Source organism: Actinosynnema sp. NPDC023587, from assembly GCF_040640215.1.
Classification (GTDB): domain Bacteria; phylum Actinomycetota; class Actinomycetes; order Mycobacteriales; family Pseudonocardiaceae; genus Actinosynnema.
Map to the genome: position 1 here is coordinate 212,860 of NZ_JBFABG010000003.1, position 461,373 is coordinate 674,232.

The window sequence follows — 461,373 nt, forward strand, 5'->3', positions numbered from 1 at the left end:
AGGCGTGGGCGGACTCCGGGCTGGGCGACGAGGGCGTCGAGCCCGAGCGGCTCGGCGTGATCGTCGGCACGGGCATCGGCGGCGCGATGACGCTACTGGACCAGGACGACCTGATCGAGGCGTCGGGGCTGCGCAAGGTGTCCCCGCTGACCGTGCCCATGCTCATGCCCAACGGCCCGGCCGCGCACGTCGGCCTGGAGCTCAAGGCGCGAGCCGGGGTGCACGCGCCGGTCTCGGCGTGCGCGTCCGGCGCGGAGGCCCTGGCCTGGGCGTGGCGGATGCTGCGCTCCGGTGAGGCGGACGTGGTCGTGGCGGGCGGCGCGGAGGCGTGCATCACCACGATCACCATGGCGGGCTTCATCCAGGCCCGGACCATGAGCACCCGCAACGACGAGCCCGAGCGGGCCTCCCGCCCGTTCGACGTCAACCGGGACGGCTTCGTGCTCGGCGAGGGTGCCGGGATCATGGTGCTGGAGCGCGGCGACTTCGCCCGCGCCCGCGGCGCGCGGATCTACGGCACGCTGGCGGGCATCGGCACCAGCTCGGACGGCCACCACATCACCGCGGCGGACCCGGAGGGCCTGGGCCAGTCCCGGGCGATCACGGCGGCGCTGCGCAACGCGGGCGTCGACCCGTCCGACGTGGGCCACGTCAACTGCCACGCGACGTCCACCCCGGTGGGCGACGTGATCGAGCCGCAGGCCGTGCGCCGGTCGATCGGCGACCACCCGGTGCTGACCGCGCCGAAGGGCAACCACGGTCACCTGCTCGGCGCGTCCGGCGCGGTGGAGGCGATCACCACGGTGCTCTCGGTGCGCGACGGCGTCGTGCCGCCGACGCTGAACCTGGAGAACCAGGACCCGAAGGTGCAGTTGGAGGTGGTCACCGGCGAGCCGCGCAAGATCGACCTGGTCGCGGCGGTGAACAACTCGTTCGGGTTCGGTGGGCACAACGTGTCGCTTGTCTTCACCAACGGCTGAGCGGGCGCGGGCAGCGCCCGTGCGACCCCGGCGGGTGGTCGTCGGCAGTGGTGTGTGAAGGGCCGTTTCCGTTGCGGGACGGCCCTTTCGCGTTGGCGAGGGCGGGTCAGCAGGCGGTGAACCGGGAGCTGGAGCCCTCGGTGCCGAAGTCGACGCGCAGGGAGCCCGACTCCTCCTGCACGGGGTAGACGACCCGCCAGCGGATGCAGTCGGACTGGAGCTCGGCGGGTGCCTTGGCCGCGTCCTGGGTGCTGACGAACGTCATCAGGACGCGCACGCGGGTCGGTGAGGCGGTTTCCACCCGGTGCACCAGGATCGTGCCGTTGCGGGTGGACTCGTAGTCCGCTTCCCAGCGGGTGCGCGGGGTCCGGGCGACGCGTTCCGCGGTGACGGTGGCCGTCCACCGGTCGTAGTCGCGGGCGTTGAGGGCGTCGAAGTAGCGCTGGAGCAGGCCCCGGACGCGTTCGCCGTCGGGGTGCAGGGCGGCGTCGAGGCTGCGTCGCACGACCGTGTCACCCGGTTGCGCGGAGCGCGGCACGGACGTCGAGGGGGACGGCACGGCGATCCGGTCGCCGACCGCCTGGGCGGGTCGCTGGTAGACCTCGCGGGCCAGCACACCGGTGGCCGCGGTCAGCGCGGCGATCACCAGCACCGCGGGCAGCAGCAGCCGGGACGACACACCGATCAGCGTGCCATATGCCGCCGAACGCACGATTGACCACCCGATCGGACCAGCGCGAGACCCGATCGGTGCGGTCGGGTCGCCGCGCGACCGGGTACGTCAATTCGGTAAACCCGAATTTCGGAGGACGTCCCGCACCCCAACGGACGAGGAAGACCGCTGATAGCGGATATCTCCCCGATAGGACCAGCGGGCCACCCCCGGTCACCACACCCGCAAAAAAGCGGAAAGTCAGGCGATTCCGCAGGCCGTAGGCACGAAAGAAGGTGAACGTGCCGGTGCCGTTTAGCGTGGATACCCATAGGCCGCCGTCCAGAGCAGCGCCAAACCTGGCGAACGGGTGATTCTACTGCATCCGAGACAACCCAAAGTACTGATTCGCGCAGTGCCGACCGGCACGAACGGCCTAGTCAACTCCCCGATCTGGCGGATTGGCCTCCGACCGACCACCGTGCGGGAATACAGCGGTCGAAACAATTTCAAGGAGGCGAATTCCCGTGGATCTCCGCTATGAGGCTTACTGCTTCGCGGACCGCCTCTTCTACGACGTGCAAAGCTCCACGGAAACTGCCGCCGATGATTTTTCGCAGGTGCTCCCGGAGCTGCCCGAGGACTGGTCGAGCACCGATCTCACGATCTGGCGCTACCTCCACCCGGCCGGTGCCTCGGTGCCCCGCCAGGGCTGGAAGATCCACGTGTCGGCCACCGTCCGCAACGCCGGTGAGTTGCTCCTGGCGTGCTACGACCACCTGGTGCGGCGGCGCGTCCCGTTCAAGTACCTGCGTACCCGGTCGATCGTGCTGGCCCGGAACTCGAAATACGCCCCGCGCGAAGCGAGTGGCAAGCTGATCACCATCTACCCGGCCGACGAAGCGCAGTTGGAAACGACCTTGCGCGAGCTCGACGAACTGCTCGGCGGGCGACCCGGTGCGTACATCCTGAGCGATTTGCGGTACAGCGCGGGCCCGTTGTTCGTCCGTTACGGCGGTTTTGTCGAGCAGTGGCTTGAGGTCGACGGCAAACGCGTGCTGGCGATCGAGGGCACGCACGGCGAACTGGTTCCCGACCAGCGCAGACCCACCTTCTGGGTGCCGGAGTGGATCACCTTGCCGGCGTGCCTGGAAGAGCACCTTGCAGCGCGTAAGGGCGGGGACGCCGAGACGTTCCCCTATCGGGTGACGCAGTCGCTGCACTTCTCCAACGGCGGCGGTGTGTACCGGGCGACCCGCAAGTCCGACGGCACCGACGTGGTCCTGAAGGAAGCCCGCCCGCACGCCGGGCTGGACCGGGACAACGTGGACGCGGTCGCCCGGCTGCACCGCGAGCACGACATCCTCACCCGGCTGGCGGGCGTGCCCGGCGTGCCCGCGGTGCACGAGCTGTTCTCCGCGTGGGAGCACGACTTCTTCGCGATGCAGCCGGTGCCCGGTGGGCCGATCGGCCAGTGGTTGGGGCAGCACTACCCGCTGACCCACCACGAGGTCGGCGACGTCACCGGGTACACCGCGCGGGCGCTGGCGATCATCGCCCGGGTCGAGCGGATCATGGCCGACGTCCACGAGCGCGGAGTCGTGTTCAGCGACCTGCACCCGCTGAACGTCCTGGTGGACGACGACGATTCGGTGTCGCTGATCGACTTCGAGCTGGCGTTCCCGGTCGAGGAGGACCGCAAGCCCACCCTGGGCTCCCCCGGCTTCCAGGCCCCGCCGGACCGGTCCGGGTTCGAGATCGACGAGTACGCGCTGGCCGCGCTGCGGCTGTACGTGTTCCTGCCGCTCAACGCGGTGATCGAGCTCGCCCCGGTCAAGCTGCGCCACCACGTGGAGGTCATCCGCGCCCGCTTCGGCCTGCCGGACGAGTACTGCGACCGGATCGTCGAGGTGCTCACCCCGCGCGTCGACCCGCCGCCGCCGGTGTCGACCGCGCTGGACGAGCCGTCGCCGGACTGGGCGGTCGTGCGCAAGTCGATCGCCGCCGCGATCCTGGCCAGCGCCACGCCGCACCGGCACGACCGGCTGTTCCCCGGCGACGTCGAGCAGTTCGAGGTCGGCGGCGCGTGCTTCGCCTACGGCGCGGCCGGTGTGCTGCACGCGCTGGAGGTCACCGGCGAGGGCCGCTACCCGGAGCACGAGCGGTGGCTGGTGGACTCGCTGCGCCGCGACCCGCCGAAGGAGCCCGGCTTCTACACCGGTGCGCACGGCATCGCGCACGTGCTGGAGAACTTCGGCTACCACGACGAGGCCGGCGAGCTGGTCCGCGCGTACGCCGAGCTGCTGCCCACGACCCAGGACCACGGCCTGAACTCCGGCCTGTCCGGCGTGGCGCTGAACCTGCTGCACTTCGCCCGGACCCGCGACGACGAGTCGTTCGCCGGGCAGGCGCTGGCGCTGGGCGACCGGCTGGTCGGGATGCTCGCCGACGCGCCGCCGCCCGGTGACAAGGCCCGCGCGGGCCTGCTGCACGGCTGGTCGGGTCCGGCGCTGCTGTTCACCCGGCTGCACGGCCTGACCGGCGACCAGCGGTGGCTCGACCAGGCCGAACGCGCGCTGGACCGCGACCTCGCGGAGTGCATGACCGCGCTGGACGGCTCCACCCAGGTCCGCGACGGCAACTTCCGCACCCTGCCCTACCTGGGGGTGGGCACCGCCGGGATCGCGCTGGCGCTCGCCGAGTTCGCCCGGGTCGCGCCGGACGCCGGCTGCTCGGCCCGGCTGCCCGAGCTGGTCTCCGGCCTGACCGGCGAGTTCGTGATCCAGCCCGCGCTGGCGCTGGGCCGGGCGGGTCTGCTGGCCACGCTCGCCCACGCGGGCGGCGCTCGCGAGGCGGTCGACCGGCACCTGGCCGCGCTGGCCTGGCACGCCGTGCCCTACCAGGAGGGGCTCGCGTTCCCCGGCATCCAGCTCCGCCGGCTCTCGATGGACCTCAACACCGGCGGGGCGGGCGTGCTGCTCGCGATCGCCGCCGCCGTGGACGGCCTGCCCGTGCTGCCGTTCCTCCAAGCCCCGGCCCTCGCGGGCCGGTAGCAGTAACCCCGTTTCCCCGAAGTTCAACCCCGACGCTAGGAGTCGACATGGAGTTCATCCTCGACCTTCAGGACATGGACACCCCCGAGGTGCAGGCCAACGCGATGGCGTCGGGCGGCAGCAGCGGTGGCGGCGGCGGCAGCACGACGGCGTCGAACGTCTCCCTGCTGCTCCCGTGCAGCCACTCCACCGTGAGCCTCGTCCTCTGCTGATTCCGCTCGCGGATCAGCACGGGGTGAGCGGCGCAGGCGAAGTGCGCCGCTCACCCGGTCCTCACGAGGGCCCGGTGGCGGTCCCCCGGTTCACAGCCGGGTGGCCGACCCCGGGCCCTCGCCCATGATGCGCCCCGCCGCCACCGCCTGGAGCACCGATGCTGTTGAGGACGGTCGTCCTGCGCGACCCGCGCTGGCTGCTGCTGGCCGGCAACGCCCTGGTCGCCACCACCGCCGGACTGCTGCTGCCCACCGCGCTGGCCGGCGCGGTGGACATGGCGCTGGGCGGGCGGCTGGACACCGGGACGGTGCTGTGGCTGGTCGGGCTGGCCGGCGTGGAGGTGCTGGGCGACGCGATCGGCGTGGTGCTGGCGGCGGCGATCGCCGCGCGCGGCACGGCGTTCCTGCGCCGCGCGGTGATCGACAAGCTGGTGGCGCTCGGTCACCCCGGCCGGTTCGAGGCCGGTGACGCGGTGAGCCGGCTGACCGGGGACAGCGGGATCGCGGGCGGGTTCGCGGTGCTGCTGGTCAACCTGGGGATCACCGCGACGACCGCGTGCGGCGCGGTGGTGGCGCTGGCGCTGCTGGACTGGCGGCTCGCGGTGGTGTTCCTGCTCAGCGTGCCGCTGGCGCTGCTGCTGGTGCGCTCGCACCTGAAGCTGACCGCCGAGGACGTGGCGACGTACCAGGAGGTCTCGGGCGAGCTCTCGGCGCGGCTGCTGGACGCCGTGGGCGGCCTGCGCACGATCGCCGCGTCCGGCCGGGCCGACCAGGAGGCGGACCGCGTGCTGCGGCCGTTGCCCCGGCTCGCCGCCGCCGGGATCGGGATGTGGCGCACCCAGGCGAAGATGATCTGGCGGGCCGGTCTGCTGCTGCCCCTGGTGGAGCTGGCGGTGCTGATCGCGGCCGGGTTCGGCGTGGTCGCCGGCCGGCTGAGCGTCGGCGAGGTGCTGGCCGCCCTGGGCTACGCGGGCCTGGGCCTGGCCGTGGTCGGTCAGGCGACCGTGCTGACCGCGCTGCAACGGGCGCGCGCGTCGGCCGCCCGGATCGACGAGGTGCTGGCCGAACCGCCGGTCGACGCCGGCACCCCCGGCGGCGCGCCACCGGGTTCGGTGGAGCTGCGCGGGGTGAGCGTGCCGGACGCGCTGCACGACGTGGACCTGCTGGTGCCCTCCGGGATGTTCCTGGCGGTGGTCGGGCGCTCCGGGTCGGGCAAGTCGGCGCTGGCGGCGGTGATCGGCGGGCTGACCGCGCCGGCGACCGGGCAGGTCGCGCGCGGCGGGTCCGTGGGCTACGCGTTCGAGCGGCCCTCGCTGCTCGGCACGACGGTGGCCGACAGCGTCTCGTACGGGACCTCCCTCGGCCGCGCCGAGGTCGAGGAGGCGTGCCGGGCGGTCCAGGTGCACGACGTGGTGGTGCGGCTGCCCGAGGGCTACGACACGCCGATGGCGGACACGCCGCTGTCCGGCGGTGAGGCGCAACGGCTCGGGTTGGCGCGGGCGGTGGTCCGCGACCCCGGGGTGCTGGTGCTCGACGACGCGACGGCCAGCCTGGACACCGTGACCGAGTCCACCGTGGAGCGCGCGGTGGCCTCGGCGCTGCCGGGCCGGACGCGGGTGGTGGTGACGCACCGGGCCGCGACCGCGCGCCGGGCGGACGCCGTGGTGTGGCTGGAGGACGGGCGGGTGCGGGCGATGGCCTCGCACCGGTCGCTGTGGGAGGACGCGGAGTACCGGGCGGTGTTCGGCTGATGGGGTCCTACTTGCGGGCGTTGGCCGGACGCCGGCGCGCGGTGCTGGCGCTGCTGGCCTGGTCGGTGCTGGAAGGCGTGCCGGCGCTGCTGTCCGGCCGGCTGGTGGGCCTGGCCGTCGACCGGGGGTTCGCGGTCGGCGACGTGTGGACCGGCGTGTGGTGGCTGGTGGCGTTCGCGGCGGTCGCGATGATCGGCGCGTTCGGGCTGCGGCAGGTGTTCACCCGGCTCGGCGACGTGGTGGAGCCGTTGCGGGACGGGCTGGTCACCACGATCGTGCGGGGTGTCCTGCACGACGGCCGGTCGCACCGCAGGCAGCCGGACGCGAGCGCGGTCGCCCGCATCACCCGCCACGTCGAGGTGGTCCGGGACGCGACCGCCGGCCTGCTGGTGCAGGCCCGCGCGCTGCTGGTGACGACCACCGCCGCGCTGGTCGGCCTGGCCACCGCGGTCTCGTCGCTGGCGTGGCTGGTGATCCTGCCCGTGGTGGCGGCGCTGGTGCTGTTCGGCGCGCTGCTGCCGTCGCTGGCGCGCGGGCAGCGGGCGCTGGTGCTGGCCGACGAGGACGCCGCCGAGGCGACCGGCACGGTGCTGCTCGGGATGCGCGACGTCGTCGCGTGCGGCGGGCGGGACCGGGCCGCCGAGGACGTCGCGCGGCAGGTGGACCGGCAGGCGCGGGCCACCGTGCGGATGGCGTGGGCGTCGGCGCTGCGCGGTGTGGTGATCTCGGTCGGCGGGTTCCTGCCGCTGGTGCTGCTGCTGGTGATGACGCCCGGCATGGTCGCCGCCGGCACGCTCACCGCGGGCGAGGTGCTGGCCGCCGTGGTCTACCTGAGCACCAGCGTGCAACCCGCGCTCCGGCGGCTCGCGGACACCACGAGCACCGTCGTGCTCCGGCTGGCGGTGGCGCTGCGCCGGATCGCCGAGGCCGTGCCGGAGGTGCCGCCCCCGGCCGGTGACCTCGTCCCGGACGGCGGCGGGATCGTGCTGCGCGGCGTGACCTTCGGGTGGGGCGAGCACGCCGAGCCCGTGGTGCGCGACCTGGACCTGGAGCTGGCGCGCGGCGCGCACCTGGCCGTGGTCGGACCCAGCGGCATCGGCAAGTCGACGCTCGCGGGCCTGGTCACCGGGATGGTCGCGCCGCAGGCCGGGACGGTGCTGCTCGGCGGCGCGCCGGTGCGCGAGGTGCGGCCGGCGGAACGCCACCGGCGGATCGCGCTGGTGCCGCAGGAGACCTACCTGTTCACCGGGACCGTGCGGGACAACCTGGCGCTGTTCACGCCCGGGGCGGGCGACGACGAGCTGTTGGCGGCGGTGGCGGCGGTGGGTGCGACGGACGTCGTGACCCGGCTCGGCGGGCTGGACGGCCCGGTGGGTCACGCGGGGGGCAGCCTGTCGGCGGGCGAAGCCCAGTTGCTGGCGGTCGCGCGGGTCTACGCGTGCCCGGCGGACGTGGTGATCCTGGACGAGGCGACGTCCAACCTCGACCCGGCCGCGGAGGCCGTGGTGGAGCGGGCCTTCGCGGCGCGGGACGGCATCCTGGTGGTGATCGCGCACCGGTTGTCGTCGGCGTTGCGGGCCGGGCGGGTGCTGGTGATGGACGGTGGGCCGCCGCTGCTCGGCTCGCACGAGCGGCTGATGGCGGACTCCCCGACCTACGCGGAGCTGATGGCGGCCTGGCAGCCGGTGGAGGCGCTGGTACCGCAGGAGTGACCCGGCCCGGGGCGCGCGCGTACCCGGCGGGTGCCGACCGCGTCCGGGGGTGGACGCGGTCGGGTCAGCCGACCCGGTGCAGCCAGGTGACCGGCGCGCCGTCGCCCGCCCGGCGGAACGGCTCCAGCGCGTCGTCCCAGGCCGCGCCCAGGATCTCGTCCACGCCGTGCGCGAACGACTCGCCGCCGCGACTGCGCGCGGCGAGCGCGCGGAGCTGGTCCTCGGACACGACGATGTCGCCGTTCGCGCTGGTCCGGGCGTGCCACAGGCCCAGCACGGGCGCGAAGCAGTAGCGGACGCCGTCGACCCCGGGGCTCGGGTCCTCGGTGACCTCGAACCTCACCATCGGCCACGCGCGCAGCGCGGACACGAGTCGAGCCCCGGTACCGGCGTCCCCGTCCCAGGCGCACTCGGCGCGCAACTGGCCCGGGGCGGCCGGCTGCGCCACCCACTTCAGGTCCGTTCGCTCACCGAGGGTGCCCGAGATCGCCCACTCGACGTGCGGACAGACCGCAGACGGCGACGAGTGGACGTAGACCACGCCACTGGTGCTGCGGGTGCTCACAGCTGACCTCCGCTACTCGACGAGGGACGTCTTCCCCTACGGCCTGTCGCGAGCGGGCGATCCGGTGAATTCCCGACATGGTCATTCTGCCCGCTGCCGGAGCGGTCCGCCAGAAGAACCAGCACGTTCATCACCCGAGCGGGTCGGATACCGGACTTTCGACCCTGAAGTGCAACCTCGGCACCGTCCACCGCGGTGCCGAGGTCACATTCCGAGGTCGCCCGGTCACGTTCACGTGATCACCGTCGACCCGTCCCGGTACCCTCCGCGCCCGGCCGGAGCGGGGTCCGCCGTCCCCGGCGGTGGTGGTGATCGGGCGGACCGACCCGTCGAACCGCGGGCGCGGCCACCCCGCGCGGCGCTACCGTGTCCGACCGTGAGGAACGGTGTGATCTCGTGCGGCTGATCCGGCTCGGAGTCGAGCCGTCCCAGATCGGGGTGGACGTCCGCGCCGCGTTGAGCACGTGGGGCGGCGGCGACTCGGTGCTGGGCGGGGTGGCCCTGCTCGGCGTGACCCCACCCGACTGCCCGCGCGCCCTGGACGCGGTGATCGTGCTGCCGCGCGGCGTGCTCGTGGTGGTCGGCGTCGACCTGCCCGACCCGGCGATGCGCCTGGAAGCGCCGCTGTCCGGCCAGTGGAAGATCGACGGCTGGCCGCTGACCCGCCCCGACGGGGCGACCAGCCCGGCCGCCGAGGCGCTGGAGGCGACCACCGCCGTGGCCCGGCGCATCCAGGACATGCGCGGCGAACCGCTGCCGGTGACCACGGTGGTCGCGGTGGGGCCGTACGTGGGCCAGGTCGTCCAGCCCACCGGCGACCTCAACCGCGGGGTGCGGGTGGTGCACCCCAAACCCACGACGCTGCTCGCGGCGGCCCGCGAACTGGCCACCAGCGACCGGCCGTGCTCGGCGGACCACGCGGCCAAGCTGCTCGCCGTGCTCGCGCCGACCGGCACCCCGCCGGACGCCGGCCAGTTGCGCGCGGAGGGGTTCTCGGACGCGGCGGCCGACCTGGCGTCGGCCAGCACGCTGCTGCTGCCCAAGGTGCCGCCGGCGGCGCGCCGGCCGAAGTGGCTGCCCTATGCGGCGGCGGGCGTCGTGGCAGTGCTGCTCGTGGTCGGCCTGGTCGTCGCGCTGACCTCCGGCGGCGCGTCCGAGGCGGCGTCGTCGACCAGCGCCGCGCCGCAGCCCACGACAGTGGTGGTGGACGGCCGGAACTTCTCCCCGAAGGGCGCGGACCGGACCGAGGAGTGCGCCGGGCACGCTTTCGGCGACGTGCGGGCGTGGCTGGCCGGGCACCTGTGCCTGCAACTGCGGCGGGCCCAGTTCGAGACGTCGGTGGACGGCCGGAAGGCCGGCGTCGCGGTGTCCGAGCTGAACCTGCCGGACGCGGCGCGCGCGGCGGAACTGCACCGGGTCGCGTCGGTGGCCGGGTCGGGCGGGGTGACCGCGCTGGTCAAGGAGGGCCGGACGTGGCCGGGCGGTCCGGTGTCGTTCGACCGGGCGGCGATCAAAGCGGTGACGAAGACCAACCAGGTGCGCATCGCGCAGGTCGTGTGGGTCGACGGCGACTCCGACCCGGCGGACCCCGCGCTGACCGCGCTCGCCGACCAGGCGTTGCGCCTGCCCGCCCACCAGTAGGACCTCTGTGCGGGCCACCGGTTCGGTGGCGCCGGCGGCCGTCCCGCAGGGGCACCGCCCAGCGGCGGGGTGACCCGATGTGGTGAATGCGAGATTGCTCCATCCGGGGAGCTGCCCCTGGGCTCGCGCGGGCGCGGTGCCGGCTCGCGGACGGTCAGCGGCCGGTGCGGGCGAGGCCGATCGCGATCAGCCCGAAGGCCACGTGCAGCACGATCGCCAGACCCGCCACGGTGGACAGCATCTCGGTGCCCGGACGGCCGGTCAGCGCGCCGCAGGAGAACAGCCACCCCACCACGGCCACCGCGAAACCCGGGCACAGCAACGAGTTCGGCACGTGCGCCAGGTACAGCAGGGCGCTCGACCGGGCGCGCAGGAGCGTGTAGAGCACCACCGGCGCGACCAGGAAGCCCGGCAGGTGCACGACGAACGACGAGAACTCCGGCCCGCCGGGCGTCAGCGTGGTGCCGATCAGGAACACGCACCAGAAGACCGCCGCGGTCGCGAGGGCAACGGTTCCTCTGGTCACTTCCGCAGTGTAGTGACGCAGACCGCGAAATTTCGGATCTGACATCCAATGGGGCAGACGACGTACGGCAGTCGGCGTACCCCTGGTGTCGTTGCGTGAGCGGCGGTCTACCGATGGTCAGAGACCGTAGGACTCCAGCAGCCGCAACCACACCTCGCTGATCGTCGGGTACGCCGGTACCGCGTGCCACAAGCGGTCCACGGTCACCTCGCCGACGATCGCGATCGTCGCGGCGTGCACCAGCTCGGCGGTGTCCGGGCCGGCGAACGTGACGCCCACCAGCGTGCGCTTCCGCTCGTCCACGACCATCCGCGCCTTGCCCCGGTAGCCGTCCGCGTGCAGCGACGACCCCGCGACCGCGATGTCGAGGTCGACCACCCGGATGTCCAGGCCCGCCTCGCGCGCCTGCGCCTCGGTCCACCCGACCGACGCGACCTCGGGGTCGGTGAACACGACCTGCGGCACCGCCGTGTGGTCGGCGGTGGCGACCGGCGCGGTCCACGGCTCGGGGTCCGTCGCGCCCGTGACGATCGCGGTACCGACCGCGCGGGCGGCGTACTTCCCCTGGTGGGTCAGCAGGGCGCGGCCGGTGACGTCGCCGGCCGCGTAGAGCCAGTCCACACCGTCCACCCGGCCGGTGTCGTCCACGGGCAGCGCTTCGCCCGCGGTGAAGCCGAACCGCTCGACGCCGAGGTCGGCCGTGGCGGGCTGCCGCCCGGTGGCCACCAGCAGGTGCGCGCCGGAGACCGACGTGCCGTCGGACAGCGCCAACGCGATGTCGCCGTCCACTGTGGACGCACCGGTGGCCTTGACCCCGGTGCGCACGGTCACGCCGTCCTCGCGCAGCCCCTCCAGCACCAGCTCGCCCGCGAAGTCCTCGAACCTGGGCAGCGGGCGCGCGCCGGACACGACCAGCGTCACCGCCGAGCCGAGCCGGGCCCACGCCTGCGCCATCTCCACGCCGACCACGCCGCCGCCGAGCACCACCAGCGACGACGGGACCTCCTGCGCGGAGGTGGCCTCGCGCGACGTCCAGTACGGCACGTCGGCGAGTCCGGGCAGCCCGGGGATCTTCGGCACGCTGCCGGTGCACACGACGACCGCGCGGGACGCGGTCAGCAGCCGCCCGTCGACCTCGACCTGGCGGTCGCCGACCAGCCGCCCACGGCCGCGGACGACGTCGAGACCGGCCCCCTCCGCCCACCCCACCTGGCCGGAGTCGTCCCAGTTCGACGTGAAGTCGTTGCGCCGCTTGAGCACCGCGACGGGATCGAGCCGGTCGCCGACGGGCACGCCCGGGACCCGCCGGGCGGCGGCGAGCGCGTGACCGGGCCGGAGCAACGCCTTGCTCGGCATGCAAGCCCAGTACGAGCACTCGCCACCGACCCGCTCGGCTTCCACCAGCGCGGTCTTCAGCCCCCCGGCGGCGGTCCGGCCGGCGGCGTTCTCGCCCACCGGTCCGCCGCCGATCACGATCACGTCGAAGTCGCTCACCGGTCCACCACACACCACCCGGACCGGGGCGGCAAGTCACGCCGGGTCGAACACCCCGGCCAGCATCCGCAGTATCACGCCGTCCGCGGTGCGCAGGACGACCGTGCGTTCGGCGGGTTCGACCCGTTCGGCCAGCTTGTACATCGCGTCGGCGGTCTGGGTGGCCATCCGGAACGTCAGCGCGACCGGCGCGTCCCCCCGGACGCCGAAGCGGTTGACGAACAGTTCGCGGAGCCGTTCGGCCATGAGTTCGTACTGGTCGACGCTGGCGTCGAGGTGGTGGCCGTCGAACAGGTCGCTGAACCGAACCCTCCCGAAACCGGGCAATTCGACCAGCATCCGCAGGTAGACGTCCACGACTTGCTGCACCGCTTCCCGCCAGTTCGCGGCCAGCCGTCCTTCGGTGAACAGGGTGTCGATCCGACTGAGGTACTGCTCCATGCCGCGCAGCGCCAGGGCGTGCACAACAGAACGCTTGTCCGGGAAGTATTGGTAGAACGAGCCAATAGGCACACCGGCGAGCTCGACGATCCGGGCTGTGGTGATGTCGTCGTAGTCGTACTCGTTCAGCAGTCGCGCGCACGCGTCGACAATGGCGGTCACCGTGGCGGCACCCCGCTGCTGGACAGGCTGACGGCGCATCACCTTGGCTAAGCGGTTTTCGGCGGGATTTTCATGCACTCGGACATCTTGAGGGATACGGACCAGTAGCCCAAACACCGGATTGGGACAGCTTCATCACGGATCGTCCCACGTACGCGCCGGACTGCGGTCACCACGTGAGCGGTGCTCGCGTTCATCGGAGGCCCCGCCGAATGGACTTCGCGGATAAACCGCAGGTAGCAACGTAATTATCGACGAAACGATTGTCGGCCGGACAATCACCGGTACTCGCGGGTAACCGGAACTAGCCCGCATCGGGCCCCGAACCGGCACCGAGCGGAGCGCGCGAGGGCGGGCGGGGAGCGGGCAAAGCGTGATCGAAACTTGACTTCGCCCAGAGCTCTTTCGGTTCAGAACGCGAGCGTGGCGGCCTCGTCACATAGGGTTTCAGCAATCCCGCGATCACCAGGCCGGGAGCGATCAACGGCACCACCGCCGACAACGCGAGCGCGGTGGCGGCGGCGCGCGCGACGTCCTTCGGGATGAGCGCGATCCGGTCCACCACGAACGCCCGCCGGCCCGGGATCGACACCAGCCCCACGACCGCCAGGAACACCGCGAAGGTCAGCAACGCCCGGTGCACCGCGCCATATCCCACGGACTCGGCCGCGAACATCACCGCGAGCCACCCGAACAACGCCGACCACTGCTGCCGGGCGGTCGTCGTCGCCCACAGCAGGCCGCCGGCGACCGCCCACCACCCGGTCCGCCCGGCGCACCAGGAGCCGACGGAGTCCAGCCACGCCACCGGCACGCCGGCCCAGGCCAGCGGACCGCGCACGACGTCCAGCGGCGAGATCCCCCCGAACGCCTGCCCCACCACCCAGACCAGCGACCACAGGGACACCGCGACGGCGAACCCGAGCTGCCACGGCGACCGGTCCACCACGACCCGGGCCAGCCGAACCAGCTCCCGGCGATGTTCCTTCACACCTCCCAGGGTGCCGGGTGCCCCACCCACCCGCCCGGACTGTCACCCGGGTGCCCGCCGAGTGCCGCTCATCGGGTGGGGCCACCGGACCCGTCCCTCACCCGCCGTACCGCGCACCCGCCCCAACCGGGACGGTGGCACCCGGTACCGACCAGGACGGCGGTACCCCGGCCGGTGATCAGCGGGCGCGGTCGCGAGGAAGCACCCGGTCCGGGCGCGGGGGCACTCCGGGCCGGTCGTCCACGCACCCGGCGGGAAAGGGGCGCGGGTGGAGGCGCGCTGACGAAAGACCGTGTAGATTGAACTTTCTGCGCGCGCAGAGAGGCGTCAGGCGAAAACTGGCACAGCCTGATAAAACACGCTATCCAGAAATGAGGCACGTTGTCAAGCCCCTCCGACGACCTCCGACTCGCGGACATCGAGTCGGAGCAGGAATACGTGTCGATGCTGTACGGCAGGCTGGACGACCTCCGCGAACTCAGCTCGAAGCGGCTGGCCGGGGCGCTGCGGGAAACCGGCGGCACCCACCAGATGCGTTCCGAGCGGGACACCTCGGTGGCCATGTACTCGGACCAACTGGCCCAATACAGCGCGGTGGAGAACGGCCTGTGCTTCGGCCGCCTGGACTTCCACACCGACGACCGCTTCTACATCGGCCGGATCGGCTTGTTCGACGAGGACAAGGAGTACGAGCCGCTGCTGATGGACTGGCGCGCGCCCGCCGCGCGGCCGTTCTACCTGGCCACGGCCGCCGCGCCGGACGGCGTGCGGCGGCGGCGGCACCTGCGCACGAAGCAGCGCCGGGTGGTGGGCTTCGACGACGAGGTCCTGGACATCAGCTCGGTGGACCCCGCACGGCCCAGCGAGGGCCTGACCGGCGAGGCGACGTTGCTCGCCGCGGTGAACGCGAGCCGCACCGGGCAGATGGGCGACATCGTCGCGACGATCCAGGCCGAGCAGGACCGGATCATCCGGAGCGAGCTCAACGGCGTGGTCGTCGTGCAGGGCGGTCCGGGCACCGGCAAGACCGCCGTGGCGCTGCACCGCGCCGCGTACCTGCTCTACACGCACCGCCGCCAGCTCGCCAAGCGCGGGGTGCTGGTGGTCGGCCCGAACTCCACCTTCCTGCGCTACATCGGGCAGGTGCTGCCGTCGCTGGGCGAGACGGGCGTGCTGCTGTCGACGGTGGGCGAGCTGTTCCCCGGCCTGACGGCGGTGGGTCGCGAGTCGGCGGCCACGGCCGCGGTGAAGGGCCGGATCGAGATGGCCGACGTGGTCTCGCACGCCGTCAAGGACCGCCAGGAGGCACCGTCGCTGGTGGAGGTGCCCTTCGAGCAGGACGTGCTGCGCCTGGACCGGCGGGCGATCACGGCGGCGCGCGGCCGGGCCCGGCGGACCCGCCGGCCGCACAACGAGGCGCGCCGGACGTTCGCGCGGGAGATCGTCTCGACGCTGGCGACGCAGGCGGTGAACCGGCTGGGGCGGCACCTGCTGGACCAGGCCGACGTCGACGACATCCGCCGCGAGCTGCGCGAGGACGCCCGGGTGCAGGCGGCGGTGGAGCGGCTGTGGCCGAGGTTGACGCCGCAGAAGCTGCTCGAAGACCTGTACGCCTCGCCGAAGCGGCTGGCGAAGGCGACGCCGAAGCTGTCCGCCGCCGACCGCGCGCTGCTGGAACGGCCGCGCGGCGCGGAGTGGACGCCGGCGGACGTGCCGCTGCTGGACGAGGCCGCGGAGCTGCTGGGCGAGGACGACACCGAGGCCAAGGCACGCGCGGAGCGGCAGCGGCGGCAGGCGGTCGACTACGCGCAGGGCGTGCTGGACATCCTGGACCTGGAGGACGACGCGGACCCGGACATCCTGATGGCGACGGACCTGGTGGACGCCTACCGGCTGGCCGAGCGGCACGGCGCGGAGCGCTACGAGACGGCGGCGGAGCGGGCGGCGGCGGACCGGACGTGGACGTTCGGCCACGTGATCGTGGACGAGGCGCAGGAGTTGTCGCCGATGGCGTGGCGGACGTTGATGCGCCGCTGCCCGAGCAAGTCGATGACGGTGGTCGGCGACATCGCCCAGACCGGTGACATCGCGGGCGCGTCGTCGTGGCACGAGGTGCTGTCGCCGTACGTGATGGACCGCTGGAAGTCGACCGAGCTGACGGTGAACTACCGGACGCCGTCGGAGATCATGGCCGTGGCCGCGGACGTGCTGGCGAGCGTGGACCCGGAGCTGGTGCCGCCGACGTCGGTGCGGGACAGCGGGAACGAGCCGTGGGGCGAGCGGGTGGCGTCGGTGCCGGCCGCGCTGCCGGCGCTGGTGTCGGCGGAGGTGTCCGCGATCGGGGACGGCAAGCTGGCGGTGATCGTGCCGTCGGAGCGGGTCTCGGCGCTGCGGTCGGTGGTGCCGGGCGCGTCGGACGACCTGGACGCGCAGGTGGTGGTGCTGGGGGTGACCGACGCGAAGGGCCTGGAGTTCGACTCGGTGCTGGTGGTGGACCCGGCGGGCATCCTCGGGGAGTCGCCGCGCGGGGCGAGCGACCTGTACGTGGCGCTGACCCGGGCGACGCAGCGCTTGGGCGTGGTGCACGAGGACGAGGTGCCGGCGGTGCTGGGCCGGCTCAAGCCCCGGCGGTGAGCAGGTGGCCGGCGGCGGCGGCACCGACGCCGGCCACGACGCTCAGCACGACGTTCGCGCACGCCCGCCGGTAGGCGCGTTCCTCCAGCAGCCGCACGGTTTCGTAGCCGAACGTGCTGTAGGTGGTGAGCCCGCCGCAGAAGCCGGTGCCCAGCAGCGCGGCCCAGGCGGGTGCCGCGCCGGCCACGCAGCCGAGCACGAACGAGCCGACGACGTTGACGGTGAGCGTGCCCCACGGGAACGCGGAGCGGTGCCGGCTCCGGACGGCCCGGTCGGTCAGGTACCGGGCGACCGCGCCGACCGCCGCGCCCGAGAACACCAGGAGCGCGGTCACCCGGTCAGCTTCCGGGTGATCGCCAGGCCGGCCGCGGTGGCGGCGAGCGCGCCGACGAGCGTCCCCACCAGGTAGAGGCTCCCCCAGCCCGGGTCGAGCCGCACGACGTCCAGGGCGTAGGCGGAGAAGGTGGTGAACCCGCCGAGGAACCCGATGCCGAGCAGCGGCCGGGCCAGCGGGTGCAGCCGGGGCACCAGGGCCATCAGCACGCCGATGAGCGCCGACCCGACGAGGTTGACCGCGACCGTCCCGAGGACCCCGAACCCGGCGAACGCGTGGCGGGTGAGCCCGCCGAGACCGCCGCCGAGCGCGATGGCGGCGAGCACGGCGGGCGAGACCTCACCGGGGGTCGGGGCGTCGGGGTCAGTGGGCACGCAGGTGGTCCACCAGGTGGTCGAGGGCGGACAGCGCGCGGACCACGTCGGCGCGCTCGCCCGGGTCGAGCCGGTCGAGCGCGGTGCCGATGCGCTTCTCGTGGGCGGTCTGCCAGACGGCGAGCTGCTCGTGGCCCTGGGGCGTGACGGACAGCCGCGCGACCCGGCGGTCGGCGGGGTCGCCGCCGCGGGCGACCAGGCCGCCTTCGATCAACTGGCCGACGAGGCCGCTCACGGTGTTGGGGGCGAGCCGCAGCTCGGCGGCGAGGTCGCCGACCCGCATCGGCGGGCGTTCGGCGAGGGTCTGGAGCAGCTCGACCTGGGCCATCGGCAGCGAGTCCCACGGCCATTCGGACCGGATGCTGGTGCGCAGGGCTCGGCGCAGTCTGGTGACCACGTCGGTGAGCGTGCGTGCCTCGTCTGACATGCGCGAATGGTACTGAGTTCCCGGCGCGGGAGCGGCGTTGTCCGCATGGCGGGACGGGTGCGGCGGGAGGTCGCGGTGCCGTTACCGCCGCACCCCGCCCCCTACGCCGATCGGGGACAAGCGGCTCCGGGCACTCCCGACCGGGGGTTCCGCTCAGTAACCTCTGCGCGCGGGTACCGGTTTCGGTCCCCGCCACCTGGAATAGGGGTTGTGGCGTGACGGAACGCTCGGGCTGGGTACCGGACGGCGTGGACACCGGCCTGCCCAGCGCGGCGCGGCTGTACGACTACCTGCTCGGCGGCGGCCACAACTTCGCGGCGGACCGGGCGCTGGCCGAGAAGTTCCTCCGGGCGCAGCCGAACGCGCGCACGATCGCGCGGCTCAACCGGTCGTTCCTGCGCCGCGCGGTGCTGTACCTGGTGGGGCGCGGGGTGCGCCAGTTCCTGGACCTCGGCTCGGGCATCCCGACGGTCGGCAACGTGCACGAGATCGCCTGGCGGGCGGCTCCGGAGGCGCGGGTGGTGTACGTCGACTACGAGGCCGTGGCGGTCGCGCACAGCCGGATGATGCTGGCGCACGACGAGCGGGCGGCGGTCCTCCAGGAGGACCTGACGGACCCGGACGCGGTGCTGGCCGCGGCCCGGCGCACCGGGCTGCTGGACCTCGCCGAGCCGCTCGGCCTGCTCACCGTGGGGGTGCTGCACTTCGTGGCACCGGAGGACGACCCGGCGGGGGTGCTCGCGGCCTACCGGGACGCGGTCGCGCCCGGCAGCGGGTTGGCGTTGTCCCAGTTCACGGCGGACCTGCAACCGGTGGAGATGGCCGGGATCGTCGAGGTGATGAAGAAGAGCACGAACCCCGTGCACCCGCGCTCGCTCGCGGAGATCACGGAGTTCTTCGCCGGTTTCGAGATCGTCGAGCCCGGTGTGGTGCCGCTGCCGCTGTGGCGTCCGGAGGAGGGCGCGGTCGGGGAGGTCGACCCGGCGCGGGCGGGCATCCTGGCCGGGGTCGGCAGCAAGAGGTGAGCTCCCGTGACGCCGTCCGCTAGAGCCCGGCGGCGGGAGCTCGCGCGCAGGTGGATGCGGGCCGTCTGCCCGACGGCCTACGTCCCGCTGTCCCCGGTGGAGATCGAGCTGTTCCTGCTCGACCTGGTGGACGTGGTCACCGACGCCGTGCGGGCCGAGCCGTTCACCCCGGACGCGGTCGCCGACGTCGGCCCGCGGTTGGTGCGCGGCCACTTCAGCGGCCAGGAGACCCTCCAGCGCACGGTCGACGTGCTCGGGCCCGCGCTGCTGCGCGCGCCGGAGCTGCGGGACGTGCCCCGGCTCGCGGAGCGGGTCGTGGCGGTCGTGGGCGGCATCGGCGCGGGGTTCGCGGTGGCGAGCCGGCTGGACGCCTTCGACCGGCAGGAGGAGGTCAAGCGGGCGCTGGTGGTGGCGGCGCGGCAGGCGGAACGGGTGCTGGAGGTCGGCGAGACCCGGTTCAGCGCGGTGTTCGGCACGTCGCCGTTCGGCATCGCCGTCACCGACCTGCGCGGCGTGTGCGTGGAGGCGAACGCGGCGCTGGGCGAGATGGTCGGCGTGCCGCACGCGGCGTTGACCGGCCGCCGGCTGCTCGGGCTGTTCCACCCCTCCGACGCGGAGGCGCTGTCCGCGATGTACCGGGCGGCCGGCGCGGGCCGGGTGGACCGGTTCCGCGAGCAGCGCAGGCTGGTCCGCGAGGACGGGGAGCCGGTCTGGGTGCACCTGGCCGTGTCGCTGCTGCGGGACGCCGACGGCGGACCGGCGTTCCACGTGACGATGGCGGAGGACGTCACCGAGCTGCACCTGTTGCGGAAGAACCTGGACCACCAGCTCCTGCACGACTCGCTGACCGGGTTGTCGAACCGGCAGCACTTCGCGACCCGGCTGGAGGCGATGCACGGCGCGTCGTCGGGCGGGATCACCCTGTACCACCTGGACCTCGACGCGTTCTCGGTGGTGAACAACGGCTTGGGCCACGCGCTCGGCGACCGGGTGCTCCGCGAGGTCGGCCGGCGGCTGGCGGCCCTGGTGGCGGGCGAGGACGCGCTGGTGGCCCGGATCGGCGGGGACGAGTTCGCGATCGTCGTGGCCAACGGGCCGGGCACGCCGGCGGTGCCGGAGATGGTGGAGCGGATCAACGACGCGCTGGCCGAGCCGCTGGACTCCGGCGCGGCGCTGTCGGCGAGCATCGGCGTGGTGGACCGGCCGTCGGCCGACTGGGGCGTCGACGAGCTGATGCGCGCCGCGAACGCGACCCTGCACCGGGCGAAGGCGCACGGCAAGCGGCAGTGGCTGCCCTACGACCGGCCCGCGGACACCCGGTCGCGGACCTGGCTGGCGCGGGCCGCGCGGATGCCGGGCGCGCTGGCCGACGGCGAGGTCGAGGTGGAGTTCCGGCCGGTGGCGGACCCGGGGTCCGGGCGGCCGGTGGGGTACGTGGCGCGGCTGCGGTGGGACGAGCTGGGGCACGAGGAGTGCGTGGGGCTGGCCGAGGTCAACGGGTTGTCGCTCGTGCTGGGCCGGTGGGCGCTGCGCGAGGCGGCCGAGGCGGCGGCCGGGTGGTCGGCGGGCGCGCTGCACGTGGAGCTCTCGCCGATGCAGTCGCGGGACGAGGACCTGGTCGGCACGGTGAAGCGGGTCCTGGAGGAGACCGGCTTATCCGGTGCCGGGCTGCGGGTCTTCCTGGACACCCGGTCGATGCTGGTCGAGGACGGCGACAACGCGCAGGTCCTGCGGGACAACGGGATCGCGGTCGGGCTGGCCGGCTTCAACGGCGGGCAGGCCGAGCTGTCGCTGGTCGGCGAGCTGGCGGTGGACGCGCTGGTGCTCGCGCCGTCGGTGGTGCGCAGGCTGGCCGCGCAGCGGGAGTCGTTGCCGCACCGGGCGATCGGGCAGATGGTGCGGGCGATCCGGGAGTCCGGGATCGCGGTGTTCGTGCCGGACGTGCCGACACCGGACCTGGCCGCCTGGTGGCACGGGGTGGGCGTGGACGGCGCGTACGGCGGGTTCACCGGACCCGCCGTCCCCGGCTACGAGCTCTAGACCTGCTTCACGGCCGCGAGCAGCTTGGTCAGCGAGTCCTTGGCGTCGCCGAACAGCAGGGTCGTCTTCGGGTGGTAGAGCAGGCTGTTGTCCACGCCCGCGAACCCGGGCCGCATCGAGCGCTTCATGAACACCACGGCCTTCGCCCGGTCCACGTCGAAGATCGGCATCCCGTAGATGGGGCTGGTCGGCTCGTCCCGCGCACCGGGGTTCACCACGTCGTTCGCGCCCACCACCAGCACCACGTCGACGCTGCCGATGCCCGGGTTGACGTCGTCGAGCTCCTTGAGGTGCTCGTAGGGCACGTCCGCCTCGGCCAGCAGCACGTTCATGTGCCCCGGCATCCGGCCCGCCACCGGGTGGATGCCGTAGTCGACGTTGATGCCGCGCGCTTCCAGCAGTTGCGCCAGTTCCCGCGCCGCGTGCTGCGCCTGCGCCACGGCCAGGCCGTAGCCGGGCACGACGAGCACGGAGTGCGCGTAGCCCAGCAGGATCGCGACGTCCTCGACCGTGCCGGAGCGCACGGTCCGCTGTTCGCCGGCCACCGCAACCTGCGGCACGGCCTTGAACGCCCCGAACAGGATGTGGGCCAGCGAGCGGCCCATCGCCTGCGCCATCAGCCGGGTGAGGATGGTGCCGGACGCGCCGACCAGCGTGCCCGCGACGATCAGCAGCGTGTTGCCCAGCACGTAGCCGGACGCCGCGACGGCGAGGCCGGTGAAGGCGTTGAGCAGCGAGATCGCGATCGGCACGTCCGCGCCGCCGACCGGCAGCACGAACAGCACGCCGAGCGCCAGGCCCGCCACCGCCAGCAGCCACAGCAGCGCGGTGGAACCGGTGACCAGGGTGGTCAGCGCCAGCACCGCGCTCAGCGCGGCCACGCCGAGGCCGACCCACTGCCCGGCCGGCAGCAGCACCGGCCGGGTGGTCATGATCTCCTGGAGCTTGAGGAACGTCAGCACGCTGCCCGAGAAGCTGACCGACCCGATCAGCACCGTCAGCACGGTCGCCACCAGGTAGAGCACGCCCGCGTCGCGCCCCTCCAGGAACTCGGCGAGGGCCACGAGCGCCGCCGCCGCGCCGCCGACCCCGTTGAACAGGGCCACCATCTGCGGGATGGCGGTCATCTTGACCTGGCGGGCGGCCGGGATGCCGACGACCGTGCCGAGCACGACCGCGACGAGGATCGGCACCGAGTTGCCCGGCACCGTGACGAACGCGGTGACCACGGCGAGCGCCATCCCGCCCGCGCCGACCAGGTTGCCCAGGCGGGCGTGCTTCGGCGTGCTCAGGCCCTTGAGCGCCAGGATGAAGCACAGCGCGGCGGCCAGGTAGGCGAGCTGGACCCACGTCATCGCTTGTGCCCCTTGAACATCTCCAGCATCCGGTCGGTCACCACGAAGCCGCCCACCACGTTGATCGTGGCGAGGAAGACCGCGAGGAGGCCGAGGACGAGGGTGAGGGCGTCGTGGGCCTGGCCGGTGATCAGGATCGCGCCGACCAGGATGACGCCGTGGATGGCGTTCGCGCCGGACATCAGCGGGGTGTGCAGGATCGTGGAGACCTTCGAGACCACCTCGAAGCCCACGAACACGGCGAGCACGAAGATCGTCAGCAGCTCGATCACAGCAGCTCCCTGGTGGGCGCGTGGCGGACTTCGCCGGCGTGGGTGAGGCACGCCCCGGACAGCACCTCGTCGGTCAGGTCCGGTTCGACCCGGCCGTCGGCGGTCATCAGCCCGAGCAGGTTGGCGACGTTCTTCGCGTAGAGCCGGCTGGCGTGCCCCGGCATGCCGCTGGGCAGGTTGCGCGCGCCGTGCACGAGCACCTCGCCCACCCACACGTCCTCGCCGGGCGCGGACCCGACGACGTTGCCGCCGGACTCGGCGGCCAGGTCGACCACGACCGAGCCGGGCGGCATGGCCTTGAGCATGTCGGTGGTGACCAGGACGGGCGCTCTGCGGCCCGGCACGGCGGCCGTGGAGATGACGACGTCGCTGGCGGCGACCCGCTCGGCGATGAGCTCGCGCTGGCGCTCCAGGAAGGCCTCGGACTGCTCGGCGGCGTAGACGCCGTCCTGGGACTCCAGGTTGAGCTCCAGGAACTTCGCGCCCAGGCTGCGGACCTCCTCGGCGGCGGCCTTGCGCACGTCGTAGGCCTCCACCACGGCACCGAGCCGGCGCGCGGTGGCGATCGCCTGGAGGCCGGCCACGCCCGCGCCGAGGACGAGCACCTTGGCCGGGGGCACGGTGCCCGCGGCGGTGGTGAACATCGGCAGGAAGCGCGGCAGGTACCCGGCCGCCAGCAGGACGGCCCGGTACCCGGCGACCAGGGCCTGCGAGGACAGGGCGTCCGCGCTCTGCGCGCGGGTCACCCTGGGCAGCAGGTCGAGGCTGAAGGAGGTGACCCCGCGCTCCGCGAGGACGCGGACGAGGTCGAGTTCGGTGGCGGGTTGGAGGAAGCCGACGGTGATGTCGCCCGCGCGGAGCAGCCGGGCCCGGTCCAGGTCCAGCGGCTGCACGGTCAGGACGACGTCGGTGGTGCCGGCGGGGTGGTCGGGGATGATCTCCGCTCCGGCCGAGCGGTAGGCGGCGTCCGAGGCGTGGGCGTGACGGCCCGCCCCGGACTGCACGTCCACCGCGAGACCAGCGCCGATCAGCGAGGTCACCGTTTCCGGCAGACCGGCCACGCGGCGCTCAGCGGGCCGCGATTCCGCGGGGATGCCCACTTTCACAAGAACGCACGGTAGTCGATCAAAGGTGATCCACACCACACCGTGCCGTTCACTTTAACCGGACGGACGTACTGCACCCCGTCAGTGGATCACCGGGCACACGCCTTGCGTGTCGCCGGGGAAGAAGTTCGGCACCAGCTCGCGCTTGTCGTAGTAGCGGTGGAACACGCTGGTGATGCCGCTCGACATGGGCGGCACGATCCACGTCCAGTCCGTCGGGCAGGATCGGCCGGCCTCCTCCTCCTTGCGCAGGTGGGTGAGGAACCGGTCGGACTCGGTGTGGTGGTCGGTGATGGTGACCCCGGCCTCGGCGAACGAGTGCAGCACCGCGCGGTTGAGCTCCACCAGCACCCGGTCCTGCCACAGGGTCTGCACCCGGGAGGTGTCCAGGCCCATCCGGCGGGCCAGGTAGGGCAGCAGGTCGTAGCGGTCGCGGTCGGCGAAGTTGCGGGCCCCGATCTCGGTGCCCATGTACCAGCCGTTGAACGGCGCGGCCGGGTAGTCGACGCCGCCGACCCGCAGCCGCATGTTGCTGATCACGGGCACCGCGTGCCACTTGAGGCCGAGACCGGCCAGCCACGGGAGTTCGGGGTGGCTCATCGGGACTTCCAGCACGGCGTCGCGGGGCAGCTCGACCACGGCCGGCTCGACGTCCTCGCGCTCCACGATCAGCGGCAGCAGGTCGAACGGCCCGCGCCGGACCGGTGGCCGCCAGCCCCGCGCCAGGGCGTGGTCGGTCAGCTCGGCGTTGCGGCGGTCGCCGAGCACCCCGCCGTCGCGGCCCCGGTAGCCGGCGTAGCGGACGAGCTGCTCGTTGCGGATGCGCGGACCGGGCCGGCCGGGTTCGTCGGGGGCGAAGACGGTGATGACGGGACGCACCTTCCCGTCGTTCGTGGCGAGTTTCAGGTGTTCGACGCACTCGTCCGCGACTTCTTTCGGATCGCGCAGATCGCGCAGGTCCCGGACCCGGAGGCTGCGCCAGTAGAGACGTCCGATGCAGCGCGCGCTGTTGCGCCACGCGACCCGTGCGCCGAACACGAGCTCGGCCGGTGTGTGCCGGTACGTGCCGGTGGCGGCGACCTCGCCGTGCACCTCGGCCAGGCGGTGCTCGACGGGTCCGGCTTCCGGGTGCTCGGAGTGGTGGAGACGGATGAACTCGTCGGCCTCCGACAGGTCGACGGCGTTGGCGCGAAGGGGGATGGCGGCAGCCGGACAGGCGGGGACGGGGGCCATGGCGGGACACCGTAGTTGCCCTGCGGGGAGAACGGCACCGCCGTGCCGGGCATCGGACGCCGACACACCTGGCGACCGATGCCACACAGTGAGTGCTTGATCCGGCAAAAGGGTGACGAATCCTGCGAAAACGAGTGATATTAGATCGTTATCCACCCGAATCATGGCAGTGATTCGTGATCTACATCACGGCTGCTTTGTCCCTGCTTTGTCCCTGCTATGTCACTGATATGTCACTGGACGGACGCCAGCGCCGGAGGGCTCCACCCGGTGAACCGCTCCACCCCCTTCACGACCGCCCACCCGGGCACCGCGCGCATGGCCAGATCACGAGCCGCGACCACCGCCGGATTCCGCAACCGGAACCCGAACCGCCCCGCCAGCCGGGAAGCACGGGCGACCGCCTGGGTGCGCGGCCGGCGCTCCCGGTCGTAGGCGTCCAACGCCGATGGGACGTCGGAGAACCGCGCGCAGGCGGCGGCCAGCACCACGGCGTCCTCGAACGCCATGCAGGCACCCTGTCCCAGGTAGGGCGTCATCGCGTGCGCGGCGTCCCCCACCAGCACCGCGCGTCCGGAGACGTAAGACGGCAGCGGCGCGCCCAACTCGTAGATGTCGTGGCGCAGCACGGAAGCAGGCGGCGTCGAGTCCAGCAGTGCGGGGATCGGCGCGTGCCACTCCCCCACGACCGCCCGCGCCGCCGCCAGCTCGTCGCCGGCCGACCCGCCGGCCGGCGCGCCCGTGGCCGCGTACCAGCAGACCCGCCCGTCCCCCAGCGGCAGGACCCCGAACTCCGCGCCGGCCCCGACCGTCTGGGAGAGGGCGAGCCCCTGGGGGAACCGGGCCTCGGTGACGCTCCGCCACGCCGTGACCCCGGCGTACACCGGTTCGGTGACACCCGGGAAGAGCGCTTCCCGGAGCCGACTCCGGACACCGTCCGCGACCACCACCAGGTCACCGTCGAGCGAGTCGAGATCGGTCACCTCCGTCGAGGTGACCAGGCACGACGCGGGCAGCGCGGACCGCAGCACCCGGTGCAGGTCGGCCCGGTGGACGGCGACGACCCGCCCCTCCACCTCGGGCCCCAGCCGGTTCAGCGGCCGGCCACGCGAGTCCATCAGCCGAGCCGCACCCCGAGGGGTGCCGACCCGCCGGACCTCGTCCGCCACCCCCAGCACCTCCAGGGCGCGCAGGGCGTTGGGCATCACCCCGATCCCGGCCCCCACCTCCCCGAACGACGCGGACCGCTCGAACACCACCACCTCCCACCCGACCAGCCGCAACGCCACCGCGGCGGCCAACCCGCCGAGTCCGCCCCCCACCACCACAGCCCGTCGCCCGACCCCACCCGGACCAGTCACAACCCCACCCCACTTCTACACCTGTAGAGATCGCTACTCTACAGGTGTAGAAGGAGGTACGAGAATGACCGAGCGCGTGACGCTCATCGCCGACACCGCCATCGACCTGGTGGCCACCCGGGGCATGAGGGGGCTGACCCACCGCGCGGTGGACGCCGAAGCCGGCCTGCCCCAGGGCTCGACCTCCGCCTACTTCCGCACCAGGAAGGCGTTGATCGAGGCGGTGGTGGCCCGCCTGGCCGCGCTCGACCTGCGCGAGGCCGCGGCGGCGGACCTGCCCGGCGACCCGGACCCGGAGCTCCTGGCCCCCGCCATGGCCGCCGTGCTGGACCACTGGATGACCACCGCCAGGAACCGCACCCTCGCCCGCTACGCGTGCCTGCTGGAAGCCACCCACCACCCGGAGCTGCGCGGCATCCTCGGCCACGGCACCGAAGCCAGGGCCCGCGCCGCGCAACTGCTGGAACGCGCGAACGTCCCCGACCCGGACCGCCAGGGCCGAGCCCTGGTCGCCTACCTGGACGGCCTCCTGTTCGACCGCCTGGTGGGCGCGGGAGCCCTGCACGCCCCACCACCGGGCAGCCCGGAGAGCCGGGCGGAGCTCACCGACGCCGTGCGCACCGCCCTGCGAGCCGTCTTCCACACCCGCGACCGCTGAACCGCACCGCCGGAACCGACCTCAAGCGGGCTGCGACGAACTGCCCAGGCGCGGGAACGGGTCGGTGGAGAAGACGACCTCCACCGTCACCTCGAAGTACTGCGCGATGCGCAGCGCGAGGTACAGGCTCGGGCTGTACTCACCGCGTTCCAGGTACCCCACGGTCTGGTAGTGGATGCCCAACGCCTCGGACAGCTCCCGCCGCGACACCCCGCGCTCCGCGCGCAGCATCGCGATCCGGTTGAAGACGGTTTCGCTCACCCCACGCCCCTCTGGAGCGCGGCCTGCCGCCGCTGCTCCATCTCCGCCCCGGACTCCCGCCGGGCCATCCGACGCAGAATCGTAGGCGCGAGCAGGAACCCGACCACCGCCCACACCCCCAGCACGCCGAACATCTCCAGCACGCGCCACGACCCGCCGATCTCGGCGGCGGCGGCCGACTCGGGCAGCAACGCCGACCGCGTGCCCAACCCGAGCCAGTAGACCGGGAACACCTGGGCCACGACCTGCGCCCACCCCGGCATCGCCGAGATCGGGTAGAAGATCCCGGAGATGGCGATGATCGGCATCATCGGCAGCATGGTGTAGCCCATCGCGCCCTGCGGGCTCTTCGCCAGCGAGCCGACCACCGCGCCCCACGGCAACGTGGCCAGCATCCCGACCGCGAGCACCGGCACCGCGTACAGCAACCCGCCGACGCCGACCCCGGCCAGCCCGCCGACCAGCAGCGCGCCGGGCAGGAACACCAGGAGCAGCCCGAAGAACGTGTCCAGCGAGGTCTGCGTGACCCTGCCGACCAGGTACCCGGTCATCCCGTTGGGCACCGCCTTGGCCCGCAGCAGCGTGCCGTCCTCCCGGTTCATCGCCAGCGCGCCCGCCGGGCCGACCAGGCCGGCGAACGCCACCGACATCCCCAGCATGCCGGGCAACGTCAACGCCGCCAACGACAACGACGTCCCCTCGACGGTCGTGTCGCGCTGGAACCACAGCACCGCCAGGAACCCGACCGACGTGAACAGGTTGAAGAACTGGTCCGCGCTGGCCAACGACTGCCGGAACTCCCGCAGACCCCGGCTCACGCCCAGCCGGACGGCGTAGACCGTCGCGTTCACAGCGCCACCACTTCCTCGTTCCCGCTCATGGCGGCCATCCCGCTCTCGTACCGCTGCACGAGCGTCAGGTACGTGTCCTCCAACGTGCTCCGGCGCACCTCCAGGTCCGAGATGCCGGTGCGGTGCTGCCCGAACAGCTCCCGCACGAACGCGGTCGCGTCCTCGGTCGCGTGCACGTGCCGCCGGCCGTCCCACGTCCAGCGCACCTCGGTCTGCCCGGCGACCTGCCTGCTCAACTGGTCGGGGCTGCCGTCGGCGATGATCCGCCCGCCCGCCAGCACCAGGATCCGGTCGGCCAGCTTCTCCGCTTCGGCCAGGTCGTGCGTGGTGAGCAGGATCGTCATGCCCTCCAGGTCCGACAGGCGGTGCACCAGGTCGTGGAACTCGCGCCGCGCGTGCGGGTCGAAGCCGGCCGTCGGCTCGTCGAGGAACAGCAGCTCGGGCTTGCCCACGATGCCGATCGCCACGTCCAGCCGCCGCCGCTGCCCACCCGACAGCTTCGACACCTTCTTGGTCGCGTGGTCCTCCAGGCCCACCGTCCTGATCAGCTCGTCCGTGTCGAACGGCCGGTCGCGGTCCGGTGTGCGGTACGGGACGTAGTACCGCCCCAGGTGGTCGAGCAGGTCCCGCACCTTCCACCGCGCGTGGTCGCGCCAGGACTGGAGGACGACCCCCAGCTTGGCCCGCCACGCCTCGTCACCCCTCGCCGGGTCGACGCCGAGCACGCGGACGTGCCCGGCCGACGGGAGCCGGAACCCCTCCAGGATCTCGATCGTGGTCGTCTTGCCGGCCCCGTTGGGGCCCAGCAGCGCGACCACCTCGCCCCGCCGGGCGGCGAAGTCCACTCCGTGCAGCACGTCCGCGGTGCCGTAGCGCATCCGCAGATCGCGCACCTCGATGACCAAGACCCACCCCCTCCTCGCCGAGGTCCGCGGGTCCGCGAGTTCGCCCCGCGCAGGTCCGGACGGGTCCGGCGTCCGGACCTCTGCCGGACGCCGCACCCCGTCCCAACCTGCCCGGAGGCCCCCCGGCACACCCTCCGGACCCATCCGACTTACCGACCAATTTGTAGCACATCTGCTATCAGCCGTACTACAAGACCTCCCCCCGCACCCTTTCGGCCTATTTGCTTCACGAGTTCGTGAATCTTCTGTAGCTTGCAAAGTAGGTCCCGAACACAGTGGGAGGTGTGCGAGATGACCGAAACGCTCCATTCCGAGCTGCCCGTCCAGCGCAGCACGGCGTTGGACCCGCCCGCACGACTGGGGGAACTCCGCGCGACGGAGCCGATCAGCCGGTTGCGCTACCCGGACGGGCACGAGGGGTGGCTGGTGACCAGCCACGAACTCGCCCGCGCGGTGTTAGCCGACCGCAGGCTGAGCAACCGGGCCGAACTCCAGCACTCGCCGATCAGGGTGGGCGGCCAGGCCGTGCCCATCCCGCCACCGGCCAAGCCCGGCATGTTCCTCAACATGGACGGCACCGAGCACGCGCGGTACCGCAAGCTGCTCACCGGGCAGTTCACCGTGCGGCGGATGAACCAGCTCATCCCGCGGATCGAGCAGATCGTCGCCGAGCACCTGGCGGCGACGCGGGCGCAGGGCCCGGGGGTCGACCTGGTCGAGGCGTTCGCGCTGCCCGTGCCGTCGATGGTGATCTGCGAGCTGCTCGGCGTGCCCTACGAGGAGCGCGAGGCGTTCCAGCGCGACACGAGGGAGGGCTTCAGCCTGGACAACGACTTCGCGGAGGTCATGGCCGCTTTCGACCGGATCGAGCAGTACGTCGCGGACCTCGTCGCGCGCAAGCGGGAGACCCCCGGCGACGACATGCTGACCGGTTTGATCGAGACCGGCGAGCTCACCGACGAGGAGGTCGCCAACATGGGACTCCTCCTGCTCATCGCCGGCCACGAGACGACCGCGAACATGATCGGCATCGGGACGCTGGCCCTGCTGGAGAACCCGGACCAGCTCGCCGCGCTCCGCGCCGACCCGTCGCTGATCGACAACGCCGTGGAAGAGCTGCTGCGGTACCTGTCGATCATCCAGATCGGCCCGGTGCGGGTCGCGCTGGAAGACCTGGAGCTCGGGGGCGTCCGGATCAGAGCGGGGGACAACATCACGCTCTCGATCTCCGCCGCCAACCGCGACCCCGAGCGGTTCCCGGACCCGGACCGCCTGGACCTGCGGCGGCCGGCCGCCGGGCACGTGGCCTTCGGGCACGGGGTGCACCAGTGCCTCGGGCAGCAGCTCGCGCGGATCGAGATGCGGGTGGCCTACCACGCGCTGCTCCGCGAGTTCCCGGACCTGCGGCTCGCGGTACCGGTCTCGGAGGTGCCGATGCGCGTCGACATGGGGATCTACGGCGTGCACAGCCTCCCGGTCGACTTCTGATGAGGGTCGAGGTCGACCCGGACCGCTGCGCGGCCTCCGGGATGTGCGCCCTCACCGAGCCCGCCGTGTTCGACCAGGACGAGGTGGACGGCACCGTGGTGCTGCTCGACCCGGCCGCCGTCGGCCACGAGCGGGAGGCCCGCGAAGCGGCACACCTGTGCCCGGCGGGTGCCATCACCGTCACCGGGTGACCAGGGCGGTCGTCGAGGAACCTCGGCGACCGCTCCACTTCTGCACCGCGCGGCCCGCGCTCCCCGCCTCACAGCGCGAGGTGCACCCGCAGGGCCTCGTCGAGCTTCTTGAGCACCGCCGGCGGCAACTCCCCGATCCGGGTGCGCAACCGCACCGCCGCGACCGTCCGCACCTGCTCGGCCTGCGCCTTGGAATCAGCGCCGAGCCCGCACTCCTTGGCCGGCAACAGCACCTGGAACGGGTACACCCGCGCGGTGTTCGAGGTGATCGGCACGATGGTCACGACACCCCGCCCGCCCCGCCCGGCGACCCGGTTCGCCGCGTCGTTGCTGACGACGACGGCCGGTCTGATCTTGTTCGCCTCCGCACCCACGGACGGCTCCAGATCGACCCAGTAGACCTCACCTCGGCGCATCGACGACACCGTCTGGCGTAGTCACGTCCCACATCTCGGCTTCACCGTCGGCTTCCCACTCGTCCCACGCCTGGGCGTAGGCGTTCTCCAACCCTGCTTCCCGCAGCAGGGCGATCGCCCGCTGGATCACCGACGACCGCGACGCACCGCGATGTTGCACAAGGTAATGATCAACGAACTCTACGTCTTCCTCCGGCAGACTCACACTGATTTTCACACCGCCGATGCTACCGCCAGTACTACCGGGTGGCCACCGCCCCGACGCCACCGCTCTCACCCCTGCCGCCGCTCGTACAGCCCGCGCACGCCGGTGGGCGACCTCGACGTTGCCGGGGTGCGCGGACGCCGCGATCGACCGCACCGGCGGAACCGGAGTGGCTGGGGCGCGAAGCCGGGCGGCGGGCGCAGGTGACCCCCGGGCCCCGGCCCCTGAGCCCCTCTCCCCCTCACCCCTCACCCCTCTCCCCCGGCCCCCTCACCCCTGACGGAGTTGCTCGATCACCGCCGCGTAGTCCGACCCGGCGTGGCCGTCCGCCACCGCCCGCTCCATCAACGACCGCACGTGCTCCAGCAACGTCGTGTCCACCTTGCGGACCTGCGCCGCGTGGATGAGGTGCCCGGCCGCCGACAACTGCATGTCCAGCCGGGCCGACCTGCTCGCGTACTCACCGCTGTCCACCTGCTCCGCGATCGAGTCCAGGAAGGACGCCGTGCCGACCAGCATGTCCCGGGCCAACGGCGTGAACCGCGCGGCGGACACCCCTTCCCGGCCCACCAGGGCGGTCGCCTGGAGGTACCCGGTCATCGCCGAGTACATGATCCCGAGCAGCGCGGTGTCGTACAGCGCGGCCGAACCCGCGTCCGCGCCGAGGAACCGGATGTCGCCCAGCACGTCGAGGGTCGACCGGTGCTCCTGGAAGGCGTCCGCCGACCCGCTGACGAGGATCAGGGAAGTCGGGTCGCCGATGCCCTCCGGGTTCACCATGAGCCCGCCGTCGAGGTAGGCGGCACCCCGCGCGGTGATCCGCTCGGCGGTCTCCCGCCCCTGCTCGGGGGTGCCCGTGGTGAGGTTGACGACGGTCTTCCCGGTCAGGTCCCCGACCAGCACGTCCTCCGCCGCGCGGTAGTCCAGCACGCACACCACCACCAGCGGGCTCGCCGCCACCGCGTCCGCCGCCGACGCGGCCGTCGTCGTGCCCGCCGGTCCGGCCCGGTTCGACCGGGTCCACGTGGTCGTCGGGTGGCCGGCGCGGCCGAGCGCGTCCGCGAGCGCCACGCCCATGAGGCCGAGTCCGAGCACGGTCACCGGCTGCTTCCGCTGTTCGTTGGTCACCGGACCATCGTCAGGGGGGCGTTTAGACTGATCAAGTACGCACAATGAAGTAACCACGCACCTCGGAGTAACCAGGGGGAGCCGGCCGATGACGCGGAAACGGCTGTACGAGTGCGGTATCGACGCCGCCGTCGACGTGATCGAGGGCAAGTGGAAAGTCCTGGTGCTGTGGGCGCTGGCCACCGGCGGCAAGCGCTTCGGCGAATTGAAGCGGGGACTCCCCGGGGTGAGCGAGAAGGTGCTGACCCAGCAATTGCGCGAGATGGAAGCGGACGAGCTGGTGCACCGCCGGACCTTCGCCGAGGCGGTGCCCCGGGTGGAGTACTCGCTGACCGAGGTCGGCCGTTCGCTGAACGAGGCGTTGGAGCCGTTGGGCGAGTGGGGAAGGCGCAATCGGCCCCGGATCGAGGCCGCACGCGCCCACCTCTCACCTGAACGTGTGAACACCGAGGATTCCGCCCCACAGCGGGGTTGACGATCGGCACGATGGTGCGCCATGCCGGACCACGCAGCCGACCGAGGCCGGGCGGAGATCCGCTCCGCCGGGCGGCTCGCGCCGTTCCACAAGGGCGACCGGTTGATCACCGCCGGCACCCGCAGTGACGAGGTGCTGCTGGTCGACCTCGGCCTGCTCAAGGCGCTGCTCCCCGGGCCCGGGGTGGAACCGCTGGTCGGCCTGCTGGGGCCGGGGGACCTGATGGGCGAGATCGGCGTGATCAACGGCCGGCCGCGCAGCGCGCACGTGATAGCGCTGTGCGAGGGCAGGGCCGTGCACCTCGCCGCGAGCACGTTCCTGAGGCTGCGCGCGCGGAGCGAGGACGTGCGGGCGCTGGTCGACCAGACGAGCCTCAAGCGCCAGCACGACGCCGACGACCGGCTGCTCGCGCACACCCGTGACGTGCCGTTGAGGGTGGCCGCCGTACTCCTCAAGTGGGTGACCGAACGGGGTCACCGGACCGAGGCCGGGCTCCGGCTGGACGGCCTGAGCCAGCGCGACCTGGCCGACGCCGTGGCCGCGTCGGAGAAGAGCGTCGAGACCGCGCTGGGCGGGTTGCGCGCCAGGGGGTTGCTGCGGACCGCGCGGATGAGCTTCACCCTCCCCGACCCGCGCGCGCTGGCCCGGATATTGGACGCCTGACCGCAGTTCAAGGGAGAGCGACCCCGGTCGGGCGGTGGACAATCACCCGACATGGAGCTACCTCGGCACCGGGCCCTGCTCGGCGTGGACGTGATCGGTTCGGCGCGCAACGAGGGCCACGACCTGGAGCCCGTGCGGGCGGCGGTGGACGGGCTGGTCCGCGACGCCCTGACCACCGCCGGCATCTTCCGGTCCGACGTCGTGGAGTGGGAGTCGACCGGGGACGGCGTGCTGATCACGTTGCCCGGCAGGAAGTTGGGCGCGGTGCTCGACTCCGCGCACCACCTGGACGAGCTGGTCGAGGCCCACAACCGCGAGCGGCGACCGGACATCCGACTGCGGCTGGCCGTGGAAACCGGTCCGGTCGGACCGCACCCCGGCCTGTACGCGCCGAAGATCTCGTTGTGCAGGTTGTTGAACGCCGCGTCGTTCAAAGACCTGACGGCCCGCTGCACCGGGATGAACACCGCGCTCATCCTCTCCGACCAGGCACACGGTGCTGTGTTCGGCGGTGACTACACGCGCCACGTCAGGCGAACCCAGTTCGGTCCCCTGGACATCCGCGAGAAGGAGTACGCCGCCACCGCGTGGGTCCGAATCCCCGGCTTCGACACCCGCCACCCCGGACCACCCGTCTCCACGGGCACCTCGGCCGTCCCGGAACCGATCGGGCGAATCTCGAACGTGGTGCACGGATCGGTCCACGGCGTCCAGGCCGGCATCGTCTACGGCGGAATCACCCTCCACCATTCGCCTGCTCCATAAGACGGTGCGATCAGCCGCAGTACTCCATCCTCGCGTTGTCCGGCTTGTGCCACCCGGATTCCACCTTCAAGTTCTGCAAGTTCCGGTAATAAGCCTCCTGCCAGCCGTCCTCCCCGGTGCTGTCCAGGAATTCGTTGATCGCCTCACTGAGTGATCGGCACACGTTGGGGTAGTTGTTCGGGATGGCGATCCCGTACTTCTCGGTCGCCTCGAAGCTCGGCTCGTCCGGGTCGAAGGTCTCCTCGCCGGAATTGCCGTCCCGCAGCGTGCCCGAGCTGTAGGCGCGGAGGATGCTCCAGTCCGACGAGATGAACTGGTGCTCGGTCCCGCCGTGGAAGAACCGGTCGACGCAGGTGGCCAATTCGTCGTCCTTGTCGACCACCAGGTCGTTCGACTTCCGCGCGCCGGCGAACTCGTCCATCTCCCTCAAGCCGGTCGTCCCGTTGACCGCGCACCCGTGGTACGGCCCGCTCACCCGCCGTTCCTCCTTGTCGCCGTTCCGCCAGATGGTGGACACGTCGAGGTAGTACGGGCCGGCCATGTCGAAGTCGGCCAACCGGTCGTCGTTGATGGAGAGCGTCGAGATGACCAGGTCGACCGGTTTCGCACCGCTCGCCGCCAGTTTGCCGTCCCACTGGTGCAGGCGCTCGTACTGGTTCAGCAACACGTACTCCACGTCACCGAAGCCGTACTTCTTCTTCAAGAAGTTCACGAGACTGACGTCGAACCCGACGTACCCGTCCAGGGCTTCATCGCTCCAGCCCGGCAACTTGCCGTTGATCCCGATGCGCAGCGGTCTGTCTTTCGCGAGGTAGGCGGCGGGGTCATCCTTCGGCTTCGAAGGCGGGATGATCGGCCAGAAAACGGTGACGACGAGCAGGACAGCGGACAGGGCGTACGAGAGGAGGTGCCAGGGTAAAGGCACAGCGGAGACGAGGTCGCGAGCTCTGCGACCACCTAGAACCTGGAGGCGGTATATCAGCAGTGCCACCACGATCGCCAGGACGCCCAGGACCAGCCCGATGACCGGGGCGAGTTTCTCGGTGATGGGGCTCGCCAGGACGACCCGCCCGAGGAAGATCGACAGCGCGCCGGCCGGGACGATCCAGAGCAGCTCACCACGTACGGAGCGGCCGAAAGAGCCGATGTTTTCGACAGGCGGGGTATCCACCATCTGTGGTCCAGTCACCGGATCAGGCTAGTTGCCCCGAAGGGTCCGCACCATCGACTTGAGGTTACGAGTTCATCGCCGATCACGACCGCCACTATCGAATTCACAAACCTACGCCGACAACGCCGACGCCCACAGATGAACCACGGGAACGATGCCGGCCAATAGAAACGCACGGCGCGAAGCAAGCGCTTCCCTGACCGGACTGCGGCCACCACACCCGCTTCGAGGCCAGGAAGGTCCGGACACGGGTCGAAACGATCCCAGCGACGAACGTTGATCGCTGCGCGACGAGCGGTCACCCCCGCGTTGGGCGGACGGTGCCGACCTGGTCACCCGCCTCCGCACTCGGTCTCTACGCTCGGTAGCATTCCACGCTTAATGGGAATATCGATCACAGCTCTGCGGAATCTTCACTCGATCGAGTGAGGAATGACACTGCCGCGCGCTTGAACTGACCGGTAGGAAATCTGAGGGTATCCACGGGCCACTCAGTCGCGCTGGAGACCACACGATCGGCAGCGCCGATTGGGTCACGCCACTCGGCGCTCGTCACCGGCTACTCGGCGCAGGGGCACCTTCAGAGCGGGACACTGACCCGTTGGGTGCGTCATGCTCAATATGCCGTCACACACGGCATATGGAATAAACGCGGCCCCCTGCGCGAACAAGGGGCCGCAGCGTCCCCACCCATCTCCCTGGCCTAGCAACCAGAAGATCCTTCGGAGGAACAACTGTTGAGTGTAGAGCCGTCCACCTCACCATGCCCAGGTTTCGGGCACACACAGCCGGGTGAGTTCACCCGTACAGGCGTTCGGTCCAGCCTGGCCCTTCACCACGTGCCCGAACTGGGCGACCTGCGGCACGCTGAGCCGCACACCGGCCGCAACCCGTTGGTGTGCAAGGAAAACCGCTGCTCCAGCACGGTCGCCTTGCGCCACCGGACACGAGTCCTGCTCGGCCTGGCCGTGCCCGGTCTCCTCGTCATCGTGGTGCTGCTCGGCAGTTGGTCGATCGTCTCCCTGGGGCTCGTCGCCGTGTGCGCGATCCTCACGTTCCTCGACTGGCCGACACCTGCTTTGGCGTGAGCACCTGAGTCTGCTTTCGCAGACGTCCCTCCGGCATCTCACTCGACACCACCGCGACGGGTGCACCCCCGCGCCTCCCCCCGGCTCGCCCGTGCGCCCGTCGCGGTCCGCAGAAAAGGATTTCCGCTTTGGCCCGCCAACCCCTCCCCTGCGCCCCGATGACGATCTACCGATTCGCCGGGGGCCAACCTCCCCGGCAGTACTTCGCCTTCTCCGAAGGCGTCATCATCGAGTACGACGGCCCGACCGCGATCGCCGGCGTGCAGGCCCACCTGGTCGCCGGTGCCCGCGCCGTCGACGCCGCCTCGTGGGGCAAGCACGTCGCCGGGATCACCGGTGAGCACCTGGAACTCTCCGCCTACCTGCCCTTCACCCTCATCGTGGTGCCGGTCCGCGAGTGGGTGGTGGTCGCCGCCTCCGGCAGTGGCCGCCGCCTGCTCGACGACCTGCGGTCGGACGAGGGCTTCGGGCTCCGGTACGCCCTCCGCAGGCTCGACCCGACCGGACTCCGCACGGTCGGCAGCCACCTCCTCGACATCTCGGCCCGCGTCACGCAGACCTCCTCCCCCTCCGGCAGCACCGTGCCGGGCTTCCGCATCGAGCCCGCCGGCGAGCAGCACCAGATCCGGGCGGGTGATTCGCTCACCATCCAGATCGGCAACTCGCCCGAGACGTTCCTGGCCGACCTGGAGGAGCTCTGCCGCGTCGTGGAGGAGAGCGACGAGAACTCACCGCTCCGCTTCCTGCCCCAGGTGCGCCCCCTCGGCGACGACGACCCGCTGATCCCCGATCTCGAGGGCCGCCTGGCCGTGGCCCTGGGCGGTGACGACCGGTTCGGACCGCTCGGGTTGTGCCGGCCGTCCGCAGCGGCGTCGGCGATGGACGAGGCGAACTCCTTCTACACCAACAGCGTGGGCGGGCTGGGTCCGATCGACCTCGACGCCGACCTCGACATCGAAGCCGTCACCGAGCGCTTCGCGTCGATCCCGACCTCGGTCCGGGTGAGCGAGCTGCACGACAGCCGCCTGATGCCGTGCGCCGACGAGCACGGCGAGGAACTGCTGACCCGCCCGATCCCGATGGACCGCTGGATCGCCTTCGAGACGACGATCGACACCCACACCTACTGCCTGCACCAGGGGCGGTGGTACGAGATCGGCCAGGACGCCGTGCGGCAGGTGCGGAGTCAGGTGGCCGAGCTCCTGGCGAACAAGAGCGACCTGGAGTTCCCGCTCTGGACGCCGACCGGCAAGAGCGACGACGAACACCGCTACTGCGAGAAGGTGGCCCTCCAGGACGGGTACCTCTGCCTGGACAAGAGCTTCGCCCACACACCCATGCACCCGACGTTCGAGCTGGCCGACGTGATCGGCCCGAAGAACGAGGTGGTCCACGTCAAGTGGCCGGCACGGGCCACGGCGGCCAGTCACCTGGTCACCCAGGCCCGGGTGTCGGCCTGGGCACAACGCCTGGAGCCGGCCGCGCTGGAGCAGCTCGACGCGAAGGTGCGCCTGATCGACAGCCGGCGACGCGTCGCGGAACGGCCTCGGGTGGTCGTGCTGGCCATCGCCGGGCGGCAGTGGGAGGTGAAGCAGCTCTTCACCCTGTCGATGGTGGACCTGCTGCGGCTCAACGAAGACCTGCACCACCACGGGGTCGAGTTGCAGTTCGCCGACATCCCGTTCGTGGCCAAGAAGTCAGGGCGCAGCGCGCCGCAAGCGGACGGCGAGGCTGCCTAAGCGAACCAGGCAGGTGGTGTCGGCAGCCGTGAACGGCCCGCCGACACCACACCTCCCGTCTGGATCAGACCCGCCTGTTCTCGCCCACCCCATTCACACGACAGCGCAAGAAGGGACCTCTGTGACGTTGTGGCTGAACCTCGCCACGGCAACGCTTCAGACCGCCGTCGCAGCTCTAGCCGTCACATCGGCAGTTCTGCGAGTTCGACGCGCACGACGTGGCGACCACAAGTGATCACCGACGCCTGAGCGTGGCCAGCGGGCCGTCATGCCGATGACAGCATGACGGCCCGCCGCGACCAAGAGAGGAAAACCACGCACCGTGAAGAACTTTCGGTGCGTGGTTCAAGGGGGACACACATGGTGGGGCGGGTGGGGTTCGAACCCACGACCTGACGGATTATGAGTCCGCTGCTCTGACCAGCTGAGCTACCGCCCCCCTGATGTGCGGTTCAGGAGAGTACAGATCAGCGGTCCCCGCGTCTCGGCAACCCGGCAGCACGTGACCAACCCGTGTGCAAGCCGCTACGGGGCTCCGAGGTCCGACGGCTGGTAGCCGGCCGGGTAGCCGGGGTAGGTGCGGTTGCCCGGGTCGTTGGTCAGGCCCGGGGTGCGGCGGGGTGGGAGGTGGCGGACGAGGCGGGCCCTGAGGCGCAGGGCGCTGCGTTCGAAGGCTCCCAGCCACGGCGGGGGCGCGGTGAAGCCGAACGCCCGGACCATGCGCTCGTCCAGCAGCGCCACGACCGCCCGGGACGTCACGGCCCTGGGCACTGGGTACCAGGAGCAGAACAGGTCCAACGTGTACTGGCCGATCCGGCGGTTCGTGTCGTGGTAGACGAATTCGCGTTCCTCGTACACCCTCTTGAACGCGCGGAACTCGTCGTAGTCGTCCGGCAGGTCGCGGATCGCCATGCGGGTTCCCACGGCCCGGTAGAAGTAGAACGCCCCCAGGCGCTCCTGCGTGGTCAGGGGACGCCAGCCGTACCGTTCCAGCCAGTCGATCGGCTCGTACACGAACGTCGACAGCACGTACTTCATGTCGTCGTTCGCGATGTCGTACCGGCCGTGCAACCGGTTCACCACGCGCAGCGCCTCCTTGCCCCGGGGCGAGTCGTAGCCGTTGTCCACGAGTTCGGCCATGAGCAGGGCGGTGTCGTCGTAGCGCTTCTGCGTGCGCCGCTCGAACTCGCCGGTCCTGGCGAGGAGCCCGGAGATGGAGGGCACGCAGTAGGTCTTGAAGAGCGCGAACTCCAGGGAGCGCACGTAGTCCCACGGGAACTCGTAACCGGACGACACGCGCAGGATGCGCTGGTGGTCGTGCACGGGGTCCAGGGACTCGATGAGGCGGCGGTTGGCATAGCGGTCCGGCATGGGCACAGCCTGCCGCACGGGGAGGACGGGAGAGGGAGGCGAACGGGTGGTCTCGTAGACGCCCCGAGTCACCTGCGAAACGCGGGTCTCGCGGCCGGGGGATCACCCGGACGTGTGATCTTCGGCGCGCTCGCCGGGCCGTCGGCAGGTTTCGCGCACGGGCTCACCGGCCACCCTGCGGGCGACAGGACCGGGATGCGACACCGAGCGGAAGAGACCGGATGATGCGCGGCACGGCCAGAAAAGTTCAGCCCCCGTCCGGCGCGGACGGGGGCTGACCCGGGAAGATGCTCCCCCTACTGGATTCGAACCAGTAACCCTTCGATTAACAGTCGAATGCTCTGCCATTGAGCTAAGGGGGAATGTTCGGTTGTCTCGCCGGGCCTCGACGGCCTGACGGGACATAACTCTAGCGCATCCGGAACAGTACCTGCACAGACCCCCCTCCCGATCCGGCAGGATGGGATGTGACCAGGCACTTTGGCAGCAGAGGAGACCTCATGAAGGGCATCCTGTTCGGGGCGGCCGTCGGCTACGTCCTCGGGGCGCGCGCGGGTCGCGCGCGGTACGACCAGATCGCCCGCGCCTTCCGCGCCCTGGCGGACCACCCGGCGGTGCAGGGCGCGGCGGGGATCGTGCGGGCCAAGGTGGGCGAGAAGACCGGTTTCAAGCGGCGCTCGGCCACCAACGGGCACCGGGCCGACCCCTATCGACGGGACCCGGTGATCCCGCGCGCCAACTAGCGCGGCCGGAGCGCGGCGGGAGCGGCTAACGCACCCGCGCCACGGCGAAAACACGCCGGAACGGGAACCATGTCGTGCCGTCCGGGCGTTGCGGGTACTCCGCGCGCAGCAGGGGTGCCAACCGGGCTCGGAACTCGGCCCACGCGGCATCGTCGAGCGCCGCCCGCACCGGCCGGAGGGTCGTTCCCGTGAGCCACTCCAGCACCGCGTCCGTCCCCGTCAGCCGCTGGAGGTAGGTCGTCTCCCAGGCGTCCACCTCGGCGGCGGCCAGGACGTCCGCATAGCCCTCCGGACCGAGCACCGGGGACACCGGCACCAACCCAGTCAACCAAGGCCAGGAGCGGGCGATCAGGGCCCGGGTGACGGCGTGCGACGGGGCGTCGGAGTTGCCCGGCACCTGCATCCCCAGCCACGCCCCGGACGGCAGCGCGTCGACCCACCGCCGCACCAGCGCCTCGTGCCCCGGCACCCACTGCAACACCGCGTTGGTGACCACGACGTCCGTGTCCGCCCCCGGCATCCACGTCGTGACGTCCTGGACCCGCGCGTCGAGACCGCGCTCCCGTGCGGCGGCGACCATCTCCGGCGACGAGTCCAGGGCCTCCACGACCGCCGTGGGCCACCGCGTGACCAACGCCCCGGTCAGGTTCCCGGGCCCGCATCCGAGGTCCACGACGCGCCTCGGCGACACCGCCCCGATCCGGGCGACCAGGTCGTGGAAGGGCCTCGACCGGTGGTCGGCGAACGCGAGGTACCGCACCGGGTCCCACATGCGACGCACCTCCGTTGCCCACCGGCACGTACCAGCACGTACCGGCGCAAACCGGCGCGCGCCGCTACAGTACGAGCGTACGGCTAGGAGTCCTCCCGCAGCGAGGCGAGCTTCGCCGCCGTTTCCGCCGCGATCTCCCGCACCCGTGCCACGTCGGCGTCCGGGTCCGGCCGCACCTGCAACACCACGCCGTCCCGCCCCGACACCTTGCGCTGGAGGAACCACGCCCCCGGATCTTCGTGCCGGTGCCGCGACCGGATCGACCCGGTCACCCGGGCGTGCACCACCTCGGGCACCTTCCCCGGCGTCGCCAACGGGTACCGCACGGCCGGCAGGTCGCGCAGCAGCACGGCTTCGCCGGCCACCCCGTCCTCCTCGGCCTCGATCACGCTCAGCGCGTTCCCGCTCCAGGACGCCTTGGACACCAGGTGCCACCCGAGCCGGCGCGGCCCCGGCAGCCACAACCCGAGCGTGGTCGCGACCAGGAACCCGTCACCGGTCGCGGCGGACGCCAGCACGTGCTCGTCCCGCGCCAGCTCCCCGGTGAACCCACCGGGCGCACCGGAGCCGAACACCCTGCGCCAGATCCCCATCACAGCCCGCCCACCGATTGGTCGCGCAGTTCCTTGTTGTACTCCTCCAACGCGATCAGGTCGCCGAACAGCGCCCGGTACTCGTCGGCCTCCTCGACCGGCGACACCCGCCGCAGCCGCGACTTGATCTCCACGATCTGCGAGCCCACCAGCCGCTGCTGCAACCGGGCCAGGACGCTCTGCACGTACCGGTACTCGTCGGCCCGCACCTGCAACGCCTCGACGGACAGTTCGGTCAGCACCGACCGGGCCACCTGCTGGTCGCACCGCCGGCTGACGGCGTCCACGAACGACGGCCCGGACAGCCCGCCGGACACGCCGCCGGCGTCCCGGATCGCCCGGTGCAGCGCCCGGTACACGGGGTGCGTGAACACCTCGTCGGGCAGCGAGTCGTAACCCGGACCGGCCATCTCGGGCAGTTGCAGCGCCGCCTTCAGCGCCTCGCGCTGCGGCAGCAGCTCGGGGTCGCGCGGGTCGGGCCGGGCCGGGCCGTCCACCTCGACGGCCAACGCGCCCTGGTTCGGGTCGGCCGGGCGCGGGCGGCCCTTCGCGGGTGCCCGGCCGGTCGCCGTCTCGCGCACCCGGCGCACCACGGCCGACTCGTCGTCCCAGCCCACCCACCAGGCGAGCTTGGTCGCGTAGCCGTCGCGCTTGGCGCGGTCCTTGATCTGCGCGACGAACGGCACCATCTTCTTGAGCGCCTCGACCCGGCCGTCCACCGAGTCCAGGTCGTAGCCCTGCAACTGGGTGCGGATGGCGAACTCGAACAGCGGGGTGCGCCGGGCCACCAGGTCGCGCACCGCGCCGTCGCCCTTGTCCTGGCGCAGCTCGCACGGGTCCATGTCGTCCGGCGCGATCGCGATGTAGGTCTGGGCGGAGAACTGCTGCTCGCCCTCGAACGCCTTGAGCGCCGCCTTCTGCCCGGCCGCGTCGCCGTCGAAGGTGAAGATCACCTCGCCGTTGAGGTCGTCGTCGATCAGCAGCCGGCGCAGCACGTTCATGTGCTCCGCGCCGAACGCGGTGCCGCAGGACGCGACCGCCGTGGGCACGCCGGCCAGGTGCATGGCCATCACGTCGGTGTAGCCCTCGACCACGACGGCCTGCCGGCGCTTGGCGATCTCCCGCTTGGCCAGGTCCAGCCCGAACAGCACGGCGGACTTCTTGTAGATCGGGCTCTCGCTGGTGTTGAGGTACTTGGCCTGGATCTGGTCGTCGTCGAAGATCCGTCGCGCGCCGAAGCCGACCACGTCCCCGCCGAGGTCCCGGATCGGCCACAGCAGCCGGCGGTGGAACCGGTCGATCGGGCCCTGCCTGCCCTCCTTGGCGAGCTGCGCCTTGATCAGCTCGGTGAGCTCGAAGCCGCGTCCCAGCAGGTGCTTGGTGAGCTTGTCCCAGCCGGCCGGGGCGAACCCGCAGCCGAACGTCCGGGCCGCGTTCTCGTCGAAACCGCGCTGCGCCAGGAACTCCCGGGCCGGCATGGCGTCCGGGGAGGCGAGCTGCTCGGCGTAGAACTCGGCGGCGGCGCGGTGCGCCTCCAGCAGGCGGGAGCGGGTGCCCCGGTCGCGCTGGACGGTCGCGCCGCCGCCCTCGTAGGTCAGGTGGATGCCGGCGCGGTCGGCGAGGCGCTCGACGGCCTCCACGAACCCGAGGTGCTCGACCTTCATCACGAAGGCGATCACGTCGCCGCCCTCGCCGCAGCCGAAGCAGTGGTAGGTGCCGTGCGTCGGGCGGACGTTGAAGCTCGGCGACTTCTCGTCGTGGAACGGGCACAGGCCCTTCAGCGCGCCGCCACCGGCCCGGCGCAGCGAGACGTGGTCGCCGACGACCTCGTCGATCCGGCTGCGGTCCCGCACCAACGCGACATCGCTGTCCCGGATTCGTCCTGCCACGGTCGCCGAGTCTAGTGCCGGCAGACTGGGGGGCGTGACCGCCGCCGACAACAGCCCGGCCGACGCGCAGGCGCTGGCCGCCGCGTTCACCGGGCACCGCACGCACCTGGTCGGGGTGGCGTACCGGCTGACCGGCAGCGTCGCGGACGCCGAGGACGCGGTGCAGGAGAGCTGGCTGAGGCTGTCGCGGCTGTCCGACCAGGGCCGGGAGGAGATCGAGGACCTGCGCGGCTGGCTGACCACCGTGGTGGGGCGGCTCTGCTTGGACCGGCTGCGCTCGGCGGCCGTGCGGCGGGAGCGCTACTTCGGGCAGTGGCTGCCCGAGCCGCTGGTCACCGCGTTCCGGGACGACCCGCTGGAGGCGGTGGTCCGGGACGACGGCGTGCGGATGGCGGCCCTGGTGCTGCTGGACGAGCTCACGCCCGAGCAGCGGGTGGCGTTCGTGCTGCACGACGCGTTCGGGGTGCCGTTCGACTCGATCGCCGAGACACTGGGCTGCGCGGTGGCCACGGCGCGCCAGCACGCCTCGCGGGGCCGCCGGGCCGCGTCGGCCGCTCCCCCGCCGCCCCGGGCGGCGCTGGACGAGCAGCGCGAGGTGTTGGAGAAGTTCCTGGCCGCGCTGGCCGCCGGCGACGTGGCCACCGTGGTCGGGCTGCTGCACCCGGACGTGGTGATGGTCGGCGACAGCGACGGCAAGGCGCGGACCGCGGTCAACGTCATCACCGGCCCGGACAAGGTGTCCCGCTTCCTGTTCGGCCTGATGCGCCGGTACGCGGGCCTGCCCGGCGGCGAGCCGGTGCTGGTCAACGGCGACCTGGGGGTGAAGTTCGCGGCCCGGGGCGACCTCGCCGCGCGGGTCACGGCGTTCGTGCTGCGGGACGGGAAGCTGGCGGCGCTCTACGACGTGGCGAACCCGGACAAGCTGGCCCACGTGCGGTTTTGATCACCGCAGCGGCCACGCGGAGCAACCGACCCGCCACTGGGAGTGAACTGAACGGTAGATCCGTGGTGGTCTAGACCTGGATAGCGTTGGCGGTGCCGCCTTTCTCCTCGAAAGGAATCGCTTCCATGACCGAAGAGCACAACGACGACGGCACCACACGTCGGTCGTTCATCGCCACGGGCACGGCCGCCACGGCAGCCGTGGCGCTGACCGCCGCGGGCGTGGGCTTGGCCGGAATCCCCCTGGCGGAGGGGCAGACCCTGCCCTTCACGCCGCAGTGCACGGACGGCGACGACACCCCTCCCGTCATCGAGGGCCCGTACTTCCGGCGCAACTCGCCGCTGCGCACCAACCTGCGCACGGCGGGTGTGACCGGTGTCCTGCTCAGCCTGACCGGCTTCGTGTACGACCTGCGGTGCCGGCCGCTGGCCAACGTCCTGGTCGACTTCTGGCAGGCCGACCAGCGCGGGCAGTACGACAACAGCACGACCGCCTACCGGGGTCGCGGCCACCAGTTCACGGCCGCGAACGGCGCGTACACCCTGGAGACGATCATCCCGAACGAGTACCCCGGCCGCACGCCCCACATCCACGTGAAGGTGCAGGCACCGCGCGGTCCGGTCCTCACCACGCAGCTCTACTTCCCGGACAACACCAAGGCCTACGGCGTGAACTTCGCCGCGGCGAACCGCCGTGACGCGTACTACCTCCGCGACACGGTGATCCCGCTCGGCCCGCTCACCGCCAACCGGTACCAGGGCAAGTTCGACTTCGTCGTGCGCACCGCCTGATCCCCGGAGGATGGCCGTCCGGGAGACGCGGCCATCCACCCGAGGACCGTCACGGCATCGGCACCCGGCACGCGTCGCCGGAGGTGAACCCCTGGTCGGTGATGCCGAACGCCGAGTTGAACCGCCCGCGCTGGTTCTCCAGCGCGATCAGGTAGGTCAGCTCGACCAGGCCGCGGTGGCCGAGCCGGCGGTCCAGTTCGGCCACCTGCCCGTCGGTCACGGTGACCGGGGTGTCGGTCATCGCGTCGGCGTAGGCGAGTGCCAATTTCTCGATCCCGGTGTACTTGTCCGAGGATTGGTACACGTGGATCTCGCGCAGCCGGTCCACGTCGAGGCCCTCGTGCTTGATCAGCATGGTGCCGAAGTCCACGCACCACGAGCACCCGAGCTTCACCGCCGTCGCGTAGACCACCAGTTCGCGCAACGACACCGGCAGGGTCTTCGCGCCGCGTCCCACGGCCAGCTCGTGCTTCGCGCCCGCCACCAGCAGCCGCCGGTGGTGGGCGAACACCGCGATCGGCTCGGGCACCGCGCCGTAACGCCGCCTGGTCGCCCAGTACACGAGCTTGACCAGCGGGTTCGCCTGTTTCGCGGTGACCGCGGGAATCCTGGCCATGAGCCCTCCTCGTCTCGGGTAGCACACCCAGGACGGGGCGGGGCCGGCGAACGTGACACCTCGGGGGTGACCGGGTCGGGGGTGACGGGCGGCACAGCCGGTACCAGTGGTGCGCGCCCCGCCGTGCGGGGTCCGCGGATCAGGGTGCGACGACCTGGGCCAGGAAGTAGATCGCGCCGGTCCGCGCGTGCCGCACCAGCAGGAGGTGGGGGCGGTCCACCCGGACCGTCCGGGCGGGCGGGTGCTCGACGATCGACGTCAGCCGCATCGTCACGGCGGTCGCCGCCGCGCCCTCGAAGCCCTGTTCGTCCAGCCGCAGCACGGCTTCGTGCAGGACCTCGTCGACGAACAGCCGGGGGTCGGGGCTCAGCCCGGTCAGGTCGGCGTCCCGGGTGAACAGCGTCCGCACGCCGACCTGCCGCAGCGGTGGGCCGAGCGTGGTCGGCACGGTCAGCGCCAGGGTCGGCAGGAACAGCTCGACGCGCTGCCGCTCCAGGGCCGCCAGCACCTCGGGCACGCCCGCGAGGTCGCCGAGCTCGTCGTCGGGCAGCAGCACGACGGCCTCCACACCGCCGCGCGCGGGCACCGCGACGGCCTCCCAGCCGGCGGTCCTGCCGTGCCGCAGGGAGGTTTCCAGCCGCATGGTCGCCACGTCGCCGACACCCCGGAACGGGCATGGCGCGGTGTCGTGCACCGGGAACTCCTCGGCCCACGCGCACTTCAGGTACAGCGCGTTGACCAGTGACGCGACCGTGTCGCTCTTCACCGCCCCGGCCGGCAGCAGTTCGGGGATCAGGCCGCGGGTGGTGTCCGCGACGTCGGCGTTGATCAGCTTCCGCGCGCCCTCGGGGTCGTCGGTGAACGGCGCGGAGCGCACCTGCCCGCCGGGCCACCGGGCGAGCTCGGCCAGGAACTCGTCGTGCAGCGGCAGCGCGTCCCACGCCCACAGCGTGTTGGCGACCGCGAATTCGGCGTCGTCGCCGACGTCGGACCCCCGGAGCAGCTCCGCGTTGTCGTCACCGAGCAGCGCGACCAGTTCGCGCCGGGTCTCGCCGCGCGCGGCGTGGGCGACCATGCCCAGCGCACTGGCCACCGAGTACGGCGACCAGACCGCGTTGCGGGTCCGGTCGGGTGCGACGGCGTCGTGCAAGGACAGGGCGAACGACAGGTGCGCTCGATCGGGCACGGGGTCTCCTCGGGGATCGGGCGGGCACCGTCGAGTGTGCCACCGGTCACCACGCGACGCTCCCGCCGCGCCCGCCCGCGCGACAGCGGCCTGCGCCGCGCGGCGGCCGGAGGCACCGACCACCGGACCGCGACCACCCCGGGGTTCCGGGCGGCGCTACCCGGCGTTACCCGGCGATGCCCTTGGCGGCGTGCCAGGCCAACGCCTGCGCGTCGGTCAGCAGCGACACCTGGTCGACCACCACGCGCAACCGGGCGGCGTCGTCGGCGGCCAGCAGCCACGCCGGCGCGAACGCCGGGTCGAGCGCGTCCGGTGCGCCCGCGAGCAGCCCCGCCACCAGTTCCGCGATCACCTCGCGCTGCCGGCGCTGGAGCCGCAGCCGCACCGGGTCGCTCATCACGTACCGGACCGCCATCGCCTTGAGCAGCGCCACTTCGGCGGCCACCTGCGGCGGCACCACGAGGTCGGCGGCGTAGCGGGACAGCGGGCCGTCGCCGTGCGCCGCGCGGGTCGCGCCGACGGCGGCGGACGCGAACCGGCCGACCAGCTCGCTGGTGAGCCGCTTGAGCGCGACCTGGGCGGCCGGCGAACCGTCGTAGGTGGCCAGGTCGGCGATCACCGGGAGCCGGGACAGCTCGGTCGCGGTGGCCTCCAGCTCGGACACCGACCCGGCGGAGAAGTGCTTGGCGGCCAGTTCCGCGATCGCCGCCCGCTCCTCGGCGTCGCCCAGCGAGGACAGCGCGATGCGGTGCGCGAGGACGCCGTCCTCCACGTCGTGCACCGAGTACGCGACGTCGTCGGCCCAGTCCATCACCTGCGCCTCCAGGCACCGCCGGTCCGCCGGCGCGCCCTCCCGCACCCACCGAAAGACGTCCAGGTCGTCCTCGTAGACGCCGAACTTGGCGGTGCCGGCCCGGCGCGGCCACGGGTACTTGGTGGCCGCGTCCAGGCAGGCGCGGGTGAGGTTGAGGCCGCGCTCGGTCTTGGGCTCCAGGCGGGTCAGGATGCGCAGGGTCTGCGCGTTGCCCTCGAACCCGCCGCACGGGCCGGCCAGCGCGTCGAGCGCGCGTTCCCCGTTGTGCCCGAACGGCGGGTGGCCGATGTCGTGCGCGAGGCCGGCGGTGTCCACCACGTCCGGGTCGCAGCCGAGTTCCTCGCCGATGCCCCGGCCGATCTGGGCGACCTCCAGCGAGTGGGTCAGCCGGGTGCGCGGCACCCCGGTCACCTCCGCGCCCTCGCCGGGGCCGACCACCTGGGTCTTGCCGGCCAGCCGGCGCAACGCCGCCGAGTGCAGCACCCGGGCCCGGTCGCGGGCGAACGGCGTCCGCCGCTCGCCCCGCACGCCCGCCAGCACCGCGCCCTTGGGCTCCTCGGCCAGCAGCCGCGCGGAATCGGAACCGGTGTACCCGCCGTTCATCCGCACAGCGTAAGGAACGCGGGCGCGGTGAACGCGGGCGCGGTCAGAGCACGATGCCGTCGAACGCGTCCACCGGGGCCTTCATCAGGTGGTAGTAGAGCAGCGCCCCGGTCTCGCGCTTGATGTAGAAGAACTGGGTCTCGCGGGTCTGCACGTTGGGGCCGCTGCGGGTGGGCGAGGCCCACGCCTCCAGCCCCTGGTCCTCGGCCATGGTGCGGGCGCGCAGCGAGTGCCACGGGTCGGACACGATCACTGCGGTCTTCAACGACTTGGCGCGCGCCTTCACGGCCAGCGCCTGGATGCTGCCCAGGGTGTCGGTGCCCTCGCCGATCTCCAGGATGCGCTCGGCCGGCACCCCGTTGGACTCCAACCACATCCGGCCGGCCTGGCCCTCGGTGAAGTTGTCGCCGGGCTGGCGACCGCCGGTGGTGGCGATGTAGCTGACCACGCCCTGCTCGTACAGCCGGCGGGCGTGCTCCAGGCGTGCCTCCAGCACGTCCGAGGGCACGCCGTTGAACTGGGCGGCACCGAGCACCACGGCCATGTCGGCGTGCGTCCGGTCGTCCTCGCGGGCCACCTGCCACACCCGGAACGCGGTCCCGCCCACCACGAGGAACCCGACCACCAGAGCGCCGATCAGGGTTCGTTGGACCAAGCGGCGGATTCGGGCCAGGAAGGTCACCCCACGATGATTCCACACCCGGCGCGACTGCTGCGAGGATCGCGGGATGCCCGCAGAGCAGCCCACGATCCTGGCCACGTCCGGCGGTTTCCGAGCCGGCACCCGGACGACCCTCGAATTCCACAAGCTCGTCCACTACGCGGTCGAGCTGTCCGGCGCGACGAAGCCGAAGGTGTGCCACGTCGGCACGGCCGCCGGCGACCAGCGCGGGTTCCAGGCCGAGCTGGACGAGGCCGCGCGGCTGGTCGGCTGGGAGTTCAGCCACCTCAACCTGTTCGTGATGCCCGCGACCGACGACGTCGAGGGCTTCCTGTCGGCGCAGGACGTCGTCTGGGTCGGCGGTGGCAGCGTCGCCAACCTGCTGGCCGTGTGGGACGTGCACGGGGTCGGCGGGGCGATGCGCCGGGCGTGGGAGGCGGGCGTGGTGCTGGGCGGGGTGTCGGCGGGCTCGATCTGCTGGCACGCGGGCGGCGCGACCGACTCGTTCGGGCCCGAGCTGCGGGTGGTGACGAACGGCCTGGCGCTGCTGCCCTACGGCAACGGGGTGCACTACGACTCCGAGGCGAGCCGGCGGCCGGCGATCCACGCGGCCGTGACGACCGGGGTGCTGCCGAAGACGTACTGCACCGACGACGGCGCGGGCCTGCTGTACCGGGGAACCGAACTCGTCGAAGCGGTGTCCGAACGGCGCAGCGGAGGGGCCTACCTGGTCGACCGCGACAGGTCTTCAGGAATCGCACAGGAGGAATCGCTCGACATCAGGCGGTTGTGACTCGGACGCTGGAACCGTGGGCACGAGTCGGTGGGTGGCGGGGCTGGCGCTGGTCGTCGCGATGACGACGGCGTGCACCGCCGCCGGTCCGGCCGCGACCCCGAGCGCACCGACGCCCGCGAGCACGTCGGCGGACCCGCCCCGGCCGGCCGTGCCGCGCGTGGTCGAGCCCACCGCCCCGGACCTCGCGGCGGCCGTGGCGCGGGCGGTCGACGGCGGTGCGGGGGTCGACCTGGCGGTCGCCGTGCTGGACCTGAGCACCGGCACGACCGCGGGCCACCGCGCCGACGTCCCCTTCCACACCGCGTCGCTGAGCAAGCTCCTGGTGGCCGTGGACCTGCTGGCCGCCGGCGAGGTGGACGACGGGGACCGGGACCGGCTGCACCGGGCGTTGAGCGACAGCGACGACGAGGCCATGAACGAGCTGTGGACCGCGCACGACGGCATCGGGGCGGTGGAGCGGGTCGCCGGGCTCGCGGGCCTCACCGCCACGCACGCCCCGGCCGACCCGGCGCAGTGGGGCGACGTGGAGATGTCCGCCGACGACCTGGTGCGGCTCTACCGGTACGTGCTGACCCGGCTGCCGGAGGCCGCGCGCGCGTTCGTGGTGGAGGCGCTGTCGTCCGCGCCGGACACCGCCGCCGACGGCTTCGACCAGGCGTTCGGGCTGCTCACGCCGGATGTCGGCGGGTACGCCAAGCAGGGTTGGATGTGGTACTACCCGACCGATCTCTACCTGCACTCGGCGGGCGTGGTGGGCGACCGGTACGTGGTGGCGCTGCTGTCGGTGCAGAGCAGCACCGCACCCGACGACGCCCGTGGCCACCTGGACGACATCGCCCACGCGCTGCTGTCCACCCTCGTGCCGGCGGGCTGAGGCCCGGGGGACGACGTCGTCCCCCGGACCCCGTTCACCGCGTGATCAGACCGAGGTGCGCCGGATCAGGTCCACCGTGCGCCCGGCCGTGCGGTGCGCCGCGGCCCACTGCTCGATGGCCTGCCCGCACGCCTGGTCGAGGTGGCGCAGGCCGCGCAGGTCGACCCGGACGTGCTTGGTCACCGGCAACGCCTCCAACGCCTCCAACAGCCTCGGCAGCTTCAGGAAGGTGGCGTTGCCGCGCAGCGTCACGTGCTCGTGCTCGCCGCCGTCCGGTGCGACGGTCACGGACAGCCGCGACACGTCCCACGCGGTCTTCACCACGGCCGCCAGCACCCCGACCAGGGTGCCGGTGAGCAGGTCGGTGGTGACGATCAGACCGGCGGTGAGCAGCAGCACCGCGCTCTCCGCGCGGTCGGTGCGCACCAGCTCCACCACCCGCCTCGGTTCCAGCAACTTCCACCCGGCCTGCACCAGCAGCGCCGCCAGCACCGCGAGCGGCACGTAGGACAGCACGCCGGGCAGTGCCACGACGAACAACAGCAACCACACGCCGTGCAGCACGCGGGACGCCTTGGTGCGCGCCCCGGCCTGCACGTTCGTCGCGCTGCGCACGATGACGGCGGTCATCGGCAGGGCACCGAGCACGCCGCACACGGTGTTGCCGATGCCCTGGGCGACCAGCTCCCGGTTGTACCGGGTGCGCGGCCCGGTGTGCATCCGGTCGACCGCCGCCGCGCTGAACAGGCTCTCTGCCGAGGCGACCAGCGCGAACGTCACGGCCGCGCCGAGCACGCCGGCGTCGACCAGCGAGAAGTCGACCAGCCGCACCGCGTCGGCGAGCGGACCGACCTCGATGCGGGTCAGCGGCAGGAACGCCCCGACGGCACTGGCCGCCACCACGGCGACCAGCACGCCGGGCACCGCGCGGAACCTGGTGCGCTTCCACAGCGCGGCCACCACGAGGGTGAGCACGCCGACGCCGACCCCGGCCGGCGACGCCACCGCGGCGACCACCAGACCGGGCAGGCCGGCGACCTTCTCCCAGGTGCCGGCGGGGGCGGCCGAGCCGGCGAACGGGTAGAGCTGGCCGAGCACCAGCACCAGCCCGATCCCGGCCAGCATCCCCTGCACCACGGCGGGCGAGATGGCCCGGAACCACCGGCCCAGGCGCAGCAGGCCCATCGCGACCTGGAGCAGGCCCGCGCCGAGCACGATGACGCCCAGCGCGCCGATGCCGTGCTGGGCCACCGCGTCGGCGACCAGCACGGTGAGACCGGCGGCGGGGCCGCTGACCTGCAAGGAGCTACCGGGCAGCAGGCCGACGACGAGGCCGCCGACCACTCCGGTGATGATGCCCAGTTCGGCGGGCACCCCGGAAGCCACCGCGACGCCGACGCACAGCGGCAGCGCCACCAGGAACACCACGAGCGACGCCCCGACATCCGGCCAGTAGGAGGTCCCGCCGGGCGAGCGGGACACCGGTTCTTCGATGTGCATGGTCACGCCATTGCTCCTAGAGCGGCTGGAAGCGGTCGGCGGCGAACGCCGACACGTCGCCGGACTCGATGTCGTAGAACCAGCCGTGCACGCGCAGGTCCCCGGCGGTGATCCGGTCCCGCACGAAGGGGTAGTCCTCCAGTGCGCGCACCTGCGCCAGCACGTGCTCCATGCCCTCGGTCCGCAGGCCCTCGGTGGGCGTGCCGGTCCGGAACGGGGCGTGCGTGGCCAGCCAGCGCAGCATGGCCGGCAGGTGGTCGAGAGCCGGCGCGCCGGCGTGCAGGGCGTTGACCGCGCCGCAGTGCGAATGCCCGCACACGACGATTTCGGCGACCCGCAACTGCACGACGGCGAATTCGATGGTGGCCACCTCACCGGCGACCGAGTGCGGGCTGAACGCGGGGATCACGTTTCCCGCCGTGCGCAACTCGAACAGGCTGCCCGGTTCGGCTCCGGTGATGGCCGCCGGCTGGATGCGGGAATCGGCGCAGGTGATGAACAAGGCGGTCGGTGACTGCCCGGCCGCGAGCCGCCGCCCCGTTTCCGGGGAGCGCCGCTGCGAATGCGTCCGGGCATGCTGAACTAGGTGACGGAATTCCACGGGATTCCTCACAGGTCAGTAGTGGCGAGGATGCGGTTGTGGCACAGCGGTGGGATCAGTTCCGGAACACCTGGAGCGCGGACGGTGTCAACCGGGCGGGCCGGTGCCCCGTGGCGAGCGGCGCGGGTTCGGTGTGCCGGGCGCGGCCGGCGGCCGGCCGGACCGGGGGCTCGGTGGAGCGGTCCGGGCCGAATCGTTGCGATGCGGCGGAAAACGTGCGCGCCTCGGGGACCTTGCGGCTCTCCCGGTTCGGTTCCTCTTCGGACAGCGCCTCGGCGATCGTGATCCGGTGCCCGGTCGTGGCCAGGGCCGCGAGGTGACCGGGCCCGGTCTGCGACGGGGTGAGGACGGCGACGAGCGCCAGGAACACCGCCGTTACTGCGACACGCGTCATGACACCCCCCGATGATCCGCGCCGGTGGTTCCAGTTTCGCAGCGCGGGGTGACATCAGGGTTAATGGTGCGGCAGCGTCCGGGTTCCCGACGCAATATTCACTCGTTTGTGCGTGAGCTAGATCATCTTAAATCGTGAAAACTACTCATTGTGACGACTGGGCGAGCTGGATTGCGGCGATCGTGAAGGCCAGAGCGGCACCCAGGCACGCGATCGCCCGCACGTGGTTGCCGGGAACCCATTCGCGCAAGTACCGCGCCCAGTACTCGACCGTACCCGCGCGCTCCAACGCGTTGTTGCGTGGAATGTGATAAGCGACCGTGAACACGATGCCACCCAGCAGGTAGAGCGCCGCACCGGCCCAGCCGGCCGCCGTGCCGCCGAGCACCGCCGCCGCCGACACCGCGCCGGTACCCAGGAAGACCAGCAGGAACACCGGGTTGACCACCGCGACGTTGATCGCCCGCATCGCCGCGACGCCCTCGGCGGGCGGCAGCCGCCGCAGACCGGGCACGACCATCGCGGAGAACGCGAGGAAGACGCCTGCCATCAGGCCGCAGCCGAGAGCCGCGATGATCGTCAAGGTGAACATGGGGACAGTCAAGCCCCTCGCGGTGAGACCATCCATGGCCCAGCGGCTCGATCGCATACCGGATCGTCTCTAGGCTGGCGGTCGTGGACGCACTGGCCGGACTGCTCGACGGACCCCGGGCGCGCGGGGCGTTCCTGCTGCGCACCGTCCTGGACCCGCCGTGGTCGCTGCGCATCCAGGACCGCGCACCGCTGACCGTGGTCGCGCTGGTGCGCGGCGACGGCTGGGTCGTCCTCGGTTCCGGCGACCCGGTGCGCCTGCGCGCGGGCGACGTGGCGGTGCTGCGCGGCCCCGACCCGTACACGCTGGCCGACGACCCCGCCACGCCCGTGCAGGCCGTCGTGCACCCCGGCGGGATCAGCACCACCCCCGAGGGCGCGGCGCTGTGCGAGCGGTGGGACCTGGGCGTGCGCACGTGGGGCGGCGACCCGAACGGCTCGGTCGTGCTCCTGTCGGGCACCTACCAGCTCGACGGCGAGGTGAGCCGCCGCCTGCTGTCCGTGCTGCCGCCGCTGCTCGTGGTCCCCGAATCCGACCTGCCGCTGGTGCCGCTGCTGGCCGGCGAGGTCGCGAAGGACGAACCTGGCCAGGAGGCCGTCCTGGACCGCCTGCTGGACCTGGTGCTGATCTCCGCGCTGCGCTCGTGGTTCTGCCGGCCGGAGGCGGGCGCGCCGGGCTGGTACCGGGCGCACGGCGACCCCGTGGTGGGCCGCGCGCTGCGCCTGCTGCACGCCGACCCGGCGCGGCCGTGGACGGTGGCGTCGCTGGCCACCGCCGCCGGCGTCTCCCGCGCCGCCCTGGCCCGCCGGTTCACCGGGTTGGTCGGCGAACCGCCCATGGCGTACCTGACCGACTGGCGGTTGACCCTCGCCGCCGACCTGCTGCGCGAACCGTCCGCGACGCTCGCGGCCGTGGCCCGCCAGGTCGGCTACAGCACGCCGTTCGCGCTCAGCGCGGCGTTCAAGCGGGTGCGCGGCATGAGCCCGTCGGCGCACCGCACTCGCGAGGAGCCCGGGGCCTGAGCCTCACCCGAGGAGCCGGCCGATCAGGTCGTCGGTGACGAACTCGCCCGCCGCCGCCACGTCCTGCACGACCGCACCCAGGTCGAGCCGGTGCACCGAGACCCGGTCCCGGCCGTGGCGGCGCATGAAGAACCCGGCCCCACCGCCGTCGTCGCCGACCAGCGCCCAGTGCGGCGCGCGCCGGCGCACCTCGAACGCCTCGTTGCGCTGCTGGAACGACTGCGGCCCGTAGAACCGCTCCCCGTCCGGGCGCAGCACGCCGGGCGTGGACCGCCACAGCCGGGCGATCGTCGGGTTCGGCCCGTCGCGGAGCCCCGCCGCGCGGGCCTCGCACACCGCCAGGAACCCGGCGAACGTCTCCGCGACCGGCTCGTCCCCGCCGGTGAAGGGGTCCCGCCCGACCACCGGGTGCTCGCCGTCGACCACCACGTCCAGCACGAAGCCGTAGCGGTGCCCGCACGGCTCCCGGCAGAACCACAGCCGCGCCCCGTCCAGGCCGCCGGTGAGCGGACCCCCGTCCCCGTCCGGCGACAGCGAGGCGACGGGCATCCCGCCGACCTCGCCGGACCCGTACTCGGCCAGCCACCACCGGAACGACGGCGACAGCGGCCCCAGGACGGTCTCCGCCGCGACGATCGCCCCCTCGGGCGCGCCACGGCCGGGCCGGGCGGCGACGGCCGACCCTGCCGCGATCAGCTCGCGCAGCAGGACCAGGTCCGGCCGCACGGACGTCAAGCGCCGATCAGGCGGGCCGCCAGGTAGGACTCCAACTGGTCCATGGACACCCGCTCCTGGGACATGGTGTCCCGCTCCCGCACGGTCACCGCGTGGTCGGTGAGGGTGTCGAAGTCGACCGTCACGCAGAACGGCGTGCCGATCTCGTCCTGCCGGCGGTAGCGGCGGCCGATCGCGCCCGCGTCGTCGAACTCGATGTTCCAGTGCCGGCGCAGCGCGTTGGCCAGGTCCTTCGCCTTGGGCGACAGGTCGGCGTTGCGGGACAGCGGCAGCACCGCCGCCTTCACCGGCGCGAGCCGGCGGTCCAGCCGCAGCACGACCCGCTTGTCCACGCCGCCCTTGGCGTTCGGGGCCTCGTCCTCGGTGTAGGCCTCCAGCAGGAAGGCCATCATCGGCCGGCCGACGCCCGCCGCCGGCTCGATCACGAACGGGCGGTAGCGCGAGTTCGTGGCCTGGTCGAAGTACGACAGGTCCACGCCCGAGTGGTTCGAGTGGGTGTTCAGGTCGAAGTCGGTGCGGTTGGCGACGCCCTCCAGCTCGCCCCACTCCTGGCCGCCGAACCGGAAGCGGTACTCGATGTCGACGGTCCGCTTCGAGTAGTGCGACAGCTTCTCCTTCGGGTGCTCGTAGTGCCGCAGGTTCTCCTTGGCGATGCCCAGCTCGGTGTACCAGCGGGAGCGCTCGTCGATCCAGTACTGGTGCCACTCCTCGTCGGTGCCGGGCTCGACGAAGAACTCCATCTCCATCTGCTCGAACTCGCGGGTCCGGAAGATGAAGTTGCCGGGCGTGATCTCGTTGCGGAAGCTCTTGCCGATCTGGCCGATGCCGAACGGCGGCTTGCGCCGCGACGTGGTCTGCACGTTCAGGAAGTTGGTGAAGATGCCCTGCGCGGTCTCCGGGCGCAGGTAGTGCAGGCCCTCGTCGGTCTCCACCGGACCCAGGTGGGTCTTGAGCAGGCCGTTGAACATCTTCGGCTCGGTGTACTGGCCCCGGTTGCCGCAGTTCGGGCACGGCACGTCGGAGACGTCGCCCTCCGCGACCTGCTTGCCGGTGCGCTCGGCGTACTCCTCGGACAGCGTGTCCTGCCGGAACCGCTTGTGGCACGAGTTGCACTCGACCAGCGGGTCGACGAACGCCTCCACGTGACCGGACGCCACCCACACCTCGCGCGGCAGGATCACCGACGAGTCCAGGCCCACCACGTCCTCGCGACCGCGCACCATGTAGTTCCACCACTGGCGCTTGATGTTGTCCTTCAGCTCGACGCCGAGGGGACCGTAGTCCCAGGCCGACCTCGTGCCGCCGTAGATCTCGCCGCATGGGTACACGAACCCGCGGCGCTTGCACAGGCTGACGACGGTCTCGATGCGATCGGCTGCCACGGACAACTCCATCGGAGGGGCGGGCGAACGGGGGTTGCCAGGGTAGTACTCGGGCTCCCGCCTCCATCGGGCGACTACGGCGAAAGGGCTCCTACCCTGCGGAGATGGCGGAGGAGGCCGGGCACGACGCGGGACCGGGCCGACCCGCCACCGACCCGCACCGACCCGCACCGACCGCGTCCCGGGCCCGTGCGGGTGGGGGACCCGAAGGCGTCCCGGGCTAGCGCGGGGTGGCGGGCCCGGCGGCCTCGCCGAGGCGCACGGTGCCGGCGTCGGCGGCGACCAGGCTGGTCAACCGCTCCACCGCGCCCCCGTCGGCGACCAGCAGCGATTCGAACGCGGCGGGTTCGGCGACGGCCTCCGACAGCAGCGGCACGACGTGTTCGCGCACCTCGAACGGCGACAGCGCCCGCCGGTAGGCGACCACCGAGTCGAACTCGACGGTCAGCACGAAGAGCTCCTCCTCGTCGGTCGACCGGCCCAGCGACCCGCGCCGGCAACCGGGCCGGGCGGTCAGCAGCTCCAGCGCCCGGCCGACGCGCGCGGTGAAGGTCGGGACTTCGGACACGGGCACGGTGAACCGGCACACGAGCAGCACGGTGCAAGGATGCCACGGTGGCGGATTCGAAGCGGACGCTGATCCCCGGTGCCGGACCGTTGGCGAAGGTGTCCGGACCGGTGGTGTTCCTGCTGGTCCTGGGCTTGTTCGGGGCGGGGGTGCTGGTACGCGGCACGGTCGGCGCGGCACTGCTGTGCCTGCTCGCGCTCGGCGTGGCCGGGCTGCTCGCGACCACGTGGCGGTTCCTGACGCCCGGCGCGCGGGGCCTGCGGCTGTTGGTGCTTGCGGTTCTTGTGCTTGTGACCTGGTCTGTGCTGGGAACGTAGTATTGGTGGTGAAAATCCATACCACGTGGTCGGAGGCACCGTGACGGTCGAAGTGCGGAGCGAGCACGTGCACTCCCCGACTCGCGGCGCGGCCCAACCGGTACCCCCGCGACCCGCGCACACGCTGTCCGCCGCCGGCGAGCTGCTGCGCGCCCTGGCCGCGCCGGTGCGCATCGCCATCGTGCTCCAGCTCCGCGAGGCCGACCGGTGCGTCCACGAGCTGGTCGAGGCGCTGGGCGTGGCCCAGCCGCTGATCAGCCAGCACCTGCGGGTGCTCAAGGCGGCGGGCGTCGTGCACGGCGAGCGGCACGGCCGCGAGGTGGTCTACCGGCTGGTCGACGAACACCTGGCGCACATCGTGGTGGACGCCGTGACGCACGTCGACGAGGGCCCGCGTGGTATCAACACCGGAGTGCCCGGGACGGAGGAACTGTGACCACGAGTGAGCGCCCCAACACCAACGTGCCGGGTCTGCGGTCCACGAAGCAGCGCACCGCCGTGTCCCGGCTGCTCGACTCGCTGGACGACTTCCGCTCGGCGCAGGAGCTCCACGAGGAGCTGCGCCGGCGCGGCGAGGGCATCGGCCTGACCACGGTGTACCGCACGCTCCAGTCGCTGGCCGACGCCGGCGAGGTGGACGTGCTGCGCACCGATTCCGGCGAGGCGATCTACCGGCGCTGCTCCTCGCACCACCACCACCACCTGGTGTGCCGCACCTGCGGGCGCACCGTCGAGGTGGAGGGGCCGACGGTGGAGCGGTGGGCCGACCGGGTGGCCGAGGAAAACGGCTTCTCCGAGGTCAGCCACACCGTGGAGATCTTCGGCACGTGCACGGAGTGCGCGAAGGCCGTGGCGGCCGAGCCGAAGAAGCCCTAGCCCTCGTAGGTGTCCTCCGGCGGCGTGATCGGCGTGATCTCGCGGACGGTGAACGTCGGCACGTAGGCGTTCTCCCTGGTCGCCGACCCGGGCACGACGCGGCCGACCGCCTCGACCCACTGGTCGGTCGGCAGCGCGCCGAAGTCCCGGCCGGTCATCAGCGCCTTCACCGGTGCGGCGTCGGCCGCGCAGCACGAGATGGTGAGCCGCGCCAGGTAGACGTTCTGCTCCTTGCGGACGACGAACCCGGTCAGCTTCACGGTCCGGTCGTCGAGCGAGCCCGAGTCGTCCCACGCGGTGCGGGTGACGAACTCGCTGATCGTCAGCGGGACGACGTCGTCCTGGGGCAGCGGGGCGAACCCGTTGCCCGCTTTGGACTCCTGGGCGGCGTTGCGGTCCGACCGGTTGACCGTGTCCGCGCCCAGCGCGGGCGGGCTGATCAGGAACACCGCCAGCACCGGGAGCAGCAGCATCCACGGGCTGCGCGAGGAGCCGTGCTCGTGCCCGTCGTGGTGGACCGCGCCGTGGTCGTGACCGCCCCCGGCGGCGGCGTCGCCGGACTTCCCGGCGGACGACCCGACAGCGGCCACGGCGGCCGGCTGCCCGGCAGCGTCCCCGGCACCGTCGCCACCGTCTCCGGCGGGATTGCCGGGGGGACTTTCCGCGAGGTGCCCGCCACGCAGGTCGCGCGCGATGGCCACCACCGCGAGCACGATCATGACCACCCCGGTGGCGACCAGCCACGGCTGGAGCGATTCTTTGACGTACCGCAGGTAGGTGCCGCTGAGCGCGAGCTTCAGCAGCGCGCCGCCGAGCAGCACCAGCAGGACGTTCTGGGTTTCCCGCCGCATCAGGTCTCGCCCCTCACAGGAACACCGCGCCCGCCGCCAGCGCGCACAGGATGGCCACCACGAACGTCACCGGCGCGAACCGGGCCGCGAACCCGCGCCCGAACGCCCCCGCCTGCAACGCGACCAGCTTCACGTCCACCGCCGGACCCACCACCAGGAACACCAGCCGGGGCAGCAGCGGCAGCGCGGTCATCGACACCGCGACGAACGCGTCCGCCTCGCTGCACAGCGCCAGCACCACCGCGAGCAGCGCCATCACCAGCACACCGAGCACCAGTTGCCCGCCGAGGGTCTCCAGCCACTCGGCCGGGACCAGCACGTTGAACGCCGCCGCGAACACCCCGCCGAGCACCAGGAACCCGCCGGCCTCCACCAGGTCGTGGCGGGCGGTCTCGGCGAACACCAGCCAGCGGGACCTGCCGTCGCGGTCGGGCAGCCGGCGCAGCGCGCGTTCCGCGATCCACTCGGACTTGCCGAACCGGGTCCACAGCCACCCCATCACCACGGCGGTGAGCAGCGACCCGAGGAACCGCGCGGGCACCATCAGCGGCGCGTCCCGGAACGCCACGGCCGTCGACACCAGCACGATCGGGTTCACCGCCGGCGCGGCCAGCAGGAACGACAACGCGACCGCCGGCGCGACACCCTGCTGCATGAGCCGGCGCGCCACCGGCACCGACGCGCACTCGCACCCCGGCAGGGCGATACCGGCCACCCCGGCCACGGGCACCGCGAGCGCGGTCCGCTTCGGCAACAGCCTGCGCAGCGCGCTCGCCGGCACGAACGCGGCGATCGCGCCGCTGATCAGCACACCGAGCACGAGGAACGGCATCGCCTGGACGCACACCGCGACGAACACCGTCGACGCCGTGCGCAGCGTCGGCGCGTCCAACGCCGACACCAGCCAGTCCTGGAAGAGCAGGGCCAGCACCAGCACCGCGCACAGGACCTCCAGCGAGGTCACCCGGAAACGGGGTGGCGTGCGGCGCGGGCGTGACCCCCGGATCTCGCCAGTGATTGTCACTTTCGAGATGATGCCAGGCATCGCCCACGCCGCCGAACCGACCTACGTCGGGTCTTCGACCTCTTCGCGGAGCTCGTCGATCGTGGAGAGCACGTCCATCGCGCTGCGCACCGGCAGCAGCGGTTCCACCACGGCCGACACCCCGCGCCCCTCGGCGATCACCGACTCCGCCAGCGCCACCGCCTCGTCCCGCTCGTACGGGCCGCACACGAACGAGTCCCAGTCCTCACCCGCCGACGCCTCGAAGGTGATCGCCCACGGCAACCCCTCGACCTCCGCGTCGTCGTCCGGCTCGTACACGATCACCCCGGCCACGTCACGCACCGCCTTCCGCGTCCGCCAGCAGCTCGGCGCGGAGCTGGGACGCCGTGGAGACGACCAGCATGAGCAGGGTGCTCAGCGGTTCGGTGCGCATCCCCTCGGCCGGGAACGCGTACCGCAGGGTCACGTCGGTGCCCCGCTCGGTGTGCACGACACCCAGCGTGCCGAACAGCCCCTGACCCGCCCGTTCCGCCGCCGAAGCGGCCAGGTTCGGGTTCTTCGGCAGGTCCCACGCCACCACGCACGTCAAGCTCAGCACGGTCAGCCCCTCGGCCAGCCGCATGGCCTGCACCGCGCACGGGACCTCGCCGTGCCGGAAGCTCAACGCCCCGTCGTCGTCCACGTGCACCTCGTGGAACAGCTCCAGCGCCTCCCGCGCGGCGGTGAGCAGCTCGGCGGTCACCGCCGCGTCGTCGGTCACTGCGGGATCGTCGCTCACTGGTTCTCCTCGTCCACGTCGGTCCGGTCCACATCGGCCTGGTCCACATCGGCCTCGTCCACGTCCGGCTTGTCCACCGCGCCGCCGAACCGCCGGTCGCGCCGGGCGAACGACTCGCACGCCCGCCACAGGTCCAGCCGGTCGAAGTCCGGCCACAGGATGTCCTGGAACACCAGCTCGGCGTAAGCCGACTGCCACAGCAGGAAGTTCGACGTCCGCTGCTCCCCCGACGGCCGGATGAACAGGTCCACGTCCGGCATGTCCGGCTGGTACAGGTACTTCGCGATGGTCCGCTCGTCCACCTTGTCCGGGTTGAGCCGCCCGGCGGCGACCAGCCGGGCGATCTCCCGCGCGGCGTCGCCGACCTCGGCGCGACCCCCGTAGTTGATGCACATCGCCAGGTTCAGCACCGTGTTGTCCTTGGTGCGCTCCTCGGCGACCTCCAGCTCGTTGATCACGCTGCGCCACAGCCGGGGCCGCCGGCCCGCCCACCGCACCCGCACCCCGAGCTCGTCCAGCTCGTCCGTGCGGTGGCGGATGACGTCCCGGCTGAAGCCCATCAGGAAGCGGACCTCCTCCGGGCTGCGCCGCCAGTTCTCGGTGGAGAACGCGTAGAGCGACAGCCACTTCACACCCAGCTCGATCGCACCCTTGGCCGCTTCCACGACCACGGCCTCACCGCGCTTGTGCCCCTCGATGCGGGACAGGCCGCGCTGGTTGGCCCAGCGGCCGTTGCCGTCCATCACGATCGCGACGTGCTTCGGCACGAGGTCGGCCGGGATCGACGGCGCGGCGGTGCCGGTGACGTGCGGGTCCGGGGGGCGGGGAGCGCGCGCGACGCGTTCGGCCCGCCTTCGGCGAAGCATGCGGACAGGTTCCTCTCGAAGATCGGGTTGCCCGGTGCGGACCGGGATCTGCCACGCGGCAGCGGGAGACCCGGTGCGGCTGGCGACTCTATCCGTCGGCCAGCGGTGCCTTGCGCTCGACCAGCGGCAGGGACCGGAGCTGCCGCTCCAGGTGCCACTGGAGGTGCGCGGCGACCAGCCCGCTGGCCTCGCGGCGCGGCCCGTTCGGGATCTCGTCGACCACGTCCCACTCGCCGTGCAGGAGCGCGCCAAGGAGCCGGAGCGTGGCCTCGTGGGGCTGGGTGCTGCCCGGCGGCCGGCAGTGCGCGCACACCAGGCCGCCCGCGTGCGGGTTGAACGCCCGGTGCGGACCGGGGTCGCCGCACCGCGCGCACTCGTGCACCGCCGGGGCCCAGCCGGCCGACGACATCGCGCGCATCAGGAACGCGTCCAGGACCAGCGAGGGGTCCCGCTCCTTGGCCGCCAGCGCCCGCAGCGCCCCGGTGACCAGCAGGTAGAGCCGCAACGCCGGCTCGCCCTCCTCGGCGGTCAGCCGGTCGGCCGTCTCCAGGACCGCGCACGCGGCGGTGTAGCGCTGGTAGTCGTCCACCAGGCCGACGCCGAAGGCGTCCAGCGTCTGCACCTGGGTGACCACGTCGAGCGAGCGGCCGGGGTAGAACTGGACGTCGACGTGCCCGAACGGTTCCAGGCGCGCGCCGAACCGGGAGGACGTCCGCCGCACCCCCTTGGCGACCGCGCGCACCTTGCCGTGCTTCTGGGTCAGCAGGGTGATGATGCGGTCGGCCTCGCCGAGCTTCTGCACCCGCAGGACCACACCCGTGTCCCGGTACAGGTTGGCCATCGCTCCCCCACCCGCCCGCGTCCGTCGCGGGGTCAGAAACCCAGTCTACGAAGCTGCTTCGGGTCGCGCTGCCAGTCCTTGGCGATCTTGACGTGCAGGTCGAGGTAGACGCGCGTGCCGAGCAGCTTCTCGATGTGGTGGCGGGCCGTGATGCCCACCTGCTTGAGCCGCTCGCCCCGGTGGCCGAGGATGATCGCCTTCTGGCTGGAGCGCTCCACGAACACGTTGGCGTGCACGTCGAGCAGGTCGTTGCGCCCCTCGCGGGGCGACATCTCCTCCACCACGACCGCGATCGAGTGCGGCAGCTCGTCCCGCACCCCCTCCAGCGCGGCCTCCCGGATCAGCTCGGCGACGAGGGTCTGCTCGGGTTCGTCGGTGAGCTCGCCGTCCGGGTAGAGCGGCGGCCCCTCGGGCAGCCGGCCCATCAGCAGGTCGGCGAGCGTGTCGACCTGGAAGCCGTCCTGCGCGGAGACCGGGATCAGCTCGGCGAAGTCCATCACGGCCTGGAGGGCGAGCAACTGCTCGATCACCTGCTGCTGGCTGACCAGGTCGGTCTTGGTGATGATCCCGATCACCGGGGTCCGCTTGGCGATCTTCTCCAGCTCGGCGGCGATGAACTTGTCCCCGGGACCGACCTTCTGGTCGGCCGGGACGCAGAAGCCGACCACGTCGACCTCGGACCAGGTCTCCCGGACCAGGTCGTTGAGGCGCTGGCCGAGCAACGTCCGAGGTCGGTGCAGGCCGGGGGTGTCGACCAGGATCAACTGCCCGTCGGACCGGTGCACGATCCCCCGGATCGTGTGCCGGGTGGTCTGGGGCTTGCTGGAGGTGATCGCGACCTTGGTCCCCACCAGCGCGTTCGTCAACGTCGACTTGCCGGCGTTGGGCCGACCGACAAAGCACGCGAACCCGGAACGATAACCATCCATCCGCCCATTGTCCCCGTACGCGCCGACCCCGCCCCTCCACCCCTCGCAGCGGCGCTCGGCGGTGTGTGCTGGGGTGTGTGCCGGGGTGGTGGCTGGGTGGTGGCGGGGAGCCGAGCCGGAAGCCGTCGCACCCGCCGTGCGCGTGCTTCGGCTACGACTCAGGAGGGTGTTCGGGCGACTTTCGTACACGGTTCGCCACATGTCGTGAACCGACCTCGGATCGGGCACTTTCCGGCACTGGATCTCGTTGCCGAGGAAGTAAGGAGGCGAGGCACGGCGGGCTGGGGTCCGGCGACCGGGCTGGCAGCCACATCCGCCACCCACAGCCTGCCCGCACGCACCCCACCCGCACAGCACCCGTCCACCGCACGCCTACCGGCGCACGCCCGCCCGCAGCAGGCCCGCCCACCGCACGTTCGCCCGCAGGACGCCCGCCCACAGCAGGCCCGCCCGCAGCGCGGCGGCCGAGCGCGGCGGGCCAGGACGGCGGGCCAGGACGGGGGCGGGACGGTCTTGCCAGCAGCAGGCGAGACGGTTCCCGGTGCAGCTTTGCCGGGCGGATTCGGGCGGTTGGCAGGTTCTCGGTTGGCAGGTGCTCGGGTTGGTGGACCGGAGGTCTGGGTGGGGTCGGCCAGCGCCCTCAGGGGCACGACCGTTATCCGTGGGCTGATCCCGGTCGTCTCGTTCACCGGCGGACGGCGGACGGGGACTCGATTCGCTTGATCAAGTCCCCGTCCTGCCGGCCGACGAGCCGCGTCTGCCTTCTGCCGTCAGTCGGGCTTGACGGGCGGTGCGACGCGGTTCGGTTCGAGCTTCGCCGGCAGTGGGCCGCCGGTGGTCAGCCATTGCTCCAGGTCTTCCATCACGACGTCGTGCAGCACCGAGCCCAGCCACACCGGTTTCGTGCCGGGCCGCTTGACGACCACGATGTTCGAGTTCTCGCACGCGTCCAAACAGTCCGCCGTGCGCACGCGCACCCGCCCGCCGGACCGCGCCGCCACCGCTTCGAGGCGGCGCAACTGTTCGGCGTGGTCGTACTCGGGGTGCTTCTTGACGGTGCCGCAGCAACACCCCCGGCACACGGTCACGAGTGCCACTACACGGTTTCCCGGAGTGTGCCTGTGCCGTCCGCGCGCAACACCGGCACGCCGGCGGTCAGGTCACGCGCGGCGGCGACGGAATCCGCGTCCACGGTGTCCGCAGCCGTCACGACGGCCGCCGCCTCCAGTCCTTCCGCGCCGCTGGAGACGGCCGCCGCGACAGCGGCTTGGAGCGCGGTCAACTTCAGCGACGGCAACGCGATCGTGGTCGCGGCGTAGGTGCGGCCGTCGGTGTCGCGCACCGCCGCGCCCTCGGCCGCCCCGGTGCGCGCCCTGGCCGAGCGGGCCAGGGTGATGATCTTGGCGTCTTCCGGGGCGAGGTCGTGGTCGAGGTCAGTCACCGGGGGTTCCCTCCGCAGAAGTGTCACCGTTGTGCACAGGGCGCACGAGCACCGTGGTGATGCGCATCCGCCCGCGTTCGTCCTTGCCGCCTTCGGCCCGCATCCGCAGGCCCGCGATCTCCGCTTCGGTGCCGGGCAGCGGCACGCGCCCCAGGCGCTGTGCCAGCAGACCGCCGACCGTCTCGACCTCGTGGTCGTCCAGCTCGGTGCCGAACAGCGCGTCGAGGTCGTCCACCGGCAGGCGCGCGCTGACCCGCACCGAGCCGTCGGCCAGGTGCTCGACCGGCGGGCGGTCCTCGGTGTCGGACTCGTCGGTGATCTCGCCGACGATCTCCTCCAGGATGTCCTCGATGGTCAGCAGGCCCGCCGTGCCGCCGTACTCGTCGACGACGATCGCCAGGTGGTTGCGGGAGAGCTGCATCTCGCGCAGCAGGTCGGCGATGGGCTTCGAGTCGGGGATGAACGACGCCGGCTTCATCACGTCCGCGACCGAGGTGCCGTTGGGCTCCTCGGCGAGCGTCCGCCGCACCAGGTCCTTCAGGTTCACCACGCCGACGATGTCGTCCACGCTCTCGCCGATCACCGGAACCCGCGTGTAGCCGGTGCGCAGGGACAGCGCGAGCGCCTGTCGCACGGACTTGGTCTGCTCGATCCACACGATCTCGGTGCGCGGCACCATCACCTCGCGGGCGATGGTGTCGCCGAGCTCGAACACCGAGTGGATCATCTCGCGCTCGCCCTCGTCCACGACGCCGCGTTCCTGCGCCATGTCGACCAGCTCGCGCAACTCGACCTCGGAGGAGAACGGGCCTTCGCGGAAGCCCTTGCCGGGGGTGATCGCGTTGCCGACCAGGATCAGCAGCCGCGACAGCGGCCCGAGCACCCGGCCGAGCACGCGGATCGGCCCGGCGGCGACGAGGCTCACCGCGTAGGGGTGCTGCCGGCCGATGGTGCGCGGGCCGACGCCGACCAGCACGTAGGACACGACCAGCATGCTCAGGCCCGCGACCAGCACGGCCACCCAGCCGGTGGCGATCAGCTCCAGGCACACGACGGTGACCAGCACGGTCGCCGACAGCTCGCAGCCGAGCCGCAGCAACAGCAGCAGGTTGATGTGGCGCGGCCGGTCCGCGAGCACCTGGATCAACTGCCGGGTGCCGGCCCGGCCCTGTCGCTGGAGCGCTTCGACGCGCGCCCGCGACACGGTGCCGAGCGCCGCGTCGGCACCCGCGAAGGTGCCGGCCGCCAGCACGAGCAGAACTGCCAGCACGATGAGGCTGGTGGGGTCCCCCGTCACCTCGGCCGCCTCAAGCGGTCGGGCCGGGCCGGTCGGAATCCTCCAGGCCCACCGCCCCGAGCAGCTTCGAGTCGGCTTCGCGCTGCGCCGTCTTGCGCTCCGCCTCGGCGGCGGCGGTGCGGAAGTCGCCCAGGATCCGGTTCTGGAGGGTGAACATCTCGCGCTCCTCGGCGGGCTCGGCGTGGTCGTAGCCCAGCAGGTGCAGCACGCCGTGCACGGTCAGCAGGTGCAGTTCGTCGAGCAGGCTGTGACCCGCTTTCTTCGCCTGGTCCTTGGCGAACTCCGGGCACAGCGCGATGTCGCCGAGCAGGGCGGGCCCGAGCCCGGCCGCGTCGGGTCGGCGGGCCGAGTCCAGCTCGTCCATCGGGAAGGCCATGACGTCGGTGGGCCCTGGCAGGTCCATCCAGCGCTGGTGCAGGTCCGCCATGACGTCCAGTTCCACCAGCAGGACGGACAGCTCCGCCAACGGGCTGACGCCCATCCGGTCCAGGGCGAACCGGGCGGCGGCGACGATGGACGGCTCGTCCACCGCCACGCCCGATTCGTTCGCGATCTCGATGCTCACGACGCCTATCGTCCCCGGCGTTGCCCGTGCGACCGCGCACCGGGTCCGGAGTGCTGCCCCCGGGCATCGCCGAGGCCCTGCTCGTCCTGCTCGACCTGCCACTTCTCGTAGGCGTCGACGATGTCCGCGACGAGCCGGTGGCGGACGACGTCGCTGCTGGTCAGGATGGAGAAGTGGACGTCCTCGACGCCGTCGAGGATCTCCCGGACGACCTTGAGCCCGGACCGCTGCCCGCCGGGCAGGTCGACCTGGGTGATGTCGCCGGTCACCACGACCTTGGAGCCGAAGCCCAGCCGGGTGAGGAACATCTTCATCTGCTCGGGCGTGGTGTTCTGCGCCTCGTCCAGGATGATGAACGCGTCGTTCAGCGTGTTGTGCGTGAGCAGGTAGTCCTCGGTGACGTACAGCGAGTCGGCCGCCGCCACCTGGATGCACACCGCTTCGGCGCGGCCCTCGGGTTCGATCGAGTCGATGAACCGCACCGGCCGACCGCCGCCGCCCGCACCCCGGTACTCCTGCCGCTTGCGGGCCAGCCGGAACGGCTCGACGCCCGGGGGCAGTCGAAGGTCCAGCACGTAGGTGTCGTGGCGGTGGCCGACATCACGACCGACATCACGACCGGGCTCGCCGCCCCGCGCTTCCCGCAGGCGCACGTGGGCGACGCCGCCGAGCGAACGGGTCAGTGCGACCACGTCGTCCCTGAGCCGGGGCGAGGTGGTCGTGTACTGGACGCGGCAGGTGCGACCGAGCTGGGTGACGGGATCGCCGGCGGCGTCGAGCAGACCTTGCAGCACGCCCGACCGGACGTCGACGGCGTTGTCGAGGTAGACCTCGGGCACGAACCTGGTGTGCGGCCGGGTGCCGACGAGGCCCAACGCCCGCAGCGCGCCGGTCACCGGGTTCTCCCGGGTCATCACGTCACCGGGGGTCCGCTCGCGGGCGAACACGTAGTCGGGGCGCGCCTCGACCCCGGACAGGGCCGCTGCCGACGCGGTGCCGAGTTCGAGGTCCGCCGCAACGGACGAGCCGGTCGGGCAGCCGTCGCCGAGCAGCAGCCCGAGCGCGTACGGGTCCAGCGGGACCTCGCGCTCCGGCCGTCGCACCGGTCCGCTGAGCAGCGGCAACTCGTACCGGTGGGCGTGCGCGGTACGCAGCTCGCCGACCATCTCCTTGGTCTCCAGCACCTGCCACGGCGCGCCGCGCCGGCGGTCGGAGGCCGTGCGGACGGTCCACAGGTGGTCGCCGCAGCACAGCACGGAAGCGCCGTCCTGCGCGGTGACCCGGTAGATGTCCTTCTCGCCCTGCGGGTACACGCCGAGAACCGGTGTGGGCTCGCCGTCGGAGCCGACGACCAGGTCGCCGACCCGCAGGTCCCCGATGGGCCGGAAGCCTTCCGGCGTCAGCACGCCGGTGGTCACCGGCTGCGCCCGGCCGCGCATGTAGGCGAGCGGGGCGACCTCGATCGTGCCGGCCTGGGTGAGGCGCGGGATGGATTCCGGGTCGACCATGTCGTGCAGGGCGTCGTACAGGGGGCGCAGGTACGGGTCGATCTTCTCGTACAGGGTGCCCGGCAGGTAGCCGAGGCGTTCGCCCGCCTCGACGGCGGGGCGGGTCAGGATGATGCGGTTGACCTGCTTGGCCTGGAGCGCCTGCACGGCCTTGGCCATGGCCAGGTAGGTCTTGCCGGTGCCGGCGGGGCCGATGCCGAACACCACGGTGTTCCGGTCGATCGCGTCGACGTAGTGCTTCTGGTTCAGCGTCTTCGGGCGGATGGTCCGGCCGCGGCGCGAGATGATGTCGAGGCTGAGCACCTCGGCGGGCGACTCGCTGGTGCCGGCGGACAGCATCGCGACCGTGCGGCGGACGGTGTCCGGGCTGATTTCCTGGCCCCGGTCGGCGAGGGTGGTCAGTTCGCCGAACACGCGTTCGGCGAAGGCCACGTCGGCGGGCAGGCCGGAGAGGGTGATCTCGTTGCCGCGCACGTGGACGTCGGCGTCGAGCAGCTCTTCGGCGAGCCGGAGGTTCTCGTCGCGCGAACCGAGCAGGGCGAGCACCGCGCCGTCGGGCACGGCGAACTTGGACTGGGCGTCAGCCGCGGCGTGACCGGACTGCGGCTTGTTGTCAGCGGTGTCGGCCACGTGGCCTCGGGCCTGCTTCCTGCGCGTTCGCGCCGAACTCGGGTGTACTTGACCTACTTCCACCGATGCTAGCCGCCCCCACCGACACTCCGCACCGGAGTAAGAAGGGGGTTTCCCGCAGAGGCTCGGCGCGCGGTCCCGGGGTGCGGGTCCGGGTCGTCCGGCGCTCGGCGGGCGCGACCCCGGACGGTTACCGGGGGATGACCCGATAGAAGGCTGTGTCCCACCTCACACCGGAGCACTATGGGATGTCGGGGGTGGGGTCGTGGAGATTCGTCGGAGGACGTTCATCGGAGCCGCCGGGCTGGCGTTCGCGGGCTGGGACCGGGACTGGCGTCGGCTGCGGTTGAGCGGGCGGTTGGTGCTGCCGGGCGATCCGGACTACGACGCGCGGCGACGGCCCTTCAACACGCTGTACGCAAGCCGGCGGCCGGCCGCGATCGCGCTGTGCGCGACGGAGGACGACGTCGCCCGGTGCCTGGAGTTCGCGTCGCGGGACCGCCTCCCGGTCGCCGCGCGCAGCGGCCGGCACAGCTACGCCGGGTACTCCGTGCCGGAGGACGGCCTGGTGGTGGACGTGTCGGCGTTGAACGCGGTGCGGCCGGGCCAGGTGACCGAGGTCGGCGCGGGCACGTCGATGATCGGCCTGTACGAGGCGGTGGGTGCCGCCGGGTGGCTGGTGCCCGGCGGGACGTGCGCCAGTGTCGGGATCGGCGGGCTGGCACCGGGCGGCGGGATCAGCGTGGTCGGTCGCGAGTACGGGCTGACCTGCGACCGGATGGTCGGCGCGCGGGTGGTGACGCCGGACGGGTCGGTGCGGTGGGTCGACGAGGAGCACGAGCCGGACCTGTTCTGGGCACTGCGCGGCGGCGGTGGCGGGAACTTCGGGGTCGTCACGTCGTTCCACTTCGCCGCGGTCGCGGCGCGCGACCTGGTGCCGTTCGAGCTGCGCACGCCGGCGGGCGCGGAGGCGGACGTGTTCGGGGCGTGGCAGGAGTGGCTGGCCGACCTGCCCGACGAGCTGTGGACGGCCTGCAAGCTGGAGATGGGCCGGCCGCCGTCGGCGCTGGTGTCGGGCTGCTGGGTGGGCCCGCCGGAGGGCCTCACGCCCTGGTTGGACCGGTTCGCGGCGAAGGTGCCGGTGGTGTCGCGGAACCTCCGGCCGATGGACAGCCTGACCGCCATGCGCTACTACGCGAACTGCCTGGGCGGCTGCCCGCCGGTGCTGGGCAACCGGTTCGCGGCGTCGTCCCGGATGCTGCGCCGGCCGGTGGACCCGGCGGCGGCGGTGCGGCTGGTGGACCGGGCGCGGTCCGGGGCGATCCTGTTCGACTCCTTCGGCGGGGCGATCGGGCGGGTGCGGCCCGACGAGACGGCGTTCCCGCACCGGGACGCGCTGGCGAGCGCGCAGATCTTCGTCAACGGCACCGGGATCGACGAGGCGACGGCGCGGCGGGAGCTCGCGGAGGTGCGGGACGGCCTGGGCGCGGGCGGCGGGTACGTGAATTACGTCGACCCGGAGATGCCGGACTGGCGGACCGCCTACTACGGCCACAACTACCCGCGCCTGCACCGGGTGGCCCGCCGCTACGACCCCGACCGGGTGCTGGCGTTCCCGCAGTCGGTGTGACGGAGAGGCGGTGCGGCAGAGGCCTGCGGCAGGGGGGCGGCTCAGGCCAGTGCGCCGAGCTCGCGCCCGCCGAGCAGGTGCAGGTGGGCGTGGAACACGGTCTGCCCGGCGTGCGCACCGGTGTTGAACAGCAGCCGGTAGCCGGTGTCGGCGATGCCCTCGGCCTCGGCGATCGCGCCGGCGGCCAGGAAGAGGTCGTCCAGCACGCCCGGCGCGGCGGCGGCCAGCGCGGCGGCGTCCGGCGCGTGCTCGCGGGGCACCAGCACGACGTGCGTGGGTGCCTGGGGCGCGATGTCGCGGAACGCCACGGTCGTCTCGGTCTGGTGCACGATCGTGGCCGGGATCTCGCCCGCGACGATCCGGCAGAACAGGCAGTCGGACATACCGCGCAGGCTACCGGGCGGTCTCCCGGGCCAGCCGGAGCGCGGCGCTGCGGCAGGTGACCCAGGCGGACGTGCCGGGCGTGATCAGGTCCATGTGGCCGACACCGGGCAGCACGACGAGTTCCGCGCCGGACGCCTCGGCGAAGCCGGTGCTCTGCGCCACCGGCACGTCCTCGTCCTCCTCGCCGTGCACCAGGACCAGCGGCGTGCCGATGGGCAGCAGCGCGGCGGGCGACGCGTCGGCGTACCGGTCGGGCACCTCGTCGGGGGTGCCGCCGAGCAGTTCGCCGGCGCGGCGGGTGATCTCCGGGTGCGCCAGGAAGTCCAGGACACCGGCCTGGGCGACCGCGCCGAGCACGCGGGGGTGCCGGGCGGCGGCCCACACCGCGAGGTGGCCGCCCGCCGAGTGGCCGAGGGTGATCACGTCGGAGTCCAGGGCGTCGATGGCGGCCAGCACGTCGTCGCCGGTCTGCGGCCACCCACCGCCGCCACCGACGCGGCGGTACTCGATGTTGCACGCCGACACGCCGTGGGCCGCCAGATCGGCCGCCAGGGGACGTCCCAGCTCCAATCCATATCGCTGGTGCCAGAAACCGCCGTGGATGACCACGACAACGGGAAACCGATTCGACTCACGGCCGGTCGACAATTCACCGAACTGACTCGGGTGGTCGCCGTACGAGATGTGCAAGACATACCCCTGACACAAAAAAGGGCCGCGTCGCGATGAGACCTGGGGGTTGCCCCACCGCGACGCGGCGACGCCGGACCGAGGGGGGAGGTGTCCGGCGAGACTGTGGTCCGAAGGGTCGATTACGACTAGACCAATGCAACCCCTCAGACCACGAGAGTAACCCCTATTCCGGCGGTTCGCCAGAAGTCCGCGACCCCATTACCCCCAGCGATCGGTCATTACACCCAGAGCTCCCAAAGCCACTGCGGCAGCCGTGGACGCTCGCAGAACGGTAGGCCCCAGTCGCACCGCGTGCGCGCCTGCCTCGATCAACGCCGACAGTTCGACATCGGTGATGCCCCCTTCCGGACCGACCACCAACAACACCTCGCCCGCACCGGGCAGCGGTACCGACTTGATGTTGTCCGAAGCCGATTCGTGCAAAACCAATACAGCGGCACAGGACTCGGCCAAACGGACCAGCGCGGCGGTGTCGACGGGTTCCGCGACGACCGGCACGCGGGCCCGCCGGGCCTGTTTCGCGGCTTCCCGCGCGGTGCCGCGCCAACGTTCCAGGGCTTTCGCGCCGCGCGGGCCGTCCGCCCATTTCACGACGCACCTGGCCGCCTTCCACGGCACCACGCCGTCCACGCCCGCCTCGGTCGCGAGTTCGACGGCCAGCTCGCCCCGGTCACCCTTCACCAGCGCCTGCGCCACGACCACCCGCACGGCGGGCTCGGGCACCACCCAGCGCTCGACGACGGCCAGCCGCAACGAGTCCTTCAGCGCCTCCTCGACCACGCACCGCACCTGCGCGCCCGTGCCGTCGGAGAGCACCAGCTCCTCCCCCGCCCGCAGCCGCCGCACGGTCGCCGCGTGCCGGCCCTCGGGCCCGTCCAGCACCGCGCTGCCGCCGGGCGGCAGCGCGGGCACGAGGAAGACGGGCAGGGTCACCGGTGGGCGCGGCCGGAGCGCAGCCGCGAGAACAGCCCACCGCCGCCCTTGCCGTTGTGGGCCAGGGTCGGTTCGTCCTCGCCGCGCAGCACGGCCAGCTCGCGCAGCAGCTCGACCTGGCGGGCGTCGACCTTGGTCGGCACCACGACCTCCAGGTGCACGTGCAGGTCGCCTCGGCCGTCGATGCGGCCGGAGGACCGCAGCCGGGGCATGCCGCGACCGGTGAGCACCAGTTCCGTGTTCGGCTGGGTGCCGGCCTCGATCTCCAGCTCCTCCTCGCCGTCGAGGGTTTGCAGCGGCAGCACCGCGCCGAGCGCGGCGGTGGTCATCGGGATGCGCACCGAGCAGTGCAGGTTCGAGCCGTCCCGCTCGAACACCTCGTGCGGCACCTCCTCGACCTCCACGTAGAGGTCGCCGGCGGGGCCGCCGCCGGAGCCGACCTCGCCCTGCCCGGCCAGCCGGACCCGCATGCCCTCGGCGACCCCGGCCGGGATCTGCACGGAGATGGTGCGCCGGGACCGGACCCGGCCCTCGCCCGCGCACTGCCGGCACGGGTCGGGGATGACCTCGCCCAGGCCCCGGCACACCGGGCACGGCCGGGCCGTGACGACCTGGCCGAGGAAGGAGCGCTGCACCGACTGCACCTCGCCGCGCCCGCCGCACGTGTCGCAGCGCACCGGGGACGAGCCGTCGGCGCAACCGCTGCCCACGCACCGGTCGCACAGGATCGCGGTGTCCACGGTCAGTTCGCGCGACGCGCCCGCGGCGCACTCCTCCAGCGTCATGGACAGCCGGATCAGCGCGTCCGAGCCGGGCTGCACGCGGCTGCGCGGGCCGCGCCCGCCACCGCCCGTGGCACCGAAGAACGCGTCCATGATGTCGCCCAGGCCGAAACCCGCGAACGGGTCACCCGCGCCGCCGCCACCGCCGCCGGACTGCAACGGGTCCCCGCCGCGGTCGACGATCTCGCGCTTCCTCGGGTCCGACAACACCTCGTAGGCGGCCGTCACCTCTTTGAAGCGCGCCTCCTCGTTGGGGTTGACGTCCGGGTGCAGCCGGCGCGCGAGCTTGCGGTAGGCGCGCTTGATCTCCTCGGGTGTCGCGTTCTTGGAGACCCCGAGCGTCCCGTAGTAGTCCCTCGCCACCGTATGTCCTCCTGCGGGCGCGATGAGCGCGCTCGCTCGCTTGCGAAACGTCTTGTGGGTTTGCGGTGTTCCCCGGCTAGCGTGCGGTCAGGATGTCCCCCACGTAGCTGGCGACCGCGAGCACGGCCGCCATCGTGCCGGGGTAGTCCATCCGGGTCGGCCCCACCACTCCCATGCCCCCGAGCAGGTTGTCCCGGCTGCCGTAGCCGATGGACACGATCGAGGTGCTGCGCATCTCGGCCGCCTCGTTCTCCTCGCCGATGTGCACCAGGACGGTGCCGGGGTCGCGGGACGCGGCGAGCAGCTTGAGCACCACGACCTGCTCCTCCAGCGCCTCCAGCACCTGGCGCAGCGAACCGGGGAAGTCTGCCACGTTGCGGGTGAGGTTCGCGGTGCCACCCAGCACCAGGCGCTCCTCGGGGTGCTCCACCAGCGACTCGATCAGCACGGTGCTCACCCGCAGCACCACGTCCCGCAGCTCGGCGGGCACGCGTTCGGGCAGCTCGGCGACCTCGGCGGACGCGTCGGACAGCCGCTTGCCGACCATGGCGGTGTTGAGCAGGCCGCGAATCCGGGACACGTCCTCCTCGGTGATCACGTCCCCGAGGTCGACGGACCGCTGGTCCACCCGGCCGGTGTCGGTGATCAGCACCAGCATCAACCGGGCGGGTGTGATGGCCAGCACTTCCAGGTGCCGCACGGTGGAGCGGCTCAGCGTGGGGTACTGCACGACGGCGACCTGGCGGGTGAGCTGGGCCAGCAGCCGCACGCTGCGGCGCAGCACGTCGTCCAGGTCGTACGCGCCCTCCAGGAAGCTGCGGATGGCCCGGCGCTCGGGCGAGGACAGCGGTTTGACCTCGCTGAGCCGGTCCACGAACAGCCGGTAGCCCTTGTCCGTGGGCACCCGGCCGGCGCTGGTGTGCGGCTGGGTGATGTAGCCGTCCTCCTCCAGCGCCGCCATGTCGTTGCGGACCGTCGCGCTGGACACCCCCAGGTTGTGCCGTTCGACCAGCGCCTTCGACGCCACCGGCTCCTGGTTGGAGACGTAGTCGGCGACGATCGCGCGCAACACTTCGAACCGGCGTTCATCGGTGTTCACCGCGTGTCACCTCCACTCGGACGGGTCGTGCTCCACCCCGAGTTTACGGAGGTGGGGCGCGGCGCGGTGAAAGTCGGTGGCACCGGTTCGGCCGGCGTGGGAGCGTCAGCGCGGTGCTGACCGAGATCCAGGCCTCCCTGCGGGAGTCGCTGCGCGCCGACGCCGAGCGGATCGGGCCGTTCCTGGTCCGGTTCGACGAGCACGGCGACAGCGTCTTCCTGAACTACGCGGTGCCCGACGAGGGTGCCGCGCCGACCGCCGCCGACGTCGCGGACCTGGTGGCGGCGTTCCGCGCCCGGGACCGCACGCCGCGCCTGGAGTACCTCCGGCCGTTCCCGGCGGTGGACGCCGCGCTGGAGGCGGCCGGGTTCACCGTGGACCAGCTCCTGCCGATGATGGGTGTCGAGCGCGCCGACCTGGTCGTGCCGGACGTGCCGGAGGGCGTGGAGCTGGTCGACGCGACCACCGACGACCAGCTCGCGGCGCTGACCGTCGCCCAGCACCGGGCGTTCGGGGTGGACCCGATCCCGCGCGACGCCGCGGTGGAGCGGCAGCGGTCCCTGCTGGACGAGGGCGGGTCGCTGATGCTCGCGCTGGTCGACGGGGCGGTGGTGGGCGGTGGCGCGAGCACCGGGCCGCGCAACGGCCTGGCGCAGGTCGCCGGGATCGCCGTGGTGCCCGGGCACCGGGGGCGCGGCATCGCGTCGGCGGTCTGCGGCGAGCTGACCCGGCGGGTGTTCGCGGCCGGGGCGACGCCGTTCCTGGAGACCGAGCCGGACGGCAAGGCGGGCCGGCTCTACGGGCCGATCGGCTACCGGACCATCGGGCTGTCGGCGGCGATCTCGCTCAAGTAGCACCTCAGGTCAGCCGGTGCACGACGGCGTCGGCGAGCAGCCGGCCGCGCGCGGTGAGCACGCAGCGGCCCCGGTCGAGGGCGTCGGCGTCGAGCAGGCCGTCCGCGGCGGCGGCCCGTGCCTCGGCCCGGCCGGGGTCGTCCAGCACGTCGACCGGCAGCCCGGCGGCCAGCCGCAGCTCCAGCAGCACCCGCTCGACCCGCCGGTCCTCGGCGGTCAGGGTCTCCCGGCCGGCGGCCGGGGAGGTCCCGGCGGCCAGCAGCTCGCTGTACCTGGCGGGGTGCTTGACGTTCCACCAGCGGACGCCGCCGACGTGGCTGTGCGCGCCGGGGCCCGCGCCCCACCAGTCCGCGCCCTGCCAGTACAGGACGTTGTGCCGGCACTCGGCGGCGGGCGACGCGGCCCAGTTCGACACCTCGTACCAGTCCAGGCCCTGGGCGGTGAGCGCGGCGTCGACCATCTCGTACTTGTCGGCCAGCACGTCGTCGTCGGGCATCGGCAGCTCGCCGCGGCCCACCCGGCGGGCCAGCGCGGTGCCCTCCTCGACGATCAGCGCGTACGCCGAGACGTGGTCCACGCCCGCCCCGGCGACCGCGTCCAGCGACGCCCGCAGGTCGTCGGCGGACTCGCCGGGGGTGCCGTAGATGAGGTCCAGGTTCACGTGGTCGAAGCCGGCGGCGCGGGCCTCGCGGGCGGCGGCCGGCGGGCGGCCGGGCGTGTGCGCGCGGTCCAGCACGGTGAGCACGTGGCGGGCCGCCGACTGCATCCCCAGCGACACCCTGGTGTAACCCGCGTCACGGATACCGGCGAAGAACTCCGGTGACGTGGACTCGGGGTTGGACTCGGTGGTCACCTCGGCGTCGTCCGCAAGGCCGAACGACGATCGGACGGCGGTCAGCACCTCGGCGAGGCCGTTCGCACCGAGCAGTGACGGAGTGCCACCGCCGACGAACACGGTGTTCACGGCCGGCGCAGTGCCCAGGACGGTCGCGGCCAGGTCCAGTTCCCGTTTCACCGCCTCGATCCACGAGCCGGGAGAGGCGGAAGTGCCCAGCTCACCGGCGGTGTAGGTGTTGAAATCGCAGTAGCCGCAGCGGGTCGCGCAGAACGGGACGTGCACGTAGACGCCGAACGGGCGGGAGCCGAGACCGGCCAGGGCGGTCACGGGCAGTGAGCCGTCGGGCGGCGCGGGGTCGCCGATCGGCAGAGCGGAGGGCATGGCCCCCATTGTCCCATTTACCAGCAGCGGGACGTCCGTCCCACCATGCGGATGGCGGTGGACCACGGGGTGGACGCGTGGCACGCTGACGACCATGACGTCGAACGGAATCCGCCTGGTGGTACGCCGCCACGTCGACTTCCGTCGTGTCTCCAGCGCGATGTGCCGTCGTTCGGCATAACTCGCGCCTGATGTGTTGTTCCCGTCGGCGCCGGGTGCGCTGACGAGACCCCCACCACGTGCTCCACCGGGACTCGCACGCGCACCAGCGCCCCGAATCCCCGGAGGACGAAGATGGTCCCCCCGACGACTACACCTCAGCGTGCCAAGCAGCGCCGAGGTGAGGGGCAGTGGGCGCTGGGCTACCGCGAACCGCTGAACCCCAACGAGCGGAGCAAGAAGGACGACAACCCGCTCAACGTGCGGGCGCGGATCGAGAACATCTACGCCCACGGCGGTTTCGACTCCATCGACCCGGCGGACCTGCGCGGCAGGTTCCGCTGGTACGGCCTCTACACCCAGCGCAAGCCGGGCATCGACGGTGGGCGCACGGCCACCCTGGAGCCCGAGGAGCTGGACGACGAGTACTTCATGCTGCGCGTCCGGATCGACGGCGGGCGGCTCACCACCGAGCAGCTCGCGCTGGTCGGCGAGCTGTCGCAGACCTACGCGCGCGACACGGCCGACATCACCGACCGGCAGAACGTGCAGTACCACTGGATCCGCATCGAGGACGTGCCCGCGATCTGGCAGAAGCTGGAAGCGGCCGGCCTGACCACGATGGAGGCGTGCGGCGACAGCCCGCGCGTCGTGCTCGGCTCGCCGGTCGCGGGCATCGCCGAGGACGAGGTGCTCGACGGGTCCCCCGCGATCGACGAGATCCTGCGCCGCTACATCGGCGACCCCCGGTTCGCGAACCTGCCGCGCAAGTTCAAGACCGCGATCTCCGGCCTGCCGGACGTGGCGCACGAGATCCACGACGTGGCGTTCGTCGGCGTGGACCACCCCGAGCACGGCCCCGGGTTCGACCTGTGGGTCGGCGGCGGCCTGTCCACCAACCCGATGCTCGGCAAGCGGCTGGGCGCGTGGGTGGCGAGCGAGGACGTGCCCGACGTGTGGGAGGGCGTGATCAGCCTCTTCCGCGACTACGGCTACCGCCGGCTGCGGCACCGCGCGCGGATCAAGTTCCTGGTCGCCGACTGGGGCCCGGAGAAGTTCCGCGAGGTGCTGGAGACCGAGTACCTCCAGCGGAAACTGGCCGACGGGCCCGCGCCCGAGGTGCCGGAGATCCCGTACGACCACATCGGCGTGCACCGGCAGAAGGACGGCCTGCACTACGTCGGCGCGGCCCCGATCGCGGGCCGGGTGTCGGGTTCCACGCTGGTCGAGGTCGCGAAGGCGGCGGAGCGGGCCGGGTCGAACCGGGTCCGGCTGACGCCGCAGCAGAAGCTGGTCGTGCTGGACGTGCCGGAGGCCGGGATCTCCGGGCTCCAGGCGGACCTGGCGAAGCTGGGGTTGCAGACCGAGCCCTCGCCGTGGCGGCGCGGCGTGATGGCCTGCACCGGCATCGAGTTCTGCAAGCTGGCGATCGTGGAGACCAAGGCCCGCGCGGTGGACCTGGTGTCGGTGCTGGAGGAGCGGCTCGCGGACGTGGTGGACGGCGTGACCGCGCCGATCTCCGTGCACATCAACGGCTGCCCCAACTCGTGCGCCCGCATCCAGACCGCGGACATCGGGCTCAAGGGCCAGATCGTGACCGACGAGGAGGGCCGGCAGGTCGAGGGCTTCCAGGTGCACCTGGGCGGCGGGCTCGGCCTCGACGCCGGTTTCGGCCGGAAGCTGCGCGGCCACAAGGTGACCGGTGCGGAACTGCCCGGCTACGTGGAACGGGTGGTGCGCAACTTCGTCGGGCAGCGCAAGGATGACGAGCGTTTCGCACAATGGGTCACCCGCGCCGACGAGGCCGATCTGAAATGAGCGAACGCGCGACCCCCTTTTACTGCCCCTATTGCGGTGACGAGGACCTCCGGCCGCAGGAGGAGCCGAGCTACTCGTGGCTGTGCGCCTCCTGCCGCCGCGTGTTCACGGTGAAGTTCGTGGGTCTCAACCTTCCTCAGGAGGTGCAGCGATGACCACCCCCACCAGGGTCGAGGAACTGAAGGTGATCGCCGAGTCGGCCGCGGTCGAACTGGCCGACGCGTCCGCCGACGAGGCGCTGGCCTGGACCGCCCGGACGTTCGGCGAGAGCTGGATCGTCGCGTCGAACATGCAGGACGCCGTGCTGGTCGACCTGGCCACCAAGGTGAAGCCGGACATCGACGTCCTGTTCCTGGAGACCGGCTACCACTTCGCCGAGACCATCGGCACCCGGGACGCGGTGGACCTGGTCTACCCGGAGGTGCACGTGGTGAACGCCGCCGCCGAGCAGTCGGTGGCCGACCAGGAGCGCGAATTCGGCCCGCTCAACCGGACCGACCCGGCCAGGTGCTGCAACCTGCGCAAGGTCGTCCCGTTGCAGCGCACGCTGAAGAACTACGACGCGTGGGTCACCGGCGTGCGCCGGGTCGACGCGCCGACCCGCGCGAACACGCCGATCGTGCAGTGGGACGACCGCAACGGGCTGGTCAAGGTCAACCCCATCGCGCCGTGGTCCGACGACGAGTTCAACGCCTACATCGCCGAGCACGGGATCTTGGAGAACCCGTTGGTGCAGGCCGGTTATCCCTCCATCGGCTGCGCGCCGTGCACCGCGAAGCCCGTGCCGGGGTCGGACCCGCGCAGCGGTCGGTGGGCGGGCACAGCGAAGACAGAATGCGGGTTGCACGGATGACGACGACTGATGTCCGGCCGCCGGTTGCCGGGTTGGATACCTTGGGACGCCTCGAATCCGAAGCGATCCACATCTTCCGGGAGGTCGCGGGCGAGTTCGACCGGCCGGTGATCCTGTTCTCCGGCGGCAAGGACTCGACGCTGCTGCTGCACCTGGCGGTGAAGGCGTTCTGGCCCGCGCCGGTGCCGTTCCCGCTGCTGCACGTGGACACCGGCCACAACTTCGAGGAGGTCATCGACTTCCGCGACCGCGTGGTGGCGCAGCACGGGCTGCGGCTGGAGGTCGCCAAGGTCCAGGACTTCATCGACGACGGCCGGCTCGCGGAACGCCCGGACGGCACCCGCAATCCACTGCAAACCGTTCCACTGCTGGATGCGATCACCTCTCACAAATTCGACGCGGTGTTCGGCGGCGGACGCCGTGACGAGGAGCGGGCACGGGCCAAGGAGCGCATTTTCAGCCTACGGAACGCATTCGGTCAGTGGGAGCCCAGGCGGCAGCGTCCCGAATTGTGGAACCTCTACAACGGAAGGCACCGTCCGGGGGAACATGTGCGGGTATTCCCGCTCTCCAACTGGACCGAGCTGGACGTCTGGCACTACATCGCGCGAGAGGAGATCGAGTTGCCGTCGATCTACTACGCGCACCGCCGCGACGTCTACCTCCGGGACGGCATGTGGCTGGCCGAAGGGCCGTGGGGCGGTCCGCGTGACGGCGAGGAGCTGCTCACCAAGACCGTCCGCTACCGGACCGTCGGCGACGGCTCCTGCACGGGAGCCGTCGAGTCCGACGCCGCCGACATCGAGTCGGTGATCGCCGAGGTCGCCGCGTCGCGGCTGACCGAGCGCGGCGCGACCCGGGCCGACGACCGGTTGTCGGAGGCCGCCATGGAGGACCGCAAGCGGGAGGGCTACTTCTAAATGAGCGACCTGTTGAGGCTGGCCACCGCGGGCAGCGTGGACGACGGTAAGTCCACGCTGGTCGGCAGGCTGCTCTACGACACGAAATCCGTGCTGGCGGACACCCTGGACGCCGTGCACCGGGCCAGCGCCGACCGGGGTCTGGCCACGCCGGACCTCTCGCTGCTGGTCGACGGGCTCCGCTCGGAACGCGAGCAGGGCATCACCATCGACGTGGCCTACCGGTACTTCGCGACCCCCAGGAGGTCGTTCGTGCTGGCCGACACCCCGGGCCACGTGCAGTACACCCGGAACACGGTGACCGGCGCGTCCACCGCGCAGCTCGGCGTGCTCCTGGTGGACGCCCGCAAGGGTGTGATCGAGCAGACCCGCCGGCACGCGGCGGTGCTCGCCCTGCTGGGCGTGCCGCGCCTGGTGCTCGCGGTGAACAAGATCGACCTGGTGGACTACGCGGAGCTCACCTTCTCCCGCATCGCCAAGGAGTTCACCGCGCACGCCACCGCGCTCGGGTACGGCGAGGACGCCGTGGTCGAGATCCCGGTGTCCGCGCTCGCGGGCGACAACGTGGTGGAGCGCTCGGTGAACACGCCGTGGTACTCGGGGCCGACGCTGCTGGAGCACCTGGAGACGGTGCCGGTGGAGCCGGACCCGCACGACGCGCCGTTCCGCTTCCCGGTGCAGTACGTGATCCGCCCGCGCACCGCGGAGTTCCCGGACTACCGGGGCTACGCGGGGCAGGTCGCGGCGGGGACCATCCGGGTCGGCGACGAGGTCAGCGTGCTGCCCTCGGGGCTGCGCAGCAGGGTCACCGGCATCGACACCGCCGACGGCCCGCTGACCGGGGCCGCCGCGGGCCAGTCGGTGACGCTGCTGCTGGAGCACGACCTGGACATCGCGCGCGGCGAGCTGGTCGCCGGCGGCGAACTGCCCACGGTCACCGACGAGTTCGAGGCCACCGTGTGCTGGTTGGCCGAGAAGCCGCTCAAGGCGGGTGCGCGGGTGCTGGTCAAGCACGGCACGCGCACGGTCCAGGCGATGGTCACCGAGCTGCGCACGCGGTTCGACGAGCAGCGGCTGGCCGCCTCCGACGCCCCCGGATCGCTGGAGCTGAACGACATCGGCCAGGTCGTGCTGCGCACGGCCGAGCCGGTCCCCCTCGACGACTACACCCACAACCGCCGCACCGGCGCGTTCCTGGTCATCGACGCCGCCGACGGCGGCACGCTGGCCGCCGGCCTGGTCGGAGCGCCGCTGCCCGTGCTGGACGGCGTGGACACCTGTACGGAGGGCGGGAACACCGCCCCCACCGACACCCACGCCCTCGTCTCCCCCGGTCCCTGATCCTCCAGAAAGGCCACCGCCGCCGTGCGCACCCGACGCAGCACCTTCACCAGGACAGTCGCTTTACTGACCGCGTTCGTCGCCCTCGCCGCGTGCTCCCGGGCGGGCGGCGGTGAGGCCGCAGCCCCCGCCCAGGACAAGGGCCCGGCCGCCGAGATCCGGCTGGGCTACTTCCCGAACGTCACCCACGCCGCCGCGCTGATCGGCGTCGACAAGGGCCTGTTCGCGAAAGAGCTGGGCGGCACCAAGCTCACCCCGCAGACGTTCAACGCCGGTCCCGAGGCGGTCAACGCGCTGCTCGGCGAGTCGCTGGACGCGACTTTCATCGGGTCCGGCCCGGCGATCAACGCGTTCGCCAAGTCCAAGGGCGAGGCGGTGCGGCTGGTGGCCGGTGCCACCTCCGGTGGTGCGCAGCTCGTGGTGAAGCCGGAGATCGCCTCGGCGGCCGATCTCCGGGGCAAGGTCATCACCGCCCCGCAGCTGGGCAACACCCAGGACGTGTCGCTCAAGAAGTGGCTGTCCGACCAGAAGCTCGGCGTCGGCGCGGGTGCCGACCAGGTGAACGTGACCAACACGGAGAACGCGCAGTCGCTCGACCTGTTCAAGAAGGGCGACATCCAGGGCGCGTGGGCCCCGGAGCCGTGGTCGTCGCGGCTGGTGCTCGACGCCGGCGCGAAGGTGCTGCTGGACGAGAAGACCCTGTGGGACGGCGGGAAGTTCCCGACCACCGTGCTGCTGGTGCGGGCCGAGTTCCTGGCGGAGCACCCGCAGACCGTCGAGGCGCTGATCAGGGGCCACCTCGCGGCCACCGACCTCGCACTGGCCGACAAGTCCGAGGCCAAGCAGGTGGTCAACAACGCGCTCAAGGCGCTCACCGGCAAGTCGCTCGGCGAACCGGTGCTCGACCGGGCGTTCGACAACATCGAGCTGACCCTCGACCCGCAGGCCGGGACGTTCCCGCGGTTGGCGGAGGACGCGGTCACCGCGGGCGTCGCCAAGGAAGCCGCGGACGTCGCCGGGCTGGCGGACTTCACGCTGCTGAACAAGGTGCTCACGGCCGCGGGCAAACCGCCCGTGGACTCCGCCGGGCTGGACAAGAAGTAACTCAGGGGAAGGCAGGCACACCATGACCGCCACGCTTGAGAGCACCGCGCAGTCCGCAGTGGACCCAGCGGTGACCTTGTCCGCCGTGCGCAAGTCGTTCGGACACGGCTCGAATTCCGTACTCGCGCTCGACGGCGTCGACCTGCGGGTCGTGCCCGGTGAATTCGTGTGCCTGCTGGGCGCGTCCGGTTGCGGCAAGTCGACCTTGCTGAACCTGGTCGCCGGGCTGGACGCGCCCACCTCCGGCTCCATCGAGCTGACCACGTCCCGGCCCGCCGTGATGTTCCAGGAGGCCGCGCTGATGCCGTGGCTGACGGCGGCGCGCAACGTGGAGCTGCCGCTGCGCCTGGCGGGCCTCAAGCGGGCCGCGCGCCGGGCGAAGGCGGGCGAGCTGCTCTCGCTGGTGCGCCTGGCGGAAGCCGGCCACAAGCGCCCGCACGAGCTGTCCGGCGGCATGCGCCAGCGCGTGGCGCTGGCCCGCGCGCTGGCCTCCACGCTGGGCAGCGCCGAGGAGGGTTCGCCCGGTCTGCTGCTGATGGACGAGCCCTTCGCCGCGCTCGACGCCATCACCCGCGACGTGCTCCAGGCGGAGCTGGTGCGGGTGTGGCGGGAGACCAACACCGCGATCGTGTTCGTCACGCACGACGTGCGCGAGGCCGTGCGGCTGGCGCAGCGGGTCGTCCTGCTGTCCTCCCGCCCCGGTCGCGTGGTCCGCGAGTGGTCCACCGTGGACGGTGACGAGCCCGCGCTGATCGACGACATCACCAGCCACCTGCGAGAGGTGATCAGTGGCCACGCCGCGGCTTGAGAACGACCTCGCGGCGGTCGGGGCGGGCCTGGACGCGCTGGACGCGCCGACCCGGGAGCAGCGCCCGTCGCTGGGCAAGAGGTTCGTGCGCACCGGGGTGCCGCCGCTGATCGCGTTGGGGCTGCTGCTCGGCGCGTGGCAGGCGCTGTGGGCGTCCGCGATCTGGCCCGAGTACCAGTTGCCCTCGCCCGCGTCGGTGTGGGCGGCGGTCGCCGAGGCCATCGAGACCGGCCGCGCGCTGGACGTGCTGTGGACGTCGGTGAGCCGGGCCGTGCTGGGCTTCCTGACCGCCGTGGTGATCGCCACCCCGCTGGGGCTGCTGATCGCCAAGGTGCGGGTGGTGCGCGCGGCGATCGGCTCGCTGGTCACCGGCCTCCAGTCGCTGCCGTCCGTGGCGTGGGTGCCGGCGGGCATCCTGTGGTTCGGCGCGACCCCCTCGACCATCTACTTCGTGGTGCTGATGGGTTCCGTCCCGTCCATCGCCAACGGCCTGGTGGCGGGGGTCGACCAGATCCCGCCGCTGCTGCCCCGGGTCGGGCAGGCGCTCGGCGCGGGCCGGCTGGCCGCCGCCCGGCACATCCTGCTGCCCGCCGCGCTGCCCGGCTACCTGGCCGGGTTGAAGCAGGGGTGGGCGTTCTCGTGGCGCTCGCTGATGGCGGCGGAGATCATCGCGACCTCGCCGCAGCTCGGCGAGGGCCTCGGGCAGTACCTGCACAACGGGTCGTCGCTCAACGACATCTCCGTGGTGATCGCGGCGATCTTCCTGATCCTGCTGGTCGGCGTCGGCATCGAGCTGCTGGTGTTCCGGCCGCTGGAGCGGGCGGTGTTGCGCGCCCGCGGTCTGACGGGTGCGCTGTGACGGCGCTGGTCGCCGTGGCGCACGGCAGCCGCGACCCCCGGTCCGCGACCACCGTGCACGCGCTGCTCGACGTGGTCCGCGGGCTGCGGCCGGAGCTGGACGTGCGGGAGTCCTTCCTGGACCTGTCCGCGCCCCGGCTGGCCGACGTGCTGCGGGCCGTGCACGGGGACGGCCACCGCTCCGCCGTGGTCGTCCCGCTGTTGCTGGGCAAGGCTTTCCACGCCCGCGTGGACGTGCCGGGCGCGGTGGCCGAAGCCCGGTTGCCCGCGCTGGACGTGACCATCGCCGACGTGCTCGGCCCCGACCCCCGGCTGGAGTCGGCGGCGTTGCGGAGGCTGGCCTCGGCCGGTGTCGCGACCGGGGACCCGTCGGTCGGGGTCGTGCTCGCGGGTGCGGGCTCCTCGCACGCGCCGGCCAACGCCGCCGTCGCCTCGATCGCCCGCCGGTGGGCGGCGGACTCCGGCTGGGCGGGCGTCGAGCCGGCGTTCGCCGCCACCGCCTCGCCCGACGTGCCGACCGCCGTCGAACGGCTCCGGGCCCGGGGCGCGCGGCGGATCGCCGTGGCGTCCTGGTTCCTCGCGCCGGGGCTGCTCCCCGACCGCGTGGCGGACTTGGCCGGCGACGCGGTGGTCGCGGCACCGCTGGGCGCGGACCCGGAGGTGGCGGAAGTCGTGCTGCACCGGTTCGACGCGGTCGCGGTCGCCCGCACGAGCCGCACCGCCTGACCGACGTACCGCGAGGACCGGACGACGTCGACCCGGCGTCGTCCGGCCCCGGTCCGGCTCGGCCGCTTCCGCACCGGGACGCGGCCCGACGCGCCGGGCTCAGTCCGCGTCGAGCGCCGCGACCAGGCGCTCCAGCACGGTCGCGGTGGTGCGCAGGTCGTCCGCGTCGACCTGGGCCGAGATGCGGTCGGCCCAGGCGTGCTGCGCCGCGCGCAGGTCCCCGATCGCCCGGAACCCCTCCTCGGTCGGCCTGAACAGCTTGGCCCGGCGGTGGGCGGGGTTGGGCAGGTATTCCGCCAACCCCTTGTCCACCAGCAGGTCGGCGATCCGCTGCACGCTCTGCCGGGTCAGCCCGACCTCGCGGGCGATGCCGGACACCGGCAGCGGTTGGCGCAGCACCACGCCCATCACCTGCCACCACGCCGCGGTGAGCCCGACCGGCTTGGCCATGACCTCGGCGGCCTCCAGGAAACCGCCGTAGAGGCGGAACGTGCGCATGACGACGTCGGTCAGCGCGTCGCCCGCCGCCGAGCGCGGTGCCACGGCCGGACCGCCGTCGGACGGCCCGGTCGTGGACGGCCCGGTACCGGACAGTTCGGCGCTCATGACGCCGCCGCCACCAGCTTGCCGAACCACACCGGGTCGGCCGTGTGGAACAGGCCGTACCAGGCCTCCAGCACCGCCGGGTCGTACAGGTCGAGCTCGGCCAGCACCTCGCGGGCGAACTCCAGCGCGCTCGCCGCACCCGCCGTGACCAGGCCGCCCGCCCGCACCGCGCGGTCGGCGCGGAAGTGCGCCGCACCCGCGTAGCCGGCGACGCCGCCGAGCTCCTCCACCGCGTTGCCGGTGTGCGGGCGGTCGTCGAGCAGCCCTTCCGCCGCGAGGCCGACCGTGGCACCGCAGATCGCCGCCACCGGCACGCCCGCCTCCAGCCAGCGCCGCGCGGCCCGCGCGAACCCGGCGTTGCCGTCGCCGTCCCAGCTCTCCCCGCCGGGCAGGATCAGCATCGCGCTGTCGGCCGGGTCGAGGTCCGCGAGCGCCAGATCGGGCAGCACCCGGACGCCGCCCATGGTGGTGACCGGGTCGAGGGTCGCGCCGACGGTGCGCACCCGGTGGCTGCCGGGGTTCTTCTGGAACGCCGGGTTGTTGACGCGCGCCGCGGCGAAGCCGAACTCCCAGTCGGCGACCGCGTCGTAGAGGGCGAGGTGGACCGTCTTCGTCGTCATGACAGCATCCTGTCAACTTGACAGCATGCTGTCAATCAACGCGCCTCGTAGAGTGCGATCCATGGCTGACGAGCTGGTCCACTACGAGGTGCGGCGCGGCATCGCGACGATCACGCTGGACTCCCCCCACAACCGCAACGCCCTGTCCACCCGGTTGCGCGCCGAGCTGACCGGGCACCTGACGGCCGCGATCGCCGACGACGACGTGCGCGTCCTCGTGCTCACCCACACCGGGCCGGTGTTCTGCTCGGGCATGGACCTCAAGGAAGCGGGCGGCGCGCGGGCCGACCAGCAGGGGGTCAACGAGTTCCCGGCCATCCTGGAAGCGCTGTGGACCAGCCCGAAGCCGGTCGTGGCCCGGCTGGCCGGACCGGCCCGCGCGGGCGGCGTGGGACTGGTCGCGGCGTGCGACATCGCGATCGCCGCGGACACCGCCACGTTCGCGTTCAGCGAGGTCCGCATCGGTGTGGTGCCGGCCGTCATCTCGGTGACCGTGCTGCCCCGCCTGCTGCCCCGCGCCGCGCACGAGCTGTTCCTGACCGGGGAGGCGTTCGACGCGGCCCGCGCGCAGGCGATCGGCCTGATCAACGTCGCGGTGGCCGCCGAGGGCCTGGACGCCGAGGTCACCCGCTACACCGACATGCTCGCCCTGGGCGCGCCCGACGCGCTCGCGGCCACCAAGCGGATGCTCCAGGAGCCCCGGCCGGCCGGTCTGGGCGAGGTCTTCGCCGACATGCTGGAGCTGTCCGCGCACCACTTCGGCGGTCCCGAGGGCCAGGAGGGCATCGCCGCGTTCGTCGCCAAGCGCGCGCCGTCCTGGGTCCCCGCCGGCGACTGAGCGCGGCGGCCCGGCCTCAGCGGGGTTCGGGTCGTCCCGGGTAGCGGACGGTGAACCGGCGGGTGTCGGCGGACGTGGCGGCCTCGGCGTCGGCGAGCACGGCCTCCACGTCCTCGTCGCCGCCCTCCCAGACCAGCACGTGCTCGCCCGGCGGCAGCCACGACAGGTCGGTCAGGCAGTCGTAGAGGGCGTCCAGGTTCTGCCCGTAGTGGTCGGGGAAGTCCAGGGCCTGCCCGATGGCGGCCAGCGCGGCCGACTTGGACCGCGCGCCGGGGCGCACCACGTGCCGGAACGCCGTCACCGGCTCACGTCCACGACGACGAAGGTCGAGTAGTGGTCACCGGTGTAGTAGACCTCGGACGAGGACCCGGTGACGATCCGCCGCGCGCCCCGGTCGGGGCTGCCCGGCGTCGGCACCGTGTACTCCCGGTAGTAGTCGCCGGATTTCGCGGGCAACCGCTTCTCCCGGTTCTGGAAGGTCACGCCGTCGTTGCGCGGGTGCGGGAACGGCCCGCCCTGCTCGATCAACCGCCACGTCGCCACCGCCTCGGCGGGCAGCCCGGACAGCTCCCGCACGGCCAGGCCGGAACCGCTGCCGGGCACCTGCCCGGCCTGGCCCCCGCTCGGCTCGGCCGCCGCCGAGCCGCCGGTCGGCCCGGCGGACCGGGACGACGTGGGCGCGGGGTCGGAGGAGCCGCCGAGGTCCTTGGCGAAGTAGCCGATCACGACCAGCGCGAGCAGGCCCAGGAGTGCGGCGGTGAGCCGCCTGGCGGGAGTCACGGCCGCCAGCCTACGAAGACGGGCCCGGGTCCACCCTGTCGGGTTCGACCGGCGCGCCGCCGGGCGCGGGCGGGTTGAACCGCGAGGACGCGTTGTCCACGACCCGGTCGATCAGCCGCGCGGCACCCAGGCTCAGCGGCAGCAGGATCGCCATCAGCAGTGCGAACTGGAACGGGAACGGTAGCTGCGCCATCCACAGCTCGACCCCGTCCCACCACTGCGCTATCGCGTCCAACACGGTGTCGAGCGTACTGCCGTGACGTGGTTCACCGCACCGGACTCCCCGCCCCTGGGTAAGTTCCGGTCCATGTTCGCCGTCTACGCAGCCGAGCCGAGCCCGCAGGACCCCCTCGCCGCCGTGCGCGTCGGGGACCGCCCCGAACCGGAGGTGCCGGCCGGCTGGGTCCGGGTCGCGGTCCGGGCGGCGAGCCTGAACATGCACGACCTGTGGACGTTGCGGGGCGTGGGCATCAAGCCCGAGCGGTTCCCGATGATCCTGGGCTGCGACGGCGCGGGCGTCCTGGACGACGGCACCGAGGTGGTGCTGCACTCGGTGATCGGCACGCCGGACTGGACCGGCGACGAGACCCTGGACCCGGGCCGCACGCTGCTGACCGAGAAGCACCAGGGCACGTTCGCCGACCACGTCGTGGTGCCGGCGCGCAACGCGCTGCCCAAGCCCGCCGACCTGTCGTTCGCCGAGGCGGCGTGCATGGGCACGGCGTGGCTGACCGCGTACCGGATGCTGTTCGTGAAGTCGGGGCTGCGGCCGGGTCAGACGATGTTGGTGCAGGGCGCGTCCGGCGGCGTGGCCACAGCGCTGGTCCAGCTCGGCCGGGCGGCGGGCGCGCGGGTGTGGGTGACCGGGCGCACCGAGGAGAAGCGGGCGCTGGCCGAGGAGCTGGGCGCGCACGCGTCGTTCGAGTCCGGCGCGCGCCTGCCCGACCGCGTCGACGCGGTGTTCGAGACCGTCGGCAAGGCCACCTGGTCGCACTCGATGAAGTCGCTCAAGCCCGGCGGCATCGTGGTCGTCTCCGGCGCGACCAGCGGCGACGCCACGGCGGCCGAGTTGCAGCGGCTGTTCTTCCTCCAGCTCCGGGTGGTCGGCTCGACCATGGGCACCCGCGCGGAGCTGGCCGACCTGCTGGCGTTCTGCGCGCTCAACGGGCTGCGCCCGAGGATCGGCCGGACCCTGCCGCTGGACCGCGCCGAAGAGGGCCTGCGGGCCATGCTCGACGGCGACACGGCCGGCAAGATCGTCTTCACCCGCTAGCCGGACCCGGCCCGGCACCAGGCCGGGCGTCGGCATCGCGGCGAGCAGACCGGGGACGAGGGAGGTCCCGATCCCCGCTCGCACCCGCCGCAGGACAGCAGGAACAGGTCGGCCACGTCCACCGCCGCCTCACCGGCCAGCGGGTGGTCGTCGCGTCATGAGCAGGACTCACACCGGGTGGACGGCAATTTGTTGGACTCATCGCACCCGGTAGGACGAGTCTCGCCGGGTGCGGAAACCATGGGTGGGGAAGTTCGTGCTGCTGTCGGCCATCTGGGGCAGCAGCTTCGCGCTGATCAAGATCGCGGTGGACGCGGGTGTGCCGGCGGTGTGGGTGGCGTTCTTCCGGTGCCTGTTCGGCGCGGTCGCGCTGTGGGCGGTGTGCGCGGTGCAGCGCCAAGGACTGCCGCGCGACCGGGGGCTGTGGGGACACGCGCTGGTGGTGGCCGCGCTGCTCAACTCGGTGCCGTTCACGCTGCTCGCGTTCGGCGAGACGAAGGTCAGCTCGGTGCTGGCCGGGGTCTTCAACGCGACCACACCGCTGATGACGCTGCTGTTCGTGCTGCTGATCGTGCCGCAGGAGAAGATCACCAAGGCGAAGCTGGCCGGGCTCCTCGTGGGGTTCATCGGCGTGCTCGTGGTGCTCAACGCGTGGGAGGGCCTGGGCGACGACGTGCTCGTGGGCAGCCTGGCGTGCCTGGGCGCGACGTTCTGCTACGGCGCGGGTTTCGCCTACACCCGGCGGTTCTTCTCCGGTGGCCCGCACTCGGCGAGCGCGCTGTCGGCGGTGCAGATCACCTGCGGCACGGCGCAGCTCGCGGTCGCCGCGCCGGTGCTCGGCGGGCTGCCCGAGTGGCCGGGGTGGCCCGCCGCCGCGGCGCTGCTGGTGCTGGGCGCGGCGGGCACCGGGCTGGCCTACGTGCTGAACCTGGACGTCATCAGGGAGGCCGGCCCGACCGTGGCGTCCACGGTCACCTACCTGACGCCGCTGTGGTCGACGGCGCTCGGAGTGCTGTTCCTGTCCGAGCCCGCCGGGTGGAACACGGTCGTCGGCGGTGCGGTCGTGGTCGCGGGCGTGCTGCTGGCCCGCCGGCCCGCTAACCGTCCGATCGGACAAGAGAAAGACCCCGCCGTGGTCCGAGCAGACAAACCCGGTCCTGGTTGACGGGCGTACGGTTCGCCGCACACCATCACGAGGGAGCAGGTAATGACCTCCGCGCAGGGCGGCTTCGGCCGGGGTTCGGGCGTGTTCCGCCGCAAGCCCATCGAGCAGATCTCCGAGGACCGGGGGACGGGGCTCACCCGCACCCTGGGCCTGTGGCAGCTCACCGCGATCGGCATCGGCGGCATCATCGGCGCGGGCATCTTCTCGCTCGCCGGGGCCGTGGCGAACAAGACCGCCGGTCCCGCCGTGCTGATCTCGTTCCTCATCGCGGGCATCGCCAGCGCGGCGGCGGCGTTCTCCTACGCCGAGTTCGCCGGCATGATCCCCAAGGCGGGTTCCGCCTACACCTACGGCTACGCGGTGCTGGGCGAGATCGTCGGCTGGCTCATCGGCTGGGACCTGCTGCTGGAGTACACCGCGATCGTGGCGGTCGTCGCGATCGGCATCTCCGGGTACTTCAACGAACTGCTCAACCTGCTCGGGCTCGACCTGCCGCTGTGGATGCTCGGCGCGCCCGGCACGGAGACCGGCGGGGTCGCCGAGGGCAGCTACCAGGTCAACCTGTTCGCCGTGGTGCTGTGCCTGCTCATCGCCTACGTGCTGAACATGGGCATGAAGAACGCGGCCCGGTTCGAGACCGTGCTGGTGTACTTGAAGGTCGCGATCGTCCTGCTGGTGATCGTGGTCGGCGTGTTCCACGTCGACACCGAGAACTACAACCCGTTCTTCCCGTTCGGCCTGTCCGGCGCGTTCACCGGCGCGGCCACCGTGTTCTTCGCGGTGTTCGGCTACGACGCGATGAGCACGGCCGCCGAGGAGTCCAAGGACTCGCAGCGGCACATGCCCAAGGCGATCATCTACTCGCTGGCCATCTCCATGGTGCTCTACGTGCTGGCCTGCCTCGTGCTGACCGGCATGGTCAACTACCGGGACGTCGACGCCGAGAGCGCCTTCGCCACCGCGTTCGCCGACGTCGGGCTGCCCGCGCTGGGCATCGTCATCTCGGTGGGCGCGGTGCTGGGCATCACGACCGTGCTGTTCACCTTCATGATGGGCGCGGCCCGGGTCGGTTACTCGATGTCCCGCGACGGCCTGCTGCCCCGGTGGTTCGCCAAGACCCACCCGGTCAAGCACGTGCCGACCCGCACCACGTGGGTGCTGGGCGTGGCGTCCGCGCTGATCGCGGGCTTCCTGCCGATCGGCGAGGCCGCCGAGCTGACCAACATCGGCATCCTGCTGGCGTTCGTGGTCGTCTGCGTCGCGGTGATCGTGCTGCGCTACCGGCAGCCCGACCTGCCGCGCACGTTCAAGACGCCGGGGATGCCGGTCGTGCCCGCCCTGGGCGTGGTGTTCTCGCTCTGGCTGATCACCTTCCTCGCGCCCGAGACCTGGTTGCGGTTCGCGGTCTGGTTCGGCATCGGCCTGGTGATCTACTTCGCCTACAGCAAGCGGAACTCCGCGATGGAGAAGTCGTCGCCGTCAGCCGACTGACCCGCACCACCCGTCGACCACGTCGGCGAGCACGGCCATCGGCAGCGGACCACCGCCGAGGACCAGGTCGTGGAACGCCCGGATGTCGAAGCGGTCGCCCAGCCGGCGTTCCGCCTCACCGCGCAGGCGCTGGATCTCCAGCCGCCCCACCATGTAGGACAGCGCCTGCGCGGGGTGCTCGGAGTACCGGTCCACTTCGGAGGAGATGTCCACGTCCGGCATGACCGCGTGGGCGCGCAGGTAGTCCACCGCCCGCTGCCGGGTCCAGCCCAGCGCGTGGATGCCGGTGTCCACCACCAGCCGCGCGGCGCGCAGCGAATCGCCCGACAGCATCCCCAGCCGGGCCACGTCGTCGCTGTAGAGGCCCATCTCGTCGGCCAGCCGCTCGGTGTAGAGCGCCCAGCCCTCCAGGTATGCCTCGATCGAGGCGAACCGGCGCAGCAGCGGCAACCCGGTGAGCTGCTGCGCCAGCGCGATCTGGAAGTGGTGGCCGGGTACGCCCTCGTGGAAGGCGGTGGCCTCCGCGCTGAACCGGTCGCGCTGCTCGGCCTGGTGGGTGTTGACGAAGTAGGTGCCCGGCCGCGAGCCGTCCAGCGCCGGGTCCACGTAGTAGGCCAGCGGCGCGTTCGGGGCGTCCGCCTCGGGCACCACCGCGACGGCGCACCGGGCCGCCGGCAGGGTGCCGAACCAGTCGCCCGCCACCCGCTCGGCGCGCGCGACGGTCTCCCGCGCCAGCACCACCATCTCCTCGGCGGTCCGCCAGCGCAGCGCCGGGTCGGCCAGCAGCCGGTGGCGCACCTCGGCCGCCGGGATCGGGCCGAACACCCGCGCGCCGATCTCCTCGTACTCCCGGTCCAGCGCCTCGATCAGGTCCAACCCCACCTGGTGCAGCCGCTGCGGGGTGTGGTCGGTGGTGGTGTAGACCCGCACCAGGCCCGCGTAGAGCTCGCCGCCACCGGGCAGCCAGCACAGCCCCGGCTCGCGGTCGGACCGGCCGCGCGGCCCGATCTCGGCCCGCAGGAAGTCCCGGTAGCGGGCGAAGGCCGGGCGCACCTCGGTGGCCAGCAGCTCCTCGCACGCCACGGCGGATTCGGTGCCCCGCAACGGGATCGCCAGCGGGTCGGCCTCCTCGGCCAGGTGGCGGTCCAGCCGGGCCGCCGCCGCCTCCACCAGGTGCGCGATCGGCCGGCGCGCCGACGCCCGCTGCCGGTCCGCCAGCGCCTCCAGGTAGCCGGGGAGACCCGCCAGCCGGGCCAGGTAGTCCCGTCTGGCCGCCCCGTTCTGGGGCCGGACCAGCGGCAACGCCACCAGCAGCAGCGCGACCGGCGCGTTCAGGCCCTCGGCGTGGGTGTGCTCGATCAGGTTCGCGCCCAGCTTGCGCGCCAGCGCGTCCGCCTGCTGCACCACCACCGCGCGGGTCACCGGGTCGTCGTCCCCGGCGCGGGCGCGGGCCACGATCGCCTCGGCCCGCCGGCACAGCGCGCGGTCCGCCGCCGCGCTCGGGTCGGGCAGGTCGGCGTCCCTGCCGGGCAGCCCCATCAGGGTCGCGGTGACCGGATCGGCGTCCAGGGTCACGGCCAGCAGGTCGTCGGCGAGCTCGCGCGCTGTCGTCACCCCGTCATTCTCACCCGCCGAAGCGTTGCTACAGCGGCGGAATTCGCGTGATCGCCGCGGAAAGGGCGTGGCGCGCCTCGGCGTGCAGCCGGGCCACGACCTCCGCCGCCGGGGCCGGTCGGACCAGCGCGTAGGTCTGACCGGCCCACAGCGACATCAGCTCCGGGTCGCCGGTCGCGCGCACCGGCTTGGTCAGGTGGTGCACGTCCGGGTACGCCGCCGGCGCGGCCGGACCGTTGTCGGTCAGGAACCGGTTCACCAGACCGCGCGACGGACGTCCGCTGAACGCCCTGGTCAACGCGGTGCGCCGGGTGCCGTCGGCGAGCGCCTGCCGGTGCGCCGGGGTGGTGCCCGCCTCCGGGCAGGACAGGAACGCGGTGCCCAGTTGCGCCGCGACCGCACCCGCCGCGACCACGGAGGCCACGTCCGCGCCGTGCACCAGGCCGCCGGCGGCGATCAGCGGCAGGTCCACCCGGGCGCGGACCAGGCGGAGTGCGGCCAGTACGCCGAACAGCTCCCCGCCGCCCGGGGACACGCCGTCGTCCGCGAAGGTGCCCCGGTGCCCGCCGGCGTCACAACCCTGCACGCACAGCGCATCCGCACCGACCTGCGCGGCCTGGCGGGCCTCGGCGGGCGTGGTCACGGTGACCACGACGGTGGCACCGGCGGCGTGCAGCCGGGCCACGTCGCGCGGGTCGGGCAGCCCGAAGGTGAACGAGACCACCGGCACCCGCATGGCCATGACCAGTTCCAGCTTCGCCGCGTACGCGTCGTCGTCCCAGCGCGGTTCGCCCGGTTCGGCAGGCGACTGCGCGCGCACCCGCTCCCGGTAGCCCTTCAGGTCCACAGTGGACTTCGGCCCGGGGACGAACAGGTTGACCCCGAACGGTTCGCCGGCCAGCGCGGCGGTGGCGGTGAGCTGCTCGGCGAGCACCGCCACGGCCAGGTAGCCGGCCGCCAGGAAGCCCAGACCGCCCGCCCGACCCACCTCGGCGACCAGCTCCGGGGTGGACGCGCCACCCGCCATCGGCGCGGCGACCACCGGCACTTCGAGTCGATCCAGCATGGCACGACGATAACCCGCCATTTGGCGGAACCAGCGGTAAGTACGCCGCGGATCGCGTGCGGCCGGTGTGGTGAAGCGAACACGGCGCGGAGTCGTTTCCGGTTACGGCGGGACCCCTGGGCGTCCGCGTGCCGCACCGGGAAAGCGGGACGCTCCCCGGCACACCGCCGCAAGGCGTGCCGGGGAGCGTCCCCTCAGATCACGGCAGCGTGTCGAGGTGAGGTGCCACCGTGTTCGCGAATCCCCAGTTGCTGGACGCGTCCCAGTTGATCGACCACGTCATCGCGCCCCGGATGCCCGGCCACGTCTGCGACGGCTTGAACGAGCCGCAGTTCGTGCCCTTGGCGAGGCAGTCGAGGGCCTTGTTGACGTTGGCCGCGGACTGGTAGCCGCCACCCGCGCCCGAGGGCGACGCGGGCAGGCCCAGACCCACCTGGTCGGGGCGCAGCCCGTTCTGGAGCTGGATACAGGCCAGCGCCACCAGGAAGTCCACGGTGCCCTGCGAGTAGACCTTCTGGTCGCAGCCGAGCATCGAGCCGGAGTTGTAGAACTGCATGTTGACGACCGTGAGGATGTCCTTCACGGCCAGCGCCAGCTTGAAGTACTCCTGGCCGGTCGACTGCATGTCGATGGTCTGCGGGGCCATCGCGATGATCTTGCCGCCGCCCGCGTGGATGCTGCGCAGCGCCTGCGCCATGTAGGTGGCGTTGACGCCGTTCTCCAGGTCGATGTCCACGCCGTCGAAGCCGTAGTTCGTGATCAGCGTCTTGACGCTGTTGGCGAACGCCGTCGCCGACGCGGTGTCACCGGCCCAGATCGTGCCCTTCTCGCCACCGACCGAGATGATCACCTTCTGGCCGCGACCCTGGAGGGTGCGGATGTCGGCCTTGAACTGGGCGTCGGTGTAGCCGCCGAGCTTGCTCGACAGCACCGGGTCCAGGTTGAACGCCACCGCGCCGCGCGTCGCGGGCACCGCGTCGGCGAACGCGACCGCCACGATGTCGTAGGTGGTGGGCACGTCGGCCAGCTTCAGCAGGCGCGAACCGTTGTCGAAGTTGTGCCAGTAGCCGGTCAGCACGTGCTTCGGCAGCGTCGGGTCCGGGTTGCCCGTCGTGGTCGTCGTGGTGGTCGTGGTGGTGGTCGTCGTCGTGGTGGTCGACGTGCTCGTGGGCGACGTCGTCGTGGTGCTGGTCGGCGGCGTGCCGGGACCGTCCAGGTTCACGTCGTCCACGAAGTACGCGGGCTGCCCGTACCAGCCGTGCACGTAGACCGTGACGTTGGAGGCGGAGGCACCCGTGGTGAAGTCGATGTTGAGCTGGCTGAAGCCGGTCGAGCCGGGCGTCCAGGTGCTCTTGTCGCCGCTCCCGGTGCCGGTGACACCGAGGTAGACGTAGCTGCCCTGGGCCCACGCGGAGAGCTTGTACGCGGTGTTGGGCCGCACCGCGATGGTCTGGGAGCACCGGGCGTTGTCCGAACCGGCCGGCGTGCCCGACAGCGCGTGCGAGCCGCTGCGCTTGGGCGTGGTGACCGCGCTGGCGTTGGAACACGTCCAGCCACCGGTGTTGCCGGCGTCGAAGCCGGGGTTGGCGACCAGGTTGGCGGCCGACGCGCTGCCCGCCACCACCAAGGTCAGGCCCGCCATGGCCAGTACTCCGGCCAGCACGGCGACCAGAGCGCGTCTAGTCTTCGAAGCCACGTCCACCTCCACGTATTCCATTCGGCGGCCTCGCCCAACAGGTGACGTGGGCCACTGGCAAAATGGACTAGACCACTGGGCTTTGTCAAGGGTGTGACCATGAGTGGCATGACGTTCACCGTTGATGACGCCATCACGATCGCGCGCGCCGCGCACGACGGACAGGTCGACAAGTCCGGCCGGCCGTACATCGGCCACCCGCTGCGGGTGATGGGCCGGGTGGCCGGCGAGCACGCCCGGATGGCCGCCGTGCTGCACGACGTCGTGGAGGATACCGGCGTCACGGCCGAGGACCTGATCGCCGCGGGCTGCCCGCGCCCCGTGGTGGACACGGTGCTGGCGCTGAGCCACCGCCCCGACGAGACGCAGGAGGACTACCTGCGCCGGGTGGCGGCCGACCCGGTGGCGGTCCTGGTCAAGCGCGCGGACATCGCCGACAACACGTCCCGCCCCGCCTCGCGGCGCTCGACCAGCCCACCCAGGACCGCCTGCTGGCGAAGTACGCCCGCGCCCTGGCCCTGCTGGACGCCTACGCGTAGCGGAAGCCACCCCGAACCCGGCGACGGTCGGTCGCGAGGGTTGCCGGGGACGTCCCGGAAGGCCCTCCGGTCATTTCAGGGTGCCGAGCAATTCGACCGGGACGACCCGCACCGGAAACGGCCGCAGCGCCTCGAACGCCTGGTCGCCCTTCACCACGGACACCAATTCATAACTGCCCCGGGCGGTCAACTCGAACACGTCGAGCACCGGCTCCCGGGGGTCGATCACCCAGTAGCTCGCCACGCCCATCCGCTCGTACAGGGACTTCTTGAGCGTCGTGTCCTGCAAGGCCGAACTCGGCGACAGCACCTCGACCGCCAGCAGCGGCGCGCACGGCAGCAGCGTGTCGGTGAGGTCCTCGTCCCGGGCCACCAGCACGTCCGGCTGGACCTCGGTCGTGTGGGAAAACCGCACGGAGAAGGGTGCGGGCACCACCATGAGGCCGGCCGGACACGCGTTCTCCAACGCCATGGCGAGCAGGAGCGCCACCCGCTGGTGGCGCAGCCCCGGTGCCGGGCTCACGAAGAGCACCCCGTCGATGAGTTCGCGACGCCGGCCATCATCGGGTGCACCCTCCAGGTCTTCGACCGTGTAGGGACGCCCGCCGATGTCATGTTGCATGACGGTCATGATCCCCCCTTTCCGGTTGTTTCGCCAACCATGGCAGAGGGGAGGAGCTATTCCACTGTTGATTCGACGCGTTCCCACTAAAGGGGACAAGCGGAATGCAGATCACCCGGGCCGATCAATTCACGGAATTCCCGATCAGCGCCCGACCTCCTGCACGGCACCGCCGGTGAGCCGGTGCACCAGCCGCAGGATCCGCTGCTGGACCTGGTCGAAAGCGCGCACCCCGGTCGCCTCCGACGTCCACAGCACCACGGAGAAAATCTGCTCCCCCGCCGTCACGTCGATCCGCGTCTCCGGGGCCTCCACCGCCGCCGCACCGACGTGCGACGCCCGCCACAACCCGGCCCGCAGCGCCACCAGGGCGAGCTCGCGCACGTCGTGCGCGCCCATCCGCCCGATGAACGAGCGCGGCCGGTGATCGGCGGTCACGGTGGAGCTCAACCGGTACTCGCCGGTCCCCGCGAAGCTCGCCTCGGTCGTCCCCGACGACCCGTGGATCACGTACCGGATCGCGAACCGGTCGGGGGCCAGCCGCCCGTCCAGGTAGCCCTTCAACGCGTACTCCACACCGTCCCCCTACGACCGGGTAACCGCCCACCATGGTGAGCGCACCCGACCGGCCCGCGCCGCAGGTCGGGCCGGAGTTCGGCGAAGCGTTACTTCTTCTTGTCCCTGCCCGAGTCGTCGGTCGACAGCGCGGCGACGAAGGCCTCCTGCGGCACCTCCACGCGCCCCACCATCTTCATCCGCTTCTTGCCTTCCTTCTGCTTCTCCAGCAGCTTCCGCTTCCGGGTGATGTCACCGCCGTAGCACTTGGCGAGGACGTCCTTGCGGATGGCGCGGATGGTCTCGCGGGCGATCACCCGCGACCCGACGGCCGCCTGGATCGGCACCTCGAACTGCTGGCGCGGGATCAGCTCGCGCAGCTTCGTGGCCATCCGGGTGCCGTAGGCGTAGGAGTAGTCCTTGTGGACGATCGCGCTGAACGCGTCCACCGGCTCGCCCTGGAGCAGGATGTCGACCTTGACCAGCTCGGCGTCCTGCTCGCCGGACTCCTCGTAGTCCAACGACGCGTATCCTCGGGTCCGGGACTTCAGCGCGTCGAAGAAGTCGAAGATGATCTCGCCGAGCGGCATGGTGTAGCGCAGCTCGACCCGGTCCTCGGACAGGTAGTCCATGCCGCCGAGCTGGCCGCGCTTGGACTGGCACAGCTCCATGATCGCGCCGATGTAGTCGCTGGGCGCGATGATCGTGCACTTGGTGATCGGCTCGTACACCTCGGCCCGCTTGCCGTCGGGCCAGTCGGACGGGTTGGTCACCACGTGCTCGGTGCCGTCCTCCATGACGACCCGGTAGACCACGTTCGGCGCGGTGGAGATCAGGTCCAGCCCGAATTCGCGCTCCAGCCGGTCGCGGGTGATCTCCAGGTGCAGCAGGCCGAGGAAGCCGCAGCGGAAGCCGAAGCCCAGAGCCGCCGAGGTCTCCGGCTCGAACGTCAGCGCGGCGTCGTTGAGCTGGAGCCTCTCCAGCGCCTCGCGCAGCTCCGGGTAGTCCGAGCCGTCCACCGGGTACAGCCCGGAGTAGACCATCGGCCGGGGTTCGCGGTACCCGGCCAGCGGCTGGGTCGCGCCCTTCTTCTCCCAGGTCACGGTGTCGCCGACCTTGGACTGGCGGACGTCCTTCACGCCGGTGATCAGGTAGCCGACCTCGCCGACGCCCAGGCCCCGGCTGGGCTTGGGCTCGGGCGAGATGATGCCGACTTCCAGCAGCTCGTGGGTCGCGCCGGTGGACATCATCCTGATCCGCTCGCGCGGGGTGATGCGGCCGTCCACGACCCGGATGTAGGTGACCACGCCCCGGTAGGTGTCGTACACCGAGTCGAAGATCATCGCGCGGGCCGGTGCGTCCGCCTCGCCGACCGGCGCGGGCACCAGGCGCACGACCTCGTCCAGCAGCTCGCGGACGCCCAGCCCGGTCTTCGCGGAGACCCGCAGCACCTGGTCGGGCTCGCAGCCGACGATGTGCGCGAGCTCCTTGGCGTACTTGTCCGGGTCCGCGGCGGGCAGGTCGATCTTGTTCAGCACCGGGATGATGGTGAGGTCGTTCTCCATCGCCAGGTACAGGTTGGCCAGCGTCTGGGCCTCGATGCCCTGCGCCGCGTCGACCAGCAGCACCGCGCCCTCGCACGCCTCCAGCGCCCGCGACACCTCGTAGGTGAAGTCGACGTGACCCGGCGTGTCGATCATGTGCAGGACGTGGTCCTGCCCGTCGAGCTGCCACGGCAGGCGCACGTTCTGCGCCTTGATGGTGATGCCGCGCTCGCGCTCGATATCCATGCGGTCGAGGTACTGCGCGCGCATCGCCCGCCCCTCGACCACGCCGGTGAGCTGCAACATGCGATCGGCCAGGGTCGACTTGCCGTGGTCGATGTGCGCGATGATGCAGAAGTTCCGGATGAGCTCCGGAGGCGTGAACGTCTGATCGGCGAACGTGCTCACTCAGGTTCCTCGCACGGGACGGACAGGGGGGATCGGTTCATCCTCTCACGTCCTGCCGACCTGCTGTTCCACCTGGGCGTGACCGAAGCCATAAGCTGTCCCGCCGTGCACACGAACGGTGATGACCCGCGTCCGGTCAAGGGCGCGGTGCGCGAGGTCCACTCGGCCGCTGCGGCGGCGTCCCTGGAGTACTCCCCCGACCTGGACGGCCTGGCCGACCCGGGCGAGATCGTCTGGGCCTGGGTGCCCTACGAGGAGGACCCGGACCGGGGCAAGGACCGCCCCCTGCTGGTCGTGGGCCGGCACCGGCGGACGCTGCTGGCGCTGATGCTGACCAGCAAGGCCCCCGACCGGCACGAGGTGGCCGAGTTCGTGCCGCTGGGCACGGGCCGCTGGGACCGCGACGGCCGCGACTCCTACCTCCGCCTGGACCGCGTCTTCGAACTGGACGAGGACGACATCCGCCGCGAGGGCTCGGTGCTGGAGCCGGAGCGGTTCTCGCTGGTCGTGGACGCCCTGCGCGGGCTCGGCTGGCGCTAGCCCCACCCCGCCCGCCGCCGGGGAAGCGGCGCGCCGCTTCCCCGGCGGCACGCCGCCGACACCGACTCTTCGTCCACTGTGGACAGAGGTTGGCCGGGTCACGACTCCGGGCGTTCGACGTGGCGTTCGGCCACCCGCGCGGCAAGGTGGGCGAACAGGCGGGTGAGGTGGAGTTGCGGGGGGAGCACCGCCGCGCACACCGGTCAGGACGCGGCGTCGGTGGACGTGTCCGAGTCCGACCTGGTCAAGGAAGTCGAGGCGGCCGGCTTCACCGACGTGCGCACGTCGTCGCACCAGCGCGGCGGGGTGCTGCCGGCCGCCGTCGGGCTACTCGCGGACGTCCCGGCGTAGCGGGTGCTCGGGCGGGATCTCGACCAGCGCGATCCGCACCCCGTCGGGGTCCGCGATCCACATCTCGTCCAGTCCCCACGGCTCCCGGCGCGGCTCGCGCACCACGTGGGCGGCCAGTTCGGCCGCCGCCGCGCGCAGGTCGCGGACCTGGAGCCAGAGCTGGACGGCGTCCGTGGGCCGGTCGTCGGACCGCCCGGACACCTCCAGGAACCCGCTGCCGAGGAAGAACACCGTGCCGCCGGGGAATTCCCGGTACACGGCGAGCCCCAGCACGTCCCGGTAGAACGCGCGGGCCCGCTCCGGGTCCCGCGACCTCAACAACACACGACTGCTCAGCACCTCCATCCCCTGAGCCGATCACGCCATGGCCGTCGCCGCCACCCCGGCGACCCCGATCATGCGAGCAGAACGCTTTCGGCGGCCCACGAACCAGCCGGAGGGATGAGGAGACGCGATCGCGGCGGCGTCGACGGCGTGCGTGTCCCGCGACGTGCCGTCGCTGATCACCGCGTTGGCGGCGGCACCCAGACCGGCGGCGGCACGTCGAAGACCATTCGGACGTGCGGGTGGGGCCCCTCGCCCACGTGCTCCTCGCGCCACCCCTTGGCGGCGTAGAAGCGGCGGGCGCGGGCGTTCGGCTCGAACACGTCCAAGCGGGCGGTCGTGCTGCCGGCGTCCCGCCACACCGCGACGCACGCGTCGTGCAACGCGCCGCCCACGCCCCGGCCCCAGAACGCCGGCGCGACCTGGACCTGGAGCAGTTCGTCGCCCTTGACCAGCGCGAACCCGGCCACGACCCCGTCGACGTCGGCGCACAGCCACACCAGGCCGGGGCTGTCGAAGCGGTAGCCGGAGGCGCGGACCGACGTCTCCCACTCGGCCAGTTCCGACTCGGGCAGGTGGCCCGCGTAGTAGCTGCGGCGCGCCTTGACGTGCACGTCGACGACCTCCGGCGAGTCGGCTTCCATCGGTGTGCGAATGGCAATCCCCATACCGGTCAGGACGCGCCGGCGCGCCGGCGGTTCGGCTCCGGTGTCAGCGCAGGATTCGGACGTCCCGCGCGGGCGCGTCCGGTGCGAGGAACTTCAGCAGCGCCGAACCCTCCCGCTCCGCCTCCTCGGCGTCGGGCAACCGGTGGAACGGCCGCAGTTCCAGCGTGACCCGCTCCTTGGTGCGCTCGACCCGCCAGTCGCCTGCGGTCAGACCGTCGACCAGGAAGAACTGCGGCACGGGGCCGTGCGGGGCGTACTGACGCGCCTTCACCTCGTCGGTCACCACGCGACGGCGATCGGCGTAGGACAGCAGCAGGTTGTCGAAGTCGTACAGGAACCGGACGGGAGCCGGGGTGTCCTCGTCGGGACGCGGGGCGTCCGGCAGGTCGAACAGTTCTTGGCCGTCCTCGTCGGCGAACCGGACCAGCGGCAGTTCCTCGACCACCTCGCGCAGCCGGGACAGGCGGGCCCAGGTCTGGACGTCCCGCACGGTGGCCGGGCCGAACGCGGCCAGGTAGCGGCGGACCAGCTCGCCCGCCGACATCCGGTCGGTGACGGGCTCGCCCAGCCAGGTCTCCGCGCTGGTGTGCGCGATCGGACCGCTGCGGCCCCACAGACCGCGCGGCGGGACCTGGACCAGCGGCACCCGGCAGCGGACGACGTAGGCGAGCGCGGCGGGCGCGCGGTCGGGCCAGGTCTCGTGCAGCAGCCCGCCGAGTTCCTTGTTCGTCCGGGGGCGTTCGGCCAGGATCGCCCGCCCGGCGGCGACCACGGCGTCGACGTCGAGCTCCCAGACGTCGTTGCCGTGGGTGTGGTTGTGGAACAGGTCGCGGTCCAGCGCGGGCTGGACGAGCGGGCGCAGCGCGAGCGCGTCGGCAGCGGTGACCAGGTGGATGGTGGACCGCATCAGCGCCATCCGGACCAGGTCGCGGTCCAGCAGCAGGTCGGCGGCCTGCTCGGGGCGGAAGCCGGCGATCCGCGACCAGAGACCGGTGTACCAGGTGTGCGAGGTCTGGGCCTGGAGCCCGACGAGGTGGGTGACGACGTCGGCGACCGGCCGTTCGGTGCGTTCCAGCAGGAACTGGCGGGTCAGGGTGGCGCGGTTGACGGCGCGGCGGCTCAGGACCTCGGTCATGCGGTCGACGCTAGTGCCCATCGCGGACAGCTTCGGTCCGCGTTGGGCCGCCGGCTTGCCTGCGGCGCGCAAAAAGTGATATCACTTTGCTAAGCACGAGATAGACGAACGAGGGGTGGAAACGATGAACGCGACAACCGATGTGATCGTGCGGATGCCCGCACCGGCCGTGCGTGAGCGCGAGGCGTCGGAGGTGTCCGGCTGGGCCGCGCTGGGCGTCTCGGCGGTACTGGTCCTGGGCGGGGTCGCGGGGTGCGTGCTCGGGTTCACGGCCGACTCCGGCCCGAACGTGGTGCTGGTCGTCGGCGGTGCGCTGATCGCCGCAGCGGGTTTCGTCACCGGCCATGGGCTGTTCACCGTCGCGCCCGGCGAGGCGCGGGTGCTCCAGTTCCTGGGCCGCTACACCGGCACCGCCCGCCGGGACGGGTTGCGCTGGGCGAACCCGTTCACCACGAAGGTGAAGGTGTCGACCAGGATTCGCAACCACGAGACAGCCGCGCTGAAGGTCAACGACGCCGACGGCAACCCGATCGAGATCGCGGCGGTCGTGGTGTGGCAGGTGGACGACACCGCGCGGGCCAAGTTCGAGGTGGACGACTTCGTGCGGTTCGTCGGCATCCAGACCGAGACGGCCGTCCGGCACATCGCCACCAGCTACCCGTACGACAACCACGAGGAGACCGGTCTGTCGCTGCGGGAGAACGCGGACGAGATCACCGAGACGCTGTCGGTGGAGATCGCGGCCCGGGTGCAGTCGGCCGGCGTGAAGGTGATCGAATCAAGGCTGACCCACCTCGCCTACGCCCCGGAGATCGCCCAGGCGATGCTCCAGCGGCAGCAGGCGGGCGCGGTCGTCGCGGCCCGGTCGCGGATCGTGGAGGGCGCGGTCGGCATGGTGGAGCTGGCACTGGCCAAGCTGGCCGAGAAGGACGTGGTGGAACTGGACGAGGAGCGCAAGGCGGCCATGGTGTCGAACCTGCTGGTGGTGCTGTGCGGCGACCGGTCCACCCAACCCGTCGTGAACACCGGTTCGCTGTACCACTGACGTGGGCGAGCGCAAGAGCGTCCTGCTCCGCCTCGACCCCGCCGTGCACGACGCGCTGACCAGGTGGGCGAACGACGAACTGCGCAGCACCAACGCGCAGATCGAGTTCCTGCTCCGCCGGGCGCTGGCCGAGAGCGCCCGGCTCCCGGCCGGGGCCGCCGCCCCGCCCCGGCGGGGCAGGCCCCGCAAGGACGCCCCACCACGCGACCCGGAGGACCCGCCGGACGAATGACGCCGGCCTCGCGCCCGCCCGGCCGTTTCCAGGGGGAGACGGCCGGGCGGGCTTTTCACCGGGGAAAGCGTTGCGCGCCATGCCTCGACCCCGTCGGCGGGGCTCCCGGGACCCGATGATCAACTAGCGACCCGCCGCGCCCGGTGCGACTGTTGGCTGGATGAGCGAGCTGAACGCGCCATACGCGCCGGGCACCCCCGCGTGGGTGGACATGATGACCACCGACCGCGAAGCGACGATGGAGTTCTACGGCGCGCTGTTCGACTGGGACTTCGAGGTGGGCGGCCCGGAGACCGGCCACTACACGATGGCCCTGGTGCGCGGACGACCCGTGGCGGGCTTCGGGGAGATGCCGCCCGACGTGATGTTCCCGGTGGTGTGGACGACCTACCTGGCCACTGACGACCTCGACGAGAGCCTGGAGCGGATCGCCGCCGCCGGCGGGAAGGTGCTGGTGGCCGAGTTCGACACCGGCGGACCGGGCCGGGGCGCGATCACGGTCGACCCGACCGGCGCGGCCTTCGGGCTGTGGGAGGCGGGCGAGCACATCGGCGCGTACGTGGTGAACGAGCCGGGCGCGGTGGTGTGGAACGAGCTGGCCACCCGCGACCCGGACGGCGCGACCGCGTTCTACCGCGAGGTCTTCGAGTTCGACCTGGAGCCGCTACCGGGCTTCCCGTACACCCAGCTCCAGGTCGAGGGCCACACTGTGGGCGGCGTGTTCGGCATGGACGCCAGCATCCCGGCCGAGATCCCGGCGCACTGGATGACCTACTTCCAGGTGTCCGACGTGGACGAGTCCCTGGCCAGGGCGCGCGAGCTGGGCGGCATCCCGGTCGGTGCGGTCGCCGACTCGCCGGCCGGGCGGTTCGCCACCCTGGGCGACCCGATGGGCGCGACGTTCAAGATCATCCAACCGCCGCCTTCCACCCCAGGCTGACCACGAGCGCCACGACCACGGTCAGGAACACCCGGCGGACGAACGCGGACCCCCGCCGCACCGCCAGCCGCGCCCCGAACACCGCGCCGCCGAGGTTGCACACGGCCAGCACCAGCCCGAGGCCCCACAGCACCTTGCCGGTGGGGATGAAGTAGAGCAGCGCGCCCAGGTTCGTCGCGACGTTGACGATCTTGGCGGTGGCCGACGCCCGCAGGAACGCGAACCCCACCAGGCCCACCAGCAGGAACACCAGGAAGGCACCGGTACCCGGACCGGCCAGCCCGTCGTAGAACCCGACCACCGCGCCACCGGTCGCCATCACGGCGATCCGGGCGGCCCGCCCGAACCGGGGCGTCTCGGCCACCCCGAGGTCCGGCTTGCGCCACGTGTAGAGCCCGACCCCCACCAGCGCGACCAACACCACGCCGTTGAGCACACCGGGCTCCAACGCCCCCGCGAACGCCGCACCGCCCGTGGCACCGGCGAACGCCGCGACCGCCATCGGGATCGCGGACGCCCAGTCGATCGACGTCTGCCGCGCGTACGTCCCGACCGCGGAAGCCGTGCCGACCACCGCGGCGACCTTGTTCGTGGCCAACGCGTAGAGCGGCTGCCCACCGGGCCCGACCAGCAACAGCGCGGGCAGTTGGATCAGACCTCCCCCACCCACCACCGCGTCGACCGCACCGGCGAGGGCGGCGGCCGCGCAGAGGAAGAGGAGACCGGCGAGCGACACCTGCCCGAACCCGGGCCAGTCAAGAGCGGTCATCACCCGATCAGCTTAACCGGACGGATGTACTGTTTTACCCGCCCGAGGACTGGTGCCGACCACGGCGAGCCGCCTGATAGCCTCTACAGCGCTATCGCGCGGCATTCCGCAATGGAGGAAGCCCACCTCGGGTGGGGCCGATCACAGCGCGATACGACCCAGAGACCAGGAAACGGTGGCTTTCGCGTGGCTAACATCAAGTCCCAGCTCAAGCGGATCCAGACGAACGAGAAGGCGCGCCTGCGCAACAAGGCCGTCAAGTCGTCGCTGAAGACCGCGATCCGCAAGTTCCGTGAGGCCGCCGAGGCGGGCGACAAGGAAAAGGCCACCACCCTGGCCCGCGAAGCCTCGCGCAAGCTCGACAAGGCCGTCACCAAGGGCGTGATCCACGCCAACCAGGCCGCCAACAAGAAGTCGGCCCTGGCCCGGCGCGCCAACCAGATCTGATCTCCCGGATCTGACGCAGGCTCCCGAAGCGCCGCGCCCTCCCCCGGAGGGCGCGGCGCTTCGCTTTGCCGCCACTCCCGCCACTCCCGCCACTTGCCGCCACTCCCGCCGCACGGGCACCGGACACTGGGCACTGGGCACCGGCCGAACGCCCGCCACGTCGGCCGCTCAACGCCGCCGGTAGACCGCGACGATCTTCAGCACAGCCCGCTCCAGCGCGTACCCCGAGTCGGCGGCCACGCCCTTCACGTCGGCGTTGAGGTCCGCGACCACCGACATGGCGACCGCGAGCCCGTCGCCGTCCCAGCCCCGCGCCTGCCCCTGCGCCTTCTTCACCTTCCAGGGCGGCATGCCCAGCTCACCGGCCAGCTTGAACGGGTCGCCGCGCCCGGCTGCGGACACCCGCGCGATGGTCCGCACCGCGTCGGCCAACGCGTCCGCGACCAGCACGTGCGGCACCCCGGTCTGGAGCGCCCAGCGCAAGGCCTCCAACGCCCCGCCCCGATCGCCCGCGACGGCCTTCTCGGCCACCGCGAACCCGGTCACCTCGGCCCGCCCCCGGTGGTAGCGGTGGACGGCGTCGGCGTCGATCTTGCCGCCCGTGTCCGACACGAGCTGCGACGCCGCCGCGGCCAGCTCCCGCAGGTCCGACCCCACCGACTCGATCAGCGCCCCGACCGCCTCCGGGTCGGACTTGCCGCCCGCCGCACGGATCTCGTTGCGCACGAACGCCTCGCGCTCCGCCGCCTTGGTGATCTTCGGGCACTCGGTCACCACCGCCCCGGCCTTGCGCAGCGCGGCGGGCAGCTCCTTGGCCACCTTGCTGCGCCCGCCACCGGTGTGCACGACGACCAGGACCACCCCGTCCGCCGGCGACTTGGCGTAGGCGATGACCGCCTCGGCGATCTCCTTGCCCGCCTCCTGCGCGGACTCCAGAGCGATGACCCGCCCCTCCGCGAACAGCGACGGACTGACCAGTTCGGCCAGCTCAGGAGGGGTGAGATCAGTCACTTTGACCCTGGTCAGGTCGGCCTGCGGATCGCCTTGGCGAGCCAGCACCAGCGCACCGCGCACTGCCCGCTCGACCAGCAACTCTTCCTCACCGACGACCAGGTGCACGGGGCCCGGGGTGACTGCGGGAGCGCTCACGGGGGCGATCCTCCCACGCCCCGGATCGCGCCCGGTTGGTGGACGGATCTGGCTGCGGGTCGGGATCGTGCCGTAGGTTGGGGGCACAACTGAATACCGCTCATCCAGAGGGGCAGAGGGATCGGCCCGAAGAAGCCCCGGCAACCCGTCGCGCAGCGTCCGCTGCGACGACCACGGTGCCAATTCCGACCCGCGACGCGGGAAAGATGAGGAGATACCTCGCGATGACTGCTGTCAGTGTGCCTCCGGCCACCACCTCCTTCGACCTCGGTCCGGCTCGTGCCCTGTCGTGCCGCGAATGCGGTCACGAGACCCCGCTCGCGCCCGAGTACGCCTGTCTTGAGTGTTTCGGGCCGCTGGAAGTCGCCTACGACTTCGGCCGCGTCCGCCGCGAGGACATCGAGGCGGGCCCCCGGTCGATCTGGCGCTACCGCGGCCTGCTCCCGGTGCCCTCGAACGTCGAGTCGCACCCCAACACCAACCCCGGCGCGACCCGCCTGGTCGAGGCCGACCGCCTCGCCAAGGCCCTGGGCGTGCGCAAGGTGTGGGTGAAGGACGACACCGGCAACCCCACCCACTCGTTCAAGGACCGCGTCGTCGGTGTTGCCCTCGCCGCCGCCCGCGAGCTGGGCTTCAAGGTCCTGGCCTGTCCCTCCACCGGCAACCTGGCCAACGCCGTCGCCGCCGCCGCCGCCCGCGCCGGCTGGCAGTCGGTCGTGCTGGTGCCCTCCTCCCTGGAGCAGGCCAAGATCCTCATGACCGCCGTCTACGGCGGCGACCTGATCACCGTCGACGGCAACTACGACGACGTGAACCGCCTCGCGCAGGAACTGGCCGCCGAGCACGAGGACTGGGCCTTCGTCAACGTCAACGTCCGCCCCTACTACGCCGAGGGCTCGAAGACCCTGGGCTACGAGGTGGCCGAGCAACTGGGGTGGCGGCTGCCCGACCAGATCGTGGTGCCCATCGCCTCCGGCTCGCAGTTGACCAAGGTCGACAAGGCCTTCCGCGAGTTCGGCGAGCTCGGTCTGGTCGAGCCCACCCCGTACCGGGTGTTCGGAGCCCAGGCCACCGGCTGCTCCCCCGTCGCGGCGGCGTTCAAGTCCGGCCAGGACGTGGTGACCCCGGTCCGCCCGGACACCATCGCCCGCTCGCTGGCGATCGGCGCTCCGGCGGACGGCCCGTACGTGCTGGACGCGGTCCGCCGCACCAACGGCGCGATCGATGACGTCACCGACGACGAGGTGGTCGAGGGCATCCGCCTGCTGGCCCGCACCGAGGGCATCTTCGCCGAGACGGCCGGCGGCGTGACCGTCGCCACGGCGAAGAAGCTCATCGAGACCGGTCAGCTCGACCCGGACGCCGAGACCGTGCTGCTGATCACCGGCGACGGCCTGAAGACCCTCGACGCCCTCGGCAACCGCGTCGGTCCCCGCGCCAACGTGCCGCCCTCGGCCGAGGCCGTGCTGAACGCGCTGAAGAACTGACCACGCCCGGCCGGCTCGCGCGCCACGACCGTCCGTCGAGGACACCTGGCGCGCGGGCCGATCGCGCCGACCCCCGGGTCACAACACGATGTCCGGCACCCGCAGCCACCCGGTGCGCGGGAACGACGAGAGCTCGGGCAGCAGGAACGGCCCGACCTCCTCGGTCTCGGCCCGCCACGCGGTGAGCTGCTGCGGCCACGGCGACGCCGCCTTGTGCCCGTTGTACCGGTTGGCCCGCCAGTCCTCGGGCGCGATCGCCAGGTCGTCGTCGAACAACGCGTCGGCGATCTCCTGGTAGGCATCCTGCGGTGAGGCGACGGACACGGTGCCCACGGTTTTCGTGACGGTCGCCCGCGCCACGATCCCCCGGCCGCCGATCGACAGGTCCTCGCAGAGGTAGAACTCGAACGACGGCCGCAATTCCGAGTTCGGCCACGGGTGGGCGGCATAGCCGGGCTGCCACAACGCCCATCCCAGTTCCCGTGGCGACCAACCGGTGTGCAGCCGGACCCAGGTGTTCCGGTCATTCATGATCGTGCTCCTCTCGTTCGGCCCGGTCGCTCGACCGGGCAGGTTCGTTCATCAGCCGCCGTTGGTCAGCGGCTGTTTGTCAGCGGCCGTTGGTCAGCGGTTCGCCGCGCCGGACGACCCGAGGTCCCTCCGGCCCCGGCAGGACGGCGGTGTCGCCATCCCGGTCCGAGCGCGAGAGCAACGCCCCCTCGCGCTCCAAGGCGTCGACCAGCACCCCACTGGGGTGGCCGTAGCGGTTGTCGGCCCCGACGCTGACCAGCGCGACCCGAGGCCGCACCGCCGCCAGGAACTCCGGCGACGAGTACCGCGACCCGTGGTGCGGCACCTTCAGCACGTCGGCCCGCAGATCGACGTGCCCACCGAGCAGCGCCGCCTGCCCGGCCAACTCGACGTCGCCGGTCAGCAACACCCGCCCGGCGGCCGTGGTCGCCCGCACCACCACCGAGGCGTCGTTGACCGCCGTGTTCTCGTCCCCGCGCGCAACCACGCGCGGCCCCAGCACCTCCAGTTCCAATCCCGGCCAGCTCAACCGCTGCCCGAGCCCGAGCTCGACCACCTCGACCCCGGCGCTCCGCGCCAGTGCCGTCACCTCCTTCCACGCCCACTCCGGTTGTCGCGACGGCCCCACGGCCACCGCACCGACACCCCGTTCCGCCAAGACCCCCGCCAGCCCGCCGATGTGGTCGGCGTGCAGGTGGCTCAGCACCACCAGCGGCACCCGCCGTACTCCCAACCTGGACAGGCAGGCCAGCACCGGACCCGGGTCCGGCCCGGTGTCGACCAGTACCGCCCGGTCGCGCTCGGCCGTGGCCAGGACGACCGCGTCGCCCTGGCCCACGTCGCACGCCACCACGGCCCAGCCCGGCACCGGCCAGCGCGGCGCGACCACCCCGACCGGCACCAGCACGACGGCCACCCCGGCGGCCACCGCGACGACCAGCACCCGCAGCCGCCGCAGCCGGAACACGCCGTACGCCACCACCACCGCGCCGACCAGCAACAGCCCTCCCGTCCAGCCCTCGGGCCACGCCACGGCCGCACCGGGCACCGCCGCCGCGTGCCGTCCGACCGTGATCAGCCACCACGCGGCCGGCCCTGCCACCTCGACCACGAACCGCGCCGTGTCGAGGTGGACCTGTGCCACCACCGCCGCCAGCACCCCGAGCACCGTGGCCGGTGCCACGACCGGTGCCACCAGCAGGTTCGCCGCGACCGCGACCAGGCTCACCTGCCCGGAGATCCCGGCGACCAGCGGAGCCGTGGCGAGGTGCGCCGCCGCCGGCACCGCCAGCGCCTCGGCCAACCCGACCGGCACGCCCCGGTCGCGCAGCCCGCCGGACCACTGCGGCGCGAGCAGCACCAGCGCCGCCGTCGCCACGACGGACAGCCCGAATCCCGGATCCACCGCGAGCTGCGGATCGTGCAACACCAGCACGACCACCCCGGCGGCCAGCGCGGGCAGCGCGGACCGCTCCCGCCCCAGCACCAGCGCGAGCAGTGCCACCGCGCCCATCACCGCCGCCCGCAGCACGCTCGGCTCCGGACCGGCCAACACCACGAACCCGACCAGCGCCGCCATCCCGCCCGCCGCGCATCCCCGTGGCCCGAAATGCAGTAGCCTCAACAACAACAGCACCGCGCCGCACAGGATGGCCAAGTTGGCCCCGCTGACCGCCAGCACGTGCGCCAGGCCCGAGGTGCGGAACTCGTCCACCACCCGGGGCGACAGGCCCGACGTGTCGCCGACGACCAGCGCGGGCAGCAACCCGGCGGGTTCCGGGTCCAGCGTGCCGCTCGCGTCCCGCAGTCCCACCCGCAACGCCTCCGCCGCCCGCTGCCACACGGGTGCTGGGGTGACCTCGCGCGGCGGGCCCCGGACCCGCAGCATCGCGACGGTGAGCTCCCCGGATTTCGCCGGTGCGAGCGTGCCGCGAGCCAGGACCTGTTGCCCGGGAAGCAGTTCCTGCCAAGCTGGTGCCGGAGCGAGCACCACCACCCGACCGCCGTCGTCCACCACCGCCGCCCGGATGAGGACCAGGTCGACCCCGCCGGCCCGCGACCCGAAGCCGGCGGCCCGCAGACCACGCGGCCGGTCGGACAGTTCGAGTCGCACCGCCGTCAGGCCACCGTGACCGGCCGCCGAGCGGAGCGGGTGGTGCGCCGACTCGTGTAGCTGCGCGCCGATCCAGCACGCCGCCACCGGCCCGACCACCGCGATCGCCACGGCGGCCGGTGGCCACCTGCGGAGGGCCACACCGCCCACCACCGCCATCGTGAGACCGATGGCGACGCCCGCCCACCACGTCCAGAGCAGACCGGCCAGAGCGGTCGCCCAGACCGCCAGTGCCGCCGGTACGAGGTGGGCACGCGAACTCACGGCCCGGTTCGCCGGTCAGGGCTGTGATCGACGCCCCTGGAGCGGTGGTGTGTTCGCGGGATGCCCCGAGCGAGTGGCAGGTGACGTGTCATGGCAGTACCTCCTGGTGGTGTCCGATGTGGACAGAGTGGTTTTCTGGGGTGGAGCAGTGGCCGGGGTGCGGTAGTAGGAGCGGCGTGGTGGGGGGTGGACGGGGGCTTCAGAGCGGGCCGGAAGTGGAGGGTGTCGGGTTCAGAGGCGGACCAGGTCGCCGAGTTTGGCCAGTTTCGCTTCACCTATCCCTTCGATCTCGCCTAGTTGGTCGATGGACGTGAACGGGCCGCGTTTCAGGCGGCGATCCACGATCCGTTGCGCTGTCACGGGTCCTACGCCGGGAAGTCCGTCGAGTTGCTCCTTCGTCGCGGTGTTGAGGTTGACGGGTTGGCGGTGGTCCTCCGGGTTCGGAGGGGGGATGCCGACGGCGATCTGCTCGCCATCGGAGACTCGGCGGGCGAGGTTGAGGTCGTGGAGGTCGGCGTTCGGGTTGGGACCGCCGGCCGCGTGGACCGCCTCGGCGACGCGCGCGCCGCTGGTGACCGTCACCAGGCCGGGTTTGGGCACCTCACCCACGACGTTGACGACCACGTGCTCCGGGAGCCTGGTCACCTCGGCCGCGAGCGGCAGGGAGGGTGGCGACTCGGGCTCGGGTCGCTGCCACCAGAGGCTGAGCGCGACGGCCAGCGCCACACCGGCCAGCACGCCGCCGAAGACGACCGGACGGCGGGGTAACGCGAGGCCGGGCCGCCACCGTTGCAGGAGCGCGCGCAACCGGCCCGGCGGTCCGGTGCCGCCGGAAGAGGACGCGAAGACGACCAGCGGGGTCTCGTCGGCGCGGTGCTTGCCCTGGTTCTTCGCGATCAGGGCGTCGAGCCGGGCTGCTGTGGTATCCGGTTTCTCGTCGAACATGTGATCGACACTAGGCCGGTCGGAGCAGTGTGCCCAGCGCCGATCTCACATCTGTGGATGGAGTTTCGGGGCTGTGGACAACTGGCTAGTCGTAGCCGCCGGGGAGGACCACGACGCCCAGCACACCGGGGCCGGTGTGCGCCCCGATCACCGCTCCGACCTCGGAAATCAGGCATCCGGTCGAGCCGGGAACCCGTTCGTCCAGCCGCGTCGCCAACTCGGCTGCCCGCTCCGGGGCCGCGAGGTGGTGCACGGCCAGGCCCACCGGGCCGGACCCGGCGGCGGACGCGGCCAGGTCGACCAGCCGCCCGATCGCCCGGCTCGTGGTGCGCACCTTCTCCAACGGCACGATCCGGCCGTCGTCCACGTGCAGCAGGGGCTTGACCGCGAGCGCCGTGCCCACCAGGGCCGCCGCCGCGCCGATCCGACCGCCTCGCCGCAGGTGGTCCAGGGTCTCCACGCAGAAGAACATCCGAACCCGCCCGGCCGCGTCCGCCGAGGCCTTCTCGGCGAGCGCACCGTCTTCGGCCGAGCACGCCGCCAGCGCCGCGAACCCCAGCCCCATGCCGGTGGCCCGCGAGTCGACCACCCGAATCCGATCGCGGTCGACCTCCTCGGCCGCCAGGCGCGCCGCCTCCCACGTCCCGGACAGCTCACGGGACAGGTGCACCGACACGATCGCGTCCGCGCCGTCGGCGAGCACCGAGCGGTACACCTCGGCCAACTCGCCCGGGGTGGGTCTGGACGTGGTGACCCGGCGGTGCTCACCCAGGGCCGCAGCGAGTTCCGCCGGGCCGAAGTCGACACCGTCCAACCGGCTCCGGCCGTCCACCGCGACGTGCAGCGGGACGACCCGGATGCCGTGCCGCTCGGCGAACCCCTCGGGCAGGTACGCCGTGGAGTCGGTGACGATCGTGGTGGACACGAGTGCCGAGACTACGGCTCGGCCGTCCCCGAGTGGCTGACCGCCACGGACCTGATGAGATCAGCCATTGCCGCGCCGACCAGCGCGTGGCCCTCCCAACCCCAGTGCATCCCGTCCGGGTTGCCGCACCGTGACCGCACGTGGTCCCCGACGAGGGGAGGCACGTCCAACAACGGCACGGCGGCCCGTGACGACCACGCCCGCACTGCGCGCTCCGCGGCCGGACGCCCTGTGTGCACGCTCCCGTACGCCGGGGACACGTGAACCGACGGCGTCATCCCGACCGCGTGAACGCCAGGCTCGAACGCGTGCACGGACCGGACGCACGAATCCAGATACCGGACCGTCAGGTGCGGCGGCAGGGCCACCGGATGGCCCCCGAGCAGCCGCGAAAGCCCTGGTTGAACCGCCCGGTACGCGCTCCGTGCCCGCCGGCGCAGCCCGTCCGGCCGCAGGTAGCGCAGTCCTTGCCGCAAGAAGGTGGGTAATGGCGACGGCAAGGTGTCCATGTGCCCCACGGCGAGCACGAGCACGTCCGTGCGCGGAAGCAGCGACCAGACCCGTGGATCGCCCGTCAACGCCCACCAGGCGTCACGGGCGGTCCACCCGAATCCCGCCACCAGCTCCGCGTGGCCGCCCAACGCGGCAGCGGCCACGTTGGGCCACAACTGCGGGTGGTCGGCGGGCAAGGGCCCCTGCGGACCGTGGAACGTCAGCGAATCACCGAGGACGAGCAGTCTCACCGGGTCGTTCCGGCGTTGTACGACGACAGCCGCCACCGCCCGTCACCCTGCGGACGGCGGGTGAACACCGTCCAGTTGCAGTTGCCGATGCCGCCGAGCAGCGACCACCGGTCCACCGGGAGCTCCAGCAACTGCCCGGTCAACGCGCTGATCAGGCCGCCGTGCGCGCACAGCAGCACGGTGTCGGAGAACTCCCGGTCGACCTCCTCGACCACGGCCAGCGCGCGTACGGCGACCTCGGTCCGGTTCTCGCCGTCCGGCGGCGCGAGCGTCGCGTCCGCGCGCCACGCGTCGAGCATCCCCGGCCACTCGACCTCGATCTCGGCCGAGGTCAGGCCCTGCCACTTGCCGAGGTTGGTCTCCCGGAGCCGCTCGTCGACCCTCAGCCCGATACCGGTGGCGGTGGTGAACACGGTCGCCGTGTCGCGGGCCCGCCGCAGGTCGGACGCCACCACCAGCTCGGGGACGAAACCGGCCAGCACCGGCACGGCGAACCGCGCCTGGTTCCAGCCGGTCTCGGTCAACCCCACGTCCAGATGACCCTGCATCCGACCGGTCGCGTTGTAGTCGGTCTCACCGTGCCGCCACAGCACGAGCCGGTTCAGGGTCATGCCTCGGCGACCTCGTCGGCGACCGGGCCGGCGTCGAACTCGATCCGAGGGCAGTCCTTCCACAGCCGTTCGAGGCCGTAGAAGCTGCGTTCGTCCACGTGCTGGACGTGCACCACGACGTCCACGAAGTCCAACAGGACCCAGCGGCCTTCGCGCGCGCCCTCGCGGCGGACCGGCTTGCGGCCCGTGTCGCGCAGCTTCTCCTCGATGTTGTCCACGATCGCGGCGACCTGCCGCTCGTTGGGAGCGGAGGCGATCACGAAGACGTCCGTGATCACCAGTTGGTCGGACACGTCGAGCACGATCACGTCGTGCGCCTTCTTGTCGGCCGCCGCGCTTGCGGCGGCCAGCGCCAACCGTCGTGCCTCGTCGGTGGCTGCCACGTTTCTCCTCATCACCTCCGCGGACGCCGATACGCCCGCACGAGTCAATGAGGGTACCGGCGTCTACAGTCAGTCCGGCACCGAGTAAAGCCGGCGCTTGGAAATGTACTGAACGACACCGTCCGGGACGAGGTACCAGACCGGCAGGCCGGAGGCGGTGCGGGCGCGCACGGCGGTGGACGAGATGGCCATCGCGGGCACCTCCACGAGGGACACCGCGCCCGGCGGTAGGTGCGTGTCGTCCAGCTCGTAGCCGGGCCGCGTGACGCCGATGAAGTGCGCCAGGCGGAACACGTCGTCGGCGCGCCGCCAGGACAGGATCTGCTCCAGGGCGTCCGCGCCGGTGATGAAGAACAGGTCCGCGTCGGGGTGCGCGGCCTTGAGGTCGTTGAGCGTGTCGAACGTGTAGGTGGGCCCGGCCCGGTCGACGTCCACGCGGCTGACCGAGAACCTCGGGTTGGACGCGGTGGCGATGACCGTCATGAGGTAGCGGTCCTCGGCGGCGCTGACCTCGTGCTCGCTCTTCTGCCAGGGCTGACCGGTCGGCACGAAGATCACTTCGTCGAGCTCGAACCGCGCCTGGACCTCGCTGGCCGCGACGAGGTGGCCGTGGTGCACCGGGTCGAAGGTGCCACCCATGATGCCGATCCGGCGTTTGGACATGGGACGTGAGCCTAGTTCGGGTCGCGCGCGGGCGGCAGGTCACTCCCCGACAGCCGCCCGCGCGTCCCGACTCCTCGTTCGCGGCCCTGGGGGAGGAAGCCGCCTTCGCGGAGCGCGGCCAACCCCGAAGTAAGCCGCGTGACAGTGAGACGCGAACCGCACGCGGACGTGACGCGACCGGAGAAAGATTTTCTACCCGCTCGGTGATGCGGCGGTCACCGCAGGTCAGATCTCGGGTGCGAGGCGGTTGCCCTCCGCGTCGCGGACCAGGATCGCCTCCATCGGGCACGACTCGGCGGCGTCCACCACCGCGTCGTCGGGCTCCACCGACGCGTCGACCGGCTCGGCCGTGCCGCCGTCGAGCCGGAAGTGGTCGGGCGCGATGCCCGCGCACATCCCACTGCCGACGCATGCGTCGCGGTCGACTTCCAGACTCCACCGAGCCATCGGGCCACCACCTCACCGGCAGACTGCGCGGTCCACGGCCCAGTCTGCCCGTCCCGGTCGCCGGATCGGCCCGCCGTTCGGCGGCACGGGCTCAGGACGACGGCCGGACGTGCCCCTCACCCCACGCGACCCACTTCGACGAGGTCAGCTCGGCCAGGCCCATCGGACCGCGCGCGTGCAGCTTCTGGGTGGAGATGCCGATCTCCGCGCCCATGCCGAACTCGCCGCCGTCGGTGAACGCGGTCGAGGCGTTGACCATGACCGCCGCCGCGTCGACCCGGGCGGTGAACCGGCGGGCTGAGGTGATGTCGCTGGTCACGATGGCCTCGGTGTGCCCGGAGCCGTGGTCGGCGATGTGCCGCACCGCCTCGTCCAGCGAGTCGACCACGCGGGCCGCGATGTCGAGCGACAGGTACTCGGTGTCCCAGTCCTCGTCGGTGGCCTGCCGCACGCCGTCCAGGCGCGCGAACGCCTCGTCACCGTGCACCGTCACGTGCTGCGCCTGTAGCGCGGCCGTGACGCGCGGCACGAACTCGTCCGCGATGGCCGCGTGCACCAGCAGCGTCTCGGCCGCGTTGCACACGCTCGTGCGGCGGGTCTTGGAGTTCAGGACGATCCGCTCGGCCGTGTCCAGGTCGGCGGAGGCGTCGACGTACACGTGGCAGTTGCCGACCCCGGTCTCGATCGTCGGCACGGTGGCCTGCTGCACCACGGCGTTGATCAGACCGGCCCCGCCGCGCGGGATCACCAGGTCGACCAGGCCGCGCGCGGTGATCAGGTGGGTGACCGAGGCGCGGTCGTGGCACGGCAGCAGTTGCACGCAGTCGGCGGGCAGGCCCACGGTCTCCAACGCGTCGCGCAGGATCGCGACCAGCGCGGTGTTCGAGTGCTCGGCGGACGACGAACCGCGCAGGAGGGCGGCGTTGCCGGACTTCAGCGCGAGGCCGGCCGCGTCGACGGTGACGTTCGGCCGGGCTTCGTAGACCATGCCCACGACGCCCATCGGGACGCGCACCTGCCGCAGCTCCAGGCCGTTCGGCAGGATCGAGCCGCGCAGCACCTCGCCCACCGGGTCGGTGAGCCCGGCCACGGTCTCCAGGCCCTTCGCCACCCCGTCGATCCGCTGCTCGGTGAGTGCGAGGCGGTCCACCAGGCCCTCGGCCAGGCCGGCCGCGCGGCCGGCCTCGATGTCCTTGGCGTTCGCCTCCAGCACCTCCTGGGCACGGGTGCGCAGGGCGGCGGCCATCTCGTGCAGCGCGGCGTCCTTGCGCTCGCGGGTGGCCAGGACGAGCTCGTCGGCGGCGACTCGGGCGCGCCGGGCGGCGGCGTGCACCTGTTCGCGCAGGTCGTCAGTCACGGAATCAGACTACGGTCACCCGGTCGTGGATGTCGCCGAGGTTCCCAGTGCCCGGGAGCCCGCCTGCGATTCCGCGTTGTCGTGCCCCTCTGCCATGGTGGTCCGGTGGACGAGATGGCATTGCGCGACCAGGCCGAGGAACGGTTGCGGGCCCTGGCGGGGCCCGGGGCGGCGCTGCGCGAGGACCAGTGGACAGCCATCCGCGCGCTGGTCGCCGAGCGGCGGCGGGCGTTGGTGGTGCAGCGGACCGGGTGGGGCAAGTCGGCCGTGTACTTCATCGCGACCGCGCTGCTGAGGTCCCTTGGCGAGGGGCCGACGGTGATCGTCTCGCCGCTGCTCGCGCTGATGCGCAACCAGGTCGACGCGGCGGCGCGGGCGGGCGTCCACGCGGCGACCATCAACTCGGCCAACACCGACCAGTGGCAGGACGTCCAGGACCGGGTGACGGCCGGCGAGATCGACGTGCTGCTGGTGTCACCGGAAAGGTTGAACAATCCCGATTTCCGTGACTCGGTACTGCCTTCGCTGACATCATCGGCGGGGCTGCTGGTGGTCGACGAGGCGCACTGCATCTCGGACTGGGGTCACGATTTCCGACCCGACTACCGGCGGCTGCGGACGTTGCTCACCGAACTCCCGGCCGGGGTGCCGGTGCTGGCGACGACCGCGACGGCCAACGACCGCGTGGTGCGGGACGTGGCCGACCAGCTCGGGTTGGGAGCCGGTTCGGACACGCTGGTGCTGCGCGGGCCGCTGGACCGGGCGAGCCTGCGGTTGGCCGTGGTGCGACTGCCCACCGCAGAGGCCCGGCTGGGGTGGCTGGCCGAGCAGCTCGACCGGCTGCCCGGTTCGGGGATCATCTACACGCTGACCGTGGCGTCCGCCGACGACGTGGCCGCGTTCCTCCGCGAGCGCGGGTACCCGGTGGCGGCGTACTCGGGTCGCACGGACCCGGCCGAGCGGCAGCGGGCGGAAGAGGACCTGCTGGCGAACCGCGTCAAGGCGCTGGTGGCGACATCGGCGCTGGGCATGGGGTTCGACAAGCCGGACCTGGGCTTCGTGGTGCACCTGGGCGCACCGCCCTCCCCCATCGCCTACTACCAGCAGATCGGGCGTGCGGGTCGCGGCGTGGAGCGGGCCGAAGTGCTGCTGCTGCCCGGACCGGAGGACCGGGACATCTGGGCGTACTTCGCGTCGCTGGCGTTCCCGCCGGAGCGGGTGGTGCGCCAGGTGCTGGACGCGTTGGCCGACGCGGGGCGGACGTTGTCGACCGCCGCCTTGGAGCCGGTGGTCGAGCTGTCGCGCACCCGACTGGAAGTGGTGTTGAAGGTCCTCGACGTGGACGGCGCGGTGCGCCGGGTGCGCGGGGGCTGGGAGTCGACCGGGCGGCCGTGGTCCTACGACGAGGAGCGGTACGGGCGGATCGCGGCGGCGCGGGAGGTCGAGCAGCAGGCGGTGCTGGACTACCTCGCCACCACCGGGTGTCGGATGGAGTTCCTGTTGCGGCAACTGGACGATCCGCACGCCGCGCCGTGCGGCCGGTGTGACAACTGCACCGGCAGCGGGTGGTCTGCGGAGGTGTCGCCGGACGCTGCCTCGGCTGCGCGGGAACGACTGCTGCGCCCCGGCGTGGAGGTCGAGCCGCGCAAGCAGTGGCCGACCGGGATGGCGGCGGTCGGTGTCGGGTTGTCCGGACGCATCCCGGCGGGCGAGGCGGCCGGGACGGGGCGGGCGCTGGGGCGGCTGACCGACATCGGGTGGGGCAACCGGTTGCGCTCGCTGTTCGCCGGTGACGAGGACCAGGAGGTGCCGGAGGACGTCTTCGCCGCCTGCGTGAAGGTGCTGGCGGCGTGGGGCTGGGACCAGCGCCCGGTGGGCGTCGTGACGGTCGGGTCACGGAGCCGGCCACGGCTGGTGGGCAGCTTCGGGCGCGAGCTGTCCACGATCGGGCGGCTGCCGCTGCTCGGTCAGGTCTGGCTGGGCGAGGCGGTGCGGCGGGCGAACAGCGCCCAGCGGCTGGCCGGCCTGGTGCAGTCCACCGACGTGCCGGACCTGTCTGCGGTGGACGGCCCGGTGCTGTTGGTGGACGACCGGATCGACACCGGCTGGACGATGACGGTCGCGGCGCGACTGTTGCGCCGGGCGGGTGCGCCTGCGGTGCTGCCGTTCGCATTGGCGGTCACGGCATGACAGCGGCCGAGATCCGGCTGGAAGCGAAGAGGGTGGTGCTGCGGAGGTTCCGCCCGGAGGACGCCGCCGCGCTTGCGGCGTACCGGTCGGATCTCGCGGTCGCGAGGTACCAGTCGTGGGACCCGCCTTTTTCCTTGGTCGCAGCCGAGGAATTTGTGCGGGAGATGAGGGCGCTGGACCCGGCCGAACCGGGCTGGTTCCAGTACGCCGTCGAGGCGGACGGGGTGGTCGTCGGCGACGTCGGTGTGAACCTGGGCGACAACCGGAAGCAGGCCGAAATCGGCTACACGATCGCGACCGCCCACCAGGGCAACGGGTACGCGACCGAAGCCGTGGGTCGCGTGGTGGAGCACCTCTTCGTCGATCGCGGGCTGCACAAGGTGTCCGCCGAGTGCGACGCGCGCAACGAACCGTCGACGAAGCTGTTGACACGGTTGGGTTTCCGACTCGAAGGACACCTGGTCGAACACACCTGGATCAAGGACGAGTGGACCGACGACCTGCTGTTCGGTCTGCTCGCCCGGGAATGGAGGCCACTCGGGCAAGTTCGCTGAAGATCTATCGACTACGCACCCCATGGTGGTGATGTCCAACCTCATGACTGCCGTAGAGGTCGAGTTCGCACTACCGCTCCTCCCTCATGGATCACCTCGACCAGTTCGCGCAGACGCGCACGCATTCGTCGCGGACGCGTGCGCATGGCCCACCGCCGTGGCTGCCGGTTGACTTGCGGGGCAGCCGTCAAGTGTCCGGTGGGACGTCGAGTGTTCGGTGGAACAGGGAAAAGGTGAGGGCATGCCGGTGATGAGCACGGCGCAGCGCGAAGAGTTCCTGGCCGGTGTCCACGTTGGAGTGATCGGCATCGCGCGTCCGGCGGGCCCGCCGCTGACCGTGCCGGTCTGGTACCTCTACGAGCCGGGAGGGGACGTGCTGGTGCAGACCAGTCCGGAGTCGGTGAAGTTCCGGCTGTTGGACGCGGCTCGGGAGTTCAGCCTGGCCGTGCAGGTGGAGACACCGCCGTACCGGTACGTGAGCGTGTCCGGGCCGGTGGTGGCCATCGATCCGACGACATCGCGCGCGGACCTGGTGACGATGGCCAACCGCTACTTCGACGCCGACGCGGCCGACGATTTCGTGCGGCAGGTCGAGAACGACACGATCGCCACCGTGCGCATGCGTCCGCAGCGCTGGTACTCCAGCGACTACAGCTAACCGACGTCCCAACCGATGACGCGGAAGGTGACGTAGTCGACCGGCACGTCGTCCCTGGTGATGTGGCGAGCCGTGACGACCTCGTTGTGGAGGCCGTGCTCGTTCATGGGCTGGTAAAGGTGGTGCAGGTCGCCGGAGCTGCCGAAGAACAGCAGCATCTGGGTTCTGTCCGCGAGATGGGTGCGGGCGTGGCGGAAGAATGTGGTGAGGGCGCGGTAGTCCTCGTCGCTGCACGCGGCCTCCGTGAGGTCGGGCGAGGCGAACTCGCGGAACGGCGGGTCGAAGACGATGAAGGTCGAAGGTTCCGTCGACCTTCATCGAACACATCGCTGTGCCGCATCACGACCCGGTCGGTGACGTCGTTGCGGGGCGCGTTGTCGCGGGGGGTCAAGGCTTCCGGGTTGATGTCCACGGCCAGGACTTCGCGCGCCCGGCCAGCGGCGAGCACGGCGTTGGCCCCGGAGCCGGTGCCCGTGTCGAGTACCGGGTCACCGTCGCGCACCTCGGCGAGCACCGCCTCGCCCAGCAGGTCGGACACCGGAGTGATCGGCATGACGCCGGGCGGGACCACGGAGGCGCGGCTCAGGTAGTCGCCGGTCTGCGGTTCTGTGCGGGCGCTCAGGGATTCGTAGGCCGACTCGTGCCACCGGCGGATCCAGTCGACGCTCGGCAGCCACCGCCATTCCGACCGCGCAACTGGCCGGAGTCGGCAGGCAGTGGGTTGGCGGGTGAGTGGCAGTGGGCTAGTTGGCCGGGAGGGGCACGAGGTCGTCGGCGTGGACTACCTCGCGGCGTTGTTCGGCGGGGAGGTCGTAGCTCGACCGGCCGATCAGGGTCGGAAGTTCACCCGCGTCGAAGGCCACCACGCCGCGTGCCACGACGTGCCCGGACAGGTTCACCAGCTCGACCACGTCTCCGGCGTCGAACACCCCGTCGACCGCCGTGATCCCCGCGGCCAGCAGCGAGCGCCTGCGGTCGACGACCGCCGCCACCGCGCCGTCGTCCAGGGTGAGGCGGCCGGTGGCGTCGGCGGCGTGGCCCAGCCAGAAGCGGCGGGCGGTGAGGCGGGTGCCGGTGGTCGCGAAGGCGGTGCCGACGTCCGCCGGGCCCAGCGCCCGCACCGCATCCGCCGCGCCGGCCAACAGCACCGGTATCCCCGCCGACGCCGCCAGGCGCGCAGCGGCCAGTTTGGACGCCATTCCGCCGGTACCCAGACCGGACGCACCGACGGTGCCCGCGCGCACGCCGTCGACGTCGGCCGCGCCGGCGACCTCGGTGACGCGCTGCGCGCCGGGTTGGCGTGGATCACCGTCGTACAGGGCGTCCACGTCCGAGAGCAGGAAAAGGGCGTCCGCACCGACCAGGTGGGCGACCAGGGCGGCCAGGCGGTCGTTGTCGCCGAAGCGGATCTCCTCGGTGGCGACCGTGTCGTTCTCGTTCACGACCGGGACCGCGCCGAAGGCCAGCAGGCGGGAGAACGTGCGCTGGGCATTGCGGTAGTGCGCGCGGCGGACCACGTCGTCGGCGGTCAGCAGGACCTGGCCCACGGTCAGCGAGTACCGGCCGAACGAGTTCGCGTAGGCGTGGGCGAGGGTGAGCTGTCCGACGCTGGCCGCCGCCTGCTGGGTGGCCAGGTCGCGCGGCCTCCGGGTCACGCCCAGCGGGGCCAGGCCCGCCGCGATCGCGCCGGACGACACCAGCACCACCTGGCTGCCGGCCGCGCACCGGGCCGCCACCGCGTCGACCAGGGCGTCCAGCCGGGAGCGGTCCAAGCCGCCCTCGGCCGTGGTCAGCGAGGACGAGCCGACCTTCACCACGACCCGGCCCGCCGCCGAGACGGCCTGGCGGGCCCGGGACAGCTCCGAACCGGTCACTCTTCCTCTTCGAAGTCCTCGTAGACGCCGGGCAGCCGCCGTGCCTTCTTCGCCGCGAGGCGGTCCGACGCGCCGATGCGGTTGTTGGCCTCCAGGCGGGCGTCGGTGCCGCGACCGGCCATGGTCATGGCGATGCCGGCCGGGGTGGTCGGCTCCCAGTCGAACACCAGGTCGCCGATGGTGACCTGGCAACCGGGCAGCGCGCCCTGCTTGACCAGCACGTCCTCGACGCCCAACCGGGCCAGGCGGTCGGCCAGGTAGCCGACGGCCTCGTCGTTGCTGAAGTCCGTCTGGCGGATCCAGCGCTCGGGGCGCTCGCCGCGCACGATGAACCCGCCGGGCACCTGCGGGTCGTCCACGACGGTGAAGCCGGCGTCGTCCAGGGCGGTCGGCCGCAGCACGATCCGCGTCGACTCCTGCTTGGGGCGCGCCGCGCGGTACTCCTCGACCACGCGGGCCAGCGCGAAGGTGAACTCCCGCAACCCCTCCCGGCTGGCCGTGGACACCTCGAACACCGGCAGCCCGCGGGCCTGGATCTCGGGGCGGACGAGTTCCGCCAGGTCCCGCGCCTCCGGGATGTCGATCTTGTTCAGCACCACGACGCGCGGTCGCTCGGCGAGGTCGTCGGCCAGCGACGGGGTGTACCGGGCGAGTTCGGCTTCCAGCGCGTCGATGTCGGACAGCGGGTCGCGGTCGGCCTCGTAGGTGGCGCAGTCGACCACGTGCACGAGCACCGCGCAGCGCTCGATGTGCCGCAGGAAGTCCAGGCCGAGGCCCTTGCCCTCGGACGCGCCGGGGATCAGGCCGGGCACGTCGGCCATGGTGAAGACGGTGTCGCCACCGGTGATCACGCCGAGGTTGGGCACCAAAGTGGTGAACGGGTAGTCGGCGATCTTCGGCTTGGCCGCGGACAGCACCGAGATCAGCGACGACTTGCCCGCCGACGGGAAGCCCAGCAGGCCCACGTCGGCCACGGACTTGAGCTCCAGCACCAGGTCGTGCTGCTCGCCCGGCTCGCCGAGCAGGGCGAACCCGGGCGCTTTGCGGGCCTTGGACGCCAGCGACGCGTTGCCGAGCCCGCCGCGACCGCCCTGGGCCGCGATGAGCCGGGTGCCCTCACCGGTGAGGTCGGCCACCAGCTCGCCCTCGGGGGTGAGCACGACGGTGCCGTCCGGGACGCGCAACTCCAGGTCCGCGCCGTTCGCGCCGTCCCGGTTGCCGCCCTGGCCGCCCTTGCCGCTGCCGGCGTCGGCGTGCGGGCGGAAGTGGAAGTCCAGCAGGGTGTGCACCTGCGAGTCCACGACGAGGACGACGTCGCCGCCCTTGCCGCCGTTGCCGCCGTCGGGACCGCCCAGCGGCTTGAACTTCTCGCGGTGCACGGAGGCGACCCCGTTGCCGCCGTCACCGGCGGCAACGTGGATCACCACCCGGTCGACAAAACGGGACACGGGAAATCACTTCCAAGCGCTAGGTGCGGATGTTCTCTACACAAACAACTGAGCGCCGTGGTCCGCGCATTCCCGCGGACACACGGCGCTCAGAGAGGACTTGCTCAGGCGGCTGCCTGGACCGGAACGATGTTCACGGTCTTGCGGCCACGCTTGCTGCCGAACTCGACCGCGCCGGGCGTGAGCGCGAACAGCGTGTCGTCCTTGCCGCGACCCACGTTCACACCGGGGTGGAACTTGGTGCCGCGCTGGCGGATCAGGATCTCGCCGGCCTTGACGACCTGACCACCGAACCGCTTGACCCCGAGGTACTGGGGGTTCGAGTCACGGCCGTTGCGGGAGCTGGATGCACCCTTCTTGTGTGCCATGGCTAGTCAGATCCTCACTTACCGGAGATGCCGGTGACCTCGACGCGGGTCAACTTCTGGCGATGACCCTGGCGCTTGTGGTAACCAGTCTTGTTCTTGAACTTGTGGATGCGGATCTTGGGACCCTTGGTCTGCTCGACGACCTTGCCGGTCACCGAGATCTTTCCCAGGGCGTCGGCGTCGGCGGTGACGTCGGAGCCGTCCACGACGAGAAGCGGCGCCGGGAAGTTGATTTCGGTGCCGGGTTCGCCTTCGAGCTTCTCGACCTCGACGACGTCGCCGACAGCCACCTTGTACTGCTTGCCGCCGGTCTTGACGATCGCGTACATCGGGACGGAAGTCTCCTGCTACTCGACGGACGGGCCACGCGCGCCTCAGGGCCACCAAGAGCTTGCAGTGACTGGGCTTCGCACGACTGGGCCCACCGGACGGCGGACCGTGCATCAGGTTACGTGGCAGTGGACCGCAGGGTCAAACCGGGGTCGGTATGACCTGATCGACCTGGTCACCGCCGGTATGGCCTCGGTCGCCCGAGGCCATACCCGTTGCTCGCGGAGTTCCCGCTCAGCCTTCCTTGACCGCGCCCAGGGGCGGGCCGGCCGGGCGGGAGGCGGCCCGGCGGGTGCGGCGGCGGGTCGCCACCGGGGGCTCGCCGTGGCCGTTGAGCGACTGGTCCGCGGCGTTCGCCTCGGCCTTGCCGACCTGCGTCGGCGGCTGGACGTGCACCGGCTCGTCCACCTGGACGGGCGCGGCCACGACCGGCTCGACCACGGCGGGCGCGACTACGACCGGCTCGACCGCCACGGGCGCGGCCTCGACCGGCTCCGCAGCGGCGGGCGCGGCCTCGACGGGCTCGGCCACCGGCTCCGGCCGGGTGACGGCCTCCGCGACCGCCTCCGGCTGGGCGACGACGGCCACGACGGGCTCCGCGACCGGTGCTGCCACCGGCTCGACGGGTGCGCCGGTGTGGCCGGCATCACTCGCCTCGGCCTCGGCGGCTTCCTGGCGGCTCACCGCCCCGGCCTCGCGGCGGGCCCGGCGGCGCTGGCGGCGTTCGCGCTTGGGCTCGACGGCGTCGTCGGCGGGCTCGTCCGGAGTGGACGGCACGACGACCTCGGGCTCCCGCACGGGCTCCGGCACCACGTCGGCGACGGGCTCCGGCGTGTCCCCGCCCCTGCCGCGCCGCGACTTGCGGCTCTGCTGTTGCTGCTGTTGCTGCTGTTGTTGCTGCTGCTGACCCTGCTGCCCCTGCTGCCCCTGCTGGCCGTTGGACGGGCCGTTGGACGGGCTGTGGGAGTGCGCCAGCTCGGTCGTCACGATCACGCCACGTCCGCGGCAGTGCTCGCAGGTCGCGGAGAACGCCTCCAGCAGGCCCGTGCCGACCCGCTTGCGGGTCATCTGCACCAGACCCAGCGACGTCACCTCGGCCACCTGGTGGCGCGTCCGGTCCCGGCCCAGGCACTCGGTCAGCCGGCGCAGCACCAGGTCGCGGTTGGACTCCAGGACCATGTCGATGAAGTCGATGACGATGATGCCGCCGACGTCCCGCAACCGGAGCTGGCGGACGATCTCCTCGGCCGCCTCCAGGTTGTTCCGGGTCACCGTCTCTTCCAGGTTTCCACCCGAACCGGTGAACTTGCCGGTGTTGACGTCGATGACCGTCATGGCCTCGGTGCGGTCGATCACGAGGTAGCCGCCCGAGGGCAGCCACACCTTGCGGTCCAGCGCTTTGAGCAACTGCTCGTCGATGCGGTGCTCCACGAACACGTCGTTGTTGCCCACGTGCCGGCGCAACCGCTCCTGGAGGTCCGGAGCGACGTGCCGCACGTAGGCGTCGATGGTCTCCCACGCGTCCGAGCCCTGGACGATCAACGCGGCGAAGTCCTCGGTGAACAGGTCGCGCACGACCTTGACCAAGAGGTCCGGCTCTTCGTAGAGGAGCTGCGGTGCCTGGGCGCGGGGCGTGCCCGCCTTGTCCTTGATGACCTGCCAGCTCGCCTGGAGGCGGGTGACGTCGCGCGCCAGCTCCACCTCGGCGATGCCCTCGGAGGCGGTGCGGATGATCACGCCGGCGTCCTCGGGGACGATCTTCTTCAGGATGTCCTTGAGGCGCTTGCGCTCGTTGTCGGGCAGCTTGCGGCTGATGCCCGTCGCGCCGCCGCCGGGCACGTAGACCAGGAACCGGCCGGGCAGGCTGATCTGGGTGGTCAGGCGCGCGCCCTTGTGGCCGACGGGGTCCTTGGTGACCTGCACCAGGACGCTGTCGCCGCTGGACAGGGCCTGCTCGATCTTGCGGGCCTTGCCCTCCAGGCCGGCCGCGTCCCAGTCGACCTCGCCGGCGTAGAGCACCGCGTTGCGGCCCCGGCCGATGTCGATGAAGGCCGCCTCCATGGACGGCAGCACGTTCTGCACGCGGCCCAGGTAGACGTTGCCGACCAGCGAACCGGTGCCCGACGACGTGACGAAATGTTCCACCAGCACGCCGTCCTCCAGCACGCCGATCTGCGTGCGGTCGCCGCGCTCGCGCACCACCATGGTGCGCTCGACCGCTTCGCGGCGGGCCAGGAACTCGGCCTCGGACAGCACCGGGGCGCGGCGGCGGCCGGCTTCCCGGCCGTCCCGGCGGCGCTGGCGCTTGGCCTCCAGCCGGGTCGAGCCGCGCACGCTGCGCACCTCGTTCTGGGCGGCCTCGGAGTCGGCCTTGTCGTCGCGCGCGTCGCGGACCTCGCGGACGTGCACGACGGTGTTCGGCGGGTCGTCCTCGGTCACGGCGGCTTCGTCGTCCGCGCCGACCTTGCGGCGGCGGCGACGCCGGCGACGCCGGCTGGTGCCGCCGTCGGAGTCGTCGTCGGTCTGGAGCTCGGCGACCTCGGGCTCCTCGGCCTCGACGGGCTCCTCGGCCGACTCGTCGTCGTCGCCCTGCCCGTCTTCGCCCACGCCCTTGCCGCGACCACGGCCACGACGGCCACGACGGCGGCGGCGACGGCCGTCACCCTCGTCACCGGCGTCGTCGGACGCGTCGGCGTCGGTCTCGTCCTCGTGCGGCTCCTCCTCGACCACCACGACGGCCGCCGGGGCGGCGACCGGGGCGGCGACCGGGGCGGGCGGCAGGAAGACCGCGGACGGCGGCGCGAACAGCGGTGTGAGCGCGGCCACCTCCCGGGCGGGCAGCGCGGGTTCCTCGGTGGCCTCGTCCACGTCACCGGTGACGATGTCGTCCCAGTTCAGCAGGCTCTCGGCCACCTTGAGGGCCAGGTCGCGCGCCACGCTGGACTGGGCACCCTTGACGGTTTCCCCCAGGTCGGCCAGCGCGGCCACGACGTCCTTGCTGCTGGTGCCCAGCAGCTTCGCCAGCGCGTGCACCCGCAGCTTCGCGGGCAGGTCCGCCAGCGCGGGGTGCGCGGATGTGGCGTTACCCCCGCCGGCTCCGGCGGGCTTGTTCGTGTTCGACAATGCAGCTCCTCCGCCCCCGGGCGCGTCTTGGGAGACGCGGGCCGCGCAGGGGCCTCTCTTGTCCACTCACCGCCGCGGCTGGCGGCGGGAATCCTTTGTTTTGCCGATCGCGCTGTGCGCGGGGCACAGCAGGTCCTCACTCCACCTCGACGACGCCGTCAGCATCGCTCCGGCGGAAGTCCGGTCAAACCTCCGCCACCCGGTCAAGGGCGAGCGGGTCGACCAGGCCACCTTCGTCGTCGAGCCGCCCCTGCGCCATCCGGGTCGCCTTCGCGGGGACCGGCGGAACCAGGTCGGCGACGACTCGGAGCGCACTCAGCACGTCGTCGGGCCGGACGGTAGGTGTTGTCTGCCGCACGACCACCACAAGTATCCCACACGGTTGTGACAAATCCCGTGCATCGTGTCCCGCGTCGCTCGAATGCGCCTGGACCTGCACCGACTCGGCGGGTCCCGGCATGGCGGGGCGCGTCCCGGCGGACACGACCGCCGGGCGGACGTCGATCACCCGCTTGCCGTCCTTGGTGAGCCGCTCGACCTCGACCGACTCGGCCGCGAGGAGCGCGGCCACCGCATCAGTCAGCCGTTCGGGTGAAATACCCGGCAGCTCCACCTGCCAGGAACTGGCCTCGATCCGCTCGGGCAGCGTGCCCCCGGTCGCCTCCACGACCTCCAGCACGTCCAGACCGGGCGGCAGGGCCTCGTCCAGCACCACCCGCAGCGCCTCCGGATCGAGCCGCTCCACCACCTGGACCTCGACGTACTCGGCCTCGCTGGCCACGCCGGTCGGCGCGGCACCCACCCACGAGACCTTGGGGTGCGGGCTGAAGCCCTGGGAGTAGGCCATGGGCACGCCCGCCCGCCGCAGCGCGCGCTCGAAGGTCCGGGCGATGTCGCGGTGCGAGGTGAACCGCAGCCGACCGCGCTTGGCGTAGCGCAGCCGGAGCTTCTGCACGGGCGCGGCCGACGGGTTGGGCTGCTGCTGGCGACTCAGTGCTACTCCCCTTGGGTGCGGGTGGGCTGCCGACTGGTCTAAGCACCCCAACGGTCCACGCTTGTACTCCGACGGGACGGTACCTTGGTGGCGTTCCGCACCGTTGAGCTTGTCTGGTCGGGCCTGCCTGGCTACCGTCCGGCACCAGAGGTCAACCCGGTAGCCCAGCACTGGAGGTCCCCCGTGCCTCTGCTCCGCCGCGTCCGAGCGGTCGCGGTCAGCGCAGCGCTGCTCGCGACCGGCTTCCTGGTGGCGTCCGGGCCCACCCCGGCATCCGCCGACGAACTGCCGGCGGCCGAGGACTGCATCCACCCCGGTCCCACCCTGCGCTACCTGGTCGTGCTCGACCCGGGCACCAGCGAACCGCTGGCGAACGCCCTGGTCACGGGCGCGTGCGGGACGACGGCGGGCTACTACCCGCAGATCGGCGTGGCCGTGGCGGTCTCCGCGGACCCCCGTTTCGGTCGCCGCATCGGCGCGGACCGCGCCTACAGCGCGCAGGCGGACGGCATGTCCAAGAAGACCGGCGCGCCCGCCCGGACGAAGTTCGACGACGAGGCACCGGCCGGCCGGGTGGCCTCGGGACGGGCGGACCGCACCGCCGAGCAGTGGGACATGGACCTGATCAGGGCCGCCGAGGCGCACGCGATCAGCAAGGGCAGCCGGGACGTGGTGGTCGGCGTGCTGGACTCGGGCATCGACCCGACGCACCCGGACCTGGTCGGCGCGCTGGACCCGGCGCTGTCGGCGGGCTGCACGACGGGCGTGGCGGACCCCGCGCCGGGTGCGTGGTCGCCGACGACCTCCGCGCACGGCACGCACGTCGCGGGGACCATCGCGGCGGCCGAGGACGGCTCGGGCACGACGGGTGTCGCGCCGGGTGTGCGGATCGCGTCGGTGAAGGTCGTGGACGACGCCGGGTTCATCTACCCCGAGTACGCGGTGTGCGGGTTCATGTGGGCGGCGACCCACGCCATGACCGTGACCAACAACAGCTACTTCATCGACCCGTGGGTGTTCACCTGCCAGAACAAGGCCGGGCAGTCCGTCGTCTACGAGGCCGTGCGGCGCGCGGTGGACTACGCGACCGGCCGTGGCGTGCTGACCGTGGCGGCGTCGGGCAACGGCGCGGCCGACCTGACCAAGCCCGGCACGGACGCGCAGAGCCCCACCAACGCGGCACCGGAGGACGTGAAACCGCGCCCGGTGGACAACACGTGCCTGGTGCTGCCCGCGCAACTGCCCAAGGTGGTGGGCGTGTCGTCCGTGGGTGTGTCGAAGCTGAAGGCCGGGTACTCGTCGTACGGACTCGGCGCGGTGGACGTGACCGCACCGGGCGGTGACCGCAAGCAGGAGGAGCCCGAGGCGGGCCAGGCGTGCGTGCTGTCGACCGTGCCGTCGGGCTACGACTACTCGTGCGGCACGTCGATGGCCGCGCCGCACGTGTCCGGGGTGGCGGCGCTACTGGCGTCCACGCACCCGAGCGCGTCGCCGACCGAGCTCACCCGGATGTTGAACTCGCAAGCCGAGACACTCCCCTGTCCCGCCGACTACGACCTGAACGGCACGGGCGCGCAGGACGCGTACTGCACCGGGTACTCGGAGTACAACGGCTTCTACGGCCACGGCCTGGTGGACGCGCTGGCCGCCGTGAAGGCCCCGCAGACCGAAAACGGCGGGCGCGGCAGCAAGTAGGCCGGCCGCGTCCGAGCCGTGGCGCTCGACAGCTCGGATGATCCGCCCTCGAACACCGGTCAGGGCTGGGTCAGCGCCGGGTTGCGGACCGGGCTCCCCGTGCCCACCGGCGAGATCGGGAGCAGGGTGCGGCCGGTGGGGCCCACCTCGATGTCGGTTCCCATCGCCGGGCACACGCCGCAGTCGAAGCACGGTGTCCAGCGGCAGTCGTCCTGCTCCCGCTCGTCCAGGGCGTCCTGCCAGTCCGCCCACAGCCACTCCTTGTCCAGGCCCGAGTCCAGGTGGTCCCAAGGCAGGACTTCGAGCTCCTCGCGTTCCCGGGTGGTGAACCAGGCCAGGTCCACGCCGTGCGGGGGCAGTTCCCGCGCCGCCGCGTCCACCCAGCGGTCGTAGGAGAAGTGCTCGGACCAGCCGTCGAACCGGCCGCCCTCGCGCCACACCCGCTCGATCACGTGGCCGATCCGGCGGTCGCCCCGGGAGAGCAGACCTTCGATCAGGGACGGTTTGCCGTCGTGGTAGCGCATCCCGATGTTCCGGCCGAGCGCGCGGTCCGAGTTCACCGCGTCGCGCAGCTTCTTCAGCCGACTGTCCACCGTGGCCGGGTCGCACTGCGCGGCCCACTGGAACGGGGTGTGGGGCTTGGGGACGAACCCGCCGATGGAGATGGTGCAGCGGATGTCCTTGCGCCCGCTCACGTCGCGGCCGGCGCGGATGACGTTCTTCGCCATCTCGGCGATCTGGAGGACGTCGTCGTCGGTCTCGGTGGGCAGGCCGCACATGAAGTACAGCTTCACCTGCCGCCACCCCGCGCTGAAGGCGGCGCTGACCGTGCGGATCAGGTCCTCTTCGGACACCATCTTGTTGATCACGCGGCGAATCCGCTCGCTGCCGCCCTCCGGCGCGAACGTGAGGCCCGACCGGCGGCCGTTGCGCGACAGCTCGTTCGCCAGGTCGATGTTGAACGCGTCGACCCGGGTGCTGGGCAGCGACAGGCTGGTGTTCGTGCCCTCGTAGCGGTCCGCCAGGCCCTTGGTGACCTCGGCGATCTCCGAGTGGTCGGCGCTGGACAGCGAGAGCAGGCCGACTTCTTCGAAACCGGTCGCCGCCAGGCCGCGCTGGACCATCGCGCCGATGCCCTCGATGGAGCGCTCGCGCACCGGCCTGGTGATCATCCCGGCCTGGCAGAAGCGGCACCCCCGGGTGCAGCCCCGGAAGATCTCCACGCTCATCCGCTCGTGCACGGACTCGGCCAGCGGCACCAGCGGCTGCTTCGGGTACGGCCAGGCGTCCAGGTCCATCGTGGTCCGCTTGAACACCCGGTACGGCACGCGCTCGCGGTTGGGCACGACCCGCTGGATGCGGCCGTCGGGCAGGTACTCGACGTCGTAGAACCGGGGCACGTACACGCCGCCGGTCTCGGCCAGGCGGGTCAGCAGCTCGTCCCGGCCGCCGGGGCGGCCCTCCGCCTTCCAGGCGCGCACCAGGTCGGTGATCTCCAGGACGGCTTCCTCGCCGTCGCCGAGCACGGCCGCGTCGACGAACCGCGAGATCGGCTCGGGGTTGAACGCCGCGTGCCCGCCGGCGACCACCACCGGGTCGTCCTCGGTGCGGTCGGCGGCGTGCAGCGGGATACCGGCCAGGTCCAGGGCTGTGAGCAGGTTGGTGTAGCCGAGTTCGGTGGCGAAGCTGACGCCGAGCAGGTCGAACGCCTTGACCGGCCGGTGCGAGTCCACGGTGAACTGGGGCACGCCGTGCTCGCGCATCAGCCGTTCGAGGTCGGGCCACACCGCGTAGGTGCGCTCGGCGAGCACGTCCGGCTGCTCGTTGAGGACCTCGTAGAGGATCATGACGCCCTGGTTGGGCAACCCGACCTCGTAGGCGTCCGGGTACATCAGGGACCACCGCACGGTCGTGGCGTCCCAGTCCTTGACGGTCGCGTTGAGCTCCCCGCCGACGTACTGGACCGGCTTCGACACCTGCGGCAGCAGCGGTTCCAACGCGGGGAAGACCGACTCGACACTCACGCGGTCAGGGTAACGGCACCGCCACGTCCGGTCAGAACAGCGGTCCGGTGAGGGTGCGGCCGAGTCCCCCTCTCGCACCCGCGCAGAGGCCGAAGAACATCAGGGACGCGCCGACGACCACCAGCACCCCCGCTCGCCCGGGTGGCGAGCTCGGGCGAGGGGACGCCCGTCGAGGCGGCGTAGCCCGCCATGGCGTCGGTCTGGGTGAGGTGGCCCATCGCCGAGCCGAGAACAGCAGCACGAACAGGATGCGGCCGAGGAGTGCGATGACGCCCACGACGACCTCCCGTAGTGCGGTCCGTCCAGTGTTCGACCAGGTCAGGCGGTGAGCAACCGGCCGAGCCGCTTGGTCGCCACCACTCCCCCGATCGTGGCCATCACCAGGAAGTAGCCGACGTGGACGAGCAGGCCCCAGCCGACGAAACCCGTGGTCAGGGCCCTGGTGAGCTCGACGGCGTGGTAGAGCGGGGTGAACTGGACAACCGTCTGGAGGACGGGCGGGTAGACGGCCAGCGGGAAGAACGTCGTGGAGAACAGGAACAGCGGCAGCACGAACAACTGGACCAGGTCGAAGTCCTGCCACGAGCGCATGAACGTGGTCGCGGCCATGCCGACGGCGGCGAACGCGACCGCGACGAGCAGGCACGCGGGGAGCGCGAGCAGCGCCCACGGCGAGGCGACGAGGCCGAACCCGAGCATCACGGCGAGGAACCCGGCGGAGTAGAGGCCGCCGCGCAGCAGCGCCCAGGTCGCCTCGCCGAGCGCGATGTCCACCGGTCCCATCGGGGTGGCGAGCACGGCGTCGTACACCTTGGCGTACTTGAACTTGAAGAACAGGTTGTAGGTGGTGTCGAACACCGCGCCGTTCATCGCGGACGCGGCGAGCAGCGCCGGCGCGACGAACTCCGCGTAGGGCAGCGGCCCGCCGGGGCCCGCGACGGTGGCGACGAGCTTGCCGAAGCCGAACCCGAGCGAGAGCAGGAACAGCACCGGCTCGAAGAACCCGGACACCACCGACAGCCACGCCCGCCGGTTGACCAGGAAGGCGCGCTCCACCAGGACGTGCGCCCGGCCCGCGTACAGGCCTGGCGGCACGATCCGGAACAGCAGGCCGACGCGGTTGCCCGGCCCGGCCCGGTCGAGGAGTCCGGTCACGGGTCACACCGCCAGTCGTCGGTGGAAGTAGCGGCGGGCCAGCACGACGCCCACGGCGGCCACGGCCGCCAGGTAGGCGATGTGGCCCAGCGCCGGGAGCGGGTCGAGCGAGCCGAACGAGACGCCGCGCGCGAGTTCGATGCCGTGCCACACGGGGGTGACCCAGGCGAGCGGGTGCAGCCACCCCGGGAGCTGGCTGATCGGGAAGAACGCCCCGGTGAACAACGTCATCGGGATGAGGACGAAGCGGTAGAGGCCGGTGAACGCCTCGGGTTTCTCCCGGGTCGCGGTGAACGCGACGACCGGCGCGCTGAACGCCATGCCGGACAGCACGGCGAACGGCACGGCGAACACGGCGGCCGGGCTGGTCACCGCGCCGAGCAAGGCCGCGACCAGCAGGAACGCCGTGGCCCCGGCGGCGAGCTTCAGCGCGATCCAGAGCAGTTGGCCGTAGAGCACCTGGGCGGGTGTGATCGGCGTGGACACGATGCCGAGGTAGGTCTTCTGCCACCTGAACGCGGAGAAGACCGCGTAGGTGGACTCGAACATCGCGCTCTGCACGGCGGCGGTGACGATCAGCGCGGGCGCGAGGAACACCACGTACCGCAGGCCGCCGGTCGCGTCACCGGGCTGCACCTGGGAGCCGAAGCCCACGCCCATGGCGAGCAGGAACAGCACCGGCTGGACGAAGTTGGAGATCGCGGTGGCGCGCCAGTTGCGGCGGTACCAGGCCCAGAGGCCCTCGACCACGAGCAGCGCGGCGCGCGCGGAGTTCGGCGGCACCAGTCGGTGGGGGTTCGGCGGCATCAGTCGACCAGGGTCCGTCCGGTGAGGCGGAGGAAAACGTCCTCCAGGGAGCCCCGGCGGACCAGGCTGGACGTGGGCCGCACGCCGCGCGCGTGCACGGCGGACAGCGCCGCCTCGCCGTCGACGGTGTAGAGCAGCAGCCGGTCGGGCAGCACCTCGACGCGGTCGGCGATGCCCTCGACCGGGACCGGGTCCTGTTCGCCGGGCGGAAAGCGCAGTTCGAGCACCTCGCGGGTGGAGTACCGGCGGATCAGCTCGCCCGGCGAGCCCTCGGCGGCGATCCGGCCGCCGTCCATCACCACGAGCCGGTCGCAGAGCTGCTCGGCCTCGTCCATGTAGTGCGTGGTGATGATGAGGGTGACGCCGTTCTGCTTGAGCCGGAAAAGCCGGTCCCACAACAGGTGGCGGGCCTGCGGGTCGAGGCCCGTGGTCGGTTCGTCGAGCACCACGAGCTCGGGGTCGTTGACCAGCGAGCGGGCGATGGTGAGCCGGCGCTTCATGCCGCCGGAGAGCGGTTCGACCTCGTCGTCGGCGCGGTCGGTGAGCTGGGCGAACTCCAGCAGCTCCACCGCCTTGGCGCGGACCTGCGCCTTGGACAGGCCGAAGTAGCGGCCGTAGACCTCCAGGTTCTGCCGCACGGTCAGCTCGGTGTCGAGGTTGTCGAGCTGCGGCACGATGCCGAGGCGGGCCCGGATGCGCGGGCCGTCGCGGTCCGGGTCCATGCCCAGCACGGTCAACTCGCCGCCGCTGCGCGGGGACACGCAGGACACCATCCGCATGGTGGAGGACTTGCCCGCGCCGTTGGGGCCCAGGAACCCGAACGCCTCGCCCCGGCCGACCGTCACGTCGATGCCCCGGACGGCCTCGAACGCACCGAAGTGCTTCGTCAGGTTGCGGGCTTCGACGAGGGCTGTGGTCACGGACACCACGGTAGTCGCGGGGTACGACAATCCCGGAGCCGATTCCGGGTGGTCGCGTGGGGATCGCCCCGGCGCGCACCGACCGCCGTGGACGAGCGGCTGTCGGTGCGTGCCGGCGTGACGGCCCGGTCCTCGGCGGTCCGGGCCGTTCGGCACAGGTGGCTCAGAGGTGGGGGAACCAGAGCTTGATCTCGCGCTCGGCGGACTCCGGCGAGTCCGAGCCGTGCACCAGGTTGAACTGGACCTCAAGGCCGAAGTCGCCGCGGATGGTGCCCGGCGTGGCCTTCTCCACCGGGTCGGTGCCGCCGGCCAACTGGCGGAACGCCGAGATCGCCCGCGTGCCCTCCACGACCAGCGCCACGAGCGGGCCGCCGGTGATGAACTCGACCAGGTCGCCGAAGAACGGCTTGCCGTCGTGTTCCGCGTAGTGCTGCTCGGCGGTCGCGCGGTCCACGGTGCGCAGTTCGAGCGCGGCCAGGGACAGGCCCTTGCGCTCGATGCGGGAGATGACCTCGCCGACCAGGCCGCGGCTGACGCCGTCGGGCTTGACCAGGACCAGGGTGCGCTCGCTCACGGCCGTCAGTACTCCTTCGTACGGGATCATGCAAGTGGGTGAAGAGTAGCCGGAGGTGTGACGGCTCCGGTCGTGCCCACCGGGAAGTTCCTCGTCACGTGCGGCCTGCGAGCTGACATCGCACCGGTCTCGCGACCACATCGGCATTCCGGTGCCGCGATTCCCCGTCGGATTGAATCCGCCTTTGTGGACAGACCGCCGAACCGGTATGGCATATGCGCGGTCACCGCTGAGCGAGCCGTTCCCGTATCGCTCGGCGCAGTGAAATATGAGCATTCCGCATGAAACGCACCCTGGGCCGTTCGAACTAGCCCATGTGGTTAAATTTTCGCCGCCACCACCTGGATCGAGGACGTTCGTACTGGTGACCCGGACGAGGACGCGGCGGACTTGTAAGATCCGGTGGGTCGGGAATCGATGTGGCCCAATGGGGTGATGACGTCTTCCGCACGCCACCGCCTCACCGGCGGCGTCGTGGCGGGTTTGCGCTGTTGTGGCACACGGCGATGCTGATCAGGGAGGCGATGATGACGTTGAGGGTCCCGTTCAGCGGCCCTCCGTCGATACCGAGCACCGCCATCGCGATGATGCCCCCGAGCGTGGTGAACAACGCGACGATCAGCACCGTGGTCAGCCGTCGTCGCCGGGTGTCCTCCTCGCGGCGCACCAGGGGGCGGTCCACCGGATCGACGTCCTCGCGAATCTCCCGGCGGTGGCGGCCCGGACTCCGGTACGGCTGTTCGGCCTGGCCATCGTCACCCGGGCGCGGCGGGTCCGCGTCGTCTGGGTGCCTTTCGAGCTCACGAGGACTCACGGACGCCTTTTCCGGTGGTGTTTTCGGGATGTGCCAAGCCGGCGCGGCCGGCGGGAAGTTGCCGCTGCCACCGGTTCTCCGTCCCGGCGTCCGATCCGCCGGAGCACGCCGTCGACCCCGTCGAAACTGGCGAGGAGGTAAGCCGTTCACACGTTCTCCTTGATGCACATGGCAGGCCATGTGAGATGAGACGAGGGCACTCTAACAACATGTGACTTAGCCGCTACCGATCACCGCACATTACTCGTGCGAATCCCACTTTTGGAGCAACTCGCACCCACACAGAGCACGCATACATCACGTGGAATGAGGGACGCAGATCTATCCGGGACCTGCCGACCGGATGTCATACTGATCATGGAAACGTCGGGACCACTGGTCCCGAGGTCACCAGCCCGCCTGGAGGAGGAGGATCGCGTGACGACCCGTGCAGCAGGTGGAGCCGAGCGACGAGGCGGCAAGAACAAACCCGCCGAGGACGAACCCGCTGACAAAGTCCCGCAGCCCGCCGACAAGCCCACCCGGCTGAGCGTCAACATCAGCGCGGCCACCGAGGAAACATTGCAGATGATCGTCGATCGCGAGGGCATCACCATGACCGAGGCGGTCAGGAGGATGATCGGGTACGGCAGGGTCCTCTACGAGGCCACCGTCGTGAACGACGACGAGGTCCTCATCCGTCGCGGAGGACGCACCGGAGGACAAACCGATCGCATCATCATCGTGTGACCTCTCGCGCTTGTCGAACCACGCCGATCACCTCTCGCCTTCGCCTCATCACCCCCTCCGCACCCGCTGTTCGTCCCCGCTCCGAGTGCTGGCCACCCCGGACACCCGTCGCACCGAAGACCCTCGACTCGCGGGTTCTTGGTGGGTTCGATGGGGGTTTCTTGTGAGTGTCATGCACACGGTATCAAGTCCGGGATTGATCCGGACACCGGGCAGCGCGGGTCGGACACCTGACGATGGTGACTGTTTCAGTCCGACAGGGCAACGTGAAACCTTGATAGGCCGAAAGAGTTAACACGTGAAGCTTCGTCAGGTCTCTCAGTCCGCAAAAATGCACGATCGGTACCCAGGCAACACAATCGGATGAGATCCGCACGCCGTCGGGCGAGCTGTCCGCACCAGTGGCCAAGGGTGAATATTCTCGATTGACCCCGTCTTGATCATATGACGGGATGACCGGCGTGCTCGACGCGCCTTTCCCAGGTGTCAGGGATGGCGGTAGGTGCGATAGTCCCGGGTGTGGCCACCGAGAAATCCGACGCGGGACACAAGCTCAGCGGTCCCGGGCTCACCGGCGCGGCCGTGCTGTTCGTGCTGCTCCGACTGCTGGCGGTGTCCTCATACGACTGGCACACCACGTTCGCTTTGCTGCACACGCTGGATTTGGAGGACGCGCCGGGGTTGTTCCTCGGCACGTTCATGGCGGACGAGCGGATCAGCACGGTGTTGTTGGTGTTGAGCGTGCCCTTGGCGTCGTTCTACGCCGCCGCCACCACATCGCGCGCCGCACCGCTGGTCGTGACGGTGCTGGTGGCGTTCCTGGTGGCTTACGTGCGCAGCTACCACCGGTGGTGGGTGCCGGTGCTGGCGGTGGTGTTGGCGCTGGTGGTGTCCTGGTTGGCGTACCGGCGCAGGAGCAACGAACCCGGACCGGCCCGGTTCGTGCTCAAGCGCATCCGGGGGATCGTGGTGGTGGCCGGGTTGGTGGTGGCGGCGGTCGTGGCCACGCCCTGGGTTCCGCTGGAGCGGATCGAGACGAAGGCCGGCACGTTCGAGGGATATGTGGCGGAGACCAGTCCCGGGTTCTTGAAGGTGCTGGTGGCCGAGGACCGGGAATTCCGGATTCTCCGGGACGACGAAGTGCTGTCCCGTGTCGAACTGGCCGATCACTGAGTCGTGGCGTCGTGGGACGGGGCCTTCCGGGGCGGGGCGGCCCTCAGGGTCACGGTGACGCCGTCCGCCCCCAGAGCACCGGCAGAATCCTCGGCCACCACGCGGATCTCGACGTTCTCGCCCGCCGCCGCACCTGGCAGCGCCCGGAGATCGGCGAAGATCCGGTAGGGCGCGGTGTCGTCGGTGCCCAGCACGGTCCAGCCCGTGCCGTCGACCCGCGCGGCGAACGTGACCTGCGCGAACGGCGACGTGATCCCGTCCGCCCGCAGTTCGACCCGGTCCTCCAGCACCGTGCCCACAGGAGGCACGACCGACAACGGTGCCGGGGTGATGGCGGGTAGCCGGCTCGTTCCCCTGAGCACCAACGCCGACAGCGGCGGCACGGTCACCCGGACCTCGCCGTCGACCGCCGACACCTCGGCTCCCGCACGGGGCCGGATCGGGCGTAGCGCGGCGCTGCCCACCGGCACGTCGACCGTCGCCGGTGACGTGCCCGCGTTCGCCGCCACGAGGTGCTCGACCTGACGGGCGGTGTCGACCCGGCTGAACGCGACCACGTCACCCGACGACAGGCGCAGGGTCTGGTTCCCGTCGCGCCACACCGGGTCCGAGTCGACGAACGCGGCCAAGTCGCGCAACTGCCGGTACAGCGGGTGGTCGGTGGCGTAGTTGTCCACCGCACCGGTCCGGTCGCTGCCCACCAGGTCCTCGGCCCGGTACTCCGGGGTGGCGGACGCGAACAGGTCCTGCCGTGCGGCCCTGTCGCCGCCGCTGCCGGCGAAACCCTGCTCGTCGCCGTAGTACACGACGGGGTTGCCGCGCCACAGGTACATCAGGGCGTTGCCGAGCTCCAGCCGGTCCAGCAGCTCGGTTTCGGTGATGCCGGGCCGGTTCTGCCGCACTTCCCGGGCCAGGCGACCCATGTCGTGGTTGCCCAGGAACGTGGGCAGCGAGGCGGCGTTCGAGTCGGCGTCGGTGTACCGGTCGTCGTCCACCAGCACTTCGCCCAGTCGCGCCGAACCTCGCCCGGACAGGAACGCCGCCGCGCCGCTCTGGAACGGGAAGTCGAGCGCCGCTTGCATCTTCCCGGTCGTGGTGTAGTGGGACGTGACGGCCGGGTCGGCGTCGTACACCTCGCCGAAGACGAAGAAGTCCTTCCTGCCGCGCTGTTCCGCGTACCTCTTCACGTGCGGGGCGAGCGCCTGCCAGAATTCGACGTTGACGTTCTTGACCGTGTCGACGCGGTAGCCGTCGATGTCGAGCACGTCGATCCAGCCGGTGAAGATCCGCTTCATGCCCGCGACGACGGTCGGGTGCTCGGTCATCAGGTCGTCCAGACCGTGGAAGTCGCCGTACTGGGCGGATTCGCCGCTGAACGTCGAGTCTCCCCGGTTGTGGTAGAGCGACGGGTCGTCGAGCCACGCCGGCTTCTTCCGGCCGTGCACGACGGGCGTGTAGGGGGCGGTGAGCTTCGGGAAGTCCTCGCGGCCCGCGATGGCCGCGATGTCGACCGGCTTCCCGGAAGGGTCCCGGTACGGCACCGCGTCCGTGGACACGTAGTCGTACCGGCCCTCGGCATGGCCGATGAGGTCGGCGGTGTGGTTGGCGACGATGTCGAAGAACACCTTCATGCCCCGCCGGTGCGCGTCGCGGATCAGCCGGCGCATGTCGTGGGTGGAGCCGAAGTGCGGGTCCAGCTCGGTGTAGTCGGTGGTCCAGTAGCCGTGGTAGCCGGCCGATGCGCCCGCGCCCGAGCCCTGCACCCAGCGGTTGCGGAACACCGGGGTCAGCCAGATCGCGGTGATCCCCATGCCGTCGAGGTAGTCGAGCTTCCCGTGCAGGCCCTTCAGGTCGCCGCCGTGGTAAAAGCCCTGGTCGGACGGGTCGAAGCCGGTCGTGAGGCGGTCGGTACCGCCGGAGCGCCCGTGGTCGTTGCCGGGATCGCCGTTGGCGAACCGGTCGGGCAGCACGAAGTAGAAGCGCTCGCCGGTGACCCCGCGCAGCGCGTTCCGGGCCAGTGCCCGGTCCCCGGCTCGAACCCCGGGCGCGAGGTCGGTGACCGCGCCGATCGCCAGCCGGCCGGCGGGACCCGGGGCAGAGGGAACAAGGGCAGAGGGAATAAGGGCAGAGGGAACAGCGGCGGCGGGCGGGAGCGGCGTCACCAACCCGCCGAGCAGCAGGGCGACCAATCCCAGGCGGCGCACGGGTGACCTCCTCGTCGCAAGAGGTTCCAAGCCCTCACCCGGCTCAAACCGGGTGAGGACCCACAGAACCACGACGATCCAGATCCGACAAGCCGCCAAGAGTTGCGGGAACGACCGGTGGACGACGGGTCGCGGTGGGAGCCCAGATCCTGCCCGGCAGCGGGCAGGGCCGAGCGCTACGCCGACTGCTGCTGGCTGGGCAGGCGTCCTTCGGCCATCCGCCTGGCCACGTCGCGGCGCAGCCACAGCAGGTAACCCCACACCAGGGTGAACAGCACGCCGATCACGCCGAGCGCGGTCAACAGCACCCACGACACGATCATCACCGCGTGCAGGACCGCGATCACCCACACCACCCACGACCGCTTGAGCAGCGCGCACGTCCCGATCAGCGCCGCGATCAGGCCCAGCACCAGGTAGCCGGTGCCCGTGCCGATGCCGCCGCCGAGCTTCACGACCACGGGCAGCGCCAGGGCGACCACGATCACTTCCAGGATGAGCGTCCCGGCCATGATGGCGCGGAACGACTTCATCGGGTTTTTCTTGGGCGCGGGCACGCTCGCCGGTGTCGTCATGAGGGCTCCTTGCCGAACAGGGCGCGGGCCTCGCCGGCGGTCACCACGGAACCCGTCACGATCACGCCGCCGCCCGACATCACGTCGCCGCCGTCGTCCTCCTCGGCCAGCCGCACCGCTTCCTCCAGCGCGTCGACCAGGTGCGGCTGCACGTACATCCGGTCCTCGCCGAAGATCGGGATCGCCACGCCCGCGAGCAGGTCCGGGTCCATGGCGCGCGGTGACGAGTTCGCGGTGAGCACGACGTCGTGCACCACCGGTTCGAGCTCGCTGAGGATGCCCACGGCGTCCTTGTCGTCCATCACGCCGACGACCGCGACCAGCTTGCGGAAACCGAACTCCTCGTCGAGCGCCTTCGCCAGCGCCTTCGCGCCGTGCGGGTTGTGCGCGGCGTCGACCAGCACGGTCGGCGCGGAGCGCACCCGCTCCAGCCGGCCGGGCGACGAGACGGTGGCGAACGCCTCGCGCACCGCGTCCACGTCGATCCGGCGGTCCGCGCCGGCACCGAAGAACGCCTCCACGGCGGCCAGCGCCAGCGCCGCGTTCGCGGCCTGGTGCGCGCCGTGCAGCGGCAGGAACACTTCTTCGTACACGCCGCCGAGGCCCTGGAGGCGCAGCATCTGCCCGCCGACGGCCACGTCCCGCCGCAGCACCCCGAACTCGGAGCCCTGCCGGGCGACCATGGCGTCCACCTCGGCGATCCGCCGCAGCAACACCCGCTCGACCACCGGGTCCTGCTCGGCCAGCAGCGCCACCGCGCCGGGCTTGATGATCCCGGCCTTCTCCTCGGCGATGCCCTCCAGCGTCGGACCCAGGTACTCGACGTGGTCGATGCCCACGGGCGTGATCACGGCGATCTTGCCGTCGGCGATGTTGGTCGCGTCCCACCGGCCGCCCAGGCCGACCTCGACGACGGCGGCCTCCACCGGGGCGTCCGCGAACGCCGCGAACGCCATGCCGGTGAGCACCTCGAACTTGCTCAGCGGGATCTCGTTGCGACCGTCCACGACGGACACCAGCGGTTCGATCTCGCGGTACACCTCGACGTAGCGCTCCGGGCTGAGCGGCGCGTTGTCCACGTTGATCCGCTCGGTCACCAACTGGAGGTGCGGGCTGGTGTACCGGCCGGTGCGCAGGCCGACCCGGGTCAGCAGGGCGTCGATCATCCGCGAGGTCGACGTCTTGCCGTTGGTGCCGGTGACGTGCAGGACCGGGTAGGAGGTCTGCGGGTCGCCCATCAGCTCGGCCAGCGCCCGGATGCGGTCCACGCTCGGTTCGAGCTTGGTCTCCGGCCAGCGCTGGTCGAGCTCCGCCTCGACCTGGCGGAGCTCCTCCAGCGACTCGGGGGCGCTCACGACTGGGGCAGCGCGTCGAGGCGGGCGTGGATGCGCTCGACGTCGGCGTTCGCCGCCGTCAACCGGGCCTGGATCTTCGCCACCACCTCGGCGGGTGCCTTGTCGGTGAACGCCGGGTTGTTCAGCTTGCCCTCGCACTGGGCGCGTTCCTTCTCGGCCACCGCGAGGTCCTTGGCCAGCCGCTTGCGCTCGGCCGCCACGTCGATCGCGCCGGACAGGTCGAGCTCGACCTTCACCGCGCCCCGGGGCAGGCCGACTTCGATCTGCGCCGACACGGTGTACTCGTCGCCGGGCTCGGTCATCCGGGTCAGCGCGCGCACCGCGGGCACCTGGTCGACCAGGTCGACGCAGCACGCGCCGCGCACCTTGCCGGCGACCTTCTGCGCGGGCTTGAGGCCCTGGTCGGAGCGGAACCGGCGGATCTCGGTGACCAGCTTCTTCAGGCCCTCGATCCGGGTCGCGGCGACCTCGTCGCGCGCCCCGCCGTGCGCCTTCGGCCACTCCGCGACCACCAGCGACTCACCGCCGGTCAACGTCGTCCACAGGGTCTCGGTGATGAACGGCGTGAGCGGGTGCAGCAGCCGCAGCACGACCTCCAGCACGTGCCCGAGCACGGCCTGGGTCGCCTCGGCCCGCGCGCCGCCCTCCGCCATCTGCACCTTGGCCAGTTCCAGGTACCAGTCGCAGAACTCGTCCCAGGTGAAGTGGTAGAGCCCCTCGGCGAGCTTGCCGAACTGGAACGCCTCGAATTGCCCGTCCACGTCCGCGACCAACTGGTCCAGCAGGTCCAGGATCCAGCGGTCGGCGTCGGTGAGCTCCTCGCGCGGCGGCACCGGGCGGTCGGCGGTCGCGCCGTTGCCCAGCGCGAACCTGGTCGCGTTCCACAGCTTCGTGGTGAAGTTGCGCGACCCGGCGGCCCACTCCTCGGCGATCGCCATGTCGGAGCCGGGATTCGCGCCGCGCAGCAGCGTGAAGCGGGTGGCGTCCGCGCCGTAGGCGTCCATCCAGTCCAGCGGGTCGATGCCGTTGCCGCGCGACTTCGACATCTTCTTGCCGTGCTGGTCGCGGATCAGGCCGTGCAGGTACACGTGGTCGAACGGCTGCTTGCCGTCCATCGCGTACAGGCCGAACATCATCATCCGGACGACCCAGAAGAACAGGATGTCGTAGCCGGTGGACAGCACGCTGGTCGGGTAGAACTTCGCCAGGTCGCTGGTCTGAGCGGGCCAGCCGAGCGTGGAGAACGGCCACAGGCCCGAGGAGAACCACGTGTCGAGCACGTCCTCGTCCTGGGTCCAGCCCTCGCCGGGCGGCTCGTCGTCCGGGCCGACGCACACCACCTCGTCGTCGGGGCCGTACCAGACCGGGATGCGGTGGCCCCACCAGAGCTGGCGCGAGATGCACCAGTCGTTGAGGTTGTCGACCCAGTCGAAGTAGCGCTTGGCCAGCTCCGGCGGGTGGATCCGGGTCCGGCCGTCGCGCACGGCGGCGGCGGCCTCGCGGGCCAGCGGCTCGACCTTGACCCACCACTGGAGCGACAGGCGCGGCTCGATCACCGTGTCGCACCGCGAGCAGTGGCCGACGGAGTGCTGGTACGGGCGCTTCTCAGCGACGATCCGGCCCTGCTCGCGCAGTGCCGCGACCACCGCCGGGCGCGCCTCGAACCGGTCCAGGCCCTCGAACGGGCCGTGCACCGTGATCACGCCGCGCCCGTCCATCACGGTCAGCGTGGGCAGCTCGTGGCGGCGGCCGATCTCGAAGTCGTTCGGGTCGTGCGCCGGGGTCACCTTGACCGCGCCGGTGCCGAACTTCGGGTCGACGTGCTCGTCCGCCACGACCGGCACGTACCGGCCGGTCAGCGGGACCTCGACCTCGGTGCCGATGAGGTGGCGGTAGCGCTCGTCCTCCGGGTGCACGGCCACCGCCGTGTCGCCCAGCATGGTCTCCGCGCGGGTGGTCGCGACGACGATCGAGCGGTCGCCGGAGCCGTAGCGGATGGAGACCAGCTCGCCGTCGTCGTCGGAGTGGTCGACCTCGATGTCCGACAGCGCCGTCTGGCAGCGCGGGCACCAGTTGATGATGCGCTCGGCGCGGTAGATCAGCCCGTCGTCGAACAGCCTCTTGAAGATCGTCTGGACGGACTGGGACAGGCCCTCGTCCATGGTGAACCGGACCCGGTCCCAGTCCACGCCGTCGCCGAGGCGGCGCATCTGGCCGAGGATCCGGCCGCCGACCTCCTCGCGCCACTGCCAGACCCGCTCGACGAACTTGTCGCGGCCCAGGTCGTGCCGGGACAGGCCCTCGGACGCCAGCGCGCGCTCGACCGCCGTCTGGGTGGCGATGCCCGCGTGGTCCGTGCCGGGCAGCCACAGCACCTCGTAGCCCTGCATCCGCCGGCGGCGGGTGAGGGCGTCCATGACGCTGTGGTTGAGGGCGTGGCCCATGTGCAGGCTGCCGTTGACGTTCGGCGGGGGCAGCACGATGGAGAACGGCGGCTTGTCGCTGTTCGCGTCGGCCGTGAAGTAGCCGCGCTCCACCCACCGCTGGTACAGCCCGGCTTCTACCTCGGCCGGGTTCCAGGCCGGCGGGAGTTCGGAGCGCTGCGGTGCGGTGGGCGATTCAGTCACGTGGGAAGTCTACGGACGCGGGGGTATCGACTTCGAATCAGATACCTGGTACCGCCCGGGTGGGCCGCGTCCGGCTGCCATCCGGCTGTCGCGCGACGTCGCCGAGCGTGGCGGGGTGAAAGACGCGTGCCGACCGTACAGACTCCCGGCCAACGTCCGCCGATCACGGACGGCCACGACTACTCGATCGCGTGCGAGGCGGCGAATCGGGGGGTCACCCGATCGGATGGTTCACGGTGAGAGTGGTGCCGCTCACAATTCAGCGCGGTCACGGTCGCCGCAGGGCCCGGCACCGGATTCCCGGACCGTTCCCCACCCCCTGGGGCCGTGACAGCGGTCCGGCGTCGCCCCGTCGCGGACGGTAGATCGCGGTACCGCCGGCGCGCTCGCACGGGGCGTACCAGCGCACAATGGTCGCCATGAGCAAGCCACCCCAGCACGACATCGACGAGTCGCAGCTCGACGTGACCGGGCCCAAGCGGTGGGCGGCGGGGATTCCCGGCGTCGCCGTGTCGCTCAAGCGCGGCGTGGAGCAGATGGGTGTGGCGCGCACCGTGTCCACGCTGCGGCTGCTCAACCAGCGCGAGGGGTTCGACTGCCCGGGTTGCGCGTGGCCCGAGCCGCAGGGGCACCGCAAGCTGGCCGAGTTCTGCGAGAACGGCGCGAAGGCCGTCGCCGAGGAGGCCACCCGCCGCCGGGTCGGACCGGACTTCTTCGCCGCGCACCCGATCGCCGAGCTGGCCGGCAAGACCGACTACTGGCTGGGCCAGCAGGGCCGGATCACCGACCCGGTGGTGCTGCGCGAGGGTGCCGCGCACTACGAGCCGATCTCGTGGAGCGACGCGTTCGCGCTGGTCGCGGGCGAGCTCAACGCCCTGGCCGACCCGGACGAGGCGGTGTTCTACACCTCCGGCCGGACCAGCAACGAGGCCGCGTTCCTCTACCAGCTCCTGGTCCGCTCGTTCGGCACGAACAACCTGCCGGACTGCTCCAACATGTGCCACGAGTCCTCCGGCGCGGCGCTGTCCGAGACCACCGGCATCGGCAAGGGCTCGGTGAGCATCGACGACTTCGCCCGCGCCGACCTGATCGTGGTGGTCGGCCAGAACCCCGGCACCAACCACCCCCGGATGCTCTCCGCGCTGGAGGAGGCCAAGAAGACCGGCGCGAAGATCGTCGCGGTCAACCCGCTGCCCGAAGCCGGCCTGCTGCGGTTCAAGAACCCGCAGAACGTGCGCGGCGTGGTCGGCGCGGGCACCCAGCTCGCCGACGAGTTCCTCCAGATCCGGCTCGGCGGCGACCAGGCGCTGTTCCAGGCGGTCGGCAACCTGCTGCTGTCCTGGGACGCGGCGGACGACGCATTCGTGGCCGGCTACACCAACGGGTTCGCCGAGTACGCCGAGCACGTGCGCGACCTGGACTGGGACGCGGTCGACACGGCCACCGGCCTGCCGCGCGAGCAGGTCGAGCTGCTGGCCCGGATGCTGGCCGACTCGCAGCGCACCATCTTCTGCTGGGCGATGGGCCTGACCCAGCACAAGCACTCCGTGCCGACGATCCGCGAGATCGCGAACGTGGCGCTGCTGCGCGGCATGATCGGCAAGCCCGGCGCGGGCCTGTGCCCGGTGCGCGGTCACTCCAACGTGCAGGGCGACCGGACCATGGGCATCTGGGAGAAGATGCCGGAGGAGTTCATGGCCGCGCTGGAGGCCGAATTCGGCATCACCGTGCCGCGCGACCACGGGTTCGACACCGTCGCCTCGATCCGCGCGATGCGCGACCGCAAGGCCCGCGTGTTCTTCGCGGTGGGCGGCAACTTCGCGTCCGCCACGCCGGACACGGAGGTCACCGAACGGGCGCTGCGGTCGTGCACGTTGACGGTGCACGTGTCCACCAAGCTCAACCGGTCGCACGTGGTGCACGGGACGACCGCGCTGATCCTGCCCACGCTGGGCCGCACCGAGAGCGACCTCCAGCACAGCGGCGAGCAGTTCGTCACCGTCGAGGACTCGATGTCGGTGGTGCACCGGTCGCGCGGCCGGCTCGACCCGGCGAGCGACCGGCTGCTGTCCGAGGTGTCCATCGTGTGCCGGCTGGCGCGGGCCGTGCTCGGCCCGGACCACCCGGTGCCGTGGGAGGACTTCGAGAAGGACTACGACCTGATCCGGGACCGGATCTCGCGGGTCGTGCCGGGGTGCGGCGACTACAACGCGCGGGTGCGCCGACCGGACGGGTTCGTGCTGCCGCACGCGCCGCGCGACGCCCGCGAGTTCACCGGGACGCGCACCGGCAAGGCGCACTTCTCGGCCAACGAGCTGACCGTGCTGCGGGTGCCGGTCGGCCGGCTGCTGTTGCAGACCATGCGCAGCCACGACCAGTACAACACCACGATCTACGGGCTCGACGACCGCTACCGGGGGGTGAAGGACGGCCGGCGGGTGGTGTTCGTCAGCCCCGCCGACCTGGACGAGCTGGACCTGCTGGACGGGCACTTCGTGGACCTGGTCAGCGAGTGGCCGGAGGACCCGACGGGCGTGGTCGAGCGCCGGGCCGAGCGGTTCCGGGTGGTGTCCTACCCGACCGCGAAGGGGTGTGCGGCGGCGTACTTCCCGGAGGCGAACTCGTTGGTGCCGCTGGACTCCACCGCAGTGGAGTCCGGGACGCCCACCTCCAAGTCGATCGTGGTCCGGCTGGAGCGGCTCGTCGACTGACGCCGGGACCGCCGTCCGGCCCCTCGTCGGGCGGCGGTGCGCCGCCAGGAGGAGCCGGGGGGACCTCGAGCGAGGTTCCCCGGAACGACCCTCGGGTAACGTCGGCGGCGTCCGGACGAACCCCGGGCGACGGACTGGAGGATCTGTGGTCATCAGGAACGCGGTCGCGGCCGTGCTGGGGCTCGCCGCGCTCACCGCCTGCACCTCCACGCCGCAGAGCGCGCCGTCGTCCGCCGCACCCGCCCCGTCGACCACGACCACCACGTCGGCCGCGGTCGACGGCATCGACTGCGCCAAGGCCCCGGCCGACGTCGTCGGCGCGGCGCTCCAGCTCAACCTCAAGCACCCGACCGAGGTCGTCGACGGCCCGCTGGTCACCTGCCGGTACGAGGGCGGCGGCGCGAGCACCGAGGTCCGGTTCCGCACCGGGTCGGACGCCACCACGTTCGCGGCCGGCAAAGCGGCCTTCGGCACCGGCCGGAAGGTCGCGGACCTGCCCGGCTTCTTCGACGAGGCCTGGACCGGCACGCTGGGCACGGGCGAGGTCGTGTCCAACACGCTGTCCGCGCGCAAGGGCCCGGTGGAGATCCTGGTGACCTCGGGCGCGAACTTCGAGCAGGAGAAGAAGGCCGTCACCGCGCTGTTCGAACGGCTCTAGCGCTCCAGCACGGCCATCGCGGCGTTGTGCCCGCCGATGCCGCTGACCCCGCCGCCGCGCCGCGCGCCCGCCCCGCACACGAACAGGTTGCGCACGTCGGTCTCCACGCCCCAGCGCCCGACCTCGTCCTCCTCCTCCGCGAACGGCCACGCCAGCCCGCCGTGGAAGATGTTGCCGCGCGGCAGCCCGAGTTCCGCCGCCAGGTCCAGCGGCGACCGGGCCTCCAGGCACGGCCGGCCCTCGGCGTCACGCGCCAGGCAGTCCTCGACCGGCTCCTCCAGGTGCGCGTTCAACGCCTGGAGGTACCGGTCCACCAGCCGCCCGCGCAGCCCGTCGTTGTCCGCCTCGAACAACGCGGCCGGGGTGTGCAGGCCGAACAGGGTCAGCGTGTGCCAGCCGCGTCCGACCAGGTCTGCGGACAGGATCGACGGGTCGGTCAGCGTGTGGCAGTACATCTCGGCGGGCAGCACGGTCGGCACCTGCCCGGCCGCGCTCTCCCGGTAGGCCGTCTCCAGTTGCGAGTAGGACTCGTCCAGGTGCAGCGTGCCGGCGAACGCCAGCTTCGGGTCGATCCCGCCGCGCACCTTCGGCAGCCGTTCCAGCACCATGTTCACCTTGAGCTGGCACCCCTCGGCGACCGGCGCGCCCTCCCTGCCGCGCAGCGCGTCCAGCACGTGCGGCGCGACACCGGACAGCACGAACCGCGCGCCCACGACGCGCCCGTCGTACTCGACCTCGGCGGTCCTGCCGTCGGCGTCCACCCTGGACACCTCGGCCCCGGTCACGATCTCCGCGCCCGCCTCCCGGGCCGCCCGCACCAGCTCGGCGGTCACCGTGCCCATCCCGCCGACCGGCACCTTCCACTCCCCCGTGCCGTTGCCGATCACGTGGTAGAGGAAGCACCGGTTGGCGGCCAGGTCGTGCAGCGAGGTGTGCGTGCCGATCAGGCCGTCCGTCGCGACCACGCCGCGCACGACGTCGTCGGCGAACAGCTCTTCGAGCGTCACGCCCAGCGGGCGCTCGAAAACCTGCTCCCACAGGCGCATCCGGGCCACCGCGTCCACCCTGATCCGGGCGTGCTCGCGGGACACCAGCGGTTCCAGCAGGGTCGGCGCGAGCGCCGCGGCGAGCGCCTCCAGGTCGGCGTACCAGCGCCGCCACCGCTCGAACTCGGTGTCGGACCCGGTCAGCGCGCGGAACGACGCCGCCGTCGCCTCGCCGGGTGTGCGCTCGACCAGCAGGTTCCCCGCCGGGGTGTAGGACGACGCGGCGCGCGAGGTCAGCGACGCGGTCAGCCCGAGGTCCGCCACGATCCGGTCCGGCAGGAGGCTGACGAGGTAGGAGTAGCGGGACAGCCGGGCGTCGACACCGGGGAACGCCCGCTCGCTCACCGCCGCGCCGCCGACGTGGTCGAGCTTCTCCAGCACCAGCACCGAGCGCCCGGCGCGCGCCAGGTAGGCCGCGGCGACCAGGGCGTTGTGCCCGCCGCCGACCACCACCACGTCATAGGAATCCACCCTCCGACACTATCCCGTGAGCAGTGCCGCGACTCCCGATCGATGTCCTTGCGCGCCAACGGGTCCGACGTGGACGACCGGTCGACGCGATCCGGTGCTCCCCGGTCGTCCCGGCCGGGCGGCGGTCCCCGTGCGGTCGAGCGAACCCGCGACCCCCGACCCCGCCGGCCCGCGCCTCCGTAACCTGGAGGGCGAACGACCAGGAGATTCCGCGTCGAGAAGGAGTTCCACGATGGGGCGAGTCACCGTCCGTCGCCCAGTGGTGACGTATTCGCGACGAACGCGTCGGACGCGGGTCGACGCGCTGGCCGCCGAGGAGCCGTTGGAGCTGCGCGTCGGCGGCAAGGCGCTGGCCGTGACCATGCGCACACCCGGCCACGACGTGGAGCTCGCCCACGGCTTCCTGCTCAGCGAGGGCGTGATCGGCGGGCTCGCCGACGTGTCGGTGGCCCGGTTCTGCGAGGGCACCGGCCCGGACGGGCTGAACACCTACAACGTGCTCGACGTCGCGCTGGCCGGCCACGTGCCGCCGCCGGAGGTCGGCGTGGAGCGGAACTTCTACACCACGTCGTCCTGCGGGGTGTGCGGCAAGGCGGCTTTGGACGCGGTGAAGCTCAAGACCCGCTACTCCCCCGCCGCCGACGCGGTCCGGGTCGACGTCGACGTGCTGTCCGCGCTGCCCGACGCCCTGCGCGCGAAGCAGAAGGTGTTCGCGTCGACGGGCGGTCTGCACGCCGCCGGACTTTTCACCTCATCGGGTGAAGCTCTGGTGGTGCGCGAGGACGTCGGCCGGCACAACGCGGTGGACAAGGTGCTCGGCTGGGCGGTGCTCCAGGACCGGGTGCCGCTGGCCGGCGCGGTGCTGATGGTGTCCGGGCGGGCGTCGTTCGAGCTGGTGCAGAAGGCCGCGATGGCCGGCGTGCCGGTGCTCGCGGCGGTGTCCGCGCCGTCCTCGCTGGCCGCCGAGCTGGCCGAGGAGCAGGGCGTGACGCTGGTCGGCTTCCTGCGCGGCGACTCGATGAACGTCTACTCGGGCGCGGAGCGGGTCACCGCTTGAGAGCAGCGGGCCGACCTCGACTTCACTGGCCGGGCGGCACCCGGGGCAGCGCCGAGCTGTCCGACCACCCGCCGTTCCGCCGACCGCCGGAGCGGACAGCCGCACGCCGGGCGCGGCCGGTGGTCCAGGCGCGAAACACCGGGGGCGTCCCGGGCGATGGAACCGGGGGGATCGCAGGAGGGGGACATGGTCAGCAGGAGGACGGTGCTCGGCGCGCTCGGCGCGACCGGGCTGGCCGTGACGGGGGTGGCGGCGGCCCTGAACGGGAACGCCCCGGGCGGTGAGGCGCTGCGGCACGTGCTCGGCGTCGCCGGACCGGTGCCCGCCGGCAAGAGGCCCGTGGTGCGCGTGGACCGGGTCTACTCCCGGTACCGCCGCCGCGAGGTCGACCTGTTGACGATCCTGCCGCCCGGCCTGCCCACCGGCACCGTGCCGATGTCCGTCCTGCTGCACGGCCTGCACGGCAGCGCCCGGTACGCGGCCGTCGGCGGCATGTCCGAAGCGCTGGTCGCGGCCGTGGGCCGGCGGTCCGTGCCGCCCTACGGGTTCGTCGCGGTGGACGGCGGCGACAACTACTGGCACGAGAACTCGCCCGGTGACGACCCGATGGCGATGCTGCTCGAAGAAGTGCCCCGGTGGCTCGCCGAACGCTCCTACGGGCCGGTGGTCGCGTGCACCGGGGTGTCCATGGGCGGCTTCGGGGCCCTGGTCTACGCGCGTCGGCGCGCGGAGCGCCGCGACCCGCTCAAGGCCGTGGCGGCGGTCTCCCCCGGGCTGCTGCTGAACTGGCCGGACATGGCCAAGCGGCGGGTGTTCGCGAACCAGGAGGAGTGGGCGTCCGTGGACCCGCTCAAGCACGTGGACGACCTCGGCCCGACCCCGGTCGGCGTGTGGGTGGGCGACCACGACCGGTTCATCCAGGGGACCCGCGAGTTCATCGCCGCCGCGAAGCCGGCGGTGGCCTCGGTGACGCCCGGTGGTCACGACGACGTGTTCTACCGCAAGATCGTGCCGGATGTGATCCGCTTCCTGGGCAAGCGCGTCACGGCGAAGCCGACCGGGTGACCCTCAGCGCGGCGTGAGCGGTGTGCGGTCGCTGCGGACCCACTTCAGGACCGCGCTCCACGGGCCGTAGTCCGATTCGACGTTGAGGTGCGCGCCGCCGACGATGACGTCGACCTCCACCCGCAGCGCCTCGGCCAGCTCCTTGCCCTGCTCCAGCGTGCAGTACGGGTCGCCCTCCCCCACCACCAGGCGGGTGCTCACGGCGGCCCGGCGCACCGCGGTGGGGTCCAGCGGCGCGGACAGGAACTCGGAGATCAGCGGTTCACCGGCGTGGTGCGGGCTCGGCGGGGCGACCAGGAGCACCCGGTCGACCCGCAGCGCCGGGTCGACCCCGCCGGCCGCGTGGTGCAGCCACAGCAGGCACGCCAGCGAGTGCGCGACCACCACCCGCTCGCCCGAGGTGGGCGCGGTGGCGAGGTGTTCGCGCAGCTCGGCGAGCCACACGGGCAGGCGCGGCGCATCCGGCAGGGTGAACTGCGGCAGGTCCACCTGCCCACCGCGGTGGGCGAGCTCGCCTGCCAGCCAGTTCTGCCAGTGCGTCGGCCCGGAACCGCCCAGGCCGTGCAGGATCAGCGTGTGGGGAAGGCTCACGCCGACTTCTCGCGCCGCTCCCGTCGGGACGGCTGCCGCGCGACGATCGTCGGGTTCACGTTCTCCTTGACCGTCTGCTCGGTGATGACGACCTTGGCGACGTCCGTGCGGCTGGGGATGTCGTACATCACCGGCAGCAGGACCTCTTCCATGATCGCCCGCAGGCCGCGCGCGCCGGTGCCCCGCAGGATCGCCTGGTCGGCCACGGCCTCCATCGCGGTCTTGGTGAACTCCAGTTCGACGCCGTCCATCTCGAACAGCTTCTGGTACTGCTTGACCAGCGCGTTCTTCGGCTCGGTGAGGATGCGGACGAGCGATTCCTTGTCGAGGTTGGTGACGCTGGCCACCATCGGCAGACGCCCGATGAACTCGGGGATCAGACCGAACTTGATCAAGTCCTCGGGCATCGAGTCGGCGTAGTAGTCCGCCGCGTCCACCTCGGCCTTGGTGCGGACCTCGGCACCGAAGCCCAGACCGCGCTTGCCGACCCGGTCCTGGATGATCTTCTCCAGGCCCGCGAACGCACCGGCCACGATGAACAGCACGTTCGTCGTGTCGATCTGGATGAACTCCTGGTGGGGGTGCTTGCGCCCGCCCTGCGGCGGCACGGAGGCCGTGGTGCCCTCCAGGATCTTCAGCAGGGCTTGCTGAACGCCCTCGCCGGAGACGTCCCGGGTGATCGACGGGTTTTCACTCTTTCGAGCGATCTTGTCGACCTCGTCGATGTAGATGATGCCGGTCTCGGCGCGCTTGACGTCGTAATCAGCGGCCTGGATCAGCTTGAGCAGGATGTTCTCCACATCCTCGCCCACGTAGCCCGCCTCGGTCAGCGCCGTGGCGTCCGCGATGGCGAACGGCACGTTCAGCATCTTCGCCAGGGTCTGGGCCAGGTAGGTCTTGCCGCACCCGGTGGGGCCGAGCATGAGGATGTTCGACTTGGCGAGTTCCACGCCGTCGTCGCGCCCCTCGCGCCCGCGGTCGCCCGCCTGGATGCGCTTGTAGTGGTTGTAGACCGCCACCGAGAGCGTGCGCTTGGCCTCGTTCTGGCCGATCACGTACTGGTCGAGGAACTCGTGGATCTCGGCGGGCTTGGGCAGCTCGTCGAGCTTGACGTCGCCTGCCTCCGCGAGCTCTTCCTCGATGATCTCGTTGCAGAGGTCGATGCACTCATCGCAGATGTAGACACCGGGACCGGCGATGAGTTTTTTCACCTGCTTCTGGCTCTTCCCGCAGAAAGAGCACTTCAGCAGGTCGCCGCCGTCACCGATACGCGCCATGACCGCTGACCTCTGTCCCCTCCGGCGCACGACCTGGTGTGGTGCGCCTGACTGCTTTGTCGGCTTCCGCCCGCCGGCTGCGGGGTCCGCCCGTTCCCCTCGACGGTACCTGGCCTACCCACCTGTGTGGGAGGACAAGCGTGCCCCCGACACCCCGAACCGGGCAGGAACCCTGGTCGGCTCGGCGTGTCGGGCGCTCCTCGGCCCTACTTGGCCGACAGCTTCCGGTACGGCAGGACGGTGTCCACGATGCCGTACTCCTTGGCCTCGTCCGCGGTGAGGATCTTGTCGCGCTCGATGTCCGTGCGGACCTGCTCGGGCGTCTTGCTGGTGTGCCGCGCGAGCGTGGACTCCAGCAGGCGACGCACGCGCTGGATCTCGTTCGACTGGATCTCCAGGTCGGAGACCTGGCCGTACACGCCCTCGGTCGCGGGCTGGTGGATCAGGATCCGCGAGTTCGGCAGCGCGTGCCGCTTGCCCGGCGTGCCCGCCGCCAGCAGCACCGCGGCGGCCGAGGCCGCCTGGCCCAGGCAGTAGGTCTGGATGTCCGGGCGGACGAACTGCATGGTGTCGTAGATGGCCATCAGCGAGGTGAACGAGCCACCCGGCGAGTTGATGTACATCAGGATGTCGCGGTCGGGGTCTTCCGACTCCAGCACGAGCAGCTGGGCCATCACGTCGTTCGCCGACGCGTCGTCCACCTGCACGCCGAGGAAGATGATGCGCTCCTCGAACAGCTTGTTGTACGGGTTGGACTCCTTGATGCCGTAGCTCGTGCGCTCGACGAACGAGGGGAGCACGTACCGGGACTGCGGCGCGTGGAACTGGCTCACTTGGTCTCTCCTGGTCCTCTGCTGCCCGGTCAGTTGGTCGTCGCCTGGCTGGCCCGGCTGATCACCTTGTCCACGAAGCCGTACTCCAGGGCCTCCTGGGCGGTGAACCAGCGGTCGCGGTCGGAGTCGGCGATGATGCGCTCCACCGGCTGGCCGGTGTGCTGCGCGATGAGCTCCGCCATCTCCTGCTTGGTCCGGGTGAGCATGTCCGCCTGGATGGCGATGTCGGCCGCGGTGCCGCCGACACCCGCCGAGGGCTGGTGCATGAGGATGCGGGCGTGCGGCAGGGCGTGCCGCTTGCCGGGCGTGCCCGCGGAGAGCAGGAACTGGCCCATCGACGCCGCCAGACCCATCGCGTAGGTGGCCACGTCGGGCTCGATGAGCTCCATCGTGTCGAAGATCGCCATGCCCGCGGTCACCGAGCCGCCGGGCGAGTTGATGTAGAGGGTGATGTCCTTCTCGGGGTCTTCGGCCGCGAGGAGGAGCAACTGCGCGGTGATCTGGTTGGCGATGCCCTCTTCGACCTGCGACCCCAGCACGATGATCCGCTCGCGGAGCAGGCGCTCGTAGACCGAGTCGTTGAGGTTCATCCCCGTGGCCGACCGCATCTCGGGCGTCGGGAAGTGCTGCGTCACGTCTGCCTGCCTAACTTTGCCGAAAAGAGTCTCGTGCCAACGACCTTAACGAAGACGGGCGGCGTCGCCTTCCCGACACCGCCCGCGTTCGCTCAGGGCTTCAACTCCGGTGGAGATCCGACCGACTACGCGGACGGCTCGGCCGCGGATTCCTCAGTGGACTTCGTCTCGCCGAAGAGCTCGTCCAGGTCGAGCGCGTTGCCCGCCTCGTCGGTCACGGTCGCCTGGCGGACCACCGAGGCCAGCGCCTTGCCGCGGCGCACGTCGGCGAAGATCGCGCCGAGCTGGCCGGACTGCTGCGCGCGCTTGACGTACTCGTCCGGGCTGATGCCGAACCGCTGCGCCTGGTAGATGATCCGCTCGGTGAGCTCGCCGTCGCTGACCGACACCTCTTCGGCGTCGGCGATGGCGTCCAGCACGAGCTGCGTCTTGACCGCCTGCTCGGCGGCGGTGCGCACCTCGGTGTCGAACTCCTCCTGGGTCTGGCCCTGCTCGACCAGCCACTCGGCGAAGCGGTTCTCGTCGTGGTCGAAGGCGTGCACGGCGTCGTGCGCGCGGGCCTCGACCTCGCCCTGGACGACGGCCTCGGGCAGCGGCACCTCGACGGAGGCCAGCAGCGCCTCCAGGACCTTGTCCCGGGCCTGCACGCCCTGCTGCATCTTCTTGACCCGGCCGAGGCGCACCCGCAGGTCGTCCTTCAACTCGTCCAGGGTGTCGAACTCGCTCGCGAGCTGCGCGAACTCGTCGTCGAGCTCCGGGAGCTGACGCTCCTTGACCGAGCTCAGGACCACGGTGACCTCGGCGTCGCGACCGGCGTGCTCGCCCGCCACGAGGTTCGTGGTGAAGTTCTTGGACTCGCCCTCGGAGGCACCGATCAGGGCCTCGTCGATGCCCTCGACGAGCTGGCCGGAGCCGATCTCGTAGGACAGGCCGGCGGTCTTGGCCTCCTCGACCTCCTCGCCGTCGACCGTCGCGGAGAGGTCGACGACCACGAAGTCGCCCTCCTGGGCGGGGCGCTGGACGCCGGTCAGCGTGCCGAAGCGGGCGCGCAGCTCGTCGAGCTGGGTGGCCACGTCCTCCTCGGTGACCTCCTGCTCGTCGACGCTCACGGCCAGCTCGCCGAACGCGGGCACGGTGATCTCGGGGCGGATGTCGACCTCGGCGGTGAACGCCAGGGACTCGCCGTCCTCGATCTTCGTGACCTCGAAGTCCGGGCGGCCGAGGGTGCGGATCTCGCCGGAGCTGACCGCCTCCAGGTACTTGGCCGGGATCGCCTCCTGGACGACCTCGTCCAGGACCGGCGCGCGGCCGATGCGGCTCTCCAGCACGCGGGCGGGGGCCTTGCCGGGGCGGAAGCCGGGGATGCGGACCTGCTTGGCCAGCTTCCGGTACGCGCGGTCGAAGTCCGACTTGAGCTCGTCGAACGGCACCTCGACGTTGATCCGGACCCGCGTCGGGCTCAGGTGCTCGACGGTGCTCTTCAACGTGGTCTCCTCGTAACGGGCAGAACGTGCGGAACATCCCGAAAACGCTCTGCTCGGGCGTCGGGATTCCGCCTGAGTCTAGGCGGTGGGGGGCGGCCGGGGTCCGGCACCCCGGAACTCGCGCGCACTACCGCGCGAGCGCCTGGGCGGGAGAGCGCCGGCGACCGGCTTCGGGATGGCGCGGCGACGGCTTCGGCATCGACCGCCGGGACGGCCTTCGGACCCGTCCCGGGCCCGGCCCACCGACGTGCCGGGCGCTGGTCCCGACTTCCCGCGCGCTCGTCTCGGGGTCTTCCCCAGCGTTTCCCGCACGCGCGCCCGCGAGGGCCGCCCGGCAGGAGTACGCGCGGAATTCAACGACCGTTTCCATTGCACCCAGGGACGCGTCGGAAGACCTGAACAGTCGTCATTTTCGCCGATTGTTCTCCTATTTCACCCCGGAGGGGAGACGGCCTGGGGCGCACCGCCCGTCGAGCCGGCCGCGCCGGGGCGTCCCCAGGGCCGTCCGGCAGCGGATCTTGACACCGGTCCGACCTGCGGGCACTGACCGCACCAGTGCGGAAAAGCCCAGGCGGGGGCCGTGCCGGGGGGCGAGGTCGCGGCTTCGGCGATTCGGACGCCACCCTTGCCCCCAATGGCGTAGAGAGCGACTTTCGTCGTGGACCGTTCGAGTGATGGGGTCATGCGCTGACAGAGCGAGACAGCTCATCACCGAGCGCAGTCACACGACCCCCCTGTAACACGGATGCCGTAGCGGCGACTAACCGACCGCAACCACGACGACGGGGAGGTTCGACACATGGAGTGAATTGCGGCCGTTTGGAGTAGTGGTCGACGGAAAACTTTCACTTGTCGAGATGACTCCACTCGCCGTAGTCCATTAGTGTGGGTTTCAGGTAGCGTGACGCCCGGACCCGCATCGCTGGACCACAAAACAATTCACGTTGCCGGGCGTTCTGGGGGGCCAGCAGCGGACGTCACCGGCAACCGGGACCAGAGGGACGAGCGAAACAATGTCATCGAGCTCTTTAACCACCTACCAGACAAGGTGCCGATGACCCGATGAGAGCCATTCCGCCGCTGCCGAACAGTAACCCAGGACCCGCCCCGGACGCCGGCTCCGAGCACCACCGTGCCGGACTCCGACAGGGTCAGGCCGGAACACGAGACCATCGGGTACCGCTCCTCACGGTGGAGCGGCGATGTTGACCAGCAGGGCACCGCGTCCGGCCATCCGGCGCAGCTAGGTCGACCGCCGCCACGCAACGAACCCACGACGCCGTCCTACACCGGCCGCTCGTGGATCACTTTCACGCACCGTTGGGGAGCTCCATGGAGACGCGTCAGCTTTTGGCGTTCACAACTGTGGTTCAAACGGGCAGTTTCACCAAGGCAGCCGCCACGCTGAATTGCTCGCAACCCACCATAACCACTCGGATCAAGGCACTCGAAGAGACCCTTGGCGTGCCGCTGTTCCGTCGACTCCCGCGCGGGATCCAGATGACGTCCGCCGGGGTCGAACTACTGCCTTTCGCGCGCAACATCATCACGTTGACGGACAAGGCGAGAAAAGCCATCACGATGAACGGGGAGCCGCACGGCAAACTGGTCATCGGGAGCGCGCAGAGTCTGACCGACTACCGTCTGCTACCACTGATCGAGTACATGTGCTGGCGCTACCCGAGCGTCCAGATCTCGCTGCACTCGCGCAACACCCAGGCGAACCTGGCGTCGGTGCGCGAGGGAAGGCTCGACTGCGCGTTCTTCATCGGCTCCGTGGAACCCCGCGAGGGGTTGGAGACGACCGTGCTGTGCCCGGAGCCGTTGGTCATGGTCGCCGGGCCGACGCACGCGCTGACCAGGCGTTCCGTGATCACCGAGGATGAGCTGCGCGGGAGCACCCTCATCCGGGCGGAGAACGGGGCGAGCTACTACGAGCAGTTCGAACAGGCGCTCGGCCTCCAGGAAGCGGAGTCGAGGTCGCCGGTGCTGGCGCTGGACTCGATCGACGCCGCCAAGCGCGCGGTCGCCTCGGGACTGGGGATCAGCTTGGTCCCCGAGGTGACGGTGGCGGCGGAGTTGGCCGACGGAAGGCTGTGCCGCCTGCCCTGGGTGCCGCCGTTCCGGGTGTACACCCAGTTCGCATGGCGGCAGGACAACTCCAGCAACCCGTCGGTGACGGCGCTGGTGTCGGCGGCGGCGCAGGTGGTGAGCGAGCAGGTGGCAACACCGGTGTGACCCCCGAGGACCGCCGTTCTTGAGCGCCCGATGGCGCGGGTGTGCTCAAGAACGGCACGCACCTCGACCCGAAGCGGACCAGGACTTCCCCCTGGCCCTTCGGCCGCTCCACCCCGCAGACCCGGACCACCGGATCCCCGGAACGGCAGGTTCCCGGAACGGCAGAAACCCCGTCCTCCCGAAGGAGGACAGGGTCCCTGACCTGGTCGGGGCGACAGGATTTGAACCTGCGACCCCCCGCTCCCAAAGCGGGTGCGCTACCAAACTGCGCCACGCCCCGGTCACCGACACCCTATCGCGACAGGCTAAGCTGTTCCCGCGCCCACCCCGTGGGCGCGATGCGGGTGTAGCTCAATGGTAGAGCTCCAGCCTTCCAAGCTGGCCATGCGGGTTCGATTCCCGTCACCCGCTCTCTGTCAAAAGGACTGGTAGAGCTCTTGCGGACCGTCCCACGTGGACGGTCTTTTGCTTTCCGATGATCTTCTGTGCCCCTCGCGGGCCCCTCCTCCTCCGACGTGCCCTTTCTCGGCGCTGACCATCGCCTCAATCCCGGCCGCGATGCTCTGCCCCCGCTCCTCTCGGGCGTGGAGGTAGAGGAGCGGGGGGCACCGGTGGAGCAGTGCCCCAGCCGATCCATGGGTTCGCGGAACGCCTCACCCGTTTCAGCGGCCGAGGTGTTGCCGGTATGCCGAAGGTCATCAAGAGACACCAGTCGATGGGTCGCCGAGAACAGACCACGGCCCGTCAAGCCTGAGGACTGTTCCCGGCGATCACACCCACCGGCTTCGAGTGTCCAGTTGTCGTCACACGCCGTGTTCAGGGCGTGCGCCATCACCACCACGACCAACCAGCACGTCCGTCGTGGGTACACGGCCCAGGGCGCACTTCTCGACCGAGCACGACACCAACCCTCGAACGTGCCTGCTCCCTGCCGTGCAGATCGGCAACCGCTTTGAACCGTCGACCGATCACCACCATGCCCTGGCCGATGGACCACTCGTCCTCCCGCACGTTCCGCTCGTCCTCGGACGAGCCACCCATCACCGACGCCTCCCTGCTCTCGTCTCGCCGAGTGCTCCTGCGCAACGTCCCCAAGCCTTCGCTTGTGCAGGTTCCTGACGAGCACCGTCAACTCCCGCCCCAGACCGTGCAGGTCGCAGCCAAGCCCGAGGTGGTTCACCGGAAACGCGTAGCCGAACGACAATTCGATGCGGCACGCGAAGGCCAGGGACGTAACCCTGGTCGGCACACCTGCCGCCACTGTGCAGCCGCACGAGGTGATGCACTACGCGGTCACCCGATCCCGGTGACGCGTAGTCCCCCATTGACGGCCATCTCACTCGCCGCCGGTTGTGCGCTGTGCACCATGCCCGCCGCCCCTTCATGTCAGGGGGCTTACCGGACTCGTCTTCACGGGGAAGCTCATGGCGAATGATCGGCTACGAGAAGCCCTGCTACGCAACAGACTTGACCGCGACCATGTCGAGCGCAAAGCCGAGATCGCAGAGTCCGAGGTGGTCAAGGTGTACCTCCACCGCAACAACGTCCCGGCTGACTTGTAGGACCGGTTGCTCAAGGATGCAGCCGAGCACATCGACATCCTGTCCTCCGCAGCCCTGTTCCTGGTCGAGTGCCCGACGTTCGCGAAAGAGTTGCGCCGCAAGGCCGGGGGGCGCGAAGATCCGCCTGCACAAGACAACTCTCTACAACTCCGCGTTCCGGTTCGACGACGAGATGATCATCAAAACCCACGTGTACGGCTTCCCCGGTGCCCACGCCCCAGCGCTCCACCTGCGCCGACTCTCCGCTGGCGACCTGTTCGAGTCGTACTCGGAGAGCATCGAAGCCATCTGGTCGTCAGCAAAGCGCGCCACCTTCTGACAGAGTCGAATCCGTGAGCCGCACCGACCACCTGAACGACCCGAACGCGCCCAAGGCGACCAGCATCCGCGTGGCAGTCAGCGCCGTAGTCCGTGACCAGGACGGACGCATCCTCATGATCCGCCGCACGGACAACGACAAGTACGCCCTCCCCGGCGGCGGCCAGGACGCAGGCGAAACCCTCACCGAAGCTGTCGTCCGCGAGGTAGAGGAAGAGACCGGCGTCCACGTCGAGGTCACGACCTTGGTCGGCCTCTACTCCAACCCCGCGCACGTCATCGCCTACGACGACGGCGAGGTCCGCCAGGAATTCTCGATCTGCTTCCGCGCCCGCCCTCTCAGCGGCGACCTGCGCACCAGCAACGAGTCCAAGGAAGTCCTCTGGGTAGAACCCACGGACCTGGACGACATGGACATCCACCCGTCAATCCGCCTGCGCATCGTCCACGGCTTGACCGATGACCAAACCCCTTACTTCACCTGAGCAGCCCGCAACCAAGCCTCAGTCCGCTCAACAGCCGCCACCAGCTCAGGCCGCGCCTCCCGGATGAACCGAGTAATCACGTCACCCGGCCCGTACCGACGCTCAATCTCGGCAATCCGCTGGCCGACCTCGACAAGCTCACCATCCGGGCCCGTCGTCATGTCAGCCCACCACAACGCATCCCGGACAGCCGTGCCCTTATCCCACCGCCGAGGCACCGCGTCCTTCAACAGCCCGTCAGCCACCGAGTAGGCCCAAGCCACAAGCTCCACATCCCACAGCCCATGGCCCACCGCCACGCCATCCCGGTGCACGTTGGCACAGACATCCCCGCATCCCTGCATGCCAGGCTCCCGCTTCACTCCGCCCGACGACCGTGCGCGGAGCCGTACGCCGTACACCGGCGCAGCACCGGAGGACTGTGATCACCCGGTTGTGTGCACGCTGCGACTTGACGTGCGCACCGAACGATCCACTAGGCTGAGCATGACCGGAAGCCCTCGCCCCTCAATGCGCGGAAACGCCGGTCGGTGAGTCGCAGGGGACGACCAAGGCCTGCCGAGACTTTGGTCTTATCCCCTGCGACCACGCCAATCGTTACGGCGACCAAGCGGTGTCGAGTATGTCGATGTCTCGCCACGATCCATCGTCCACACCGTAGCCAGCGAAGCCGCATCTTCCCTGGCGTTCAAAGCTCGCGGCGCAAAGGTTTTCAACGCACCACCGATGAACGCGGATTCGGACAAGCGTGACGGCCAAGCCGAGGATGCGGACTTTGGACTGCTGTGGGTGGGGGTGATCGCAGAGGTCCAGGTATGACTTGAACGTGTGTGGGTGGTACCTGCCTCGTGGGCCGTGTAGATGTTGAAGCCTGGGTGTACGAGGTCCGCGAACGGCATGTCGTCGCCTCCGCGCAGCAGGAAGCGCTCGGGAACTGTTGGTGATCGGCGGGGAGCACTCCCCAGAACTGCCCAGATCGTCTTCCGCCAAGCGGTTCAGGAGCCAAGCAGACTCGACGAGAGGTGCCTCTGCCGGAGGGGGAACTTGCGGCTGGCCAGCTCGGCCTCGGGTATCGGGCGGGGATACCACCCCTCTACCTATGGGACGACCGGGTAGTCGTGCATCGACCACCCGGGAGCGCGTCGCACGGACTCGATCACCATGAACTTCTGGCGATTCGGTCCACTGTGGACGGGCAGCGGCGGGGTGGGTGCGGTGGGGTGTGTTGGGGGTGTTCACACGTCCGGGTGGTTCAGTGCGAGCGGGGGGCATTTGGCTTTTAGGTTGAGCGTCATGATCATGGTTCTCGCTCAGGACAACGCCGATTCGACCAGCGTCACGATCGCGGTGTTCCTGCTTTTCCTCGCGCTGCTCCACGTGGCGCTCTGGGTGGCGGCGTTCATCTCCGTCATGCGCCAGGACCGGCTCACCGGGGGCGGGAAGTTCCTCTGGATCGTGGTGATCTTCGGATTCCCTTTCCTCGGCAGCCTCGGGTGGTTCATCTTCGGGCGCAACGCGCAGTTGGTGAAGGCGACTTCCGCTTAGGGTCGCGGGCATGGGAGTTGTGCGGTCGGTTCTTCTCTTCGCGCTCGCCGCTGTCGCCGAGATCGGTGGCGCGTGGCTGGTCTGGCAGGGCATCCGCGAGCAGCGCGGGTGGTGGTGGGTCGGGTTGGGTGTGATCGCCCTCGGCGCTTATGGGTTCGTGGCGACGCTCCAGCCCGACGCCCACTTCGGGCGCATCCTCGCCGCGTACGGCGGGGTGTTCGTGGCCGGTTCCCTGGTCTGGGGTGTGGTGTTCGACGGGTTCCGGCCTGATCGGTGGGACCTGGTGGGTGCGGCACTGTGCCTGGTCGGGGTCGGGGTGATCATGTACGGACCCCGGTGAGGGAGGAGCGGAGGCGATGAGGGAGGAGGGGGCGACAAGGGAGAGCGGCCGGGTGGGGGATGCGTGTTCCCTGGGGTGGGAGTTGTCTGTCCACAGTGGATTGATGGAGGGTGGCTGGGGGCGGTTGCGTTGGACTAGGGGCGTCTTGGGTGGCTCGGGTGACCGGTGGGGTCGGGGCGCTCATGATGGGGACATGCGACTTGACCAGATCGTGGTGGATTGCCTGGAACCTGCCCCGTTGGCGCGGTTCTGGGCGGCGTTGCTCGGCGGTGTGCCGGTGGACCGGGCGTTGGGGTGGTCCCACGTCGAGCCGCCGGGGTGGCCGCGAATCTCGTTTCAGCCCGTGCCGGAGGGCAAGTCCGTGAAGAACCGGTTGCACCTCGACATCGCCGTGGACGACATCCCGGGCGCGGCCGGTGTCGCTGTCCGGCTCGGGGCCGCCATCGTCGGGGAGGTCGTGACGGACGAGCAGGGTAGCTTTCAGGTCATGTTCGACCCTGCGGGCAACGAGTTCTGCTTCGTGTCCGGCTGAGCCGGCGGTCACGGGGCTCTGCGTCGGGCGGACTAACGGCCGTAGGTCGTCACGGCGCGCCACAGGACTTCGCCGAAACGGACCGACAGCACCAGCGTGAGGAAGCCGATGGCGAAGGTCACCAGGCATCTCAGGATCACGCGGAGCTTCGTGCGCGTCATCACCACAGTGTGCGCCCTACGATGCCGTTCGTGACCGATGACTGCCTGTTCTGCCGCATCGTCGCGGGCTCCGTCCCGGCTCGGGTCGTGCACGAGACGGACACCGTGCTCGCGTTCCACGACATCAACCCGCAGGCCCCGACGCACGTCCTGGTCATCCCCAAGGACCACCACCGCGCCGTGGGCGACCTCGACCCCGTCACGGCGGGCGCGGTGCTCCAGGCCGCGCACCACGTGGCGAAGGCCGAGGGGCTCGCCGAGGACGGCTACCGGCTGGTCTTCAACACCGGGCGCGACGGCGGGCAGACCGTCTTCCACGTGCACTGCCACGTGCTCGGCGGGCGCTCGATGACCTGGCCGCCGGGCTAGCGGGTCACCGCGGCGACGGCGGCGCGCAGCGCGTGCACCGCGTCGACGTCGCCCTCCACCGACAACCCCGACAGCGGCGCACGTCCCCACAGCCACAGGTCGACCGCCGACGCCGACCCCGTCACGACGGCCGCCGGGTCGCCGAGCGGGCAGAAGTCGACCACCTGCTCGTGCAGCGCCACGGTCCACTCGCGGCCCGGTACGCGCAGCGCCACCGCCCGGCCGCCGGTGTTCGCGGCGGGCGGGAGGTGGCAGCCCAGCCACAGGGTGAGCACCTCGTCGATGCCGTCCGCCGCCAGCGCCGGGTTCAGCGGCGCGGACAGGCCCGTCGCGGCTTGCGCGTCCACCCGGTGCACGGCCGTCTCATGCACCATCCGGCGCAGCCAGAACCCGACCGTGCGGTCCCACGGGCACCAGGTCGCGGCGGGTTCCCCGGCCCGCGACGGGTCCAGCACGGCGATCAGCGTCGCCGCGCCGATCCGGTACCAGTCGACCGGGTCCGCGCCGCCGGGCGAGCGCGGCCACTCGGTCGGCCGGCTGCCTCGGGTCACCCACCGGGTCACCAGTCGGTGCACCGAGCCGACGTGGCGCACCAACCCCGCCACGGTCAGGCCGGGGCACCCGGGCACCTCCCGGTCCCCCGGCGCGAGGTCCGCTGCGGCGGCCAGTGCCGCCGCCTCGGCCCGCAGGGCGCTGCCGAGCGCTCGTGCGTCCATCGGCGAAGCATGTCCGAGCGCGCGGGCCCGGCGACACCTCCGAATGAATCGCGTACGTGGGCGAGACGGCGTAAGACGGACGTATGGCGTTCGCCCTCCGCAGTGCCCGGCAACGCGGCGCGGCGTGATGACCAGGGTGGTGACCGCCCAGTTGCACGGGCTGCACGAGGACCGGCGGCACGCGACTGCCCCGCGCCGGCCAGGGCGCAACAGGTGCGAGAACTCACACCTGGCGTGCCGGAGGGCCGGTCACAGGCGTTTTCGGCCGCCTGCGCACCACATCGCCCGGAGGTGTTTTGACCGGTTGGGGAACCTATGACCCGGTCTGGTGCGTTCACCTGACAGCAATGCCGTCGGACTCCGGGAGGACCCGTGACCGCCACCATCGTGGTGCTCGTGCTGCTCGTCGTGGTCATCGGCGGCGGTTGGTACCTGGCCCAGTCCCGTGCCGCCGCCCGGCAGCGGGCGCTGGAGGACGCCCAGGCCGACGCCCGGCGCTGGGTGGAGCGGCTGGGCGGGCAGGTGATGAACCTGACCGGCACGGACGTGGCGTCCAGCCAGGCGTTGGCCGACGCGTCCGAGCGGTTCACCGCCGCCGGCTCGCAGATGGAGCAGGCGAAGACCGTCGAGCAGTGCAAGCTGGTCACGCAGACGGCGATGGAGGGCCTCTACTACGTCCGCGCGGCGCGTACGGCGATGGGCCTGGACCCGGGCCCGGAGCTGCCGGACCTGACCGGCCAGAGCCGTGCGGGGCGGGTCGGCGAAGACCGCCAGGTCAGCGTCGAGGGCCACGACTACGCCGCGTCGCCGCGTCCGGGGTCGGACACGCCGCACTACTACCCCGGTGGTGTGGTGGCGGGCCGCCCGGTGCCGCAGGGCTGGTACAGCGAGCCGTGGTGGAAGCCCGCGCTGGTCGCCGGCGCGTGGGGAGTGGGCTCGGTCCTGCTGTTCAGCGCGATGTTCTCGGGTATGTCCGGTGTCTCGGCGGAGGCCGCCTACGCGGACGGGTACGCCGACGGCGCGGGTGCCGACGGCGGTGGCGACGCGGGTGGTGACGGCGGTGGCGGTGACGGCGGTGGCGGTGACGGCGGTGGTGACGCCGGCGGCGGCGATTGGGGTGGCGGCGACTTCGGCGGTGGCGACTTCGGGGGCTTCGACTTCTGAGCACGCCGGCGCGGACCGACGAACGAGAGGGGCCGTCCGGTGTCGGACGGCCCCTCTCCTCGACTACGGGATCAGACGGACTGGGTGCGCAGCACGGACACCGCCGCGCCCCGCGCCCCGAACCACTGCTCTAGTTCGGCCCCGTCCAGCTTGAGGCCGGGCACCACCTCGGTCGGGCCGAGGACGGTGCCGGTCATGCCGGACACGGTGGCGTCGACCAGGACCGCGCCCCGGAACGACGTGTTGGTCAGCGAGGTGCCGGACAGGTCGGCGCGGGTGAAGTCGGCGTCGGTGAAGAACGCGCCGGCCAGGTTCGCGCGGCGCAGGTCTGCTTCGGTGAACCGGGCACCCAGGGCGTCCGCCCCGGTGAGGTTCGCGCCGATCAACTGGGCCCGGACGAAGCTCGCCCCGTGCAGGACGGCCTTGACCAGGTCGGCGTCCACCAGGTTGGCCCGGATGAATCGGGTCTCCTCGCAGTGCGCCCCCCACAGCTCCGTGCCGCGCAGCACCGCGTCGGCCAGGTTCGAGCGGGACAGCCACCCGTCGGCGAACGGCCCGCCGGACAGGTCCGCGCCGCGCAGGTCCACGTCGAGCGCGTAGAGCGGCTGGTCCGGGTCGTCCAGCCACCGGCGCAGGGCGGCGACCGCCTCGGGCGCGTCGGGCCAGCGCAGGGGCTGCCACGGTTCACGGGTAGAAGATGATCCGGTCACCCCAACCCTTCCTCTCCACCAGGGCGCGCACGCTCTCGATGTCCGCCGCGTTGGCGTTGCGCGTGTCCAGGATGACGTTACGCTCCAGGTCGAACTGCGTTTGGACGGTCTTCTCCAGCCAGGCCTCGTTGTACCCGTTGCGGTACGGGTTCTTCCGGATGTCCTCGGGCACGCCCGGCGGCCAGTCCGAGTTGATGCTCTTCGCGTCCCAGCGCTGGCCGGAGGCGTCCACGAAGTCGCCCTGGGCCGGGATGAGCTTGCCGTCCGGGCCGGTCGGCCGTTCGAACGGGCCGTAGCCGCGCTGCTCCAGGTCGAGCGCCAGCCGGGCCTCGTCCCGCGAGGGTTCGCGGGCCTTGCCGTTGTGGTCCGGGTCCTTCTCCAGCTCCTTGAACCGCTCGGGGTTCCTGGCCTCCAGCTCCTTGAGGTGCTTGTCCAGCGCCGCCTTCTCGGCGGGCGTCATCTCCGGGTGCGGCTGCTTCGGGTCGACGGGCCGCCGGTTGAGCGGGTGCGGGTTCGGGTCGCCCGGGGTCGGCGGCGGGTTGTCGCCACCCGGCGGCTTGTTCGAGCCGCCGCCGCTGCCGTCCGTCGGGGGGTTCGAACCGGAACCGCCGCTCGACGGGGTGGTGTCGCCGCCGGTCGGCCTGGGCGGGGCGTCCACGGTGCCGCCGGTCGTGCCGGAGGTGCTCGTGTTCCCGCCCGTGTCGCCGCCGTGCGTCTCCGGGGGCTTGGCGACCGGCGGGGCCTCGCCACCCTGGCGGGGCGGCGGGGTGCTGCCGTTGTCGCCGTGGGTCTCGGGCGGTTTGGACACCGGCGCTTCGCCGCCCTGCCTGGGCGGTGTGGTGCCGCCGCCCGGGTCGCCCTGGGGCTTGACGTCGGTGTTGCCGGGCCTCTTCACCGGTTCCGGGGGCTTCGGCGCGCCACCGGGCGCGTCGCCCTTGCGCAGCGCCTTGAGGCCCTGCTTGATCAGCTCCCAGATCTCGTCCAGCCGGGACAGCATCGGCCGCAGCTTCGCGATCGACCGCAGCAACTGGGCGATCTTGTCGCCGATCTTCTTCACGAAGTTGGCGATGATCGCGACCGCCGCCGAGACCACGTGCGCGGTCGCGAAGCCGAGCGTGACGGCCTCCTCGGCCAGCCACAGCGGGATGCGGGCGATCAGCGTGGCCACGCACTCGGCGATGATCTCGCGGACGATCCCGCGCACGGTGCCGACCAGCACGCCGGACACCTCGACCACGGTGCCGATGATCTCGGCGCACCGCGCGGCGGCGGTGATGTGCCGGGACTGGCCGGTGATGGACTCGCGGTAGGCGTCGGCGGACGCGCCGGTCCAGCCGGCCGCACCGCGGTCGACCTCCGCGACGAGGCTCTCGTTGGCCTTGGTGACGGCCTGCGAGACGTTGCCCCACGTCTTGGCGTAGGCGGCGATCTGGTCGGCGTCGCCGGCGAGCCAGTCCAACGCCTCCCGCAGCGGGCCGACGTGCTCGATGAGCCACGAGACGGCGGTGGCGACCAGCGACCCGAGCGGGTCCAGCACGAACGCGAGCGCCTCCAGCCCGCCGCCCGCCAGGGCCAGCCCCTGGTCGACCCAGGTGCCGTCGGCGAACGCCTGCTGGAGGTCGACGGCGGCCTCGATCGGGCCGATGCCGGTGTAGCTCCGGGTGGAGTCCTGCCGTTCCGCGACCAGCGGGTTGTTCATCCGCTGCTCCCGCGGAACGCCTGGGCGTTGCCCTGCTCGACGGTCTCGTAGTCGGTCGCGGTCCGCTTCACCGTCTCGATGGTCTCGCCGATCGAGCCGGCCACCTCGGTCAGCGCGTGCACGCCGGCGTTGGCGATGAACGTCATCATCGGCGGCAGCATCACGCAGGTCTTGCCGTAGGCCTCGCCGGACAGGCTGACCTGGCGCGCGGCGTCGACGGCCTGGGCGAGCTGGTCCTCCACGCCGCGCAGGCGGTCGGCGTGACCGCGTAACTCCTCTACGAGGACCTGGTACCCCTGGTTCACGCGAACCCCCTACTCGGTGACGGAAGGACCGTCCCAGTCCTCGTCGTCCTGGACGGGCCGCCGCGCGGGCGGCGGCGTGGTCGGCCGCACCTGGTCCGCCCACGGAGGGGTGTCGGACGAAGGCTCGGGGAAGCGCCGGCTGTAGGACGAGACCAGCGCGTCCGCGGTTCCCGGTTCCGCCACGCCCACCGCGGTCACGATCTCCGACACCCGGCCCGCGATCCGGGACTGGGCGCGCCGCATCGTCGCCATGATCGACGCGGCGAGCGCCGCGCCGGACACCTCGCGGGACTTGTCGGAGATCTCCAGGTTCTGCAACGCGCCGGACGCGCCGACGCTGAGCCGCACGAGGCCGTCCTTGGACACCTCGTTGACCGCGACCGCGGCGACCTGCCTGCTCATCTCCTGGTACTGCTCGGCTTTCGCCGTCACACCCGCCACCCACCGGGCGATTTCCTGCTCCGTGCGGACTTCGTCGCCGCCGAACACGGGATCGGTCACCCCACGCCCCCTTCTCCTGCCGGCTGATCGTTCGCGGACCGGGTTCCGTTAGCTTGGACGGGGAGAGCGGCGCGCGGTTCCCGCACCGGGGCGATCGGGGTGCCGGGTCACTCCGGCTGGCAGCGGGGGCACCAGTAGAGGTTGCGGCCGGCGAGGTCGGCCATCGCCACGGGGGTGCCGCACACCAGGCACGGCAGGCCGGTCCGCCGGTACACGTAGACCTCGCCGCCGTGCCGGTCCCGGCGCGGGGCGCGGCCGGTGGCGGCGGGCAGGTGCTCGGGGCGCACGGTGTCGATGCGGCCGACCTTCACGCCGTCGCGCATCAGCAGCACCAGGTCCGCCCAGATCAGGTCCCACAGCGCGCGGTCGACCCGGTTGCCCGGGGTCAGCGGGTGCAGGCCGTGGCGGAACAGCACCTCGGCCCGGTAGACGTTGCCGACGCCCGCGATGACCCGCTGGTCCATCAGCAGCACGCCGATGGACTGGCGGGACCGGGCGATCCGGTCGAACACCCGGCCCGGCTCGGCGTCGCGGCGCAGCGGGTCCGGGCCCAGCCGGGCGTGCAGTGCGGCCACCTCGCCGGCGGTGAGCACCTCGCACCGGGTGGGGCCGCGCAGGTCGGTCCAGTGGGTCGGGCCGACCAGGCGCATCCGCACCTGGCCGACCGGGTCGAGGACCGGGCGCGGGAACTCGCTGAACGTGCCGTAGAGGCCGAGGTGGACGTGCACGGTGGCGTCCGGGCCGTAGTGGTGGAGCAGGTGCTTGCCGTGCGCTTCGGCGCGCACCAGCACCCGGCCGTCCACAGTGGACGGGTCGAACCGGCCCTGCGGGCTGGTGACCTCGACGACCGCGCCCGCGTACCGGCGCTGGTGCAGCCGGGCGAGCCGGTGCAGGGTGTGTCCTTCAGGCACCGATCGCCACCACCGGTCGCAGGTGCACGCGCACGGTCAGCCGGCTGTCCCCGCGCAGCAGCCGTTCCGCGAGCGGCACGGCGCGGGCGTGGTCGTGCCGGCCGAGCACGGCGCACAGGCCGGCGAGCTGGAGCACGCGGTCGAAGTCGGCCTCGTCCGTCCGGTCCAGGCCCCGGTCGACCACCTCGGCCAGCGCGTCGGCGGCTTCCGGCCGGTCCGCCGCGTAGGCGAGCTGCCAGTCGAAGAACAGCTCGTCGCCCAGCGCGACCAACGCCGTCAGCGCCGCGACCCGGGCGGGTTCGGCGGCGGTGCCCGCGGTGTGCCGCCGGCCCTCGGCCACCGCGCCCGCCAGCTCCGGGAACGTCCGGTCGCGGCCGGCCAGGTCGCGGACCACGCCCAGCCACGGCGAGCGGCGTCCGGCCTCGGCGGTGGCCGCCACCACCGGGTAGACCGCGCCGCACCCCCAGGACGCGAGCGCCTGCACCGCCAGGAAGCGGTGGTAGCGCTCGGTCCCGGCGGCGGTCAGCAGGGCGAGCAGCCCCGGCACCCGCTCCAGGTACCGGGGGTCCGTCGCGGCGGCGTCGATGACCGCCTCCGGATCGGGCGCGAAGGTCCCGGCCAGGTCCTCGAACAGCAGCCGTCGGATCACCGGGGCAGTTCCGGGGCCTCTCCGGTCCGCTCGTAGTCGCTCAGGATCGCGATCCGACGGGCGTGCCGGGGCTGGTCGGAGAACGGGGTGGCCAGGAACGCCTCGACGATCGCGGTCGCCTCCTCGGCGGAGTGCATCCGCGCGCCGACGCCGATCAACTGCGCGTTGTTGTGCTCACGCGCCAACTGGGCGGTCTCCACGCTGTAGGCCAGCGCGGCCCGCGCGCCGGGCACCTTGTTGGCGGCGATCTGCTCGCCGTTGCCGGAGCCGCCGATCACCACCCCCAGGCTGCCCTCGTCGGCCACCGCGCGGCGGGCCGCCTCGATGCAGAACGGGGGGTAGTCGTCCTCGGCGTCGTACACCGCCGGACCGACGTCGACCACGTCGTGGCCGGCTTCGGACAGGTGCTTCGCGAGGTGGGCCTTCAACTCGAAGCCCGCATGGTCGGATCCCAGGTAAACGCGCACGTCCGGGAAGTCTGCCATCCTTGCGCGGGTGTTCGGTCAAGAGGGATGCCAACTCCGGCTGGAATGGGGCGACGAAGGCGTCGCCGCGCTGGGCGGGCTGTGCGCCGTGGTGGTGGTCGTGGACGTGCTGTCGTTCAGCACGGCGGTCGACATCGTCGTCGGGCGCGGCGGCTCGGTGCGGCCGGTGCGCTGGGCGGACCGGGAGCACGCGGCCCGGCCCGCCGACCCCTCGTGGACGCTGCGGCCGTCGTCGCTGGTGGAACTGCCGGCGGGTACCGAACTGGAGCTGCCCTCCCCCAACGGGGCGACGTTGTGCGACCTGGCGGCGGCCACCGGGTCGCTGGTGCTGGCCGGGTGCCTGCGCAACGCCCGCGCCGTCGCCACCGCCGCCCGCGACCTGGCCCGTGGCGGGCCGATCGGCGTGGTCGCGGCGGGCGAGCGGTGGGGCGTGCACGTCAACAGCCCGACCCACGGGCACCGGGGACCGCTGAGGCCGGCCGTGGAGGACCTGCTCGGCGCGGGCGCGGTGCTGGCGTCGCTGCTCGGGTACGGGGCGGCGTCGGTCGAGGCGGCCGTGGCGGCGGAGCTGTTCGCGCGGTCGTCGGTGGACGACGTGCTGGCCGGGTGCGTGTCCGGGCGGGAGCTGATCGCGAGCGGGCACGGCGCGGACGTGGCGCTGGCCTCCCGGGTCGACGTGAGCACCGCCGTGCCGCGTCTGGTGGACGGGGTGCTGCGAGCGTGATCGCCGGGGTCGACGGCACGCCCGGCGGGTGGGTGGTGGCGGTGGTGGCCTCCCGGGCGGACGTGCGGTGGCACCGGGCCGGGTCGGCGGACGAGGTGGTCGAGCTGACCGCCGGGTGCGTCGCGGTCGGGGTCGACATGCCGTTGCGCCCGCCGGTCACGGGTTACCGGGCGTGCGACGTGCGGGCGCGGGAGCTGCTCGGCGCGGCCCGGTCCTCGATGTTCTTCGCGCCGGTCGAGGCCGTGCTGGACTGCGTGACCTACGCCGAGGCGTGCGCGGTGTCGCGGGCCGCGCACGGCAAGGCGATCAGCAAGCAGGCGTGGCACCTCGTGCCGAAGATCCGGGAGTGGCGGCGGGAGCTGCCGGCGACCGTGCTGGAGGTGCACCCCGAGACCACGTTCCGGGTGCTGGACCCCCGGGTGGTGGACTCGAAGCGGTCGGCGCGCGGGGTGGCGCAGCGGCTGATCGCGCTGCGGGCCTTCGTCGACGTGCCGGAGGTGCTGGCGGACCTGCCGGCCGGCCCGTCGGTGGACGACGTGCTGGACGCGCTGGCGGCGGCGTGGTCGGCGGACCGGTGGGCGGCGGGCCGGTCGGAGTCGCTGGGCGAGCCGCCCGCGCTCATCGAGGTGTAGCGCCGGGCGGTGCGGACCCGCGCCGGGGGGCGAGGCAGGGCCGGGCCGGACCCCGGTCGACCCCGTTACCGCTGGACCGACTTCACCTCGGTGAACTCGTCGAGCCCGAACCTGCCGAACTCCCGGCCGTTGCCGGACTGCCGGTAGCCGCCGAACGGGGCGGCGGTGTTGAACGCCGCGCCGTTGATGTCCACCTGGCCGGTGCGCAAGCGCTTGGCCACGGCCAGGGCGCGCTCCGGGTCGGCAGAGAACACCGCGCCGCCCAGCCCGTAGATCGTGGAGTTGGCGATCCGCACGGCGTCGTCCTGGTCGGTGTAGGGCAGCACCGACAGCACCGGCCCGAAGATCTCCTCCTGGGCAATGGCCATGCCCGGCCGCACGTTGCCGAACACGGTCGGCGCGACGTGGAACCCGCGCCCGGTGGGCGCGTCCGGGCCGCCCAGGGCGAGCGAGGCACCCTCCTCGACACCGCTGCGGATGAAGGCGACGACACGATCGCGCTGCGCGGCGGACACCGCCGGGCCGATGCGGGTCGCGGGGTCGGCCGGGTCGCCCGGCACGTACTTCGCGGCGGCGGCCACCGCGATCTCCACCGCTTCGTCGTGCCGGTCGGCGGGCACCAGCAGGCGGGTCCACGCGCTGCACGCCTGGCCGTTGTTCATGAACGCGTTCGCCACGCCGATCTTCACCGCGCGGACCAGGTCGGCGTCGTCGAGCACCACGTTGGCGGACTTGCCGCCGAGTTCCAGCGCCACCCGCTTGACCGTCTCGGCGGCCAGCGCGGACACCCGCCGCCCGGCGCGGGTCGACCCGGTGAACGACACCGCGTCCACCACGGGGTGGACCGCGAGCGCCTCGCCGACCACCGACCCGGTGCCGTGGACCAGCCCGAACACACCGGGCGGCACGCCGGCCCCGGCGAGCACCTCGGCGAACAGGTCGGCGGTGAGCGGGGCGAGCTCGCTGGGCTTGAGCACGACGGTGTTGCCCGCCGCGAGGGCGGGCACGACCTTGGCGACCACCTGCTGGAGCGGGAAGTTCCACGGCGTGATCGCGGCGACCACGCCGACCGGCTCGCGCAGGATCAGCGAGTTGCCGATCTCGGCGTCGGCGAAGTAGCCCGCCTCCAGCGCGTCGGCGACGCCGTGGGCGATCCCGACCGGGTTCGGGACCTGCACCTTCCTCGCGAAGGTGATCGGCGTGCCCATCTCGGTGGTCATGGTGGTGGCGAACTCGTCCACCCGCGCGGCGAGGCCCTCGGCGACCCGCCGGGCGATCGCCGCGCGCTCCTCGACCGGGGTCGCGGCCCAGGCCGGGAAGGCGGTGGCGGCCCTGGTGACGGTGGCGTCCACGTCACCGGGCGTGCCCGCGCGGACCGTGCCGACGACCTCTTCGGTGGTCGGGTTGACGACCTCGATCATGAGCAGACTCCCGGATGTTGTGACACTCTGGGGCTATCTATCCCTCAGAGTGTCACAAACAGTGGCTCACGAGAAGTCGAGCTCGTCCGCCCGGGTGCGCTTGAGCTCGAAGAAGTACGGGTAGGACGCCAGCGCCACCGCGCCGTCGAACACCTTCACCGCGTCCTCGCCGCGCGGGATGCGGGTCAGCACCGGACCGAAGAACGCCACGCCGTCGATGTGGATCGTGGGCGTGCCGACGTCCTCGCCGACCGGGTCCATGCCGCGGTGGTGGCTGGCGCGCAGCTCCTCGTCGTACTCGGTCGAGTGCGCCGCCTCGGCCAGCGCGGCGGGCAACCCGACCTCCTCCAGGGCCAGCTTGACGACCTCGTCGTAGTCCTTGAGGCCCCCGTTGTGGATGCGCGTGCCCATCGCGGTGTACAGGTCGCGGAGCACGCCCTCGCCGTGGTGGCGCGCGGCGGCGATGGCCACCCGCACCGGGCCCCACGCCCGGTCCAGCAGGTCGCGGTAGCCGCCGTCCAGGTCCCGGTTCTCGTTGAGCACCGAGAGGCTCATCACCCGGAAGTCCAGGTCCAGGTCGCGCTGCCGCTCCACCTCCAGGATCCACCGCGAGGTGATCCAGGCGAACGGGCAGACCGGATCGAAGTAGAAGTCGACCTTGGTGCTCATGGTGCGGTGCTCCTCGTGCTCAGGCGGGCCGTCCAGCGCGGTGCCACGGCGGTGTCCACCTGTGCCAACCACAGGCGCTCCCGGACTCTTCCCTCGGACGGAGTCCACCTAACGCCGTCCCACGTGATTGGATGCGACTGTCGTGTTCACCGACACGACACCTTCCCCGTTCCGACGAGGTCGGCGCGAGACCACGAGCGCGCCGGCAGACGAGGTGACCAGTGGCGGCACCCAACCTGACCCGCGACCAGGCGCAGCAGCGGGCTGTGCTGCTGGAAGTCGACTCCTACCAGATCGAGCTGGACCTCACCGACGGTGGCGGCAAGCCGGGCGCGGACACGTTCCGCTCCACCACCACGGTGGCCTTCCGCAGCCGGACGCCGGGCGCGTCGTCGTGGATCGACATCGTGGCCGCCACCGTGCACCGCGCGGTGCTGAACGGGGTCGAGCTCGACGTCTCCGACTACCGCGAGGACGACGGCCTGCGGCTGACCGGCCTGGCCGAGGTGAACGAGCTCACGGTCGAGGCCGACTGCCGGTACATGAACACCGGCGAGGGCCTGCACCGGTTCGTCGACCCGGTCGACGGCGGCGTGTACCTGTACTCGCAGTTCGAGACCGCCGACGCCAAGCGCATGTTCGCCTGCTTCGACCAGCCCGACCTCAAGTCGGTCTACGACCTGACGGTGACCGCCCCGGCGGACTGGAAGGTCGTCTCCAACGCCCCGATCGAGTCCACTGTGGACGCCGAGGGCGGCGCGGACAAGCACGTCTTCGCCCGCACCAAGCCGATTTCCACCTATTTGGTGGCGTTGGTGGCCGGTCCGTACGCGGAGTGGCGCGACGAGTTCACCGATGGTGGGACCACGATCCCGCTGGGCATCTACTGCCGCGCGTCGCTGGCACCGCACATGGACCACGAGCGGCTGTTCACCGAGACCAAGCAGGGTTTCGGGTTCTACCACAAGGCGTTCGGCGTGAAGTACCCGTTCGGCAAGTACGACCAGTGCTTCGTGCCGGAGTTCAACGCGGGCGCGATGGAGAACGCGGGCTGCGTCACGTTCCTGGAGGACTACGTCTTCCGCAGCCGGGTCACGCGCTACATGTACGAGCGGCGCGCGGAAACCGTGCTGCACGAGATGGCGCACATGTGGTTCGGCGACCTGGTCACCATGCGCTGGTGGGACGACCTGTGGCTGAACGAGTCGTTCGCCACCTGGGCGTCGGTGCTGGCGCAGGCCGAGGCCACCGAGTACCGGCAGGCGTGGACGACGTTCGCCAAGATCGAGAAGTCCTGGGCGTACCGGCAGGACCAGTTGCCCTCCACGCACCCGGTCGCCTCGGACATCCCGGACCTCCAGGCGGTCGAGGTCAACTTCGACGGCATCACCTACGCCAAGGGCGCGTCGGTCCTCAAGCAGCTCGTCTCGTACGTGGGCCTGGACAACTTCCTGGCCGGCCTGCGGGTGTACTTCGCCAAGCACGCCTGGGGCAACGCCACGCTGGCCGACCTGCTGGGCGCGCTGGAGGAGGCCTCCGGCCGCGACCTGTCCTGGTGGAGCGCGCAGTGGCTGGAGACCACCGGCCTGAACCTGCTGCGCCCCAAGTACTCCGTGGACGCGTCCGGGAAGTTCACCGACTTCGCCGTGCTCCAGGGCGGTGCCCGGCCGGGCGCGGGCGAGCTGCGCACGCACCGGCTGGCGATCGGCGTGTACGACTCGGGCCCGGACGGCAAGCTGGTCCGCACGCACCGGGTCGAACTCGACGTGGACGGCGAGCGCACCGAGGTGCCCGACCTGATCGGCGTGCCGCGCGGCAAGCTGGTGCTGGTCAACGACGACGACCTGACCTACTGCACGATGCGGCTGGACGAGCACTCGCTGGCGTCCCTGGTGGACCACATCGCCGACATCGCCGAGCCGCTGCCGCGCACGCTGTGCTGGTCGGCCGCGTGGGAGATGACCCGCGAGGCGGAGCTCAAGGCGCGCGACTTCGTGAACCTGGTGCTGGGCGGGCTGCACGCGGAGACCGAGGTCGGCGTGGTGCAGCGGCTGCTGCTCCAGGCGCAGACCGCGCTGTCGTCCTACGCGGACACCACGTGGCGCGACGAGGGCTGGCGGCGGTTCGTGGCCAAGACGCTGGAGCTGGCGCGGGCCGCCGAGGCGGGGTCGGACCACCAGCTCGCGTTCGTGAACTCGCTCGCGGGCTCGGTGCTCGACGCCGAGGGCGTGACCGTGGTCCGGGGCTGGTACGAGGGCACCGACGTGCTGCCGGGCCTGGACGTGGACACCGACCTGCGCTGGCGGCTGTTGCAGGCGCTGGTGGCGCACGGCGCGGCGGGTCCGGACGAGATCGACGCCGAGGAGCGGCGCGACCCGACCGCGACCGGTCGGCGGCGGGCCGAGTCGGCCCGCGCGCTGCGGCCGACGGTCGAGGCGAAGACCGAGGCGTGGGACCGGGCGGTGCACGACGACGAGCTGCCGAACGCGGTCAGCGAGGCGGTCATCGCGGGCATCCACCACTACGGCCAGAAGGCACTGCTCCAGCCGTTCGTGGAGCGGTACTTCGCGGACGTGGCGGACGTGTGGGACCGCAGGTCCAGCGAGCGGGCGCAGTCCGTGGTGGTCGGGCTGTTCCCGTCGTGGTCGATCGCGCGCGACACCGTGACGGCGGCGGACGCGTGGCTGGCGGAGGAACGCCCGCCCGCGCTGCGGCGACTGGTGTCGGAAGGCCGGGCGGGCATCGTGCGCGCCCTGGCCGCGCAGGAGTTCGACCGGTCCTGATCGGACGGTGCGGAGGCCGCGTCCCCTGGTGGGGCGCGGCCTTCGCCGTGTCCGGGACTTCGGGGTCCCGACGCCCGCGCTTCGGGCGCGCCACCCCGGGAACGACGAAGGCCGCGCCCCCGACGAGGGGACGCGGCCTTCGTGGACGGTGTCAGGCGCGGGGCGCGTGCCCGGCCTGGTCGGTGAGCATCCGGAGACCGCTCAGCAGGCCACCGGCCAGGTCGCCCTCCTTGAAGGACGCCACCATGCCCATGACCGCGAGCTTCGCACCGCGATCGGGGAGCCGGCGGTGGGACTCCTCGCCGGTCACCACCTCGACCACGCGCTCACCCGGCGACACGGCCAGCAGCACCGCGTGCGCCGGGCGCGTGGTGGCGGCGTGCAGCTCCTCGGCCCGCGCGCGGGTGTCGGAGCCGAGTTCGCCCAGGTACACGCTGAAGTCCAGGCCCGTGGTGCGGCTGGCGACGGTGATCGCCTCGTCCAGCGACGCGAGCTGGACCGGGGTGAACGGCAGGGTGGGCGGGTGCGGCCGGTACATCTTCGCGACCGACACCCGGCCGCTGGTGGTCACGGCCGCGCCCACGTCCAGGGTGGCCGGGTCGACCTCGGCGATCTCACCAGTTGCCACGTGCGCCTCCCCGGGCGGTCCGGCCCGAGACCGGGGCGGTCTCGGCGTGGTGGTCGGCGGGCAGGCCGCCGGGGTTGGCGCTCCACCACACCGGGGCGTAGCCCCATTCCTGGCCCGGGCGGTACCGCGCGATGCGGGTGGCCTTCGGCCTCAGCGTCAGTAGCGTGATCACGCCGTAGATGGCCAGCGGGATCAGCGCGAAGACGAGCACGGTCTCCACGATGGTCACGGCGGTTACGGTAACCGATCGACCCCGTCACGTCCGGGCGAGGGGGCGTGCGAGCGCCACGGCGGTCAGCACGACCACCCCGCCCGCCACCAGGTACACCGTCCCGAGCGACGTGCCGGCGGCCAGCGGACCGGCCAGACCCGCCCCGATCGGTGACAGCCCCCAGGCCAGCACGCGGTACGCGCTCGTCACCCGGCCCATCAGCGGCTTGGGCGTGAGGCGCTGCCGGCGGGTCGCCGACAGCACGTTCCAGCCGGCCGACGCGAGCCCGAAGAAGAACACCGCGCCGATCGCGACGGGCAGCAGCGGCACCGCCCCGAACACCGCGAACGCCACGCCCAGCAGGGCCAGCGCGCCCACCATCACCGGCGCGACGCCCAGCCGGGGTGCCAGCCGGGGGCTCAGCCGCGCGCCGACCAGCGCGCCCAGCGCCATCACCACCACCAGCCACGGCACGAACTGCTCGGGCAGGCCGAGGACGTTGATCGAGTAGAGCGCGAGCATGGCGTTCACGCCGGCCGCGCACACCGCCGTGACACCGACCGCGAGCACCAGGACCCGCAAACCGCGGATTCGGAACAGGGTGCCCGCGCCCTCCACCAGTTGAGACCGCAAAGTGCCGGGAGCGGCGTGCTCCGGACGGTCCACCTCGGGCAGCCGGATCACGAAGAGCGCGGCGACGACGAAGGTCAGGGCGTCGAGCGCGAAGCACGCCGCCGGGTGCCACCAGAACAGCAGGCTCGCCGCGAGCGGGCCCGCGAGGTCCATGCCGAGGGTCTCGGCGGTGACGAACCGGCCGTTGGCCTCCTCCAGGTCGTCGGGTCCGGAGAGTTCGACGAGGAGCACCTGGGACGCGGAGTCGGCGAAGGTCTCCGCACCGGTGAGCACGAAGCCGGCGGCGCACAGCACGGCGACGGACGCGCTGTCCGCGACCACGGCCCAGGCGAGGAGCCCGGTCACGACCGCCCTGAACGCATGGGCGGTGCCGACCACGAGGCGGGGCTTCCAGCGGTCCACCAGCACCCCTGCCGGGAGCGCTACCACCAGCCACGGGAGCACGACCGCGACCGCCACGGCGGACGCCGCGAGAGGGCTCCTGGTGCTCACCGCGGTGTACAGCGGGAGCGCCACGGTGCGCACGCCGTCGCCCACCAACGACGTGATCCAAGCGCCTGTCAGCAGGCGGAAATCCGCGGTTCGGACGCCCTTGACGCCGATCGATCTGCCCACGCGCGACGCCCCGTCTGTGATCCGGACGACCCTCGACCAGACCTCACGCTACGCACGGTGTCCATAGTTGCCGAAAGTAGTAACCGAACGGTTCTACTGTCGCAGTGAGTACACCCGTTCGGCCTTCCCCCGGAAGGAGGCGAATGGCGGCCGGTTTGGCGTCTTGTCCTCCGCCCACTCGGCTTCTAGCTTTTCACCTGTACGGGTCTTGCGCATCCCTTTCCGGATACTAATTCCCGCCCCCTGAGTCTCGGAGGACACGACATGTACACCGTGAACCGCATCCAGGCCCCCACCCTCACTCGTTCGTCGTACACCCGAACGGACGAAGCAGTTGCACCTGTTCAGCGCTCCGTGACGACCTCCACCCTGGCGCGTGCCGCGCTGCACGACTCCGTTCGGATCACGGCCCACGACTCCGTCCGGATCACCGCGCGCGCCTCCGTCCGGATCACGGCGTTGCTCGGTTCGGTCCGGATCACGAACCGCGACTCGGTCCGCATCACCGCTGCGGACTCCGTGCGGATCACGGCGCGTGACTCCGTGCGGATCACCGCGCGGGGGTCGGTCCGGATCACCGCGCTGGGCTCGGTCCGGATCACGGCACGGGACAGCGTGCGCATCACCGCGCGGGACTCAGTGCGCATCACGGCTCACGACTCCGTGCGCATCACGGCTCACGACTCGGTGCGCATCACCGCCAGGGACAGCGTGCGCATCACCGCGCGCGACTCGGTCCGGATCACCGCGCGGGACTCGGTGCGCATCACGGCGCGCGACAGCGTGCGGATCACGGCGCAGGACGAGTTCGCCCTGGCCGGGTGATCTACGCCGCCGGCTCGCCCAGGTAGGGCAGCCACAGGGGGTCGGCCTCGGTCACGCCCGCCAGCAGCCGCCAGTGCGGCCCGCGCGGCGCGTTCGGCACGACCCGGATTCGCCAGCCCAGTTCGGACAGCAGCTTGTCGGCCTTGCGGTGGTTGCACTTCGCGCAGCAGGCCACGCAGTTCTGCCAGGTGTGGGGCCCGCCACGGGAGCGCGGCACCACGTGGTCGATCGTTTCGGCGCGACCGCCGCAGTACGCGCACCGGTACCGGTCCCGGTGCATGAGACCGGCGCGGGTCAGGGGCACCCGGCCCCGGTACGGCACCCGCACGTACCTGCTCAACCTGATCACCGACGGCACCACGACCTCGGCCGTCGACGAGTGGACGACGGCACCCGCCGGGTCGCCGTGCACCACCTCCGCCTTGCCGCACACCACCAGGACCACCGCGCGCCGCAGCGGCAGCGCGGTCAACGGCTCGAAGGTGGCGTTCAGCAGCAGGACTTTCCGTCTTCCCCAGGGCAACACCACGGGGGCCGGACCGGCTCCCTCCCCGTCGACCACCGCGTGCATCGCGTGCACGACGGGCTGTTTTTGGCCGGACGGGACCGACGACGCGATCCTGGTGCTCACCAGGGCGTCGATCGGGGTGGGTTGTCGGTCTGGCACGCGACCACCTCCACCGGTTCAGACATAGCAGACCACAGATCGCCCCTAAAAATCACGCGTGATATGTCACGCGTCCGGGGCCCGGGGTCGAAACTTGGGTGAACTCGGCCCTATCGGACATGGTTTTCACTACGGGCGCTACGCTCGGCGGGGTGACGGACCCCTCTCCCACAGCCCTGCCTGCGACGATCACCTACCCGGCCGCGGAACGCCTCGACCTGGTCGAGCACCTGCACGGACATCCGGTGGCGGACCCGTACCGCTGGCTGGAGGACCCGGCCGACCCGCGCACGACCGAGTGGTCGGGCCGCCAGGACGCGCTGGCCCGCTCCTGGCTCGACGCGCTCCCCGGGCGTGCCGCGCTCGGCGGGCGGCTGACCGAGCTGATGCGCACCGGCTCCGTGGGTACGCCCGTGTGGCGCGCCGGCCGGGCGTTCTACACCCGGCGCGGACCGGACCAGGACTACCCGGTGCTCTACGTGCTCGAAGGCGGCACCGAGCGGGTGTTGCTCGACGTGACCGAACTCGACCCGTCCGGGCGGACCACACTGGACCGCTGGTCACCGTCCGTGGAGGGCGACCGGCTCGCCTACCAGGTGTCGGTGGGCGGCGACGAGCACTCGCTCCTGCACGTGCTCGACGTCACCACCGGCGAGGTGGTGGAAGGCCCCATCGACCGGTGCCGGTACTCCCCCGTCGGCTGGCTGCCGGGCGGTGAGGAGTTCTTCTACGTGCGACGCGTGGACCCCGAGCTGGTGCCCGAGGACGAGCGGCAGTTCCACCGCCGCGTGTGGCGGCACCGGGTCGGCACCGACCCGGCGACGGACGTGAACGTGCACGGCGACGGACTGGACCACACCTACTACTACGGGCTGTCGGTCACCGACGACGGTCGGTGGCTGATCGTGAACGGCGCGCCCGGCACGGTGCGCCGCGACTCGGTGTGGATCGCGGACCTGCACGGGACGGGTGAACTGCGCCCGGTGGTCCTGACCGACGCGGGCGTGCAGTGCTCGGCGTGGGTCGAGGAAGGTCGCCTCTACCTGCGGACCAGCCTGGACGCGCCGCGCTTCCGGCTGTGCGTGGCGGACCCCGCCACGCCGACGGACTGGACCGAGCTGGTGCCGGAGCAGCCGGACTCCGTGCTGGACGGCGCGACCTGGTTGGACGGTGCGCTGGTGCTGCTGCGCACCCGGCACGCGGTGTCCGAACTGCACCTGCACGACCCGGAGTCGGGCGGGCACCTCGGGGAGATCCCGTTGCCCGGAACCGGCTCGCTGCACGGCTGGTCCACTGTGGACAAGGCCACGGACACCGGGCGGGACGTGCTGTGGTTCGGGTTCTCGGACTTCACCACGCCGCTGTCGGTGTACCGGTTCTCGTTGTCCCGCAGGGAGACCGAGCTGCACGCCGCCGCGCCCGGCTCGGCCGTGCTGCCGGCGGTGACGACCCAGCAGATCGCCTACGAGTCCGGCGACGGCACGACGGTCCGGATGTTCGTGGTGTCCGGCGAACAGCACCCCGACCTGCCCAGGCCCGCGCTGCTGACCGGGTACGGCGGCTTCGCGGTCGGCCGGGGCCCGGGGTACAGCGCGACCGCGCTGGCGTGGGTCGAGGCGGGCGGTGTCTGGGTGCACGCGTCGCTGCGCGGCGGTGACGAGGAAGGCGAGCAGTGGCACCGGGCCGGCACGCGCGACCGCAAGCAGAACGTGTTCGACGACTTCCACGCGGCGGCCGAGCGGCTGATCGCGGACGGCTGGACCACGCCGCAACAGCTTTCGATCATGGGCGGGTCCAACGGCGGCCTGCTCGTCGGCGCGGCGCTGACCCAGAAACCCGAGCTGTACCGGGCCGTGGTGTGCTCGGCACCACTGCTGGACATGGTGCGGTACGAGAACTTCCTGTTGGGGAGGCTGTGGGCGGAGGAGTACGGCAGCGCGGCGGTGCCCGAAGAGCTCGCCTGGCTGCTGTCCTACTCCCCGTACCACCGGGTGCGCCCGGAGGTTGAGTACCCTTCGGTGCTGTTCACGGTGTTCGAGTCGGACAGCCGCGTGGACCCCAACCACGCCCGCAAGATGTGCGCCGCGTTGCAGCACGCGACGGTGAGCGATCCGACGAAGCACCCCGTGCTGCTGCGCCGGGAGACCGAGGTGGGGCACGCGGGACGGTCGGTGAGCCGATCGGTGGGGCTGGCCGTGGACCAGTTGACCTTCCTGGCCGGTGCGACCGGGTTGGAGTTCGTCTGACGTGCGGAGGAGGAATGGGTCGGTGGATGTGGAGTCGACGCTCGCGGTCGATTGGTGGGTGACCAACGGGCCGAAGATCGCCGAAGGCGCGTTGCGGATCGTACTGACGGTGTTGATCGCCGTGGTGCTCCGGTTCCTGCTGCGGCGGCTGATCGATCGGCTGACCAGGGGCTCGTCCGAGGAGCGCAAGCCCAAGCTGCTCCGGCCGCTGCGGGAACGCGCGCCCCAGGCACTCGGCGTCCTGGTGTCCGAGCGGCGCGAGCAGCGCGCGAAGACCATCGGCTCGGTCCTCAAGTCGGTCACCACGATCGTGGTGTTCGGCATCGCGTTCATCCAGGTGCTGACCGAGCTCGGGATAAACCCGGCACCGATCCTGACCTCGGCCGGCATCCTCGGTGTGGCGGTCGGTTTCGGCGCGCAGAACCTGGTCAAGGACTTCTTGTCCGGCATGTTCATGATGCTGGAGGACCAGTACGGCGTGGGCGACGTGGTGGACCTCGGCCCGGCGACCGGAACGGTCGAGTCGGTGGGCCTGCGGATCACCACGATCCGCGACACGAACGGCACGGTCTGGTACGTCCGCAACGGCGAGATCCTGCGGGTGGGCAACTCCTCCCAGGGTTTCGCCGTCGCGGTGGTGGACCTGCCGCTGGCCTACGGGGCGAACCTGGTCTCGGTCACCGACGTGCTGAAGACGGCCGCCGAGGCGGCGGTGGCGGAGGAGTCGCTGGAGAAGGACGTCATCGACAAGGCGCAGGTGCTCGGTGTGGAGAAGATCACGCCCGAGGGGATCACCGTGCGCGTGACGGTGAAGGTCCGACCCGGGCGGCAGTGGGCCGTGCAGCGCGCCCTGAGGGCGAAGCTGATGCCGGCGTTGGACGAAGCGGGAATCTCCCTGAAGTCGTGACGGACGGCACCGCCGGCGCACTCGGTACGTCCGGCGCACTCGGTACGTCCGGCGCGACCAGGTGAGCCGACGTCGACGCGTCCTGATTGTCGGTGGGTGCTGGGATACTGGTGTCGGGGGCCGGAGGCCACGCCCGACCTGACCACACGGCCCTGACCTGCGGTTTTGGGGTTTCCCGCGCGGTGCGAACCTGGAACCTGGCCGGACGCGGGCGCGGCGGGCGTTCCGGAACCGGGCGTCGGGGGCGCAAGAGCCGGAGGGCGTCCTCGTCGGACGGCCGAGCCGCCGAGGACGACACGACGCGTTGGGTGTGCTGTGGCGGGTGGGGGTTCGCCGCGCGCGGCCGTGGGTGTGTGCGGTGTGGGTCGGTGGCAGGATGGTGGGGTGAGCAGCGCGGAGAACTTCTACGAAGCGGTGGGCGGGTACGAGACGTTCCACAAGATCGTCGCGCGGTTCTACGAGTTGGTGGCCGACGATCCGGTGCTCCGGCCGCTGTACCCCGAGGAGGACCTCGGGCCCGCCGAAGAGCGGTTCCGGCTGTTCCTCATGCAGTACTGGGGCGGCCCGCACACCTACTCCGACCAGCGCGGCCACCCTCGGCTCCGGATGCGTCACGCACCGTTCGTGATCGGTCCCATTGAGCGGGACGCGTGGTTGCGCTGCATGCGCGTCGCCGTGGACGAGGCGGACATCACGCCGGCCCACCGTGACCAGCTTTGGGCGTACCTGGAGATGGCCGCGAACAGCCTCATGAATGCCTGGGTGTGATTGTTGATCACCCGAACGGGGGCGGGTTCGGCGTCGCGGGTGGCAGGATGACATCTCGTGCGACGATCCTCCGACCTCCGACCAGAGATCGCCGACGTCTCCGCCTGGTGGCGTGACGCCGTCTTCTACCAGGTCTACGTCCGGTCGTTCGCCGACTCCGACGGGGACGGGGTAGGCGACCTGGAAGGCATCAGGTCCCGGCTCGGCTACCTCGAACTGCTCGGCGTCGACGCGCTCTGGTTGACGCCCTTCTACACCTCGCCCATGGCCGACCACGGCTACGACGTGGCCGACCCCCGCGACGTCGACCCGCTGTTCGGTGACCTGGCCGCGTTCGACCGCCTGGTCGAGGAGGCCCACCAGCACAACATCCGCGTCACCGTCGACCTCGTCCCCAACCACACCAGCGACCGGCACGCCTGGTTCCAGGCCGCGCTGCGGTCGGCTCCGGGCAGCGCCGAGCGCGACCGGTACTTCTTCCGCGACGGGCAGGGGTACGACGGGTCCCAGCCGCCCAACAACTGGACCAGCGTGTTCGGTGGGCCGGCGTGGACCCGCGTGGCCGACGGCCAGTGGTACCTGCACCTGTTCGCGCCCGAGCAGCCCGACCTGAACTGGGACCACCCCGAGGTCCCCGCCGACCTGACCCGGACCCTGCGGTTCTGGCTGGACCGGGGGGTCGACGGGTTCCGGATCGACGTGGCGCACGGGATGGCGAAGCCCTACGGGTTGCCGAACATGGATTCGCGCGCCGCGCACGGTCCGGGCACCTTGCACGACAACTCGGTCGACCCCCGGTTCGACAACGACGCCGTGCACGACGTGCACCGGATGATCCGCAAGGTCGTCGACGAGTACCCGGGCCGGATGGCCGTGGGTGAGATCTGGGTCAAGGAGGACGAGCGCTTCGCCCGCTACATCCGGCCCGACGAGCTGCACCTGGGCTTCAACTTCCGGCTGGTAGAGGCACCGTTCGACGCGGACGCGGTGCGGGCGGCGATCGACCACTCGTTGGCCGCTGTGACGCCTTACGGCACGCCGGCCACGTGGACGTTGTCCAACCACGACGTCGTACGGCACGTGAGCCGTTACGGCGGTGGTCCGCTGGGCGTCCAGCGGGCGCGTGCCATGGCGTTGGTGGAGCTCGCCCTACCCGGCGTGGTCTACCTGTACAACGGCGAAGAGCTCGGCTTGCCCAACGTGGAGCTGCCGGACTGGGCGTTGCAGGACCCGACCTGGCTGCGGTCCGGCCACACCGAGCGCGGCCGGGACGGGTGCCGCGTCCCGCTGCCCTGGGAGGGCGACACGCCGCCGTTCGGCTTCTCGCAGGGCGTGACCACGTGGCTGCCCCAGCCGAACGAGTGGGCGGGGTTGACGGTGGAGTCCCAGTTGGAGGACCCGGAGTCGATGCTGTCGCTCTACCGGCACGCGGTGGAGCTGCGGAAGTCGCACCCGTCGATCTCCGGTGACGAGGTCGAGTGGTACGGCGCGCCGGCCGGCTGCTTCGCCTTCCGGCGCAAGGGCGGCGGGCTCATCTGCGCCCTCAACACCTCGGGTGGGCCGGTGCCCCTGCCGCCCGGTGAGATCCTGCTCTCCAGCGGGCCCATGGACGGCAACCAGCTACCCCCGGACACGGCGGTCTGGCTGGTCTGAGGCGGAGAGCCCCGAACGCGACCGTTCGGGGCCCGCTCCGCCGTCAGACCAGGAGCGGGAGCATCGAGTGGCGGCGGCGGACCACCGCGCCGTAGCGGGCGTCGATGCGCAGCCACGAGTCGGTGGCGGTGACGCGGACGTCGTCGCCGCCCAGGAAGCCCATGCCGGACAGGGCGAACAGGCAGCGCAGGGGGACCTTCACGTCCAGTCCCGAGCCGCTGACCGTGAGCACGGTCTGGTCCAGCAGCGAAGCGGGCGGGGTGCCCTGCGGGCCGGTGTTCTCGCGGGCCAGGGTCACGCCCTGTTCCGCCAGCTCGGCCACGACGTTGCCGGGCAGGCGGTCGACCGGGAGCCAGCCCTCGACCGGCGGCAGGGCCGAGCGCCACATCAGGTCGCGGGCGGGGCCCGGGTCGACGGTGTCGCTGCGCACCACGGCCAGGCCGGTGAGCAGGTCGCCGCCGGACACGGTGACGTCGGCGGGGGTGGTGCGGCCGGCGACGGTCCGGGTGGCCAGGGTGTCGAACGGCGTGGCCACCCAGGCGTCCAACTGGTCTCCGTCGGGGCGGTTGCGCAACCGCACGACGCTCTGCGCGTCCAGGCGTACGGCGCGGGCGACGAACGCACCCAGGTCGTCCCGCTCGGCGGGATCTGCGAGCACCAGCTCAGGCACCGTTACCTCCGGCACGCCAGCCCGCGAGAAAGTCGCGTTCGGCTTCGAGGAGACGGCGCGGTCGTCCGGCCGTCAGGTTGTAGGGCACCATCAGGGTCTCCGCGGTGGCCACCACGGGACTTCCCTCACGCCGCCCGTTGCGCACCGAGTAGTCCAACGTGAAGGAAGCCGACTTCAGTTCCCGCACGGACATCTCCACCACGACCTCGTCACCGGTGAACACCAGCGGCACCAGGTAGTCCACCGTCAGACGGGCCACCACGACGCCGTGCGCCATGTCCGGCACGCCGTGCCGGGCGGCCTCGGTGAACAGGAGGTCTATCCGGGCCTCCTCCAGCAGGGTCACCGTGTTGGCGTGGTTGACGTGGCCGAACGCGTCCATATCCGACCAGCGCGGACGCACACCCGTGACGAACACACCCAACTTGAACGCGCCTCCTGAGGTAGCTTCCGGTGGCGTTGACCCTATCCGCGTGCTACCGCCAGGTTAAGGCGGCACCCGTACCGAGGAACCGGGCCACGCGTTCCGCCTCTTCCCGCAGGTCGGGACGCTCGTCGAAGGGCGACACCGCGAAGCCGGTCGGGGTCTTGCGCCAGGTGGCGACGACCTCGCCGGCCACGACGACGTGCGGGGTGAGGAACCCGCCGCCGGTCTGGACGCGCGGCGCGAACTCCGGGGCCAGGGCGAGCGAGCGGTCCCGGTAGCCGAGCAGGTACGGGTCGAAGTGGCCCAGCATGCGGACCGTGCGGTCGGGGTCGGCGCGTTCGGCGAGGATCTCCGGCAGGTCGCGGAGCTGCCGCTTGGGCAGGCCGCTCCACGCCGCGAAGTCCGCGACGGTGGCCGGGCCGTAGGCCCGCCGGTAGCGCCGCCAGAGGTCGTCGACGGTCCTGTCCGCCGGCGGGACGTCGTCCAGCAGGCGGTACCGGTCGTCCAGTCCCCGGCACAGGAAGCCCGACACGGCCGCGTACAGGAGCAGGTGCGCGGGGGCCTGGGAGCCGGGGTCGAGGGGGAGGCCGACCTCGGCCAGGCGCTCGACGACCTCGGCGCGGGTCAGGGGCTCGGTCAGCACCTCGCACAGCGCGCGCACGCCGCGCTCGCACAGGTCGTCGGTGAGGCCGAGCTGGTCGCGGCGGTTCCTGGTGGAGGCCAGGACCGACGGCTTGAGCAGCTCCAGCACCCAGAGGTCGTCCCGGGCGATCAGGTGCAGGGTGCCGCGCATGGCCCAGGTGCGCACGACCCGGCCGTCGAGGTCCTCGACGCCGCGCGCGCGGGCGGCGAGCCTGAGGGCGGGGACGTCCTGCGCCTGGAGGGCGAACACGGAGTCGAGCAGGTCGGTCAGGTCGCTCGTGGGGTGGGACAGGCGTTGGGCGCGCATCCGGCGGGCGAGCACGTCGGACGGGGCGAGGTCGGAGGCAGTCACCGGGACCCGCCGCCGAACCCGGCCACGGACACGTCGCGCGGCACGTGCGGACCGTAGCGGCTGGTGGCGGGCGGGACGCCCGGCGTGCCGTTGACCACCCGGCTGCCCGTCGCCTCGCTCACCCCCGTCCGGGTGGCGGTGTCACTCGGCCGTGCGGTCACATCGGATGACTTTACGGCCGGTGGACCACGCGGCGGTGTCCGGAGGCACGTCGGTGCCCCGTGCCGGAGGGGGCCAGGCCTCGTAGGAGGCCCGGCCCCCAGGGCTCAGCGGATCATGCTGCGGACCTGGCGGGCGGCCACCGAGAGGGTGGCCAGGTCCAGGCGCGTCACCCGGTTGATCTCGGCGAGGGCCGCGCGGGCCCGACCGAGGCGGGAGGCGTTCGTCTGCTCCCACGCCGCGATCTTGTCCGCCGCCGACTCGCCCGGCTCGCTGGAGCGCAGCACGTCGACCGTGATCGAGCGCAGCGACGAGTAGAAGTCGTCGCGCAGCGCCAGGCGGGCCAGCGCGTGCCAGCGGTTGCCGCGTTCCAGGCCGCTGACCGAGCTGAGCATCCGGTCCATGTCCAGGTGCTCCGACAGCGCGAAGTACAGCTCCGCCGTCTCCGGGTGCGTGCGCTCCGGGCCGACGCCGTGGCCCTCCTCGCGCTCGGCGAGTTCCGCCACCTCGGTCACGTCCAGCAGTCCGTAGCTGAACAGCAGCACCGCGATCCGGCGCGCCAGCTCCACCGGCACCCCGGACTCGACCAGCCGCTCGACGTGCGCGACCACCGACTCCTTCTCCCGGCCCTGCAACAGGTCCAGGGCCCGGGGTGACAACTCGGCCACCACACCGGCGAACCGGCTGATGGTCGAGCCGACCGCCAGCGGCTGCGGGCGGTTGGTGAGCAGCCACCGCGACGCCCGGTCCAGCAGGCGACGGGTCTCCAGGACCATGTCGTCCTGGACGTCGGTCGGGATCACGTTGTCCAGCGCGCGGATGTCGCGCCACAGCGACGGCAGGTCGTAGATCGCGGTCACGATCGTGTAAGCCCGCACGGCGTCCGTGGCGGACGCGCTGATCTCCTCGGCCAGCCGGAACGCGTAAGACACGCCGCCACCGTCGACGACCTCGTTGACCAGCACCGTGGTGATGATCTCGCGGGACAGCGGGTGGCCGGCGATCGACTCGGCGAACCGGTCGCGCAGCTCGCTGGGGAAGTAGTCGGGCAGCTTGCGGGCCATCACGTCGATGGCCGGCAGGTCACCCGCGAGCACTTCCTCCTTCAGCGCCAGCTTCACGTGCGCGAGCAGGGTCGCCAGCTCCGGCGAGGTCAGGCCGTCGCCCGCCTTCTCCAGCGCCTTGAACTCGGCGACGCTCGGCAGCGCCTCCAGCGCCCGGTCCAGCACGCCGCGCTGCTCCAGGTCCGCGACCAGGCGGGCGTGCACCGAGAGCATCGGCGCGGCGTGGGCGCGGGACACGCCCAGCACCGAGTTCTGCGAGTAGTTGTCGGCGAGGACCAGCTCGCCGACCTCGCCGGTCATCTGGCCGAGCAGCTCGGTGCGCTGGTCCTGGCCCAGCTCGCCGTCCCGGACCAACTGGTCGAGCAGGATCTTGATGTTGACCTCGTGGTCGGAGCAGTCCACGCCCGCCGAGTTGTCCAGCGCGTCGGTGTTGACCTTGCCGCCGGTCCGGGCGAACTCGATCCGGCCGCGCTGGGTCAGCCCCAGGTTGCCGCCCTCGCCGACGACCTTGACGCGCAGGTCGGCACCGTTGACCCGGATCGCGTCGTTGGCCTTGTCGCCCACCTCGCCGTGCGACTCGACGCCCGCCTTCACGTATGTGCCGATGCCGCCGTTCCACAGCAGGTCGACCGGCGCGAGCAGGACGGCCTTCATCAGCTCCTGCGGCGACAGCTTCACCACGTCCTCGGGCAGCCCGAGCGCTTCCCGCGCCTGCGGGCTGACCGGGATGGACTTGGCCGCCCTCGACCACACCCCGCCGCCCGCGCTGATCAGCGAGCGGTCGTAGTCGTCCCACGAGGAGCGCGGCAGCTCGAACAGCCGCCTGCGCTCGGCGAACGACGGCGCGGCGGTCGGGTCCGGGTCGATGAAGATGTGCCGGTGGTCGAACGCGGCCACCAAGCGGATGTGCTCGGAGAGCAGCATGCCGTTGCCGAACACGTCACCGGACATGTCGCCGACGCCGACGACGGTGAACTCCTCGGTCTGGGTGTCCGTGCCCAGCTCCCGGAAGTGCCGCTTCACGCTCTCCCACGCGCCCTTGGCGGTGATGCCCATGGCCTTGTGGTCGTAGCCCACCGAACCGCCGGAGGCGAACGCGTCGCCCAGCCAGAAGCCGTAGGACTTGGACACCTCGTTGGCGATGTCGGAGAACGACGCCGTGCCCTTGTCCGCCGCCACCACCAGGTAGCTGTCGTCGCCGTCGTGCCGCACCACCTGCGGCGCGGGGACGACCGTGCCGGAGCTGAGGTTGTCGGTCAGGTCCAGCAGGCCCGAGATGAACTGCCGGTAGCAGGCGATGCCCTCGGCCAGGAACGCCTCGCGGTCCAGCCCCGGGTCACCGGTCGGCACCGGCGGCTTCTTCAGCACGAAGCCGCCCTTCGCGCCCACCGGCACGATCACGGCGTTCTTCACCGCCTGCGCCTTGACCAGGCCCAGGATCTCGGTGCGGAAGTCCTCGCGCCGGTCGGACCAGCGCAACCCGCCGCGCGCGACCGGCCCGAAGCGCAGGTGCACGCCCTCGATCCGCGGCGAGTAGACGAAGATCTCGAACCGCGGTCGCGGCTGCGGCAGGTCCGGGATCGCCCGCGGGTCCAGCTTCACGGCCAGGTACGGGCGCGGGCCGCCGTCGGCGTCGCGGACGAAGTAGTTCGTGCGCAGCGTGGCCTGCACGAGCGTGAGCAGGCTGCGCAGGATGCGGTCCGCGTCCAGGCTGGTCACGTCGTCGATCAGCGCGGTGATCTCCGCGGCCAGCCCGTCCGTGCGGCCGGCGCGCTGCGCGTCCTCCAGCGCCGGGTCGAACCGCGCCTCGAACAGCCGCACCAGGGCCTTGGCGACCTCGGTGTGCGCGAGGACGGCGTCCTCGATGTAGTCCTGGCTGTACGGGGTGCCGGCCTGGCGCAGGTACTTGGCGTAGGCGCGCAGCATCGCGGCCTGCTGCCAGCTCACGCCGGCCTTGAGCACCAGCGTGTTGAAACCGTCCACCTCGGCCTCGCCGCGCCAAGCCGCCGCGAACGCGTCCTGGAACCGGGTTCGCACCAGCTCCAAGTCGTCCTGGGACAGCTCGTCCAGCGTCGACTGGTCGATGCGCAGGCCGAAGTCGTAGATCCAGCACTCCGTGCCGTCGTCGCGCACGAGTTCGTAGGGGCGCTCGTCCACCACGACCACGCCCATGCGCTGGAGCATCGGCAGCACGTCGGACAGCGTCAGGCGCTCACCCGCGAGGAACAGCTTGAACCGGCGCTCGCCGGGCTCGGCGTCGCGCGGCACGTAGAACTGCATCGCCAGGTCGCCCTGGGCCAGCGACTCGATGCGGCGGAAGTCGACCAGCCCCTCGGCGGCCGTGAAATCTTCCTTGTACGCCTCCGGGAAGGCCGCGGCGAACCGCTGGCCCTGCTCGGAGGAGGATTCCGTGCCGAGGCCCTGGCCATCGGTGTCGCCGTCCAGCAGGGCTTCCACCATGCGGTCGTCCCAGGAGCGGACCGCCTCGGCCAGCAACTGCTGGACGTAGCCGGTGTCCGGCTCGACGTCGAAGTGCCGATTCGGGTCGGTGTGCACGGTGAAGTGCACCCGGGCCAGCGCGGACTCGCCGACGCGCGCGCTGTACTCCAGGTTCAGGCCGCCCAGCTCGGCGATCAGGACTTCCTGCATGGCCAACCGGGAGGTCGTGGTGTAGCGGTCGCGCGGCAGGTAGACCAGGCAGGAGAAGAACCGGCCGTACGGGTCGCGGCGCAGGAACAGCCGCAGCCGGCGGCGCTCGGCGAGCGCGATCACGCCCGTGACGTTCTGGTAGAGCGTCTCGGTGTCGACCGAGAACAGCTCGGTGCGCGGGTAGTCCTGGATCACCTCCAGCATCCGCTGCCCCGAGTACGAGTGCAGCGGGAAGCCGGCGCGGTGGATGACGTCCCGCACCCGGCGCTCGATGGCCGGGATGTCCAGCACGTCCTCGTGCAGGGCGGTCGTGGAGAACACGCCGAGGAACCGGTGCTCACCGGTCACGTTGCCCTCGGCGTCGAACGTCTTGACGCCCACGTAGTACGGGTAGACCGAGCGGTGCACGCTGGACTGGGCGCTGGCCTGGGTCAGCACCAGGAGCTCGGGCGAGAGGGCCTGCGCGCCCGCGTCCGGCCCGGCGGTCAGGCTGCGCGCCGCGAGGCTGTCCTGCCTGAGCACGCCCAGCCCACTGGCCAGCACCGCGCGCAGGGCGGGTTCGCCGCCGGTCGCCGGGTCGTCCCGGACCAGCTCGTACTGGCGGTAGCCGAGGAAGGTGAAGTGGTCGGCGGCCAGCCAGCGCAGCAGCCGCGCGCCGTCGCCCACCTCGGCCGGGTTCAGCGGCGGCGGGGAGGACTGGAGCTGCTCGGCGAGCTGGAGGGCCGTGTCGGTCATCTTGCGGGTGTCCTCGACGACCTCGCGGACGTCGTTGAGGACGGTGTGCAGCTTGGTCTCCAGCTCGCGCGCCCGGTCCGGGTCGGTGAGGAGGTCGACCTCGATGTACATCCAGGACTCGGCCATCGCGTCCGCCGGCGGGTCGGCCGGGTCGGCCGTGGGCAGGACCTCGTTCAGCACGCCGGTCACCGGGTCCCGGCGCACCACGACTATCGGGTGGACCACCCGTTGCACCTGCACGCCGCCCCGGGTCAGCTCGGACGCGACCGAGTCCACGAGGTAGGGCATGTCGTCGGTGACCACCTGCACGACGGTCGCCGGGCAGCGCCAGCCGTCGTGCACGCGGGTCGGGTTGAGGATGCGCACCACCGGCCGGCCCGGTACCCGGGTCTCGGCGAGCTGGTAGTTCGAGCGGACCGCGCCCACCAGGTCCACCGGGTCGTCGTCGTCGACTTCCTCGGCAGAGACGTGGCGGTAGTACAGGCGGATCAGGTCGGCCAGCTCGGGGGCGTTGGCGGCGGCCCGTTCGATCAATTCGTCACGAGCTTGTTCCGGACTGGCCGTGCGGCCTGCACCGGCGTCGTGGCTGGTGGCGAGCTCCGATCGGGACGGGACTCCAGTCGAGGTCATGTTCAGGCGACTCCACGCTATCCGGCACCTCTGTGTGCCGGGTCCGGCCTCCACCTAACCAGACGCGCGGCACCCTGTCGGAGCAACCCCGCGCACTGAATCGAGCCACTTGCCGGAAAGTGGAAAATTCACCGCGACACGACTATTTTTGGCGTCCCGCCTTTGGTACGGCGGGAAACCTCGGTAAAACCTCAAATCATTTCTCAGCTTTCGGGCAACGTCCACCGAGGTGCCTCGCCGGTCACCCGCCGGATGGGCGCGGTGGTCTCCGAGTCGGTTTCCGGCGGACCCACCGGAACGATCGGGACAGTGCTCTCGACCTCGTCGGCGAAGTCGTCGGCCTCGCCTTTCGTCGCCTCGTCCTCGCGCCGGCCCACCTCGTAGGCCACCAGCGCCTCGGCGAGCAGTTCGGCCAGGCTCAGGTCGCTCTTGGGCCGCCGGGACGCGCGCGTGGCACTGGGCGACTCGCTCGGCGGGGGCGGCTCGACCAACGGCGGCAGTTCGATCGACCGACCGCCGACGATGACGGATGTGACGAACGGCTCCTCGCCCGCCGGTTGGTCACCGGCCTCGGCAGACCCGGGGGACGGCACATCGGCGGTCGGGATACCGGCATTCAGAGTAGCGGGGGACAGCACATCGGCGGACTGCCCCGGAATGACCGGAGACGACGGGACCGGAGTCGGGTCGGCCGGAGCCGGGTCGTCGTCCTCGACGTCGGCGTGACCGAGGAAACCGGACGGGCTCAGCGGGGTGGGCAGCGCGCTCGGGATAAGCGGCGCGCTCGGGCTGGCCGGCGTGCTCGGGGCGGGCAGCGGAGCGGTGACGGGGGCCTGGTCGGGCAGAGAACCCGGTGTCGGTTCGAGCGTCGGTGCAGACGTCGGTTCGGGTGTCGGTGCGTACGTCGGCGCGGACGTCGGCTCGGCCCTCGGACCCGGCGCAGGAGCGTGCGGCGCGACCGCGAACCCCCCAGGCGACGAGTGCGACCGGTACGACGACCCGCCGGCCAGGTCGAACGGGCCCGGCGACGGCAGCAGTTCCGGTGGTCCGAGCGCCCCGGGCCGGCCCAGCGTCTCCGGCCTGCTCAACGTCTCCGGCCCGACCGGCATGCCCGGCGTGTCCGGCGAACCGGCCGATTCGAGCGGAGATCCCGGCACTGCCTCGGATGGAGGTTCGGGCAGGTCGAAACGTTGGTGCGGCACCGGGCTCGGGTCCGGCGGCGATGGGGGCGAGGGGCGGCGCGTCGGCTCCGGCCCCGGCAGGGGCGTCGGCTGAGGCAGGGGCGGCGGCTGAGGCGTCGGCTCCGGCAAGGGTGTCGGCTGGGGCGTGGGCACCGGGTCCGGCGTGGGCACCGGGTCGGACTTCGGTTGAGGCGTCGGCACGGGGTCCGGGATCGGGACTGGCGGCACCTGGTCGGGCTCGGGCGCGGCCGGCACCGGGTCGGGGAAGGGGCCGGGCGACGTCGGCGGGGCGAGGTTCGGGTAGTCCGGCGGGTCGGGCACCCGCGCGGTCGGGATCACCGGGCCCTTCACGAACGCGGCACCCAGGCCGATCGGCGGGTCGTCGTCGTCCCGGATCGCGGGCTGCACCATCGTCGGGGAGTCGAACATGTCGATCGACGTCACCTCCTCCTGGGAGGTGAAGGGGACCTCGTCCCGAAGGCGCGAAAACGCCTCGTCGCGCGTCCGGAGAGGCAGCTCGTCCCGAAGCCGGGGCGGCGCTTCGACCCGCCACGACACCGTGTCGGCCTGCGACTGGGCCACGCTGTCGGCAGTAAGCCCACCACCGCTTTGATCGGCCGACGCATCGGGCGCGGAAATCTCAGGTGCGGAGGTCCCAGGCGCGGAGGTGCCGGGTGCCGAGGTGCCGGGTGCCGAGGTGCCGGGCACCGTGCTGCCGGGTGCCGAGATGTCCGGTTCGGGAGTACCCGAGGTGGGGCTGTCCGGCTCGGAGTGGTCCTCTGCCTCGGTGTCGTTGGCCAAGGTGTCGTTGGCCAAGGTGTCGTTGGCCAACGTGCTGTCGGTGTCTCCGGCGTCGCGCGCGCGACGCCGTCCGCCGGCGCGCTGGGAGTCCAGCAGACCGGCGGCTTTGAGCGTTTCAAGGACGCTCCCGCCGTCCGAGCTCTCCGGAACGACGACTGGTTCGGCGGTGTTCTCGGGGGGCTCCCCCGCTGCTTCGCGAGCCGCCCGCCGACGTCCGCTGCGCACCGCACCCGCCGCCGCGATCAGCCCGGCAGCGGACACGCTGCGCTCGCCACCGGCGGACCGGTCGACATCATCGTGCGCCGGCCCGTCGACCGAACCCGTCACGGAAGCGACCGGAGCGGTCACAGGTGCGTCATCGGTGTGGGGTGTGTCAGGAGCGGATTCTTCCGGAGTGGAAGCGTCCGGCGCGGAAGAGTTCGGCGCAGAAGAGTCTGGCGCGGAAGTGTCGAGCGGGGAAATGCTCGACGGCGGTTGCGGATCGCATTCCGTGGAGTGGATTCCGGGATCGGTCGCCGACATCTGCGCCGAGGCGGCGTGCGCGGCGCGCGGCGAATCCGGGTGCACCGGCTGGAATGCCCTGGCCAGCCCGCCCTCGTTCTTCTCCGGGCCGGTCTGGGGCGATGGCGGCAATCCCTGCTCGACGGCCGACTGCGGCGGGACCGCCGGAGCTTGCCGGGGCACATCCGCCGACTCCGGCGCGACGTGGTGCGGCGGCGGGAACGTGGGGGGAGCGGACTGGGAGCGCGGCGGCGGGAAGGTCCTTTCGAGGTAAGTCTGTTCGAAGCGGGTCTGTTCGCGCGGCCGACCGAGGATCGGACGCGCCTCGCCGCTCCGCGCGTGCTCCGGACGCCCGAACACCGCCGCGTCCAAGTCGGCCGATTGCGGGAACGCCGGCCGTGACGACGGGATGGGCGACGACGGGGTGGGTGGAGTGGGCTGCACAGCGGTTTGCTCTGCGGGCTGGTTGGCCGTCTGGTTCGGGGGGCTCGCTGCCGGGTCGCCTGTCGGGTCGGCTGTCGGGTCGGTTGCCGGAGAGCGGGTCATCGGGGCGCGGCCTGCCGGGCTTTCCGGGGTGCGGGCGGTCGGGAGGTCGGGGGCGTGGTCGGGATTGCCTGCGGCGGCTGCGGGCGGCTGTGGCGGGGGTGGCGTGGTGTCGCCGAAGGGCTGGACCAAGCGCCAGCGGTCGGCGGCGTGGGCGCGGGCGGCGGAGATGCCCTCGACCGTCATGTCCTCGGCCGCCCTGCGGGAGCGTTTGACGCGCAGGCCGTCGGCCCGGTGGACCTGCGCCGGCCGCCACTGGCGGAGCTGCTGCTTGAGCTCCGGGGTCAGGCTGGGTTCGGGGGTGGTGGTGCTCGGCTTCGACCGGCGCAGCAGGGCGGCGAGCTGGTCGTGCTGGCCGGTCGGCTGGCGGTGCACGCCGGAGAACTCGGCGGCCAGCCTGGCGCGCACGGCGTAGACGGCGCGGGCCCGACGGCGTTCGGCGGCGTGCGCGGAGCGGAGGTCGGCCAGCGCCTCGGTCAGGTCGCCGGACACCTCGTGCACGTGCGCGAGCGCCAGCAGGCTCTCCGCGAGCAGGGTGTCGAGCTGGTGGCGCTCGGCGTTGTCGGCCGCGTCGCGGAGCATGTCGCGGGCCTGGTCGACGCGACCGGCGGGCAGGTGGACCCTGGTCGCCAGGGCCAACCTCAACCAACCGGTGGAGGACGCCGACGGCGCGCGCACGGGGCGGTCCAGGAACGGGGTGCCGGTCTCGGACGCCTCGGCGGGCTTGCCCGCGTCCATCAGGGCGCAGACCAGTTCGACGGTCAGCCCGCCGCGCACCTGGCCGCTGTCGGACGCCTGGTCGGTGAGCTGGTCGAGCAGGCCGAGCCCTTCGCGGCCGGCGGTGATCGCCGCTTCCGGATCACCCCAGCGCCGGTGCTGGGCCGCCGCCGCCGCGCGGAGCAGCCCGCGCAGCAACAGGGCAGTGTCGTGGTCCAGCACGGGGTCGGTCGAGTAGAGCTGATCGGCCTCGGCCAACGCCTCGGTGAGCGCGTTGCCGCGCCCCACCGAGACCAGGCACTCGCTGGCCTGCACGAGTGCCGAGGCACGCAGGGCGTCCGGGACGTCCTGCGCTTCGAGAACGGGGCGGACGGCCGCGAACCCGGTCAACGGCGCGCCCACGGACCTGGCGCTGTCGGCCAGTTCCACCCGCAGACGCCACGCCGTCTCGTGCTCCGCTTCCGCCTCGGCCGCCTTCAGGGCGTCCAGCGCCCGGTCGGCGGTCTTGACGCCCCGGCCCATCCGGTTGCTCGCGAAGACCACCAGGGACTCCGCGCGCAACCGGTCGACCTCGTCACGGCGGGTGGAGGCGAGCGCAACCGCGCGCTCGCCCAGCACCAGAGCCAGCTCCGGTGCCCGCCAACGCAGCCGCCAGGCGGGCACGACCAGCGTGCTCACCTCGGCGTCCGCCTGCGCCTCGCCCCTCGCCGCCACGACGTCGCTGCTCAGTCTCGTGTGAGCTTGCGGTAGGTGACGCGGTGCGGCCTGGCGGCCTCCGCGCCCAGACGCTCCACCTTGTTCTTCTCGTAGCCGTCGAAGTTGCCCTCGAACCAGTACCACTTCGACGGGTTCTCGGCCGTGCCCTCCCACGCCAGGATGTGCGTGGCGACGCGGTCGAGGAACCACCGGTCGTGCGAGATGACCACGGCGCAACCGGGGAACTGCTCCAGGGCGTTCTCCAGCGAGCCGAGGGTCTCGACGTCGAGGTCGTTCGTCGGCTCGTCGAGCAGGATCAGGTTGCCGCCCTGCTTGAGGGTGAGCGCCAGGTTGAGCCGGTTGCGCTCGCCGCCGGACAGCACGCCCGCCGGCTTCTGCTGGTCCGGTCCCTTGAAGCCGAACGCGCTGACGTAGGCCCGCGACGGCATCTCGACGTTGCCGACGTGGATGTAGTCCAGGCCGCCGGAGACGACCTCCCACACGTTCTTCTTCGGGTCGATGCCCGCGCGGTTCTGGTCGACGTAGGACAGCTTGACCGTCTCGCCCACCTTCACCTCGCCGGCGTCCGGCTCCTCCAGCCCGACGATGGTCTTGAACAGGGTCGTCTTGCCGACGCCGTTCGGACCGATCACGCCGACGATGCCGTTGCGCGGCAGGCTGAACGACAGGCCGTCGATCAGCACCCGGTCGCCGAAGCCCTTCTTGAGCTTCTCGACCTCGACCACGACGCTGCCCAGACGCGGGCCCGGCGGGATCTGGATCTCCTCGAAGTCGAGCTTGCGGGTCTTCTCCGCCTCGGTCGCCATCTCCTCGTAGCGGTCCAGGCGGGCCTTGGACTTGGCCTGGCGGGCCTTGGCACCCGACCGGACCCAGTCCAGCTCGTCCTTGAGGCGCTTCTGGAGCCGCTGGTCCTTCTTGCCCTGCACCGCGAGGCGCTCGGCCTTCTTCTCCAGGTAGGTGGAGTAGTTGCCCTCGTAGGGGTGCGCCCGGCCCCGGTCCAGCTCCAGAATCCACTCGGCGAGGTTGTCCAGGAAGTACCGGTCGTGGGTGACCGCCAGGACAGCGCCGGGGTACTGGGCCAGGTGCTGCTCCAGCCACAGGACGCTCTCCGCGTCCAGGTGGTTGGTGGGTTCGTCGAGCAGCAGCAGGTCCGGCTTGCTGAGCAGGAGCTTGCACAACGCGACCCGGCGGCGCTCGCCACCGGAGAGGGTCTTGACGTCGGCGTCGGGCGCGGGGCAGCGCAGGGCGTCCATCGCCTGTTCGAGCTGGGAGTCGAGGTCCCACGCGTTCGCGTGGTCCAGTTCTTCCTGGAGCTGCCCCATCTCCTCGATCAACTCGTCGGAGTAGTCGACCGCGAGCTTCTCGGCGACCTCGTTGTAGCGGTCGAGCTTGACCTTGATTTCCCCGAGCCCCTCCTGGACGTTGCCCAGGACGGTCTTGTCCTCGTTGAGCGGCGGCTCCTGCTGGAGGATGCCGACTGTGGCACCAGGCGACAGGTACGCCTCGCCGTTGCCCGGTGTGTCCAGGCCCGCCATGATCTTCAGCACGCTCGACTTGCCGGCTCCGTTGGGACCGACGACGCCGATCTTCGCGCCGGGGTAGAACATGATGGTGACGTCATCGAGGATGACCTTGTCCCCGTGCGCCTTGCGCACCTTTTTCATGGTGTAGATGAACTCGGCCATGCCCGCGATCGTAGAGCGGTGCCGATCGGGCGAGTACCTCGGACGCCGGCAACGACGGTCGACACAACACAGAGTTAACGCGGACGGGGGTCACCCACTCCTGTCACAGCGCGTCGGTGCCGCGCGGGCGTGACGCTGTGACCAGCGAATCCGGTCGACTACGTGAACTCCTGCGGTGTCAAGCCCTCATGCCTGAACGGGGTACCGCTTCAGCGGCTGCCCACGACCTCCCCCCTCGATGCTCGTGACGACGACACTCGACGCGCATTCTCCGTGCCGGCTCCGCGCGTCGATCGCTTTCGACCATTCATGCCCCGAACGGCCCAGGATCACACTTCGGTTGTCCCAACCCACTCCCCTGCGTTACCGGAACGGCCCCCTTCCGCTACTCCAGCGGCTTGGGATCGCGCGGCCGAACGACTGCCCTGTCTCCCGTGCCGACTGCGGTGCGACACGGAAGGCTGTGACCTGCGACGACGGTTTCGGTGCGGCGGCGCTACGGCTGTCGCCCCCACCGCCCGGTGCGCCGGTCGCTCGGCCCGTCGCGAAGCGGGGGAGGCCGCGCGAGCGGTCAGGAGGACGTCTGCGACACCTCCCGACATTGCGTCGCGGGGGCCCGGTGGTCGGTGGGTGGACGGCCCAACCCGGCTGGACCACCGGAGCCCGGCGAGGGGTCCGGATCTCGGGACCGCGCCGGCTCCGGTGACGCCGGGGGTTCCGCCGGCGGGCCGGTTCCGGGCGGCGGGCGGGAGGCGGGGCGGTTGAGGGAGACGCCGGCGAAGGCGAGGGGGAGTTCGTCCTCGTTCCGGGGCGCGACGACGACCGCGCCGGCGGGGTCGGGGTCGTGGACGGGGTGGGCGGTGCAGGACGCCAGGTCGGGGCCGACGGCGCTGGCCTCGATGTCGACGACCTGGCTGGTCCGCCCGTTCTCGGTGAACTCCCTGACCCGCACCCTGCCGTGCACCACCACCGGGTCCCCCCGGTTCAGCGACGCGTGCACGTTGTCCGCCAGCTCACGCCAGCAGGTGACCATCAGGAACATGTGCGGGCCCGCTGTCCAGTCCTCCTTGCCCCGGTCGAAGCGCTGCTCCTGGCTGTGGATCCGGAACCCGGCGCGACTGAAGCCGGTGCCGACCTTCGAGTGGGCGATCTTGCTCGCGACGATGCCGCACACCGTGATCCGCGTGTCGTTGTAAGCCATTTCCGCGCCTCCTGGGGTTGATCTCCGGTGTCCAGGCTGCCGGGCTGTGAGCTGCGGGGAAAGCGCGCTCTCGAATTTGTGGACAGGGATGCCAGGGCTGTGGACAAGTACTGAGTGAGTCCTCACTCCTTGACATGAGTGAGGACTCACTCATACGCTCGGCCCATGCCGGAGAACTCCGTCCGACGTCGCAAGCGCGCCCCGGCGATGAGCGTCGAGGACCGCCGCGAAGCCATCGTCGCCGCCACCGTCCCGCTCCTGCTCACGCAGGGCGCGAACGTCACCACCAGCCAGATCGCCCAGGCCGCGGGCATCGCCGAGGGCACGGTCTTCCGGGCGTTCAAGGACAAGCGGGAACTGATCGCGACGTGCGTCCGCTCGGTGCTCGCGGTCGACGGCGAGCTGACCGTGCTCGCCGAAGCCCGCCAGGTCGCCCAGCTCGCCGACCGCCTGTCGTGGGCGATCAGCGCGGTCTCCGGCTACCTGGACCGGATGTGGAAGCTCATGGGCGTCCTGCGCGAGTCCGGCTACGACCCGGACCACGAGCACGGCGAGCGCAAGGGCCCGCCCGTCGAGATGCAACTGATCTCGGAGCGCGTCGCGGACCTGTTCAAGCCCGACGCGCACCGGTTGCGCGTCGCCCCGGAGCTGGCCGCGCGCCTGCTGCTGGGCCTGGTGTTCACCAACCGGATGCACGGCGAGGGCTTCGGCGACACCACCGCGGACACCGACCAACTCGTGGAGCTCTACCTGCACGGCGTACTGAGGGAGGAACGGTGAACGACCTGGTGATCGAAGCGTCCGACGTCGAAAAGGCGTTCGGCGCGCAGAAAGCCCTGGACGGGGTGAGCATCGCCGTGCCCAGGGGGACCGTGCTCGGGCTGCTCGGCCACAACGGCGCGGGGAAGACCACGCTGGTCAACGTGCTCACGACCCTGCTGCCGCCCGATCGCGGCACCGCCTCGGTCGCCGGGTTCGACGTGGTGCGCCAGGCCCACCAGGTGCGCAGCCGGATCGGCCTGACCGGCCAGTTCGCCGCCGTGGACGAGAGCCTGTCGGGCCTGGACAACCTGGTCCTCATCGCCCGCCTGCTCGGCGCGAGCAGGCGCGAGGCGCGGCAGCGCGGCACCGAGCTGCTGGAGCTGTTCGACCTCACCGACGCCGCCAAGCGCCCCTCGCGCACCTACTCGGGCGGGCTGCGGCGACGCCTGGACCTGGCCGCGAGCCTCGTCGGCCACCCCGAGGTGATCTTCCTGGACGAGCCGACCACGGGCCTGGACCCGGCCGCTCGGCTCGGCCTGTGGGAGATCGTGGAACGCCTGGTCACCGACGGCACCACGGTCCTGCTGACCACCCAGTACCTGGACGAGGCGGACCGGCTCGCCGACTCCATCACGGTGCTCGCCCAGGGCCGGGTGGTCGCCTCGGGCACCAGCGCCGAGCTCAAGGCCCAGGTGGGTCAGCGGACCGTGACGGTCACCCTGGCCGACCCCGCCGACCTGCCCAGGGCGCAGGAAGCCCTGGAACGCGCCGGGCTGCACCCCGTGCCCGCGCCGAGCACGCTCACCGCGCCCGTCACGTCGTCGCGCGAACTGGCCGTCGTGGTCCGCGCGCTGGACGAGGTCGGTCTGGAGGCCATCGAGCTGGCGCTGGGCGAACCGACCCTCGACGACGTCTACCTCACGCTCGCAGCACACGCGGCCTGAACAGGAGAACCCCGGATGACCGCCACCCTCGCCGCACCGCCCACCCGCTGGCGCGGAACGGATTTCGGCACACAGGTGCTCGTGCTGACCCAGCGCTCGCTGCGCACCCTGGTCAGCGACCCCCGGATGGTCGTGTTCAGCGTCCTGCAACCGCTGATCATGCTCACCCTGTTCAGCCAGATCTTCGCCGGCATCACGAACACGCCCGGCTTCCCCACCGACGTCTCCTACATCGACTTCCTGATGCCCGCGATCCTGGTCAACACGGCCATGCAATCCGCGCTGCAAGCGGGCGTGGGGCTGGTCACCGACATGAAGAACGGCGTGCTGGCCCGGTTCCGCTCGCTGCCGATCCGACTGGGAGCGGTGCTGGTCGCGCGCAGCCTGTCCGACCTGGTCCGCACGGCCGCGCAACTGGTGCTGATGCTGGTGCTCGCGGTGACGATCTTCGGCTTCTCGCCGGCCGGCGGCATCGCCGGGGTGGCCGGCGCGCTCGCCCTGTCCCTGGCCGTGGGCTGGGGCCTGGGCTGGATCTTCCTGGCCGTCGCGAGTTGGCTGCGCAACGCCGAGCTGATGCAGACCGTGGGCTTCCTGGCGATGTTCCCGCTGATGTTCGCTTCGAGCGCGTACGTGCCGGTGTCCGGGCTGCCCGGCTGGCTCCAGGCGGTGGCGAACGTCAACCCGCTCACCTACGCCGTGGACGCGGCGCGGGCGCTGGCCCTGTCGCACCCGGTGACCGGCGTGCCGGCCGCGTTGGGGACCAGCGCGGTGCTCGCGGCGATCGGCTGGGTGTTCGCGGTGCGCGGGTTCCGGCGTCCCCTGTAAGACACTCCTCCACGCGGGCGCGCACGTCCACGACGTCAAGCGGGCGAGTACGCCGTCATTCCCGTTTGGACATCTTGCTCAGCATCGCGTTGTAGGCCGCCAGGTCCGCGTCGCCGTCCGCATCGGCCTTGCGGTCCGACCGGCGCGCGTCCCGGTCGTCCGACCGGGCCCACTGCACCAAGAGCGCCACCATCACCACGATCAACGGCACCTCGCCCGCCGCCCACGCGATACCGCCGCCCAGACGCTGGTCCTCCAACTGCGACGTCACCCACGGCAGCGCCAACGACCGGTAGAAGTTCTCCCCGATCACGGTCTGCGAGCTCATCAGCACGATGCCGAAGAACGCGTGGAACGGGATGGACGCGAACAGCAGGCCCAGGCGGCCCAACGGCGGCAGCCGGTTCGGCGCGGGGTCGATGCCGATCACCGGCCAGTAGAAGATGTAGCCGACCAGGATGAAGTGGGCGTTCATCGCCAGGTGCGCCCAGTGGAAGTCCAACGCCCAGTCGAACAGCCCGGAGAAGTACAGGCCGTAGAACGACCCCACGAACAGCGCCAGCGCGACGAACGGGTTCGTCAGGATCTTGGTCACCGGCGAGTGCACGAACGCGAGGATCCACTCGCGAGGCCCGGCCGGGTTGTCCTTGCCCGCCGGGGGCAGCGCGCGCAGCGCCAGCGTGACCGGACCGCCCAACACCAGCAGGATCGGGGCGAGCATGGAGAGCAGCATGTGGCTCTCCATGTGGATGCTGAACATCGCGGGGGCGTACCGGCCGAGCCCGGACGAGGTGGCGAACAGGACCGTGAAGCAGCCCGCGAGCCACGCGACCGTGCGGCCCACGGGCCACTTGTCGCCCCTGCGCCGCAACCGCAGCACGCCGAGCACGTAGAGGACGGCCAACGCGATCGCGGCGGTGCCGAAGATGAGGTCGAACCGCCAGTCGAACAGCAGACGGGTCAGCGTGGGCGCGCCGAACAGGTCGTAGCCGATGCGCAGTTCCGTCGTGCTGGGGACCACGCGCCCCTCGGTCGGCGGCGGCGTGCGGCTCAGCGCGGCGGCCAGGCCGATGGTGAGGAACATCAGCAGCACTTCCACGCCCGCGAGCCTCAGCAGTGACCGGCCCGAACCGGTCTCCACGACCTGCCGGACGCTCTTCTGCCGCTGGAACCAGCCGAACACGCCCAGCGCGATCAACGCGACCGTCTTACCCACGACGAGAAGCCCGTAGTCACTGGTGAAGAGCTGGTCCAGCGGCAGCCGCACCCACGCGTTCAGCACGCCCGAGAGGGCCATCACGATCCAGCACACCAGGGCGAGGCGGGAGAACCTGGTGGTGGCCAGGTCGAGGTGTGCCCCACCACGCCGGCCGTGCGCGAGCAGCGCGATGAGCCCGCCGACCCACAGCGCCGCCGCGATCAGGTGGTACAGCAGGCTGTTGGTGGCCACGTCGTGCGAGCCGCCGCCGGAGGAGTGCCCCGTCACGGCGACCGGCACCAGCGCGAAGACGGACAGGAAGAACAGCGCCGTGGTCCAGCCCCAGGACAGCGCCAGCCGACAGCCCAGCGCCAGCAGCGCCACGATCACCGCCGTGACCATCCACGCCTTGGTCTGCTCCAGGATTCCCGCGACGGTGAACAGCACGGACGGCTTCAGCAGCGCCCGGACCGGCTGGCCGAGCGCGTCGGCCGCGGTGAACGGGACCGATGCGACCGCGCCGAACGTCCACACCAGAGCCGCCCAGCCGGCCGTGCGCAGCGCGGCGTAGCCGTCGGCGGCCAGCGTCCCGTTCCGCTGCGACGGCACCAGGAAGGCGGCCAGCAGCAGGGAGCCGATCGTCACGACGGCGGCGGATTCGGTGACCACGCGGACCACGAGCAGACCTGAGGTGTCGCCGCCGGTCACGGCGGCCAGTCCGGCGGCCAGCAGCGCGGCTATCGCCGTGCCGACGAGCAGCAACGGGATCAGACCAGTGCGCGTGGAGCGGGCAGGGGCGTCGATGGGCACGGGGTCGAGCGTAGGCGGCACGGCAACGCGACCACCAACCGCCGGACGTGCCCTGATCACACCGACTACGGTTGCGCTTCGTGACCAGCTCTCGCACGTGGGTCGTGCCGGCCCTCGCCGCCCTCGTGCTCTCGGGGTGCAGTTACACGATCAACGGCGACCCGTTGCCCGAGGCCGGCGTCACACCCGCGAGCGCCAGTACCACCCCATCGGCCGCGTCCGATGGGGTGCCGAAGATCGGCGAACAGCGGTCCGTGGCGGGCGTGGACCCGTGCAAGCTGCTCAGCGCCGACGACCTGAAGCCGGTCGGCGCGTTGACCCGCGAACCCGCGCGCCGCGACGACCAGATCCAGGAGTCGTGCCAGTTCGTGTTCGACGGCGCGAGCGTCGTCACGGCGCTCTACCAGAAGTACGAGCACGTGCGGCAGCGGCAGCCCAAGGGGCGTGAGGTCCTCGTGGAGGGGCACTCGTCGTGGGTGTCGTGCGAGCAGGACGGCAACGCGATGGTGTGCACCACGACGACCGCGGTGAACCCCAACCGCAGCATCCTGGTCGCGATGACGTTGGTCGGCGGCAAGGGCGAGCAGATGGTCGCGACGCTCCAACCGCTGGTCAAGGCCGCGCTGAACCGGCTGCCTCCCGGCTGAGCTCACGGGCGCGGGCCTTGTCCGCCAGCCACACCGTGGGCACGATCAAGGCGATGACCAGCGCGATGACGCCCAGCGCGACGGTCAACGAGCTGGCGTGCGCGATCGCGCCCATGGCCGGCGGGCCGATCAGGAAGCCGGTGTAGGCGACGGTCGTCACCAGGCCGATCTCGCGTTCGCCGCCGGTGCCGTCCGGGCGCTTGCCCGCGTCACCCGCCAGGTCCATCACCACCGGGAAGCAGAACGCCAGCCCGAGCCCGGCCAGCGCGAAGCCCGCGAACCCCGCCGCCGGTGCCTCCACCAGCACGGTCAACCCGATCCCGGCCGCCGCGACCACCGCGCCCGCGCCGAGCAGCCGGTACGGGCCCAGCCGGCGCTGGACCGGCTCGCCGACCAGGCGCGCGACCACCATCGCGATGGAGAAGCCCGCGTAGGCCGCGGCGGCGACCGCCTCGGTGAGGTTCCGCTCGCGGACGAAGAACAGCGTCGACCAGTCCGCCGACGCGCCCTCGGCGATCGCGGAGAGCACGGTGATGCCCGCGAGCAGCCACAGCAGCGGGCGGCGCAGCACGGAGCGGTCCGCGCCGCGCCCGCCGGCCGTCTCGCCGGTCGCGCCGGGCACCGAGCGGACCACGGACGCCATCGCCACCGCGCCGATCACCGCGACGACCACGAGGTGCGTGCGCAGGCCCCAGCCGGCCGCCGAGGCCGCCGCCGCGCCCAGGGAGCCCACCAGGCCGCCGACGCTGAAGCCGGCGTGGAACTGGGGCATCAGGGGGCGGTCCAGCGCGCGGGAGGCGGCGACCGCGGCGACGTTCATGCCGACGTCCAGCGCCGCGCCGCAGCCGCCCAGCACGAACAGGTTCAGGCCGAGGTGCAGCGGTGAGCCGGCGAGCGAGAGGGCGGGCACGGCCAGCACCGTGACGATCGCGCCGATCACGACCAGCCGGCGCGCGCCGACCGTCGCGCAGAGCCGCGCCGCGAAGGGCGCGGTGAGGGCGAGGCCGATGCTGGAGCCGAGCAGCGCCAGGCCGAGGGTCGCCTCGTTCGCGCCGACCTGTGCGGCCAGCGTCGGCATCCGGGCAGCCCAGGACAAGAACAGCGCCCCGTTGAAGAGGAACACTGTGAAAACCGCGAGGCGCATGGGCCGAGTCTGACTGAAGCGCTTCAGAACCTCCACCGGGTTCGCTGGTTAACCTCGTCACGTGGACCGCCCCCGCAAGCCGACCCTCGACACCGTGGCCAGCGCGGTCGGGGTGTCGCGCGCGACGGTCTCCAACGCGTACAACCGGCCCGATCAGCTCTCGGCCTCCCTGCGCGAACGGATCTTGGAGATCGCGGCGTCCATCGGGTACGCGGGCCCCGACCCGATCGCGCGCAGCCTCGCCACGCGGCACAGCGCGGCGGTCGGGTTCATGCTCGGCCAGCCATTGTCGGCGGCGTTCTCCGATCCCGCGGTGTCGATCGTGCTCGACGGGCTCGCGTCCACCGTCGACGGCCACGACCACTGCCTTGTGCTGATGCCCGGAGGGGTCGACGGCGGGCCGCGCCCCTCGACCGTGGCTCGGGCGCAGGCGGACGTGGTGGTGGCGTACTCGCTGCCCGACGACGCGCCGGCGCTGACCGTCGTCCGGGCTCGCGGCCTGCCGCTGGTGGTGATCGACCAGCCGGTCCTGCCCGACACCGCGCGCGTCGAGGTGGACGACGTGGGCGGGGCGCGGATGGCGGCGGCGCACCTGTGGGAGCTGGGGCACCGGCGGTTCGGAATTCTGACGTTCGGGCTGCGCGCGGGCTTCCTGGGCGGGCGGGACGGCGCGTACCGGGTGATCCGCGACCGGCTCGTCGGGTACCGGGACGTGGTGGGTGCCGCCCCGGTATGGGAGTGCGCCGGGAGCAACCGGGCGATGGGCCGTTCGGGGGCACGTGAGCTGCTGTCGCTGACACCCCGCCCCACGGCGCTGCTGTGCGCTTCGGACGAGCTGGCGTTCGGCGCGCTCCAAGCGGTGCGTGACCTGGGCCTCCGAATTCCCTCGGACGTGTCCGTGGTCGGGTTCGACGACGTGCCGGAGGCCGAGCACGCGGAGCCGCCGTTGACTACTGTGCGTCAACCTCTGAGCGAAAAAGGCCGCAGAGCGGGCGCACTGGCCCTTCGCCTCCTCGTCGGAGGCAGACCCGGAGAGCCGACCAGGCTCCCGGTTTCCCTCGTGGAACGCGACTCGACCGCTCGTCTAACGTGATCCACATCACTTTTTGGCCTACTTGATCACTCTTCCGGTGCCTGGACGGAAACGGTCCACGTCTTCCGGACGATGTGTCCGGTGGGGCGGCTACGCTGCTACAGCGCGTGGTCACAGCCCCTCCAGCCTCCGTAGCTCAGTGGAGAGAGCGAGGGACTTCTAATCCCGAGGTCGCAGGTTCGAATCCTGCCGGGGGCACTGGCTTGACGGCCCCCTGACCTGCAAGGACAGGTCAGGGGGATTCTTGAAGTAGGTCTTCGCCGGCTCGCGTGGAGCCACACGTGGAGCCGACTGGCACTCACTGGCTCCGCGAGCGGTGCCAAGGCTCGCAAGAAGACCAAGCAGCGGTGCGAGGATGCCGCACGACATCGGACCCGGAACGTGGGGCCGATCGGGGCCGGACCAAGTCCCTCGTCCGGGTGGTCGAGCGCACCACGACCATCGGCTACCGCCGCGACATCCGGCTCCACATCCGACCGCTGCTCGGGCACTTGCAGATCGGCAAGCAGCTCGACGGCGGGACGCTCGACTCGTTCGACGCGATCCTGATGCAGTGCTCGCCGCACTGCGGCGGCTCTCGATCGTCAACGGCGCGTTCCACGGCGGCTCGTGGGGCATATTCCTGCGGGCACGGGCACGGGCACGACGTGGCGAACCGTGCGCCGCTTCCCTCGACCTGGCCCGGCAGACGCTGTTCCTCAAGACCTCCATCGCGCAAGAGAGCGGCGAGACCTGCTACTCAGCGCGGCTCTTACTGGCCAGCGGGCCAGGAGGTGGCCTGCCAACAGATGCACTCCGGACGCGCCCCGTCGGTCGCCATAAATTCTTTGACCGCCGCCCGTACCAGATCCAACGGGATCTCCGAATTCGCTGGGAAACCTCGCCAATGTCCCATGTAGAAGTACGACCGTTCTTTGCCATCGGCAGGCTCGCCGTCATTCACGCTGACAACACCGCGCGGCCAATTCCGACCGGAGTAGCGGACCACACCGTGACCACCCGATACGCCTATGTCCAACCCTTGCGCGTACGGATCTTCCGACAGATGGACATCCATCAGTATCGGCGCTTGCGGTGGCGAATCCGAGCGCACACGATCGATCAGCGCGTCGACCTCTTCCGCCGTCGTCAGCACGATGGGATTTTCATCATGCTCGAACAGGTAATACACATCTAGGGAACCCACTTCGACGTTCCGCCTCCTTTGTACTCTTGCCGGAATCCATCGGGACCGTGCACAGTCATTGTATATCCCGGCGGAAGAACCACAGGAATAAGCGCACTGCAACCCATCGGACCACGACAAGGGGGGTTGTTTATTACCAGAGTGACCGATTTCATGGCCTGCTGTCGCATGTGAACGGCCAACTTTATTTCCACATCCACGACGGTGACAGGAATACGACGTGACTTCATCTCTTCCTCGAAGAAACGCAGTGCTTCCTCCGACTTCTCGTCTTTTCCGCTCACCTCCTGATGGACGTTGCCGTTTGGGTCGATCCACCGGCCGTGCGTTTTCTGTCCGGCGCTCGATACGACCGGAGGCGGCAGTTGTCGCCGTAGTTCCTCGACACGTTCCGGCGTCACCGCAATCGGGACGGTTGACGGTTCCCCAGACGACCGCGACCGGTTTTCCCGTGGGCTCGTCTCGCCCACCATGGGACCGGTCGCAATGGGTTCGCCTACCAACTGCGTTCGATAGGCCCGTATGGCGTCTTCAGCGGCAGTCAGGGCTGCGAACGAGGACCCTATGCCCTGCTGTGCCTCACCGAACCATGCCAATGCCTGTAGCGCGTCGGAGGCGACTGTGCCGGCCACAGCCGCCCCGAAGAACGCGGTTGCCTCGTCGATCAAGTCCGCCGCCAGGTTCAACAACGCGCGCGCGGCGTCGATCTTGTCCAACACCGCGTCAAGTTGCGCGGTTGCGTCCTTGATTGACACACAGCCATCGTACGGTGACCATCAGTCACCATCTTTGCCGCCCTGGCGGCAACGCACAGCACCCACCGTCGCAGAAATCCGCAGTTCACGCCGGGAGACTGGTTTTCGTGCCCTCCACGTGGGCACCGGGTGCGCCCCGCCGATATGGGTACCGGGCTCGGGACCGGTGCGGAGCTTGAACAGGACAGTTCAGGCGTCTTCGGGCTTCTTGCCGTCGTGTGGGCGCTTGTCCCGCACGTAGACGACGCCCGGCTTGCCGTCGCCGGGACTGCGGCGTTCCGACTCGAACATCGTGGTCGCGGCCATCAGGTCGCTGAGCTTCCCGTAGCCGTAGTTCCGGGAGTCGAAGTCCGGGTGTTGCTTGGTGATGATGTGACCCACGGTGGCCAGCGGGGCCCAGCCGTCGTCGTCGGAGGCCGCCTCGACGGCGTTGCCCAGTTGGTTCAGCAGGGCCGTGTCCTCGACGAGCTGCTCAGCGGGGGTCCGGGTGGGCGGGGTGAGGGCCGCGTCGGTGGCCACTACGGCGCTGTCCGGGTGGGTCAGGTTCTCGATGTAGACGAACTTGTCGCAGGCCGCCACGAACGGTTTCGGGGTCTTGCGTTCGCCGAAGCCGTACACCGTCAGCCCGGATTCGCGCAGGCGTGAGGCAAGACGGGTGAAGTCGCTGTCGCTGGAAACGATGCAGAACCCGTCGAACCGCCCCGTGTACAGCAGGTCCATCGCGTCGATGACCATCGCCGCGTCGGTGGCGTTCTTGCCGGTGACGTACGCGAACTGCTGCACCGGCTGGATCGACTGGGCGAGCAGCCGGTCCTTCCAGCCCTTCAGGTTCGTGCCGGTCCAGTCGCCGTAGGCGCGTTTGACGTGCGCCGTGCCGTACTTCGCGACCTCGGCCAGCAGCGCCTCGGCGATGGTGGGCCTGGCGTTGTCCGCGTCGATGAGCACCGCGAGCTTGGCGGCGTTCTCACTGGCCAAGACCATGCCGGTTCCTCGATTCGGACATGGAGCCCCTCCTCATCGCGTCGACGCGGGAGAGCATACGACCGGTGCCGCAGGACGACGACCGGCGCGAATCCGCCGCACGGTGCTCCGGCTCGCGAGCGGCGTTCCGCCGGCAGTCCGATCGGGTGTGGGGTGGCGGGGAGTCGGTGTCCGTCTTCGCGGGTCGGCGGGAACCCGCAGTCATGTCGTCCCGTCCGTCGGCGGCTGTCGATCAACCACACCTGACCGGGTGATTTCGAGACTTCCGACGGCTGGATACCGGCCCCTGGTCGTGCGACCGTACGGGTCCGGCCCGGCCTCCACAGAGGTCGGGTCGGACCCCGCCGCCACCCCGGAAACGACCTTTCCAAGGAGGTGCGCCTTGTCCATCCGGTCCCTGCTACTGCCGATGGCGGCTGCACTGGCGTTGGCCACACCCGTACCGGCCGCGATCACCGCGCAGGCCGAACCCGTCCAAACGCCGCGATCCGCGGTGAACGAGCACGTCACCAAGGCGGGTGAACTCAAAACCAGCAACGCGACCCTGCGCTACGCGCCCACCGGCCGTTCCTGGCAGGTGGTCCTGACCGAGCCCGGCTCCAGCTACGTCAAGGTGCACTTCGCGGCGTTCAAACTGGCTCCCGGCGACCGGGTCACCGTCGCCGACCCGTCCGGGCGCGAGGTCCACACCTATCGCGGCAACCCCACCACGACCGCGTTCCCCGGCGACTCCCCGCACACCGTGCACGGCCGGCCGGGCTTCGCCGCGATGTCCGTCGACGGCGACACCGCCGTGGTGACCCTGCACGCCGCGATGGACCGCCGGAACGCGGACACCCTGACCCGGCACGGGTTCGGCGTCCGGATCGACAGCTACTACCGGGGCTTCACCTCCACCGAAGCCGCTGCGGCCAACCCCGGCACGTTCAGCGTCTGCGGCGCGGACGCCCGCCGCGACGTGGTCTGCTACCAGACCAACCATCCCACCGAGTACGCCCGGTCCGGCGCGGTCGCGCGCCAGTTGCTCAACGGCCTGGGCCACTGCACGGCGTGGCGGGTGGGCAACACCAACCGGATGCTCACCAACTTCCACTGCATGGAGAGCGCGGCGGACCTGCGGGCCAGCGAGTTCCAGTTCGACTACCAGTGCTCGACCTGCGGCGGGAACAACCCGAAGCCCGGCACGAAGGTCAGCGGCCTGGAGCTGGTCAAGTCCAGCCCGCTGAGCGCGCTGGACTACGCGTTGTTCTCGGTGAACAACTTCGACTCGATCAAGTCCTTCGGCACGCTCTACCTGGACGTGCGCGAGCCCAAGGCGGGCGAGCGCATCTACCTCCCCGGCCACGGCGACATCAAGCCCAAGCGGCTGTCGCTGTACGAGGAGAGCGACGGCGGCGCGTACTGCAAGATCGACGTCGTCGCGTCCGGCGTGAACACCGGCTACCGGTGCGACAGTTCGGGCGGCAACTCCGGCTCGCCGGTGCTGGCCGCGTCGTCGCACAAGGTGATCGCGCTGCACCACCTCGGCGGGTGCCCGAACTGGGGAACCCGGATCTCGCTGGTGCACAACGAGATCGCGAGCCTGATCGACAACGACGACGGTGGTCCCGGCCCCGGTCCGGGCAAGCGCTTCGAGAACGCCGCCGACTTCCCGGTGCGGGACCTGGCCACGGCGGAGTCGCCGATCACGGTGTCCGGGATCGCCGGCAACGCGCCGTCCGCGCTCAAGGTCGAGGTGAACATCAAGCACACCTACCGGGGTGACGTGCGGCTGCACCTCGTCGGCCCGGACGGGACGACGTACCTGCTGAAGGACACGTCCAACGACTCGGCGGACGACATCGTGGCCGCCTACCCGGTGAACGCCGCCGCGCAGGTGGCCAACGGCGTGTGGAAGCTGCGCGTGTACGACGCCTACCAGTCCGACACGGGCACGCTGGATTCGTGGGCGTTGCAGTTCTGACGTCCTGACGACGGGTTCACGCACGATCGGTACCGCCTCGGACCTCCGGGGCGGTACCGACGCGCATCCGGGTTCGACGGCCCACGGCGGCCGGTCTGGCGTTGCGGGACGTGGGCGTTGTCGTTCGAGGGGCGCTGAGCGCGCTCCTGCTGGTCAGCGGCGACCCGCCCTACGATGTAGACCCACGCCTGCGTACCGGGAGGGTCGTCTTGTCCGTCCGCGCCACCTGGTCCGGCCTGCGCGCGCTGCACAACCGGATCAACGCGAGCCTGGAGCGCGCGCTCCAGCGGAAGTTCCACTTCGGGATGTCGGAGTTCACCGCGCTCGGCGCGCTGCACGAGTCGCCGGAAGGCCACCTGCGGATGCAGGAGCTGACCGAGGTGGTGGGCCTGAACCAGAGCTCGGTCAGCCGCCTGGTGGCCCGGCTGGAGCAGTCCGGCCTGACCACCCGGGAGATCTGCGAGACCGACCGGCGCGGGGTGTTCAGCAGCATCACGCCCGCCGGGCGCGAGGTGTACCGGAGCGCGGGCCCGTTCTACGAGGAGACGCTGGTCGCGATCTTCGCCGAGGTGGCGGCCGATCCGGACCTCGGTCCGCTGCTCGGAAAGGTCCGCGCGCAGCCCCGGAATGTCGTACCCGACGGGTAGAATTCGAACACGAGTTCGATACGACGAGGGGAGCCTGTCGTGGTCGTGGAACCGGTCAGCGTCACCGCGTTGTCCTTCACCGAGTACGTGATGAGCGGTCAGCGCGGGCGGATCAGCATCGTGGCCGAGCAGCGCGAGGTCTACCTGGGCGTCGACCCGTGGGTGAGCGGGTTCTACAACCCCATGCGGGAGGCCATGCGCCGCGCGGCGAACTCCACCGACCCGGACGCGGAGCTGGAGGTCGCGGTGCAGGCGGCGGACCGCAACGGGCAGCCCCGGGCGTTCGAGGAGCTGCGCGAGGGCTTCCTCCCGTGGCTGCGCGGGACGCGGGCGACCGGCGTGCCCGTCCGGGCCGCCCGGTGGTCGGCGGGTGAGCTGAGCCTGCGCGTGCGGCCCCACCTGGGGCTCCGACTGCCGGACGGGTCGACGGCGGCCGTGCTGGTGTACACCAAGGAGGCCGTGATGACCCAGGAGGCGGCGAACGTCGGGCTGCGCATCCTCCAGCAGACCACCGCCGACACGCTGCCCGGCGCGACACCACTGCTGCTCGACGCGCGGCGCGGGCGGGCGTTCAAGATGGCCAAGCGGACGAACCTGGCCAAGCTGGACGCCCTGATCGCGGCCGAGGCGGCCGGGTACGTGGTGCACTGGCGGATGAGCGCCTGAGCCCGGCGGTCCGGGCCGGGTTCAACTCGCGAACCCGGCCGGGTCGTGCCGGAACTCACCGCCGACGACGGTCGCCGACACGCCGATGTCGCCGATCCGGGAGACCTCGCAGGTGCGCGGGTCGTCGTCCAGCACGACGAAGTCGGCCAGCTTGCCCGGGGTGAGCGAGCCGAGCACGTCCTCACGCCGGCACGCGTACGCCGCACCGGCGGTGTACGCGTGCAGCGCCTCGGTCACGGACACGGCCTCGTCCGGCCCGACGGCGAGCCCGGTGCGCGACCGCCGTTCGACCATGAACTGCACGGCCCGCAGCGGGTTGCCGTCCGCCACCGGCCGGTCCGAGCTGCCCGCGACCACCACCCCCCGGTCCAGGAACGCCCGCCCCCGGTACAGCCACGGCGCGCGCTCGGGGCCCATGATCGTCGAGTAGTCGTCGCCGTAGGCCCACAGGAACGTCGGCTGGACCACCGGGATCACGCCCAGCTCGGCGATCCGGTCCACCTGGTCGGGCCGCACCAGCCCGCAGTGCTCGATCCGGTGCCGGGCGTCCGGGCGGGGCAGCAGGGCCCCCGCCTCGGCCAACGCGTCCAGCGCGAAGTCCACCGCGCGGTCGCCGATCGCGTGCACGGCGAGCTGCCACCCGGCGGCGTGCCCGTCGAGGATCGCGGCGCGCATCACGTCCGGTTCGTCCTGCAACTGCCCGACGCCGTACCCGCCGACGTAGGGCTCGGTCAGCGCGGCCGTCCGGGCGATCATCCCCCCGTCGGTCCACAGCTTCAGCGCCCCGATCGAGAGCCACTCGTCACCCAGACCGGTCCGCAGCCCCAACGGCAGCGCGCGCCGCACGCCGTCCTCCGCGTGCGCGCGCACGTCCCGCAACTCGCCCGACGACACCATCAGTTGCACCCGGATCGGCAGCGGTTCCTGTTGGTACGCCGCGATCTCCAGCGGGCTGCTGCCGATCAGACCCTCGCCCACACCCGCTTCGGCCGCGAGCACCACGCCTTCGCGCAAGCACTGCTCCGCGCCCCGCCGCACGTCCGCCGCGATGTCGGCGATCGAGTACGGCAGCATCATCGCGCGCGCCGCCGACTGCGCCCGTTCGGCGAGGAACCCGGTGGGCACACCGGCGGCATCGCGCGGCACGACCACCGACGCGGGCAGGTCGGCCAGCACGTCACTGCTCACCACGCACGCGTGCCCGGACAGGTCCTGCACGTAGACGCGAGGTCCGACGACGTCCAGGTCGCGTGCGGTGAGCGGCCGGTCCAGCGCGCGGTGGTCGTACCCGACGACCTCCAGCCACGCCGCACGCGGCGCGTCGGCCAGCAGGTCCAGCACCTGCGTCACGGTCGTGCACCCGGAGACGTCCGGCGTCCGGGACGCCCGGCCGGCCCACGCCAGGTGGTTGTGCGCGTCCACGAAACCCGGCAGCGCCACCGCCCCGCCCAGGTCCACCACGCGCCGCGCGGGCAGGTCGGCCACGTCCTCGTCCAGGCCGACGATCCGCCCGCCCCACACCCCGAGGACGGCGGCCCCGGGCCGGGCGGGGTCCAGCGTGCCGAACCGACCGCCGACCACCTTCAGATCAAGGATCACTCCCGCAGGCTAGTTGGCTGCGGCGAACCGGGATACGCGTCACGCCTTGGGCACGCCCGCGCGTTCGGCGAGGTGCCGGACCAGTACCCCGACGGATTTCGCCAGTTCGTCGACGAGTTCTTCGGAGCGCGGTGTGCCGTGCCCCGCGCCCAGGCACCAGGACAGGCTGAAGGTCAGGATCGAATCGACGTCACTCGGCCGGAGCAGGATGGCCTGGCCGACGTGCAGGGGTTCGGCGGAACTGTTCTCGTAGAGCCGGTGCCAGGTGCCGTTCCGGTGGTCGAAGGCCAGGTGGTTGACACCGGCCGGGCTGGCCAAGATGTAGTCGAATGGCACGTTCGGGCCGGGTGCCCACGGTCGTTCGACGCGATTGGTCACCATGCTCCTGCTTTCCTCTGCGCGATCTCGGACACGAGTTCTCCTCGGTTCTCCGGGCGGGGATTTCGTTATTGATGACTACCACACAACGCGATATGAGAGGTGCTTCCGAAATTCGATTCAGATCATCGAACCAGGGTTTTCCCGACTGTTCCGATTCGACCTCACGGGTGACTTCCCGCGCACCCCGGCGACATCCGGGCGGCGAGCCGCCTCCGTGGCCACCGGCGGTCCTGCCGACCCGGCCGCACCCGGACGCACCCGGTGCGGGCCAGACCGGCGACCGGGCCGCCGACTTAGGTTAGGGTCGGGTAACTTAGGCAAGCCTAAAACCCTGGAGGAGCCCCATGCGGGTCGTCATGTTCGGCTACCAGACCTGGGGCCACCGCACGCTCCGAGCGCTGCTGGACTCCGAGCACGAGGTGGTGCTGGTGGTGACCCACCCGCAGAGCGACCACGCGTACGAGCGGATCTGGAGCGACTCGGTGGCGGACCTGGCCGCCGAGCACGGCGTCGAGACGATCATCCGCAACCGGCCGGACGACGACGAGTTGTTCCAGCGGCTCAAGGAGGTCGAGCCGGACGTCATCGTGGCCACCAACTGGCGCACGTGGATCCCGCCGCACATCTTCACGCTGCCCAAGCGCGGCACGCTGAACGTGCACGACTCGCTGCTGCCCGCCTACGCCGGTTTCTCGCCGTTGATCTGGGCCTTGATCAACGACGAGAAGGAGGTGGGGGTCACCGCGCACATGATGGACGAGACGTTGGACGCGGGCGACATCGTGATCCAGCGCGCCGTCCCGGTCGGGCCGCGCGACACGACCGCCGACCTGTTCCACAAGACGCTGGAGCTGTTCGGCCCGATCACCGTCGACGGCCTGGCCGAGATCGCCAAGGGCCGCACCGACTTCACCAAGCAGGACCGGTCGAAGGCCAGCTTCTTCCACAAGCGCGCGGAGGAGGACCTGCGCATCGACTGGACGTGGCAGGCGGACGAACTCGACAGGTTGGTGCGCGCGCAGTGCGCGCCGTACCCGAGCGCGTTCACGTTCCACAAGGGCACGCGACTGGAGATCGTGGAAGCCGAGGTGTCGGAGGCCCGCTACGGCGGCACGCCGGGCCGGATCTTCTACCGCGAGGGCGACGGCGTGGCGATCGTCGCGGGAGCGGACTCCCGCCGTGGCCGGAACCACGCACTGCTGGTGAAGCGGGTCCGCACCGAGGACGGCCGCGAACTGGGCGCGACGGAGTACTTCCAGACCATGGGCGGCTACCTCACGAACCGCCCCTGATCGAGCTGTGCGGGACGCGCCCACGCCGTTGACATGGCGTGGGCGCACCCATTTCACGACCAGAACTCCTATACTTGCCAAGGGAACCGCACACCCGCCCTGCCTTTTGCGCCACACGCCCCTCCAACAGGTGAAGTTCCCGGGAATGCACGGGGAGAACGTACGAAAACACTGTTCTCGATACTCGGTTTGATTTTGGAACCCCGCGAACCCCGCCAACCCGCCACACAAAGGAATAGACCCTCCGATCCTGCCGCACCGCACCGCTCCTACCGCTCCGCTCCTACTGCACCGCTTCTACTGTCCTGCTCCTCCCGCCCTGCTCCTACTGCCTCGCTCTTCCCGTCCCGCTCTCCCGCTCCGCACTTCCCGCCACGACACCGCACCACGCCGACTTCCCCACCACGCCGCCAGTGGCCCGAGCCAGCCAGTCCCGTTGTCCTGATCAGCACTCCCGTCGGCCGTGCTGATCCGCACCACCCGCCGTGGGCCTGCGCCCTGCTGTTGTCCCGATCCTTGCCACCCGGTAGTCACGTCGTGATGGCGATCGCTGATCATTGGTGCCCATGAGCCGGAAGCGGACGACAACATGGGCAAGCGTGGCGGTGTTGATCCTGCTGATGGTGATCGGCTACTACCTGACCCGCTACCAGGATTCGACAACCCCATCCCAGCCCACGACGACCGCCGCGCAACCGCCCGGTACCCCGCCCGCCCAGGACCCGGCCCCGTTGTTGGCGGGTCTGAAGATCGCGTCCGAGGGCAAGATGGCCGGGTACAGCCGGGACCGCTTCCCGCACTGGAGCGGGCAGGGCAACTCGTGCGACACCCGCGAAGTCGTGTTGCAGCGGCAGGGTGCGGATGTCCGCAGCGACAAGGATTGCAAGGCCACTGCGGGCACGTGGGTCAGCGCGTACGACGGCGTGACCATCACGGACGCGGGGAAGCTGGACATCGACCACACGGTGCCGCTGGCCGAGGCGTGGCGGTCCGGGGCGGACAAGTGGACCGATGAGCAGCGGCAGAAGTTCGCCAACGACTTGGACGGCATCCAGCTCGTGGCGGTGTCCGCCACGAGCAACCGGTCCAAGGGTGATCAGGATCCGGCCAAGTGGAAACCGCCGGTGGAGACTTACTGGTGCACCTACGCCGCCAACTGGGTCACGGTGAAGAGCACCTACGGGTTGACCGTCGACCAGGCCGAGCATGACGCGTTGGCCGCGATGATCGCGGTCTGCCCGAGGTGATGATCGCGGTCCGGGTGGGGTGATGATCGCCATGGGGGGCGGGGCCGGCGGGCCCCGGGCCACCGGGGGTTACGGGCGCAGGGTGTGGAGTTGGTCTACCAGGTCCGTGTGCACCTCGGTGCGGCGGACCCAGGCCGCTGAGCCGGAGCCGGCGGTGGGTGGGTCGCCCAGGGGGTCCACCGCGGTCGTGACGCCGTACTCCAGGCGGTAGGCGATGAGGCCGGTGGCGGCGCGCACCCAGGGGTTGGGGTCCGGGCTGGGGATTTCGCCCATGCCTACCCGGAACCACACCGGGAGCCTGGTGTCGGCGGCCAGGGCTCGTTCCAGGCGTCGGGTCGCCGCGTCCCAGATCTCCTCGCGGGCCTTCTCGCCGGCGAGGATGGCCTCCTGCCTCCGGGCGTCCTCGGCTGCCGCCGCGTCGGCTTCCAGGCGGGCCGCGGCGTCGAGTGCTCCCGCTTCGGCGGAGCCGATCTTCCAGTCCAACTGGTGCACCTCGTGCTCCAGGGCATCGCGCTCGAACCTGGGCATCCGCCCGGACGCGAGGTGGGCGCGGGCGGCGTCCCGGCGCTCCTTGAGCCCGTCGTGCTCGCTGACCTCCTGGCTCAGCTCGAACCGCACCGAGTCGGCCAGCACCTCCTGCTCGGCGTCCCACGCCGCGCGCAGGGCGGCCACGATGTCGCCGATCTCGCCGTCCACGGCGTCGAAGTCCTCGTCCGGGCCGGCTCCCGCGCCGGACAGCCGCCGTTCCAGGACCAGCAGCCGCGCGCTGACCCGCTCCAGCTCGGCGGTCAGCAACTGGGTCCGGTGGACCAAATCGGCGACGGTCGGTTCGACCGCGTCGAGCCGCTCTTTCTCCGTGGGCACGCGATCCAGCCAACCCCACGGAACGCCGCTCGCCGGGTGCGCGCCGGGAAAACCACGCGGACGGTCCGCAACAAACCCCCGGCCAGGTCAACGGCCCATCACCCACAGTTACCTAGCGTAAACATCCAGCTTGCGGTGTATGCCTGGTACATGTCGACATCGGTGCACGAGACGGAACGAAAGTACGAGGCCCCGACCGGCGTCGCGCTGCCGGAACTGGCCGATCTGCCGGGTGTCGCCGCTGCGGCAGGTCCCGAGGAGCAGCAACTGGAGGCGGTCTACTACGACACCGCCGACCTGCGGTTGGCCCGTGCGGGCCTGACGCTGCGCCGGCGGGTCGGGGGTGACGACGCGGGCTGGCACCTGAAGCTGCCGGTGGCCGAGGACACCCGCGAGGAGGTCCGGTTGCCGGCCGGGCGAGCCGCGAAGCACCCGCCCAAGGAGCTCGGTTCGCTGGTCCAGGTGCACGCGCGGGGCGACGCGCTGACGCCGGTCGCGCGCATCCGGACCACGCGGCAGCGCTGGCAGCTCGTGGACGAGCGCGGCAAGCTGCTGGTCGAGGTGGTGGAGGACCTGGTGTCCGCGCAGGACGTGGCGGAGAAGTCGGTGGACACCTGGCGCGAGATCGAGGTGGAGCTGGGCGAGCGCGGCGACCGGGCGATGCTGGACCTGGTGGAGGGCCGGCTGGCCGAGGTCGGGATCACCCGGTCGACGTCGTCGGCCAAGTTGACCCGGCTGCTCGCGGGTCGGATCACGCCGAAGCCGCCGGTGCCCGAGCGGGGGAAGTCCGCCGGTGACGTGGTGTTGGCGTACTTGCGCGAGCAGGTGGAGGCCCTCAAGCACCACGACCCGAGGGTGCGCCGCAAGGAGGACGACGCCGTGCACCAGATGCGCGTGGCGACCCGTCGGATGCGCAGCGCGCTCCAGGCGTTCGGCAAGGTGGTCGACCGCGACCGGACCAGGGCGTTGACCGACGAGTTGAAGTGGTTCGCGGGTGTCCTGGGTGAGGCGCGGGACGCGGAGGTGATGCGCGCCGGCTACGAGGCGAACGTGGCGAAGTTGGACGACAGCCTGGTGCTCGGTCCGGTGTCCGCGCTGCTCACCCGGCACTTCGCGCCGATGGAGACGAGCGCGCACGAGTCGGCCACGACGGTGATGAACAGCCGCCGGTACTTCGACCTGTTGGACGCCGTGGACGCGTTGATCGCCGATCCGCCGTTGACCCCGTTGGCGGCGGGCAAGGCGAAGGCGGTGCTGCCGCAGTTCGTGCGGAAGTCCTACAAGCGGCTCGCCGGGCACGCGGAGAACGCGCACGACGACGAGTCGCTGCACGAGTCCCGCAAGGCGGCCAAGCGGTTGCGCTACGCGGTGGAGACGGTCGAGCCGTTGTTCGGCGCGAAGGCCAAGAAGTACCGCAAGCGCCTGAAGAACCTCCAGACGCTGTTGGGTGATCACCAGGACAGCGTGGTGGCCCGTCCGGTGCTGCGCGAACTCGGTGGCCAGGCGTACCGGGAGGGCGAAAACGGGTTCACGTTCGGCCTGCTCTACGGGGCGGAAGAGGCCAAGGCCGCCCGGGTGGAGGAGCACTTCCCGGCAGTGTGGCGGGACCTCGGCAAGCCGAAGTTTGTCTGATTGGTCTGGACCTTGACACTTTCGGGGCACGGCTGAAACGGTGATCGGAGCCGCCGCACGGGTGATCCACACCGATTTTCAGGAGGATGTCCGTGCCTCGAAGAGGGAAACCGACCAGCCGAGCCGGCCGGCACCTGCTCGGCCCGGCGCTCGCCGCCCTGCTCCTCCTGGGAGCGGCGGGCACCGCCGTCGCCGACTCGGCAGCTCCGGAGCAGCCAGTGCACCCCAATTCAGTGCACCCCAGTCCAGTACACCCCAGCATCGTGCCCGCGCCGGTGAAGGTCGCGCCCAAGCCGGGCGTGACCTACTCGCTGAGTGGTGACACGCGCATCTACACCCAGCCCGGTTCACGGGACGCCAAGCAGGTCGGCGAGTACCTGGCGGGCGTGCTGCGGCCGTCCACCGGCTACCGCCTGCCGGTGGTGCCCGGCGCGTCGGGCCGTGGGATCTCGCTCCTGCTGACCGGCGCGGACCACCGCGTCGGCAAGGAGGGCTACCAGCTCGACGTGACCGGGCGCGGGGTGGTGGTCCGGGCGCGGACCGCGGCCGGGCTGTTCGCGGGCGTGCAGACGTTCCGCCAGCTCCTGCCCGCGAAGGTCGAGTCGAAGACCAGGCAGCGCGGTCCGTGGCACGCCGCCGGTGTCCGCGTCCTGGACTACCCGCGCTACGAGCACCGTGGCGCGATGCTCGACGTGGCGCGGCACTTCTTCTCCGTGGACGAGGTGAAGCGCTACATCGACCAGATCGCCCAGTACAAGGTCAACCGGCTGCACCTGCACCTGACCGACGACCAGGGCTGGCGACTGGAGATCAAGAGCTGGCCCCGGCTGACCGCGCACGGCGGCAGCACCGAGGTCGGCGGCGGTCCGGGCGGTTTCTACACCCAGGACCAGTACCGCGACCTGGTGGCCTACGCCGCCTCCCGGCACATCGAGGTGATCCCGGAGATCGACATCCCGGGCCACACCAACGCCGCGCTGGCCTCCTACGCCGAGCTGAACTGCGACGGCGTCGCCCCTCCGCTGTACACGGGCATCGAGGTCGGTTTCAGCTCGCTGTGCATCGACAAGGACATCACCTACAAGTTCGTGGACGACGTGCTGCGCGAGGTCGCGGCGCTGACGCCCGGCAAGTACCTCCACATCGGCGGCGACGAGGCGCTGGCCACGACGGACCCGGACTTCATCGCGTTCATGGACAGGGTCCTTCCGCTGGTGAAGAAGCACGGCAAGACCGCGTCGGGCTGGCACGAGTTCGTGAAGGCCGCGCCGGCCGCGTCGGCGGTGCCGCAGTTCTGGGGCACCAAGACCGTCGCGCCGGACATGGTCGCCGCCGCCGCGCGCGGCAACCGGATCGTGCTCTCGCCCGCGACGAAGGCGTACCTGGACATGAAGTACGACGCGAACACCAAGCTCGGGTTGAAGTGGGCGGGGTACACCGACGTCGAGGACGCCTACGACTGGAACCCCGGCGCGTACGTCCAGGACCTGCCGGAGTCGGCGGTGCGCGGCGTCGAGGCTCCACTGTGGACGGAGACGCTGGCGACCTCGGCGGATCTGGAGCAGATGGCGTTCCCGAGGCTGCCGGCGATCGCGGAACTGGGCTGGTCGCCGTGGTCGACCCACGACTGGGCGAAGTTCAGGGAACGCCTGGCCGCGCAGGGACCGCGGTGGAAGGCGCAGGGCGTGAACTTCTACCCCTCGCCGCAGGTGCCCTGGAAGTAGCACGGCCGTCCGGGGTTGGACGGAGGGGAGGCGACCGGCGAGTCGCCTCCCCCGCGCCGGGCGGGTGCCGGGAAGAGCCCCCGCCGGCAGAACCGCCCACAGCCTTCGGGGGCAGCACGGCCGGCCGCCCCCTAGGCTGGCCGGCATGGGGTTCTTCGCGCCGGGAGACGTGGCGTTGCGCCGGGAAGTGCTGCACGGCCGGCCGTGGGCGGTCACGCCGACCAGGGTGGTCGCGGACGGGCCGGACCTGCTGGCCGTCTTCACCGTCCCCGGCACCCGGTTCGGCTTCCCGCCGCACCCCTTCCCGCACCACTGGCAGACCCTGGGCCGCACGCGGTGGAACGGCCACGGCAAGCTCCAGCTCCACCGCCCCGGCGACGCCTACTCCGTCGACCACGAGCTGGACTACTGGGTGCCGGTGGACGGCCCCTGGTCCGACCGGGACCGCGAGGAGTTCGAGCTCCAGGTGGCCGAGGGCAAGTACACCGCCGAGCAGGGCGACGCGATCCGCCGCACCGGCAAGGAGATCGAGGCGATGCTGGACGGCGGCACGACCTGGTGGGACCCGGCGTGGTCGGGGTTCACAGCAGACCCGGACCTGCCCGCGCCGGACCTGCCGGCGGGCTGGGAGGACTACCCGCTGCCGTGAAGGTCCACCCGCTGACCCCGCAGGCCCTGGTCGCCGAACTGGTCGAGAGGATCGGCGGTCCGCGCGCGGCGTGGACGCGCGTCCTGGTCGACGGCGCGCCGCCGGCCCGGCCGGGCGAGCTCGCCGATGCCCTCGTGGAGCCGCTGCGGGCCCGTGGCCGTCCGGTGCTGCGCGTGTCCGCCGCCGACTTCCTGCGCCCCGCCTCGGTCCGCCTGGAGTTCGGCCGCACCGACCCGGACTCGTTCCGGGACGGCTGGCTGGACACCGGCGGGCTGCTCCGCGAGGTGCTGGACCCGCTGGAGCCCGGCGGCACCGGCCGGGTGCTGCCGTCGCTGTGGGACGCCGCCGCCGACCGCGCCAGCCGGGCCGACTACACGACCCTGCCCGAGGGCGGCGTGCTCCTGCTGGACGGGACCCTGCTGCTGGACAAGTGGCTGCCGGCCGAGCTGACCGTGCACCTGTGGCTGTCGCGGGCCGCGCTGGCCCGCCAGACCGCGCCCGAGGACGCGTGGACGCTGCCCGCCTACGACGGCTACGAACCCCGAGCCGACGTAACGGTGCGCTACGACCACCCCACGAAACCCGCTCTGGTGGGTAGTCTCGACTGAGGAAACCGGGGGAGGTGGACATGGCCAGGTTGCAGGTGCTGCTCGCGCTCTACCTGCCGGGCCTGTTCGCGCTCACCCTGCTGCACTCGCCGGCCGACCTGCTGGCGGTCGTCACGGCCGTCGCCGTGGTCCTGCTGCTGCTCTCCGCCGCGCCCACCGCGCAGCGCGCCCCCGCGTGGGTGCGGTCCCTCTCCTTGCGCGAGAAAGCCCTCAAGACGGCTTTCCTGCGGTTGCGCGACCCCGACGCCGCCGGGCGTCCCCGTCCACGAGCACCGGGACTCGGCCTGAGCGCCTGACGTCCCCCGTTCCCGCTCGTGCAAACGGAGTACCCCCGTGTTCTACGACCTGGGCTCAGCCCTGGCCGGCGTCACCACGCCCGCCCTCGCCATCGTCGCCTTCACCGCTCTCGTCCGACTGCTCATGCATCCGCTCAGCCGTGCCGCCGTGCGCGGCGAGAAGGCTCGGGCCGCGCTCGCGCCGGAGGTGCGCGCGCTCCAGGAGAAGTACGGCAAGGACCCGCGCGTGCTCCAGCAGAAGTCCGTGGAGCTCTACCGGGAGAACGGCACCTCGATGTTCGCGGGCTGTCTGCCCGCGCTGGTCCAGGCACCGTTCTTCATGGTGATGTACCGCCTGGTCAGCACGCCGAACCCGCTGCTGGACGGCACCGTGTTCGGCACCTCGCTGGGCGCGCACTGGTTCGGCGTGTTCGAGCACCACGCGGTCTTCCTGACCTTGTTCGCCGTGCTGACCGCGGTCGCGTTCGCGACGTCCCGCTGGCAGGCGGCCCTGGCGGCGCGGACCGGTGGGCCGCAGCCGCCGTTCGCGAAGGTCCTGCGGCTGCTGCCGTTCGGCACGGTGGTCGTCGCCGCCGTGCTGCCGCTGGCCGCCGGGATCTACCTGCTGACCACGACTACTTGGACGCTGCTGGAGCGAGCCTGTCTGCATCGCGCAATTCGGCTCCCGTCTCGTGCAGGTACGTCAGCACGTGCCCGTACGAGGTGAGCAGCCCGCATTCCGCGTAGGAGATCGACTTCTCCTGGCAGAAGTCGCGGACCAGCACCTGCGCCCGGCGCAGGTGCGGTCGCGGCATGTTGGGGAACAGGTGGTGCTCGATCTGGTAGTTCAGACCGCCCAGCAGGATGTCGTTGAACCAGCCGCCGGTCACGTTGCGGGACGTCAGGACCTGCTTGCGCAGGAAGTCGAGCTGGTGGCCGGCGGTGAGCACCGGCATCCCCTTGTGGTTGGGCGCGAACGAGCACCCCATGTAGACGCCGAACAGGCCCTGGTGCACGGCGATGAACGCGAGGGCCTTGCCGGGGGACATGATCGTGAAGACCAGGCCGAGGTAGCCCACGACGTGCAGGGCCATCAGCACCAGCTCCAACTGCCACCCGCGCACCTCGCGGCGCACGGCGGCGGCGGCGCTGATGAAGTGCAGGCTGAAGCCTTCGAGCAGCAGCAGGGGGAAGAACAGGTACGCCTGGTGCTTGACCACCCAGCGGAAGAACCCGCGCTTGCGCTGCGCCTGCTCGGCGCTGAACGCGAGCACGGAGATGTCGACGTCGGGGTCCTCGTCCTCGTGGTTGGGGTTGGCGTGGTGGCGGTTGTGCTTGCCCATCCACCAGCCGAAGCCGACGCCGACGAACAGGTTCCCCAGCACCAGGCCGACCGCGCCGTTGACCTTGTTGGTCGCGAACATCTGCCGGTGGCCGGCGTCGTGGCCGAGGAACGCGAGCTGGGTGAACACGACGGCGAGCAGGACCGCCAGGGCCAACTGCCACCACGAGTCACCGACCACTACCATCGCGGTGATGGTCGCCACCAGTGCGGCGACGCCTCCGACCAGGCACAACACGTAGAAGCCGATCCGGCGGTCGAGCAGGCCGGCCTGCTTGACCGATCTGGACAACTCGGCGAAGTCACTGCCGCGCCTGGGCGACGCATCGGGGTTCACGCGGAAAGCGTAAGGGGCGCGCGGTGGCGAGTTCAGGTCAGCCTGAGTTGCAACTGGGCGAACAGGCGGAGCAGTGGATCTTCGAGGTCGAAACCGCCCAGCTCAGCGGCCCGGCGGACCCGGTAGCGCAAGGTGTTCGGGTGCACGTGCAGACCGCTCGCGGCGGTGCGCACGTCGCCGAAGGCGTCCAGGTAGGCCAAGAGGGAGCGCGCGAGTTCCGGGTCGAGCTTCGCCAGCCGGGGGTCCCGGATGCGCGGGTGCTCGCCGAGCAGCGCCAGCGTCTCGCTGATCAGCACCCGCGACCGGACGTCGGCGAGCGTGGCGACGTCGGTGTCGAGGTCGCGGGCCATCGCGTCGAGCACCCGGTCGGCCTCGGTGCGGGACACCATCACCTCGTCCGCGGTGGGCACCGTCGAGCCGATCGCGCCCTGCACGCGCAGCCCCATGTGCTTGCGCGCGGCGGCCACGATCTCCTTGGTCAGGGCCAGCAGCGGCGCGGTCGGCGGCAGGTCGGGCAGCAGCACGTAGGTGCGCCCGGCGGACTGGGTGACCAGTGCGCTGCGCCGGTAGGCGGCGGCGTGCACGGAGATCAGGCCGGTCATCTCGGTGCGCCGCAACTCGTGCTGGGTGCGGTCCGCGCTCTCCTGGCCCCGCAGGGCGAACACGACGACGGCGGCGGGCTTGCCCGGGTCCGCGCCGATCTGCTCGGCGACGGAGGCGGCGTCCATCCGGCCGTCCAGCAGGGAGCCCAGCAGGTTCTCCCGGAACGCGGCGGACGGCTCGCGCTGCTGGACCAGGTGCAGCGCGGTGACCCGGGCCGCGCCGAGCAGCGCGCGTTCGGACCGCTCGGTCAGCGGGGTCGTGCCCTCCTGCACCCAGATCGTGCCCAGCGGTTGGCTGCCCGCGTGGATGCCGACCGCGATCCGCCGCCGGATGCCGAGCTCGGGCCGCTCGTCGATCCGCACGACCTCCTCGCCGGAGCGCAGGCGCTGGTAGACGCCCCACTCGCGGAGCATCTTCAGGTACGGCTCGGGGCCCTGGCGGCCCAGGATGGACAGCCGGCGCAGCTCGTCCACCTCGTCCGACGACCGGGAGTAGGCGAGCACCCGGCTCGCGGTGTCCTCGATGCTGACGATCCCGCCGGTCAGCGCGGCGATCGTCTGGGCCAGCGCGAACAGGTCGCCGAGCACCTCGCCCACGCCCGCGTCGGCGGTCAGCCGCGCACTGCTCACCACGCCTCTGACCAGCGCTTCGAGGTGTTCCCAGCGCACCTCGGGGCGCACCGCGAGCAGGGCCACGCCCGCGTCCGCCGCGGCTTGGCGCAGCATCGGCGAGGGCGTGTCGACCTTGACCGCCACGGCCGCCGCACCACCCTGCCCGGCCGCTCTGACCAGTGACAACGCTCCCCGCCCGCGTGCGCCGATGATCAGCGCGAGGTCGCCGGGCCGCACGTCGGGCACGTCGTCGGGGTCGAGGATCACCACGTCGTGGACGTCGACCTCCAGGCCGTGCGGCGCGACCTGGATCTCCACCAGGGGGTCACCGAGAGCGATCAACACCTGCCGCAGACTCACCCGCCCCCTCCTTTCGGACGGCAGCCGACCGGCCGCACGGTTGTCCGCGCGAACAACGGCGGGTGCGCAAGCCTAGACGGGCGGACAACTGCGTGCACGCTCGGTAGTCCTACGGTGAAGCGACACAGTCTTCAGTGGCGAAGGAGCTTCTTTGTGGATGCCGTGACCAGGGTCCCCGCGCCGGTGAACGAGCCCATCCTGAACTACGCCCCCGGCTCCCCCGAGCGCGCGCAGTTGCAGGCGAAGCTGGCCGAACTGGCCAAGGAGCCCGTCGACCTGACCCTGACGATCGGCGGCGAGCAGCGGACCGGCGGTGGCGAGCGCTTCGACGTCGTCCAGCCGCACAACCACCGCGCCGTCCTCGGCACGCTGCACGGCGCGACCGCCCAGGACACCCGGGACGCCGTCGCGGCGGCCCGGCAGGCCGCCCCGGCGTGGCGCGCGCTGTCCTTCGACGACCGCGCGGCGATCCTGCTCAAGGCCGCCGACCTGCTGGCCGGCCCGTGGCGGCAGACCCTGAACGCGGCCACCATGCTCGGCCAGTCCAAGACCGCGATCCAGGCGGAGATCGACTCGGCCTGCGAGCTGATCGACTTCTGGCGGTTCAACGTGGCCTTCGGCCGGCAGTTGACCGCCGAGCAGCCGCAGTCCTCGCCCGGCGTGTGGAACCGCACGGACCACCGCCCGCTGGAGGGCTTCGTCTACGCGGTCACGCCGTTCAACTTCACCGCCATCGCGGGCAACCTGCCCACCGCGCCGGCCCTGATGGGCAACGTGGTGCTGTGGAAGCCCTCGCCCACGCAGAGCGTCGCCGCGCACCTGACCATGCGGCTGCTCGAAGAGGCCGGCCTCCCGCCGGGCGTGATCAACCTGCTGCCCGGTGACGGCCTGGCGGTCTCCGAGGTCGCGCTGGCGCACCCGGACCTGGCCGGCATCCACTTCACCGGTTCGACGCGGACCTTCCAGCACCTGTGGGGCCAGGTCGGCGCGAACATCGCCGGCTACCGCTCCTACCCGCGCGTGGTCGGCGAGACCGGCGGCAAGGACTTCGTGCTGGCGCACCCGTCGGCCGACGTCGACGTGCTGCGCACGGCGCTGGTCCGCGGCGCGTTCGAGTACCAGGGCCAGAAGTGCTCCGCCGCGTCCCGCGCGTACGTGCCGCGCTCGGTGTGGAACCGGGTCAAGGACGCCTTCCTGGCCGATGTCGAGTCGCTGACCGTGGGCGACGTCACCGACCTGTCGAACTTCATGGGCGCGGTCATCGACCGGCGTTCCTTCGACAAGCTGTCCGGCGTGCTGGAGGCCGCGAAGGGCGACGCGAAGCTGGAGGTCGCGGCCGGCGGCACCGCCGACGACTCCGAGGGCTTCTTCGTGCGCCCGACCGTGCTCCTGGGTTCGGACCCGTCGCACGAGGTGTTCACCACCGAGTACTTCGGCCCGGTGCTGGCCGTGCACGTGTTCGACGACGCCGACTACGACACCGTGCTCAAGCAGATGGAGAGCGCGGCCCCGTACGCCCTGACCGGCGCGATCATCGCCCGGGACCGCGCGGCCGTCGCGCACGCCCAGAACGAGCTCCGGTTCGCCGCGGGCAACTTCTACGTCAACGACAAGCCGACCGGTGCGGTCGTCGGGCAGCAGCCGTTCGGCGGCGGCCGGGCGTCGGGCACCAACGACAAGGCGGGCTCGGTGCACAACCTGCTGCGCTGGGTGAGCCCCCGGTCCATCAAGGAGACCTTCGCGGCTCCGACCTCCCACCGCTACCCGCACCAGGGGTGACCATGCTCCGCTCCACACTGCTCGCCGCCTCGCGATCCGGGGCCATCCGCGGGCTCGTCGAACGCACGCCGCTGACCCGGCCGGTCGTCAAGCGCTTCATCTCCGGCGACGACGTGACCGCCGCGATCGCCACCACCGGCGAGGTGCTGGCCGACGGCCGCCTGGTCACCCTCGACCACCTCGGCGAGGACACCCGGGACGCGGCGCAGGCCGCCGCCACCGTCGACGCGTACCTGACGCTGTTGGGCCGCTTGCAGGACGCGGGCTACGCGGACCGGGCCGAGGTGTCGGTCAAGCTGTCCGCGGTGGGCCAGTTCCTGCCCGTCGACGGCGAGAAGATCGCCCTGGAGAACGCGCGGAAGATCTGCTCCGCCGCAGGTGTCGTGGGCACCACGGTCACCCTCGACATGGAGGACCACACCACGACCGACTCGACGCTGGGCATCCTGCGCCAACTGCGGGTGGACTTCCCGTGGGTCGGCGCGGTGCTCCAGGCGTACCTCAAGCGCACCGAGCAGGACTGCCGGGACCTGGCGCATGCCGGGTCGCGGGTCCGGCTGTGCAAGGGCGCGTACCAGGAGCCGGCCTCGGTCGCGTTCCAGGACAAGGGGGACGTCGACCTGTCGTACGTGCGCTGCCTGAAGGTGCTGATGGCGGGCGACGGCTACCCGATGGTCGCCTCGCACGACCCCCGGCTGATCGCGATCGCCGCCGACCTGGCGTCGGCGCGGTCGAAGGACAGCTACGAGTTCCAGATGCTCTACGGCATCCGGCCCGACGAGCAGCGCCGGCTGGCCGCCGACGGCAACCGGATGCGGGTCTACGTGCCCTACGGCGACGAGTGGTACGGCTACTTCATGCGGCGGCTGGCGGAGCGCCCGGCGAACGTGGCGTTCTTCCTGCGCGCCATGCTCACCAAGGGCTAGGAGCACGACACCGGGTTCGGTGTGGATCGCGACGTCCGCACCGGGCCCGGACCGGCGGGTCGGACGCCGGGACCTGACAGGTGTCACGAGGACGGCCAGTCCCGGGCGACCATCGCCCGGGTCCGGGCGCGCGCGGCTCCCGGGTCGGGGTGCGCCCGGACCACGGCTTCCACCGCCCGCACGCCGTGCGCGAACCGGTCCGGCGCGGCCCGCCCGTCGCGCAGCACCAGCACCGCGTGGTGCGCCGCCGCCAGCGCCCGGTCCAGCTCCTCCCCCGCCTCCGCGCACAACCGCGCGTAGAGCGAGAGGCTCTCGGCGTAGCGGAGTTCGGCCGCCAGCTCGTCCGGTGTCCGGGTCAGCCGCCACGCCAGCACCGCCTGCCGGGCGCGGGGCAGCGCCTCCGGGCTCCCGTGGTCGCGCAGCAGTTCCGCTTCCCGGTGCACGGCCAGCGGGTAGCCCAGCGACGCGCCCCGGTGCCGACCGACCAGGTCCCGCCACAGCCCGGCGGCCCGCACCGCGAACCCCAGCGCCGGCCCACCGTGCCCGGCGGCGGTCAGCGCGTCGGCCAACGCCTGCCACGCCGCGGCGAGCCGGCCGCCGCCGGTCACCAGGAGCCGGCGCGGCAGCCGCCGGCCGACGGCCAGCTCCTCGTCCGCGATCCGCCGCGCCTCGCCGTCCCGGCCCTCGTCGAGCAGCAGCCGCGCCAGCCGCGACCGGGCCACCGCGAAGTCCACCTGGTGGTGCACCGGGGACCGGATCACCAAGGGGTGCAGCAGTTCCACCGCCTCCTCGGCGACCGCGACCCGGGCCGGACCCGGCAGCAGGTCGCTCTGCTCCCCCAGCGCCGCCGCGAGACCCGCGTCGTCCACCCGCCGCCACACGCCGACCGCCTCCCGGGACGCGGCCAGCGCGTCGGCCGTCCGGCCCAGCCGGTGCAGCAGCGCGCCCAGGTGCGCCAGCGCGGCGGCCAGCGCCGGTTCGAAGTCGCGCGGGTTCGCCGCCGCCAGCCGGCGCAGCACGGTGATCGCCTCGCGGGCCGCCGACGCGGCCTCCTCGGGCAGCCCGAACGTCGACAGCAGCGCCGCGACGGAGGTCAGCGTGCGGGCGAACTCGGCTTCGTAGCGCGGGTCCGCGTCCGCGACCTGCCGCCACCGCAGCACCGCCCACTGGGCCGCGTCCCCGGCCTCGACCTGCCGGTCCACGTCGAACAGCCGGACCGCGAGGTGGTGGGTGACCTTCGCGAAGTCCAGCCCGAACAGCGCCGGGTGCAGCCGGTGCAGCTCCTGGTAGAGCAGCGCGGCCTTGCTCACCGCGCCCAGCGCCTCGTTCCGGCGGCCCAGCGCGGCGTGCCGCAGGCCGAGCCGGTCCAGCGCGGCGGCGAGCTGCGGCGTGCACTCCTCGTCGTCGTCGGCGACCTCCCGGCACAGCTCCACGGCCTCCTCCGACGCGGCCAGCGCCGCGCCCTGGCGGCCCACCGCGACCAGCCGCAGAGCCAGGTCCCCCACCGCGTCCGCCAACGCCGGGCGGTACTCCCCCGGCTCCTCGTCGACCAGCTCCCGGTACAGCGCGACCTCGGCATGGGCGGCCTCCACCGCCTCCTCGCGCAGCCCGGCGAGCGCGGCCCGCGCGCCCAGCATCCCGTGCAGCTCGGCCAGTTCCGGCTTCGCCGCGAGCGGCGCGCGGTCCCGCAGCAGGGTGCGGGTGAGCACGGCGGGCAGCACGTCGCCGTGGAAGCGGGGGTCGTGGAACACCTGGCGCGCGATGGCCTTCGCCGGCTCCGGGCGCTCGGCCAGGACGGTCAGCGGCACCGCGCCCACGAGCGCGACCAGCTCCGGTTCGGCGGCGAACAGCTCCTCGGCGCGGCGCAGGGCGTGCGGTCGGCGGCGGGCGACGCGCAGCAGGGTTTCCAGGGCGTCGGGGGTGCGCTCGGGTTCGATCCGGTCGTCCAGCAGGGTCACCGCCAGCACGTCCTCCGCCAGCCGGCGGGTGGTGGGCCCGGCCGGGTCGGCGTCGGACAGCCGGCGCACCAGGTCGACCGGGTCGTCGGCGGGCCGGCCGAGCACTGCGGCGAGCGCGGCCAGGTGCAGGTCGTGGAAGGTGTCGGCGGCCGGCGGCGGCGCGGTGGGGCGCGGGCGGCCGAGGAAGTCGGCGAAGCGGTCGCACGCCGACGCGAACGACGCGGCGTGCTGGTCCGGGCACGGCGTCAGCGCCAGGTCCGCCGCGGCGTAGTCGAGGTCGCCCGCGCGCTGGCGCACCGCCGACCACCACCAGCCGGCCTCGCGCGCCACCAGCAGCACCCGCGCCCGCCCGACCGGCTCCTGGAGCAGCCGGGACAGCTCCGGCCACGGCAGCAGCTCCGCGTCGTCCACCACCCGGACCGCGCGGTCCGCGAACAGGCCGGCCAACCGGGTCTTGCCCACGCCGGACGGGCCGTGCAGCAGCAGGAGCGACGCCGGCTCGGCCCCGTCCCGCCACCGCGCCACCGCCGCCGACTCGCGGACCCGCCCGTGGAAGGGTGCCACCTCGTGCCGGGCGTCCAGCAGCTCGCCGGGGGACAGGATCCGTTCCACGGCGCACATACTGCCCGCCAACCCGTGCCACGAATGGGTGTCCCCGCGCACCGGTCCCCGGGGTCGGGGAGAACGCCACCGCCCCGGACCGGCAGGTCCGGACGCCGCGTCGCGGCCGACCGGTCCGGGACTGTCGTACCCCCGGTGCACAATTCACGGTGTGCTCGCGGCCCTGGTGTCACACGCGGAGAACGCCGGTCAGGTCCGGCTGCTCTCCGACGCCGGGGTGCCTGAGGGCCCGGTGGTGGAGACGGCCGACCTGGCGGCGACGGTGGCCGAGCTGGAGCGCGCCCGCCCGCGCTGGCTGTGGCCCGCCACCGCCGAGGTCTACCCCGACCTGCTGGCGCGCGGCGTGCGGGTCGAGCGCTGCCTCGACCTCCACCACGTGGAAGCCCTGCTGCTGGCCCACCAGGGCAGGCACCGGGAGCCCCGGGAGCTGGGCGCGGCCGTGGCGCGGCTGCGCGGCCTGCCCGTGCCGGAGGACCACGGCCCGCGCAAGCGCGACACCCGGCCGACGCTGTTCGAGCCCGAGCGCGGGCCCCTGCCCGGCGCGGAGGACCCGTTGGCGGCGGTCGTGGCCGTGCACGCCGAGCACCGGCGGGTGGTGGCCGGCCTCCCGCACGCCGACCGCCTGCGGCTGCTGTTCGCCGCCGAGTCCGCGAGCGCCCTGGCCGCCGCCGAGATGACCCACGCCGGGTTGCCGTGGCGGGCGGACGTGCACGAGAACCTGCTGGTGGAGCTGCTGGGCCCGCGTCCGGCCGGCGGGGCCCGGCCGGGCCGGCTGGCCGAGCTGGCGGACCGGATCACGGCGGCGTTCGGCGGTCGCGCGGTGAACCCGGACCACCCGCCGGGCATCGTGCGCGCGTTCGGGCGGGAGGGCATCGAGATCCCGTCGGCGCGGGCGCGGGTGCTCAAGGACGTGGACCACCCGGCCGTGGCACCGCTGCTGGAGTACAAGGAACTGGCCCGGCTGTGGGTCGCGCACGGCTGGTCGTGGCTGGACCAGTGGGTGTCGGGCGGGAGGTTCCGGGCCGACTACGTGGTGGGCGGCGTGGTGTCCGGGCGGTGGGCGACCCGGGGCGGTGCGGGGTTGCAGATCCCGCGCACGCTGCGGCGCGCCGTGCTGGCGGACCCGGGCTGGCGGTTGGTGGCCGCCGACGCGTCCCAGCTCGAACCGCGCGTGCTGGCGGCGCTGTCCGGCGACCGGCGGCTGATCGAGGTCTCCGGCGACGACGACCTGTACACGAACGTCGCGGCGGACGCGTTCGACGGCGACCGGGGCCGCGCCAAGATCGCCATGCTGTCCGCGATGTACGGCGGCACCAGCGGCGAGGCGGGCCCGCTGCTGGCCGTGCTGCGCCGCAGGTTCCCGGACGCCGTCGGCTACGTGGAGGCCGCCGCGACCGCCGGCGAGCAGGGCCGCGTGGTCCGGTCGAGGCTGGGCCGCACCAGCCCGCCGCCGTCGCAGGCGTGGCACGAGACGACCGGCAACGCCGACGAGGGCGAGGACGCCGCCCGCCAGTCCCGCCGGGTGGCCCGCGAGTGGGGCCGCTTCACCCGCAACTTCGTGGTGCAGGCCAGCGCCGCCGACTGGACGGCGGCCCTGCTGGGCGCGCTGCGGCGGCGGCTGCACCAGTCCGCGCCGGCCGCGCACCTGGTGTTCTTCCAGCACGACGAGGTCCTGGTGCACAGCCCGGCCGAGGTGGCGGACGTCGTGTGCGCCGAGATCACCGCCGCCGGTGCCGAAGCCTCCCGGCTGGTCTTCGGCGACACCCCGGTCCGCTTCCCGATCAACGCCACCCCGGTCGACAGCTACGCCGACGCGAAGTAGCCGCCTCCTCGACGGCCCGTCGCCCGTGCCACCCGGCCCGGTGCGCCGGAGGATGAGCCGGCCGGACGAGCGGAAACCGGCCCCGACGGCGGCATTCGTCCCTTCGGGCGCTTGAGTCCCCGGCGTGGGATCGCTCTCATGAACTGTCCGCAGCGTCACCGCGCAGGACCCGTGACAGGAGGTCACCCGCGCATGGCACCCAGCCGATCGCGGCGCGTGCTCGCCACCGCCGCCGCCCTGCTCGCCGCCGTTCCGGCCGCCGTCGTCGCCGGCACCCCGGCCGACGCCTCGCTCCCGCCCACCCCGCCCGGCTGGGCGCTGCGCTGGAGCGACGACTTCACCGGGCCGGCGAACAGCCCGCCCGCCGCCGCGAACTGGATTCCCGACCTCGGCCACGGCTACCCCGGCGGTCCCGCGAACTGGGGCACCGGCGAGGTCCAGCGCTACACCGACGCCCCGGGCAACATCGGCCTCGACGGCAGCGGCAACCTCCGCATCACCGCGCTCCGCGACGGCGCGGGCAACTGGACGTCCTCCCGCGTCGAGACCCGCCGCGCCGACTTCCGCCCGCCCGCCGGCGGCAAGCTCGCCATCGAGGGCCGCATCCGGCTGCCGAACGTCACCGGCCAGGCCGCGCTCGGCTACTGGCCCGCGTTCTGGGCCCTCGGCTCCCCCTTCCGCGGCAACTACTGGAACTGGCCCGCCATCGGCGAGTTCGACGTCATGGAGAACGTCAACGGCCTCGACTCCGTCTGGGGCGTGCTGCACTGCGGCGTCAACCCCGGCGGCCCGTGCCGCGAGGCGTCCGGCCTGGGCGGGAGCCGCGCGTGCCCCGGCACGTCCTGCCAGTCGGCGTTCCACACCTACCGCTTCGAGTGGGACGAGGGCGTCAGCCCTCGGCAGTTCCGCTGGTACGTCGACGGCCGGCAGTTCCACCGCGTCAACGAGAACCAGATCGGCGCGGGCACCTGGCACGCCATGACCTCGCACGCCGGCTACTTCGTGCTGCTCAACCTCGCCGTCGGCGGTGCGTTCCCGGACGCGCTGGCCGGTCGGACCCCCACTCCCGCAACGGTTCCCGGCCACTCGATGCTGGTCGACTACGTGGGCGTCTGGACGGCCGGCGGCACGGGGTGGGACGCGTACGCCGAGATCGAGGCCGAGCAGGCGACCGCGCGCTCCGGCGGTGTCCTGGAGGACGTCACCGGGGGCGGCCAGGCCGTCGGCAAACTGAAGAACGGCGACTCGCTGCGCTTCGCGGACGTCCGCTTCGGCACCGGCACCGCCGGCCAGTTCCTCGCCCGGGTGGCGTCCGGCGCGACGGGCGGCGTCAGCGGTCTGGTCGAGATCCGCCTGGACAGCCCGACGGCGGCCCCGGTGGGCAGCTTCGCCATCGCCGGCACGGGCGGTTGGCAGTCGTGGCGGACGGTGCCCGCGAACATCGCCGGCACCACCGGGACGCACGACGTGCACCTCACCTTCACCAGCGGTCAGCCGGCCGCCTACGTGAGCCTGGACCGGGTGCGGTTCGCGCCCTGAGGACCGCACCCCCGTTAGGCTGGTGCCGTGCGGGTAGCCGCGATCCAGACCACCCCGCGCCCGGGGCTCGACGCCAACGCCGTCGACCACGCCCGGCTGATCGGCGAGGCCGGCGCACGGGTCTGCGTGTTCCCCGAGCTCTCCCTCACCGGCTACCGGCTCGACCCCGGCGCGGCGCTCACCGAGGACGACCCCCGCTGGTCGCCGATCCGCGAGGCGTGCGCGGCGCACGACGCGTTCGCGCTCGTCGGCGCGCCGCTGTCCACCCCGGCCGGCACGCTCATCGCGACCGTCGTGATCGGACCGGACGGCGACACCCTGGGCCACTACGGGAAGCGCCACCTGCACGGCCCCGAGTCCGACCTGTTCACACCGGGCGGTCACCACCTGCTGCTGGAGGTGGACGGCCTGCTGCTCGGGCTCGCGATCTGCTACGACGCCGCCGTGCCGGCGCACGCGGACGAGGTGTCGGCCGGCGGCGCGGACGTGTACGTGGTGAGCGCCCTGTACGCCACCGGTGCCGAAGGGCGGATCGCGCAGCAGATGGGCCGCGCGGCGAGCCTGGGCCTGTGGGTGGTGATGGCGCAGTTCTGCGGACCCACCGGCGGCTACGACGCGTGCGGCGGCAGTGGTGTGTGGCGTCCGGGTGGCGAGGTCGACGTCCGGCTCGGCCGGGAGCCGGGCAACGCCCGCGCGACCCCGGCCCGGCCGTGAGCACCTACCGGGAGCGCCCCGCCGCCGGCCTGGACTGCGTGTGGGAGCGCACGTCGGACCACCCGTCGTCGGGCCGGGTCGTGCCGGACGGCCGCACCGACATCATCCGGTACCCGGACGGCGGGTTGTTCGTGGCCGGCCCGGACACCGTCGGCCACGTCACCGAGCTGGGTCCCGGCCGGGTGGTCGGCGTCCGGTTCGGGCCGGGCGTCGGGCCGGCCGCGCTCGGCGTCCCGGCGCACGTGCTGCGCGACCAGCGGGTGCCGCTGGCCGAGCTGTGGGACGACCTGGCGGCGCTGGAGGACGCCCTGGCCGGCGCGGACGACCCGGGCGCGGTGCTCGCGGACGCCGCCCGGCACCGCCTGCGCGCCGCCCCGCCCGACCCGCTGGCCGGCGCGATCGCCGCGTCGGTGACCGCCGCGCCGGTCGCCGGGCTCGCCGACGACCTGGGCCTGAGCACCCGGCAACTGCACCGCCGCAGCCTGCACGCGTTCGGCTACGGCCCGAAGACGCTGCACCGCGTGCTGAGGTTCGACCGGGCGGTGAAGCTGGCGTGGACGGGCGTGCCGTTCGCCGAGATCGCCCACCGCACGGGCTACGCCGACCAGGCGCACCTGTCCCGCGAGGTGAAGGACCTCGCCGGCGTGCCGCTGGGTCAGCTCATCCGGCCGTAGGCGCGCAGCGTCAGCAGCGCCTCGATCGTCACGATCGGCCGCCACTCGAACTCGGTGACCGGGGTCCACGCCGGCCACGGGAACGTCCAGCCGCCGTCGTCCTGCCGGGCCGCCGCCAGCTCGTCCAGGTCGCGGGACATCTCCGCGTCGCTGAACCACGGCCGCGCGACGCTGTCCGGCGTGGCCGCGTAGTGGTGCGGCTTGTGCGTCTCCCCCGCCGCGTACCCCTCGGTCCGCTGCCCGTCGCCCAGGTCCACCAAGCCCTTCGCGCGCACCAGGGCACCCAGCCGCGCCGCCGCCGCCCCGGCCCGCGCGCGGTCCGGGACGTGCTGGAGGAACTGGACGCACGCGCCGATCTCGTAGGGGTGCGACCCGGCCAGCTCGTCGATCCGCCGCCAGCAGTACCCGGTGGCCCGGTCCAGCCACGGGTGCTCGACGCCGGCTTCGTGCAGGACGCCCGCCGCGAGGGCGGTCATCAGCAGGTCGCTGTCCTCGGCGACCTGCCACCACGGCGCTCGCGGGTGGTCCCGGGAGGTGGCCAGGCAGTTCGGCACCCCGCCGTCGGGGTTGGCGACGCCGGCCAGGAAGTCGGCGGCACCGGCCGCGAACCGGTCGTCGCCCACCTCGTGGCCCAGCTTCACCGCGGTGTAGGTGTGCAGCGGCTGGCTGGACGGTCCGCGCCCGTCCGGCTCCAGGGCGTGCCCGAATCCGCCGTCGTCGTTCCGGTACGCCGCGATCGCGGTCACCACGGGCTCCGCCGGACCGCCGTCGAACAGGAAGGAGAACCGCCGCTGCTCCAGCACGCGGGCGTGGTGCCAGACGAAGGACCTCGCTGCTTCGATCATGTTCCGACCTTAGGCACCGCCCGACCCGCCGGTCTTGAACGAAACGGACATCGTCCCCGGCCGGGGGAAACGCGCTGAACCACCGGACGTGCTCCGATCGCCGTGCCATCATTGATCCCCGACTGGCGTGAGGGGGCGCGAGCGATGCTGGATGCCGGGGGCGGTGGCGGGAAGCTGGGGTTCGTGGCCGACACGGTCGCGAAGGGGCCCGGCGCGGGTTTCGTGTCCACGCGGACCACGTTCTTCGTCGAGCCGGGCGAGGCACAACGGCTGATCGACGGCTTGAAAGAGGCGCTGGAGAAGCTCCTCGAAACGAAGCGGACGGCCGAGCGGATCGCCGCCGCGAACTCGCCGGGGAAGGACGTCTACAGCGGAGTCGCCACGCTCACCCTGCGCAAGACCGCGGGTGACGAGGAAGGCGGCTACGGCTGGGCCAACCTGAAGGCGCAGCAGACGCTGGAAAAAACGATCTCGAACATCCAGCAGGCGCTGGACGAGTACCGGGCCACGGACTCGGCAGCCGCCGACGCACTGAAGCCGAAGGGCTGAATTCGTTGATTCGCACTTTCCGCGCGGTCCTGGTGGCGGGAGTGGCCGTCACGGCCCTCGCCGCCTGCACGTCGACCACGGGCACCCCGACCCGGGCACCGGACGCGACCACGGGGGCCGGTGCCACGACGAGTTCCGGCAAGCCGGCCGGCGGCGGCTCGGGCCTGGACATCCAGGAGTACCTGACGAGCCCGTGCACCATCCTGACCCAGGCCCAGCAGTCCGCGCTGACCACGTTCCGCGAGGCGAAGCCCGAGTTGACCGGCTCGCAGGGCCCGAGTTGCACCTACCAGGGCAAGGACGTGCTGGCGAACTCGACCTTCGAGATCACGTTCCTGGTCGAGGGCACCTCGATCGAGGACCTGATCAGCAACACGAAGGCCGGTTTCGCGACGGCCAGGGAGACCACGATCGCCGGCCGGCCCGCGATCTCGTACGACAGCGCCGACGGCAAGCGGAATTGCAGCACCGCGTTCGGCACCTCCGACGAGGAAGCCGTCCTCGTCCAGGGCAACATCGGCAAGAACGACAAGCTCAACGACGACAACGCCTGTGGCACCACCGAGCGGGTGGCCACGACGATCGTCGGGAACCTGAAGGGGTAGCGATGGCTCCTGCCGGCGACGTGGACATGGACCTCGGTGGCTTCGCGCTGCTCCAGATGGGGATCGGCGCGGACAAGATCTACGGCTGGTTCCGGGAGGGCACCGGCCCCGAGCGGACCACCGACTCCGCCCAGCGCGACTGGGAGCAGGTCAACCGGGACCACGTCGACGTGGCCTACCTGATCAACAAGGCGGTGCGGGACTCGGGCGCGTCCTGGGAGGGCGCGGCGGGCGACCAGGCCCGCGCGTCGACCTCGCCGCTGGCCAGTTGGTCGGAGGCGGCCGGGAGCAGCGCCCGGTCGGCGGGCGCGAGCACGTCGGAGATCAGCGACTCGTTCCGGCTGGCCCGCGACTCGGTGGAGAAGCCCGTCGCCGTGCCGGACAAGCCCTGGTACAACGACGGCGTCCCGTGGGACACCGACTACGACGACGCGGTGGAGAAGAGCCAGGAGGTCAACTCCCGGAACGTGCGGGTGCTCAGCGCCTACGGCACGGCGGCGAACGCGGCCGGCGCGTCGATGCCGACGTTCCAGTCCCCGGACGAGATCGGCGCGGGCATCGACGACGGGATCGACCCGCCGATCGTCGAACCGCCGCCGCTCCTGCCGTGGGAACCGCGCCCGGTGAAGCCCAAGGGCCCGGACGACGACGACCCGCCCGGCGGTGACGGCGGTGACGGCGACGACGGCACGAAGAAGCAGTGGGGCGAGCCGACCGTGCCGCCCGGCCGTGACGACGGCACCACGCGGACGTCGTCGGTCGACGTGCCGGACCGGCCGACGTTGCCGCCGGCCACCGTCGACCCGCCGCGCGTCCAGCCCCCGCCGCCCGGCGACCCGAGGTTCCCGCTGTTCGACCCGCGCCTGCCCTACGACCCGCGCAACCCGAACGACCCCCGCAACCCCCGGAATCCGAACAACCCGAACCTGCCCCGCCACCCCACCCCGCCCGCCAACCCGAACCGGCCGCCCGTGCGGGTGCCCGGCGCGTCCGGTCCCGGTGGTCCCGGTGGCGGTTCCGGTAGCGGGCGCGGCGGCACGGGCGGCATCCCCGGCGGCGGTCCCGGTGGCGGCGGCGGTCCCGGCGGGCGGATGCCCGGCCTGCCCGGCCCGGGGGGCTTCGGTCCCGGCGGTTTCGGGCCCGGCGGCACGTCCGGCGCGATGCCCGGCGAGCGCGGCTTCGGTCCCGGCGGCAGCGGTGGCGGTGCCGGACCCGGCGGTGCCGGTGCGGCCGGTCGCGGCGGTGCCGGTGCGGGCATGGGCGGCATGGGTGGCATGGGCGGTGCGGGGGCCGGCAAGGGCCAGGGCGACGAGGACACCGAGCACAAGTCCGCCTCGTACCTCCAGGGCGCGGACGACCTCTTCGACGACGGCACGATGGTGGCCCCGCCGGTCATCGGGGAGTGAGGGGCACTGTGCTGCGCACCAAGGTGACGATCCCCGTCGTCGCGCTCTACACCGCGTGGCAGGCCGAGGGCCTGCCGACGTTGCACAACGCGCTGCTGACCGACGTCGACTTCGACGAGGAGCGCGTGGCCGAGGGCGACGTGGGCGGGCTGGCGGACCTGGCGCGCGGGGCGTGGACCGAGCTGGAGCGGCTCGGCCTGGCGCGCGGCCGGCAGGTGCACGCCGACCTGGCGACGTCGCTGCGGCTGATCGCCGACGCCGGCACGGAGTACTACGCGTTCTTCAACCAGGACGGCGGTGGCACGCGCACCGCGCTCGTGGTGCGGTCCGGGGACGACGCGCTGCGCGTGGTCCTCCGGCCGGACAAGCACTTCGTGCTGGAGCCGGTGCGCGCGCAGGACGCCGTGCAGTCGTTGGTGTCGGCGCTGCCGGAGGCGAAACCGGGCCGGGGCGGCGTGCTGTCGCTGCCCGTGGACGCGCTGGAGGACAAGCCGCACCGCCCCCGGTTCAACGACGAGGACGGCGGCTCGTTCCTCCAGTCCAGCAGGCCCACCGGCGCGCACGTCGCGGAAGCCCAGACCGTTCGCAGGCTGCTCGCCGAGCAGCGGACCGGCGGCGGCCAGTTGTACGCCGCCCACCGCGACCGGTTCGGCCGCAAGCAGCGCTGCACCGCGCCGCTGACGTTCTTCGACACGACCACCGGCCGGTACGTGTCGGCGAAGTCGACGAGTGGCGACGGGACCCCGTGGATCACCGTGCAGCCCGCCGACTTCGCCACCTTGCAGAGCCGGTTGCGGCAGCTCAGCGGGGACGCAGCGCCTCGCGGCTGAGCTCGGCCGGGCTGCGGTGCCCGGACAGCGCCAAGGTCAGCTCGAAGTCGGCGAGCAGGCCGCGCAGCACGTGCCGCACGCCGACCTGCCCGCCGTGCGCGAGCCCGTAGGCGAAGGGCCGTCCCACCAGCACCGCCTTCGCGCCGAGGGCGAGGGCCTTCACGATGTCCGCGCCGCAGCGGATGCCGGAGTCGAACAGCACCTCGACCTGCTCCCCCACGGCGTCGGCGATGTCCGGCAGCACGTCCAGCGAGCCGACCGCGCCGTCGACCTGGCGTCCGCCGTGGTTGGACACGACGATGCCCTGGACGCCCGCGTCGACGGCCTTGCGCGCGTCGTCGGGGTGCTGGACGCCCTTGAGCACGATCGGTCCGTCCCAGTGCTCGCGCAGGAAGGACAACTGGTCCCAGGACCTGTCGGTGCCGGTGAACAGCCGCACCCAGCGCAGGATCGCCTTCGGCAGGTCGTCCTCGGGCGGGGCCGCGAGCCCCGCGCGGAACGCCGGGTCGGAGAACGGGATCGCCGTGCCCACGCCGCGCAGGAACGGCAGGTAGGCCTGGTCGAGGTCGTGCGGTCGCCAGGCGAGCGTCCAGGTGTCCAGCGTGACCACGAGGACCCGGTAGCCGGAGTTCCGGGCGCGGTCGAGGATGCTCGCGCAGACGTCCGGGTCGTCGGGCCAGTAGAGCTGGAACCAGCGCGCCGCGTCACCGGCGGCCTCGGCGACGTCCTCGATCGTGTGCGAGGAGGCCGTGGAGAGCACGAACGGCACCCCGAGCTCGGCCGCCGCGCGGGCGGTCGCGAGCTCGCCCTCGGGGTGCAGGATCGACTGGACCCCCAGCGGCGCGAGGAGGACCGGAGCGGGTGCCGGCGTCCCGAGCACCGACACCCCGAGGTGCCGCCGGGTGGCGTCGGTGAGCATTCGCGGCACGATCCGCCACCGGTCGAACGCCTCCCGGTTGGCCCGAGCCGTGCTCCCGCCCCCGGCCGCACCCGCGACGTACCAGAACGGTCCGGGCCCGAGCCGCTCCCGGGCCGACGCCTCCAGCCCCTCGGGGTCGGTGGTGAACGGCGGCAGGGTGCCCGCCAGTCCTTGAAGGTAGATCTCGTTCTGGTAGGCAGCGAAGCCCGTCATCCGTCCTCCACAGCGGCCGTCCTGTGCGGGTCATGCTCCGCCCGCGCGCCCGCCGCCGCAATCACGCGCAGCCGGGCGACTTCCAGGACCCGGAACCGGAGCGCTGCCTCGAAGTCCCGGCCTCGACGGCGGTTCCCGGAGTCGACGCAGCCGATCGGTGGCCTCGTCCCATCGCTCGATCGAGGCCACCCTCCGCGCGCTGCACCACCTCCGAACGGTTAAGCCGCCGGGAACGTCCCGCCGACCGCGAGCAGCGCGTGGCCCGTGCTCATCGGCGGCCCCGGGCGCGGTGGTGCAAGGCGATCGCCACCGGTGCCGCCGTCAACATCGTGGAGATGGTCCCGGCCACGACGCCGACCAGCAGCGCGGTGGCGAAGTCGGCGAGCGACCCGTCACCGAGCACGAGCAGCGCGGCGAGCACGAACAGCACGCCGATCCCCGTGTTCACCGTGCGCGGCACGGTTTGCAGCACGGCCGACCCGACCACGTCCGCGTACGGGTCCTTCTGCCGCGTCTTGCGCAGTTCGCGCACCCGGTCGAACACCACCACCGAGTCGTTGACCGAGTACCCGATGACGGTCAGCAGCGCGGCCAGGAACACGCCGTCGGCGGTCTTGCCCATCCACGCGAACGCGCCGACCAGCACGACGACGTCGGTGACCAGCGCGACCACGGTGGCCAGGCCGAGCCGCCAGTCGAACCGCACCGCCAGGTACGCCAGTTGCGCGGCGACGGCGATGGCCAGCGCGATCACCGCATTGCGCCGCAGTTCGGCACCCAGGCTGGGCCCGATCAACTCGTTGCTGACCTGCGTCGCCCCGCCGGTGGCCCGGTCCACGGCGGCGGCGACGCGGGCCGCCGCCGCCTCGTCGATCGGACCGGTGCGCACGGACACGCCGGTGTCGCCGGAGGTCGCGACGACCGCGTCGCCGAAGCCCGCCGCGGCGAGCTCGGCGCGCACCGCGCCCGCGTCCACGGCGGACGCGGTGTAGTCGATCATCCGGCCGCCGGTGAACTCGACGCCCAGCTCCAGACCGCGCACGAACAGCCCGGCCAGCGCCACGAGCAGCACCGCACCGGCGGCGAGCAGCCAGCGCCGGGGCCGCTGGAACAACCGGATGCCGCGACCGGTCAGCCACGTCCGCACCCGGCCGAGGTCGTGCAGGCCGCTCCACGCCGGTCGCCGCTCCAGCAGCGGCATGGCCAGTCGCAGCAGCACGCGGGTCAGCACCAGGGCGCTGAACAGCGACGCGATCACACCGATGGACAGCGTGACGCCGAACCCCTTGACCGGCCCGGTGGCCAGCCAGAACAGCAGCCCGGCCGCGAGCAGGGTGGTCACGTTCGAGTCGGCGACGGCGCTGAACGCGCCCTTGAAGCCCTGGTCCACGGATCGCGGCAAGCGTTTGCGGCGGGCGTACTCCTCCCGGGACCGCTCGAAGACCAGCACGTTCGCGTCCACCGCCATGCCGATCGCGAGCACGAACCCGGCCAGGCCCGGCAAGGTCAGCGTCGCCCCGATCGCGAGCAGCGCCGCGTAGGACAGGCCCGCGTACCCGACCAGCGCGAGCACCGCGATCAGCCCGGCCAGCCGGTAGACGAAGATCAGGAACAGCCCGGTCAGCGCGACGCCGACGACGGCGGCCCGGCTGCTGGCCTCGATGGCCTCCGCGCCGAGCGTCGGGCCGACGGTCCGCTGCTCGACCACCTCGACCGGGACCGGCAGTGCGCCGGACCGGATGACCAGCGCGAGCTCCTGGGCCTCGGCCTGGGCGAACTTGCCGGTGATCTGGGTGCTGGTGCCGATCATCCCGGTCCGGCAGGGCACGGACGGGTCGACCTGCGGCGCGGACACGACCTCACCGTCGAGCACGAACGCCACCCGCCGCTGCGGGTCGCCGGGTGCGAAGCAGGCGGCTTCACCGGTCACCCGCTGCCAGGTGGCCGGCGCGTCACCCTGGAACTCCACGGTGACCAGCCAGCCCGCGCCCTGCTGGTTGGGTGACGCCTGTGCGCCCTTGATGCCGTCGCCGGTCATCGCGACGGGGCCGAGCGCGACCAGGTCGCCGGCGTCGCCGGTGGGCACGTCACCGGGTCCGGTGACGGGTCGCACGGCGAGCTGCGCGGTGCGGCCGAGCACGTCGATGGCCTCGGCCGGGTCCTGCACGCCGGGCAGTTCCACGACGATCCGGTGGTCGCCGGAGCGCGCCAGGACGGGTTCCGCGACGCCGAGTTCGTCGATCCGGCGGCGCAGCACCTCCAGCGCCCGGTCGGTGTTGTCGGCCGTGGCCTCGGACGGGGTTTCCAGCACGATCTGGGTGCCGCCGCGCAGGTCGAGACCGAGGCGCGGCTGGCTGGTGAGCAGGATGAACGCGGACGCGACGAGAACGCCGAGGGACAACAGCCCTCGGGTGAGGAGTTCCCGCCGCGCTGAGGAGCGCGGCATGGCGAGGTGACCTCCGGGGTCGGGGTGCGGGTGAGCCGGACTACCGGAGGTCTGCGGGCGGCGCGCGTTCGCCGAGGGGTGCCTGGCCGGTGCGCTCGGGCGCGCGGTGGGTCGGGTCGAGGACGTCCTCGGCGGGGCGGGGCGCGGGTGGGACGTGCACGGGCGGCTGCACGCCGTCCAGCGGCTGGCCCAGGTGGCCCTGCTGCTGCACGGGGTGCGCGGTGACGCGGGCCGCCGTGCCGGGCAGGTGCGCGGCGTCGGCGGTGGACGAGACGGAGATCAGGTCCACCGGGTCGCGGTGGGCGGGGCCGACGACGACGAAACCGGCGATCAACGCCAGGAGCAGCATGAGTCGCATCGCGGCCGGCCCTCCTCTCCACGCCCAGGTTAGCGGCCCCGGCCCAGCACGACGACGGATCCGCCGACCAGCGCGCACAGCCACGCGATCACCAGCGGCTGCATGGTGGTCGCGCCGAGCAGCAGCGCGACCGTCCACCCGGCGAGCACCAGCGCGGACAGCGCGAACATCGTCCCGGCCGCCGCCACCTTCGGCCGGTGCCGGGGCAGCGCGAACAGCGCCCGCCGCACGCCGCGCCGGGCGCGCACGAGCAACTGGAGCACGATCGCGCAGACACCCACGACCAGCACCCCGGAGAACCACCCGAGCAACGGCGTCGGCTTCGGCATCCCGGCCAGCAGCAACAGCATCCCGCCCGCGACCAGCAGCACGGCCAGGCGGGACAGTGCGGGCCAGACCAGCGCGTGCGCGGCGGTCAACGCGTCGCCCGCGGGCGGCGCGGGTGCGGCGGCGCGCTTGCGCCGCACGGTGGCCAGGTTGGCGCGGACGTCCTCGTCGGCGGGGTCGAGCCGCAGCGCGCCCCGGTACGCCCATTCGGCCGTGCCCCAGTCCCGGACCCGCAGCGCGGCGTCGCCGAGCACCTGGAAGGCGCGCGCCTCGGTCGGCGCGAGCCGGGCGGCCTCCTGCCCGACCTCCACCGCCTCGCGCCTGGTGTCCGGCGAGGCCGAGAGCACCTCGGCCAGCACCACGTGGCAGCGCCAGTCGCCGGGCTTGCGGCGCACGCACTCCCGGGCCGCCACCACGGCCTCCGGGTGCCGCCCGAGTTCGCTCAGCGCCAACGCGGCCAGTCGCTGCGCCCACGCGTGGTCGCCGTCCAGCACGAGCGCGCGCTTGGCGGCGTCCAGGGCGGGGTCGGGCTGCCCGACGTCCAGGTGCGCGGCGGCCAGGCGGCACCACGCCTCGGCGTGCCGGGGGTGGGCCGCCAGCGCGGGCCGCAGCAGCTCGATGGCCCGCGCCGGAAAGCCGCGGGCCGTGAGCTCCGCCGCCCGGACCACGACGGCGGCAATGGGCTCGGACATCCGCACCTCCGGGGACTGCGCCCGCCCAGTGTGACAGCGCGGACCCGGAACCCGATCAGGTGACCTGCGACGTCGGCGGCACCCGACCGGGGAGCGGCGGTCAGGCGAGCGCCAGCTCGCGGACCGCGCGGTGGGCGTCTTCGCGCGACTCGTCAGCCTTGTCGCGCAACTGCGCGAGGTTCGGCGCGGAGTGCGCGAGGGTCAGTTCGGTGTGGACGAACTCCAGGGCCCGGTCCACGCCCAGCCGGCCGAGCACGAACCTGAGGTAGGGCTCCTGGAAGTCGGCGTCGTGGCGCGGGGTGCCGGGCGCGTACGAGCCGCCCCGGGCGGTGACGACGACGAAGCGCTTCGCGGAGAGCGCGCCGACGCCGGTCTCCTCGTCCGCGAACAGCTCGGGCACGAGGACCCAGTCCAGCCAGGCCTTCACCGTCGAGGGCAGCGCGAAGTTGTACATCGGCGCGCCGATCAGCACGGTGTCGGCGGCGGTCAGCTCGGCCACCAGCTCCCGTTCCACCTCGTGCCGGTCGGTGGTCCGGCGGGCGTCGATCGCGATCCCGTCGAGGTGCGGGAGCGGTCGGGCGGCCAGGTCGCGGTAGGTGTAGCCGGCGTCCGGGTGGGCCTCCCGCCACGCGGTCGCGAAAGCCGCGGTGACCTCGCGGGAGACCGAGCCCCCGGTGCGCACGCTGGAGTCGATGTGCAGCAGTCCCATGGTGTTCCCTCCTGAGAAGTTCTTATTCAAGAACATATTGGTCGAGTCGTTCCGAGTCAAGATGTTCTCATTTCGGAAGTTCTTGCCGCCGGCGTAGGATTCGGGTCATGGACGCGCCCGCCGACCCCGGTTGCGTGACCCGGTCGGACCTGAACTGGTTGCTGCACCGGGCCGCGCAGAAGCTGGGCTCGCTCGCGCAGGAGGCGGCGGCGCGGCACGGCGTGACCACTCGCGGGCAGCTCGTGCTGAGCGCGCTGGTCAGCGAGGAGTTCCGGCGCACGCAACTCGCGCTCGGCCAGGCGCTGGGGCTGGACAAGACGACGTTGACCGCCGAGCTCGACCGGCTGGAGCGGGCCGGGCTGGTCGTGCGCGAGCCCGACCCCGCCGACCGGCGGGTCCGGGTGCCGGTGATCACCGAACGGGGGCGCGCGGTCCAGACCGAGGTGGAGCAGCTCCACGTGCGGGTCGAGGCCGAGTTCACCGCCGTCCTGGAACCGGCCGAAGCGCGCGTCCTGCGGGCGTTGTTGCAGCGGTTGATCCTGTGCGACCACCGACCGGACACCGGTTCCTGCCTCTAGGCGAGGTCCGGGAGCGGCGCGGGTGACCAGGACCGGCGCTGGTACGAACGGGTCGTTCCGGCGACGTTCGTGATCACCCGTTCGCCGAGGTGGAACTCGGTGACCGCGACGCCCGGACGGCGTTCGACGGAGCGCGATTCGCGAGAAGTCCCGCTCGTACCAGCGTTTCGGCCCGTCGGCGGTGCCGAGCGGCACACCCTCGAAGGGGCCGAGTCGATTATCACGATCCGTTGCGGTTCAGCCCTTTTTCACCCGTCTAGCTGACCGGAGCGATGACTCCGTGCGACGCTGTCGCCAGCTCGGCACGGTCGTCCGGCGGGTCCTCCCGTCATGGCACCGACCCGCGTGCGTCTCACTCCCGCGAGCGCCCGGGTCGGTCCGAGCACCCGTGACGAGAAAGCTGGAGGTTCAGCGCCGTGGGTACAGGCCAGGAGTGGCAGATCTCCTGTCGCGACATCGCATCCCGTCGCCGTGACATGACCGTGTTCGTCAGCCAGGGGCACGTGGTGGTCAGCGTGCCGCCGGGCGAGGCCGCCGTGCTGACGCCCCTGGAAGTGGGACGGTTGCGGGCCGCGCTGCGCGACGCGGTGGTGAACGCGTCGGGGACGCCGGAGAACTGATCCGCGCTGTTCGTGATTCCCGTGGTGCCGCAACGGGTTCCGGAGTCCACCGGGCGGTGGCACCGGCCCGTTCCCCCCACGGGCCCGGGTGGGTATCCTTCGGCCTTCGAGGGGGCTGGTGGACCGGATGACGATTCCCGTTCAGCGAGCGGCCGATCCTCGCGCCACCGCGATGACGAACCTGCGCGAGGCGCGGATGGCCCTGGACGAGGGCCGCCCCGGGGACGCGATGGAGTTCGCCGAGAAGGCGGTGGCGGCGTTCTCCTGGCTGGACGACGCGGAGGGCGTCGCGCAGGGCGTGCTGGCCCAGTCGGTGGCCCTGGGCAAGCGCGGGCTGCTGCCGGGCGCGCTGGACACCATCGACCGGGTGCAGCAGATCGCCTCCGCCAACCGGCACGTGCTGCTCCAGGCGTGGTGCAGCTTCTCGCGGGCCGTGGTGGAGCTGCGGCTGGACTCGCGGGAACGGTCGCTGCACTCGTTGGCGCGGGCGCTGGGGCTGGCCGAGCTGACCGGGGACGCCGAGCTGATCGGCTCCATCCTGTTCGAGCAGGCGGCGCTGATGCGCACCCAGTACCACGAGCACTGCATGATCCGGGCCGAGGCGACCCGGTGCAGCCCGGACGGCGAGCCGTGCGTGCGCAAGCTGCGGCGGGCCGAAGCGCTGTGCGCGCAGGTCCGGGACAAGTGGAAGAACCTCGACGAGCCGGTGCGGATGGCGCGGGTGAACCTGCTGCTCGCGCACGTCCGGCTGGACCTGGGCGAGCTGGACCGCGCGCTGCGCTCCTGCCGGCGGGCCGACCAGCTCCTGGCCGGGCGGGAACGGCCGGTGCTGCGGGCCGAGCTGCTGATGGCGCGGGCCCGGGTGAACGGCGCGCGGGGGCGACCGGTCGACCAGATCCGGCAGCTCACCCAGGCCGCCGAGCTCGCCATGAGCTGCCTGGCGCGCGAGGTGGCGGTGCGGGCGCACGGCGCGCTGAGCGTCGCGCACGAGCGGGCCGGGCAGCTCGGCGTCGCGCTGCGCCACTCCCGCGCCCAGCTCGACCAGTACCGGCTGTGGGAGCTCCAGGAAGGCCGCGACCTGCTGCGGATGCGCGAGCACGACCTGTCCGCGCGACTGGTGGAGCAGTTGGCGCACCACCGGTTCGAGCCGCGCCGGGAGAACACGGTGGTCCGCGCGCCCCGGCACGAACCGCCGCTGCGCACGTCGTCCTCGGCCGAGCAGGTGAACCGGCGGATCGCGCGGGCGTTGGCGGCGGGGCTGACCAGGCGCGGCATCGAGGTGCTGCGGCGGGTCGCCGGCGGGGCGAGCACGACGGCCATCGCGCAGGAGTTGGAACTCTCGCCGAAGACGGTCCAGAACCACCTCCAGCGGATCTACCGGACCATCGGCGTGCGGGACCGCGCGGGGGCCGCGGTGTGGTGGGTGGACCTCGTCGACAATTCCACGGGCTGAGACGCGCAACCCGACGAACGGCCGTCCCGCTGCCGCCGATGGTGGGACGTTCACGACAACCGGAACGTCCCGCTCGGGGGTTTTGCCTATTTCGGTGCGACAGAACTGGGTGATGAGCCGGACGACACCTGTGTGTCATGCTCCGCTCGGACGCTTGTCCCTGCGTCCCCTGGCGAAGCGGCGGTAGTGCGATGCGGGTGGTCGGTGGGCCCTGGAGCCCGCGAGAGGTCGCCCTGTGGCGACGAGCGCCCGCCCCGCCGCACGGCCGCGCCCCGGCCACCTCCGGCACCGGGCGGACGGCCGGCGCGCGGCCCGTCCGCCGCCCCGAGCGGCGTCTCCGGCTCACCCCACCGCGGCACTCACCCGGCCGGGCACCGGCCGGACGGCGTCCGACGCCGCCGACGTGCCGCGCGCAGCCGAGCGCCGAACCACGCGCCGGCCCGGCCGGCCACCCGGCGACGACCCGGTCGTCGCCCTCCTCCAGGCCGCTACCAACGAATGGAGCTTGACGATGGTTGTCAACGCGATCCGCAGGATCTTCGCCGTCGTGGCCCTCTGCGCCGGGCTCGGCGTCGTCCTGGCCGCACCCGCGAGCGCGGACGTGCAGCGTGAAGGCACCTCGACGGACATCTTCATGCCGCCGTACGTCGCGCCGTAGGTCACGCGCCCCCGGGGCCGGGTCCGCGTCCGCGCGGGTCCGGCCTTGGGGCATTGTGGACCCGGTGAGCACCGATCAGTTGCGCCTGCGTGCGCCGCGGCACCGCGTGAGCCGCAAGTCGATCACCCTGTGGACGTTGAACGCCCTGATCGGGTGGGCGGTGCTGCTGGTGCCGCAGCTCGTGGCGCTGGTGTTCGCCCGCTCGCCGTGGCAGGTCGTGGCGGTGGTGGCGACGCTGGCGGTCGGCGCGGCGCACACCCTGGTCATGCCGCGCTGGCGGTACCGGGTGCACCGCTGGGAGGCCACGCCGGAGGCGGTGTACACGCTGGCGGGCTGGCTGAACCAGGAGTGGCGCATCGCGCCGGTGTCCCGAATCCAGACCGTCGACACCAAGCGCGGCCCGTTGCAGCAGCTCCTGGGCCTGTCGACGGTGACCGTGACGACGGCGTCCGCAGCCGGCCCGGTGCTGATCGAGGGCCTGGACCACGCCGACGCGGTGCGGCTGGCCGACGAGCTGACCAGCACCACGCAGGCCACGCCGGGGGACGCGACGTGACACCGGACCTGCCTCCCGAGCCGCCCGCCGCCCCCGAGTTCCCCGCCGCCCCCGAGTTCGTCGAACCGGTCCCCGACTGGCACCGGCTGGACGTGCGGATGCTGGTCGTCCGGCCGTTGAACGAGATCATCGGGCTGGTGCCGGTGTTCGTCGGCCTGCTCGTGCTGGGCAAGGGCGAGACCTGGCGCGTCTTGGCCGGCGTCGGCGTGATCGTCGCGATCGTGCTGTTCGGGCTGCTGCGCTGGATCACCACCCGGTACCGGATCACCGCCGACCAGGTGGAGATCAACACCGGTCTGCTGGTGCGCAAGCGCCTGGCCGTGCCCCGGGACCGGATCCGGACCGTGGACCTGACCGCGAAGCTCGGCCACCGGCTGTTCGGGCTGTCCGCGATCCGGGTGGGCACCGGTCAGCGCGACCAGCCGGGCGAGGACGGGCTGACGCTCGACGCGGTGTCGTCGGCCGAGGCGGAACGACTGCGCGTCCTGCTGCTCACGCAGGTGGTGCCCGAGTCCGCCGGTGCCGACGAGCCCGCCGAGGAGCGCACCGGGGTCGAGCTGTCGGTCTGGGACGCGCGGTGGCTGCGGTTCGCGCCGCTGACGCTGTCCGGACTGGTCGCCGTCGGCGCGCTGTTCGGCCTGACGGCGAACTTCGCGCGCGAACTGGAGGTGGAGGTCCTCGGGCCGCTCACCGACGCCGCGCACTGGGTGGTGGACCAGCCGGTCGGGTTGACCGCGGGGCTGGTGGCGGGCGTGGTGCTGGTGATCGCCGGGTTCGGGTCCGTCATCGTGTACGTGGTGCAGTTCTGGGGCTACCGGCTGACCCGCGAGCCCGACGACACCGTCCGGGTGCGTCGCGGCTTGCTGACCACCCGGTCGGTTTCCGTTGCCGAGCAACGGCTTCGCGGCGTGGAGATCGCCGAACCGCTGTTGCTCAGGGCCGGTCGCGGCGCGCACGCCAAGACCGTGACGACCGGGCTGGGCCGCAAGGGCGAGAGCAACCTGCTGCTGCCGCCCGCGCCGGTCGCCGAGGCGCACCGGGTGACGGCGGAGGTGCTGCGCCAGACGCCGCCGCCGACGGCGACCCCGCTGCGCCGGCACCCGGCCGCCGCGTTCCGCCGCCGGATGGTGCGCGCCGTGGTGCCGCTGCTGGTGCTCGCGGCCGGTTTGGCGTTCTTCGCGCCGGCTTGGACGTGGCAGGTGGCCTTGGCGCTGGTGCCGTTCTCGGCGCTGCTGGGCTGGGACCGGTACCGCTCGCTGGGCCACGCGCTGACCGACCGGTACCTGGTCGCCCGGCGGGGTTCGGCGGTGCGGGAGACGTTCGCGCTCCAGCGCACCGGCATCATCGGCTGGCAGGTGTCGCGGTCGTTCTTCCAGCGCCGGGCCGGACTGGTGACGATCGCCGCGACCACCGCGGCGGGTGACGGGGCCTACCAGGTGGTGGACGTGGGCGAGGCCGAGGGGCTGGCGCTGGCCGAGGAGGCGGTGCCGGACCTGCTGCGGCCGTTCCTGGAGCGGTGAGCCGGGCGCGGGTTCCGGTCACCCGCGCCCGGGTCGGGTCGGGTCACCCCACCTTGTGGAACGTCGTCCGGTACGCGCTGGGCGACACCCCGACCAGCGCGCTCATCTGCTGCCGCAGCGCCGCGCCGGTGCCGAAACCGGCGTGGCGGGCCACCTGGTCGATCCCGAGCCGCGTGGTCTCCAGCAGGTGCCGCGCGCGTTCGACCCGCTGCTGGGTGATCCACTTTCCCGGGCTGATCCCGGTCTCCTCCCGGAACCGCCGGGTGAACGTCCGCACGCTCATCCGCACGTGCCCGGCCAGCGCGCGCAGCTCCAGCGGTTCGTCCAGGTGCGCCAACGCGTACGCGCGGGCGGGCGCGGTGGACGCGTCCACGACGTCGGGCACCGGGCGCACGATGAACTGCGACTGACCGCCCGGCCGCCACGGCGGCACCACGCACCGCCGGGCCGCGCTGTTGGCGATCTCCGCGCCGAGGTCGTTGCGCACCAGGTGCAGGCACAGGTCGACGCCCGCCCCGACACCGGCCGACGTGAGCACGTCGCCGTCGTCCACGAACAGCACGTCGGGATCGAGGTCGACGGCGGGGAACAGCCGGCGGAAGTTGTCGGCGTGCATCCAGTGCGTGGTCGCCTTGCGGCCGTCCAGCAGTCCCGCCGCCGCGAGCACGAACGCCCCCGTGCAGATCGAGACCACCCGCGCACCCCGTGCCGAGGCGGCGCGCAGGGCGTCCCGGACGCTGTCCTCGATCGTGCCGTCCTCCAGCACGCGCGCGCCGTGGTGCACACCGGCGACGAGCACGGTATCGGCCTCGGCGAGCAGCTCCAGGCCGTGGTCGGGAGTGATGGTGAACTGCGCCGAACTGCGCACCGGGCGCGCTCCGGGCGTGCACACCCGCACCCGGTAGAAGCGCGCGTCGTCGTCCGCGCGGGCGGCGTTGAAGATCTGCGGCGGGGTGCCCAGGTCGAAGCCGACGACGTGGTCCAGCGCCAGTACCGCCACCTGGTGCGTCATGGCCGGATTCTTGCACATGATGACCGTCAGGCCACTGGTCCGACCTCGGGGGCGTCGAGCACGCTCCTGTCGTGATTCGAAGCAGATGGGCATGGGTGGTCGCGGGCGTCAGCTTCGTCGCGCTGATCGGGGCCGCCGGGTTCCGGGCGACGCCCGGGGCGCTGATCGAACCCCTCCAGGCGGAATTCGGCTGGTCCACCGGCACGATCGGGCTGGCCGTCTCGGTGAACCTCCTGCTGTTCGGCCTGACCGCGCCGTTCGCCGCCGCGCTGATGGAGCGGTTCGGCGTGCGCAAGGTGGTCGCGTGCGCGCTGACCCTGGTCGCGATCGGCAGCGGGCTGACCGTGTTCATGACCACGAGCTGGCAGTTGGTGCTGTTCTGGGGCGTGCTGGTCGGCCTGGGCACCGGCTCGATGGCGCTGGCGTTCGTCGCGACCATCACCGGCCGGTGGTTCGTCGCGCAGCGCGGCCTGGTCACCGGCGTGCTCACGGCCGGCGGCGCGACCGGCCAACTGGTGTTCCTGCCCGTCGTGGCGTCCCTGGCGGAATCGTCGGGGTGGCGCTCGGCGTCGGTCGTGGTGTCCGTCGCGGCGCTCGCCGTCGTGCCGCTGGTGCTCTTCTTCCTCCGCGAGTACCCCGCCGACCTCGGCGTGCCGCCGTACGGCGGGACCGAGGTCGTGCCGCGCCCGGTGCCGGTCGCCGGTGTCGCCAAGCGCGCGATCACCGCGCTCACGTCGGCCGCGCGCACCGGCCCGTTCTGGTTCCTGGCAGGCGGTTTCGCGATCTGCGGTGCCACCACCAACGGCCTGGTCGGCACGCACTTCATCCCCGCCGCGCACGACCACGGGATGCCCACGACCACGGCGGCGGGCCTGCTCGCGCTGGTCGGTCTGTTCGACATCGCGGGCACGATCCTGTCCGGCTGGCTGACCGACCGGGTGGACCCGCGCATCCTGCTGGCGACGTACTACGCGCTGCGCGGCGCGTCGCTTCTCGTGCTGCCGCAACTGTTCCAGGACTCGGTGCACCCGAGCATGCTGGTGTTCATCATCTTCTACGGCCTGGACTGGGTCGCGACCGTGCCGCCGACCGTCGCCCTGTGCCGCGAGGTGTTCGGCCTGTCGGCCCCGATCGTGTTCGGCTGGGTGTTCGCGTCCCACCAGATCGGCGCGGCCCTCGCCGCCACGGCCGCCGGCCTCACCCGCGACCACTTCGGCGATTACGCGCCCGCCTGGTACGCGGCGGGGGTGTTGAGCATCGGCGCGGCGTTCCTGTCCACGAAGGTCCGCCGCCCAGCGGCCCTGCCGGAAGTCCCTGCGGGTGATCCCGCGCCTCAGCGCGCTCGCGGCTGACCGGAAGACCGACTTCACCGCCGCGTCCCGAGCACCTCCGCCCGCCGGATCGCGTTCGGACCGATGGTGTCCACAAGGGACTGCGGGGCGCGCGACCGGTGTCGGCGCGCCCCGCCCGTCCACTCGGCTCGCCGAAGGACGTGTCGCCGCCCCTGGCCTCCGGGTTCACCGGCGACCAGGCCGCGATACCGGTCTGAGCCGTCCTCGCGCGGAGCGTGATGAGATTGGTAGGACCCGCCACCCGAAGCGGAGGCGGCGTCGGACGATCCGACGACTAGGCTCGCGCGGGTGATGGATCGCTTGGTGTGGATCGACTGCGAGATGACCGGGCTCGACTTGGGCAAAGACGCTCTGATCGAGATCGCGGCGCTGGTGACCGACGCGGACTTGACCGTGCTCGGCGAGGGGGTCGACGTGGTGATCCACGCCGACGACACGGCGCTCGGCTCGATGCCGGAAGTCGTCATGGCGATGCACGCCAAGTCCGGGCTCACCGACGAGGTGCGGCGGTCCGCCGTGACGCTGGAGGAGGCCGAGGCGCAGGTGCTCGCCTACCTCAAGGAGTGGGTGCCCGACCCGCGCACCGCGCCGCTCGCGGGCAACTCGATCGCGACCGACCGGGGGTTCATCGCCCGGGACATGCCCGCGCTCGACGCCCACCTGCACTACCGGATGGTCGACGTGTCGTCGATCAAGGAGCTGTGCCGGCGCTGGTACCCGAGGATCTACTACGCCCAGCCGGAGAAGGGCCTGGCGCACCGGGCGCTGGCCGACATCCGGGAGTCCATCCGGGAGCTGGCCTACTACCGCCGGACCGCGTTCGTGCCGCAGCCCGGCCCGTCGACCGAGCAGGCGCAGGCCGTGGCGAGCGCCCTGCTGGCCGCCGACCGGGGAGAATAGGGTCGATTTCAGACCTGGCGGTCCGGCACTGTATGCTTCTGCCGCCGGGTCGACCGGTCTTGGTGGGTGTAGCTCAGTCGGCAGAGCACTGGGTTGTGATCCCAGGTGTCGCGGGTTCAAGTCCCGTCACTCACCCCAAGCGAAACGCCCCCTGGCCGTCCGGTCGGGGGGCGTTTTCCGTGAACCACGGGGAGTTTTCCGCCATGAGCGCCACACTCGTCGCGAAGGACCTGGCCGCCGGGCACGGGGACCGCGTGCTGTTCTCCGGCCTGGACCTGGTCGTCGCACCGGGCGACGTCATCGGGCTGGTCGGCGTGAACGGCGCGGGCAAGTCCACCCTCCTGCGCACCCTCGCGGGTCTCGTCCCGGCCGAGAGCGGTGTGATCCGCCTCTCCCCCGTGACCGCGACCGTCGGGCACCTGCCGCAGGAGCCCGAGCGCCGCCCCGGCGAGACCGTGCGGGACTTCCTGGCCCGCCGGACCGGCGTCGCCGCGGCACAGGCCGAGCTCGACCGGGCGACCGAGCTGCTCGCCCGGGGCACCGACGACGGGTACTCCGACGCGTTGGAGCGCTGGCTCGCGCTCGGCGGCGCGGACCTGCCCGAACGGGCCGGGGAGATCACCGCCGACCTCGGGCTCACGGTCGGCCTGGACCAGCCGATGACGTCCCTGTCCGGCGGTCAGGCGGCCCGCGCCGGCATGGCGTCGCTGCTGCTCAGCCGGTACGACGTGTTCCTGCTCGACGAGCCGACCAACGACCTGGACCTGGACGGCCTGGCCCGGCTGGAGGCGTTCGTCACGGGCCTGCGCGCCGGGACCGTGCTGGTGTCCCACGACCGGGAGTTCCTGGCCCGGACGGTGACCCGGGTGGTCGAGCTCGACCTTGCCCAGCAGCAGGTGCGCGCCTACGGCGGCGGCTACGAGTCGTACCTGGAAGAGCGGGAGATCGCCCGCCGGCACGCCCGGGAGGACTACGAGGAGTTCGCCGGCACGAAGTCCTCGCTGGAAGAACGCGCCCGCGCGCAGCGGGCGTGGATGGAGAAGGGCGTCAAGAACGCCCGGCGCAAAGCGAGCGACAACGACAAGGTGGGGCGCAAGTTCCGCACCGAGGCGACCGAGAAGCAGGCGTCCAAGGCGCGCCAGACCGAACGCCTCATCGAACGCCTCGACGTCGTCGAGGAACCCCGCAAGGAGTGGGACCTGCGGATGGAGATCGCCGCCGCGCCCCGGGCCGGCGCGGTGGTCGCGGTCCTGCGCGGCGCGGTCGTGACGCGCGGCGCGTTCACCCTCGGCCCGGTGGACCTCCAGGTCGACTGGGCCGACCGCGTCGCCATCACCGGGGCCAACGGGGCGGGCAAGTCCACCCTCCTGGCCGCCCTGCTGGGGCGGGTCGACCTGGCGGCCGGGTCGTCGTCGCTCGGGCCGGGCGTCGTCGTGGGCGAGATCGACCAGGCCCGCGGCCTGTTCCTCGGCGATCAGGCGCTGGTGGACGCGTTCCAGGACGCAGTGCCGGACATGGTGCCCGCCGACGTGCGGACGCTGCTGGCGAAGTTCGGGCTCAAGGCCGCGCACGTGCTGCGGCAGGCGGCGTCCCTGTCGCCCGGCGAGCGCACCAGGGCGGCGCTGGCCCTGCTCCAGGCCAGGGGCGTCAACCTGCTGGTGCTCGACGAGCCCACGAACCACCTGGACCTGGTGGCGATCGAACAGCTCGAATCGGCGCTGGAGTCCTACCCCGGGACGCTGCTGCTGGTCACCCACGACCGGCGGATGCTCGACCACGTGAAAACGACCCGCCGCCTGGAAGTGGCGGCGGGCCGTGTCACGGACCTGTAGCGGCTGCTCTTACCGGCTCTCCGCCGGCCGCCGGTTCCCCGGTGGCCGGCGGCTCTTCGGTGCCTGGCGGCTCTCCGCCGGCCGGCGGCTCTTCGGTGGCTAGCGGTTCCCCCGCACCCACTGGTCCCACGGGATCTGCCAGTCGCCGAAGCCGTCCCACGACTCCAGCGGCGGGCCGCCGGAGTTCGTGACCACCACGACGTCACCGGGCTTGGAGAGGTCGAACACCCACTTCGCGTTCTCCGGCGAGAGGTTCAGGCACCCGTGGCTCACGTTCCGGTTGCCCTGGTCGCCGACCGACCACGGGGCGCTGTGGAAGAAGATGCCGCTGTTGGACATGCGCGTCGCCCAGTCGACCGGGGTGACGTAGCCGCCGGCGTCGAGCGCCAGGCCGTACGTGCGGGAGTCCATGACCATGTGGTCGTGCTTCTCCGTCAGCACGTAGGTGCCGGTGGGGGTCGGGTTGGCCGCGTTGCCCATCGAGGTCGGCATGGTGCGGGCGACCTGACCGTTGATCTTGGTGACGACCTGGTGCGAGCCGCCGTCGGCCTCGTGGACCACGGCGTCGCCGATCGTGGTGTTGATCACGCGGTCTTCCTCGCCGTACACGCCGTTGCCGAGGTTCTTGCCGTAGATCTTGGCGCTGATGGAGATCTTGGTGCCGGCCGCCCAGTAGTTCTGCGGACGCCAGTGCACCTGCTTCTCGTCGAACCAGTAGAACGCGCCGGCCACCGCGGGCTGGGTGGTGATCGAGATCATCGCCTCGGCGGCGGCCTTGTCCGCGATCGGCTCGTCGAAGTAGAACGCGAGCGGCTGCCCGACGCCCACGGTCGTGCCGTCCATCGGGTTGACCGAGAGGTAGGTCAACGTCCGGGGCTTCACGGTGGTGAAGGTGGAGGTCCTGCTGACCGGCTGCCCGTCGGCACCCTGCCCCGTCACCGCGAGCGTGTAGGTCTTGGCGTACCCGAGCACCTCGCTGTTGGTCCACTGCGTGCCGTCGGACGAGACCTGCCCCGCCACCGCCTTGCCCTCGGGGTTGGTCAACGCGACCTGGGTGATCTTCCCGTCCGCCGCGGTGGCGACCACGGGAGCACCCGGAGCCACGTCGACCGCCTGGTCGGCGGGCCCCAGGCTCAACGAAACGGGCTTGGGCGGAGGTGTCGACGAGGACGTCGTCCCCCCGCCGACGATTGAGCCACCGTCCCCCGCGGCAGCACCACCCCCGGAAGAACAGGACGCGATCAACACCGCGACCACACCGACCGCGACAGCCCCCAGCGCTCTCCGCGCCCCCCTGCCGACCGTCATGCCAAGCCTCCGATCACTCCCCAGGACACCGATTCATCTCTTTGGTGTCCCCTGACAAGGTGACGCCCCGAGGGTTGACGACGTTGCCCAGGATGCTGGATCGTTACCCACGCGAAGTTCCCCCTGGGACAGCGTCCCGCACCCGGCCTGACCAGGCGATTGGGAGCCGCGTAGGACGCTGTGCTAATGTTCTCCACGTCGGACGGAGCAAGCCGAAGCCCGACACGCGCCGCTAGCTCAACTGGCAGAGCAGCTGACTCTTAATCAGCGGGTTCGGGGTTCGAGTCCCTGGCGGCGCACCACACCTGATCAGGCGGTTTCCCGGAATTCATAGGGGACCGCCTGTTTCATTTCTGGGTATGGGAGACCAAAGGGAGACCATCTGTCCCGGTGGCCTTTCCACGGGGGACCAAAGCCGCAGTCTTTTCGGCAGCCTCGCGCGCCAGCTCCGGCACCACGCTCGTATAGGTGTCGCGGGTGATCTGACTCGACGAGTGGCCCAACAACTCCTGAACCACCTTGATGTCCACCCCGGCCGAGAGCGCCAGCGTGGCCGCGCCGTGCCGGAGGTCGTGCAGCCGGATCGGCGGTAGGCCGGCCAGCGCCAGCAGCACGGCGAACCCGTCAGTCACCGACGCCGGGTGCAGCTCGGCCCCGTCCTCGCGGGTGAAGATCCGCCCGGAGTCCGTCCACGCCGGCCCCCACCGCATCCGCTCGGCGAGCTGGGTCTTCCGCCACACCCGCAGCTCCTTGACCGACTCGGCGTCGAGGTGGACCGTGCGGGCACCGGAATCACTCTTGGGCGTGCCGGCCTCGACCTCCCACCCGAGTTGCACCAACTGCTCGGCCACCTCGATCGTGCCCGCGTCAAGGTCGGTGTCCGACCACCGGATGCCGCACGCCTCACCGCGGCGCAAGCCCCGGAAGGCCACCAGGTGGTACAGGGCGTACAGCCGGTCACGGGTGGCGTAGTCGAGGAACCGGCCGGTCTGCACTGCCGTCCACACCATCACCCGCGACGGCCGTTCGGTGGCGTCGAGGTGGTCGACCTCGCGCCGCAGGTTCTCTGCGGCGTACCGGTCCCCGCACCGCCGCGCGTCGCCCAGCTCGGCAACGGCCTCGACGCGGCGTGCCCGGTTCGCCCGCCACACCTCGACGCGCTCGGGCGTCCACACGATCGCCTTGGGGCGCTTCCCGCTGGCGATCTCCACCAGCGCGGCCGGGTTGACCGTGATCTCCACCTCGCGCGCGGCGTCGTTCAGCGCCTTGCGCAACGTCGCCCGGATTCGCTGCTGACTCGCCGCGCCGACCGCGCGCCGGCCCTTGACGGCCGCGCGTTCCTCGTCGGTTCCGTCCGCGCGCACCTCGGCCAGCCGCTCGTTCTCCGCAGCGATCGCCGCGAACATGTCCGCCACGTGCGCGACCCGCAGCCGGTCCAGCGGCACCGCGCCGAGGTGCGGCACCAGGTACAGGCGGACGTGGGACTCGTAGGACCGGTACGTGGCCGACTTGATGGTTCGCCGCCCGGCAAGCCACGAGGTCAGCCACTCGGCCACGGTCGGCACCTTGTCGAGCCGCTGGCCGGTCCTCACGCGCCGCCGGACCTCGTCGTAGTCCGGCAGCGGCTTCCGTTGGCGCAGGGTCTCCTCGACCAGGGTCAGGACCGCAGCGCGGTCGGCCGCGCCGTTCGGCCCCTTCTCCGGGATGCTCAGGAGGTTCACGACGGCGTCGCGCGCCTCGGCCGCGTCGTCGCGGCTGTCGTAACCGCCGCGCTTCATCACCTTGCGCGCCTGGCCGTCAGCGGCCGGCACCTCCAACCGGAAGTACCACACGCCGTGCCTGGGGTTCCACGCTCCGTCAGCTCGGCGCAGCTTCGGGCACTTCGCGCCGAGTTCCTTCCCCTCGTCGGTGCGGCACTTGCACCGCTTATAGGTGTTGTCGCCTCTCACCTTCTGACCTCCTCGTCCACGTACTTGAGCACGTCGTTCAACTCGGGCGGGGTTAGGCCGCTGCGCTTCATCTCCCGCCGCGTCTCGCGCAGCCGGTCCTCCAGATTTCGGGCCTCACTCTCCATCGCGTCAGCAGCCGCCAGCGCGGTCTCACGCTGCGCTGAGGTCGAGGCCGTCTCGGCGACCGACCGGTACCACTCGGCGTCACCCTTCGCGTCGTTCCACCGCTTCACCTGGTAGTCGTGCTCGCGGCGCAGGTCGAGCGGCGAGTTGTTCCGCTGCCACGTCTCGAACTCGTCGGTATCGACGTACCACCGCCCGTCCTCAGGGTTCCGGTGACCGAGCGGACCTTCTCCGGTGAACCACTTCGCTGCAAGCCACATCGGCAGTTCGCGGCCCGGCAGCACGCCGATGGTGCGCTCGCCAACCTCGTCCAAAGGGAACAGCAGCAGCAGAGGCGAGACCTCGAACGCCTTCGCGAAGATCAGCAGTTCATCTACTGCCACTTCACGCCGCCGCCTGCCGTCTGCGTCCCGCCGGCCGGTCTCGATGTAGCCGATCACGGTCGGGGACAGCGATGGTCCACCAACGGCTGCGCACAGCTCGGCGAGCTGAGCTCTAGTGAGGCCAGCGGCCTTCCTGCGCTTGTGGATCTGTTCCGCGATCATGTCGCTGGCCGACCAGGCCACAAAGTCCATGGCGTCAAAGTAGCGCGTCGCCTTGCACCTCGCCAGCAGGGCGCATAACCTGTCGCAGTCAGGACCGATCCATCTTCACTGGATTTGTCGAATCGCAGAATGGATCATGAGTCCATCACCTGGAGGTCTGTCTAGATGGCCACCATGACGCGCCGAGAACTGCTCGCGCTGCCCACCGTCGTCAACCTCGTGACCGCCTGCCGCGCCGTCGGCATCGGCGAGACCAAGGGGCGCGAACTCGCGCGAGCAGGGCAGTTCCCCGTCCCGCTGCGAAAGGTCGGCAACCGCTACAGGGCGTCAACCGCCGAACTGCTCGCCTACCTCCGGGTCGAGCCAGTCGACGCGCAGCCCGCAGCCTGACCTGTCCATCCGTCACCCGCGCCCCACCGATCAGCGGACCTGACCACCCGCCCGGTGCCACCTTCCCCGCAGCGAAGGCAGAGCACAGCATGACCGCGACCGTGAACAGCGAAAACGGGCCCCACGACACCACAGGACCCGCTTCGCCAGAGACGCCGGGCACCTACCCGGCGCGACCTGACCACAGCCAGTATGCACCGCAGGGAGCATCCGGTGCACAGCGCTCGACCGTCACCTACCACCGCGACCGGGGCACGGAGCGCATCGCGCCACCGACCCCTGAGCCATGGGTGCTCCCGCGTATGCGCGGCGCTACCCGACCCGGTGACCGCCGGTCCGCCGCTGTGCTGGCTGACCGCAAGCTCAAGGCGGTACAGGAAGAGGCCCGCCGCATCGCTCAGGAGCGGCGCGAGCGCGTCGTGCGGCACGAGGACCTCCGCAAGGCGTTGCAGGATGCCGGCTTCCTGCACCAGCACTGGAACGGCTACGTGCCGCCCTACCTCGACGGCTACGGGCAGATCAACGACGCGCAGGAGCGTGCAGACCTGGTCGCCATCTGCGCCGAGGCGCTACGTCGGGAGCAGGCCGCGTGAGTACGCGGTTCGACTACGAACGGGCCGTGCGGGCGTCGGATCTTCCACCGCTCGCCCGGCTTGTCGCGCTCATCCTGGCCACCCACACCAGCCGCGGCGGCCTGGAGATCACCGAGCAGTTCACGCCGTCGCTCTCGGAACTCGCCATCGAGACCGGGGCCAGCGAGGCAACCGTCAAACGCATGTTGATCGTGCTCGACTCCGGCGGCTGGCTGGTGCGCCACAAGCCCACCGTGGCGGCAGCCCGGACGCTGAAGGCGCGGACCCGGTACACGCTCACCATTCCTGCTGGGCTCACACAGAGCCCAGCAACCCCCGAACTGGGCTCACACAGAGCCCAGCCAGGGGTCACACAGAGCCCAGCGCTGGGCTCACGCAGCACCCCCGCTGGGCTCACGCTGAGCCACAGATCAAAGGGGTCAGAAGTACCAAAGACTCCTCAAGGCGTCACCTCCGTCGCTCAGCTCGCCAGCGAGGTCGGCGCGACCGAACGCGAGATCGAACTCCTCCTCCACAACATCAGCACCACCCGACCGGACATCCGCTCACCCCTGGCCTATCTCCGCAAGTGCCACCAGCAGGGCGACCTTGACGCTCAACTCGCCGCCGTCCGCCAAGCCGACCAGGCCGCCGTCATCGCCGCCGAGCTCGCTCAAGCCCGCACCGGCACCGACTGCATCCACGGCAACCCCGGAGGCCAGCACCGCCGCACCGACACCGGCCGTCTCCTCTGCCCCATGTGCCAGCGCAACCACGAACGGAGCACGGCATGACCACCACCCCGCCCCCCGACGAAACCGAGGCCGCCCGCCTCTTCGACACCCTCACCGAAGAGGAGCGACACACCCAGCTCGCCGCCGCATACGGCGTCCACTGCGACGCCTTCAAAGCGATGTCCCTTGTGGACTTCACCATCGCGAACATCATCGGCGGCGCGATCCAGGAACTCCGCCGCCTCGAACTCCTCCACCGCGACGAACCCGCCATCGAGCAGACCATCACCGGCCTCGCCCGCCTCAACCCCATCTACATCTTCGACGCCATCCACCAGGAGACCACCGCGCTCCTCGACCCACCCACCGAACGATGAACGCGCACCGGACGTCCGAGGGTCGCGCGCGTGACGTGGCGCGGGTACAGCCCCGGTGGGAGCGGAGCGGGCCGTTGCCGGCCGAGGTGCGGGAGAAGTTGGCGGGCGGGTTCGGCGCGCGTGTGCGGGCGCTGAGGGCCGAGCACGGTTGGTCGCAGCGTCGGCTGGCCGAGGTGGTCGGTTGCGACGCGCGCACGGTCGGCCGGCTGGAACGCGGGGAGCACCGGCCGAGCCGACAGCAAATCGCGTGGCTCGCTCGCGCGTTCACTCCGGCGGGGGTGGACCCGTTCCCGCTGGACTTCGAGCTGCTGAACCTGGTGGGCGAGAACCGTCGGCACCGCCGGCGCGGCTCGCGGTCCGGCCTGTACGAGTTGCCGAGCGAGCTCGGCGCGGCGCTGGCTGAGGCGGACCGGCAGCGCCAGCGGCTACAGCGGTTGCTGGTCCAGCGCTCGCGCACGTGGGGGTGAGCGCATGGGCAACTGTTGGGCTCTGACCAACAGTTGCCAGCGCTCGCGCCGTGATGAGCGTCCGGGGTTCCGTCGTGGATCGCGACGGAACCCGCAGCGCCCGCGCTCGTGGTGAGCGTCCGAAGTTTAGACCTTCTGACCTGCGAAGAGTCCCCAGTGCTCACGTGCAACTAAGGTTGCAGCCCCCTTCCGGGGGCAGCGCGGCGTTCGCGTTCGGAACTTCAGCCTGGGTGAAGCTCACGAGGTCGAGCGTGCGGCCGACCCGGCACCCGCAGCGGACGAGCAGACCAATCCCTCACAGTTCGACGCGTCCGGATCGGCGGCGCAACAACTTCCGGCCGTGAACGACCAGACCAATGCGGGCCGCGTCCACCCGTCACTACTAGTGACGGGTCGCCGGCGCTCCCGTGTGCGGGCTGACCGGTACCAGGCACCGGCCAGCCCGGTCTTTTGCATTCAGAACAGGGATCTGGTCCCTGTTCGCCTGGCCGGGACAACCGGTGCCGAGCACCGGTCGTTGACCACGTCGGCTTGTCAGCCTCGGCGTCGCCGTCCGCGCTCGAACCCGTGGCGTCCGGCCTGCTCGGCAGCGGAGAACCTGCGGCGCGCAGCCTCTTCCGGTATGCCGCGCACGGCGTCGAGCGCGGGGCCGATCTCCTCTGCGAGCGAAGACGGCCGCCCGGTCGCGGCTTGGTAGTCGTCCAGCAACCGTTCCACCAGTTCGCCCAGGTGCGTGATGCGCGGATCGCGTAGCGGTTCGGTCGGGGCCACGCGGTACTGCGCTTCGAACTCGTCCCGCGAGATCTCGCGGTGAGGCGCGTCGCGGTCGGAACGGTACTGCCCGGTGCCCTGGTCATAGACCATGGGCGTCAGCTCGACGGGGTGCGAGTTGTACAGCCGCCAGGCGGTGCCGTCCGGCGCGAGCCAGACGAACCCGCCGAGGTCCCCGACCTCTCCCGCCGTCTTCCCCACCCGGTCAGCGGACCGCTCATACGCCATGATCGGAGTCTGACCGGGTACCGGTGGTCCGTCACCGCAAGCGTGCGGCGTCGGCGGCTTTCCGGCTTCCGATAAGGCGGCTTCTGACTTCCGATAAGCGGGACTTATCGGAAGTGAGACGCCTTGGTGTCGTAACACGATCGGTCGTTCCGGCGACCGACCAGTATGCGCCGAGCCACCCTCGCGGCCTTAGCCGCCGTCGTCGCCCTGTCCGCCGCGTGCACGTCCACGCCGACCGCCGAACCGGCACCCGCGACGAGCACCCCGTCAGCCACCTCCAGCACCACCACGACGGGCAGCCCGTCGAGCACGTCGACGGGCTCGCCGCGCTCGGCTCGCGGGCTACTGGTCAAACGGGTGGGAGAGCGAGCAGGGATCGGCAACAACAACACCGACATGCGCGCATGGTTCACGCTCGACCGCATCGAGGTCGACGCGCAGTGCGCGAAGCCGAGCGAGAACGGCCACATGATCGCCCTGACGTTCAGCGTGGACACCACGCCGCTGCTCGACCCCGCGCACCACTGGTTCATCACCCCGCAGCACTTCGCCATCGTCGGCCCGGACGGCGTCACGGACACCAACGTCGCGACCGCCGCCGCCTACGGCTGCTTGGACTCCAACGACCACCTACCCCGCAGCGCCTACGCGCCGAGCTCGAAGTACAGCGGCCGGATCGCGCTGGACTCCCGATACGCGTCCGGGCTGATCACCTACCGGCCGGGGATCATGGCCCCGGGCTGGGAGTGGCCTTTCCCCTCGACATGAGGGGTACACGCGCCGACCGGTGGCGGGGGCCGGTGCCGGCTCGCCGGGCACCAAGTGCGTGACACCGCGCCAGCACGCTGGCGGTGGAGGTCAACCCGCTCGGCTACTCCACCGGGCACGGAGGAACCCGCCCGACTCCGGGGCACGCCGACCAGCAGCAGGGAGCACCACGTGCACGAGAGCAGAGCAGGACCGCCGCCGCGAGGCACACAGGAGAACGCGGAAGACCCCCGGTGATCTTGACATCGGGGGTCTTCCGCATCCCGCACGCACCGCCGCACTCCAACCGGGGCCAGCCTCGCGCCGCGCTGTCACCCGTCAGGACCGACCCTCAACCGGCACGCCAGGCACTTCGGTCCCGAGTCATCGCGTTCGACCAGCCACGCGAACACCACACGTCCGCACATCGTCACCAAGACCCCGCGTGGCTGTCCAAACTGGACACGAGGGAACGCATGGACCACGGACTCATCAGTCCACAACCACCAGGTGACCAGAACCGTCACGCGAGCCCTACGGGCGCTGGTCCCGAACGGCCTGCTGGAACCGCTTCAGCGCGGCCTCAGCGAAGTTGACCCGGTGGTCTCGATCGTCGGGCGACGTGACGACGAACGCCACACCCCTGACGGCAGCGATCTCGCGGGCCGTCAACGTCACGGTGATGGTGTGGCGGGCCTCGACGGGGGGAGGCTGCGCCTGGTCACGGCTGGTCACGATGACACGGTAACCCTGCAAACGCTGCAATCACCACATCTGGACCTAATCGGGTGTCAACCCTGCACCAGCCCGGTAACGCGGACAAACGCGGTGCACGCTGCCGTTATGGCTCTCGTGCCCACTGGTGTGGCCGCTCGCGACCTGGGCGTAAACGCGACCACGCTCCAGCGGTGGGCCAAAGCCGGACTGGTGAAGCCCGCACTCGTCACGCCGGGCGGTCACCTCCGCTGGGACCTCGACAACCTCCGGGCGCAGCTCCGGGACGCTCGCCTGTCCGACGACGACTAGCCGGACACCCCAGCGTCCCCGTAAGGCCGGCACGTGACACCCCGGTAGCACGCTCACCACCGTGAGCACCACGGTCGGCCACATCCGGGGCATCGTCACGCTGGACACCAGCGGCTACAAGGCACAGTCCAAAGAGGTGCGCGCCGACGCCAAGGGGCTCAAGCAGGACGTCGAGGCGCAGAAGCCCAAACTCGACGCCGACGCGCGCCCGTTCGCGCGGGCAGTGGCCACCGCCGAGGCAGCCAGCGCGAGCCTCGACGCCAAGGTACAGAAAAACATCAGCGCGCTGGACGCGCGGCTGGCGAAATCCGCCGGGGCGCAGGAGACCGCGCTCGGCCGAGTCCGCACCGCACAAGCAGCCCTCGACGCACTGCGCAACAACGGTGCGGCGGCCGACCGGATCGTCGCGGCCGAGGAACGACTGGCCGAAGCGCTACGCGGAGTCGCGGCGGGCGAACGCGAGGTCGCCGACCTCACACGAGACCTGGCAGCCGCTCACCAACAGGCCGGCGCAGCCGCCGAAGACGCCGCACGCAAGGAGCGGGACGCGGCAGCGGCGGCCGAAGGTCTGTCTGCCGCGAAAACGCAGGCCGCAGAGGCGGCAGCAGCATTCGCCGCAGAACAGGGCAAGGCCGCAGAGGCGGCAGCCTCCGGATCGGTGCGGATCACCGCAGCACGGGCCGCCGAGCAGCAGGCCGCCGAGCGTGCGCGAGCCGCCGAGCGTGCGCTGGCCGACGTACGACTCGACGCGGACGCCCCGGCGGCGCGGGTCGAGGCAGCCGAGCAGCGGGTCGCGGCTGCCTCGCGTGCCGCTGTCGTGGCCCGGCTGCGCACCATCGACGCCATCGACGCCGAGGAAAAGGCCCGCGCACGGGCAGCGGCGGCTGCCGACAAGGCCACGGACCAGGTCGAACAGGCAGACCGCAAGGTAGGTCGCTTCACGGCGACGCTGGTAGGGATGGGCGTGGCGGGCGGCGCGGGTGGCGTGCTCGCCGCGGGTGGCATCGGGCTCGTCGCCGTGGCGCTCGTGGCGCTCGCTGCCGCCGCGCTCAAGACCGACCAGCAGGTGAGCGACGCTTTCGGGAACCTCAAGAGCGAGGGCCTGTCCACCGTCAAGCAGGTCGCCGAACCGCTGCGCGGGGAACTCGTTGACGCGGCGGGCAAGGCAGTGACCGGGCTCCGGATGCTCGCGCCGGTCCTGCGGCGGGCGGCGGACGAGGGCGGCCCGTCGGTGGCGCTGCTGACCGACGGCCTGGTGCGCTTGGCCGTGCAGCTCGGGCCTGGTCTGCTGGAGGCCGCTCGCACCAGCGCCCCCGCCGTGGCGGGGCTGAACGCACTGCTCGACCGGAGCGGCCGGGGGCTCTCGGCGTTCCTGCGCGAGGTCTCGCAGGAAGCGCCTGCCGCCGGGCGCGCGGCGGGCGACATGGGGCGGCTGATCGAAGACCTGCTCGGCTCCAGCGGGCGGCTCGCCGCGATGCTCGCGCAACAGGGCGCGGGCCCGTGGTCGCAGTTCGTCGGGATCGTCGACCAGACCACCGATGCCGCGATCGGTCTCGGCGAGGGCGCGTTGCCCTCGGTCACGTCGTCGGCGTCCACTGTGCTCGGTGTCGTCTCCCGGCTGCTGGACCTGCTCGGCCCGCTCGCGCCCGCGCTGGGCACGATCGGCGGCATCCTGCTGTCCTACCGGGCCGGCGCGGCGATCCTGGGCGCTGTGGGAGACGGGGTCGGCAGGCTCGGTGGCCGGATGGAGTCCGCCAGCGCGGGCGGCACCAAACTGGCCGGCGCGACCCGCGGGTTGGGTCGGGCGCTCGGCGACATCGGCCCGTACGGTGCGATCGCGGGTGGCGCGCTGCTCGGGCTGCTGGCGGTCACCGACCAGCTCTACGGGTCGACCGACCAGCTCGCGTCCGGGTTGATGGCGGGCGGTAACGCAGCGGCGACGACCGGCGAGAAGTTGCGCCAAAACGCGGTGGATGCCGCCTATCTACAGAACAGCGGTAACGCCCTCGGGCAGGTGATCGGGCATTTCCTCGTGCCCACAATGGACGATGCCCGGGAGGCGATCGACCAGCAGCGCGCGTCGATGACCACCCTCCAGCGCGCCCAGCTCGACGCGACCGCCGCCGCTGCCGACCACTCGCGCGCGGTCGAGCAGCACGGCCCGGCCTCTCGGGAGGCAGCCGACGCGTCTGTCCGGCTGACGGCCGCGCAGCAGGCGTTGAAAGACGCCCAGTTCCAGGCTGCCGACGCGACCAAGTCCCACACGGACCGGATGATCGAGCAGCAGGCCGCAGCGCTCGGCCTGGCGGGCAGTGGCCTGAACCTCCGCGCCGCGCACACCCAACTCGCCGCCGCGCAACAGCAGCTCGGCGAACTCCAGAAGTCCGGCACGGCCAGCACCATCGAGCTCGACCAAGCCAACCAGAACATCGAGCGGTCCATGCTCGCCATCATCAACGCCGCCGGCCAGGAAGCCGCCGCGCACCACGAGAACAAGGACAGCGTCGAGGCGCAGACCGCTGCGGTGAACGCCTCCAACGGCGCTGCGCTCCAGCTCGCCGCGTCCATGTCCGGGCCGCTGCCGCAGTCGCTGCAAACCATGGTCGCGAACATGGACGACAGCAGTTTGTCCGCGATCGGCGCGACACGGTCGATCACATCGACCGGCCAAGCCGTGATCAGCCTGCCAGGCGGCAAAACCATCAAGATCGAGGCGAAGGACCTGGCGTCCGACGTGATCAGCGCCATCAACAAGCAGCAGATGGAGGACAAGTTCGTCTACATCAACCTGTTGACGCGCACCGACGAAAAGGTTGCGCCCGACTGGATATCCGGCGGCAGGAACAAGGGCGGCTGGATTCCCGGTGGCGGTCCGGACGTGGACAGCAAGCTCACCCCGACCACGACGGGCGAGTTCGTCGTCACGCGCAAGGCCGCCCAGAAGTGGGGCCCGTGGCTGGAGGCCATCAACGCGGCTGCGGGTGGTGACGTGCGGATGCCGGACTCGGCGCTCGCAGCGGTGCCGATGCCGATGCTGCGCCTGCCCGCAGCCGCCGCCGAGGTCGTGACGAGTCGGTCCGGCAGTGCAGGCCTGGACAGCGCGAGTGGGCGCGGGAACGGGGGCCGAACGGTCAACTACAACATCACGATGAACGCGGTCCGGTCCCTGCCGACGGCGGCCCAGTTGCGCGACGTCCTGCACGACGCTCAGGTGCAGTACGGGGCGGGTGAACCGTGGGGGCTCTGATGCCAGCCGCTTACCCGATCGACCCCGGCGGGGCCCGCCGCCGGCCGATCGCCTACCGCACCGCCACTCTCGTGCCGCGGCACCTGGCGGTCGGGCGCTGGTCGCTGACCGCGCCGCTGTCCGCGGTGCCGTTGGAGATGTTGGAGGGCGGGTGGCGGCTGGCGTTCACCGGGGGGCCGCATCCGCTCGGCGGCTATGTCGACCACCACGAGGTCAGCATCGGCAGGGACCGGTCCGGCGGCAGGGTCCCGCTGGTCACGCTCGCCGGCCCCGACGACATGACCGTGCTCGCCGAGCGCCTCGCGTACCCCGATCCGACGTCGGTGGCCACGGACCAGGACGCGCAGGCGTACGACGTGCGCACTGGGCAGGCCAGCACGGTCGTCCTGGGCTACATCGCCTACAACGCCGGGCACCTCGCGATCACGGACCGGATCACGCCATCGTTCGACACCGACATCGCAGACCCCGCCGCAGGCGGTGCCGTCACCGCCAAGGCGAGGTTCGACCCGCTGCTCGATCTCATCGCGCCGCTCGCCGACCGGGCCGGGCTCGCGGTCACGGTCACGTCGACCACCAGCGGTCAGCGCACCCTCGGCATCGCACCGATCATCGACCGCACCGGCACAGCCCGGTTCAGCCTCGCGCTGGGCAACCTCGCGTCCCTGCGCTACGAACGCCGCGCGCCCACCGCCACCTACGTCGTCGCGGGCGGCCGGGGCGAGGAGGACGCGCGCGCGTTCCGGGCGGCGAACAACGCCGCCGCCGCCAGCGCGTGGCGGCGGGTCGAGGCGTTCACCGACGCACGCGCCGCCAGCGCCGGAGACGGCGGCGCGGAGCTCCAGGCCGCCGCCGACAAGCGGCTCGCCGAGACGGGCCCGGTCGAGTTGGTCGATCTGGTGCCGCGCGACACCGACCGGCTCACCTACGGCGTCGGCTACCGGCTCGGCGACCGGGTGCTCGGCGAGGTCGGGTTCGGCACCGGGCTCAAGGTCTCGGCCGTCGTGCGCGAGGTGGAGATCACCGTCGACAGGTCGCCCGGACAGCCTCTGGTGCGCGTGGTGCCGCGTGCGGCGACCGTGGACATCCGCGGCCGGCTCCAGGACGATCGAGCATTTCGCTCGCTGGCCAACCGGATCGGCCAACTAGAACGGCGGTAGTCCGCCGCACTCAGGGTTCCGCACGCGGAACCTCAGTGACACCGCGCGCAGATCATCTGTGGTGTGACCAGCGAACAAGCCGCCGCCGAGCTCGGCGTGTCCGCACGCCGGGTGCGCAGGCTCGCCGCTGCCGGGTTGCTCCCCGGTGCCGAACGCGCCGGACGCGACTGGGTCATTCCGTCCGACGCGGTGAGCGCCGAGCAGGCCCGCCGCATGAACACCCGCCCGACATAGAGGAGCCAACGTGTCCACGCTCGACGTACTCGCGATGACGGAGGACGAAGTCGACGCGATCGTCACCGACGCACAGGCCGAGGCCGACGCGGCAGCCGATGCGGTCAGGCTCGCGGAGATGACGCTCCGCGGTGAACTGCCCGCCGGCGCGGCCAAGGTGAAGGCGGACAAGATCACGCCCGCGCGCCTGGCCGAGCTGCGCGCCGCCGCCGAGCACGCCGCCCTCCTGCTTGTCGCCGCCGAGCGTCGCCAAGCGGAGTTGCGCGAGCAGCGGCAGTCCGCCCGACATGCCGAGATCGTCGAGCGCATCCGCGCCGAGGCCGCTGACGACATGCACGGGACCTCGGAACTGCTCGCCGCCCTCGACGTCTACGAGGCCGCGCTGAAGGGCTTGTGCGAGGCGTTCAGCGCCCACAACCAGCGCGTGGCCCGATGGTCCGACCTCATGAGCGCGGCCGGTATCCACCAAGTGCACGAGGAGCGCCGCGGCCCCGACGTGCTGTCGCACACCATGCGCGGCGAGTGCGTCAGCGTCGGCAAGGAGGTCTACCGGCCCATGCGGGTTGGCCCGTTCGTGGGCGCCACCCTCTACCGCGTCCTGTCCGAGTACCCGCGTGACTTCGTCACCTACTACTCGAACACCGAGTTGACCGCGCTCGGGGACCTGACCGACTCGACCAGCCCCGACGGGCGTGTCGACCTGCGCGAGTTGATCCGCCGGAACTCGTGATCACCAGCGCATCACGGGTCACCTCTGACCCCGCAGCAACCACCACCAACCAGTACTAGCCGGGCGTGTGTCCCCGCCGCCGCTCGGCCAGCAGGCACCACCCCGCAACTCTGCTGAACTGGAGGGCTCCGTTGACCGTCGCCATCGCAGCACCGCGCCGGCTGGTGCCGCGCGAGGTGCCCGACTGGCACGAGGCCGGTATCTGCCGCGCCTTCCCCGAACTGTCCTGGGTCCACCCCGGCGCGGCTGACCCGTTCTCACGGCCGTTGAAGGCCGAGCGTGAGGTTGCCGAGTTGGCTTGCCGGGTGATCTGCGCGGCGTGCCCGGTCCGGCTCGCGTGCGCACTGGGTGCGCTGGAGCGCGGCGAGCGCTGGGGGATCTGGGGCGGGCTGGACTTCACCGACCGGAAGGCGGTGGCCAAGGAGTTCGGCTACGAGTTGCCGGGTGCCGCGCCGGAGCATGGCACCAACTCGCGCTACGCGAAGTGGTCGTGCCGGTGCCCGGACTGCCGCGAGGCCCACGCGCTGTACGAGTCGCAGCGCCGGCCGCGTGCTGCTCAGCGACGTCTCGCCGTAGCCGACGAACCGCCGGTTCCGGTGCGCGCGCGGCCTGTCCGGCTGGACCTCGTGGCCTACCGCCGGCGCACCCGTCGTCGTGCTGCTCGGCGCTGAAGTTCCTGTGACACCCGGTCGGCAGGCTGGCGTGGTCGGGCATGGTGTCGGGGGAGATCCCCGGACGGCGCGCTCTGTGGTCGCTCATGAAACACCCGGCCAGCGCAGGACGGCCCCCACCAACATGGTGGGGGCCGTTCTGGTGCGCGGTCAGGCCGTGCGGCGCGTCGCGTCCTGCTCGCTGTTGGTCTGCTCGGCGAGGTCCGCCGCTTCCAGCAAGCGAGCGGCGAGCGCCCGCGCCTGCGCCGGAGTCATCTCTCGCGGCTCGCCGGTCGACTTCTGCTCTCGGTCGATGTGGCTGAGCGCCACGTTGGCGGGCTGGACCTCGCCGCCGCCCGTGGTGGCCTGGTAGCGGTCAACGGACACCGCCAGGCGGTGACCAGCGGCCAGCGGCACGACGTCCACGGTGGCGCTGCACAGGTGGTCACCGCCGACGTCGTCACCCGCCCGGTCGTTGGCGTACTCGCAGTCAGGCAGGCACGGCGCGGGCAACGTCGGTGCCGACGCCAGGCGCAACCGCGGGCGCTTGGCGGGCGTCCCGGGGCTCGTCGTGACCACCGCCCGCACGGCCGGGTGTTCCGGCGTAGGCTCACCGACCACCGTCAGCTTGGGACGGTGACGGTTGAAGATCGCGGTGAGCGCGCGGCCGATGACGCCGTCGATCTCCGCGTCGTCGCCGAGCAGGTCGGTCGACAACCACACGATGCCCCTCTTTACGTCCCAGATCGAGGCGGAGTCGACTTCCTCGAAGACGTTCGAGTCCGACAGAACGATGGTGACGCGCTGCGTCGCGCTCAACGCGGAGGACCAAGCAGGGACGGTGTTCGGGGCTACGATCTGCGGCATGGCGGATGCCTCCATGGGGCGTTCGTCTAGGCCCTCGGCGGTGTTCACAGCACCGTCGGGGGCCGTCTTGCTGGCGGGGGGAGTGGTGGTGCGGGTGGGGAGCGTGGCGGCGGTGAGGATGTCCGCCGCCGCCAGGTGGTAGCAGCGGATGCCGCGCTCGCCGGCCTTGCAGGTGCAGGTGTGCGCGGCCTGGTCGACCTGGTAGGAGGTCGTGCCGTCCGTGCTCACTGCGGCGAAGTGCGCGGGGGAGGTGCGCACGATGCCGCCCAGCTCGATGACCTCAACGGCCTTGGCGACCTGCGCCGGCTTGTACTCGGCGAGGTCGGCCGTCTTCACTGCGGTCGCGATCCGCGCCTTGCAGGTGCGGCCGTAGTTCGCGGCGATCGAGCGCGCCGAGGTGAGCTTGCGGCCACAACGAAGGCACTTCGTGATCTTGGGAGTGGTGTCCATTTGGTGCCTCCGTGCTGGTCGCTCGCTGTGTAGCTACACAGTCTCATACCCCTACGTAGCTACACAAGGGGTTTCGTGCGAGAATCTGCGTAGCTACAGAAGGGAGGTCACCACATGGGCGACTCGACCAAGCCACGTCAGGTGCGCGTGGCAGACGGACTCTGGAAGGCGTACGACACCGTGTGCAAGGACCTCGGGCGCACGCGGGCCGAGGACATCAACGACCACATCCGGCGGCAGGTGCGTCAGCATGGCGGCCCGGAAGAGCTCACGCTGTTGGAGCAGGCCGAGGCCGAGGTTGCCGAGCGGCGCTCCCGCCAGGTGGGGCACCGGCCCGACGAGTAGTCGCAACTCGGCCGGGCGGTCAGGACCGCAGTCCACGAACGCCCGGCCGAGGGGGACCGGTGGGAGACCGGCCGTTCCGCTTGTGCCCACCTACTTCCGACACCTTGCGACGCTCCCCACGTCGCCTGACCTGCGAAAACAGCTATCTGCGATTCATCCCGATAATCGGCGATAGAAAAGCCCGTCGACTCTTAATCAGCGGGTTCGGGGTTCGAGTCCCTGGCGGCGCACCAAAGGCCCAGGTCATTGACCGGGGCCTTTTGCTTTTGTGTGCAAAGCCCCCACTTACCCCTACTTCGGGGCACCTCACGGCCGATGCACATCCGCACTCTCAATAAGGCTTCCACGCTCGGTTGCTGACGTTCGCTGCCTCCCGGACCGTGCCCGTCGAACCGGGGAAGATCGGCCCGGCAAGCCCATCCGTCGTCCCCCATTTCACGATCTTGCCCTTGCCTTAAACCCGGATCACTTGCCTGACATCCACAGCTCATGCGCCGCCTCTTCGCCTAAAGCCTCTCGACCGGCGTGTTAGTTGGACGCAGAAGGCCGTGGCAACGCCGGAGGATCAGCGTCCGAGCAGTCGCACGACCAGGCGTGCTTGGGTGATCGGGTCGCCGTCTTCTGGCCTCAGTACCAGGTCGGGATGCTCGGGCCGTTCGTACGGGTCGTCCACGCCGCTGAGGCCCACCAGTGTTCCCATGCGGGCTTTTGCGTACAGACCCTTCGGGTCTCGGGTGGCGCATAGCTCCAGCGGGGTGTCCACGAAGATCTCGTAGAACCGCAGGCCCGCCTTCTCGTGAATCTCACGGGCCGCGTCTCGGCCTGCCCGGTAAGGACTGATCGCGGCCACCACCGCGATCAGGCCCGCGTCTGCGAAGAGTTTTGCCACCTCGCCCACCCTTCGGACGTTTTCCGCCCTGTCCTCCGCGCCGAAGCCCAAGTCTCCGTTCAAGCCGTGGCGCAGGTTGTCGCCGTCCAGCAGGTATGCCGGTCTGGCTTGGGCGACGAGGAGCCGTTCCACCTCTACCGCCGCGCTCGACTTTCCCGACGCCGACAGGCCGGTGAACCACACCGTCGCTCCTTTTCCCGGACGGTCCGCGGTGGACGAGTGCCAGGTGACGTTCCGCATCGTTCTGCCCCTTCCGGAAAAGCGCGGCGGTCAGCCGGGTAGGCGGTTGTCCAGGTGGTACAACCGGGGCCACAGGTCGGCCATCGGCACGGTCAGGTCCTGGCACAGGGTCACGTCGGCGACCGCGTCCCGGTTGTCCACCGGGTCCGCGCCGGGATCGCGGTAGGACGTCAGCAGTTCCAGCCGACCGCAGTGGGCGCGCAGGAGGTCCGGCACCACGCCCACGTACACCACCGTGCGCACCTCCGGCGGCCGGCCGAAGTGCCAGTAGCCCCTCATGTCCCCGTACACGGGCGGCAACGAGAACTCGGTCCGGTAGCGGTCCAGTGCCGCCGCCCGGCGGTAGTCGCCGGCGATCAACGCCTTCGGGCCCGGTGGTGCTGTTCGGTACGCCTCGGCCACCGCTGCCGCCATTCCGCGCCAGTCCTTGTCGTGCAGGACGACGAAGTACCGGTCCGCGCCGCCGGTCCAGTCGACGCCGACCGGCACGATTCCGCGCACCAGGAACGCCGCCGTCAGCGCGAGCACCGGCCACGTCGGCACCCACCGCCACCACGCCGCCGCTCCCCCGCGCCCCACTTCCGCCACGGCCGCCGCCCAGCAGACCGCGAAGGCCGAGTCCGCCAGGTAGTCCCGACGTCCACCGGCCGACCACACGGCCAGCGCCAGCACGACGACCGCGTACCCGATGAACCGGTACGGGTGGTCGCCGCGCACCAGCCACCGGAGCCCGACGACCAGCAGCACGGCCCCGACCACGCCGGCGGTCGCCAGCACCAGGGGCACGAACAGCAGCGGCCCGCCCACCGCCGACCCCTCGGCGCTGATCGCGCCCGCCATGCCGAGCTGCGGCCACCCGTGCGCCGCCTGCCAGACCAGCCCCGGCACGGCCGTGAGCACCGGGGTCGCCGCTCCCGCCCACAGCCACGGGGAGCGGAACGCCTTCCGGGGGCCGATCACGGCCAACACCGCCACGACGATCACCCAGAACGCCGCGAACACGGAGTTCGCCTGGAGCGCGAGCGCGACCGCGACACCGATCGCCGGCCACAGCCGGTCGTCCCCCGTCCTGGCCCACCGGACCAGCAGCCACACCGAGACCGTGCTCAGGGCCAACCCGAGGGGAGCCTTGGTCAGGGTGTGGCTGTCGCTGAGCACGTGCGGCGACAGCAGGAACACGCCTGCCGCGAGCACTTGCGACCGCGCACCGCCGCCGAACTCGCGCGTCAGCAGCGCCGTGACGACGGCGGCCGAGGGGATGGCCAGGCTGACGGGCAGGCGCAGCACCACCCACGACTCCGCGTCGACGGACGTCATCAGCCGGGCCAGCAGCGGCACGAGCGGTGGTTGGTCCGCGTAGCTCCAGGCCGGGTGGCGGCCCGCGACGACGAAGTACAGCTCGTCGCCGGCCGACCCGTAGCCGCCGCTGGTGAGGATCAGCAGGACCGCCGACGCACCGCCGACGAGCAGCACCGGCAGCCGGGCGAACGGCGGTACCGGCGTGCTCATCCGGTCAGCAGGCGCTCGACCATCGCGTGGTAGCTCGCCCGGTCGTTGAGGTGCGGGAACTCCCGGCCGGTCGGCACCGGGACGCCGAGGAACCGGCACAGCGGCTCCCAGCCGTCCTTCACCTCGTGCACGAGCAGCCGGTCGGCGGGCACGGCGGCGCGCACCTCGTCGTTGTGCCGCCGGTACACCTCCACCACGTGTGCCTTGTCCTCCAGCCGCCCGCCGAACGTGCGGGTCGCGATGCCGCGGACGAGCCGGAAGTACTCCCGGTACCGCTCGGGCGCGGTGGCCGCGACCGCCGAGTCTTCCGTCCACAGTGGAACGAGCGTGTCCGCGAAGCTGTCGTACCAGCGCTCCGGGTCGCGCACGGTCAGCACGACCTTGGCGTCCGGGTAGCGCTCGACCAGCTCCGGCCGGAAGTCGCAGGCCGGCCAGTCCACGGTGGACTCGAAGCCGGCGAAGACCTGGTCCCAGTCGACCCGGTCGCCCCGGTGCGCGGCGTTCCACAGGCGCAGGTGCTCGGGGCGCTCCACGGCGGTGACCATGTGGTAGCACGGGCCGAAGCCGAGTTCTTCGAGCGCCGCCTTCACCGACAGCGTGCCCGTTCGTCCGAAGCCGACACCGATGACCTTCACGGGGTCCTCTTCTCGGAGGGGGTGGGGTGGGTGGTGGCGTGGATCGCGGCCAGCAGGCGGGACCGGTGCCCGGGTCGGCACACGACCAGGTCCGGCAGCCAGGCACCGGCGCGGTTGTAGACCAGGGGCGACCCGTCCGTCCGCGAGGCGTGGCAGCCGGCCGCCACGGCGACCGCCACCGGTGCGGCGGAGTCCCACTCGTGCTGCCCGCCGGCGTGCACGTAGGCGTCCGCCTCGCCGAGCAGCACGGCCGCGATCTTCACGCCCGCCGAGCCCATCGGCACGACCCGCGCGCCCAGTGCCTCCGCCAGCCGGGTGGTCAGCTCGGGCGGGCGGGTGCGGCTGACCGCGAGGCGCAAGCGGGACGAGGTGGCCCGGTCCGGCCGGGGGCGTGGCGGGTCGGCCGTGGTGAGCACGAGGTCGCGGGCGGGCACGGCGACCGCGCCGGCCACCAGCGCGCCGCGTTCCCACAGCGCGACGTGCACCGCCCAGTCGGTCCTCCCGGGTTCGGCGTACTCGCGCGAACCGTCCAGGGGGTCGACGATCCACACCCGGTCCGCGTCGAGCCGGCGCGGGTCGGCCGCGCCTTCCTCGGACAGCACCGCGTCCCCCGGCCGTTCCCGGCCGAGGGCGGCCACGAGGAACTCGTGCGCCCGCCGGTCCCCGGACGCCCGCAGGTGCCCGGGGTCCGCGAAGCCCAGGTCCGCGCGCAACCCGGTCAGCACGCGGCCGGCGTCGCCCGCGAGCCGCGCGGCGAGCGCGTGGTCGTCGGTGGTCGGCGTTCCGGTCATCGGACCCACCTCCTCGTCAGCCCACGCGCACGGTCGGCGAGGTGCCCAGGACGTTCCCGGCGGTGTCGAGCGCCTGCACGGCCACCCGCTCGGCGCGCGGGATCGGGACGGCGGTCTCGAAACCGCTCCTCGGCGCGACGGTGACGGGGCGCGGCTCCTGCCCGTCCACGCCGGCGAGCACCCGCCACGACGCCACCTCGGTAGCGCCGTTCCAACTGGCGTACACGGTCGTGCCGCCGGTACCGGCGCGGGCCGCCACGGCCGGCGGATCCAGCGGTCTGCCGACCCACGGGAACCGCTGCGCCCGGTAGGAGTTCATGCCGGGCTTGGCGAACGCGCCCGCCAGGACCACCGAGCCGTCCGGGCCGAACTCGGTGAACCGGCCCGAGCCGCCCCACCCGACGAGCAGGTGGCCGCCGGGCAGGACCTGGGTGCTGCCCTGGGTGCCGGTCAGCAGCCTCTCGGGGCTCGGGTCGGAGCGCACCACCGAGGCGGTCCCGCGCGCCTCGTCCAGCGACAGCACCAGACCTCGGGACACCACCGGCCCGCCGGACCCGGTGGACGGCGCGGCGTTGTCGAACAGGGAGAGGGTGCCGTCCGGCTCGCGGGCGACGTCGTGCTGCCAGGAGAACGCCGCGCCGGGACCGAACGCGAAGTCGCTGTTCTTCCCGCCCAGCCGCCACACCACGGCACCCGACGCGCGGTCGATCTTGTACACGGTGCCGGTGTGCCGGGAGCTCACCAGGACGTCGCCGTCGTGGTCGAGGAACAGCGAGTTCAGGTGCAGGTACTGGTAGGGCGTGAGCGGGTTGTCGGGCAGCCCGAAGTAGGACTCCGCGAGGTCCACGTGGTCCAGCCCGTCCCACTGCATGAGCACCCGGCCGGTGCCGATCTCCACCTCCTGCACGGTGTTCTCCATCAGCACCTGCGGCCGGCCGTCGACCACGCCGGGCACCGGCCGGTAGACGAGCAGCAGCGCGGTGCCCTGCGGGGTGATCCGCATGTCGTGCAGGTCCGCGAACCGCAACCCGTTGCCGGGGTGGACCTCGGCGATCACCTGGTAGGACTGGTCCATCACGACCCACTTGCCGAACGCCGGGTTGCCGATCGGCTCCAACTGCACCGGCACGCCCTCCCACCAGGTCAGCACCGGTCGCCCCCGGTACTCCTGGCGCTCGAACGCGGCGGTGCGCACCAGGTTCCCGTCGCCGCGCGGGTGGAACCAGACCGGCTGCCCGGTCCCGTCGAGGATCTCCGGTCCGCCCCGGGTCGCGATCGGCGGCCACGCCGCGGTGTCGGTCTTGGGGCCGAGGAACAGGTGGCCGGGCGCGGTCGCGCCGGTGGTCCGCAGGTCGAACTTCGGCGCGAGCAGGTCGGGGCGGCTCGCGAAGTGCCACAGGAAGTCCGGTGCGGCCTGCCGTGCCGTCGCGGTCGGGGCGGCGGCCAGGCCCGCGAGGGCGAGCAGCACCGCCGCCAGTGCCGGGAACACGCCGCCCGCACGTCGTCGCGCCCGGTTTCCGGCACGCGCCACGACACCGTTCACATCGACTCCTCGGATTCGCACCTGAATTCCCCGGGAAATGTCCTGAATTCGATCGTCGCGGCACCGGGGAACACGGTCAACCCGTCAACCGGAACACCTCTGCGAGCCGCTCGGAACACGTCCCGGAAAGCGGGCCCGGAAAGGCGGGGCAGGAAAGTGGTGATCGAGAGGTCGAACGCTGTTCCGGCGGATCGCGCCGGGGCTACGCTGCCGCTCCCGACGACCCTGGGGGAATTGTGACCGCCTACGTTGCCGAACCGGTTGTCGTGCTGCCGGCCAACCGGGTCGAGACCGCCGGGATAGTCGCGGACGTCCGGGCGCACCACCCCGACCACCCCCGGTTGCCGGTCGCGCTGCGGGTGATCCGCGGCGCGGGGGTGGAGACCCGGTACTTCACCCGGCCGTTCGCCGAGGCGGTGGCCGACCGCGGGGTGACCCGGCGGGTGGCCGACGCGTTCGGCGACGCGCTCGCGATGGCGGCGGAGGCGGCGCGTGGCGCGCTGCGGTCCACCGGCACCGCCGCCCACGAGGTGGACGCGGTGATCACCAGCCACACCACGTCGTGGGCCGTGCCGCAGTTGGACGTCCACCTGGTCGACGCGCTGGGCCTGCGCCCGGACGTGGCACGTATCCCGATGGCCACGCTGGCCTGCGCGGGCGGCGCGCAGGCGTTGGTGCGGGCGGCGGAACACCTGCGGGCCAACCCCGGCGCGACGGTCCTGGTCGTGGTCGCCGAGGTGCTGTCGACGATCTACCACCGGCGCGAGGGCACCATCGAGAGCATGATCTACAAGGCGTTGTTCGGCGACTCCGCGGGCGCGTGCGTGGTGACCGGCGAACCGGTCGGACCCGGGTTCGCGATCGAGTCCACCGTCGAATTCGTGCTGCCGGACTCGCTGGAGCGCTACCGGGGCCGGCTCGACGAATCCGGTCTGCACTTCGACTCCACCAAGGAGGCGCTCACCGCCGCCCGCGACGTGCTGCCCCACCTGCTGGCGACGTTGGGCGACTGGCGTCCCTCGTTCGCGGTGCTGCACCCCGGCGGGCCCCGGGTCATCACCGAGACCGCCGCCGGCCTGGGTCTGCGCCCGGAGGACGCCCGGCACTCGACGGCGTCCCTGGCGGAGAACGGGAACCTCGGCGGCAACGCCGTCCTGGACGTCCTGCGCCGCACCCACGCCGATCCCCCGGCCCACCGGTCCGAGGGCCTGGTGCTGGGGTTCGGCCCCGGTTTCGTGGTCGCCGGGGCACGCGGCCGGTGGGTCTGACCGGTCAGCCCCCGGCCGACCGCACCAGGTCCAGCACCGGCACCACGCCGTCGATCCCGGCGACACCGGTGCCCACCTCCAGCCGGTGCACGCCGCGCGCCCGCAGCAGCTCCAGCCGGCGGCGGACCTGCTCCCGGGTGCCGAGCACCAGGAACCGGTCCGCCAGGTAGTCCCACACGCCGAACTCCACGGCCGCCGCGAGGTAGCGCTCGCGCAGCTCGACCGGCTGCCGGCCGTGCCGGGACAGGTCGTACTCCGCGCCCAGCCGCTCGATGCCGGCCCGGTGTTCCGGCGGGATCATCTTCGTCGCCGTGCCGGACAGCGTGAAGTGGTGCGCCAGCGACGCGACGAGCCAGCCGCCCGCCGCGACCGCGCGGTCCGGGTCGGTGTCGACGGTGATGCTGCCGGTGTTCCACCACAGCCCGAGGTCCGCCGGGTCGCGGCCGACGCGGTCGCACACCCGCGCGACGGTCGCGGTCACCCCGGCCACCACGTCCTCGCTGAGGCCGAGCCCGACGATGACGCCGTCCCCCGTCTCGGCGGCGAGCTCCAACGACCTCGTGCCGTGCGCGGAGACGTAGACCGGCACGGGGGTGTCCGGCACGCGGTCCAGCCGCACCTCCGCGCCGCGCCAGCGCGCGTGCCCACGGGCCAGCAGGTCGCGCACGCACCGGACGTACTCGCCCAGCCCGGCCAACGTCGACGCCCGGCCGCCCAGGTTGCGGACGCCGCTGTCGCCGGTGCCGATGCCGAGGAAGGCCCCGCCGGGCGCGACCTCGGCGAGCGTGGCGGCGGCGCTCGCGGTCACCACCGGGTGCCGGGTCACCGGGTTGGTGACCGTCACGCCCAACGGCGTCGCGGTGACGTGCTGCGACACCACGCCCAGCGTCGTCCAGCAGTCCGGGACCACGGCCGGCGAGTCCCAGACGCCGATCCGGGACGCGCCGTGCTCCTGCGCGATCGAGGCCCACCGCACGGCGTCGGCCGCGGTGCGGGCGTTGAGGTTCAGCGCGATCTCCACCGGGGGCACGCCGGTCACCCGGCCGTGCGCAGCCGTGCCGCCACGCCGCGCCGGCGCAGCTCCGGCAGCACGCCTTCGCCGACCCAGTACGCCTCCTCCAGGTGCGGGAAGCCGGACAGGACGAACTCCTCGATGCCGAGCGCGGCGTACTCCTCGATCCGGTCGGCGACCTCCTGGTGGCTGCCCACCAGGGCGGTGCCCGCGCCGCCGCGCACCAGCCCCACCCCGGACCACACGTTGGGGTACACCTCCAGGTCGCGGCTGCGCCCGCTGGTCCGGAACCCCGCGTGCAACGCCCGCATCCGGGCCTGGCTGGTGGACTCGCTCGCGGCCAGCACCCGCTGCGCCCCGGCCACCTGCGCCGGGTCCAGCCCGTCCAGCAGCCGGGCCGCCGCCGTCCACGCCTCGGCGGACGTGTCGCGGGCGACCACGTGGAACCGGATGCCGCAGCGCAGTTCACGCCCTTCGGCGGCGGCGAGCCCGCGCACCCAGTCCAGCTTCGCGGCCACCTGGGCGGGCGGTTCGCCCCAGGTCAGGTAGGTCTGCACGTGGCGCGCCGCGACCGGCCCGGCGGCCGGGGACGAACCGCCGAAGTACAGGTCCGGCACCGGCGACGGCGGTTCCAGCACGGTCGCGCCGCGCACGTCGTAGAACTCGCCGGTGAAGTCGAACGGCGTGCCGCTCCACGCGCCGCGCACCACGGTCAGGAACTCGTCGGTGCGCGCGTAGCGCCGGTCCTTATCGAGGTGGTCGCCGAACCTGGCCTGCTCGTCCCGCTCGCCGCCGGTCACCACGTTGAGCACCAGCCGGCCGCCGGAGACCCGCTGGTAGGTCGACGCCATCTGGGCGGCCAGCGTCGGCGAGGTGGAGCCGGGCCGGAACGCGACCAGGAACTTCAGCCTCCGGGTCTCCCGCAGCAACGCCGCGGTGACCAGCCAGGCGTCCTCGCACCAGGTGCCGGTCGGGGTGAGCACCGCCTCGAAGCCCAGGCCCTCGGCGGCGCGGGCGATCTGCGCGAGGTACTCGATGTCGGGTGGCCGGAACCGGTTCGCGCCGCCCTGCCCGGGTGCGGGTCCGCCGCCCGCCGGACCCCGCGTGCCGTGCGTGCCCACCACCAGGGACCTGCCGTCGCTGGCGGTCGGGAGGAACCAGTGGAACCTGAGCGTCATCGTGCCTGCACCCCACCTCGGACTCGGTCGATCTCGATCAGCCGTCGGATCACGAACATCTCCGCGTACGCCGGAGAGGGCCCGCCCGCCGCCTCCGCCCGTTCCAGGACCCGGTGGTGGACGTGCTGGCGGTGGGCGACCGCGGCGAGCTGCTCGAAGACGGCCAGGTCCCACTGCGGTTGGGAGGTGAAGCAGCGCAGGGCGGCCATCTTGGCGGCCATCAGCTCCGCGTCGCCCAGGAAGAACGCGGTCGGTGTGAAGTCCACGCTGTAGGGGGAGCGGAAGAGCCGGATGTCGGCCGCTTCGCGCAGCGCGGCGACCAGCACCTCCTCGGCCGTGATCCGGTGGTCGAGGTGCTGGTCCTGCGGGTAGTGCGTGTAGACGACGTCGGGCCGGACGGCCTCCATGAGCCGGAACAGCTCGGCGTTGACGGCCCGGCGGTGGTCGACGAAACCGTTGTCCGGCACGTCGGAGAACGTGTACTCGCGCACGCCGAGCACCTCGCCGGCCGCCCTGGCCTCCTCGACCCGGAGGAGCGCGGTGCGCCGGTCGCCGTTGCGGAAGCCCTGCGACAGGCAGTGCACGTGCACGTCCACGCCGTGGTCGGCGTACCAGCGGATCTTCATCCCCATGGCGATCTCGGCGTCGTCCGGGTGGGCGACGACGACCAGCGCGGTCCGCTCCCCCGGCGGTGTCACGGCGTCACCCCTGCGGCGCGCTCCCGCAACCTGCGGTAGACCGGCTCGGCCAGGTCGACCCGGCCGCTCGCGACCACCCGGGCGCGGTGCCCGGCCGAGGACTCCCCGAACAGCCGCAGCCGGCCGCCGTCGCGGGTGGACACCGCCGCCATCACCTCGACCAGCCGCGAGTTGGCGGCGCGGAACTCCTCCGGCGGGCCGCCCGCGGACGGGTCCATCGCCAGGAACGCGTAGCCGGTGGTCCAGGTCGAGTCGACCTCCGTGCTCATCGGGAACCCGAACAGCGACCCGGTCAGCACCTGGATGAGCAGCGACAGCGCGAAACCCTTGTGGCCGCCGAAGACCACGGCCGCCGCGGCGGCGTGCGGGTCGCCGGTGAACTCGCCGTCGGCGTCGACGAAGCAGTCGTCGCGCAGCACCTCGCTGCCGCGCCGGGCCTCCCACAGGTGGCCCATCGACGCCAGCGTGGTCGACATGTCGACCACGAGCGGTTCGCCGGCGGTGGGGAACGCGTAGCCGAGCGGGTTGACGCCGAGGAACGGCGTGCGCGCGCCCAGCACCGTGCTGTCCGCGGTGGAGGTGTTCATCACGACGCCCACCAGGTCGTTGCGGGCGATCCGCTCGGCCCAGGTGGCGAGGATGCCGTAGCGCTGGGTGTTGACCACCCCGACCAGGCCGACGCCGAACCGGCGGGCCCGGTCCACCGCGAGGTCGACCGCGTAGGCGGCGCTGACCGGGCCGACCTCGCGGTTGCCGTCGACCACGGCCACCGCGCCGTGCTCGCGGGTCACGAACGGCGTGCCCCGGCGGTGTGCGAAGTACTGCGCCTCGAAGCAGAACTTCGCCACGCCGTGCGAGGTCTTGCCGCGCAACTCACCTTCGAGGTAGTGGTCCACCACGAGGTCGACGTGCTCGTCCGGCACGGCGGCGCGCCGGCACGCGCGCACCATGAGGTCCCTGATGTCCGTCGTCGCGACCAGCACCTAGCGGACCTCCTTCAGCGCGGCCGTCACCTTCGACAGGGTCGGTCCGGGGTCGTCCAGCAGGCGGTACACCACCGCGTACACCTCTCGTCGTCGTTCGGGGCTCAGCGCCAGGCGGTACGGGACGGTGTCGTTCACCAGGCGGTACAGGCACACGCCGAGCAGCGTGCGGAGCACGATCGGGTCGTCCGGGTCGACGGCCGGGTGGCTCCGCGCGTACCCGTCGCGGAACGCGCGCACCAGCCCCTCGGCCAGGTCGGGGTCGGGCAGGTGGTGCAGGACCAGGTGCGCCGCGACGTACCCGACGTCGTAGTGGTGGCTGCCCAGGTGCGCGTTGTCCAGGTCGCACAGGGTGATCCGGCCGGCGGCGAGGCTGGTGTTCTTCGGCGCGGCGTCGCCCAGCACGAGGGTGCGCCGCGACCGGGCCCGGTACTGCGCGGCGGTCCGCGCCAGCGCCGGGTGACCGCTGCTCTCCAGGCAGAACCACAGGGTCTGGTCCCGGAACGCGAGGTCGTCGTCCTCGCGGATCGCCTCGTCGACGTGCGCGGTCTCGCGGTGCACCAGGCCGATGGTCGCGCCGAGCAGCGCCGCGTCGGCACGGGTCGCCGGGGCCGTCCGCAGTGCGTCTTCGAACGTGCGTCCGCCGGGGAAGACGTCCTCCAGGACCAGCGCGTGGTGCTCCCGGTGGAACGCGAGCACGTCGGGGAACACGTGGGGCGCGGCCGAGCGGAAGATCCGCAACGCTTTCCTCTCGTACCGGATCAGGGACGGATCGGTGGTTATCCCGGGTATCCGGGAGAAAGAGCGCCCGCGCACCTTCAGGATCGCGCTGCCGCGCTCCCCGAAAACCCGGTAGACGTGGCTGACCGAGCCGCCGAAGACCTCGGCCACCCGGCGCACGTCGCCCACGTGCTCGGCGCACGAGGCCACCAGCCCGCCCAGGACCGCCCGGGGCAGCGGCAACCGGTCGTGCCGCGGGATCATGTCCGTGATGCGCATTCCGCCCCCCACGACACTGGGTGATCTCCGGCCGGGGAATCGCCATCCTCACACGCTGTCCGGCCGGCCGGACAGCGTTCAACGTGTCCCGCGCGGTCCGGGCGCGCGCAGCTCCAGGTGCCGCAGCCGTGGCCACAGCTCGGCCCAGGTCCCGGTCCGCGCGGAGCACACCGCCAGCGGGGTCGGCGGCACGTCGCCGACCACCGCCGGGGTGACCCGGTCCACGTGCTCGCCCGCCGGCCGCAGAGCGCCGCACCGCTCGGCCAGTTCGTGCGGCACCGCGCCGACGTAGATCACCGTCCGGGCGTCCTCGGGTGGCGGGCCGAAGTCCCAGGAGCCGCGCATGTCGCCGTAGACCGGCGGCAGGTCGTGCGCCGGGCCGAAGACCGCCAGGGCGCTCGCCCGCCAGTAGTCGCCCGCGACCACCACCGCGCCGTCGCGTTCCGCCGGGGACAGCCCGCGGTGCACCTCGGACACCGCGACGGCCAGGCCCGACCAGTCGCGGTGGTCCGGCATCGGCAGCAGGTACCGGTCGACGCCACCGGCCCACTCGCCCTCGATCGGCACGATCCCGCGCAGCAGCACCAGAACCGACAACGCCAGCGCGGGCCACGTGGGCACCCACCGCCACCAGCGCGCGGTCGTGCCGCGCTCGACCTGGACCGCCGCCATCGCCCAGCACAGCGGGAGCACGCCGATCAGGTAGTCCCGCCGCAGCCCGGCGACCAGCACCACCGCCGCCAACCCCACGACCGCCCACCCCAGGAACCGGTGGTCGGCGGACCGGGTGAGCCACCACGCGCCGGACACCGCCAGCGCGCTGCCGACCAGCCCGGCCGCGACGAGCACCAGCGGCCCCAGCAGGAGCCGCCCGCCGGTCTCCGCGACCTCGGCCGCGATCACCGACCCCATCTCCCACTGCGGCCAGCCGTGCCGGGACTGCCACCACAGCCCCGGCAGCAGCGCCACCGCGGCGACCAGCCCGCCGAGCCACGGCCACCGGCGGCGGAACACCGCGCGCGGGCCGACCACCGCCAGCGCCACCAGCGCCACGGCCCAGAACGCGAGCACGAGGTACTTGTTCTGCACCGCGAGCCCGGTCACCGCGCCCATCACCGGCCACAGCCGGTCCGCGCGCAGCCGCACCCACCGGGCGAGCAGCCACGTGATCACCACCCACAGCGGCAGGTCGACGCTGTCGGTGATCAGGCGGTGGCTGTTGCCGAGCAGGATCGGGCAGGTCGCGAAGACCGCGGCGGTCAGGGTCTGCGCCCGCGCCCCGCCGCCCAGCTCGCGCGCAGTCAGCGCGGCCACCACCGCCGCGCCCGGGGTCAGCAGCGTCACCGGCAGCCGCAGTCCGGCGGGCGAGCCGGGAAACAGCGAGTCCATCAGGCGGGCGAGCAACGGCGTGAGCGGCGGCTGGTCGACGTAACCCCAGGCCGGGTGCCGACCGGCGACGAGGAAGTACAGCTCGTCGCCGCCGAGCGGGAACACGCCCGCGCCGAGGGCCAGCACCGCGCCGAGCACCACCGCCACGGCCACCACCGGCACCCACGCGACCGGTTCGGCGGCCACCGCCGGTGCCCGCGCCACCGGCGGGGCCGTCACCTCCGACTGTCCCGGGCTCCGGCCCGCGCCGCGCCGGAGAACACCGCGCGCGCCGCCGGACCGGCGTTGAACAGCAGGTCGAACGCCGAGAGCTCGGCCTCGAACGGGTGCCCGGGAGGCAGTTGGTGCTGCGGGTAGACGGGGTGGCGGTAGTCGAACACGCCCAGCTCCACGCCCTGGTCGGCCAGGACGTCACCCTCCGTCCGGGCCCCTTCCGGACCCGGCCGCAGCAGGTAGTGGTCGGCCTGGAGCGGTGCGGCGCACGCGAGGTAGGTGATCCGCGCACCCGCCGCGCCCACCCGCTCGGCCGCGCCGCGCGCCAAGTCGGCCAGCAGCGCGCCCTTGGCGTTGCGGGGTTCCGGGACCAGGGTGGCCCCGTGCACGTACGGCGTGGCGATGCCCAGCGCGTCGCGCACCACGGACGTCAGCGCGTCGCACAGGTCCCGGAGGAATTCCCAGTCCTGGTGGTAGATCGCGTGCAACCGCTCCTCGTAGTCGGCGAAGTGCGGCGTGCCCCGGTAGATCGACCGGATCAGCGCCCAGTGCCGGCGCACCGCCGCGTGGTCGACGATCCGCTTGTGCCGCAACTGCTCCCGGCCTCGGTTGACCGGCACGGAGAGCCAGCGACGACGGCCGTCGTGGTGGAACTCCTGGCGGTTCTGCCAGTCGCGGGCGACGAACTGCACGTTGTCCAGCGAGACGAACACGTCAGCGGCGGCCATCTTGCGGTAGTAGTACAGGTGCCGGTGGTAACCGGGCTGGTGCGCCGCGACGCGGACCTGCCGCCCCGGCCCGGGGTTCGCCCCTGCGGTCATGCGCCGCCCGCCTTCCTCGTCACCGCGAAGCAGCTTCGCAGCAGCCGTCCTTCCAGGCCGCGCCAGCGGAAGGGCGTCTCCGGGGACGGCGGCCACTCCAGGTAGTGCAGGCTGCCGACCACCTCGACCGCGCCGGGCCGGGCGAGCGCGATCTTGGAGGACTGGCCGCCGTCGAGGTGGTGCACCGCGCCGGGCTCGACCCCCTCGGCGTGCAGGACCGCCGCCACCTCGACCGGGGTGACGCCCTGGAACGCCGAGGCCAGCGGCGCGCCGTCGAACACCCGGAGCACCAGCCGCCGCCCGCTGAGCCCGATCAGCGTCCGGCCGTAGCGGACGTCGCGGAACGGGGACACGCCGAGGCAGTCGTCATAGGCGTCGACGGACCCCGCCGCCGCGTCGGCCACCGACGGGCCGACCGACACCCCGGACGAGAGTCCGGCCACGTCCAGATCGTCCACTGCGGACACCCGCACCGGGTCGCCGACGCGCACGGCGTCGGCGAGGGCGGCGTGGCCGCGCAGCACGTACGCGCCCGCGAACAGGTCCGCCCGGCCGCCCCGGTGCACGCCGGTCACCGCGTGGCCCTCGGAGGTCGGGGACACCACGAAGTCCACCGCCGCGGGCGTCGCCGGGGTGGTGTTGCCCGCCCGGTCGACGAACCGGAGGAACCCGGTGCGCTCGGACGCCGCGTACAGCACGCGGCAGTTCGCCGCCCCGAACACCACCAGCTCCCCCGGCCGGCGCGGCAGCCCGCCCGGCACGAGCTTGGACCCGATCCAGTCGAACCGCCGCCCGCCCACCGAGAGCACGCCGGTCGCGCGCAACGGCCGCACGGCGGGCACCCCGCCGTGCACCACGAACGCCGGTTTGGTCGCGGTGGGCAGGCTGACCACCGCGCCGGCCCGGCAGCAGAAGTCCAGGCACGGCTCCAGCGGCTGGTAGCCGGGGTCGTCGGAGATGAACGAGAACGACCCGCTCACGGCGGCGAGCACAGTCGGCGGATCGACCACGTCCCGCAGGTGGAAGCCCGTCGCGCTGCTCGCCGCCTCGACCGCGCACCGGTCGAGGTCGACGTGCAGTTCGAACGAGTTGGTGAACGCGCCGTCGCCCAGTTCGACGGTGCGCGAGGTGAACCGCAGCCCGTCCGCCGGCTCGTCGCGGCGCGCGCCGACCCGGACCGCGAACGCGTCCTGCCGGGTGGCGATGGACTGGATGTCGGCGACCCGGTAGCCCAGTCCCCGCAGCACCCCCACCGCCTGGGCGTCCTCTGCGGACAGTCTGGGGACGACCCCGCCGCTCACCCGCACACCCCCACCGCCGGCTCGTCGACGGCGGTCCGCGCCCGGAAGTCCAGCGCCGCCACCGGGTGCTCGCCGCGCCACCGCCGTGCGGCGGACAGGTAGGTCCCGGCCATCAACGTGGTGCCGCGCCGGTGCGTGGTGAGCTCGGAGGACATCTCCCCGCGCCCGCGCAGGCCGTTGAGGTACTCCAGGAACTCCGCCACCGCCCACCGCCGCGCCGACCCCTGCGTGGGTTCCCGCGCCACGGACCCGCTCCGGTCGGTCAGCGCCTCGTAGTCCAACGTCTCGAACGCGGTCCACCGGCGGTGGAAAGCGCTGTTGCGGAACACGTGCACCTCCACGTGCCCGCGACCGCCGACGCCCGGCGACCCGCCGCCGTCGGGACCGTCGTCGTGGGACTGGAGCGAGTGGAAGTGGATGGCCTGGAACGGTCCCTGCTCGACGATGTGCGTCTCGTGCCGCACCCGCCCGTTGCCCTTGTACAGGTCCACGCCGTCGGACACCGGCCACCCGCGCTGCGAGTAGCCGTTGTGCAGGAGGTTGACGCTGGCCAGCGTCATCGTCCGGCCGGCGCTCTTGAACCCCATCGAGATGAACGCGTCGACCTCGCCGAAGGACGCCGTGGCGGCGGCCAGGTCGGCCTCGGTGTACCGGTTCAGCCGGGCGTAGCCGGGGAAGTTGCGCTCGTAGTCCGCGAGGTCGAGCTGGCGCAGGAAGTCCGCGGGCCGGGTGACGTTCGCGTAGACCTCGACCTCGTCGAGCTCCTTGCCCTCGGTCTCGGCGGCCTCCAGCAGCCACGGGACCACGTCGAAGAAGTGGTAGCCGGAGTGCGCGCCCTTCCCGTAGCCGCGGTCGAACGAGTGGTACTCCAGGTCGACCAGCTCGGCGGGCATCCGCCACTGGCCGTCGCTGTGGAAGGACTGGACGGAGGTGACCGGGCAGTTGGTCAGCTCCGCGACGTCGGCCACCATCCGCTTCATGGCCCGGAACGCCGGGTGGTAGCGGCGCTGGCACTGGACGCCGACGAACGTGCCCGGGTTGCGCCGGCGCACCCGTTCGTAGCGGTGCACCAGGTCCTCGAAGTCGGTGATCATGCCGGCCGCCCGGTCCGGATCGGTCGAGCAGTCCACCCGGACGCTCGGCGGCTTGTCGATCAGCAGGCTCAGCTCCCGGTCCAGCGCCCAGTTCGCGTAGGCCACGTGGAAGGACGGCTCGGTGGACACGATCACCGCGTCGATCCGGTGTGCGGCCACCAGCCCGTCGAGCACCGCGCGCACCGCGCCCGGCACGGTCCGCGCGGCGGGGTCGAAGGGCTCCACGTAGCTCACCGGCACCAGGTCGGCGGGGAAGGCGGCGTTGAACGCCGCGATCGCCTCCGCCGCCGCCGGGACGTCGACGCCGACGATCGCGCCGACCTGCCCGACCGACCGCCCCTCCCGCAGCACGGGGATGTGGTTGCGGCGCGCGTGCGGACCGACGCCGATCACGAGGACGTTCTTCACCTTCGGCTCCCCCTGGTGTGCGACGACAATGCCAATCCCTGCTGGTCCGCCGGTCACCCGGCGGTGCGCGCCGGCGGCGTCAGCTCCAGCCCGCGCACCTCGACCAGGACGCTGCCGAACGAGTCGGTCACCGTGACGTCCAGCGCCGGGTCGAGCGCGTCGAGCACCGCCCAGCCCTCGGCCCGCGCGTCGCCGAGCCCGGCCCGCACGACCAGCTCGGCGATCGCGGTGGGCAGGCCGCCGGGCGGCGGCGCGGTCTTCGCGGCCAGCGCCTGGAGGGCGAGGTCGAGCAGCCCGATGTTGAAGTACGACCGGCCGCGCGCGTCGGCGTTCCACCCCCGCTGGGCGCGCAGCTCGACGTGCCGCACGCCGGCCTCGTCGCCGAGGCACCGCCCCAGGCCCTGGAACGCGGGCCCGTAGGAGATCCCGATCGCGGCCAGGTCGAGGCCACCGGTGATCGGGACCGGCCACAGGCCGCCGGACACGGCGATGTCCGGGTGCGCCGGCACCGGGGTCAGGTCCACCTCCGCGCGGGCGTGCTCCAGGGACCGGGGCACCCACGTGCCGTCCGGCAGGACCGCCGAGCTGCGCACCACGACCCGCAGGGTGCGCGGACCGGTCCGGTCGACCGTGATCCGCACCGGCCGGCGGCGGTCGGCGGCCGGCACCAGCGGCTGCCGCACCCGCAGGTCCCGGATGGTGAAACCGCTGTCCTCCCGGTGCACGACCCCGACGGCCTGGCAGACCAGCTCCACGAAGGCGGCCACCGGCAGCCGCGCCGAGTTGCCCACCCGGTGGTCGGCGAACGCCCGGTCGAGGTCGGGCAGGTAGGTCCACCGCGCCTCCCAGTGGCCGGGCGCGGCCTCGGCGACCGCGTCGACCAGGCGGAACCCGGTGGACCCGGCGGATCGCGCCGGCGCGATCCGGCGGGTGGCGGTGAACTCGGCGGGCAGGTCCTCGTACCCGATGGTCACCTGCGGCACGTGCGCCGGGCTGCGCAGCAGGGCTTCCGCCCACGCCACGCCCTCGGCCACCCCCATGAACCCGACCCCCCGGTGTTCGAGCGCGAGCCGGGAGGACGACCGGACCGCCAGCCCCACCTCGTCCCACGCGGGCCAGGCCACCGAGCGGACCCGCGCGGCGGGCAGCTCGACCGCGAGCCGGTGGGCCAGGACCGTGAAGAACTCGTTGGCCCCGGAGTAGTCGACCTGGCCCGCGTTGCCGAACGTGGCGGCGGCCGAGCCGAACAGCAGGACCAGCCGGGTCGCGTCGCCCAGCAGCGGGCTGAGGTTGTACAGGCCGTTGACCTTGACCGCGAACGTCCGCCGCCAGGACTCCGCGGTCTTGTCGCCCAGCGCCCTGCTGTGCTCCACGCCCGCGCCGTGCAGCAGCGCGGTCGGCGCGCCCGGACCGGCCAGCAGCTCCTGGCAGAACCGGCGGGTCGCGTACGCGTCGGTGAGGTCGAGCGGGACGTACTCGGCCCGCGCGCCCAGCTCCCGCACCCGGGCCACGGTGCGCAGCGACTCCAGCGAGTGGGCGATCTTGCGCCAGTGCCGCTCGAACACCGCCGGGGTCAGCGCCGGGTCGTGCTCCCGCATGGCCCGGAACTGGCGCAGCCGGTGGCCGTCGAGCTCCTCGGCGGACATGGTCAGCAGGTAGTCGCGGTCCGAGGTGCCCAGCGCGGCGCGCACGTCGACCAGCGGCGACGCGCCGACCAGCAGGTAGCGGCACGGCACCCGGGACGCCAGGGAGAGCACCACCTCGGCGGTCACGCCGCGCGCACCGCCGGTGGCCAGCACGAGGCTGTCGCCGTCGAGCGGCAGCGGCCGGTCCGCGCCGGGCAGGTCGGCCGGCCGCCCGTACGCGGGGGTCAGCACGGTGGTCGTCTCCTCCTCGCCGGTCCAGCCGGACTCGACGTGGCCCCGCCGGTCGTCGGCGGCCAGGTCGAGCAGCCGGTCGGCGACCGCGCCCGGGGGCAGCGACGGCGGCACGTCGAGCACCACCGTGCGGACCCCGGGCAGCTCGCCGCGCACCGCGCGGGTCACCCCGTGCAGCACCCCGATCAGCGGGTCGACGGTGCGCGCGCCGGAGCTGCCGAAGCGGCCGTCCGACCGGGTCACCACCGCGAACCCGACGCCCGTGCGGTCCTTCCACCGCCGGCCCAACGGCGTGAGGACGGCGAACAGCGCCCGCGCGAGGCCCTGGGCGTACAGGCCGTCGACGGGTGAGAGCGGGTCGGCGGGGCGGGCGCGGGCGGTGTAGCCGGTCAGGAAGAACACCCAGTCGGGGCCGCTCCCCTCGGCCACCCGCCGGGCCAGCTCCTCGGCGGTCACCTCGCGGCCCCAGCGGACGGGGCTGTGCGCCGGGGTGGCCTCCCGCACCGACACGGCGTCCACCTCGACGCCGTCGGCCGCCAGCAGGGCCGTGACCTCGGGGGCGAGACCGCTCCCGTCGGACACCACGAGCACCCGCCGGCCGGGGAAGCCCCGTCGGGCGGGCGGGCGGTCGCCGGGAACCGGCACGGGCACCAATCCGTACACAGTGGACACTCCTCTCAGCCCGCGCCGACGGCGGCGGGCGGGGCGGGTCGCCGGGGCCGGCCGGCCGGCCGGTCGGCGAGACCCAGTACCCAGAGCTGGGCCCAGGCCCGGCGCAGGTGCGCCGCCTCGCCGCCCTTGGGGTGCACGAGGGACACCGTGCGGACGTCCGGGCGGTCGGCGAGCAGTTCCGCGACCAGCCCGGTCAGCGCCCGCTTCGGGCCGACCTCGACGAACGTGCGCGCGCCCCGGCCGTAGGCGTCCTCGACCATCGCCTGGAAGTCGACCGGTGCGACGAACTGCCGCGCCAGGCTGTCCCGCACCCGGTCGGCGTCCGCCGCGTCGGGGTAGGGCCGCGACGTCAGCGTCTCGTAGACCGGTCCGCGCGGCCCGCGCACCGGCACGCCGCCGAGGTGGTGGCGGTAGTCCGGCACCGCGTCCCGCGCGAGCGGCGAGTGGAAGGCGCGCTCGATGGGCAGCGGCCGGCCGTCGACCCCGTCGAGCGCCGCCCGGCCCAGGACCCGGCCCACCGCGTCGGCGTAGCCCGCGACGACGGTCTGGCCGGGGCCGTTCCGGTTGGCCACCACCACGTCCGGGTGGTCGGTCCCGATCAGCTCCGCCACCCGCGCAGCCGACGTGAACAGGACGGCCATCGCCTGCCCGCGCCCCCGCCCGCGCACCCCGGCGGCGAACCGGCCCCGGTGGTGCGCCGTGCGCAGCGCGTCGGCGAACGACAGCGACCCGGCCGCGTGCAGCGCGCTCAGCTCGCCGAAGCTGTGGCCCAGGCGCAGGTCCGGCCGCACGCCCCGGGCGGCGAGCCAGTCCTCCAGCACCTTGCTCACCAGCAGCGTCGCGACCTGGCAGTGCTCGGTGGCCGCGAGCCAGCGGGTGCCGCGCTCCTCGTCGGACCGCCAGAACGCGTCCACGAGGTCGGGCACGTCGTCCGCGAGCGCCGCCGCCGCCTCGGCCACCACCTCGGCCACGCCGGGGACCAGCGCGCCCGCCGACCGCAGCATCCCGTGGTACTGGCTGCCCTGGCCGGGGTAGAGGAAGCACACGCCGCCGGGCGGGCCGCCCGCGACGTGTACGCCGGCGGCCTCCCAGCGCGGCGGCCGGCCGGCGGCGGTGGCCGCCAGGTGCAGCCGCGCCGCCCGCCGGGCCGCCGCCGCGTCCCCCGCGACCGCCATCCGGTGCGGCAGGGACTCGTCGACCTCCGACGGCGGCGGACCGCCCTCGGCGAAGGCCGCGAGGTCGTCCGCGAGCCCGCCCGGGTCGTCCGCCGACCACAGCGACGCGACCGCCGGCGGGAGGTACTCCTCCAGGATCGCGTGGTAGTTGATGCCGGCCAGGCCGAAGGCGTTCACCGCCGCGCGCCGGGGCGCGTCCCCGGCCGCCGGCCACGGCCGGGACTCGCTGAGCACCTCGAAGCGGCGCTGGTCGAGCCGGAGCGCGCGGTGCGGGGTCCGGAAGCCCGGCGTCGGCACCAGCGTCCGGTGGCGCAGGCACAGGATCGTCTTGATGACCGCCGTCATGCCGGCCGCCGCCTTCTGGTGCCCGACGTTGCCCTTCACGCTGCCCAGGTAGACGGTCTCGCGGTTGCCGAGCGTCCCGGCCAGCGCCTCGACCTCGGACCTGTCCCCCAGCGCGGTCGCCGCGCCGTGCCCCTCCACGTAGCTCACCGTCGACGGGTCGATCCCGGACAGCTCGTAGGTGCGCCGCATCGCCAGCGCGCGCCCCTCGGCGCTGGGCGCGAGCAGGCTGCGCCCCTTGCCGTCGCTGCTGCCGGACACCTCGCGCAGCACGGCGAGCACCTGGTCGCCGTCGCGCTCGGCGTCGGCCAGCCGCTTGAGCGCGACCAGGCCCGCGCCCGCGCCGATGATGAACCCGTCGCCGTCCGCGTCGTAGGGCCGGCCGACCGCCTGGGCGCTCAACGCCCGGATCGCCGCGAGCATCGTGTGGTTCACCAGGCCCACGCCGCCGCAGACCGCGCCGCACAGCACGAAGTCCAGCGTCCCGGCCCGCAGCTCCTGCGCGGCCAGCGAGAGCGCGGTGAGGCCGGTCGCGCACGCCGCCCGCACCCCGTAGCTCTTGCCGCGCAGGTCGAACGCCGTGGCGAGGCTGGACGCGAGGGTCGAGCCGAACCCGGAGACCGTGGTGTCCTGGTCGACCACCCGCAGCCGCAACGCCGGGTCGTGCCACAGCTCGTCCCGCAGCTCGCGCCACGGCGCGTCGACACCGCGCTGCCGGGCCAGCTTCCGCAGCCCGCGCAGCCACGGCACGAACCGGATGGACGCCTGGAGCTCGAACTGCCGGTCGGAGTCGAGCAGGTGGCCGATCACGCACCCCGCGCGCTCGCGGTCCACCTTGGCCAACGCGGTGTCGAGGGCGGTGGCCAGGTTGCCGGCGCAGGCGATCAGCAGCAGCAGCTCGTCGGTGAGGCCCGGCACCTGGTTGGGCAGGATGCGGAACCTCCGGTTGTCCAGCCGGCGCGGCACCTCCGCCGTCGCCACCCGGTCCAGGTAGGTGGTCGCCCTGCGCAGCGCCGGGTCGGACCAGAAGAGGTCGAACCCGGGCACGACCTCGCGCAGGTCGCGGCTGCGGGCCACCCCCGCCTCCAGGTTGCGCCAGAACGACTCCAGGTCGTGCGCGTCGGGCGCGACCGCCTCCATCGCCACCACGGCCACCGGCTCCCGCCTCGGCCGGGTGGTCGCGGGCGCGGGCGCGCCGTCGTCCTGCTCGAAGAGCAGGTGGTAGTTGATGCCGCCGTAGCCGAACGCGCTCACCCCGACGCGCAGCGGCCGGCCCTCGACCCGGCGCACCGCCGCGACGTCCCGCTGGAGCCGCAACCGGTCCCCGGCCGCCACCGCCTCGGGGCGCGGCTCGCCGACACCGACCGTGGGCGGCAGTTTCCCCTGTTGGAACAGGAACATCGCGCGCAGCATCCCGACCAGGCCCGCGCTCTCGACGGTGTGCCCGACCATGCTCTTCGCCGAGCCGTACGGCAGCGGGTACGACCGGGGCACGGAGCCGTAGGTGTCGAGCATCGCCGCGATCTCCACGCCGTCCCCGACGGCCGTGGACGTGCCGTGCGCCTCGACGTAGTCGACGTCACCCGGGCCGAACGCCACGCCCTCGAACGCCTTGCGGATCGCCCTCGCCTCCGCCTCGGCCGACACCGACCACGTGGACGTGGTGCGGCCGTTGGAGCTGTACCCGATGCCGCGGATGACGCCGAGCACCCGCCGGCCGTCGCGGCGGGCGTCCGCCAGGCGCACCAGCGCCACCAGCACCCCGCCCTCGCCGGGCACCAGGCCGTCCGCGCGCGCCCCGAACGGGAAGCTGCCGGTCCGGGACAGCGTGCGCGACTCGGAGTTCCCGACGAACAGGTCCGGCGACAGCATCCCGACCGCGAGGACCAGCGCGGCGTCGAACTCGCGCTGCTCCAGCCCCTGGCACGCGGCGTGCACCGCGGCGAGCGAGCTCGCGCACGCCGCGTCGATGCCGTAGTGGGTGCCGCGCAGGTCGAAGTAGTTGGCGATCCGGCCGCCGAGCGTCTCGGACTCGCCGTTGAGCCCGAGGTCCTCGCGCTTGTCCGGGAACAGCTCCCGGTACCGCTCGCCGTACTCGGCGAGCACGTCGGCGAGCTCGCCCCGGCGGTGCCGCACGGCCTGCTCCCACTGGTGGCTGAGGGTGTGCGCGACCGCGCTGATCCGGCTGGTCACCCCGCCGTCGACGTTGGCCACCAGGACCGCCGTCGCCGCGCGCGGCAGGGATGCGTCCCGCTCGCACCGGTCGACGACCCGGCGGGCCAGCTCCATGCCCAGCAGGTGCACCGGGTCCATCCGGTCCAGCACCTTGGGCGCGATGCGGAACGGCGTCCGGTCGAACTCCCAGGTGTCCAGGAAGCCGCCGATGTTGCTGTAGGAGGTGTTGGCGCGGCCCCCGGCGGCGCGGTCGAACACCTCCGCGCCGCGCCAGAAGGCGTCGTCCGCCTCCCGGATCGAGGAGACGGAGTCCCCGATGTTGCGGTGGAACTGCGCCAGGTCCGCCGCGCCGGGCAACACGCACTCGGCCGCCACCACGGCAACGGGCTCCGCGGTCATCGCTCCCCCTTCGGTGTGGTCGACGCCCGGTGTCCGCCGCCGGCGCGGTGGAGCGGGCCGAACAGGTCCGGCCGGTGCAGGCTGCTCAGCCACCCGCCGTCCACGTTCACCACCTGACCGGTGACGTAGTCGGCCGCGGGCGTGCACAGCAGGAGCGCGGTCTCCGCCACCTTCAGCAGCGGCGGCGCGCCCATCGGGGCCTCCTCCCGCGCGATCTTGAGGAAGGCGTCGGCGGTGGCGAAGTAGCGCAACGACAGGGTGCGCACGGCGGTCGTCCGCAGCGCGTTCACCGAGATGCCCCGGTCGGCGAACTCGTGGGCCAGCGAGCGCACCAGCGCCTCGGAGGCCGCCTTCGCCGCACCGACCAGGCCGTAGCCGCCGGGCGTCGCCATGATCGAGCCCATGCTGCTCAGGTAGAGGACCTTGCCGCCACGGGGCATCAGCGGACCCAGGTGCCGCGCCAGCGCGATCAGCGAGTAGGAGTTGATCCGCATCGCGCGCTCGAACTTGTCGTACCCCGCCTCGGCGATCGGCGACGCCGCACCGCCGGCGGCGCAGTGCACCAGGACGTCCAGGCGGCCGAACCGCTCCCGCACCAGCGCGGCCAGCTCGGCGACGTGCTCCTCCAGCCCGACGTCGGCGCGGACGTAGACCGCCCGGCCGCCCGCCTCCCGGATCGACCGCGCCACCAGGCGTCCGTCGACGGGGCTGCCGGCCGAGTTGACCACCACCCGCGCGCCCTGCCCGCCGAACAGCTCGGCGATGCCGCGACCGATCCCCCGGCTGCTGCCCGTGACCAGCGCCACCCGGTCGGCGAACCCGGGCAAGTCGGTGCGCACCGGCTATCCCGCCGAGGAGACGCGGTCGGCGACGTAGCCGGCGAGCTTGCCGATCGTGGCGTAGTCGCCGATCTGGAAGTCCTCGTCCATGGTGAGGCCGTACTCCTCCCGGATTCGCGCCACGGCGTGGACCTGCTTGACCGAGTCGATGCCCAGGTCCACCTCCAGGTCCAGGTCCTCGTCCAGGACCTCCGGCGGGTAGCCGCTCGCCTCCGCGATCACCTCCACCAGGCGCTGCTTGACCTGGCCGACATCGCGCCCGGCCGGTGCCGGCTCGTCCGGCTCGTCGTCCGGGTCGAAGAAGTCGATCGACGTGGCCGCTCCCGCCTGCGCCGCAACGGTTCCCGTCGCCGCCGACCCGGCCGGCGGCGCGGTGACGGGTGCGGGTGCGGGTGCGGTGGGCGGTGGCTCGGTCCGGGGCTGCCCGACGGCGGCCGGCGGCGGCGCGGGCGCGGGCCGTTCGGGCAGGGCAGCGCGGGGTGCGGGCACGTCGTCCACCACACCGCTGATCACCGCCCAGGTGTCCAGCATCAGCCGCCCCCACCGGGCCGGGTCGCCCTGGAAGGACCGGAGGAAGCGCCGGTCCGCGCGGTCCAGGAACTCGTCGCCGAACAGCACGCGCACGGCGAGCTGGACCTGGACCGGTACGGCCTCTTCGGTGGACGTCTCCGACATCACTGCTCCTCATCGTGCGCACGGGTCCGCGACCACGCCTCCGACGAACCGGACGACCCGGCGGACCTCAGGCGGATTTCCACTGCATCTTGAAACCGGTGAACCACAGGGCCAGCGCGGCGAGTGCGGCGAGCACCCCCGCGTCCAGCCAGAGCCGTCCGGTCACCGGACCGATCAGCACCTGGCGCACCGCGTCCGCCGCATAGCTGCTCGGGCTGAAGTCGCTCAGCCGCAACAGCCATTCCGGCAGCCGGTCCGGCGGCAGCACCACCGGTCCGGCGAACAGCATCAGGATCGTCGCCATCAACGTCAGCGAGCCGGCTTCCTCGGGAGTTCGCGCGGTGATCCCGATGAACGCACCGATACCGGCCAGCGACAACACGCAGAGCGGAATCACGAGCACCACCAGCGGGCTCACGCTCAGCGTCACCCCGAGCAGCGCCGAACCGGCGACCACGGTCACCACGAGCGCCGGCAGGGAGAGCACGAAGAACGCCAGGACCGTCGCCACGATCACCATGAAGCGGTGCACCGGCAACGTCGCCAGGAAGTCGAGCGTACCCACCTGCTTCATGAAGGAGAAGTTCTGCGCCACCTTGTTCTGGTTCTCGAACATCAGCGCCAGGACGATGCTGCCGGTCAGCACGTGGGCGATCGCGGCCGGGCCGCTGCCCTTCGCCAGCGCCCCCATCGCCAGTGCGCTCAACAACGGCGTCACCATCCCGGTGACCACCATGCCGCGCCAGGACCAGCGCCAGTTCGAGAGCTGCATCAGGCCCAGGTCGACGAATTGGTCAATGAGCGTCGGTCTCTTGGTGTCCATTCGCATAGTGCAGGTACAAATCTTCCAGTGTCGCCGAATAGAGTCTGAAATCGAGGGCGTCGACCGGGCCGAGCTCGGCCAGCAGCGACGGGACCCGCGCCGCGTCCACGGTCGCCACCAGGGCGTCCTCGGACGTCCGGCGGTAGACCAGGTCTGCGGGCAGCTCCGGCAGCCGGCCGCCGGGGAAGCCGACCTCCAGCCGCATCCGGTTGCGCAGCACGCGCTTGAGCTCGGCCGGCGGCCCGATCGCGGTGAACGAGCCGCCGCGCATGATCCCGACCCGCTGCACGATCCGCTCCGCCTCGATCGCGTCGTGCGTGATGAAGATGATCGTGGTCCCGTGCTCGGCGTTGACCGCCCGCAGCACCTCCCACACGTGCTTGCGGTTCACCGGGTCCAGGTCGTTGGTCGGCTCGTCGAGCACCACCACCGGCAGCCGGCCGGCCATGGCGATCGCGAGTTGCAGCAGCCTGCGCTGCCCGCCCGACAGCCGGGAGCTCGACGTGCCCCGGATACCGCCCAGCCGCCACGTCTCCAGCGCCGCGTCCCGCTCGCGGACCGCGTCCCGCCGGGTCAGCCCGCGCAGGTGGGCCACGAAGTAGAGGGCCTCGGCCACGGTCAGCCGGTTGAGCGCCGCGCTGCTCTGCGGCATGTACCCGACCGTCCTGGCCACCCGCACCGGGTCCCGGTCGACCGGCTCGCCGAACAGCCGGATCACGCCCGAGGTGGGCCGCAGCAGGTTCACGAGCTGCCGGACCAGGGTGCTCTTCCCCGCGCCGTTGTCGCCGAGGATGCCGAAGATCTCCCCGCGCCCGATGTCGAGCGAGACGTGGTCCGTCGCCGGTTCGGCCCGGCCCCGGTAGTACTTCACCAAGTCGTCGACCTCGTAGACGACCTCCGCCACCGCCACCTCTTCCGTCGTCGGTCCGCACGGTCAGAGTTCGCGGTGGATGCTGTGCTTGACGTCGAGCGCCAGCCGCTCCTCGGGAACCCGACCCCGGTACCGTTCCGCCTGCTTCTCGTAGTACTCGAACTTCCGGTCGACCTGGATGCGCTCGGTGGCCACCGCCGCCATGACCTCGCCGGGGGTGATCGTCGTCAGCGCGTCCGCGCCGACCGGGATTTCCAACCGCTTCAAGAGGATCGTCTCCTCGATCGCCGGGTCGTAGGTGTAACCGCCCGGCACCAACCGGGTTTCGTGGCTGCCGAAATCCACCGTGTAGTCCGCGCCGCCCACCTCGACCTCCAGGGCCAGGTGCGCGGTCGACGGGCCGAAACCCGGAACCCGCCGCTCGTGGTAGACGACCACCGGCCGAATCCCGTGCCGGTGCAAAATCGCGCAGGCCACCAGGGTCCGGTCCGGGCAGGGCCCGAAAGCCAGCGTGTCCCCGTCCGCCAGGATCTGCCGGACGGTCCGCCGGGCGTACACCCGGCGGATCCGCTCCGGCGTCCAGACGGATTTCACGACGGCCTGGTGGATGAAGTCCACGACGCCGATCAGGACGTCCGATCCGGTGCCGCACAAGGTCGGCAGGAAAACTCCGTCGGTCATGCACATCCCCCTGGGTGCGAGCCGATCCCGGTCGCCGGGCCGCGCCGGTGTCCGGCACGGCGGTCGGCCGGGTGAACCGTCTGCACTACCGGCCGGGCGCGGTGGCGTTCAACTGCGCGTCATGCCCAGTTGAACGCCACCACGACCGCCGTTCACCGGACCGTCACCACCCGGCGGGTCGCCGCACGTCCACTTCCGCCGGCTGCGCGCGGCCCGCCAGCCCGTGGCCGAACCGGGCCCACATCCGGGCGCACTCGCCCGCCGCCCGCACCAGCCCGTCCCCGCAGTGCGCCGGGACGCTCTCCACGAAGCGCGACCACTCCGCTTCGTCGATGCGGTGCGCGCCGAGCAACCTCAGCAGCGTCCGCCCGACCTCGCTGAAGCGCAAGGCCGGGTCCTTGCACAACTCCTCGAACAACTCGTTGAAGCGCTCGTCGACCGCGTGGTCCGCCGGGGCGAGGGCGCGCACGGCGGCGAGCCCGTCGGATCGCGGCACGGGCACCCGGACGCCCCGGAGCTTCGGGGGAACCACGTCCTGCCCCCGGCGCAACCGGTCGCGCACGTCCTTGGCGGTGCCCAGCCCGATCCCCGCGGCGGCGGCGATCTCGCGCAGCGACGCCCCGGGCCGCGACGTGATCAACGCCGCGGCGCGCTCGCGCCCCTGCACCGGGTCGAGCGGCCGGGACTTGCCGTCCAGCCCGACCCGGGCCGGCAGGTCGCCGCGGTCCGGCCCGGACCTCCGCAGCGACGCGACGACCTTGGACGACAGGCCGCTGATCGCCGCCACCTTCCGGTCCGACCAGTCCGGGTGGGAGGCGATGATCCGCGCCGCCGCGGCGGTGCGGTCGGCCTGTGAGAGCGGCAACCCGTGCCGGACGTTGACCCGCACCGAGTGGACGAACGCGTCCGCCGGGTCGCCGTCGAAGAAGCGGACCGGGATGGTCCGGTCCCCGCGCAGCCGCGCCGCGCTGAGCCGGTGCGCGCCGTCGACCACCTCCATGCTCGACTTCAACACCGTGATCGGCGGCAACTCCCCCTCGGTCTCCGCGAGCAACTGGACGTGCTCCGGGTCTTCGCCCCCGCGCCGGGGCGACTGCCCGACGCGCAGCAGGTGGACCGGCACCCGCACGGCCGCCGCCCCGTCCGGACCGGCGGCCGGCCGCACCGGGTCATTGCCGGCAAAGCGCACGGCACCAGGTCTTCCGATGATTTCGGTACCTTCGAACAACTTCCCCCCCATATCTTTGGCACGCCGAATGCACGCATTACCGCAAGCGGTAGCCCGGCGCCGTCCAACATGGTGTTCCCGATCCACGCTAGCGCGGAGACCGACATATCGCCACGACTTCAGGGGCCCTGACCCGTGACCGGGCGAGTCCGGAAGTCGACCGGCGCGGCGGTGCCGACCGGCGGTTCGTCCGAAGAGGACGAATGTCCTCGGCGCATTCGACGGAAGGGCTCGGGGGGATCAGCGCTGGAAAATGTCCGTGGCCCGGCGGGCCGCCGGTGGGCGGGTCGGGTCGACGAACCACTCACGGCCGAGCAGCGCGCCGAACACCCGTGGCGGGAGCCGGACGAGCACCCGCAGCAGCGGCGCGATCCGACCGCCTCCGGTGACCTCGGAGCGGTGCGCGGCCAGCGCCGCCTGCTTCTGCCGGGCGAACCGCCGGACGTCGACGCGGTGGGTGATGGCGGAACTCGCGCTGTACGCGGCCTGGAGCGCGTCGGCGTCGAAGCGGAACGGGATGCGCAGCGCGCGCACCGCCCGCACCAGGCGGACGACCACGTCACGGGGCATGGTCGCCTCCAGCACGGTGGCCACGCCGGCCAGTTCGGCGGCGCGTTTGCCCACTTCGTGGACCTTCACGTGGTCACGGTGGCCGTAGCCACCGCAGGGGTCGTAGCTGAGCAGCAGGTCGGCGCGCTCGGCCCGGAGGATCTCGGCGAGCCGCCCGGCGGCCTCCTCGGTGGCGGCCCGGACGAACCGCTGCCGCCCCGGCGGGTCGGGCAGCAGGACCGGCCCGTGGCCGCTGCCCGCGTAGCCCAGGTGCTCGACCCGGTGCACCCCGAGCACCGCCGCGCTGGACCGCAGCTCCCCGATCCGGGTGGAGCTCGCCCCGGCCGCTCCCATGTGGTCGGTGGCCACCACGACGACCACCCGGTGCCCTTCCGCCGCCGCCCGCGCCAGCGTGCCGCCGGTCAGCAGCACCTCATCGTCGGGGTGGGCGTGGAATGCCACGACGGTTGACATCGGCTCATTATCGGGTATCACGGACAGAGGCGTTCCGGGGGGCACCGCCACGACTACCGGGGAATCAGGCGACCGAGTCGAATCCGCCCACCGGGAATAATTCCGACAGCCGTGGAATAGTTGCTGCCGAAAACAGGGAGTACCCCATGGGAATGGACCGGCGGCGCGGTGACTTCGACCCCCGCGCACCCCTGCCACCCGGCGCGGTCGACCACCTCCGCTGGGACAACCCGATTCTGCTCGACCTGGTCCGGCGCTACCGGGAGCACGGTTCACCGGTCAACGCGCACTCGCAGTGGGCGCACTCCTTCCGCTCCGACCTGGACCTGCGCTACTTCCGGGGCGACAACTGCTACCTGCGGCAGCTCTCGAACTTCACCGGCGGCCTGGAGGCGAGCTTCACCCGCTACGCCGACTACCTGGCACCGCGCGACGCGCGCGGCCTGCTGGAGCTGGTGGCCGAGGACGGCGGTTTCGGCTGCTGGGCGGTCGACTACCGGAGACGCCGGCTGATCAGCCGGGACCTGCTCGAATCGGTCAATGAGATCGGTTTCCTGGACCGGGCCTGGAACCTGTTCGACCGGACCGGCGTGACCGTGCTGGACATCGGCGCGGGGTACGGGCGGCTGGGCCACCGGGTCGCGGAGGCGGTGCCGGGCCTGGACCGCTACTACTGCGTGGACGCGGTGCCCGAGTCCACGTTCGTCTGCTCCTACTACCTCGACCACCGGGGCGTGTCCGAGCGCGTGGCCGTGGTGCCGTTGGACGAGCTGGACTCGTTGGCCGGCAAGAGGATCGACCTGGCCGTCAACATCCACAGCTTCTCCGAGATGCCGCACGCGGCGATCCGGGCGTGGCTGGAGTGGCTGGCGGGGCACGAGGTGCCCGCCCTGTTCGTGATCTCGAACACCCGGGAGCGCGTTCTGAGCCGTGAGGCGGACAACAGCCAGCGCGACGCCACCCCGCTGCTCGCGCGGTACGGCTACCGCCGGGTCGTGGCCGAGCCGATCGTGGCCGAGCCGGCCGCGTTCGCCGACCTCGGCATCGACGACCACTTCCTGCTCTTCCGGCGGTCAGCCGGCTGACGCCCGCTCCGCGAGCTCGTCCAGCACCTCGACGAACACCCGTCGCTTCGCCGCCGGCACCGACGCCAGGAAGTCGGCTTCCACCGCGCGCACGTCGTGGCGGCACGCGGCGAGCACCGCACGTCCGTCGTCGGTCAGCGCCACCACGCGGTTGCGTCGGTCGGCCGGGTCGGGCGTGCGGCTGAGCAGTCCGCGCGCCTCCAGCCGGTCGAGGATCGGGATCAGCCGGGTCTTGTCCCGCCGCACCGCCGCCGCCAGTTCGACCTGGGTGGGCGCGGCTCCGGACTCCAGAGCGCCGAGGACGACGTACTCCCACATGTCCACGCCGTGCGCGTCGAGGACCGGCGTTTCGGCGTCGATCATCGCCCTGGTCAGCCGGGCGAACGACGCCCCGAGGTCGTGGCGCTGTCCGGTCACCGGCAGGACGATACCGCTTGACCAACTATCTACCGGAGAAGATAGTAAGCAGGTGCAGACTATTCTGGAACTCCACCGCCGCTCCCTGGCCGCGATCCGGCCGATCGTGGCGGGCATCCGGCCCGCCGACCTGGACCGCCCGACACCGTGCGCGGGCTGGGACCTGAAAGCGCTGCTGGCGCACATGATCGGCCAGGACCACGGCTTCGCCGCCGCCGCGTCGGCCGACGTCGGCGAGGACGCGTTCCGGCCCCGCGCCCCGTCGACCCGCGCGCACGAGGCCGGCCTCGCCGCCGTGACCGCCGCGTTCGCCGCCGCCGACCCCGACCGCCCGGTGCCGCTGGCCGAGTTCGAGGGCCGCCGGTTCCCGCTGCGCGCCGTGGTCGGCTTCCACCTGATCGACACCCTCGTGCATGGCTGGGACGTCGCGGTCGCGCTCGGCGACCGGACCGACTACGACGACGAACTCGTCACCGCCGCGCTCCAGCAGGCCGAACTGGTCCCGGACGGCCCGCTGCGCACCGTTCCCGGCGCGGCGTTCGCCCCGGTCCTCCCGGTCGCGGCCGACTCGACCGGCTGGAACCGCGTCCTGGCGCTGCTCGGCCGCGATCCGGACCAGGCGGCCTGACCCGGACAGCACGACCGTCCACAATGGATGCTGTCCGGGAGGTCCCTGGGCTCACGCCGACGGCGAACCACTCACCGGCACGGGGACCGGGGGCCGGTACCGCCTCGGTTCCAGCAGGTGGAGCAGCCGGTACGCGGCCCGCCGCAACTCGATCGCGGCCCGCCCGGGGCGGGCGGCCAGGCTGTCCCGGACGCGCTCGGCCAACGCGCCCGCACCCCGTGCGGCGTCCTCCAACTGCGCCACCACCGACCGGTCCGACGTGAGCCGGGGCGCGTGCCGGCGCAGCAGTTCCCGCGCCGACCCGTCCCCGAGCGCCGCGCACGTCCGCACGTCCGCCGCCGGACCCGCGAGCAGCACCGGCGTGCCGAGCGCGGCCGAGTACACCCCGACCGAGCCGTGATCGGCGATCACGTGGTCCGCCGCGACCACCGCGACCCGCCAGTCGACCTCCGGTTCGACGAGGATCAGCCCGGCGTCCCGGCAGTCGGCGAGCCACGCCCGGACCTGGCGCACGCCGTGCGCCGACCACGCGGCCGGGTGCACCAACGAGGCGACGCGCACGCCGTGCCCCGAGAGCTCGTCGAGCAGTCTCGGCACCAGGTCCTCGAACCGCGCGAGCAGCGAATCCGGTCCCCACGTCGACGCGACCACCACCAACCGCTCCTGCGGCGACACGCCCAGCGCCGCGCGGTAGTCCGGCCGCCGGGGCAGGCTCGCGACCATCCGGTCGTACCACAGGTCGCCCGCCACCACCTCCCCGTCCGGTGCGGCCGGGTCGCAGACCTGCGACGACCCGCCGGCGGACCCCGAGTCGCCGCAGTCCGCGCCGTGCGGCACCAGCAAGAGCGGCGCGTGCAGCAGGTGCACCGACCCGTGCGACGCGGCCAGCGCCAGGTCGAACCTCTCCCGGGTGGCCTGCTCCCAGGGCAGCACCACGCCGCGCGTCCCCCGCAGGAACTCGTCCACGCCCGACGAGAACGCGTCCGGGGCCCGGCAGAACGTGATCTGCACCCGTGGGTCGGATTCGATCACCTCCACCGCCTCCAGCACCCGCCGACCACCGGCGACGGTGTGCACCACGGCCAGCACCTGTCGACACCGGCGCCTGGTGACCCAACGGGACGCATCGATCCCGACCGGTGCCCGCAACCATTCGACGTCCACCACGCGGTTCCCCCTCCCACTTCCGTGGGACAAGGCTCCGACCCGTGTTTGCCGGGTAACTTGCAGTTCGCTTGCACCGCCGATCGACGCCCGCCGGTCCCCGAATTGGAGCAATACCCGCCGGGCGGCTGCGACTGTCCGACCAGTGCCCCACACTGTGTTAAACGGCGGACGCCGGCGAAGGGAGACGCTGGTGGAATTCAAGATCCTCGGGAAGACGCGATTACACATCGACGGGAATGATTTCACGCTGGGACCGACGAAACAACGGGGCCTGCTGGCATTGCTGTTGTACTACACCGGGCGCGTGGTGCCGCTCGACCGGATCGCGGGCGCGCTGTGGCGGGCGGGTGCTCCCGATGACGTGCGGGGCAAGCTCCAACCCCTGATCAGCCGCCTGCGCGGGGTGCTGAACCGGTCGGGTTCGGACGGGCGGATAGTGAAGGACGGAGACGGGTACCGATTGGTGCTCGCACCCGGGATGGTCGACTACCACCGTTTCCGCACATTAGCGGAACAAGGCCGGGAAGCGGCGGCACGGAACGACCACCGCTCGGCGAAAATTCTCCTCCGCGAGGCACTGGACCTCTGGCAGGGCCGACCGTTGCAGGAACTCGACGGACCGTGGGCCGAGCATTGCCGTGATCAGATGGAGCTCTTCGACCGGCTCGCCGCCCAGCACGTGCTGCTGGACAGCCAGCTCCAACTCGGCGAACACGTCGAGGTGATGGGCGAAGCCGGTCGGCTGACCCGCGAGCACCGGCTGGACGAGAACTTCGCCCGGCTCTACATCCAGTCGCTCGACGGATTGGGCAAGTACGCGCGGGCCGTGGAATTCCACGCCCGGTTCTGCGAGCACCTCGACGTCGAGGCGGGCACCGAGCCCGGACCCGAGCTGCGCCGCATCTACCAGGGCATCCTGCGCAAGCAGGCGGGTACCGCGCCCGACGGGTCCCCGCCCCGCCGCGAGCTGCCGCGAGAACTGCCCCGGGACATCCGGAAGTTCGCGGGCCGGGCGGACCTGCTCGCGGAGATGGACCAGGTGCTCGCGTCGGGGGCCCACGACCAGGTCGTCGCGCTGCACGGGATGCCCGGGATCGGCAAGACCCGCCTGGCCATCCGGTGGGCGCACCGCAACGCCGACCGGTTCCCGGACGGCCAACTGGTCCTGGACCTCCAGGGTTTCGGACCCGGCAACCCGCTCGCGCCGGACGACGCCATCGGCATCCTGCTGGCCAGGCTCGACACCGGGCCGGTGCCCGTGCGCCCCTCCGAACGCCGGGCCCGCCTCCGGCGCGTGCTGGAGGGCCGCAACGTCCTGATCCTCTTGGACAACGCGCGGGACAGCAACCAGGTCGGTCCCATCCTGGACGCCACGACCTCGTGCTTCACGATCATCACCAGCCGCACGCGCCCGTTCGCGCTCTCGGTGCACCACGACGCCTACGCGCTCCACGTGCCACCGCTGTCGACAGCGGAGTCCGAAGCCCTCTTACGCGACGTGATCGGCGCGGACCGCGCCAACGAGAACCCCGAAGCGGTGAACGAACTCGCCGGGAGCTCCGACGGCCACCCGCTGGCGCTGAAGATCGTCGCGCAACACGTCGCACTACGCCCCGAGACCGCGATCACGGACCTGGTGAACGACTTCAAGGCCCCCGACGGCCTGGGCGTGCTGGGTTCCTCGGACGACAGCGACGACGAGAACGCGACCCTGGCCGCCGCGTTCGCCTGGTCCTACCGGGCCCTCCCGCCCGACACCGCCCGGCTGTTCCGCCTGCTGGGCCTGCACTTCACCACCGAGTTCGGCCCCGAGGCCGCCGCCGCGCTCCTGGGCGAACCGATCAGCACGACGACCCGTCACCTGAGCACCCTGACGAAGGCCAACCTGCTCCAGTACGGCGCGACCAGGCGGTTCCGCCTGCACGACCTCCTGCACGGCTACGCGGTGGACTTGGCGAAGCACGAGAACTCCCTGTCGACCACCAAGACCGCCCTCACCGGCCTGCTCGACCACTACCTGGCCACCGCGACCGCCGCCTGCCAGCGGCTCAACCCCGACCTGTCCCCCGTGCCGCCGCTGGCCGGCCTCCCCGCCGTCGCCCCGTTCGAGAGCGACCAGCGGGCGCTGGGCTGGTTCACGCGGGAACGCGCGAACCTCGTGGCCGCGATCCCCCGGGCCGTGGGCCGGGGTTTCCCGGAACACGCCTGGCGGCTCTCCGCGAACGTCCACGAGGTTTTCGACCGACTCGGCTATTACCAGGACCTGCTCACCTGCCAGCGCGCCGCCATCAAGGCCGCGATGGTGCTGCGGGACCGGAAAGCCCAGGCGGGAACGCTCGCTGACACCGGGACCGTCCAATACCGACTGGGTCAGTACGACGAGGCCGTCGACTCGTTCGAGCAGTCGGTGGCGATCACCCGCGAGCTCGGCCTCCCCGAAATGGAGGCGATCGTCGTGCACAACCTGGCGAGCGTCCACCTGGAACGCGGCGAGGTCGGCCGGGCCGTGGCCCTGATGCGGACCGCGCTGGAATCCGCCCGGTCCCTCGGCGTGGCACCGCTCGAAGCGGCCACCCTGGAGCAGTTGGGCACCGCCCACCGCCGAATGGAGCGGGACGACGACGCGGTGGACTTCTTCGAGGCCGCCCTGGCGGCCTGGCGGAGTTGCGGCAACGCGCGCGGCGAGGGGACCACGCAGACCAAGATCGGCAGCCTGCTGCACGAGCACGGCGAGAACGAGCGGGCCCTCGCCCACCTGGCGGCGGCGCTCGCGGTGAACCGGGCCAGCGGCGACCGGCCGAGGATGATCGAAACACTGGTCGTGAAAGCGGAGGCGCACTACGACCTCGGGCAGTTCGACGACACCGTCGCCTGCGCCCGGCACGCCATCGACCTGTGCGTGGACACCGACGCCCCCAAAGATCATTTCCGGGCGTTGCACATCCTCGGCCACGCCTTCGTCGCCATCGACCGGCCCGACGACGCGGAACGCCACTGGGTGGAGGCGACCGGGCTGGCAGGCGGCCCGGAAAGCCTCGAAGAAGCCCTGCTGCTGGAGCACCTGGCCGATCTCCGGAAATCCGAACGCACCATTCCCGACCCTCGCCGGCCACGCCCGGCACTCGGGAGCGCGTCGTCCCGGGAACTACCCGCCGGATAACCCGATCCAGTTACACTCACTCGACGGCCCACAGTCTGCGACACATCTGGGTACGAATAAGCACTCACCGCATCTACACCCTCCTCATTCGGGTTAGCACTGCCACGAGTGGCTGACCTCGCGTTTTGGAATCTTCCACGTAATGTGGAATTCTGATCGCGTGATATCGCTACTCGCGAGGCTGGTCCCGGCACTGATGCTCGTTTCCGCCATGCTCTTGATCACCACGCCGACAGCCAACGCCTGGCCCACGATCATCCACAAGATCAATAACGCCGGCGGAACGTTGAAAACCCAGTAAGCGCAGGTACGCACCACCGGCGGGCGACCGTCACCAGTCGCCCGCCGAGCGTTCTCCCCGATCAGCCGGGATCAGCCGAACGCGAGCGCGATCCGCCGGTCGGCCAGCAGCCGGGTCCGCCGCACGTCCGTGCCCGTCGACGCGTCCGGGTTGCGGTCCAACCGGTCGTAGGACTTGGCCAGCAGCCAGTGCGCCGCTTCCGTGCCGATCTCGTTCAGCGTTCCGCCCGCGCCGAGCTCCTCGCGCGCCGCGTGCACGTCCCGCGTGACGAAGGCCCTGCGCACCACACCGCCGGCCAGCTCGTCGATCAGGAACACCATTGCGTGCTCGTCGTCGCCGAACCGGTACGTGCACACCAGTGCCAGGTACCCGGCGTCGATCGACCGGTCGCAGATCCACGCCCCGCCCACCGTGAGCACGGCGTCCTCCACGGGCACCACGCTCGCCGCCCACTCTCGCGGCCGACCGGTCAACATCGACGCCAGCACCCGCAGCAGTCGGTCGTTGCGCTTGCCGGGGAACGACACCGCGTGCGCGATCACGCCGGCCCAGAACTCCTCGTCGGTGGACACGTCGGCCACTGCGGCGCTCACCGCGAGCTCGGCCTCCAACGGGTCGGCCAACCGTGGCAGCACCCGGCACGCGTCCACGAACGCGCGTTGCGCCGGACTCAGCGCCGTCCCCAGTGGACGACGCACCGCCACGATAGGACGCCGCTTCGGGCGTGTGTTCCGGCTCACCGCGCGAGGCTGGCACGTCACCCGCCCCACCGGCCGCAGCGACACCGCGCCACGGGGGAGAATCACCCATCGTGGACTCCCTGGGCGAGGCGATCCGACGTGCCGCCGTGAACCGCCGTGCGCCGATACCCCGTACCACCGGTCTGACGCCGACCGAAGTGGACGGAGCCGTGCACGAAGTGTTGGACCGCGCGTTGGACAACCTGTGGGATTACGGGTGGCTGCCGACCGACGTGTACGAGACGGTCCGGCGCACCGAGGACGAGCGCGCGCTGTCGTTCGTGGTGGACGCCATCGCGCACAACACGTCCCGTTACCCCTCGCTGCACCCCCGGTGGACGGAGCAGTTGGCGGAGATCGACGCGACGATCTGGTGGGACCCGTCGGAGCCGCACCTCGCGCAGTGGGCCCTGAAGCACATCGAGCTGCCTGACGACGCGGTGGCGGTCGTCGTCGCGCTACTGGCCTCCTTGGCCACGTTGCCCGCGCTGCCGGTGATCGTGCCCCGGCCGGGCAGCCCGTTGGCCGAGGTGACCCACCACCACGTGGCCCCGAAGATCCTCAAGCGGGTCCGGTCGCTGCTGGCCAAGGCCGAGTCCACGCCGTTCCCGGACGAGGCCGAGGCGCTGTCCGCGAAGGCGCAGGAGCTGGTGACCAGGCACGCCCTGGAGCGGATGCCGTCCGAGGTGCCCACCACGATCTCCCGCCGGGTGTGGCTGGACAAGCGCTACTTCGACGGCAAGGCGCAGGTCGTGCACGTGGTCGCGGACGCCAACCGCTGCCGTGCCGTGGTCTACGACCTGGGTTTCGTGGCCCTCGTCGGCGAGGAACTCGACCTGGAGATCGTGGAGCTGCTGTCGGCGTCGCTGCTGGTCCAGGCCACCCGCGCGATGGTCGCGGCCGGGGACAAGGCGCGCAAGGGCGACGAGTCGCGCAGCCCGGCGTTCCGGAAGTCCTTCCTGCTGGCCTACGCGCACCGCGTCGGCGAACGGCTCAAGGCCGCCAACACCCCGCCCGACGACGACCGGCTGCTCCCGGTGCTGGCGGCCCGGAAGCGGGCGGTCGACGAACTGTTCTCCACCCTGTTCACCAACACCACGAGCAGGTCCAGCGCGATCCGCAGCGCGGCGGGCTGGGACGCGGGCCGCGCGGCGGCCGACCGGGCGGACCTCGACGTCGACCGCTGACCGTCCGACCTGCGCCGACCACGAACTGTCGGTGCCCGTCCGTACCCTCTCCGTCATGACCACGACCGCACTGGACGTCCGCCGGATCTTCAACGTCACCCAGGAAACCCGCTTCCACTTCAACGGGTGGTACAGCGCGCGCAAGCACGTGGTCGAGCAGGTCATGGCGCACACCGCCGACACCGTCCACCGGCTCACCCCGGAGGAGGTCGTGGACGCCTGCCTCGGCACCCCCGGTGCCGGTCCACCGCCGGACGTCGCCGACATCCGGGAGTGGCGGCCCGAGTTCGCCTTCACCCACGTGGCCCACCACGTGGTCGAGACGCTGGGTCGATTACCCGGCTGGGACGAGTTCCGCGAGTTCTGCGAGACCGACGAGCGGACCCGGTCGATGCTGTGGACCCCGGCCCAGGAGGCGGTCGCGGACGCCCGCGCCGACCGGCTCCGAGCCCGCGAGGCCATGCGGCACAAGGTTCTCGCGGACTTCACGGCGTTCCTGCGGGACACCTACGTGGTCGCCGCGCTGCGCCGGCACGGGCTCGACGTGCGGGTGCACCCGTTGGCCGACACGGTGTTCCGGGTCGACGCCTGGGTGGAGCGCCTCGTCCTCAACCCGCGCGGCGGGCCGCAGCGCTCAGCGGACCTGCTGGTGCACGCGATGCCGCCGTTCTTCTTCCACGACCTGGGCCTCACCGGGTCCGAGCAGGTCGGCGCGGTGCCGTTGCCGACGCGCGCCCAGCTCGACCGGGCCGTGCGGAGCCTGCGCGCGATCCTGTACCCGAGGTGAGCCATCATGGCCAGGTGGCGAAGCCGGAGACGAAGCTGGACACCACGGACGACGTCCGCGCCCGGATGAGCAGGCAGCGGTCGCGGGACACGGAGATCGAACTCGCCCTGCGCCGCGAACTGCACCGGCTCGGCCTGCGCTACCGCGTGCACCAGCGCCCGGTGCGCGCGGTCCGCCGCGAGGCCGACGTGGTGTTCGGCCCCGCGAAGGTGGCGGTGTTCGTCGACGGCTGCTTTTGGCACGGCTGCCCGACGCACGGCACGTGGCCGAAGAACAACGGCGACTTCTGGCGCACCAAGATCGAGACCAACCGGACCCGGGACGCGAACACCGACCAGCGCCTGGCCGAGGCGGGCTGGCTGGCGGTCCGGATCTGGGAGCACGAGGACCCGGCCGAGGCCGCCGACCGCGTCCGCGACACCGTCCTGGCCCGCCGCCCCACCCCCGCCAAACCGCACCCCGCCCAAACCTGACCCACCACATCAGCCTCCCACCCTCCCCTTCTCGGCTCTCCCCATCCCGCCGATCGCCGGCGCGCCGGCCGCCCCGACACCCCGCGCCGTGGGCTAGCCTGACCGACGTGCTGTCCATGATCGACCTGTTCGCCGGCTGTGGCGGCATGACCGCCGGGTTCGCGTCGGCGGGCGGGTACCGCCCGGTCATGGCGGTCGAGTGGGACCTGCACGCGGCGGCGACGTACGCCGCGAACTTCGGCGAGGACCACATGCTGTGGTCCGACATCGCCGCGATCCCGGACCACCGGATACCCGAGGTCGACCTGATCGTCGGCGGCCCGCCGTGCCAGGGCTTCTCGAACCTCGGCTCGCGCGACGTCGACGACCCGCGCAACTCGCTGTGGCGCGAGTACCTGAGGTTCGTGCGCACCGCGCGGCCGAAGGTGTTCGTGATCGAGAACGTCGACCGGTTCCTGTCCTCCACCGAATTCGCCCTGCTCCAGGCCGAGACCGAGGGCTACGAGCTGAGCTCCGGCATCCTGCTGGCGGCCGATTTCGGTGTGCCGCAACGCCGGCGGCGCGCGATCGTGATCGGCTCCCGGATCGGCCCCGTCCCGCTGCCGGCCCCGACCCACCCGCGCGGCAGGTGGCACACCGTCCGCGACGTGCTGACCGGCCTGCCCGAGCTGCCCGTGACCACCGCGCTGCCGGCCTCGACGGTGACGTTCTTCGGCAAGACGATGCCCGGCCGCCACAAGAGCCCCGACCTGCACATCGGCCGCAACCCGACCCCGCTGTCGGTGCGCCGCTACCGGCACGTCCCGCCCGGCGGCGGCCGGTTCGACCTGCCGGACGAGCTGCTGCCCCGGTGCTGGCGGGAGAAGAAGACCGGCACCACGGACGTGATGGGCCGGATGCGCTGGGACGAGCCGTCGCTGACCATCCGCACCGAGTTCTACAAGCCCGAGAAGGGCCAGTACCTGCACCCGCAGTGGGAACCCGGCGAGGACGGCCACCGCGTCGACCGCCCGATCACCCACCTCGAAGCCGCGCGCCTCCAGAGCTTCCCGGACGACTTCGAGTGGTGCGGCACGAAGATCGAGGTGGCCCGGCAGATCGGCAACGCCGTCCCGCCGACCCTGGCCAAGGCCATCGCCGACCACCTCAAGCCCTACCTCACGGGCAGCGCGCCGGCCACCCCGAAGTGCCCCCTCTGCCGCTGACGAACAGCCCCGAACCACCTCCTGACCAGCACCGACCGGAATTGTCGTACCCCTGGTCTACCGTCATCACCATGACGACGACCACGTACGAAACCGAAACCCGGATCGGCCCCACCACCTACCGCCTGCGGGCGTTCGCCGACCCCGACCTGTTCGTGGAGATGTCCGGCACGGACACCTCCGGCCTCCTGGTGGCCGAGGGCAACCTCCGCCTGCCCGCCGGCGCGGGCAGCTCCGTGGGCAAGCTCCTCGGCCAGGTCCTCGACGCCCTGGGCAAACTCGGCGCACCACCGACGAGAGGGGGCGGGCACCGCCCGGCCAACGCCAACCAACCCTGGACCCACGACCTGGACGGAGAACTCCGCGACACCTGGCTGTCCGCCACCCCCGGCACGCCCGCGACCGACCTGATCCGCGCCCTGGCCAAGCGGCAGGAACGGTCCACCACCTCCATCCGCTCCCGCCTGGCCAGGGTGGGCTGCGACCCGGACGTCGCGGGCCGAACCCTGAGCCCGACGGCCGCGCACCTCCTGGGAGTCCAGGGTCCGGATCAGGGCGAGGTCAGGGGCACACCCGATTCGACGGAGGTGGTCGCCGGGTGATGCTCGTGGCGCAGACGTAGTTCGGCGGAGGGGACCTCACGTGGAAATCACCGGCATCATCTCGGCCCTGTTCATCGGCGTGGCCATCGGCGGTCTGGGACGGCTGGTCGTGCCGGGGCGGCAGAAGATCTCACTGCTGATGACCATCCTGGTCGGCGTCGCCGCTGCCCTGGTCGGCACGTTCGCGGCCGGCGTGCTCGGCGTGGCGAACACGGACGGCATCGACTGGATCGAGCTGGCCCTCCAGGTGGGCCTGGCAGGGGTGGGCGTGACAGTCCTCGCCGGCCGCGCGAAGGTCCGCCAAGACCACTGACCCCTGCGACGACTCCAGTCCACCGGCCGGCACGCACGCCACCAGTCAGGCTCACGCCAGTCCCGACACGCTCACCACACGAACGCGCCCGCTCGGTCCAAGCCGGCAGATCAGCACGCGCACTGATGCCGGGAGGGGCGGGCGGGACCAAGCGAGACCAGGCGGGGCTGGGCGGGGGGGGCAGCGGGGCGGGGCGCAGGGGCGGAAGCGACGGGTGTCGGGGCACCGACCTAGAGTCTTGCGGGTGTTGGTGCTGCACGGCCTCTGCGCGGCCGACGGTCGTCCGGCGCTGTGGGCGGAAGATTCGCGGCTGCCCGCACGCGTCGACGGCCGCCTGCCGAAAGCGACCGTGGGGCACCCCTTCGCCGCCGGCAGTGCCGCGCTGGTGGAACTGCTCGCCGCCGGCAGTGCCACGCTGGTGGAGCTGCTCGGCACCGACAGTGCCGCGCCGGCGGATCTGATCGAGGGTGTCTCCGGCACTGTCGCGGTGCGACTTCCGTCGTACGCCTCGGGTCCGGTCGACTCCCCCGAGCTGATCCGCGATCCGCTGGCCAAGCCGCCCTCCCGCCGAGGTGTGGTGCGGTTGCGGAGCTGGCTGGTGCCGGTGGTGTGGCTGGACGGCGAGTGTCCGACCACCCTGCCGGACTGCCGACCGGGGGCGTCCGCGAAGTTTTTGGCCGAGGTCGTGGCGTTCGCCGGGGACCTGGTCGCGCGGGGTCGTGTCCTGCCGGTGGTCGCCGACCCGGCACGGCCGACCGCATCCCTCCCGGCCGCACCCCGGCCGACCGCATCCCGCCTGGGGCGGCACGCGGCCGGGCGCTGGCGGGCGTCGCTGTCCGGAGTAGACGCGCTGCGGCACGCCACCCTGCGCGCCGGCATGCCCCCGGCGTTCCGCGCCGCCGAGGGGGTCGACGACGCCCTCCGCTCGGCCGTGGATTCCCTTGTGGACAGCGAAGTGCGCCGCCGCCTCACCCCGACCATCCGCCCATCGACCGGTCGCCCGCCAACGGGCCGCCCATCAACGGACGTCTCCCCCGCAGACCGGTCCTCACCCGACCGGTCCACACCCGACCCGTCCTCACCCGATCGGTCTGCGGCGGACCGGTCCTCACCTGACCGGTCCTCGGCGGGCCGGTGGTTGGCGGCGTTGGCGGGCGACGCGGAGTTCGAGGCCGATCCGACCGATGTCGACCTGTTGCGGGCCAAGGTGGCCGGGTGGGCGGACGACGAGATCCGGGGGGATCGGGTTCGCACCTGTTTCCGCCTGTCCTCTCCCGACCAAGGCGCTCCCGGTGACGACGGCTGGCGGCTGGAGTTCCTGCTCCAGGCCGTCGACGAGCCGAGCGTGCTGGTGCCCGCCTCCCGCGTGTGGCGGCGCGAGGACGCGGTGCTGCGGCGGTGGGTGGACCGGCCGCAGGAAGTCCTGCTCGGCGACCTCGGGCGGGCCGCCCGGCTCTACCCGGCGCTGGACCAGGCCCTCACCGAACGCCGGCCGGTCGGGCTGGGCCTCGACGTCGACGGGGCGCACGACTTCCTGACGCACGCGTCCGCGCTCGCCCAGGCCGGGTTCGGGGTGCTGCTCCCCTCGTGGTGGCGGCAGCCGCGCCGGCTCGGCTTCACGCTGACCGCCGCCGGCCGGGGCGTCGCGGGCGCGGTCGCGAAGGAGAGCGAGCTCGGCCTCAAGGTGCTGGTGGACTACCGCTGGGACCTGGCGCTGGGCGACGAGCGGCTGACCGAGGCCGAGCTGACCTCGTTGGCCAGGGCCAAGGCACCGCTGGTGCGGCTGCGCGGCCAGTGGGTGCACGTCGACCGCGAGCGGCTGGCCGAGGGGTTGGCGTTCCTGGCTCGCGGCGGCGGGCGGATGTCGGCCGCGCAGGTGTTGCTGCACTCGGGTTTCGGGCCGGAGGACGGGGAGCTCCCGCTGCCGCTCAACGCGGTGCGCGGCGAGGGGTGGCTGGGCGACCTGCTCTCCGGCGAGGTGGAACACCGGTTGGAGCCCGTCGAGCCGCCGGCCGGGCTCACCGCGACGCTGCGGCCGTACCAGTTGCGCGGGCTGGCGTGGCTGGTGTTCCTGGACCGGCTCGGCCTGGGCGCGTGCCTGGCCGACGACATGGGGTTGGGCAAGACCGTCCAGCTCCTCGCCCTCGAAGCGCACAACCGGCAGCACGGGACCCGGCCGCCGACGTTGGTGATCTGCCCGATGTCCGTGGTCGGCAACTGGCAGCGGGAAGCCGCGCGGTTCACGCCGGGGCTCCGCGTCCGGGTGCACCACGGCGGCGAGCGGTCCGTGGCGGGGCTCGGCGTCGGGCACGACCTGGTGGTCACCACCTACGCCGTGGCCACCCGCGACGCCGGGGCGCTGGCCGGGATCGAGTGGGACCGGGTGGTGCTGGACGAGGCGCAGAACATCAAGAACAGCGCCACGCGCCAGTCCCGCGCGGTGCGGGCGCTGCCCGCGCGGCACCGGGTGGCGTTGACCGGGACGCCGGTGGAGAACCGGTTGGCCGAGCTCTGGTCGATCATGGACTTCGCCAACCCCGGCGTGCTCGGGACGGTGAACGCGTTCCGCGCGCGGTTCGCGGTGCCCGTCGAACGCCACCGCGACGAGGACGCGGCCGTCCGGCTGCGGCGGATCACCCGGCCGTTCGTGCTGCGCCGGTTGAAGACCGATCCGCAGATCATCACCGACCTGCCGGACAAGATCGAGGTCAAGCAGCTCTGCACGCTCACCGCCGAACAGGCGACGCTCTACCAGGCGGTGCTCGACGACATGGTCGCGCGGATCGCCGAGTCCGAGGGCATCAAGCGCAAGGGCCTGGTGCTGGCGACGATGTCGCGGCTCAAGCAGGTGTGCAACCACCCGGCGCAGTTGCTCGGCGACGGTTCGCGGGTGGCGGGCCGGTCGGGCAAGATCACCCGGCTGGAGGAGGTCCTCGACGAGGCGCTGGCCGACGGGGACAAGGCGCTGTGCTTCACCCAGTTCACCGAGTTCGGCGCGCTGGTCGTGCCGCACCTGGCCGCGCGCTTCGACACCGAGGTCCTGTTCCTGCACGGCGGCACGCCGAAGGGGGCGCGCGACGAGATGGTGCGCCGCTTCCAGTCGGAGGGCGGGCCGTCGATCTTCGTGCTGTCGCTGAAGGCGGGCGGCACCGGGCTGAACCTGACCGCCGCGAACCACGTCATCCACCTGGACCGCTGGTGGAACCCGGCGGTCGAGGACCAGGCGACCGACCGGGCCTTCCGGATCGGGCAGCGCAACCACGTCCAGGTGCGCAAGTTCGTGTGCGTCGGCACGGTCGAGGAGCGCATCGACCGGATGATCGAGGAGAAGCGCGGGCTCGCCCAGCTCGTGGTCGGCGCGGGCGAGGACTGGCTGACCGGGATGTCGACCGGCGAGTTGCGGGACCTGTTCGCCCTGTCCGAGAACGCGATCGGCGACCCCGGAACCGACACCGACACCGAGACCGACACCGGCACCGGCACCGGTGGCGAGGTCGTCGGTGAGTGATCAGCGCGGAGGTGCCCGGTGAGCGACTGGCACGGCGAACGCCCACCGGCCGGGCGGCGACCGGCGCGGCCGATCCGGGTCGAGGGCGGGTTGACGCTGCGCAGCAAGCGCGGCGACGTGGCCCGCACGTGGTGGTCGAGGCGGTTCGTGGAGGTGTTGGAGTCGTTCGGCATGGGCGGACGGCTGGAGCGCGGGCGGGCCTACGCCCGGACCGGGCAGGTGATGAGCCTGTCGCTGTCCACGAGCGTGGTCGTGGCGCTGGTGGTCGGGTCGCGGCCGGAGCCGTACCGGGCGCGGATCGGGGTGCGGAAGTTCTCCGACGCGGACTGGCTGAGGATCGAGCACGTGCTGGCCGACCGGGCGGTGTTCGCGGCGAAGCTGCTGGCGGGCGAGATGCCGCCGGAGATCGAGGACGTGTTCGCCGGGCTGGGGTTGACGCTGTTCCCGCAGTCGCTGCGGGAACTGTCGATGGACTGCACGTGCCCGGACTGGGAGGTGCCGTGCAAGCACCTCGCCGCCACCTGCTACCTGCTGGCCGAGTCCTTCGACACCGACCCGTTCGAGATCCTGGCGTGGCGCGGCCGGTCCCGCGAGGACCTCCTCGAACGCCTGCGGGAACTGCGCGACCCGATCCCGCCCGACGACCGGCCGGACGACACCCCGCCCCGGCTGGAGGACGAGCTCGACGTGTTCTGGGTGCGCCCGAAGGCCCCCGCCCTGCCCGAGCCGGACGAGCTCCCGGCCCGCCGACCGGACGCGATCCTGGACGAGCTCCCGCCGCTGACCGTGCTCGGCCGCTCGATCACCGACGACCTCCGCCCCCTCTACCGCCGGTTCGCCGGGTAACGCCCGCCCGGCTGCTCCCGAACACCCCGGCCGAACAAGTTACCGACTGGTAGCGTGCGTCCGGGACGAAGGGAGAACGCCGGTGCTGTTCGATCCCCACCACTTCGAGGCCGCGCACCTGGACCCGGAGAGCAGGCGACTGCTCAAGGCCACCGTCGACTGGTTCGAGGGCCGGGGCAAGCGCCGCCTCCTCGCGGACGACCAGGCCAGGGTCTGGTACTCCGAGTTCCTCGACTTCGCCGCCCGCGAGAAGCTGTTCGCCACCTTCTGCACGCCGCGCGCGGAGGCCGGCGGCGCGCCGGACAAGCGCTGGGACGCCGCCCGCAACGCCGCGCTCAGCGAGGTCCTCGGCTTCTACGGCCTCCAGTACTGGTACGCGTGGCAGGTCACCGTCCTGGGCCTGGGCCCCATCTGGATGAGCGACAACGCCGTCGCCCGCAGGCGGGCCGCCGAACTGCTCGACGACGGCGCGGTGTTCGCGTTCGGCCTGTCCGAGAAGGAGCACGGCGCGGACGTCTACTCGACCGACATGGTGCTGACGCCCACCGGCACCGGCTTCACCGCGAACGGCGGCAAGTACTACATCGGCAACGGCAACGTCGCCGGCATGGTCTCCGTCTTCGGGCGGCGCGCGGACGTCGAGGGCCCGGACGGCTACGTGTTCTTCGCCGTCGACAGCCGGCACCCGAAGTTCACGCTGGTCAAGAACATCGTGGACGCGCAGATGTTCGTCAGCGAGTTCCGACTGGAGGACTACCCGCTGACCGCCGACGACGTCCTGCACACCGGCCGGGACGCGTTCAGCGCCGCCCTGAACACGGTGAACGTCGGCAAGTTCAACCTGTGCACGGCCTCCATCGGCATCGCCGAACACGCCACCTACGAGGCGATCACGCACGCCCACGGCCGCATCCTGTACGGCAGGCGGGTGACCGACTTCCCGCACGTGCGGCAGAACTTCGTGGACGCGTACGCCCGCCTGGTCGCGATGAAGCTGTTCGCCGACCGGGCCGTGGACTACTTCCGCACCGCGTCCCCGGACGACCGCCGCTACCTGCTGTTCAACCCCATCACCAAGATGAAGGTCACCAGCGAGGGTGAGCGGGTGGTCGACCTGCTGTGGGACGTGATCGCGGCCAAGGGGTTCGAGAAGGACACCTACTTCGCGATGGCCGGGCGGGACATCGGCGCGCTGCCCAAGCTGGAGGGCACGGTGCACGTCAACCTGGCCCTGGTGCTCAAGTTCATGCCCGCCTACCTGTTCTCCCCCGTCGAGCACCCCGACGTGCCGACCCGCCACGACCCGGCCGACGACGACTTCTTCTGGCGGCAGGGCCCGGCGCGCGGCCTCGGCGAGATCACCTTCGACGACTGGGAGCGGCCCTACCGCGAGCACGCGCACATCCCCAACGCGGCCCGCTTCCACGAGCAGGCGCAGGCGGTGCGGACCCTGCTCGCCACGGCCGCGCCGGACGAGGAGCAGCAGCGGGACCTGGACTTCCTGCTCACCGTCGGCCACCTGTTCACGCTGGTGGTCTACGGCCAGTTGATCCTGGAGCAGGCCGCGCTGACCGGGCTCGACCAGGACGTGCTGGACCAGGTCTTCGACGTGCTGGTCCGGGATTTCGCAGCCGGTGCGGTGGCGTTGCACGGCAAGGCGTCGTCCACCGGGGCCCAGCAGGCGTGGGCGCTGGGCCAGGTCCGCAAGCCGGTGCCGGACCGCGAGCGGTTCGACCGCGTCTGGGCTCAGGTCGCCGCGCTGTCCGGCAGGTACGAGATGAACCCCTAGCCACCCGTGGGCGGTACCGGTCCCGTCCCGCTGAACAGAAAACGAGCCGCCACGCCCGTCCCCGGGAGTGGCGGCTCGGATCTCCGAGTGAACTAGCGAACCCGGATATCAGGTCAGAGCGGTCGGACCGCCTGTGCCTGCGGGCCCTTCTGGCCCTGCCCGATTTCGAACTCCACCCGCTGGTTCTCTTCCAGGGTGCGGTAGCCGTTGCTCTGGATCTCCGAGTAGTGCACGAACACGTCGGCGCCACCGTTGTCCGGGGAGATGAAGCCGAAGCCCTTCTCCGCGTTGAACCACTTGACGGTGCCCTGAACTGCCATCTTGCTACTTCTCCTCTAACAGGTGCCGGATCGCGCTTGCGACCACCGGGTCAGCTAGGGCGACGGTCCTTCCTGGAGGAAAGTTCGACGCCCGCAACTTCGTTCCGCGAGCGTGGTGGAACACGAACACAGAAACGTACGACCGAAGACAGTGAACCATGACCTACCGCCGATCGTCGAGCGCTGGAACGAGGTGAGTCGCACCACTACCTTGCGCAACATGACGGGTACTAAGCGTCACATGGGCCGCGACCAGCCGATCTCCCCAGGCCACGGCCGGACTGCCACCGCGCCCCCGGCCCCGGACTCCCCCGCAGGTCCGGACGTTGCGCGGCCTCCCGGGCCGCGCCGAACGACCGAGCCGCGCCGGCGCGCCCCACGACACCCGAAAATCACCCGGACGGCTGTCGCGAGCACCGGACGGATGACCGATCCCCCGCCAAACGCCGTCTACGGGAACCCGCTGCGAGCGGACCGCAACCGGGGTGCTACGTACACCCGTTTGCCGGCGCGGGACGGGTGCGCCGCGTGATGATGGGGAGGTGTCCACGCTCCATCTACCCCAGTCCCGGCTGCTGTTCTTCTTCCTCGGCCTGGTCGTGACGTTCGTCCTGATCAGGATCAGCGTCCGGCTGATCCGCGCGCGGGTGCGCTGGTGGCCGGGCAACATCACGCCGGGCGGCACGCACATCCACCACGTGGTGTTCGGCACGGTGTTCATGCTGCTCGGCGGGGTGCTGGGACTGGCCGCACCCGACCCCGAACACGGGCTGCGGGTCTCCGCAGCGGCGTTGATGGGCGTGGGCGCGGCCCTGGTGCTCGACGAGTTCGCGCTCATCCTGCACCTGCGGGACGTCTACTGGTCCAAGGACGGCCGGCTGTCCGTCGACGCGGTGTTCCTGGCGATCGGCCTGACCGGCCTGCTCCTGCTCGGCGCGCGCCCCCTGGGCTACGACGAGCTGTACGACGAGGGCGTCGGCCTGCGCCTGGTGGTCATCCTGGTCAACCTGGCCTTCGCGATAGTGGCCCTGCTCAAGGGCAAGGTGTGGACGGGGCTGCTCGGCCTGCTGGTCCCGGTCCTGCCGGAGATCGGCGCGCTCCGCCTGGCCCGGCCCGGCTCGCCGTGGGCGCGCTGGCGGTACACCGAGGGCTCCCGCAAGCTGCGCCGCGCCTACCGCCGGGAGGCCCGCATCAGGCAGCCGCTGATCCGGGTCAAGATCCGGTTCCAGGAGTTCATCTCCGGCAGGCACGACGAGGACTGAGCCGCCCGCCCCCGGCCCTCAGTCCTGCGGGTACTCGTCCCGGGGGTGGAGCCACTGCATCGTGGGCGTCTGCGGCCAACCCACGGGCGAGTCCTCCCACTCCTCCTGCCGCCCGTACGGCGTCAGGTCCAGCAGGTTGAAGTCGAGCCGCAACCGGTCCACGCCCCGGCCGGAGGTGTAGTAGGTGCAGAACACCTCGTCGCCGTCGCGCAGGAACACGCTCATCCGGAACCCGCCGGCCAGCCGGATCTCCTCGTAGAACGACGGGTCGGCCGAGTACCACGGCACGGTCCACCCGAACCGCTCCCGCGCCGCGTCGATCTCCGCGCGGGGCGCGCGGGACATCAGCACCAGTCGGGTGTCGCGGTGGTTGAGGTGCGTCTGGTCGGCGATGTTGTCGGTGAAGGACGCGCAGCCCCCGCACATTTGTTCCTGCCCCGGCTCCAGCATGTGGTGGTAGACGACGAGCTGGCGGCGGCCGTCGAACACCTCCGGCAGGCCCACCGACGAGCCGTCCGGCGCGACGAACCGGTGGTCGGCCGACAGCCGGACCATCGGCAGCCGACGACGCGCGGCGGCCAGCGCGTCCAGCGCGCGGGTCTGCGCCTTCTCCTCGACCAGCAGGTCGTCGAGGGCGGCCTGCCACTCCTCGACCGGGACCACGTTCGGGCGATTCACGTCCGGGCGATTCACGTTCGGGCACCTCCGCTTGAGCTCCTCGGCGGAACCACACCCACGTGAGTTCCCTCAGGGAACCTACTCACGTAGGCTCGGCCTCGTGCAGCGGACGGACTTCGGCGGGATGGCGTGCTCCATCGCCCGCACCGCGGACGTGATCGGCGAGCCGTGGTCGCCGCTGGTGCTGCGGAACGTCTACGTGGGCATCACCCGGTTCGACCAGATCCGGCAGCAGCTCGGCATCTCCCGCAAGGTGCTCGCCGAGCGCCTGCGGTGGCTGGTCGAATCCGACGTCCTGGACCGCCGCGAGTACGCCGCCAACCGGCACGAGTACGTGCTCACCGAACGCGGCCGAGAGCTCGTCGACGTCCTGATGGTCATGGCCCGCTGGGGTGACCGGTGGCTCGCGGGCGACGCCGGACCACCGGTGCTCTACCGCCACCGGACCTGCGGCGGGACCACCCACGTCACCCTGACCTGCGCGGACTGCGGCACCCCCATGGACGCCGACACCGTCGACGTCCTCCCCGGCCCCGGCGCGCGCCCGCCGGCCCCGGCTAGTTGACGAGGATTCCCAGCTCCTCGCACTCCTCGGCCACCTCGCCCGCGCACAGGTCGACCGACTTGACGACGCTCTGCGCGACCAGCCCCCGCACCTTGTCCCGGGTGATCAGGTCCGCGCCGAGCAGCACCGACTTCACGTCCCGGCGCGAGACCAGGTCACGGGTGTTGCCGGTGGCCAGGTCGTCCGCGCCGCTGAGGTCGCCGCGAGCCACCGCGATCGCCAGCCGGGCCGCCGCCTCGGCCTCGTCCCGGATCGGCTTGTGGATCGTCATGCACTGGTCGCCCAGCAGCACCGCGCGCAGGCCCTCGACCGTGGCGTCCTGCCCGGTCACCGGCACCCGCCCGGCCAGCCCCCTGGACTTCAGCACCTCGATCACCGCACCCGCCAGGGCGTCGTCCGCGGCCACCACGCCGTCCACCCGCCCGGCGTTGCCGTCGAGGATCTGCTCGAACGCGACCTTGGCCGCCGCCGGGTCCCACTTGTCGATGGGCTGGCTCTTGACCAGCTTCAGCGCGCCGCTCTCGTACTTGGGGCCGAGCGTGCGGCGCTGGCCGTCCGCGAACAGGGTGGCGTTGTTGTCCGTCGGCGAACCCTGGATCTCGATGATCTGCGCGCCCTGCTTGGTCCCCAGGCACTGCAACAAGCCCTCGGCCTGGAGCTCGCCGACGTTCAGGTTGTCGAAGGACACGTAGTAGTCGGCCGTCCCGCCGAGGCTGATCCGGTCGTAGTTGATCACCGGGATGCCCGCCTGCTTGGCCTTGCGCTCGACGGTCGCACCGCCCTCGGTGCTCAGCGGCGTGGTCATCAGCACCTTCACGCCGCGCTGGATCATCGAGTCGGCGATGCTCGCGAACTTCGCCTCGTCGCCCTCGGCGTTCTCGATCACCGGCTCGACGCCCGCGAAGTTGAGCGCGGACGCCAGCATGGGCCGGTCGAGCTCCTCCCAGCGGGACGACTCGCGGTCGGGGAGGATCACCCCGACCACCGGACGTTCGCCGGACGGGGTCGCGGGCGGGGGCGCGAGGGAGTCCACCTCGCCCCCGCACGAAGCCACGAACATCACGAGCACGGCGCAGGACGCCACTCCGCGTAGTCTTCGCATTCGTCAACCCCTAGCACGGGCCGCCCGCCCGCTGACCGCCGAAATTCGGATTGTGCGGATTCCACCCCCGGACCGCGGCTTCGTCAAGACGTAGCAACGACCGAGCGCCGAATGGACCGCACCAAAGGGCTTGTTGACCTTTATGGCTCATCGAAGCTGCTGGCAGACCCGTTACCGATAATCCGCGAAGTCACGCTCCGCGTACATTCGGCTACGTTACCGACTGGCGACGAAAGGCGTCTAACCACCGAAGATTTTCTGTGCCAGGGTGTCGCCCGACCCAACCCTGACCGGGTGTGAGGAGACAGCGTGCGAACACGCAGAATCGTTCCGTCGGCGCTGGTGGCGGCGACCACCGCAGCGCTACTGGTGAGCGGCACCCAGCCCGCTGCCGGGCAAGGCGAGACCGCCGACTTCACCGTAGTCGTCGAAGAAGGCGCGAACACGGCGGCGGCCCGAGCCGCCGTCACGGCCGCGGGTGGCCGGATCACCGGCGAGAACGCCGCTGTGGGCACCCTCACCGCGAAGGCACCGACCACCGGTTTCGTGCAGCGCGTCTCCGCCTCCGACGCGGTGCTCGGCGCGACGGCGGTGAAGCCGCTCGGCGAAGCACCCCAGGCCGGCCGAGGCCCCGGCAACCGCGAGTGGAAGGCCGTCGAGCGCGAGCACGTCGGCGCGAACAAGAACACGACCAAGAAGGCCCCGACCGCGACCGCCGGCATGGACCCCCTCGACGGCGACCTCTGGGGCCTGAAGCTGGTCCGCTCGGACATCGCGCGCGCCCGGCAGGCCGGTGACAAGCGGGTCTACGTCGGCATCCTCGACACCGGCGTCGACGGCACCCACCCGGACATCGCGCCCAACTTCAACCGCGAGCTGTCCCGCAACTTCACCATCGACATCCCCGCCGACCCGAACGGCGCGGAGGTCGACGGCCCGTGCGAGTTCCGCGGCTGCGTCGACCCGGCGGACCACGACGACAACGGCCACGGCACGCACGTCGCGGGCACCATCGGCGCGGCGGCGAACGGCTTCGGCGTCTCCGGCGTCGCGCCGAACGTGTCCCTGGTGAACATCCGCGGCGCGCAGGACTCGGGCTACTTCTTCCTCCAGCCGGTCCTCGACGCGATCACCTACGGCGCGGACGTCGGCCTCGACGTCATCAACATGTCGTTCTACATCGACCCGTGGTACATGAACTGCGTCGACAACCCGGCCGACAGCGCCGAGGCGAAGATCGAGCAGCGCGCCACGATCACGGCCGTCCAGCGGGCGCTCGACTACGCGCACCGCAAGGGCGTGACCCTGATCGCGGCCGGCGGCAACAACCACGAGGACCTCGGCAACCCGCGCAACGACGCCGCCAGCCCCAACTACCCGACGGGCTCGGCGTACGACCGCAAGATCGACAACAAGACCTGCATCCACCTCCCGACCGAGGGCGACCACGTCATCTCGATCTCGTCGCTCGGGCCGTCGACCCTCAAGGCCGACTACTCGAACTACGGCACCGAGCAGACCGACCTGTCCGCCCCCGGCGGCTACTTCCGCGACGGCTTCGGCACCCCCTGGTACCGGACCAACGAGAACCTGATCCGCTCCACGTACCCGCGCAACGTCGCACTGGCCGAGGGCAACGTCGACGAGGCCGGCAACGTCACGCCGAAGGGCGAGGAGGCCGGGGTCGCGAAGTACTGCCAGGGCGCGAAGTGCGGCTACTACCAGTACCTCCAGGGCACGTCCATGGCGGCACCGCACGCGGCCGGCGTGGCGGCACTCGTCGTGAGCCAGTACGGCAAGAAGGACAAGGCCCACCCCGGCACCCTGACCCTCGCGCCGGACAAGGTGGAGAAGGTCCTGATCAAGACGGCCACCGCGCGCGCCTGCCCGGTCCCGCGCACGGTGTCGTACGAGAACGTGGGCCGCACGCCGGAGTTCACGGCGACCTGCGTCGGTGACACGAAGTTCAACGGCTTCTACGGCCACGGGATCGTGGACGCCTACGGAGCGGTGACCCGAGGCGGAAACCACCTGTAGACCCCCACGCCGACGCCCCGCCCGGAAACGGGCGGGGCGTCGGCACACCCACGGTTGCGCGCGGTGCGCCCTCGGTTCCGACGATCCCGCGCCTCACCCCAGCGCGGTCCCCAGCGCCTCCCAGTCCAGCACAGGCGCGGCCAGGTCCCGGATGGTCGCCAACAACCCCAACCGAGCGGCCTTCACCGCGGGGTCTTCGGCCATCACCAGCACGTCCTCGAAGAACGCGTCGACCGCCCCGCTCAACCCGCCGACCGAGGCCACGAACGCCGCCACACCGGTGACCCCGCGGGGAACTTCGCTCAACGCCCCGTGCAGAGCCAGTTCAGCGGGCTCGACCAACGCCGAGGCGTCGTACCCCGCCTCCACCGAGGCCGGCACGATCCGCCGAACCCGCTGCAACGCCGCGACCAGCTCGGCGAACCCGGCCGACCCGACCAGCGCGCTCAGCTCGGCCAACGCCCGGTCCGCCACGGCGGGCGCATCCGCCAACGGCAACACCGCCTGCACGAACCGGTGGTCGTTCCCGGCGTCCAGCAACTGCTGCTCGTACCGCCGCACCACGAACTCCAGCGCACCCGCGTCAGCGCGAACCCCAGCGCCCGCCTCGGCACCGTCCCCGCCGGCCGGGGCGATGCCCTCGCCCGCCGACGCCAACGCCCGCGGCAAGGTGATCTCCCGCAACTCCGGGAACGCCCGCAGCACGCTCACCGCACCCAGCGCGGCGCGGCGCAACCCGAACGGGTCGGAGCTGCCCGTCGGGTTGGCACCGATCCCGAACAGCCCGGCCAGCAGGTCGAACCGGTCGGCCAGCGACAGCAGCGCGCCCGCCCGGGACGCCGGCAGCGCATCCCCCGCCGAGCGCGGCAACTCCATCTCGTACAGCGCCTGCGCGACCTCGGGCGTCTCCCCCGCCCGCACCGCGTACTCGCGGGCCATCACACCCGCCAGGCTGGACAGCTCGACCACCATCTGCGACCCGAGGTCGAACTTGGCGATCTCACCGGCCCGCGCCAACGTCGCGTCATCGCCGACACCACCGTCGCCGGCATTACCGCCGGCCATCGCGGCCAGGCGCTCGGCCAACGACGCGATCCGCCGGGCCCGGTCCGCCATGGAGCCGAGCTTGTCGGCGAAGGTCAGCTTCTCCAGCCCGGCCTTCATGTCCGCCAACGGCGTCCGCAGGTCGGCCCGCCAGAAGAAGGCCGCGTCCTCGTACCGGGCGCGCAACACCGCCTCGTTGCCCGCCCGCACCACGTCGACGTCCACGTCGCCGTTGGCCACCGCGACGAAGTGCGGCAGCAGCGCGCCGTCGGCATCGCGCACCGGCAGGTACCGCTGGTGCTTGCGCATCACCGTGGTGAGGATCTGCGACGGCAGCTCCAGGTACTCGGCGTCGAACGCCCCGAGGATCGGCGTGGGCCGCTCGACCAGGTTCGTCACCTCGTCCAGCACGCCGTCGAAGTCGACGACCCCGACGCCGGCCACCAGTTCCCCGGCACGGGCCACGATCTCCGACCGCCGGGCCTCCGCCGAGACCACGATCCCGTGCGACGCCAGGAAGTCGACGTACCCGTCGGCGGTGGACACCGGCACCTCGGGCGACTCGGCGGTCCGGTGCACCCGCGTCGTGGTCCCGGACGCCAGGGACGACACCGCGACCGGCACCGGCACGGTCCCCAGCAGCGCGAGCAGCCACCGGATCGGCCGGGTGAACGACAGCTTCGGGTCGTTCCACCTCATGTTCTTCTCGGCCCGCAGTTCGGCCACCACGGACCCGAGCAACGGCCCGAGCACGTCGACCGCGCCACCGCCGACCACGGTCCGCACGACGGCGACGTGCTCGACGCCGTTCTCCACGACCCGGCCCAGCTCCGCGACGTCGACGCCCTGCCCGCGCGCGAACCCGGACGCGGCCTTGGTCGGCGCGCCCGAGGCGTCGAACGCGGCGGACACCCGGGGTCCGCGCGTGGTCTTCTCGGCGTCCGGCTCGCGCGGCGCGACGTCGGCCACCAGCACGACGATCCGCCGGGGCGTCCCGAAGACCTCGACCGCGCCGTGCTCCAGCCGCGTCGCGGCGAGCTTCCCGGTCACCGCCGCCCGCACCGCCTCGACGGTCCGGGTCACCTCGGCCGGCGGCAGCTCCTCGGTACCGATCTCGAACAGCAGCGCACCGGCACCGGTCACGGCTGCGGCACCGGCCGGAGCCACGGCCGCCGGGAGCGCGGGGACGGTGCCCAACGGGTGCCCCAGCTCCTCGCGCCGCGCCGCCCACAGCGCCGCCACCTCACGCGACAGCCCCCGCATCCGGGCGAACGCCCGAGCCCGCTCGGTGGTGCTGATCGCCCCGCGGGCGTCCAGCACGTTGAACGCGTGCGAGCACTTCAGCACGAGGTTGTGCGCGGGCATCGGCAGGCGCTCGTCGAGCATCCGCCGGGCCTCGCCGGCGTACTCCTCGAACAGCCGCTTGTTGGCCTCGACGTCGGCGTCGTCCAGGTAGTAGCGGGACATCTCGTACTCGGCCTGGCCGAACGCCTCGCCGTAGGAGATGCCGGGCGCGTAGGCGATGTCCTTGAAGTGGTCCACGCCCTGCAACGCCATCATGATGCGCTCGATGCCGTAGGTGATCTCCACCGACACCGGGTCCAGCGACATGCCGCCGGCCTGCTGGAAGTAGGTGAACTGGGTGATCTCCAGCCCGTCCAGCCACACCTCCCAGCCCAGTCCCCACGCGCCGAGCGCCGGCGAGGCCCAGTTGTCCTCGACGAACCGCACGTCGTGCGCGCGCACGTCGATGCCCAGCGCTTCGAGGCTGCCCAGGTAGAGCTCCTGCGGGTCGCCCGGGTCCGGCTTGAGGATCACCTGGAACTGCGTGTGCGTCTGCAACCGGTTGGGGTTCTCGCCGTACCGGGCGTCGTCGGGGCGCACGCTCGGTTCCACGTAGGCGACCCGCCACGGCTCGGGGCCGAGCACCCGCAGCACGGTGGCCGGGTTCAACGTGCCGGCACCGACCTCGGTGTTGTACGGCTGCACGACGATGCAGCCCCGTTCGGTCCAGTACCTGGTCAGCGCGAGCAGCGCGTCCTGCATCGTGAGCACGGGGGGAGTCTACGAACGCGTCGTCACCGGGTTCACAATCGGGCTACTTCGCTGGTCATCATTCGTCAAGACCCGGTATCACCTCCTCACGAAAGTAGCTGTGTCAGGCTTTGGGCAACCCCAGAGCCAGCCGGGACGTCCACCAGGGCACACCCCGGAACACAGGGAGGAGCGCGAGTGGACAACCGGCCGCCGAGGCCAGGCGAACCCGACGGGTTCCGCAGGCGACCAGTTCCCCCTCGTCGCGACGGCGCGCAGCCCTCGCGTCGCCCGGACGAGCCGAGAGGCCGTGCCGTGCCGCCCCACCCGCGCTCCGACCAGCCGCGAGCCATTCCGCCCAGGTCGGAGGCCCCTCGCCGGGAAGAACCGCGCCGGCCGGACGGCCGCCGCGCGCCCGAGGAGCCCCGCCGCGCACCGGACGCCCGCCGCACTCCCGGGCAGCCTCCCCGCGCAGTCCAGGAGCCGCGCCGCGCCCCGCAGGAACCACGCCGCACCGTCCAGGAGCCGCGCCGCGCCCCGCAGAGCCCGCCGCGACGCGCCCCGCAGAGCGCCCGCTCCGCGCGGGGCCCCGGCGGCCCGCCCCAGCGGCCGGGCACCGGCCGGACCGGCCCGCCGCGCGGACGTGAGCCGAGGTCGGGATCGCTGGCCGGTCGCGCGGTGGCCGCGTTCTGCTCGGTGGTCGTGCTGCTGGGCACGGGCTACGCGTGGTCGAACTTCCAGTCGCTGACGGACAACCTGACCACGACGGACGTGATCGGCGAGGGCGGCGGCGGCGAGCGCCCGGCGGACGGGTCGATCGACATCCTGATGGTCGGCATGGACAGCCGCACCGACGCCAAGGGCAACCCGCTGCCGCAGCACGTGCTGGACGAGCTCCAGGCCGGCGACGAGACCGCCGGCGGTCTCAACACCGACACGCTGATCCTGCTGCACATCCCGAACGACACCGGCAAGGCGGTCGCGGTGTCGTTCCCGCGCGACGCGTACGTCAAGATCGCGGGCGGCTACGGCCGGCACAAGATCAACTCCGCGTACGGGTACGCGAAGAACGACGCGGTGACGAACCTCCAGAAGAAGGGCGTCACCGACCCCGCGCAGGTCGAGCAGGAGTCGAAGAAGGAAGGCGCGAAGAACCTCATCGACACGGTCCAGGACCTGACCGGCGTCACCGTCGACCACTACGCCGAGATCAACCTCGTCGGCTTCTACGACATCACCAAGGCCGTGGGCGGCGTGGACGTGTGCCTGAACGAGGCCACCCAGGACGACTTCTCCGGCGCGGACTTCGCCGCCGGGCCGCAGACCATCGAGGGGCGCGACGCCCTCGCGTTCGTCCGCCAGCGGCACGGGCTGCTGCGCGGCGACCTGGACCGGATCGTCCGCCAGCAGGTGTTCATGGCGGGCCTGGCGAAGAAGATGCTGTCCGCCGGCACGCTGTCCGACCCGGGCAAGCTGCGCGCGATGATCGACGCGCTGACCAAGTCGATCGTGCTGGACAAGAACTGGGACGTGCTGAAGTTCGCCACCCAGATGAAGGACCTGTCGGGCGGCAACATCGAGTTCGAGACGATCCCGACCGGCGACCCCGAGCTGATCACGCCCGAGGACGGCCAGGCGATCGAGGTCATCGACTCCGACGTCCGGAAGTTCTTCAAGAAGCTCAACGGCGACCCGGACGCGGGCACCGTCGCCACCACCACGGCCGTGGACCCGGCGACGGTGACCGTCGAGGTGCGCAACGCCTCGGGCACGCCGGGGCTGGCGGGGCGGGTGCTCCAGGCGCTGGTCGCGAAGAAGTACCTGGACGGCGGCGCGGCCAACGCCGACCCGGCCGTGACGTCCGCGGTGCGGTACGGCAAGGGTGGCGAGGCCGGTGCGAACGCGGTGGCGGAGACGCTGGGCGGTCTGAACACCGCGGAGGACGTCGACATCCCGGCCGGTCGGGTGCGGGTCTTCGTGGGCAGCGACTACGCCGGCCCGGGGACCCAGAGCCTGATGGGCGCGCCGCTGCTGACCCTGGACGGCGCGCACCGGCAGCCGGCCACCACCACCGGGGCACCGATCACCGCGGACGGGGTGCGCTGCGTCAACTGACCCGAGGGTCCGGAGCCGGGAACCGGCGGCCAGGGCTCGCGGAAACCGGCACCGAGGAGCTCGGATGGGGTTCGCCAAGAAGATCCGGTGGCGACGGGTGCTGCTGGTGGCGGCCCTGCTGGCGGCCGTCGGGTCGACGCCGTGGGTGTGGGTGCTGACGTCGAGCGCCCCTTACCGGCACACGGCGCACGACGTTCCCGACGCGCCGGTGGCGCTGGTGCTCGGCGCGGGGTTGACGGACGGTCGGCCGACGCCGTTCCTGGCGGGCCGGCTCGACGTGGCGGCCGACCTGTACCGGCGGGGGAAGGTCGAGGTGCTGCTGGTCAGCGGCGACAACAGCCGCGTGGAGTACGACGAGCCGAGCGCGATGCGGGCCTACCTGGTGGCCCAGGGCGTGCCCGACCGGGTGATCGTGGCGGACTACGCCGGACTGGACACCTGGGACTCGTGCACGCGGGCCCGGCGGATCTTCGGCGTGGAGCGGGCCACGGTGGTGACCCAGGAGTTCCACCTGCCGCGCGCGGTCGCGCTGTGCCGGGAGGCCGGGCTGGAGGCGTTCGGGGTGGGCCACGACACGTGGGAGTGGACCACCACGACGGCGTACGGCTACTTCCGCGAGGCGTTCGCGAGCGGCAAGGCCCTGTGGGACAGCCTCGTCGTGGACCGGGACCCGACTTTCCTCGGCCCCCTGGAAAGTGGCGTGACCAGGGCTCTTGAGTACTGAACACCTACTGTGAGTACTTCTCGATTAGCCCGATCGGGTTATGTTTGGGTGGACTCGCGTAAGCGGACGGCACGTCGCGCTTTCCATGTCCGTGGGGTCTGTCGGCCCCCGCGAACATGGAGGATAGACGGTGCAGATCGACACAGCGGCATACCAACGTGTGCTGGGTGATGAGCTCCGTAGCCTTCGCAAGCAGCGTGGATGGACCCGCAAGGAGCTCAACCGCCGGCTGCAAAGCGAAATCTCGCTACAGACGCTGGCCACCTACGAACTGGGCACCCGGCAGTGCTCCGTGGTGAGACTCGTGGAGATCTGCGTCGCGCTCGGCGTGCCCGCGCACCACGTGCTGGCCCGGGTGCACGACCGCGTGTTCGGCGACGCCCCCGCCGGTCACCTGTCGGTCGACCTGGCCACGGTCGTGGCCGACACCCGGCAGCAACTGCTCCCGCTGCGCCGCTGGGCGCAGGGCCGGCTGCACCAGCTCGCCCCCGGTCAGGCCGCCGAGGTGCACCTCGACCTGCCGGCGCTGGAGTACATGGCGCAGTTGTGCCAGCTCAGCACCGTGGACCTGATCAGGACCCTGCGGGAATTGGACCGGAGCCGCCCCCGGTAGCATCGGCGGCATCCCTTCTACCGACGCGGGAAGTCGCTTGCCGAACACTCCTGGTACAGACCCTGCCCGCTTGCCGTTGCGCACCGCGGCGGCCGTGCGCCTGGGCAACATGAGCTCGAAGCTGTCGCAGAAGATGGGCCTGGGCGCGGGCGGCATGATCGGTGGCCGCGTGGCGCTCCGGCTCGACCCGCAGGCGCTGGCGCACCTGACGTCCGGCCGTTCGGTCGCCCTGATCACGGGCACCAACGGCAAGACGACGAGCACGATGATGCTCAGCCGCGCCATGTCCTACCTCGGGCAGATCGCCACCAACCACGGTGGCGCGAACATGCCGGACGGGCACGTGACGGCGCTGTCCAAGCAGCCGGACGCCCCGTACGCGGTGCTGGAGGTGGACGAGGGGTACTTCCCCGAGGTCTGCCGGGCGTCCGCGCCGGCGGTCGCCGTGCTGCTGAACCTGTCGCGCGACCAGCTCGACCGGGTCGGCGAGGTGCGGACCATCGAGAAGTCGTTGCGCACGGCGCTGACCGACGTGCCCGGCGTGGTCGTGGCGAACTGCGACGACATCATGGTCACGTCGGCCGCCCGCGACGCGGGTCGCGTGGTGTGGGTCGCGACCGGAACCGGGTGGCACAACGACGCGGCGTCCTGCCCCCGGTGCGGCGACCCGATCCGCTGGCAGGGTGAGCACTGGCAGTGCACGGGCTGCGACCTGGCCCGACCGCGCCCCGACTGGGTCACCGGCGACGGTTTCCTGCTCACGCCCGAAGGCGCGAAGGTGCCGCTGGCCCTGCGGCTGCCGGGCAAGTTCAACCAGGCCAACGCGGTGATGGCGGTCGCGGCGGCGTTCGCGCTCGGCGTGCCCGTGGCGGAGGCCGTGGAGCGGCTGCGCGGCGTGTCGAACGTGGCCGGGCGCTACCGGACGATCCAGCGCAGCGGCCACCGGGCGCGCCTGCTGCTGTCGAAGAACCCGGCCGGGTGGAGCGAGACGCTGACCGTGGTCCGCGAGGCCGACCACCCCGCCGTGCTGGTGATCAACGCCCAGGAAGCGGACGGGCGGGACCTGTCGTGGCTGTGGGACGTGCCCTTCGAGCGGTTGCGCGGGAGGCAGGTCATCGCGTCCGGTGAACGGGCGACGGACCTGGCCGTGCGCCTGACGTACGCCGAGGTCGAGCACACGATCGTGCCGGACCCGTTGCAGGCGATCGACGCCATGCCGGCCGGGCCGGTCGAGGTCATCGCCAACTACACCGCTTTCCGGGACCTGAACGCGAGGGCAGCCCAGTGACCGTTTCGATCGCGTTGGTGCTGCCGGACCTGCTGGGGACCTACGGCGACTTCGGCAACGCGGTGGTGCTGGAGAAGCGGATGACGTGGCGCGGGATTCCCGCCGAGATCGTCACGGTCCGGTTCGGCGAGTCCGTCCCGTCGTCCTGCGACATCTACGTGGTGGGCGGCGGTGAGGACACCGCCCAGACGTTGGCGGTCCGGCACCTCCGGGAACACCCCGGGATGCAGCGGGCGGCCCAGCGCGGCGCTGTGGTGCTCGGCGTGTGCGCCGGAATCCAGATCTTCGGCGAGTCGTTCACCCGGGCCGACCAGGTCACGCACGGCGGGCTCGGGCTGATCGACTCCACCTCGCACGCGGGCGGCAGCCGGGCCATCGGCGAGGTCGTGGCCACTCCCGCGAACGGCCTGTTCGAGGGGGTGCTGACCGGGTTCGAGAACCACCAGGGACGCACGGTGCTCGGACCTTCCGCCCGGCCGTTGGCCCACGTGAAGGTGGGGACCGGGAACGACGGCTCGGTGGAGGGGGCGGTGCAGGGTCGAATCCTGTGCACGTACCTGCACGGGCCCGTGCTGCCCCGGAACCCGCAACTGGCCGATCTGCTGATCAAATGGGCGACGGGTGACGAGCTGGCCCCGTTGGACCTTCCGGCGGTGGACCGACTGCGCCGTGAGCGGGCCAAGGCTGCCGGAGTCTGAGCCCGATCGGGCGAGGCTTTGCCTGGTGGTGAGGCTCTTGTCTGGTGGCAGGGCTTGCCTGGTGGCGAGGCTGTGTGGTGGGCGTGGCCAGGCCGCTCTGGCGGCCTGGTTGTCGGTGCCCCGTGGGATGATGGTGTCGGGGGCCGGAGGCCAGAGCCGGGCGTCGTAGGCCGGGGTTGTAGGCAGCGCCCGGCACAAAGCGGAAAGCCAAGGGCGTCCTCGCCGGACGGGCGAGCCGCCAAGGATGACCAATGCGGTGGGCGTTGTGTCATCCCTGCATGGCCCGATCACGACTTGCGTAAACAGTTGCGATCTTGGGCGTCCGGAGTCTGTGGCACGCGGGCGTCCTATCCGATGTGGACCGTTCCGGCGTCTGCACGGCCCCTGCGAGGCAGAGGTGATGTAGACCCCGCGCGGGAGGAACTCCTGATCAGAACGTGGTCGACGCCCCTCGTTCGGACTGCCCGGCCAGCGCTACACTCAGTAGTCGATGGTCTTGTTTCCGTCAAGAAGGTGATGGCGATCCTGGTTCAGCATCCCCCGGGAAAACCCGGTGTCGAACTTGAGAAGCTCGCGCAGCGCGTCGGCATCGCACCGGCGATGTGATGACAGACCCGGCTGACAACTTTGCGACACCGCGCCTGGCGGCCGGTGCCCTCTTCGTCCGGGATCACGCGCTGCTGCTGGTCCGCAAGACGTACGGCAACGGGTGGGACATTCCCGGCGGGTATGTGGATCGAGGCGAGTCGCCTGCCGCCGCTTGCGAGCGGGAAGTTCGCGAGGAGTTGGGCTTGGCTCGAACGGTCCGGCGGATGCTGGTCCACGACTGGGCACCGAATGAATCGGAAGGCGACAAAGTCCTCTACGTGTTCGACTGCGGCGACCTCGGCGATGACGAGCGGCGAATCGAACTCGACGGGAACGAGCTCGCCGAAACCAAGTGGGTCACCGTTGACAAGATTGGGAATTACGTGATCCCACGGCTTGAACGGCGGCTCACCCAGGCATATCACGCCCATACGTCCGGCGTCACCCTCAACCTCGAACACGGCCGACCACGAAACTGACGAGCGGGCACTCGTAAGGCACCAAATTCTGGATAGCGTACGAGTATGGTACGACGTGGTGGGTGGGGTGCGCCGGCGCGGTTTATGTCGAGACTCGCTCTCTGCGGATTCTGGTAAGGGCGTAGTCCTGAGCCTTGACTGTTCTCGTCTTCATCCAGTAGCGCCAGGTGAAGCCCGGCCAGATCGTGCGGTTGATTCCTTGGGCGTCCAGGTACCAGCTCTTGCAGCCACCTTCGGTCCAGACGCCCTTGGTGAGCTTTCGTTGCAATTGCTTGTTGAACCTTGCCTGGACTTCCAGGCGCACGTCGATTTCGTCTGCCTGGTGACGGTCGAGCAGGCTTAGGCATTGACGGACGTAACGGATCTGGGATTCGATCATGAAGACCACCGAGTTGTGGCCCAGGCCCGTGTTCGGGCCCAGCAGGAAGAACAAGTTCGGGAAACCCGACACGGTGATTCCGCAGTACGTTTCGATACCCTTCTCCTTCCAGAGCCCGGCCAGGTTCTGGCCGTCCTTGCCCTGGATGTCGAGGTAGTCGAAGCTGTCCACCACGTGAAATCCGGTGCCGTAGATGATCGCATCGACTTCGTGTTCCACGCCCGTCTGGTCGATGATGCTGTTCGCTTTCACCTCGGCGATGCCGTGGGTGTTCAGGGCGACCGTCGATTTCATCAGGGCCGGGTAGTAGTCGTTCGAGATGAGTACCCGTTTGCACCCCATCGTGTAATCCGGCTTCAGCTTGGCGCGCAGTTCCTCATCGGGCACCTGGGAGTGCAGGTGCCGCTGGGCGATTTTCTGCGCCAGTTCCATGATCTTCGGGTTGACCGCGAAGCCCAGCGCGCTGGATTCCCTCATCCAGTAGACGAAATTCCGGTAGAGGCGTTGGGTGACGGGAACCGTTCGGAAGAGTTTCCGCTCCCACGTGTTGATCGACCGGTCCGCCTTGGGCATGACCCAGGGCGGGGTGCGCTGGAAGAGCGTCAGCTCGTCGACGTCGTCGGCGATTCTCGGGACGAATTGGATGGCCGAGGCACCGGTGCCGACCACCGCGACCTTCTTGCCCGCGAGGTCGTAGTCGTGAGCCCAGTGCGCCGAGTGGAAAGTCCTGCCCTCGAACTTCTCGATCCCCGGCAGTCGGGGGATGTTCGGGATGTGGAGGGCACCCACTCCCGCGACCACCGCTTTCGCGGTGTACATGTCGCCGCTTTTCGTCTTGACGTGCCAGACCTTGTCAATCTCGTCCCACCGGGCTCTGACGACCTCTGAGTCGAACCGGATGTGGTCGCGCAGGCGGTACTTGTCCGCCACCTTCTTCAGGTAGTCCCAGATCTCCGGCTGCCGGGCGAACATCCTCGACCACCGGGGGTTGAGCTCGAACGAGAACGAGTACAGGTGCGACGGGACGTCGCACGCGCAGCCGGGGTACGAGTTGTCCCGCCAGGTGCCGCCCAGGTCGCTCGCCTTCTCCAGCACGACGAAATCGCGCTCACCCGTGCGCTTCAGCTCGATCGCCATGCCCAGGCCCGAGAAACCCGTGCCGATGACCAGGACCTTGACCTCTCGGTGCATCCCGTCCTCCAAGTCCAGCCCCATACCGATCAGTAGGTTACTCGAAGTAACTTACCTGCGGTAGCCTCGCCCGGTGACCACGACGGAGCCGCGTCGCAAGCGGATGCCCAAGGCGCAGCGCAAGGCCCAGATGCTCGACGTCGCCGAGCGGGTCTTCGCCGAACGCGGCTACCTGGCGGCGTCGATGGACGAGATCGCCGAACTCGTCGGGGTCTCCAAGCCGATGCTCTACGAGTACTTCGGCTCCAAGGAGGGCCTGCTCATCGGGTGCGTCCACCGCGCCCGCACCGAACTCCTCGAACGCACGCGGCAGGCGATCGCGGGAGCGTCGTCGGCCGAGGAGATGCTGAGGCAGGGCTTGACGGCGTTCTTCGAGTTCATCGCCGAGCACAACCGGTCGTGGTCGCTGCTGCGCCAGGAGGCGGCGGTGACCGTGCCCTCGGCGGTGGCGGAGATCGAGGGCATCCGGCGGCAGCAGACGGACCTGATCACGGCGGTCATCGCCGGGTTCGACAGCGGTGTGGACGCGATCGAGGCCGAGGCGTTCGCGGAGATCGTGGTCGGGTCGGCGGAACGGCTGGCGTTGTGGTGCGAGCGCCGCCCGGAGGTGGGGCCGGAGTCGGCCGCGCACTACGTGATGGACGTCGTGTGGCGGGGCGTGGCGGACCGGCTTTCGGGCTGATCGCGGCCGGGCGCTCACGTTGCGCCCAGGACACCGGGGGTTCGCCGGGCTGAGGACGTGGAACGGCTGCCGGCGGTCGGGGGCTGGTACGGGATCAGGCCGGGCGGGACCGACACGGGTGGACGGTGAGATCACGTTCGACACCGCGACCGATGCCGTGGTGGTGGGTGCGGGCGGGTCGTTGGCGGTGCCGCGCGGAACCCCGCACGGCTTCCGCAACGACACGGCGTCACCTGCGCGTTGTCTGATGGTGTTCACGTCGGCCGGGTACGAGGACTACTTCCGCGAGGTGTCGCGGATGGTGGCGGTCGGGCATGAGCCGACCGCCGAGGAGTGGGACGTGTTGCGGGTGGATTGTCAGACCACGCGGTGGGAGCGGCCTGCGAAACGGTGAGGGCACCCGGCGCAAGGACGCTCCCGGGGGCATTGGTGCGGATGGGTGGGTGCGGGTTCGTCGTCGAGGGGCGCGGTGGGTGGCCTGCGGTGCATATGCTCGTCGGTGACGCGTTTGCGTTGCCCGTGGTGCGCCTGCGCGGGCCACGGGTCGGCCGGGCCGCCGGGCCGGGAAGCGACGCGAGCACCCCTCATGACCAGGTATTCCAGGCCTGAAACCGGGCTCTCCCGCCTAGGATGTCCGGCCAAAGGCGAACGGGAGCGCAGACATGGCCACACCGGTGTACAGCGGGGCGGCACGGACCCCGCAGCGGGGCAGACCCAGGGACGCCAGCCGCGACGACGCGCTGCGCCAAGCCGCGTTGGAGGTGATGGCGGAGGTCGGTTATCGCGCGCTGACGATGGACGCCGTCGCCGCACGGGCGCGAGCGGGCAAGGCGACCATCTACCGACGGTGGGAGTCCAAGCTCGACCTGGTGATCGACACGTGCACGCACCTCGCGGCGGAGAACCTCGCCGAGCCGGACACCGGGTCGCTCACGGGCGACCTGCGGGAGTTCCTGGCCTCGTTCGCGGCGTTCCTGTCGGGTCCGATCGGCAAGGCGGCGCAGGCGCTGGTGGGCGAGCTGCCGCACGAGCCGGAGCTGGCGGCGGCGTTCCGGGAGACGTTCCTGATCGCGCAGCGCGACGTGCTGCGGCGCATCCTGGAGCGCGCCGACGGCCGGGGCGAGCTGCGCGAGGACGCGTCCCGGGGCATGGCCGTGGAACTCGCCGGCGCGGCCCTGATCTACCGGCTGATGCTCACCGGCGACCCGCTGGACCTGGGTTTCGTCGACCGGGTGGTCGAGCAGGTGCTACTACCCCTCGTCGCCAAGGGGCAGTAGCCGCCGGTCAGCGGAACAGCTTGCGCAGCAAGGCGAACCCGACGAGCACGGCCACCGCGATCAGCGAGTACCGGATCTTGGGTTCGTCGAGCTTCGCGCGCACGCTGTCCTTGCCCGCCTCGACGAAGCGCGTGGGGCTGGCCCTCGTGCCGAGCTCGTCCAGGGTCACGGCCAGCGCGTCACGAGCCTGCTCGATCTCGCGCTGGATGGTGTCGGGGTCGCGAGCCACAGTCTCCTCCTAGCAGCGGTCTGCCGGTAACCGTAGTTGAGACGGGGAACCGCCGTTGACCGGCGTCGGTGGGAACAGTTCCATAACAGCGTTATCCGCTGCTGGGAGGGGTGGCGCGGCGGGCCGGACCGGGCGTGGCGTCCCTGGTTCCGACCCGGTCGCGGCTGCCGATAGGCTTGCCGCCGCGGGGGTCGTAGCCCAATTGGCAGAGGCACACGGTTTAGGTCCGTGCCAGTGAGAGTTCGAGTCTCTCCGGCCCCACCACCCACGGGAACGCCCGCCCCCACCGGGCGGGCCGGCTCAGCCGAGGTAGCGCAGGACTTCCAGCATCGACTGGGGGTCGACCGACGACGGGTCGGGTTCCACGCAGTCCGCCAGCTCCGCCGGGAGCCCGTCGAGGTCGAGCCCCGAACCGATCAGCACGAGTTCGGTGCGGCGGGGCCGGTCGCCCCACGGGAGGCGCTCGAACCGCAGGAACGCGCCCACCGTATGCAGCGAGAACCGCTGCCGGTGGCCGGGCACGTCGAACCGCACGAACCCCTTCACCCGGTAGAGCCCGGCCGGCCGGCGGTCGAGGAAGGCCATCAGCCGCAGCGGGTTCATGGCTTCGCCGGTGAACTCCACGGAGTCGTAGTGGACGTGCGCGTGCTCCTCGTCCAGCAGGTCCTCGAACGACAACTGGCCGTGCGCGGGGCGCTCCCCCGGGTCGAACAGCAGGCCGGGGTCGATCCGACCGTGGTCCGCCCGGACCACCGGCACGCCGGGGGCGAGGTGGTCGATCACCGCCGCCGTCAGCTCCGGGTCGTCCACCCGGTCGATCTTGTTCAGCACGACGAGGTCCGCGACCCGCAGGTGCTTCGCCAGGTCGTGCGGGAACTCCGCGGCGTCCACCAGCAGCACCAGGCCGCCGTACGCCACGCGCGGGTTCTCGCTGCCCAGCACGAGTCGTGCCATGACCTGCGGCTCGGCCAGGCCGCTCGCCTCGATGACGATCACGTCGACCTGCGCCACGAGTTTGTCGAGCAGCGCGTCCAACCCGCTCACGTCGACCGCGCAGCACAGGCAGCCGTTGCTGAGCGACACCGTGGAGTCGACCTGGCCGGCGACCGTCATGGCGTCGATGCCGATCGCGCCGAAGTCGTTGACCACCACGCCGATCCGGGTGCCGCGCGCGGTGGTCAGCAGGTGGTTGAGCAGGGTGGTCTTGCCGGAGCCGAGGAACCCCGCCACGACGATCACCGGGGTCCGCTGCACCCGGTCGATCCTAGTCGGCTGTCGTGGTCGGGAAGAGGTCCGTGCCGGCCGTGCCGGTCTCCTCGTGGCCGGTGCCGCCGCCGGTCGGCGAAGTGCGGGTGTTTCACCATCGCGGCGGGGAGGAACCCCTCCCGGGAGGAGGTGGTCGAACTCACGCCCCGTCGCAGGGTGGGCTACGCGCTCTTGCCGGACCTCGCCGTCAAGGGCTGCCGGGCGCTTCATCGACCTCGCTCCGGGCGGTGCCGGAACACAGATCCGCCGGCACTCGTCGTGCGAACCCGGGGTGCGCGGCACCGGCGCTCCGGTCGGTGATCACCCAGTACGCCGAGGGGTGGCCGCGCGCACCGCGCACTGAGGTTTTCCACACCCCGGTCGTACGGCCCGCATCATGGTCCTGGCCCCTGCCGGTTCGTAGCGTGGTGATCATGGATGTCGACTGGATCGTGGACCTGATGGAGACCTTCGGCGCGCCGGGGGCCGGACTGGCGATCGCGCTGGAGAACCTCTTCCCGCCGTTGCCGAGCGAGGTGTTCCTGCCGCTGGCGGGCTTCACCGCGAGCAAGGGCGGGATGGGCCTGCTGGCGGCGATCCTGTGGACCACGGCCGGCTCGGTGGTGGGCGCGCTGGCGCTCTACTACGTGGGCGCGCTGCTCGGCCGGGACCGGGTGCGGGCGATCGTGGCCAAGATGCCGCTGGTCAAGGTCTCCGACGTGGACAAGACCGAGGCGTGGTTCGAGAAGCACGGCAAGACCACCGTGTTCTTCGGCCGGATGATCCCGGTCTTCCGGAGCCTCATCTCCATCCCGGCGGGTGTGGAGCGGATGTCGCTGCCCGTCTTCCTGGCGCTGACCGCCGCCGGCTCCGCGATCTGGAACACCGCGCTGATCCTGGCCGGCTACTTCCTCGGCGAGAACTGGCACGTGGTGGAGCAGTACCTGGGCATCGCGTCGAAGGTCGTGCTGGGCGCGGCGGTGCTGGCGGTGGGGTGGTTCGTGGTGTCCCGGGTGAAGAACAAGGATCACGCGCGCAAGTAGCGCAGGATCGCCAGCACCCGCCTGCTGTAGCCGTCCACATCGGACAGCCGCAGCTTGTCGAAGATCGAGTTGACGTGCTTCTCCACGGCGCTGCGCGAGACGTGCAGCTTCGCGGCGATCGCGTTGTTCGTGTGCCCCTCGGCCATGTGCGCCAGCACTTCCCGCTCCCGCGCGGTCAGCACGGCCAACGGGTGGGCGGACCGGGACAGCAGCCGGCGCACCACCTCCGGGTCGAACGCCGCGCCGCCGGCGGCCACCCGGCGCAGCGCGTCCAGGAACTCCTCCACCTGGACCACGCGGTCCTTGAGCAGGTAGCCGACGCCCTCGGCGTGATCGGTCAGCAGGTCCACGGCGTAGCGCTGCTCGACGTACTGGGACAGCACCAGCACGCCCACGCCCGGATGCCTCCGGCGGATCTCCAACGCGGCCTTCAGGCCCTCGTCGGAGTTCGTCGGGGGCATCCGCACGTCGGTCACCACGACGTCGGGCACGTGCGCGGCCACCGCGCCGAGCAACGCCTCCGCGTCGCCGACCGACGCCACCACGTCGTAGCCCTCCTCGGCCAGCAGCCGCGCCAGACCTTCGCGCAGCAGGGTCGAGTCCTCGGCCAGGATCACCCGCACGGGACCTCCGCCGTGACCACCGTGGGGCCGCCCGCCGGGCTGCGCACCGCGAAGCGCCCGTCCAGCGCGGACACCCGCCGGGACAGGCCCGCCAGGCCACCGCCCGCCGGATCGGCTCCCCCGGTGCCGTCGTCCTCGACCCGCACCCGCACCTCGTCGTCGTCCCCCGTGATGTCCACGCGGATCATCGTCGCACCGGAGTGCTTCACCGCGTTCGTCACCGCCTCGGACACGACGAAGTACACCGCCGTCCGCACGGGCGTCGAGGTACCCGGATGTCCACAGTGGACTGTCACCGGGATCGGAGAGCGGTCCGCCACGCCCTCCAGCGCCTCGGCCAGGCCGAGCGAGTCCAGCGCCACCGGGTACACCCGCCACGCGACGTCCCGCAGGTCCTCCAGCACGTGCCGGGACTCGTCGTGGGCCTGCCGGATCAGCTCGTCCGCGTGCTCGGGGTGCCGGCGGGCCCGGCCCAGCAGCATCCCGAGCGCGACCAGGCGCTGCTGCACGCCGTCGTGCAGGTCGCGCTCGATGCGGCGGCGCTCCGCGTCCACGGCGGCCACGACCCCGGCGCGGCTCTCGGCCAGCTCGTCGATCCGCCGGCGCAGCAGCTCCGCCTCGCTCGGGCCGAGGCAGCGCCGCGCCACCCGGGCCTCCAGCGCCACCACCCCCAGGATGCCCTGGACCTCCATGTACAGCAGGACACCGCCGATCAGCGCGGTCCACACCACGGCCGCGACGTCGTCGGACCAGTCGATGCCGTCCATGCCGTTGACGACGATCCGCTGTGCCGCGATCCCGCCCAGCGCGAGGCCGTAGAACAGCCACGACAGCACGAAACCGCCGAACAGGCCGACCGGGACGCGGACGAGGAGGTAGCGGACCGCCTGCGCGGGGGTCGGCTCGGCGCTGTCGACGTCCAGGAACCGGCGGATCCGGCGGCGTTCCAGGTTCGCGAACCGGGGCGCGGCGGACCTGGCGAACGCGACCACCAGCAGGCCCGCCGGCCCGGAGAAGAAGCCGAGCAGCAGTCCCACCACCGCGCGCGCTCCCCTGGCCACGCCGTCGAGGCTAGTCGACCTGAACGCCGGACCGGCACCGGACAGCCCACCGCCGGAGGACCGGCGGGGCGGGCGCGGGGCAGGGGGATCGTGCCGGCCGCCCTGCTCCGCGCCGGGTGCCGAGGCGGCGGGTGTTCAGGCGACCAGCTCGCGCGTGAGCAGGTCCCGGATCTCCTTCGCGGCGGCCCGGCCGGCGCGCGTCGCGCCGATCGTGCTGGCGGACGGTCCGTAGCCGACGAGGTGGACGCGGGGGTCCGCGACGACCCTCGTACCGTCGAGCCGGACACCGCCGCCGGGACCGCGCAGGCCGAGCGGGGCGAGGTGGTCGACGGCGGGGCGGAAACCCGTGGCCCACAGGATCACGTCGGCCCGACCGGTCCGGCCGTCCGGCCAGACCACGCCGTCCTCGGTGATCCGCTCGAACACCGGCTCGCGGGCCAGGGTCCCGTCCCGGAGCGCCTCCCGGACGGCGGGGGTGAGGCTCAGCCCCGTCACGCTGACCACGCTGCGCGGCGGCAGGCCCGCCTTGACGCGGTCCTCGACCAGTGCGACGGCCGCGCGGCCCGCCTCCGGGGTGAACGGCTCGTCGCGGAACTCGGGCTCGCGGCGGGTGACCCAGGTCGTGGTGCCGAACCGGGCGATCTCCAGCAGTTGCTGGACCGCCGACGTGCCGCCGCCGACGACGACGACGTGCTCGCCCGCGAACTCCTCCGGGCCGGTGTACTGCGACGAGTGCAGTTGGCGGCCCCGGAACAGCTCCTGGCCCGGGTAGCGGGGCCAGAACGGGCGGGTCCACGTGCCGGTGGCGTTGACCAGCGCCCTGGTCCGCCAGGTGCCGTGGTCGGTTTCGACGTCGAGCGCGCCGTGGGCGTCGCGCACGGCGTGGACGTGCACGGGACGGCGGACGTGGATGCCGTTGCGGCGTTCGAAGTCGGCGAAGTAGGCGGGCAGCACCTCGTTGGCGGGCGCGGCCGGGTCGGGCGGGTCGAACGGCGTGCCGGGCAGGTCGTGGATGCCGTGGACGGTCGCCATCCGCAGCGTCGGCCAGCGGTGCCGCCACGCCCCGCCGGGGCCGTCGTCAGCGTCCAGGACGACGTGCTCCAGGTTCATCCGATCGAGGAAATAGGCGGCCGACAGACCTGCCTGACCTGCACCGATGACCACGACGTCCATATCTGCGGCAACGCCCCGGAGCGCCCGGGGCTTCCCCGGTGTGACCTGAACGTCAGACCTTCGGATTACCGTAGCGACATGATCAAAACTCGCATCCCGACCCTGGCGGTGGCGGCCCTCCTGGTCGCGACCGCGCTCCCGGCGACCGCCGCGCCCGACACCCCGTCACCGCAGTCCCTCGTGCCCTCGGACGTGACCGTGGCCTTCGCCGTCTACGACCGCGCCTTGGGCCGCACCACGCTGTCGCACGACCCGCACCGGCGGATCAGGTCGGCGTCGGTGGTGAAACTGCTGATAGCGCTGGACTACCTGGAGGCCCGGGGCCCGGACTTCGAGATCCCGCCCGAAGACCTCGGGCGGCTGGTGCCGATGCTGCGCTCCAGCGACGACGACGCGGCCAGCGAGCTGTGGGTGCTCGACGGCTGGGAGAAGATCGTCGAGCGGATGGTGGCGAAACTGGGCCTGACGGACACCGAACCGCCGGTGGACGTCGGTTTCTGGGGGTACACGGCGCTCAGCGCGGCCGACGTGGTGACGATCTACCGGTACGTGCTGGACGAGGCGCACCCGAAGTACCGCGCGTTCATCATGGACAACCTGCACCAGGCGACGACGTGCGCGACGGACGGCTTCGACCAGTCGTTCGGCCTCCCGAGCGCGATCCCCGGCGAGGTCGCGTTCAAGCAGGGCTGGTCGCGCTTCGGCGACACCCCGCCCCGCCCGTGCGTCGAGCCGCCCGCCGACCGCACCCCGCTGCCGGCCGCGAAGGACGGCCCGCCGCCCCCGCCCACCCCGGAGGCGGACCTGGACCTCACCAGCCCGGCCATGCACACCACCGGCACCTACGACCCGGCCGACCGCAAGATCATGGCCGTGCTGACCCTGGAGCCGGTGGGGACGACCTGGGACACCTCCGCCCACCGCCTGACGACCGTGACGAAGGCGGTGTACCTGGCCGATCGGATGCTGACCGGCTGAACGCGGGCCGGCGGGTGGTTCCGGGGTGGTCGTGCAGTGGGTCACACCCGGAAAGGCATCCGGTCCGACCGGCGTTGACGGGAGCATGAGTCGACTTCGCGACATCCCGTTGTCCGTCCTGGACCTCGCGCCGGTCACGACGACGACGGATGCGCGGACCGCCCTGGCGCACACCCGTGAGTTGGCGCAGCGCGTGGAGGAGCTCGGTTACCGCCGCTTCTGGCTGGCCGAGCACCACAACATGCCCGGCATCGCCAGCTCGTCCCCCGCGATCCTGATCGGCCACGTCGCCGCCGCCACCACGACGCTGCGGGTCGGGTCGGGCGGTGTGATGCTGCCCAACCACCCGCCGCTCGTGGTCGCGGAGCAGTTCGGCACGCTCACCGCCCTGCACCCCGGCCGCATCGACCTGGGCATCGGCCGCGCGCCGGGCACCGACCAGCGGACCGCGCGCGCCCTGCGCCGCACCGAGGGGCCGCTGTCGGCGGACGACTTCCCCCAGCAGCTCGCCGAGCTGGTCGGGTACTTCGACGGCACCGAGACGCTCACCGCCGTGCCCGCGCAGGGCAACAAGCCGCCGATCTGGCTGCTCGGCTCCAGCGGCTACAGCGCGCAGGTCGCGGGCCTGCTCGGGCTGCCGTTCGCGTTCGCCCACCACTTCAGCGCGGAGAACACCGTCCCGGCGCTGCGGCTGTACCGCGAGCGCTTCCAGCCGTCGGCGGTGCTGGCCGAGCCGTACGCCATGGTGTGCGCCTCGGCGATCATCGCGGAGACCGAGGAGCACGCCCGGTGGATCGCCGCGCCGCAGGCGCTGGCCTTCCTCCGGCTCCGGCAGAACAAGCCGGGGCCGCTGGCGACGCCGCAGGAGGCCGCCGACCACCCGTACACCGAGTTCGACCGGCTGATCATCCGGGAGCGGCTGGAATCGCAGGTGGTCGGAAGCCCGGAGACCGCTCGCGACCAGCTCGAACAGCTCCTCGCCGACACGCTGGCCGACGAGCTGATGGTCACCACGATGGTCGCCGACCAGTCGGACCGGCTGCGGTCGTACGAGTTGCTGGCGGACCTCGCGGAGACTTCGGATTCATCCGAACGAGTGAAGACCGAAGTCGAGGTGTAGCACCGGGGCGAAAGAGCGCGATGATCCTGTTGAGCGCGCAGGCCCCCCGACGCGCTCCCTAACTCCCGGGCAGCGAGTACCGCCCGATCGGAACGCCGCCGCGGTCCGCGTGGGCAACGCCACCGAAAGTGTGGCGCTGCCCACGCGGGCGGTGGCCGGGCATCACGGCTTGGCCACAGGCCGGCACCAGGTGCGAATCAAGCCCCCTCATCCGCCCCCGGGCACCCCCGCGCGCCGTCATGGTGGTGGGAGTCGCCGCCAGCCCACCGCCGGGGCGGGAAGGGGAGGTTCGTGAAGTTCGCCAGCTTGGCCGTCGGCCTGTGCCTGGCGGGGGCAGTGGCAACCGGGTGCGCGGACCACTCCGCGCTGTCGGAGTCGTCGGTCCCCGAGACGACCTCCCGCACCCGGGCCAACCAGAACAACGCGCCGCCCGCGTCGGCGTCCGCCGCGTTCGGCTCGCGTCGGGAGTGGTCGGACGGGCTGTCCATCACGGTCTCGCCGCCGCGATCGCTGGAGCCGAGCGACACCTCGTTCCCGAAGTCGCCGCGCACGGCCGTGTTCGTGCTGACGCTGGTCAACGGCACCGGCACGACCTACCGCACCGGTGAGCTGACCGTCCGCGCCCTGGTCGGCGGCGAGCCGGCCCCCGAGGTGCTCGACTCCGTGCAGGGCCTCAACGGCCTGGGTGCCGCCGTGACCGAGGTCGCGCCCGGCGGCGACACCATGCTGACCCTGGCGTTCGCCGTGCCCGCGAACGAGGTGCGGATGCAGCTCGTGGTCGAGCCGAACGGGTCCGGCCAGGACCCGGGCACCACGTTCGAGGGCCTCGCCTGACCGCCTCCCCCGGGCCGCCGGCCGGCCGCCCGGGACGGTCGGGAGCGGGCTGTAGCGTTCGCGCCATGACCGAGCAGAAGCGCCTGTCCCCCGGCGATCAGGCCCCGGCGTTCACGCTGCCCGACAGCGACGGCAAGCCCGTCTCGCTGTCCGACTACCTGGGTCGTCCGGTGGTCGTCTACTTCTACCCGGCCGCCGGGACGCCGGGCTGCACCAAGCAGGCGTGCGACTTCCGCGACAGCGCCGCCGACCTCACCGCGTCCGGTTACGACGTCGTGGGCATCTCGCCGGACAAGCAGGCGAAGCTGGCCGCGTTCGTCGAGGCCGAGGGCCTGAACTTTCCGCTGCTGTCCGACGTGGACCGCAAGGTGCTGACCGAGTGGGGCGCGTTCGGCGAGAAGCAGAACTACGGCCGCACGGTGATGGGCGTCATCCGCTCGACCTTCCTGATCGACCCGGAGGGCAAGGTCGTCAAGGCGATGTACAACGTGCGCGCGACCGGCCACGTGGCCAAGCTGCTGCGCGAGCTGCCCGCCTGACCTGCCGCCGCCGAGCCCGACCCGACCCGATCGGGCCGGGGTCGGGCGCGGCGGCACCCGACGCTCCCCGGCCCCGGTCCGCCCCCGGCGCTACCGCCGAGCCAGCTCTTCCAGGTGGGGCAGCAGCAGGCGCAGCGCCCGGCCCCGGTGGGACAGCTCGTCCTTGTCCTCGGGGGACAGCTCGGCCGACGTCACGTCCCGCCCCTCGGGCTGGAAGATCGGGTCGTAGCCGAAGCCGTTGGCACCCGCCGGTTCGCGGCGGATCGTGCCGCGCCACTCGCCGCGCACCACGACCTCCACGCCGTCGCCCGCCACCAGGGCCGCCGCGCACACGAAGGCACCGCCCCGGCGTTCGTCCGGGACGTCGCGCAACTGGCCGAGGACCAGCCGGAGGTTCGCGGCGTCGTTGCCGTGCGCGCCGGACCAGCGGGCCGACAGCACGCCTGGCATCCCGTTCAGCGCGTCGATCTCGATGCCCGAGTCGTCGGCGACGGACGGCAGGCCGGTGGCGGCGAACGCGTCGCGGGCCTTGGCCAGGGCGTTGCCCTCGAACGTCGGGTCGGTCTCCGGGGCCTCCGGGAACTCCGGCACGTCCGCCAGGCCGACCACCTCGACGCCGGCCAGGCCCTCGGCGACGAGGATTCGACGCAGCTCGCCGAGCTTCTTGGCGTTCCGGGACGCGAGCAGGACCCTCACTTCTTGCGCCCCTTCGGCTCGGGGAGGACGCCGGGGTACGGCTGGGCCAGCGCCTCCGACTGGACGCGGTTGAGCTCGGCGCAGCCCTGTAGCGCCAGGTCGAGCATCTTGTCCAGAGTGGACCTGGCGAACGTCGCGCCCTCGCCGGTGCCCTGGATCTCGATCAGGGTGCCCGCGTCGGTGGCGACCACGTTCATGTCGACCTCGGCGCGCGAGTCCTCTTCGTACGGGAGGTCCAGGCGCACCCGGCCGTCCACGACGCCGACCGACACCGCCGACACCGCGCAGGACAGCGGCTGCGGGTCGGCCAGGCGGCCGGCCGCGCCGAGGTAGGTGACGGCGTCGGCCAGGGCCACGTACGCGCCGGTGACGGCCGCGGTGCGGGTGCCGCCGTCCGCCTGGATCACGTCGCAGTCGATGACGATGGTGTTCTCGCCCAACGAGGCCAGGTCGATGCACGTGCGCAGCGAGCGCCCGATCAGGCGGGAGATCTCGTGCGTGCGACCGCCGATCCGGCCCTTCACGGACTCGCGGTCGCTGCGGCTGTGGGTGGCGCTCGGCAGCATCGCGTACTCGGCGGTCACCCATCCGAGACCCGAGCCCGACCTCCACCGGGGGACGCCTTCGGTCACACTGGCCGCGCAGAGCACGCGCGTGTTGCCGAACTCGATCAGCACCGAGCCCGCGGGCCACTGCTGGAAGCCGCGGGTGATCCGGATGTCGCGCAGTACGTCGTCGTTCCTGCCATCGCTTCTCAGCACGGCACTACCCTAAGGCGCTGGACCTGGGGACGTCCCACTGGCGTAGGGAGAGGCATGGCACTCGCAGACGGCCTGGCGACGATCTTCGGTCTCCCCGCGCACCCGCTGCTGGTGCACGCGGTCGTGGTGCTGCTGCCGCTGTCCGCGGTGGCCGCCGCGGCGCTCGCCGTCGTGCCCCGGTGGCGACAGCGCTACGCGTGGCCGCTGCTCGGCACCACGCTGCTCGGCGTCGGCTCGGTGCTGCCCGCGCAGCAGGCCGGCGAGCGGCTCCACGAGCGCATGGCCGCCCTGGGCAACCCGCTGATCGAGCGGCACGCCGAACTGGGCAACGACCTCCTGCCGTTCGCGCTGGGGTTCGGCGTGCTCGTGGTGGCGCTGGTGGTCGCCGGCCGGCTGGCCGACCGCGAGCGGACCGCCGCGGCCGACGGGCCGGCCGTGCCCAGGACGTGGCGGCGGATCTCGGTCGTGGTGGCGGTGCTGGTGATCGCGGCCGGCGCGGCGGTGACCGTGCAGACCGTGCGCATCGGGCACAGCGGGTCCTCGGCCGTGTGGGACGGCGTCGGCCAGAGCTGACCAGCCCGCCGGGGCTACGGCAGGTGCAGCGGGGTGGGCGGGGCCTTCCGCAGGGTCCGCGACACGGTGCACAACTGGTCGATGGCCCGGCGCACGGTCGTGTCGAGCGCTGCGCGCTGCTCGTCGGTCAGCGCCGACACGTCGTACGCCAGGGTCACCGGCACCTCGTCCAGCTCGTGCGCGCCGGCCGGCCGCACGTCCCGCGCCCGCGCGGTGAGGCCGTCGCCGACCCGCCGGTGGACCAGGGTCTCCGCCGTCACCACCGCGCACCCGGCCACCGCCGCCAGCAGGAGCTCGACCGGGCTGAACGAGCCGTTCGCGCCCGCCCGCCCGACCGGCACCGACGCGCCCCGGTCGTTCGTGGCCACGAACTCGTGCTGACCGACCTTGCGCACCTCGACGTCCGACACCCGGCCGACGCTAGTCGATGCGGTCGGCGGTGGCCTTGGCGATCCGGCGCACGTACTCCAGGTCACCGCAGTCGTCGTCCAGCAGGGCCTGCCGGGCCTCCAGGAACGCCTTGCCGATCTCGGCGCGGCGGTCCTCGGGGACCTGTTCGCGCGCGTCGTTCAGGAGGGTCCGCTCCTCCTCGTCCACGTGGTGGTTGAGGTTCTCGACGAGTTCTTCGAGCTTCGTCTCCCACTCGTCGGTCTCCGGGTCGGTGACCTCCATCAGGGCCAGCAGCGCCTGGTGGCCCTCGGCGTGCTCCTCCGCACCGTGGTCGACCTCGTCGTTGTCGACCTCGCGGAAGCGCTTGAGGGCCGCGTAGACCTCGGACTCCTCCGCCTCGGCGTGCGCGACCAGCAGGGCGGCCAGCTCACCGAGCCGGGTGGTGCGGTCCGCGGAGCGGTCCCGCAACTCGCGGAACAGCTCCTCGAACTTGCGGTGGTCGGCCAGGATCAACTCGACGACATCAGTTGCCATGACCGCCGATTACCCGGACGGCCGGCTCGTCAACCGCGTACTTGTGGCCCTGACGTGCGAGTTCGACCGGCCCGGCGTACCGGGTGCGGGCCTCGGCGAGCACCGCCCCCGGGTCGGTCCACGGTGCGACGTGGGTCAGCAGCAGCCGGCCCGCACCGGCCTCGGCGGCCAGCTCGCCCGCCTGCACGCCCGACAGGTGGGTGCCGGGCGGCCGGTCGTCGGCGTGCGTCCAGGTCGCCTCGGACAGCAGGAGGTCCACGTCGCCGGCGAGGGTGGTCAGCGCGTCGCACGGGCCGCTGTCGCCGGTGAACGCGAGGGTCGCGCGGTCGGTGGCGATGCGGAACCCGTACGACTCGCCCGGGTGGGCGACGCGGGCGGCGGTGATCTCGAAGGGACCGACCCGGAACGGCTCGGCGGTCAGGGCGTGGAACGCGAACACGTCCGACAGGTCGGCGGTGCGCAGCTCCTCGGCGCTCTCGGCGTAGGCGCGGGCGAAGCGCCGGGGCGCTTCGGACGGCGCGTGGACGGGGAGCTTGCGCTCGACGGTGTCGTGCGGGGGGTGGGTGTGGTAGCGCCGCATCACCGCGAGCGTGGTGAAGTCGGCGCAGTGGTCGGGGTGCAGGTGCGAGAACAGCAGCGCGTCCAGCGCGAACGGGTCGCAGTGCGCCTGGAGGGACGCCAGGACACCGTTGCCGAGTTCGAGCCCGAGACGGCAACCGTCCGCCTCGACGAGGTAGCCGGATGCGGGGCCGTCCGGCCCCGGCAGGCTGCCCGAGCAGCCGAGGATGGTCAACAGCACCGTTGGAGAGTGCCAAATCATTCGTGCGGGTGGAAAGACGCGTTTTCCAACCGGGGCAGAAACCTGTGCGCCAGCCGGGCGAACAGGTCGGTCGGGCCGGTGCTGGAGAACCGCAGGTCGGGGTCGCCGGAGCGGAACAGGTCGAGGTCGGTCAGCACCCGCACGACGTCCTTCACGGTCTCCTCGGCGCTGGAGACCAACGTCACCCGGTCGCCCATCGCGAGCTGGAGCACGCCGGTCAGCAGCGGGTAGTGGGTGCAGCCGAGGACGAGCGTGTCCACCTCGGCGCGCTGCAACGGCTCCAGGTAGGCCTGGGCGAGGCCGAGCACCTGGCGGCCGGAGGTGGTGCCGCGTTCCACGAAGTCCACGAACCGGGGGCAGGCCACCGCCGTGACCTCGATGTCGGGCGCGGCGGCGAACGAGTCCTGGTACGCGCCGGACGCGATGGTGCCCAGGGTGCCGATCACGCCGACCTTGCCGGTGCGGGTGGTGGCGACGGCGCGCCGGACGGCGGGCAGCACGACTTCGACCACGGGCACGTCGTAGCGCTCGCGGGCGTCGCGCAGGCACGCCGAGGACGCCGTGTTGCAGGCGATCACCAGCAGCTTCGCGCCGTCCTCGACCAGCCGGTCGAGGTGACCCAGGGCGAGTTCGCGCACCTCGGCGATGGGGCGCGGGCCGTAGGGGGCGTTGGCGGTGTCGCCGAGGTAGCGGATGCTCTCCTCGGGTAGCTGGTCCATGATCGTCCGGGCGACGGTCAGGCCGCCCACGCCGGAGTCGAAGACGCCGATCGGCGCGTCGGCGGACGTCACGCGGCGGCGGCCCGGTGGGTGTCCCGGGCGACGCCCCAGGCCGCGAGCACGCCGCCGAGCGCGCCGAACAGGTGGCTCTCCCAGGAGATCCCGGGCTGGCCGGGCAGCACGCCCCACAGCATCGCGCCGTAGACCGCGAACACCGCCAGGGCCACCACGATCTGCGCGGTGGCCCGCGCGAAGACGCCGCGCACCAGCAGGAACACCAGGTAGCCGAACACCAGGCCGGACGCCCCGATGTGGCTGCCCGGCGAGCCGATCAGCCACACGCCGAGCCCGTCGGTCAGCCAGATGACGGCGGTGACCTGGAGGAACTGCGCGACGCCGCCGGAGGTGGCCAGGAAGCCGAGGACGAGCAGCGGCACGGCGTTGCCGGTCAGGTGCTCCCAGCCGCCGTGCAGGACCGGTGCCCAGAGGATGTTGTCCCACTCGGTGAAGTCGCGGGGGATGACACCGTCGCGGTCGAGGCTGCCGCCCAGTGCCGTGTCGATGCCCTCGACGACGAACATCAGGGCCACGAACCCGGCCACGACCACCGCCGACAGCAACGGCTTCGGCGGGATGACGCGCTTGGCCGGCGACCGGGTGGGCGGGGCCGGCGACACAACCGTGGGATCCACACCGTCAGGTTACGGGTGAACGCGCCGTTCCAGGAGGCGGATCCGCCGGGGTCCCGCGCGCGCGGCGCGCCGCCCGGGTGCTCGGCGGGATCGTCGAGTCCCGAGGTCAGGGGCGCACCTGCCACTTTCCGGTGAGCGGAGCCTAGGCTGGGCGCGTGTCGATCGAAGTCGCCGTGCGCACCGAGGCCGAGTTGGGCGAAGCACCCACCTGGGACCACGGCAGTGGGACCCTCGTCTGGGTGGACGTCCTCGGGAGCCGGGTGCACCGGTACTCGCCGGGCAGCGGCGAGGACGCGGTGCTGGACGTGCCCCAGCACGTCGGCGCGGCGAAACCCCGCACCAAGGGCGGCCTGGTGCTGAACCTGCGGGACGGGGTCGCGCTGGTCGACCGGGACGGCACCAAGACCTGGCTGGTCTACTGGGCGCGGGACGGCGTGCGCGGCAACGACGCGGCGGTCGACCCGGCGGGCAGGCTGTGGGCCGGGACCGTGCGCTACGACGAGGGTCCGGGCGGCTGGCTGGCCCGCGTCGACCCGACCGGGGACGCGAAGGTCGTGCTGGGCGACGTCACGTGCAGCAACGGCATCGACTGGAGCCCGGACGGGACCCTGCTGTACTACGTCGACTCGGCGACCCGCCGGATCGACGTGCTCGACTACGACCGGGACACCGGCGACGCCACGAACCGCCGCCCGCTCGTCGAGGTGGACCGGGGGCTGCCGGACGGGCTGTGCGTGGACTCGTCGGGCGCGGTCTGGGTGGCGCTGTGGGGTGGCGCGGCGGTGCGCCGGTACACGCCGGACGGCCGGGTCGACACCGAGGTCGAGTTGCCGGTGGACCGGCCGAGCGCGTGCGCGTTCGGGGGCCGGGACTTCACCGACCTGTACGTGACGACCGCGCGGGTCGGGTTGTCCGGTGACGCGCTGGGCGAGCTCGCCGGCTCGGTGCTGGTGCTGCCCGACGCGGGCGAGGGCCGTCCGTCGACCACGTTCGCCGGCTAGGACGACCTCCGGGCACGCCGGATCGGCCCCACCGGCGCTGCGGGCGCTGGGCGGGCGTCCACGGTGTCGGCGTCCGGGGCGGCGCGGAGCCGGTACACGTCACCGGGTTCGGCCAGGGTGACCGGGCCGTCGAACGCCTCGGTCGCGTCGGCCAGCACGCCGGCCCGGTCCGACCACGGCAGCACGTGGGTGAGCACCAGCCGGCCGACGCCCGCCTCGGTGGCGACCAGGCTCGTCTCCCGGCCGCTCATGTGCAGGTAGTTCGCGCGGCCGGCCTGTTCCCGCCACGCCGCGTCGGCGAGTAAGAGGTCCGCGCCGCGCGCCAGTTCCACCAGCTCCGGGCACGGGACGGTGTCGCCGGTGAACACCAGGGACGTCCCGGCGTGCGTGATCCGGAACGCGTAGGCCTCGCAGATGTGCCGCATGGCCGCCACCTCGACGGTCACCGGGCCGATCTGGAAGCGGCCCGCCGCGAGCGGCACGAAGTCGAACGTGTCGCCCAGGCGCAGCGTGGCCAGTTCCTCCTCCGACGCGGCGTGCGCGGCGGCGAGCCGGGTCGGCGCGTGGGGCGGGGCGAACACCGGGAGCCTGCCGAACGACGCCGGCGGGGACGGGTGGGCGCGCAGGTACGTGGTGAGCGCGCTGAAGTCCGCGCAGTGGTCGAGGTGCAGGTGCGACAGGAGCACGGCGTCGAGCGTGAACGGGTCGCACCGCCGTTGGAGCGCGCCGAACACGCCACCGCCGAGTTCGACCGCGATCCGGACCCCGGCCACTTCGACGAGGTACCCCGAAGTGGGCAGATCAGGTCCGGGTGCGCTGCCCGAGCACCCGAGCACCGTCAATTGCATGGCGGCACGATAGCAGTCGCCTATCTGCACTATTGCGGAAAACACCCGCCGGCACCCGGCGCTATCAATGATCGAGCGTCACTCGAATGCCTCGACCGGGTGCGGGAGCGTTTCCGACCATTCCCCGAATCCGCCGGTCGGGTCGGGCTCAGGTCCGGCGGCGCTGCTCCAGCGTCGACAGGTGCTCCGACCAGCGGTAGGCCCTCGGGAGCAGGGTGGCGATCGGGACCTTCTCCGTTTCGGTGACCAGCACGGTCACGTCCGGCACCAGGTCGGACAGCACCTGGCGGCAGCGCCCGCACGGCGGGACCACGCCGGTCGCGTCGGTGGCCACCACCGTGTCCAGGTCGTAGACACCCTCGGCCGCCGCCGCGCCGATCACCACGAGCTCCGCGCACGGTCCGCCGGCGAAGTGGAACACGTTGAGCCCGGTGAAGGTGCGCCCGTCCACCGACCGCGCGGCGGCGGCGACGGTGTGGTGCCGCCAGCGGCTGTGCGCGCGGGCCACGGCCAGCGCGCGGTCGAGCAGTTCGCGGTCCGCGTCGGTCAAGCTCAATTCACACACCACCGGCTAGTCGGACCTGGACGACCGAATCGTAGGAACAGCCCGGCGGGCCGGATAGCACCGAATGGACGACGGGGCCTTTTCATCCGGCGCAATGACCGCGCGGCAAGTTGCAGAACCGGCGCGAACCGTTGTCGGCCCACCACCGGGGAACCGATAGTGGAGCGGAGGCCGCCCTTGCCGGAGGAGTCCCGCATGTTGTCGAGAGCACTGTTGGTGATCGCGCTGCTGTTCGTCGCACCGGTCGTACCCGCGAATGCCGCTCCCGGTTGTTCCGGGTACGTGGCGCTCACCTACGACGACGGCCCGAACCCGGCGTTCGTGCGCCCGCTGCTGGCCGCGCTGAAAGCGGTCCGGGCGCGGGCGACGTTCTTCGACGTCGGGGCGCGGGCCGAGGAGCAGCCGGGCCTGGTGCGCGAGACCGTGCGGGCGGGCCACTGGCTGGGCAACCACTCGTGGTCGCACCCGGCGCTGACCACCCTCCCGCCGGAGGAGGTGACGGCGGAGCTCGCCAAGACCCAGGACGTGCTGCGCGAGATCACCGGCCGCACGCCGGCCCTGTTCCGCCCGCCCTACGGGGACACGAACGCCGCCGTGCGCGACGAGGCGCGCCGGCAGGGCCTGGCCGAGGTGCTGTGGACCGTGGACACGGTGGACTGGAGCGGGGTGCCGACCGACGCGATCGTGCGCTCGGCGCTGGGCGCGAAAGCCGGTGGCATCATCCTGATGCACGACGGCTACCAGACCACCGTCGACGCCGTGCCCCTGGTGGTGAAGGGCCTGAAGAAGAAGGGCCTCTGCCCCGGCCGCATCGACCACAGGGGCCGAGTCGTAGCCCCCTGACCCACACCCGCTCGCCTCACGCGAGGCTTCACACCCACTCGGCCCACGCGAGGCTCCACACCCGCCCCGCAAAGCCGCGCTGTCCTTGATCGAACCTCCGACCGAACCACCACGCGAGGCCGCGTCGGCCTGTCGAGCCGCCTTCCACCCCGATCACGCTTTCCGATCGGGGTGGAAGACGGCTCGATGGGCCGACTTCCCAGCGGCCGAGCCCGCCGCGACGAAGTCGCGGCCAAGAACTCAAGCCCAGAGGTGGCCGTCGAGGCGTTCCGCGGCCTCGTCCAGCGTGCCCGCGTACGCGCCGGTGGACAGGTACTTCCAGCCCGCGTCCGCCACCACGAACGCGACGTCGGCCGATTCGCCCTTGGTCGCGGCCTTCTCGGCCGCGCCGAGGGCGGCGTGCAGGATCGCACCGGTGGAGATGCCCGCGAAGATGCCCTCCACCTCCAGGAGCTGCCGGGTGCGGCGCAGCGCGTCGTACGAACCGACCGAGTACCGGCCGGTCAGCACTTCCGCGTCGTACAACTCGGGCACGAAGCCCTCGTCGAGGTTGCGCAGCCCGTAGACCAGCTCGCCGTACCGGGGCTCGGCGGCGATGATCTGCACGCCGGGCTTCTGCTCGCGCAGGTAGCGGCCGACGCCGACGAGCGTGCCGGTGGTGCCCAGGCCCGCCACGAAGTGCGTGATGGTCGGGAGGTCCTTGAGGATCTCCGGGCCGGTGCCGTGGTAGTGCGCGCCCGCGTTCGCGGGGTTGCCGTACTGGTAGAGCATCACCCAGTCGGGGTTCTGCGCGGCCAGCTCCTTGGCCCGCGCCACCGCCTGGTTGGAGCCGCCGGCGGCGGGGGAGAACACGATCCGCGCGCCGTAGGCCTGGAGTAGCTGCTTGCGCTCGGTGGAGGTGTTCTCCGGCATCACGCACACCAGGCCGTAGCCCTTGAGCTTGGCCGCCATGGCCAGCGCGATGCCGGTGTTGCCCGAGGTCGGTTCCAGGATGGTGCAGCCGGGGGTCAGCCGCCCGGACCGCTCGGCCTCCTCGATCATCCTCAGGACCGGGCGGTCCTTGATCGAGCCGGTCGGGTTGCGGTCCTCCAGCTTCGCCCACAACCGGACGTCCTTCGAGGGCGACAGCCGGGGCAGGCCCACCAGGGGCGTGCCGCCGACCGCGTCCAGCAACGACTCGTACCGAGCCATGGCTCAGCCGCCCGCGACGGCCGGGAGGATCGTGACCGTGTCGCCGTCCTGGACCGGGGCTTCCAGCCCGCCGGCGAAGCGGACGTCCTCGTCGTTGACGTAGACGTTGACGAAGCGGTGCAGCACGCCTTCCTTGACCAGGCGCGCCTTCAGGCCACCGTGGTTGGCCTCCAGGTCGTCGATGACCTGCGCGAGCGTGGTGCCCGCGGCCTCCACGGACTTCTGCCCACCGGTGTGGGTGCGCAGGATCGTGGGGATGGAGACGGTGACGGACATGCGGGAACCTCCGAGAGGAGCCGGAAACGGGAGATGCGGCGGACGACGGCGCTTCAGCGACGGTCGGGAGTGTCGTCCGCGCCGTTGTGCGTGAACATGTACGACTCGACGACCTCGACCGGTTCTTCGGTCACGACGCCGTCCACGATCCGGTAAGAGCGCAGCTCGTGCTGCTCCGGGTCCCTGGTGGACACCAGGACGTAGTGGGCGTCGGGCTCACTGGCGTAGGAGATGTCCGTGCGCGAGGGGTACGCCTCGGTCGCGGTGTGCGAGTGGTACACGACCACCGGCACCTCGTCCGCGCGGTCCATCTCGCGCCACACCCGGAGCTGCTCCGCCGAGTCGAACCGGTAGAACGTCGGCGAGCGCTCGGCGTTGTCCATCTCGACGAACCGCTCAGGGCGGTCGGAGCCCTCGGGGCCCGCGATGATCCCGCACGCCTCGTCGGGGTGGTCGCGACGGGCGTGCGCCACCATCGCGTCGACGAGGTCATGACGAATCACCAGCACACCCCCATCCTACGTGGTGGCAGGAGTTGTCCCGGTGTGTGAGAACCCGCACTTGCGCACCCCGGACCGCCGTCCGGGGCCCCTCGCGACCGGCGCGGCCCCGGGCCGCGATCCCGGTCCGGGTCAGGTGGCGCTCGCGTGCACCCGGTCGGCGGCGGCGGCGCACAGGTCGTCGAGGCCGGTGGTGGTCGGGACGCCGGTGGCCAGCGCGAACACCGTCGCGGGCAGGTGCAGGCCGGCCCGGACCAGGCCGTCGTGCGCGGACATCGCGACCCGGCGGCAGGCGGCCTTGTCCAGGTCGGCGTCGACCACGACCAGCGCGGCCACCGCCTCCCCCACCACGACCAGCGCGCCGGGCTCCGCCGGCACGGCCGCCGCGCACGCCGCGTAGCCCCGGTCGTCGGGGTTCCGGCCGACCGCGGCGGCGGGCACGATCGGCACCACCTCGTGCGGTTCGCGGCCCACCGGGAACCCGCGGTGCCGCTCCGCGAGCCACCTCACGACCCCGCCGACGGAGGCCGGGCCGTCGGACAGCACGATCCCGTGCACCCGCTGGACCAGCGTGGACGGGTCCAGCAGGTCGAGTTCGCGGGTGCCCCACGGCGCGCCGCGCACGTCCACGCCGGCCACCGCGCCCCCGGGCGCGAGCACGACCACCACGCCGGGCACGCGACCGACCAGCACGCGGCCGTCAGTCCAGGACGGCTTCGACCAGGGTCTCCTGCACCCAGGTCAGCCAGTGGTAGACGCCCAGGTGCGGCGAGCGCGGGTCGTCGGGCGGGAGCTCGTCGGGCATGTCGTCCTGCACGTCCAGCGCCGTGCCCAGGGCCAGCCGCACGTCGTTGAGCGCCGACAGCCACGCCTCGGCCTCCTCCAGCCGCAGCCGCACCTCGCCGCCGTCGGGCGGGCACGTCTCCAGCACCACGGCGGCGACACCGCTCTTGAGGTCCAGCAGCTCGGGTTCGTGCAGCGAGCGCAGGGCGTTGGCCGAGTCGACCTCGGACGGGTCCGGCGCGTCCGGGTCCAGCCGGTGGAAGTCGGGCAGCAGGCGGCCCAGGATCGGGTCGTCCGGCGGCGTCGAGGAACCGGTCCTGATCCCGGTCAGCTCGGCCAGCTCGTCCTGCGGGGCCTCCTCGGCGCGGGCCAGCAGCATGTCCTGGATCTGGCTCACCAGGCCGCGCACCACCGCCGCCTCCTGCCGGTCGAACCGGCCGAGGACGACGTCACCGGAGCGGGTCCACTTCTTCACGACGAACGCTGCATGGTCGCCCAGAGCCCGGCCGCGTGCAGTCTGGCCACGTCGGCCTCCACTTTGTCCTTGGAACCCGACGACACGATCGCCCGACCCTTGTGGTGGACGTCCAGCATCAGCTTCGTCGCGTGGTCGCGGCTGTAGCCGAACAGCTTCTGCAACACGTACGTCACGTACGACATCAGGTTCACCGGGTCGTTCCAGACCAGCGTCTGCCACGGGCGGTCCTCGGTGCGGACCTCCTCGGACGACGGGTCAACCTGCGTCCGCTCATGCTCGACGGGCGTGGTCATACCGCCAATGGTGTCATGTTCCGCTGGGTGGTGGAGCCCATAGGGCCACCTCCTGCGCGAACGCCCCCGGCGAGCCTAGGCTCTGACCTCATGTCGACGTCGCTGTTCACGGACCACTACGAGTTGACGATGCTGGCCGCGGCGCTGCGCGACGGCACCGCCGGGCGTCCGTGCGTGTTCGAGGTGTTCGCCCGCCGGCTGCCCGAGGGCAGGCGCTACGGCGTGGTCGCGGGCACCGGCCGGTTGCTGGACGCGATCGAGGCGTTCCGATTCGGCGGGCCCGAGCTGGAGCTGCTGGAGCGCGGCGGGGTGGTGGACGACGCCACCCTCGGGTGGCTGGCCGACTACCGGTTCACCGGTGACGTCGACGGCTACCCGGAGGGCGAGCTGTACTTCCCGGGTTCGCCGGTCCTGTCCGTGCGCGCCTCGTTCGGCGTGGGTGTGGTGCTGGAGACGCTGGCCCTGTCGATCCTCAACCACGACAGCGCGATCGCGTCCGCCGCGGCCCGCATGGCCGGCGCGGCGAACGGCCGGCGGATGATCGAGATGGGGTCGCGCCGGACGCACGAGGAGGCCGCCGTCGCGTCGGCGCGCGCCGCGTACCTGGCCGGGTTCACCGCGACGTCGAACCTGGAGGCGGCCCGCCGGCACGGCATCCCGACCGCCGGGACGTGCGCGCACGCCTTCACCCTGCTGCACGACAGCGAAGAGGAGGCGTTCCGGGCCCAGGTGGACGCGCTGGGCGCGGGCACCACCCTGCTGGTGGACACCTACGACATCACCGCGGGCATCAAGACCGCCGTCGACGTGGCCGGGCCGGAGCTGGGCGCGGTGCGGATCGACTCCGGTGACCTGGGCGTGCTGGCGCGGCAGGCGCGCGACCAGTTGGACGCGCTGGGCGCGAAGAACACCCGGATCGTGGTGTCGGGCGACTTGGACGAGTACGCGATCGCCGCGCTGCGCGCCGAGCCCGTGGACGCGTACGGCGTGGGCACGTCGGTGGTCACCGGTTCCGGCGCGCCGACCGCCGGCATGGTCTACAAGCTGGTCGAGGTCGACGGCCGGCCGGTCGCGAAGCGCAGTTCCCACAAGGAGTCCCGCGGTGGGCGCAAGAACGCGCTGCGGCGGCACAAGGACACCGGGACGGCGTTGGAAGAGGTCGTGTTCCCGCACGCGACGACGCCGGAGCTCGGCCCCGACGACCGGGTGCTGCCGGTGCCGCTGGTGCGCGGCGGGCAGCGCGTCGACGGGCTGGACACCCTCGCGGAGAGCCGGGAACGGCTGCGCGCCGCGCTGGTGAGCGTGCCGTGGGAGGGCCTGAAGCTGTCCCGCGGCGAGCCCGCGATCCCGACGACGTTCCTCTAGGTTGCAGGAGGTGTGCGCATGAGCAGGGCGCTGATCGTGGTGGACGTCCAGAACGACTTCTGCGAGGGCGGTTCGCTCGCGGTGGCGGGCGGCGCGGCGCTGGCGGCGGCGATCTCGTCGCACGTCGCGGCGGGCGGCTACGACCACGTGGTGGCGACCCGGGACTACCACGTGGACCCGGGCGGCCACTTCAGCACGACGCCGGACTTCGTGGACTCGTGGCCGGTGCACTGCGTCGCCGGCACGGCCGGGGCGTCGTTCCACCCGGAGCTGGACGTGACCGCCGTCGAGGCGGTGTTCTCCAAGGGCGCTTACGCGGCGGCCTACTCGGGGTTCGAGGGCGCGTCGGGCGGCGGCGAGCCGCTGGCGGACTGGTTGCGGGAGCGCGGGGTCGACCAGGTGGACGTGGTGGGGATCGCCACCGACCACTGCGTCCGCGCGACCGCGCTCGACGCCGCGTCGGCGGGGTTCGCCACCACCGTGCTGCTCGGTCTCACGGCGGGGGTCGCGCGGGCGACCGTGGACACCGCGCTGGACGACCTGCGCGGGGCGGGCGTGGCCCTGGACGGGTCGCCGCACGTCGGCTGACGGGCGGCACCCCGGCCCCGCTGCGACGGCGGGGCCGGGTGCGCGCTCACGGGGTCGGCGAGCAGGACGCCGAGCCGACCACGACCTCGCCGGCGACACCGGACGCCTCGGTGAAGCGGAGGTGGATGAGGTTCACCGTCAGGCTGCCGTCGTTCGGGTCGGGCAGCAGGACTTCGCTGAACACGGCCACGGCCAGCACCGCGCCGGTCGCGCTCGTCACCTCGTGCCGGTAATCGGTCGGGATGTCCCTGGGCAGTCCCGGGAACCCGCTCAGGGCCTCCAGCTCCCAGCCGACCGCGGTGCCGTGCTCCCGGCCGGTGCAGGAGACCTGCCACCGGCCGACCTTGAGCAGGGGCCCGCCCGCCGCCCGCAGCGCCGACAGCTCGAACTCGGCACCGCCGGCGGTCGACCGGGTCTCGGTGGTGCCGTGCGGGGGGTCGACCGCGGTGGTCTCGCAGGTGGACCTGCCCGCGCCGAACCGGATGCCCGTGTCGGACACCGGGCTGGACGTCGCCGTCGTGGGTCCGCCGACCGAGCAGGGCGCGAGCGCGGGCACGACGACGTGCCGCCCGGCCCCGGTGAAGTCGGCCGATCCGGCGGACGCGACGCCCGGCGGGGTGGCCGCCCGCGCGGGCGTGCCGACCAGGCAGAGCGCCAGCGCCGCGGCCACCGCACCGACCCGGCGCGCGAGGGAGTGCTTCATGGGATGCCCTTCTCGAATTGCTGTCCCGTGGAATAGTCGATCGGTTCGGCGCGTATTCCGACCCGCGAGGCGACATGTCACCCTGGGGCGAAAATTGACCACCTGATCGAGTGGCCGATCACCGGGAGCGATCAGAGGGGAATGCGCACCGGCAGCGCCGAACCGAACAGCGCGGGCAGTCCGACGAGCCGTTCCAGCGCGCCGCGCACCCGGATCGCGGCCCGGCCGTCGCCGAACGGGTTGCGGCCGGGCGGCAGCCGCAGCCGGGACCCGAGCACCCAGCCGGCCTCGGCCAGGATGCGCGTGGTGTCGGTGCCGACCAGCCACGCGCAGCCGGCGTCCACGGCCGCCACCCGCTCGGTGGACGACCGCAGCACCAGCACCGGCACGCCGAACGTCGGTGCCTCCTCCTGGAGGCCGCCGGAGTCGGTGAGCACGAGGGCGGCCCGGCGCAGGGCGCGCACCAGATCGGGGTAGTCCAGGGGTTCGCCGACCACGATCCGAGCGTGACCGGCCAGCACCTCCCGGACCGTCGAGCGCACCACCGGGTTCGGGTGCACGGGCAGCAGCACCCGCACGTCGGGGTGCCGGTCGACCAGCGCCCGCACGGCGTGCAGCACGCGTTCCAGCGGCGCGCCCCAGGACTCCCGGCGGTGCACGGTCACCAGCACCAGCCGGTCGCCGGTCGCGTCCAGGTCCGCCTCCAGCGCGGCCAGCGCGGGGTCGCGCACCGGGAGGTCGGCGGCGGCCACCCGGCGCACCGCGTCCACCACCGTGTTGCCGGTGACCACGATCTCGGCGGCCGGCAGCGCCTCCCCCACCAGCGCCGTGGCCGCGTCGTCGGTGGGCGCGAGGTGCAGCGCGGCGATCCGGGAGATCATCTGCCGGGTGCCCTCCTCGGGGAACGGGCCGGCCAGGTCGCCGGTGCGCAGCCCGGCTTCCAGGTGCGCCACCGGGACACCGCGCCAGAACGCCGCCAGCGCACCGGCCAGCGCGGTCGTGGTGTCGCCCTGGACCAGCACCACGGCCGGGTCGCGCACCCGCAGCACCCGGTCGAGCGCGGGCACCAGCGCGGACAGCAGTTCGGCCTGGGTGCCGGTGGGCCGCGAGGTGTCCAGCACGACGTCGGGCTTGAGGTCGAACGCGCCCAGCGCCTGTTCCACCACGCCCTCGTGCTGTCCACTGTGGACGATCACCGGGCGGAGCACCGGGTGGTCGGCCAGGGCCAGCGCCACCGGGGCGATCTTGACCGCCTCGGGACGGGTGCCGGCGAGCAGCAGGACTTCCTTCACATCGCTCCTTGGTCGCAGGGGGACGCCGGTGCGGGTGCGGGGCCGGGCACCGGCGGGAAAGCGGTTACCGCCGCGAGCCCACGCCCGTGCCGACGGCGGCCCCAGAGCCCGGGATTCCAGAGCCCGGAGTTCCAGAGCCCGGAGTTCCGGAGCCGGGGGCCTCGGCCACGTCAGACCGCCGGGTTCGCGCGCCGGAGGTGCAGCGCGACCACGGCGGCCGGGACGGCGAACAGCGCGATCATGACCGACCCGAGCCACAGGCCCGCGCCGGCGGCCGGCGCGATCGGCGGGCGGGCGGGGCCGCACGTCGCCGAGGACAGCACCACGTCACCGGTGCCGATCGAGCCGAGCACGCCGCCGACCAGCGTCACGCGCACGGCGTTGACGGTCAGGCCGCCGTCCGGGTTGACGACCTGCTCGTTGAACACGATCCGGGCGATGTCCGCGCCGAGCAGCTCGACGCCGACCGCGGTGTTCGGCGCGGGCTCGGCGGCGACGTCGCCGAGCCGCCCGGGGTCCAGCCCGACCAGCTCGGTGGTGCCGCCGACGCCCTCCCGGGTGGCCGTGCACCCGGCCTCGACCGCCGTGGCGGTGATCCCGCCGGTCACCGACGACAGCAGGTCGAGGCGCACGTCCGAGGTGCTCGCCCGGGACCGGACCCCGCCCGTGTCGTCGTCCCGCGACGCGGAGGTGTCGACCACCCCCGTCGTGAGCAGGTCCGGCAGGTCCACGCCCGCGAACGCGGTGCCCGTCGACCCGTGCGCGTTCGCGGCGGCGAAGGGCCCGGCCGCGATCGCGTCGTCGCCCAGCAGCGACAAGCCGACCTCCGCGCCGTACGCGGAGGCGTCGCCGGGTGCCGCCGGGGCGGGTGCGGCACCGATCAGGAGGGCCGCGACGGCGGCCAGTGCGGCGAAGCCCGTCGTTCGCACACGCATGGAGCTCCTTCCTCACGGGTTCAGGCACGGTGGTCGAGCAATTTCCCCTATCGGCGTTCCTCCCGAAGGATTAAAGGTTGCTGACCGTAAAGGGGGATGCGCTCCACTCGAAGCGCCCAACTGCGCCCACTCACAGTCGGCCCGTCCGTCGAAGGTGCCTCACTTCTTCACCCGATCCGGCAATGCGGACGGCCGCTTTGAGGGCCGATGACCTCCGGGTAGCCCTAGTGGGCGGCCCCCGGTCGGATGACCGGAGTTCTGCGGTGGCGGGTGCGGTGCCTCGGACCGAACCTCTCGATCGGGCGAGCCCGTGCCGCGCGAGCAGCTCCACCGGTACTCGCGGACGGCGCGCGACGCGCGACCGCACTCCCCGGTGCACCGGGGAGGTCGTGGGCGAGTCGCCGGCGGACTCGGCCGGCGGATGCCGGCCGAGTTCTGAGGCCACCGCCGGGTACCGTCTCCCCGTGCCGTCCACCACCGCCATCCCCGACACCAGAACCCTGCTCGCCGTGGCCGTCGAGGCGGTGGGGGGAGCCGAGCGCGAGGGCCAGGTGGACATGGCCGAGGCGGTCGAGCGCGCCATCCGGACCGGCGAGCACCTCGCCGTGCAGGCCGGCACCGGCACCGGCAAGTCCCTGGCCTACCTGGTGCCCGCGATCCGGCACGCGGTGGCCGCCGAGACCACCGTCGTCATCTCGACCGCGACCATCGCGCTGCAACGCCAACTGGTGGACCGCGACCTGCCGCGCCTGGCGAAGGCGCTGCGCGGGGAGCTGGGTCGCGAGCTCCGGTTCGCGATCCTCAAGGGCCGCCGCAACTACCTGTGCCTGCACCGGGTGCACACCGGAGCGCCGGACGAGCCGGAGGAGGCGGGCCTGTTCGACCCGTTCACGGTGTCCCGGCTGGGCCGCGAGGTGAAGCGGCTGCACGAGTGGTCCTCCGACACCGAGACCGGTGACCGCGACGAGCTGGTGCCGGGCGTGACCGACCAGTCGTGGCGGCAGGTCTCGGTGACCGCCCGCGAGTGCCTGGGCGTGGCGAAGTGCCCGGTCGGCACGGACTGCTTCGCCGAGCGGGCGCGCGCCGAGGCGGGCCGGGCGGACGTCGTGGTGACCAACCACGCGATGCTCGCCGTGGACGCGCTGGAGGGCTACCAGGTCCTGCCCGACCACGACGTGGTGGTGATCGACGAGGCGCACGACCTGGTGGACCGCATCACCTCCGTGGCCACCGAGGAGCTCAGCGCGTCGCTGGTGGCCACCGCCGCGCGGCGCTGCGGCCGGCTCGTCGACCAGGACGTGGCCGACCGGATCGCCGAGGCCGGCGACGGCCTGGCGATGCTGCTGGAGGACGCGCCGGTCGGTCGGCTGGACGCGCTGCCGCCGGCGCTCGCCGGCGCGCTGCGGGCGGTCAAGGACGCCTCGCACGCCTGCATCAGCTCGCTCGGGCCGGAGCGCAAGGAGGACGTCGACGGCGCGACCTCCCGCAAGCTCGCGCGGTCGCTGCTGGACGACGTGCACGACTGCGCCGCACGGATTCTGACCGCGTTCGACGACGACCACGACGTGGTCTGGGTGTCCGGCGACTTCGCCGACCGGAGCAAGGCCCAGTCGCTGCGCGTCGCGCCGCTGGGCGTCGGCGGGCTGCTGCGCGAGCGGCTGTTCGGCAAGCGCACCACCATCCTCACCTCCGCGACGCTCACCCTGGGCGGCACGTTCGACACGCTGGCCCGGCAGTGGGGCCTGCCGGCGGCGTCCGGCGCGACGAAGGCCGAGGGCGCGGCGAGCGACAAGGAGGTGCCGTCCGACCTCGGGGTGCCGCGCTGGTCCGGGCTCGACGTCGGCTCGCCGTTCGAGCACGGCAGCAGCGGAATCCTCTACGTGGCCCGGCACCTGCCCCCGCCGGGGCGCGACGGCCTGCCACCGTCCTACGTGGACGAGCTGGAGGGCCTGGTGAACGCGGCGGGCGGGCGGACGCTGGGGCTGTTCTCCTCGATGCGGGCGGCGAAGGCGGCGGCCGAGGCGTTGCGCGGCAAGCTCGACCACCCGGTGCTGTGCCAGGGCGACGACGCCACCGGGCAACTGGTGAAGCGGTTCGCCGAGGACACCAGGACGTGCCTGTTCGGCACGCTGTCGCTGTGGCAGGGCGTGGACGTGCCGGGGCCGGCGCTGCAACTCGTGGTGATGGACCGGATTCCGTTCCCGCGCCCCGACGACCCGTTGGCCTCGGCGCGGCAGAAGGCCGTGGAATCGCGGGGCGGCAACGGGTTCCTGACCGTGGCGGCGACCCACGCGGCGCTGCTGCTGGCGCAGGGCGCGGGCCGGCTGCTGCGCTCGATGAGCGACAAGGGCGTGGTGGCGATCCTCGACCCGCGCCTGGCCACGGCCCGCTACGGCGGCTTCCTGCGCGCGTCCCTGCCGCCGTTCTGGACCACCTACGACCCGGAGGTCGTCCGCGCCGCCCTCAAGCGCCTGGACGCCGCGAACTAGGTCCTCGCGCGGGGACCCTCCCGTGGGGTGCCCGGCGTCCGGCGTGGGGGTGGGGCGCTCCGGTCGCCCCGGTCACCGGGATCGCCCTCACCGCGACGCCACGGGCGGGGCAGGTCGGATCACGTCCGGTACGCCGCGACGGTCGCGGTCCCCGGGTCGACCTCGGTGTAGCCGGCGTCCCGCACCACCACGACACCCGGGCGGGCCAGCAGCGCGTCCCACTCGGCCGGGGACGGCGTGCGCACCGCGCACCGGTAGTCCAACGCCGCCCACTCCCCCAGCTCCTCCTCGGACAGCGTGGGTGCCAGCAGCATCGACGCGTGCCCGACCTGGGCCGCCGCCTTGCCCGCCGTCATCCCCACCCTCGGGTTCAGCCACAGCAGGCGCGCGCCCGCCGGCACCGGGCCCGGCTCGTCCACGGGCAGCTCGCTGCCCGAGATCTGCAACCGGGACAGCTCCTTCGGCACGTCCACCACCCGCGACGGCACGAACGCCCGCACCTCGGCCCGGCCCACGGTCAGCGTCACCCCGGGCAGCGCCCGCACGGCCTCCCAGTGCGCGCCGCGAGCCCGCCGCGTCACCTTCCTGATCCGCCCGCGCACCCACGCCACCACGTCGTCGTGCCACTCGCCACCGGGCTCGGCCCGGGGGTCGAGGCAGACCGCGACCGCCGCAGCGGCGGCGGCCTCCAGCACGTCCGTGCGGCACGGCGGGTCCGCCCGCTCGATCCGCAGCACCACAGGCATCGCCCGCACCGACTCCGGGTCCTCCTCGTCGGTCGCGTGGTGCCGGTCCACCAACATCCGCAGGATCTCGTTCACAGCCGCTCCAGGTCCAGCCCGTCGGCCGCGTCCGCCGCCTCGACCTCGGCCCGCGTCACGCCCAGCACGAACAGCACGGCGTCCAGGAACGGGTGCGACAGCGCGGTGTCGGCCACCTCCCGCAGCGCCGGCTTGGCGTTGAACGCGATGCCCAGACCGGCCGCGCCCAGCATGTCGATGTCGTTGGCCCCGTCGCCGACCGCGACGGTCTGCCCCAGCGGCACGCCCTCCTGCTCGGCGAACCGGCGCAGCGCCACCGCCTTGCCGGGCCGGTCCACGATCTCGCCGAGCACGCGCCCGGTCAGCTTCCCGTCCACGACCTCCAGCTCGTTGGCCGCGCAGAAGTCCAACCCGAGGTCGTCCACCAGCGACCGGATGACCCGGGTGAACCCGCCGGACACCACGCCGCAGCGGAACCCGAGCCGCTTCAACGTCCGCACGGTGGTCCGCGCGCCGGCCGTGAGCTCCAGCGACCCGGCGACCTCGTCCAGCACCGACTCGTCGAGGCCCGCCAGCAGCTCCACCCGGCGGCGCAGCGACTCGGCGAAGTCCAGCTCCCCGCGCATCGCCGCCTCGGTGATCTCCTTCACCCGGGGCTCCACGCCCACGTGCGCGGCCAGCATCTCGATCACCTCGCCCTGGATCAGGGTCGAGTCCACGTCGAACACCACCAGCCGCTTGGCCCGCCGGGTCAGGCCCGCGCGCTCTACCGCGATGTCCAGGTCGACCCGCACGGACACCTCGGCCAGCGCCTCGCGCAGCGCCGAGTCCGCCTCCGTCGTGTCCGCCGCGACCGAGACCCGCAGCTCCAGCCCGGTGACGGGGTAGTCGGCGATGCCGCGGATCGCGTCGATGTTCACGCCCAGCGACGCCAGCCTGCGCGCCACCTCGGTGAACGCCCGCGCGGTGACCGGCCGGCCGAGCAGGATCACCACGTGGGTGGACTCCAGCCGCGCGGTGCGCTTGCCGTCCGCGCCGATCTCCACCTCGACCTGCATGGACACCGTGGCCATGGCCTGCTCCACGGACTCCTGCAACCCCTCCGGGTCGTGGCCGGCGGCGACCAGCACGCCGAGCACCAGCCGACCCCGGATGACGACCTGCTCGACGTCGAGGACGTCCACGCCGTGCCTGGCCAGGACGGCGAACAGCACGGAGGACACCCCCGGTTTGTCCGGGCCGGTGACGGTGATCAGGACAGGCGTCGCGCTCGGCTTGCTCACTGGTGGCTCCTCTGCCAGACAGCGACGAGCCCCGACGACCAGGCGGTCGTCGGGGCTCGTCGTCGAACCTGCGCCCAGGTTACTTGTGGTCGTGCTCGGTGCCCTCGGACGCCGTGCCCGACTGCACGGCCTGGCCGGCCGCCTCGAACAGCGTCGGGGTGGCCTTCTCGTGCGGGATGGACTTGCCGGTGAACGTGACGTGCGCTTCGTCGTGCATGCGCTCGACCATGTGCGGGTAGTGCAGCTCGAACGCCGGGCGGGCGGAGCGGATGCGGGGCAGCTCGGTGAAGTTGTGCCGGGGCGGCGGGCAGGAGGTCGCCCACTCCAGCGAGTTGCCGAAGCCCCACGGGTCGTCCACGTGCACGGTCTCGCCGTAGCGGTAGGACTTGAACACGTTCCAGATGAACGGCAGCGTGGACGCGCCGAGGATGTACGCGCCGATCGTGGAGATCGTGTTGAGCGTGGTGAAGCCGTCGGACGGGAGGTAGTCCGCGTACCGGCGCGGCATGCCCTCGTTGCCCAGCCAGTGCTGCACCAGGAACGTCGCGTGGAAGCCCAGGAACGTGGTCCAGAAGTGCAGCTTGCCCAGCGGCTCGTCCAGCATCCGGCCGGTGATCTTCGGGAACCAGAAGTAGATGCCGGCGAACGTGGCGAACACGATCGTGCCGTAGAGCACGTAGTGGAAGTGCGCGACGACGAAGTAGGTGTCCGACACGTGGAAGTCGATGGCCGGTGCCGCGAGCAGCACGCCGGACAGACCGCCGAAGAGGAAGGTGACGATGAAGCCGATGCTGAACAGCATCGGTGTCTCGAACGTCAACTGCCCCTTCCACATCGTGCCGATCCAGTTGAAGAACTTGATGCCGGTCGGCACCGCGATCAGGAACGTCATGAACGCGAAGAACGGCAGCAGCACCGCGCCCGTGGCGTACATGTGGTGCGCCCACACGGCCACCGACAGCGCCGCGATGCCCAGCGTCGCGTAGACCAGGCCGTTGTAGCCGAAGATCGGCTTGCGGCTGAACACCGGGAAGATCTCGCTCACGATGCCGAAGAACGGCAAGGCGACGATGTAGACCTCCGGGTGCCCGAAGAACCAGAAGAGGTGCTGCCACAGGATCACGCCGCCGTTGGCGGGGTCGAACACGTGGGCACCGAGGTGCCGGTCGGCCAGCAGGCCCAGCAGCGCGGCGGTCAGGATCGGGAACGCCAGCAGCACCAGCACGGAGGTGACCAGGATGTTCCAGGTGAAGATCGGCATCCGGAACATCGTCATGCCGGGCGCGCGCAGGCAGACCACGGTGGTGATCATGTTGACCGCGCCGAGGATCGTGCCCAGACCGCCCACGACCAGACCGGTGATCCACAGGTCCGCGCCCGCACCGGGCGAGTGGATGGCGTTGGACAGCGGCGTGTAGGCGAACCAACCGAAGTCGGCCGCGCCACCGGGCGTGATGAAGCCCGCCATCACGATGAGGCCGCCGAACAGGTACAGCCAGTACGAGAACGCGTTCAGGCGCGGGAACGCCACGTCCGGGGAGCCGATCTGGAGCGGCAGCACGAAGTTCGCGAAGCCGAACACGATCGGGGTGGCGTAGAGCAGCAGCATCACCGTGCCGTGCATGGTGAAGAGCTGGTTGAACTGCTCCTGGCTGAGGAACTGCATACCCGGCCGGGCCAGCTCGGTCCTCATCAGCATGGCCATCGCGCCGCCCACCATGAAGAAGGCGAACGAGGTGACCAGGTACATGATCCCGATCTGCTTGTGGTCCGTGGTGCGGAACATCCGCAGCAGGAACGAACCCTTGACCGCGTCGCGAGTCCCGAAGGGCCGCGTAGCGATCGGCTGCGGGGCTACGGCCGTCACGGTGCCTCCTGCTCTGTCCTGGTTCTGGCGTGACCGAACGGCTGACCACTCGGCTCTCCGGATCGTAGACGCCGCTGTTTCGACCGGCGCGTCTGGGCCGTCCCCGGATCAAGCACCGTCGCGCAGCTCACAGTGCCCGATGACGGCGCGTGCGATCACCCGGACGTGGGGTAATTCGCTGGGCGGCGGGCGTGCGGTGCGGCGAACATGCTGGTCATGGGGACGGCGTTGGGAGCGGTGCGGGCGGTGGCCGGACGACTGGGCCTGCCCGTCGACGACGTCGAGGTGCTCCGGGACGACAGCAACCTGCTGGTCCACCTGCGGCCGGCCCCCGTCGTGGCCCGGGTGGGGGCGGTCACGGCGGCGGTGCGCGGCGACGTGTTCGGGCACTTCGCGCGGGCCGACGCGGTGAGCCGGTTCCTGGCCGGGCGCGGGGTGCCGGTGGTCGAGCCGGTGGCGTCGCCGGTCCGGGAGGGCGGCTGGGTGGTGGCGCTCGCGGCACACGTCCCGCATTCGCCCGAGTGGACGCCCGATTCCCCGGCTTTCGCCCTCATGCTGCGTGAACTTCATCGGGAGCTGGCACATTTCACCGGAGAACTTCCGGCGCGGGGCCCTGTCGACGACATCGACGCCGTGCTGACGATGCTGGGCCGGCCGGACGACCTGGTGGCGGAGCGGGACGCCCTGGTGGCCGCCTGGCCCGACCAGCCGGTCCAGGCGCTGCACGGCGACGCGCACCCGCACAACGTGCTGGCCACCGCGAACGGCCCGGTGTGGAACGACTTCGAGGACACCTGGCGCGGGCCGGTCGGGTGGGACGTGGCGTGCGCGGCCGGCAGCAGGCTGCTCGACCGGGCGGCCGTGGCCCGCGCCTACCCCGCCGACCTGCTCGACCACTGGCTCGGTGCCCGACGGCTGCTGGTCCGCTGCTGGCGCGCCGCCACCGACCTGCACCGGGCCCGATCCGGGGTCTGACCGGCTCCGACGCGGGCGCGGGTCGGCCGCCGTAGGGTGGGCCGCGTGCTGGAGGCGTTGTGGGACAAGGCGGTCGGGGTGCTGGGCGGGCGGCCGGGCACGGCGGGTGACCTGGCGGCCCGGTACGCCGAAGCGCATCGCGGCTACCACAACGCCGAGCACGCGCTGGCCGTCGTGCGGGACGTCGAGCTGCTCGCGGCCCACCGCTCGCCGACCGACCGCGCGGTGCTGGTCCTGGCCGCGCTGGCGCACGACGTGGTCTACGACGGCAGGCCCGGCGACGACGAGCGGGCCAGCGCGGCGTGGGTGGTCGAGCGGCTCACCGCCGCCGGGGTGCCCGCGCGACCGGTCGCCGACCTCGTGCTGGCCACCGCCGACCACCTCGCCGGCGACGAGCTCACGGCGTTGTTGGTGGACGCCGACCTCGCCGTCCTGGGCGCGGACGCCGAGCGGTACGAGCGCTACCGGCGGGCCGTGCGCCGGGAGTACGCCCACGTGCCCGACGAGGCGTGGCGGCACGGCCGCGCGCGGGTGCTCCGCGGCCTGCTGGAGCGCGACCCGCTCTACGCCACGGCCCCGGCGCGCGACCGCTGGGAGGCGCGGGCCAGGACCAACCTGGCCGCCGAGCTGGACTCGCTCAGCGACCGGCCGTGATCGCGTCGAACGTGGGGAACGACCGGGCGATCGGACTCCCGGTGAAGTTGCCCACCCAGCCGTCGTCGTCGTGGAAGAACCGGATCGACACGTAGTCCGGCCGGGTGCCCATGTCGAACCAGTGGGTGGTGTTCGCCGGCACGCTCAGCAGGTCGCCCGCCTCGCACAGCACGGCGTGCACCCGCCCCCGCAGGTGCAGGTAGAACACGCCCGAGCCACGGGCGAAGAACCGGTCCTCGTCGTCGTCGTGGGTGTGCTCGGCGAGGAACTTGGCCCGCGCCTCGCCCGCCTTCGCCACCCACCCGGGGTCGTCGGACGGGGTCATCTCCATGGCGTCGACCAGGACGTAGCCCTCGGTCCCGGTCACCCGCTCGACCTGCGCGGCGTAGGCCTCCAGCGCGTTCCGCGCGGTCACCCCGGGCAGGACGGGCCACTGCTCGTACCGCACGCCCAGCCGGCCGAGCTCCTCGGCGACCTCGGCCGGGTCCGACGTGCGCACCAGCACGGTCCCGGGCCCGGTGTCCGGCCACACGGTCAGCAACGTCATCGCGGGTCCCCCCTCGTCTCCACCTCGAAGCGCACCAGCCACTCCAGGCACTCCAGCCGGTGCCGCGCCTGGTACAGGTCGGCACCCCACACGTACACCCCGTGCCGGGCCACGATCAAGGCCGGCACGTCCGCGCGGTACCCGGCCTCGAACGCGTCGCCGAGCACCGCCATGTCCTGGTCGTTGGGCACCACGGGCACCACGACGACGTCGTCGTGCGCCCGCCGGCCGAAGCCCTTGAGCATCTCCAGGTCGCGCAGCTCCACGCCACCGGGCCAGTGCTCGGCGGCCACGACGGGCGCGAGCGCGTGCACGTGGACCACCGCGCCCGCGCCGGACACCGCCGCGATCCGGCCGTGCAGCCCGGCTTCGGCCGACGGCACCTTCACCGGGTCGTCGGTGCGCCCCTCGGCGTCGACCAGCACCACGTCGTCGGCGGTGAGCTCGCCCTTGTCGCGCCCGCTGACCGTGACCGCGAGCCGCAGCGGGTCGCGGTCGACCACCACGGACAGGTTGCCGGACGTGCCGCGCATCCAGCCCATCGCGGCGTACCGGGCGCACTCGGCGGCCAGGGCCGCACCGGGTGTCACAGCGCGCTCACCGTCCGGTGTGGACTGAAGTCGGCGTCGGCGTGGGGCTCGCCGGGGCGGGCCACGCCGACGGTCCGCCACCCGGCCTCGGCGGCGGCGTGCAGCTCGGCCGGGACGTCGGAGTAGAAGGTGATGTCGTCCGAGCCGAGCACGGCGGCGATCGCGCGGTACGACGGCGCTTCCCGCTTCGGGCCCGCGTTCACCGTGTCGAAGTGGTGCTCGAACAGGCCGCGCAGGTCGCCGTCGGTGGTGTGGCCGAAGAACGCCACCTGCCCGGCCACCGAGCCGGACGAGAACACGGCCAGCTTGACCCCGTTCTCGTGCCACTCGCGCAGCGCCGGCACGACGTCCGGGAAGAACTCGGCCACCAGGTCGCCCTCGGCGTACCCGCGCTGCCAGACGAGGCCCTGCAACGTCTTGAGCGGGGTGACCTTCTCGTCGTCGTCCATCCAGCCGTGCAGGACCCGGGTCAGCGACTCGGTGTCCTCGTCCACACCGGACAGCTCGCGGATCTGCCGGACCGCCTCCACGACGGCGGGGTCGTCGCGGTGGTCGTCGATCCACGGCCCGAGCCGGGGCCGGGCGTAGTCGTAGAGCACGACCAGCACCTGGTCGGTCGCGGACAGCGTGCCCTCGATGTCGAGCACGACCCATTCAGTCATGGACTTCCTCGCCGTCGTAGTACTCGTGCAGGCGGTCGGGAGCGTACGCGCCGCGGTCGGTGACCACGGACGACACGAACCTCGGCGGTGTCACGTCGAACGCCGGGTACCAGCCCTTCACCCGGTCGTCGGCGGTGCGCCGGCCCAGCGCGTGCAGCACCTCGTCGCCGGAGCGGAACTCGATCGGCACGTCGGTCGCGGTCGGCGCGAGCCGGTCCGGGGCCTGCACCATGGCCAGGAACGGCACGGCGAACGCGGACGCCGCGACGGCCAGCCCCAGCGTGCCGATCTTGTTGACCACGTGCCCGTCCATGGTGACCCGGTCGGCGGCGGTCAGCAGCACGTCGACCTCGCCCGCCTGGAACGCCGCCGCGCCCGTGCCGTCGGTGATCACCGTGGTGTCGACGCCCATCTCGACCAGCGTCCCGGCGGTCAGCCGCGCGCCCTGGAGGTACGGCCGGGTTTCGGTGCAGAAGTACCGCAGCCGCTTGCCGAGCGCGCCCGCCGCCTTGACCGCCTCGATCAGGTACAGGTCCGCCCAGCAGTGCGTGAGCACCGTGCCCTCGGCGGGCAGCAACCGCGCGGTGTGCTCCCCCAGCGCCCGGCTCCGGCTGCGGTACCGCTCGTCGCCGGCCACCGCGCCCGCGAACGCGCCCTCTTCCAGGTCGTCGGCCGCGTCCACGCCCGCGAGCACGGCGGCGACCGCCTTGCGCAGGTGGTTGTTGGTGCGGCGGGTCTCCACCAGGAGCCGCCCGACCCGCTCCAGGTGGGCGCGGCCCTCGGCGCGGGACAGGCCGCGAGCCTCCCGGGCGGCCAGCACCATGCCCCACAGCGCCGCGAAGTACGGGCCGGACGACTGGGTGACCATGTCCCGGATGGCGGTGGCCACGTCGTCCGTCGTCGCGCAGCGCACCCAGTTCCGCCGGAACGGGAAGTCGCGGCGGTCCAGGACGTGCACGCCGTCGTCGGCGAGCCGGACGCTGTGCGCGAGGACCGGCTCCATCAGCTATACCCGGTGAACGGGGCCCGCTCGCCGGTCAGGAAGTACGCGCCGAGCTCGCGGGCCTTGTACGACACCGGGTCGTGCAGGGTGAGCGTGCGGGCGTTGCGCCAGAACCGGTCGAAGGCGTGGCCGGCGGCGGTGGCGCGCGCCCCGCACAGCTCGAAGACCCGGCTGGTGGTCTGGTTCGCGACCCTGGTGGACACGACCTTGGCGGACGAGACCAGCGCCGCCACCGAGGCCCGCCGCTCGGCGGTCAGGTCCGCGCCCCGGTCGCTCGCCCCGCCCAGCGCGTTCGCCGCGTGGTCGGCCAGCAGCCCGGCGGCCTCCACGTCGGCGACCAGTTCGCCGTAGGCGGCCAGGACGTAGGGGTCGGCGGTGGCGGTGTCGACGCCGGAGAGGAACCACGGCCGGCTGGTGCTCCGGGTGTACCGGGCGGCCTCGGCCAGCGCGCCCTCGGCCAGCGCCACGTACACCTGGGCGAGCACGGCCTGGAAGCCGAGCGCGGCCAGCGACTGGCGGGGGCTGGTCTCGTCGTGGGTGCCGAGCACCCGTTCGGCGGGCACGAACACCTCGTCGAACACCACACCGCCGCTGGCGGTGAGCCGTTGGCCGATGTTGTCCCAGTCACCCGCGTAGGTGATGCCGTCCGCGCGGGCGTCGAGCGTGAAGGTGACCTTCCGGCCGGTGTCCGCGCGGGTGGCGCTGACCACCAGCCGGTCCGCGACGGACGCGCCGGTGGCGAACGTCTTGCGCCCGCTGACCGTGAACCCGTCGTCGGTGGGCGTGAGCCGCAGCGCGGCGTCCAGCGGGTTGCTGACGCCGGCCCAGAACAGGTCGGCGTCCTCCTCGACCACGGGGCCGTCGAACAGCTCGCGCCGCCAGACCTGGAGGTAGTGGTACCCGAGCAGGTGCCCGACGTTCGCGTCGGCCGCCCCGACCACCCGGGTCACCGCCTGCCGGGTGCCCCAGTCGGTGATCGCCAGCAGCCCGGACCGCCGCAGCGCGTCGACCTCGGCCACCGGTTCGGCCCCCGCCCGGTCCCGCTGGGCGGCGTCGACCCGCAGCCCGGTGGCGACCTCCTCGGCGACGGTCAGCCACTTCCGCCGACCATCGGTGCTCGTCATCCAACAGCCTCCACGCTCGCTCACGGCCCGGTCCGCCGAGCGTAATCGCCCGCCGGACGGGAGCGTTGAGCGTTCCGCCACATGAGAGGGCGCGAGGCCACGGCGAACCGGCTCGTCGCACCGGGCGGCACCCGGGGGGGCGCGGTGCGGTCGCGGGTGCCCGCCGGGCGGGTGGTCCGCCACCGCGCTCGACCTCCGCTGACCGGCCCACCCCTTCGTCTACGGTGTGCGGGCCCGCACACCGTAGGGGAGCCCTCCGATGGACCTGTCCCGCAGATCGTCCCGCGACACGACCGCCGTCGCGTCGCGGAGGACGGCCGCGCCGAGCCCCCACCGGACGTCCGCGCCGCACCTGCTGGAAGCCGAGCAGCTCGTCGGCTACCTGTCGCTGCCCACGTGCCCGCTGGCCAACAACACCTACAAGGAGCAGCACCAGCCCAACGTCGTGCGGTGGGGTTCGCCGGGCGACGCGTCGACGTGGTTCAACCAGAGCCAGTGCGCGTCGTTCCAGACCGCCGTGCTCAAGCGGACCTACCGGTGGGCCACCGGGAAGTTCTTCCGCACCCACTTCGGGACGGCCAGCCCGTTCGCCCGGGACTACCGGGCGGCCTTCGCGCGGGGCGGCATCCCGCACTTCCGGGGGGTGCGCGGACCGGCCGACCTGCGCCCCGGCGACCTCGTCGCCATCGAGTACCTCAACGACCGGGGCACCAACACCGGGCACGTCGTCATGGTGCGGTCGTCGCGCGGGGTCTACACCGCGCCGGTGGCGAGCCTGAACTTCCCCGGCGAGACCCAGTACGCGATCGAGGTCGTGGACTGCACGTCCGAGCCGCACGGCCTGCACGGCGTCGGCGGCTACGCCGCGTTCCCGGACAGCCGGATCTTCAACGCCACCGCCGGGACCACGGGTGCGGGCTTCGGGCACATGATGTTCTACGCCTCCGACGAGACCGGCGGGTTCACCCGGTACCGGTGGAGCGTCAACACGTCGTCCGGCGGGATCCACCCGATCGACCGGCGACCGGTGTCGGCGGCCCGGATCGGGTGAGCCGGGCCGCGTGAGTGCCGATCCACGTCCGATCCACGTCCGGTGCGCGGACCGGGAGGCGTGACGGGCACGCCTCCCGGAGCGCGGCCTAGGCGCGCTGCCAGAGGGCCGGGACGTTGGTCGGTTCCCAGCCCGGCTGCGAGGTGTGCGGTTGGCGGCACCGGTACGTGCTGCCGTTGAACACGACCTGGGCGTCGGTCGCGTAGTCGACCCACGGTGCCCACGAACCCGAGGGCGCGGTGGTGGTCGTCGTGTGGTTCGTGAGGTCGGTCGTCGTCGGTCCCCCGTTGTCCCAGGGCACCTGGGTCGAGCGGTAGAAGCCGATGCCCAGCGCGGTCCAGCGCGGGGCCTGCGCGCCGAGCCGGAGCTTGAACGCGTCCCAGTCGTGCGTTGACCACGGCGACCAGCCCAGCTCGGCGATCGCCGCGAGCCTCGGCAGCGCCATGAAGTCGATGTGCGCGGGCGTCACGATCGTCTCCGTCCACAGTGGAGCCTCGACGCCCCGGACGGCCGACTCCGGCACCCCGGTCAGATGCGTGCCCGGGTTCCAGTCGTAGGCGTCCCGCACCTCGATCATCCCGGCCCAGCTCAGCCCGAGCGGCGTGCTGGAGTTGTACTTCATGTCCAGGTACGCCTTGTTGGCCGGGGACATGAGCACCTTCGCACCGCGCGCGGCGGCGGCCTGGACGACGGCGTTGGACGTCGTGGTGCCCCAGTACTGCGGCACGGCCGTGGTGTCGGTGGTGGTCTTGACGAACTCGTGCCAGCCCATGGACTTCTTGCCGTACTTGGCCACCAGCGGCAGGACCTTGCCCATGAACGTCCGGTAGTCCTGGTCGGTGGTGGCGTTGGCCTCGTCGCCGCCGATGTGGAAGTACGGCCCGGGGGTGAGCTCGGCGATCTCCCGGATCACGTCCTCGACGAACTTGTAGGTGATGTCCTTGCCGACGCACAGGGAGCTGTAGCCGACCGCGATGTCCGTGCGCAGGCCGGGCGCGACGCCGTTGCAGTTGAGCTCGGCGTAGGACGCCAGCGCCGCGTTGGTGTGGCCGGGCAGGTCGACTTCGGGGATCACGGTGATGTGCCGCGCCGCCGCGTACGCCACGATCTCCTGGTACTGGGCCTTGGTGTAGTACCCGCCGGGCCCGCCGCCGACCTGCGTGCTGCCGCCGTGGGTCGTGAGCCGGGGCCAGCTCTCCACGGCGATCCGCCAGCCCTGGTCGTCGGTGAGGTGCAGGTGGAAGTAGTTGACCTTGTAGAGGGCGAGCTGGTCGAGGTACCGCTTGACCGTGGCCACCGGGGGAAGTGCCGCGCCACGTCGAGCATCGCGCCCCGGTGGGTGAACCGGGGGTGGTCGGTGACGGTCGCGCCGGGCACCGTCCACGGCCCGGCCTGCGGGGTGCCGCTCTCCACCTTGCCGGGCAGCAGTTGGCGCAGGGTCTGCACGCCGGCGAACAGCCCGGCGGCGGTGGCGGCGCGGAGGGTGATCGCGGCCGTGGTGACGGTGAGCTGGTAGCCCTGGTCGCCGACGGTCGGGGGCGCGCCGCCGATCAGCAGGGCGATGCCGTCGGCGGGCGTGCCGGTGGTGTCCTCGACCGGGAACGGGTAGCCGGTGGCCGGCCGGAGCAGGCCGGCCAGGTGGTCGCCGACGGCGTGCGCCGACGCGGTGGTGTAGATCTTGGTGGTGGTGCCGAGCGCGTGGGCCGCGCCGGGCACCGCTTGCACGGAGACCGGGACCGGGACGATGCTCCGCAGCGGTTCCGCCGCGTTGGCGGGCGTCGGGGCCGTGCTCGCGTTCCAGACGACGATCGCGCCGAGCAGCAGCACCAGGACGGCGAGCGCGCGTGCCACCCTTGCTTGGAGTTTCACCGTGGGACCTCCTCGGGCAGACGGCGGCCGGCCGGGCGTCAAGCGTGAACACCCCGGCGAGATCAAGTCAATGGGTCTAGACCACTCGGCGCTGTCGCCCTTCGGGGACGGCCGGAAACCGGATGGCCCGGCCGGTCCCCGGCCGGCAGGGTGTCGCCGGTGCGCTTCCTGTTCACCTGCGTCGGCGGGCCCGGTCACCTCAACCCGCTGCTGCCGATCTCCCGCGCGGTCGCCGACGCCGGCCACACCGTGCTGTGGGCGACGTCCGACGCGCTGCGCGGCCTGGTCGAACGCGCGGGCTTCCCCTTCCACCGCTTGGGCGCGGTGGCCGGCACCACCACGTCCCGCGAGCGGACACCACTCGTGGCACCGGATCGCGAGGTGTCCGACTCCGAGGTGCGCGAGAACTTCGCGCGGCGGGGGACGCGCGCCCGGCTCCCGCTCGTCCAACCGCTCGTGGACGACTGGCGGCCGGACGTGGTCGTGTGCGACGAGTTCGACTTCGCGTCCGTCATCGCCGCCGAACGGCGGGGCATCCCGCACGCGACCGTCCTGGTGACCGCCGCCGGCACCCAGCTCCGCCCGGAGGTCGTCGCCGGGCCGCTGGGCGAGATCCGGGCCGAACTCGGTCTGCCGGCCGACCCGGACCTGCTCGCGCCGGCGCGCTACCTGCGGCTCTCGCCGTTCCCGCCCTCCTTCCGCGCCCCGGATTCCCGGCTGCACAACACGGACCACGACATCCGGCCGCCGATCCCCGACGCGGTCCCGCGCGCCGCCCGGCCGTCGGTCTACTTCACGCTGGGCACGGAGTTCGGCCCGGAATCCGGCGACCTGGTCGAACGGGTGCTCGCCGGGGTGCGCGACCTGCCCGTCGACGTGCTCGCGACCGTGGGCCGGCACCTCGACCCGGCCGGGTTCGGACCGCAGCCCGCGCACGTCCGGATCGAGCGGTACGTGGCGCAGGACGAGGTCCTGTCGCGGTGTGCCGCGGTCGTGTCGCACGGCGGGTCGGGCACGGTGCTGGGCGCGCTCGCCCACGGCCTCCCCCACCTGGTCCTGCCCCTCGGCGCGGACCAGCCGGCCAACGCCGAGCGCTGCGCGGAACTGGGCGCGGGCCTGACCCTCGACGCCGCCACGGCGACGCCCGACGACGTCCGCACGGCGGTGGCGCGCCTGCTCGCCGAGCCGGCCTTCCGCCGGGCCGCCGAACGCCTGCGCGCCGAACTGGCCGCGCTGCCCGGCCCGGAGCACGCCGCCGCCCTGCTCGACCGGCTCGGCCGGACCGGACGACCGGACTACGCGTGGGTCGCGGTGTCCTGCCCGGACGAGGACGACCCGGCCCCGCCCGCGTCCTGGCACGCCCGCCGACGACGGGAACCCGGTTCGCCCTGCCGGTGCGCGCCCGGCGGGTGACCGGATCGGGTGGTCGGTGGCCGACGTGGTAATGCGGAGATCGACGATCCGGGCCTCTCCGAATCAGCGCGGCGGATTCGCCGGGGACCGGCTCCGGGCGGGCGCGACCCGATTCCGCCGGGTGTGCCCGGATTCGGCGCACCCGTCGCCCGAGGCGTTCCCGCCGGTGCCCGGGGAATTATTCAGCGGCCGGTCTCGGCCCGGATTTCGTGCAGGCCCTCGGTGAGCTTGTCGATGAGCCGGGTGACCGCCTCCTCGCCCAGGGCCAACGAGACCCCCTGCACCAGACCGATGCCGGAGGAACCGCTGTTGCGTCCTATCGACAATTCCAGGGCGCGGTCCGCGTAGAGCTCGTAGGAGATGGCCGCATCGGCCGGCACGTCCATGAGGGTGGTCAGATTCATGCCGGCAGAATAAACCCGATACGTTTATCGGCGACATCGCTCGATTGAGTGACGCGAGCTTTTTCGGAGCCCCGCTACTGTTTGCCCCATGTTTGAGCTCGCCGCGCCCACGGCACTCCAGTGGTTGATCGGTGTCGAACTCGCGCGTTACCGCAACGAGGCCGGCTTCTCCCTGACCCAGCTCGCCGCCGCGTGCGGGATCGGCAAGCCGAAGCTGAGCCACCTGGAGACCGGCAGGACGACGCAGTTCCCCGGCGACCTCCGGCGCATCCTGACCGCCTGCCGGGTCGACCGCGAGGACGTCGCCCGGATGATCCAGCTCACGACGCGGGCGCACGAAGCCTCCTGGCTCGGCGCGTGGACCGATGTCGTCTCGGACTGGCTGCGCACCATGGTCGGCCTGGAGTCCCTGGCCCGCCGCGAGTTCGTCTTCGAGCCGATCGTGCTGCCGGGCCTGGTGCAGACCTCGGCCTACGCGAGCGCGGTGACCGACGCCGCCACCCGGGTCTCCCCGGACGTCGCGAGCCGCCTGGTGGAGTTCCGGATGAGCCGACACCGCCTGCTGCACAAGGAGAACCCGCTGGAACTGCACGCGGTGGTCAACCTCCAGGCGCTCCACCTGCGCGTCGGCGACCGGGAGCTGATGAACGAGCAGTACCGCCACCTGGTGGCGCTCGGCGCGCTGCCCGACGTGACCTTGCAGGTGCTGCTGCCCGAAGCCGGCCCGCACGCCGCCACCACCGGCCAGTTCATGCTGCTGGAGTTCGAGGACGCCCGCCCGATCGTCTACGTGGAGATCCAGGACGCGGGGGTGTTCGTGGGGGAGGCAGGGCGTGTTCGAAGCTATACGCTGAGTACGCACAACCTGGAACGGATCGCCCTCTCCCCCGCCGAGAGCGCGGCCCTGATCGGATCGCTGATCACCTAGGAGCCCGCACATGTGGCGTACCAGCAGTTACAGCGCCGAGAACGGCAGTTGCGTGTCCATCGCCTTCCCCACCACCGGCCCCGTCGCCGTCCGCGACTCCAAGCAGCCGGGAGGACCGCGACTGGTCTTCCCGGAGACCGCCTGGACCGCGTTCCTCCACCGGCAGCGGTAGGAGCGCGCCGGGCCGAGGTCCGCACGACCTCGGCCCGGCACGTCCCTCGTCGGTCAGCCGGCGCGGTGCGCGCCGACGCCGGTCACCCCTTGCCCACCAGGAGGCGGGTGGAGGCCGTGCCGAGCCCGGTCGGTCCCCGGAACGCCTGCGGCGCGAGGGTTCCGCGCCCGGCGAAGTGCCGCTCCAGCGCGGACTCGCGGTAGCGGTCGACCTCCTCGTGCCAGTGCAGGATGCCGGCCACCCAGTCCTTCAGCTCGTCCGCGTGCCGGGTCAGCGCGGCCCGCTGGTCGGCGTCCAGCCGGAATTCCTCGAACAGCGCGGGCAGTTCGTGGTCCACGCTGTGCTGGAACTGCCGCAGCCGCTGGTTCGCCAAGTCGACGGTGATCGCGTAGGCGCGCTCCAGGTCGACGTCGAGGAACGTCTTCGCCACCACGACCATGTTGTGCACCTCGCCCTCGTACTGCACCTCCTTGCGCACCGAGTAGAGGTCGTTGAGCATGGTCGCGTAGTCGATGGCGGAGTTCTCGATGTTCCGGATCGCGCGCGTGCGGTAGATCTCGTCCGGCAGCAACCCGCCGTGGCCGAACCTGGCCAGGCTCATGGTGAGGTCGGAGCCGAAGGTCTGCCGGCGCATCTCGATGTAGTCCACCGGGTCCGGGACGCGGTGCTCGTGCTGGTTCTTCAGCTCCCACAGCCAGCTATCGAGCATCACCTCCAAGGCGGCCCGCAACTGCTCGCGGTTCCCCGGCGGCATCGGGGCGGTGCTCCGCGCCCAGAGGTCGGCCAGGCTGCGCTCCATCGGGGTGACCGGGGTGATCGGGGCCTCCCCGCTCACCACCAGCAACTGCTTGAGGCGGCCGGTGGCGACGCGGGCCGCGCCCATGTCCGACGCCCTGGCGTACACCTTCGGGTAGTAGTCGTCGCCGTAGGTGCCCCAGGTCAGCCACATCGCCGAGATCTCCAGCTCGTGCCGCGTGGCGTCCGGGTCGATGCCCGCCGAGCACAGCGCGAAGTCGTAGTCCCGCACCTTCTCCTCGGTCCACACGCCGAAACCGTCGTCGAACAGGCCCATCTCCCGGGACCAGGCGACGCTCGCCTCCTTGGCGTCGTGCCAGTGCGGGCTGACCGTCAGCGGGTAGGGCATGTCCAGCACGGACTTCGGTGCGGGCAGCGGCGGGACCTCGGCGAACGGGACGTGGCTGAAGGCGCGCAACCGCTGCGGTGCGGTGGCGAGCAGCGAGCGCGACGCCCGCGTGCCCAGGCCGGTCGGTCCGCCGAGCACGGGAGCGGCGTCCAGCGCGCCCTTGTTCATGTACCGGCTGGACCGCAGGTGCCACTCGTGGCCGCCGGACTGCCAGTCCTGCAACCCCTTCACGTACGCCATGACCGCCACCCGGCCCAGCGGGTCGATGCCGTGCTCGTCCAGCAGCGGCGGGACCTCGGTGACGGCGGTGTGCTCGAACTGGTGCAGGCGCGAGGTGAGCAGGTCGTTGACCGCCTCGGCGGCCTCCTGCGTGGGCACGTCCAGGAACTTCTCCAGCACCAGGACGCCGTTGCTCAGCTCGCCCTCGTCGAGCACCTCGCGCTCGTAGGAGAAGAGGTCGTTGCGCAGGTGCACGGCGTCGGAGAAGGTGTCCCGCAGCACGCCCAGCGGGCGCGACAGCGCGATCCGCGCGGGCACCTCCAAGCCGGTGACGTGCTCGACCAGGTTCGCGCTCCACGGCGCGCCGCCGACCTTGCGGCGCATCTCGATGTACTCGACCGGGTTGGACAGCCGGCCCTCGCTGATGTTGAGCAGCTCCCACATGGACTCGTCGAGCAGGTGCTTGGTGTTGTCGGCGAAGCGCCCGCGCCAGTCCGCCGAGTGCGCCGGGACGGTCCGCTCCCAGAGGTCCTTCAGCCCCTTCTCGACGGGGTTGGTCGGCTCCTCGGTGATCACCCCGTCGACCGGCATGAACAGCGGCAGGCGGTCCAGGTAGGCCTTCGCGCCCTGGATGTCGTCCGGGTTGCGCTTGTACAGCTCGACGAAGTGGTCGTCGAAGTAGAAGACCCAGACGTACCAGTCGGTCACCAGGTCCAGGTCGTCCGCCGACGCGTCCGGGTGGGTGTAGGCGCACAGGAGGGCGTAGTCGTGCGCGTCGAGGTCGCGGTCGGTCCAGATCACGGTGCCGTGCTGGGGGACGTCGATGAAGTCCATCCGGTGGGCCCACGCCTTGCTGTGCGCCCGCGCGCGCTCCAGGTGGGGGTTCAGCCGCGCCGGGTGGGGCATGTAGAACTCCGGCAACTGGAACGGCTGCATCGGCTGGTGCCCTCCTCTGGGTGCCCCGGCGATTCCAGGGCACGCGAATACCTGGAGCACGCAACCAGGCGCGGGGTGCATCGGCCAAGACCTCCAACGACGGTTCCACACGTTCGGGCAGCGGTATCCCTCCCTTGGCCCAGCGCCGTGGTGCCGAGGGTGTCCGCACTTTGCGGGCGCGGGCCGGGCGGGCGCGGGCGTGCACGCCTCCGAAGTGCCGTTTCGCGGCAAAGGGCGGGCCGGAGTGCGGTGCCCCGAAGGAATCGGCGACTCGGCCGCGCATCGACCGTTGTGGTGGTGTCGGTGGCCGTCCGTGGTGAGTACACGTCATACGGCCGGGCGGACCCGGGAAAGGGTCGTCCCGGCGTGACCGACTGGGCCGTTGAGTGCACTGCATCACGCCCGGATGGGTTAATCCATGACTTAGGTTAGGCTCCCCTTCATGACCGAAGGCGATGGCGCGCTGCTGGCCGGTCACGGCCTGGTGCTCGCGCACCACGACCGCACCGTGGTCCACGGCGTCTCGCTGGAACTGCGCCGCGGCACGGTCACCGCGCTGGTCGGACCCAACGGTTCCGGCAAGTCCACGGTGCTGCGCTCCCTGGCCCGGCTGCACAAGCCGAAGGACGGGGACGTCCGGCTCGGCGAGCGCCGGGTCTGGCAGGGCTCCGCGCTGTCCGGCAAGGAGTTCGCCCGCAACGTCACGCTGCTCACCCAGCACCGGCCCACCCCGTCCGGGGTGTCCGTGCGCGACGTCGTCGGCTACGGGCGCTACCCGTACCGCTCCGGCTGGCGCGGCGTCGACGCCGACGGGGCCGCCGCCATCCGGCGCGCCATGGCGCTGACCGGCGTCGCGGACATGGCCGGGCGCGGCGTGGACGAGCTGTCCGGCGGCGAGCTCCAGCGCGTCTGGCTCGCGTCCTGCCTGGCGCAGGAGACGTCCGCGCTGCTGCTGGACGAGCCCACGAACCACCTCGACCTGCGCTACCAGATCGAGGTCCTCGACGTCGTCCGCGACCTCGCGGACGACCACGACGTGGCGGTGGGCGTGGTGCTGCACGACCTCGACCACGCGGCCCTCGTCGCCGACCGGGTGGTGCTGCTCCACGAGGGCCGGGTGGTCGCCGCCGGCGACGTCCGGGACGTCCTCACCGCCGAGCACCTCACCGAGGCCTACGGAATCGCGGTCCACGTCGCCGACGACCCGGTCACCGGGACCGTCCACTGCCGCCCGCTGGGCCGGCACGCACCCCGCCCCGCCTGAACGAAGCCCAACGGAGAAGAGCACATGCGCATCCCCGCCCTGATCGCGGCTGCCGCGATCCTGCTGACCGCGTGCGGCACCACGGAGGAGGCCCCGCCCGGCGGCGCGACCGCCGCGGCCGGCGGCCCGGTGACGGTGACCGACTCGCGGGGCAAGGCCGTGGAGCTCAAGGCACCCGCCACCAAGGTCGTCGCGCTGGAGTGGGCCGAGGCCGAGATCCTGGTGTCGCTGGGCGTGCCGCCGGTCGGCGTGGCCGACGCGGCGGGCTTCAAGACCTGGGACTCCGTGGTCACGCTGGCCGAGTCGACCGAGGACGTCGGCAAGCGCAACGAGCCGAGCGTCGACGCGATCGTCGCGCTCGACCCGGACCTGGTCGTCATGGCCGAGGAGCGCGAGTCGACCCTGGTGCCGCAACTGGAGAAGTACGTCCCGGTCGTGGTGACCAAGACCAGCGACGCCGGCCGGAACTTCGACCGGTTGCGCGAGGACGTGAAGCTGATCGCCAAGGCCGTCGGCAAGACCGCCGAGGGCGACGGGCTGCTCGCCGACATGGACGCCGGGCTGGCCGAGGGCAGGAAGGCCGTCGAGGCCAAGGGCGCGACCGGCACGCCGTTCTTCATGGCGGACGGCTGGCTGGAGGGCAGCACGGTCAGCATCCGCCCGTTCGGCAAGGGCTCGCTGGTCTCCGACATCGCCGAGCGGGTCGGCCTGGTGAACGCGTGGACCGGCGAGGTCGACCCGCAGTGGGGCCTGGGCCAGACCGACGTCGAGGGCCTGACCGCGCTGACCGACCCGAGGACCGTCCTGTTCTACAGCGCGTCCGAGGAGGACGTCTTCAGCACCGGCCTGGAGCAGAACCCGGTGTGGCAGCGGCTGCCGTTCGTGACCTCGAAGAAGATCACCAAGCTGGCCCCCGGTAGCTGGACGTTCGGCGGACCGGAGTCGGTCGGCCACATCGCGGACCAGCTCGTCAAGGCCGTCACCGCCTGACGTGCTCCGCACCGCCGCCGTGACGGCGGGGATCGCGGCGCTCCTCGTCGTGCTCTCCGCCGTGCACCTCACCCAGGGCACGTCCGCCACCGACGTCGCCGACGTGCTCCGGGCGTTCGCCGGGCAAGGCGACCCGCAGACCTGGGCGGTGCTCGCCGGGTCCCGCGTGCCGCGCCTGCTCACCGCGCTGCTGCTCGGCGTCGCGCTCGGCGTGGCGGGCGCGGGCATGCAGTCCGTGGCGCGCAACCCGCTGGCCTCGCCGGACACGCTCGCGGTCAACGCGGGCGCGCACCTCGCCGTCGTCGCGATCGCCGCGTTCGGGCTGAGCCTGCCCGCGCTGCCCGCCGGCGGTGCCGCGTTCGCCGGCGGCCTCGGCGCGGCGGCGGTCGTGCTCGGCCTGTCCGGCGGCGGCTCGACCAGCCCGCGACTGGTGCTGGTGGGGTCGGCGGTCGCGTTGACGTTGCAGTCCCTCACCATCCTCCTGCTGCTGATGTTCGAGCAGGAGACGACCGGCCTGTTCGCCTGGGGCAGCGGGTCGCTCACGGTGGCCGACCTGGACGCCACCGCGCAGATGACGCCCGTGGTGGTGGTCGCGGTGGTCGCGCTGATCGCCATGGGGCGGTCGCTGGACGTCCTCGCGCTGGGCGACGACAACGCCGCCGTGCTCGGGCTGCGGGTGCGGCGCACGCGGATCGGCACGGTGCTGCTGACCGTGGCGCTGACCGCCGCCGCCGTCACCGTGGCCGGGCCGGTCGGGTTCGTCGGGCTGTGCGCGCCGGTGATCGTGAAGCTGCTCGTCCCCGCCGCGCCCGGCCTCGGTCGGCACCGGGTGCTGCTGCCGGTGTCCGGGCTGGTCGGCGTGCTGCTCGTGGTGGGCGCGGACGTGCTGCTGCGCGCGGCGCTCGGTTCGGCCGAGGCGCTGCGCGTGCCGACCGGTGTCACCACGACGGTCCTGGGCGCGGTGGTGCTGGTCTGGCTGGCCCGGCGCGGGAGGCCGGCGTCCGGTCGGGCGGGTCGGGCGGCCCCCGCCGGGCGGGTCGGCGTGGCCGGGTCGCGCGGGCGGCTGGCGGTGGTCTGCGGGGTGCTGGCCGTGCTGGTCGTGGTCGCGCCGGTGGCCGGGATGCTGCTCGGTGACCGCCTGGTGCTGCTGGGAGACCTGGTCAACTGGGTCACCGGGCGGACCGGGACGGCGCTGACCTTCGTGCTCGACCAGCGGTTCCCGAGGGTGCTGGCGGCGCTGACGGCGGGCGCGGCGCTGGCCGTGTCCGGGTGCGGCATCCAGTCGGTGAGCCGGAACCCGCTGGCCGAACCCGGGCTGCTGGGCATCACGGCCGGCGCGGGCGTCGGGGCGATCACGCTGATCACGGTCGTGCCGCTGGCCGGGGCGTGGCAGATCGCGGGCGCGTCGGGGCTGGGCGCGGCGGTGGCGTTCGGGCTGGTCTACGGGCTGGCCTGGCGGTCCGGGCTGGACCCGGACCGGCTGGTGGTCATCGGTATCGCCCTGTGGTCCGGCGGGATGGCGCTGATCACGCTGCTGATCGTCACCTCGGACCCGTTCAACTCGGCCAAGGCGCTGACCTGGATGTCCGGGTCCACCTACGGGCGGACGTTGGACCAGGTCGTGCCCGTGATGGTGGCGCTGGTCGCGCTGACCCCGTTGTTGTGGCTGCGACAGCGGGAACTCGACCTGCACGTGCTGGACGACGACACGCCGCGCGTGCTGGGCCTGCGGGTGGAGCGGTCCCGGCTGGCCGTGCTGGTGGCGGCCGGGGTGCTGGCCGCCACGGCGGTGTCGGCGATCGGCGTGGTGGCGTTCGTCGGACTGGTCGCGCCGCACCTGGCGCGGTCGCTGGTCGGCGGGCGGCACGCCCGGGTGGTGCCGGTGGCGGCGGCCGTCGGAGCGGTGCTGGTGAGCATCGCGGACACGGTGGGGCGCACCGTGATCGCGCCGGCGCAGGTGCCGGCCGGGCTGGTCATCGCCCTGGTGGGCACGCCGTACTTCGTCCTGCTGCTGTGGCGCACCAGGGAAGCGCGCTGATCTCGGGGCGGATCGGATTCTCGTCCGGCGCTCCGGCCGGTTCGCGGCCCGTCCCCGCAATGTCCCGCCGCCCATTCTTCACGGCGGGGCCGGGCGCGGGTCCGCCGACGCGCGGTCGCCGCCGCCCCGGATTGCGGCTCGGCGGCGTGCCGGAACGGGGGTGCGCGCCACCGGAGCCACGGAGGGTGTTTCCCCGGCGGGCTCGGACGGGTATGCAGGAACCAGCGCCGACCGCGATATCACCCCGTCCGGTCGCGCTGCCGTGAAACGAGCCGGACGGCGCGACCCGCCGGTCCGGCAAACAGCACACGCACCGGCTCCCGGGCGGAGCACCGGGCCTGGTGGCGGCGGTGCCGCGCGTCCACACCGGACGAACCCGGACGAACCCCCACCACCGTCCCCTGACCTGCGGTTTCCCCACCGGCCGGCACGTCGGAAAACGGACAGTATCCGAAAGCGGACACCGCCCGACCGGCCGGGAAGCGCATTCGACAATTCGGACGCGACCATCCGGGGGCATATCAAAAGGCCATAGATCAAGGGGTATGACCACGCCCCGAAGTGGTCTTGGACAATTGGCCCGAACAGATCAATATCGGGTACGCCGACGCTACTGGCAACGGTTAATCCTCGATGGTGCACCTCCCGGGCGTTACACAGGGACTTGTTTTTATCGAGGTCGCCGCTCGTGACTAGGACATTCGTCGTCCGAGTCCTCGGTATTCCCTGTGTGCCTGAGGAGCTGGCATGAAACGCAGTATCGGCGTGTACCTGGCCGCGTGCCTGGCCGCACTGTCGGTCCAGGCCGCGTCAAGCGTCGCGCAAGCGGCGCCGACGCCGCCGGCCAGTCCGGTCACCCTGGCCACGACCGCGGCCGACCAGGCCGCGGCGTCCGGGTTGGACGCCCTGGCCAAGGGCCCTGATGAGCAATTCCAACGCCGTGCCGTGCAGAAGGGCGGCATCCCCGGTCAGAAGGACCTGTACTACGTGTCCTACGACCGGACCTACAAGGGCCTGCCGGTCATCGGGGGCGACGCGGTCGTCTCCACCGACGCGGCCGGGAAGGTCCTGGACACCGTCGCCGCGAACGAAGGCGGCCTGGCGGTGGACACCAGGGCGAAGATCAGCGCGGCGCGGGCGAAGAGCATCGCCCGCGCCCAGTTGTCCACGGTGGACAAGGTCGAGGGCGGCACCCTGTCCGTCCTCGCCGGCGAGCACGACAAGCTGGTCTACGAGGTGCTGGTCTCCGGCACCCGCGCCGGCGCGCCGAGCCGCCTGCACGTCTACGTCAACGCCCACAACGGCGTCGTCGAGGACCAGGTGGACGACGTCCACGCGGGCACCGGGCAGAGCGAGTGGAACGGCCCGAGCCCGCTCAACATCGACACCAGCAACAACAGCACGGTGGACGACACCCGACCCGGCCTGCGCTGTGTGGACTACTCCACCAACCAGCCGTTCACCAAGTCGTCCAACTCCTTCGGCAACGGCCAGGCGACCAGCAAGGAAACCGGCTGCGTCGACGTGCTGTGGTCCACTCAGAAGCAGTGGGACATGCTGAAGAACTGGCTGGGCCGCAACGGCATCGACGGCAACGGCCGAGGCGTCACGGTCAAGGTCGGTCTGGACAAGGTGAACGCCTACTGGACCGGGCAGCACATCGAGATCGGCCGGAACAACTCCCGGCAGTGGATCGCGTCGATGGACGTCGTGGGCCACGAGCACGGCCACGCGCTCGACCAGTACACCCCCGGCGGCGCGGGTCGCGAGGCCGGGCTGGGCGAGGCCACCGGTGACATCTTCGGTGCTCTCGTGGAGTCCTACGCCAACGAGCCGGCACCGTTCGACACGCCGGACTACCTGGTCGGCGAGTCGGTCAACCTGGTGGGCCAGGGCCCGATCCGCAACATGTACAACCCGCAGGCCGTCAGCGGCCACCCGAACTGCTGGTCCAGCGCCATCCCCGGCACCGAGGTGCACGCCGCGGCCGGTCCGCTGAACCACTGGTTCTACCTGCTCGCCGAGGGCTCCAACCCCGGCGGCGGCAAGCCCAGCAGCCCGACCTGCGACGGTTCCACCGTGCGCGGCATCGGCATCCAGGCGGCCGGCCGGGTGTTCTACAACGCGATGCTCCAGAAGACGTCGACCCAGACGCACTTCAAGTACCGCGTCGGCACCCTCAACGCCGCGAAGACCCTCGACCCGACCTGCGTGCAGTACAACGCGGTCAAGGCGGCGTGGCAGGCGATCAGCGTCCCGGCCCAGTCCGGCGAGCCCACCTGCACCCCGATCCAGCAGAACGACTTCAGCCTGGAGCTGAGCTCGGCGTCCGGGACGGTCGCCCCCGGCGGCTCCGCGACGTCGACCGTGCGCACCACGACGGTGTCCGGCAACCCGCACTCGGTCGCCCTCACCGTCACCGGCCAGCCCACCGGCGTGACCGCGACGCTCAACCCGGCGTCGGTCACCTCGGGTGGTTCGTCCACGCTGAACATCTCGGTGGCGTCCGGCACGGCGGCGGGCACCTACCCGCTCACCGTCCGAGGCCAGGGCACCACCACGCACACCGTGACCTACAACCTCACGGTGGGCACCGCCCCGGCGGAGAACGACTTCGCCGTCGCCCTGAACCCCACCAGCGGCGAGACGAACCCCGGCGGCACGCTGACCACCACGGTCGGCACCACCGTGACGTCGGGTGAGTCGCAGAAGCTCGCGCTCAGCGCGTCCGGCCTCCCGGCCGGCGCGACGGCGAGCTTCGACCCGGCCACCCTGGCGGCCGGCGAGTCGTCGAGGCTGACGATCGCCACCACCTCGGCCACGCCCGCCGGCACCTACGCGGTGACCGTCACGGGCACCGGCGCGGACGCCACGCACTCGGCGACCTACCAGTTGCGGATCGGGGGTGAGCCGCCGGCGAACGACTTCTCGGTGGTCCTCGACCCGACCAGCGGCAGCGTCGAGGCGGGCAGCTCGGTGGACACGACCGTCCGCACCACCACGACGGCCGGTTCGCCGCACAAGGTGCACTTCTCGGCTTCCGGTCTGCCGACGGGTGCGACGGCGACGTTCAACCCGCTGTCCATCGAGTCCGGTGAGACGTCGACCCTGACGATCGCCACGACCTCGGCGACGCCGGAGGGCCAGTACACCATCACGGTGACGGCCACCGGCACGGACAGCACGCACACCGCCACCTACACCCTCACGGTGACCGCCGGCGGCGGTCCGGGTGGCTGCGACGGCATCCCGGCGTGGAGCGCTTCGTCGCCCTACGTGCCGAACGACGAGGTGTCGCACAGCGGTCACAAGTGGAAGTCCACCTGGTACTCCACCGGTGCGGAGCCGGGTCACCCGAACTCCTGGGCCGTGTGGCAGGACCTGGGCACCTGCTGATCTGAGCACCTGCTGATCTGGGCACCACCTGATCCACGGGGCGGCTGTCGACTCACCCGAGTCGGCAGCCGCTCCGCTGTGCGCCCGGCGCGTCGGGCGGGTATCCGTCCACTGTGGACGAGCGGTGCGCGCCCGACCTCCCGGCGGTCGGTGGAACCGAGGACCTCCGGGGGCGTTACCCGAGCACCTCGTAGGTGAAGAACGCGCCTTCGCCGAGCATCACCCGCGAACCGGGCGTGAGGATGGCCGGGATGAGCCCGGCCAGTTCCTGGGGCGACCAGCCGGGCGCGATCACGGTGGTGCCGTTCTTCGAGCCGAGGTCGACGACCAGGACGTCCCAGCCGTCCAGGCGGACCTCGACGTGGTTGCGGGAGATGTCGTTGCCCTGGTTGGCCAGGCGGATGGCGTGCGGCGCGGTGGGGCTGCGGTCGGCGACCTGGGGGTCCCGGCCGAGGATCACGTTGCGGTCCAACGTGATCAGCTCACCGGTGGACAGCCGCAGGACGCCCAGCGGCGGGCGCGGCACGATGAACGCGTCCTGCGGCGGGAAGCCCTGGCCGCACACCCGGCAGGCGATGGCGTGCTCGGGGTTGAGGTGCCGCGCGGGGCAGGCGACGGCCCGGACCCTCGGCGGGCCGCCGGTGACGACGTGCCGGGTGTCGTCCGGCGAGTGGCCACGGCGCACCACGGTCTCGTCCACGCGGGGCGGGACGTCCGACGGCGGGACCACCGCGGTCGACGCCCCGCTCGTCCCGGCCACGCCGACCGGGGGCGCACTCGACCGGACCACGACCGGCGGTGACCCGGCCGGTCGCGGCGTGATGAGCTGGGGGACGTCCGGCGGCGGCGTGGGTCCGGCACCCCGAGGCCCGACCGGTTCGGCCGCCGGCGCGTCCGGCACCGGCGCGAACGCCGGCGTCGACGGGGTGAACCCCTGCGGCGGCAACGGCACCGCTCCCGGCGTCGCCCCGGGCACCGGCCCCGGCACCGGCAGCACCTCGGTCAGCCCCGGCGCGGGCACCACCTCGGTCACCCGCCCCACCTCCGGAGCCGCGACCAACCGCACCACCAGCCGCGACGCGAGCACCACCCCGCGTTCCAGCGGCAGCTCCGCGCTGCCACCCGACGCGGAGGTCAGCCGGAGCTCCACGGCCGACTCCGGCAGCCCGGTGTCCACCCACGTGGCCACCCCGTCGGCCCGCAGTTCGAGCAGCACCCCGTCCAACCCGACCAGTCCGACCACCGCGTCGCCGCGCAGCACGACCCGCCGCTCAGCCGGGGTGTAGCGGACCAGCGCGACACTCCCCACCGCCCGGGAACCCCCGTGCACGATCACGTTCAGCACGTCGTCCAACCCGGCCCCGTCGCGCACGAGCTCCCAGCACCGGCGCACCACGTCGGACCCCGGCGCGGCCCCGATGAGCAACCAGGTCCCCTCGGCCACGACGGCGACGGACGCACCCGGCGTGTACAGGGTCACGGCGCGGCCCGTGGCACCGTGTCACCGGGGTCGGCACCCCCCGGCCCGTGGTCCACGACCACCACGGTGACGTTGTCCCGGCCCCCGGCGTCGACCGCCCGCCGCACCAGCTCGCCGGCCGCGCGGTCCGGATCGGCCACGTCCCGCAGGACCGCCGCGATCTCGGCGTCCTCCAGCTCGCCGGTCAGCCCGTCCGAGCACAGCACGAACCGCTCGCCCGCGACCGCCGGGAAGACCCACTGGTCGGGCTCAATCGACGCGTGCACGCCCAACGCCCGGGTGATCACGTTCTGGAACCGCGAGTACCGGGCCTCCTCCTCGGTCAACGCCCCGGAGGCCACCATCTCGGCGGCCTCGGAGTGGTCCGCCGTCAACCGCGCCAGCACGCCGTCGGCGTACCGGTAGACCCGCGAGTCGCCGAGGTTGAACACCACCCAGTGCGGCGACCCGGCGATCCGCACGAGCCCCAGCCCGGTGGCCGTGGCACCCATGCCGGCCTGCTCGGGGTGCTCCCGGCCGGCCGCGCGGATGGCCCGGTTCGCCTCGGCCAGCGCCTCGCGGAGGTCGTCGGGGTGCAGGTCCGCGCGCCCGTCCAGCACCCGCAGGTGCTCGACCGCCATGGCGCTGGCCACCTCGCCCGCGGCGTGCCCGCCCATCCCGTCGGAGACCGCGAATACCGAGGACCCCGCGAAGAGGCTGTCCTCGTTGGACGACCGGACCCGGCCGACCTCCGTGGCCGCTCCGGCCCGCACGTTGCCCGCCCGCCCCATCAACGCCTCCCCGCCGGGCGGTCGACCGGGGCGACCACCGCTCGCGTCTCACATCGTCGACCCGACCCGGAACGTTGCACCCACTCCCGGGAGCGGGCCCCACCCACCTTCCCGGACCCCGGCGCTCGACCGTGCACCGGGGTGGCGCGGCGACGCACTAGGCTCGCCCTCCCGGCCTGCGGTGGAGCGCGACGCGGCCGGTGGGACCGCGCGAGGAGGTCGACGTGGGCACGAGTTCGGACACCGGGTTGCTCGACGCGATCCGCACGGTCATCCGGCTGGCCCGGATCGCCCAGCAGGTGTGCGAGGACGGCGGTCTCACGCTGGCCCAGTACCGGGCTCTGAGCAGCGCGGCCAGGGGGCACCAGCGCGCGTACGAGCTCGCCCGGTACGCCGCCGTCACCCGGCCCGCGATCTCCGCCCTGACCAACGGCATGGTGAAGTCCGGCTTCATCCGGCGCAGCGGCACGGCGGAGGACGGGCGCGGGGTCCTGTTCTCCATCACCGACCACGGCGCGGAGGCGTTGCGCAGGGTGGAAGCCCTGCTGGTGCGCCGGTTCACCGAGGTGCTCGGCGACGCCGGCGAGGCCCTCGCCCTGCTGGACAGCGCCGAGCTCGACAACGCGATCCTCGCCCAAGCCGACCGGGATTTCGGCCCCAGCCGCACACGCTGACGCCGCGCCCGTGCGGGGCGACGACAGCCCCGCGCCCCGTCGCCACCGACCCGGCCGGGTCGCGGGCACCTCCCCCGGTGGTCACGACGACGTGCCCGCCGCCTCGGCGATGTCGTGGACGAGGTGGCGGCCCGCGCGCAGGAACAGGTACCCGGCGACGAACGCCGAGACGGCGACCGCGCCGGTGAGCGCGAGGCGCGGCCCGTAGGAGCCGGAGATCACGCCCGCGAAGACCGAGCCGAAGAACCCGCCCATCAGGAACGTGAACACCGGCAGCAGCGCGAAGGCCTGGGCGCGCAGCACGAACGGCGTGACCGAGGCGACCAGCGGGCTCACCGCCACCAGCGCGACGCCCGCGCACACCGAGGCCAGCACGTAGCAGACCAGCAGCAGCGCGATCGGCTGGGACCACACGCCGACCACGATGAACGCGCCGAAGGCCAGGATCGCCGCGCCCGCGACGTGCACGGTCCGCTCCGGCCGCCGCCGGAAGGTGCGGTCGAACCGCTGCCCACCGACGACCATCGCGGCGACCACCGGGATCTGGGCCAGCGAGAAGATCAGGCCGCGGGTGAACGCGTCGAACCCGTACTCGTCGCCGAGCAGGATCGACATCTGCACCGGCACGGTGAACAGCGCCAGGCCCAGCACGCCGATCCCCAGGCACATGAACAAAAACGTGCGCACCTTCATCATCCGGCGGAACGCGGTGATCGTGCCGACCGGTGCCGCGTCCCGCCCGGACGGTCCGAGCCGGTCCGCGCGCCCCCGCTCGGGCTCGTCCAGGAACACCCCCGCCGCCACGGCCAGCAGCGCGTACGGCGCGGCGAGCGCGAGGTAGGCCCACCGCCACGCCTGGTCCCCGTCGCCCGCGACGCCGGCGATCGCGCCCGCCAGCACCGGCCCGATGGCCTGGCCGAGCGGGGTGGCCATGGCCTGCAACGAGAAGACCCGGCCCCGCCCGCCCACCGGGTAGGCGTCGGAGATCAGCGACCCGAACACCGGGTTGGAGTAGGAGGCGGCCAACCCGGTGAGCGCGTAGGCCAGGAAGAGCTGCCAGGTGTTCTGCGCCAGGCCCGCCCCCACCAGCGACAGCGCCCCCACCGACGCCGAGATCACCACCAGGTGCTTGCGCCGCACCCGGTCCGCCAGCCACGCCATCGGCAGCCCGCCGAGGGTGAGCGCCACACCGGCGAACCCGGCCAGCGCCACCAGCAGCGCGTCGGAGATCCCGAAGGCGTCCCGGATGTCCGGGGCCAGGGTGTTGGTGGCCTCGCGGCTCAACTGCTCCATCACCACCAGCGGCACGGCGAGCAGGCAGATCGCCCACCCGCCGTGGCGCAGGGTGTCGCGCAACCGCACGCCCGGCACGGGTTCGGCCGGGGCGAGCTCCACCGCGCCGCTCAAGGCGCGGCCTCGCGGAAGCGGTCCAGGGCGCGCGTCATCGTCTCTCCTGACGGAAAAGGGTGGGAAAAAGGGGGTTCCGGTCAGAGCCGGCCGTCGAGCCAGTCCAGGGTGAACTCGGCGGCGGTGGCCTCGCCGCCCGCCTGGCAGTGCAGTTGCGCGGTCGTCGACTCGTCGAAGACCAGGAACGTCTTGGGGCACGTCAGCGCGTCGTAGAGCTGCTCGGCCTGGCCCGGGGAGTACGCCTCCTCGGTGCCGTCCATGACCAGCGTCTCGCACTCGATCCGCCCGGCCACCTCGGTCAGGTCGCACGCGTCCAGCTCGGCGAACAGCTCGTAGGGCGTGCTCACGCCGTGCTTCCAGCTCGAATCGCGGACGTACCACTCGACCAGCGCCGAGTGCTCGCCCACCGCCGCCACGGCGGCGTTGAAGGCGTCCGGGCCGGCCTCCCACGCGGCGTTGAGCGAATCGGGCAGCGACGCCCGGATCGTCGGGCCCCACGCGAGGTAGCCGGGGTTGGCCACGAGGAGCTTGATCCGCTTCTCGAACGCGGCGGCGCGCGGCGCGAGGTAGCCGCCGAAGCTGGCCCCCATCAGCCCGACCCGGTCCGGGTCGACACCGTCGAGCCCCACGACGACGTCCACGACGGGCGTGACGACCTTCTCCCAGTCGTGGCGGAACGTCAGGCCGTTGACCCGCAGCGCCATGCCCTGGCCGGGGCACTGGACGGTGAGGCAGTGGTAGCCGCGCCGCATCGCGCCGTCGTAGACCCAGCGGGTGTCCTCCGGCCAGGCGTCCCGGCCCTGGAAGAAGATCAGCACCGGCGCGGGGCCCCGCGCGTGCGGGCTGCGGTACAGGTAGGACGGCAGGAAGCTGTCCTCGTACGGGATCTCGACGTACTCGCCGGGGTAGTCGGACAGCGCGAGGTAGCGGTCGTAGCAGTGGTAGCCGGCGAGCGCGTTGGCCTTGACGCGCGGGTCCTCGGGGAAGCTGAAGTGCATCAGCCCGGCCCGCCAGTAGGACGACGCCCTCAGGTAGGCGCTGGCCGCGCTGATCGAACGACCTTCCTCCTCGGCCAGCTCGGCACGTTGCTGGAGCACCTCGGCGCGGGCGGTCCACGCGCGCAGCCAGCTCTCCTCGTCGTCGACGCCGATGGTGCGCAACGCTTCCAGGCACTCGCCGATGTCGGACATGCCGTACAGCGCGAGGCCGAGCTGGTGTTTGAACTGGCTGTCCATCACGTCGCTGTCGATGAACCGGAAGGAAGTCCACTGAGGACCGGGGAACAGGGGGTTCACGCTCGGTCCGGTCGTGCTGGGCGTGCTCATGCTTCTCCTCGGGGTTTCGGTCACGTGGCCGAGTGCGGCGGGCGGCGGTGCGCCCACGGGCGGGCGGCTTCGAGCTGGGCGGCGAGCCGGTGGCACAGGCCCCCGTCGCCGTAGGGGCCGACGAAGTGCAGGCCGACCACACCGGCACTATCGTTAAACCCTTTAACCATATTTTCGATAGTAGCCGATTACGCCAATCGTGCAAGGAGTACTTCAAATCTTTTCGGCACCTGCCGGCACGCATGACAAATCGGCGGTACGACCCACCTACCAGGCGTTTCACGCCAATAGGAAACACAGAGTCCGTACCACCGAGATTCACAGAACGCCCGATCGGCATTACGGCACGCGAATACCGCGCACAGGCCGCAACCCCTCGCTACAAGAACCCCCAGGTCGCGGTGAAGCTCCCCTCCGCCCGCTTGTCCTTCACCGATTCCACAGCGTAGAAGAATTCCGCGCCGCGCACGTCCCCCACGATAGGCAGGTCGGACAACCTCTCCAGAGTGGTGCGGACCCCCTCCTTCGCCAGGACGTGGAGGGCCTCGCGCGCCATCAGGTCCACGTCGCCGACGCCACCGCGCACGTCTCGATCGTGTGCGGCGGCAACCGAGTGGACGCGCCTGGACGTCCGGCTACCGCTTACGCCCGAACCGGAGCTTCCACGGCATCCGGGCCGACTCCAACTGCACCGCGAAGCTCATCTTCGACGTGCCCTCGGCGCGTTCCTCGAACCGGATCGGCACCTCCCTGATCCGCATCCCGCGCTGCGTGACCCGGTAGTTCATCTCCACCTGGAACGCGTACCCGTTGCTCTGGATCGAACCGATGTCGATCTTCCGGAGGGTCGCGGCGTGCCACGCCTTGAACCCGGCCGTGGCGTCCTTGACGCCCAGCCGCAGGATCGTGTTGACGTAGGTGTTCGCCCACGCCGACAACGCTTTGCGGTGCCACTCCCACTCACCCGCCACCGAGCCGCCCTCGACGTAGCGGGAACCGATCACCACCGCCGCGTCCGTGTCGGCGAGCGCCTTCACCATGGTCGAGATGACGCTCACGGGGTGCGAGAGGTCGGCGTCCATCTGCACCACGACGTCCGCGCCGTCGTCCAGCGCCTTCAGCATTCCGGCGACGTAGGCGCGCCCGAGGCCGTCCTTCTCGGTGCGGTGCAGGACGGACAGCGGCACCGGCCCGTTCGCGGCGAGGTCGTCGGCCACCGCGCCGGTGCCGTCCGGAGAATTGTCGTCGACCACGAGAACGTGCAGGTCCGGCAGGTCCACACCGGCCAGGAGGTCGACCAGGACCGGCAGGTTGTCCCGTTCGTCGTAGGTCGGGACGACCACCGTCACCTTGGGCGAGCTCGATTCCATCCAGTACCCCTGAGAGTTTTCCGCTGAGCGTCGAACCGGTCCGGCCGGACCGGTCCCACCTTATTCACCACACATCGGGTCACCACTCGAATCGGCGAAACGCCCACCGGATCCACCCACTCCAGTACCCGGAACGGGGCGCGCCCACCCGCGCTCTCTACCATTCCGCTCGTGACCGCCTACGACGACGTGTTCGCCGACCTCGACGCCTCGGCCCTGCCGCCGCGCCGACAGCAGATCCTGGCGGCGATCCGGGATTGGGTGGTCCGGCACGGGTACGCGCCGAGCACCCGGCAGATCGGCGACGCGGTCGGCCTGCGCTCCACGTCGGCGGTGTCGAAGCACCTGGCGGCGTTGGAGGACAAGGGATTCCTGCGACGCGGTGATTCGGTCTCGCGCCCGATGGACGTCCGCGCGTTCCTGCCCGACACCGGCGCGCACCGCTCGTCCCGCGACTCGGTGACCGTCCCGGTGGTGGGCCACATCGCCGCCGGTGCGCCCATCACCGTCGAGGAGCACGTGGACGACACCCTCACCCTGTCGCGCGAACTCACCGGCCGAGGCACGCTGTTCGCCCTGCGAGTACGAGGCGACTCGATGACCGACGCCGCGATCTGCGACGGCGACATCGTCGTGGTGCGCCAGCAGACCGAAGCCCACTCCGGCCAGATCGTCGCGGCGATGATCGACGAGGAAGCCACCGTGAAGGTCTACCAACGCCGCAACGGCCACGTGGTTCTGGAACCCCGCAACCGGGCCTACCACCCCATCCCGGGCGACAACGCGATCATCCTCGGCACGGTGGTCTCGGTCCTGCGCAGCGTCTGACGCCTGAGCGCACTTCTCCGCGCCCGTCCGAGACCACCACCGGCGCTGGTCGAGACCCGGCCGGCACACGCGGCGCAAGGGTCGCGTTCGCACCCGTTCGAGGGACTGACGGCAGAAACCCGTAATTCGACGGAGAACCCGCAGAACGGGTTCACCACACTGCGGTGCGATGAGCGACGACGACAAGGTGCCGGACGAGCTCCGGTTGATCCCGATCGACAACTCCGCCGAAGGCACGTTCACCGGCGTCCAGGCAGGCGTGATCCACGGCGGGGTGCAGTTCGGGGTCGACCGGACGCCCAAGCTCGTCGTGCTGCGCGCCACCCAGGCCGAACTGGACGACGTGCGCAAGCGCTTCGAGCCGCCCGGCGGGTATCCGGCGGCGCGACGGATTCTCGACACCCGCGGCGTGGTCGTCCTCACCGGGCCGGGCACCGGGCGCTCGTACACCGCGCGGCGACTGCTGCTCGACGTCGGTGCGGGCGAAGTGGTCGAAGCCAACCGGGAGCGGCCCCTGGGCACCTTCGACCACCTGGACGCCGGCACCGGGTACGTGTGGGACGTGCGGGAGTCGGCGCGGAACCCGTTCGACCGGGCCGAGTTCGAGCGGATCACCCGGCTGGTGCGCTCGGTCGGGTGCCACCTCGTGATCGTGCTCGACTCCGCCGTCCAGGCCCCGTCCGAGGCGGCCGACCACGTGGTGCAGTTGACCGCGCCGCCCGCGCACGACGTGGCCCTGGCGGAATTGCGGCGACGGTGCCCGACCGATGTGGACGGGCCGCTGCGGGTGCTCACGACCGACCTTGAGCTGGAGGACAAGGCGTCGCCGGAGAAGGCGGTGCGCGCGGCCGGGCTCGCCGTGCGGGTGCACCAGGGACTCGACCTGAAGAGCGCGCTGACCGCGCTGCGCGAGCACGTCGCGCAAGCCGTGGACCGACACCTGTCGGCGCGCTCCGACCTGGAGTTCGCGCTGTCGTTCGCCGTGGCACTGCTGGAGAACCAGCCGTACGACGAGGTCATGGCACGGGCGCTGACCCTGGACGAGGCGCTGGGCGAAGCCGGGCGCGAGCCTGGCGAACCGCTCCGCCGCCGGGCGTTCGCGCTGTCGAAGAACGACCTGCTGACAGCGGTGGCCGCGACGACGACCATGCGCGACCACCCGGACTACCCAGGTCTCCAGGAGGAGACCGTCCACTTCACCCGCCAAGGCTGGGCGGGCGCGGTGCTGCGCAAGCTGTGGCACGAGTACCCGCTCGCGCACGACGTGCTGTGGCAGTGGATGAGCGATCGCGGCATGACGACCCGGTTCACCGACGCCGTGCAGCACGCGGTGATCACGATCGTGACCGAGATCCCCGCCCACGAACCGCTCCAACTCCTGGACAACCTCGCGGGCCGGGGCGCGGTGGCGCACCAGACCCTGGCGGCAGCCGTGGTGGCGAGGTTGGACGAGCGGTACAGCGACCTCGTGTCGCGCACGGTCGAGGCGTGGACCGAGGGGACGGCGTACCAGCAGGCGACAGCCGTGTGGTTCAGCCTCAACCTGTCGGAAGCCCGTCCGCTGGCCGAGTCGTTGCGCAGGCTGGAACTGATCGCCCGCTCGGCGAAGTGGACACCGCGCAACGCGGTGGTGGCCGCTGTGCTGCAACTGCTGAAAGCAGAGCACCACCGGACGCAAGTGCTCGACGCCGTGGTGACGTGGACCGCGAACCGCCGCCTCGCCCAGGTCGCCCTGCCGCTGGCGATGTGGATAACGGGCTACTTCCCCTACCCGCTCACAACCGACCTCATCACGTCACACCCGGAGCAGCTCAAAGCTCTGGCGCACCGCGTGCTGACCGATCCGGAAAGCCGCCAGGCAGCCCTGGAGTGCCTGACGGTACTGGCGGACGAGGCGCACCTGAGGGCAACCTCCGCGAAGCGGCTCGTGCAGTTGACGCGGTTCCTGGCTCCGAACTTCACCTGGATGGGCCGCCGGAAGGCAGTGCTCGCCCTGTGCGCCACAAACCCGGACGGCCGCAACACCCTCCACCGGGCGTTCCGCCTCGCGGCACGGATGCACGAACGTGGACGCGCCTGACCAGCTCCCCGCACGGCACGAAGCAAAGCTTCAGCCGCCAACCACGATCGATCAGTGGAGCACTGAGCTTCCCCGAAGGCCGCCGCATCGACGTCGTCACATGACGTCATATCCGGCCCGTGATGTCGCCGCACGGGCCGGATACGACGATGGACGTCGATCAGTTCGAGCGCGCTAGTCCTTGATGTCCCACCACACGTCGTATTGAGAAGGACTAGGATATTCCTGCTTGTCGAAGACCAGCCGGTAGGAGCCCGTCGGCCATTCCTTGTGGTAGGGGTAGCTGTTGGCCTGGTTGTACGCCTCGACGTGAATCCTGCTGGAGCCGCTCACGTACTCGACCCAGTACCCGGAGCCGGTCACGTGACTGTCGTACCCGGTCGCGAAGGTGACCTTGAAGTCGGGCTTGATCTCGGCGGGCGGCCTCTCCAGCCACGACGCGTCGCTGGGGTAGAAGCTGTGGGAGGAGAGCGTCCAGGTGACGTTCGTGCGGTTGTAGATGTACCCCCTGGTCGTACGCCACATGCGGGGCTCCGACGCGTTCGCCCCTCCCGACGAGGTGCTGATCGGTTCGGCGTTGACGGGGGTCGCCAGCGTGAGGGCGGCGATGATCGCCATGATCATCGCCCATGGCCGGATCAGGCGGGAGTGAGGTCGACGCATGGACTTGAACCCTTTCGATCGTCCCGATTCCGCTTGTTGGCGATGTCCGCCCTCAGCGGCTTCGCCCCACACTGCAATGACTTCCTCGGCCTTTCAAGCCCTGTCAGCCGACCGGGGAATCCGACCACTCCAGGATGACACTCCTTTTGTACTGCGTGGCCAACCCATGACGGACACGGCCGAATCGACCCCCGGAGAGATGCACGCGGAGCACAATCGGATGATCCGCCCGACTACAGGTTTACTGATCAAGATCCGCAGTGGCGACACTATTCGCACATACGAAAAACACGGCGCGAGGTTTATTCTCGGATTTTCGCACATATGACGGAGTTCCGACGCCGCCGGTCACGCCACCCCAGGAACTCCTGAAACTTCTTCGCTTCCAGCCCGCGCAGGCATACCCTCCGCGCACGCTGGGGGCCCGTTCATCTCCGCCAAGTCCGAAAAGCCGAATTCACCCTCGAACATGCGCCCTCCGCGTGCGGTGCGGAACTCGGTCCGCACCCGCAGCGCCTATCGCTGACGCTGTGCCCGTGCCAGGACCTCTTCCTCCACCAGCGCCGTGGGCGGGTGGTGGCTCAGGCACATCGGCACCCGGACCTTCGACAGGCCGGTGCCCTCGGTGGCACCGTAGAACTGACCGGCGGGCAGGCGGGAGACGTCGTCGATGCGGCCACCCTTGGCACGCGCCAGGTCGCTCGCCGCCTGGATCTGGACCGGGGCGTTGAGCAGGCCGAAGAACTGGGTCGCGGCGTTGCCCGAGACCACGTTGTGCAGGGCCTTGGGTGCCTGCGTCGCGTAGACCATGCCCAACCCGTACTTGCGGGCCTGCGACGCCAGGGTCAGCGTGCTCTGGGTGGAGGCGGTCGTGGTGCGCGAGGACACGAACGTCTGGGCCTCGTCCAGCACGAAGAGCCCGCCGAGGGGCCGGTTCCGGGCGGGGTTGCGCTTGATCCACGAGAACAGGGCGAGCTGGAGCTGGTTGACGAAGGTCTGCCGCTGGTCGTCGTTGGGCAGGCCGATGCAACTGATCACCGACACCCTGGCCCTCTTGCCGGCCGGAGGGGTGAGCAGCACGCCGGGGTCGAGCCGCTCCCCGACACCGCCGAACACCGGATCGTTGATCATCTCCGCATTGAGACCATCCGCCATGTCGGAGGCAAGGTGCGGGGCGTCCCGCACGGTGCTGACCGCAGGTGGCAGGTCGGCCAGGAACGCGAGGAAGTCCCGCAGCTCACCGCCCCCACCGCGAACGAAGTGCGTCAAGGCCTGGGTGAGGACGGCACGGCCGGTGGCGGCCTTGCGCCCACCCAGGTTGATCCGGGGCACCAGTCCCGCCACGGCCGCGTCGATCGCGGTGCGGAACTCGTCCGGGTCGTCGGGTTCGCGGTCGAAGCCGGGCAACGGGTCGAGGGTGAGCGGCCTGCCCGCCTCGCGCCGGGGCGTCCAGACCACCACGTCGGTGTCGCGCAGGTAGCGGTCGGCGCGTTCGGCGTCGCCGGGTTCCCAGAGAGCGGGTGGGGCGGGCCAGGGATCGCCCAGCCGGGCGAGGTCGTTGTTGGTGTCGATGAGGATCGAGGAGACCCCTTGCAGCGCGACTTCCTCGACCAGGCGGCGCAGCAGCACGGTCTTGCCCGACCCGCTGCCGGCGAAGACCACAGTGTGCTTGCGCAGCAGGGCGAGCGGGACGGTGAACGGCGTGCCGGTCACGAGGCTGGTGCCCAGGCGCACGCGCGCCTCGTGGTCGGCCGGTTCCGGTCCTGTCGCGGTGAGGTCCTCCGGTGCCTCGGCCTCCTCCGAGGAGGTGGCGGGCTGGTCGGCGGTGACGTCGGACAGCGTCCCGCTGACCCCCGGCCACTCCGGTGCCGGGTCGGAATCGTCGTGACGGACCTGCGGCACGGACGTCGTCGCGAGGTGGTCGAGGTCGACCAGCGCTCTCGTCAGGAGCTGTGACGAGGTCGCGGGGCGACGGGTGAGCAGCCACGGCAGGAACCCCGGCGGTGACTGGTCGCGCATCTTCTCCAAAGCGGTGAACAGGCGCAAGTCGCTTTCGGCGATCGGCAGGTCCAAGCCCCCATCGGCGCGGAACGCCTCCAGCGCCGCCGTGGTGGCGGGCCCGCCGGAGAAGGCCGTGTTGCGCAGCACGACCAGGTGGCGCTTGTCGTCGCCTCGGCGGAGTTCCGCTTCCAGTTGGGCGGACTTGAGCCGGGCCAGCACGGCACGGGCGTTGGTGTGGGCGATGGCGCGGAAGCTCCAGTGGACCTCGCCTTCACCGGCCTCGTCCACGGTGAGACGCAGCCGCGCGTGCAGGGGCGGGTTGCCCGCGCGCGAGGCGTCGACGGTCAGCGGAGGGCCGTCGGCACCTCGTTCGAGCACTAAGCAGTGCAGCGCGGCACCGAGCAGTGCTTGCATGCGCTCGTCCTCCCGCTGGTGGTCCAGGGGAGCGAGGACGTCGGCGGCGTCGTGCAGGCGGGTGAACAGGGCGTCGAGCTCGTCCGCTTCCTGTGGCACCGCGATCGGCTGGTCCGCGGGCTCGGCGACGGCGGCGAAGTCCCGCAGTTCCTCGACGGTGTCGTGGACGAGGCACCAACGGATGTGCTCGTCCACGCGTTGCAGGAGCCGTCGGGGCGTCCAGTGGGCCACGTCCCGCCCGGCGAACGCCGACGCGTGGACGGGCCAGGTGGCGTGCGGCGGGGTGAAGCCGATCTCGCCGTAGAGGCCGGCCAGGTGCCGCTCCACGATGGCGGTGGCCACGGCCGCGCTGGGCATGGCGGTGCGCAGGTCGAGCACGCGGAACCGGTCGGCCGCCGAGTTGACGGCGTGGTGCTCGACGAGGTCCCACGAGCGCGGCAGGCAGGCCACCACCACGATGGTGCGACGGGTCTCCTCGCGCACCCGCATGAGCCCGTCGGCCAGGCGGTCGACCAGGGCCTCCTCCCCCGGCGCGTCGGCGGCCTGGGTGATGACGCTGTCGACCTGGTCGACGGCCATCACGACCGGACCGACCAGGGCGAAGATCTTGGACAGGTCGCCGAGCAGCAGTTGCGGCGGCCGGGACGCGGTGCGGAACCCCCACGCCACCCGGTCGGCGGCCTCGACGCCCTCGGGCAGGACGAGGTAGGCGTTGCCCGCTTCCCACGCCTTGCCCTTCGCGCGGTACAGGACCAGCGCCCGCAGGGTGTCCTGGCACTCGACGGCGATTGGGGGGTCGAGGGAGCGCAGGCCGTCGAGCAGCGCCTCGACGTCCTGCCCGCGCACCGGCAGGGTGCCCGTGAGGCGCATGCTCGTCTCCCGGTCCTGGCCGGTGAGGCGGGCGAGTTCACCGAGCAGGCGACCCAGTTGCCCGCCTTGGCGGTCCAGCAGGCCACCGACCACGCCGTGCACCGCACCAGCCCAGAACGAGTGGCCGTCGAGGAGCTTGAGCAGGAAGAACGACCCGCCCTGTTGCTGCACGTGCTGCCTGAGCCAGCCGAGCATGTGCGTCTTGCCCACGCCGCGCTCGCCCCGCAGCACGATGCCCATGGGGTTGGCCCGCGGACGTCGTCCGGCCGCCGCGACGGCCTGGGTGATGCCGTCGACGGCATGCGGGTGCAGCCCGTCGACGTGGTGGTGCATGGGGCTCCAGATGTCGTCCGGGGTCACCGCCCAGCCGAACTGCACCGACGACAGCGCGTGGTGTTGCTCCTCGTTCACCCGGCCGCCTCGATCGCCAGCGTGTGGCGAGGGCTGCCGCCGAGCACCAACGCGGCCTGCCTGTCCCGCTCGGTGAGCGATTTCTGGTCGGCTTCGGCCCGCAGGTGGACGTCGGGGCGGTCCGCCAGGGCCGTCAGCGCCTGGTCGAGCCGGTCGGCCGGCAGGTCGTCGAGGTGTTCGCGCAGCGCGCGGAGCGGCACCGCGTCCCCGGGGCGCGGAGCCAGCACGCGGTAGGCGGTCTCGACCCGGTGGCGCGGGTCCGCGGTGAAGAGCCCGCCGAGGGTGCCGCCGGTGATCTCCAAGTGGCGTCGCAGGCCGGCCAGCAGCACGGAGAGGGCTCCACCGGCGTACCCGGCTCGGGGAAGCCGCGGTGCGGACAGCTCGGCCTGGCACCGCACAGCACCTTCATCGGTCAGGTCGTGCACGTAGGCGCGGCCGACCTTGGTGCTGATCACCAGCCCGAGATCGTTGAGACGGCGACGGCAATCGCCGTCGAGGGTGAAGCCCGCCAGCTCCCGCAGCTCGGCGTTGGTCAACTCGCGGGCCTCCGCCATCAGCACGAGCAGCGCGGCGCGCTCGCGCATGGTCAGCCGTTCCTCGGGCATCCCGTATCCGTTCCCGCGGTCATCCGCGTCCTCGACCGACGACGGTGCAGCCGCCCGGCTCCACCGCGATGCCGTGCTGCGCGCCGGTGCTCTCGACGTCACCCCCCGCTCGGACGACGAGTCCGGCGGCGTGCGCCTCGACGGCGGCAAGGCGGATCTGCCGGTCGTCGTCCAGTGGGGAGGGCCCCGAGGATGGTAACCACACGGCGTCGGCCGGCCAGGGCCAGGCGCGCCACCCGACCCTGGACAGCGAGGTCGCGCAGGCTGTTCGCCGTGAGGACGTTGTCCCAAGGACACTTCGCCCTTGGTACGTCAACTACAACCGGGGCGTCGATCGGAAGGTCTTCGACCGACCGCACCGAAGCCGACCACGCGATATGGACCCAGGCCAACCAGCCCGACCTGGAGTCAACCCGGAAAGCCTCGATGGTGTCGTCCAGCCTCCACCAGTTCGGAGCTACTCTCTCATCTCGACTCGGCCGCGTCGGGAAGCGATTCGGCCCGCACAGAGCGACTCCGAGCCGAAAGGACGACGAGTGACGAAGCCCGCAAGGCGCGTGACCGGCCGATGGCGGATCGTGGAGATGGACCAGTGGGACCAGGACGCCATCGACCTCGTCGAGCCCGGGTTCATCGAATTCACGCGAGGCGGGACCGGTGAATTCGGCTTCATCGCCGTCCGTGGCGGGATGGACTGCCGGTGGAGCGAGCGTGACAGCCGGCCTTTCGTCGAGTTCACCTGGGAGGGCAACGACGAGATGGACCAGGCCACCGGGCGCGGCTGGGCCGTCCTGGCCGAGGACGACACGCTCACCGGGCACCTGTTCTTCCACCTCGGAGAGGACTCGGGCTTCCGCGCGACACCGTTCCCCAAGACCAGAGCGCGAGGCGGGCGTTGAGCGAGTACCAGTACTACGAATTCGTCGCGCTGGACCAGCCGCTCGCCGCGAAGGCGCAGGCCGAGGTCCGCGCCCTGTCCACTCGTGCGCGAATCACCGCCACCAGCTTCGTCAACGAGTACGAGTGGGGCGACTTCCGCGGCGACCCGAGCCGACTGGTGGAACGTCACTACGACGCGCACCTCTACCTCGCCAACTGGGGAACCCGACGCCTCCTGCTGCGCCTGCCACGCAGTCTGCTCGACGTGGACGCGGTCGAGCCCTACCTCGTCGACGAGCAGGTCGAGACCTGGACGACGGACACGCACCTCATCGTCGACCTGCACAACAACGACGAGACCGGCGACTGGGACTACGAACCGCAGGGAGCACTGTCCGCCATCGTCGGAGTCCGGACCGAACTCGCCGCCGGCGACCACCGCGCGCTGTACCTGGCGTGGCTCGCCGGATACGGCACCTGGGAACGCGACGAGAACACCTTCGACCGCGAAGCCGACCACGACCCGGAACCACCCGTGCCCGCCGGACTGCACACACTCACCGCGGCGCAGCGCGCGCTGGCCGACTTCCTCCGGCTCGACGACGACCTGCTAGCGGTCGCCGCCGAAGCGAGCCCACCACTGAACGAGACCACCGACGACCCCAAACAGCTCGCGGCTTGGTTAACAACGCTGCCCGCCACCGAAAAAGACCACCTGCTGCTGCGTGTCGTCCAGGACCAAGCCGCGACCGTGCGGATGGAACTACTGCGCCGGTTCCGTGGCAGCACCCCGCCCGTCACCGCACCGCCACAGCGCACCGTGGGCGAGCTCCTGGACGAGACAGCACGCAGACGTGCCAAACGGCAGCAGCGGGAAAAGGCGAAGCGCGCCGAGGAGAAAGCCCACCACGAGCGCGACCGAGCCCTCGCCCGCGAGCGGCGACTGGACGAGCTGGCGCAGGACGAGCAAGCCGCCTGGACACGCGTCGACGCCCTGATCGCCACCCGCAAACCCGCCGACTACGACGCCGCCGTGGCACTCCTAGTCGATCTGCAAGCTTTGGCCAACCGCGAGAACCGACCACTCGACTTCAACCGGTGCCACGCGGCCCTCCGACAGACGCACAAGAACAAGCCCAGCCTCATCGCCCGCCTGGCACGCGTAAACCTGTGACCGGGCCAACCTCACCGGATCACTCGCCCCGACGACCAGCACAAACAGCTACCTCCTAGGAGGTACTGCTCGGCCAGTCATCCATCCCGACCATCGAATCAGCAACAGCTACGGCAACAACAAATCCTCGCTGGAACCGCGAACCAGTCACCAAACTGGTGACCACAGTTGACAGCATCTTGCGCGAAGCAAGCAGGAACCATTCCAGAACAGCCGACCTCAGCCTACAGCGCACTTAAATACAAGATCGACCACATACCACATAAGCACAGGTCGACAAAACAATCCAGACAAGCTGCTACCCAGCGCAAACAGATATCCAGCAAGTCAACCAGCGCAGTTCACCGCCACCCGCAGCCGTGACACGTCATTCGACTCCACCGGATACTCCAGATTTTCTCCACACACCGCAGTGCGGTCGGCGGCAACACGTGCCGACCTCAACCGCCGAACACACGGTCTCCACGCGCGGTGTGGAACTCCACCCGCACCGGCAACACCGCGGCCAACCGCTCAGCCAACCGCTCACCCCGCTCGTGCCACGCCGCCGTGGTCGCCTCGTCGGGGAAACCCGAGCTCTCTGGGTCGCTACGGTTGTACACGGCCTGGAACTCGTCGTCCCACATGTCGATTGCCCTCGCCAAGTCCGCAGGTGCACCGAACTCGGCCACGAGTCGCTCAGCAGAACAGTTGTCGGCGATCGCCTCGTCGGCGGTACGGACCCAGAAGGGGAAGCACTCCCACTCCGGTGCCACTCGGACCGAGATCAGTCGGCTCATTCTCCCCATCCTCGGTAGTTCGGATCCGCCTCTGCGCGCGGGTCACGTCGCGCGTCTTTGAACGGCGTGGTCGCACTGCGGATGTTGGCACCGACGATGAAGCCGTTGTCGCCCACCGACACCGTGATGTAGTGCGTCTGGCCACCGTACTGGACCTCGAAGATCGGCCTTCCGGGCGGCTTGCCCTGGCAGTAGCCCGTGTACTTGCCTTCGGTGGTAGCACGGTGCACCACCTCGGCGATCTCGTCCTCAGGGATCCCGGCAGCGGTGAACTCGTCCTTGTGCTTCATCACGTGCGCAAGGCCGGACTCCTTGTTAGTACGCTGATTAACCCCTCCCTCCTCCAGGAAAACGATCTTCCCGTTGGGATCCCTACTAATTTCGACGACCTTGTCCGGGGAGATTTTCACGCCGTTGTCCCGAGCTTCGTCGATAAGCTCCTGCTTCTCCCGCTCCCGGCGCTGCCGATCGACCTCGCGCGGATCCTTTTGCTGCGGGTCAGGATCCTTCCGCCGGAGCCGGTCGACCAACTCCTTGAGCTTGCGCCAGACCATGCGCAACACCTCGGCAAGCCCGTCGAGCCGTTTTGCCACGTTGGAAATGGTCTTGAGCAGCTTGCGCACCACGTCCACGATCTTGGCGGCGTACTTGGCAACCAGGCTGGTGGCCTGCATCGCCACCACTGGCGCAGCGGCACCACCCGTGACGAGAAGTTCCAGCCCCCAGACCACGAGCCTGCCGACCACGTCAGCGATCAAGTCCCGCACGAACTCCCGCACCGCCGCCACGATCTCACCCATGATCGTGACCACGGCACTTACACCGCTGCACACCCTCGACGCACCACGCAGCGCGTCGACCACTTCTCCGGCACGCGCCCGATACGCGTCACCTGCGGCACCGCGCCACCCGGCAGTGCAATCACGCGACGTGGTCTCCAGGCCACCGGCCGCTCGCTCGACGCCTTCACTGATGTTCTGCCAGGTCTGCGCGTAGGCGCGGATGACCGGCGGTGTCCCGGCCAGATCGTTCAGCATGTCCTGCAACGGCTGGACGTGCTCGATCAACCACCCGACCCCGTAGGACGCCAGCGTCCCCACCGGGTCCATGTAGACACCGAGCGCTTCAAGCCCAGCACCGACGATCCCCAGGCCCGCCTCGACCCAATCCCCGTCGTTGATCCCATCGAGCGCGGCCTGCCCCGCCTCCAACAGGCCGATCCCGGTGATCGCGGAGGTGTCGTCCTCCGGTTCCGCGACGAACGGGTTGTTCACCCGCCCCCCAACCGCTCGAACCGTTCGACGTTGTCACTCTCAACCTGTTCATATAGCTCGACGGTCGCCTTCAACGACTCGGCCATCGAGTCCAGCGCCTCCTTAGCTTGGGACAACGCGTCCACGCCCCACTTCTCCAGCGGGTCGAGCATCAGCGTGAACGGCTGGCACAGCACCCCGTACGCATCCGCAGACATCGACACCTGACGCGCCGCATCCAACGCCTGCCCCAACACGTCCCCCTGCCCCTGGACCTGCTCGGCGTGCTCTCGAACCTCATCGGGCACCACCTCGAACGCCACCCGAGCCTCCCCGTCCCGTCAGCGGTACGAACAGCAGCCTTTGTACGCGATAGACCCACGGACGACCGTCAGATCGAGGAAATGCAACCCGATCAGTCGATCCGGCGTGCCACACATGCCGGACAGCTATTAACCGCCAGTTCCGCACTCATCGCAGGCATGACCGATTGACGCTCAGAGCTTCCATCCTCACAGTTAAATAACGCGCCGTGAGTTTTCTTGATGACCTTGGCCGTTCTCTTCCTTGACAGGAGCAGATGATTCCTACTCGCCACACGCCAAAGACCAAGCCCGACGCCATCGATTTCGACAAAGCAATCGCCACGTTCAGCCGCAAGGCGACCAATAAACTGCGGACCCCGACGGCTAAACCAAGGGCCTACGCGGCCCTCTCGAACACACGAAGTCCAAAACACCGAACGCTTCTTCTTGTTTGTTAAAATGATAGGCAAAGCGCGGCTGCCCAACCTGTCAGTCCACCTGGGCCACGCAGTGGACGTCAACGGCGCAGGCATCGGGTACGTCAAGCTGAGGAAGTCCAGTCACGACACACCGGAGAATGGGTTTCCCCCAGCAAGCACGACCTCAGGCAGTGGGAAATGCTGCGTCTGAAGCAACGAACTGCGCCCAAACCACCAATGCAAACCAACTGCGACAAGTGCAGCCAACAAGCTGAACCTCACTCTGCCAGTGCTGTTCCACAAGCGCCCTGACCAGCGCAAACAGAGAACCAGCACGTCAGCCGGTACCGTTCACCGCCGTTTGAAGCCATCGGACGTCGTTCAGCTCTTCTGCCTGCTCCAGATTTGCTCCTCACACAGCGGTGTGAACGGCAGCAGGTCAACCGCCGGACACGCGATGTCCTCGCCTCATCGGCAGATGCGAAGGAGGGGACCGACGTCGTCCAGCAGCCGTTGTTCGAGCGACTGGACATCGCAGCCGGTTTCACCTTGCCGCAGCGTGACCGGTGGTATGGCCTCTGATCGATCCGGGCTTCGATCTGCGATGAACTGCGCTCAGTCGTCCTCCGCCTCTTCTTCGACCACCTCAGCGCCGTTCCACACGAACCGGGCGGTGGTGACGGCGTCGTCGTCGCCACCGCTGATCAGCTGGTGGATCGCGATGCCGTCCAACTCGCGATAGGTGCACCACTCGTGGTCGGAGGTGAGGACCAGGTCGAGGTCCAACGCCGACAGCAGTTCGAACACCTGGCCGCGGTTGACGCTGTCGACGCCGACGAAGACCTCGTCCAGCAGGATGACCCGCGGCGCTCCGGCAACGGCCTGGTAGTGGGCGGCCACGGCGGCGAACAGCGGCAGGTGCAGCGCGATCGCTTTCTCCCCACCCGACAGCGCACCGTGGATCTTCTTGGTCAAGGGCTGCCAGCCGGTCCCGTTCATGCGGTCGACCTTCACCACGAACCTGTGCCAGGCCGTGTAGTCGAACACCTGCCCCAGCTGCTGCTCCCAGTTGGTGGCCGTCTCGTCGCCCTTGGCCTGCTCGACCCGGTCTCGGAAGAACCGGTGCAGCGACTCGCGGTCCTCCTCGGTCAACCGCACCGGGTCCTTGAGCAGGAGGTCACGCGCCGCTTTCGTACCCGCTGGCAGCTCGGGCGAGACCTCCCACACCAACCGCACCGCCACCTTCGAGGCGGTGCGCACGCGCTCCAAGCGGGCGTTCATGCCGTCGACCAGGTCGTGCGCCTGCCGTATCCGGGCGGCGAGGTGGCGGCGCGTGTCCCCCGTGAGGGTCCGGTCGAACAGCTCGCGCTCCTGCGCGGTGATGTCCTCCCTGCTGCGTTCCGCTTCGGACCGCAGCAGGTCGAACAGCGCCGAAGCGCCGATCCTCACCCCGTCCACCATCGCGGAGAAGACCTGGACGTCCTCGTCGGAGTCGAGTTCGAGGTCGGCCCGACCACCCAGCACCCCGCGTGAGGCGTGCACCTCCTCCGCCAACCGGTGTGCGGCGTCACCGAGGTTCTTCGGCGAGTGGGGCAGCGCCGGCCACACGGCGGCGATCGACCTCGCCGCGTCCAGCGCTGCCCGGACACCGCTCGACGCCGTCAGCACCTGCCTGAACGCGGCCAGGTCGTCCAGACCGCTGTCGGCGGGCAGGCTGCCGTCCGCCAAGTGCCGAAACCGCGCTGCGGCCTGGTCGCGCACTTCGGTGGCGCGGTCGCGGTCACGCGCGTCGGTGGCCCGCTGGGCGGTGAGTTCTCCCAGGCGCACGGCCAGGGTGCCGATCTCATTCTGGTTGGCACGCGCCTCCCGCCTGACCAAGCCCAGCTGCTCGCGCAGCGCGGCGAGTTCGTCCAGCACCTGCCGGTAGTCGACGCCGATGGTGCCCTCTACGGCCTCCAGCTCGCTGTCGAGCCCGCGGACCACGGTTTCTGCGTCGTCCGCCTCGTCCTCCCCCTGTTCGGCGGCGAGCCGGGAGCGCTGGGCCTGCTCGGCGGTCCGGTCCGCTTCACGACGTGCCGTGAGCAGGGCGGCGTGCTCGTCGACCCAGGCGTCGGATGCGGTCCGGAAGGCGTCCAGGGCTGCCACGACGGCGGTGAGCGCATTCCGCTCGGTGGGCAGGCCGTGTTCGGCTGCCGTCGTGGACAACGCGCGCAGGGCGCGGTCCACGCGCTGCTCGCTCTTCGCCAGGCCGTCCAGTGACCGCCGAACCACGCCGTCGGCGCTGGAGACCGCCGAGTCGGCTCTGGTCAGGGCCTCCAGCGCCGCATTCGCATCGGCGTGGCCGGGCCGAGCGCGCCGGTCGGCCTCGACGTCGGACCTGCGTCCGGCCAGCGACCGCAAGGCGACCGCATGCGTCTCGATCAACTGTTCCGACGCGGCTATCCGCTCACGCAGTTCGGTCAACCGGCGCTGCCGGGCCCGTTGCCTGGCGAGCGCGCCGATGTGCGAGGCCTCGTCCTTGTGCCAAGTGCCGCGCAGGTTGCCCATGCGCCAACCACCGTCGGCTCCGATGGCGACCGGGTGTCCTCCGGGGAGAGCCTCCCCGTAGGCCACGCCACCGAGCAGGCGGGCGACGACGTCGGTGGCCACGGGCGCGTCGACCTCGGGTACGAGGACGTCGGCGAGTGAGCGACCCAGCGCCGGCGGCACGGCACCGGGCACGGCGAACGTGTCGTGCCCGGCAACCGCGCCGTCGTGACCGACCCAGGCGTCCAGGAGCCCGGACGCCTGGAGCGCGGCCTCCACCGACGCGCGGACGTCGTCGGGCACCGCGTCGGCGAAGCGGACCAAGCGCCACAGCGGCGCGCCCACCATGGTTCCTCGGTCTGCGGTACGCGTGTGTGGCGGCCGAGGAGGCAGGTCCTCCTCGGTCAGCAGCCGCCGGACCTCGTCGCGCACGGCATCCCGATCGAGCTCGGCGGTCTCCAGCGCTGCCCCGACCAGGGTCTCTTCCCGCGTAATGGTGCCCAGCACGCGGCTCGCGGCCGAATCGACTTCGGTCAGCACGGCGGTTTCCGACGCCGCGAGGTCCGCCAGTGCCGCGGGGTCGGCGAAGGTCAGCTCGCGGCAGGCCGCCGCCCACGCCAGGATGGCGGCCCCGAGCTCCGCGAGCGCCGCCTCGCGCCGGTCGGCGATCTCGGCCCGCCGTTCGGTGACCTCCGCCAGGGCTTCCCGCGCCGCGTCGAGCGCCTGTTCCGCGTCCCGCCTGCTGTTGACCGCCACCTCGTGCTCGTTCAGGGCGGCGCGCACAACCTCGACCTGCTCGGCACGCGCCTGAACCGCGGCGCGCAGCAAAGCCCGCGACCGCGAGGGGTCGGCGAGGACGCGGGAGACCTCGGCGTGCACCGAGGCGAGACCGACACGGGTGGCTGCGGTCGAGGCACCGTCGGCCAGCGCTCCCGCGGTTGCGGCCCGTGCCTCCGCGTGCCGGGCAGCGGCGTCGGCCGCTTCCGCGTCGGTCCGGGCGACCTGGCGGTGGCGGGTCGCGTCGGCGCGCCTCTTCCCGGCGGCCGCACGAGCCTCGCGCACGCGGGTCCGCAGCCGGTCGAGCTGTTCACCCTTCCGGTACGCCTCGCTGCCGGTCAGGCCCTGGATGCGCCCTTCCGTCTCGACGATGCGCCGCTCCAGCAGCTCACCGCGTTCTTCGGCCTCTTGTTTGCGCTGCGCGGCGCGGCGATGCTCGTCCTCCGAGAGTTTCGCGGCGTCCGCGAGGTTGCCCAGCTCCGTGGTGGCGGAGATCAGCTTCGCCGCTGCGGCCCGCAGCACGCGCTGCGCGTACGCGCGTTGCCTGGTTTTGAGGTGCTGTGCGGCCTCCACCTCCGCGTCGAGGCGTTTGAGCTGTTCACGCTGCCGGTCCAAGCGCTCGAAGCCCTCCGCGAGGTCGCTGATCTCCGACTCGCCCAACGGCGGCAGCGCCTTGGACAGCAACGTGGACAGCAGACCGGGGTCGAGCCGCTGGGAGAGCTTCGGCGTGCGGAGTTGGAGCAGAGCCGTGATGAGCGCGTCGTAGCGCTGCTCGCTCAAGCCGGGGAACAGGGTCGAGCGCACGGCCGCCCGGTAGTCGGCCGCGTTCTGGTGGAGCGTGCCCCGGTCGCCGAGCGCGGCTTCCAGGGCCTTGGTGGTGAGGGGCGCGCTGTTCGGGTCGGTGAGGGTGAGGCCACCCGGCACGCCGATGCGCTGCCCGGTGGTGAAGTAGTCCGGGTGCACCGCGGTGGTGTGCCTGGTCGCGGCCAGCCGCGCGCCGCACGAGAACCACTTGTCCGACGAGCCGTCCGCACCGGGGAAGCGGAACTCCAGCCACACGTACCCGACTCTCGTGGTGCCGGTCGCCCCTTCCCCCATCAGGTTCCAGTGCATGGTGCGCTCGGACGTGCCGAACGTGGAGAGCCGGTTGGCGCGCAGGTTGGCGTCGAACAGGAACGGCAGGAGCAGTTCCAGCGCCTTCGACTTGCCGGTGCCGTTGGGGCCGCGCAGCAACAACCGTCCCTTGTGGAACCTGAAGACCTCGTCGTAGTAGCGCCACACGTTCAGGATCCCGGCGCGTTCGGGCACCCACCTGGCCACCGTCTCCGGCGCGGTGCCGCTCTCCGTGCGTGGCAGCTCGGTCACCGTCATGACTCGTCCTCGACGTCGTCGGCACTCGTTCGGGTCACCGCGTAGCGGGTGGCGGCGGGCCGGGCGCGCACGACACCGCTGTCGAGCCGGACGAGGCCGAACGCCCTGAGCACGTCCAGCGCGTCGGCGACCAGCCGCGTGGCACCGTCCTCGCCGCGGTAACCCTTGGCCCACTTGGGGAAGCGACCGAGCAACGCGTCGGCCTCGGCGTGCAACTGCTCCACAGCGACCTGTCCGTCCCCCGCCGTGATCAGGTCGAGGAGCAGCAAGGCGGCGATCTTGGCGTTGCCGGAGTCGTCGGGGAAACGACTGTCCGTGGCCACGCCGTCCGGGTCGATCAACATGACGCCTTCGGCACGTTCCTCCACCAGCAACCCCGCTTGGTCGGCGGCCCGGCGCAGGAGCTGCCCGCCGGTCGGTGACTCCAGGTAGGCCAGTTCCGCGGGCGTCAGGCCGTCGCGGTGCACGACCGGGTCGTCGACCAGCTTGCGGAACACCGAGTGCCGCAGCCACAGGTTGCGCTGGACCTCGGACACCGGCTCGTCGGCATCGCCGTAACGCCGTTCGCGGGACAGCCGGGTCAGCAGCTCGGTGAAGCGCAGCGGCACCTCGTCGGCGGGGACCGCGACCTGCGACGCGCCGACCGGTGCCGCCAGCAGGCGCATGAGCAGCGTCGCGTCGACCCGGTAGAGGACTTTCGCGTCGGCGGAGCCCACGAACGACTCAGTGGCGCCATCCACCACTTCGACCGCGCCGACCGACTCCAGCAGTCGCAGCGCGTCGACGAACGCCATCCGCTCGGCGCGGCTGGACGTGTCGAACGGCGGCAGCACCGGGTCCACGGCCGACGCCTGGACGACGCGGTCCGCCAGCAACCCGACCGTGGTCACCGGCACCCCCAGCAGCTCGGCGGCCACCACGCACAGCAGGGTGTACCGGCGGCGGTCGAACGGTGCCCGCCCCGTGCGGTGCCGTCGCGCCGGGCGGGTGGGGTCGGTGGCGACCCGGACCTTGGCCAACCGCGCGTACCCCAGGCGGGGTTCGACGATCAGCGACCACCCGCAGTAGTAGTCGAACCACTTCTCGACGGGTTCGCGCCGCCTGCGCACGAGGTCGAAGGCTTCCGGTGCGGCCCTGGCACCGATCAGCGGTGTCGCCAGCAGCAAGCGGATCGCCCGCGCGACCTCCTCGCGCTCCGCGATGACCAGCTGGTTCGCCAGGTTGCTCATCCGGTCGCCACCCCTTCGGTCGCCCCCTGTTGCCGCCGTGCCGCGCGACCACCCGGCGTGCGGATCTCGACGTCGTAGTCCGGGCCGGTGAACACGCCGCGCGACGTCCTGAGCACCGCTTGCTCGCGGTGCGCCCCAGGCGGCCTCAGCAGGATCTCCACCCGCCCGTCGCCCGTGGTGGCCCGGTGGACGCCGTGCCGGTCCGGTGCCACGGCCAAAGCCCGCCCGAGCAGGTCGAGCAGCCGTCCGAGCACCTCGTGGTCCAACCGCCCGAACTGCGACAACCTCATGCCACCACCGGTGTCCAACCGGTCCCACGCGGCCTTCAGCGCGGCCCGCTCCGCACGAGCCGACTCGGCGCGCGCCGCCTTGACCGCGGCCACGTCGCGCACCCGCCCGGTGCGGGTGAACCGCTCGGTCCGCCCCGCGCTGCGCAGCAACGCCGACACCTCCACCGGTGGCGCGTCGGCCCACCGGGCGGACGACGCCACGAGTTCCGGGTCGGGGTGCGCGAGGTGCGCGTGCCGGGCCGAGCCGAGCCCGAAGGCGGTCGACCACAGCAGGTGCAGGTCCTCCTCGGTCGGTGCGACCGCGAACCAGCGCGCCAGCTCGCGGAAATCGGCCGCCGCGCTGGTCGACCTGCGCCTGGACTCGGTGATCCGGTCGAGCACCTGCAACAACGCGATGATCGCGCGCCTGGCGACCACGAACAGCTGTTGAACCCTGGGTGTGCCGCCGTCCACCGGCAGGAACCACGCACGCAGCCCTTCCCACCTGGCCCGGCGCAGCTCCAACCACGCGACCGCCGGATCACCACCCGAGGTGGGCGGGAGTTCGGCACCCGCCAGCGCGCGGTGGTGCAGGAGAGCCACTCCCCGTTCCTCGACCAACTCGACCCGGTTGGCGATCGCGTGCGCCCGCTGCTCCAGGTTCGTGGTGAACTCCTGGAGGTACGCCACGGTCGCCGACTTGACCTCGCGGAACGTCTCCTGGTCGGCCCCCTCGGCGCGCAACAGGCGCTGCAACTCGCCGTTGAACTGCTTGGTGTTGCCCCGCAACGCCTCCAGGTGCCCCTCCAGCTCGACCAGCGTGCCGAAGACCCGGCGATCCGGCACACCGGGATCACCCAGCTGCACGACCAGCTCACCGAGCCGGTCGGCGATCGCGTCGAGCACCGCCGTCTGGAGCGCGCCCGTCGAGGCCAGCACACCCATCGCGTGCACCACACCGGCGAGGGCTGCTTCACCGCGCTTGGTCAAGGAGTACTGGAGGTTGCGCCGCTCGTACTCGTCGGCGGTCCGGTAGTTCTCGGCGTGGTTCTGGGTGACGTCGAGCAGTCGCCAGTCGCGCAGGCTCCCCAGCGCTTCGGTCAGGTCCTTGTCGTCCAGCGGGTCGAGCCACCCCACCGAGCGGAGCCGCGCCCGCACGTCGTCCAGCCCGAGAGCGGTCTCCAACCGCTCGTTGGCCTCACCGAACGCGTGCAGGATCGCCACGTACAGCTCGGCCCGCTCGCCCGTGGTGAACCGGAACATCTCCGGCGGCACGCGCATGGCGTCCAAGAGCACCCTCCTCCCACCGGGCGAGCACGCTACGGCAGACCGCCGACATCCCGTCCGCAATCGTCGAGTTCGTCCAACAGCCGCACGGTGACCCGTTCCTCCGGGACCGCCAGCCCGTGCTCGCGCATCGCGTCCGCCAGCCCACCGTCCCACGGTGCCTCGGTGACCCGCCCCACCGATGTGCCGACGCGTGCGCTGCCCAGCGCAAGCAGGTAGTCGTCGGTGGCCATGCGCCACGGCACAGCACCGGTGCGTGCCACCACGTGCGCGGCGATCCGCACACCCTCGCCGTCGAAGTCCCCGTGGTAGTGGAGGGTCGCCCCGGCTGTGGTCAGGCCACGCAGGAGCACGATCACCGCGCTGTTGGGCCAACCCGACGTGCACACCACCGGCGGGCACGAAGCCCCGAACCGGGCCACCGCCACCGCGAGCACGCTCGGATTCTCGAACACCCACACGTCCTCAGGTGTCCCGACGAACGAGGTCGCCCGGACCTGCGCCAGCGTCAGGGCCGCGACGTGCCCCGCATCGGCGCACACGCGCAGCACCCCGCCTCCGACACCACCCAACCGCAGGCCGGTGACCAGGACCACCGAGGACAACTCGTCCTCGACCACCCCCGCGCGCTCCCACAGCGCCCGCCGCTCCTGCGCGTCTCCCGGCAGGTCGACGCCGTAGAGCGCCGCCAGCGCCCGCAGGACCAGCCCGGCGCACCGCGTTCCCTCGTCCAGTGCGTGCGGATCGCCGAGGACGGCCTCCGCCAGCACCGGCAGCGGCACACCGGTCGCGGGCAACGCGGCGACGACCCGCAGAGCCCGGTCGAGCCCGTCCCGCGTGCGTTCAACGGAGCCACCGACGAGCCCGGCCCGCCGAACAGCGTCCACCCACTCCAGCAACGCCGGCTGTGCCGTCACCACGGGGTGCCGGGTCGCCCACTCCCAGAGCCCGGCGCGCGCCGCGTCTGCGAGCGCCCGCCGCGCGGCCCGGTCGTCCAGTGGTCCCAGCAGCGCCGCGACCACTTCGCGCACGCCTGCCCTCACGGACGAGACCAGCAACTCGTCGAGCGCGGCCACCGACACCATCGCGTACTCACCCGGCAGGCGCTCGTCCCCCAGCAGGTCAGCCACGGCCGATCGCTGCTCGTCATCGAGGGGGCCCACCCTCACCCGGCGGACCTGCCGCCCCGACGACAACCGGTCGTGCACGGCCCGCCACAAGGGCCGCAGGGCGGCGGAATCGAGCCCGTTCAACGAACGCACGACCCCAACCCTGTCAGAGCCCACCTCCGCGGACCCCGGCCGGGATGACGTGCCCCAGCTTGAGCAGGGCCTTGCGGAACTTCAGCTCCTGGTCCGGTCGGACGGCGAGGTGGCGGTCACCGATCGGACGGCACAGCGCTCGCAGGGCGCGGTCGCGGGTGATCAACGCGGCGAGCGCGGGATCGGCGCACTCGATGACGCGGACGTGGCCGAGATCGGTCAGCTGCGAGCTTCGCCGCTCGACGTCCACGACCAGCGTGCGCAGCGCGTCGGGCAGATCGTGCTCGGTCCGCCCGGCGAGGAAGTCGACGAACTCACCGAGCTCGCGGCCGTTGTCGAGCGCCCTGAGCAGGCCCGCCGCCGACACCGTCCACACGCGGTCCGCGGTCTGCTCCGCGTGGGCGGACAGGACGAGCCGGTCCGCGGCACCGATGTCGCCCATGGCGACGACGTCGAGGTTGGGCAGCACCTTCAGCGGGCGGGTCCCGGCGGTCCTGGGCTCAGGCGGTTGGTAGGTGTCGGTCACACCGAGGGCGTAAGCGCCCAGCGCGGTGAGTCTGATCGCCACGAGTCCGTCGTAACGGCTCAGCGCGTCCAGGTCGTCGCCACCCCAGTTGTCGACGTAGTCGTCGCGCGCGCCGCGTGGGTCGACGTAGTCGAGGTCGATCAACCCGAGTGTGCCCGCGTACTCGAACAACACGGCCAGGGTGTAGCGACCTTCGAGGAGTTCCCAGTCGTGGTGCCCCTCGTAGCCGAGGCTGCCGTATTCCGGGTCGACGAGGTACAGCTTCCACAGCGCCATCTCGGTGCGGGCGATGGTGGGGCTCATGTTGCCGCGCCGCATGGCGGTGAACAGGGAATCCACGTCGACCCACTTACCCGGCGGGCAGCCGGCCAGCGCCGCGGCGACCGCCTGTCGCCGGGTCTTGGCCGCGGTGAGCACGTTGCGGGCGTGCTGGCCCTTGATCTGCTCGACCCTGCTGAACTCGTCGATCACCGCGTGGGTGAGCCAGCGCCGCCACAGGCCCCGAATGGCCTCGGCAGACGGCTTCCCGAGCACCGCACGGCCCTTCGGGGTCGACCGGAGGCGGGTGCCGTCGAGCTTCGCGAGCCCGCCGGCCTGGAGCAGCAGCGGCCACGCGAACGCCGCGATGGGCTCCTCGGGGTAGAAGTCGCCGTTCACCAGGTGCGCGCCGACGGTGCGCACAGTCGCAGCCGACGGGCGACTGGTCTTGTCGCTGCACTTCACCTCCCCAGCCGCACACAGTTCGAGCACGGCGCGCAGGTTGGCCAGGGCTTCCTCCTCGGTGAACCGCACCTGCTCCGGCAAGGAGTCCACCGCGTTCACGTCCCCCTCGCCCAGCGGCGGTAGGCGTCGACCCATTGCACACCTTCTACTGGCGGAGCAGGCAGCGGCAGGTCCAGGACGGGGATGCGCTGCTTCGACTTCCCGCGCACGCAGACCGCCACGATCTGCTCGTCATCGGTCAGGTCCACACCCGTCACGGTCACGTCCACGCCCAGCACCACCGTCTGGAACGGCACGGCGAGGTGCTCCTCGATCATGGCGTGGAAGCCTGTGACGCACTCGCTGTCGCCATAGCAGTCGACAGTTGCCTCCGCGATCAGCGCGTCCAGCGCCACCCGGTTCGATCGACTCACCCCGCGAGGTTCCCACATTCGGTGACGGGACTGCTGCGAGGAGCGGCAACCGAGTGGGCCGCGATCACCGCTCACGGTCACGGTCACGAAGCCTGCTGCGGATCACCCCCGAACTCCGCGACCCCAACGCATGGCCGCTGCCGGGGAAGCGGAAGGACGTGAAGGCAGTCCGCGAAGCCTCCGCCCGCCTTCTGGAGGTGATCGAGCCTCTTGCCGACACACTCCATCCACCGGCCCCTCCGCTCGCGGCTACGTCCGAGCAACAACCACACAGGACAGAAGCCCGCGCTTGGCAATCGATTTAATCACGCGCGACGAGAACATTCGGTGGTTCTTCCACACCGACATCGACAAAACCCAAGCGGACGCGCTCGCCGCCGTACTTACCGAGTCGATGACGATTCCGGACGCCGAACGCGATGACCTTCACCGGCGATGCTACGCCTCGATAGCGGCGGGCGAGAAGACCGAGAGTTCCGCACGAAATCTACCGAACCAACTGAATCCGAGGCCACGACCTGATCACCGCCCCGCAAATGAGCTGTGCGGTGAGGGGACCCGCGTCGCAGTCACACCCGAGACACACGAACCGCACCACACCAACGAACTGCCTCCAACAACCGCCAATTCATGCCAACTGCGGCGAAGTGCCGCCAACAAGCCGAGCCGCACTCTGCCAGCGTGATTCGACCGTTGCCCTGACCAGCGCAAACAGAGAACCTGCACGTCAGCCGATGTCGTTCACCGCAGTTCGAAGCCGTCACACGTCGTTCAACTCGGCCGTCTGCTCCAGATTTGCTCCACACACTGCGGCGTGAATGCCAGCAGAGTTCAACCGCCGAACACGCGATGTCCTCGTACGGCGCGGGGCTCGATCCACGCCAACTCGTGCCACACTGTCGTCGCCGTCTCGTCGGCGGTTGCCGCAAAGAATGGGACTGCGACCGGCAAACGACTCAAGGCGATCGGGGACACGAAGCAAGCACCACATTTGTATTTGGTCGCGCCCCATCCGGGACCAACGAAGGGTGGTGCCGGTGATGTGTCGACTTTGGAAGTCACGCTAGCTCTCACTCAGTAATGCAATGGTGACCGGTTCGGACATCCACCAGCACGTCTCCCTATCCGATCCCCGACGATAGTAACATCGGAATAGTATGGATTGGTCTTAAAAGTTGTCGCTGCGAGCAGTTGGCGCTGCAACCGGCCAGCAGTCGCGCAAGGTGAGCCTTGATTCAGGCTAACGGGTGGGAGTATTGGGGCGCAGGTGCTGCGTCGACACTGAAACGTCCGTGGTGCATCCGGCGATGTTGGTGTGTGTCGCCTCAAGCCGGACCCGCATGACTGCGGAGAGAGCTTCGTGGCGGCAGGACCCACGAAGCGTGTCTAGGCACGGTTCCACCTGGTGCAAGGATGACCCCCATGGCCAGCACGAAGATCCAGGCAGCCGAGCGCCCCATCGGCGACGTGTTCAGCGACGACTACCGCTTCATAATCCCTCGGTACCAGCGACCTTACGCGTGGACGACCGAACAAGCTGGCGAGATGTTCGACGACCTGATGGCAGCCGCGTCCACCGGAGCCCCGCTCGACGTGGCCGACCCGTACTTCCTCGGGAGCATCGTGCTGGTGAAGGCGGAGAACGACGCGGAAGCGGAGGTCGTGGATGGTCAGCAGCGCCTGACCACACTGACGCTGCTGCTCAGCGCGCTGCGCTTGCACGTGGCCGACGACTTCGCAACGTCCCTGGACGGCCGCGTGTTCCAGAAGGGTGACCCGATCAAGGGGACGATCGACCAGCCGCGGCTTACGCTGCGCGAGCGTGACCACGGGTTCTTCGAAAAATACGTTCAGGCGCAGAGCGGTGTCGAGCAGCTTCCGTCGCTGGCCACCGACAAGCTACCGGACAGCCAAGGCAACCTCGTGCGGAACACGGTCCTGTTCCTTAACCGCCTCGCCGAACTCGATCGCGAAGACTGTCACCGGTTGGTTTCTTTCATCGATCGCAACACCTACTTGGTGGTCGTGTCAACCCAGGACTTCGAGTCCGCCTACCGGATCTTCACCGTTCTCAACGAGCGAGGTCTCGACCTCACGCACACCGATATCCTTAAATCCGAGATCATTGGCGCGATCGCCGAACCGGACCAGGATGTCTACACTAAGAAATGGGAGTCAGAGGAGGAAGATCTCGGTCGCGTCGACTTCGCCGACCTCTTCTCTCACATCCGCATGGTGTTCGCGAAGACCAAGGCCCGCGAGTCGATCCTCAAGGAGTTCCGGTCCTCGGTCCTGTCCCAAGTGCCAGACGGCTGCAGGTTCGTCGACGAAGTCCTCGTACCGCTCTCGGACGCGTTCGAGGTAGTCACCCGCGTCGACTATAAGGCCGCCACCGGCGCCGACGCGGTCAATGGACTGCTGCGCTGGCTCAACATGCTAGATAACACCGACTGGATCCCACCTGCGATCCGCTATCTCAGCGACCCGGCGATTGACACCGCGACGTTTCATCAGTTTCTCGTCGACCTCGAACGGTTGGCTGCCAGCATGCTCATCCGTCGCGTGGACATCACTCGACGAGTGGAGCGCTACGGTCGCGTACTCGAGTCGATCGAGACGGGCGTGGACCTGTACGGACCCGGTTCTCCGCTCCAGCTGGACGGGAACGAGCGGAACGACACCTTGCGCCGCCTCGGCGACGAGATCTATACGGTAACTCGAATTCGGTTGTACGTGCTTCTGAGACTTGATTCCGCACTGTCGTCCGGTGGCGCCAGCTACGACCACCCGCTGATCACCGTCGAACACGTCCTGCCGCAGACCCCCAGTGCGGACAGCACCTGGAGATCGTGGTTCACCAACGAGGAACACGGCTACTGGGTCCACCGGCTGGCGAATCTGACGCTTCTCGCTCGCCGGAAAAATTCCCAAGCTAGCAACTATGACTTCGACATCAAAAAGCGTAAGTACTTCACCGCCAAAAATGGGGTATCACCCTTCGCATTGACCAGCCAGGTGCTGACTGAGCAACAGTGGACCCCCGAACTGCTCGAACATCGCCAACGGAAGCTCCTGTCGACCCTGGCCGATCTGTGGAGGCTCAAATAGCACATGAGTACGCCACGATATGCCGAGCGGACATTTTCGAACGACGCGTCGAGATGACACGTACCTGACCGCAGTCAAGGCTGCGCAATGGGTCAGGCTGTCATCTACTGGTGCGCTAGGAGGTACGTCAGGTGGACGGCAGCGCGGCAGGAGCCGACGTCTGAGCTGGGGATTCGCTGTGCGGACGACCACACTACCGACCCTGCAGTCACGCCTCACGATGCAGGTTGGTACCAACTCACCGAATCATGAAACGGTCACGAGCTGCATGGCGATAAGTCGGCTGACCCGACGCGGGACTTGCCACCAGCCGCAGGCGAGCCCAGTAGAGTCTCGATGTTCACCTACCGCGAGGAGAGCGGATGTCAATCGGTGAGGTCGGCAGCGCGACGAAGCCAGCAGTGGGGTTCGCCGCCGGCAGCACGGTGGTCATCCGTGACGAGGAGTGGTTGGTCCGTTCCTGTGAGGCGGTCGGGGACGGGTGGATGCTGTCGTGCCTCGGCACGTCAGAGCTCGTGCGGGACGTCGAGGCGACGTTCTACACGGAGCTGGAAGAAGGCGTCACGCATCTGGACCCGGAGCGGGCGCGCCTGGTGGCGGACGTCTCACCGGGGTTCCGACGCACGCGACTGTGGTTGGAGTCGGTCCTGCGCAAGACCCCGCTGCCGTTGCACGAGCCGCGGCTCGCGGTTTGTCATCGGATGCTCGCCGACGACCTGCTCTACCAGCGTCGCGCGGTGGCGCAGGCCCTTTCGTCCGAGGTCTTGCGGCCACGCCTGCTGCTCGCGGACGCCGTGGGACTGGGCAAGACGCTGGAGATCGGGATGATCCTGGCGGAACTGGCCCGACGAGGTCGCGCGGATCGCATCCTGGTGGTGACGCCCCGACACGTGTTGGAACAGATGCAGCATGAGCTGTGGACGCGGTTCGCCATTCCGCTGGTCCGGCTCGACAGCGACGGAATTCAACGAGTGCGGCAGACCTTGCCGTCCACCCGTAATCCTTTCACATTTTTTAAGCGTGTGATCGTATCGGTGGACACCCTGAAGTCGGCCCGGTACCGCGCGCACCTGGAGAAGCACCGCTGGGACGTCGTGGTGATCGACGAGTCGCACAACCTGAGCAATTCGTCGACGCAGAACAACAAGCTCGCGAAAGTGCTCGCACCCAACACCGATGCGTTGCTCCTGGCGTCGGCGACGCCGCATAACGGCAAGAGCGAGTCGTTCGCCGAGTTGGTCAAGCTCCTGGACCCGACCGCGATCGTCGACGTGCGGGACTACAGCGTTAAGGACATCTCCCACCTGTTCGTTCGACGTCACCGCCACTCGCCGGACGTCGCCGCTGTCGTCGGACAGCGGTGGGCCGAGCGCCTGGAACCGGAGGTCCTGGCCGTCGACGCCAACGCCGCGGAAGAAGCCGTGTTCGCCGAACTCGCGGACATCTGGCTCTACCCAGACGGTGGAAGCGCCCCGGTCTCCGGCAAGGGCAGCTCCCTGTTCCCGTGGACGCTGGTGAAGGCGTTCCTATCCTCGCCCGCGGCGCTGGTCGAGACGGTCCAAGCCAGGCTGAAGCGCCTGCCGGCGGACGCGAAACGCGAGCGCGCCGCGCTCGACCGCCTGCTCGACCTCGCCCGGCGAGCACGCGAGTCGTCCAAACTCGACGCCTTGGTCAAGCACCTCACCACGATCGGGGTCAAGCCGGGCTCCAACGAACGGGTCGTGCTGTTCAGTGAACGCTTGGCCACGCTGGACTGGCTGCGGACCGAGCTGCCCGCACGGCTCAAGATGCCCGCCTCCGCGTTCCGCGTCCTGCACGGAAGCCTCCCGGATACCGAGCAGATGGCCGTGGTAGATGAGTTCAAGCGCGCCGACACGCCCGTCCGCGTGCTGATCACCGGCGACGTGGCCAGTGAGGGCGTCAACCTGCACGCGCAATGCCACCACCTGGTGCACGTCGACATCCCCTGGAGCCTGATCCGCATCGAGCAGCGCAACGGCCGCATCGACCGCTACGGGCAGGAGCACCCGCCGCGGATCGTGGCCCTGGCGACGATCTCGGCGCACGAGCGGTTGTCCGGGGACATCCGAGTTCTCGCCAAGCTCCTCGCCAAGGAGCACGTGGCACACAAAGCCCTGGGCGACGCCGCGTCGCTGATGAAGCTGCACGACGAGGACGCCGAAGAGGAAGCGGTGCGGCGGGCCATCGCCGAGGGCCGCGACCTCGACGAGGTCATCCCCGACCCCAGCCAGGACGAGGCGGACTGGGACTTCGACGAGCTGTTCGCTGACGCCGGCGAGGAAGTGCCGGACTCGCCCGAGGTGATCGCCGACTACGACCTGTTCCGCTCCGACCTCGACTTCTTGCGCGAAGCCGTGTTCGAGGCCTACGACGACAGCCCGGCCCGGTCACCCGGCAGCGGTGGCATCGCCTGGGCAGAGCATCCCGACGAGGGCACGGTCGAGTTCGTCCCGCCCGGCGACCTGATGGGCAGGCTGGCCGCCTTGCCGCAGTCCTACCTCGCGGAGCGGCGCATCCGGGAGCGGTTCGTGCTGGCGGTGGACAAAGCCGTGGGACAAGCCGAGCTGGCCAGGGCCCGGGAGAACGTGGGATCGACGACGTCTTGGCCGCAGGCGCATTTTCTCGGCCCGCTGCACCCGGTGCTGGACTGGGCCGTCGACAAAGCGCTGTCCCGGTTCGGGCGCAACGAGGTGCCGGTGGTGACCGGCGCAGTCGACTCCCCGGTGGTCATCGGCCTCGGCACGTTGTCCAACGGCCGCGGGCAGGTCGTGCTCCGCAGCCTCATCGGCCTCACGTTCTACGACGAGGACGCCCCGCCGTACATCGAGCAGGAAGACGAGGTCCGCGAACTGCTCCGCCGGGCCGGTCTGCGCGACGGCGGCATCAACAGCGGCCATCCCGTGGACATCGAGAAGTGCCAACCTCTGATCCCCAAGGCAATCGAGGCGATGCGCGGCTACATGGACATGGTCAAGGGGCAACGCGCGCTGCTCGTGCAGGATCCCTTGGTCCGTGCCGCGCACCGCATCCGCCAGTGGCGCAAGGAGAGCGAACAGTTGGCGCTCGATCTCGCACCGGTGCGCGCCAACGCGGTGAAGCGCAGCGTCGAGCGGCACGGCAAACAGGCGTTGGACCTGGTGACCGAGCTGTCCGCGAGGAAGGACCCCATGCTTCGCGTCCTCACGATCATCGTCCCCGAGAAGCCAGACGTCGAGGAGTCGGCCCGATGAGCGCGTTCGACTCGATTCACGTCGAGGGTGAGTTCATTTCCGAGCACTACCTCTCGGAGGAGTTCGGCGCCCGCGTCCGAGCGCTGCGCAAGGACTGGGCCGAACGGGAGGCCGCCGACCAGCGGACCCCGCGCCAAGGGCTCGCGGCGCTGAGCACCCGATTCGTCGCCGCCCTCACCCGGCACCGGGACCCCGCGACCGGCGAACCCCTCTCCGGGTCGCACCGCGACATCTGCGCCGCGTTGCGGCTCGACCGGGCGCCGGAGCGGTTCACCGTCACGCGCGGTACGGACGAGCTGACCATCCCGGCCCGCGTGTATCGGGACTCCGGCAAGGTCCATCTGCTGGTGCTGGAGGCCCACGACGCGCGCGGCGTCGAGGACATCCTCGACGCCGAGTCCGGCACCGGATGCCTGATCGAGCCGCTGATGATCGGGGAGAAGCCGGAGCCCTCCACCGCGCGAGTGTTGTCCACGCTCTTCCACGCCGACGACGAACAGGACCAACCCGCCTTCATCCTGGTGCTCGCCGGCGGCTGGCTGCTGCTGGCGGAACGCGCGCGCTGGCCCGAGGGACGCTGGCTGGCGATCGACCTCGTCACCGTCGCCGAACGCAAGGACGGCACGGCCGCAGGCGAGCTGGAGACGGTGGCCGCGCTGGTCAGCGGTGACGCGCTGCTCCCCACAGCCGAGGGCACCTGTCTGCTGCAACGCTGCATCGAGGAGTCGGTCAAGCACGCGGTCGGCGTCTCCCAAGACCTTCGTGACGGCGTGCGCCGCTCCATCGAGCTGGTCGCCACCGAGATCGTCAGCCGACGCCGTGCCCGCGGGATGCCGGTCGAAGGTGTGCCGGACCTCGCCTACCAGCTCACCAGGCAGTCGTTGCGATTCCTCTACCGCGTCCTGTTCCTGCTGTACGCCGAGGCACGGCCAGAGCTGGGTGTACTGCCTGTCGACGCGCCCGAGTACGTCGGCGGCTACGGCTTGGACCGCCTGCGCGAGTTGGTGTCCGTGCCGCTGGCCACCGATGCCGCGAAGAATGGCATCCACCTCTACCAGTCACTGCACCGATTGTTCGTTTTAGTCGACAAGGGACACAACCCCACGTCGGACAACGACGGCGGCGGGCTGAGGTTCGTGGCGCTGCGCGCCGACCTGTTCAGCGCGAACGCGACGCCGCTCGTTGACGAAGTCGGCCTGGGCAACCGATGCCTGCAACTCGTCCTGGAACAGCTACTGCTGTCCAAGCAACGCAAGGGACGTGACCGAGGCTTCGTCTCCTATGCTCAGCTCGGTATCAACCAGCTCGGCGCCGTGTACGAGGGCTTGATGTCCTACAGTGGATTCTTCGCCGAGGAGCCGCTGTTCGAGGTCGCCAAGGGCGGTGACCCGCGTAAGGGCACCTGGGTCGTCCCAGTCGCGAAGGCCGAGGAGCTGAGCCGTGAGCTGGGACAGTCTGACGCTGAGATTTTCGTGCGCGAGAAGGACCCGGATACCGGCGAGATGGTCCGGGTGCGGCACGACACCGGTTCGTTCGTGTTCCGACTCTCCGGCCGCGAGCGGCAGCGCAGCGCCTCGTACTACACGCCCGAGGTCCTGACCCGAAGCGTGGTCACCCACTCGCTGGCCGAACTCCTCGACCAGGACGACGAGAAGACCTCAGCCCAGGCGATCCTGGATTTCACGGTGTGCGAGCCCGCCCTGGGATCGGGAGCGTTCCTCATCGAGGCGGTCAATCAGCTCGCCGACCAGTACCTCAAACGACGGCAGGACGAACTCGGCGAGCGCATCCCTGCTGAGCAGTACCAGGGGGAGTTGCAGAAGGTGAAGGCGTATCTGAGCCTCCACCAGTGCTACGGCGTCGACCTCAACTCGACTGCGGTCGAGTTCGCCGAGATCTCGCTGTGGCTCAACTCCATGCACGAACGGCTCAGCGCGCCGTGGTTCGGCCTGCACTTGCGCCGGGGTAACTCGCTCATCGGCGCACGGCGAGCGGTGTACCGGAAGACCAAGCTGGCGAAGAAGGCGTGGCTCACGACCGTGCCAGACGACCGGCCGCTTTCCGAGTCGCTGGATGTCGACGAGGTGCACCACTTCCTGCTGCCCAGCCAGGGATGGGGCGCGGTGGCGGACGCCAAGGAAGCCGCTGAGCTACGCAAGCCTGTTGTGACTGCGCTTAAGGCGTGGCGTTCGTCGGTGCGCAAGTCACCGGACAAGGGTCAGCAGGACCGTCTGCTCCGCCTGGCGCGGCGGGTCGAACGGCTGTGGGGTTTCTCGCGGAGGCGGTTGCAGATCGCCGAGTCCGAGATCCGACGCGGCATCGATGTGTGGGGCTGCGATGCGCCGGTTTCGTCGCCCGCAGAGGTGAGCCGCGAGGACATCGAGGCGTCACTCGCCGATGACAACGGTGCGTACCGGCGACTGCGCCGGGCGATGGACGCCTGGTGTGCCCTCTGGTACTGGCCAGTAACGACCGACGTCCAGCCGCCCGACTGGTCACAGTGGCTCACCGGGCTTGAAGCCCTGCTCGGTGTGGCGGATGCGAGCAAGGTCGGGGCGCAGGGACAGTTCGGCGACAGCGAAGACTGGGTCGAGCTGGGCGAGGCGGAACAGGTCAACCTTGACTTCAACGGTGCACGTCCAGTTGACGACGTGCTCGAACGCCATCCGTGGTTGAGGGTGTGCGATGAAATCTCGCAACGCGAGGCATTCTTCCACTGGGAGCTAGACTTCTCGCCGGTGTTCGAGCGGGGCGGCTTTAATCTCCAGGTCGGGAACCCACCGTGGGTGCGCCCCACTTGGGACGAGGCTCTGACCTTGGCCGAGACCGACGCGTGGTTCGGTCTAGCCAACAAGCCGCCCAACGCGGAGGTAGCGGCGCATCGCCGAGCCGCCCTGGCTCGCTACGCGGAGACGTACCTCGACGAGCGCGCTTCGATCGCCGCGCTGAGCGAGCATCTGGGTAGTGGCGTGGATCGGCCTGTCTTGGCAGGTACGCAACCCGACCTGTACCGCTGCTTCATGGATCGCACGTGGCGTTCGATGGGACCGAGCGGAATCGTTGGTCTCATCCACCCGGAAACCCACTTCACCGAAGCTCGCGCTGGTGGTCTTCGGCGAGAGACCTACCAGCGCCTGCGACGTCACTGGGGCTTCCGGAATGAGCTTAAGCTGTTCGAAATCAAGGACACACGCGAGTACGGTGTGCAGATCTACGGACAAAGGCGTCCAGTAAATTTTTTGAGCGCCTTCACCCTGTACCACCCTGACGTCCTGACCAGGTCGTTGGCGCATGACAACTCTGGCGATGAGCCTGGAATTAAAGACGACTCCGACCAGTGGGATGTACGACCCCATAAGGGACGGATCGTCGAAGTCGACGAGGATATACTCGCACAGTGGGCAGCATTGGTAGACGAGCCCAGCACTCCAGCCCTGGAAGCACGGATGCTGCGACCAGTGAATCGCGCAAGCCAGGCAGTGCTCGACAAGATGGCCCGCGCACCCCGGCTGAGCTCAATCGAGTTCCAGTGGACTCCTGGATGGCATGAGAGCGCCGATCGTTCTGCAGGCTACTTCGCGGCGCGCTCAGCAATACCGCCAACTTGGGACGACGTAATTCTCCAAGGCCCGCATCTCACCGTGGCAACGCCGTTTGCCAAACAGCCACGCCCTTCGATGCGCAGCAACCAAGACTACGAAACGTGGATCTTGGAGGAGTTGCACGAAGACACAATTCCCCGCACTAGCTATCAGCGCACACTATCGCCCGACGACTACATCGCTGGCCAGCCAACATGGAAAGGCAAGCCCAGTAATCAGTTTTGGCGACTAGCCTGGCGGAACATGGTTGACACATCAACCGTTCGCTCGCTGCACTCTGCATTGATTCCGCCCGGTCCGATGCACGTCCACGTGGTCCACACGCTGACGGCAGACAACCTTGACGATCTTGTGATGGCGGCCGGATTTTGGTCATCACTTGCGCTTGATTTTCTCGTCAAGGCTGCGGGCGCCTCGAAAGTGCAAGCAGAGTTCGCCCGGCGTTTCCCACATGTTCGCGGCCATTCCCTTGAAGCCGCGCTCATCCTCCGTACCCTGCGCATGAACTGCCTCACTCGCGCCTACGAACCGCTATGGACTGAGCTGTACGACGAGGCTTGGCAGCGCGACGCCTGGACTCACGACCGCAACGACCGGCCAGCCCTCGGCGACGTGACTCCGGACTGGCGATGGGGGACGCCATTGCGCACGGACTTCGACCGGCGGCAAGCGTTGGTGGAGATCGACGCGATCACGGCGATTATGCTCGACATCACCGCCGAGGAGCTTTGCACGATCTACCGCACCCAGTTCGGCGTACTCCGCAAGTACGAGCGGGTCATGCAGTTCGACGCCAACGGCCGCCAAGTGCCCAACGACGTGCTCAAGGAGTACGACAAGAAGGGTGATCGCGCCGACCTCGGCCGATACGTCCTGCCGTTCACACCTGTGGACCGCGAGAAGGACATGACCCGTGCGTACGAGGTGTTCACCGAACGCATGAAGGGCATGGTGTGACGTCGACCAGCGTGGAAGTCCCAATCCCGCCCGCCTACACCTTGATTTGGGCTGTAGTGCGGGCGTTGCGCGAGCTCGGTGGTTCCGGGCGCATCGAGGAGATCAACGATCGAGCGATCCGTCTCGAAGGCATCACCGAGGAACAGCAGCGGTACGACGCAGGCAACGGCGTACCGGAGATCCCGTACCGCCTGGGATGGGCACGCTCGTTCGCAAAGAACCTCGGATTGATCGAGAATGTCAGCCGCGGCGTGTGGGCGCTGACGAAGGACGGCCAGGAAATCGACGAGCAGGAGATCCGCCGGCGACGCCTCGCCCGCAAGCGCAGTCGGAAGCGGACGGCTGATTCGGCTACCACCGAGGCCGAGGAACCCATGTCGACCGAAGAGACCTGGCAAACCAAGGCGTTGACGGCAGTGCGTTCGATGGATCCGACGGCCTTCGAGCGTCTCTGCCAGCGGCTGCTTCGTCAGGCGGGTTTTGTGAACGTCATCGTCACCGGCCGATCAGGTGACGGCGGCATCGACGGTGTCGGCGTATACCGAATGTCCCTCGTGTCTTTCCCGGTCTTCTTCCAGTGCAAGCGGTACGCAGGCACCGTCGGCTCGTCCCAGGTGCGTGACTTCCGGGGCGCGATGATCGGCCGCGGGGAGAAGGGTCTGCTCATCACGACCGGCAGCTTCACCTCCGGTGCTCGGGCGGAGTCCACACGTGATGGAGCGCCGCCGCTCGACCTCATCGACGGCGATGAACTGGTCGAACTCCTGCGCGAGCACAGGCTGGGTATATCCACGACGGAACGCGTGGTCCAGGATGTATCGGTGGACCCGGATTTCTTCGCGAATATCTGATAATCACTCGATCGGGTGAGCAGATCACGATCTTCCCGACTCGGAGGTCACCCGGTCGAGTGATCTGGTTACATGAGACGTCAGGGCTTTGGTCGTCCGGAGAGGGAGAAGCGTGCTGCCGTCGCTGATAGCGGGCGAATTGCGTGCCGCACTGTCCGGATACCTGGGCACCACGTTCGCCTTGGCGGACGATGATGTGCGCGAGCGTCTGGAAGGGTTCCTCGGCGACCCAACTGACGGGATCTTCCGGGGCCCCTACGTTCGCCTGAGGTTGCCGTTCCAACCCGCCACCGAAGGGTGGCAGGATTCGCTCGACTGGGCGCCGGTCGGCTTCTCTCCCTACCGACACCAGGCTCAGGCTTTCGAGCGGCTGAGTTCCAAGCACCGCCGCCCGCTCCCAACGCTGGTCACCACAGGCACGGGATCGGGCAAGACCGAGTCCTTCCTGATCCCGCTCCTCGACCACTGCCGGCGTGCCCGCGCCGCCGGACAGCACGGGATCAAGGCGCTACTGCTCTACCCGATGAACGCGCTGGCCAACGACCAGGCCCGGCGCATCGCGGCGATGATCGACGACCACGCGGACGACCTCGGCGGCGTGACCGCGGCCCTCTACACCGGTGACTCCGGCACCGCGACGCGGATGACCGCCGACTCCCTCATCGAGCACAAGCGGGAGATCCGCGACAACCCGCCCGACATCCTGCTCACCAACTACAAGATGTTGGACTTCCTGCTCTTGCGCCCAGAGGACTCGGACCTCTGGGCGACGTCGCGGCACTCGCTCCAATACGTGGTCCTCGACGAGTTCCACACCTACGACGGTGCTCAGGGCACGGACGTCGCGATGCTGCTCCGCAGGCTCGGCATGGCCCTGGGCGTGAGCGAACCGGGCAGGCCGTTGGGCCGGATCACTCCGGTAGCCACCTCGGCAACGCTTGGCGATGGCGGACGAGCCGGTGGCAAGCTGCTCGGCTTCGCCGGGAAGGTGTTCGGTGAGCCGTTCGACGAGGAAGCGGTGGTCGGCGAACAGCGGATGGGCGCCGACGAGTGGCTCGCCGACGCGTACGCAGCAGAGGAGATCGTCTACGACGAACTCCCGCTGCTCGAACGGGTCCCTCCTGTGGTTCCGGGCGAAACACACGTCGTCCTACTGAACGCGGTGGCAGACGCGTTTTTCCGCAACGCTGGGAACATCGACGCCGCGACGCCGGATCACGTCACCGATCGGCACGGCCTGGGTCTACGTTTGATGCGTCACCCCCTGACCAGACGGCTCCTCGAAGAAGCGCCAACCCCACGCGACTTCGGTGAACTGGTGCGCGAGGTCGCACCGCAGTGGGTTGGCCGCCGCGAGGCTGCCGAGAACGCCATCTCGGCGTTCCTCGCCCTGCTGTCCCACGCTCGGACCGGCGACCGTCCGCTGTTGCAGGTGGACATCCAGTTGTGGATCCGCGAGGTGAGCAGGGTCGACCGGCGGGTGTCATCAGTTCCGGAGTTCCACTGGGGCATGGACGGTTCGCGTACCGACGTGGAAGACCGGTACCTTCCGGCGATCTACTGCCGGCATTGCGGGCGCTCGGGTTGGGGCACCGCTCGGCGGTCCCGTGACGTCGCCCTCGAAGCTCGGACACAGCACATCCGCCAGCAGAGCGTGCGCAAGACGGGCCGGTTCCGTGCGCTGATCCACGCACCGGGCGAGTTGCGAGCGGGCGACCTTCAACAATTGAACTGGCTTGATCCGATCACTCTGGAACTCAGTTCCACGAAACCGGACAACAACGACGGCCTGCCCGTGCTGGCCACTCCCGACGACGATGCCGCGCGCCGGGATCGTTGTCCATCCTGCGGGCTCGATGAGGGCATCCGTTTCCTGGGTTCGAGGGTCGCCACCCTCACCTCCGTGTCGCTCGGCCACCTCTTCGGCAGTCAGGACGTCGAGCCGGAGCAGAAGAAGACACTGGTCTTCACCGACAGCGTTCAGGACGCCGCGCACCGGGCCGGGTTCATCGAATCCCGTTCCTACGCGCTCAACTTCCGTGCACTGCTCGTCAGAGCCATCGGCTCCGGACGGACCACGTTGGCCGAGCTGGACAGCGCGCTGCTGGCCGCCGCGAAGACTCCAGACGAACGCTACGCACTGCTGCCTCCGGAGATGGCGAGCGATGTCAAGTACAAGCCGTTCTGGGAGGAGAAGCGCAGTCCCAGCTCACTGCGCACCGCGGTGAAGAAGCGTGCGGCCTTCTCAGCGATCCTGGAATTCGGGTTGAACGCACGTACCGGGCGGACCCTGGAACTCACCGGAACTGCCACCGCGCACGTCGAAGCCGGATCACCGGAGAAACTGGCAAGGATCGCCGCAGCCGTCGTCGCCGAACATAAGGAGGAACGGCCACACCTCGAACTCCCGGTCGACGGCGTGAACTCGCTCGCCTGGATCAGAGGTGTCCTGGAAAGGATGCGCCTCCAAGGGGGCATCAACCACCAGTGGCTGACGAAGTACATCAGCGAGGACGGCAACCGGTGGTCGATCTGGGGCGGACGCCCCGAGGAGATGCCCGCCTTTCCTTCCGGTCGGCCGGCTCCGGCATTCCCGACGACTGCGGCCAGGTCCGAAGCGTTCGACAGCGTTGTAGCCCGTGGCACCTGGTACAGCTGGTGGACGTCGCGCTGCTTGAAGATCCCCGAATCAGAGGCGCCGCTGCTCGTGCGCGCCCTGTTCGAGACCTTGCACGCCGAGCACGTCGTGTCCCACGCACTCACCAAGTCCGGCGTCAAGGTGTACTACCTGGAACCGGACACGGTCGCCGTCGATCCGGTCCACCAGGAGTCGGCGGCCGACGTCCTACGCTGTGACGTGTGTTCGCTGCGGTTCCCCGGAGTCCGGGAGATCACCGGTCAGCTCGCGGACGGTCCCTGTCTGCGCAACCGTTGCTCGGGCACGCTTCGCGCCGAGGTGTTCGACGGTGACTACTACCGCGGGCTGTACTCCAGTGGTCGGGTTCGGCGCATCTCCGCCCACGAGCACACCGGCCTGCTTGACGCGGAAACCCGGGTATCCGTGGAAAAGGCGTTCAAAGGTAGTCCCACTCCGAACGCTCCGAACGTCCTGACGTGTACCCCGACCCTCGAACTCGGCATCGACATCGGGGACCTGTCAGTCGTAGGTCTCACATCCCTACCGCGCAGCGTCGCGGGCTACTTGCAGCGGGTCGGGCGAGCCGGGCGACAGACAGGCAGCGCGTTGGTGTTCGCCGTCCTGCCCGGTCAGGGCATCGAGCTGCACTGGCTGGCCGAGCCGTTGGACATGATCGACGGTGAAGTCGTGCCTCCTGCGTGCCACTTGGACGCAGCGGAGATCATTCGACGCCAGTACTTTGCGTCGTTGATCGATCGAGCGGCTCGGACCCACCGCGGAAAGCCTCCTCGCACAGCTGGGAAGATGCTCTCCACAGCCCTGGTCGACGGGTCGTGGATGCGCGACCTGCTGCACGACGGTCGCGAGCACGCGGTGGCCTACGTCGATGAGTTCCTGTCGGGTTTCCGCGGCCACGTCGCCCCAGACACCGAGGTGATGCTCGCCGACTGGGCGGGCGTGGGCCTCGGCCGTGACGAGGTGTCGCCCATGGAACGCGACGTTGAACAGGCCATTCGAACGTGGCTCACGGACATGGCCGAACTACAGGCGCGGGCCGCTGCGTTGAGTGAGGAGCGCGAACGCGTCCAAGCGCAAGAAGCTCTACTCGACGACGTCGGGAAGCGGGATCTCAACCGGCTGCGCGGTGAACACCGTGCGGCGACCAGCCAGATCAACGCCCTGCGCAGGCAGTACTGGGTCACCGCGCTGGAAAGCATGGGCTTGCTGCCGAACTACACCCTGCTCGACGACCGGACCACTCTTGACGTGGGGCTCACGTGGACCGATGAGCGAACAGGGCAGTCGGCCGTCGAGCGGTCGACCTACGAACGTGGCAGCCAGGTCGCGTTGCATGAACTCGCGCCGGGCAGCACGTTCTACGTCAACGGATCGGCGCTCAACGTCGATGCGGTCGATCTCGGGTCGGTGCGCAACCCGAAGCTGCTGCGGTGGCGCTTCTGCCCTGCTTGCGGCTGGTCGGCCCAGGACACGGGTCCGACCAGGTGTCCTCGGTGCCAGGACAACCGGGCCGCCGACACCGGTCAGTTGGTGACGGCCGTGCGGTTCCGCAAGGCATCCGCCTTCGCCTCACGCGACGGCGCCAGGTTCGGCGATGAGGACGAGGAGCGCAAGCGGTTGCGCTTCACTGTCGCCGCGGCCATCGACGTTCCTCAGCAGGAGATCACTAAGGCGTGGGGACTGCGGGACTACCCCTTCGGCGCCGAGTTCGCACGTACCGCCGACATCCGCTGGATCAACCTCGGAAGGGCCGACACCGGCGGCGCCGAGCGGATCATCGCCGGAGAGACGATCCAGGCGCCGCTGTTCGATGCCTGCAAGCACTGTGGTGTCGTGCCCGCCGCCCAACCGCGGGTGCACGACCGAGCCGACGCCAGGCACCGCGGCTGGTGCCCGCAACGCCACCACCCCGACCCGGACGACTGGGTGCAGGTAGCGCTGCTGCACGAGCTGCGCACCCAGGTGGTGCGGCTGCTCGTACCACCCATCGTCATCGCCGACGAAACGCTGCTCCACTCCATGCGTGCCGCGTTGCTACTCGGCCTGCGCAAGATCCTCGGCGGCGAGCCGGACCACCTCGACGTGCTCGTCGCACCCGACCCGGGCAGTCACGGACGGCGCCACCTGTTGGTCCTGCACGACCGGGTGCCGGGTGGTACGGGCTACCTGGCCCAGTTCGCCGATCCGGACGAAGTGCGGTCACTGCTCACCGCTGCGGCCGGAGCGCTGGCCGAGTGCAAGTGCGCCGCGGAATCGGTCGCGGCATGCCACCGATGCCTGCTCCCGTACGTGCCTCCATCCGCGGTACAGCTCGTCCGCCGGGATCGCGCGTTGGAGCTGTTGCGGGACATCCTCGCCAAGTGGGTCGTCCACGACCTGACCTCACTTCGAGCGATCACGGTCAGTCCGCATGAGACGCCGCTCGAACTGCGCTTCCGCGCGTTGCTCAATGAATGGGCGAAGAAGGAGAAGGCCGAGCCGAGGATTTCGCCCGCCGCGGGCGGTGACCAGTTGACCTTCCGGCTCAACAGCGGTAACTCCGCGCAGACCTGGACGCTGACGGCCCAACCCAGACTCGGGTACGTCCAACCGGACTTCGTCCTCTCCGCCGACGACCCCTCCATCCCCAAGATCGCCGTGTTCTGCGACGGACAGTCGTTCCATGCCTCCGCAGAGCACAACCGCCTCGCCGATGACGCGGAGAAACGCGCGGGCTTGCGTGCCGAGGGATACCTGGTCTGGGCGGTCACTCACGACGACCTGGACGTCTTTGCGCAAGCGGTCGACGGTGATCCCGCCACAGGCCTGGTGTTCCTCACCGGCGAGCAACACCAGACGCTGCGCCGGTTGGCGGGCAACCCGAAGTTGTTCGGCCCCAATACCGTCGCCGTCGCCGACCTGGGAGGTGATGCCGTCAGTCAGCTGACGCACTTCCTCTGTCGTCCCGACGAGAACGCGTGGTCCGGACCGGCAACGGCACTGGCTCTCGCACTGACGGGCGCCTCTAAGCGCGATGCGGTTCGGCTATCCGATGCCGATGTGGTCGATGCGCTGGCCGCGGCTATCCGGGGCGAGAGCGTCAAGGGATCAGCAGAGGGCAGGTCAGTGCTCCAGCGGCGATCCGCAGGTGCTGCGACCACGCTGATCGACGTCGAGCAACCGGCCGCGGTGCGCGTCTATCTCGGGGTCGACGATCGACCGGAGACCATCGCCGGTCCGGAGAACGAGCAGGCATGGCGCGACTGGCTCGCGTTGTCCAACCTCCTCCAGTTCCTCGATGACGGGCGTTTCTCCGCAGGGACCTCATCCTCCCCCCTGCCTGGAGCCGACCGGATGCGGAGGCGTGAGGACTCAGCACAGCCGACCATCGACATCAGGTGGCGGCCTTTGCTTGGCGAGTTCGGCCCGAAGATCGACCTCGCCATCACCGAGCTGTCGCGTCACGACATCCCGATTCCTGAACCAGGGCACGAGGCCGCCGACGGCGACTTTGTGATCGATCTCGCCTGGCCTCGCCACCAGGTCGCCGTGCTGGTCGACGAGGACCCTGAAACGCGCGACGCGCTCGTCGACAACGGGTGGTCGGTTTTCGGACCGGACGAGGTCGGCGAGGCCGCCGCCGCAGTCATGAAGGGGGATATTGACTAATGTCCGTGGTCTTCTCCAAGGACTTCCACAAAGACCTCGATGTCGACGGCTCGCTCAAGGGCAAGGCATGGGACTTCGTACGCAAGTTGAATACGGACAGCGACCTGACCGGGCTTGATTTCAAGCAGCCGCAGGGCGCGATCGACAAGCGCGTCCGCACGGCGCGGGTCGACCTCAACTACCGAGCGGTGCTGTTCGACATGAGCGTCGGCGGCGAGGCGTTCTACCTCCTGGCGGGCATCAAGAAGCACGACGACGCCTACCGCTTGGCGGAGACGATCGAGCTCCGGGTGAACCCGGTCAACGGCATCGCCGAAGTGCTGCGGCACCAGGACGTGGCGCGCGTCAGCAAGCCCGAGACGCTGGCGAAGCGACGTCAGGACCTGCCGCGACTGCTGCCGTTCTCGGTTGCTGAGATCGTGAGTCTGGGTGTCTTGGAGCAAGTAGCTGAGCGCATTGTGGAGATCACCGACGAAGACGACCTCCAGGAACTGTGCCTCGCGTTGCCCGAGTGGCAAGGTGATGCCCTGCTCCAACTCGCCTACGGCACAAGCCTCGACGACGTGCGCAAGCAATACGGCCCGTCGTCCGACCGGACGACGGGCGGGATCGAGGCTGACGACTTCGGCACCGCGTTGCAGCATCCGGCTTCGCGGATGCAGTTCGTCGTCGTCACCGACGACAACGACGACGAACTCCGCGCAATGCTGGAGAGCGACTTCAGCTACTGGCGTACTTTTCTCCACCCGGAGCAGCGGTCCGTGGCGTACCGCGAGCAGTGGAATGGGTCGTTCCGACTCAGCGGCGGCGCGGGCACCGGCAAAACGGTCGCTGCCATCCACCGAGCCTCTTTCCTCGCAAGCAGGTCTGGTGGCGCACGTGTCCTCCTGACGACGTTCACCAAGACGTTGGCCACTCAACTACAGGGCGATCTCGCCCAACTGGCGGGGCCTGCACGTGTCAATCTCGGCACCGGTGCGGTGGAACCGGGCACGGTCCGGGTCATGGGAGTGGACAGCCTCGCCAGGCAAATGGTCGCTCGGGCCGACGGACACGTACCGAGGGTCATTCCGCAACTTGAAGAGGACCGGTTGTGGGAGCAGGTCGTCCAAGATCTGCCCGATCTGACACCCGACGACACCCGGATGTTGACACCCGGCTTCCTTGCGGCGGAATACCGCAACGTCATTCTCGCGCAAGAGATCACCGATCGGCAGCACTACCTCAAGGCACCACGTCGAGGTCGCGGGGTGCGGCTGAACTGGCTGCAACGCAAGAGGATCTGGGAGGTCGTAGACCTGTTCCAGCGTCGTCTGCTGGCCGATGGGAAGACGACGTTCGCGGCGCTCGTCGCGCGGGCGGCGGAGGTACTGGCCGGCGAGGACAAGCGGGACGCTCGTGACCTGTTCGACCACGTCGTGGTGGATGAAGGACAGGACCTCAGCGCCTCGCATTGGCTGATGTTGCGCAGGCTCGTTCCCAAGGGAGCGAACGACTTGTTCATCTGCGAGGACAGCCACCAGCGGGTCTACGGGGAAAGACTGGTGTTGGGTCACTTCGGTATCGACGTGCGCGGGCGTTCGCGGAAGTTGACCTTGAACTACCGCACCACGCGGCAGAACCTGAGGTTCGGCCTGCGAATCCTCGACGGTGGCAAGGTCGTAGACCTCCAAGGTGACGAGGAGACCCGCGTGGGCTACCGATCACGGCTGAGTGGCCCCGAGCCGATTCTGCACAGTGCCGCGAGCACCGCCGACGAGGCCGACTTCATCGTCCGGACGATCCGCGACTGGCTGACCGGTCAGCCGGAGGGCTCACTCAAGCCCGGATCGATCGGAGTCTTGGTCAGGACCAATCGTGAGCGCGACGACCTGGTGCACATGCTGCGGCAGGAAGGCGTTCCTGCCGAGACGTTGACGAGTGACGCGGACGGAACGGGGAAGGGCGTCCGAGTGGCCACGATGCATCGGGCGAAGGGAATGGAGTTTGCCCGGGTTTTGGTCGCAGGGGTGTCCGAATCAACCGTGCCACTGCGGTGGTTGCTCGATAACGCGGCAGTGGAGGACCGCCCCGACGTAGAGCAGCGGGAACGCCTGTTGCTCTACGTCGCTTGCACCCGCGCACGGGATCAATTGGTTGTGACCTGGCACGGCCGGCCGTCACCGTACCTGCCGCTCAGCTGAGCAGGTCGGGCGCGATCCTCTGCAGCAGGTCGTCCACTTTCTCCGCGTCGTCGACGAATCCGATAGGGCTGAGCAGGTCGTGCTCTTCGTCGCCTGGTTCGACGAAGTAGCAGACGGTGTCCACGATCTGGTCCATCTGGTCGCGGTCGAACGAGTCCCATCGATCCAGCACGGTGGCTAGCTTGTGGTGGAGTTGCAGTGCGAACCCGACATCGACGAACTCGTGGTACTCGGCGTTTTCGAGCATTCCTCTGTGCGCCGTCAGGAGAACTCGGAGCGCTTCGGCACTGGGTTCGTCAGCGGGAAGCTGTTCAGGAGTCGCCATGGTGAGCCACCGGGCTTTCTCTACGAAGTAGTCGCCACCTCTTATCGACCACTCCCGCCAGGATGTTACGACGACAGTCTGACGGTCGGCGTCCGAAGCACGCGCAAGGCACGCTGTATTGGAATTGAGGACCCATTTCGGCAGACCGGACGACCGCCGACGATCAGCCCGCCCCGATGTGTCACCGGCTTGTGGACAAGCGAGTCTGGGACACCAGCGGATCCCCCTAGACCACCCATGAGCAGGGCCTTCGCATGCCGGAGGGGGTGGCGCTCTAACAGGATCCCCAACCTGATCCCCAATGTGATCCCCCATATGAACCCCCGCCGGAAGTCACCGTACGCGCAAGTGATCTTCAATATGACTACACAGGGTAGCCGATCGAGAAGTTCGCTACGTATACATAATTCCGCCAAGCCATGCCTAAAAACATCGGTATATCAAGGATTGAAATTGAAGCCACACACAAGGAGGGGAGTCAGCACGATTACGGGAGCACCTTCCTTGCATGCGGCCAATTATATCGCCTGACTGCCGCGCCGCGCCCGCCACAGAAAATTATCTTTGTGCGGACAGGGCTCTGACGAAAGACGTAGCGAGGATCGGCGGACTTGACTGTCGGGCGGGTCAGGTGCGCGTTGGACGGCGGTTTTCGTGGGGCTGCGCCGTCTTCGGGTTGGTGTCGCGCTGCTGCGGGAGGAAAAGGGGGATGCCCTCGGCAAGGCGCCAGGCGGCGTCGCACGCCGCGCAGGTAGGCCAGCACCACTGTCGCTTAGTGGCGCGCGCAGCGGGAACGGTCAACTCCGCCCCGCACAGCGTGGTCGTCTTCTGGGTAGGCATGGCGTTGTCGTCGATGGCATGGCGTTTGCCGTCGTGAGGTTGCCACCGGAACGGGCGCGGTCCCATCAGCGGATTCCCTTGTCGTAGGCGTCGGCCCAGTGGGCAATGACCTCGCCAGACTGAGCTGCGGGCAGGGCGCGGGCGTGGAGTTCGCGGAATCGACGCTGGTGGTGTTCGACGGCGTGGAGGTTGTCGTGGAAGACGGTGGTGATGCCGTTTTCGCTATAGGACAGCGGGCGCAGTGGTGGGGCGAAGGTGAACAGTGCAGCGTGGTGGCGCAGGGCGGGGTGGGCTGGTGCGGTCATGGGGATGACGTGGACGGTGATGTGAGGTTGACCTGCTTGCAGGGTGAGGTAGAGCAGTTGGTCGCGCATGGCGGCGCGGTTGCCGACGACCAGCCGCAGCGCGGTTTCGTGGACGTAGAGCGTGGCGTTCGGCGGGGTGCGGCGGTATAGGAGACGGTCCTGACGCGCGACACGCGTGGCGGCCAGGTTCTGGTCACCAGTCAGTGCGCCGGCGTAGGCCGTGGTCTGGGCAAGGGCCGGGACGGTGAGCGGTTCGTAGGCGGTGACGCTGTGGGCGAGGTGTTCGTGCAGTGTCAGGGCGGTGAGGGTGTCGGGGCTGCCGTGGTGGGTGCGGGTGAAGGTGCCGGTGTCGGGCTCGTGGGCGATGGCCATGACGCGATCGCGGGTGGCCTCGTCGGCGACGCAGCGGCCAAGGAGGGTGGCGATCCCCCAGGGGCTGGTGCCGCGGTTGCCGGTCTCGAGTTTGCTGAGCTTGCCCAGCGACCAGCCCAGGCTCTCGGCGACGACTGCGGAGGACAGGCGAGCGGTGCGGCGGATGCGGCGTAGTTCCTCGCCGAGCTCACGGCTGTGAGCTGTACTCAACCTCGTGATGGCGGGCGACTTCTCGCCGTCGGTGTCCATCGACGTTCCTCAGTTGTGCTCGGGGGCCGCTACACGGTCGGCGGCGATGATCAAGCTTCGGTCTGGCGTGGTGCAGAACAGGCCGATAAGTCCGACCGAGTCCGGCTGCACACGAGCGGCATGGCGCGGCCACGTTCGGCGCGCGAGCTTGTGTCGACCCATCCGTCGGATGTCGAGGTCCTGCCGATGCAGGGAACGCGAACGAAGACGAGGCCGAAGGCGCCTTCGAGGACTTGGTCGTGATCGCCGGGGACAGCAACTCCGGTCGGAACCTGGCCGTCCGCGCCATCGAGCATCCGGACACCCGCCCAGCCGCGCGTCCTGACGAGACCAGCATCATCGCCTTCCCTTTCGACCCGCCGAAATCGGTAGATACGCATTTCAACCAGGACCGGTACGATCAGGGAACAACGCAAACAGTCGACACGCGGATTTGCCCCCTATTTGCCCCCTAGCGCAGGCGGAGGCGACATGAGCGAGGATGAGCACTCCGACATGACCGCACCAGCCGGTGTCCGGCTCGCTCACGAGATCCGCCGACGACGCACCGAAGCCGGACTCAGCCAGCCACAACTGGCCCGGATGATCGGCTACACCAGGCAGTATGTGTCCCTGGCCGAACGCGTCGGCCACAACCTTCCCTCCGCCGAAGTCATTCGAGCCCTGGATCAAGCCCTGAACGCAATGGGCGCACTGATCGCGTTGCGAGAACGGTGCAGGAGTGAGCAAAAAAGGCTGCGAGGGAAGTCGCCTGTAAGGCGTGTACCGCAGAACACGGTCTCACTTGAGGCCAATTTGTCTGCCTCGGCTACCCGCGTCGACACCAAGTCAGACGTGGTCGAGTCGATCGCCGACCTGACGTTGGACGCACCGCCTCGACGGCGCGTGGGCCGGGCCGAGGTCGGGCAGGTGAAGTTGATGACCAGCGCGCTGGCGGCCAGCGAGAATCTCTATGGCGGAGGGATGACGAGTGAGGCGGGCATCGCCCACCTGCGTTGGGCGAGTCGGATGTTGAAGGTGCATTCCGAGCCCGCAGTCGAGGTGGCGTTGTTCGAGGCTGTCGGGAACCTGGCCGGCGTGGTGGCGTTCTCGGCCTTCGACGTCGGCGATCACCCGGTCGCGGCGCGCTGTTTCCGGTTCGCCCTGTCGTGTGCGGAGCAGGGTGGCTCGTGGGAACTGCGCGCGGCCACTCTCACCGACATGGCTCGACAGGCCGTCTACCTGGGCGACTTGGACCAAGCCCTGTCGCTGATCGAGTTCGCCCAGGTCCGTGCCGATCGACTGACGGCCACGGCAAGGGCCGTGATCGGGGTGGTCCGTGCCAGAGTGCTGGCCATGCTCGGCCGTCATGAAGAAGCGCGATCACAGGTGGACCGCGCCGACTCGGACTTCGCGCAGCGCCAAACGGCCACCGAGCCCGCCTGGCTGGTCTACTACGACGAGGCCGAACACGCAGGCAGCAGCGCCAGGGCGCTGATCCCTATCGCCATCGCTACCGGGCGGCCGGGTGAGGCCGCTAAACGCCTGGAGACGGCAGTCCGCTTGCACAGCGACGCCTATCCGCGGTCGCGGGCGTTCTCCAGGACACGCTTGGCCGCACTGCACATGTCGATCGGCGACCCACGTGAAGCCACCGCACTGGGGCGACAGGCCGTTGCGGACGCCGCAATGTTCCACTCCCAGCGGATGAACGGGGAACTGCGTGCCCTGATGCGCGCCAGCGGACAGCACCTGGCAATTCCCGAGGTGGCGGACCTGTCGCACTCGCTGGCATCGGCGATCAACGATGCCTGACGTTTCCGAGGTCGACAAAGACCAGGCCACCTACCGAGTACTGGCCGCTGCAGGCAAAGAAGCAAGTGTACCGACCTCCGGCGCGGAACTGATCCGCGACGGCGTCAACGTCCTCTACCGACTATCGGGCGACATCATCGCCCGCATCGGCCCCGACGGCTCCCGCGAGACGGCCACCCGCCTGCTGCACACCTCGCGCTGGCTGGCCCGCACCGGCATACCCGCGGTCCAAGCACTCGACGGCATCGGCCAGCCCACCATGGTCGACGATCGGCCCATCACCTGGTGGGCGAGCATCCCAGAACACCGATACGCCACCCCCGTCGAACTCGGCGCCGTGCTCAAACGACTCCACACACTGGCTCCGCCCCTCTCGCCAGCCCTGCCTGTGCTTGATCCCTTCGCTGGGCTGGACGAGGCGCTCACTGCCGCCGCCACGCTTTCCGAGCACGACCGGACGTGGCTCAAAGACCTGCTGAAGAGGTTGCGTCGCGAGTACGCGCAACTGCAGGTCGGATCGCCCCGGTGCGTGGTCCACGGCGATGCCTGGCAAGGCAACGTGGCCGTCCCCGCCGACGGTGTCCCCGTGCTCCTGGATCTCGACAACCTAGGACTCGGCCTTCGCGAGTGGGATCTCATCCCTCTGGCTGTCGACCACACCGACTTCGCCCGTATCACATCTTCGGAGTACACAGCGTTCATCGACGCCTACGGCGGCTACGACGTCACCACTTGGCCCGGCTACCGCACACTGGCTACCACAACCGAACTCCGCTGGACCGCCTTCGCCCTGAACAAAGCCAGCACCGATTCCAAAAAGAGAAACCAGGCACACCATCGAGTAGCTTGCCTGAAAGGAGAGGTCAGACAGCCTTGGTCATGGACCGCCTTTTAGGGACGATACAAGGCTTAGCTGATTCGCGGATCAGCAAGGCACTATGGAGGAAATCCACACCTTTCACCAGGTCGAGAAAATAACCGGCGGGACAAGGACCACTAAGCTGGCCGACGCTTCAGAACGTCCCTGCATGTCTGGCCCAGCCTCGAGTGCCGAAGGTGGTAGCGGTGCGGTAGGCGTGGATGCCGGCGGCCGGGTAGTCGATGAGCCGGTCGGGCAGGGCGTCGAGGGGAAACCAGCGGGCCGCAGAGCACTTGTCGGGTTCTCGGTTGGTCGGCGTCCCAGTCCAGTGGCGGGTTTCGAAGAAGAGACCGAGGCGGGGTTCGGGACCGGAGCCGTTGACGTGCAGGGTGTGCACCAGGCGCAGGTCCGCGGGGTCGACGTGGACGCCGACTTCCTCCTTCGCCTCGCGGACAGCAGCATCGAGAACGGACTCTCCCGCGTCGAGCTTGCCTGAGGGCAGGTGCCACAGGCCGTCGAAGAGCGGGTTGGTGTCGCGGCGGCGGGTAAGCAGGATGTCGTCGTCGCGGACGAGGAGGACGTGCACGTCGATCAGGTGTCGGTCAGCCATGGATCCTCGTCGGTTCTCACGCGGTCTGGAACCCGGCGCAGCTTACGAGGTATATAACTATTCGGATGCGCCCGGTCGCCGATCGTGCGATCCGTGTCGGTCATGTCGCTGATCCAGACACGAACAGAAGGCGCTGAGCAGCGGTTACCAAGCGCGGTACCAGTTCGGTAAGCGGTTGGTACCCGCCTTACGGGCCGGTCCACACGACCGTTTGGGCCGAAGCCGGCGAAAAGATCTTGTCGGCGCGTGTCCCCCAACGGTCCTTATTCCGGAGTTAAAGGGTGTCATCGCACCCTCGACCACCTCCGGAGGGCTCCGTGCCTCGATACGACGCCGACACTTACCGTCTGCTGTACACCCCCGCCGAAGCGGCGGCCTTGCTGGCCGTCCGCGAGTCGTGGCTTCGACGCAAGGCAGGACGCCGGGAGATCCCGTGCACCTTCCTCGGCAAGCACCTGCGCTTCTCCAGCGACGACCTCACCTCGATCGCCCAGACAGGCGCCCGACTCGCACGCTCCACAAGACCACCCGCCAAGCGCACCAAGTCCTCTCGGAACTGACGAAAGTTCTTGTGCCGCAACGCTTGCATTACTCGACCGTAGGAGCGTTCATCCTCCTGTCACACCGTGACCACCACACCACCACCGAACGAAGGAGCAGCACACATGGCCTGGGTGGAGCAGTCGGGAAGCAACCACTGGCGCGTCCGGTTTCGCCGCGACGACGCCACCATCGGGTCCATCCCCGGTTTCAGGAGCGAGAAAGCCGCCCAGGACCACGCCAACGACCTCGAATCCGACCAACGTCGCGGCACCTGGCTCGACCCCACCGACGGTCGCACGACCCTGGAGGAGTGGCTCACCGACTGGTGGGACGCCCTCGACGTCGATACCCGCACCGAGGACAACTACCGCAGCATCGTGCGCAACCACATCACGCCCCATTGGGGCGACACCGCCCTGGCCGACATCACCAACCTCAAGGTTCAGGCATGGGCCAAGCAGCTGCGCGCCGGACACCTGTCACCGGTGACCGTCGCCGGGTTCGTCAAGCTGCTCTCCCAGATCCTCACCGACGCCGCCGAGGACAAGCTCATCGTCGCCAACCCCATCCGGCCGCGACGACGCGGACGCCGCAACCACGCCGCCCGCATCCCCGAGAAAGTCTGGGCCGAGCCCACCGAGGTGCTGCGCATCGCCGACCAAGTCGCCGCCTTCTACGGACCCATCGGAGCCATGCTCGTCATCACCGCAGGCTGGACCGGCGCACGCTGGGGCGAGCTGACCGGCCTGCAACGCCACAACCTCCACCTCTTCGACGACGACACAGGCTTCCTCATCATCGACCCCCAGAACGGCGCCCTGCACGAATCCGCCGGCGGCAAGCTCTGGCTCGGCCAGCCCAAGACCGACGCCTCCGCCCGCACCATCAGCCTCAACCCGTCACTCGTCCGACTCCTGCGGGCGCACCTGGACAACCACGTCCACCCGCACGTCTTCACCACCCCCGAAGGCGCACTCCAGCGCCGCAGCAACTTCAGCAAACGCGCCATGCGCCCCGCCGCCGACGGCAACCTCAACCAGCCCCGCGCCGTCCTGCGCCTCCAACCGGTCAAGCCCGGCCTGACCTTCCACGGACTGCGCCACAGCCACAAGACCTGGATGATCGCCGACACCATCCCCGAGATCGCCCAGTCACTCCGACTCGGCCACATCCTCAAAGACCCCGTCCAACGCACCTACTCCCACGTCGCCCCCGAAGTCACCAGCCGCCTGCTCCAGTGCCTGCAGGACCGCTGGGACAAAGCCGTCGTCGACGTCGGTGACAGCTCCTGGCGCAGGATGGCGTAGCCGATGCGTGGTCTCCTCATCTATCACTTCAACGGCGGCAACCACGCCGACAAGCCGGTCGTCATGCACTCCGAGGCCACCCTCGACTACGTCCTGATCGACATTCTGGCCACCCGTAGCCGCACCCGACCATGTTGTACGCCCAAACCCACCAACGGTCGGCCCGGCTGAGCTGCCCGCCCCTCAATTCACATGGCGCAGGCGGAAGCGACATGCGCGACGAACGAACACTCCGACATGATCGCCACCGGCCGCATCAACGCCGACGCCCTCGACCAAGCGGCAGTGGACGCCCTCGCCTCCTAACTACGGCAAGCGCCGGATTCGGCATCAGCAGGGCCACCGCGCACACCGCTACCACGACGAGACCGTCACCGTGCTCGCCGACCAGGCCCCTGACCCACACGACGCCCTGCGACGCGCCGAGGACAAGGGGCTGGGCCACGTGGTCCTCGACGGGAAGGTCTTCTCCGCCGACCGCCTTCGCGAGAAGACCACCAGCGTGAAAGGGGTCCTCAGTGACCGAGCAACGTTCGCGCGTGTCTTTCGAGCGGTTCGGCGAGGTCGGGGAACTCTCCGCCGCCGATTCGACGCGACAGCCGGGCGATGGTGTAGAGCTGCGCGAACCGACCCGTGTCCGTGTCGAGGATGTCGGCATAAACGTCGTGTACTCGCTGCGCGATCGTGGGCGTCAGGAGGCTGTAGCACAGCAGGGTCGCCGCGTCGGTTCCCGCGGGTCCGCGTCCCCACCATTCCCAGTCGAGCAGGCCGAACCGCGGACGCAGCAGGTTCGCCCAGTGGACATCGCCGTGGACGGTCTCCCATTCGGGCACGGTGGGGTCGACGGCGTCGCCGAAGCGTTGCACGATCCGGTCGGTGATCTTGTCCTGGCTGCTGTTGACGCGTGCGGTCGGTGTCGCCGCGACAGTGTTGGTGGTGCGGCGCAGCTCGGCCCACCACTCGTCGGGCAGTTCGACCGCGGTGCGCAGTGCGTCGGTGGGTGAGCAAGGTTGGCCAGGCATGCGGGTCATGAGTTCGGCGCGTTGCTGTCGCCATTCCTCCCACTCGACCACGTCCAGGACGCGCGGTTTGGCGAGGTCGGCGAGGACGTTCGCGTCGAGGTTGCCCGTCCAGAAGTCGCCGGCGACCCACTGCTTGTCCTCGGACACGACGCGCAGCCAGTACTCGGCGTCGCCCTTGCGGACGGGAGTGCTGATCGACCGGTCGTGCCAGCCGAGCAGCGGGTCCCCGGTCACAACCACGCCGAAGTGTTCGGCAGCGCGGTCGAGGTTGTCGCGCATCCACTGCCGGAACCGCGCGTCGGCTTCGCTTGTGTCGATCGGCACCTCGCCCTCTTTCACTGTTCGGTGACGTAACGCAGGTAGGCGGCCGGGTTGTTCATGTACCGGCGCCAGTGGTCGACCAGTGCGAGGTCTTCCCACTTCGTCCGCCGGAACCCGTGGTCGCCCACTTCGATGATGTCGGCGCCCGGTGTGGCGGCCAGGACCGGCGAGTGCGTCGCGCAGATCACCTGCGCTCCCGATTCACCGAGGTCGTGCAGGAGGTTGACCAGCCGTAGGCAGGATGTGAACGACAGCGCCGCCTCGGGCTCGTCCATGAGGTAGAAGCCGGGTTCACGGAACATGTTCGCCAGCACGGTGAGGAAGCTTTCGCCGTGGCTCATCTCGCTGGTGTCTTCTTCCCAGTAGCCGCGCATCCCGCTGACGGCTTCCATGAACCCGAACGCCGTCTCGGCCCGCAGGAAGTATCCCCGGCGCTTGGTCCGCGGCCCGCTCTTCTGCCGGGTGCCCGCGGCCGTGGTCTCCCAGCGGAGCAGGTCACCCAGCACCGTTTTCGGCCGGTCGTTGACGTACTTGCGACCCGCTCGCCCGCCGCGCGCGTCCAGTCCCCATGCCTCGGCGAACGCCTCGACCAGGGTCGACTTCCCCGAACCGTTCTCCCCGACCAGGAAGGTGATCGGCCGCTCGAAGACCATGCCTTCCCCGGCCATCTGCGCCACGCACGGCACGGTGAGCGGCCACGGTCGTGAATCCGGAAGACCGGAGGGCAGTAGGTCGTCAGGGATGTACGCGCGGCGGGCAAGCATGGGCTGTCCTTGATCAGTACTCGGTCGGGACGCATTTCCCCTTGGGCGTGCAGTTGCCCGCAGGGTTGCACGCCGGGCCACAACTCGGCCCGCACTGCGGGCCGCACATGTTCGGCACACACGGCGACACCGGTCGTTGCGCGAACCGCTCGGCCAATGCAGTCGTCGTCGCCAGCATGGTTGGTCCGTTCAGGATCTCGACAAGCGGAGCAAGCCGCACGTTACCCACCGGCAGCCAACGCGAAAACACGCACGGCCACACCGAGCCGTCCGCGGCAACCGCGACCTTCCCGTCACCGCACTGCCCGCACAGCGCAGACGAGTCGGAGGCCATGGCACGCACTCCGCGTCCGATCCCTCGCAAGCGGTCGACGCGGAGCGGGATCGAACGGCGCAACGCCTCCACAATGTTGGCCTTGGTGCGCTCGTGGCTACCCGCACCTTGGTATCCGGAGAACGAGCGGCGGCCGTAGGGTCGCAGTGATCGATGTCGTGCCGCGAGCGGGCAGTGGTGGGTGGTGTCGTGGGCAGGGTGAGACGGCCTAGGCTGCTGAGGTTATGGCTGGTGCTAGCAGCGGTGGGATTGAGTTCCGCATGGTGGCTGCCGTCGCTGTTGCAGCTGCTCGACTCCTACTGGTCGTTGTCATGGGAAGAGCGTGACCAGCGAGCCAGCGTATTCGGCATGGTGATCGGCGGAATTTCCGCGGTGTTGAGCGTGGCGTCGATCTGGCAGAGTCGCCGCTCGTATGCCGACGTCAACGCGGCTGCCGAGGTGCTCCCTGTGGCTGCCGGGAGAGTCGGGGTGTTGCCGAGGATGAAGGTACTGTCGGCGGGACGGGCGCGGGTGCACGAGGCCCTGCCACTGCCGGTCGACTATGGCAGGGCTCGACGTCGGCATTGGGTGCCATGGCAGGCTGCTGGTGACCTGCTGGACTCGGATCTGCCGTTGTTCGTGGACCGCAATGCCTCACAAGAGGTTGCGAAATGGATGCGCCCGGCCCGCCGCAAGGGCGGTTTCCTGCTGCTGGTGGGCACCTCCAGTGTGGGCAAGACTCGACTGCTGTACGACATTGCCCGTCGGGAGCTGGGTGATTTCCTGGTCTTAGTACCGGACCTGGGTGACGGCGCTGCGGTCAACGCCTTGGCCGAGGCTGGGCCACCGGGACCGGTGGTGGTGTGGTTGGACGAGCTGCAACGCTTCTTGAGCGGCCCTTACTTCGTCCCCGACGGCACCGTCGGACAAGTGCCGGTTAGCGCCGGTGCGTTGCGGCGTCTGCTCGACGGCGACACGCCAGTGATCGTGCTCGCCACCCTGTGGCCGAATTATCTCGACCAGCTCCGCGCCACCGACACCGACGACAAGGGCGCGACCAAATCTCGTTACCCTGCAGCCGCCGACGTACTCGCGTTGCGGACCAAACAGCTACGGGTGGACACGTTCAGCGAGGAGGAAAAGCGGCTTGCCCGCGAGCTGGGTATACGCGATCCGCGGCTGGCCGCTGCCGCCGATGGAGTGGACTTCAACGTTACCGAGACGCTCGCCGGCGCCCCGCGCATCATGCAGCGCTACCGCGAGGCGCCTCTTACGCGGCAGGCGGTGGTCCACGCAGCGGTTGACGCCCGCCGCCTTGGCATCCAGGGACCACTGAGCCGGGAACTGCTACGCGAAGCCTCCCGCGGTTACCTCGTCGACGTCCATCCCGACGACACCTGGTTCGGCGATGCCGTTGCGGAACTAACACGCACCGATCGCCGTGAGGATGCCGCCACTGCGCCACTGCAGACCATTCCTACCGCCGACCACCGCGGCATCATCGGCTACACCGTCACTGACTATCTGCTCCAGCAACTCCTCTGCGAGCGCCGCAGTGAACTGCTCGACAGTATTACCTGGAACGCTTTCATCGACTATGTCCACGAAGCCGATGACCGCCACCGCCTTGCCACGCATGCGTGGCAAAGACTGCAGTACCATCACGCAGAGCGCCTCTATCGCACCCTCGCCGACCGGGCAGCCGATGCCGCCGTCCGATTAGCCAACCTACTGACCGAGCAGGGCAGAACCGATGAGGCCGTGACGACGCTCCGCCCTCACGCCGACGCTGGCGACTCCGAGGCAGCCGAAGGATTGGCTGAACTGCTGCTCGACCGGGACGAGTTTCAGGAGTTGTTCACCCGCGCCGACGCAGGCGACATCGAAGCAGCCGTACTGCTGGCCGACACGCTGGTGCACAGCCCCTGGGCAGGACCTGACACGGTCGACGACGCCGTCGCGTTACTGAGCCCTTATGCTGATAAAGACCTTTATGCCGCCCTCGTAACCGCTGAACTTCTGGTCGATCACGACCGGGATGACGAAGCCGCGACGTTACTGCGTCCCTATGCCGACGACGGCGAAGCCGAAGCAGCCGCGGAATTGGCCGAGATACTGCTCCGACAAGACAGGATGGAGGAGCTGTACACCCGCGCCGACGCTGGTGACGTCGAGGCAGCCGCAGCATTGGCCAAACGACTCGCTGACGAAGGTATGGTGGACGAGGGCCTGGCACTACTGCGCCCACACGCCGACGCCGGTGAGGACTCCGCCGTCTTCGAACTGGGAAAACTACTAGCCAAACAAGGCCGGATCAAGGAGTTGCGGGCTCGTGCCGACGCTGGTGACAGCTGCGCCGCCTACGAGTTGGCTCACCTGCTGGCTATGCAAGAACGAGAAGAGGAGTTACGCGCCCGTATCGACGCCGGCGACAGCTACGCCGCCGTCATGCTGGATGCCCTGTTGGTCAAGCAGGGCAAGGCCGACGAAGCCATCGCACTACTACGGGCCCGCGTCGCCGCTGGCGAC

At 71.5% G+C, this 461,373-nt stretch carries 424 protein-coding genes, 8 tRNA genes, 5 pseudogenes and 1 riboswitch (2 of these 438 cut by a window edge); of the genes and pseudogenes, 191 read left to right on the top strand and 246 right to left on the bottom strand.

The window, feature by feature from the left end; all coding sequences use genetic code 11:
* Window positions 1–980 carry the 3' portion of a beta-ketoacyl-[acyl-carrier-protein] synthase family protein gene (locus AB0G01_RS09720; RefSeq protein WP_360941902.1) on the top strand. The gene continues 256 nt to the left of window position 1, outside the view, so 980 of the gene's 1,236 nt are visible here — the last part of the coding sequence; its start codon lies off the left edge, out of view; its stop codon occupies window positions 978–980.
* A gap of 106 nt (window positions 981–1,086) precedes the next feature.
* Here AB0G01_RS09720 and AB0G01_RS09725 read toward each other — a convergent pair whose 3' ends face one another.
* Window positions 1,087–1,659, bottom strand: coding sequence for a hypothetical protein (locus AB0G01_RS09725; RefSeq protein WP_360941905.1), 573 nt, complete (start codon window positions 1,657–1,659; stop codon window positions 1,087–1,089).
* A gap of 500 nt (window positions 1,660–2,159) precedes the next feature.
* Here AB0G01_RS09725 and lanKC point away from each other — a divergent pair, with 500 nt between their 5' ends.
* From lanKC to AB0G01_RS09745, 4 genes are all read left to right on the top strand, one after another.
* On the top strand, window positions 2,160–4,685 hold the full coding sequence (gene lanKC / locus AB0G01_RS09730) for a class III lanthionine synthetase LanKC (protein WP_360941908.1): 2,526 nt from the start codon (window positions 2,160–2,162) through the stop codon (window positions 4,683–4,685).
* Between the two features lie 47 nt (window positions 4,686–4,732).
* Complete coding sequence (locus tag AB0G01_RS09735) at window positions 4,733–4,897, top strand: SapB/AmfS family lanthipeptide (RefSeq protein WP_360941911.1); 165 nt, start codon at window positions 4,733–4,735, stop codon at window positions 4,895–4,897.
* A 158-nt stretch (window positions 4,898–5,055) separates the two neighbouring features.
* Complete coding sequence (locus tag AB0G01_RS09740; protein ID WP_360941914.1) at window positions 5,056–6,648, top strand: ABC transporter ATP-binding protein; 1,593 nt, start codon at window positions 5,056–5,058, stop codon at window positions 6,646–6,648.
* On the top strand, window positions 6,648–8,360 hold the full coding sequence (locus AB0G01_RS09745; RefSeq protein ID WP_360941917.1) for an ABC transporter ATP-binding protein: 1,713 nt from the start codon (window positions 6,648–6,650) through the stop codon (window positions 8,358–8,360). Before AB0G01_RS09740 ends, AB0G01_RS09745 begins: the two co-directional genes overlap by 1 nt.
* Before the next feature lie 64 nt (window positions 8,361–8,424).
* Here AB0G01_RS09745 and AB0G01_RS09750 read toward each other — a convergent pair whose 3' ends face one another.
* Complete coding sequence (locus tag AB0G01_RS09750; protein ID WP_360941920.1) at window positions 8,425–8,925, bottom strand: DUF3145 domain-containing protein; 501 nt, start codon at window positions 8,923–8,925, stop codon at window positions 8,425–8,427.
* Window positions 8,926–9,321: 396 nt separating this feature from the next.
* Between AB0G01_RS09750 and AB0G01_RS09755 the strand changes: the two genes are divergently transcribed.
* Window positions 9,322–10,566 carry a hypothetical protein gene (locus AB0G01_RS09755; protein WP_360941923.1) on the top strand — a complete coding sequence of 415 codons (1,245 nt, stop codon included), beginning with the start codon at window positions 9,322–9,324 and terminating at the stop codon, window positions 10,564–10,566.
* 154 nt (window positions 10,567–10,720) lie between these two features.
* Here AB0G01_RS09755 and AB0G01_RS09760 read toward each other — a convergent pair whose 3' ends face one another.
* The 4 genes from AB0G01_RS09760 to AB0G01_RS09775 form a co-directional block, all read right to left on the bottom strand.
* Window positions 10,721–11,092, bottom strand: a complete 372-nt coding sequence (locus AB0G01_RS09760; RefSeq protein WP_360941926.1) for a hypothetical protein — start codon at window positions 11,090–11,092, stop codon at window positions 10,721–10,723.
* Between the two features lie 117 nt (window positions 11,093–11,209).
* Entirely contained in the window at window positions 11,210–12,586 is a 1,377-nt protein-coding gene (locus AB0G01_RS09765; RefSeq protein ID WP_360941929.1) for an NAD(P)/FAD-dependent oxidoreductase, read from the bottom strand.
* A 36-nt stretch (window positions 12,587–12,622) separates the two neighbouring features.
* Window positions 12,623–13,189, bottom strand: coding sequence for a TetR/AcrR family transcriptional regulator (locus AB0G01_RS09770; RefSeq protein WP_360941932.1), 567 nt, complete (start codon window positions 13,187–13,189; stop codon window positions 12,623–12,625).
* Between the two features lie 304 nt (window positions 13,190–13,493).
* On the bottom strand, window positions 13,494–14,180 hold the full coding sequence (locus AB0G01_RS09775; RefSeq protein ID WP_360941935.1) for a hypothetical protein: 687 nt from the start codon (window positions 14,178–14,180) through the stop codon (window positions 13,494–13,496).
* 381 nt (window positions 14,181–14,561) lie between these two features.
* Between AB0G01_RS09775 and AB0G01_RS09780 the strand changes: the two genes are divergently transcribed.
* Window positions 14,562–16,814 (top strand): UvrD-helicase domain-containing protein, encoded by a 2,253-nt coding sequence (locus AB0G01_RS09780; RefSeq protein WP_360941937.1) that lies wholly within the window; start codon window positions 14,562–14,564, stop codon window positions 16,812–16,814.
* Here the strand turns inward: AB0G01_RS09780 and crcB are convergent.
* From crcB to AB0G01_RS09795, 3 genes are read right to left on the bottom strand one after another with little or no spacing between them, the layout of a single operon-like run.
* Window positions 16,798–17,148: a fluoride efflux transporter CrcB gene (crcB, locus tag AB0G01_RS09785; protein WP_360941940.1), complete on the bottom strand. Its 351-nt coding sequence runs from the start codon at window positions 17,146–17,148 to the stop codon at window positions 16,798–16,800. The genes AB0G01_RS09780 and crcB overlap by 17 nt on opposite strands.
* Window positions 17,145–17,522: a CrcB family protein gene (locus tag AB0G01_RS09790; RefSeq protein ID WP_360941943.1), complete on the bottom strand. Its 378-nt coding sequence runs from the start codon at window positions 17,520–17,522 to the stop codon at window positions 17,145–17,147. The genes crcB and AB0G01_RS09790 overlap by 4 nt, the downstream gene beginning before the upstream one ends.
* Window positions 17,512–17,949: a MarR family winged helix-turn-helix transcriptional regulator gene (locus AB0G01_RS09795; RefSeq protein WP_360941946.1), complete on the bottom strand. Its 438-nt coding sequence runs from the start codon at window positions 17,947–17,949 to the stop codon at window positions 17,512–17,514. Before AB0G01_RS09795 ends, AB0G01_RS09790 begins: the two co-directional genes overlap by 11 nt.
* 215 nt (window positions 17,950–18,164) lie before the next feature.
* On the opposite strand from AB0G01_RS09795, the gene AB0G01_RS09800 reads away from it, so the two are divergent.
* Both AB0G01_RS09800 and AB0G01_RS09805 read left to right on the top strand, forming a co-directional pair.
* The gene (locus AB0G01_RS09800) at window positions 18,165–18,974 is read left to right on the top strand and encodes an SAM-dependent methyltransferase (protein WP_360941949.1); all 810 of its coding nucleotides are present in this window, start codon (window positions 18,165–18,167) and stop codon (window positions 18,972–18,974) included.
* 6 nt (window positions 18,975–18,980) lie between these two features.
* Window positions 18,981–21,014 (top strand): diguanylate cyclase, encoded by a 2,034-nt coding sequence (locus AB0G01_RS09805; RefSeq protein ID WP_360941952.1) that lies wholly within the window; start codon window positions 18,981–18,983, stop codon window positions 21,012–21,014.
* Here AB0G01_RS09805 and AB0G01_RS09810 read toward each other — a convergent pair.
* From AB0G01_RS09810 to AB0G01_RS09830, 5 genes are all read right to left on the bottom strand, one after another.
* Window positions 21,011–22,369, bottom strand: coding sequence for an NAD(P)(+) transhydrogenase (Re/Si-specific) subunit beta (locus AB0G01_RS09810; RefSeq protein ID WP_360941955.1), 1,359 nt, complete (start codon window positions 22,367–22,369; stop codon window positions 21,011–21,013). The genes AB0G01_RS09805 and AB0G01_RS09810 overlap by 4 nt on opposite strands.
* A complete protein-coding gene (locus AB0G01_RS09815) occupies window positions 22,366–22,641 on the bottom strand; it encodes an NAD(P) transhydrogenase subunit alpha (protein WP_360941958.1) in 276 nt (91 codons plus the stop codon). Before AB0G01_RS09815 ends, AB0G01_RS09810 begins: the two co-directional genes overlap by 4 nt.
* Window positions 22,638–23,747: an NAD(P) transhydrogenase subunit alpha gene (locus tag AB0G01_RS09820; RefSeq protein ID WP_360941961.1), complete on the bottom strand. Its 1,110-nt coding sequence runs from the start codon at window positions 23,745–23,747 to the stop codon at window positions 22,638–22,640. The genes AB0G01_RS09815 and AB0G01_RS09820 overlap by 4 nt, the downstream gene beginning before the upstream one ends.
* Before the next feature lie 81 nt (window positions 23,748–23,828).
* On the bottom strand, window positions 23,829–24,980 hold the full coding sequence (locus AB0G01_RS09825; protein ID WP_360941964.1) for a nitric oxide synthase oxygenase: 1,152 nt from the start codon (window positions 24,978–24,980) through the stop codon (window positions 23,829–23,831).
* 233 nt (window positions 24,981–25,213) lie between these two features.
* Complete coding sequence (locus AB0G01_RS09830) at window positions 25,214–26,302, bottom strand: FAD-dependent monooxygenase (protein ID WP_360941967.1); 1,089 nt, start codon at window positions 26,300–26,302, stop codon at window positions 25,214–25,216.
* A gap of 103 nt (window positions 26,303–26,405) precedes the next feature.
* Between AB0G01_RS09830 and AB0G01_RS09835 the strand changes: the two genes are divergently transcribed.
* Window positions 26,406–26,999, top strand: a complete 594-nt coding sequence (locus AB0G01_RS09835) for a TetR family transcriptional regulator (protein ID WP_360941970.1) — start codon at window positions 26,406–26,408, stop codon at window positions 26,997–26,999.
* A 21-nt stretch (window positions 27,000–27,020) separates the two neighbouring features.
* Here the strand turns inward: AB0G01_RS09835 and AB0G01_RS09840 are convergent, their stop codons facing one another.
* Genes AB0G01_RS09840 through AB0G01_RS09850 form a run of 3 tightly spaced genes read right to left on the bottom strand, consistent with a single transcriptional unit; the run spans window position 27,021 to window position 28,989 of the window.
* Window positions 27,021–27,260, bottom strand: coding sequence for a helix-turn-helix transcriptional regulator (locus AB0G01_RS09840; RefSeq protein ID WP_360941973.1), 240 nt, complete (start codon window positions 27,258–27,260; stop codon window positions 27,021–27,023).
* Window positions 27,257–28,111, bottom strand: a complete 855-nt coding sequence (locus AB0G01_RS09845) for an ABC transporter permease (RefSeq protein ID WP_360941976.1) — start codon at window positions 28,109–28,111, stop codon at window positions 27,257–27,259. The genes AB0G01_RS09840 and AB0G01_RS09845 overlap by 4 nt, the downstream gene beginning before the upstream one ends.
* Complete coding sequence (locus AB0G01_RS09850) at window positions 28,108–28,989, bottom strand: ABC transporter ATP-binding protein (protein WP_360943272.1); 882 nt, start codon at window positions 28,987–28,989, stop codon at window positions 28,108–28,110. Before AB0G01_RS09850 ends, AB0G01_RS09845 begins: the two co-directional genes overlap by 4 nt.
* A 318-nt stretch (window positions 28,990–29,307) precedes the next feature.
* Here AB0G01_RS09850 and AB0G01_RS09855 point away from each other — a divergent pair, with 318 nt between their 5' ends.
* On the top strand, window positions 29,308–30,504 hold the full coding sequence (locus tag AB0G01_RS09855) for a cytochrome P450 (protein ID WP_360941979.1): 1,197 nt from the start codon (window positions 29,308–29,310) through the stop codon (window positions 30,502–30,504).
* Complete coding sequence (locus AB0G01_RS09860; protein WP_360941982.1) at window positions 30,504–30,695, top strand: ferredoxin; 192 nt, start codon at window positions 30,504–30,506, stop codon at window positions 30,693–30,695. The genes AB0G01_RS09855 and AB0G01_RS09860 overlap by 1 nt, the downstream gene beginning before the upstream one ends.
* Before the next feature lie 68 nt (window positions 30,696–30,763).
* On the opposite strand, the gene AB0G01_RS09865 is transcribed toward AB0G01_RS09860, so the two are convergent.
* The 3 genes from AB0G01_RS09865 to AB0G01_RS09875 all read right to left on the bottom strand — a co-directional run bounded on the left by AB0G01_RS09865 (window position 30,764) and on the right by AB0G01_RS09875 (window position 32,444).
* Entirely contained in the window at window positions 30,764–31,111 is a 348-nt protein-coding gene (locus tag AB0G01_RS09865; RefSeq protein ID WP_360941985.1) for a type II toxin-antitoxin system PemK/MazF family toxin, read from the bottom strand.
* A complete protein-coding gene (locus tag AB0G01_RS09870) occupies window positions 31,098–31,328 on the bottom strand; it encodes a ribbon-helix-helix domain-containing protein (RefSeq protein ID WP_360941988.1) in 231 nt (76 codons plus the stop codon). The genes AB0G01_RS09865 and AB0G01_RS09870 overlap by 14 nt, the downstream gene beginning before the upstream one ends.
* 258 nt (window positions 31,329–31,586) lie before the next feature.
* Window positions 31,587–32,444: an NAD(P)-binding domain-containing protein gene (locus AB0G01_RS09875; protein WP_360941991.1), complete on the bottom strand. Its 858-nt coding sequence runs from the start codon at window positions 32,442–32,444 to the stop codon at window positions 31,587–31,589.
* Between the two features lie 88 nt (window positions 32,445–32,532).
* Between AB0G01_RS09875 and AB0G01_RS09880 the strand changes: the two genes are divergently transcribed.
* The 3 genes from AB0G01_RS09880 to AB0G01_RS09890 are packed head-to-tail and all read left to right on the top strand — an operon-like array spanning window position 32,533 to window position 34,347.
* Window positions 32,533–32,919, top strand: coding sequence for a helix-turn-helix domain-containing protein (locus AB0G01_RS09880; RefSeq protein ID WP_360941994.1), 387 nt, complete (start codon window positions 32,533–32,535; stop codon window positions 32,917–32,919).
* Window positions 32,920–32,940: 21 nt separating this feature from the next.
* On the top strand, window positions 32,941–33,582 hold the full coding sequence (locus AB0G01_RS09885; RefSeq protein ID WP_360941997.1) for a Crp/Fnr family transcriptional regulator: 642 nt from the start codon (window positions 32,941–32,943) through the stop codon (window positions 33,580–33,582).
* A 51-nt stretch (window positions 33,583–33,633) separates the two neighbouring features.
* A complete protein-coding gene (locus AB0G01_RS09890; RefSeq protein WP_360942000.1) occupies window positions 33,634–34,347 on the top strand; it encodes a hypothetical protein in 714 nt (237 codons plus the stop codon).
* 10 nt (window positions 34,348–34,357) lie between these two features.
* On the opposite strand, the gene AB0G01_RS09895 is transcribed toward AB0G01_RS09890, so the two are convergent.
* Window positions 34,358–35,536 (bottom strand): transporter substrate-binding domain-containing protein, encoded by a 1,179-nt coding sequence (locus AB0G01_RS09895; protein ID WP_360942003.1) that lies wholly within the window; start codon window positions 35,534–35,536, stop codon window positions 34,358–34,360.
* A gap of 821 nt (window positions 35,537–36,357) precedes the next feature.
* Here AB0G01_RS09895 and AB0G01_RS09900 point away from each other — a divergent pair.
* Both AB0G01_RS09900 and AB0G01_RS09905 read left to right on the top strand, forming a co-directional pair.
* Window positions 36,358–36,606 carry a hypothetical protein gene (locus tag AB0G01_RS09900; RefSeq protein WP_360942006.1) on the top strand — a complete coding sequence of 83 codons (249 nt, stop codon included), beginning with the start codon at window positions 36,358–36,360 and terminating at the stop codon, window positions 36,604–36,606.
* A gap of 158 nt (window positions 36,607–36,764) precedes the next feature.
* Complete coding sequence (locus AB0G01_RS09905) at window positions 36,765–38,345, top strand: TIGR04141 family sporadically distributed protein (protein WP_360942009.1); 1,581 nt, start codon at window positions 36,765–36,767, stop codon at window positions 38,343–38,345.
* Window positions 38,346–38,706: 361 nt separating this feature from the next.
* Here AB0G01_RS09905 and AB0G01_RS09910 read toward each other — a convergent pair.
* The 3 genes from AB0G01_RS09910 to AB0G01_RS09920 all read right to left on the bottom strand — a co-directional run bounded on the left by AB0G01_RS09910 (window position 38,707) and on the right by AB0G01_RS09920 (window position 40,078).
* A tRNA-Ile gene (locus AB0G01_RS09910) sits at window positions 38,707–38,784 on the bottom strand.
* 86 nt (window positions 38,785–38,870) lie between these two features.
* Window positions 38,871–39,716: an oxygenase MpaB family protein gene (locus tag AB0G01_RS09915; protein WP_360942012.1), complete on the bottom strand. Its 846-nt coding sequence runs from the start codon at window positions 39,714–39,716 to the stop codon at window positions 38,871–38,873.
* 290 nt (window positions 39,717–40,006) lie between these two features.
* Window positions 40,007–40,078 (bottom strand) — tRNA-Asn (locus AB0G01_RS09920).
* A 138-nt stretch (window positions 40,079–40,216) separates the two neighbouring features.
* On the opposite strand from AB0G01_RS09920, the gene AB0G01_RS09925 reads away from it, so the two are divergent.
* Complete coding sequence (locus AB0G01_RS09925) at window positions 40,217–40,459, top strand: hypothetical protein (RefSeq protein WP_360942015.1); 243 nt, start codon at window positions 40,217–40,219, stop codon at window positions 40,457–40,459.
* Between the two features lie 25 nt (window positions 40,460–40,484).
* Here AB0G01_RS09925 and AB0G01_RS09930 read toward each other — a convergent pair whose 3' ends face one another.
* The 3 genes from AB0G01_RS09930 to dnaG form a co-directional block, all read right to left on the bottom strand.
* Window positions 40,485–41,231: a trans-aconitate 2-methyltransferase gene (locus AB0G01_RS09930; RefSeq protein WP_360942018.1), complete on the bottom strand. Its 747-nt coding sequence runs from the start codon at window positions 41,229–41,231 to the stop codon at window positions 40,485–40,487.
* Between the two features lie 83 nt (window positions 41,232–41,314).
* Window positions 41,315–41,824, bottom strand: a complete 510-nt coding sequence (locus AB0G01_RS09935) for a hypothetical protein (protein ID WP_360942021.1) — start codon at window positions 41,822–41,824, stop codon at window positions 41,315–41,317.
* On the bottom strand, window positions 41,824–43,713 hold the full coding sequence (gene dnaG, locus AB0G01_RS09940) for a DNA primase (RefSeq protein ID WP_360942024.1): 1,890 nt from the start codon (window positions 43,711–43,713) through the stop codon (window positions 41,824–41,826). Before dnaG ends, AB0G01_RS09935 begins: the two co-directional genes overlap by 1 nt.
* A gap of 34 nt (window positions 43,714–43,747) precedes the next feature.
* On the opposite strand from dnaG, the gene sigJ reads away from it, so the two are divergent.
* Window positions 43,748–44,656, top strand: a complete 909-nt coding sequence (gene sigJ / locus AB0G01_RS09945; protein WP_360942027.1) for an RNA polymerase sigma factor SigJ — start codon at window positions 43,748–43,750, stop codon at window positions 44,654–44,656.
* Window positions 44,657–44,781: 125 nt separating this feature from the next.
* A complete protein-coding gene (locus AB0G01_RS09950) occupies window positions 44,782–45,447 on the top strand; it encodes a dioxygenase (protein WP_360942030.1) in 666 nt (221 codons plus the stop codon).
* A 49-nt stretch (window positions 45,448–45,496) separates the two neighbouring features.
* Here the strand turns inward: AB0G01_RS09950 and AB0G01_RS09955 are convergent, their stop codons facing one another.
* From AB0G01_RS09955 to AB0G01_RS09970, 4 genes are all read right to left on the bottom strand, one after another.
* Window positions 45,497–46,063, bottom strand: a complete 567-nt coding sequence (locus tag AB0G01_RS09955) for a carboxymuconolactone decarboxylase family protein (RefSeq protein ID WP_360942033.1) — start codon at window positions 46,061–46,063, stop codon at window positions 45,497–45,499.
* Between the two features lie 139 nt (window positions 46,064–46,202).
* Window positions 46,203–47,249: a serpin family protein gene (locus AB0G01_RS09960; RefSeq protein WP_360942036.1), complete on the bottom strand. Its 1,047-nt coding sequence runs from the start codon at window positions 47,247–47,249 to the stop codon at window positions 46,203–46,205.
* Between the two features lie 166 nt (window positions 47,250–47,415).
* Window positions 47,416–48,666, bottom strand: coding sequence for a deoxyguanosinetriphosphate triphosphohydrolase (locus AB0G01_RS09965; protein ID WP_360942039.1), 1,251 nt, complete (start codon window positions 48,664–48,666; stop codon window positions 47,416–47,418).
* Window positions 48,667–48,709: 43 nt separating this feature from the next.
* On the bottom strand, window positions 48,710–49,348 hold the full coding sequence (locus AB0G01_RS09970) for a YdcF family protein (protein ID WP_360942042.1): 639 nt from the start codon (window positions 49,346–49,348) through the stop codon (window positions 48,710–48,712).
* A 46-nt stretch (window positions 49,349–49,394) separates the two neighbouring features.
* Between AB0G01_RS09970 and AB0G01_RS09975 the strand changes: the two genes are divergently transcribed.
* Both AB0G01_RS09975 and AB0G01_RS09980 read left to right on the top strand, forming a co-directional pair.
* Window positions 49,395–50,120, top strand: a complete 726-nt coding sequence (locus AB0G01_RS09975; RefSeq protein WP_360942045.1) for a peptidase E — start codon at window positions 49,395–49,397, stop codon at window positions 50,118–50,120.
* A gap of 16 nt (window positions 50,121–50,136) precedes the next feature.
* Window positions 50,137–50,997, top strand: coding sequence for a hypothetical protein (locus AB0G01_RS09980; RefSeq protein WP_360942048.1), 861 nt, complete (start codon window positions 50,137–50,139; stop codon window positions 50,995–50,997).
* A 45-nt stretch (window positions 50,998–51,042) separates the two neighbouring features.
* Here the strand turns inward: AB0G01_RS09980 and AB0G01_RS09985 are convergent, their stop codons facing one another.
* The 4 genes from AB0G01_RS09985 to AB0G01_RS10000 form a co-directional block, all read right to left on the bottom strand.
* A complete protein-coding gene (locus AB0G01_RS09985; protein WP_360943275.1) occupies window positions 51,043–52,497 on the bottom strand; it encodes a SulP family inorganic anion transporter in 1,455 nt (484 codons plus the stop codon).
* A 16-nt stretch (window positions 52,498–52,513) separates the two neighbouring features.
* Window positions 52,514–52,999, bottom strand: a complete 486-nt coding sequence (locus tag AB0G01_RS09990) for a carbonic anhydrase (RefSeq protein ID WP_360942051.1) — start codon at window positions 52,997–52,999, stop codon at window positions 52,514–52,516.
* 154 nt (window positions 53,000–53,153) lie between these two features.
* A complete protein-coding gene (locus AB0G01_RS09995) occupies window positions 53,154–53,492 on the bottom strand; it encodes a hypothetical protein (protein WP_360942054.1) in 339 nt (112 codons plus the stop codon).
* Between the two features lie 145 nt (window positions 53,493–53,637).
* Window positions 53,638–54,084, bottom strand: coding sequence for an anthrone oxygenase family protein (locus AB0G01_RS10000; RefSeq protein ID WP_360942057.1), 447 nt, complete (start codon window positions 54,082–54,084; stop codon window positions 53,638–53,640).
* Window positions 54,085–54,167: 83 nt separating this feature from the next.
* Between AB0G01_RS10000 and AB0G01_RS10005 the strand changes: the two genes are divergently transcribed.
* Complete coding sequence (locus AB0G01_RS10005) at window positions 54,168–55,106, top strand: AraC family transcriptional regulator (RefSeq protein ID WP_360942060.1); 939 nt, start codon at window positions 54,168–54,170, stop codon at window positions 55,104–55,106.
* A 3-nt stretch (window positions 55,107–55,109) separates the two neighbouring features.
* Here AB0G01_RS10005 and AB0G01_RS10010 read toward each other — a convergent pair whose 3' ends face one another.
* The 3 genes from AB0G01_RS10010 to AB0G01_RS10020 all read right to left on the bottom strand — a co-directional run bounded on the left by AB0G01_RS10010 (window position 55,110) and on the right by AB0G01_RS10020 (window position 57,821).
* A complete protein-coding gene (locus AB0G01_RS10010; protein ID WP_360943278.1) occupies window positions 55,110–55,832 on the bottom strand; it encodes an SMI1/KNR4 family protein in 723 nt (240 codons plus the stop codon).
* A gap of 5 nt (window positions 55,833–55,837) precedes the next feature.
* Window positions 55,838–57,223, bottom strand: a complete 1,386-nt coding sequence (locus AB0G01_RS10015; protein WP_360942063.1) for a glycine--tRNA ligase — start codon at window positions 57,221–57,223, stop codon at window positions 55,838–55,840.
* A gap of 220 nt (window positions 57,224–57,443) precedes the next feature.
* Window positions 57,444–57,821, bottom strand: coding sequence for an antibiotic biosynthesis monooxygenase (locus AB0G01_RS10020; RefSeq protein WP_360942066.1), 378 nt, complete (start codon window positions 57,819–57,821; stop codon window positions 57,444–57,446).
* A 17-nt stretch (window positions 57,822–57,838) separates the two neighbouring features.
* Between AB0G01_RS10020 and AB0G01_RS10025 the strand changes: the two genes are divergently transcribed.
* The 3 genes from AB0G01_RS10025 (at window position 57,839) to AB0G01_RS10035 (ending at window position 58,984) form a co-directional block, all read left to right on the top strand.
* Window positions 57,839–58,108: a hypothetical protein gene (locus AB0G01_RS10025; protein WP_360942069.1), complete on the top strand. Its 270-nt coding sequence runs from the start codon at window positions 57,839–57,841 to the stop codon at window positions 58,106–58,108.
* A gap of 67 nt (window positions 58,109–58,175) precedes the next feature.
* Window positions 58,176–58,544 carry a metalloregulator ArsR/SmtB family transcription factor gene (locus AB0G01_RS10030; protein WP_360943281.1) on the top strand — a complete coding sequence of 123 codons (369 nt, stop codon included), beginning with the start codon at window positions 58,176–58,178 and terminating at the stop codon, window positions 58,542–58,544.
* Entirely contained in the window at window positions 58,541–58,984 is a 444-nt protein-coding gene (locus AB0G01_RS10035; protein ID WP_360942072.1) for a Fur family transcriptional regulator, read from the top strand. Before AB0G01_RS10030 ends, AB0G01_RS10035 begins: the two co-directional genes overlap by 4 nt.
* Here the strand turns inward: AB0G01_RS10035 and AB0G01_RS10040 are convergent.
* From AB0G01_RS10040 to AB0G01_RS10100, 13 genes and pseudogenes are all read right to left on the bottom strand, one after another.
* Window positions 58,981–59,835, bottom strand: coding sequence for a TIGR03943 family protein (locus AB0G01_RS10040; protein WP_360942075.1), 855 nt, complete (start codon window positions 59,833–59,835; stop codon window positions 58,981–58,983). The two genes, AB0G01_RS10035 and AB0G01_RS10040, sit on opposite strands and share 4 nt — an antisense overlap.
* A gap of 13 nt (window positions 59,836–59,848) precedes the next feature.
* Entirely contained in the window at window positions 59,849–60,859 is a 1,011-nt protein-coding gene (locus tag AB0G01_RS10045; protein ID WP_360942078.1) for a permease, read from the bottom strand.
* Between the two features lie 42 nt (window positions 60,860–60,901).
* Window positions 60,902–61,174: a hypothetical protein gene (locus tag AB0G01_RS10050; RefSeq protein WP_360942081.1), complete on the bottom strand. Its 273-nt coding sequence runs from the start codon at window positions 61,172–61,174 to the stop codon at window positions 60,902–60,904.
* A 1-nt stretch (window position 61,175) separates the two neighbouring features.
* Window positions 61,176–61,601 carry a YbjN domain-containing protein gene (locus AB0G01_RS10055; RefSeq protein ID WP_360943284.1) on the bottom strand — a complete coding sequence of 142 codons (426 nt, stop codon included), beginning with the start codon at window positions 61,599–61,601 and terminating at the stop codon, window positions 61,176–61,178.
* A 14-nt stretch (window positions 61,602–61,615) separates the two neighbouring features.
* Entirely contained in the window at window positions 61,616–62,485 is an 870-nt protein-coding gene (locus AB0G01_RS10060) for an isoprenyl transferase (protein WP_360942084.1), read from the bottom strand.
* Between the two features lie 88 nt (window positions 62,486–62,573).
* Window positions 62,574–63,326 (bottom strand): DNA repair protein RecO, encoded by a 753-nt coding sequence (gene recO / locus AB0G01_RS10065; RefSeq protein ID WP_360942087.1) that lies wholly within the window; start codon window positions 63,324–63,326, stop codon window positions 62,574–62,576.
* 32 nt (window positions 63,327–63,358) lie between these two features.
* A complete protein-coding gene (era, locus tag AB0G01_RS10070; RefSeq protein WP_360942090.1) occupies window positions 63,359–64,255 on the bottom strand; it encodes a GTPase Era in 897 nt (298 codons plus the stop codon).
* A 770-nt stretch (window positions 64,256–65,025) separates the two neighbouring features.
* Window positions 65,026–65,352 carry a (2Fe-2S) ferredoxin domain-containing protein gene (locus AB0G01_RS10075; RefSeq protein WP_360942093.1) on the bottom strand — a complete coding sequence of 109 codons (327 nt, stop codon included), beginning with the start codon at window positions 65,350–65,352 and terminating at the stop codon, window positions 65,026–65,028.
* The gene (locus AB0G01_RS10080; RefSeq protein WP_360942096.1) at window positions 65,352–65,696 is read right to left on the bottom strand and encodes a cytidine deaminase; all 345 of its coding nucleotides are present in this window, start codon (window positions 65,694–65,696) and stop codon (window positions 65,352–65,354) included. Before AB0G01_RS10080 ends, AB0G01_RS10075 begins: the two co-directional genes overlap by 1 nt.
* A complete protein-coding gene (locus AB0G01_RS10085) occupies window positions 65,689–66,993 on the bottom strand; it encodes a hemolysin family protein (protein ID WP_360942099.1) in 1,305 nt (434 codons plus the stop codon). The genes AB0G01_RS10080 and AB0G01_RS10085 overlap by 8 nt, the downstream gene beginning before the upstream one ends.
* A 10-nt stretch (window positions 66,994–67,003) precedes the next feature.
* Complete coding sequence (ybeY, locus tag AB0G01_RS10090; protein ID WP_360942101.1) at window positions 67,004–67,558, bottom strand: rRNA maturation RNase YbeY; 555 nt, start codon at window positions 67,556–67,558, stop codon at window positions 67,004–67,006.
* Window positions 67,559–67,563: 5 nt separating this feature from the next.
* Window positions 67,564–67,929, bottom strand: a pseudogene (locus AB0G01_RS10095) (PhoH family protein); the annotation flags it as partial.
* A gap of 1,056 nt (window positions 67,930–68,985) precedes the next feature.
* Window positions 68,986–69,696, bottom strand: a pseudogene (locus AB0G01_RS10100) (PhoH family protein); the annotation flags it as partial.
* 265 nt (window positions 69,697–69,961) lie between these two features.
* Here AB0G01_RS10100 and AB0G01_RS10105 point away from each other — a divergent pair.
* Entirely contained in the window at window positions 69,962–71,326 is a 1,365-nt protein-coding gene (locus AB0G01_RS10105; protein WP_360942104.1) for an FAD-binding oxidoreductase, read from the top strand.
* Between the two features lie 41 nt (window positions 71,327–71,367).
* Here AB0G01_RS10105 and AB0G01_RS10110 read toward each other — a convergent pair whose 3' ends face one another.
* From AB0G01_RS10110 to hrcA, 5 genes are all read right to left on the bottom strand, one after another.
* Window positions 71,368–71,709 (bottom strand): HIT domain-containing protein, encoded by a 342-nt coding sequence (locus AB0G01_RS10110; protein WP_360942106.1) that lies wholly within the window; start codon window positions 71,707–71,709, stop codon window positions 71,368–71,370.
* Window positions 71,710–71,719: 10 nt separating this feature from the next.
* A complete protein-coding gene (locus tag AB0G01_RS10115; protein WP_360942108.1) occupies window positions 71,720–72,418 on the bottom strand; it encodes an alpha/beta fold hydrolase in 699 nt (232 codons plus the stop codon).
* Window positions 72,419–72,601: 183 nt separating this feature from the next.
* The gene (locus AB0G01_RS10120; RefSeq protein WP_360942111.1) at window positions 72,602–73,336 is read right to left on the bottom strand and encodes a 16S rRNA (uracil(1498)-N(3))-methyltransferase; all 735 of its coding nucleotides are present in this window, start codon (window positions 73,334–73,336) and stop codon (window positions 72,602–72,604) included.
* The gene (gene dnaJ, locus AB0G01_RS10125) at window positions 73,333–74,481 is read right to left on the bottom strand and encodes a molecular chaperone DnaJ (RefSeq protein ID WP_360942114.1); all 1,149 of its coding nucleotides are present in this window, start codon (window positions 74,479–74,481) and stop codon (window positions 73,333–73,335) included. Before dnaJ ends, AB0G01_RS10120 begins: the two co-directional genes overlap by 4 nt.
* A 76-nt stretch (window positions 74,482–74,557) precedes the next feature.
* Window positions 74,558–75,580 (bottom strand): heat-inducible transcriptional repressor HrcA, encoded by a 1,023-nt coding sequence (gene hrcA, locus AB0G01_RS10130; protein ID WP_360942117.1) that lies wholly within the window; start codon window positions 75,578–75,580, stop codon window positions 74,558–74,560.
* A 113-nt stretch (window positions 75,581–75,693) separates the two neighbouring features.
* Here hrcA and AB0G01_RS10135 point away from each other — a divergent pair, with 113 nt between their 5' ends.
* Window positions 75,694–76,434: a GNAT family N-acetyltransferase gene (locus tag AB0G01_RS10135; protein WP_360942120.1), complete on the top strand. Its 741-nt coding sequence runs from the start codon at window positions 75,694–75,696 to the stop codon at window positions 76,432–76,434.
* Between the two features lie 4 nt (window positions 76,435–76,438).
* Here the strand turns inward: AB0G01_RS10135 and hemW are convergent, their stop codons facing one another.
* Window positions 76,439–77,653, bottom strand: a complete 1,215-nt coding sequence (gene hemW / locus AB0G01_RS10140) for a radical SAM family heme chaperone HemW (protein ID WP_360942123.1) — start codon at window positions 77,651–77,653, stop codon at window positions 76,439–76,441.
* A 294-nt stretch (window positions 77,654–77,947) separates the two neighbouring features.
* On the opposite strand from hemW, the gene AB0G01_RS10145 reads away from it, so the two are divergent.
* The 9 genes from AB0G01_RS10145 to AB0G01_RS10185 all read left to right on the top strand — a co-directional run bounded on the left by AB0G01_RS10145 (window position 77,948) and on the right by AB0G01_RS10185 (window position 86,240).
* A complete protein-coding gene (locus AB0G01_RS10145) occupies window positions 77,948–79,630 on the top strand; it encodes a nitrite/sulfite reductase (RefSeq protein ID WP_360942126.1) in 1,683 nt (560 codons plus the stop codon).
* A complete protein-coding gene (locus tag AB0G01_RS10150) occupies window positions 79,627–79,785 on the top strand; it encodes a hypothetical protein (RefSeq protein ID WP_015098919.1) in 159 nt (52 codons plus the stop codon). Before AB0G01_RS10145 ends, AB0G01_RS10150 begins: the two co-directional genes overlap by 4 nt.
* Complete coding sequence (locus tag AB0G01_RS10155; RefSeq protein ID WP_360942129.1) at window positions 79,782–80,483, top strand: phosphoadenylyl-sulfate reductase; 702 nt, start codon at window positions 79,782–79,784, stop codon at window positions 80,481–80,483. Before AB0G01_RS10150 ends, AB0G01_RS10155 begins: the two co-directional genes overlap by 4 nt.
* A complete protein-coding gene (cysD, locus tag AB0G01_RS10160) occupies window positions 80,480–81,403 on the top strand; it encodes a sulfate adenylyltransferase subunit CysD (RefSeq protein ID WP_360942132.1) in 924 nt (307 codons plus the stop codon). The genes AB0G01_RS10155 and cysD overlap by 4 nt, the downstream gene beginning before the upstream one ends.
* Window positions 81,404–82,744, top strand: coding sequence for a GTP-binding protein (locus AB0G01_RS10165; protein ID WP_360942135.1), 1,341 nt, complete (start codon window positions 81,404–81,406; stop codon window positions 82,742–82,744).
* Window positions 82,745–82,810: 66 nt separating this feature from the next.
* Window positions 82,811–83,848, top strand: coding sequence for an ABC transporter substrate-binding protein (locus AB0G01_RS10170; RefSeq protein WP_360943287.1), 1,038 nt, complete (start codon window positions 82,811–82,813; stop codon window positions 83,846–83,848).
* 22 nt (window positions 83,849–83,870) lie between these two features.
* On the top strand, window positions 83,871–84,656 hold the full coding sequence (locus AB0G01_RS10175) for an ABC transporter ATP-binding protein (RefSeq protein ID WP_360942138.1): 786 nt from the start codon (window positions 83,871–83,873) through the stop codon (window positions 84,654–84,656).
* Complete coding sequence (locus AB0G01_RS10180) at window positions 84,637–85,515, top strand: ABC transporter permease subunit (RefSeq protein WP_360942141.1); 879 nt, start codon at window positions 84,637–84,639, stop codon at window positions 85,513–85,515. Before AB0G01_RS10175 ends, AB0G01_RS10180 begins: the two co-directional genes overlap by 20 nt.
* Window positions 85,512–86,240 (top strand): sirohydrochlorin chelatase, encoded by a 729-nt coding sequence (locus AB0G01_RS10185; RefSeq protein ID WP_360942144.1) that lies wholly within the window; start codon window positions 85,512–85,514, stop codon window positions 86,238–86,240. Before AB0G01_RS10180 ends, AB0G01_RS10185 begins: the two co-directional genes overlap by 4 nt.
* Window positions 86,241–86,339: 99 nt before the next feature.
* Here AB0G01_RS10185 and AB0G01_RS10190 read toward each other — a convergent pair whose 3' ends face one another.
* Window positions 86,340–86,846, bottom strand: a complete 507-nt coding sequence (locus AB0G01_RS10190) for a MarR family transcriptional regulator (RefSeq protein WP_360942147.1) — start codon at window positions 86,844–86,846, stop codon at window positions 86,340–86,342.
* Window positions 86,843–87,466, bottom strand: coding sequence for a DJ-1/PfpI family protein (locus AB0G01_RS10195; protein ID WP_360942150.1), 624 nt, complete (start codon window positions 87,464–87,466; stop codon window positions 86,843–86,845). Before AB0G01_RS10195 ends, AB0G01_RS10190 begins: the two co-directional genes overlap by 4 nt.
* Before the next feature lie 61 nt (window positions 87,467–87,527).
* On the opposite strand from AB0G01_RS10195, the gene AB0G01_RS10200 reads away from it, so the two are divergent.
* Window positions 87,528–88,304 (top strand): enoyl-CoA hydratase-related protein, encoded by a 777-nt coding sequence (locus tag AB0G01_RS10200; RefSeq protein ID WP_360942153.1) that lies wholly within the window; start codon window positions 87,528–87,530, stop codon window positions 88,302–88,304.
* Between the two features lie 16 nt (window positions 88,305–88,320).
* Here the strand turns inward: AB0G01_RS10200 and AB0G01_RS10205 are convergent, their stop codons facing one another.
* Genes AB0G01_RS10205 through AB0G01_RS10215 form a run of 3 tightly spaced genes read right to left on the bottom strand, consistent with a single transcriptional unit; the run spans window position 88,321 to window position 89,322 of the window.
* Window positions 88,321–88,605: a barstar family protein gene (locus AB0G01_RS10205; RefSeq protein ID WP_360942156.1), complete on the bottom strand. Its 285-nt coding sequence runs from the start codon at window positions 88,603–88,605 to the stop codon at window positions 88,321–88,323.
* Window positions 88,602–89,084 (bottom strand): ribonuclease domain-containing protein, encoded by a 483-nt coding sequence (locus AB0G01_RS10210; protein WP_360942159.1) that lies wholly within the window; start codon window positions 89,082–89,084, stop codon window positions 88,602–88,604. Before AB0G01_RS10210 ends, AB0G01_RS10205 begins: the two co-directional genes overlap by 4 nt.
* A 10-nt stretch (window positions 89,085–89,094) precedes the next feature.
* The gene (locus AB0G01_RS10215) at window positions 89,095–89,322 is read right to left on the bottom strand and encodes a hypothetical protein (protein WP_360942162.1); all 228 of its coding nucleotides are present in this window, start codon (window positions 89,320–89,322) and stop codon (window positions 89,095–89,097) included.
* Window positions 89,323–89,391: 69 nt separating this feature from the next.
* Here AB0G01_RS10215 and AB0G01_RS10220 point away from each other — a divergent pair, with 69 nt between their 5' ends.
* From AB0G01_RS10220 to AB0G01_RS10230, 3 genes are all read left to right on the top strand, one after another.
* A complete protein-coding gene (locus AB0G01_RS10220) occupies window positions 89,392–90,357 on the top strand; it encodes a zinc-binding dehydrogenase (RefSeq protein ID WP_360942165.1) in 966 nt (321 codons plus the stop codon).
* 244 nt (window positions 90,358–90,601) lie between these two features.
* Complete coding sequence (locus AB0G01_RS10225; RefSeq protein ID WP_360942168.1) at window positions 90,602–91,522, top strand: DMT family transporter; 921 nt, start codon at window positions 90,602–90,604, stop codon at window positions 91,520–91,522.
* Between the two features lie 42 nt (window positions 91,523–91,564).
* Window positions 91,565–93,013: an amino acid permease gene (locus AB0G01_RS10230; RefSeq protein WP_360942171.1), complete on the top strand. Its 1,449-nt coding sequence runs from the start codon at window positions 91,565–91,567 to the stop codon at window positions 93,011–93,013.
* Here the strand turns inward: AB0G01_RS10230 and AB0G01_RS10235 are convergent.
* The 6 genes from AB0G01_RS10235 to lepA all read right to left on the bottom strand — a co-directional run bounded on the left by AB0G01_RS10235 (window position 93,002) and on the right by lepA (window position 101,057).
* Entirely contained in the window at window positions 93,002–94,627 is a 1,626-nt protein-coding gene (locus AB0G01_RS10235) for a DUF885 domain-containing protein (RefSeq protein WP_360942174.1), read from the bottom strand. The genes AB0G01_RS10230 and AB0G01_RS10235 overlap by 12 nt on opposite strands.
* Window positions 94,628–94,655: 28 nt before the next feature.
* Window positions 94,656–95,693: a nitronate monooxygenase gene (locus AB0G01_RS10240; RefSeq protein ID WP_360942177.1), complete on the bottom strand. Its 1,038-nt coding sequence runs from the start codon at window positions 95,691–95,693 to the stop codon at window positions 94,656–94,658.
* A 199-nt stretch (window positions 95,694–95,892) separates the two neighbouring features.
* Complete coding sequence (locus tag AB0G01_RS10245) at window positions 95,893–97,389, bottom strand: glycosyl hydrolase family 18 protein (protein ID WP_360942180.1); 1,497 nt, start codon at window positions 97,387–97,389, stop codon at window positions 95,893–95,895.
* 609 nt (window positions 97,390–97,998) lie between these two features.
* Window positions 97,999–98,559 carry a Uma2 family endonuclease gene (locus tag AB0G01_RS10250; protein ID WP_360942183.1) on the bottom strand — a complete coding sequence of 187 codons (561 nt, stop codon included), beginning with the start codon at window positions 98,557–98,559 and terminating at the stop codon, window positions 97,999–98,001.
* A 135-nt stretch (window positions 98,560–98,694) separates the two neighbouring features.
* A complete protein-coding gene (locus tag AB0G01_RS10255; protein WP_360942186.1) occupies window positions 98,695–99,126 on the bottom strand; it encodes a hypothetical protein in 432 nt (143 codons plus the stop codon).
* An 89-nt stretch (window positions 99,127–99,215) separates the two neighbouring features.
* The gene (gene lepA, locus AB0G01_RS10260) at window positions 99,216–101,057 is read right to left on the bottom strand and encodes a translation elongation factor 4 (protein ID WP_360942189.1); all 1,842 of its coding nucleotides are present in this window, start codon (window positions 101,055–101,057) and stop codon (window positions 99,216–99,218) included.
* A gap of 105 nt (window positions 101,058–101,162) precedes the next feature.
* Here lepA and AB0G01_RS10265 point away from each other — a divergent pair, with 105 nt between their 5' ends.
* Together AB0G01_RS10265 and AB0G01_RS10270 are read left to right on the top strand one after the other, a co-directional pair.
* Complete coding sequence (locus AB0G01_RS10265; protein ID WP_360942192.1) at window positions 101,163–101,597, top strand: type II toxin-antitoxin system PemK/MazF family toxin; 435 nt, start codon at window positions 101,163–101,165, stop codon at window positions 101,595–101,597.
* 162 nt (window positions 101,598–101,759) lie between these two features.
* The gene (locus tag AB0G01_RS10270; RefSeq protein WP_360942195.1) at window positions 101,760–101,948 is read left to right on the top strand and encodes a hypothetical protein; all 189 of its coding nucleotides are present in this window, start codon (window positions 101,760–101,762) and stop codon (window positions 101,946–101,948) included.
* On the opposite strand, the gene AB0G01_RS10275 is transcribed toward AB0G01_RS10270, so the two are convergent.
* From AB0G01_RS10275 to AB0G01_RS10285, 3 genes are all read right to left on the bottom strand, one after another.
* Complete coding sequence (locus AB0G01_RS10275; protein ID WP_360942198.1) at window positions 101,925–102,293, bottom strand: VOC family protein; 369 nt, start codon at window positions 102,291–102,293, stop codon at window positions 101,925–101,927. The two genes, AB0G01_RS10270 and AB0G01_RS10275, sit on opposite strands and share 24 nt — an antisense overlap.
* A 158-nt stretch (window positions 102,294–102,451) precedes the next feature.
* Window positions 102,452–102,916, bottom strand: coding sequence for a GNAT family N-acetyltransferase (locus AB0G01_RS10280; protein ID WP_360942201.1), 465 nt, complete (start codon window positions 102,914–102,916; stop codon window positions 102,452–102,454).
* 67 nt (window positions 102,917–102,983) lie between these two features.
* Entirely contained in the window at window positions 102,984–104,075 is a 1,092-nt protein-coding gene (locus AB0G01_RS10285) for a winged helix DNA-binding domain-containing protein (protein ID WP_360942204.1), read from the bottom strand.
* Window positions 104,076–104,199: 124 nt separating this feature from the next.
* On the opposite strand from AB0G01_RS10285, the gene AB0G01_RS10290 reads away from it, so the two are divergent.
* The 3 genes from AB0G01_RS10290 to AB0G01_RS10300 all read left to right on the top strand — a co-directional run bounded on the left by AB0G01_RS10290 (window position 104,200) and on the right by AB0G01_RS10300 (window position 106,292).
* The gene (locus AB0G01_RS10290) at window positions 104,200–105,120 is read left to right on the top strand and encodes an SPFH domain-containing protein (protein WP_360942206.1); all 921 of its coding nucleotides are present in this window, start codon (window positions 104,200–104,202) and stop codon (window positions 105,118–105,120) included.
* 1 nt (window position 105,121) lies between these two features.
* Window positions 105,122–105,352 carry a hypothetical protein gene (locus tag AB0G01_RS10295; RefSeq protein ID WP_360942209.1) on the top strand — a complete coding sequence of 77 codons (231 nt, stop codon included), beginning with the start codon at window positions 105,122–105,124 and terminating at the stop codon, window positions 105,350–105,352.
* A gap of 160 nt (window positions 105,353–105,512) precedes the next feature.
* Window positions 105,513–106,292 carry a VOC family protein gene (locus tag AB0G01_RS10300; RefSeq protein WP_360942212.1) on the top strand — a complete coding sequence of 260 codons (780 nt, stop codon included), beginning with the start codon at window positions 105,513–105,515 and terminating at the stop codon, window positions 106,290–106,292.
* On the opposite strand, the gene AB0G01_RS10305 is transcribed toward AB0G01_RS10300, so the two are convergent.
* Window positions 106,261–107,061 carry a TSUP family transporter gene (locus tag AB0G01_RS10305; protein ID WP_360942215.1) on the bottom strand — a complete coding sequence of 267 codons (801 nt, stop codon included), beginning with the start codon at window positions 107,059–107,061 and terminating at the stop codon, window positions 106,261–106,263. The genes AB0G01_RS10300 and AB0G01_RS10305 overlap by 32 nt on opposite strands.
* A gap of 186 nt (window positions 107,062–107,247) precedes the next feature.
* On the opposite strand from AB0G01_RS10305, the gene rpsT reads away from it, so the two are divergent.
* The gene (gene rpsT / locus AB0G01_RS10310; RefSeq protein ID WP_360942218.1) at window positions 107,248–107,508 is read left to right on the top strand and encodes a 30S ribosomal protein S20; all 261 of its coding nucleotides are present in this window, start codon (window positions 107,248–107,250) and stop codon (window positions 107,506–107,508) included.
* Window positions 107,509–107,676: 168 nt separating this feature from the next.
* Here rpsT and holA read toward each other — a convergent pair whose 3' ends face one another.
* Window positions 107,677–108,657, bottom strand: coding sequence for a DNA polymerase III subunit delta (gene holA / locus AB0G01_RS10315; RefSeq protein WP_360942221.1), 981 nt, complete (start codon window positions 108,655–108,657; stop codon window positions 107,677–107,679).
* A 97-nt stretch (window positions 108,658–108,754) separates the two neighbouring features.
* Window positions 108,755–108,870, top strand: a riboswitch (SAM riboswitch).
* Between the two features lie 11 nt (window positions 108,871–108,881).
* Here holA and thrC point away from each other — a divergent pair.
* On the top strand, window positions 108,882–110,144 hold the full coding sequence (thrC, locus tag AB0G01_RS10320; RefSeq protein ID WP_360942224.1) for a threonine synthase: 1,263 nt from the start codon (window positions 108,882–108,884) through the stop codon (window positions 110,142–110,144).
* Between the two features lie 78 nt (window positions 110,145–110,222).
* Here the strand turns inward: thrC and AB0G01_RS10325 are convergent, their stop codons facing one another.
* The 10 genes from AB0G01_RS10325 to AB0G01_RS10370 form a co-directional block, all read right to left on the bottom strand.
* Window positions 110,223–110,675, bottom strand: coding sequence for a hypothetical protein (locus AB0G01_RS10325; protein WP_360942227.1), 453 nt, complete (start codon window positions 110,673–110,675; stop codon window positions 110,223–110,225).
* Window positions 110,676–110,754: 79 nt separating this feature from the next.
* The gene (locus AB0G01_RS10330; RefSeq protein ID WP_360942230.1) at window positions 110,755–113,052 is read right to left on the bottom strand and encodes a DNA internalization-related competence protein ComEC/Rec2; all 2,298 of its coding nucleotides are present in this window, start codon (window positions 113,050–113,052) and stop codon (window positions 110,755–110,757) included.
* A 231-nt stretch (window positions 113,053–113,283) separates the two neighbouring features.
* On the bottom strand, window positions 113,284–113,997 hold the full coding sequence (locus AB0G01_RS10335) for a ComEA family DNA-binding protein (protein WP_360942233.1): 714 nt from the start codon (window positions 113,995–113,997) through the stop codon (window positions 113,284–113,286).
* 85 nt (window positions 113,998–114,082) lie between these two features.
* Window positions 114,083–114,922: a DegV family protein gene (locus AB0G01_RS10340; protein WP_360942235.1), complete on the bottom strand. Its 840-nt coding sequence runs from the start codon at window positions 114,920–114,922 to the stop codon at window positions 114,083–114,085.
* A gap of 11 nt (window positions 114,923–114,933) precedes the next feature.
* A complete protein-coding gene (gene octT / locus AB0G01_RS10345) occupies window positions 114,934–115,665 on the bottom strand; it encodes a diglucosylglycerate octanoyltransferase (protein WP_360942238.1) in 732 nt (243 codons plus the stop codon).
* The gene (locus tag AB0G01_RS10350) at window positions 115,662–116,276 is read right to left on the bottom strand and encodes a histidine phosphatase family protein (protein ID WP_360942241.1); all 615 of its coding nucleotides are present in this window, start codon (window positions 116,274–116,276) and stop codon (window positions 115,662–115,664) included. Before AB0G01_RS10350 ends, octT begins: the two co-directional genes overlap by 4 nt.
* Window positions 116,273–116,659, bottom strand: coding sequence for a ribosome silencing factor (gene rsfS / locus AB0G01_RS10355; RefSeq protein ID WP_360942244.1), 387 nt, complete (start codon window positions 116,657–116,659; stop codon window positions 116,273–116,275). The genes AB0G01_RS10350 and rsfS overlap by 4 nt, the downstream gene beginning before the upstream one ends.
* Before the next feature lie 69 nt (window positions 116,660–116,728).
* Entirely contained in the window at window positions 116,729–117,322 is a 594-nt protein-coding gene (nadD, locus tag AB0G01_RS10360) for a nicotinate-nucleotide adenylyltransferase (RefSeq protein WP_360942247.1), read from the bottom strand.
* A gap of 225 nt (window positions 117,323–117,547) precedes the next feature.
* Window positions 117,548–117,769 (bottom strand): ferredoxin, encoded by a 222-nt coding sequence (locus AB0G01_RS10365; RefSeq protein WP_360942250.1) that lies wholly within the window; start codon window positions 117,767–117,769, stop codon window positions 117,548–117,550.
* Window positions 117,770–117,860: 91 nt separating this feature from the next.
* Window positions 117,861–119,126: a glutamate-5-semialdehyde dehydrogenase gene (locus tag AB0G01_RS10370; RefSeq protein WP_360942253.1), complete on the bottom strand. Its 1,266-nt coding sequence runs from the start codon at window positions 119,124–119,126 to the stop codon at window positions 117,861–117,863.
* Window positions 119,127–119,240: 114 nt separating this feature from the next.
* Here AB0G01_RS10370 and AB0G01_RS10375 point away from each other — a divergent pair, with 114 nt between their 5' ends.
* The 3 genes from AB0G01_RS10375 to AB0G01_RS10385 all read left to right on the top strand — a co-directional run bounded on the left by AB0G01_RS10375 (window position 119,241) and on the right by AB0G01_RS10385 (window position 122,528).
* Window positions 119,241–121,316 (top strand): RecQ family ATP-dependent DNA helicase, encoded by a 2,076-nt coding sequence (locus AB0G01_RS10375; protein WP_360943290.1) that lies wholly within the window; start codon window positions 119,241–119,243, stop codon window positions 121,314–121,316.
* Window positions 121,313–121,870 carry a GNAT family protein gene (locus AB0G01_RS10380; RefSeq protein ID WP_360942256.1) on the top strand — a complete coding sequence of 186 codons (558 nt, stop codon included), beginning with the start codon at window positions 121,313–121,315 and terminating at the stop codon, window positions 121,868–121,870. The genes AB0G01_RS10375 and AB0G01_RS10380 overlap by 4 nt, the downstream gene beginning before the upstream one ends.
* Before the next feature lie 241 nt (window positions 121,871–122,111).
* Window positions 122,112–122,528 (top strand): pyridoxamine 5'-phosphate oxidase family protein, encoded by a 417-nt coding sequence (locus tag AB0G01_RS10385; RefSeq protein WP_360942259.1) that lies wholly within the window; start codon window positions 122,112–122,114, stop codon window positions 122,526–122,528.
* Here AB0G01_RS10385 and AB0G01_RS10390 read toward each other — a convergent pair.
* From AB0G01_RS10390 to AB0G01_RS10425, 8 genes are all read right to left on the bottom strand, one after another.
* A complete protein-coding gene (locus tag AB0G01_RS10390; protein WP_360943335.1) occupies window positions 122,525–122,686 on the bottom strand; it encodes a hypothetical protein in 162 nt (53 codons plus the stop codon). The two genes, AB0G01_RS10385 and AB0G01_RS10390, sit on opposite strands and share 4 nt — an antisense overlap.
* The gene (locus tag AB0G01_RS10395) at window positions 122,632–123,081 is read right to left on the bottom strand and encodes a 50S ribosomal protein L11 methyltransferase (RefSeq protein ID WP_360942262.1); all 450 of its coding nucleotides are present in this window, start codon (window positions 123,079–123,081) and stop codon (window positions 122,632–122,634) included. Before AB0G01_RS10395 ends, AB0G01_RS10390 begins: the two co-directional genes overlap by 55 nt.
* Window positions 123,082–123,271: 190 nt before the next feature.
* Window positions 123,272–124,402 (bottom strand): glutamate 5-kinase, encoded by a 1,131-nt coding sequence (gene proB, locus AB0G01_RS10400; RefSeq protein ID WP_360942265.1) that lies wholly within the window; start codon window positions 124,400–124,402, stop codon window positions 123,272–123,274.
* A complete protein-coding gene (obgE, locus tag AB0G01_RS10405) occupies window positions 124,399–125,850 on the bottom strand; it encodes a GTPase ObgE (RefSeq protein ID WP_360942268.1) in 1,452 nt (483 codons plus the stop codon). The genes proB and obgE overlap by 4 nt, the downstream gene beginning before the upstream one ends.
* A gap of 104 nt (window positions 125,851–125,954) precedes the next feature.
* Entirely contained in the window at window positions 125,955–126,218 is a 264-nt protein-coding gene (rpmA, locus tag AB0G01_RS10410) for a 50S ribosomal protein L27 (RefSeq protein WP_360942271.1), read from the bottom strand.
* Between the two features lie 14 nt (window positions 126,219–126,232).
* Window positions 126,233–126,547: a 50S ribosomal protein L21 gene (rplU, locus tag AB0G01_RS10415; RefSeq protein ID WP_360942274.1), complete on the bottom strand. Its 315-nt coding sequence runs from the start codon at window positions 126,545–126,547 to the stop codon at window positions 126,233–126,235.
* Between the two features lie 235 nt (window positions 126,548–126,782).
* Window positions 126,783–129,671, bottom strand: coding sequence for a translation initiation factor IF-2 N-terminal domain-containing protein (locus AB0G01_RS10420; RefSeq protein WP_360942277.1), 2,889 nt, complete (start codon window positions 129,669–129,671; stop codon window positions 126,783–126,785).
* A 184-nt stretch (window positions 129,672–129,855) separates the two neighbouring features.
* The gene (locus AB0G01_RS10425) at window positions 129,856–130,626 is read right to left on the bottom strand and encodes a TIGR03936 family radical SAM-associated protein (protein WP_360942280.1); all 771 of its coding nucleotides are present in this window, start codon (window positions 130,624–130,626) and stop codon (window positions 129,856–129,858) included.
* Between the two features lie 222 nt (window positions 130,627–130,848).
* Here AB0G01_RS10425 and AB0G01_RS10430 point away from each other — a divergent pair, with 222 nt between their 5' ends.
* Window positions 130,849–132,360, top strand: a complete 1,512-nt coding sequence (locus tag AB0G01_RS10430; RefSeq protein WP_360942283.1) for a S8 family serine peptidase — start codon at window positions 130,849–130,851, stop codon at window positions 132,358–132,360.
* A 59-nt stretch (window positions 132,361–132,419) separates the two neighbouring features.
* Here AB0G01_RS10430 and AB0G01_RS10435 read toward each other — a convergent pair whose 3' ends face one another.
* The 6 genes from AB0G01_RS10435 to AB0G01_RS10460 all read right to left on the bottom strand — a co-directional run bounded on the left by AB0G01_RS10435 (window position 132,420) and on the right by AB0G01_RS10460 (window position 138,522).
* Window positions 132,420–134,384, bottom strand: coding sequence for a TIGR03960 family B12-binding radical SAM protein (locus tag AB0G01_RS10435; protein WP_360942286.1), 1,965 nt, complete (start codon window positions 134,382–134,384; stop codon window positions 132,420–132,422).
* Between the two features lie 318 nt (window positions 134,385–134,702).
* The gene (locus AB0G01_RS10440) at window positions 134,703–135,539 is read right to left on the bottom strand and encodes an ABC transporter permease (RefSeq protein WP_360942289.1); all 837 of its coding nucleotides are present in this window, start codon (window positions 135,537–135,539) and stop codon (window positions 134,703–134,705) included.
* A 3-nt stretch (window positions 135,540–135,542) separates the two neighbouring features.
* Window positions 135,543–136,346 carry an ABC transporter permease gene (locus tag AB0G01_RS10445; RefSeq protein WP_360942292.1) on the bottom strand — a complete coding sequence of 268 codons (804 nt, stop codon included), beginning with the start codon at window positions 136,344–136,346 and terminating at the stop codon, window positions 135,543–135,545.
* Window positions 136,346–137,266: an ATP-binding cassette domain-containing protein gene (locus AB0G01_RS10450; RefSeq protein WP_360942295.1), complete on the bottom strand. Its 921-nt coding sequence runs from the start codon at window positions 137,264–137,266 to the stop codon at window positions 136,346–136,348. The genes AB0G01_RS10445 and AB0G01_RS10450 overlap by 1 nt, the downstream gene beginning before the upstream one ends.
* 163 nt (window positions 137,267–137,429) lie before the next feature.
* Complete coding sequence (ndk, locus tag AB0G01_RS10455; RefSeq protein ID WP_360942298.1) at window positions 137,430–137,840, bottom strand: nucleoside-diphosphate kinase; 411 nt, start codon at window positions 137,838–137,840, stop codon at window positions 137,430–137,432.
* A gap of 460 nt (window positions 137,841–138,300) precedes the next feature.
* Window positions 138,301–138,522 carry a hypothetical protein gene (locus tag AB0G01_RS10460; protein WP_360942301.1) on the bottom strand — a complete coding sequence of 74 codons (222 nt, stop codon included), beginning with the start codon at window positions 138,520–138,522 and terminating at the stop codon, window positions 138,301–138,303.
* Between the two features lie 549 nt (window positions 138,523–139,071).
* On the opposite strand from AB0G01_RS10460, the gene AB0G01_RS10465 reads away from it, so the two are divergent.
* Window positions 139,072–139,383, top strand: a complete 312-nt coding sequence (locus tag AB0G01_RS10465) for a hypothetical protein (RefSeq protein WP_360942304.1) — start codon at window positions 139,072–139,074, stop codon at window positions 139,381–139,383.
* Between the two features lie 519 nt (window positions 139,384–139,902).
* Window positions 139,903–140,556 carry a hypothetical protein gene (locus AB0G01_RS10470; RefSeq protein WP_360942307.1) on the top strand — a complete coding sequence of 218 codons (654 nt, stop codon included), beginning with the start codon at window positions 139,903–139,905 and terminating at the stop codon, window positions 140,554–140,556.
* Here the strand turns inward: AB0G01_RS10470 and AB0G01_RS10475 are convergent.
* The 4 genes from AB0G01_RS10475 to AB0G01_RS10490 form a co-directional block, all read right to left on the bottom strand.
* Window positions 140,550–142,760, bottom strand: a complete 2,211-nt coding sequence (locus AB0G01_RS10475; RefSeq protein ID WP_360942311.1) for an alpha-amylase family glycosyl hydrolase — start codon at window positions 142,758–142,760, stop codon at window positions 140,550–140,552. The two genes, AB0G01_RS10470 and AB0G01_RS10475, sit on opposite strands and share 7 nt — an antisense overlap.
* 176 nt (window positions 142,761–142,936) lie before the next feature.
* On the bottom strand, window positions 142,937–143,335 hold the full coding sequence (locus AB0G01_RS10480) for a DUF4233 domain-containing protein (protein ID WP_360942314.1): 399 nt from the start codon (window positions 143,333–143,335) through the stop codon (window positions 142,937–142,939).
* Window positions 143,332–144,690 carry a folylpolyglutamate synthase/dihydrofolate synthase family protein gene (locus tag AB0G01_RS10485; protein WP_360942317.1) on the bottom strand — a complete coding sequence of 453 codons (1,359 nt, stop codon included), beginning with the start codon at window positions 144,688–144,690 and terminating at the stop codon, window positions 143,332–143,334. Before AB0G01_RS10485 ends, AB0G01_RS10480 begins: the two co-directional genes overlap by 4 nt.
* A complete protein-coding gene (locus AB0G01_RS10490; RefSeq protein WP_360942320.1) occupies window positions 144,687–147,317 on the bottom strand; it encodes a valine--tRNA ligase in 2,631 nt (876 codons plus the stop codon). Before AB0G01_RS10490 ends, AB0G01_RS10485 begins: the two co-directional genes overlap by 4 nt.
* A 410-nt stretch (window positions 147,318–147,727) precedes the next feature.
* On the opposite strand from AB0G01_RS10490, the gene AB0G01_RS10495 reads away from it, so the two are divergent.
* Window positions 147,728–150,028, top strand: coding sequence for an FdhF/YdeP family oxidoreductase (locus AB0G01_RS10495; protein ID WP_360942323.1), 2,301 nt, complete (start codon window positions 147,728–147,730; stop codon window positions 150,026–150,028).
* 145 nt (window positions 150,029–150,173) lie between these two features.
* Window positions 150,174–150,686, top strand: a complete 513-nt coding sequence (locus AB0G01_RS10500) for a hypothetical protein (RefSeq protein ID WP_360942326.1) — start codon at window positions 150,174–150,176, stop codon at window positions 150,684–150,686.
* Here the strand turns inward: AB0G01_RS10500 and AB0G01_RS10505 are convergent.
* A complete protein-coding gene (locus AB0G01_RS10505) occupies window positions 150,683–152,203 on the bottom strand; it encodes an NAD(P)/FAD-dependent oxidoreductase (RefSeq protein ID WP_360942329.1) in 1,521 nt (506 codons plus the stop codon). The genes AB0G01_RS10500 and AB0G01_RS10505 overlap by 4 nt on opposite strands.
* A 232-nt stretch (window positions 152,204–152,435) precedes the next feature.
* Between AB0G01_RS10505 and fdhD the strand changes: the two genes are divergently transcribed.
* Both fdhD and AB0G01_RS10515 read left to right on the top strand, forming a co-directional pair.
* Window positions 152,436–153,260, top strand: coding sequence for a formate dehydrogenase accessory sulfurtransferase FdhD (fdhD, locus tag AB0G01_RS10510; protein WP_360942332.1), 825 nt, complete (start codon window positions 152,436–152,438; stop codon window positions 153,258–153,260).
* Window positions 153,261–153,446: 186 nt separating this feature from the next.
* Window positions 153,447–154,325 carry an alpha/beta hydrolase-fold protein gene (locus AB0G01_RS10515; RefSeq protein ID WP_360942335.1) on the top strand — a complete coding sequence of 293 codons (879 nt, stop codon included), beginning with the start codon at window positions 153,447–153,449 and terminating at the stop codon, window positions 154,323–154,325.
* 3 nt (window positions 154,326–154,328) lie between these two features.
* Here the strand turns inward: AB0G01_RS10515 and AB0G01_RS10520 are convergent, their stop codons facing one another.
* From AB0G01_RS10520 to tig, 5 genes are all read right to left on the bottom strand, one after another.
* Window positions 154,329–154,916, bottom strand: a complete 588-nt coding sequence (locus AB0G01_RS10520) for an alpha/beta hydrolase (RefSeq protein WP_360942338.1) — start codon at window positions 154,914–154,916, stop codon at window positions 154,329–154,331.
* On the bottom strand, window positions 154,913–156,193 hold the full coding sequence (clpX, locus tag AB0G01_RS10525; RefSeq protein WP_360942341.1) for an ATP-dependent Clp protease ATP-binding subunit ClpX: 1,281 nt from the start codon (window positions 156,191–156,193) through the stop codon (window positions 154,913–154,915). Before clpX ends, AB0G01_RS10520 begins: the two co-directional genes overlap by 4 nt.
* 206 nt (window positions 156,194–156,399) lie before the next feature.
* Window positions 156,400–157,026 (bottom strand): ATP-dependent Clp protease proteolytic subunit, encoded by a 627-nt coding sequence (locus AB0G01_RS10530; RefSeq protein WP_360942344.1) that lies wholly within the window; start codon window positions 157,024–157,026, stop codon window positions 156,400–156,402.
* A 29-nt stretch (window positions 157,027–157,055) separates the two neighbouring features.
* Window positions 157,056–157,634, bottom strand: coding sequence for an ATP-dependent Clp protease proteolytic subunit (locus tag AB0G01_RS10535; protein ID WP_360943293.1), 579 nt, complete (start codon window positions 157,632–157,634; stop codon window positions 157,056–157,058).
* Window positions 157,635–157,786: 152 nt separating this feature from the next.
* Window positions 157,787–159,145, bottom strand: a complete 1,359-nt coding sequence (tig, locus tag AB0G01_RS10540) for a trigger factor (RefSeq protein WP_360942347.1) — start codon at window positions 159,143–159,145, stop codon at window positions 157,787–157,789.
* Between the two features lie 1,332 nt (window positions 159,146–160,477).
* Between tig and AB0G01_RS10545 the strand changes: the two genes are divergently transcribed.
* Window positions 160,478–161,383, top strand: coding sequence for a LysR family transcriptional regulator (locus AB0G01_RS10545; protein WP_360942350.1), 906 nt, complete (start codon window positions 160,478–160,480; stop codon window positions 161,381–161,383).
* A 203-nt stretch (window positions 161,384–161,586) separates the two neighbouring features.
* Here the strand turns inward: AB0G01_RS10545 and AB0G01_RS10550 are convergent.
* A tRNA-Pro gene (locus AB0G01_RS10550) sits at window positions 161,587–161,663 on the bottom strand.
* Between the two features lie 60 nt (window positions 161,664–161,723).
* Between AB0G01_RS10550 and AB0G01_RS10555 the strand changes: the two genes are divergently transcribed.
* The 6 genes and pseudogenes from AB0G01_RS10555 to AB0G01_RS10580 all read left to right on the top strand — a co-directional run bounded on the left by AB0G01_RS10555 (window position 161,724) and on the right by AB0G01_RS10580 (window position 166,165).
* Window positions 161,724–161,794: transfer RNA gene (locus tag AB0G01_RS10555), tRNA-Gly, on the top strand.
* Between the two features lie 1,013 nt (window positions 161,795–162,807).
* Window positions 162,808–163,264 (top strand): annotated as a pseudogene (locus AB0G01_RS10560) (hypothetical protein).
* A gap of 13 nt (window positions 163,265–163,277) precedes the next feature.
* Window positions 163,278–163,748 carry an NUDIX domain-containing protein gene (locus tag AB0G01_RS10565; RefSeq protein ID WP_360942353.1) on the top strand — a complete coding sequence of 157 codons (471 nt, stop codon included), beginning with the start codon at window positions 163,278–163,280 and terminating at the stop codon, window positions 163,746–163,748.
* A gap of 1,293 nt (window positions 163,749–165,041) precedes the next feature.
* Window positions 165,042–165,293 carry a PLD nuclease N-terminal domain-containing protein gene (locus tag AB0G01_RS10570; RefSeq protein WP_360942356.1) on the top strand — a complete coding sequence of 84 codons (252 nt, stop codon included), beginning with the start codon at window positions 165,042–165,044 and terminating at the stop codon, window positions 165,291–165,293.
* A gap of 10 nt (window positions 165,294–165,303) precedes the next feature.
* Complete coding sequence (locus tag AB0G01_RS10575) at window positions 165,304–165,633, top strand: YnfA family protein (protein WP_360942359.1); 330 nt, start codon at window positions 165,304–165,306, stop codon at window positions 165,631–165,633.
* A 193-nt stretch (window positions 165,634–165,826) separates the two neighbouring features.
* Window positions 165,827–166,165, top strand: a complete 339-nt coding sequence (locus AB0G01_RS10580) for a VOC family protein (protein ID WP_360942362.1) — start codon at window positions 165,827–165,829, stop codon at window positions 166,163–166,165.
* Window positions 166,166–166,197: 32 nt separating this feature from the next.
* Here AB0G01_RS10580 and AB0G01_RS10585 read toward each other — a convergent pair whose 3' ends face one another.
* Window positions 166,198–166,326 (bottom strand): hypothetical protein, encoded by a 129-nt coding sequence (locus AB0G01_RS10585; RefSeq protein ID WP_360942365.1) that lies wholly within the window; start codon window positions 166,324–166,326, stop codon window positions 166,198–166,200.
* A 30-nt stretch (window positions 166,327–166,356) separates the two neighbouring features.
* Here AB0G01_RS10585 and AB0G01_RS10590 point away from each other — a divergent pair, with 30 nt between their 5' ends.
* Window positions 166,357–166,695, top strand: a complete 339-nt coding sequence (locus tag AB0G01_RS10590; RefSeq protein ID WP_360942368.1) for a histidine triad nucleotide-binding protein — start codon at window positions 166,357–166,359, stop codon at window positions 166,693–166,695.
* Here the strand turns inward: AB0G01_RS10590 and AB0G01_RS10595 are convergent.
* Complete coding sequence (locus AB0G01_RS10595) at window positions 166,692–167,411, bottom strand: maleylpyruvate isomerase family mycothiol-dependent enzyme (RefSeq protein ID WP_360942371.1); 720 nt, start codon at window positions 167,409–167,411, stop codon at window positions 166,692–166,694. The two genes, AB0G01_RS10590 and AB0G01_RS10595, sit on opposite strands and share 4 nt — an antisense overlap.
* Before the next feature lie 372 nt (window positions 167,412–167,783).
* Here AB0G01_RS10595 and AB0G01_RS10600 point away from each other — a divergent pair, with 372 nt between their 5' ends.
* The gene (locus AB0G01_RS10600; protein ID WP_360942373.1) at window positions 167,784–168,575 is read left to right on the top strand and encodes a hypothetical protein; all 792 of its coding nucleotides are present in this window, start codon (window positions 167,784–167,786) and stop codon (window positions 168,573–168,575) included.
* A gap of 71 nt (window positions 168,576–168,646) precedes the next feature.
* Here AB0G01_RS10600 and AB0G01_RS10605 read toward each other — a convergent pair whose 3' ends face one another.
* The 7 genes from AB0G01_RS10605 to AB0G01_RS10635 all read right to left on the bottom strand — a co-directional run bounded on the left by AB0G01_RS10605 (window position 168,647) and on the right by AB0G01_RS10635 (window position 173,817).
* Window positions 168,647–169,285, bottom strand: coding sequence for a pentapeptide repeat-containing protein (locus tag AB0G01_RS10605; protein ID WP_360942376.1), 639 nt, complete (start codon window positions 169,283–169,285; stop codon window positions 168,647–168,649).
* On the bottom strand, window positions 169,260–170,984 hold the full coding sequence (locus tag AB0G01_RS10610) for a hypothetical protein (protein WP_360942379.1): 1,725 nt from the start codon (window positions 170,982–170,984) through the stop codon (window positions 169,260–169,262). The genes AB0G01_RS10605 and AB0G01_RS10610 overlap by 26 nt, the downstream gene beginning before the upstream one ends.
* The gene (locus tag AB0G01_RS10615) at window positions 170,981–171,289 is read right to left on the bottom strand and encodes a type VII secretion target (protein ID WP_360942382.1); all 309 of its coding nucleotides are present in this window, start codon (window positions 171,287–171,289) and stop codon (window positions 170,981–170,983) included. The genes AB0G01_RS10610 and AB0G01_RS10615 overlap by 4 nt, the downstream gene beginning before the upstream one ends.
* A 9-nt stretch (window positions 171,290–171,298) precedes the next feature.
* Window positions 171,299–171,790 carry a YbaB/EbfC family nucleoid-associated protein gene (locus tag AB0G01_RS10620; protein WP_360942384.1) on the bottom strand — a complete coding sequence of 164 codons (492 nt, stop codon included), beginning with the start codon at window positions 171,788–171,790 and terminating at the stop codon, window positions 171,299–171,301.
* Between the two features lie 107 nt (window positions 171,791–171,897).
* Window positions 171,898–172,701, bottom strand: a complete 804-nt coding sequence (locus AB0G01_RS10625) for a zinc finger domain-containing protein (protein ID WP_360942387.1) — start codon at window positions 172,699–172,701, stop codon at window positions 171,898–171,900.
* Window positions 172,694–173,350, bottom strand: coding sequence for a hypothetical protein (locus AB0G01_RS10630; protein ID WP_360942390.1), 657 nt, complete (start codon window positions 173,348–173,350; stop codon window positions 172,694–172,696). The genes AB0G01_RS10625 and AB0G01_RS10630 overlap by 8 nt, the downstream gene beginning before the upstream one ends.
* A complete protein-coding gene (locus tag AB0G01_RS10635) occupies window positions 173,347–173,817 on the bottom strand; it encodes a ribose-5-phosphate isomerase (protein ID WP_360943298.1) in 471 nt (156 codons plus the stop codon). The genes AB0G01_RS10630 and AB0G01_RS10635 overlap by 4 nt, the downstream gene beginning before the upstream one ends.
* Before the next feature lie 28 nt (window positions 173,818–173,845).
* Between AB0G01_RS10635 and AB0G01_RS10640 the strand changes: the two genes are divergently transcribed.
* Window positions 173,846–174,559, top strand: coding sequence for a 2-phosphosulfolactate phosphatase (locus AB0G01_RS10640; RefSeq protein WP_360942393.1), 714 nt, complete (start codon window positions 173,846–173,848; stop codon window positions 174,557–174,559).
* Window positions 174,556–175,191, top strand: a complete 636-nt coding sequence (locus AB0G01_RS10645; protein ID WP_360942396.1) for a DUF429 domain-containing protein — start codon at window positions 174,556–174,558, stop codon at window positions 175,189–175,191. The genes AB0G01_RS10640 and AB0G01_RS10645 overlap by 4 nt, the downstream gene beginning before the upstream one ends.
* A gap of 65 nt (window positions 175,192–175,256) precedes the next feature.
* On the opposite strand, the gene AB0G01_RS10650 is transcribed toward AB0G01_RS10645, so the two are convergent.
* A complete protein-coding gene (locus tag AB0G01_RS10650; RefSeq protein WP_360942399.1) occupies window positions 175,257–176,612 on the bottom strand; it encodes an aldehyde dehydrogenase family protein in 1,356 nt (451 codons plus the stop codon).
* Window positions 176,613–176,678: 66 nt separating this feature from the next.
* Window positions 176,679–177,281 (bottom strand): disulfide bond formation protein DsbA, encoded by a 603-nt coding sequence (locus AB0G01_RS10655; protein WP_360942402.1) that lies wholly within the window; start codon window positions 177,279–177,281, stop codon window positions 176,679–176,681.
* Window positions 177,282–177,502: 221 nt separating this feature from the next.
* Between AB0G01_RS10655 and pepN the strand changes: the two genes are divergently transcribed.
* On the top strand, window positions 177,503–180,064 hold the full coding sequence (gene pepN, locus AB0G01_RS10660; RefSeq protein ID WP_360942405.1) for an aminopeptidase N: 2,562 nt from the start codon (window positions 177,503–177,505) through the stop codon (window positions 180,062–180,064).
* Window positions 180,065–180,215: 151 nt separating this feature from the next.
* Here the strand turns inward: pepN and AB0G01_RS10665 are convergent, their stop codons facing one another.
* From AB0G01_RS10665 to AB0G01_RS10675, 3 genes are read right to left on the bottom strand one after another with little or no spacing between them, the layout of a single operon-like run.
* Window positions 180,216–180,692 (bottom strand): DUF5130 family protein, encoded by a 477-nt coding sequence (locus AB0G01_RS10665; protein WP_360942408.1) that lies wholly within the window; start codon window positions 180,690–180,692, stop codon window positions 180,216–180,218.
* Window positions 180,679–180,921: a hypothetical protein gene (locus AB0G01_RS10670; RefSeq protein ID WP_360942411.1), complete on the bottom strand. Its 243-nt coding sequence runs from the start codon at window positions 180,919–180,921 to the stop codon at window positions 180,679–180,681. Before AB0G01_RS10670 ends, AB0G01_RS10665 begins: the two co-directional genes overlap by 14 nt.
* Window positions 180,922–180,948: 27 nt before the next feature.
* On the bottom strand, window positions 180,949–182,151 hold the full coding sequence (locus AB0G01_RS10675; RefSeq protein WP_360942414.1) for an MFS transporter: 1,203 nt from the start codon (window positions 182,149–182,151) through the stop codon (window positions 180,949–180,951).
* A 354-nt stretch (window positions 182,152–182,505) separates the two neighbouring features.
* Between AB0G01_RS10675 and AB0G01_RS10680 the strand changes: the two genes are divergently transcribed.
* Window positions 182,506–182,976, top strand: a complete 471-nt coding sequence (locus AB0G01_RS10680; RefSeq protein WP_360942417.1) for a DUF2345 domain-containing protein — start codon at window positions 182,506–182,508, stop codon at window positions 182,974–182,976.
* Between the two features lies 1 nt (window position 182,977).
* On the opposite strand, the gene AB0G01_RS10685 is transcribed toward AB0G01_RS10680, so the two are convergent.
* Window positions 182,978–183,643, bottom strand: a complete 666-nt coding sequence (locus tag AB0G01_RS10685; RefSeq protein ID WP_360942420.1) for an HNH endonuclease — start codon at window positions 183,641–183,643, stop codon at window positions 182,978–182,980.
* A gap of 152 nt (window positions 183,644–183,795) precedes the next feature.
* Between AB0G01_RS10685 and AB0G01_RS10690 the strand changes: the two genes are divergently transcribed.
* The 4 genes from AB0G01_RS10690 to AB0G01_RS10705 all read left to right on the top strand — a co-directional run bounded on the left by AB0G01_RS10690 (window position 183,796) and on the right by AB0G01_RS10705 (window position 189,217).
* A complete protein-coding gene (locus AB0G01_RS10690) occupies window positions 183,796–185,889 on the top strand; it encodes a prolyl oligopeptidase family serine peptidase (RefSeq protein WP_360942422.1) in 2,094 nt (697 codons plus the stop codon).
* 22 nt (window positions 185,890–185,911) lie between these two features.
* A complete protein-coding gene (locus AB0G01_RS10695) occupies window positions 185,912–186,796 on the top strand; it encodes a mechanosensitive ion channel family protein (RefSeq protein WP_360942425.1) in 885 nt (294 codons plus the stop codon).
* Between the two features lie 384 nt (window positions 186,797–187,180).
* Entirely contained in the window at window positions 187,181–187,564 is a 384-nt protein-coding gene (locus AB0G01_RS10700) for a globin (RefSeq protein WP_360942428.1), read from the top strand.
* Window positions 187,565–187,621: 57 nt separating this feature from the next.
* Window positions 187,622–189,217, top strand: a complete 1,596-nt coding sequence (locus tag AB0G01_RS10705; RefSeq protein ID WP_360942431.1) for a glycoside hydrolase family 13 protein — start codon at window positions 187,622–187,624, stop codon at window positions 189,215–189,217.
* Window positions 189,218–189,260: 43 nt separating this feature from the next.
* On the opposite strand, the gene AB0G01_RS10710 is transcribed toward AB0G01_RS10705, so the two are convergent.
* From AB0G01_RS10710 to AB0G01_RS10745, 8 genes are all read right to left on the bottom strand, one after another.
* The gene (locus tag AB0G01_RS10710) at window positions 189,261–189,887 is read right to left on the bottom strand and encodes a hypothetical protein (protein ID WP_360942434.1); all 627 of its coding nucleotides are present in this window, start codon (window positions 189,885–189,887) and stop codon (window positions 189,261–189,263) included.
* Window positions 189,880–190,311: a thioesterase family protein gene (locus tag AB0G01_RS10715; protein ID WP_360942436.1), complete on the bottom strand. Its 432-nt coding sequence runs from the start codon at window positions 190,309–190,311 to the stop codon at window positions 189,880–189,882. Before AB0G01_RS10715 ends, AB0G01_RS10710 begins: the two co-directional genes overlap by 8 nt.
* 52 nt (window positions 190,312–190,363) lie before the next feature.
* A complete protein-coding gene (locus AB0G01_RS10720; protein WP_360942439.1) occupies window positions 190,364–191,308 on the bottom strand; it encodes a winged helix DNA-binding domain-containing protein in 945 nt (314 codons plus the stop codon).
* On the bottom strand, window positions 191,305–191,469 hold the full coding sequence (locus AB0G01_RS10725) for a hypothetical protein (RefSeq protein ID WP_360942441.1): 165 nt from the start codon (window positions 191,467–191,469) through the stop codon (window positions 191,305–191,307). Before AB0G01_RS10725 ends, AB0G01_RS10720 begins: the two co-directional genes overlap by 4 nt.
* 105 nt (window positions 191,470–191,574) lie before the next feature.
* Complete coding sequence (locus AB0G01_RS10730; RefSeq protein WP_360942443.1) at window positions 191,575–196,545, bottom strand: NAD-glutamate dehydrogenase; 4,971 nt, start codon at window positions 196,543–196,545, stop codon at window positions 191,575–191,577.
* A gap of 203 nt (window positions 196,546–196,748) precedes the next feature.
* Window positions 196,749–201,002: a hypothetical protein gene (locus AB0G01_RS10735; RefSeq protein WP_360942445.1), complete on the bottom strand. Its 4,254-nt coding sequence runs from the start codon at window positions 201,000–201,002 to the stop codon at window positions 196,749–196,751.
* 11 nt (window positions 201,003–201,013) lie between these two features.
* Entirely contained in the window at window positions 201,014–202,690 is a 1,677-nt protein-coding gene (gene ettA / locus AB0G01_RS10740; protein WP_360942448.1) for an energy-dependent translational throttle protein EttA, read from the bottom strand.
* A gap of 571 nt (window positions 202,691–203,261) precedes the next feature.
* Complete coding sequence (locus AB0G01_RS10745) at window positions 203,262–203,891, bottom strand: single-stranded DNA-binding protein (protein WP_360942451.1); 630 nt, start codon at window positions 203,889–203,891, stop codon at window positions 203,262–203,264.
* A 165-nt stretch (window positions 203,892–204,056) separates the two neighbouring features.
* On the opposite strand from AB0G01_RS10745, the gene AB0G01_RS10750 reads away from it, so the two are divergent.
* Genes AB0G01_RS10750 through AB0G01_RS10760 form a run of 3 tightly spaced genes read left to right on the top strand, consistent with a single transcriptional unit; the run spans window position 204,057 to window position 206,422 of the window.
* A complete protein-coding gene (locus AB0G01_RS10750) occupies window positions 204,057–204,671 on the top strand; it encodes a TetR/AcrR family transcriptional regulator (protein ID WP_360942454.1) in 615 nt (204 codons plus the stop codon).
* Complete coding sequence (locus tag AB0G01_RS10755; protein WP_360942457.1) at window positions 204,668–205,597, top strand: ATP-binding cassette domain-containing protein; 930 nt, start codon at window positions 204,668–204,670, stop codon at window positions 205,595–205,597. The genes AB0G01_RS10750 and AB0G01_RS10755 overlap by 4 nt, the downstream gene beginning before the upstream one ends.
* Before the next feature lie 15 nt (window positions 205,598–205,612).
* Window positions 205,613–206,422, top strand: a complete 810-nt coding sequence (locus tag AB0G01_RS10760; protein ID WP_360942460.1) for an ABC transporter permease — start codon at window positions 205,613–205,615, stop codon at window positions 206,420–206,422.
* A 55-nt stretch (window positions 206,423–206,477) separates the two neighbouring features.
* On the opposite strand, the gene AB0G01_RS10765 is transcribed toward AB0G01_RS10760, so the two are convergent.
* Window positions 206,478–208,430: a cytochrome c oxidase assembly protein gene (locus tag AB0G01_RS10765; protein WP_360942463.1), complete on the bottom strand. Its 1,953-nt coding sequence runs from the start codon at window positions 208,428–208,430 to the stop codon at window positions 206,478–206,480.
* An 80-nt stretch (window positions 208,431–208,510) separates the two neighbouring features.
* Here AB0G01_RS10765 and AB0G01_RS10770 point away from each other — a divergent pair, with 80 nt between their 5' ends.
* On the top strand, window positions 208,511–209,077 hold the full coding sequence (locus tag AB0G01_RS10770) for a DUF3558 family protein (RefSeq protein ID WP_360942466.1): 567 nt from the start codon (window positions 208,511–208,513) through the stop codon (window positions 209,075–209,077).
* Here AB0G01_RS10770 and AB0G01_RS10775 read toward each other — a convergent pair.
* A complete protein-coding gene (locus AB0G01_RS10775; RefSeq protein ID WP_360942469.1) occupies window positions 209,043–210,221 on the bottom strand; it encodes an MFS transporter in 1,179 nt (392 codons plus the stop codon). The genes AB0G01_RS10770 and AB0G01_RS10775 overlap by 35 nt on opposite strands.
* A gap of 61 nt (window positions 210,222–210,282) precedes the next feature.
* Between AB0G01_RS10775 and AB0G01_RS10780 the strand changes: the two genes are divergently transcribed.
* Both AB0G01_RS10780 and AB0G01_RS10785 read left to right on the top strand, forming a co-directional pair.
* Window positions 210,283–211,314, top strand: a complete 1,032-nt coding sequence (locus tag AB0G01_RS10780) for a LacI family DNA-binding transcriptional regulator (RefSeq protein WP_360942472.1) — start codon at window positions 210,283–210,285, stop codon at window positions 211,312–211,314.
* A gap of 125 nt (window positions 211,315–211,439) precedes the next feature.
* A tRNA-Arg gene (locus AB0G01_RS10785) sits at window positions 211,440–211,512 on the top strand.
* Between the two features lie 553 nt (window positions 211,513–212,065).
* On the opposite strand, the gene AB0G01_RS10790 is transcribed toward AB0G01_RS10785, so the two are convergent.
* The 3 genes from AB0G01_RS10790 to AB0G01_RS10800 all read right to left on the bottom strand — a co-directional run bounded on the left by AB0G01_RS10790 (window position 212,066) and on the right by AB0G01_RS10800 (window position 214,236).
* Entirely contained in the window at window positions 212,066–212,485 is a 420-nt protein-coding gene (locus AB0G01_RS10790) for an Imm1 family immunity protein (protein WP_360942475.1), read from the bottom strand.
* 2 nt (window positions 212,486–212,487) lie between these two features.
* Window positions 212,488–213,255, bottom strand: a complete 768-nt coding sequence (locus tag AB0G01_RS10795) for a DddA-like double-stranded DNA deaminase toxin (protein ID WP_360942478.1) — start codon at window positions 213,253–213,255, stop codon at window positions 212,488–212,490.
* 189 nt (window positions 213,256–213,444) lie between these two features.
* The gene (locus AB0G01_RS10800; protein WP_360942481.1) at window positions 213,445–214,236 is read right to left on the bottom strand and encodes an NYN domain-containing protein; all 792 of its coding nucleotides are present in this window, start codon (window positions 214,234–214,236) and stop codon (window positions 213,445–213,447) included.
* Between the two features lie 382 nt (window positions 214,237–214,618).
* Here AB0G01_RS10800 and AB0G01_RS10805 point away from each other — a divergent pair, with 382 nt between their 5' ends.
* From AB0G01_RS10805 to AB0G01_RS10815, 3 genes are all read left to right on the top strand, one after another.
* Window positions 214,619–216,199, top strand: coding sequence for a proprotein convertase P-domain-containing protein (locus AB0G01_RS10805; protein WP_360942484.1), 1,581 nt, complete (start codon window positions 214,619–214,621; stop codon window positions 216,197–216,199).
* Between the two features lie 209 nt (window positions 216,200–216,408).
* Window positions 216,409–216,846: a MarR family transcriptional regulator gene (locus AB0G01_RS10810; RefSeq protein ID WP_360942487.1), complete on the top strand. Its 438-nt coding sequence runs from the start codon at window positions 216,409–216,411 to the stop codon at window positions 216,844–216,846.
* A 39-nt stretch (window positions 216,847–216,885) separates the two neighbouring features.
* Entirely contained in the window at window positions 216,886–217,512 is a 627-nt protein-coding gene (locus AB0G01_RS10815) for a hypothetical protein (protein WP_360942490.1), read from the top strand.
* A gap of 21 nt (window positions 217,513–217,533) precedes the next feature.
* Here the strand turns inward: AB0G01_RS10815 and AB0G01_RS10820 are convergent, their stop codons facing one another.
* Both AB0G01_RS10820 and AB0G01_RS10825 read right to left on the bottom strand, forming a co-directional pair.
* Complete coding sequence (locus AB0G01_RS10820; RefSeq protein WP_360942493.1) at window positions 217,534–219,111, bottom strand: amidohydrolase; 1,578 nt, start codon at window positions 219,109–219,111, stop codon at window positions 217,534–217,536.
* A gap of 39 nt (window positions 219,112–219,150) precedes the next feature.
* Window positions 219,151–219,492, bottom strand: a complete 342-nt coding sequence (locus tag AB0G01_RS10825; protein WP_360942496.1) for a hypothetical protein — start codon at window positions 219,490–219,492, stop codon at window positions 219,151–219,153.
* Window positions 219,493–219,836: 344 nt separating this feature from the next.
* Here AB0G01_RS10825 and AB0G01_RS10830 point away from each other — a divergent pair, with 344 nt between their 5' ends.
* Window positions 219,837–220,784, top strand: coding sequence for a methionyl-tRNA formyltransferase (locus tag AB0G01_RS10830; protein ID WP_360942499.1), 948 nt, complete (start codon window positions 219,837–219,839; stop codon window positions 220,782–220,784).
* 566 nt (window positions 220,785–221,350) lie between these two features.
* Entirely contained in the window at window positions 221,351–222,031 is a 681-nt protein-coding gene (locus AB0G01_RS10835; RefSeq protein ID WP_360942502.1) for an HNH endonuclease family protein, read from the top strand.
* A 69-nt stretch (window positions 222,032–222,100) separates the two neighbouring features.
* Here the strand turns inward: AB0G01_RS10835 and AB0G01_RS10840 are convergent, their stop codons facing one another.
* Window positions 222,101–222,895 carry a hypothetical protein gene (locus tag AB0G01_RS10840; RefSeq protein ID WP_360942505.1) on the bottom strand — a complete coding sequence of 265 codons (795 nt, stop codon included), beginning with the start codon at window positions 222,893–222,895 and terminating at the stop codon, window positions 222,101–222,103.
* A 150-nt stretch (window positions 222,896–223,045) separates the two neighbouring features.
* On the opposite strand from AB0G01_RS10840, the gene AB0G01_RS10845 reads away from it, so the two are divergent.
* The 6 genes from AB0G01_RS10845 (at window position 223,046) to yidC (ending at window position 228,510) form a co-directional block, all read left to right on the top strand.
* Window positions 223,046–224,527 carry a CYTH and CHAD domain-containing protein gene (locus tag AB0G01_RS10845; RefSeq protein ID WP_360942508.1) on the top strand — a complete coding sequence of 494 codons (1,482 nt, stop codon included), beginning with the start codon at window positions 223,046–223,048 and terminating at the stop codon, window positions 224,525–224,527.
* An 86-nt stretch (window positions 224,528–224,613) separates the two neighbouring features.
* The gene (locus tag AB0G01_RS10850) at window positions 224,614–226,251 is read left to right on the top strand and encodes a beta-N-acetylhexosaminidase (protein ID WP_360942511.1); all 1,638 of its coding nucleotides are present in this window, start codon (window positions 224,614–224,616) and stop codon (window positions 226,249–226,251) included.
* Window positions 226,252–226,396: 145 nt separating this feature from the next.
* On the top strand, window positions 226,397–226,900 hold the full coding sequence (locus AB0G01_RS10855; RefSeq protein WP_360942514.1) for a DUF402 domain-containing protein: 504 nt from the start codon (window positions 226,397–226,399) through the stop codon (window positions 226,898–226,900).
* Window positions 226,897–227,508, top strand: a complete 612-nt coding sequence (locus AB0G01_RS10860) for a uridine kinase (protein ID WP_360942517.1) — start codon at window positions 226,897–226,899, stop codon at window positions 227,506–227,508. The genes AB0G01_RS10855 and AB0G01_RS10860 overlap by 4 nt, the downstream gene beginning before the upstream one ends.
* Window positions 227,509–227,528: 20 nt before the next feature.
* Window positions 227,529–227,804, top strand: a complete 276-nt coding sequence (locus AB0G01_RS10865; RefSeq protein ID WP_360942520.1) for a DUF6412 domain-containing protein — start codon at window positions 227,529–227,531, stop codon at window positions 227,802–227,804.
* A 37-nt stretch (window positions 227,805–227,841) separates the two neighbouring features.
* Window positions 227,842–228,510 (top strand): membrane protein insertase YidC, encoded by a 669-nt coding sequence (yidC, locus tag AB0G01_RS10870; protein ID WP_360942523.1) that lies wholly within the window; start codon window positions 227,842–227,844, stop codon window positions 228,508–228,510.
* Here yidC and AB0G01_RS10875 read toward each other — a convergent pair.
* Complete coding sequence (locus AB0G01_RS10875) at window positions 228,419–229,462, bottom strand: acyl-CoA desaturase (RefSeq protein ID WP_360942526.1); 1,044 nt, start codon at window positions 229,460–229,462, stop codon at window positions 228,419–228,421. The two genes, yidC and AB0G01_RS10875, sit on opposite strands and share 92 nt — an antisense overlap.
* Before the next feature lie 32 nt (window positions 229,463–229,494).
* Entirely contained in the window at window positions 229,495–231,036 is a 1,542-nt protein-coding gene (locus AB0G01_RS10880; protein WP_360942529.1) for a helix-turn-helix domain-containing protein, read from the bottom strand.
* A 153-nt stretch (window positions 231,037–231,189) separates the two neighbouring features.
* Between AB0G01_RS10880 and pruA the strand changes: the two genes are divergently transcribed.
* Window positions 231,190–232,815 (top strand): L-glutamate gamma-semialdehyde dehydrogenase, encoded by a 1,626-nt coding sequence (gene pruA, locus AB0G01_RS10885; RefSeq protein ID WP_360942532.1) that lies wholly within the window; start codon window positions 231,190–231,192, stop codon window positions 232,813–232,815.
* A 2-nt stretch (window positions 232,816–232,817) separates the two neighbouring features.
* Entirely contained in the window at window positions 232,818–233,741 is a 924-nt protein-coding gene (locus AB0G01_RS10890) for a proline dehydrogenase family protein (protein WP_360942535.1), read from the top strand.
* Window positions 233,742–233,824: 83 nt separating this feature from the next.
* Here the strand turns inward: AB0G01_RS10890 and AB0G01_RS10895 are convergent, their stop codons facing one another.
* Window positions 233,825–236,311, bottom strand: a complete 2,487-nt coding sequence (locus AB0G01_RS10895; protein WP_360942538.1) for a hypothetical protein — start codon at window positions 236,309–236,311, stop codon at window positions 233,825–233,827.
* 160 nt (window positions 236,312–236,471) lie between these two features.
* Here AB0G01_RS10895 and AB0G01_RS10900 point away from each other — a divergent pair, with 160 nt between their 5' ends.
* The 4 genes from AB0G01_RS10900 (at window position 236,472) to AB0G01_RS10915 (ending at window position 241,069) form a co-directional block, all read left to right on the top strand.
* Window positions 236,472–238,142 (top strand): bifunctional 3'-5' exonuclease/DNA polymerase, encoded by a 1,671-nt coding sequence (locus AB0G01_RS10900; RefSeq protein ID WP_360942541.1) that lies wholly within the window; start codon window positions 236,472–236,474, stop codon window positions 238,140–238,142.
* A 192-nt stretch (window positions 238,143–238,334) separates the two neighbouring features.
* Window positions 238,335–239,681: a carbohydrate-binding protein gene (locus AB0G01_RS10905; protein ID WP_360942544.1), complete on the top strand. Its 1,347-nt coding sequence runs from the start codon at window positions 238,335–238,337 to the stop codon at window positions 239,679–239,681.
* Window positions 239,682–239,708: 27 nt separating this feature from the next.
* Window positions 239,709–240,395 (top strand): carbon-nitrogen hydrolase family protein, encoded by a 687-nt coding sequence (locus AB0G01_RS10910; protein ID WP_360942547.1) that lies wholly within the window; start codon window positions 239,709–239,711, stop codon window positions 240,393–240,395.
* On the top strand, window positions 240,392–241,069 hold the full coding sequence (locus tag AB0G01_RS10915; protein ID WP_360942550.1) for a helix-turn-helix domain-containing protein: 678 nt from the start codon (window positions 240,392–240,394) through the stop codon (window positions 241,067–241,069). Before AB0G01_RS10910 ends, AB0G01_RS10915 begins: the two co-directional genes overlap by 4 nt.
* Here the strand turns inward: AB0G01_RS10915 and AB0G01_RS10920 are convergent.
* Window positions 241,051–241,914 carry a hypothetical protein gene (locus AB0G01_RS10920; RefSeq protein WP_360942553.1) on the bottom strand — a complete coding sequence of 288 codons (864 nt, stop codon included), beginning with the start codon at window positions 241,912–241,914 and terminating at the stop codon, window positions 241,051–241,053. The genes AB0G01_RS10915 and AB0G01_RS10920 overlap by 19 nt on opposite strands.
* A gap of 144 nt (window positions 241,915–242,058) precedes the next feature.
* Here AB0G01_RS10920 and AB0G01_RS10925 point away from each other — a divergent pair, with 144 nt between their 5' ends.
* From AB0G01_RS10925 to AB0G01_RS10940, 4 genes are read left to right on the top strand one after another with little or no spacing between them, the layout of a single operon-like run.
* On the top strand, window positions 242,059–242,463 hold the full coding sequence (locus tag AB0G01_RS10925) for a hypothetical protein (protein WP_360942556.1): 405 nt from the start codon (window positions 242,059–242,061) through the stop codon (window positions 242,461–242,463).
* Between the two features lie 5 nt (window positions 242,464–242,468).
* Complete coding sequence (locus AB0G01_RS10930; protein WP_360942559.1) at window positions 242,469–243,068, top strand: DUF3558 domain-containing protein; 600 nt, start codon at window positions 242,469–242,471, stop codon at window positions 243,066–243,068.
* A 2-nt stretch (window positions 243,069–243,070) separates the two neighbouring features.
* Window positions 243,071–244,474, top strand: coding sequence for a hypothetical protein (locus tag AB0G01_RS10935; protein ID WP_360942562.1), 1,404 nt, complete (start codon window positions 243,071–243,073; stop codon window positions 244,472–244,474).
* 8 nt (window positions 244,475–244,482) lie between these two features.
* Complete coding sequence (locus AB0G01_RS10940; RefSeq protein WP_360942565.1) at window positions 244,483–245,304, top strand: ESX secretion-associated protein EspG; 822 nt, start codon at window positions 244,483–244,485, stop codon at window positions 245,302–245,304.
* Here the strand turns inward: AB0G01_RS10940 and AB0G01_RS10945 are convergent.
* The 5 genes from AB0G01_RS10945 to AB0G01_RS10965 all read right to left on the bottom strand — a co-directional run bounded on the left by AB0G01_RS10945 (window position 245,276) and on the right by AB0G01_RS10965 (window position 250,968).
* Window positions 245,276–246,436 (bottom strand): lactate 2-monooxygenase, encoded by a 1,161-nt coding sequence (locus AB0G01_RS10945; RefSeq protein WP_360942568.1) that lies wholly within the window; start codon window positions 246,434–246,436, stop codon window positions 245,276–245,278. The two genes, AB0G01_RS10940 and AB0G01_RS10945, sit on opposite strands and share 29 nt — an antisense overlap.
* 268 nt (window positions 246,437–246,704) lie before the next feature.
* Window positions 246,705–248,882 carry a protein translocase subunit SecD gene (gene secD, locus AB0G01_RS10950; RefSeq protein ID WP_360942571.1) on the bottom strand — a complete coding sequence of 726 codons (2,178 nt, stop codon included), beginning with the start codon at window positions 248,880–248,882 and terminating at the stop codon, window positions 246,705–246,707.
* Window positions 248,883–248,922: 40 nt separating this feature from the next.
* On the bottom strand, window positions 248,923–249,240 hold the full coding sequence (locus AB0G01_RS10955; RefSeq protein ID WP_360942574.1) for a hypothetical protein: 318 nt from the start codon (window positions 249,238–249,240) through the stop codon (window positions 248,923–248,925).
* Between the two features lie 29 nt (window positions 249,241–249,269).
* The gene (locus AB0G01_RS10960) at window positions 249,270–250,259 is read right to left on the bottom strand and encodes a tetratricopeptide repeat protein (RefSeq protein WP_360942577.1); all 990 of its coding nucleotides are present in this window, start codon (window positions 250,257–250,259) and stop codon (window positions 249,270–249,272) included.
* 100 nt (window positions 250,260–250,359) lie between these two features.
* The gene (locus AB0G01_RS10965; protein WP_360942580.1) at window positions 250,360–250,968 is read right to left on the bottom strand and encodes an NAD(P)H-dependent oxidoreductase; all 609 of its coding nucleotides are present in this window, start codon (window positions 250,966–250,968) and stop codon (window positions 250,360–250,362) included.
* Between the two features lie 107 nt (window positions 250,969–251,075).
* On the opposite strand from AB0G01_RS10965, the gene AB0G01_RS10970 reads away from it, so the two are divergent.
* The 6 genes from AB0G01_RS10970 to AB0G01_RS10995 all read left to right on the top strand — a co-directional run bounded on the left by AB0G01_RS10970 (window position 251,076) and on the right by AB0G01_RS10995 (window position 256,353).
* The gene (locus AB0G01_RS10970; protein WP_360942583.1) at window positions 251,076–251,546 is read left to right on the top strand and encodes a MarR family winged helix-turn-helix transcriptional regulator; all 471 of its coding nucleotides are present in this window, start codon (window positions 251,076–251,078) and stop codon (window positions 251,544–251,546) included.
* 476 nt (window positions 251,547–252,022) lie between these two features.
* The gene (locus AB0G01_RS10975) at window positions 252,023–252,166 is read left to right on the top strand and encodes a hypothetical protein (protein ID WP_360942586.1); all 144 of its coding nucleotides are present in this window, start codon (window positions 252,023–252,025) and stop codon (window positions 252,164–252,166) included.
* A 127-nt stretch (window positions 252,167–252,293) separates the two neighbouring features.
* Window positions 252,294–253,619 (top strand): LuxR C-terminal-related transcriptional regulator, encoded by a 1,326-nt coding sequence (locus AB0G01_RS10980; RefSeq protein ID WP_360942588.1) that lies wholly within the window; start codon window positions 252,294–252,296, stop codon window positions 253,617–253,619.
* A 511-nt stretch (window positions 253,620–254,130) separates the two neighbouring features.
* Complete coding sequence (locus AB0G01_RS10985) at window positions 254,131–254,277, top strand: hypothetical protein (protein ID WP_360942590.1); 147 nt, start codon at window positions 254,131–254,133, stop codon at window positions 254,275–254,277.
* A gap of 64 nt (window positions 254,278–254,341) precedes the next feature.
* Window positions 254,342–254,833 carry a PH domain-containing protein gene (locus tag AB0G01_RS10990; RefSeq protein ID WP_360942592.1) on the top strand — a complete coding sequence of 164 codons (492 nt, stop codon included), beginning with the start codon at window positions 254,342–254,344 and terminating at the stop codon, window positions 254,831–254,833.
* On the top strand, window positions 254,830–256,353 hold the full coding sequence (locus AB0G01_RS10995) for a PH domain-containing protein (RefSeq protein WP_360942594.1): 1,524 nt from the start codon (window positions 254,830–254,832) through the stop codon (window positions 256,351–256,353). The genes AB0G01_RS10990 and AB0G01_RS10995 overlap by 4 nt, the downstream gene beginning before the upstream one ends.
* Before the next feature lie 43 nt (window positions 256,354–256,396).
* Here the strand turns inward: AB0G01_RS10995 and AB0G01_RS11000 are convergent, their stop codons facing one another.
* Window positions 256,397–257,365, bottom strand: coding sequence for a helix-turn-helix domain-containing protein (locus AB0G01_RS11000; protein ID WP_360942597.1), 969 nt, complete (start codon window positions 257,363–257,365; stop codon window positions 256,397–256,399).
* Window positions 257,366–257,436: 71 nt separating this feature from the next.
* Here AB0G01_RS11000 and AB0G01_RS11005 point away from each other — a divergent pair, with 71 nt between their 5' ends.
* The 4 genes from AB0G01_RS11005 (at window position 257,437) to AB0G01_RS11020 (ending at window position 261,449) form a co-directional block, all read left to right on the top strand.
* On the top strand, window positions 257,437–258,717 hold the full coding sequence (locus AB0G01_RS11005; RefSeq protein WP_360942600.1) for an MFS transporter: 1,281 nt from the start codon (window positions 257,437–257,439) through the stop codon (window positions 258,715–258,717).
* Window positions 258,718–259,005: 288 nt separating this feature from the next.
* Complete coding sequence (gene orn, locus AB0G01_RS11010) at window positions 259,006–259,617, top strand: oligoribonuclease (protein WP_360942603.1); 612 nt, start codon at window positions 259,006–259,008, stop codon at window positions 259,615–259,617.
* A 62-nt stretch (window positions 259,618–259,679) separates the two neighbouring features.
* A tRNA-His gene (locus tag AB0G01_RS11015) sits at window positions 259,680–259,755 on the top strand.
* A 65-nt stretch (window positions 259,756–259,820) separates the two neighbouring features.
* On the top strand, window positions 259,821–261,449 hold the full coding sequence (locus AB0G01_RS11020; RefSeq protein ID WP_360942606.1) for an ABC-F family ATP-binding cassette domain-containing protein: 1,629 nt from the start codon (window positions 259,821–259,823) through the stop codon (window positions 261,447–261,449).
* Window positions 261,450–261,548: 99 nt separating this feature from the next.
* Here the strand turns inward: AB0G01_RS11020 and AB0G01_RS11025 are convergent, their stop codons facing one another.
* Window positions 261,549–262,757: an Ig-like domain-containing protein gene (locus tag AB0G01_RS11025; RefSeq protein WP_360942609.1), complete on the bottom strand. Its 1,209-nt coding sequence runs from the start codon at window positions 262,755–262,757 to the stop codon at window positions 261,549–261,551.
* Window positions 262,758–262,983: 226 nt separating this feature from the next.
* On the opposite strand from AB0G01_RS11025, the gene AB0G01_RS11030 reads away from it, so the two are divergent.
* Window positions 262,984–263,059, top strand: a tRNA-Lys gene (locus AB0G01_RS11030).
* A 45-nt stretch (window positions 263,060–263,104) separates the two neighbouring features.
* On the opposite strand, the gene AB0G01_RS11035 is transcribed toward AB0G01_RS11030, so the two are convergent.
* Complete coding sequence (locus AB0G01_RS11035; RefSeq protein WP_360942612.1) at window positions 263,105–264,706, bottom strand: tyrosine-type recombinase/integrase; 1,602 nt, start codon at window positions 264,704–264,706, stop codon at window positions 263,105–263,107.
* Entirely contained in the window at window positions 264,703–265,404 is a 702-nt protein-coding gene (locus AB0G01_RS11040; RefSeq protein WP_360942615.1) for a helix-turn-helix transcriptional regulator, read from the bottom strand. Before AB0G01_RS11040 ends, AB0G01_RS11035 begins: the two co-directional genes overlap by 4 nt.
* 135 nt (window positions 265,405–265,539) lie before the next feature.
* Between AB0G01_RS11040 and AB0G01_RS11045 the strand changes: the two genes are divergently transcribed.
* The 5 genes from AB0G01_RS11045 (at window position 265,540) to AB0G01_RS11065 (ending at window position 267,914) form a co-directional block, all read left to right on the top strand.
* Window positions 265,540–265,764: a DNA-binding protein gene (locus tag AB0G01_RS11045; protein ID WP_360942618.1), complete on the top strand. Its 225-nt coding sequence runs from the start codon at window positions 265,540–265,542 to the stop codon at window positions 265,762–265,764.
* A gap of 344 nt (window positions 265,765–266,108) precedes the next feature.
* The gene (locus AB0G01_RS11050; protein WP_360942621.1) at window positions 266,109–266,357 is read left to right on the top strand and encodes a hypothetical protein; all 249 of its coding nucleotides are present in this window, start codon (window positions 266,109–266,111) and stop codon (window positions 266,355–266,357) included.
* Entirely contained in the window at window positions 266,354–267,130 is a 777-nt protein-coding gene (locus AB0G01_RS11055) for a hypothetical protein (RefSeq protein ID WP_360942624.1), read from the top strand. The genes AB0G01_RS11050 and AB0G01_RS11055 overlap by 4 nt, the downstream gene beginning before the upstream one ends.
* A complete protein-coding gene (locus AB0G01_RS11060) occupies window positions 267,127–267,447 on the top strand; it encodes a hypothetical protein (protein WP_360942627.1) in 321 nt (106 codons plus the stop codon). The genes AB0G01_RS11055 and AB0G01_RS11060 overlap by 4 nt, the downstream gene beginning before the upstream one ends.
* A complete protein-coding gene (locus tag AB0G01_RS11065) occupies window positions 267,444–267,914 on the top strand; it encodes a helix-turn-helix transcriptional regulator (protein WP_360942630.1) in 471 nt (156 codons plus the stop codon). The genes AB0G01_RS11060 and AB0G01_RS11065 overlap by 4 nt, the downstream gene beginning before the upstream one ends.
* 534 nt (window positions 267,915–268,448) lie before the next feature.
* On the opposite strand, the gene AB0G01_RS11070 is transcribed toward AB0G01_RS11065, so the two are convergent.
* Window positions 268,449–268,913 (bottom strand): hypothetical protein, encoded by a 465-nt coding sequence (locus AB0G01_RS11070; protein ID WP_360942633.1) that lies wholly within the window; start codon window positions 268,911–268,913, stop codon window positions 268,449–268,451.
* Window positions 268,914–269,017: 104 nt separating this feature from the next.
* A complete protein-coding gene (locus AB0G01_RS11075; RefSeq protein WP_360942635.1) occupies window positions 269,018–269,311 on the bottom strand; it encodes a hypothetical protein in 294 nt (97 codons plus the stop codon).
* On the opposite strand from AB0G01_RS11075, the gene AB0G01_RS11080 reads away from it, so the two are divergent.
* Complete coding sequence (locus AB0G01_RS11080) at window positions 269,310–269,681, top strand: hypothetical protein (protein ID WP_360942638.1); 372 nt, start codon at window positions 269,310–269,312, stop codon at window positions 269,679–269,681. The genes AB0G01_RS11075 and AB0G01_RS11080 overlap by 2 nt on opposite strands.
* A 513-nt stretch (window positions 269,682–270,194) precedes the next feature.
* Here the strand turns inward: AB0G01_RS11080 and AB0G01_RS11085 are convergent.
* Complete coding sequence (locus AB0G01_RS11085; protein WP_360942641.1) at window positions 270,195–270,395, bottom strand: hypothetical protein; 201 nt, start codon at window positions 270,393–270,395, stop codon at window positions 270,195–270,197.
* Window positions 270,396–270,503: 108 nt separating this feature from the next.
* Here AB0G01_RS11085 and AB0G01_RS11090 point away from each other — a divergent pair, with 108 nt between their 5' ends.
* The 6 genes from AB0G01_RS11090 (at window position 270,504) to AB0G01_RS11115 (ending at window position 276,728) form a co-directional block, all read left to right on the top strand.
* Window positions 270,504–270,686, top strand: a complete 183-nt coding sequence (locus AB0G01_RS11090; protein ID WP_360942644.1) for a MerR family transcriptional regulator — start codon at window positions 270,504–270,506, stop codon at window positions 270,684–270,686.
* Between the two features lie 61 nt (window positions 270,687–270,747).
* Window positions 270,748–273,933 (top strand): hypothetical protein, encoded by a 3,186-nt coding sequence (locus AB0G01_RS11095; protein ID WP_360942647.1) that lies wholly within the window; start codon window positions 270,748–270,750, stop codon window positions 273,931–273,933.
* The gene (locus AB0G01_RS11100; protein WP_360942650.1) at window positions 273,933–275,093 is read left to right on the top strand and encodes a hypothetical protein; all 1,161 of its coding nucleotides are present in this window, start codon (window positions 273,933–273,935) and stop codon (window positions 275,091–275,093) included. Before AB0G01_RS11095 ends, AB0G01_RS11100 begins: the two co-directional genes overlap by 1 nt.
* 63 nt (window positions 275,094–275,156) lie before the next feature.
* Complete coding sequence (locus AB0G01_RS11105) at window positions 275,157–275,327, top strand: helix-turn-helix domain-containing protein (protein WP_360942653.1); 171 nt, start codon at window positions 275,157–275,159, stop codon at window positions 275,325–275,327.
* A gap of 10 nt (window positions 275,328–275,337) precedes the next feature.
* Window positions 275,338–276,057, top strand: coding sequence for a hypothetical protein (locus tag AB0G01_RS11110; protein WP_360942656.1), 720 nt, complete (start codon window positions 275,338–275,340; stop codon window positions 276,055–276,057).
* A gap of 131 nt (window positions 276,058–276,188) precedes the next feature.
* The gene (locus AB0G01_RS11115; protein WP_360942659.1) at window positions 276,189–276,728 is read left to right on the top strand and encodes a WhiB family transcriptional regulator; all 540 of its coding nucleotides are present in this window, start codon (window positions 276,189–276,191) and stop codon (window positions 276,726–276,728) included.
* Window positions 276,729–276,878: 150 nt separating this feature from the next.
* On the opposite strand, the gene AB0G01_RS11120 is transcribed toward AB0G01_RS11115, so the two are convergent.
* Window positions 276,879–278,024: a DUF6011 domain-containing protein gene (locus tag AB0G01_RS11120; protein ID WP_360942662.1), complete on the bottom strand. Its 1,146-nt coding sequence runs from the start codon at window positions 278,022–278,024 to the stop codon at window positions 276,879–276,881.
* A gap of 114 nt (window positions 278,025–278,138) precedes the next feature.
* Here AB0G01_RS11120 and AB0G01_RS11125 point away from each other — a divergent pair, with 114 nt between their 5' ends.
* Window positions 278,139–278,369 (top strand): hypothetical protein, encoded by a 231-nt coding sequence (locus tag AB0G01_RS11125; protein ID WP_360942665.1) that lies wholly within the window; start codon window positions 278,139–278,141, stop codon window positions 278,367–278,369.
* Window positions 278,370–278,934: 565 nt separating this feature from the next.
* On the opposite strand, the pseudogene cysC reads toward AB0G01_RS11125, so the two are convergent.
* The 5 genes and pseudogenes from cysC to AB0G01_RS11150 form a co-directional block, all read right to left on the bottom strand.
* Window positions 278,935–279,492, bottom strand: a pseudogene (cysC, locus tag AB0G01_RS11130) (adenylyl-sulfate kinase); the annotation flags it as partial.
* A gap of 36 nt (window positions 279,493–279,528) precedes the next feature.
* Window positions 279,529–281,007 (bottom strand): glycosyltransferase family 39 protein, encoded by a 1,479-nt coding sequence (locus AB0G01_RS11135; protein ID WP_360942668.1) that lies wholly within the window; start codon window positions 281,005–281,007, stop codon window positions 279,529–279,531.
* Complete coding sequence (locus AB0G01_RS11140; RefSeq protein WP_360942671.1) at window positions 281,004–281,642, bottom strand: sulfotransferase family protein; 639 nt, start codon at window positions 281,640–281,642, stop codon at window positions 281,004–281,006. Before AB0G01_RS11140 ends, AB0G01_RS11135 begins: the two co-directional genes overlap by 4 nt.
* Window positions 281,639–282,433, bottom strand: coding sequence for a 3'(2'),5'-bisphosphate nucleotidase CysQ (locus AB0G01_RS11145; protein WP_360942674.1), 795 nt, complete (start codon window positions 282,431–282,433; stop codon window positions 281,639–281,641). The genes AB0G01_RS11140 and AB0G01_RS11145 overlap by 4 nt, the downstream gene beginning before the upstream one ends.
* A gap of 16 nt (window positions 282,434–282,449) precedes the next feature.
* The gene (locus AB0G01_RS11150) at window positions 282,450–283,976 is read right to left on the bottom strand and encodes an arylsulfotransferase family protein (RefSeq protein ID WP_360942677.1); all 1,527 of its coding nucleotides are present in this window, start codon (window positions 283,974–283,976) and stop codon (window positions 282,450–282,452) included.
* Window positions 283,977–284,212: 236 nt separating this feature from the next.
* Here AB0G01_RS11150 and AB0G01_RS11155 point away from each other — a divergent pair, with 236 nt between their 5' ends.
* A complete protein-coding gene (locus AB0G01_RS11155) occupies window positions 284,213–285,244 on the top strand; it encodes a hypothetical protein (protein ID WP_360942680.1) in 1,032 nt (343 codons plus the stop codon).
* A 4-nt stretch (window positions 285,245–285,248) separates the two neighbouring features.
* Here AB0G01_RS11155 and AB0G01_RS11160 read toward each other — a convergent pair whose 3' ends face one another.
* The 18 genes from AB0G01_RS11160 to AB0G01_RS11245 form a co-directional block, all read right to left on the bottom strand.
* Window positions 285,249–286,274 carry an LLM class flavin-dependent oxidoreductase gene (locus AB0G01_RS11160; protein WP_360942683.1) on the bottom strand — a complete coding sequence of 342 codons (1,026 nt, stop codon included), beginning with the start codon at window positions 286,272–286,274 and terminating at the stop codon, window positions 285,249–285,251.
* A 5-nt stretch (window positions 286,275–286,279) separates the two neighbouring features.
* Entirely contained in the window at window positions 286,280–287,434 is a 1,155-nt protein-coding gene (locus AB0G01_RS11165) for an LLM class flavin-dependent oxidoreductase (RefSeq protein WP_360942686.1), read from the bottom strand.
* The gene (locus tag AB0G01_RS11170; RefSeq protein WP_360942688.1) at window positions 287,431–288,132 is read right to left on the bottom strand and encodes a PIG-L family deacetylase; all 702 of its coding nucleotides are present in this window, start codon (window positions 288,130–288,132) and stop codon (window positions 287,431–287,433) included. Before AB0G01_RS11170 ends, AB0G01_RS11165 begins: the two co-directional genes overlap by 4 nt.
* Complete coding sequence (locus AB0G01_RS11175) at window positions 288,129–289,115, bottom strand: Ldh family oxidoreductase (protein ID WP_360942691.1); 987 nt, start codon at window positions 289,113–289,115, stop codon at window positions 288,129–288,131. Before AB0G01_RS11175 ends, AB0G01_RS11170 begins: the two co-directional genes overlap by 4 nt.
* Window positions 289,116–290,114: a hypothetical protein gene (locus tag AB0G01_RS11180; protein ID WP_360942694.1), complete on the bottom strand. Its 999-nt coding sequence runs from the start codon at window positions 290,112–290,114 to the stop codon at window positions 289,116–289,118.
* 78 nt (window positions 290,115–290,192) lie between these two features.
* Window positions 290,193–291,722, bottom strand: coding sequence for a glycosyltransferase family 39 protein (locus AB0G01_RS11185; protein WP_360942697.1), 1,530 nt, complete (start codon window positions 291,720–291,722; stop codon window positions 290,193–290,195).
* The gene (locus tag AB0G01_RS11190; protein ID WP_360942700.1) at window positions 291,719–292,537 is read right to left on the bottom strand and encodes a WbqC family protein; all 819 of its coding nucleotides are present in this window, start codon (window positions 292,535–292,537) and stop codon (window positions 291,719–291,721) included. Before AB0G01_RS11190 ends, AB0G01_RS11185 begins: the two co-directional genes overlap by 4 nt.
* On the bottom strand, window positions 292,534–293,838 hold the full coding sequence (locus AB0G01_RS11195; RefSeq protein ID WP_360942703.1) for a hypothetical protein: 1,305 nt from the start codon (window positions 293,836–293,838) through the stop codon (window positions 292,534–292,536). The genes AB0G01_RS11190 and AB0G01_RS11195 overlap by 4 nt, the downstream gene beginning before the upstream one ends.
* Window positions 293,835–295,340: a Gfo/Idh/MocA family oxidoreductase gene (locus AB0G01_RS11200; RefSeq protein ID WP_360942706.1), complete on the bottom strand. Its 1,506-nt coding sequence runs from the start codon at window positions 295,338–295,340 to the stop codon at window positions 293,835–293,837. The genes AB0G01_RS11195 and AB0G01_RS11200 overlap by 4 nt, the downstream gene beginning before the upstream one ends.
* Before the next feature lie 53 nt (window positions 295,341–295,393).
* Window positions 295,394–297,880 (bottom strand): SDR family NAD(P)-dependent oxidoreductase, encoded by a 2,487-nt coding sequence (locus AB0G01_RS11205; protein ID WP_360942709.1) that lies wholly within the window; start codon window positions 297,878–297,880, stop codon window positions 295,394–295,396.
* Window positions 297,881–297,894: 14 nt separating this feature from the next.
* Window positions 297,895–301,980 carry a beta-ketoacyl synthase N-terminal-like domain-containing protein gene (locus tag AB0G01_RS11210; RefSeq protein ID WP_360942712.1) on the bottom strand — a complete coding sequence of 1,362 codons (4,086 nt, stop codon included), beginning with the start codon at window positions 301,978–301,980 and terminating at the stop codon, window positions 297,895–297,897.
* Window positions 301,977–302,819 (bottom strand): SDR family oxidoreductase, encoded by an 843-nt coding sequence (locus tag AB0G01_RS11215; RefSeq protein WP_360942715.1) that lies wholly within the window; start codon window positions 302,817–302,819, stop codon window positions 301,977–301,979. Before AB0G01_RS11215 ends, AB0G01_RS11210 begins: the two co-directional genes overlap by 4 nt.
* Before the next feature lie 3 nt (window positions 302,820–302,822).
* A complete protein-coding gene (locus AB0G01_RS11220; RefSeq protein ID WP_360942718.1) occupies window positions 302,823–303,494 on the bottom strand; it encodes a phosphopantetheine-binding protein in 672 nt (223 codons plus the stop codon).
* A 67-nt stretch (window positions 303,495–303,561) separates the two neighbouring features.
* Window positions 303,562–304,317 (bottom strand): ABC transporter permease, encoded by a 756-nt coding sequence (locus tag AB0G01_RS11225; protein ID WP_360942721.1) that lies wholly within the window; start codon window positions 304,315–304,317, stop codon window positions 303,562–303,564.
* Window positions 304,289–305,221, bottom strand: a complete 933-nt coding sequence (locus AB0G01_RS11230) for an ABC transporter ATP-binding protein (RefSeq protein WP_360942724.1) — start codon at window positions 305,219–305,221, stop codon at window positions 304,289–304,291. The genes AB0G01_RS11225 and AB0G01_RS11230 overlap by 29 nt, the downstream gene beginning before the upstream one ends.
* Before the next feature lie 30 nt (window positions 305,222–305,251).
* On the bottom strand, window positions 305,252–305,869 hold the full coding sequence (locus AB0G01_RS11235; RefSeq protein ID WP_360942727.1) for a hypothetical protein: 618 nt from the start codon (window positions 305,867–305,869) through the stop codon (window positions 305,252–305,254).
* Window positions 305,870–306,032: 163 nt separating this feature from the next.
* Window positions 306,033–307,034, bottom strand: coding sequence for a ParB/RepB/Spo0J family partition protein (locus tag AB0G01_RS11240; protein ID WP_360942730.1), 1,002 nt, complete (start codon window positions 307,032–307,034; stop codon window positions 306,033–306,035).
* Window positions 307,035–307,337: 303 nt separating this feature from the next.
* On the bottom strand, window positions 307,338–308,120 hold the full coding sequence (locus AB0G01_RS11245; protein ID WP_360942733.1) for a PIG-L family deacetylase: 783 nt from the start codon (window positions 308,118–308,120) through the stop codon (window positions 307,338–307,340).
* 146 nt (window positions 308,121–308,266) lie between these two features.
* Here AB0G01_RS11245 and AB0G01_RS11250 point away from each other — a divergent pair, with 146 nt between their 5' ends.
* The gene (locus AB0G01_RS11250) at window positions 308,267–309,205 is read left to right on the top strand and encodes a putative sugar O-methyltransferase (protein ID WP_360942736.1); all 939 of its coding nucleotides are present in this window, start codon (window positions 308,267–308,269) and stop codon (window positions 309,203–309,205) included.
* On the opposite strand, the gene AB0G01_RS11255 is transcribed toward AB0G01_RS11250, so the two are convergent.
* Window positions 309,194–309,622, bottom strand: coding sequence for a MarR family transcriptional regulator (locus AB0G01_RS11255; RefSeq protein WP_360942739.1), 429 nt, complete (start codon window positions 309,620–309,622; stop codon window positions 309,194–309,196). The two genes, AB0G01_RS11250 and AB0G01_RS11255, sit on opposite strands and share 12 nt — an antisense overlap.
* A 52-nt stretch (window positions 309,623–309,674) precedes the next feature.
* Here AB0G01_RS11255 and AB0G01_RS11260 point away from each other — a divergent pair, with 52 nt between their 5' ends.
* Window positions 309,675–310,250: a TIGR03086 family metal-binding protein gene (locus tag AB0G01_RS11260; protein ID WP_360942742.1), complete on the top strand. Its 576-nt coding sequence runs from the start codon at window positions 309,675–309,677 to the stop codon at window positions 310,248–310,250.
* Between the two features lie 51 nt (window positions 310,251–310,301).
* On the opposite strand, the gene AB0G01_RS11265 is transcribed toward AB0G01_RS11260, so the two are convergent.
* Window positions 310,302–311,330: a hypothetical protein gene (locus AB0G01_RS11265; protein ID WP_360942745.1), complete on the bottom strand. Its 1,029-nt coding sequence runs from the start codon at window positions 311,328–311,330 to the stop codon at window positions 310,302–310,304.
* Between the two features lie 277 nt (window positions 311,331–311,607).
* On the opposite strand from AB0G01_RS11265, the gene AB0G01_RS11270 reads away from it, so the two are divergent.
* On the top strand, window positions 311,608–314,577 hold the full coding sequence (locus AB0G01_RS11270; protein WP_360942748.1) for a BTAD domain-containing putative transcriptional regulator: 2,970 nt from the start codon (window positions 311,608–311,610) through the stop codon (window positions 314,575–314,577).
* A gap of 372 nt (window positions 314,578–314,949) precedes the next feature.
* On the opposite strand, the gene AB0G01_RS11275 is transcribed toward AB0G01_RS11270, so the two are convergent.
* On the bottom strand, window positions 314,950–315,576 hold the full coding sequence (locus AB0G01_RS11275; RefSeq protein WP_360942751.1) for a hypothetical protein: 627 nt from the start codon (window positions 315,574–315,576) through the stop codon (window positions 314,950–314,952).
* Window positions 315,577–315,788: 212 nt separating this feature from the next.
* On the opposite strand from AB0G01_RS11275, the gene AB0G01_RS11280 reads away from it, so the two are divergent.
* The 9 genes from AB0G01_RS11280 (at window position 315,789) to AB0G01_RS11320 (ending at window position 326,328) form a co-directional block, all read left to right on the top strand.
* Window positions 315,789–316,805: a DUF2786 domain-containing protein gene (locus tag AB0G01_RS11280; RefSeq protein ID WP_360942754.1), complete on the top strand. Its 1,017-nt coding sequence runs from the start codon at window positions 315,789–315,791 to the stop codon at window positions 316,803–316,805.
* A gap of 55 nt (window positions 316,806–316,860) precedes the next feature.
* Window positions 316,861–317,592 (top strand): hypothetical protein, encoded by a 732-nt coding sequence (locus AB0G01_RS11285; RefSeq protein WP_360942757.1) that lies wholly within the window; start codon window positions 316,861–316,863, stop codon window positions 317,590–317,592.
* A gap of 65 nt (window positions 317,593–317,657) precedes the next feature.
* Entirely contained in the window at window positions 317,658–318,065 is a 408-nt protein-coding gene (locus AB0G01_RS11290) for a very short patch repair endonuclease (protein WP_360943302.1), read from the top strand.
* Window positions 318,066–318,181: 116 nt separating this feature from the next.
* Window positions 318,182–319,270, top strand: a complete 1,089-nt coding sequence (locus tag AB0G01_RS11295) for a DNA cytosine methyltransferase (protein WP_360943305.1) — start codon at window positions 318,182–318,184, stop codon at window positions 319,268–319,270.
* 71 nt (window positions 319,271–319,341) lie between these two features.
* Window positions 319,342–319,872 (top strand): hypothetical protein, encoded by a 531-nt coding sequence (locus tag AB0G01_RS11300; protein ID WP_360942760.1) that lies wholly within the window; start codon window positions 319,342–319,344, stop codon window positions 319,870–319,872.
* Between the two features lie 40 nt (window positions 319,873–319,912).
* Window positions 319,913–320,185, top strand: coding sequence for a GlsB/YeaQ/YmgE family stress response membrane protein (locus tag AB0G01_RS11305; RefSeq protein ID WP_360942763.1), 273 nt, complete (start codon window positions 319,913–319,915; stop codon window positions 320,183–320,185).
* Window positions 320,186–320,429: 244 nt separating this feature from the next.
* Complete coding sequence (locus AB0G01_RS11310) at window positions 320,430–323,693, top strand: SNF2-related protein (RefSeq protein WP_360942766.1); 3,264 nt, start codon at window positions 320,430–320,432, stop codon at window positions 323,691–323,693.
* A gap of 18 nt (window positions 323,694–323,711) precedes the next feature.
* Entirely contained in the window at window positions 323,712–324,539 is an 828-nt protein-coding gene (locus AB0G01_RS11315) for an SWIM zinc finger family protein (RefSeq protein ID WP_360942769.1), read from the top strand.
* 82 nt (window positions 324,540–324,621) lie between these two features.
* Window positions 324,622–326,328 carry an acyl-CoA dehydrogenase gene (locus AB0G01_RS11320; protein WP_360942772.1) on the top strand — a complete coding sequence of 569 codons (1,707 nt, stop codon included), beginning with the start codon at window positions 324,622–324,624 and terminating at the stop codon, window positions 326,326–326,328.
* A gap of 113 nt (window positions 326,329–326,441) precedes the next feature.
* Here AB0G01_RS11320 and AB0G01_RS11325 read toward each other — a convergent pair whose 3' ends face one another.
* Window positions 326,442–326,648: a cold-shock protein gene (locus AB0G01_RS11325; protein ID WP_015098655.1), complete on the bottom strand. Its 207-nt coding sequence runs from the start codon at window positions 326,646–326,648 to the stop codon at window positions 326,442–326,444.
* Between the two features lie 542 nt (window positions 326,649–327,190).
* Here AB0G01_RS11325 and AB0G01_RS11330 point away from each other — a divergent pair.
* Window positions 327,191–327,910, top strand: coding sequence for a hypothetical protein (locus tag AB0G01_RS11330; RefSeq protein ID WP_360942775.1), 720 nt, complete (start codon window positions 327,191–327,193; stop codon window positions 327,908–327,910).
* A gap of 18 nt (window positions 327,911–327,928) precedes the next feature.
* On the opposite strand, the gene AB0G01_RS11335 is transcribed toward AB0G01_RS11330, so the two are convergent.
* Window positions 327,929–328,588: a DUF899 family protein gene (locus tag AB0G01_RS11335; protein WP_360942778.1), complete on the bottom strand. Its 660-nt coding sequence runs from the start codon at window positions 328,586–328,588 to the stop codon at window positions 327,929–327,931.
* A gap of 100 nt (window positions 328,589–328,688) precedes the next feature.
* Here AB0G01_RS11335 and AB0G01_RS11340 point away from each other — a divergent pair, with 100 nt between their 5' ends.
* Complete coding sequence (locus tag AB0G01_RS11340) at window positions 328,689–329,153, top strand: helix-turn-helix domain-containing protein (RefSeq protein ID WP_360942781.1); 465 nt, start codon at window positions 328,689–328,691, stop codon at window positions 329,151–329,153.
* Here the strand turns inward: AB0G01_RS11340 and AB0G01_RS11345 are convergent.
* On the bottom strand, window positions 329,146–330,255 hold the full coding sequence (locus AB0G01_RS11345; RefSeq protein ID WP_360942784.1) for a substrate-binding domain-containing protein: 1,110 nt from the start codon (window positions 330,253–330,255) through the stop codon (window positions 329,146–329,148). The two genes, AB0G01_RS11340 and AB0G01_RS11345, sit on opposite strands and share 8 nt — an antisense overlap.
* 309 nt (window positions 330,256–330,564) lie before the next feature.
* Here AB0G01_RS11345 and AB0G01_RS11350 point away from each other — a divergent pair, with 309 nt between their 5' ends.
* Window positions 330,565–332,292: a S8 family serine peptidase gene (locus AB0G01_RS11350; RefSeq protein WP_360942787.1), complete on the top strand. Its 1,728-nt coding sequence runs from the start codon at window positions 330,565–330,567 to the stop codon at window positions 332,290–332,292.
* Window positions 332,293–332,385: 93 nt separating this feature from the next.
* Here the strand turns inward: AB0G01_RS11350 and AB0G01_RS11355 are convergent, their stop codons facing one another.
* Window positions 332,386–335,382, bottom strand: a complete 2,997-nt coding sequence (locus tag AB0G01_RS11355; protein WP_360943308.1) for a glycine--tRNA ligase — start codon at window positions 335,380–335,382, stop codon at window positions 332,386–332,388.
* Between the two features lie 666 nt (window positions 335,383–336,048).
* On the opposite strand from AB0G01_RS11355, the gene AB0G01_RS11360 reads away from it, so the two are divergent.
* The 6 genes from AB0G01_RS11360 (at window position 336,049) to AB0G01_RS11385 (ending at window position 341,875) form a co-directional block, all read left to right on the top strand.
* The gene (locus tag AB0G01_RS11360) at window positions 336,049–337,485 is read left to right on the top strand and encodes an LCP family protein (RefSeq protein ID WP_360942790.1); all 1,437 of its coding nucleotides are present in this window, start codon (window positions 336,049–336,051) and stop codon (window positions 337,483–337,485) included.
* 64 nt (window positions 337,486–337,549) lie between these two features.
* Window positions 337,550–338,209: an ElyC/SanA/YdcF family protein gene (locus tag AB0G01_RS11365; protein WP_360942792.1), complete on the top strand. Its 660-nt coding sequence runs from the start codon at window positions 337,550–337,552 to the stop codon at window positions 338,207–338,209.
* A 130-nt stretch (window positions 338,210–338,339) separates the two neighbouring features.
* Window positions 338,340–338,822: a helix-turn-helix transcriptional regulator gene (locus AB0G01_RS11370; protein ID WP_360942795.1), complete on the top strand. Its 483-nt coding sequence runs from the start codon at window positions 338,340–338,342 to the stop codon at window positions 338,820–338,822.
* A 70-nt stretch (window positions 338,823–338,892) separates the two neighbouring features.
* Window positions 338,893–340,110 (top strand): MurT ligase domain-containing protein, encoded by a 1,218-nt coding sequence (locus AB0G01_RS11375; RefSeq protein ID WP_360942798.1) that lies wholly within the window; start codon window positions 338,893–338,895, stop codon window positions 340,108–340,110.
* Window positions 340,107–340,808 carry a glutamine amidotransferase gene (locus tag AB0G01_RS11380; RefSeq protein ID WP_360942801.1) on the top strand — a complete coding sequence of 234 codons (702 nt, stop codon included), beginning with the start codon at window positions 340,107–340,109 and terminating at the stop codon, window positions 340,806–340,808. The genes AB0G01_RS11375 and AB0G01_RS11380 overlap by 4 nt, the downstream gene beginning before the upstream one ends.
* A 605-nt stretch (window positions 340,809–341,413) precedes the next feature.
* On the top strand, window positions 341,414–341,875 hold the full coding sequence (locus AB0G01_RS11385) for an NUDIX hydrolase (protein ID WP_360942804.1): 462 nt from the start codon (window positions 341,414–341,416) through the stop codon (window positions 341,873–341,875).
* 82 nt (window positions 341,876–341,957) lie between these two features.
* Here AB0G01_RS11385 and AB0G01_RS11390 read toward each other — a convergent pair whose 3' ends face one another.
* Window positions 341,958–343,445: an NAD(P)/FAD-dependent oxidoreductase gene (locus tag AB0G01_RS11390; RefSeq protein ID WP_360943311.1), complete on the bottom strand. Its 1,488-nt coding sequence runs from the start codon at window positions 343,443–343,445 to the stop codon at window positions 341,958–341,960.
* A 103-nt stretch (window positions 343,446–343,548) separates the two neighbouring features.
* Between AB0G01_RS11390 and AB0G01_RS11395 the strand changes: the two genes are divergently transcribed.
* The 3 genes from AB0G01_RS11395 (at window position 343,549) to AB0G01_RS11405 (ending at window position 345,404) form a co-directional block, all read left to right on the top strand.
* Window positions 343,549–344,127, top strand: a complete 579-nt coding sequence (locus AB0G01_RS11395; protein WP_360943314.1) for a TetR/AcrR family transcriptional regulator — start codon at window positions 343,549–343,551, stop codon at window positions 344,125–344,127.
* A gap of 118 nt (window positions 344,128–344,245) precedes the next feature.
* Window positions 344,246–344,521: a cupin domain-containing protein gene (locus AB0G01_RS11400; RefSeq protein ID WP_360942807.1), complete on the top strand. Its 276-nt coding sequence runs from the start codon at window positions 344,246–344,248 to the stop codon at window positions 344,519–344,521.
* Between the two features lie 268 nt (window positions 344,522–344,789).
* Window positions 344,790–345,404, top strand: coding sequence for a TetR/AcrR family transcriptional regulator (locus AB0G01_RS11405; RefSeq protein ID WP_360942810.1), 615 nt, complete (start codon window positions 344,790–344,792; stop codon window positions 345,402–345,404).
* A 7-nt stretch (window positions 345,405–345,411) separates the two neighbouring features.
* Here the strand turns inward: AB0G01_RS11405 and AB0G01_RS11410 are convergent, their stop codons facing one another.
* Window positions 345,412–345,633: a DUF3618 domain-containing protein gene (locus AB0G01_RS11410; protein ID WP_360942813.1), complete on the bottom strand. Its 222-nt coding sequence runs from the start codon at window positions 345,631–345,633 to the stop codon at window positions 345,412–345,414.
* 187 nt (window positions 345,634–345,820) lie between these two features.
* Between AB0G01_RS11410 and AB0G01_RS11415 the strand changes: the two genes are divergently transcribed.
* Window positions 345,821–345,897, top strand: a tRNA-Leu gene (locus AB0G01_RS11415).
* A gap of 36 nt (window positions 345,898–345,933) precedes the next feature.
* On the opposite strand, the gene AB0G01_RS11420 is transcribed toward AB0G01_RS11415, so the two are convergent.
* Window positions 345,934–346,887, bottom strand: a complete 954-nt coding sequence (locus AB0G01_RS11420) for a GTP-binding protein (RefSeq protein WP_360942816.1) — start codon at window positions 346,885–346,887, stop codon at window positions 345,934–345,936.
* A 425-nt stretch (window positions 346,888–347,312) separates the two neighbouring features.
* Here AB0G01_RS11420 and AB0G01_RS11425 point away from each other — a divergent pair, with 425 nt between their 5' ends.
* Window positions 347,313–347,921, top strand: a complete 609-nt coding sequence (locus AB0G01_RS11425; protein ID WP_360942819.1) for a DedA family protein — start codon at window positions 347,313–347,315, stop codon at window positions 347,919–347,921.
* Here the strand turns inward: AB0G01_RS11425 and AB0G01_RS11430 are convergent.
* The 3 genes from AB0G01_RS11430 to AB0G01_RS11440 all read right to left on the bottom strand — a co-directional run bounded on the left by AB0G01_RS11430 (window position 347,906) and on the right by AB0G01_RS11440 (window position 350,778).
* Complete coding sequence (locus tag AB0G01_RS11430; protein ID WP_360942822.1) at window positions 347,906–348,544, bottom strand: response regulator transcription factor; 639 nt, start codon at window positions 348,542–348,544, stop codon at window positions 347,906–347,908. The genes AB0G01_RS11425 and AB0G01_RS11430 overlap by 16 nt on opposite strands.
* Window positions 348,535–349,605, bottom strand: a complete 1,071-nt coding sequence (locus AB0G01_RS11435; RefSeq protein WP_360942825.1) for a sensor histidine kinase — start codon at window positions 349,603–349,605, stop codon at window positions 348,535–348,537. Before AB0G01_RS11435 ends, AB0G01_RS11430 begins: the two co-directional genes overlap by 10 nt.
* 135 nt (window positions 349,606–349,740) lie before the next feature.
* Complete coding sequence (locus AB0G01_RS11440) at window positions 349,741–350,778, bottom strand: NAD(P)-binding domain-containing protein (RefSeq protein ID WP_360942828.1); 1,038 nt, start codon at window positions 350,776–350,778, stop codon at window positions 349,741–349,743.
* Between the two features lie 78 nt (window positions 350,779–350,856).
* On the opposite strand from AB0G01_RS11440, the gene AB0G01_RS11445 reads away from it, so the two are divergent.
* From AB0G01_RS11445 to bcp, 4 genes are all read left to right on the top strand, one after another.
* Window positions 350,857–351,756, top strand: coding sequence for a hypothetical protein (locus tag AB0G01_RS11445; protein WP_360942831.1), 900 nt, complete (start codon window positions 350,857–350,859; stop codon window positions 351,754–351,756).
* 85 nt (window positions 351,757–351,841) lie between these two features.
* Window positions 351,842–352,876, top strand: a complete 1,035-nt coding sequence (locus AB0G01_RS11450; RefSeq protein WP_360942834.1) for an LLM class flavin-dependent oxidoreductase — start codon at window positions 351,842–351,844, stop codon at window positions 352,874–352,876.
* A 291-nt stretch (window positions 352,877–353,167) separates the two neighbouring features.
* Complete coding sequence (locus tag AB0G01_RS11455) at window positions 353,168–353,710, top strand: hypothetical protein (protein WP_360942837.1); 543 nt, start codon at window positions 353,168–353,170, stop codon at window positions 353,708–353,710.
* Between the two features lie 65 nt (window positions 353,711–353,775).
* Window positions 353,776–354,249, top strand: a complete 474-nt coding sequence (gene bcp / locus AB0G01_RS11460) for a thioredoxin-dependent thiol peroxidase (RefSeq protein WP_360942840.1) — start codon at window positions 353,776–353,778, stop codon at window positions 354,247–354,249.
* A 90-nt stretch (window positions 354,250–354,339) separates the two neighbouring features.
* Here the strand turns inward: bcp and AB0G01_RS11465 are convergent, their stop codons facing one another.
* Both AB0G01_RS11465 and rph read right to left on the bottom strand, forming a co-directional pair.
* Window positions 354,340–354,945: a non-canonical purine NTP pyrophosphatase gene (locus tag AB0G01_RS11465; RefSeq protein WP_360942843.1), complete on the bottom strand. Its 606-nt coding sequence runs from the start codon at window positions 354,943–354,945 to the stop codon at window positions 354,340–354,342.
* Window positions 354,942–355,706: a ribonuclease PH gene (rph, locus tag AB0G01_RS11470; protein WP_360942846.1), complete on the bottom strand. Its 765-nt coding sequence runs from the start codon at window positions 355,704–355,706 to the stop codon at window positions 354,942–354,944. The genes AB0G01_RS11465 and rph overlap by 4 nt, the downstream gene beginning before the upstream one ends.
* Window positions 355,707–355,760: 54 nt before the next feature.
* Here rph and AB0G01_RS11475 point away from each other — a divergent pair, with 54 nt between their 5' ends.
* A complete protein-coding gene (locus AB0G01_RS11475) occupies window positions 355,761–356,279 on the top strand; it encodes a DUF2231 domain-containing protein (protein WP_360942849.1) in 519 nt (172 codons plus the stop codon).
* 14 nt (window positions 356,280–356,293) lie between these two features.
* On the opposite strand, the gene AB0G01_RS11480 is transcribed toward AB0G01_RS11475, so the two are convergent.
* Genes AB0G01_RS11480 through AB0G01_RS11500 form a run of 5 tightly spaced genes read right to left on the bottom strand, consistent with a single transcriptional unit; the run spans window position 356,294 to window position 359,434 of the window.
* Window positions 356,294–356,689: an OsmC family protein gene (locus AB0G01_RS11480; RefSeq protein WP_360942852.1), complete on the bottom strand. Its 396-nt coding sequence runs from the start codon at window positions 356,687–356,689 to the stop codon at window positions 356,294–356,296.
* Window positions 356,690–356,699: 10 nt separating this feature from the next.
* Window positions 356,700–357,203, bottom strand: a complete 504-nt coding sequence (locus AB0G01_RS11485; RefSeq protein ID WP_360942855.1) for a hemerythrin domain-containing protein — start codon at window positions 357,201–357,203, stop codon at window positions 356,700–356,702.
* Window positions 357,193–358,002 carry an MBL fold metallo-hydrolase gene (locus AB0G01_RS11490; protein WP_360942858.1) on the bottom strand — a complete coding sequence of 270 codons (810 nt, stop codon included), beginning with the start codon at window positions 358,000–358,002 and terminating at the stop codon, window positions 357,193–357,195. Before AB0G01_RS11490 ends, AB0G01_RS11485 begins: the two co-directional genes overlap by 11 nt.
* Window positions 358,003–358,019: 17 nt before the next feature.
* The gene (gene murI, locus AB0G01_RS11495; RefSeq protein WP_360942861.1) at window positions 358,020–358,814 is read right to left on the bottom strand and encodes a glutamate racemase; all 795 of its coding nucleotides are present in this window, start codon (window positions 358,812–358,814) and stop codon (window positions 358,020–358,022) included.
* Window positions 358,811–359,434, bottom strand: a complete 624-nt coding sequence (locus AB0G01_RS11500) for a rhomboid family intramembrane serine protease (RefSeq protein ID WP_360942864.1) — start codon at window positions 359,432–359,434, stop codon at window positions 358,811–358,813. Before AB0G01_RS11500 ends, murI begins: the two co-directional genes overlap by 4 nt.
* Window positions 359,435–359,589: 155 nt before the next feature.
* On the opposite strand from AB0G01_RS11500, the gene AB0G01_RS11505 reads away from it, so the two are divergent.
* Window positions 359,590–360,435: an SMP-30/gluconolactonase/LRE family protein gene (locus AB0G01_RS11505; protein WP_360942867.1), complete on the top strand. Its 846-nt coding sequence runs from the start codon at window positions 359,590–359,592 to the stop codon at window positions 360,433–360,435.
* Here AB0G01_RS11505 and AB0G01_RS11510 read toward each other — a convergent pair.
* Together AB0G01_RS11510 and AB0G01_RS11515 are read right to left on the bottom strand one after the other, a co-directional pair.
* Window positions 360,432–361,283 (bottom strand): MBL fold metallo-hydrolase, encoded by an 852-nt coding sequence (locus AB0G01_RS11510; RefSeq protein WP_360942870.1) that lies wholly within the window; start codon window positions 361,281–361,283, stop codon window positions 360,432–360,434. The two genes, AB0G01_RS11505 and AB0G01_RS11510, sit on opposite strands and share 4 nt — an antisense overlap.
* A gap of 148 nt (window positions 361,284–361,431) precedes the next feature.
* Window positions 361,432–361,848, bottom strand: a complete 417-nt coding sequence (locus AB0G01_RS11515) for a cytidine deaminase (RefSeq protein WP_360942873.1) — start codon at window positions 361,846–361,848, stop codon at window positions 361,432–361,434.
* Between the two features lie 195 nt (window positions 361,849–362,043).
* Between AB0G01_RS11515 and AB0G01_RS11520 the strand changes: the two genes are divergently transcribed.
* Window positions 362,044–362,691 carry a polysaccharide deacetylase family protein gene (locus AB0G01_RS11520; RefSeq protein WP_360942876.1) on the top strand — a complete coding sequence of 216 codons (648 nt, stop codon included), beginning with the start codon at window positions 362,044–362,046 and terminating at the stop codon, window positions 362,689–362,691.
* A 240-nt stretch (window positions 362,692–362,931) separates the two neighbouring features.
* On the opposite strand, the gene AB0G01_RS11525 is transcribed toward AB0G01_RS11520, so the two are convergent.
* The 6 genes from AB0G01_RS11525 to clpS all read right to left on the bottom strand — a co-directional run bounded on the left by AB0G01_RS11525 (window position 362,932) and on the right by clpS (window position 366,212).
* Window positions 362,932–363,882 (bottom strand): cysteine synthase, encoded by a 951-nt coding sequence (locus AB0G01_RS11525; protein ID WP_360942879.1) that lies wholly within the window; start codon window positions 363,880–363,882, stop codon window positions 362,932–362,934.
* A 3-nt stretch (window positions 363,883–363,885) separates the two neighbouring features.
* Complete coding sequence (locus tag AB0G01_RS11530) at window positions 363,886–364,158, bottom strand: MoaD/ThiS family protein (protein ID WP_360942882.1); 273 nt, start codon at window positions 364,156–364,158, stop codon at window positions 363,886–363,888.
* Between the two features lie 53 nt (window positions 364,159–364,211).
* The gene (locus tag AB0G01_RS11535; RefSeq protein ID WP_360942885.1) at window positions 364,212–364,667 is read right to left on the bottom strand and encodes a M67 family metallopeptidase; all 456 of its coding nucleotides are present in this window, start codon (window positions 364,665–364,667) and stop codon (window positions 364,212–364,214) included.
* A gap of 123 nt (window positions 364,668–364,790) precedes the next feature.
* Complete coding sequence (locus AB0G01_RS11540; protein WP_360942888.1) at window positions 364,791–365,351, bottom strand: peptidase S58, DmpA; 561 nt, start codon at window positions 365,349–365,351, stop codon at window positions 364,791–364,793.
* A 7-nt stretch (window positions 365,352–365,358) separates the two neighbouring features.
* On the bottom strand, window positions 365,359–365,916 hold the full coding sequence (locus AB0G01_RS11545) for a DUF2017 domain-containing protein (protein ID WP_360942891.1): 558 nt from the start codon (window positions 365,914–365,916) through the stop codon (window positions 365,359–365,361).
* Window positions 365,913–366,212 (bottom strand): ATP-dependent Clp protease adapter ClpS, encoded by a 300-nt coding sequence (gene clpS / locus AB0G01_RS11550; RefSeq protein ID WP_360942894.1) that lies wholly within the window; start codon window positions 366,210–366,212, stop codon window positions 365,913–365,915. Before clpS ends, AB0G01_RS11545 begins: the two co-directional genes overlap by 4 nt.
* Before the next feature lie 90 nt (window positions 366,213–366,302).
* Here clpS and AB0G01_RS11555 point away from each other — a divergent pair, with 90 nt between their 5' ends.
* Together AB0G01_RS11555 and AB0G01_RS11560 are read left to right on the top strand one after the other, a co-directional pair.
* Window positions 366,303–367,577: a nicotinate phosphoribosyltransferase gene (locus AB0G01_RS11555; protein WP_360942897.1), complete on the top strand. Its 1,275-nt coding sequence runs from the start codon at window positions 366,303–366,305 to the stop codon at window positions 367,575–367,577.
* 18 nt (window positions 367,578–367,595) lie between these two features.
* On the top strand, window positions 367,596–368,165 hold the full coding sequence (locus AB0G01_RS11560; RefSeq protein ID WP_360942900.1) for an isochorismatase family protein: 570 nt from the start codon (window positions 367,596–367,598) through the stop codon (window positions 368,163–368,165).
* 46 nt (window positions 368,166–368,211) lie between these two features.
* Here the strand turns inward: AB0G01_RS11560 and AB0G01_RS11565 are convergent, their stop codons facing one another.
* The 3 genes from AB0G01_RS11565 to AB0G01_RS11575 form a co-directional block, all read right to left on the bottom strand.
* Window positions 368,212–368,868, bottom strand: a complete 657-nt coding sequence (locus AB0G01_RS11565; RefSeq protein WP_360942903.1) for a hypothetical protein — start codon at window positions 368,866–368,868, stop codon at window positions 368,212–368,214.
* Window positions 368,869–368,999: 131 nt separating this feature from the next.
* A complete protein-coding gene (gene wecB, locus AB0G01_RS11570) occupies window positions 369,000–370,160 on the bottom strand; it encodes a UDP-N-acetylglucosamine 2-epimerase (non-hydrolyzing) (protein WP_360942906.1) in 1,161 nt (386 codons plus the stop codon).
* A gap of 170 nt (window positions 370,161–370,330) precedes the next feature.
* The gene (locus AB0G01_RS11575) at window positions 370,331–371,095 is read right to left on the bottom strand and encodes a choice-of-anchor P family protein (RefSeq protein ID WP_360942909.1); all 765 of its coding nucleotides are present in this window, start codon (window positions 371,093–371,095) and stop codon (window positions 370,331–370,333) included.
* Between the two features lie 557 nt (window positions 371,096–371,652).
* Here AB0G01_RS11575 and AB0G01_RS11580 point away from each other — a divergent pair.
* Complete coding sequence (locus tag AB0G01_RS11580) at window positions 371,653–373,584, top strand: ATP-dependent DNA helicase (protein ID WP_360943317.1); 1,932 nt, start codon at window positions 371,653–371,655, stop codon at window positions 373,582–373,584.
* Window positions 373,585–373,703: 119 nt separating this feature from the next.
* Here the strand turns inward: AB0G01_RS11580 and AB0G01_RS11585 are convergent, their stop codons facing one another.
* The 3 genes from AB0G01_RS11585 to ctaD form a co-directional block, all read right to left on the bottom strand.
* The gene (locus AB0G01_RS11585) at window positions 373,704–374,387 is read right to left on the bottom strand and encodes a peptidyl-tRNA hydrolase (RefSeq protein WP_360943320.1); all 684 of its coding nucleotides are present in this window, start codon (window positions 374,385–374,387) and stop codon (window positions 373,704–373,706) included.
* 14 nt (window positions 374,388–374,401) lie between these two features.
* Window positions 374,402–375,628: a phosphoserine phosphatase SerB gene (gene serB / locus AB0G01_RS11590; RefSeq protein WP_360942912.1), complete on the bottom strand. Its 1,227-nt coding sequence runs from the start codon at window positions 375,626–375,628 to the stop codon at window positions 374,402–374,404.
* Between the two features lie 79 nt (window positions 375,629–375,707).
* Window positions 375,708–377,495, bottom strand: coding sequence for a cytochrome c oxidase subunit I (ctaD, locus tag AB0G01_RS11595; protein ID WP_360942915.1), 1,788 nt, complete (start codon window positions 377,493–377,495; stop codon window positions 375,708–375,710).
* 216 nt (window positions 377,496–377,711) lie between these two features.
* Between ctaD and AB0G01_RS11600 the strand changes: the two genes are divergently transcribed.
* Together AB0G01_RS11600 and AB0G01_RS11605 are read left to right on the top strand one after the other, a co-directional pair.
* Window positions 377,712–378,470: a phosphotransferase gene (locus AB0G01_RS11600; protein WP_360942917.1), complete on the top strand. Its 759-nt coding sequence runs from the start codon at window positions 377,712–377,714 to the stop codon at window positions 378,468–378,470.
* A 45-nt stretch (window positions 378,471–378,515) separates the two neighbouring features.
* Entirely contained in the window at window positions 378,516–379,124 is a 609-nt protein-coding gene (locus AB0G01_RS11605; RefSeq protein ID WP_360942920.1) for an HD domain-containing protein, read from the top strand.
* On the opposite strand, the gene AB0G01_RS11610 is transcribed toward AB0G01_RS11605, so the two are convergent.
* Genes AB0G01_RS11610 through AB0G01_RS11630 form a run of 5 tightly spaced genes read right to left on the bottom strand, consistent with a single transcriptional unit; the run spans window position 379,108 to window position 383,050 of the window.
* A complete protein-coding gene (locus AB0G01_RS11610) occupies window positions 379,108–379,671 on the bottom strand; it encodes a cupin (protein ID WP_360942923.1) in 564 nt (187 codons plus the stop codon). The two genes, AB0G01_RS11605 and AB0G01_RS11610, sit on opposite strands and share 17 nt — an antisense overlap.
* Window positions 379,668–380,261 carry a methylthioribulose 1-phosphate dehydratase gene (gene mtnB / locus AB0G01_RS11615; RefSeq protein WP_360942926.1) on the bottom strand — a complete coding sequence of 198 codons (594 nt, stop codon included), beginning with the start codon at window positions 380,259–380,261 and terminating at the stop codon, window positions 379,668–379,670. Before mtnB ends, AB0G01_RS11610 begins: the two co-directional genes overlap by 4 nt.
* The gene (gene mtnC, locus AB0G01_RS11620; protein ID WP_360942929.1) at window positions 380,258–380,923 is read right to left on the bottom strand and encodes an acireductone synthase; all 666 of its coding nucleotides are present in this window, start codon (window positions 380,921–380,923) and stop codon (window positions 380,258–380,260) included. The genes mtnB and mtnC overlap by 4 nt, the downstream gene beginning before the upstream one ends.
* Window positions 380,916–381,926 carry a s-methyl-5-thioribose-1-phosphate isomerase gene (locus tag AB0G01_RS11625; protein WP_360942932.1) on the bottom strand — a complete coding sequence of 337 codons (1,011 nt, stop codon included), beginning with the start codon at window positions 381,924–381,926 and terminating at the stop codon, window positions 380,916–380,918. The genes mtnC and AB0G01_RS11625 overlap by 8 nt, the downstream gene beginning before the upstream one ends.
* Window positions 381,926–383,050: an acyl-CoA dehydrogenase family protein gene (locus tag AB0G01_RS11630; protein ID WP_360942935.1), complete on the bottom strand. Its 1,125-nt coding sequence runs from the start codon at window positions 383,048–383,050 to the stop codon at window positions 381,926–381,928. The genes AB0G01_RS11625 and AB0G01_RS11630 overlap by 1 nt, the downstream gene beginning before the upstream one ends.
* A 259-nt stretch (window positions 383,051–383,309) precedes the next feature.
* On the opposite strand from AB0G01_RS11630, the gene AB0G01_RS11635 reads away from it, so the two are divergent.
* Window positions 383,310–384,101 (top strand): hypothetical protein, encoded by a 792-nt coding sequence (locus AB0G01_RS11635; RefSeq protein WP_360942938.1) that lies wholly within the window; start codon window positions 383,310–383,312, stop codon window positions 384,099–384,101.
* Between the two features lie 88 nt (window positions 384,102–384,189).
* Here AB0G01_RS11635 and AB0G01_RS11640 read toward each other — a convergent pair.
* Window positions 384,190–385,910, bottom strand: a pseudogene (locus tag AB0G01_RS11640) (family 20 glycosylhydrolase).
* 219 nt (window positions 385,911–386,129) lie between these two features.
* On the opposite strand from AB0G01_RS11640, the gene AB0G01_RS11645 reads away from it, so the two are divergent.
* Window positions 386,130–387,383, top strand: coding sequence for a glycosyltransferase (locus tag AB0G01_RS11645; protein ID WP_360942941.1), 1,254 nt, complete (start codon window positions 386,130–386,132; stop codon window positions 387,381–387,383).
* 182 nt (window positions 387,384–387,565) lie between these two features.
* Here AB0G01_RS11645 and AB0G01_RS11650 read toward each other — a convergent pair whose 3' ends face one another.
* On the bottom strand, window positions 387,566–387,787 hold the full coding sequence (locus tag AB0G01_RS11650; protein ID WP_360942944.1) for a hypothetical protein: 222 nt from the start codon (window positions 387,785–387,787) through the stop codon (window positions 387,566–387,568).
* Window positions 387,788–387,875: 88 nt separating this feature from the next.
* Here AB0G01_RS11650 and AB0G01_RS11655 point away from each other — a divergent pair, with 88 nt between their 5' ends.
* Both AB0G01_RS11655 and AB0G01_RS11660 read left to right on the top strand, forming a co-directional pair.
* On the top strand, window positions 387,876–388,715 hold the full coding sequence (locus AB0G01_RS11655; RefSeq protein WP_360942947.1) for a helix-turn-helix transcriptional regulator: 840 nt from the start codon (window positions 387,876–387,878) through the stop codon (window positions 388,713–388,715).
* A 10-nt stretch (window positions 388,716–388,725) separates the two neighbouring features.
* A complete protein-coding gene (locus AB0G01_RS11660; protein ID WP_360942950.1) occupies window positions 388,726–388,887 on the top strand; it encodes a DUF397 domain-containing protein in 162 nt (53 codons plus the stop codon).
* A gap of 82 nt (window positions 388,888–388,969) precedes the next feature.
* Here AB0G01_RS11660 and AB0G01_RS11665 read toward each other — a convergent pair whose 3' ends face one another.
* The gene (locus AB0G01_RS11665) at window positions 388,970–391,186 is read right to left on the bottom strand and encodes a germacradienol/geosmin synthase (protein WP_360942953.1); all 2,217 of its coding nucleotides are present in this window, start codon (window positions 391,184–391,186) and stop codon (window positions 388,970–388,972) included.
* Window positions 391,187–391,628: 442 nt separating this feature from the next.
* Here AB0G01_RS11665 and AB0G01_RS11670 point away from each other — a divergent pair, with 442 nt between their 5' ends.
* The 4 genes from AB0G01_RS11670 (at window position 391,629) to AB0G01_RS11685 (ending at window position 398,874) form a co-directional block, all read left to right on the top strand.
* Window positions 391,629–392,450 carry an ABC transporter ATP-binding protein gene (locus AB0G01_RS11670; RefSeq protein WP_360942956.1) on the top strand — a complete coding sequence of 274 codons (822 nt, stop codon included), beginning with the start codon at window positions 391,629–391,631 and terminating at the stop codon, window positions 392,448–392,450.
* A gap of 24 nt (window positions 392,451–392,474) precedes the next feature.
* Window positions 392,475–393,440: an iron-siderophore ABC transporter substrate-binding protein gene (locus AB0G01_RS11675; protein WP_360942959.1), complete on the top strand. Its 966-nt coding sequence runs from the start codon at window positions 392,475–392,477 to the stop codon at window positions 393,438–393,440.
* A 1-nt stretch (window position 393,441) separates the two neighbouring features.
* A complete protein-coding gene (locus AB0G01_RS11680; protein WP_360942962.1) occupies window positions 393,442–395,478 on the top strand; it encodes an iron ABC transporter permease in 2,037 nt (678 codons plus the stop codon).
* Window positions 395,479–396,225: 747 nt separating this feature from the next.
* On the top strand, window positions 396,226–398,874 hold the full coding sequence (locus AB0G01_RS11685; RefSeq protein WP_360942965.1) for a M4 family metallopeptidase: 2,649 nt from the start codon (window positions 396,226–396,228) through the stop codon (window positions 398,872–398,874).
* 175 nt (window positions 398,875–399,049) lie between these two features.
* Here AB0G01_RS11685 and AB0G01_RS11690 read toward each other — a convergent pair whose 3' ends face one another.
* Window positions 399,050–400,354 (bottom strand): FHA domain-containing protein, encoded by a 1,305-nt coding sequence (locus AB0G01_RS11690; RefSeq protein WP_360942968.1) that lies wholly within the window; start codon window positions 400,352–400,354, stop codon window positions 399,050–399,052.
* Window positions 400,351–401,124, bottom strand: coding sequence for a protein phosphatase 2C domain-containing protein (locus AB0G01_RS11695; RefSeq protein WP_360942971.1), 774 nt, complete (start codon window positions 401,122–401,124; stop codon window positions 400,351–400,353). The genes AB0G01_RS11690 and AB0G01_RS11695 overlap by 4 nt, the downstream gene beginning before the upstream one ends.
* A gap of 224 nt (window positions 401,125–401,348) precedes the next feature.
* Here AB0G01_RS11695 and AB0G01_RS11700 point away from each other — a divergent pair, with 224 nt between their 5' ends.
* Entirely contained in the window at window positions 401,349–401,798 is a 450-nt protein-coding gene (locus tag AB0G01_RS11700) for a MarR family transcriptional regulator (protein ID WP_360942973.1), read from the top strand.
* An 81-nt stretch (window positions 401,799–401,879) separates the two neighbouring features.
* On the opposite strand, the gene AB0G01_RS11705 is transcribed toward AB0G01_RS11700, so the two are convergent.
* The 4 genes from AB0G01_RS11705 to AB0G01_RS11720 form a co-directional block, all read right to left on the bottom strand.
* Window positions 401,880–403,205: an MFS transporter gene (locus tag AB0G01_RS11705; protein ID WP_360942976.1), complete on the bottom strand. Its 1,326-nt coding sequence runs from the start codon at window positions 403,203–403,205 to the stop codon at window positions 401,880–401,882.
* Between the two features lie 80 nt (window positions 403,206–403,285).
* Window positions 403,286–404,530: an alpha/beta fold hydrolase gene (locus AB0G01_RS11710; RefSeq protein WP_360942979.1), complete on the bottom strand. Its 1,245-nt coding sequence runs from the start codon at window positions 404,528–404,530 to the stop codon at window positions 403,286–403,288.
* Window positions 404,531–404,909: 379 nt separating this feature from the next.
* Window positions 404,910–405,116, bottom strand: coding sequence for a hypothetical protein (locus AB0G01_RS11715; RefSeq protein WP_360942982.1), 207 nt, complete (start codon window positions 405,114–405,116; stop codon window positions 404,910–404,912).
* A gap of 49 nt (window positions 405,117–405,165) precedes the next feature.
* A complete protein-coding gene (locus tag AB0G01_RS11720; protein ID WP_360942985.1) occupies window positions 405,166–405,900 on the bottom strand; it encodes a polyprenol monophosphomannose synthase in 735 nt (244 codons plus the stop codon).
* A gap of 171 nt (window positions 405,901–406,071) precedes the next feature.
* Between AB0G01_RS11720 and lexA the strand changes: the two genes are divergently transcribed.
* The gene (lexA, locus tag AB0G01_RS11725) at window positions 406,072–406,728 is read left to right on the top strand and encodes a transcriptional repressor LexA (protein WP_360942988.1); all 657 of its coding nucleotides are present in this window, start codon (window positions 406,072–406,074) and stop codon (window positions 406,726–406,728) included.
* Window positions 406,729–406,897: 169 nt separating this feature from the next.
* Window positions 406,898–408,808: a hypothetical protein gene (locus AB0G01_RS11730; RefSeq protein ID WP_360942991.1), complete on the top strand. Its 1,911-nt coding sequence runs from the start codon at window positions 406,898–406,900 to the stop codon at window positions 408,806–408,808.
* Between the two features lie 174 nt (window positions 408,809–408,982).
* On the opposite strand, the gene AB0G01_RS11735 is transcribed toward AB0G01_RS11730, so the two are convergent.
* The 3 genes from AB0G01_RS11735 to AB0G01_RS11745 form a co-directional block, all read right to left on the bottom strand.
* Entirely contained in the window at window positions 408,983–409,471 is a 489-nt protein-coding gene (locus AB0G01_RS11735) for a hypothetical protein (protein ID WP_360942994.1), read from the bottom strand.
* Between the two features lie 516 nt (window positions 409,472–409,987).
* Window positions 409,988–413,167 (bottom strand): DUF87 domain-containing protein, encoded by a 3,180-nt coding sequence (locus AB0G01_RS11740; protein ID WP_360942997.1) that lies wholly within the window; start codon window positions 413,165–413,167, stop codon window positions 409,988–409,990.
* Complete coding sequence (locus AB0G01_RS11745) at window positions 413,164–413,772, bottom strand: hypothetical protein (protein WP_360943000.1); 609 nt, start codon at window positions 413,770–413,772, stop codon at window positions 413,164–413,166. Before AB0G01_RS11745 ends, AB0G01_RS11740 begins: the two co-directional genes overlap by 4 nt.
* 536 nt (window positions 413,773–414,308) lie before the next feature.
* Between AB0G01_RS11745 and AB0G01_RS11750 the strand changes: the two genes are divergently transcribed.
* Window positions 414,309–414,671: a hypothetical protein gene (locus tag AB0G01_RS11750; RefSeq protein WP_360943003.1), complete on the top strand. Its 363-nt coding sequence runs from the start codon at window positions 414,309–414,311 to the stop codon at window positions 414,669–414,671.
* Window positions 414,668–415,825 (top strand): hypothetical protein, encoded by a 1,158-nt coding sequence (locus tag AB0G01_RS11755; protein WP_360943006.1) that lies wholly within the window; start codon window positions 414,668–414,670, stop codon window positions 415,823–415,825. Before AB0G01_RS11750 ends, AB0G01_RS11755 begins: the two co-directional genes overlap by 4 nt.
* 440 nt (window positions 415,826–416,265) lie before the next feature.
* On the opposite strand, the gene AB0G01_RS11760 is transcribed toward AB0G01_RS11755, so the two are convergent.
* From AB0G01_RS11760 to AB0G01_RS11800, 9 genes are all read right to left on the bottom strand, one after another.
* Window positions 416,266–416,604, bottom strand: a complete 339-nt coding sequence (locus AB0G01_RS11760; protein ID WP_360943009.1) for a hypothetical protein — start codon at window positions 416,602–416,604, stop codon at window positions 416,266–416,268.
* Window positions 416,601–417,878, bottom strand: coding sequence for a hypothetical protein (locus tag AB0G01_RS11765; protein ID WP_360943012.1), 1,278 nt, complete (start codon window positions 417,876–417,878; stop codon window positions 416,601–416,603). Before AB0G01_RS11765 ends, AB0G01_RS11760 begins: the two co-directional genes overlap by 4 nt.
* A complete protein-coding gene (locus AB0G01_RS11770) occupies window positions 417,875–418,180 on the bottom strand; it encodes a type VII secretion target (RefSeq protein WP_360943015.1) in 306 nt (101 codons plus the stop codon). The genes AB0G01_RS11765 and AB0G01_RS11770 overlap by 4 nt, the downstream gene beginning before the upstream one ends.
* A 1,016-nt stretch (window positions 418,181–419,196) precedes the next feature.
* Complete coding sequence (locus AB0G01_RS11775) at window positions 419,197–423,255, bottom strand: TIGR02680 family protein (RefSeq protein WP_360943018.1); 4,059 nt, start codon at window positions 423,253–423,255, stop codon at window positions 419,197–419,199.
* On the bottom strand, window positions 423,252–424,484 hold the full coding sequence (locus AB0G01_RS11780; protein WP_360943021.1) for a TIGR02678 family protein: 1,233 nt from the start codon (window positions 424,482–424,484) through the stop codon (window positions 423,252–423,254). The genes AB0G01_RS11775 and AB0G01_RS11780 overlap by 4 nt, the downstream gene beginning before the upstream one ends.
* Complete coding sequence (locus AB0G01_RS11785; RefSeq protein WP_360943024.1) at window positions 424,481–426,043, bottom strand: TIGR02677 family protein; 1,563 nt, start codon at window positions 426,041–426,043, stop codon at window positions 424,481–424,483. The genes AB0G01_RS11780 and AB0G01_RS11785 overlap by 4 nt, the downstream gene beginning before the upstream one ends.
* A gap of 29 nt (window positions 426,044–426,072) precedes the next feature.
* The gene (locus tag AB0G01_RS11790; RefSeq protein ID WP_360943027.1) at window positions 426,073–427,302 is read right to left on the bottom strand and encodes a TIGR02679 family protein; all 1,230 of its coding nucleotides are present in this window, start codon (window positions 427,300–427,302) and stop codon (window positions 426,073–426,075) included.
* 13 nt (window positions 427,303–427,315) lie between these two features.
* Entirely contained in the window at window positions 427,316–428,686 is a 1,371-nt protein-coding gene (locus AB0G01_RS11795; protein ID WP_360943030.1) for a helicase-associated domain-containing protein, read from the bottom strand.
* Complete coding sequence (locus AB0G01_RS11800; protein WP_360943033.1) at window positions 428,647–428,964, bottom strand: hypothetical protein; 318 nt, start codon at window positions 428,962–428,964, stop codon at window positions 428,647–428,649. The genes AB0G01_RS11795 and AB0G01_RS11800 overlap by 40 nt, the downstream gene beginning before the upstream one ends.
* A gap of 1,422 nt (window positions 428,965–430,386) precedes the next feature.
* Here AB0G01_RS11800 and AB0G01_RS11805 point away from each other — a divergent pair.
* The 6 genes from AB0G01_RS11805 (at window position 430,387) to AB0G01_RS11830 (ending at window position 449,220) form a co-directional block, all read left to right on the top strand.
* Window positions 430,387–432,072, top strand: a complete 1,686-nt coding sequence (locus AB0G01_RS11805; RefSeq protein WP_360943036.1) for a DUF262 domain-containing HNH endonuclease family protein — start codon at window positions 430,387–430,389, stop codon at window positions 432,070–432,072.
* Window positions 432,073–432,434: 362 nt separating this feature from the next.
* Window positions 432,435–435,323: an SNF2-related protein gene (locus tag AB0G01_RS11810; RefSeq protein ID WP_360943039.1), complete on the top strand. Its 2,889-nt coding sequence runs from the start codon at window positions 432,435–432,437 to the stop codon at window positions 435,321–435,323.
* Window positions 435,320–439,882 carry a restriction endonuclease subunit M gene (locus tag AB0G01_RS11815; protein ID WP_360943042.1) on the top strand — a complete coding sequence of 1,521 codons (4,563 nt, stop codon included), beginning with the start codon at window positions 435,320–435,322 and terminating at the stop codon, window positions 439,880–439,882. Before AB0G01_RS11810 ends, AB0G01_RS11815 begins: the two co-directional genes overlap by 4 nt.
* Window positions 439,879–440,733: a restriction endonuclease gene (locus tag AB0G01_RS11820; RefSeq protein WP_360943045.1), complete on the top strand. Its 855-nt coding sequence runs from the start codon at window positions 439,879–439,881 to the stop codon at window positions 440,731–440,733. The genes AB0G01_RS11815 and AB0G01_RS11820 overlap by 4 nt, the downstream gene beginning before the upstream one ends.
* 112 nt (window positions 440,734–440,845) lie before the next feature.
* Window positions 440,846–447,037, top strand: coding sequence for a DEAD/DEAH box helicase (locus AB0G01_RS11825; RefSeq protein WP_360943048.1), 6,192 nt, complete (start codon window positions 440,846–440,848; stop codon window positions 447,035–447,037).
* 5 nt (window positions 447,038–447,042) lie between these two features.
* Window positions 447,043–449,220 carry a 3'-5' exonuclease gene (locus AB0G01_RS11830; RefSeq protein WP_360943051.1) on the top strand — a complete coding sequence of 726 codons (2,178 nt, stop codon included), beginning with the start codon at window positions 447,043–447,045 and terminating at the stop codon, window positions 449,218–449,220.
* Here the strand turns inward: AB0G01_RS11830 and AB0G01_RS11835 are convergent.
* The 3 genes from AB0G01_RS11835 to AB0G01_RS11845 form a co-directional block, all read right to left on the bottom strand.
* On the bottom strand, window positions 449,213–449,545 hold the full coding sequence (locus AB0G01_RS11835; protein WP_360943054.1) for a hypothetical protein: 333 nt from the start codon (window positions 449,543–449,545) through the stop codon (window positions 449,213–449,215). The two genes, AB0G01_RS11830 and AB0G01_RS11835, sit on opposite strands and share 8 nt — an antisense overlap.
* Before the next feature lie 627 nt (window positions 449,546–450,172).
* Window positions 450,173–450,451 (bottom strand): zinc finger protein, encoded by a 279-nt coding sequence (locus AB0G01_RS11840; RefSeq protein ID WP_360943057.1) that lies wholly within the window; start codon window positions 450,449–450,451, stop codon window positions 450,173–450,175.
* Window positions 450,451–451,311 (bottom strand): helix-turn-helix transcriptional regulator, encoded by an 861-nt coding sequence (locus AB0G01_RS11845; RefSeq protein WP_360943060.1) that lies wholly within the window; start codon window positions 451,309–451,311, stop codon window positions 450,451–450,453. Before AB0G01_RS11845 ends, AB0G01_RS11840 begins: the two co-directional genes overlap by 1 nt.
* Before the next feature lie 239 nt (window positions 451,312–451,550).
* On the opposite strand from AB0G01_RS11845, the gene AB0G01_RS11850 reads away from it, so the two are divergent.
* The 3 genes from AB0G01_RS11850 to AB0G01_RS11860 are packed head-to-tail and all read left to right on the top strand — an operon-like array spanning window position 451,551 to window position 454,000.
* Entirely contained in the window at window positions 451,551–451,766 is a 216-nt protein-coding gene (locus AB0G01_RS11850) for a hypothetical protein (RefSeq protein WP_360943063.1), read from the top strand.
* A gap of 16 nt (window positions 451,767–451,782) precedes the next feature.
* Window positions 451,783–453,105, top strand: a complete 1,323-nt coding sequence (locus AB0G01_RS11855) for a helix-turn-helix transcriptional regulator (protein ID WP_360943066.1) — start codon at window positions 451,783–451,785, stop codon at window positions 453,103–453,105.
* A complete protein-coding gene (locus AB0G01_RS11860; protein ID WP_360943069.1) occupies window positions 453,098–454,000 on the top strand; it encodes a phosphotransferase in 903 nt (300 codons plus the stop codon). Before AB0G01_RS11855 ends, AB0G01_RS11860 begins: the two co-directional genes overlap by 8 nt.
* A 118-nt stretch (window positions 454,001–454,118) precedes the next feature.
* On the opposite strand, the gene AB0G01_RS11865 is transcribed toward AB0G01_RS11860, so the two are convergent.
* Window positions 454,119–454,574 (bottom strand): NUDIX domain-containing protein, encoded by a 456-nt coding sequence (locus AB0G01_RS11865; RefSeq protein WP_360943072.1) that lies wholly within the window; start codon window positions 454,572–454,574, stop codon window positions 454,119–454,121.
* Window positions 454,575–454,891: 317 nt separating this feature from the next.
* Between AB0G01_RS11865 and AB0G01_RS11870 the strand changes: the two genes are divergently transcribed.
* The 3 genes from AB0G01_RS11870 to AB0G01_RS11880 all read left to right on the top strand — a co-directional run bounded on the left by AB0G01_RS11870 (window position 454,892) and on the right by AB0G01_RS11880 (window position 456,595).
* Window positions 454,892–455,134: a helix-turn-helix domain-containing protein gene (locus AB0G01_RS11870; RefSeq protein WP_360943075.1), complete on the top strand. Its 243-nt coding sequence runs from the start codon at window positions 454,892–454,894 to the stop codon at window positions 455,132–455,134.
* A 105-nt stretch (window positions 455,135–455,239) separates the two neighbouring features.
* Window positions 455,240–456,424 carry a multidrug DMT transporter permease gene (locus tag AB0G01_RS11875; protein WP_360943078.1) on the top strand — a complete coding sequence of 395 codons (1,185 nt, stop codon included), beginning with the start codon at window positions 455,240–455,242 and terminating at the stop codon, window positions 456,422–456,424.
* 3 nt (window positions 456,425–456,427) lie between these two features.
* Window positions 456,428–456,595 (top strand): hypothetical protein, encoded by a 168-nt coding sequence (locus tag AB0G01_RS11880; RefSeq protein WP_360943081.1) that lies wholly within the window; start codon window positions 456,428–456,430, stop codon window positions 456,593–456,595.
* 344 nt (window positions 456,596–456,939) lie between these two features.
* Here the strand turns inward: AB0G01_RS11880 and AB0G01_RS11885 are convergent, their stop codons facing one another.
* The 3 genes from AB0G01_RS11885 to AB0G01_RS11895 form a co-directional block, all read right to left on the bottom strand.
* Window positions 456,940–457,770 (bottom strand): aminoglycoside phosphotransferase, encoded by an 831-nt coding sequence (locus AB0G01_RS11885; RefSeq protein WP_360943323.1) that lies wholly within the window; start codon window positions 457,768–457,770, stop codon window positions 456,940–456,942.
* Window positions 457,771–457,781: 11 nt separating this feature from the next.
* Window positions 457,782–458,435 carry an AAA family ATPase gene (locus AB0G01_RS11890; RefSeq protein WP_360943326.1) on the bottom strand — a complete coding sequence of 218 codons (654 nt, stop codon included), beginning with the start codon at window positions 458,433–458,435 and terminating at the stop codon, window positions 457,782–457,784.
* A gap of 109 nt (window positions 458,436–458,544) precedes the next feature.
* The gene (locus AB0G01_RS11895) at window positions 458,545–458,865 is read right to left on the bottom strand and encodes an SPASM domain-containing protein (protein ID WP_360943084.1); all 321 of its coding nucleotides are present in this window, start codon (window positions 458,863–458,865) and stop codon (window positions 458,545–458,547) included.
* A gap of 231 nt (window positions 458,866–459,096) precedes the next feature.
* Between AB0G01_RS11895 and AB0G01_RS11900 the strand changes: the two genes are divergently transcribed.
* A protein-coding gene (locus AB0G01_RS11900) for a hypothetical protein (protein ID WP_360943087.1) crosses the window boundary here: on the top strand, window positions 459,097–461,373 show its 5' portion. Its footprint extends 297 nt past the window's final position; 2,277 of the gene's 2,574 nt are visible here — the first part of the coding sequence; its start codon is at window positions 459,097–459,099; its stop codon lies off the right edge, out of view.

Coding starts and splice junctions, on each gene's coding strand:
- AB0G01_RS09735 (WP_360941911.1), top strand. CDS start 4,733: ATGGAGTTCATCCTCGACCTTCAGGACATGGACACCCCCGAGGTGCAG.
- AB0G01_RS09740 (WP_360941914.1), top strand. CDS start 5,056: ATGCTGTTGAGGACGGTCGTCCTGCGCGACCCGCGCTGGCTGCTGCTG.
- AB0G01_RS09745 (WP_360941917.1), top strand. CDS start 6,648: ATGGGGTCCTACTTGCGGGCGTTGGCCGGACGCCGGCGCGCGGTGCTG.
- AB0G01_RS09795 (WP_360941946.1), bottom strand. CDS start 17,949: ATGTCAGACGAGGCACGCACGCTCACCGACGTGGTCACCAGACTGCGC.
- AB0G01_RS09810 (WP_360941955.1), bottom strand. CDS start 22,369: ATGACGTGGGTCCAGCTCGCCTACCTGGCCGCCGCGCTGTGCTTCATC.
- AB0G01_RS09825 (WP_360941964.1), bottom strand. CDS start 24,980: ATGGCCCCCGTCCCCGCCTGTCCGGCTGCCGCCATCCCCCTTCGCGCC.
- AB0G01_RS09835 (WP_360941970.1), top strand. CDS start 26,406: ATGACCGAGCGCGTGACGCTCATCGCCGACACCGCCATCGACCTGGTG.
- AB0G01_RS09850 (WP_360943272.1), bottom strand. CDS start 28,989: ATGCGCTACGGCACCGCGGACGTGCTGCACGGAGTGGACTTCGCCGCC.
- AB0G01_RS09855 (WP_360941979.1), top strand. CDS start 29,308: ATGACCGAAACGCTCCATTCCGAGCTGCCCGTCCAGCGCAGCACGGCG.
- AB0G01_RS09860 (WP_360941982.1), top strand. CDS start 30,504: ATGAGGGTCGAGGTCGACCCGGACCGCTGCGCGGCCTCCGGGATGTGC.
- AB0G01_RS09865 (WP_360941985.1), bottom strand. CDS start 31,111: ATGCGCCGAGGTGAGGTCTACTGGGTCGATCTGGAGCCGTCCGTGGGT.
- AB0G01_RS09880 (WP_360941994.1), top strand. CDS start 32,533: ATGACGCGGAAACGGCTGTACGAGTGCGGTATCGACGCCGCCGTCGAC.
- AB0G01_RS09885 (WP_360941997.1), top strand. CDS start 32,941: ATGCCGGACCACGCAGCCGACCGAGGCCGGGCGGAGATCCGCTCCGCC.
- AB0G01_RS09890 (WP_360942000.1), top strand. CDS start 33,634: ATGGAGCTACCTCGGCACCGGGCCCTGCTCGGCGTGGACGTGATCGGT.
- AB0G01_RS09905 (WP_360942009.1), top strand. CDS start 36,765: ATGACGATCTACCGATTCGCCGGGGGCCAACCTCCCCGGCAGTACTTC.
- AB0G01_RS09915 (WP_360942012.1), bottom strand. CDS start 39,716: ATGCCGGACCGCTATGCCAACCGCCGCCTCATCGAGTCCCTGGACCCC.
- AB0G01_RS09925 (WP_360942015.1), top strand. CDS start 40,217: ATGAAGGGCATCCTGTTCGGGGCGGCCGTCGGCTACGTCCTCGGGGCG.
- AB0G01_RS09930 (WP_360942018.1), bottom strand. CDS start 41,231: ATGTGGGACCCGGTGCGGTACCTCGCGTTCGCCGACCACCGGTCGAGG.
- AB0G01_RS09935 (WP_360942021.1), bottom strand. CDS start 41,824: ATGGGGATCTGGCGCAGGGTGTTCGGCTCCGGTGCGCCCGGTGGGTTC.
- AB0G01_RS09950 (WP_360942030.1), top strand. CDS start 44,782: ATGACCGAAGAGCACAACGACGACGGCACCACACGTCGGTCGTTCATC.
- AB0G01_RS09955 (WP_360942033.1), bottom strand. CDS start 46,063: ATGGCCAGGATTCCCGCGGTCACCGCGAAACAGGCGAACCCGCTGGTC.
- AB0G01_RS09965 (WP_360942039.1), bottom strand. CDS start 48,666: ATGAACGGCGGGTACACCGGTTCCGATTCCGCGCGGCTGCTGGCCGAG.
- AB0G01_RS09975 (WP_360942045.1), top strand. CDS start 49,395: ATGCCCGCAGAGCAGCCCACGATCCTGGCCACGTCCGGCGGTTTCCGA.
- AB0G01_RS09985 (WP_360943275.1), bottom strand. CDS start 52,497: ATGCACATCGAAGAACCGGTGTCCCGCTCGCCCGGCGGGACCTCCTAC.
- AB0G01_RS09995 (WP_360942054.1), bottom strand. CDS start 53,492: ATGACGCGTGTCGCAGTAACGGCGGTGTTCCTGGCGCTCGTCGCCGTC.
- AB0G01_RS10000 (WP_360942057.1), bottom strand. CDS start 54,084: ATGTTCACCTTGACGATCATCGCGGCTCTCGGCTGCGGCCTGATGGCA.
- AB0G01_RS10040 (WP_360942075.1), bottom strand. CDS start 59,835: ATGCGGCGGGAAACCCAGAACGTCCTGCTGGTGCTGCTCGGCGGCGCG.
- AB0G01_RS10060 (WP_360942084.1), bottom strand. CDS start 62,485: ATGCTTCGCCGAAGGCGGGCCGAACGCGTCGCGCGCGCTCCCCGCCCC.
- recO (WP_360942087.1), bottom strand. CDS start 63,326: ATGGCCAACCTGTACCGGGACACGGGTGTGGTCCTGCGGGTGCAGAAG.
- era (WP_360942090.1), bottom strand. CDS start 64,255: ATGGATGGTTATCGTTCCGGGTTCGCGTGCTTTGTCGGTCGGCCCAAC.
- AB0G01_RS10110 (WP_360942106.1), bottom strand. CDS start 71,709: ATGTCCGACTGCCTGTTCTGCCGGATCGTCGCGGGCGAGATCCCGGCC.
- hemW (WP_360942123.1), bottom strand. CDS start 77,653: ATGCCCTCCGCTCTGCCGATCGGCGACCCCGCGCCGCCCGACGGCTCA.
- AB0G01_RS10145 (WP_360942126.1), top strand. CDS start 77,948: ATGGTCCCCCCGACGACTACACCTCAGCGTGCCAAGCAGCGCCGAGGT.
- AB0G01_RS10150 (WP_015098919.1), top strand. CDS start 79,627: ATGAGCGAACGCGCGACCCCCTTTTACTGCCCCTATTGCGGTGACGAG.
- AB0G01_RS10155 (WP_360942129.1), top strand. CDS start 79,782: ATGACCACCCCCACCAGGGTCGAGGAACTGAAGGTGATCGCCGAGTCG.
- cysD (WP_360942132.1), top strand. CDS start 80,480: ATGACGACGACTGATGTCCGGCCGCCGGTTGCCGGGTTGGATACCTTG.
- AB0G01_RS10165 (WP_360942135.1), top strand. CDS start 81,404: ATGAGCGACCTGTTGAGGCTGGCCACCGCGGGCAGCGTGGACGACGGT.
- AB0G01_RS10175 (WP_360942138.1), top strand. CDS start 83,871: ATGACCGCCACGCTTGAGAGCACCGCGCAGTCCGCAGTGGACCCAGCG.
- AB0G01_RS10190 (WP_360942147.1), bottom strand. CDS start 86,846: ATGAGCGCCGAACTGTCCGGTACCGGGCCGTCCACGACCGGGCCGTCC.
- AB0G01_RS10195 (WP_360942150.1), bottom strand. CDS start 87,466: ATGACGACGAAGACGGTCCACCTCGCCCTCTACGACGCGGTCGCCGAC.
- AB0G01_RS10200 (WP_360942153.1), top strand. CDS start 87,528: ATGGCTGACGAGCTGGTCCACTACGAGGTGCGGCGCGGCATCGCGACG.
- AB0G01_RS10220 (WP_360942165.1), top strand. CDS start 89,392: ATGTTCGCCGTCTACGCAGCCGAGCCGAGCCCGCAGGACCCCCTCGCC.
- AB0G01_RS10230 (WP_360942171.1), top strand. CDS start 91,565: ATGACCTCCGCGCAGGGCGGCTTCGGCCGGGGTTCGGGCGTGTTCCGC.
- AB0G01_RS10240 (WP_360942177.1), bottom strand. CDS start 95,693: ATGCTGGATCGACTCGAAGTGCCGGTGGTCGCCGCGCCGATGGCGGGT.
- AB0G01_RS10250 (WP_360942183.1), bottom strand. CDS start 98,559: ATGACCGTCATGCAACATGACATCGGCGGGCGTCCCTACACGGTCGAA.
- AB0G01_RS10275 (WP_360942198.1), bottom strand. CDS start 102,293: ATGGAGGTGCTGAGCAGTCGTGTGTTGTTGAGGTCGCGGGACCCGGAG.
- AB0G01_RS10280 (WP_360942201.1), bottom strand. CDS start 102,916: ATGGAAGCCGACTCGCCGGAGGTCGTCGACGTGCACGTCAAGGCGCGC.
- AB0G01_RS10285 (WP_360942204.1), bottom strand. CDS start 104,075: ATGACCGAGGTCCTGAGCCGCCGCGCCGTCAACCGCGCCACCCTGACC.
- AB0G01_RS10290 (WP_360942206.1), top strand. CDS start 104,200: ATGAACGCGACAACCGATGTGATCGTGCGGATGCCCGCACCGGCCGTG.
- AB0G01_RS10300 (WP_360942212.1), top strand. CDS start 105,513: ATGAGCGAGCTGAACGCGCCATACGCGCCGGGCACCCCCGCGTGGGTG.
- AB0G01_RS10305 (WP_360942215.1), bottom strand. CDS start 107,061: ATGACCGCTCTTGACTGGCCCGGGTTCGGGCAGGTGTCGCTCGCCGGT.
- thrC (WP_360942224.1), top strand. CDS start 108,882: ATGACTGCTGTCAGTGTGCCTCCGGCCACCACCTCCTTCGACCTCGGT.
- AB0G01_RS10325 (WP_360942227.1), bottom strand. CDS start 110,675: ATGAATGACCGGAACACCTGGGTCCGGCTGCACACCGGTTGGTCGCCA.
- AB0G01_RS10335 (WP_360942233.1), bottom strand. CDS start 113,997: ATGTTCGACGAGAAACCGGATACCACAGCAGCCCGGCTCGACGCCCTG.
- AB0G01_RS10350 (WP_360942241.1), bottom strand. CDS start 116,276: ATGACCCTGAACCGGCTCGTGCTGTGGCGGCACGGTGAGACCGACTAC.
- nadD (WP_360942247.1), bottom strand. CDS start 117,322: ATGTCCAAACGCCGGATCGGCATCATGGGTGGCACCTTCGACCCGGTG.
- AB0G01_RS10365 (WP_360942250.1), bottom strand. CDS start 117,769: ATGGCTCGGTGGAGTCTGGAAGTCGACCGCGACGCATGCGTCGGCAGT.
- AB0G01_RS10375 (WP_360943290.1), top strand. CDS start 119,241: ATGGCATTGCGCGACCAGGCCGAGGAACGGTTGCGGGCCCTGGCGGGG.
- AB0G01_RS10380 (WP_360942256.1), top strand. CDS start 121,313: ATGACAGCGGCCGAGATCCGGCTGGAAGCGAAGAGGGTGGTGCTGCGG.
- AB0G01_RS10385 (WP_360942259.1), top strand. CDS start 122,112: ATGCCGGTGATGAGCACGGCGCAGCGCGAAGAGTTCCTGGCCGGTGTC.
- AB0G01_RS10390 (WP_360943335.1), bottom strand. CDS start 122,686: ATGCTGCTGTTCTTCGGCAGCTCCGGCGACCTGCACCACCTTTACCAG.
- AB0G01_RS10395 (WP_360942262.1), bottom strand. CDS start 123,081: ATGCCGATCACTCCGGTGTCCGACCTGCTGGGCGAGGCGGTGCTCGCC.
- rpmA (WP_360942271.1), bottom strand. CDS start 126,218: ATGGCACACAAGAAGGGTGCATCCAGCTCCCGCAACGGCCGTGACTCG.
- rplU (WP_360942274.1), bottom strand. CDS start 126,547: ATGTACGCGATCGTCAAGACCGGCGGCAAGCAGTACAAGGTGGCTGTC.
- AB0G01_RS10445 (WP_360942292.1), bottom strand. CDS start 136,346: ATGCCGCCGAACCCCCACCGACTGGTGCCGCCGAACTCCGCGCGCGCC.
- AB0G01_RS10480 (WP_360942314.1), bottom strand. CDS start 143,335: ATGACGACACCGGCGAGCGTGCCCGCGCCCAAGAAAAACCCGATGAAG.
- AB0G01_RS10495 (WP_360942323.1), top strand. CDS start 147,728: ATGGTCGCCATGAGCAAGCCACCCCAGCACGACATCGACGAGTCGCAG.
- fdhD (WP_360942332.1), top strand. CDS start 152,436: ATGGGGCGAGTCACCGTCCGTCGCCCAGTGGTGACGTATTCGCGACGA.
- AB0G01_RS10515 (WP_360942335.1), top strand. CDS start 153,447: ATGGTCAGCAGGAGGACGGTGCTCGGCGCGCTCGGCGCGACCGGGCTG.
- clpX (WP_360942341.1), bottom strand. CDS start 156,193: ATGGCGCGTATCGGTGACGGCGGCGACCTGCTGAAGTGCTCTTTCTGC.
- AB0G01_RS10535 (WP_360943293.1), bottom strand. CDS start 157,634: ATGCGGTCGGCCACGGGGATGAACCTCAACGACTCGGTCTACGAGCGC.
- AB0G01_RS10545 (WP_360942350.1), top strand. CDS start 160,478: ATGGAGACGCGTCAGCTTTTGGCGTTCACAACTGTGGTTCAAACGGGC.
- AB0G01_RS10570 (WP_360942356.1), top strand. CDS start 165,042: ATGATCATGGTTCTCGCTCAGGACAACGCCGATTCGACCAGCGTCACG.
- AB0G01_RS10575 (WP_360942359.1), top strand. CDS start 165,304: ATGGGAGTTGTGCGGTCGGTTCTTCTCTTCGCGCTCGCCGCTGTCGCC.
- AB0G01_RS10580 (WP_360942362.1), top strand. CDS start 165,827: ATGCGACTTGACCAGATCGTGGTGGATTGCCTGGAACCTGCCCCGTTG.
- AB0G01_RS10585 (WP_360942365.1), bottom strand. CDS start 166,326: ATGACGCGCACGAAGCTCCGCGTGATCCTGAGATGCCTGGTGACCTTC.
- AB0G01_RS10595 (WP_360942371.1), bottom strand. CDS start 167,411: ATGGACGCACGAGCGCTCGGCAGCGCCCTGCGGGCCGAGGCGGCGGCA.
- AB0G01_RS10610 (WP_360942379.1), bottom strand. CDS start 170,984: ATGAACAACCCGCTGGTCGCGGAACGGCAGGACTCCACCCGGAGCTAC.
- AB0G01_RS10650 (WP_360942399.1), bottom strand. CDS start 176,612: ATGATCGAGGTCGTCAACCCGACCACCGAAGAGGTCGTCGGCACGGTC.
- AB0G01_RS10655 (WP_360942402.1), bottom strand. CDS start 177,281: ATGAGCACCAAGGTCGACTTCTACTTCGATCCGGTCTGCCCGTTCGCC.
- AB0G01_RS10730 (WP_360942443.1), bottom strand. CDS start 196,545: ATGACCTCGACTGGAGTCCCGTCCCGATCGGAGCTCGCCACCAGCCAC.
- ettA (WP_360942448.1), bottom strand. CDS start 202,690: ATGGCCGAGTTCATCTACACCATGAAAAAGGTGCGCAAGGCGCACGGG.
- AB0G01_RS10745 (WP_360942451.1), bottom strand. CDS start 203,891: ATGGCTTACAACGACACGCGGATCACGGTGTGCGGCATCGTCGCGAGC.
- AB0G01_RS10750 (WP_360942454.1), top strand. CDS start 204,057: ATGCCGGAGAACTCCGTCCGACGTCGCAAGCGCGCCCCGGCGATGAGC.
- AB0G01_RS10760 (WP_360942460.1), top strand. CDS start 205,613: ATGACCGCCACCCTCGCCGCACCGCCCACCCGCTGGCGCGGAACGGAT.
- AB0G01_RS10775 (WP_360942469.1), bottom strand. CDS start 210,221: ATGCGCCTCGCGGTTTTCACAGTGTTCCTCTTCAACGGGGCGCTGTTC.
- AB0G01_RS10800 (WP_360942481.1), bottom strand. CDS start 214,236: ATGGTCTTGGCCAGTGAGAACGCCGCCAAGCTCGCGGTGCTCATCGAC.
- AB0G01_RS10825 (WP_360942496.1), bottom strand. CDS start 219,492: ATGGTGACCAATCGCGTCGAACGACCGTGGGCACCCGGCCCGAACGTG.
- AB0G01_RS10830 (WP_360942499.1), top strand. CDS start 219,837: ATGCGGGTCGTCATGTTCGGCTACCAGACCTGGGGCCACCGCACGCTC.
- AB0G01_RS10835 (WP_360942502.1), top strand. CDS start 221,351: ATGAGCCGGAAGCGGACGACAACATGGGCAAGCGTGGCGGTGTTGATC.
- AB0G01_RS10845 (WP_360942508.1), top strand. CDS start 223,046: ATGTCGACATCGGTGCACGAGACGGAACGAAAGTACGAGGCCCCGACC.
- AB0G01_RS10850 (WP_360942511.1), top strand. CDS start 224,614: ATGTCCGTGCCTCGAAGAGGGAAACCGACCAGCCGAGCCGGCCGGCAC.
- AB0G01_RS10855 (WP_360942514.1), top strand. CDS start 226,397: ATGGGGTTCTTCGCGCCGGGAGACGTGGCGTTGCGCCGGGAAGTGCTG.
- AB0G01_RS10865 (WP_360942520.1), top strand. CDS start 227,529: ATGGCCAGGTTGCAGGTGCTGCTCGCGCTCTACCTGCCGGGCCTGTTC.
- AB0G01_RS10890 (WP_360942535.1), top strand. CDS start 232,818: ATGCTCCGCTCCACACTGCTCGCCGCCTCGCGATCCGGGGCCATCCGC.
- AB0G01_RS10905 (WP_360942544.1), top strand. CDS start 238,335: ATGGCACCCAGCCGATCGCGGCGCGTGCTCGCCACCGCCGCCGCCCTG.
- AB0G01_RS10920 (WP_360942553.1), bottom strand. CDS start 241,914: ATGATCGAAGCAGCGAGGTCCTTCGTCTGGCACCACGCCCGCGTGCTG.
- AB0G01_RS10925 (WP_360942556.1), top strand. CDS start 242,059: ATGCTGGATGCCGGGGGCGGTGGCGGGAAGCTGGGGTTCGTGGCCGAC.
- AB0G01_RS10935 (WP_360942562.1), top strand. CDS start 243,071: ATGGCTCCTGCCGGCGACGTGGACATGGACCTCGGTGGCTTCGCGCTG.
- AB0G01_RS10945 (WP_360942568.1), bottom strand. CDS start 246,436: ATGACGGGCTTCGCTGCCTACCAGAACGAGATCTACCTTCAAGGACTG.
- secD (WP_360942571.1), bottom strand. CDS start 248,882: ATGCCGCGCTCCTCAGCGCGGCGGGAACTCCTCACCCGAGGGCTGTTG.
- AB0G01_RS10955 (WP_360942574.1), bottom strand. CDS start 249,240: ATGCGACTCATGCTGCTCCTGGCGTTGATCGCCGGTTTCGTCGTCGTC.
- AB0G01_RS10960 (WP_360942577.1), bottom strand. CDS start 250,259: ATGTCCGAGCCCATTGCCGCCGTCGTGGTCCGGGCGGCGGAGCTCACG.
- AB0G01_RS10965 (WP_360942580.1), bottom strand. CDS start 250,968: ATGGGACTGCTGCACATCGACTCCAGCGTGCGCACCGGGGGCTCGGTC.
- AB0G01_RS10970 (WP_360942583.1), top strand. CDS start 251,076: ATGGACGCGCCCGCCGACCCCGGTTGCGTGACCCGGTCGGACCTGAAC.
- AB0G01_RS10975 (WP_360942586.1), top strand. CDS start 252,023: ATGACCGTGTTCGTCAGCCAGGGGCACGTGGTGGTCAGCGTGCCGCCG.
- AB0G01_RS10980 (WP_360942588.1), top strand. CDS start 252,294: ATGACGATTCCCGTTCAGCGAGCGGCCGATCCTCGCGCCACCGCGATG.
- AB0G01_RS10985 (WP_360942590.1), top strand. CDS start 254,131: ATGGTTGTCAACGCGATCCGCAGGATCTTCGCCGTCGTGGCCCTCTGC.
- AB0G01_RS11000 (WP_360942597.1), bottom strand. CDS start 257,365: ATGACGCACCAGGTGGCGGTACTGGCGCTGGACCACGTCGTCGGCTTC.
- AB0G01_RS11020 (WP_360942606.1), top strand. CDS start 259,821: ATGAGCGCCACACTCGTCGCGAAGGACCTGGCCGCCGGGCACGGGGAC.
- AB0G01_RS11025 (WP_360942609.1), bottom strand. CDS start 262,757: ATGACGGTCGGCAGGGGGGCGCGGAGAGCGCTGGGGGCTGTCGCGGTC.
- AB0G01_RS11040 (WP_360942615.1), bottom strand. CDS start 265,404: ATGGACTTTGTGGCCTGGTCGGCCAGCGACATGATCGCGGAACAGATC.
- AB0G01_RS11045 (WP_360942618.1), top strand. CDS start 265,540: ATGGCCACCATGACGCGCCGAGAACTGCTCGCGCTGCCCACCGTCGTC.
- AB0G01_RS11060 (WP_360942627.1), top strand. CDS start 267,127: ATGACCACCACCCCGCCCCCCGACGAAACCGAGGCCGCCCGCCTCTTC.
- AB0G01_RS11065 (WP_360942630.1), top strand. CDS start 267,444: ATGAACGCGCACCGGACGTCCGAGGGTCGCGCGCGTGACGTGGCGCGG.
- AB0G01_RS11070 (WP_360942633.1), bottom strand. CDS start 268,913: ATGGCGTATGAGCGGTCCGCTGACCGGGTGGGGAAGACGGCGGGAGAG.
- AB0G01_RS11080 (WP_360942638.1), top strand. CDS start 269,310: ATGCGCGCATGGTTCACGCTCGACCGCATCGAGGTCGACGCGCAGTGC.
- AB0G01_RS11075 (WP_360942635.1), bottom strand. CDS start 269,311: ATGTCGGTGTTGTTGTTGCCGATCCCTGCTCGCTCTCCCACCCGTTTG.
- AB0G01_RS11090 (WP_360942644.1), top strand. CDS start 270,504: ATGGCTCTCGTGCCCACTGGTGTGGCCGCTCGCGACCTGGGCGTAAAC.
- AB0G01_RS11100 (WP_360942650.1), top strand. CDS start 273,933: ATGCCAGCCGCTTACCCGATCGACCCCGGCGGGGCCCGCCGCCGGCCG.
- AB0G01_RS11120 (WP_360942662.1), bottom strand. CDS start 278,024: ATGGACACCACTCCCAAGATCACGAAGTGCCTTCGTTGTGGCCGCAAG.
- AB0G01_RS11125 (WP_360942665.1), top strand. CDS start 278,139: ATGGGCGACTCGACCAAGCCACGTCAGGTGCGCGTGGCAGACGGACTC.
- AB0G01_RS11135 (WP_360942668.1), bottom strand. CDS start 281,007: ATGAGCACGCCGGTACCGCCGTTCGCCCGGCTGCCGGTGCTGCTCGTC.
- AB0G01_RS11145 (WP_360942674.1), bottom strand. CDS start 282,433: ATGACCGGAACGCCGACCACCGACGACCACGCGCTCGCCGCGCGGCTC.
- AB0G01_RS11165 (WP_360942686.1), bottom strand. CDS start 287,434: ATGACGCTCAGGTTCCACTGGTTCCTCCCGACCGCCAGCGACGGCAGG.
- AB0G01_RS11180 (WP_360942694.1), bottom strand. CDS start 290,114: ATGCGCATCACGGACATGATCCCGCGGCACGACCGGTTGCCGCTGCCC.
- AB0G01_RS11190 (WP_360942700.1), bottom strand. CDS start 292,537: ATGACCGCAGGGGCGAACCCCGGGCCGGGGCGGCAGGTCCGCGTCGCG.
- AB0G01_RS11210 (WP_360942712.1), bottom strand. CDS start 301,980: ATGACCGCGGAGCCCGTTGCCGTGGTGGCGGCCGAGTGCGTGTTGCCC.
- AB0G01_RS11220 (WP_360942718.1), bottom strand. CDS start 303,494: ATGTCGGAGACGTCCACCGAAGAGGCCGTACCGGTCCAGGTCCAGCTC.
- AB0G01_RS11225 (WP_360942721.1), bottom strand. CDS start 304,317: ATGGACACCAAGAGACCGACGCTCATTGACCAATTCGTCGACCTGGGC.
- AB0G01_RS11235 (WP_360942727.1), bottom strand. CDS start 305,869: ATGACCGACGGAGTTTTCCTGCCGACCTTGTGCGGCACCGGATCGGAC.
- AB0G01_RS11245 (WP_360942733.1), bottom strand. CDS start 308,120: ATGTCAACCGTCGTGGCATTCCACGCCCACCCCGACGATGAGGTGCTG.
- AB0G01_RS11250 (WP_360942736.1), top strand. CDS start 308,267: ATGGGAATGGACCGGCGGCGCGGTGACTTCGACCCCCGCGCACCCCTG.
- AB0G01_RS11285 (WP_360942757.1), top strand. CDS start 316,861: ATGACCACGACCGCACTGGACGTCCGCCGGATCTTCAACGTCACCCAG.
- AB0G01_RS11290 (WP_360943302.1), top strand. CDS start 317,658: ATGAGCAGGCAGCGGTCGCGGGACACGGAGATCGAACTCGCCCTGCGC.
- AB0G01_RS11295 (WP_360943305.1), top strand. CDS start 318,182: ATGATCGACCTGTTCGCCGGCTGTGGCGGCATGACCGCCGGGTTCGCG.
- AB0G01_RS11300 (WP_360942760.1), top strand. CDS start 319,342: ATGACGACGACCACGTACGAAACCGAAACCCGGATCGGCCCCACCACC.
- AB0G01_RS11325 (WP_015098655.1), bottom strand. CDS start 326,648: ATGGCAGTTCAGGGCACCGTCAAGTGGTTCAACGCGGAGAAGGGCTTC.
- AB0G01_RS11345 (WP_360942784.1), bottom strand. CDS start 330,255: ATGCGAAGACTACGCGGAGTGGCGTCCTGCGCCGTGCTCGTGATGTTC.
- AB0G01_RS11355 (WP_360943308.1), bottom strand. CDS start 335,382: ATGCAGGACGCGCTGCTCGCGCTGACCAGGTACTGGACCGAACGGGGC.
- AB0G01_RS11365 (WP_360942792.1), top strand. CDS start 337,550: ATGGGGTTCGCCAAGAAGATCCGGTGGCGACGGGTGCTGCTGGTGGCG.
- AB0G01_RS11385 (WP_360942804.1), top strand. CDS start 341,414: ATGACAGACCCGGCTGACAACTTTGCGACACCGCGCCTGGCGGCCGGT.
- AB0G01_RS11390 (WP_360943311.1), bottom strand. CDS start 343,445: ATGCACCGAGAGGTCAAGGTCCTGGTCATCGGCACGGGTTTCTCGGGC.
- AB0G01_RS11395 (WP_360943314.1), top strand. CDS start 343,549: ATGCCCAAGGCGCAGCGCAAGGCCCAGATGCTCGACGTCGCCGAGCGG.
- AB0G01_RS11405 (WP_360942810.1), top strand. CDS start 344,790: ATGGCCACACCGGTGTACAGCGGGGCGGCACGGACCCCGCAGCGGGGC.
- AB0G01_RS11425 (WP_360942819.1), top strand. CDS start 347,313: ATGGATGTCGACTGGATCGTGGACCTGATGGAGACCTTCGGCGCGCCG.
- AB0G01_RS11440 (WP_360942828.1), bottom strand. CDS start 350,778: ATGGACGTCGTGGTCATCGGTGCAGGTCAGGCAGGTCTGTCGGCCGCC.
- AB0G01_RS11445 (WP_360942831.1), top strand. CDS start 350,857: ATGATCAAAACTCGCATCCCGACCCTGGCGGTGGCGGCCCTCCTGGTC.
- AB0G01_RS11450 (WP_360942834.1), top strand. CDS start 351,842: ATGAGTCGACTTCGCGACATCCCGTTGTCCGTCCTGGACCTCGCGCCG.
- bcp (WP_360942840.1), top strand. CDS start 353,776: ATGACCGAGCAGAAGCGCCTGTCCCCCGGCGATCAGGCCCCGGCGTTC.
- AB0G01_RS11475 (WP_360942849.1), top strand. CDS start 355,761: ATGGCACTCGCAGACGGCCTGGCGACGATCTTCGGTCTCCCCGCGCAC.
- AB0G01_RS11485 (WP_360942855.1), bottom strand. CDS start 357,203: ATGGCAACTGATGTCGTCGAGTTGATCCTGGCCGACCACCGCAAGTTC.
- AB0G01_RS11510 (WP_360942870.1), bottom strand. CDS start 361,283: ATGCAATTGACGGTGCTCGGGTGCTCGGGCAGCGCACCCGGACCTGAT.
- AB0G01_RS11520 (WP_360942876.1), top strand. CDS start 362,044: ATGTTGTCGAGAGCACTGTTGGTGATCGCGCTGCTGTTCGTCGCACCG.
- AB0G01_RS11525 (WP_360942879.1), bottom strand. CDS start 363,882: ATGGCTCGGTACGAGTCGTTGCTGGACGCGGTCGGCGGCACGCCCCTG.
- AB0G01_RS11530 (WP_360942882.1), bottom strand. CDS start 364,158: ATGTCCGTCACCGTCTCCATCCCCACGATCCTGCGCACCCACACCGGT.
- clpS (WP_360942894.1), bottom strand. CDS start 366,212: ATGACCACGCCCGTCGAGCATGAGCGGACGCAGGTTGACCCGTCGTCC.
- AB0G01_RS11555 (WP_360942897.1), top strand. CDS start 366,303: ATGTCGACGTCGCTGTTCACGGACCACTACGAGTTGACGATGCTGGCC.
- AB0G01_RS11560 (WP_360942900.1), top strand. CDS start 367,596: ATGAGCAGGGCGCTGATCGTGGTGGACGTCCAGAACGACTTCTGCGAG.
- AB0G01_RS11565 (WP_360942903.1), bottom strand. CDS start 368,868: ATGAAGCACTCCCTCGCGCGCCGGGTCGGTGCGGTGGCCGCGGCGCTG.
- AB0G01_RS11575 (WP_360942909.1), bottom strand. CDS start 371,095: ATGCGTGTGCGAACGACGGGCTTCGCCGCACTGGCCGCCGTCGCGGCC.
- AB0G01_RS11580 (WP_360943317.1), top strand. CDS start 371,653: ATGGCCGAGGCGGTCGAGCGCGCCATCCGGACCGGCGAGCACCTCGCC.
- AB0G01_RS11585 (WP_360943320.1), bottom strand. CDS start 374,387: ATGTTGGTGGACCGGCACCACGCGACCGACGAGGAGGACCCGGAGTCG.
- AB0G01_RS11600 (WP_360942917.1), top strand. CDS start 377,712: ATGGGGACGGCGTTGGGAGCGGTGCGGGCGGTGGCCGGACGACTGGGC.
- AB0G01_RS11610 (WP_360942923.1), bottom strand. CDS start 379,671: ATGACGTTGCTGACCGTGTGGCCGGACACCGGGCCCGGGACCGTGCTG.
- mtnC (WP_360942929.1), bottom strand. CDS start 380,923: ATGACTGAATGGGTCGTGCTCGACATCGAGGGCACGCTGTCCGCGACC.
- AB0G01_RS11625 (WP_360942932.1), bottom strand. CDS start 381,926: ATGGAGCCGGTCCTCGCGCACAGCGTCCGGCTCGCCGACGACGGCGTG.
- AB0G01_RS11630 (WP_360942935.1), bottom strand. CDS start 383,050: ATGACGAGCACCGATGGTCGGCGGAAGTGGCTGACCGTCGCCGAGGAG.
- AB0G01_RS11635 (WP_360942938.1), top strand. CDS start 383,310: ATGGACCTGTCCCGCAGATCGTCCCGCGACACGACCGCCGTCGCGTCG.
- AB0G01_RS11650 (WP_360942944.1), bottom strand. CDS start 387,787: ATGAATCTGACCACCCTCATGGACGTGCCGGCCGATGCGGCCATCTCC.
- AB0G01_RS11655 (WP_360942947.1), top strand. CDS start 387,876: ATGTTTGAGCTCGCCGCGCCCACGGCACTCCAGTGGTTGATCGGTGTC.
- AB0G01_RS11660 (WP_360942950.1), top strand. CDS start 388,726: ATGTGGCGTACCAGCAGTTACAGCGCCGAGAACGGCAGTTGCGTGTCC.
- AB0G01_RS11665 (WP_360942953.1), bottom strand. CDS start 391,186: ATGCAGCCGTTCCAGTTGCCGGAGTTCTACATGCCCCACCCGGCGCGG.
- AB0G01_RS11670 (WP_360942956.1), top strand. CDS start 391,629: ATGACCGAAGGCGATGGCGCGCTGCTGGCCGGTCACGGCCTGGTGCTC.
- AB0G01_RS11675 (WP_360942959.1), top strand. CDS start 392,475: ATGCGCATCCCCGCCCTGATCGCGGCTGCCGCGATCCTGCTGACCGCG.
- AB0G01_RS11685 (WP_360942965.1), top strand. CDS start 396,226: ATGAAACGCAGTATCGGCGTGTACCTGGCCGCGTGCCTGGCCGCACTG.
- AB0G01_RS11695 (WP_360942971.1), bottom strand. CDS start 401,124: ATGGGGCGGGCGGGCAACGTGCGGGCCGGAGCGGCCACGGAGGTCGGC.
- AB0G01_RS11710 (WP_360942979.1), bottom strand. CDS start 404,530: ATGAGCACGCCCAGCACGACCGGACCGAGCGTGAACCCCCTGTTCCCC.
- AB0G01_RS11720 (WP_360942985.1), bottom strand. CDS start 405,900: ATGGAATCGAGCTCGCCCAAGGTGACGGTGGTCGTCCCGACCTACGAC.
- AB0G01_RS11730 (WP_360942991.1), top strand. CDS start 406,898: ATGAGCGACGACGACAAGGTGCCGGACGAGCTCCGGTTGATCCCGATC.
- AB0G01_RS11735 (WP_360942994.1), bottom strand. CDS start 409,471: ATGCGTCGACCTCACTCCCGCCTGATCCGGCCATGGGCGATGATCATG.
- AB0G01_RS11745 (WP_360943000.1), bottom strand. CDS start 413,772: ATGCCCGAGGAACGGCTGACCATGCGCGAGCGCGCCGCGCTGCTCGTG.
- AB0G01_RS11760 (WP_360943009.1), bottom strand. CDS start 416,604: ATGAGCCGACTGATCTCGGTCCGAGTGGCACCGGAGTGGGAGTGCTTC.
- AB0G01_RS11775 (WP_360943018.1), bottom strand. CDS start 423,255: ATGACGGTGACCGAGCTGCCACGCACGGAGAGCGGCACCGCGCCGGAG.
- AB0G01_RS11780 (WP_360943021.1), bottom strand. CDS start 424,484: ATGAGCAACCTGGCGAACCAGCTGGTCATCGCGGAGCGCGAGGAGGTC.
- AB0G01_RS11795 (WP_360943030.1), bottom strand. CDS start 428,686: ATGGGTCGACGCCTACCGCCGCTGGGCGAGGGGGACGTGAACGCGGTG.
- AB0G01_RS11805 (WP_360943036.1), top strand. CDS start 430,387: ATGGCCAGCACGAAGATCCAGGCAGCCGAGCGCCCCATCGGCGACGTG.
- AB0G01_RS11810 (WP_360943039.1), top strand. CDS start 432,435: ATGTCAATCGGTGAGGTCGGCAGCGCGACGAAGCCAGCAGTGGGGTTC.
- AB0G01_RS11815 (WP_360943042.1), top strand. CDS start 435,320: ATGAGCGCGTTCGACTCGATTCACGTCGAGGGTGAGTTCATTTCCGAG.
- AB0G01_RS11835 (WP_360943054.1), bottom strand. CDS start 449,545: ATGGCGACTCCTGAACAGCTTCCCGCTGACGAACCCAGTGCCGAAGCG.
- AB0G01_RS11840 (WP_360943057.1), bottom strand. CDS start 450,451: ATGGGACCGCGCCCGTTCCGGTGGCAACCTCACGACGGCAAACGCCAT.
- AB0G01_RS11845 (WP_360943060.1), bottom strand. CDS start 451,311: ATGGACACCGACGGCGAGAAGTCGCCCGCCATCACGAGGTTGAGTACA.
- AB0G01_RS11855 (WP_360943066.1), top strand. CDS start 451,783: ATGAGCGAGGATGAGCACTCCGACATGACCGCACCAGCCGGTGTCCGG.
- AB0G01_RS11860 (WP_360943069.1), top strand. CDS start 453,098: ATGCCTGACGTTTCCGAGGTCGACAAAGACCAGGCCACCTACCGAGTA.
- AB0G01_RS11865 (WP_360943072.1), bottom strand. CDS start 454,574: ATGGCTGACCGACACCTGATCGACGTGCACGTCCTCCTCGTCCGCGAC.
- AB0G01_RS11875 (WP_360943078.1), top strand. CDS start 455,240: ATGGCCTGGGTGGAGCAGTCGGGAAGCAACCACTGGCGCGTCCGGTTT.
- AB0G01_RS11880 (WP_360943081.1), top strand. CDS start 456,428: ATGCGTGGTCTCCTCATCTATCACTTCAACGGCGGCAACCACGCCGAC.
- AB0G01_RS11890 (WP_360943326.1), bottom strand. CDS start 458,435: ATGGCCGGGGAAGGCATGGTCTTCGAGCGGCCGATCACCTTCCTGGTC.
- AB0G01_RS11895 (WP_360943084.1), bottom strand. CDS start 458,865: ATGGCCTCCGACTCGTCTGCGCTGTGCGGGCAGTGCGGTGACGGGAAG.